The following is a 451071-nucleotide window of genomic DNA, read 5'->3' on the forward strand; positions in this document are numbered from 1 at the left end:
TCTGCGACGAGTCCTCGATGGCGCCCATCGCTTTCACCGCATCCGTCACCACATTGCGAGAGCGTGCTGCTTCGATGGCCGAACTTTCGACGATGGCCTTGGCCTCCTCGGAACGTTGCGCCGACAATCTGGAAATGGTGGTGATTTCCTCAACGGCTGCGGCGGTTTCCTCAAGCGCGGCCGCCTGCTGCTCCGTCCGGCGGGCCATGTCATCGGTGGCGGAGGTGAGCTCGCGCGTATTGCCGGAAATCTTGTTCGCTTCCTCCACGATCTGGGCGAATGCACCGGCGAGATTGCCGACGGCGGTGTTGAAATTGGCGATCAGCCCTTCGAATTGCGGCGCGGTCTTTTCGTTGATGCTGGAGCTGAGGTCGCCGTTGGCCAGCCGGTCGAGGGCACTGTTGAGGAGCGTGAGAATATGGTCCTGCTCCTTCTTCATCTGCGCCTGTTCGGCCTCTACCTTATGCCGCTCGGCGGCGAGCACGTCGAGATAGACGGAAATCGAATAGTCCATGTCCAGAAGGGCGGCCTTGATGGTGGCGGACAAGGCATCCTTCACCTTCCTGGCCTTCTTCTCCATGAATAGGCCCTTCAACTCCGACTCGATCAGGGCCTTGACGATGCCGTCAAGCATCAGCGCATAACCGCCAATGTACCATCGCGGCTCCAGCCCCAGTCTGGCATGGGTGCGGCCGATCGCGGTCACGGCATCTGTATAGTCCGCGTTGAATGTACCGGAGGCGATTCTCGTCCAGTGTTTGAGTTGCATGCCCTTGGCGTGCTGCACATGTGCGTCATTGGCAAAGAACTTCGCCGTCTCCGGCACCGAGCGCACTTTCGCATAGAAGCGGTCCAGCGACGCATCGAGAGAGCCGGTGATGACGCCCTTCATGTCTGAGAGATTCTGTCGCTGCTCGTGGCCGAGCCCCAGAAAATTCAGTCTTTCTTCGAGCTGTCGGTCGGTTTTTTCTTGGCCATGCATGTCTAGTCATCCTGCTTTGGCACCCAAATCATGTCGTTGGTGCCGTTACTTGATTTAGACACGTCTAAAATTAACCAAGATATAATTTTCCCCGGCCGGATTTGACGGTTGTTAATTTCAGGGGGAATTTTTTCCCTGCCGATAGGGGGGTAAACAAAAACGCGCCAGTCTTTGAGACGGACGCGTTTTCGAAATATCGGTGATTGCGAAATCGGGATCAGACCGTCTCGGGGCCTTCCGCGTGCCGGGCAGGGCGCTCATTCGGGTCGCGTCCGATTTCGGCTTTCAGCGTCATCAGGTCGATGAAGTGATCGGCCTGGCGGCGCAGGTCGTCGGCGATCATCGCTGGCTGGGTGGCCATGGTGGAAACCACGGAAACCTTGCGGCCCTTGCGCTGCAGCGCGTCCACCAGCGTGGTGAAATCGCCGTCGCCGGAAAACAGCACCAGGTGATCGACCGTTTCGGATTGCTCCATGGCGTCGACCGCCAGTTCGATATCCATGTTACCCTTGATCTTGCGGCGGCCGAGCGCGTCGGTAAATTCCTTCGCCGGCTTCGTCACGACCTTGTAACCGTTATAGTCTAGCCAGTCGATCAGCGGGCGGATCGAGGAATATTCCTGATCTTCGATCAGGGCCGTGTAATAATAGGCGCGCAGCAGATAGCCGCGCTTTTGAAACGCCTTCAGAAGCTTGCGGTAGTCGATATCGAATCCCAGGCTTTTCGATGCTGCATAAAGATTGGCTCCATCTATGAAGAGCGCAATTTTCTCCCGTGGATCGAACATTCCATCCCATTCCTTTTTTTGGAAAGGCCATTATCTGGCTTTTATATCCGGTCGATAGCGCTAAATATCATGTCGTATCAACGCGCTTTGCGTACCGCCGTTGCGTTTTAAGTAAGCTACCTTCCCCCTTATTCCAAGACAATTCTTCTAGACATTTTGTTCATCAGGCGCCAAACATCGAGGATAAGGTGCCAAAAGACGCCAAAGACAGGAAAAACTTGAATTCCGCGGCCAATGGCTGTATCGGAAGCTGGAAAGCTTCGTCGCGAGAATTTCCAGGTGTTTTCCGCACGGCACGAAGCGCAGATTCAATAGGTTAGAGCAACCCTTGTGCATCCTGAAGACCGCACGGCGCTCTGATCCACGACATTACGACCCGCAAAGGACAGGCAATGGCCCGCGTCACAGTTGAAGATTGCATTGATAAAGTAGACAACCGTTTCGAGTTGGTGCTTCTCGCCAGCCACCGTGCGCGCCAGATTTCTCAGGGCTCTTCCATCACGGTTGACCGCGATAATGACAAGAACCCCGTCGTTGCGCTGCGTGAAATCGCCGACGAGACGCTGTCTCCCGACGATCTGAAGGAAGACCTCATCCATTCGCTGCAGAAGCACGTGGAAGTGGACGAGCCCGAGCCCGATCCGGTCACGCTTGCCGCCGCCGCTGCCGACAGCGAAGAAGACGACCAGCCGGAAACTGTCACCTTCGACCAGATGTCGGAAGAAGAACTGCTGGCCGGTATCGAAGGCCTTGTGCCGCCGGAAAAAAATGACGATTATTGATCCGGTTTTATGACGCCTTTGGCAGATGGCGGTTACCGTCTGTCAATAGTTGCCGTCATAATCTGATCCTTATTGATGCAGCATTGTGCGCCGACCCCAAGGTTGGCGCGCTTTCTTTTTGTGGAATATCGCATGATGCGGCAATACGAACTCGTTGAGCGGGTTCAAAAATATAAACCGGATGCGAATGAGGCCCTGCTGAACAAGGCCTATGTTTACGCGATGCAGAAACACGGCCAGCAGAAGCGGGCCAATGGCGACCCCTACATCTCGCATCCGCTGGAAGTTGCCGCAATCCTCACTGAAATGCATCTCGACGAATCGACCATCGCGGTTGCGCTGCTGCACGATACGATCGAGGACACCACCGCAACTCGCGCTGAAATCGACGAATTATTCGGCGAAGACATCGGCCGGCTGGTGGAAGGGCTGACCAAGCTCAAGAAGCTTGATCTCGTCACCCGCAAGGCGAAACAGGCGGAGAACCTGCGCAAGCTGCTGCTCGCCATTTCCGATGACGTGCGCGTCCTCCTGGTGAAGCTCGCCGATCGCCTGCACAACATGCGTACCATGGAATACATGCCGGCAGACAAGCGCAGCCGCATTTCCGAGGAAACCATGGAAATCTATGCGCCGCTCGCCGGCCGCATGGGCATGCAGGACATGCGCGACGAGCTGGAGGACCTGTCCTTCCGTTATCTCAATCCGGAAGCCTATGAGACGGTGACAAACCGTCTGCAGGAACTGGAAACGCGCAATGAAGGCCTCATCAAGAAGATCGAGGACGAGCTGCGTGAATTGCTCGTGGCGAACGGCCTCATCGGCGCGGGCGTCAAGGGTCGGCAGAAAAAGCCTTATTCGGTGTTTCGCAAGATGCAGTCGAAGTCGCTCTCTTTCGAGCAGCTGTCTGACGTCTACGGTTTCCGCATTCTGGTCGACGACATTCCCTCCTGCTATCGGGCGCTCGGCATCGTGCACACACGCTGGCGTGTGGTGCCGGGCCGCTTCAAGGATTACATCTCCACGCCGAAGCAGAACGACTATCGGTCCATCCACACCACCATCGTTGGCCCGTCGCGTCAGCGTATCGAGCTGCAGATCCGCACCAAGCGCATGCATGAGATCGCCGAATTCGGCATTGCCGCCCACGCGCTCTACAAGGACGGCGAAAACGGGGAGGGCGATCTGCTTTCGCCGGAAAGCAACGCCTATTCCTGGCTGCGCCACACCATCGAATCGCTGGCGGAAGGCGACAGCCCGGAAGAATTCCTTGAGCATACCAAGCTGGAACTCTTTCAGGATCAGGTGTTCTGCTTCACGCCCAAGGGCAAGCTGATTGCCCTGCCGCGCGGCGCGACGCCCATCGATTTTGCCTATGCGGTGCACACCAATATCGGCGACACCACCGTTGGCGCCAAGATCAACGGCCGGATCATGCCGCTCGTCACCCGGCTGAACAATGGCGACGAGGTGGAGATCATCCGCTCCGGCGTGCAGGTGCCGCCCGCCGCATGGGAAGAGGTAGTGGTGACGGGCAAGGCCCGCTCGGCCATTCGCCGCGCCACCCGTATGGCCATCCGCAAACAATATTCCGGCCTTGGTTATCGCATTCTCGAGCGCACCTTCGAACGCGCCGGCAAGGCCTTCTCCAAGGAGGCGCTGAAGCCGGTCCTGCATCGGCTGGCGCAGAAGGATGTCGAGGACGCCATCGCGGCCGTCGGCCGTGGCGAGGTTTCCTCGCTCGATGTGCTGCGCGCGGTATTCCCGGATTATCAGGACGAGCGCGTGACGGTGAAGATGACCGGTGACGACGGCTGGTTCAACATGCGCAGCGCCTCGGGCATGGTCTTCAAGATACCGGGCAAGTCCCGTTCGGCGCTGGAGGATGACGGTGCGGCCGAAATGCTCGACGGGCCTGACCCGCTGCCCATTCGTGGCCTTTCCGGCAATGTCGATGTGCATTTCGGGCCGGCCGGCGCCGTTCCGGGGGACCGCATCGTCGGCATCATGGAAAAGGGCAAGGGCATTACCATCTATCCAATCCAGGCGCCGGCGCTTCAGCGCTTCGACGACGAGCCGGAACGCTGGATCGATGTGCGGTGGGATCTGGACGAAGCGAACAAGTCGCGCTTCATGGCGCGGGTGATGATCAATGCGTTGAACGAGCCGGGCACGCTTGCCTCGGTGGCGCAGTCGATCGCAACGCTCGACGTCAATATTCGCGGGCTGAACATGGTCCGCATCGGTACTGACTTCTCCGAGTTGGCGCTGGACGTGGAAGTCTGGGATCTCAGGCAGCTGAACCAGCTTCTGTCGCAGCTCAAGGATCTGGATTGCGTCTCCACGGTCACGCGTGCCTTTGATTGAGGCATTTTTGATGCCCTTGAGATAATGTAAGGCCGTTGTTATGCGTTCTGTGCATGGCAGCGGCCTTTTCCTGTCTCTGGTCGTTAATGCGGTTTGCGACTATTTTCCTCTCAGAAATTGAAGAGAAGGAAACGCGGCGTGCCGGTGGATGAACACCGATGAGAAACGCCAGTTCCAAACCGAAAGGACCGAAAATCATGTTTACTCCGCTTCGCAAGATCGCTCGCGCCGTTCGTGGCAAGACCACCCAGGAACGCGAATTCGAATATCTCAGCGGCTCGGTATCGAATGTCGACCTCGAGTTCCGTCAGCGCGAAATCGACCGCGGCCTGTTCCGCCGGTAATGCGCTCAGCGCATGGCAGCCAATCGCCATGCGTATGGACACGGAAAGCGCGGCGGTAATGGCCTGTGTTTTCCTGTGCACCGCAAGCCCAGGAGATACGCGCCTCAGCGCGTCTACTCCGCGCCGCTGTCCAGTGTGACTGATCGGGTATGCTGCATCTGCAATGATCAGCGTGGGATAACCGGGCAAAAGTTCTTTGTTGCCTACCACGCTCTTGGCTCGGCCGGGGTGATGAAATAGACTGCCCCCATGCCGTTTCGCCGCCGTGAACCCGTTGGTTTTTCAGAGAAGATTCGCGACCTCTTCTGGCCGCGAACGGGTTTTTCCCGTTCCCTGCGCTACATGAAGTTGCGCCTGCTCAGGCTTTCTGCATCTCCCCATTCCATTGCCGCCGGTGTCGCCATCGGTGTGGGTGTGGCGTGGATGCCGTTTCTCGGTGTTCACATCATCATTGCCATGGCGCTCGGTTTCCTCATGCGCGTCAACCTCGTGGCGGCGGCACTCGGTACGACGTTCGCCAATCCGCTGACATTTCCTTTCATCTGGGCCTCCACCTGGGAGCTGGGACATGTCATTCTCGGGCGAAAGACGTCGGAAAGTGCTGCGCATGTGGATTTCGTGGCGCTGTTTAGCCATCTTGAATTCCGGCAGATATGGACGCCGGTACTGGAACCCATGACCATTGGTGCGGTTCCGCCCGCCATCATCAGCGCGGTCATCGCCTATATCGCCGTTTATGGGCTCATCAACGGCTTTCAGCGCCGCAAGATGGAAAATCTCGCGCATCGCGCCGCCAACAAGAATGCTTCTCTGGAGATGTTGAATTGATCATTGGATTGGGAAGCGACCTGATAGACATCCGGCGCGTTGAAAAATCGATCGAGCGCTTCGGCGAGCGTTTCACCCATCGGTGTTTCACCGATATCGAGCGCGCCAAATCCGATGGCCGCAAGAACCGCGCCGCGTCCTATGCCAAGCGTTTCGCCGCCAAGGAGGCCTGTTCCAAGGCGCTTGGCACCGGCCTTGCGAACGGCGTTTTCTGGAAGGACATGGGCGTCGTCAACCTTCCGGGCGGCAAGCCCACCATGGTGCTGACAAACGGGGCAGGGGAGCGACTGGCGGCCATGCTGCCCGCAGGCCATCGCGCCAATATTCACCTGACGATCACGGATGACCACCCTTACGCTCAGGCATTTGTGATCATCGAGGCGCTTCCCGTGATCGATTGACGCCTGGGGGCACCGTTGGGCGCGCTCTATTTGCACGGCTGTCACAGAAGCGCTTCCCTTCGGGCTGGAAAGGTTCTAGAGAAGTCGCAGAAATATGAAAGCGTTGCGGGCCGCGTGAAACAGCATCACCCGCCCCAGGCGCGATAAGCAACGGCCCGTCAGCTTCTTGGATCGAAGAAGCCGGGAAACAATCAGGCAGGTCTTTAAGTGTCGGAAAAAGCGGAAAAGAAGCAGAACGCCCTTTGGGAGAACGTCAAGGTCATCATTCAGGCGCTGCTGCTGGCGATGGTCATCCGCACCGTGCTGTTTCAGCCCTTCACCATCCCGTCGGGCTCGATGATGCCGACGCTGCTGGTCGGCGACTATCTTTTCGTCAACAAGTTCTCCTACGGCTATTCTAAATATTCGCTGCCTTTCTCGCCGAACCTGTTTTCGGGCCGCATTCTGGAATTCAGCAAGCCGAAGCGCGGCGATGTCGTGGTCTTCCGCCTGCCGCCCAATCCTGAAGTGGATTACATCAAGCGTCTGGTCGGCCTGCCGGGCGACCGAATTCAGGTCACGAATGGCGTGCTGTTCATCAACGGCCAGCCGGTGCCCAAGCAGCCCGACGGCACCTTCACGTCGGATTATCGCGCCGATCCGGGCGCCAACGTACCCGTTTTCCGCGAAACGCTTGACAATGGCGTTACCTACGACACGCTCGATCAGTCGCCCGACTCGCGCGGCGACAACACCCGCGAATTCGTGGTCCCCGAAGGCCATTATTTCATGATGGGCGACAACAGAGACAATTCGCTAGATAGCCGCTTCGATGTCGGTTTCGTGCCGGAAGAAAACCTGATTGGCCGCGCCAGCGTCATCTTCTTCTCTTTGGGCAACGACACGCCGTTCAGCCGCATTTGGGAATGGCCGGCCAACATGCGTTGGGACCGCCTGTTCAAGGTTGTGGGATGAGCAAGACCAAGCCGCTTTCCGCGGACGAGATTTCCCGTCTGGAAGCGTTGATCGGATATGAGTTCAAGGAAAAGGCCCGGCTCGACCGGGCCTTGACCCATGCCAGCGCCCGCTCCGCCGCGGCGGGCAATTACGAACGTCTGGAGTTTCTGGGCGACCGCGTTCTGGGTCTCTGCGTTGCAGAGCTTCTGTTCTCCATCTTCCGCAATGCGTCCGAAGGTGAGCTTTCGGTGCGTTTGAACCAACTGGTCAGCGCCGAATCCTGCGCGTCGATCGCTGACGAGATGGGCCTGCACAATTTCATCCGCACCGGATCCGACGTCAAGAAACTCACCGGCAAGGCGATGCTGAACGTGCGCGCCGATGTCGTCGAAAGCCTGATTGCCACCATCTATCTGGATGGCGGCCTCGATGCGTCGCGCAAATTCATTCTGAAATATTGGCAGGGCCGTGCCACGAGCGTGGATGCCGGACGGCGTGACGCGAAAACGGAACTGCAGGAATGGGCGCACGCAAAGTTTGCGGTCACCCCATCTTACCGGGTTGACGATCGCTCCGGACCGGATCACGATCCCCGCTTTACGGTGACTGTTGAAATTCCCGGCGTAAAGCCGGAAACCGGCGTCGAGCGTTCCAAGCGCGCGGCCGAGCAGGTGGCGGCAACCAGATTGCTGGAACGCGAAGGCGTCTGGCAGAAAAGCTCTACCTGAAACTGAGCTGACCGGCGACGGCAGCTGACTATCAAGCGCATGGCGAGCCCTCTGGCCGCATGTTGAATACCTCTGACCTTGAATGGATATCATGACCGATCACGAAAACCCCGCCTCGACAGGCGAAGACAATGCCCTTCCGACCCGCTCCGGCTTCGTTGCCCTCATTGGCCCTACAAATGCCGGTAAGTCGACGCTGGTAAACCGCCTGGTGGGCGCCAAGGTTTCCATCGTCAGCCACAAGGTGCAGACGACGCGTGCGGTCATGCGCGGCATCGCCATTCACGACAACGCGCAGATCGTGTTCATGGACACGCCCGGTATCTTCAAGCCGCGCCGTCGGCTGGACCGCGCCATGGTCACCTCCGCCTGGGGCGGCGCGAAGGACGCCGATCTCATTCTTCTTTTGATCGACAGCGAGCGCGGCCTGAAGGGTGACGCTGAGGCGATTCTCGAAGGCCTGAAGGACGTCCCCCAGAAGAAAATCCTCTGCCTCAACAAGATCGACCAGGTAAAGCGCGAAGACCTCCTGAAGCTCGCCGCCGCCGCCAATGAGACGGTCGCCTTCGACCGCACCTTCATGATCTCGGCGACCAATGGCTCCGGTTGTGAAGACCTGATGAACTATCTGGCCGCCGAATTGCCGGAAGGCCCATGGTATTATCCGGAAGACCAGATCTCCGACCTGCCCATGCGCCAGCTTGCCGCCGAAATCACCCGCGAAAAGCTGTTCCTGCGCCTGCACCAGGAGCTGCCCTATGCCTCGCATGTCGAGACGGAAAAGTGGGAAGAGCGCAAGGATGGCTCGGTGCGCATCGAGCAGGTGATCTATGTCGAGCGCGACAGCCAGAAAAAGATTGCGCTCGGCAAGAACGGCGATGCCATCAAGGCGATCTCCACCGCCTCGCGCAAGGAACTCTCGGAAATCCTCGAGCAGCCGGTGCATCTATTCCTGTTCGTCAAGGTGCGCGAGAACTGGGGCGACGACCCGGAGCGTTTCCGCGAAATGGGGCTGGAATTCCCGCGAGGCTGAAAGCGCGTCATTCCCGCGTTTCTGTGAGGATACAGAAACGCGGTGGGAGGAGCGCGATGTCTTTGTTCCCGGCAGGGAACCGAATATCCTTGGAACGGGTTGTTCCAAAAACAATTGGGCGCAACCTTTTTTCATGATGGATAATCATGTCACCCAAAAAACCGAACGGGATTTCCACCACCCCCTGCCAGCAATGCCCGCTGCGCGATCTACCGCATTTCAGGGACTTTTCTTCTTCGGAACTGGATTTCGTGTCCCGTTTCAAGACGGGGGAATTGGCGGTGGAGAGCGGCTCCGTCATCCTGATGGAAGGCTCACACAGCGCTCACCTCTACACGGTGCTTGCGGGCTGGGCATTTCGCTACAAGACTTTGGAGGACGGCCGGCGGCAGATCCTGAATTACGTGATGCCGGGCGACCTCGTCGGCCTGCAGGGCACGGTGATGGGGGAGATGCAGCACTCGGTTGAGGCCTTGTCGCCGGTCACGCTGTGCGTCTTCGAGCGATCGCGCCTCAACAATCTCTTTACCGACCACCCGACGCTTGCCTATGATCTGACATGGATTGCGGCGAGCGAAGAGCGCATGCTCGACAGTCATCTGCTCAGCATCGGCCGTCGCACGGCGCTTGAGCGCGCGGCCTACCTTATCGCTTTCCTTTACAGCAGGGCGAAAGCGGTCGCGCTGCTGCAGGGCGAGGCGACGATTCCTGTCACCCAGCAGCACGTGGCCGATACGCTCGGCCTCTCCATCGTCCACACCAACAAGACGCTGAGAAAGCTCGTCGATCGCGGGCTTATCCGCTGGACGGACAAGGGCTGTCTGGTGCTGGATGACGCCGGACTGGCGCAAGTTGCGGGCTGGGAAAGCGACGGCAAGCGGCAGAGACCGTTTATCTGATCTTCCGACATGTCTTTTTTAAATGACGGGCGAGCCGCAATTTGCGACTGCTCCCATGATATCTCACTGGAGAATCGTTTCGAAGACGACGGCTTCGAGCCTGACGGCTCTCTTTGTTAGGAAGAAAAATATGGTGCCACAACGGGTTATCATCGTTGAGGATGAATATCTGGTGGCGCTCGATGTTGAGGCGGTTCTCCAGTCGATGGGTGTGGAGACCGTTATCATCGCCACGACGCTTGCGCAGGCGAGGAAGGCTCTCGAAGAGGATGGCGCCGATTGCGTGCTTCTCGATGTCAGCCTTTCTGACGGTAAAAGTTATGATTTTGCACGCCACTTGCGGTCTGCGTCCATTCCTTTCGGTTTTGTCAGCGGTTACGGCGACACGACCGGATTCCCCGAAGATCTCCTGCATGCGCCCTTGCTCGGCAAGCCTTTCGGAGAAAATGAAATCACCGATTTCGTCCTCCGCCTCGTCGATGCGGCGCGTGTTACCGTAAAAGAATAACGTTTCGCCGCCGGATCGGTTATGATCGGGCTTGAATCGAAATTCGGACAGGTTTCATGCAGTGGCAGGATGAGGCGATCATTCTCGGCGTAAAGCGCCATGGCGAGACGAGTGTCATCGCCGAGGTGATGACCCGCACACGCGGCCGCCATCTCGGCATGGTGCGCTCCGGGCGCTCCCGTAGCATGCAGCCGGTGCTGCAGGCCGGAAACCGGGTAGACGTCGTCTGGCGCGCTCGCCTTGACGATCATCTCGGAGAATACCGCATCGAGCCCCTGCAACTGCGCGCGGCGCAATTGATGGAAACGGCCACCGCCGTATACGGCGTCCAGGCCATGGGCGCGCTGCTGAGGCTTTTGCCGGAGCGCGATCCGCATCCGCATCTTTATCAGGCACTCGATATCATTCTCGATAATCTCCACGACCCGGCCGATGCAGGCGAACTTTTCGTGCGCTTCGAGTTGGCGGTGCTGAATGATCTCGGTTTCGGGCTTGATCTTACCGAATGTGCGGCGACGGGGCTGCGCAACGATCTCATCTATGTTTCGCCGAAAACGGGAAGGGCGGTCTGCCGCACGGCGGGAGCGCCCTATGCGGACCGGATGCTGTCGCTTCCGGCTTTTCTCGGCGAAGGCCAGTCGAAAGCCGCTGATCCCGAGAGCCTTGCGGCAGCTTTTCGCCTGACCGCCCATTTTCTCAACCGCCATGTCTATGATCCGCGCGGGCTCAATGAAAACGCCGCCCGCGACGGTTTCGTGCAGGCGGCGCTGAAGGCTTTGGAGCGCAGGGGATCGCCGCCCGCACTGGACAGGGCCGGTTAATTCAGGGCCATCGCTATTGGGCGAAGGCCGGCCGTGGGGCGGGGCGTTCTTCAATGGGCCAGTGCACGACGGCCGCAAAAATCCCCATGCCGACGCCAAGCCACCAGACGAGGTCGTAAGAACCGAACCTGTCATAAAGAAAGCCGCCCAGCCAGACGCCAAGGAACGAGCCGATCTGGTGGGTGAGGAACACGACGCCGCCGAGCATGCCGAGATGGCGCGTGCCGAACATGATGGCCACCAGCGCATTTGTGGGCGGCACGGTGGAGAGCCAGAGTATGCCCATGACGGAAGCAAAGAGAATGACTGAAAGCGGCGATTGCGGCAAAAGCAGAAAGGCAGTCACGACCACGGAACGGGCAATATAGATATAGGCCAGGAAATAGGGCTTGGAATAACGCTGTGCGATGACGCCGGCGGCCAGCGATCCGATGATGTTGAAGAAGCCGATGAGCGCCATGGCAATCACCGCGTAGCGTGGTTCGATACCGATATCGCCGAGATAGGCCGGGAAATGCGCGGTGATGAAGGCCACCTGGAAACCACAGACGAAGAAGCCCGTCGTCAGCAGCAGATAGCTCTTGTGGCCAAGCGCTTCCTTCAGCGCTTCGCCCGCGGTCTGCTGGAACTGCGCCTGCGACTGGGTGCCGGAGGATGAGTTTCCGCGCATGAAAAAGGCGAGCAGCGGCACCAGCATCATCATGGCGGCGAGCCAGACGAGACTGTCCGACCAGCCATAGGTGGAAATCAGCCCCTGGCTGATAGGTGCAAACAGGAACATGCCTGCCGAACCCGCCGCCGTGCCGATACCAAAGGCGAATGAACGCTGCTGCGGCGTGACATGGCGGGCGAAGGCGGAAAGGATGACGCTGAAGGACCCTGCGGCAATGCCAAGCCCAACGAGAACGCCGCCGCCGAAATGTAGCCAGAAGGGCGATGTGCCGAAGGACATGCAGATGAGGCCCGTCGCATAAAGAAAGCCCGAGAGCACGAGCACGCGGCCCGTACCGAACTTATCGGCGATGGCGCCGAAGAAGGGTTGGCCGAGACCCCAGAAGAGGTTCTGCAGCGCCATGGCAAGGCCGAAGGTTGAACGATCCCAGCCGGTATCGGCCAGCATCGGCAACTGGAAAAAGCCCATGGCGGAGCGGGGGCCGAACGTCATGACCGCAATCAGCGACCCGGCTGCGATAATCAGCCAGGGCATGCTCTGGCGAGTGGCTTGCGACATGAATATTCCCCCCTCGCAGCGCCCGCCTCTGAAAGAAGCGCAAAGCATGCCGCGGATTCCACAATGATGGGATGAATATTATCTTTTGTCAGCCGGCCCCACTAGCGACTTTTCTTGACGGCCATTATTCATGCGATTGATGGAATGCGGCCTAAGAGGCGACGATGAAACAGAATATCTACGACGATCCCGGGTTTTTCGAGCGCTACAGCGCCATGCCGCGTTCCGTGGAAGGTCTGCGTCAGGCCGGTGAGTGGCACGAATTGCGCGCCATGCTGCCCCCGCTGAAAGACAAGTCCTTTCTCGACCTCGGTTGCGGTTTCGGCTGGCATTGCCGCTTTGCCGCGGAGCAGGGCGCACGCCATGTCGTCGGCGTCGATCTCTCGGAGAACATGTTGCGCCGCGCCGCCGAGATCAATGGTGGGCCCGGCATCGAATATCGCCGCGCCGCTATCGAAGACATCGATTTTCCGCCGCAGAGTTTCGATGTGGTGCTGAGTTCCCTTGCCCTGCATTACGTCCGCGATCTCGACGTGGCATTCGCAAGGATTTTCGCCGTGCTGAAAGCGGGCGGCGATTTCATTTTTTCCATCGAGCATCCCGCTTTTACGGCGCTGGAAAAACAGGACTGGTTTTACGGCGAGGATGGCGAAATCCTGCACTGGCCACTCGACAACTACCAGAACGAGGGCGTGCGCCACTCCAACTGGATGGCGGACGATGTGGTAAAATATCACCGCACCGTGTCAGCTATCGTCAATGGCCTCCTGTCCGCTGGTTTCACCCTGACGCGTCTGGCGGAACCACGACCGGATCCGGCTTTGGTGGCCGAGCGCCCGGAGCTGAAGCATGAAGACCGCCGCCCGATCTTTTTGATCGTCGGTGTGAAGAAGTCGTGACATGACCCGTGCGTTGTATCGCCGGGGTGCACAAAGATTGAGATCGGCGCGTCAGGCTCGAAGCTTGCCTTGTTCACAGTGCTCCGTCCCTCCTCATCTCTGTGCTTGTCACAGAGATCCAGCCAGCCCAACTCTTTGGGCTGAGGGATTGTTTCGCCGCGCAGACGCGCATCGGCTGGATTCCTGTGACAAGCACAGGATGAGGGGAGCGAGGGTTTGACGACAGGTTAAAGCGCTGCCTGATGCCCAGAGGATTCCGTTTGAACCGGACTGACTTAGCGCCTCTTGATCGCCCAGCCTTCGGGCCTTTCCTCGATCACCTTTGCGACGTCGCCGACAGACAGCCTGCCTTCACCGCGCGGCGTCACGTTCCAGCCGAACAGCGGGCCGGGCACGCGCCGGTCTGCGGACATGCGGATGCGGCCCATGGCCTTCATGGGAGAGGGCACATCGCGGGAGCCGGTCGTCTGATCCTGCGTGGTCATGATGCAGCGGGCGCAGGGTTTGACGAGATCGAAGCGAATGCCGCCGATCTCGATGGCCGCCCACCCGTCTTCCGCCCATGGTTCGTCCGTCTCAAGCACGATATTGGGCCGGAACCGCTCCATGCCAACGTCGTCTTCGCCATTTTCGCGCATGTTGTCGTTCAGCGCGGCGAGCGAGGCGGTGGTGGTGACAAGGATCTGGTAGCCATCCGCAAAGGTGACGGGCGTTTCATTGCCTGTCCACTCGAGGCTCGCGATGCGTTTGGAAGCGTTATCGAAAAAGGCGAGCTTCACTTCGCGTCCGAGCCATGCCGAGAGCGTGTCATTGGTCAAAGCGTCGGCCATATTGGCGCTGACGATCGATTTCCATACCGCCACATCCATGCGCTCGCCGGATGGCCTTGCGACGATCTCGCCATGCTGGTCGCGCGAAAGCAACATGCCCCCGTCCTCGTGCCGCGCCAGAACCGTGGCAATGGCAGGCAATTCACGCTGGGTGATGAAGTGGCCCGACGGGTCCACAAGCATGGCGCGACGGTCACCCGGCAGACCCTCGGCCGACACGGCGCTGTCCGAGAGGGAAATGCCGCGCGCGCTTTTCAGCGGGTAGATATTAAGCTCTGTCACACGCATCATGCTTCCTCATATTTCATCGAGAAACAGGTCCAGCACCTGTTTCAGCCGCTCATGGCGGGCTCTGGCCATCTGCCTGCCGGTCTCTGTGCGAAAACCATCTGCCAGCTTGAACAGCTTGGTCTCGAAATGGTCGATGGCAAAAGCGCGGTCATCAAGCGGCCGTTCCTTCGCCAAGGGGTCGACCGGATCGTAAAGTGCGGAGCCCATGCGTCCGGCAATATAAAAGCAGCGCGCCGCGCCCACCATGCCGATGGCGTCCAGCCTGTCGGCATCCTGAAGGATTTTCGCTTCCAGTGTCTGCGGTTCGATATTGGCGGAAAAGCTGTGGGTGATGATCGCATGCGTGACGGCGTCGATATCCTGCTTCTTCCAGCCGAGGCCGGCCAGAATGCCTGAAGCCTTTTCTGCCGCCAGCCGTGATGCCTGTGCCCGCAAGTGCGAGTTTTTCTCCACCGCCACACAATCATGCAGCAGCACGCTGGCCGCCAGCACGGTGCCATCGCCGCCTTCACCCGCATGGATGCGCATGGCATTGCGGAAGACGCGGTGAATATGGGCCAGATCATGCGAGCCGTCGCCCGCATCGGCGGCGTGGGGGATCAGATCCTGCGCAAGCGCCTCATGGGGCGCGAAAGCCTCCGCCGCGATCATGCCTGCGGCTTCCGGGTGAGGATTTTCTGGTAGAACAGGCCGATGCCGATGAGCACCGCGCCGAGCCCGATGAAGGACAGCGCCCGGAGCACGCCTTCGAGGTTGCTCATGTCGATCAGGAAGGCTTTGGCAACCGAGATCAGCACGAAGGCGGCCGATGCCAGACGCAGGCTGCGGGCATTAAAGCGCGAGCCAAGCACGAGCAGCAGGACGCCGATCAGCAGCCAGACCACCGAGTAGCTGTAGGTCTCGCCCTGCATAAAGCCCTTCCAGTCAGCAATGTTCTCGCCCTGCCAAAAACGGCGCACCGAAAGCGTGGCCCAGGCAAAACCGAGCGCTGCTCCCGCCACCGCCAGCATGCTGACATAGGGCGGCGGACGTTTTCCGCGCGCGTAATAGGCGAGGCCGCCATAAGCGAATGCCGGCAAAAGGTAACCGATCAGCAGCAGGTTGAGGACCGGGATGCGGCCGGTATTCTCGCCGGTGAAATAGGGGTTGAGCGTGAAGAAATGCATCGTCAGCACGTTGATGACGGCGATGACGCCGGCGATCATCGAGCCGTAACGGAAGACGGGGCTGGGGCTTTTCAAATCCAGCGTCATCAGGACACCGGAGAAGCCGATGGTCAGCAGCGTGTAGATCGACTGCTCGCCGAGCGTCGGCACATTGCTGTCGAGCGTACCGCCATTCATTGCGTGGCGAACGAGGATGGCCACGGCCAGAAGTCCCATGACGCTGGCGATGGCCTGCAGGAAGTTCTTGATCCGCATGCCCGCCCAGTCGCGCAACAGCCACGCGGAGACGATGGCCAGCAAGGCAGGGATGCCATAGCCCGGCAGCAGCGCGTTGAAGACCGGCGTCGTGCCGAGATTTTGCGGCCCGACGATTGTCGGCTCCCAGGCGATCCGGCCAAGAACGGCAACACTTGCGACAGCCATGACCCAGGGCAGTATATCCCAGTTGCGGTAGCGGCTCGCCAGCACGTAAAGGAAGCCGATGACGGACAGCAGCACTGTCGTCGCGAGCCCGTCCGTCAGCGTATGCAGGCAGAGCGCGAAGGCGGCGAAGGAGCCGAGCACAAGGATGTTCAGCGGCTTGCGATAGGCCTCACTGTTGCGCCGGTGCAGCCATTCAGCACCGGCAAGCAGCACGAAGCCAAGGCCGAGACCATAGGCCGCGTGCAGCCAGTCGCGGCCGAGATTGCCATATTCGACGAAGCTCGCCGTCGCGAGCCAGACAGGGAACAGGGCGGCAATGCCAGCCCAGAGCTGGGCGAAATCCGCATCTTCCGCGCCCTTGCGTTTCAGGAAGGAAAAGGCGCACAGCACGAAGACAGCGCCAAGGCCGAGCGCCATGGCAATTTCCGCAGCGTAGCCTGTGCCCACGGGCGGAAGCGTCACGCCGGTATCATTCACGAGACCAATAAAATCGATGCCACGCCGCGACATGAGCGACACCGCAGACTGCGCGCCGAGCGCGGCGATGATCGCCGGCCAGACGGCATAGTGATGGGCAGCGCCGAGTGCTGCAAGAACTGCAATAAGCGCTGAAACGATGAGCGCCGGGTGAGTATCGACGCTGCCTTCGGCAAAGAGGAAGCCGATGGCCGGCAGGATCACCGCCATCGATACGGTGAGGTTGAGGGCGAGCGACGGGCGCAGCAAAAGCCGCATGATGCGAATCGCGCGCCGCTCGGGAGCTGCCGTTTCGGCAGCGTCCGGAGGCGTGGTGTCGTACTGTTTTCCGGGCCAAAGGAAGATCGTGCCAGCGAGCATAATGAGCAGGGCAAGAGTCGGCGGTTCGGCACTGATTGCATCCGAAAAGCCGATATATCCGAGAGCCCATAGGCCAAGTCCGGCATTGGCAAGCGACGGGACCACCGTCCAGCCCTGCCGGCGCGCCGCTGCCGCGGTTGCGAGCCAAGAGACGGTGAGGAAGACGAAGAGCGCCCAGATATTCGGCGTTTCGGTGGAAATCAGCGCCGGCGTCAGCATCGAACCGAGAAGTCCGAGACCGGCGAGCGCCTGTCCGTGCAACAACGACAGGCCGATGGTGGCGAAGGCGACGAGGCCAAGCAGGATAAAGGCGGTGCCGGGGCCGATATAGTCGTAGATGCCATAAGCCGCATAAACCACACCGAACAGCGTCAATGCACCGGCCGCGGTGAGCACACCCGGTATCATGGCATTGGAGTAGGTGGTGGCGATGCCTGGCACCGCCTTGCGGCGGATCGCTTCACCGGCAAGCCCGAGAAAGAGGCCGAAAATGGCGGCGAGCGACAGCCTGACCGCCGGGCTGAGCAGGCCTGATTCGATCGAATATTTGACGAGGAAAATGCCGCCGAGCGCCAGCGCCAGCCCGCCCGCCCAAACCGCCCAGCGCGCGCCGAGCAGGCTTTCGAAGCTTTCTTTCGCTGCCGGGGCAGACGCGTTATCAGAAGCCGCCACGGATACGGCATCGGCGAGTGGCGCAGCGGGAGCGTCTTTGCGCGCCACGTCTTGATCCGCCGCAGCGGTGCTGGCTTCTGAACGCTCGAAGGCGTCTTCATCCCGGATGCCCGCTGGTTCCAGCGCCGTCTGGCCTTCCGTCTCTGCTGCGAAATCAGTCTTTTCGGCGGTTTCCGCGTTTTCTGCCAGTGCCGCAGCAGGAGCGGCCACGCCCGCCGCCATCAGCCGCTTGAGGCTGTGAACCTCCCGTTCGAGCGACTTGATGCGGCTTGAATTGCGGATGCTTGCGACGAGCGTGTAGATGAAGGCCGCGACAAGGGCGAGGATAAACAGCGGGATTTCCAAACGGACTCTCCAATTATGAAGCTGTTTTTAAAGCCCTTTTGGTGAATTTATGCAAGGCCCGGTTGATGAGGTTGTGGGTAACGGGGGAGCGAGCGCTCGCATCCGCTTCTTCTCCCCGAGGGGAGAAGTCTGCGGCAGTGGGATGAGGGGGCGAGGGTAGAAATAAACTGAGAGCTTGCCCCCTCAACCGACCCTTCAGACCACTTTCTCCCCTCGGCGAGAAGAAATGGGCGGCATCCGCTCGCCTCATGCGCATCCCCCGAAAATCAGGGAACATACGCCAGCCAGCGCCGCGCCACTTCGATATCCGTGAGCCCGAGTTCGTGCCCATCTTCCAGCGTTTCCACCTCAACCCTTGCGCCGTTTGCCGCAAGCCTGTCCCGCAACACGCTCGCCCCGTCGCGGTATTTGTCGCGTTCTCCCGCAACAAGCAGGAAGCTGCGGCCGGAAAGATCACTTTCCGGCCATGTTTCGAGAACAGGCATTGGGCGGTACAGCAGGGCGTCCCCGGCAAGCTCCGGATAAAGCGCGGCAAAGGCCGCATAGAAGTTTGCCCCATTGGAATGGCCGATAAACCGCAGTTTCGAACGATCGAGCCCATAGGAGCGGATTGCCCCTTCCACGAATGCGGCGAAGGCTTCCGCTTCCGAGACGATATCCTTCTGGTCGAAGCTGAAATCGGGATAACGCCGGAACCACCGGGCAATCCCTTCTTCCGTACTGCGGCCGCGGACGCCGAGAAGCGTCGCGCCCGGTGCTGCCCGGTGCGCCAGCGGCATCAGGCTTGTTTCACTTCCGCCGGAACCGTGCAGCAGAATCATGGTGCTGCCATCAGGCTCTTCGGGCGTGTAGAAACGGTGTACGAAGGGCAGGTCGCGATAGACGATGCGCTCTTCGCCAGGCATCGCAAATTGCGGCAGGGCGACACGCACATCCGCCTCATCCTTCATGAAGAGCGGCGGGATGAACAGTTTTTCGCCGAGCGATTCCAGCGGTTCGTCCACCGTCATACCCGGCCCGTCGGTCGCCATTTCGATCAATACCCCGCCCGGTTCGCGGACGTAGAGCGAATGGAAATATTTACGGTCATGGGCGTTGGTGGTGCTGGAATTCAGTGATTTCAGCCCGGTTAGAACCGAGTTCAGCTCATCCATGTCTTTTGCGCGGAAGGCTATGTGATCAACCGTGCCGGTGCCCGGCGCGCTGGACCAGAAGCCTGTGGCGTCGCGCACATCGATAATGTCGCCGCTATCGGAAACGAGCCGGCGAATTGCGCCCGTCTGGCTTACCTGCCTATATCCGAAGTGCTTTTCGAGAAAAGCCACGGTTTCTTCCGGCACTTCGCTCAGCACGGTTGCACCGTAGATGCGGCGAATGGCGTCCTCTTCGGAAATGTCTTTCGTCACGTGCGGCGTGGCGTCGTCAAAGGCCTGAGTGCCGACCAGCTTGACGATCAGCCCGTCAGGGTCTTTCAGCCGAATGACGGGCTCGCCGAATTCGTCGTAGGGACCTTCCGCCCGGATGCCGAATTTCAGCGCCCGCGTCAGCCAGAAGCCGATGGCGGCAGGATCGATCGCCACGGAAATTTCCAGTGTCTGGCCATAACCCACACGGCCTTGGCCACCATCCTCCCACACCAGAAAAGTCAGCAGGGAACCGGGCGAGGCGATGTCATCGCCATAGAGCAGATGAAGCTGCATGGCGTCTTCGAAGCCCGCCGTGCGTTTGGCCAGCCGCAAGCCCAGAAAGCCGGCGTAAAAATCCACATTCGCCTGCACCTTTCGGGTGATCATCGTGATGTGGTGTATGCCCAGTGCAGAATTCATCTTGCCCCCGCTGTAGCCGCCTGCTGTTCGTGGCCTATTTGTCTCACGCTGCCCCTGATCCGCAACCCCGGCAAATGAGAACGCTGTGTTCTCTGCGTGAACGATACTGCTCTCGCTTCGTTGCATGCGCGATGGGCAGAATGCCGGCTTTTTGCCTGGCTCGCGAGTAATTGTGCATATAAAATAAGCATACAAAATAACGGCTATTTTGTATGCAATTTTGTCTTGCCTTGGAGGTCGGAATTGGGTCTTATGCAACCAATCCAACAAAACCATCAGGGGGAACAGATGATTTTAACGCGCAGGTTGTTGACCAGAGCTCTGGCCATTACCGCCATCGGTGTGTCCGCCGGCTTTTCGCTGCCAGCGGGGGAGGCGCGGGCAGAAACGCCGGTGAAATTCACGCTCGACTGGAAGTTCGAAGGTCCGGCCGCCGGTTTCCTGCTGGCACTCGACAAGGGGTACTTCAAGGCCGAGGGCCTCGACGTCACCATCGACAGCGGCAACGGCTCGGTCGAAGCCATTCCGCGTGTCGCGACCGGCGCCTACCAGATGGGTTTCGGCGACATTAACTCGGTGATGAAATTCCTCGATGAGGATCCAAGCCAGAAGGTCAAGGCCGTCTATATGGTTTATGAGCGGCCCACTTTCGCCGTTGTTGGCCGCAAGTCGCTTGGCGTCACCGGCGATCCGAAATCGCTGGAAGGCAAGAAGCTCGGCGCGCCGCCGCCGGATGGCGCTTTTGCGCAATGGCCGGCTTTCAAGCAGGTCGCCGGTCTCGATGACAGCAAGATCAAGATCGAATCGATCGGTTTCCCGGTGCGTGAGCCGATGCTCGCCAAGGGTGATGTCGATGCCGTTTTCGGTTTTGCCTTTTCGGTGATCCTCAATCTCAAGAAGCAGGGCATCGGTGACGATGATATCTCGACCATTCTGATGGCCGAGCACGGCTTGAATCTCTATGGCAATGCAGTGCTGGTAAACACTGATTTCGCTGAGAAAAACCCTGAAGCGGTGAAAGGTTTCCTGAAAGCGCTGGCCAAGGGCTTTGCTGATTCCGTCAAGAACCCCGAAGAGGGCGTGGCTGCTGTTCTCAAGCGCAACGAGACACTCGACAGCGCCATTGAGCTTGAACGCCTAAACATGGCCAACAGCATGAACATCAAGACGCCCTATGTGGTGGAAAACGGCATGGGCGGCGTCGAGCCAAGCCGGCTTGCCGCCTCGCTGGAGACGCTCAAGGTGTCCATGGGCCTGAAGGGCAACGTCAAGGCGGAGCAGGTCTTTGACGCGACCTACCTGCCGGCCAAGGCAGAACGCATGCTTCCCTGATGGGTAAAATGAGTGGGTGCCGCAGGTTTCTTCTCCCCGCCGGGGAGAAGTCCGCGGTAGCGGGATGAGGAGGCAAGCTCTCGGTCTACCGCCGACGTTTCCCCCTCATCCGACCCTTCTGGCCACCTTCTCTCCCTCGGGGAGAAGAAACAAGCGGCAACGCCGGGTATAGCCGGCAGCCTAGGGAATTGCGGCGGGAGTAACGAAGGCCATAAGCGCCCGTTCCAGCCTGAAAATGGGGATCGCGATGTCACATCTCGTGGAAATAGATAATGTCGACATGCGCTACGGCGGGTCGGCCGGCACGCTGGCCGTCTCCGACTTGAACCTGACGGTCGACAAGGGTGAATTCGCGGCCGTGGTCGGCCCGTCTGGCTGCGGTAAGTCGACCCTGATGAAACTGGTGACGGGGCTGCATATTCCGCAGAAGGGCAATGTCATCGTCGCCGGACGGCAGGTCACGGAGCCGGTTTCCATTGTCGGCATGGCGTTTCAGAACCCGACGATGCTGCCCTGGCGCACGACGCTCGAAAATATCCTGCTGCCACTGGAGATCGTCGAAAAACATCGCCGTCGTCTGCGCGCCCACAAGGCGGAATATGTCGCGAAAGCCGAGCGACTTCTGGAAATCGTCGGCCTCAAAGGTTTTGGCTCGAAGTATCCGTGGCAGCTTTCCGGCGGCATGCAGCAGCGCGCCAATCTTTGCCGTGCGCTGATTCACGAACCGGAACTGCTGATGCTGGACGAACCTTTCGGTGCGCTCGATGCCTTCACCCGCGAGGAATTGTGGTGCGTCATACGCGACCTGCACGCCGCGCAGCGCGTCACGATCATCCTGGTGACCCACGATCTGCGCGAGGCGACATTTCTGGCCGACAAGATTTTCGTGATGAGTGCGAGGCCGGGCCGGGTGCTCGCCGAACACCGCGTGCCATTTGCACGCCCGCGCCAGCTCGACATCATGTATGACAAGGGTTTTAACGACATGGTGCAGGAACTGCATGGCGAAATCGCGCAGGCGAGGGTGGCGGCATGAGCGCGATCGTGGAAAGCACCGTGGCGGCCGAACCGCCGAAGCCGCTGATTGCCCGCGTCAACTGGGTGAAAGCCGCTCCCTGGCTTTATACGCTGGCGCTCTTCGTGGTGTGGGAACTGCTCGTCCATGCGCTGAAAATGCCGCCCACGATCCTGCCATCCCCGGTAAGGGTGGGCCAGGCCATCATGCAATATTGGTCGCCGATCTGGAAAAACTCGCTGCAGACGCTTTATACGACGACACTGGGCTTTGCCCTTGCCGTGGTCGCCGGTCTTGCTATTGGCCTGTTCATTGGCTGGTCGAAAACCATCTATGCCGGGCTTTATCCGCTGATGATCGGTTTCAACGCCATCCCCAAGGTGGCGCTGGTGCCCATCCTCGTCATCTGGTTCGGCATCGGCACGGTTCCCGCCGTTCTGACCGCCTTTTTGATCTCCTTCTTCCCGATCGTCGTTAATGTGGCGACCGGGCTTGCCACCATTGAGCCGGAAACCGAAGACGTGCTGCGGGCGCTCGGTGCCAAGAAGATGGACATCATGTTGAAGGTCGGTATTCCGCGGTCCATGCCCTATTTCTTCGGCTCGCTCAAAATCGCCATCACGCTCGCCTTTGTCGGCTCGGTCGTATCGGAAACCGTCGCCTCCAATTATGGCCTCGGCAACATGATGAGTTCGGCGCAGAGCCAGTTCAATGTGCCGCTGGTCTTTGCCGGCCTGCTGATGCTCGCGGTGGAAGGCATCGCCATGTATGCCATCATGGCCTGGCTCGAAAAGCGCATGACGGGCTGGGCGCATCGCTCCACCATGGGGCAGTGAGTCTTTCTTCTTCCCCCCAGGGAAACGGTGGCCCGAAGGGCCAGATCAGGGGGGCGACGGCACAGATATGCGGAGAGCTTGCCCCCTCAACCCGCTGCCGCGACCTTCTCCCCGGCGGGGAGAAGGCGAAAGATGTGCTTGCCGGCATTCCTCACGCTCCGGAAAGCCGCGAGCCTGCTATAGCTCAATGCGCCGCCATTTCTTTGACGATATCGGCGCCGTCCATCAGGAACGGATAATACGTTGGCCAATTGGTCACTTCGTCCAGCAATGCCTTGCGGTCGTTGCCCCAATAGAGATGGTAATGGCCCGCCTTGACCGGGGCGATGGAGTGATCGCTGAACTGGATGAATTGCGGTGCGGCCTCATCGCCGCCGGTTTTCTTGAAGATGTAGCGGACCCCACGATTGCCCTTCTTGTAGGTCAGGATTTCGTGGCCGTCGCTGACATAGGTGCCTTCAGCGGGTTTGCCATCTTTATAAAACGCCACGCTGTCGCTCTTGATGACGATACGGTTCACGTCGGTCTTGTAGCCGACCTCGTAATAGGCGCGGTATTCGGCGGCCGTCTTGTCGCCATGAGCCGCCTTTTCCGCCATGACGGGATCGAGCGAGCCGTTCAGCAGGTAGGGATAAACGGATTGCCAGTCGCCTTCCCAATCGGAAAGTGTGCGTGGTTTCACCTGGGCATCCTCGAAATAACCCTTGTAGATCTGCTTTTCAGCTTCGGTCATCTGATGGCCGTGATCGTGCCCGTGCTCATGGCTGTGGGCTGCGGATTTGTCGCCACCGGCAGCCATTGCCGTGGTCGCCGCCAACAGCATGGAACCAAGTGCGACAGCGCCGGTGAGGCGGGTGATTGTCTTCTGCATTGTTTCGGCTCTCTCCTAAGACAAGTTATGTAATAACATTACGTATGAAGCTATAGAGATCGCATCAGCCGGATGCAAGTGCGCTACAGCGCGAGGCAACGAAAAAGCGCGACGGCTCTTGCTGCCATCGCGCTTGCAGAAAAATGGGGGTGACGTCTCAGGCCGGCTGTGCGCTCACTTCCGCCTTACGCTCGTCGAACGCGAGTTTCATCGCTTTCGTCACATCGCGGGTCGTCGCGAAATAGCTGTCGCTACGCACCCAGTAACGCAACTTGACGGTGGCGCTGTCGGCGCTCACAGAATCGACAAAGGTGACAGGGGCTGGGTCAAGCAGCACCCGGCTTTCCGAGCGTACGACATTCATCAGCATGTCCTGCGCGGCGGCGAGATTCTCATCGTTTTTCACCGTCAGGCTCAATTCGTGACGGCGAGAAGGAAAGCGGCTGAAATTGGTGATCGGCACGTTCCAGAGCGTCGAGTTGGGCGCCAGACGGTAAAGGCCGTCGCTGGTCTTCAGCTCGGTCGCAAACAGTCCGATCTCGATGATCGTCCCGCTGACGCTGCTGGTTTCGATATATTCCCCGACCCGGAAGGGACGCAGCACCAGCAGCATGATGCCGGCGGCAATGTTCTGCAGCGTTCCCTGAAGCGCGAGGCCAATGGCAAGACCGGCGGCGCCGAGGGCCGCCAGAATTGAGGCCGTCTGCACCCCGAACTGGCCCAGCACCATCACGATGACGAGAATGAGGACGACATAACGAATGGCGCCCGCGAAGAATCCGGCGAGCGTCGCATCGAAGCCGCGAATGCGCGACAGGCCCTGAAAGGCCCAGCGTTGAAGAAAGGCAGCGGCCAGCCAGCCGACGATTAACAGCAGAAGTGCACCGATCACCGAAAAGGAATATTGCACCGCCAGTGCGCTCGCCTGTCTTACGGCCGCTTGCGATGCGACAATGATATCCGTTGCCTGTTGTTCCATGAATCGTCCCGTGATTTTATTTGCGTTCAGGGTTGGTAACGACTGCGTTCCGAAGGGGTTCCGCCAAAACCGGTTGTCAACTGCGAAGTGGCAGCACGAAAGGCACATTGCCGTCGGTGTCCGCGCCCCTGCCCATCGCCTTGATAGCCGCCTCCAGACGACCCTTCCGGCCGAGCAGCCGGTCGCCGATGGCGATGATGCGGGCATTCGGAGTGGCATAGGGCGAGGCGGCGCGCAGACGCAGCGCAAGTTCAGTCTCATCCTGATCAGGGTAAAGACTGAGCGCGGCGATGACGGCAGCCGCAGGCGAGCGCGAAACGCCCATCCAGCAATGGATAAGCAACGGGGCCGTCTGATCCCATTCATGCGCGAACTCGATGAGCTTCAGCACATGCGCATCGTCAGGGGCGATAAGATTGCCGGTACCCTTGAAGCAGATGTCGTTCATCGCAAGCGTCAGATGCCGTTCGGCGGCAATAACCGCGGGGCGGTGAAATGTCTGCTCCCTGGCGATCAATGTCACCATTTCCCGGGCCTTGTGCTTCACGGCCATTTCCGCGATCCGTCCGAGCGGTGAAACCACGATGGCCGTCATTTGGCACCCCCAGGGTTCGTCCCGCGCATGGTCTCGATGGCCTCAAAACGCTGGATGAACAGCTTTTGCGCTCCCGTGGAGGGAAGCGGCGTGATGTCGAACATGTCGCGGGTAATACCGCGTGGCAGGCCGAAAAATTTTTGCGCCTCGGCCGTGGAAAAACCGGCAAGCTCCGTCGCCTCGAAAAAGGCGGCGACCGTGTCGGCCTTCTTGATGCGGTCCTTCAACTCGCGCGATGCATGCGGCGGCAGGCCGAAGCGCAGATGCACGGCGGCCTCAAGCCGCTTTTCCACAGTCTTGTAACCGCCGCCGACCACGGATTTGAACGGAGAGATCATGTCGCCGATCACATATTCCGGCGCATCGTGCAGAAGCGCCATCTGCATTTCATCGGGGGTCGCGGCCGTGCACATGCGGCAGAAGATCGTCTCGACGATGAGGCAGTGCTGAGCGACTGAAAAGGCGTGGTCGCCACGCGTCTGGCCGTTCCAGCGGGCAACGCGGGCAAGCCCATGGGCAATATCGGCGATTTCCACGTCGAGCGGCGAAGGGTCGAGCAGATCGAGCCGCCGTCCGGACAGCATGCGCTGCCAGGCGCGCGGGCCTTTGACGGAGGCCACCTCTATTCCTCCGCCTGTGCCGCCGGATCGGCCGCCGGGAAGGAAAGACCGCTCCAGGCGGGCAGGGCAACGGCGACGGGAACAGTTTCCGCGAGAAGCGGCGTGCCGGACGCGAGCGCCGCGGCAATGCGGTCGATGCGCACGATGGCGAGTGCCTTGTTGCCGCAGACGGTGCCGAGCGTACCGACGGATTTGCCCTGTGCGGTAATGTCCACGCCGCTGCCGGGGAGGGCGTCCTGCGCTGAAACAAGGACAACACGCCGCCTTGCCGTGCCGCGATGTTTCATGCGCGATACAACTTCCTGGCCGACAAAGCAGCCCTTCTTGAATGACACCCCGTCGTTCACATCCATCAGCACGTCATGCGGAAAAGCATCCTGCAGCGCATAGTCGCGGCCAGCTTCGGCAATGCCGTATTCGACACGCAGCACATCATAGACGGCTGCGTCGCCAGCGGCAGTTGCGCCCGGAATGCGGAATAGATCGAGACCCGCCTTGGCGAAACGGCCGTCCCTTAACCCCGGCTGAGGTGCCTGTTCCTCCCAGAAAACGCTCACACCTTCGGCGGCTTCCGCTTTCAGATCGACGGGAGCGCGCAGCTTGTACATCGTCAGGCGGCGCAACAGCGCTTCCTGTTCGGAAGCGGTGATCTCGATGAGATAGTCCGTGCCGTCGCGCGCGATGAGGAAATCGAACAGGATCTTGCCCTGAGGGGTCAGAAGGGCGCAGGCGCGGGCTTCCCCTTCAGGCAGATGCTCCACATCGGTGGTAATGAGATTGTTCAGAAACTCCTCGGCGCCGGTGCCGGAAACCCGGATCAGGCGGCGGTCAGCAAGAAAAGCGGAAGGCATGGCGTCACCGTTCGGTTCGTCGAGACTATGCGTCTGGGCAACAGCACATGTACCGGTGCCGGACGCTCATTCCGCACAGTTAGGATTTTTGCAAAAGAACGGCAAGCGCCGGGATAGGATCAATCGCCGGCGGTGAAGAACTTCCACTTGCCATCAGGCGAGATGCCGATGCGATAGAAGCTGTAATTGCCGTATTCCTGCATATCCGCAAGGTCGCCGGCGGTGATGATGCGCAGCAGTTCCACTTTTTCCGGCGGCGTCAGCGTGTTGAGCGGCTTTCCGGCGAAATAGGGGAAAACATAGGCTTCGTCCGGCGTGCCTGCATCAATATGGGCGTAACCGGTCGACAGGAGGTCGATGATGATCGCCAGCACTTCCAGCCCGTCGGTATCTCCTGAATAGCTTTTCAGTGCTGCGATCGGGTCTTCGCCGTCATTGCCGTCGATGCGGAATTCTTTCTGGCCGGCAGCGATGAATGGCCGCAACTTTTCAATATCGCCCGTCGCTGCCGCGTCGATGATCTGTTGGCGCAGCTTGCGTACGGCTTCCGGTGCCTTGGAAATATCGTGCTCGATGACCACTGACATTTCGGGGGTATTGTCCGGCTTGGAGGATTGCTGGTTCGTCTGGGCGGCAGATCGGTCGACCAGAGGGTCGGGCAGGGGGATGCCTTCCGAATCGCCCTCGATTTCGTCCGGCTCGGCGGGTGCGGTCTGCTCAGGCTGTTCGCGCTTCTGAGCCTGTGGCTCGCCTTCGTTGTTCTGGGCCGGCTTCAGCTCGGAAAGCGCAAAGGCTTGGCCCGGCAGGCCAATCGACCCGGCGGTCAGAGCGAGCACGATGGATAGCAGGGCGGAAGAGCGCAAAGGCCCCTTGCTCAGGCAAGACATGATAGACCCCGGCTTTACTGTATCACCCGCTGCGGAGAAAATTCGCCTTGAAGCATGCGCTGACGCAGCGATTCCAGCATTGCTTCCGCGCCAGCCTCGCCGTGGATCCGGATGGTTTCGCGCATGGCCAGAGCGATTGCAGCATCGGCGATGATCTCCGGCTCGATGCCGTCGGCCATGCCGTCAGCCCATGCCTCGTTCTGGTGTTCCAGAGCGACCTGCATCTTTTCATGCACGATCATATCGTCGATTTCGTTACGGCTTGTCTGCATTTTTCATCCTCGACAGGGCGGGCAAGTCCTTACCACCCTGTTAACAACACTAGCAGCCTTTTATCAAAACGGCACGGGCTGCGGCGAAAAGAGGTTAATAATCCTCTAATTTCCGAACCTGGACGCGATTTCCTGAGCGAGTGTTGCCCCTTCGTTACGGTAGTTCTCTTCTGCCATGATGGCGGCGCGTGTGCAACTGGTGTGGATGGCCGCAAAGGAGCGGTATCCACGGTTGAATGCAGCCGTCATGCGCTGACGTCGTTCGGGTTCGTTGGCCGTGTCCGCAGCCAGAAGGTCGCCCATCGATTTGCGCCAGTCCTCCGGTCCGGAAGAAGGGCACAGCGTTCTCAAATATTGCACCGCACCCAATATTTCCGACAGCCGTGCCAGCTTGTCGTCATAGGGCGCGGGTTTGGGAGGTGCCGTTTCCGCAGGACGTGCCTCGGATGCTGCCTTGGAAGGCTGCGCGTAAACGGCGCCGTTTTGCCCGGTCGGCAGCATGGTCAGGAAAAGAGACAGGAAAATGGTTGGTCGTATCAAAATTTTATTCTGCCCCACACATACTCGTGAACATCCGGCGGGCGGACGGGTCTAGATAATCGCGATTCTGCCCTGCTGGCAATCATGCTAGCAGCCGCTCGGCGCATTCCACCACGCTTTCTGGGGCCGGCAGTCGGCGGATTTCCGCAAGCGTGTACCAGCCTGCGTCCGCTGCGTCATCACCGACGGTCACAAGCGGATCGGCATCCGTTTCCACGGTGAAGACGGAGAGCAAAAAATGGCTCGTCAGGGTCCCATTTGCATCGTGCGAGGGAAGATCGTAGGTCGCGAAAAGTTGCGGATGGCGTGCGACAATGCCGGTTTCCTCGTGCAGTTCACGTAGCGCCGTCTCGGCCGGCGTTTCGCCTTCCTCGGCCCGTCCGCCGGGAAAGGCGAACATGTCCTTCGAGGGCGGATTGATGCGGCGCACGAGCAAAAGCCGGTCGCCATTTCTGACGATGGCGGAGGAGGCGAGGCGGGGCTTGATACGAACGGTCATGTAAGGTTTCGCGTGTCTCGGTCGGACGGTCTGGAAAAATCGATTCCGGTTTCTGCGCCGATGTTATAGTCCAGAATCGGTTCGATTGTGCAGGCAGAAGACGGTGGAATGAAGATCTATCTTATCTATGCGTTGGCGGCTCTTGCCGAAATTGCCGGCTGTTTTTCCTTCTGGGCCTGGCTGAAACTTGGCAGAACGGCGTGGATATTGTTGCCGGGCATGTTGTCGCTGGCCGCCTTTGCCTGGCTCCTGACGCTGGTGCCAGCGGAGGCCGCAGGCAGGGCGTATGCCGCTTATGGCGGCATCTATATTGCCGCTTCGCTTTTGTGGCTCTGGGGCGTCGAGGGCCACGCGCCGGACAAATGGGATATCGCCGGCGGCGCCGTCTGTCTCGCAGGGGCCACCATCATCCTGTTCGGGCCGCGGGGTTGAGGAGAAACATATGTGCGGACGTTTCGTCCTGAAAGCGACGCCGGAAGAGATTGCCGATTATCTTGACCTGATCGGGCTAGAGGATTTCCCCGCCCGCTTCAATATCGCGCCCACGCAGCCGATACTGATTGTCATGGAGGGTGAACGGCAGGAGCGCGGCAGCAACCTGCCCAATCGCCGGGCAGTGCTGGTTCGGTGGGGTTTCCTGCCCGGATGGGTCAAGGACCCGAAGGATTTTCCGCTGCTCATCAACGCGCGTTCGGAAACGGCAATCGGCAAGGCCTCCTTCCGCGCCGCCATGCGCCATCGCCGTGTGCTCGTGCCTGCGACCGGCTTTTATGAATGGCGACGTCCGCCGAAGGAAGAGGGCGGCAAACCCCAGCCCTATTTCATTCGCCCGAAGAAAGGCGGCATCGTCGCCTTCGCCGGTCTCATGGAGACATGGTCTTCGGCCGATGGTTCGGAGGTCGATACCGGCGTTATCCTCACCACGGCCGCCAATGCCGCCATCGGGCGCATTCACGACCGCATGCCCGTTGTCATCGCGCCTGAGGATTTCAGCCGTTGGCTCGACTGCAAGACCCAGGAACCACGCGAGGTCGCGGATCTGATGCGGCCGGTTCAGGATGATTTCTTTGAGATGATTCCCGTCTCGGACAAGGTCAACAAGGTCGCCAATGTCGGCGCCGATCTCATCGAGCCAGTGCCGGAAAGCGTGCCGCTGGCAAAGATCAAACCGGCGAAGGACGAGGGGCAGATGTCGCTGTTTTGACGTCTTTGCGCAGCGTGTGAGGCTGGTTATCTAAGCTCTGACATTGCCGCCAATTCTTCTCCCCGAGGGGGAGAAGGTGGCCGAAGGGTCGGATGAGGGGCTACGGCAGAGATATACGGTGGACTTGCCCCTCATCCCGCTGCCGCGGGCTTCTCCCCGGCGGGGAGAAGAACAAGCCTCATCCGCTCGCTCCCCATGCCTCAGTTCCGGAAGAAACTCAGCCGTTCCGCCCGATCTTCTGCAAACCTTCCTGGATCATGATATCGGAATAGACGCGGTTGCGGCCGTTCGCCTTGGCGAGATAGAGCAGCTGATCGGCGGCATTCAACTGGTTGTCGAAGGGCTCGCCCTTCTCGATCTCTACGACGCCGAGCGAAATCGTCAGTGCGAGGCTGCTGCCGCTCAATTGTCGGCCGCTTTTTTCCACATGGGCGCGTAATTCTTCGCAGAATGCATAGGCGGCGTGGGCATCCAGGCCGCGCAGGAAGACCGCGAATTCCTCGCCGCCCAGACGGGCGGGAATGTGGCGGTGCGCGTCGCACTTGTCATGCAGAAGCTCCGCCAGCTTTTTTAGAGCCCGGTCGCCCGCATCGTGCCCCAGCGTGTCGTTGATCTTCTTGAAGTGATCGATGTCGAGGATGGCGACGGCGCCATTTTCGTCATTGTCATTGATAACGTCCATGAGTGCACGGGTGCGCTCGAAGAAGGAGCGGCGGTTCGGCAAGCCTGTCAGATGATCGCGCTCGGCCAGTTCGCGCAGGCGCTTGAGCTGTTTCAGCGTTTCTATGTTGTTGTCGATACGGCACTGCAACTCTTCCGGCACGAAGGGGCGATAGACGAAATCCGACGCGCCCGCCTTCAGGAAGCTTGCTGAAAGCAGCCGGTCCGTGGAGGATGATATGCCGATCACGCGCAGATCCTCCGAGGAGCGGCTGTCGCGAATGCGGCGCGTAAGTTCGTAGCCGTCCATATCGGGCATGTGATAATCGGTGATGACGAGCTGGATGGACGGGTCCTGCGCCAGGATTTCCAGCGCGCGATTGCCCGAATGCGCCTCGCTGACCTTGAAGTTCTGCCGTTCCAGAATTTCCACGAGGCCGGAGCGCGCGGTCCGCGCATCATCGACCACCAGAACGGAAAACTGCCTGTTGGTCAGAATCCTGTCGACGGTTTTGACCACCGCGTCGACGGTGCGGTGACCGTCCTTGACGATATAGTCGATGATCTTCTTCTCGGCATAACGCTTGCGCGCCTCCTCATCCACTGTGGCGGTGAAGACGATGGCGGGCACTTTGCGTTCGGAGAGCAGCGCCAGAATTTCACCCTTCGGAGCGTCGGGAAGATTGAGACCCGTCAGCGCCAGCGTGAAATCATGGGCGCGCAGCAGGGTATCGGCCGCGGCCATGCTGTCGCAATGGATCACCTCGGCCTGCGTCTCTTCCGAAAGGCGCGTCTTCAGCAGCATGGACAGAGCAACGGAATCTTCAATCAGAAGGATTTTATCCTGCATGCCGCCCAAGCCCCCCATGGCCGTCTTCATGATGTCTCCACGAAACTTCATTCTTTCGCCACCGCACGTCACGGTATTGGAAATCTTGGTAACCGCAGAGGAATGAATCTCTAAAGTAGAAAATTTGTAATTTCTCAGTAATTGATGCGAGACTGTCCGTACAGTCGTCTCGTGGAAGTCGAATACTTTAGCATGGCTTTGTTGCAGTCACGTTACACTATAACGGATTGGTCCCATGGTCCTGGCCGGAATGGCGCGTGACGGCAGCAAAAGAAAACGGCGCCATTCATAGCGCCGTGTTGTGCTCGGTTATCCCGGATTGACCGTTCTCGGTCAGCTGACCTATCAGGCGCGGACCTGTCCGATTTAAGAAAAATCGTTTATTTTCAAGCGGTTTTGGCTGCTGGCTCGCGCTTCAACATCAGCGCTGCGGCCGCGACGGCCTTCAGTCCGAGCGGGCGGTAGTGGCTTTTGAGGTCCGGCTTTGCCTGCGGCTGTGCCTTCGTCTCGTTCGTCATTTTCTCTCTCCACAATTCACCGAACGCCGTTGCGATGCGTGTGAGCCCCTTCTTTCGCGGCTAATCTTGACGGATTCGAGGCGGAAAACGCGAAGCCGGCCGTTCAGGGTGCGACATTTTGCGCCACGGCGCAGATAGGTGAAGCAAGAAAAATGATACCTGCGGTTTTAAATGCTGCGATCGAGGCCATTGCCGCCATTTCCGTCGTCATGCGCGTCCTCTTCGATCGTCAGCGTACCGTAGCGGCGGTGCCAGAGCCGCGCGCTGATGGGAATGAAGACGAGATAGGCGGCAACGGTGAGAACCAGCACCTCCCAGGTGAAGCTCATCAGCATGGCCACATAGAGAACGACGACGAGGATCATCGGCAGCACGAGATCGCGGCGGATACGGCTTGTGCCTGATTTTCCCGACCAGACCGGGAGGCGGCTGATAAGGAGATAACCGATCAGCACGGTATAGGCGGCAGCGACATAAGCGAATGGCTTGTCCGGCTCGACGCCGAGGAAGCCGAGATAGACCGGCAGCAGCACCAGCATGGCACCCATCGGGGCAGGGACGCCGACAAAAAACTCGTTCTGCCATGGCGCCTTGACCGGCCGTTCGATCATCACGTTGAAGCGCGCCAGGCGCAGACCCGCGGCGATGACATAGATGAGGGCGGCGATCCAGCCGATCGACCGCGCCTGATCGAGAAGATAGGCATAGACCACCAGCGCGGGCGCGACACCGAAATTGACGATATCGGCCAGACTATCCATCTGTTCGCCGAATTTGGACGTCGCTTTCATCATGCGGGCGATGCGCCCGTCTATGCCGTCGAGGAAGGCCGCGAGTAGCACCATGCCAACGGCGAGTTCGAAACGCCCTTCGATGGCCAGCCGCACGCCGCTGAGGCCGGCGCAGATGGCCAGAACGGTGATGAGATTGGGAACAAGCAGGCGAAAGGGAATTTCTCTCAGGCGCGGCCCGCGGCCGCTGTCCTTTCTGCCCTCATGTTTTCCGTTCTGCGGCGGTTCGGCGATCGGCGTTTCCATGGCGCATGTCTTTCCTGATCGTCATCAGCCGCGGCGGCTGAGGAGCGGACCCTTGGCGGAACCGAACTCTGCCAGCACGGTCTCGCCGGCGATTGCCGTCTGACCCACGGATACACGCGGCTGAAAGCCTTCCGGGAGGAAGATGTCAAGGCGCGAGCCGAAGCGGATAAGGCCGAAACGCTCGCCGGCATCGACGGGCTCGTTTGGCTTGACCCAGCAGACGATGCGCCGAGCGACCATGCCGGCGATCTGCACCACGCCGACCTTGCCATGCGACGTTTCGATGACGAGGCCGTTGCGCTCATTGTCCTCGGAAGCCTTGTCCACCTCGGCATTGAGAAACAGGCCGGGACGGTAGGCAACATTGACGATGCGGCCGCGGACCGGCGAACGGTTCACGTGGCAGTTGAAGACGTTCATGAACACCGAGATGCGCACCATCGGCTCCTTGCCCAGCTCCAGTTCCAGCGGCGGGATGACGGTCTGTACGGCGGAAACCCTGCCATCGGCGGGGCTGATGATCAGGTCGTCATCCTGCGGCGTCACGCGCTCGGGATCGCGGAAGAAATAGGCGCACCAGGCCGTCAGCACCAGGCCGACCCAGAACAGCGGTTCGGCGATCCAGCCGAGCACCAGCGATGCCACGAAGAAAGCGGCTACGAAGACATAACCTTCCTTGTGGATCGGTACGATGGTGTTGCGAATGGTGTCGAACAGATTCATATGGTTCCTTGCTCCGGTTTTGTCTGTCGCGTCTATATGTGGTCGTGATACGACATGATCCATACGGACGTGCGACAAATTTTGCCTAGCTGGTTACAGCCAAACGGACCGCCCGGCAATGGTCCCCTTGCCATGCGGGGGCCGTTATCAGGCGTTTATGCGCCTCAATGCGCTGGTTCGCCGCGGTCCACGACACCGAGATCGTCGGTTTCGCGAACATGTCGCAGCATCTCTTCGGCCCGGATAGCTTCGCGCTGGCGGCTCCACATCGAGGCGTAAAGACCGTTCTGGGCCATCAGGGATGTATGCGTGCCGCGCTCCGCGATCAGCCCTTCCTTCAGCACGATGATTTCATCTGCGCCGATCACCGTCGAGAGCCGGTGGGCGATGACCAGTGTGGTGCGGTTTTTCGAAACGATATCAAGCGCGCTCTGGATTTCCTGCTCCGTATGCGTATCGAGCGCCGAGGTCGCCTCGTCGAGGATCAGGATCGGCGGTGCCTTGAGGATCGTCCGGGCAATCGCCACACGCTGCTTTTCGCCACCGGAGAGCTTCAGCCCGCGCTCCCCGACCATGGTGGCGTAGCCATCCGGAAGCTTTCCGATGAAGGCGCTGATCTGGGCTGCATCCGCTGCCGCCGTGATGTCTTCGTCATTCGCCGAAGGGCGACCGTAACGGATATTGTAGGCCAGTGTATCGTTGAACAGCACCGTATCCTGCGGAACCATGCCGATGACGGAACGGAGGCTCTTTTGCGTCACGTCGCGGACATCCTGCCCGTCAATCGTGATCGCCCCTTCCTGGATATCGTAGAAACGGTAGAGCAGCCGCGAGATCGTTGATTTTCCTGCACCCGAAGGCCCGACAATGGCAACTGTCTTGCCCGCCGGCACGTCGAAGGAAATGCCCTTCAGGATCGGTCTCTCGGCATCATAGGCAAAATGCACGTCGCGGAACGAGATCGCGCCGGGACCGGCGGCGAGCGGCGTCGCACCCGGCCTGTCGGTAACCTCGGCTTCCACTTCCAGAAGCTCGAACATCTGCTCGATATCGGCGAGGCCCTGGCGGATTTCGCGATAGACGAAACCGATGAAATTGAGCGGCACGGAAAGCTGCAGCAAAAGTGCATTGATGAAGACGAAATCACCGATCGTCTGTTCGCCGCGCTGCACGGCAAGCGCCGACATCACCATCATGACGGTGGAGCCAAGGCCGAAAATCACACCCTGACCGAAGTTCAGCCAGCCGAGCGAGGTCCAGATCGAGATCGCCGATTTTTCGTAACGCGCCATTGCGACATCGAAGCGCTGCGCCTCCATCTCTTCATTGCCGAAATATTTGACGGTCTCGAAATTCAGCAGCGAGTCGATTGCCTTGGTATTGGCATCGGTGTCGCTGTCGTTCATCGCGCGGCGGATGGAGATTCGCCAGTTGCTGGCCCGGACAGTGAACCAGATATAGGCCCAGACGGTGATGACCGTGACGAGAACGTAGGAAAAGCCGTAGGACGCCCAGAAGATGATTGCCGTCAGCAGGAATTCGATGAAGGTCGGCGCGGTGTTGAGGATGGTGAAGCGGACAATGGTTTCGATGCCCTTGGTGCCACGCTCGATAACCCGCGAGAGCCCGCCGGTCTTGCGCTCCAGATGGAAGCGCAGCGAAAGCCGGTGCATGTGTACGAATGTTCTGTAGGCCAGCTGGCGGACCGCGTGCTGACCGACGCTGGCGAAAAGCGAATCGCGCAGCTGGTTAAGCCCGACCTGTATCAGCCGCGTCAGATTATAGGCGATGACAAGGGCGACCGCGCCCAGCAGGAAGGCCGGGACCAGCCCCGCCATATCGAGCCTGCCATTCAGCGCGTCCGTCGCCCATTTGAAGAAATAGGGGACGGAGATGAGAACCAGCTTGGCGACAACAAGGTATACGGTGGCCCAGACCACCCGCATCTTCAGATCCCACCGCCCCTCCGGCCACATATATGGCCAGAGATTGATCAGCGTCTGGGTGGGATTGCTGGAATCCGCAGAAATGGTTTTTTTCTTCGTGGCCATCATACTCTCCGGTCACTGCCGGAAGCCGACAGCATGACGGCGGCTTTGGTCAAGCCGCCGCGCGCGTCACAGATAGGATCGTTGCGGATTTACCGCAACGGTTCAGTTGCTCAAGAGCCACCTTTCAGCCGCTTGCGGTGAAGTTCTTCCGCATTCGGCAGGGCCTCTTTCGGCACCCCGAAAATCTGGCCGGGCTCGATCAGGTCAGGGTTTTTGATCTGGTCCTCATTGGCGAGATAGATCGTGGTATAACGGACGCCCTGGCCATAGACGCGGCGCGAAATCTGCCACAGCGTGTCGCCACGGCGGATGATGACGCTGTTCTGGCTTTCGGCCAGCGGCGCCTGCTCGAAGGTCTGCGGACCGGCTGGCGCCTGTGGCGCGGGAGCGGGCGGCGCGGTGATGTGGAGTTCGGCAAGCCTGCTGGCCAGCGAAGCCAGCCCCTTGCCGATTGCCGCCACGTCATTCGGCCAGGCTTCGACCGATGTCAGCAGCTGGCGCGCCTTGGCGGCGATGTCGCCGGCGAAGGCTGTGAAGTCCGGCTCGGTGGCTGCCGCGGTGCGGAACTCCGAAAGCGATTTCAGCGCAATCACCACGGCAGAGCGGCCGGCTATTGCCTGATCGAGCGCCGGTGTCGGCTGGTCCCTGTAGAGATTGGAGAGGATGCCAAAGGCCTTGGCGACATCGGTGCGCAGCTTTTCGAAAGCGGCACGGTCGCTTGCCGTGCTCTGGTTTTCGGCCGGCACTGCAGTCGTTGCCGCTGACGAAGAAGCAGACGGCGTCTGCATCGCGACGGTTGCCTGGTCGGTCTGCGGCCTTTCGAACGGAACGCGCACGCGCACTTTCGCGGTGCCGTCGGCATTCAGCTCCTCGACGGTGATGATGTGGCTGCCAACGGCGAGATCGACGTCGCCTTCGATGACAAAATGCCCGGAGGCTTCCGTCGTGGCCTTGCCGATTTCCCTGTCATCGACCAGCGCGCGAACCGTCGAACCGGCGGGCGCGGAACCCGCGACGAAAATCTTCGATCCCTCGAACTCGACGGCAGTGACCTGGACGCTCGACGTCAACGGAGCGGCGGCAGCGGCCGCGCCGGCAAGCGGTACGGAGGCAGCATTGGCGTTGGTCGCAGCCGTTGCCGCAGGCTGTTGTGATGGCGTTTGCGGCTGAAGCGACGGAGGGGCCGCCTCCGGCATGGCGAGGACCCGGCTTGCCTTGCCGGGCTTTGAAACCATGGCCAGAAGCTCGCCGGCCTTGCCTTCCGGAACGGAAACCGTCGCCACTTCCTCAGACTGCGTCGCCTTGCCGGCGGTATCGGTCGAACGCAGCACCAGTTCATGGTCGCCGGGCGGCAGGGGATTGTCGAAAACGGCTGCGAAATCGCCGGATCCGTCGATCGTTGTCTGGGCGACGACCTTGCCGTTGCTCAGGATTTCAAGTTTCGCACCCGGCTGCGCCTTGCCGGCAACAACCGCCGAACCATCAGGCTCGACGCGCAGGATGTCGAAAGTCGGCGCGCCGGAAGAGGTCTGCGCGGCATCGGCTGGCGCCGCCGCCGGCTTCGCCGCTTCGGGCGCGCCATCGTCGGTGCCGGCGAAGACGCCCGCGAGACGACGCACCTGCGCCGCCGCTGCCGCCGCATTGTCAGGCAGGCCGCGCAGGAAGGCCGTGGTGCGCTCGGCGGCGGTGCGGGCCGTGGTGATGAGCCGCGACGTTGTTTCATCCAGCGACTCGGGAATTTCGATATTCGTCAGTTCCTTGAGCGAGGTCTCGACCTTCTTGCGCGCCGCTGCGAAATCGGAGTCGGAGGGAACCTTGCTGTCGGCGAAAAGCGTGGTCAGATCCTTGATCGACTGTGTGGCGGAAGCCGCCAGACGGCCGACCTTGTCGGCGATATTGGCGGTTTCTTCTGCCGCATCGGACAGGATGTCGCCCGCCTTGTCGGCGCCCATTTCCACGCTGTTCTTCACGGCGTTGCCCGCCTCGTTGATGGCGTCGCCGATCGGCTTGCCGTCGTTTGAAATCCGCGGCAGGACGAAAAAGATCATGAGCAGGGATGCAATCCCCAACACGATCAGCGCCAGCAAACCGGCTTTATTGTTTTTCATCCTGGGTGCTCCGGATAATTCAAGCTTTTCACACGAGTTGAGATTGCTAGCGTCTTACCTAGCGCCAGACAAGCGGTGAGTGGCAAAAAGGCCATATTTGCAAGGGATTTCCCAAATTTTCTTGACGTGCCGCATCGCACATAGTTCCTTCCCTTCATGACGGACAAAAATACAGCGATTCGATCCATCTGCGTTTATTGCGGCTCCCAGCCCGGACGTGATCCCGCCCACATGGAAGCAGGCCGTGCGCTTGGGAAATCCATTGCCGAAAACGGCATTCGCCTGGTTTATGGTGGCGGCACCAAGGGCATCATGGGCGCAGTTGCCAGCGGCGTTCTTTCCAATGGCGGCGAAGTGACGGGCATCATACCGGAATTTCTGGTCGACATGGAGGCGACACGCCATTCTCTCGGACAATTGAACGAGCTTGTCATCACCAAGGACATGCACGAGCGCAAACACATGATGTTCGAGCGCTCGGATGCTTTCGTCACCCTGCCGGGCGGTGTCGGCACGCTGGAAGAGATCGTCGAGATCATGACCTGGGCGCAGCTCGGCCGTCACGCGAAGCCAATGGTCTTCGCCAATATCAACGGTTTCTGGAACCCGATGCTGGAACTCGTGCAACATATGCGCGACCAGGGCTTCATCCACCGTGCGCATCTTCTCAACCCGCTCATCATTGACGAGGTGAAGGATATCGTCCCCGCCATCATCGACCGCGCGCTGGCGCAGCAGAACCCTGAAGGCGACCCTTCGGTGATTTCGCGCCTGTAGGCCCGGCGATTGTTAACGGCCGCTCGGGCGGCTCGTTACAATTTTAAATGTATATTAATATAGATTTAACGGCGGCATCCTTCCGCCCGTCCTTTTCGTGGCCCGGCGACTGATCCTGTGTCACCGTTTCCCAGGCGTTGGTTATCGCGGAATTTTGCTCCGCCGCCTCGGGTGGGTGTCATCGGCAATGATTGCTTTCGTGATGCGGCTGAAGAGCCGGACGCATTTCATTATCAAGAGAAACCCGCTGCGGGGCAGGGAGGTCGTCTTCGGTTCGGTCGCCCGCCGCCGGGCGGAGGCAAAGACGCGGCTTGCAATCGTCATCGCCGTCTTCATTGCGATCTATGGCGTTGCCGCTGCGCGCCTCGTTCAATATGGGCTCGCCGAACCCGTTTCCACCGCATGGATCAATTCCGGCGTCAACGCCATCGCCTCACGGCCTGACATCGTCGACCGCAACGGCACGCTTCTGGCGACCGATCTCAACATGGTATCGCTTTATGCGGATCCGCGCAGGATCGTCGATCCGGACGAGGTGGTGGAAAAACTCGCGACCGTTATTCCCAATCTGGACTGGCGCGAGACGCATCGTAGATTGCGTTCGGATACAGGCTTCCAGTGGTTGCGACGCCAGCTGACACCGCGGCAGCAGGCGGATATTCTCAATCTCGGCATACCGGGTATCGGTTTCCGTCCGGAAAAACGGCGGTTTTATCCGGGCGGCCCAACCGCTTCGCATATTATCGGCCACGTCAATGTCGACAATCAGGGTCTCGCCGGCATGGAGCGTTACCTGGACCAGCAGGGGCTGGCCGATCTGCGCGCTGTGGGTCTTGCCAGCGGCACGCCACTGGAACCGGTGCGGCTGTCCATCGATCTCAGGGTACAGAACATCGTTCGCGACGTGGTCGTGAAGGCGAAAAGTGCCTATCAGGCCGAAGCCGCCGGCTCGGTGATCCTGGATGTGGAGACGGGCGAAGTGCTGGCCATGGCTTCCGTCCCGGATTACGATCCGAACGAACCTTCCCGCACCCTCGCTGATGGCAGCGTCGACAAGGAGTATGAAAAAGGCTGGTTCAACAGGATGAGCAACGCCACCTTCGAGATGGGCTCCACATTCAAGAGCTTCACGCTCGCCATGGGTCTGGATGCCGGGGCGATTACGCTCAATTCGGTGGTGGATGCGTCGCGGCCGATCCGCATGGGCGGCTTCACCATCAGGGATTTCAAGGGAAGAAACCGGCCGCTCTCCATTCCGGAAGTGTTTCAATTTTCATCGAATATCGGCACGGCGGCGGTGGCTGACAGGGTCGGTGTTGAGGGCCATCAACAATTCCTGACGAAGCTTGGTCTGCTGACCAGAATGGACACGGAAATGCCCGGCGTTGCCACGCCGACCCAGCCGAGAAACTGGAAGAAGATCAATTCCGTCACCATCTCCTTCGGCCATGGCGTTGCTACCACTCCGTTGCAGACGGCGGTGGCCGCTGCAGCCCTTATCAATGGCGGAAGCCTGATCTCTCCGACCTTCCTGCCGCGTTCGAAAGAGGCTGCGGCATCGCTCGCGCGCAGCGTCATCAACGACAGGACGAGCGCCGACATGCGTTACCTGTTCAACTGGAACGGCATCAAGGGTTCCGGCCGTGGCGCACAGGTGGAGGGGTTTCATGTCGGCGGCAAGACGGGGACGGCAGACAAGGTGATCAATGGCCGTTACGCCAAGGACATCAATTTCAACGCCTTCGTGGCCGGTTTTCCCATGCACAAGCCGAAATATGTCGTGCTGACCATGATCGATGCGCCGAGGACCGGCGTGAACGGCGGCCGCACGGCAGCCTCGACAGCGGCCCCCATGACGCGCGAGATCATCGCCCAGACGGCGGGCCTCCTCGGTGTCAAGCCGCGCTTCGGCTATGAGGGAAACCCGCAATTGCTGGTGGATTACTGACGCCTGGTTACCTCACTCCCGTTTCAGGGAGCAGGAGTGAGAAAGGGTTTGGTCATCGCTTGAGCCGCAGCAGGCTTGAGCCGGTGTAGATCGCAAGCGCCACCCAGATCATTGCGAAAGCCGCCAGACGCACCATGTCGAACGGTTCCTTGAAGACGAAAATGGCTATCAGGAAGATCATCGTCGGCGCGATATATTGCATGATGCCGATGGTGGAGAGCTTCAGCAGTTTCGCACCATTGCCATAGAGAATGAGGGGAACGGCGGTGATGAGACCGCTTGCCGCCAGAAGCCAGGTATCGGCGGAATTGCCGCCCATGAAATGCGCCTGTCCGCTGAACGCAAGCCAGATCATGACCAGCACGGCGGGAATAGACAGCAGCATGACTTCCAGCAGGAAGCCCTGCGTCGCGCCTATGGGCAGGGTTTTGCGGAAAAAGGCGTAAAAGCCCCAGGAAACGGTGAGCGCGATGGAAACCCATGGCAGGCTGCCCGCATGCCAGGTGAGGATGGCCACCGCAACCGCCACGAGGCTGATGGCGGCGATCTGCGCCGGATAGAGTTTTTCCTTCAGCAGTACGGCACCGAGGAAGATGCTGAACAGCGGATTGATGAAATAGCCGAGCGCGGCATCAAGTGCGCGGCCCGCGCCGATCGACCAGATGTAGACGCCCCAGTTGATGCTGATGAGCGCAGCCGTAAGACTCGCCATCGCAAGCATCTTCGGACTTCTCAGCGCCGTACGGATTTCAGCCGTACGCCCGAGCACGATCAGCACCACCGCTGCGATCGGCACCGACCAGACGACGCGATGCACGATGACCTCGATCGGTGAAATATGTGCAACCGCTTTCATGTAGAAGGGCAGGAAACCCCACAAAAGATATGCGGAAAGCGCGAAAGCAAAACCGCGCGCGCTGTCGCCGCCCTCTTGGGCTGGAAGCGTTTTGTCGAGTGCCATGGGAGTACCGCCAATTGTTCGGATGGCGTTTTATAACGGATCGGCACAATGGCGGCCAATTCATTTCCGTGAAGGGATCATGAGAAAAACTGCATGAATAAAAGGCGCTTTGCCTTCAAACGTGCTGATCAGCGCCGGGTAAATGATTCCCGCAGGAAACCCCTGCGTGAATCATCATCTTATCCTGCCGCCACAACGTGCTGAAATAAATACTATTTCCCGACAAAACGGTCGTTGGCGCGGATCAGCTGGTCGAGAATGCCGGGCTCGCTCATCGCATGTCCCGCGGCCTCGATAATGTGGAAATCCGCGTCCGGCCAGGCCTTGGCCAGCTGCCAGGCATATTTCAGCGGGCAGGGCATGTCGTAACGTCCATGCACGATGACACCGGGAATATTCCTGAGCTTGCCGGCATCGCGCAGCAATTGTCCTTCCTCAAGCCAGCCGCCATTAACGAAGAAGTGGTTTTCGATGCGGGCGAAGGCAATCGCGTATTTGTCTTCACCGAAATCCTCGACGCGGTCGGGATCGGTGACGAGTGCAATGGTCGCGCCCTCCCATTGGCTCCATGCTTTCGCGCATTCCAGCTTCTTCGTTTCGTCAGTGCCTGTGAGATAGCGATTATAGGCCTGCATCATCTCGCCGCGTTCGGATTCGGGAATGGGTGCGATGAATTTTTCCCATTGATCCGGATAGATTTCAGAGACGCCGAACTGGTAGTACCAGTCGAGTTCCGGCCGGGTGACGGTGTAGATACCGCGCAGGACCAGTTCGCTGACGCGGTCCGGATGGGTTTCGGCATAGGCGAGCGCCAGCGTCGAACCCCAGGAGCCGCCGAACACCAGCCATTTCTCAAAGCCGCAGAGTTCACGCAGCCGTTCAATATCGGCAACCAGATGCCATGTGGTGTTGGCTTCGAGTTCCGCGTGTGGCGTGGAGCGACCGCAGCCGCGCTGATCGAACAGGATGACATCGTAAAGATCGGGATCGAATACCCGGCGATGGGTGGGATTCACTCCGCCGCCTGGGCCCCCGTGCAGGAAGACCGCCGGCTTAGCGCCGCGTGTGCCCACCCGCTCCCAATAGATCGTGTGGCCGTCACCCACGTCGAGCATGCCGGTCTCGAAGGGTTCGATCTCTGGATAAAAGCCGCGCAGTTCTTCAGTCATGTTTTATCGTTCCTCAGGCGGCCATTCGGCCGTGTCATGATCCGGGTGTTGGTAGGAGGTGATCTCGGCCTCATCGACGCCCTGTTCGACTGCCGGTTTGGCGAAGAGTTGCTCGATCCACGGCATACGCTTGTGGATGTTCACCTGCACCTGCGGCTCTATCTTCTCGGGATGGTCGAAAGCGCCGATCGCGATCTCCACGCCGCCGGGATAATGATAGGTCAGCGGTGTGCCGCACTTGTTGCAGAAACCGCGATGGATTTTCTGCGACGAGCGGAAGAGGGCAGGCTGGCCGCGTGTCCAGGTCAGATGTGCCTGATCGGCAGTCACAAGTGCGCCAAAGAAATTGCCGAAATGTTTCTGGCACATGCGGCAGTGGCAGATGGAGGCCCTGCCGAGCTTGCCCGCATGGAACCGTACGGCGCCGCACTGGCAGCCGCCGGAAAAACCCGTTTCGCTCATTGTCTGTTCTCCGGTGGCCAGTTTTCGGTGTCGTGGTCGGGGTGCTGATAGGAAACGAGATTGGCAAGGTAGTCCACCTGCGTCAGGTCGTCCTCGGTCGCAACGGCGGGCAGGGTGTGGAGGTTGTCGACAAAACCGATCTTCCGTTCCACGCCCCACTGGATGGTTGGCGGCAGCGCGGCGGGATCGTCGAAGGCGCCGGCCGCCACCGCAATGCCATCCGGAGCCTCATAGGTTAGCGGCGTGCCGCATTCGGGGCAAAAGCCGCGCTTCACGACGCTGGAGGACTGGAAGCGTTTCGGCTCGCCGCGCGTCCATGTGAACTCCACATTGCGAACTGAAACCAGTGGCGCGTAATAAGCCCCGAAAGCCTTCTGGCACATGCGGCAATGGCAGATGGAACTGTCTTTCAGGTCGCCAGTGGCGCGAAAACGGACCGCGCCGCATTGGCATCCGCCGGTATATGTCGTCATCTTCGGTCCTCCCGGATCGTTCTGATAATGTGGAGACAGACATTATCTAAGTCTGTGAGGACCTCGTGGTTCCAGAAGCGGAGGATGGTCCAGCCGTCTTTTTCAAGCCGCACGGTTCTTTCATGATCGTAGTGTAAAGCTGCCTCGGATGTATGTTGAGAGCCATCGATCTCGATAATAAGTCGATGATCGGAACAGGCGAAATCGACGATAAAACCGGCAATCGGCATTTGTCTACGGAAACTCAAGCCTTCAAGGCGATGGGCGCGAATTGCGTTCCAGAGTTTCAGCTCGGCATCCGTCATTACTTTCCGCATTTGCTTCGCGTATTTGCGATGCATTGGGTCTACATCTGCATGCGGCATGATCTGGCTCGCCGTTTAGTGCCTCGCCTTAGATTGGTTGAGGGAACTTAAAATCGCAAGCGTATTGTGGTGGGCGAGGATACCCCCCTCTGCCCTGCCGGGCATCTCCCCCACAAGGAGGGAGATCGGCATGACGCGCCTGCGTCGCTCCATTTCGACCGAAGAGAAATGCGGGGCCTAACAACGAGTCGATCTCCCCACCTGTGGGGGAGATGCCCGGCAGGGCAGAGGGGGGTAAACCGCAAGCCGCAGCCTCAAGCGCTGGACGCAAGCCCTACCGCTTCAACTCCCAGGTCGTCGTCCGCTCCCCGGTCTCCTTGTCCTTGCCATCCTTCAACTGAATGCCCTTCTCCGAAAGCTCATCGCGCAACCGATCGGCCTCTGCAAAGTTCTTCGCCTTCAGCATCTCCAGACGCAATTCCACCAGAGCGTTGACGGCCGAAACGATGGCCTCGTCCATTTCAGTTTTCTTCGGCAGCACGCCCAAGAGGGCAGCACTCGCCGCGAAGGCGGGCAGCTCGTAAGGGTCTACATTGGCCGCGTGCGCCAATGCGTGCAGCGCCTGCACGGCCGCAACGGTGTTGAGATCGTCGGCAAGCGCCTCGAGCACGGTTTCATCCGGCGCGGCATCGGAGGCTTCCGCCGCCGGCCATTTGGCGAGCAGGCGTTCGGCCTCTTCCAGACGCTTTACCGAAAAATCGATCGGCTCTCTATAATGCGTCATCAGCATCGCAAGACGCAGAACCTCGCCCGGCCATTTCCGGCCGCCGAATTTCTCCGTGTGCAGCAATTCATAGATCGTCACGAAGTTGCCCTCGGACTTCGACATCTTGCGGCCTTCCACCTGCACAAAGCCGTTATGCATCCACACGTTCGCCATGACATGCGTGCCGTGCGCGCAACGGGACTGGGCGATTTCGTTCTCGTGATGTGGGAAGATGAGGTCGAGCCCGCCGCCGTGAATGTCGAAAACGTCACCGAGGTAGCGGCCGGACATAGCGGAGCATTCGATATGCCAGCCGGGACGGCCGCGGCCCCAAGGGCTTTCCCAGCCGGGCTCGTTGTGGGAGGAAAGCTTCCACAGCACGAAATCGCCGGGGTTCTTCTTGTGGGCATCCACCGCCACGCGCGCGCCCGCCTGCTGCTCGTCCAGCGGACGCTTCGAAAGCTGCCCGTAATCCGCCATGGAGCGAGTGTCGAACAAGACCTCGCCACCGGCCGTATAGGCGTGGCCGCGTGCGATCAGTTTCTCGATGATGTCGATCATCTGTGCGATATTGTCGGTCGCGCGCGGTTCGACACTTGGCTGAAGGCAGCCCAGCGCCGCGACGTCCGCATGGAACTGGTCAGCCGTCTTTTCCGTCACGGCGTGGATGGCATCGTTGAGCGGCAGATGCGGATAGTCCCGCAGCGCCCGCGCATTGATCTTGTCATCAACGTCAGTGATGTTGCGGGCGTAGGTGACGTGATTTTCGCCATAGACATGGCGCAGCAGCCGGAAGAGAACATCGAACACGATGACGGGTCGCGCGTTGCCGATATGGGCGAAATCATAGACCGTCGGGCCGCAGACATACATGCGCACGTTTTCAGGATCGATGGGCGCAAATTCCGCCTTTTCGCGGGTCAGCGTGTTGTGAAGTTTCAGGCGCAAGGACATGCGGCAATTCCCTAAAGGCAGTCAGTTGTCCTGACCGGGCCGTTTGTCTGTAAGACCTTGCGGGAGACGAAAACGAGCCGGCCGGTGGCGAACCAGCAAAATTATTTCAGCAGCAGGTGCAGATCGTCGTTTTCATGACTTGCGTTATGGCGCGGCGGTCATGCGCGGTCAAGCGTTTCTCTCGTGACGTTGGCTGACCCGCCGACCGGCATCACTCCGGCGGACGGTAATCCACGAACCGGTTTTCCCGGACCAGGAAGAGCTTGCCGGTCTCTTTGAGATCGGGCGAAGCAAGCGGCAGGATGGCTGCGGCCACCTCTGACGGATGCGGCACGGTGGCGGGATCTTCGCCGGGCATGGCCTGCGCGCGCATCGCCGTGCGCGTGGCGCCGGGATTGATGCTGTTGACGCGAAGCGCGCTCTTCTGCGTCTCCGCCGCCCAGGTGCGGGCAAGTGCTTCCACAGCTGCCTTGGAGGTGGAGTAGACGCCCCAGAAGGGACGACAGCTATGAGCGGCACCCGAGGACAGGATCAATGCCCGACCGGCGTCAGATTTGAGAAGCAGCGGCTCGACCGAGCGGATCAGCCGCCAGGTGGCGGTGACGTTGATGGTCATGACCCTTTCGAAAACCTTTGCCTCGATATGGCCAACCGGTGAGATCACGCCGAGAACACCGGCATTGGCGACCAGAATATCCAGCTTGCCCCAGCGCTCGTAGATATTGGCGCCCAGCGCATCGATGGCTTTCATGTCGGAGAGATCGAAGGGAACCAGCGTCGCGGTGCCGCCGACGGCCTTAATGGCGTCGTCCAGTTCCTCAAGGCCGCCCACCGTGCGGGCGCAGGCGATGACATGCGCGCCGGCCCTGGCGAGTTCCAGCGCGGTGAAATAGCCGATGCCGCGCGACGCGCCGGTGACGAGAGCGATGCGGCCCTTGAGATCGATAGTCATGGTCTCCCCCGAAATGATTGCGCTTCCTTGTACGAAGCCGCAGCCGCCTGCTGCAAGCAATTAAATTGCCGCAGCTCGCGGGCTGATAAAAGGCAAGAAAAAAGAGGCCACCGGAGACCGGTGGCCGCTTGTTCTGTCGGGATTATCAGCCGTTGCTGGCCAGCATGGAAATCTTGCTGCCCATCGCCTCGCCGTTCTTGTCGAGGAGGCGGGTCGGATAATCGCCGGTGAAATAATGGTCGGTGAACTGCGGCCGCGCCGGATTACGGTTTTCACCGCCCACCGCGCGATAAAGCCCGTCGATCGACAGGAACGCCAGCGAATCGGCGCCGATATATTTCGCCATCGCCTCGACATCCGCATACTGGTTCGCCAGCAGCTTGTCGGCATCAGGCGTGTCGATGCCATAGAAATCCGGATGGAAGATCATCGGGCTGGCGACGCGGATATGCACTTCCTTGGCGCCAGCCTCGCGGATCATCTGCACGATCTTGACCGAGGTCGTGCCGCGCACGATGGAATCATCCACCAGCACCACGCGCTTGCCTTCGATCATCGCCCGGTTGGCGGAATGCTTGAGCTTGACGCCGAAGGCGCGGATCTGCTGGGTCGGCTCGATGAAGGTGCGGCCGACATAATGGTTACGGATGATACCGTATTCGAAGGGAATGCCGCTTTCCTGCGCAAAACCGAGCGCTGCGGGCGTGCCGCCATCGGGAACGGGCACCACCACATCCGCTTCGAGCGGTGCTTCCTTGGCAAGGTTCATGCCCATGTTCTTGCGCGTCGTGTAGACGTTGCGGCCGCCAACGACGGAATCGGGACGGGCGAAATAGACATATTCGAACAGGCAGAGACGCTCCGGCTGCGGTTTCGAGGGCTTGCGCGCGTCGATGGTGATCGAACCGTCCGGCTGGATCTCGCAGATGATGACTTCGCCGTTTTCAACGTCGCGCACGAATTTCGCGCCGATGATATCGAGAGCACAGGTCTCCGAGCAGAAGATCGGCTTGCCGTCCAGCTCGCCCATGACCAGCGGGCGGATACCGATCGGGTCACGCGCGGCAATCAGCTTGGTGCGGGTCATCGCCAGCATCGAATAACCGCCTTCCATCTGCCTGATGGCATCGATGAAACGGTCGGCGGTGGAGGAATGACGGGAGCGGGCGATGAGGTGCAGCACGACTTCGGTATCCGAGGTCGACTGACAGATGGCGCCTGTCGCAATGATCTGGCGGCGCAGCGTCAGGCCGTTGGTGAAGTTGCCGTTATGGGCAATCGAAATACCGCCTTCTTCCAGTTCGGCAAACAGCGGCTGTACGTTGCGCATCGCCACTTCGCCCGTGGTGGAATAACGGGTGTGGCCGATGGCGATGGAGCCGGGCAGGCGGGCAAGCGTTGCCGGATCGGTGTAATGATCACCGACGAGGCCCATATGGCGTTCCTGATGGAAGCGCTTGCCATCGAAGGAGACGATGCCGGCTGCTTCCTGGCCGCGATGCTGCAGGGCATGCAGGCCAAGCGCGGTCAGCGCCGAGGCGTCGGCATGGCCGAGAATGCCGAAAACGCCGCATTCTTCATGCAGCGTATCGCCGTCGATCTCTTCCTTGAAAGTGGCCTCAGGAAACTTGGAATGCGAAAGCGGCTCAATCATGCGGCTTGCCCTTGCTCTCTACCGAGAAAAAAGAAAGACCTCGCCGGCGAGTATCTCTCCCGGTCGGTCCGTCTGTGTCGTGCTTGATATTTAGCACAAATAGCGCGCCTTGCATGCATTGCAAGACGCGACACTGTGTCAATTATTCGTTGCCGGCGGATTTGTTGCCGGCACATCTTCGGCAGGCGCCTGCGTGGTCGTCTGTTCCTGCGGTTTTCCAAGGATGCGAGCGCGGATCTGCGGCTCGATATCGTCAGGCAGAACCGCCTCCAGCTTGCCAACCAGCCCGTCGAGGAAGGGCTTGGACTTGGCCTGGGTCACCCATTCCGGCTGCGTCTTCACATCTACCAGCCAGTTCCAGAAGGCGACCGCAACCACTAGAAGCAGGATGCCGCGCGCCGCGCCGAACAGGAATCCGAGCGTACGGTCCAGTGCGCCGATGCGGCTGTCGATGATGAAATCGGCAATACGCGAGGTGATGAAGGAAATCACGATCAGCGAGACGAGGAAAACGACGCCCGCCGAACCGGCAATGGCGATCTTGTCGTCATCGGTATAGTTGCGCGCATACGGCAGCAGGACCGGATAAAGATAATAGGCGGCGGCGACCGAACCGGCCCAGCTCGCAATCGACAGGATTTCGCGGGAAAAACCGCGGACCATCGCGAGAATGGCGGAGAAAAGAACAACGGCGATGACGATGCCGTCGAAAATTGTAATGGGCATATACCAACTCCGGAGGTGCGACGCCCTGTCAGGCGCTGCCTTGCCAATTTTGCGATCCTCTTACACCACTGTTTCCTTTGGCGAAAGGATCAATATTCGTCGTCCTCAACCTGTTTGAACCGGTTGCCGGAGCCGGCGATGCGGGCCACGAGGTCCGGAAGGCTTTCGATTTCCGTCCAGCGCCCCTTGCCGCCTTTCGGCAATTCAGCCGAAGCAGAAGGCAGAAGTGCGGCGGAAAAACCGAGTTTTTCAGCTTCTTTCAATCGCTGGCCCGTATGCGAGACCGGGCGCACCGCGCCCGACAGGCTGATTTCGCCGAAATAGACGCAATCGGCGGGCAGGGCAAGACCGGCAAGCGAGGAAACCAGCGCAGAAGCAATCGCCATATCGGCGGCCGGCTCGGAAATCCGGTAGCCGCCGGCGACGTTGAGATAGACATCGTGCTGACCGAGCTTCACGCCGCAATGGGCCTCCAGTACCGCGAGGATCATGGCGAGTCGCGACGAATCCCAGCCGACCACCGCGCGGCGCGGTGTGCCGAGCGAGGTTGGCGCAACCAGCGCCTGCACTTCAACGAGCACGGGGCGTGTCCCCTCGATGCCGGCAAAAACCGCAGCGCCCGGCGATTTTTCGTTGCGTTCTCCCAGAAACAGTTCGGATGGATTGGACACTTCCCTGAGGCCGCGATCCGACATTTCGAACACTCCGATTTCATCGGTCGGCCCGAAGCGGTTCTTGACGGTTCGAAGAATGCGGTAATGGTGGCCGCGGTCACCTTCGAAATAAAGGACGGCATCGACCATGTGCTCCACCACGCGCGGGCCAGCGATCTGGCCTTCCTTGGTGACATGGCCGACAAGCACCATGGTCGCGCCTGTCTGCTTGGCGAAACGGATCATCGCCTGCACGCCGGTGCGCACCTGTGTCACCGTGCCGGGGGCGGAATCGGCTGTATCGCTCCACAATGTCTGGATGGAATCGATGATGACGAGATCGGGCCGCTTGCCTTCGGAAATCGTCGCCAGAATATCCTCGACATTGGTTTCCGCCGCCAGAAGCACATCGGTTTCCGCAGCCCCCAGACGTTGCGCACGCAGACGCACCTGCGCCACCGCCTCTTCGCCGGAGACATAGATGATGCGATGGCCGCGCCGCGAAAGGGCGGCAGCCGCCTGCATGAGAAGCGTCGATTTGCCGATACCGGGATCCCCACCGATCAGAACGGCGGAACCGCGCACGAAACCGCCGCCGGTCGCCCGATCAAGTTCGCTGATGCCGGTTGGGATGCGGGGGGCTTCTTCGATTTCACCTGATAGTGAGGTGAGCGTCACGGGTCGGCCCTTCTTGGGAGCCTTGCCCGGGCCGGATCCGATGCCGCCCATCGGGTCTTCCTCGACGATGGTATTCCACTCGCCGCAGCCTTCGCATTTTCCCGCCCATCGGGTATGAACCGTGCCGCAGTTCTGGCACACGAATTGAGTCTTGGCTTTGGCCATCTATGTCAGTTTTCTTCTTGTTTGAAATGATCTGCGGAGATGTCTTGGTGGCCGTGGAGGACGCGCAGGACCGTAAGCTCATTCTCGTTGATGCGGAAGAAAATCACGCGGTCCCGACAGGCAATGCTGCGAAGCCCTGCTCCATAGCTGCTTCGTGAGACGCCGGACAGGCCGAGCGCCGCTAGCGATTCGACCTTGTCAAAAATTTCAAGCGCGAGACGGTCGGCCGCGGCCGGATTTTCCACAGCGATATAGACGTGATCTTCAGCGACGTCCTGCCTTGCCCGCGTGGTCCAGATAACGGTCCGGATATTAATGATCGGTCCCCGTTTTTTGTTGCGCGGACAGGTTCTTGATGTCGCTCAGGAAAGCATCTCGCGACCGATAGCTGTGAACACGGCCAGCGTCAGCATCATCAATTCCTTCCTGCAGCAGCAGCTTGAGTGCCGCTTTCTTTCCCTCATCGCTGCCCAGCAAACGAAGTCCAGCAGAAATCACTGCATCCGCATCGCTATAGACGCCAGCTGCCACCTGCTCCTCGATGAACTTCTCGTCCTGCTCGCTCAAATGGATTTCGGGCATTTCGATCTCCTTTTGTTCTCTTTTAACACAGGTCGCGTGAGCTTTCCAAGCGCTAAAGGCGCGTCTCAGTCATCCGCCATCAGATATTGCCGCTCATATCGCAGACCAAGTCCTGTCAACATCTCATAGCCGATCGTTCCTGCCGCGCGTGCAGTCTCGTCTACGGGCACATTGGGACCGAAAAGCTCGACATAGTCTCCGGTTCGAATGGCATTGGCCGGAACATCCGTCACGTCGAAGATGGTGAGGTCCATGGTGACGCGGCCAGCAACCGGCACCTTGTGGCCGTTGACGACACCGTATGCGCCGCCATGACCCAATTCGCGTAGCGGAATGCCGGAACCGGACAGCGAACGCTGGTATCCATCCGCGTAACCGACAGTCGCGATGGCGAGGCGGCTTGCGCGTTTCAGCAGAAAGGTGCCGCCATAACTGACGGTCTGGCCTTCGCCCGCATCGCGGATCTGGATGATGCGCGCTTCGGCTTTGGCGACCGGCCGCATGGGATTTGCAACGTCGTTGACCGCCTCTCCGCCATAGAGCGCTATGCCGGGACGGGTAAGGTCGAAATGATAATCCGGGCCGAGAAAGATACCGGCGGAAGCCGAGAGGCTTGATTCGATACCTTCGAAAGCAGTGCTAACCATCCGGAATGATTCGAGCTGCGCCCTGTTCATCGGCGAGGAGGGCGTGTCGGCACAGGCGAGATGGGACAGCACCAGAACCGGGTCAAAACTTGCCGGCCGGGTCACGTCGTCGGCCAGAAACAGGGCATCGTCGAGCGGCAGTCCGAGACGGTTGAAGCCGGTGTCCACATGCAGTGCGCAGGGGTGATCGCCACGCTCGGCCACCGTCGCCATCCAGAAGGAGAGTTGCTCCTCGGAGGCAAGAACCGGCACCAGATCATTGTCGAAGACCTGCCGTTCCTGGCCCTGCCAGATGCCTGACAGGACGAAGATGCGTGCTTCAGGTGCATAGGAACGCAGGGTCTCACCCTCGGCAACCGTTGCCACGAAGAAGTCGCGCGCGCCGGCATGGTAGAGCGCTGCGCCGCAATCCTCGATGCCGAGGCCATAGGCATCGGCCTTCACGACGGCCGCTGTCCGCGCCTTGCCGGAGCGTCTCCTCATGTCCCGCCAATTATCGGCCAGCGCGCCGAGATCGACGGTCAGCCGCAGTGGCGCGTGTTCGAAAGCGTCGGTTTCGGTTTCAGCGAATGTATCCTCGAAGTCGTCTGTCATGCCATGCGTCCGGTTGATTTTGGAACCGACCAGACCCTAGCACTTTTGTTCAAGACGGTAAGGATCGAATGCTCTAAACTTCGCTCATGCACAATGTTTCGCAGGAACAGGCCCTCGATTTCATGCCCGTCGCCACGACGGAAACCACACGTTTCTGGCGGGACGGACGTTTTGGCGGCATGGAATGCCTGAGTGCTACGTTTCTCACCCATGAATATTCGCCCCACGCCCATGACACGTTTTCGATAGGCGCCATCGAAAGCGGCTCGCAGATTTCCACCATTCAGGGCACCACCGAACAGACAGGGCCAGGGCATCTCTATCTCATCAATCCGGACGAGATTCACGATGGTGCACCAGGCGGCGGCGGTTACCGTTACCGGATGATCTATCCCGACACCGCACTGCTGCGCGATATCATCGAGGATGTGACGGGCAGGGCCTTCCACGGTACGCCGTCATTCCCGAAGTTTCTGCCGCGCGATCCGCAGATGGCGGCCGCCTTTCAGATGGCGCACCGGCGTCTGGAGGAGAAATCCGGTGCCCTCGAGGCGGATGAGGGCATGTTCTCGGTTCTCGCCGCCCTTTTCGGCAGGCATGGCAGCGCCATTATCCTGCCGGTCGAAACGCGCGAGAAAACGGCGGTTTACACCGCCCGCGACTATCTTTCCGACAATTACGAGACCGATATCGGCCTTGAGGAACTGGCTTCCATTGCCGGTCTCAGCCGCGCGCACCTTATCCGTGCTTTCAGGAAAGAGTTCCACATCACCCCGCACGCCTATCTGACCGACGTGCGCATCCGCAGGGCGCGTCGGCTTCTGCGCGCCGGCGAGATGCCGGCCGAGGTGGCGGCGATGTGCGGTTTTGCGGACCAGGCGCATTTCACCCGGCATTTCAAGGCGCGCACCGGCATTACCCCGGGCCAGTTTCGCATGGGGTGATGCCGGCACACGCATTCCTGTGTGACGTCACTTTCGTACAAGACCGGTGGATGTCTTACGCGTAATCGCTCTCCTGAAAGGGAGAAAGCGATGTCGATATGGGACAAAAGGACGGAATTCGTCGCGGGATTACGGGCCGCCGCGCCATTGCTTGTGGCCATGGTGCCGATCGGCGTCGTGTTTGGCGCGGTCGCCATCGGCAAGGGCCTGTCGCCGCTCGAAGCCTCGCTGATGTCGCTGCTGGTCTTCGCCGGCGGCTCGCAATTCGTGGCGATGGACTTATGGACCCATCCGGCTAGCTGGAGCGCGCTCGGCTTTGCGGCGCTGCTCGTCAATCTGCGCCACGTGCTGATGAGCGCTTCCATCGCCGGCAAGCTGGACGATTTCCGGGGCTGGCGGAAATATGCGGCCATGCTGGTGCTGACGGATGAATCCTGGGCGTTGTCGGAGTTTCGTGTCATCGCCGGCAGGCTGACGGCGGGTTTCTTCACCGGCGCTGCATTGTCGATCTATATCGTCTGGAACCTGGCCACCCTCACCGGTGCTTTGCTGGGTTCGGTCATGGGCGACATGTCGGTCATCGGGCTGGATTTCGCCTTTCCCGCGGTGTTTATCGTGCTGCTCATGGGGTTCTGGAAGGGCCGGGAAACGGGCTCGGTGCTTCTGGCAAGCGCCTCCGCCGCCTGTCTCACCCATGCGCTGGTGCCCGGAGCCTGGTATATCGCCGCCGGTGCGCTCGCGGGCCTCGCTGTCGCCGCCTTCGGCCATGATGAACAGGCGGAGCAGCCGGCATGACCCTCGACCTCAATACGCTGCTGACGATTCTCGCCATGATGGCGGCAACCGTCGCAACACGCCTCGGCGGCCTGTTGCTTGTCAGTCGGTTTACCCTGACCGCGCGCCTTAAAAAGGCCCTCGGCGTAGTGCCGCCCGCCGTCCTGATGGCCGTCGTCACGCCGACTGCGCTTGCCAGCGGACCGGCGGAAACCATCGCCTGCGCGGTCACCGCTGTCGCGGCGCTGCGCCTCAGCCTTCTGCCGGCGGCAACAGTCGGCGTGGCGGCCGTGGCGCTGCTGCGCGGAATCGGTTTGTGAAGCGATCCCCTCAACCGGCTGAAAAGACTCTCTCCAAAGGGCCGCAGGAAGCGCCGGCCCGTTAGAATATCGTCTCAGCATCCTATCAAACCCAGATCGAAGCCCCTGAGACGGGGTTGAGGAGGTGGCATCTGGCGGCTATCCAATGGCCTGTGGCATTTGTCACGCAGCGGCCGGCGGGAGAGAGAGATGACGGGCATTCGTGAAATTGCATTCGAGCCGCTTTCCAGGATTTATGCCGAAGACCTGAAGTCCTCATGGCCGTCGATCACGTTTTTGCTGCTGACGATCCTGTGCGGGTCTCTTCTCGCTTCCGCCGGTCCTTATGTGTTTTCCCGCCTGATCGACGATCTGCCGGACGCTCCGCGGCAGTGGATGCTTGGATTTTCGTTTTATGCCGGCCTGACGGCATTGGCGACGGCCATTCAGCGCTCCACGCAATATATGTCGGTCATCCATTCGGAACGGCTGGAATATGTGGCTACGACGCACTTCTTCGAGCGCATTGTCCATAAAAACGCGTCATTCTTCAATGATCACAACCCGGCGGAAATTCAGGCCGCACAGACAAGGGGCGCTTCGGCCGCATCTGCAATCATGCAGATCGGTCTTATCTATTTCGTTCCGGGCCTCGCCACGTTTGTGTTCAGCACCCTGTTGCTGGGGGCGGTCCTCAGTGCGGATCTGGTGGCCATCGTCATTCTCTATGGTGCGGCCTTCATCGCGCTCACCCTTGCCTCGAACCGGCTGACCTCGCCATTTCTGGAAAAGGCCATCGAAGCCGGACAGCAGAATGCCGGTTTTGTTGGAAACGCCATAGGCATGATCGAGCCTTTGCGGCACACGGGCAGCACGGCGTGGATGAAGCGTCGCTTTGCGGAGAATGCGGGCTCGATCTACCGGAACTGGCGGCTTTATTCCCTGCGCCGTATCGGTTTTGTCTTTACCATCTCGCTCGCTCTGGGCGTGCAGATGATCATAGGCTTTTATCTCCTTCTGCCGCGCTACGAGGCCGGAGAGCTCTCGATCGGCGATATCGTTCTCTTCAACACGCTTCTGCTTCAGCTCAACATGCCTTTCGAACTGATCGGGCAATCCATCAGTGAGGCGCTACGGTCCTTCGCCCAATTCGCGCCCTATGCCCGCATGTGGAATGAGCCAGAAGAGCAGGAGGAGTCTCCGGATACACGCCCGTTGCGGCTGTCGGGCAGAGTGATAGAGTTCCGTCAGGTGGGCTTTCGCTACGAAAACGGTCGCGGCGTTGAAGGCGTCTCTTTCACCGCAACGCCAGGACGTCTGACCTTCATTACCGGCGAGACCGGCTCCGGCAAATCGACACTCTTCCGGCTTTTGCAGAAAACCATGGTGCCGCAATCCGGGCGCATCACTGTCGATGGCGCCGATCTCACAGCCATCGGCCGGGACGACTGGTTCGCCGCGGCGGGTATCGTTCCGCAGGAGGTGCAATTGCTGAACGATACGTTGCGCAGCAATATCGTGCTCGGGCGGGCGCTGGATGAGGAAAAACTGCGCCGCTCCGCCGAGCGGGCCGCCATCCTCGACAGGATTGAGGCGATGCCGGAGGGTTTCGATACGATTGTCGGTGAAAGGGGCCTGAAGCTTTCCGGCGGCGAGCGCCAGCGGGTTGCCCTTGCTCGCGCGCTCTACGGCGAACCGGCCATTCTGCTGCTCGATGAGGCAAGCTCGGCGCTGGACGAGGAGACGGAGCGGGAAATCATGGAACAGCTGAGACGGGTCGACAGCGATATCACCATCATTGCCATCACCCACCGCCAGAGCAGCATTCGCGCCGGCGATCAGGTCATTGCATTGCCTAAGGGGATAATCGATGAATCGGGTTCTGAGGGATCAGTTCCAAGCCGTTGAAAAGACTCCGCCCCATCCCTGAAACAGGACGGGGCGTTATTGATAGAAGGCTGCCTCGCCTCAATGTTCTTCGTATTGGCTGAAGCTCGGATCGGCCAGATCCGTAAAGCGGGTGAATTCGGATTGGAAGGCAAGCTTCACGGTGCCGGTCGGTCCGTGACGCTGCTTGGCGATGATGACGTCAGCCGTGCCTTTTACCTTGTCGAACAGCGCTTCCCACTCTGCATATTTCGGATCGGCAGGATCGCGCGGCTCCATGTTCTTGACGTAATATTCCTCGCGGAACACGAACAGCACCACGTCGGCGTCCTGCTCGATGGAACCTGATTCACGCAGGTCGGAAAGCTGCGGGCGCTTGTCTTCGCGGCTTTCCACCGCACGGGAGAGCTGTGACAGCGCGATGATCGGAACATTGAGTTCCTTGCCCAACGCCTTCAGGCCCGTGGTGATCTGGGTGATTTCCTGCACGCGGTTTTCGCCGCTCTTGCCGGAGCCGGTCATCAGCTGAACGTAGTCGACCACCAGAACATCGAGACCGCGCTGGCGCTTCAGGCGGCGGGCGCGCGCGGAAAGCTGGGCAATCGAGATACCACCGGTCTGGTCGATGTAAAGCGGCACCTTCTGCATCATCTGTGAGCAGGCGACGAGTTTTTCGAAATCGGCCTCGGTGATGTCACCGCGACGGATTTTCGACGAGGAAACTTCGGTCTGCTCTGAAATGATACGCGTTGCCAGCTGTTCGGAGGACATTTCGAGCGAGTAGAAACCGACAACGCCGCCATTTTTCGCCTTGAACGAGCCGTCCGGCTGCACTTCCTGCTCATAGGACGCGGCGATATTGTAGGCGATGTTGGTCGCAAGCGAGGTCTTGCCCATACCCGGACGACCGGCAAGCACGATAAGGTCGGAACGCTGCAAGCCACCCATGCGGGCGTCAAGCGAGTGGATGCCGGTGGAGATGCCGGAGAGGTTACCGTCGCGCTCGAAAGCCGCGCCCGCCATGTCGATCGCCAGCGCCACCGCGTCGTTGAACGACTGGAAGCCGCCGTCGTAACGGCCGGTTTCCGCCAGTTCGAACAGGCGCCGTTCGGTGTCTTCGATCTGTGCCTGCGGCGGCATGTCGAGCGGCGCGTCATAGGCGATGTTGACGACATCCTCGCCGATCTGGATCAGCGCGCGGCGCAGCGCCAGATCATAGATCGCCCGGCCGTAATCTTCCGCGTTGATGATCGACACGGCTTCTGCCGCCAGACGCGCGAGATACTGCGCCACCGTCAGGTCGCCGATCTTGTCGTCGGCCGGCAGGAAGGTCTTGATCGTCACCGGATTGGCGGTCTTGCCCATGCGGATGATATCGCCTGCCACCTCGAAAATCTTGCGGTGCAGCGGCTCGTAGAGGTGCACGGGCTTCAAAAAGTCCGATACGCGGTAATAGGCGTCGTTATTGACGAGGATGGCGCCGAGCAGCGCCTGTTCGGCCTCGATATTGTTCGGCGCTTCGCGGTAATGCGGTTCCGCCGGTTGCGCGGGGGTGATCTTTCTCACAGCGTCGTTCATGGTTTGCGCGATCTCCCTTTGCCTGTTCTTACACCTCGGGTTTGGCTTTCTGTGCCATTGCAGTCAATGATATTGTTGCAACACTCCATGGCAGGCCGACGTCCGCTGAGCGAAGTCGGATCACATCTTCAGTTGTCCCCAGCAATCCACAGGCGGGATGGGGACAAAGCGGGAAATTTCCCGGCAACGTGATTCGCCGCCATGAGTTTACCGCATGGCAGACCCGGCACGAAAGAAACTTGAAAATCGTCAGCCTTACGAATAAATAGGCAGAAAATAAGTAGTGTACTAATTATAAGGCTTGCTGACATGTCCCGCGAGACCGACAAGGAACAGCTTCTCGATGAAGTTTCCGCTTTCACCCGCAAACTGCGCGCGTTTTTCGATGCGCGGGTAGGGGAAAGCGGGCTGACGCTGGCGCGTGCGCGTGCACTTTTCGCGCTCTCGCGGCGCGGACCGTTGACGCAGACGGAGCTCGCGGAGGAAATGGAAATCGAGACGCCGACACTGGTGCGGGTGCTTGATGGCATGGAGAAGCAGAACCTCATCGAACGCCGATCCGATGAGAACGACCGGCGTGCCAAACGTATTCACATGACGGCGGAGGGCGAAGAAACCTCGCAGACGGTGCAGGAAATGGCAAAGTCGCTACGTTCGGAAATCGCCGCCGATATCTCCTCGCAGGAGCTGGCAATGGCGCTGGATGTCATGCGGCGGCTTTCGGCCAATCTGCAAAATCTTGCAGCGGGGAGGGCGCAATCGTGAGCACCTCTTTACCGCTAACGGCAGCGTCGGACGCCGCCGAAAAGGACAGGCCCGCCAATGGCCCCATAGAAACGACGGGCCCGGCTCAATCACCGGACGCCGGCGCCGGGAGCGGCACGCAGGCTCCGTCTGCCGCAGCTGCACCTCAGCCGGTGGAGCGGCCATTGTGGCTGCGGCTGTGTTTCATTTTTGCAGGCCTGTCGTTTTTCATTACGCAGGGCCTGGGCATGAACCTCGTCATGGCCAATATCTACCAGCTGCAGGGCGAGTTTTCGGCGACGGTGGCCGAGGTCGCCTGGTTATCCGCTGCCTATATGGCACCCTATGCCACCTTTTCCATCGCCTTGTTCAAGGTGCGCGCGCAATATGGCCTGCGGCCCTTCGCCGAACTTTCGATCATCGCCTTCGTGGTTGCTTCCTGCCTCAACCTCTTCGTGACGGACCTGCATTCGGCCATCGTCATCCGCTTCGTCAGCGGCATGGCGGCCGCGCCGATTTCATCGCTCGGCTTTCTCTATATTCTTGAGGCCTTTCCGCCCGCACGAAAATTCTCGCTGGGATTCAGCATTGCACTGACAGGTACGCTGTTGTCGGCGCCGCTTGCGCGCATGGTGTCACCCTCGCTGCTGGCGATCGATGGCTGGAATGCCCTTTATTCGATGGAAGTCGGTTTTGCGCTGATTTCCTTCGCCATGATTTACGTCCTCAAGGTCACACCGCCGCCGCGTGCGAAGGTGATCGAGCGTATGGATATCCTCAGCTATCTCCTGTTTGCGGGCGGTCTCGGTTGCCTTGCAGTCATGCTGACGCTCGGCCGGTTCTACTGGTGGTTCGAAACCTGGTGGCTTGGCGCGCTGCTGGCGACATCCATCGCGCTTCTGACACTAATGGCTTTCATCGAATTGCCGCGTAAGAACCCGTTGCTCGACCTGCGCTGGATTTTCTCCAAAACCAACCTGCACGCCATTGCCGTCCTGCTTGTCTACCGGGCGGTCTCGTCGGAACAATCCTCCACCGCGGTCAGCTTCTATCAGCAGCTTGGCTTGCTCAACGACCAGACCACCATGCTTTATGCCCTCGTGCTGCTTGCCACCATTCTTGGCGGGGCGGCCTGCGCATGGCTGATGTTGACGAAATATGTCGAAACCGCCCATGTCATTGCGCTGACACTGATCGCGGCTGGTTCATTTATGGACAGCCAGTCGACGAACCTCACCCGCCCCGAACAGATGTATCTCAGCCAGATGATGATCGCCTTCGGTGCGGCCATGTTCCTGCCGCCTGTCATGGCGAAGGGTTTCGGCGCAGCACTGGCCCGGGGTGCGCCTTATCTGGTGAACTTCATCACCATCTTCCTGTTTACGCAGATCACCGGTTCCATGCTGATGACGGGCCTGCTCGGCAGTTTCGTAACGCTGCGGGAGAAATTCCACTCCAATGTGCTGGTGGAGAACATTCTGCTCACCAACCCTCTCGTTGCCCAGCGTGTCTCCCAGCTTTCCGGCGCTTACAGCCATGTCATCACCGATCCGGCATTGCTGAAGGCGGAGGGGTTGTCGCTGCTTGGCCAGCAGGTCAGCCGGGAAGCCTATGTGCTTGCCTATAATGACACGTTCCTGCTCATCTCCGTCGTTTCCGCGCTGGCGCTGGCCGCGCTTTTGATCCACCTCGCATGGTTGCGCATCCGCCCCTTCCTTTTCCCGGAGGACATCGATGCCGCACCGGCCCCCCAGTCTTGAACCTTCCAAGAGTGCCAAAATGTTGAAGAAGTTTTTTACTCCCGTTTCCATTCTCGTGCTGCTCGGCGGTTTCGCCGGTGTTGCGCTCGTGCTTTACGCCTGGCGGCTGCCGCCCTTCCTCTCCACCGTGGAAATGACTGACAACGCCTTCGTGCGCGGTTACGTCACGACCATGAGCCCGCAGGTTAGCGGATATGTCGTGGATGTGCCGGTGAAGGATTATCAGGAGGTGAAGCAGGGTGCTTTGCTGGCGAAGATCGATGACCGCATCTATCGCCAGAAACAGGCGCAGGCGGAAGCAACGCTCGATACGCAAAAGGCGGCTCTCGATAATTCCCGCCAGCAGGAAAATGCAGCCAATGCCCATATTCTTTCCAGCCAGGCCGCGGTCGACAGCGCCGAAGCCTCGCTGAAACAGGCTCAACTGGCATCCGACCGGCAGGATAATCTCATAAAAAGCGGCGTGGGAACTTCCAGCCTTCAGGAAGAAGCCCATGCCGCACTGGAAAAGGCGCGGGCATCGCTCTCGCAGGCGAAAGCCGCCCTTGAGGTTTCACGGCAGGATCTGCAGACCATCATCGTTAACCGCAGTTCGCTGCAGGCTGCGGTCGCAAATGCCGAAGCGGCCGTCGAGCTTGCCCGGATCGACCTCGCCAATACCGAAATCCGTGCGCCCGTGGATGGCAGGCTCGGCGAAATCGGCGTGCGCACTGGCCAATATGTCACCGCCGGCACGCAGCTGATGGCCGTTGTGCCGCATGATGTCTGGGTTATCGCCAATTTCAAGGAAACCCAGCTTGCGGGCATGCAGGTTGGCCAACCGGTGACGATTTCCGTCGATGCGCTGCATCGCCGGAAGCTGACCGGCCATGTGGAGCGTTTTTCGCCCGCCACGGGTTCGGAATTCGCCGTCATCAAGCCCGACAATGCGACCGGCAATTTCGTGAAAATCGCCCAGCGTCTCGGTGTGCGCATCACCATCGACGCGGATCAGCCGCTGGCGGCAGAACTTTCGCCGGGCATGTCTGTGGTGGTGCATGTGGACAAGAGCAAGGCGCCCGATGGGGCGGAGACGGCGGCGAGGTAGTCTGGCGTTGAGTTTGCAGAGGGGGGTATTCCTCCGCGAATTCAACCCAACAAAAAACCCCGGATGTCGCCATCCGGGGTTTTCCTTTGACCGTTAGGCCAGATCTTACTCGTCGTCGCCGTCGCGGTCAGCTTCCGGATCGAAGAAGTCTTCCGGACGCAGCGCGTCTTCGTCAACGCCGTAGATGGCGTCAGCGGAGGTGAGGCTTTCGCCCTTGGCCTGACGCTCTGCTTCTTCAGCCGAACGGGCAACGTTCAGCTCGACCTGCAGCTCGACTTCGGCATGCAGGTGCAGGGTAACGTTGTGCAGGCCGATGGTCTTGATCGGCGTGTTCAGCTCAACCTGGTTGCGGCCGATGTTGAAGCCTTCGGCAGCCAGGATTTCAACGACGTCGCGGGCAGCAACAGAACCGTACAGCTGACCGGTTTCGCCAGCCGAACGGACAACGATGAAGGACTTGCCTTCGAGTGCTTCGGCAACCTTCTGGGCTTCCGACTTGCGCTCGAGGTTACGAGCTTCGAGCGTTGCGCGCTCGGTTTCGAAACGGGTCTTGTTGGCGGCGTTGGCGCGCAGCGCTTTGCCCTGCGGCAGCAGGAAGTTACGGGCATAGCCATCGCGAACCTTGACGGTTTCGCCCATCTGGCCGAGCTTGTTGATGCGTTCGAGAAGAATAACGTCCATCTTCTTGATCCTTTCTATGGTTTGGTTTCGTTCGTAGTGTCGGTTTTCCGCGCCGGCGTCAGGGAGATCGTGCTGCGCACGTCGCTGAGGCCGAACACGAGAATGATGAACAGCGGAAAGACAAAGACCGCCGAGAGATATGCGAGAATGAGTACGGGCAGGCGCCAGTCCTTGCCGCGGGCGCGCTTGTGCAGCGAGGCATAACCCGCCATCAGGAAGCCCGCGCCAAAGGTGCCGCAGATGACCGCGCCGATCATGGCCGCCACGCCGCCAAGGAACATGGCGAGAATGCCGGCCAGAAAAATGAAGATCGCGTTGCGATGCATGCGCAGTGCCGAGGGAATGTCCTCACGCGGGCGCAGGCCCTTGCCGAAAGAGCCGACCAGCCGGGTCGCGAAATAATAGGCCCCAAACAGAAGGATGACCCAGAGACCACCCTGAACAATGGGAAGCATCAGCACCAGCAGCGATTTCGTCTGGGCGAGCGCTTCGGCATTGGGTTCGAACAGCGGTTCGCGGTTCTGCACCGAGGTCATCATGATATCGACCATGCGCGCGACCAGATCAGGGCCGTAACCGATCATCCAGCCGAGAATGACGACGGCGACCGAAACCAGAATGCACAGGTGCAGTACGATGCCGGAGAGCGGATACCAGGCAAGCAGATCATCCGGGCCGCCGATCTCGGAAGCCGGGCGCGCCAGATTGGCGAGATGCGAAAGCCAGCCCGCCGGGATCAGCGTGAAGATCGCGATGGTCAGCGCAAACAGCGGTGACATGACCAGCGCACCGATGATGGCGGTGGTGATGATGGCGACGATGGCGGCGCGATTACCCCAGCCCATGCCTGCGATCAGGATCGGCATGGCGGAACCGGCATAGAGCAGGAAGGAAAAGGACGACTGTGCCGTTGCGCCAAGCGTTAAAAACGCGGCGCATATGCCGGCGAGAACGCCGGAGATCAGCACTGTCTGGTTCAACTTTTGCACTTCGCTGTCCTGCTGAAACTAAGCAGTTAGAGGATCGCTCGTGAGAGCCTCATCCCCAACATGGGATTTAGAGTATCGATCCGCGCCCAACGCGGAAGGATCTGGAAAAGCGAGGCCGCGTTAAACGCAGCCTCGCTTCAATTCATTACGCTACAACGTAGGGCAGCAGGCCGAGGAAACGGGCGCGCTTGATCGCCTGGGCGAGTTCGCGCTGCTTCTTCTGGGAAACGGCCGTGATGCGGGAAGGAACGATCTTGCCGCGCTCGGAAATGTAGCGCTGCAGGAGACGTACGTCCTTGTAGTCGATCTTCGGAGCGTTGGCGCCGGAGAAGGGGCACGTCTTGCGACGGCGGTGGAACGGGCGGCGTGCCTGGGAAGAGGATGCGTCAGCCATTGGTCAATTCTCCTTATGCACGGTCTTCGCGCGGACGGCGCGGACGGTCTTCGCGGGGACCACGATCTTCACGCGGGCCACGGTCCGGACGGTCGCCATCGCGGCGCGGACGGTCGTCACGGTCGCGCTTCTGCATCATCGCGGACGGGCCTTCTTCGTGGGCTTCGACGGCGATGGTCATGTAGCGAAGAACGTCTTCGTTGATGCGCATCTGGCGCTCGACTTCATGGATGGCGGCCGCCGGAGCGTCGATGTCCATGAGAGCGTAGTGAGCCTTGCGGTTCTTCTTGATGCGGTAGGTGAGGGACTTCAGACCCCAGTTCTCGATGCGTCCGACTTTGCCGCCGAACGATTCGATAACGCCCTTGTACTGCTCGACAAGTGCGTCGACCTGCTGGGCAGAAATATCCTGCCGGGCAAGGAAGATGTGTTCGTAAAGAGCCATTTAAGCTTTGCCTTTCTTGCGTTTCGTCCTTCACCCGGCAACGGCGCTAAGCCTCAACGACTGCTCCTGAAAAGGCGTGAGCCTTAAAGCAAGAAAAGCGTTGTTCGAGACGGTCGAGAGCGGAGACACGGGAGGCCGGAAAAACCTTATGGTTCCTGCTGTTCCGTCACCGGAACCAGCCCTCCGTTCAGCCACCAGCCAATTGGACCGGGTGTTGTGAACAGCGCGCTTATACGGATTTTTGCCCGGAATGCAAGGGCAGAGGCGAAAAAGCGCGCCGTTCGATCATCAGATCGGCATTGGATATTGCCGGTGAATGGCTGCGATGCCCTTCAGCACGTCCTCGGAAAGAGTGACATCCGCTGCCGCAATATCAACCTTCAGCTGCTCTATCGTGGTGGCGCCGATGATGACGGAGGCCATGAAGGGGCGCGTCAGGCAGAAGGCAATGGCGAGTTTTGCGGGGTCGATACCATGCGCGGCGGCAAGCTCCAGATAGGCCTTGACCGGAGCTTCCTGAAGCGGCTGCAGGCGGCCACCGAGATCCTTGTTGATGGTTCCGCGTGAACCGGCGGGACGGGCGCCGTTCTGGTATTTGCCGGTCAGCAGCCCTGCCGCCAGCGGCGAATAGGCGAGCAGGCCGACATCTTCATGGTGGGCAACTTCCGCCATGTCCAGATCGAAGCTGCGATAGAGCAGGTTATATTCGTTCTGGATCGTGGCGACGCGCGGCAGGCCCTTGGCTTCGGCGATGTCGATATATTTCTGCGTGCCCCAGGCGCTTTCGTTGGAAAGGCCAATGGCGCGGATTTTTCCGGCCTTTACCAGTTCGCCGAGCGTTTCCAGCTTTTCGGTGATTTCGGCAAGCGTGCGCGCCGTGTCCTGACCGGAAGCGTCAAAGCTCCATGCGCCGCGGAAATGATAGGTGCCGCGATTCGGCCAGTGGATTTGGTAGAGGTCTATATAGTCGGTCTTGAGGCGCTGGAGGCTGGTATCGACAGCCTCACGGATTGCGGCTGCGTCGATATCGCGACCGCCACGAATGTAATCGCGTCCTGAGCCGGCAACCTTGGTCGCGAGCACGACCTGATCGCGCTTTCCGGTCTTTTCAAACCACGAGCCGATATAATCTTCCGTCCGGCCCTGGGTCTCCGCGGAAACGGGCGTGGTGGGGTAAAGCTCTGCCGTATCGAAGAAATTCACGCCGTTCTCGACGGCGTAATCCATCTGCGCATGCGCTTCGGCTTCGGTATTCTGTGTGCCCCATGTCATGGTGCCGAGGCAGATTTCAGACACGGAAATATCCGTGCGGCCCAATAGTCTCTGTTTCATGGAAATGTCCCGGTGCTTGGCCAGATAGTTTGGAAGGTGGTGTGAAAGTAATGGGGAATTGCCGCAGTGCAAGAAAAAATATGATGAAAAGAAAGGGGAAAACAGCACGACAAAACCCCTCACACCGGGCCGGCAGGCGGCCTCAAGCCTTGACTTCGCTGGTGGGAATGTGAATGGAAGTCGACAAGAATAAAGGCAAGGCCAGACAAGAAGGACGACATCCCATGGGTATTGCATTCACATTTCCCGGTCAGGGAAGCCAGGCTGTTGGCATGGGCAAGGAGCTGGCGGATACCTATCCGGAAGCACGCGCCGTGTTTCAGGAAGTCGACGAAGCGCTCGACCAGAAGCTTTCCGACATCATGTGGAACGGCCCTGAAGAGACGCTGACGCTGACGGCCAATGCCCAGCCGGCCCTCATGGCCGTCTCCATGGCGGTCATGCGCGTTCTTGAGGCGCGCGGATTAAAACTGTCCGATACCGTTTCTTATGTCGCGGGCCACTCCCTCGGCGAATATTCGGCGCTCTGTGCCGCCGGTACTTTCTCGGTTGCCGATACCGCCCGTCTTCTGCGCATCCGCGGCAATGCCATGCAGGCCGCCGTGCCGGTGGGTGAGGGCGCGATGGCCGCAATCATCGGACTTGAGCACGATGCCGTTTCCGGCATTTGCGATGAGGCCGGCATTCTTGGCGTGTGCCAGATCGCCAACGACAATGGCGGTGGCCAGCTGGTTATATCAGGCAGCAAGGCGGCTGTCGAAAAGGCAGCGGCAATCGCTTCCGAAAAGGGTGCCAAGCGCGCCATCATGCTGCCGGTCTCCGCTCCCTTCCACTCCGCGCTGATGGCGCCGGCGGCGGAAGCCATGCGCGAGGCGCTGGCCAAAGTCGAAAAGCACAATCCGGTCGTTCCTGTCATCGCCAATGTGCGTGCCGCCCCCGTTTCCGACGCCAATGAGATCGCCGGCCTGCTGGTCGAGCAGGTGACGGGCCAGGTGCGCTGGCGCGAGACGGTGGAATGGTTTGCCGCCAACAACGTGACCCAGCTTTACGAAATCGGTTCCGGCAAGGTGCTGACGGGCCTTGCCCGCCGTATCGACAAGACGGTGAATGGCGTTGCCGTCAACGGTGCTGCCGATATCGATCAGCTTCTCGCCACGCTTATCGGCTGAGGCGGGATTTCTCCCGCAGCCGCATTCCTCAGGGCGCAACAACGCTCAACATTTTCAGTCCGAAGCTCTAAAGAAGGAATAGGACATGTTTGATCTGACAGGCCGCAAGGCCCTCGTAACCGGCGCGACCGGCGGCATTGGCGAAGAAATCGCCCGCCTTCTGCACAAACAGGGCGCAACTGTCGGCCTGCACGGCACCCGCGTTGAAAAGCTTGAGGCGCTGGCGACGGAACTTGGCGACCGCGTCAAGATTTTCCCGGCCAACCTCGCCGACCGCGCCGAGGTCAAGGCACTCGGTGAAAAGGCTGAAGCCGAGCTGGAAGGCGTCGATATCCTCGTCAACAACGCCGGCATCACCAAGGATGGCCTGTTCGTTCGCATGAGCGACGAAGACTGGGATAACGTCATCGAAGTGAACCTGACGGCGATGTTCCGCCTGACGCGCGAGCTGACGCATCCGATGATGCGCCGCCGTTTTGGCCGCATCATCAACATCACCTCCATCGTCGGCGTTACCGGCAATCCCGGCCAGGCGAACTATTGCGCCTCCAAGGCCGGCATGATCGGCTTTTCCAAGTCGCTGGCGCAGGAAATCGCCACCCGCAACGTTACCGTCAACTGCGTAGCCCCGGGCTTCATCGAAAGCGCGATGACCGGCAAGCTCAACGACAAGCAGAAAGACGCCATCATGGGCGCCATTCCCATGAAGCGCATGGGCACGGGTGCCGAAGTCGCCTCTGCCGTGCTTTATCTCGCTTCCAACGAAGCGGCCTACATGACCGGCCAGACCCTGCACGTCAACGGCGGCATGGCGATGATCTGACGGCACGTAAGTCCGTCATGAAAAGGATTGCGGCGCTGTTTAAGCACCTTCTTGGGTAGCTGGCGCCGCAAGGCCCCGCTGACCGGTTTTCGGCGAAATTGCCTGTCATACGCTGTGCTTAGCGCGTTTTCAGGCTTTTCGACCGATTGAAACCATGTTAAGCGGGCCAAGACTGTGAACAGTCGTCCCGGAGAGACAGGAAGCCGTTGCGATTTTGCGTGACGATGTCTAGCTTGGACCGGGTTGAACGGGTTTGCCCGCAGTGCCGGATTTGAACGGCGCATGAGGGCTTCTAACAGGGCAGGGTGCCGCGAGGCATTCCCTTCAAAATAAAGGTCGAGGAAACCGACATGAGCGATATCGCAGAACGCGTAAAGAAAATTGTAATTGATCATCTTGGCGTTGACGCCGACAAGGTTGTTGAAGGCGCCAGCTTCATTGACGATCTGGGCGCTGATTCGCTCGATACCGTTGAACTGGTCATGGCTTTCGAAGAAGAATTTGGCGTTGAAATTCCCGACGACGCTGCGGATTCGATCCTGACCGTCGGCGACGCTGTCAAGTTCATCGAGAAGGCCCAGGCCTGATCGACCCGCATGGGGAGGTGCAATATCCTCCCGTCTTGGCCCGGCTTGTCCGGGCCAATGTTTTATCGGCCGGTGGCACGTGCTCCGACAGGTGCTCGTTTCCGGCGATGCATGAGGTTACGGCCCGGAACGGTAGCCGCGATTCTCATGCCGTGATTTTGAAATGCTGCGCCATTGCGTGAACACCCCGTGGTGCCCGATGTCGCAGAAGACCGATGATTTGGATAAGGGCGGAGCATTGGCGATGAGGCGTGTCGTTATCACCGGTACCGGCATGGTATCTCCTCTTGGATGTGGAACGGAAGTGACCTGGGAACGGCTGTTGGCCGGCCAGAACGGCGCCCGTCTCGTGACTGAATTCGAAGTCGAAGACCTTCCTGCAAAGATCGCCTGCCGCATTCCCGTGGGCGATGGTTCCAACGGCACCTTCAATGCCGATGACTGGATGGAGCCGAAGGAACAGCGCAAGATCGATCCCTTCATCCTGTATGGCATGGCTGCTGCCGACATGGCGCTTGCTGATGCAGACTGGCATCCTGAAACCGACGAAGACCAGATCGCAACCGGCGTTCTGATCGGCTCCGGCATCGGTGGTCTGGAAGGCATCGTCGAGGCCGGTTATACGCTGCGCGACAAGGGCCCGCGTCGCATTTCCCCGTTTTTCATTCCCGGCCGCCTGATCAATCTCGTATCCGGCCAGGTTTCCATCCGCCACAAGCTGCGCGGACCGAACCATGCCGTGGTGACGGCCTGCTCGACCGGCGCGCATGCTATCGGCGACGCCGCCCGGTTGATCGCGCTCGGCGATGCCGATGTCATGGTCGCCGGTGGTGCCGAATCGCCGGTCTGCCGCATCGCGCTTGCCGGTTTTGCGGCCTGCAAGGCCCTTTCCACCCAGCACAATGACAATCCGGAAAAAGCCTCGCGCCCTTATGACCGCGACCGCGATGGTTTCGTCATGGGTGAGGGTGCTGGCATCGTCGTTCTGGAAGAGCTGGAGCACGCCAAGGCGCGCGGCGCGAAGATCTATGCGGAAGTGGTCGGTTACGGCCTTTCTGGTGATGCCTATCACATCACGGCACCGTCCGAAGATGGCGAAGGCGCCTACCGCTGCATGTCGATGGCGCTGAAGCGGGCGGGCCTGACGCCTGACGATATCGACTATATCAATGCCCACGGCACATCCACCATGGCCGATACCATTGAGCTTGGAGCTGTCGAGCGTCTTGTCGGCGAATCGGCCTCGAAGATTTCCATGTCTTCCACCAAGTCGGCCACCGGCCATCTGCTCGGTGCGGCGGGCGCCATAGAGGCGATCTTCGCTACGCTTGCAATCCGCGACAACATCGTTCCGCCGACGCTGAATCTCGACAATCCCGATGTCGAGACCAAGATCGATCTTGTGCCGCACAAGGCGCGCAAGCGGCAGGTCAATGTGGCGCTTTCGAATTCCTTCGGCTTCGGTGGCACAAACGCCTCCCTCGTGCTGCGCCGTTACGAAGCGTAAGTCGCGGCGGCTGTGGCCGTCGCGATGGCGTCCGCGCCGCATACCGTCCCCGGCGGTGCGGCGCTCTCCTGCCGGACGCTTTAAAAGAATGTTCTTTCCTTAGAAGAACGTGGTTCGGCTTGCGAAAGCCATTCCGGTTTTCGCGCCGATATTGTAGTCATTGATTGGGAGAGTTTGCCGGTCTGCTCGATTTCGGACCACAGGTATCTTTCCCCCATCGGCTTTGTCCGAGGTGATATTCGTGAGGCAGAACAAGAAGGCTTCACGGTGTCTTTATGTGGTGCAGGAAGCCATTCCGAACCTGTTTTTGCCGCATTACCTGCGCAAAAAGCGCTGACAACGCCGAACTGAAAAGGACCGACGGTGAGCGACACGAACCAGAACAGCCAGGGACCATACGGACAAAACGGCGCGGGCGAAGGCAATCGCGGTCCGATCATTCCGAAATCCCCGACGGAAGCCTTGCGGCCGGAAAAGGTGCCGGCGCCGCCGAAGCGCTCCCGCAAGGCCCATGGCCAGCTTGTCATCTTCCTGAACTTCCTGATGACGCTTGCCGTTGCCGTTTGCGTCCTGGCGATCGCCGCCTTTTATTACATGATCAATGCGTTTCAGGAGCCGGGGCCGCTTGAAACGAATACACATTTCACCGTGCGTAATGGTGCCGGTCTCATTGAGATCGCCAATAATCTCGAGCGCAACGACATCATTTCCAACGCACGCGTTTTCCGTCTGATGGCCGGCAGCTATCTGCAAAAGGACCAGACGTTGAAGACCGGCGAATATGAGATCAAGGCCGGCGCATCGATGAAGGACATCCTGATGCTGCTGGAATCGGGCAAGTCGATCCTTTATTCCGTGTCGCTGCCTGAAGGGTTGACGGTCAAGCAGATGTTCGCCCGCCTTGCTGCCGACGAGGTTCTGGATGGTGAACTTCCCGCCACCTTGCCACCGGAGGGTAGTCTGCGTCCGGATACTTACCGCTTCACCCGTGGCACCAAGCGCGAAGAAATCATCAATCAGATGAGCGCGGCGCAGGACAAGCTGATCGACATGATCTGGGAACGGCGTGATCCCGACCTGCCGATCAAGACCGTCGAGGAGTTCGTGACGCTGGCCTCGATCGTCGAAAAGGAAACCGGCAAGGATGACGAGCGCGCCCATGTTGCCTCGGTCTTCTACAACCGCCTGAAAAAGGGCATGCGTCTGCAATCCGACCCGACGATCATCTATGGTCTGTTCGGCGGCGACGGCAAACCTTCGGATAGGCCGATTTATCAATCGGATCTCCAGAAACAGACGCCGTTCAACACTTACGTGATCAAAGGCTTGCCACCATCGCCCATCGCCAATCCCGGCCGGGCCGCACTGGAGGCGGTTGCCAACCCATGGCGCACGGATGATCTTTATTTCGTGGCCGATGGTACGGGCGGTCATGTGTTCGCAAAGACGCTGGACGAGCACAATGCCAATGTGCGCCGCTGGCGCAAAATCGAGGCAGAAAAGGCGGCTGCCGGAGCGAATCCCGAAGTTGTCGTGGATGGTCAGCCCGGTGGTGCAGAGGCGGAAAAACCGGCCAATAACTAACTGATAAATCACGGCCGGGCCTTGTGACCACAAGGCCCGGTTTCGTGCGGCGTGACGGGGGGATTCCATATATGACGTTGCAATCGATGACCGGCTTCGCGCGCAGCGAAGGCACCTCCGGCCGCTACCGCTGGGCGTGGGAATTACGCTCGGTAAACGGCAAGGGGCTGGATCTGCGCCTGCGTCTGCCTGCCGGTCTGGAAGCTTTGGAAACCGGGCTGAGGGAAATCGCGGGGGCGCATCTTTCCCGCGGCAATATCCAGGCGGGACTGGCGCTCTCAGTTGCCGAGAACCGGCTCGAGGCTGTCATCAATCGCGATGCTCTCGCCGCGGTTCTGGCGCTCAAGAAGGAACTGGGCGATGTCGTCGACGACAAGCCATTGAGCTTCGATACGCTGCTTACGTTGCGCGGTCTGGTCGATTTTCGCGAGGCGGAAGACGATGCGGAGGCGCTGGCTGCGCGCAACGGCGATGTGCTGGCTGGCTTCGCTGTTGCAGTTGAAAAGCTGAAGGACATGCGCGAGCGGGAAGGGGCATCTCTGTTCGCCATCCTTTCCGGTCATATCGACCGGATCGAGCAGCTTGTGAACATCATTGAAAGCGATCCCTCCCGTCACCCGGAGCAGATCGCGGCGAGGCTTGCTCAGCAGATTGCGCTGATTGGCGATGGCATGCACGGGCTTGATCGTGACCGCCTTCATGCCGAGGCGGCGCTGATCGCCACCAAGGCGGATCTGCGCGAAGAGATCGATCGGCTGCATGCCCATGTGCAGGCCTCGCGAGAGCTTTTGGCCAATGGCGGTCCGGCTGGCCGTAAGCTCGATTTTCTTGCACAGGAATTTAACCGTGAGTCGAATACAATCTGTTCCAAATCGAACGCCAGTGCGGTAACCGCAGCAGGTATAGAGCTGAAAGTGGTTATCGACCAGTTCCGCGAGCAGGTCCAAAATCTGGAGTAGACCCATGGCCCCGGTGAATATTTCTCCCGTCACGATCGCCCGCAGGGGGCTGATGCTGGTGATTTCTTCGCCTTCCGGCGCGGGCAAATCCACGATCGCGCGCAACCTGCTTGAGAAAGACAAGAATATCAGCCTTTCCGTCAGCGTCACCACACGCGCTCGACGGCAGAGCGAGATCGAGGGCATTCACTACCACTTCATCTCCAAGCGCGATTTCGAGCGCATGCGTGATAATGAGGAATTGCTGGAATGGGCCGAGGTTCACGGCAATTTCTACGGCACGCCGCGCGAGCCGGTGGAAGATGCCATGGCCGCCGGCCGCGACATGTTGTTCGACATCGACTGGCAGGGTGCCGAGCAGTTGCAGGACAAGATGAAGGCAGACGTGGTCTCGATCTTCATCCTGCCGCCGACCATGACCGAACTGCAATCGCGCCTGCACCGCCGCGCCGAAGACACCGAAGAGGTGATCAAGACCCGGCTTCTCAATTCCCGCGCCGAAATCGAGCACTGGCGCGACTATGACTACGTCATTCTCAATGACGACCTGCAGGCCGCTTTCGAGGCCGTCGAAGCAATCGTCAAAGCCGAACGCGTCCGCCGAGACCGCCGCCATGGCATGTTCGATTTCGTGCGGGCTTTGCTGGAGGAAGAGCCGAAGCTCTGATTTATGCGATGAGTCCGCGCGCCAGCCATTGCCGTGACAATCGCTCGTCCGCCGCGTCTTCCGCCCAGCCATGACCTGTATTGATCGTTTCGAGCACGGCATCAGCCCCGGCTGAGACCAGTTGCTCGGCCAAATGCGGAGCGTCGGAGGGGTGACGCCGGTCGTCGTTGACGCCTGCAAGCAGAAGTACGGGGTACCCCGCGAGGTTCGGAAGAGGCTGGTCTTTTCTCGGAGACAACGGACGAAGCAGGATGGCGCCTTTCGACAGATGATGCGCCTGGCACATGGTTTCAGCCGCGACGATCGCGCCGTTCGAGTATCCGACGAGAAGGGGTTCTTGCGCCGTCTGCTGACATACAAAGGCAACGAAGCCGCACAGTCTGGTTGCCTGATGTTTCAGATCGTCGATATCGAGTTCTCTGTCGGGTTTTCTGCGAAAAAATGCGAAACCATTCTCCCAGGGAACCGCGCCCCTCGGCGCATATAACGCACCCTTAGGAAAGACGGCGCGGCCAAAAGAAATGAGGTCGTCTTCCGTTCGTCCCGATCCATGCAGCAAGATGACAGCGCAATCCGGCGTTTCAGCGGGAATATCAAGCTTATAGTGAAAACCGGCATTCTCCACGCACTTGCTCCTCCATTCGCAGGTGTCCAGGAACCGTTGCTTCCGTTCGGAACGGCGAACATCTGCCAGATGTTACAGGCAATTCGCCAGTGTCACGAATTCCTCCACTGAGAGCGTCTCCGCCCGCCGCGTGGGATCGATACCAGCCTTTTCAAGCAGCGCCTCGCCGCCGAGGCTTTTCACGCTCTGGCGCAACATCTTGCGGCGCTGACCGAAGGCGGCTTCGGTCACTTTTTCGAGCTTGGCGACGTCGCAGGGCAGCGGCTTGTCCTTCGGCAGCAGATGCACGACGGTGGAGGTTACCTTCGGTGGCGGGCTGAAGGCCTGTGGCGGGACATCGAAGGCCATTTCGGCAACCGTACGCCAGCCGGCGAGAACGCCAAGGCGGCCATAATGGTTGTCGCCTTCTTCCGCCACGATGCGCTGCCCGACTTCCTTCTGGAACATCAGCGTCATGGAGAGCCAGAAGGGCGGCCATTGCTTCGGCAGAAGCCAATTGACCAGCAATTGCGTGCCGACATTGTAAGGCAGGTTGGCGATGATGCGCACCGGCTCGCCGACGGGGACCAGAGCCTCGAAATCGGTCTGCAGGGCGTCTCCCTCTATGACCTCAAGCCGTCCGGGGTAATGCGCCTCGATTTCCGCCAGTGCCGGCAGGCAGCGACTGTCCCGTTCGACGGCGATGACCTTTTTCGCCCCGAGCGAAAGAATAGCGCGGGTGAGGCCGCCGGGACCGGGCCCGACCTCAATGACAGTCACGCCTTCGAGCGGTCCCGCCGTTCTGGCGATCTTCTGGGTAAGATTGAGGTCGAACAGGAAGTTCTGTCCGAGCGATTTCTTCGCATCGAGCCCATGGCGCTGGATGACGTCCCGTAGCGGTGGTAGTCCGTCGATGGCCGCCATTATGCGCCGGCCCGGCTGCGGAGGGAAATGTCCGCCGCCATCTTGAGTGCCGCCACGAGGCTCGCCTCATTGGCGATGCCCTGGCCGGCAATACCAAAGGCAGTGCCATGGTCTGGCGAGGTGCGGATGAAGGGCAGCCCGAGTGTGACGTTGACCGAATCGTCGAAGCCCAGCGCCTTGGCGGGAATGAGCGCCTGATCGTGATACATGCACACTGCCACGTCATAACGCTTGCGGGCGGCATCGTGGAACATGGTGTCGGCGGGCAGGGGACCGAACGCATCGATCCCATCCTTGCGCAGCCGCATGGTCGCGGGGTGAACGATATCGCGATCCTCCGTGCCGAGTGCGCCGTCTTCACCCGCGTGCGGGTTCAGCCCGGCAACCGCCAGACGCGGAGCTTCGATGCCGAATTTCCGTCGCAGATCGGCATCGATGATCCGGCAGGTCGTGACGATCAATTCTTCCGTCAGGGCGGCCGGCACGTCTTTCACGGGAATATGGATCGTCACCGGCACGACACGGACCTTGGGGCCGGCGATCATCATGACAGGCGTGACTTGTTCACCGGTCTGGCGCAAGGCGAGATCAGCCAGAAACTCCGTATGACCGGGGAAACCGAAGCCAGCCTCGTAAAGCACCGATTTCGCGATGGGATTGGTGACAACGGCCGCAGCCTTGCCCTCGACCGTCAGCGAAACGGCGGTTTCGATGGCCTTGATCGTGGCATGGGCAGCGCCGACATGCGGTTGCCCCGCCTGCACGTCGAAGCCGACGGAAAGAGGTAGGATCGGAAACGCGTTTTCGAAAAGGCCAACGGCACTGTCCGCATCGCAGGTCTCGATATTGAGCGGCACGCCGATCAGCGCCGCGCGGCTTGCCACCACATCGGGGTCGCCGATGAAGATGAAGGGGGACACACCGTTTTCCCGGCGCTTCGCCCAGGCGGTAATGGCGATATCGGGGCCGATACCGGCTGGATCTCCCTGTGTCAGGGCAAGCGGCAGGGATGCATATGTCACGGAAAGACCCGGCTCTTGTATCAATATCAGGTGTTGACGATCTGCGCCTTCTTGCGCAGCTCATCCATGTACTTCTTTTCGTTCGGGTTTTCGCCTTCCTTGGCCTTCATCAGGTCTTCGGACTTGAACACCATTTCCGCCGCATAGTCGTCGGAAACCTGGCGCTGCTTGCAGATGGCCAGATATTCGACGCCCTTTTCGGTCACGCGTGTGCCGGTGGTGCCGCCTTCCTTGGTCTTTTCTACCAGAGCCTTCCAGTCTTCCGGCAGCTCAGGCGCCAGAATGCGGCCGAGGTCCTTGATTGCCACATCACGCATGGTCGCGGCAAAGCTCATCGCCTGGTCGCAGCCGGGATAACGTTTGCGCGAGGCTTCAGCCTCCGCCTTGCGCTTGCCAGTGATGGCGTTGCGCTTTGCTTCCGGGATAACGAAGATAACCTGCTGCAGGAAATATTCCGTGGTGACCGGTTTGTCGCCTCGCTCCTTCAGGCGGGTGACCAGATCCTGCGTTGACATCTTGCCGCGCGCGCCATAACGGGCGTTCACAAGGCGCGGCCAACTCATCTGAACGGCGATGAAGGCCTTGAAGTGGTCCGCGCCAACACCCGCCTGCGCCAGCACCTTCGTCAACTGCTCCGGCTTCATCTTGTTGTTGCCAGCAAATCGCGCGAAGGCAGCATCGACATCCTCCGTACTGACCGACATTTTGACGCGGGCGATTTCTTCGCGCTTCAGCGCTTCATCGACGAGTTGCTCACGCGCCTTTTCATTGAGGTTGCCGGACTGGCGCTGCAGCTTCAGGAAGGCGACGCGCTTGGCAATGTCGTCATTGGTGATCGGGGTCTTGTTGACGACGATCTTCACGGTGTTATCGGCAAAGGCCTGACCGGCATAAGGCACGATGGCCATGGGAACGGCGAATATCGCAAAGGCAAAAGCAGCGCCACGCAAAGCCGACTTTCCGAAATTCATCATATCCTTCTCCCTTTCGTCAGGCAGGGTCCTGTTGCCCTGTCCCGCCAATCTGTTCGTCTGGTAACAGGGATTTTGCCTTCCCCCGCCTTTCAGACCTGCACATGTGCATCCGCACCGCGAATTTGCCACGTATATATCATCGTGATCCGCAAAACGGCAATGTGTCGGTTTGTTGAAAGAAACCCGATACTGTCATGCCGGGTCGACACTGGCGCGGTGTTGCGGCAAAACCGTGACTACTACTGGTCTGATAGCAAAAAGGCAGGCCACAATGCTGTGCGGCCCGCCTTTAAACTCAGTAATTGTTCGGCTTCCAGCCAATATCCATGTCGTTCCAGTCTTCGTTCGCGGAGCCGACGCTGATATCGCCAAGGGTACGGAAGGCAAGACGGGCGTTGATGGACCAGTCATTGGCGGCCTGGCGGCTGGAGTTGACATTGCCTTCGTCGGAATAGCTGACCGTCAAGATCGTGCATTCGTCCTGATAGGCGATGCCAATCCGGCGTTCGGCGGCAAACTTGCCGTTCAGATCGTAGTTGATCGAGCCGAACAGCGACCAGTTATCGTCCATGCGCAGTGAACCGGATGCCTGGATGATATCGCGGTCTTCGTTATAGCCGTATTTCGGCTGCGCCTTGACCTGCGTATAGCTGAGCCTGCCGTTGATGCGGCGATCCGAATAGCTGATGCCCGTTTCAGACCGGTTGATTTCGAAATTGTCCTTGTCGAGACGCAGGCTCGAGGACAGCGAAAGACCGATAGGTGCATCGAATGCAGCCATGGCGACATAATCCGAACGATCGGATTCGAGGCCGGAATCGGCGCCGACATTCAGAAGATCATAGGAGGCGAAGGAATTATCGCCAGCGAGATGGAAGGACTGGCCAGCAATGGCGCGAACACCGTAACCATTGTCGAAAGTACCGTTGTAACGGAAGCCGAGATTGGCTCGTGTGCCGCCTTCGATCCGGTCGAAGCCCGAAAATTTGTCGCGCTCAAACAGGTTTGTGGCGTCGAACACAAAGGCTTGTGAGTCCTCGTTCGGGAAACGACCGGAATATTGCTCGTTCGGCCGCACGAAAATCTGCGCGATGGGCTCGATCACGTGGCTGCTGTTGAGAGCCGTGAACAGCCAGGGATAACGCACCTCAAGGCCACCGGTGACCATGCCGCGCAAGGCAGCATCGTCATGGATCATGCCTTCATAGGCATAGGATGTGCCGCCGGAGGTGAAGCTTGCCGCAGTCATGTCGGTCCACAACGCGTCGCCGCGCGCCGCAAGGATCGGCGTGATCTGAAGACCGCTATCCATCGTGATGGTGCGCTTCCATTCCGCTTCCGTGGTCCAGCGCGTGTAAGAGCCTTCCAGACCGTTGAAGCGCGGGAAGCCGCCCATCGCGTAGGAATCCTGCGTCGAACGGCTGATGCTCGTGAAGTTCGTGGTCAGCGAGAGCTCGCCGCCATAGATCGGATCCGGCAGGAAGTAACGATAGTCAACGACCGGATGAACGATCGCCTGCTTACGTTCCTTGAGCTCGGAATTATCCGTGTCCTGAACGTTGAAGTAATAACCGCGGGCGTCGAAGCTGTTACGTTCGCCAGTGCCTGTCAAATAAATCTGATTGGTCTGGACGTCGTTCTTGTAGCCTTTCAGGCTGTAGGTACGCGAAAAATTGTTATCCGACTGCACCATGGCGTCCCAGCCGAAGGCCCAGCGCGGGTTGATGCTGAAATCGCCCTTGCTGGCAACCATGCCGCGCTGATCGTTCAGCGCGTCACTCGTTCCGGCAATGAACGTATCCGAGGACTGCTGGCTGATGCCGGCGATCGTCAGCGTGTGCATGCCGGTTTCGAAACGCTGGCGCAACTCGGCCTGAAGAAGCAGGCCCTGTTTTGTGTAGTAGGTCGGTGTGACCGTGAGGTCGGACGTATCGGAAAGAACCTGGAAATAAGGGACACCGATACCGAAGCCGAGCTTGTTGGTCATGCTCATCTGCGGGAACAGGAAGCCCGATTTCCGCTTCACCGTATTGTCCGGCACCGTCAGGAACGGGATATAGGCGATCGAATGGCCGAAAAGCTGCAGACGTGCTTTTTCCAGCCGCACCGTATGGGTCTTGCCGTCCTGAATGACGCGCTCGGCCTTTACCTGCCACAGCGGCGCCTTTTCCGGGCGCTCGGCGCAGGGCAGACACGCGGTGTAGACACCGTTGTTGAGGACCATCAGGTCGCCTTCAAGGCGCTCGGCGCTTTCCCCGGCAATACGGGTATTGTCCGTGGTCTCGACGCGCAATGCGTTGACGAAGCCCTGACCGAAGTCGTCGGTCACGTCCATCTCGTCGGCATAGATCTTGTTGCCGCCCGGCTCGATCAGCTCGATGTTGCCATGGGCGACCACGCGACCGGTCTGCTGGTTATATTCCACTTGCTGGGCCACCATACGGTAGCCCGAATATTTCATGCGAACCACGCCCTTCGCGATGACGCGCTGGGAATCGCGGTTATAGGTCAGTTCATTTGCTGTAAGCAGGAGTTTCGAATCGTCTTGGCTTGCCGACGCAAGCAAACCATCCTGGCCGAAAGCGACCGGGCTGGATGCCAAATACGCGCACACAGCGGCACCTGTCAGAAGGGCCGTCCAAAGCCGCCTGATATTCCCGCGGTCAATTACCGCCACTTAGCCGTCCTCCTGATGAAGCAGAATGGTTGCCCCCAAAGCCAACGCCACGATGACTGGAACCCAGACCGCGACGGTGGGAGGGACAACACCACCACTCCCGAATGCCCTTACGAGCACGGTTACTACATAAAGCACGAAGCCGGAAACGATTCCACCCAGAATCACGGAGCGCGACTGGGCGAAGCGGCTGAACTTTAATGAAACGGTCGCGGCGATCAAGGTCATCGCAACCAGAAGCAGGGGCGTCGATAGCAGGAAATGATACTGCGTCTCAAGCGCCTTTGAAGATAGTCCAAAGGACTTTGCAACTTCGATCTTGTGAGAAAGGTCAAAGAAAGCAACGGTTTCCGTCTGTGTCATGCGCTCTTGGACGAATTCCCGTCTCAGATTGGTACTGATCTGCATGCTCTCTTGCCGAACTGGCACATGTCCGGCCCGCGTTTCAGAAACGCCGTTAAGAAGCCAGTAACCATCTTCCAATTTAGCCGACTTCGCATCCTTCCGTGAGACGATGTTTCCGTCCTTGTCGAGGTCGATGAGAACCACGTCGAGAAGCATCGTTCCGTTGTCTTCGAAGCTCTTGGCGCCGATGATCGTATCCTGGCCGCCGCTCGACTGGCGCATCCACGGAATGATCTGCTGCTGGCGTCCGCCGCCCGCTTCGTTGCGCAGACCGGCCTCCATGGCGAGCGACTTGTTCTGGCCCCACGCTGCGATGGGGTTCAGGACAGTGACCGACAGGATGCCGATGAGGACCGCGCCGAGCACGAAGGGGAGAATGAACTGCCAGGCGGAAATGCCGGCGGCGCGCGTCACGACCAGTTCGTAGCGCCGGTTGAGCGAGATCAGCGTCGTCATGCCGACGAACAGCGCAATGAATGGTATGGTCTGCTGCAGGATCAACGGCAGGCGAAGCGCTGTCAGGCCAAGCGCGGCCGGAACGGAATAGCCGGGCAGGCCGGACATGCGCCGCGCCGTTTCGCTGAAGTCGGCAAGGTAAATGATCGAGGATACGCCGATCACGAACCAGATGGCCGTGATGAGATATCGTTTCAGGAAGTACCGGGCGAGCGTGTTGAAGATCATGCGTTGCCGCTCCCCGAATTGCGCGCCAGCCGGCTGGAGAAGAGACGGCGCAACCGGCCCGCCGCATCGGTTACCATCCTCGGCATTTTCGGTTTACGGCCGGTGATGAGCACGACGGCGGCCGCAGCACCGCTGAGGCCCGGAACGGCATAGACCAGAGGAATGAAGGCTGCGCTCTGCTTCACCTGGTTCGTGACGTAAAAACCGAGCCAGCGAAGCACGAAAGCCGTCACCAGCGCCGCGACCATCGGATGCATGCGCGCCTCGCGGTGCGAACGGGCGTCGGCGGCGATGACCAGCGATATCAGCGCAAAAGAAAAGGCGAACATCCAGTCCGACAGTCGCTTGTGCAATTCGCTGCGGAACGTCTCCGGCGAGCGCTTGTAGCTCGCATTGTTTTCATCGGGCGAGAGAAGGAAACCGAGGCTGGCGTCGCCCGGAGAGAGCGAAGGCTCCGAATCCTGCTTTTCCGACATGGTCGAAAGGTCGAAGGCATAGGACAGGAACTTGACGATCGAGACCTTGCCGTCAGGCGTCTTCTGCTGCACCTCGCCGTCGCGCATGGTGAGCGACGTACCGCTTTCGTCGATCATGCCTTCCTTGGCATAATAAATGAGATCGAAATTCGGATCGCGGCGGTCGGCAACGAACAGTCCCTTGAGAATACGGCCCTGCCGTTGGGCAATCTGCACGTAAAGGCCGTCCTGGATGGTACGGAACGTCTTCTCCTCGATCACGGAGGAGAGAAGGTCGGCATAGGCCGCAGCCACCATCTGTCGCGCCGAACTGCGGGCAGGCGGCTCGACGAAATTGGTGATGGTGAAGGAAAGCGCGCTCAGGACGGCGGCCAGAATGAGAACCGGGCGATACATGATCGAACGCGGAGATCCGGCCGCATCGATGATCGCGAGCTCGGAATCATTGTTCATCGTCGTGAAAATCTGGGTGATGCCGATGACGAGCGCGAAAGGCAGCACGACGGGAATGAGCGTCGGCAGGATCATCGTCGCGAGCGCCATGAAGGAACCCATCGACTGGCCCGTATCGGTCACGAGATTGATTCTCTGGAGAACCTGGATGGTCCAGATGATGGCCAGCACCGGCAACAGCGCGACCAGAAACATCTGCGTTGTCCGCCGCAGGATATAGTTCTCGAGAAGCTTCATACGGCCCTGTTCGACATTGTTTTTCCCTGCGATCGCTCGCCGAGTTTCCGCCTATCTAATCGCATCGTTTGCAATTGGCTATTCCGGCAGGCTCACAAATATGTTTTGCGCGACAATTTTTCCGCCGCCTGTGTCTTTTTGTGGAACAAGCTGTCGGTTTCATGACGTGAGTTCGCATTCACTAAAAATGCATTTCCTTTAACGGCTGTGGGGCTTTAAAGAATGCGGGGTTGCGCCCGGGGCCGAAAAGGCCATGATCATGCGCATCGTGCAAGTCGTAGAAGAAGAGCAGGAAAACATGTCCGCCAAATTCGATATATCTTTCGCCAATTCCGCCTCGCTGGAAAATGCCCTGACCGTGATGCTGCAGGCCTCGGGTGATGCGAAGGCCGTCGCCGGTGCTTCCGAAGCCGATCCGGGTGGTGTGATCGAAAGGGCGGCAAAGATCGCGGGCTTTTCCGCAAAATCCATGACGACGCTCGATGTTATCGCGCCGCAGGGTTCCGCTGCCGACCGGCTGCTGGTCATCGGAATCGGAAAGCCGTCGAAGCTGGTCGCCCATGACTGGCTGCGTGCCGGCGGTACGGCGGCTGCCCATTTCAAGAAGGCGGACAAGGTCGTTGTCTATCTCGATGCGCCGGGCGTAGAGGTTGGCGCTCAGGCGGCGGCGGATTTCGCGCTTGGTCTTCTGCTGCGCGCCTACAGCTTCGATGCATACAAGACCAAGAAAAAGTCCGAGGACGAAAAGACGCCGAAGAAGGTGGAGATCATCATCGTCACGGCCGCCCATCAGGATGCGGAAAAGGCTTTTGCCGTCTCCGAGGCGGTTGCGGGCGGCGTTATACTGGCGCGCGATCTCGTCAACCTCCCTCCGAACGTTCTCGGCCCGGTCGAATTCGCCGAAAAGGCGGAAGAGTTGCGCAAGCTCGGCGTCGAGGTGGAGGTCCTTGGCGAAAAGGAACTGAAGAAGCTTGGCATGAATGCCCTTCTCGGCGTGGCGCAGGGTTCGGCCCGTCCGCCGCGGCTTGCGGTCATGCAATGGAACGGCGGCTCCAAAAAGGATGAACCCGTTGCCTTTGTCGGCAAGGGGGTCGTTTTCGATACCGGCGGCATTTCGCTGAAGCCCGGCCTCAACATGGAAGACATGAAGGGTGACATGGGTGGTGCTGCAGCCGTAACCGGCTTGATGCATGCGCTTGCGGCCCGCAAGGCCAAGGCAAACGTTATCGGTGTCATCGGCCTTGTCGAGAACATGCCTGATGGCAACGCCCAGCGCCCCGGCGACATCGTGACTTCCATGTCCGGCCAGACCATCGAGATCATCAATACCGACGCCGAAGGCCGGCTGGTTCTGGCCGATGCGCTCTGGTACACCAAGGAGCGTTTCAATCCGAAATTCATGATCAATCTCGCAACACTGACGGGCGCGATCACCGTGGCGCTCGGCAATCTGCAGGCCGGATTGTTCTCCAACGACGATGAACTGGCAACGCGGCTTTCGCAGGCCGGCGAGGTGACGGCTGAAAAACTGTGGCGCATGCCGCTCCACAAGGATTACGACAAGATCATCGATTCCAAATTTGCCGACATGAAAAACAGCTCGGGCCGCCTGGCGGGCTCCGTCACCGCTGCGCAGTTCCTCAAGCGCTTCGTGGGTGAAACACCGTGGGCGCATCTCGATATCGCCGGGACAGCCATGGGCTCGCCGCTGACCGAGATCAACCAGTCCTGGGGATCGGGTTACGGCGTGCGTCTTCTGAACGAACTCGTTCGCGCCCATTACGAAGATTGAGACGAGCGGAGCGGCACGCCAGCGCATGACTGAAATTCTGTTCTATCACCTGACGGAATCGAAGCTGGAGGACGCGCTGCCGCCCTTGCTCGAGAAATCGCTGGAACGCGGCTGGAAGGTCGCGGTCCAGACAGTGGGCGAGGAGCGCCGGGACTTCCTCGACACGCATCTCTGGACGTTCCGCGACGACAGCTTCCTTCCGCACGCCACCGACACTTCGCCAGTACCGCAAAACCAGCCGATTCTCCTGACGGCATCGGACGGGAACGCCAACGCAGCGAGTGTTCGTTTTCTCGTCGATGGCGCCGAGCCCCCGGCAGTGGAGGCTTATGAACGCATCGTCTTCATGTTCGACGGATACGATGCCTACCAAACCGAAATGGCGCGAAACCACTGGAAAAGGCTGAAAACGGAGGGGCATTCGCTGACCTACTGGCAGCAATCGCCGGAAGGGCGCTGGCAGAAAAAGGCATGACCCGTCCCCCGTCTGACTACCTTTGCAACGGGAAAATGGCCGGTAAGAAATCGCATGTGGTGTCGCCCGTGGCGGTTGTTTTATGAACGCATGCAACATGTACGCTTTCAGACGCGTTATCAGCAGACAGAGGGGATATGCGATGGGACAGATGATGCCACGACCGGATCTGGAGCTGGAACGACTGGTAGCAGTGCGGTCCGTTGTGGCTTTCAAGAATGCGGAAACCGCTGAATTGAAGGCGATCTCGCAACTGGCGCAGGGCGTATTCGGGGTGGCACGCGCGGCCGTGCATATTCTGGATGAGGACTGGCTCCACATTGCCGAGCAGGCAGGGCTGCAGTTCCAGGAATGCCCCCGTGACATTGCGATCTGCGACCGTGTGGTCGTCACGCAGAATATTCTGACTGTTACGGATCTGAGCGCTCATCCTGAATTCGGCTCTTTGCCTTATGTAAAGGGCGCGCCCGACCTGCGGTCCTACGCCGGCGCCCCGATCGAACTCGAACCCGGTCTGGTGGTCGGGACTTTTTGTCTGCTCGACCCGCACGTTCGGGAGTACACCGCTGCGGAGGTCGATAATCTCCAGTATTTTGCGACACTCGCGGGCGCGCTTTTGAGATTGCAGAAAGCGAACTTCACCATGAGCCTTGCCGCCCGGGAACTGCGCGATGCGGCCATGACCGATCCGCTGACGGGCTTTTATAATCGCAAGGCTCTGGACGCGATCGTTGATCTGGAACTTGGCGCCGCGCTTTGCGAGAAGGACACTTTCGGTGTTCTCTATCTCGATCTCGACGGCTTCAAGACCATCAATGACACGCTTGGCCATGCGGCAGGAGACAGGGTGCTGGTCGAGGCATCCACCCGAATCCGCGATGCTGTAAGAGAAGATGACGTGGTGGTGCGCATGGGGGGCGACGAATTCGCAATATTCGTGCCGCGTCCGGATTCATCCATGCTCATCAGTGGCCTTGCGGAAAAACTGCTCCACGCGTTTCGGCAACCGTTTCATGTAGAGGGTGAGAGCGTGCTTGCGCGCCTCAGCATCGGCGGCGCCATCGCGCCGCAGGCGGGCGCGGATCGCGCGACGCTGCTGCGGAGCGTCGATGAAGCCCTGTATCAGGCCAAAAAATCGGGGCGCGACCGGTTTGTCAGCCGCGCCCTCTGAAAGATTGCCTTGAAAAGCGTTTCGCTGCTCAGTCGTAGAAAGAATCCACGAATTTGTGGCGGCCGAGCAGGAAAGCATCGGCCACATGGGTCAGCGGCGCAAGATCGACGTCCGAGCGGCCTGACTTGATGATCTCGGCGAAGCGCTCGTAAAGGGCCGGATATTCCCGTTCCGGCTGGGATAGTTTTTCCTCACCATTGATCGAAAGCTTCGCCCCGCCTTCCGAAAGCACCATCCGCCCCGCGGCGGTCTCGGCCACGATGTCCCAGCTCTGCTTGCCGGTCTGACGCCAGTCGAACTCGGCATGGACGGGCATTTTTGTCACGTCCGAGAAATGCAGGTCGGCCGCGATCGGCGCGTCGCGGTTTTCCGGGAATTCAAGCGTCGCCCTGGTCAGGAACAGCGCGCGCGGCAGGATATGGGTGATGATGGAAAGCGCATTGATGCCGGGATCGAACACGCCGAGACCACCCGCCTGCCAGATCCATTCCTGGTTCGGATGCCAGTGGCGCACATCTTCTTTCCAGATCACATGAACGCTGTTGATCGTCGTGGAGGCTAGAAACGCCTTGGCAGCCTCGACGCCAGGTGCATAACGCGAATGCCAGCTTGCAAACAGTGACAGGCCTTTAGAATCCGCGAGGCGGACGAGATCCTGTACCTCCGAGAGCGTCGCGCCCGGCGGCTTTTCGAGGAAGACGTGCTTGCCGGCATTCAGTGCCGCATAGGCTGCCTCATAACGATATTGCGGCGGCATGCACAGAGAGACGGCGTTGATATCGGGTACGGCCTCGAGCATCGCCTCGATGGTGCCGTAGGATGCGACGCCATCCACCGTGCCATGGCGGCTTGCGGTGCAGATCAATTCAAAATCCGGATTGCCTGCAATGGCGGGAAGATGCTGGTCGCGAACGATTTTGCCGACGCCGACGATGGCAAGCTTGGTGGCTGACATGAAGTGGAACCCGTGTGTGAGTGCTGCCTAAGATAAAGTGTGATTTTTACAGGTTTTTAGCAGAAACGCCCGCAGGAGCAAGGTGATCGTTTCGGCGCGACGCGTCTTTTCCAGACGATGACTTCACGGAAACTTTCGATACACATTATCGATCGTGCAATGCTTGATCATGAAAATATTTCTTTGTAATTTTCAGTGATGTTTTCGATGGTCGGGCTGTCTTAATCCAATTTTTTAGGTATATTCTCGTTTTGTTAGAGTTTTATGTATTTTTAACTTGAGTATATTTTAAAGAGCGGGTCGTGGTGGTTTTATTCAAGGCTGACCGTCTGTCTGGCTTCGTTCAGAAAGTCAACGAAAGCAGCCGGCAATTCAATACATACGGATTGATCTTCGGCGTCATCCTCTACAATCTCTACGTATTCGTGGACATCAGTCTGGTGCCGGAAATCATCTGGTTGGATCTGACAGTCCGCCTGATGATCATCACACCGCTTCTCTTTCTTTATTTCCCCGCCCGATATTATGCGATCAGGATACGGCCGGACGGCGTGGCGCATGAGGTCCTGCACGGGCTGGGTTGCATGTTGGTCGTCGCCTCGATCATGTTCATCTATGCCAATGCGCAAACCTCGTCGACGAGCGAATATTACGTGGGTATCGTCACCGTCGTCCTTTATATGAATACGATACATCGCAAACCGTTTCCGCTTGCGGTCATGGGCACGGTCGGCTGCATGGCGGTTTTCATCGTCGGCATGGAATATGTCACGGTCACGAGCGAGGTGGCCAAGCTACCGGCCATCATGTGTTCCGCTGGCATCAGCGCCGTCTCGCTGTTTGCGGCCTACCGCATCGAGCAGGTGGAAAGAAAAGACTATCTGGCCTCTCTGCGGGAGAAGACCCTGCTGCAGCGGATTCAAAGCGCAAATCACGAGCTTCAGCAGCTTTCCAATACCGACCAGCTCACCGGAATTCGCAATCGCCGCAGCTTCGACGAGGCGGCGAACGAGGCATCGGTCGGTAGCGGCCGGCCGCGGGCGCTCATCCTTCTCGATGTCGATTATTTCAAGAACTACAATGACGCAGAAGGCCACGTCGGCGGCGATGACTGCCTGCGCAGGATTGCCGGCAGGCTGCGTGGCGCCCTGCGCAGGGACGATGGCGACAGGAGTTTCATAGCGCGTTACGGTGGGGAAGAATTTGTCGTTCTGCTTGCCGATTGTACCGCTTCCGCTGCGCTTGCCATTGGCGAAAGACTGAGACTGGCCGTAATCGACGAGGCCATCCCCCATCTCAACCGTCCCGACAGACAGAAAATCGTCACCGTCAGCCTCGGCATTGCCGTTTCCGGCGACGGCAGGGAAATCATATACGAGATGGTGAACCGGGCCGATATGGCGCTTTACGAGGCAAAGCGCCAGGGCCGCGACCGGCTGGTGCTGGCCTCCGGGCATATGGGAATGCCGGCGGAGCTGTACGGGGTCGAGGCCATGATGTCCGGATAGGGCTGATGGCTTGGCGGCGCCATAAATTTTGCCCCGCGCAAGCGGGATTGTTGAAGACCGGCCACCGGAATTCCGGGGCAAGAACATATAATAATCGGGGAATGCAGATGATGGAATTGATCGCCGCACAAGCGGCAGCGTCCGCTGCCGAACTTCCATTCCTGCTGCTTCAGGCGGCCGCGGTGGTTGGCATGGTGTCCGTGCTGATCCTTCTGCGGCGGAACATCGCCCTCGAGGATCCCCGCTATAAAATCTACTATGGCCTCGTCTTCGGAATGACAGGTTTTCTGCTGACGCTGCTTGTTTCCGAATTCATCAAGCTGCCCTCCAAGCCTTACATCCGCTCCGATCTGCTGTTTCTCGCGGGGGTGCTGGGCTCATGGCAGGGCGGGCTTATCAGCCTGTCCCTCGTCGCAGCCGGGCGTTTCGTGTTCGGCGGCCCCGTGCTGTTTTTTGCGGCTCTGCAGGACATGGTCGTCATTTCGGCCTGCGGCATCATCATGTATGGCTGGATGCGCGACCGACGCCTTGCCGATCTGGGAACTCGGGATATGCTCACCGTCTTCGCCGTCAGATTCATGGCCGCGCTGCTTGCCATCACAATCTCCTTCGTGTTTGGTCTGATCGACCAGACGCTGTTCTTGAGCGCAATAGGCCGCCGAACGCTGGGAGCTGTCGCCGTTGGCTTGCCGATGATCGTCTGCCTGTTCATCCTGCTGCGCAGCGAGGCGCGCGCGCGCGACGAGGCAAAGAAACGCGAGGTGGCGGCGCGGACGGATTCATTGACCGGACTGCCCAACAGGCGCGCCCTCAAGGACCATATGGAAACGGTCATGCGGCAGGAGCCGGCCGTTTCGCACGCCCTCGTTCTGATCGAGATCGTCAATATTGCCGATGTCGCCGCCTGCGAGGGGGAGGACTGGAGCGATATTTTCTGGCCCAGGCTGGCGCGGGAAATCTGCGATGGGGAATACGGCCTGCTGTGCAGCGCCCATGCACCTTGCAGCTTCATGTTCGGTGATACGACACTTGCAGTTGTCATGCGGGAGATTTCGCTGGAGAAGTCCGAAGGTACAAAACTCATGATGCATCTGCATGAGGGGTTGAGCACCTTTTGCCGCTCGGCGGAAGCGGGGCCGGTACCGCATCTCAAAATCGGCGCGGCAAGTCTGGACAGGCTTTCCCGGCAGAACGTGGCCTCGTTCTTCAGACATCTCAGCCTGGCGCTCAAGGGAAGCGATCATCCCGTGCAGATTTTCCCCTTTTCGTTTGCCGAGAAGGCGACACGGGACGAGACGGTGCGGCAGATGCTCGTCAACTGGATCAAATCCGGCAGGCCGCCCATTTGCTATCAGCCGAAATTCGAAATGCGCAATCGCCGCATGATCGGTGCTGAGGCGCTGCTGCGCGCGGTCGATGCGCGGGGGCAGGCGCTTTCGCCCTATTATGTGCTGGAGATCGCCGAACGTCATCGGTTGCTGGCGGAATTCGAATGGTCAACGATCGAAGCCGTGGTGCACGACCTTCGTGATCTGCATGATCTCGATGCGGATTTTCATCTCGCGGTGAATATTTCCGCTTCGTCCTTCGCAACCGTGCACTTTGCTGATCGGGTCGTGGCGCTGCTGCAGGAAATGGCGGTGCCGGCGCACCGCCTGGCGATCGAAGTGACGGAGATGAGCAGGATTCCGACCAACGACGTCGTGCAGCAGAATTTCGATGCGCTGTTCGCCGCCGGCGTGCGACTGGCGCTCGATGATTTCGGGACCGGTTATGCCGCGCTCACTTTGCTGGCGCGGTTCCCGTTCGAAGAGGTCAAGATCGATCACTGGATGACGTCGAGGCTGGATCAATCGCGGTTCCGGGAGGCCATTGCGCTCGCCTTCGAGAGCGCGGAGCGTTATGGCGCTAAGCTGGTGACGGAAGGTATAGAAACCGAGGAGCAGAGCAGGCTTCTCATGCAGATGGGCATTCGCTTCGGGCAGGGTTATCTTTATTCCCCCGCCGTGCCGCTCGCACGGCTGCAGTCCCGCAGGGCGTGTGCCTAGCGCCAAGGGCACCGCTCACATCTTCCCGCGCCAATGATGGATCAGCAGTAAATTCGGCTTGGGCCGGATTGAATGTTCTCACTGTCTGTGCTGAGAAAAGTCACCTGTTGAACGAATGTCATGATCCGCTCTGTCGGTCATGCGGGCGAGCCGATGCTTGAAAAAAACGATGCATGGAACGACATGCCCGGAACGCCGGTCGAGCGCCGACTGAACGAAGCGGCCAGGGGCGCTGCTGCGGCCGGCCGCTCACTTGATGCCACCGCCCATTCCCTTTCCGGCAGCCGGCGCATGGCGCACGCGCCATGGCCGCTGTCGGGGCGGCCGTTTCTCAAGTTGTTTCTGGTCTGGGCACTGCTTATGGCAGCCGTCGTGTCCGGACTGGCGGCTTATCAATATGTCAGCCTGCTCGGCGAATTGGCACGGCAGAGCGATGCGTTGCAGGCTGAGGCATCCCGCCGGGCCGATCAGCATGATGCCCATGTGACGGCGCTTTCGGCGGTGGCGCAGGCGCAGCAGGGGGCGGATTATCGCCTCTTGCTCGATGTCGCGGCACCCATTCTGCAATTTTACCCGCGTATTGACGAGGTCCAGCTGGTTTCCCTCAACGAGGCGGGGCCTGTTGTCGGCACACGGCCGCTGGAGAGCGAGCTGGCAGCGACGATCCGCGAGGCGGCATCGGTCTTTACCGGCCGGCCGGCTCTGGTGGCGAGCGATCTCAGACCCGGCCATTACATGATCGTCAAGCGCAGCCCCAATAGCGGGTCGGCCTCGAAGGTGCTGGTGCTTGCCGTCGATGCCGGGCGGCTTCTCGCGTCCGACGCTGCGTTCTGGTCGGAAAAACAGGCGGTGATCCGTCTTAAAATGCCTGGCGGAACAGTCCTTCTCGGCCCACCCACGATGCCGGAAGCGCCGCAATATGTCCGGCAGCTCAGCAGCGCCAGCCAGCCTCTGACGCTGGAAGTCGCGCTCGCAATCACCTGGCGGGACCTATTGCCCGGCCGCGCCCTGCTGGCGGGCGTGGCTGGCGCAAGCGTCGTTTTCGTGCTCTGTATTGTCATGACAAGACAGAGGACGCGCATGCGCGCCGCCGAGAGACGCGCCGAACTGAGCGGCATGGAAGCGAGACTGACCCACGCCTCGCGGGTTAACGCTCTCGGAGAAATGGCGAGCGGCCTTGCCCACGAGCTTACCCAGCCCCTGACGGCGATATTGGCGCAGGCGCAGGCGGGGAGACGGCTGCTTGCCCGTCAGGATGTCACGGCTCTTTCCGGTGCTCTCGACGATATGATCGATCAGGCGCGGTGCGCCGCGAATATGCTCGACCGGTTCCGCAACTGGTCGCTGCCGCACCGCCAGCCGGTCGCGGCGCATGACCTGCGCGCCGCCCTGCGCAATGTCGATGCGCTGCTTGCCGGCGAAGCCGCCCGGCATGAGGCCAGCATTGATATCGCGATGCCGGAAGTGCCGCTTCCGGTGCGGGTCGATCCCGTCGAAATAGAACAGGTCATGTTCAATTTGCTGCGCAACGCGCTTGACGCACTCACTGCCATTGAAGGCAGACGTGCGATCACGGCAAGATTGAGCCGGAACGGTGATTTCGCCGTTCTCGATGTTGCCGATAACGGCCCCGGCGTAGCGCCCGAGCTGCGCGACCGGTTGTTCACACCTTTCACCACCACGAAGAACAACGGAATGGGGCTGGGGCTTGCCCTCAGCCAGAGGCTGGTGGAGCGCGCCAGCGGTGAAATCCGATACGTCGCGAGTGAGAATGGTGCCCATTTCCGGGTTGTCCTCCCGCTTGCACCGGAGGCACGGGACCCATGACGCTGCCCGTCTATCTCGTTGATGACGATGACGCCGTGCGCAAGGCGCTCATCCTGCTTCTCTCCACCGTCGGCATAAAGGCGAAGGGCTTTGCTGATCCCGTGGCGTTTCTCAGCCAGCTTGCCGCCCTCGAGCCGGGCTGCCTGATCCTCGATATTCGCATGCCCGCCATAACCGGATTGAAATTGCAGGAGAAACTGACGGAAGAGGGGATAGACTGGCCGGTCATCATCATTTCCGGTCACGGCAACATCGAAGCCTGCCGCCGGGCCTTCCATAATGGGGCGGTGGATTTTCTCTCCAAGCCGGTCGACGAACAGGATCTCATCGACGCGATCCAGAAAGCGCACCGGATATTGGCCCGCACGCTTGACGCAAAAGCGCTGCAGGCGGAGAATTTGGCGCTCCTGTCGCTGCTGACCGCGCGGGAGCGGGAGATACTTGAACGCATCGCGCTCGGTTTTACTTCGCGCCAGATCGCAGACGGACTTGGTCTGTCGCCACGCACGGTGGACAGCCATCGCGCCGCCATTGGCCTGAAGCTCGGCACAACCTCGCAGGCGGAAATGACAAGGCTTTGGCTGGAAGCGGGTGCGGATCGGTAGAACTACCGAGCAGCCGGAAAGTCTTACGGATTCGCGGCTCAACGCCATCCGCTTAAACTGCAGTCCTCATCAAGCAAGAGGACCTTTTCATGATCCGCAACCTTCTCGTTGTTTCCACTCTGCTCGCTCCTTCGGTCGCCCTGGCGCAGACGCTGCCGACCGCACCTTATCTGCCACTCGAATTGGCGGAAAAGGCGGCCAGTGCAGCACTTCAGGCCTGCTCGGCCAAGGGCAACGCTGTCACCGTTGCCATCGTCGCCCGCGACGGCGCCGTAAAGACGGTCCTGAAAGCAGATGGTTCGGGTCCGCACACGGTCTCCAGCGCCACCGGCAAGGCATTCGCTGCCGCATCGCTCGGCCGTGATATTGGCGAGATTGCCGAATTCATCGCATCCAAGCCCGCCAATGATGGCCTCCGCAACATGGATGAGCGCATGGTCATTCAGGCAGGCGGGCTGCCGATCAAGATCGGCGACGCGCTCGTCGGCGGTATTGGCGTTGGAGGCGCGCCGTCGGGTGCAATCGATGCCGAATGTGCGCGTGAAGGTCTCAATACGATCGGTGCGAAGTAAGTTTCGTCAATGCGATACGGCGGCTTCGCAAGAGGCCGCCGCTCCTGTGCCGTTGCGCATCAGCCGGCCATTGCTTCCTCGTATTCACTGGAAAGCATCAGCCATTGCTCTTCCGCATCCGATAGCCTGGCAGCGGCTTCGCCACGCTCCTTGACTTTCTGAGCGGCTTTGGCAGGGGCTTTTTCATATAGCGCCGGGTCGGCCAGTTCGGTGTCGAGCGTCTGAATCAGTTTCTCAAGCTTTGCCGTCAGGGATTCGATTTCGTTGATCTTTTTCTTCAACGGCGCGAGTTGGGCACGCTTTTCCGCGCTTGCCTTGCGCTGATCGGCCTTGGAAGCCTGATCGGCAACGATGTCGCTCTTGTCGTCCTTCTTTTTACCGGAGGAAACGACGAGATCGCGATATTCCTCCATGTCGCCTTCGAACGTCTTGACCGTCCCGTCGGCCACCAACCACAGCCGGTCAACGGTCGCCTCAATAAGATGGCGGTCGTGGGAAATGAGGATCACCGCGCCATTATAATCATTCAGCGCCTCGATCAGCGCCCGGCGGCTGTCGATATCGAGATGGTTGGTCGGTTCGTCGAGGATCAAGAGGTTGGGTGCGTGGAAGGCAGCAAGGCCCATCAGCAGGCGAGCCTTTTCGCCACCGGAAAGGTCTTTGGCAGCCGTCGCCATCTTTTCAGTCGCAAGCCCCATCTGCGCCACGCGTGACCGCACCTGCGCCTCCGGTGCCAGCGGCATCAGCTTGCGCACATGTTCGACCGGAGTTTCATCCGGCACCAGATCGTCGAGCTGATGCTGCGCGAAGAAGCCGATCTTGAGGCCGGGCGCGACGCGAAGATCACCCGCCTGCGGGGCGAGACGGCCGGAAATGAACTTCGCAAAAGTGGATTTGCCGTTACCGTTGGAGCCGAGCAGCGCAATGCGGTCGTCATTGTCGATGCGCAGGTTGAGGTGTTTCAGAATGGACTTGCCCGGTTCATAGCCGACCGCGCCGCCATTGATGGCAACGATCGGTGAGGCCGGCTGTTTCTCCGGCTCAGGAAACGTGATCGGCTGCACATGATCTTCGATCACGGCGGCGACGGTGCCCATGCGCTCCAGGGCCTTGATGCGGCTCTGCGCCTGACGGGCCTTGGTGGCCTTGGCGCGGAAACGGTCGATGAAGCTCTGCAGGTGTTTGCGCGCGGCGTCGTTTTTCGCCTTGGCTTTCATCTGCAATTCGTCGGCCTCGGCCTTCTGCCGCTCGAACTGATCGTAGCCGCCGCGATAAAAGGCCAGCTTCTTCTGGTCGAGATGCACGATGGAATTGACGGCGTTGTTCAGCAGATCGCGATCATGGCTGATGATAATGACAGTGTGCGGATAGCGGCGGATATATTCTTCCAGCCACAGCGTGCCCTCAAGGTCGAGATAGTTGGTCGGCTCATCGAGCAGCAGCAGATCGGGCTCGGCAAACAGCACCGAGGCGAGCGCCACACGCATGCGCCAGCCGCCTGAAAAGGAGGAGGCGGGGCGGAGCTGCGCTTCATGATCGAAACCGAGACCGGCAAGAATGCTCGATGCACGCGCTTCCGCCGAATGGGCATCGATATCGACAAGCCGCATCTGGATCTCTGCGATACGATGCGGATCGGTTGCGGTCTCCGCCTCCGCCAAAAGCGCGCTGCGCTCCTTGTCAGCGGAAAGCACGATGGAGATGAGAGATTCCTCCGTGCCCGGCGCTTCCTGTGCCACCTGGCCGATGCGGGCCTGTTTCGGAATGGTCACCGAACCGCCTTCTGCCGCGAGATCGCCGGTGATGATGCGGAAAAGGGTGGATTTGCCGGCACCGTTGCGGCCAACGAGGCCCGCCTTCACACCGGCGGGAAGCGTCACGCTGGCGTGGTCAAGGAGCAGACGCCCGGCGATGCGGGCCGAAAGATCGGTAATCGTAATCATGGCGTCGTTTTGGCCGAACTGTGTGACCAAGGCAAGAGCAGGCACGCCACACCGCGGCAGTTATGAGGTCGGAAATGAAGAGGCGGCAAACGGGGACAAGGCGCGGGATGGCAGCTCGTTTTCCGGATATAAGCCCATCCTGAACGCTCGCCGAAATGTCCTAGCAACCCAACTGCGCGAGATAGCTGTCGCGATTGTGCTGCGCGAGGTCCCTGCAATAACCGACGACGCAGTTGCGGGTGCCGCACCGGGCGCAAAGCAGGGCCAATTCAGCCTGGCTGAAGAATTCCGCGGGCGTTGCCGTGCCGTCCACTGAGGCGACGCCGATTGAAACAGTCAGATGCTCGCCGCCGCCCTCACTCGTCACGAAGCGCAAGGCTTCGACGCTTTGCCGCAGACGTTCAGCGATCGCCTCAGCCGTGTTTTGCGCAACGCCTGCAAACAGGAAAGCAAATTCGTTGCCGCCGATGCGGGCGACAAAATCATCCTTCTTGATCGTCTTGCGAAAGAGCCCAGCAAGCCGCCGCAGGGCCTTGTCTCCGGCGGCGGGGCCGTATTTGGCGTTGATCTCGCGGAAATGGTCGATATTGAGGAGCATCAGCGATGTCGCGGAGGCGGCCCTGTCTCCAGCAAAAAGCTCTCCGAGTTTTTCGAGGAAAGCCGCCCGGTTGGGCAGCGCCGTCAGCACGTCGCGCAGGGAACCGGCCTGCAGTTCGGCGCGCCGCCTTTCGACGTCATGTATTTTCATCAGCCCCATGGAGATGAAATGCCTTAGGCTGGTCTGTTCCTCGTGGATGTCGTCCAGCAATCGGGCGACGCGGTCGGTGGCCGGGGACCCAACAGTTTCGTCTTCGCCAAGGCGTCCGATGAAGGCTTCCGTGCGCCTCTGGCCAGCTTCCAGCCTTGCGGAAATCTGTTTCAGCGTTTCAAAGGCTTCGCTGGCCATCTGTTCCGCTTCGATGCGGGAGAAGCCGGGCAAATTGTGCCTCTGGCCAACCAGATCGATCTCGTGCTGTTGCGGCGCATTACCGAGCGCCAGGATGTCTCGGCCCATGGCCGGGTTATGGCCCGACAATATTTCATAGATCAATTCGTAATTGCGCGGCAAGGGTGCAATATTCATCCTGGCGATGAACTGCGCGACCTTGGTAAGGACAAGACTACTTTTCGCCTGTTCGCGTTTTTTATCGCCAGCAGATGTCATCGCTGTCAGCTCCAGTATCGATGGTCTTATCAATCGAACGAAATAACCGTTTTCTGAATGGCCAAATCATAGGCGAGACGGCTTAAAATTGGCTAAACCTGCGAGCGAAATTCATCACCTCCAGGTTTTATTTCGGCCCTTGGCGAACGGAACCTTTCAAACGTCCTTTGATTGATAACATGACAAATGCTGATTTGATTTCCGGCTCCCGCCGATTTTATATCGCTTGGTCGCTATTGCAGAGAAGGTGCAGCCCATGACGAATTCCCGAACCCTCTATTCGCTCTGCGGAAGCGATGTCTCCAGGCCATTTTCCCCCCATTGCTGGAAAACCGTGTTTTCGTTGGCGCATAAGGGACTGGATTTCGAAGAGCGTCCGTTGCCCTTCACCGTCATCCCGACCGTGGAGGATGGTTTTTCGAAGACGGTGCCGATCCTGCGGGACGGCGACCGGCTGGTGAGCGACAGTTTCGAGATTGCCCTTTATCTGGACGAGGCCTACCCGGAGCGGCCGTCATTGTTCGATGGGGAGGGCGGCAAGGCCATGGCGCGCTTTGTCGAAAGCTGGTCCCAAACCCAGCTGCATCCGGCCATCGTCCGTATCGCCGTGCTGGATATCCACGATATGCTGGATGAGCCGGATCGTCGTTATTTCCGCGAAAGCCGGACAAGGGCGCTTGGCCGCCCGCTCGAGGATGTCGTCGCCAACCGCGAAGACGAGATCGCCGCCTTTCCTGCCTTGCTCGCTCCCATCCGCCGGATGCTGAGTTTTCAGCCCTTCATCGGCGGCACGTCGCCGCTTTTTTCGGATTACATCGTTTTCGGCGCGCTGCAATGGGCGAGGATCACCACCGGTGCTGATCTGTTTTCAGATAATGACCCTGTACGCGACTGGTTCGAAGGGTGCCTCGATCTTTACGATGCAAGGGGCCGCAGTGTGACAGCGGCGTGAAATGTCTGCCGTCAGTGCCGCAATCTCATTGATCCCCCTTGTTTTCGGGCCTTTGGGCGGGTAAAGACCGCCCACTTTCTCTGAAGGAAAAGGAAACGGACACATGGCGATTGAACGCACATTTTCGATGATCAAGCCGGACGCAACCAAGCGTAACCTCACGGGCGCGATCACCAAGGTATTTGAAGACAACGGCCTGCGCGTCGTCGCCTCCAAGCGCGTCTGGATGAGCAAGCGCGAAGCCGAAGGCTTCTACGCCGTCCACAAGGAGCGCCCCTTCTTCGGCGAACTCGTTGAAGGCATGACTTCCGGCCCGACCATCGTTCAGGTTCTGGAAGGCGAAAACGCCATCCTCAAGAACCGCGAAATCATGGGCGCCACCAACCCGGCCCAGGCCGCTGAAGGCACCATCCGCAAGACCTTCGCGCTTTCCATCGGCGAAAACTCCGTTCACGGTTCCGACGCTCCGGAAACCGCCGCTCAGGAAATCGCCTATTGGTTCGCCGAAACCGAAATCGTCGGCTGATTCAAAGTCTCAACGGCTTGAATCGCTCTATCAGGCGATTGCTCGAAGCCGCTGAAAAGACTCGAAGAAGCGGAGCCGAAAGGCTCCGTTTTTTTGTTTCTGGATGCGATAAGGGGATGCCGCACCCGCCTCCATCATCATTCCTGTGACAAGCACAGGGACGAGGAGAGGTTGCACTCGCTCCGTCAGTCCCTACGACGCCGGGCACCCCTGAGCCGGCCGCATATCAATCGTTCCGTCAGGTTTAAACACCTCCGGATTGGGCGTATAGAGCGGGCCGACGACCAGCGGCTTGGCGGGGAGAGCTGACTGGTCGGTATCGGAGCGGATGGTGGTCTCGATCGTCTGCAGAATATCGCCATCCGGCCCTTTGATGCGGACGGTGACCCTGTAGGGCCGATCCTGCTTCACACATTCGACCGGCGGGCTCTGAACGGTGATCCTTTCGTCCTTCGGAAAAATCTTCTCGCGGGTGGTGAGGTCGGGCCCTCCGCGAGGGTTTTCGAATGTTGCTTCAACGCTGCTGCCATCGCGAATGGGGGCAATACGCTGCAGCGTCACCAGATAGGTGGCAATGGCCACGCGATAGTTGAAGACGAACATGCGGCCGGAAACCTTTGCCACCTCGCGCGGTTCTTCGCGCTGACAGCCGGAAAGGGTGAGTATCGCCACCATTGCCAGCAATGGCAGGCCGGTTCTTTTCATGACCGCGTCTCCTTCGTGCGGTGATAGTGCCGGCTGGCTTTTTGCCGGTTGCCGCACACCGCCATATCGCACCAGATCCGGCTTCTGTTCTTGCTGCGGTCGATGAACAGCCAGCCGCAATTGCCGCAGATCCTCAACCGCTGCCGTGGTTCGTCCGCAAGCAGCGACAGTGCGGAGTGGGCGGTGGCATTGGCGAGATGTTCTGCCTTCGGGAACATGCGCAGGGCGGCGCCGCAAGCGAAGAGAAACTGCGCCAGTTTCCCGTCGTCCTCGCCGCCATCGGCGATGGACGAGCGAAAATAATCGTCGATTGCCTCGCGCAGATCGAAAAGAACCGGCCGTCTCTCTTCGTCGGGCGCGACGAGGGCGGGAAATCTTTCTCGCTCCGCACCAAGCCGTGTCGCCGCTTCGGCAAAGGTGGCGATCTGCCCGGCCACGGCGAAGCGGTCTACCGATCTAGCGGCGTCTGAACGCAGGATCACGCTATTGGCAACATCCAGCGCCAATGCGCCGCCCGCAAAACGATGTTCTGTCCAGCGAAAGGTCATGCCGCACATTATAACTATCAAAACAGGTTTTAATAGTTATAATCACAGCGGGAGGACGCACTTGGCTTATTTCCTGCAACAATTGCTGAATGCCGTGCCGGTCGCCGCGCTTTATGCGGTTCTGGCCTTTGGTTATGCCATCGCCTTTTCAGTCACCAGACGCGCCGATGTCACCTATGGCGCCATATTCGCCTTTGCTGGCCAGACCTGCCTGCTTTTTGCCGATTTCGGCTGGAACCGCCTGTGGCTTGTTCTGCCGGCGACATTGGCGCTGGGGGCAGGGGCGGGCCTGTTCGGCGGGCTGTGGGCGGCGGGTTTCATCGGCAGGGTGGTGATGCGGCCGTTAGCGAAAGCCTCTCCCAACGCGGTGACGGTCGCTTCCATCGGGGTGTTGATAGCGCTGACGGAAAGTGCAAGGCTGGCCGCCGATACACGGCAATTATGGCTCCCGCCGCTTTTGTCGGAGCCGATACGTTTCTGGGCCGATAGCGGCTTCGCCGTGACGCTGACGCCGATGCAAATGCTGAATACGATGGCCTTCAGCCTGCTCATTCTCGCCGGATCGTTTTATCTTGGCCGCTCCGCTTTCGGCAGGCGCTGGAAGGCAGTGTCGGACGATGCTTTTGCTGCAGCCTTGTGCGGGGTAAATGCAGGCCGGATATTTCTCATGTCCTATTGCGCGGCGGGTCTCGTCGCCGCCATCGCGGGCGTGCTGGCCACATTTTATTACGGCACCATGGATTTCGGGGCCGGTCTGGTCTTTGGCCTGAAGGTGGTGCTGATTTCTGCGGCAGGCGGTTATACCAGTCCGCTTATCTGTGGGCTGGGGGCCGCCGCCGTCGGTTTTGCGGAAACTTTCTGGGTCGGTTACGGACCGGCCGCCTGGCGGGATGCGATGGTTCTCGCGATGCTGGTCGGCTGGCTGGTTATCATGCGCAGCAGGGTTGAAGCGCCTTAGGGCATTGACGAAAGCGGTGCCCGCTTCCACCGGACCATGCGGGAAGAACAAGGCATTATCGCCACTTTTCCCTGGCCGTATCGTCGGTTGTCTTTGCCGCAACCCACTCGCCCGCCGTTCCATCCTTGCCATGTTCCTTTTTCCAGAACGGCGCAGATGTCTTCAAGTAGTCCATCACGAAATTCGCGCCATCGAAGGCCGCCTGTCGATGCGATGAAGCGGCGATGACGAGGACGATATTTTCGCCCGTGGCGATCTTGCCGTGGCGATGGATGGCAGTGAGGCCAAGCAGGCCGAAGCGTTCCATCGCGAGCTTGGCGATGCGCGTCATTTCCGCTTCCGCCATGCCGGGATAATGTTCCAGTTCCAGCGCCGCGAGCGTGCCGCCATCATCCCGGCAGAGCCCGGTGAAGGCGACAACCGCGCCGATGCTCCTGTCACCTTCCGTCAGCCGGCGGGTTTCTTCCGCAGCGTCGAAATCCTCTGCCTGGACACGGACGGTCGGCTGCATTCGCTCATCCCCCCGTCATCGGTGGGAATATGCCGATCTCGCGCGCGCCGACGATGCTTTCATCATGCTCGACGTGTTCCTGATTGACCGCAACGCGGATGACATTGGGAAATTCGAAGGCAGCCTCGTAATTTTCACCGCGTGTCGCAAGCCAGGCAATCAGCTCGCCGGCCGTAGTGATGGAGGAAGGGAGGTCCAGCTCCTCTTCATCCGTGCCGATCTTCTCGCGAACCCAGGCGAAATAAACGATCCGTGTCATCATTCTTCGTCCACGATGTGCTTGAGGCCAGCCTTGAAGTAATCATAACCGGTATACATGGTGAGCGCTGCGGCCAGCCAGAGAAGCGTGATGCCCATCTCGGTCGTGTATGGCAGAACCTTGTCGCCAGCAGGACCCGCGAGCAGGAAAGCGATGGCGACCATCTGGATGGTGGTCTTCCATTTGGCGATGCGGGTGACGGGAACGCTGACCTTCAGCGCCGCCAGATATTCGCGCAGGCCGGAAACAAGAATTTCACGGCAGAGAATGGTGATGGCCGCCCAGAGCGACCAGCCGGCAATGGTGCCGTCGGCCGCCATCAGAAGCAGGACGGATGCGACCAGCAGCTTGTCAGCGATCGGGTCCAGCATGCGGCCGATATTCGAAGTCTGGTTCCAGATGCGTGCCAGATAACCGTCAAGAAAATCGGTCAGCGAGGCGATGATGAACAGCCACAGTGCCGTCCAGCGCGCAAAATCCGAACTCTCCAGTTTTCCTTCAACGTAAAAGCAAAGGACAATGACCGGAACAGCGAGAATCCGGCCATAGGTGAGGAGGTTGGGAATGCTGTATGCGCGCGAAGCCATGGGGAAACCTGTCAGTCTGAGATCAGCTGCCTTGATGCCGCCGCTAGGGCATAGCGTCAACACGTGATTATGTTTTTTTAGCAGGTCAGCCCCGCCGTTCTGCGTCAATCGCTGCCGCTCTCGTGGAAGTGATTGTAAATTTGCCGCGCCACCGTCTCGGAAATGCCGGTGACGGCCATCAGGTCATTGAGGCCCGCGCGGGAAACCGCCTTGGCGGTTCCAAAATGCTGCAGCAACGAACGTTTGCGCCCCGGTCCGATTCCCGAGATTTCGTCCAGCGGATTGCGCACCATTTCCTTCTTGCGCCGGGCCCGGTGCGATCCGATCGCGAAACGGTGCGCCTCGTCACGCATGCGCTGAATGAAGTAGAGCACGGGATCACGTGGCGGCAGGGAAAAATCGCTGCGCCCGTCCGCGAAGAAACGTTCACGGCCCGCCTCGCGGTCCATGCCTTTGGCGACGCCGATGGCGGTCACGCAGTCGCGAATGCCGAGTTCGTCGAGGATGGCCCGCACCGCCGTCATCTGCCCCTGACCACCATCGATCAGGATCACGTCCGGCCAGGCGGGGAAGGGCATGTCGGCAGCTTCTTCTGCTGTCGGTATGCGCTCGCGATCCGGCTTTCCTTCTTCTTTCAGCAGGCGTGAGAAGCGGCGGGTCATCACCTCCCGCATCATGCCGAAATCGTCGCCCGGCGTGATGTCGGTCGATTTGATATTGAACTTGCGATACTGGTTCTTCACGAAACCTTCCGGCCCCGCCACCACCATGCCGCCGACCGCATTGGTGCCCATGATGTGCGAGTTATCGTAGATTTCGATCCGCCGAGGCACGTAGGCAAGGCCGAAAGTCTCGGCAAAGCCCTTCAGCAGCCGCGCCTGAGACGATGTTTCCGCGAGCTTGCGGCCGTGCGCCTCGCGGGCGTTGGCAAGCACGTGATCGGTAATGTCCTTCTTTTCGCCGCGCTGCGGTACGCTGATCGTGACCTTGTGCCCGGCTTTCTCCCCGAGGGCGGCCGCCAGCAGTTCCTGTTCCTCCACCGTTTCGGAAAGCAGGATCTGTTTCGGCACCGGCTTGTCGTCGTAGAACTGCGCCAGAAACGCGTTGAGAATTTCCGAGCCGGGCAGGGACGGATCGGCCTTGGGGAAATAGGCGCGGTTGCCCCAGTTCTGGCCGGTGCGGAAAAAGAACACCTGAATGCAGGAAATGCCGCCTTCGTGGTGGATGGCGAAGACATCCGCCTCTTCAATGCCGGCGGGGTTGATGCCCTGGTGGCTCTGGACGTGCGAAAGTGCCGCCAGCCGGTCGCGATAGATGGCGGCGCGCTCGAAATCGAGGTCTTCGGAAGCCTCGTTCATTTGTCGCGCAATTGCGGTCTTGACGCTCTGGCTCTTGCCGGACAGGAAATCCTTGGCTTCCTTGACCAGCTCCGCGTAGCCCTCGTCGCTGATCTCATGCGTACAGGGCCCGGAACAGCGCTTGATCTGGTACAGAAGACAGGGACGGGTGCGGGTTTCGAACACACTGTCTGTGCAGGTGCGTATCAGGAAGGCGCGCTGCAGCGAATTGATCGTGCGGCCAACCGCGCCGGCGGACGCGAAGGGTCCGAAATAGTCGCCCTTGCGCGCCCTTGCTCCCCGGTGCTTGAAGATCGCTGGGGCACGGTTGTCGGCGGTGATGAGAATATAGGGGAAGGACTTGTCGTCGCGCAGAAGTACGTTAAATCGCGGCCGCAAGCGCTTGATTAGATTCGCTTCCAGAAGAAGCGCCTCGGTCTCCGTGCGGGTGGTGACGAATTCCATGTGCGTTGTGTGACGCACCATCTGGGCGATGCGGTTGGAATGCACGCGGCCCTGCGCATAATTGCCGACGCGCTTCTTCAACGAGCGTGCCTTGCCGACGTAAAGCACGTCGCCCGCCTCGTTGAACATGCGATAGACACCCGGCGCATTGGGCAGGTGTTTGACGAATTCGCCGATGAGGTCCATGCCCTTCAGGCCGGATTCGTTCTTCCATCCCGCATTCCAGTCCATGCCGGCGACGTCGCGCGGAGCCTCGGCCGTTTCCGTTGCGGCAAGGCTTGCATCGTCATCTTCGTCGTCGGTGTCATCGAAGAGAATACCGCCATCAGGCAGCTTCTTTCCGTTCATTCAGGTATCTCCGCCACGTCAGGGGTTTCCCAGCCAAGGTGCTGGCCGCCGTCGAGCGCGATCATTTGTCCGGTGACCGACGGCGTGTCGTAAAGAAAGCGAATCGTCCGCCCGAACTCGTCCGGCGCAGGACCACGCTTTAATATAAGGCCGTCGATCTGCGCCTGAAAGTCCTCGGGCGCCTGTCTTTCGCTTTTGAAGGTGGGCCCAGGCCCGATGGCATTCACCCTGACGCGCGGCGCGAAGCTCTGCGCCATCGTCCGTGTGGCGGTCCAAAGCGCTGATTTCGAAAGGGTGTAGGAATAAAAGCGTGGCGTGAGCGCAAGCACACGCTGGTCGATGATATTGACGATCATCCCGGATTTATCGGCGGGCAACTGTTCGACAAAGGCGGCGGCGATGAGGGAAGGCGCCCGCACATGCACGGCAAAATGCGCATCGAAGATATCAGGGTCAGGCGCTTCCGCCGTGTCGCCGAGAAAAACAGACGCATTGTTGACGACGACGCCGATGGGGCCGAGGGCGGAAGACGCCTTTTCGATCAGCGCCGCTGTCGGGGCTGATTGTGCCAGGTCCGCCTGAACGGCAGCAGCTCTGCCACCTTTCTGCCTTATTTCGTTAGCGAATTCCTCCGCCTGCGCGATCGATTCATTGGCATGGACCGCGATCGCAAAGCCGTGGCTGGCCAGATCGGTGGCGATAGCGCGCCCAAGCCGCCGTGCGGCCCCGGTAATCAAGACTGTCTTCGGTATATCTTCTTTCACAGCGGACCTGCATTTGCTCATACACGCCCTATTTGCTGGATATAAATGCAAATCGCAAGCTGTCACTCGGCCCGAAAAGAATTGGGCGATTTTTTATTCACAATGCAATTTTGGTTTAATTTTAATATAACGAAGTTTAAAGGCGATCTATTTTTGTTTAGCCTTTTGTTAGGGTTAATAAAACCCTTGTGGCAATTAGGCAACGTCTAATTCTAGTCACGCGTCTGCCCCAAACAATTCACATTTTGGCTCTTTGATCTCCGCATTCTCCCATCAAATTCGGTTTCCAGAGGGGCGATCAACCCGACGAATTATGCCGCGTCTGAAAACAATGTTTTGAGTGCAGAGCGGTCCTGAAAGGAGAATAACATGCGTATTTTCGTAGCAACCCTTATGGCTTCGACCATGGCCGCCGCTGGCTTTTCGGCTGCTCACGCCGCTGACGCCGTAAACGAAGTGCCGCAGGCACCGGTTTCCTACGACCAGCCAGCACCGGTCAAGGACTGGTCCGGCGCTTACCTCGGTGGTACCGTCAACTACGATTGGGGCCGTTTCAGCTCCAGCAACGACGGCCGTGACGCCAAGGGCGCTGGCGGCGGTCTGTACGGCGGTTACAACTGGCAGAATGGCCAGATCGTTTACGGTGCCGAAGCTGACGTTAACATGGGTGACGAGCGCGGTTCCGCCGGTACGGTCGCAGGTCGCTCGGTCGAAGGCAAGCAGGGCGTCAACGGCTCGCTGCGTGGCCGCGTTGGTTACGACATGAACCCGTTCCTGCTCTATGGTACGGCCGGTCTTGCTGTCTCCGACAACAAGGTTCGTGACGGCGTCAACAAGGACAGCGCCACGGCTCTCGGTTACACGGTTGGTGCCGGTGTAGAAGCCATGGTGACCGACAACATCACCGCCCGTCTGGAATATCGCTACAGCGATTACCAGAAGAAGGACTACACGCTCGGCAACGACGCCTTCTCGCGCGGTTATGACGACCACTCGGTCAAGGCCGGTATCGGCGTCAAGTTCTGATCCTTTCCGGATCGGTCAAAGAAAAGCCGGGGTCATGCCCCGGCTTTTTTGTGTCTGTAATTTGCCGTTGAACGCCCGGCAAAAAGCCGGGTGTTCTGCGCGGTCACGTCAGGCGGCGGCCTTCATTTCCGTATAGGCGTCGAAACGCTTGCCGAAGGTTTCCGGCCACGCCGCCAGCGCATCGCGCCCTTCGGCCCACTCGCCCGCAAAACGCAGGTCTAGATAACCGATCATCGCAGCCAGCGCGAAATGGCCGCCGTGCAGCTTCTTGCCGGTCTTCGGCAGGTTGGCGTTGAGATGGTCGAGCCCGCGCACCACCTTGCTCCACTGCTTGTCGATCCAGGGCTGGTGAATTTTCTCTTCCGGTCGGAAACGGCGCTCGTAGACGATGGCCAGCAGGCAATCCATGATGCCGTCGCACAGCGCCTCCAGAATTTCCACATCCGTGCGCTTGCCGTTCTTTTTGGGGTAGAGTTTACCGCCTGAAAGACGGTCGAGATAATGCATGATGGCCACGCTGTCGTAGACCGATCCGCCATCATCAAGCAGCAGCACCGGAATCTTTCCCAGCGGATTATTGTCCATCAGCGTTGCCGGCTCGGCGTTGGTGTCAACGCGAACGGAAGTTATGTCGATGTCGAGATGACGGGCCGCCATGCGCACCTTGGCGGAGTAGGGGGAGGCGGGCGAATAGAGCAGTTCCATGGTTGGGTCCCTGTGGGTTGATCAGCGAATGGGGATGATTTCGGTTGAACTCGCGCGGCAGCCCTTGCGGTCAAGCTCCGGGCAATCGCGGAATGTCATGTCCCGGTTAAGGCAGATGCGCACTTCTTCAAGGCGCTTGCCGTCGCAGCTGATGGAAATGCCGCGTTTCGACAGGCCGGGATTGGCATCGGTAAAGGCGGTTTCTATCGCATCGGCTGAAAGCGTGGCTGTTTCGGCGCCGGAGGCGATTCTCTCCGGCAGCCGGATGGCCTCGAAGGCGGCCCGCGTCGCCGAGAAATAGTCTCGCTGCGACAGGCCGGAACAGGAGCCGTGTTTGCGCCACTGATGGCCGATCAGGCCCATGGAGGGCATGATGTCGAACATGGTGCGGCCGATCGCGTCCGGAACACGCTCAGGCTCGTCGCTTCGGCAGAATTCGGGATAGCCGTTTTCGTTCTGCGGCCATAGCCCGTGCACCACGAATCCGTAACGCCTGTCGCTGCCGCACTGCTGTCGGTTGCCAGAGCCTTCGGAACTGGCGCAGAATGCCGGTGACCATGAAAGCGAGAGCACATAAAAATCGAAGCCGCTTCCGCGCGGCGGAGGCCTCTTATCCGGCTTCGCTTGAGAAACCGAGCGGCCTGGAGCGTCCGGCCCGGAATTGCCGGCAGTCTGCGATTGGGGTTGTGTCTGCCGGTCGGCCGGTGTGGTTGGGGCCGGATTTTGCTGCGCGAACCATAAGGCGCCGAGCGACAGAAGGCCCAGAGCGATGAAACCGGCATAACGCTTCATTCCGTGTACGTTCCCCGGAAAATGGACGACCTCATATCGCCGGCAGGCGACGATCCGGTCTTACATCAACTTGTGAACGGGGCAAACCGCCAATCTTTGATGAAAAGGTTGAAAGCTTCGCCGCATAACGAATAGAGTCGAACGAATCTCCGCAAAAGACGGAACAGGCTGGGGTGAAGCTGGAGGAAATAGGCGGGCATGACCGCATGAAATTCAAGAAATATATCTGGCCCGTCGTTGGCTTTGCGACGATCGGTTTTTCCGCCTGGTTGCTCTTTCACGAATTGCGCGGCCTGTCGCTCGATGATCTCTGGGACAGCCTGAAGGCCATTCGGGTGCGGGACTGGTTGTGTTCGGGTCTCTCCACCCTGCTGGCCTATGCCGCGCTTGCCGGTTATGACCGCATCGCGTTGCAGCATCTTGGCCGCAAGGTGAACTGGCTCTTCATCACGCTCACCTCCTTCACCACCTATGCGCTGTCCCACAATGTCGGCGCGTCGGTGTTTTCGGGCGCCGTGGTGCGATATCGGGCATATACGTCGAAGGGACTAAGTGTGGCGGAAGTGGGCGTTCTCGTCGGCCTCTGCTCTTTCACCTTCCTCATCGGCACGATCATGCTGATCGGACTGGTGCTGCTTTACGAGCCTGACATCACTGAACGGTTCACGGGCATACTGCCGGTCGAAGCCTCGACCACGACAGGCGTCGTGCTGCTCTTTTTCGTCAGCCTTTATGTTCTCGGCAGCCTGCTCAGGCTGAAGCCTCTGAAGATCGGCTCCTTCGTGTTGCCATACCCGGCGCCGAAGCTTGTGGCGCAGCAACTGGTCATTGGCCCCATCGAGCTGATCGGCGCGGCGGGCATCATCTATTTCGCGCTGCCGGAAGCCGGCAATCCCGGCTATATGGTCATTCTCGGCATATTTCTGGTGTCGTTTTCCGCAGCGCTCATTTCGCATGCGCCGGGCGGATTGGGCGTGCTGGAACTCGTCTTCGTCACCGGCCTGCCGGACATGAACCCGGCCGATGTCATCGCAGCGCTCCTGGTCTTCCGCCTGTTTTACCTCATCATCCCCTTCATCATGGCGCTGTTCGTGATCCTGTTCTTCGAACGATCACAGCTTGCCGCGGCGCAGAAAAGGGAAGGGCTGAGGTAACTCAGCTGTCTTCCGGCTTTTCTTCGCCGCGCAGCCAGAAGGCGCGTTGCGAGGCAAACCTGTCCTGCGCCAGCCTTGCCTTGAGGTAAGGCAGCAGCGTGTGCAGCTCTTCTTTCAGCGTGTAGGGCGGATTGACGATGATGAGGCCGGAGCCGCTCAGCCCATCCAGCCGGTCGCTTCTGACGGAAAGTTCCGCGCATAGCATCTTCGGAATCTCGAAGGATTGCAGCCGCTCGTGGAAATCCTTGATCGGCGCGCCTTTCTTGAGCGGATACCACAGGCAATATGTACCGGTGGAAAAACGTCGGTACGCCTTGTTCAAACCATCGGCCAGGCGCTGATATTCATTCTCCAGCTCGAATGGCGGATCAACGAGGATGAGGCCGCGTTTTTCTTTCGGCGGCAGATGCGCGCCAAGCGACAGCCAGCCATCGAGCTCGGTCACCCGCACCTGATAGTCACCTTCGAATAGCCGCGCGAGCGCGCGGCTGTCATCCGGGTGCAGTTCCATGGCCGAAAGCCGGTCCTGCGGGCGAAACAGCATACGCGCGAGTTTCGGTGAGCCGGGGTAGAATTTGACACCGCCTTCAGGATTGAGTTCCTTCACGGCGGCAAGATAGGGCTCCAGCAGCTCGGCGATAGGGTTGGGCAGATCACCCTCCATCAGCTTTCCGATGCCGGTCTGCCATTCGCCGGTTTTCTGCGCCTCTTCAGACGTCAGGTCGTAAAGACCGATGCCGGCATGGGTGTCCAGTACCCGAAAGGCCTTGTCCTTGTTCTGCAGGTAACGCACGAGGCGGGCGAGAACGGCATGTTTGAGGACATCCGCGAAATTGCCGGCGTGATAGATGTGGCGGTAGTTCATGGATGTGTCTCGCTTGCCGTTTATCCGGATGAATGGTCAGGATGAATATTCTTGATGGACGTCACTTCGGCCTTTTTGCCGCATCGTTGATGCAATATACAAAAGACATGAACGTTGCGACCCCGATTTCCGCTGAAAAAGCCGCCCTGAAGGCCGAAGTCCGTATCGGACACACGGTCTGCCCGCATGACTGTCCGAGCGCGTGCGCGCTGGAGGTCGATATCAATGCCGATGGCCGCATCGGTCGTGTGCGCGGCGCCAATGCCAACACCTATACCGCCGGCGTGATCTGCGCCAAGGTGGCGCGGTATTCCGAGCGCATCTATCATCCCGGTCGTCTGCTGACCCCGAAGCGCCGCAAGGGCGCAAAAGGGGCGGGCGACTGGCAGGAAATTTCCTGGGAAGCGGCGCTGGACGAGGTCGCCGAAGCTTTTGTGAAGGCAGAAGCCCGGCACGGCGCGGAAGCCATCTGGCCCTATTTCTATGCGGGCACCATGGGGCAGGTGCAGCGCGACTCCATCGAGCGGCTGCGCCACGCCAAGAAATATTCGGGCTTCTTCGGCTCGATTTGCACCAACATGGCCTGGACCGGCTATGTGATGGGCACGGGCGCCTTGCGTGGCCCCGATCCGCGCGAGATCGGCAAGGCCGATGTCGTCGTCATCTGGGGCACCAATGCGGTCGCCACGCAGGTCAATGTCATGACCCATGCGGTCAAGGCCCGCAAGGAACGCGGCGCGAAGATCGTCGTGGTCGACATCTATGACAATCCGACCATGAAACAGGCGGATATGCGCCTCGTCGTCCGACCCGGCACGGATGCGGCGCTGGCATGCGCCGTAATGCACATCGCCTTCCGCGACGGTTACGCCGACCGTGGTTACATGGCGCGCTTCGCCGACGACCCGGCCGGGCTCGAGGCGCATTTGAAGACGAAGACGCCGCAGTGGGCATCAGAGATCACGGGCCTTTCGGTCGACGAGATCGAGGATTTCGCGAGGCTGGTTGGTGTCACGAAAAAGACCTTCTTCCGGCTCGGATATGGCTTTGCCCGACAGCGCAACGGCGCGGTCGCCATGCATGCAGCGCTTTCGATCGCCACGGTGCTCGGTTCCTGGCAATATGAGGGCGGCGGCGCGTTCCACAATAATGGCGACATCTTCCGGCTCAACAAGGCGGAGCTCATGGGCACGGCCTATGCCGACGCCGACGTGCGCCAGCTCGACCAGTCGCAGATCGGCCGCGTGCTGACGGGGGACGCCGAAGCGCTGCGCCACGGCGGCCCGGTGACGGCGCTGCTCATCCAGAACACCAATCCGGTCAATGTCGCTCCCGAACAGAGGCTGGTGAAGCAGGGCTTCCTGCGCGATGATCTCTTCGTCGCCGTGCATGAGCAATTCATGACGGAAACGGCCGAGCTTGCCGATATCGTGCTGCCCGCCACCATGTTCCTCGAACATGACGACATTTACCGCGCCGGCGGCCAGAATCACATCTTGCTTGGTCCTAAACTGGTGGAGCCGCCCGAAACGGTGCGTACCAACCTCTTCGTCATCGAGGAGCTGGCAAAGCGTCTCGGGATCGACCACATGCCGGGCTTTGGCCTTTCAGCGCGCGATCATGTCGATCATATGCTGAAAGTCAGTGGCTGGGGCGACTTCGATACGCTCGCCGAAGAGAAATGGATCGATGCGCAGCCACCGTTCGAGGTCGCGCATTATCTTGAAGGCTTCGGTTACGGTGACGGGAAGTTCCGTTTCAGCCCCGATTGGGCAACAGGGCCGTCTCCCAACAAACCGCCGAAGAACATCGGCGTGATGGGGCCGGTGTCGGAATTTCCGAAATTCCCGGATCAGGTCGATGTCATCGAGGTTGCGGATGCTGACCATCCCTTCCGACTGGCGACATCGCCGGCGCGCAACTTCCTGAATTCCACTTTCGCGGAAACCAAAACCTCCGTGCAGAAGGAAGGGCGCCCGGAACTGATGATCTTTCCTGAGGATGCCGCCATCAACGGCATTTCTGATGGCGACATCGTCCGCATCGGCAACGGGCGAGGCGAGGTCCGGCTCCACGCGAAAATCGTGGAAGGTGCTAGGCCGGGAGTGCTCATTGCCGAAGGGCTATGGCCGAACAAGGCGCATCTGGACGGCGAGGGCATCAACGTGCTGACCGGTGCCGACGCCGTCGCTCCCTATGGCGGCGCGGCATTTCACGACAACAAGGTTTGGCTGCGCAAGAGCTGACGGAAGATTTTGAATGACGAAGTTCGACAACGTGAAAATTGAAATTCTGAAAGACGAAACGCTTTCAAAGAACTGGTATCACCTCCGCAACATAACCTACAATTACACCAATTCCCGTGGCGAAACGAAAGTCATCAGGCGCGAAGCCTATGACCGTGGCAACGGCGCGACGATCCTGCTGTTTGATCCACGACGCCAGACGGTTGTTCTGGTACGGCAGTTTCGCATGCCGGCCCATGTGAACGGTCATCCCGGCTGGCTCCTTGAAGCCCCGGCTGGCCTGCTGGACGGCGATAACCCGGCCGAAGCCATTCGCCGCGAGGTGACGGAAGAAACGGGCTACGTCGTGAGGGACGTGCGGTTCCTCTTCAAATCGTTCATGTCGCCCGGTTCTGTCACCGAGATCATTCATTTCTTCGCCGCGATTGTCGAATCTTCGGATCGTGTCGAAGAAGGCGGCGGTGCGGCCCATGAGGACGAGGATATCGAGGTCGTGGAAATCCCGCTGGACGACGCCATGAAGATGATCGAGACGGGCGAGATATGCGATGGCAAGACGATCATGCTGCTGCAATGGGCGGCGTTGAACCGCGCCTCCCTGACAGCCTGAGATTTCATCATCTTTCGGAGACTCTTATGAACGTGTCGCTCTTAAAGTCGCCCGCTGCCGCGACTGACCGGATCCGGCTGGTGGAAAAGGAAACCGTCTGGAAGGGCTTCGTGCATTTGCAGAAGCTCGTTTTTGACCAGCGCATGCCTGACGGCAAGACGATCCGTATTGTGAGGGAGGTCCATGATCACGGCCTCGCCGCCGCCATTCTCCTTTATGACCCGAAACGCGACAGCGTGGTAATGGTACGCCAGTTTCGCCCCGCCGCCTTCGTCAACGGCGACCCGAACTTCATGATCGAAGTTCCGGCAGGGCTTCTCGATGGCGACGATGCCGCTGATGCAATCCGCCGTGAGGCGATGGAGGAATCCGGTTATGCCGTCGAAAAGGTTGAATACCTCTTCGACATGTATGCCAGCCCTGGCACGCTGACGGAAAAGGTCAGTCTCTTCGTCGCCCGCATCGATCTCGACGTGCAAGCGGGCAGCGGTGGCGGACTGGAGGATGAAGGCGAGGATATCGAGGTTCTGACCTATGGTCTCGACGAAGCCTTCGGAATGATCGCCTCGGGTGAAATTACGGATTCGAAGACGATCATTCTGCTGCAATGGGCGATGCTTAATCGCGACCGGCTTTAAAGGCGGGGCGGCTTGAGCATATCCAGTGAACTAACCCACGGATACGGCCATCAACGCTAAAATCGCCCTCTGACGCCGGCACCCACGAAAATCGACTGTAAGTCGCCGCCACCAGCGTTCTTCTCCGACGACAGGCTTCCGGCGCCCGCGCCGCTATAATGCGTGTTCCCGCGCCCGAGGCTGGTATAGTCGTAAGCGCCGTCGAGGTAGATCGAGGCGTTTTCCGTCACGTCATAGGCAACGCCTGCCTTCACCCCGAACATGCCGGCAACGTCGAATTTGTCAGTGAAGCGCATGTCGCGCAGCCAGTGATCGTCAGTCGCCTTGGCGTAGACCATGGCGCCACCTTCGAGACCGAGATTGAGCGACCAGTTGCCGAATCTCTGGCCGCCCGTCAGGTTGCCGTAGAAAACCGGTATCTGTTGGCGATAGGTGATTCCCTTGAGGCCATCCTTGAATTTGCCTGAGAAATCGCGGCGGGAGAAAACACTGTAAACGGCGTTGCCGCCATAGGCCGACCATTGCACATCGGTGTAGCGAAAACCGACGCCCGCGCTGAGATATTGCTGCGGATCCTCCAGCAATGTGCGATTGAGTTCGAGGCCTCCCGAAAAATAATGGTCGAGCCGTGTGTCATCATGCTGGGAGCGATCGCTCCAATTCTCCTTGGAGCTGTCTTTCGAAAAGGGCCATACCCAGTCGTAGTCGGTCATGTAGCCATCGCCTTCAAAACCGATGCGGCCTTCCGCCTTGACGCGCCAGCCGGGCGCTAGTTCAAGGCCGAGCGAGCCGCGCAACGCCACGGCGTTTTTCGTTTCCCATTCCAGTTCGCTCACCTTGCGGCCACCGAGATGAACAGTTTCCGTCGCCCGGAGATTGAGAACGCCGGCATCCAGTGAAGCCGTAATGCCGTTTTGTTCGGCGGCGAGTGGCAGGCAGGTACCCATCAGTAAAGCCGCAGAAAGCGGCAGGGGAAATCTCGAAAATCGCATAATCGCTCCTGAACGTCCGGAGGGCCTGAAGTAGAGGCCGTTGCGGTCATTAAAGACGATTATGGTAAATGATCGGTTTATTTCACCGAAGATACCAATTCTGATTTATCTATGTACTTTAGGAATAACTACATCACGAGGCAGAAACAAGGATGGAATACTCGGTTTTACTTTCGCTCTTGTCGAAAACGGCTTTTCCGCCTTCCATCCGTACCTTGCCTTCGGCGAGTAATTTCAGCGCCAGTGGATAGAGCTGGTGCTCGACGGTGAGGATCCGCGCAGCCAGGGTATCGGCCGTGTCGTCGGAAAGAACCGGCACAGCCCCCTGCGCAATCGTCGGGCCCTCATCCATGCCTTCGGTGACGAAATGGACCGTGCAGCCGGAAATCTTCATGCCGCTGTCGATGGCACGCTCATGCGTATGCAAACCGGGGAAAAGCGGCAGCAGGGAAGGGTGGATATTGATGATGCGGCCTTCATAGGGGGCAATGAAATCCCCCGAGATCAGCCGCATATAGCCGGCGAGACAGATGATGTCAGGCGCAATCTCCCCAAGAGCGGCCAGAATGGCGCCCTCATGTTCCGTCTTGCTCGCATAGGTCCTGCGTTCGAAGACGAGGGTCGGAATGCCGAAACCCCGTGCCTTTTCCAGCCCGCCGGCAGTTGCCTTGTCCGAGATCACGCAGGCGATTTCCGCCGGAAAATCCGCCGTCTGGCAGGCCTTTACCAGCGACACCATGTTGGAGCCGCTGCCGGAGATGAAAACGACGACACGTTTGCGGCCGGACGACAGGGCGGCGGGCATCATAGGGCGAGGGCGCCCTTGTAGATCGTGCCATGCGCGCCTTCTTCACGGGCGACCATGCGGCCGAGCGGGAAGACGGTCTCGCCTTGGGCCGTCAGAACTTCGGTGACCTTTTCGGCATTTTCAGCCGAAACCACGACGATCATGCCGACGCCGCAATTGAAGGTGCGCAGCATTTCCTTTGCTTCGACACCACCGGTTTTCGCGAGCCAGGAGAATACGGCGGGAACCTCTATCGCTTCGAGATCGATCTCGGCGGCGAGATGTTTGGGCAGAACGCGCGGAATATTCTCCGGGAAACCGCCGCCGGTAATATGCGCCAGTGCCTTCAGCGCACCGGTCTCGCGGATCGCCTTCAGGAGCGGCTTCACATAGATGCGGGTTGGAGTCAGCAGCGCTTCGCCCAGCTTCTTGCCATCGGCGAAGGGAGCAGGTGCATCCCAGTCGAGCCCGGAGATCGATACGATCTTGCGCACCAGCGAGAAGCCGTTGGAGTGGACGCCGGATGAGGACAGGCCAAGAATGACGTCGCCCTCGGAAATGTCGCCGGCGGGCAGAAGCTGGCCGCGTTCGGCCGCGCCCACGGCAAAGCCCGCGAGGTCGTAATCACCATCTGAGTACATTCCCGGCATTTCAGCGGTTTCGCCGCCGATCAGCGCGCAACCGGATTCGCGGCAGCCGGCGGCGATGCCGGAAACGATCGCAGCGCCCTGGTCGGGATCGAGCTTGCCGGTGGCAAAATAATCGAGGAAGAACAGCGGTTCTGCACCTTGAACCACGAGATCGTTGACGCACATGGCGACGAGATCGATACCGACGGTGTCGTGATAGTTTGCGTCGATGGCGATCTTCAGCTTGGTGCCGACGCCGTCATTGGCGGCCACCAGAACCGGGTCGGTGAAGCCAGCGGCTTTCAGATCGAACAGGCCGCCGAAGCCGCCGATTTCGCCGTCCGCGCCGGGACGTCGCGTGGAACGCACCGCCGGTTTGATCTTCTCGACCATCAGATTGCCGGCGTCGATATCCACCCCTGCGTCACTATAGGTAAGACCGTTCTTGCCCGACTGGCTCATGGCTCTCGTCTCCGCTGGTTCCTTTGGCGTCGCCATTCGCACGGGACGGGGCCTGATGCAAGGGTTTGCGTGGCAAAACCTCCGGTTTTTAACGGCTTTGACGTTTCGCGATGGCCGCTCTCGGCAGCATTTGCCGCAATGCGGCGAAGGTGGGACCGGATATTCTGCGTTGTCGGCTTTTTCAGCCCCCCTTATCCCTTTGCCGACGCAGCCTTGACCATGTGCCCACGCCCATCCTATCTCCATGATGCGGGATGACGATGCGGTGACAGAAGGATGAACGGATGCAACCCCATGTAAGCGGTACCAGCCTGCGCCGGCAGGTGTTTTTCTGGATCGGCGTGCTTGCCGTCTTTATCCTCTTCCTGATGGTCTTCAGCTCCATTCTCCTGCCTTTCGTGGCTGGCATGGCGCTAGCCTATTTTCTCGATCCGGTGGCCGATTGGCTGGAGAGGCGCGGCCTCAGCCGGCTGATGGCCACAGTCGTCATTCTCATCTCCTTCGTGCTGGTCTTCGCGCTGTCGCTCATCATCATCATTCCGCTCATCGCCGCCCAGGCCTCGGAATTCATCACGCGCATACCGCAATATATCTCGTCGCTGCAGCAGCTGATCGCCGGCGCCGATACCAATCTCCTGCCGGACTGGGTGAGCAGCCAGATCGACGCGGTAAAGGAGAACTTCTCGAAACTCCTCACCGAAGGTGCGGGTTTCATCGGCACATTGCTGACGCAGATATGGAATTCCGGCAAATCGCTGGTCGATGTCGTGTCGCTCCTGGTGGTCACCCCCGTCGTCGCCTTTTACCTGTTGCTTGACTGGGACCGGATGATCGACAAGGTCGACAGCTGGATACCGCGCGATTACGTGCACACGGTGCGCCAGATCGCCCGCGACATGGACAAGACCATTGCCGGTTTCGTGCGTGGGCAGGGCTCGCTCTGCCTCATTCTCGGGGTTTATTACGCCGTCGGCCTGTCGCTGGTCGGGCTTAATTTCGGCCTTTTGATCGGCCTTTTTTCGGGCCTCATCAGCTTCATTCCCTATATCGGCTCCATGGTCGGCCTGATCCTGGCGGTTGGCGTCGCCATCGTGCAGTTCTGGCCGGATTATCTCTATGTCGTGCTGACCCTCGTCGTGTTCTTTTCCGGCCAGTTCATCGAAGGCAACATCCTGCAGCCGAAACTTGTCGGCAGCAGCGTCGGCCTGCATCCTGTCTGGCTGATGTTTGCCCTCTTCGCTTTCGGCGCGCTTTTCGGCTTCGTCGGGCTTCTCGTCGCGGTGCCGGCTGCGGCGGCGGTCGGCGTGCTTGTCCGCTTCGCCTTGTCGCGGTATCTTGAAAGCGATCTTTACCACGGGCACGCCGCCAACCTTCCCTGGGAAGCCAACCTCACCCTGGAAGAAAGGGAAACGTCCTCCGGCAAGGTTGACTCTCAGAGCTGACAATGACTGACCCAATCAAAACCGACAACGCCCGGTCGAAGGCCGAGCAGCTGCCGCTCGCATTTTCGCATCCGTCCGCCTCCGGCCGGGACGATCTCCTCGTGTCGGCTTCGCTGGAGGCCGCCGTCAGCCTCGTTGACGCATGGCCGCACTGGCCCTCGCCGGTGGTCGTGCTGGCAGGGCCGCCCGGTTCCGGAAAATCGCACCTTGCCAATATCTGGAAAAATATCAGCGAGGCCCGCGAGATTCATCCGCAAGCGGGCGCGGATGCCGCGCGCGCGGCCGAAAGGGGGGCGGTGCTATTCGAGGATGCCGATCGGCGTGATTTTGACGATACCGAACTCTTCCATGTCATCAACAGCGTACGCCAGAATGGCACGACGCTTCTGATGACCAGCCGGCAATGGCCGTCGGCTTGGCCGGTCACGCTGCCGGATCTGCGCTCGCGCCTCAAGGCCGTGACGGTGGTGGAAACGGGTGAACCGGACGAGGCGTTGCTGGCGCAGGTGCTGGTGAAGCTCTTCGCTGACCGGCAGCTTTACATGGATGACAAACTCATAGGCTACATCGTCAACAGAATGGAACGTTCGCTCGATACGGCGCAGACGATCGTAGAGCGGATCGACAGGCTGGCGCTTTCGCGCGGAACGAGGATCACCCGCCCACTGGTCGCGGAAGTCCTCAACGCGATGGACAATGCCGAGAGACATAACGGACCGGACGACGATTGACTGTCACAGTTCCGTCGTCAAACTGTTATACGGGCAAGAAGGACGATCGCGGGATGCAGCAGGATCACGGATTGGAAATTGGTCAGGGGATGGAACAGGGCATGGACGCTGTCGCGCAGGAAGATTTCAACAAGGTTCAGCCGCAGACCGAGGGCGAGAACCTCTGGGATAGCCCCGCGCGTTTCATCAACCGTGAATTCTCCTGGCTCCAGTTCAACCGCCGTGTCCTTGAGGAAACGCTGAACACCGATCACCCGCTGCTGGAGCGGCTGCGTTTCCTGTCTATCTCGGCGGCCAATCTCGATGAGTTCTTCATGGTTCGCGTCGCCGGCCTCGAAGGCCAGGTGCGCCAGAAGATCACCGTCAGGACCCCGGACGGCAAGACCCCGGCAGAACAGCTCGAAGATATTCTGAAGGAAATCGACAACCTGCAGATGGAGCAGCAGGCCTCGCTTGCCGTTCTGCAGCAATATCTTGCCAAGGAAGAAATCTACATCGTACGCCCGGCTGCGCTTTCGGATGAGGATCGCAACTGGCTGGAGACCGAGTTTGAGGAACGCATGTTCCCGGTGCTGACGCCGCTCTCCATCGATCCGGCGCACCCGTTCCCCTTCATTCCCAATCTCGGCTTTTCCATGGGCCTGCAATTGGACAGCGTCAACGGCCGCGAGCCGATGACGGCGCTTTTGCGCCTGCCGCCGGCGCTCGACCGCTTCGTGCGGCTGCCGGATGAGAAGAACGCCATCCGCTACATCACGCTCGAGGATGTGGTCGGTCTGTTCATTCACCGGCTCTATCCCGGCTATACCGTTCGCGGTTCCGGCACGTTCCGCATCATCCGCGATAGCGATATCGAGGTGGAGGAAGAGGCCGAAGATCTGGTGCGCTTCTTTGAAAGCGCGCTGAAACGCCGCCGCCGCGGTTCCGTCATCCGCATCGAGACCGACAGTGAAATGCCGCAGTCGCTGAGGCAGTTCGTGGTGCACGAACTCGGTGTGCCGGATAATCGCGTCGCGGTTCTGCCCGGTCTTCTCGCGCTCAACACGATCTCGGAAATCGTGCGTGCCCCGCGCGACGACCTGAAATTCGAGCCCTACAATGCCCGTTTCCCGGAGCGCGTTCGTGAACATGCCGGCGATTGCCTCGCTGCTATCCGCGAAAAGGACATGGTGGTTCACCATCCCTATGAAAGCTTCGACGTGGTGGTGCAGTTCCTCCTGCAGGCTGCGCGCGATCCCGAAGTACTTGCCATCAAGCAGACGCTTTACCGCACCTCCAACGACAGCCCGATCGTTCGCGCGCTGATCGATGCCGCGGAAGCAGGTAAATCCGTCACCGCGCTGGTCGAGCTCAAAGCGCGTTTCGACGAGGAAGCAAACATCCGCTGGGCGCGCGATCTGGAGCGCGCCGGCGTGCAGGTCGTGTTCGGCTTCATAGAACTCAAGACCCACGCCAAGATGTCGATGGTGGTGCGCCGCGAGGATGGCAAGCTCCGGACCTATTGCCACCTTGGCACGGGCAACTATCACCCGATCACGGCCAAGATCTATACCGACCTGTCCTTCTTCACCTGCAACCCGAAGATCGCCCACGACATGGCGAATATCTTCAACTTCATCACGGGTTACGGCGAACCGGAGGAGGGCATGAAGCTGGCCGTCTCGCCCTATACGCTACGCGCGCGCATCCTCAAGCATATTCACGAGGAAATCGAGCACGCCAAGCGCGGCGCGCCGGCGGCGATCTGGATGAAGATGAATTCGCTTGTCGATCCAGAGATCATCGATGCGCTCTACCGTGCCAGCGCCGCGGGTGTTGAGGTGGACCTCGTCGTGCGCGGCATCTGCTGCCTGCGCCCGCAGGTGCCCGGCCTGTCGGACAATATCCGCGTCAAATCCATCGTCGGCCGCTTCCTGGAGCACAGCCGCATCTTCTGCTTCGGCAATGGTTTCGGCCTGCCGTCGGACAAGGCGCTGGTCTATATCGGCTCCGCCGACATGATGCCGCGCAATCTTGACCGCCGCGTGGAAACGCTGGTGCCGCTGACCAATCCCACCGTGCATGAGCAGGTTCTTTCACAGATTATGCTGGGCAATCTCATTGACAACCAGCAGAGCTACGAGATACTTGCGGACGGAACGTCGAGGCGCATCGAGGTGCGTAAAGGCGAAGAACCGTTCAACGCGCAGCACTATTTCATGACCAATCCCAGCCTTTCCGGACGTGGTGAAGCCCTGAAATCCAGTGCGCCCAAATTGATTGCCGGGTTGATTTCGTCCCGCAAGAAACAGGCTGAATGACTCGATCAGAAGCACAGGGGCGGCTGACCGGCCTTGCCCCCGTTTCCGTCATAGATATTGGCTCGAACTCCGTTCGTCTTGTCGTATATGAAGGTCTTTCCCGCGCGCCTGCGGTGCTGTTCAACGAAAAGGTGCTTTGCGGGCTCGGCAAAGGTTTGGCGCTGACGGGGCGCATGCATGAGGAAGGTGTGAGCCGCGCGCTCCTGGCGCTCAGGCGTTTTCACGCCCTCTCCGAGCAGGCGCAGGCGCAGCAGCTTTATGTGCTGGCCACGGCCGCGGCCCGAGAAGCGGAAAATGGTCCCGATTTCATTCGTGAGGCCGAAACCATCCTCGGCTGCGAGATCGAGGTTCTGTCGGGTGAGAAGGAAGCGCTTTATTCAGCCTATGGCGTGATCAGCGGTTTCCATGATCCTGATGGCATCGCCGGCGACCTCGGGGGCGGCTCGCTGGAGCTGATCGACATCAAGGGCAAGAGCTGCGGCGAAGGCATCACCCTGCCGCTTGGCGGTCTGCGGCTTTCGGAGCAATCGGACGGCTCGCTGGAAAAAGCGGCGACCATTGCCAGAAAACACGTCAAATCCTTCGCCAAACTTCTGGCGGCGGGTGAGGGGCGCACCTTTTACGCCGTCGGCGGCACCTGGCGAAATATCGCCAAGCTGCATATGGAGATATCCGGTTATCCCCTGCACATGATGCAGGGTTATGAATTGCCGCTGGAGGAAATGCTGAATTTCCTCGAGGAGGTCATCGTCTCCCGGGATAGCAAGGATCCCGCCTGGCAGGCGGTCTCCAAGAACCGCCGCTCGCTCCTGCCATTCGGTGCCATCGCCATGCGCGAAGTTCTGAAGATGATGAAGCCGGCCAGGATCGCTTTTTCCGCACAGGGCGTACGCGAGGGTTACCTTTATTCGCTGCTGACGGAGGCGGAGCGCGAATCCGATCCGCTGCTGGTTGCCGCCGACGAACTTGCCATTTTGCGCGCCCGTTCTCCGGAGCATGCGCGAGAACTGGCGGACTGGAGCGGTCGCACCTTCCCGGTTTTCGGCATCGACGAGACGGAAGAGGAAAGCCGCTATCGGCAGGCCGCCTGCCTGCTGGCCGACATCAGCTGGCGCGCGCATCCCGATTACCGCGGTCTGCAGGCGCTCAATATCATCGCCCACTCGTCCTTCGTGGCGATCACCCATCCCGGGCGCGCCTATATTGCACTTGCCAATTATTACCGCTTTGAAGGCCTGAACGACAACGGCACCACCGAGCCGCTTGCCGCCATGGCGGGGGAGCGTCTGCAGGAACTCGCCAAACTGCTGGGCGGCCTGCTGCGCGTCGTATATCTTTTTTCAGCCTCCATGCCGGGTGTCGTGGATCACCTGAAATTCCGCAAGACAGATAATCCGGATCTCGATCTGGAATTTGTGGTGCCGCATGATTATTGCGATTTTGCCGGAGAGCGGCTGGACGGACGTTTGCAGCAACTGGCGAAGCTGACGGGCAAGCGGCTGGCCTTCGTGTTCGAATAAGGAGCGGCGGAGTTTCTGTTTACGACAGAAACGACATTGGCCCCGTGCTAGGACCAGCGCTCGCAGAACGCTTCGATATCGTTTGACTGAAAGTCGCCAAGCCGCGCCATGATCGTCTCGAAGGGCCAGTCCCACCAGGCAATAGCGGTAAGCTTCTGCGCAATCGATCGTGAAAAGCGCTCGCGAATGATTTTTGCGGGTACGCCGCCGACGATGGTATAGGGCGGCACGTCCCTGGTCACCACGGCGCCGGCGGCCAGCACCGCGCCGTGTCCCACCTTGACGCCCGGCAGTACGATGACCCCGTGCCCGATCCAGACATCGTGACCGATGACGGCGCGATCCTGCTTCCGCTGCGCGAAAAAGGCATCGTCGCGCACCGCATCGGCAGAGTAATATTCCGGGCAGTAGCTGAAACGGTGCATGGATGGCCGGTCCATCGGATGGTTGGGAGCGCCTATCCTGACCTCCGCGGCGATGGCGCAGAATTTCCCGATGATCGCATCCCCCACCATGCAGCGGGGACCAAGATAAGAGTAGTCTCCGAGCTCAACATTATGCAGCGAGGTATCGGCCAAAATCTCGCAGCATCTGCCGATGCTCGAGTCTCTTACGCTGGCTGTTGCATGAATGACGGTCTCTGCGAGCTTAGGGCGCTTGATCTGTGCGGCCGAATCCATTGCAGTCTCCCGATTTTGCGCCTGCTTAACCGGGCATGATGAAGGCCCTATGACGCGAGACGGCGGAGCCGTCCATCCGTGACCAGCATACCCTGTCAAGTTCAGATTACGTCTCTTGCTTCGTGTGACATTCTCTCCTTACAGATCGGCGTCACCTGCCGGCGACATTCGGGCGCATTATCGTTTCCAGTAGTGCTCCGTTATGTTTTGAGCATTCCGAATGATATGACCGGCGATTTCTGGGTCGCCGCCCTCGAGGGTCTGCGGATCGGCCCCGCACAACAACAAAAAGAGCTGTTGATGCGCAACTGCGGCAAAATAATCCCGGGGTGGTGGCTGCACGTCTGACCCGGTCGCCTCGAATGCTTCGGCGACTTCTTTGCTGGCGCGCTCAACCGCTGCATGAACACTCGCCATCATCGCCGCTTCCTTGCGTTCCAATATATCCTGAACCTGCCGTTCTGCCGGTGTCAGAACCGGACAACTCTCGCTCATTAAATGTCTCTCCTGTCGGTACAGCCATTTCGCCAAGCAATATTATCGCGTGGATTGTGTCCGCTTTGCGGGAAACATAAATCTTGGTCTTGAAGTGTAGCGCGCTGGTTGACCTCCATGCCGTGCGGATCGAACAGCAATGGGCTGTTCTTTTTGCAAGCCGTTCAGCCGTGGCCGAGTGCCTTTCGAATGCAGGCGCTGAGATAGGCATATTGCAGCGGCGTTATCGTCGCCATGACTTCGGTCCGATTGGCGGGATGATCCTGATAACCCACCGGCAGATCGAATTGGGTGAAGGTGAAATCCCAGCGGACGCCTTCAATGATATTGTAGAAGTGTTGCGCGCCGCTGACAGCGGTTTTCGCAATTTCGCCGCCGAAAATGTCCTGAACCACCAGGGCAGTGACGCTTCCTTGCCCCCTGGCTGGATTTTCGCGCGACCAGAGGCCGCTGGTCTCGCCCGACCAGCTTCTCTTCAGGGCGTAGTACAGTCTTTCGGCATGGTCCTGCATGAAACGTCTTCTTTTCCGCAAGCATGTTTCTGTCGCGGCAGGAAAATCGGAAAGGAGCGCCGCGCAGACGTTCGTATCTGCCAGCGCTCCGTCCGGATCATTGGTGACCGTCAATTTAAATGACGGCAGCCGTGGCCTCACTTCGCCTCGAGCAGGTCCTTGACCTCAAGCAGAACGAATTCGTTGTCATCAGCCTTGTCCAGCGCCCGCCCGGCAGAGAAAGGCAGGTTGTTGTCATTGCCGACGATGATATGCGTGGCATCGACGCGGTCGACATTCTCGATGGTGACGAAAGGCATGTCGTAGAAACCATTGCCGCCGCCCTGGCGCTTCTTGTTATCAGGGTCGGAGATCTTCATCAGGTCGATGTAGCCGATCTTGCGGGCGGCCTTGCCGACATTGGCGTCGTTGAATTCGATCTTGTAGATGCGCTTGACCTTGGCTGGGCGGGCGAAGCAGTCCGCAGTGGGAGCCTTCGGGTCGGCGCAGGCCTTGTCGGCCGTGCCGGCGCCGTTGTCGCGTTCGATGACGAGGGCAGTGGTCTCGTCCAGCATGTTGAAGTCACCGATCGCCTCGCCGCCTTCCGCCAGCGGATAAAGCCAGCTGCGACCGGTCCACTCTTTCCTGGCGGTGTCCAGTTCGATGATGCGCAGCGCGGTCGCGCCGTCTTCGGTCTTTTCTACCTGCCCGTCCGCCATATAGAGCGGTCCTTCGAGAAGGCCGTAGAGCTTTGAGCCGTCCTTGGAGAGCGCCATGCCTTCATAACCGCCGGAGCGTTTCAGGTTGAAAGCGGGCATTTTCTGAGTCGGGTTGCCAGGCAGTGTGAGAGCCGGATGGTCGGGAGACTTCACCTCGATATCGCCGGCCTTGGTGGAGATCACATCGGTCAGCTTGCCGTCGCGGGTGAATTTCAGGATGTAAGGACCGAATTCCTCACCCACCCAGAAACCGTCGGCAACAGGCTGAATGGATTCGACATCGAAATCGGCGCCCGTCAGGTAGCGCTTTTCCGTGCCTTCCAGAACGATGGGGAAGGGCGATTTCATGTCAGGGTCGGAGAGAAACACGGTTTCAAGCGCATTGACCTTGCCGGCTTCCCAGTCGAACTTCAGATGGTGAAGCATCAGCATGGCGTCGCTCGAATTGAGCTTGGAGCCGAAACCGTTGTCGGAAAGGCTCCAGAAGCTGCCGTCCGGCATGGCCTTGATGCCGGAAAAGCCCTGCATGGGCTGGCCGTTGAACGGCATGGAAAGGCCGGTCAGGCGCGCGCCGTCCTTGCCGGGCACGGTGCCGAGGCCTTCGGCGCGCTTGCGGTCGGCTGTGGTGAACTTGGCGGAGGTCTTGAGATGTGCCGGCGCATCGGCAGGCGCGGCGATGATGGTGTTGGCCGGCAGAATGGCATGTGAAACCAGCTTTGCCGGAAACTCCTTTTCCGCTGCCTGCGATGCGGAAGCGAGCGCGAGAACCGCGCAAGAGGCGAAAAGAACGTGCTTCATGTTGAGACCCCTCTCAGTACCTGTTGAAGACAGGATTGACGCGATAGGGGCAGCACATGACAGAGAGGTGATTGCCGTTTGAAGCTTTGATGAATTTTGATGACGGCGGCCGCTGGCAAAGGTGACGGCGACGTTGCTTCGCCCTAAGCGGCGGGGGCCTGATACTGGCTGAGCGTGCAGACACCGAGCGTCTGACCACGGCCCTTGACCGCGTGCTCGCCGAGATATTCGCTGCGCACGCCCTTGGGCAGCACCAGCTGATGGGCGAGGTCGGCGGAAATCAGCACGGGGTGGCCAAGCATCTTGCTCAGCGATTCGAGTCTGGAGGTCGTGTTCACCGTATCGCCGAAATAGGTGATCTTGTGATGGTCAACGCCGATTTCCGCAGTGATGACAGGTCCGCCATGAATGGCGAAGCGCAGGCGCGGCACTTCACCAAAGCGGGAAAGCCACATGTCGCGCTTTTCCTCGATGGTCGCCTGAATATCGAAAACGCAGCGCACGCAGGCGGCGCGCCGTATCGCCCTATGGTATGGCCAGGTGATGATCGCGGCGTCGCCGATGTAATCGTCGATGACGCCGCCGTGTTTCCTGACCGGTGCGGCATAGCTCGCGAAGATTTCGCCGAGAAACTCCTGTGCCTTCAGGTCGCCATGGGTTTCTGCGAAGGAGGTGGAGCCGACAAGGTCGATGAAGATGAAGACACGGTCTTCGCTCACCGGTCTGCGATAACGCCCGAGAATGAGGTCGATGAAGATATCGCGGCCAAGAAGTTCACGCACGCGCATGATGAAGACGATGATGCCGCAGACGATGAGCGTGAAGACCAGCGTCTGTACTTCGGCATGAACGGCGCGTTTCCAGGTGCCGGGAAAGATGCCACTCAGCCACAGGATCGTGCCGCCCAGCCCGAACCCGCAGAAGACGAGAACAGCATAGATGACAAGACCGACGGCAATGTAAACCGGTGTCGGCAGGGCGCTGACCTGCCGCGACAGGCCGGGCATGATGTAACCGCGCTCGAAGGCGAGGATTGGCGCGCAGGCAAACAGCGCATAGGTCGCGCCGATGAGCGCGCCACCGCCATATTCCAGGAAGGCGTAGGCCACGCCGCTGCCGGCCACGGCAACGAAGAGCACCACGTAATCCAGAATGGGCAGCAATTTTCTCATGTCGATTCTTGATCTCGGGAAGGGCAGGCCCGTCGCTCCTTGCGGGCAAAGCTTCTGTTCAGGTCATATGCGACATTAATGTGGAAAAAGCGCTGGAAAAAGTGAGCAATCGGTAAGGTTGCATAAAGGATCGGAAAGCCTGTTGCCCGGTTGCCGCAACGGACGGGGCCCGCACCCCGCCTAAGTTTATATTGTGTATTCGATGGCTTCACCGATTTTGTCGCCCGACGCGCTGTCGGGCGATTCGGGTGTTCAGCCAGCGCCATTCAGATGCAGCGCTAGCGAATGAGGCGACACGCGGTATGAGAAGGTCGCGGAAGAGCGAGCGTTACGACTCGTTCGCCGCAACCTCTACAGCCTCGACCTTCTTGCCGGCAAAACGCAGGGCGACCTCACCATTGATGAGCTTCAGCGCCACATTGCCGAAAAGCTCCCGCCGCCAACCGGTCAGTGCTGCCACCGTTGCCTTTTCGCCCTCGGCGGCGATCTTGTCCAGATCGTCGCTATTGGCGATGACCTTGGCGGCGACGCCGTGCTTGTCAGCTGTCAGCTTCAGCAGAACCTTCAACAGTTCCACGGCAGCGCCCGAACCTTCCGGCGCGTGGCTGTGACGCGGTGCCTTCGGCATTTCTTCTTTCGGCAGCGCCAGCGCCGCATTCACCGTCTCGACGATGGCGGTGCCTGAGGCGGAGCGTTCCCAGCCCTTGGGAATGGTGCGAAGCCGCGACAGCGCCTCGGCATCCTTCGGCTGCTGCTGGGCGATTTCGAAGATCGCATCGTCCTTCAGCACGCGCGAACGGGGCACGTTGCGCGACCGCGCCTCACGCTCCCGCCAGGCGGCGACGAATTTCAGGATGGCAAGTTCGGTCGGCTTGCGCAGGCGCGATTTCAGCCGCAGCCAGGCATCGTCGGGATGCATGTCATACGTGTCGCGAGACTCGAGAATATCCATCTCTTCGGTCAGCCACAGCGAGCGGCCTTCACGCTCGAGCTGGGCTTTCAGCGAGAGATAGACATCCCGCAGATGGGTCACGTCGGCCAGCGCGTAATCCAGCTGCTTTTCGGTCAGCGGGCGGCGGCTCCAGTCGGTGAAACGGGAGGATTTGTCGATCTGCACGTTTTTGATCTTCTGCACCAGCTGGTCGTAGGAGATCGAATCGCCGAAACCGCAGACCATGGCGGCGACCTGCGTGTCGAAGATCGGATGCGGAATAAGCCCGCCGAGATGGTAGATGATTTCGATGTCCTGTCGCGCCGCGTGGAAAACCTTCACGACGTCGGGATTGGCCATCAACTCGAAAAGCGGCGTAAGATCGAGGCCCTTCGCCAGCGGATCGACCAGTACCTCGAGAGTCGGGCTTGCCATCTGCACGAGGCAGAGTTCCGGCCAGAAGGTGGTCTCCCGCAAAAATTCGGTGTCGATGGTGATGAATTCCGATTTCGCCAGTTCCGTGCAGGCCTCGGCGAGGGCGGCAGTCGTTTCAATCATTGCAAATGGCCACTCGTGAAAATTATCCGTCTTACTTTCCCTTTGCCGGGCGCATGTCAATACAAAGCCCGTTTTTGAAGGCCTAAGGATCGTTTTTCTCCGGCGGATTGGGCTCCGACCCATTCTTTTTAGGTGGTGCGGGTGCGGCGAGCTTCTGGAAATAGGCCGAGGTGCGCAACAGCGAACTGAAACGCCAGTTCCTCTCCTCAAGCGGAACGCCCTCGCGCACCTGCAGCCGATATATGGTGTAGGCGATGAAAACGATCTGGATCGCGGCGGTATAGCTGAACAGCGCCTTCGGACCGAACTGATCGATCAGGACGGAGGCGAGAAGCGGCCCCACGGTTGCGCCCACCGACCAGAAGAACAGCAGTCCGGCTGACATCATCGCATGTTCGCCTTCCCTGGCGTGGTCGTTGCCATGCGCCGAACTCAGCGAATAAAGCGGCAGGGCGAAGGCGCCGAAGATGAAGACGCCGATGATATTGCTCCACTCGTCCGTGCCGGCGAAGAAAGCGAGAAACAGCCCGACGATGACAGAGGCGGCCGTGGTGGCGAGAATGATGATGCGCCGGTCATAACGGTCGGAATAAACGCCAAGCGGATATTGCAGCACCACACCGCCAATAATGCCCGCACTCATGAAGGTGGCGATGGCGGTGACGGAAAAGCCGATCTGTTCGGCATAGATCGGGCCAATGTTGCGGAAGGCCGCCATGCTGAGGCCGACTGCCACGCAACCGACGACGGCAAGCGGGGAAATGCGCCAGACGGCGAAAAGGTCGAAGGGAATCTGCTTCGGCGGGGCAGGGTTGGATTTGTCGGCAAGCGAGATCGGCACCAGAGACAGCACCAGCGCTATCGCGATCAGCGAAAACACCACCGGGCCTTCGACACCCATCACGGCAATGACATATTGCGCCAGCGTCACGGAGCCGAGATCGACGAAACGATAGATGGAAAGCGTGCGCGCGCGATTGGAATTCGTCACCTGGGCATTGATCCAGCTTTCGATGGCCGCAAAAAGACAGGCGACGGCAATGCCGATGACGAAACGCATCAGCATCCAGAATAGCGGGTGGATGATGAGCGGCATGGCGATGGAAGCGGCCGAGGCGACCGCTGCCATGGTGGCAAATGTTCTGATATGGCCGATCTTTCGCAGAAGCCGCGTCACCGAAATGCAGCCGAGTGCGAATCCGATGCTGTAGGCGGCGCTGATGACGCCGATGGTGCTGGCGGAAAAACCTTCGGAGATGCCGCGCAGGGCAATATAGGTTCCCTGCAGGCCGTTGCCGCCGATCAGGATGCCGGCGGTGACGAGAAGCGGGATGAGGGGTCTGATCTGGCTCATTGCGGGCCGACTCGGTTTGGCGGGCTGAATATGCACTATCTAAAGCCAAGGCGGGGGAAAGGACAGGCTGAAGGCGACATTGTTGCGCTTTGCCTTGACAAATCAGGCTGGCCATGCGCTTTTCCGGCAAATTTCGACAGTGCCGCCCATCTGGCCTCCAACGGGCCCACGACACGTTCCAGGATAAAAAAATGCATCGTTACCGCAGCCACACCTGTGCCGCTCTCCGCAAGTCCGACGTCGGCGAAACCGTTCGCCTTTCCGGTTGGGTTCATCGCGTGCGAGATCATGGCGGCGTTCTCTTCATCGACCTTCGCGACCATTACGGCATCACCCAGGTGGTTGCCGATCCTGACAGCCCGGCTTTCAAGGTTGCGGAAACCGTGCGCGGCGAATGGGTCATCCGCATCGACGGCCTCGTCAAGGCGCGTTCGGAAGACACCGTCAACAAGGGCATGGCGACCGGCGAGATCGAACTTTACGCTCAGGAGATCGAGGTTCTCGGCGTCGCCAAGGAACTGCCGCTGCCGGTCTTCGGTGAGCCTGACTATCCGGAAGACGTTCGCCTGAAGTACCGCTTCCTCGACCTGCGCCGCGAAACGCTGCACAAGAACATTGTCAAGCGCACGCAGATCATCTCCGCCATGCGCACCGGCATGGCCGATGCCGGCTTTGCCGAATATACGACGCCGATCCTCACGGCCTCCTCGCCGGAAGGTGCACGCGACTTCCTCGTGCCGTCGCGTATTCATGAGGGCAAGTTCTTCGCGCTGCCGCAGGCGCCGCAGCAGTACAAGCAGCTTCTGATGGTGGCGGGTTTCGACCGTTACTTCCAGATCGCGCCGTGCTTCCGCGATGAAGACCCCCGCGCCGACCGCCTGCCGGGCGAATTCTACCAGCTCGACGTCGAAATGAGCTTCGTGACCCAGGAAGATGTCTGGACCACGATGGAGCCAATGATGACTGCCGTCTTCGAAAAGTTCGCCGAAGGCAAGCCTGTCACCAAAGAGTGGCCGCGCATTCCCTATGATGAAGCGATCCGCAAATACGGCTCCGACAAGCCGGACCTGCGCAACCCGATCGTCATGCAGGCCGTGACCGAGCATTTCGATGGTTCGGGTTTCAAGGTCTTCGCGAACATGATCGCCTCCAACCCGAAGGTTCAGGTCTGGGCAATTCCGGCCAAGACCGGCGGTTCGCGCGCATTCTGCGACCGCATGAACGCCTGGGCGCAGTCTCAGGGTCAGCCCGGCCTCGGTTACATCTTCTGGAAGGAAGAGGATGGCAAGGTCGGCGGTTCCGGTCCGCTCGCCAAGAACATTGGCGAGGAACGCACCGAGGCGCTGCGCCAGCAGCTCGGCCTCGAGGCAGGTGATGCCTGCTTCTTCGTCGCCGGTGATCCCGCCAAGTTCTACAAGTTTGCCGGTGAGGCGCGCACCCGCGCCGCCGATGAACTGAACCTGATCGATCGCGACCGCTTCGAAATGTGCTGGATCGTCGACTTCCCCTTCTTCGAATACAACGAAGAAGAAAAGAAGATCGATTTCGCCCACAACCCCTTCTCCATGCCGCAGGGTGGTCTGGAAGCGCTGGAAGGGCAGGACCCGCTCACCATCAAGGCCTTCCAGTACGACGCCGTCTGCAACGGCTTCGAAATCGCCTCCGGTTCGATCCGTAACCAGTCGCCCGAGTTGATGGTCAAGGCTTTCGAAAAGGTTGGCCTGTCGCAGACCGACGTTGAAGAGCGCTTCGGCGGTCTCTACCGCGCCTTCCAGTATGGCGCGCCTCCGCATGGCGGTTGCGCTTTCGGTATCGACCGTGTGGTCATGCTGCTGGTCGGTGCGAAGAACCTGCGCGAAATCACGCTGTTCCCGATGAACCAGCAGGCGCAGGACCTCCTGATGAACGCGCCGTCGCCGGCAACGCCGACGCAGCTTCGCGAACTGGCGCTGCGCGTCGTTCCATCCAAGAAAGACTGATCGTGTTGAAGACGCTGCTCGACCGTGTTCGCGCAGCCTTCACCCGTGCATTGGCGGCCGCACTTGCGGCCGCTTTTGCGTTCTGGGTCGCGCATCGCTGGCTAGGCCACCCGCAACCCGTCTTCGCGGCGATCAGCGCGCTCATCTGTCTGGCGCCGGGAATTCCAAGCCATGTTCGTCAGGGCCTCGGCTTGATGGTGGGCGTCACCGTCGGCATTCTCGTCGGGGAAATAGCCCTCCTGGTTCCGCATGATTTCGCCGAAATCAGGCTGGCCTCGGCGACCTTCATCGCCATGATCCTCGCCTCCATGTTCGGCCTGCCGCCGGTCGTGCCGATACAGGCTGGTGCTTCCGCCATGCTCGTGCTCCTCATGGGGCCGCAGGTTGCCGGCCTTGTCCGCTTCATCGACGTGATCGTGGGTGTCGCGACCGGTGTCACCGTAGCGCTGGTCTTCTTTCGCGAGCGGCTGAAACTCTAGCCGTCACCACTGGTGGATGAGGAATTTTCCGTCTTTGTCTCGCGAACGCGGCAAAGACACAATTTTACCGCGAGTCGAACCCACTTCCGCACATAATCAGCCGAAATCCGATCCCAGTATAGCCCTGCGTCCACCAGGAGGATGCAAGTCTAACGCAGATTTTAAACTTGGGACGGCGCCGACCGAACGTTGAATCCGGTTCGCGCGATAATATTGGTAAGGATTTCAGAATGGTTCATCAAACGGAAAAAGACCCTGCCATCGCGGCCGGGCATATGCATCCGGCCACGCACCGCACTCATTTCGCGGCCGGGCTGCGCTCGCCGGGCGCGAAATTTGTCATGATCGGCTTCATTTCGATGGTCTTGCTGGTGCCGCTCCTGCTGGTCTGGGCATTGACGGAAGAACGCGCCTCGCGTGCACAAGAGGTATCCGGACGGATCGCCCATGGATGGGGTGGCGATCAGGTGGTGAATGGACCTTATCTTGCCGTGCCCTTCGATGTGGAACGCCGCCGCGAGGTCAATGGCCAAAGCGTCGTTGATCGTGTGACGGAATGGGTGCTTGTCATGCCGGAAACACTAAAGGTCACGGCTGATCTCAAGACCGAGGAAAAGCAGCTGTCGATCTATAGCTTGCCCGTTTATAAAGGCGATCTCGCGCTTGCCGGTCGCTTTGGTTCAGGCATCCTGACGGATCTCGCCCGTTTTGCTGGCACGCCCCGTCTCGATAACGCCGTCCTCGTTCTCAATATCGCTGACATGACAGGCATCCGGTCCAGCGCAGGCGTCCGGATAGACGGCGGGCCCGTTCTGCCATTTGATCCCGGCATGCGGGACATGTCCGCAACGGCAACGCATGACGACCCGCAGGCGCGAATGATGTCCGATGCCGGAGTGCATAGGCAGATTGACAGAAGCCTCATTGAAACCGGCTTTGCCTTCGATATCGCCTTTTCGCTGAACGGGTCGGGCAGTTTCGCCGTCGCGCCGGCAGGTCAGACGACGAGTTTTGCCGCAAAAGCCAATTGGCCACATCCGGGTTTCGAAGGCCTGTTTTTGCCGGAGGAAAAAACGATCACCGCCACGGAGTTCAATGCCAGTTGGACCATTCCGTATCTCGCACGGGGCTTGGATCGGGTTGTTGAAGGCCCGCGATTGCCGCTCTCCAACAGTCTGATGACAATCAATCTCGTAGAGCCAGTGAAATTTTACCAGATCATCGCGCGGACACTGAAATATTCGATCGGGTTCATCTCTCTCGTTTTCCTTGCCGTCTTTATCGTCGAACTCAAGGGCGGCACCATCGTGCACTGGCTACAATATGTGCTGACAGGGCTGGCGCTGATCGTTTTTTATGTACTTCTCCTGGCGCTTTCGGAGCACACGGGATTCACCATTGCTTATGTCGCCGCCGCACTTTCAACAGCGGTCCTGATCTCCTTTTATCTCGGCAGCGCAACCCGTAGCCGAAGGAACGGCATTGCCCTGTTCGGCGTGCTCTCACTCGCCTACAGCGTCATGTATCTGGTGCTGAATGAAGATGAATATGCGCTGTTGGCCGGCGCGGTAATCTCGTTCATCGCCATAGCCGCCACAATGTTTGCGACGCGCCGCGTTGACTGGTGGGAACGGGCACTGCAGGTGAGGGCAGGATAATCGCACAGGGCGAAACGGCCTGAGTGCCACTGCCGCCCCCAAAAGCGGGACGCAAGCTGCGACCCGCTTTTGGCGTTGATCGTGAGATAAGTTATCGGGAGCTGACGACATTCCCGGATGTTAATTGAGCACAAAAGGAAAGCCCCGGTGCAATGGACCGGGGCTCTTTCGTCTTATTCGTTTGCCGTCACCGTGACGCCGAGCATTTTCGGCAGGGTGTTCGGCGCGCCCATGGCAGCGCCCATGATCATGGGGAAGGGGACCGGCTTTTCCGGCGCTGCCGTGATCGAGAAGTTCTTCGGATCGTCGATATAGGTGTTGATCGCCGCCGACACCATGTTCTGCAATTCGGGAACGTTGAGCGAGGCCATCATGATCGGCGCCATGCCCTTGATGGTCTGTGCAAGCTGGTCGCCCGTCATACCCTGCTGGCTCGCCGCATAATCGATCGCGCGCTTGGTGATGCTGGCGTCTTCGAAGCTGATCTCGGCGTTGACGAAGGAGAGTTGCTGCATCAGGCCGAGCATGGCAAGGCTCGCGGCCTGGTCTGCCTGTTCCTTGTTCGGGTTGGCAGCCTGCGCCTTCACCGTTTCCTGCATCGACTTGATGAAGGCGAGCGTATAGCCGGAGAAACCGAACGACATGTTCAGGCGGCCGACATCATCGAGGTCGATCGCGTATTCCTCGACATCGACAGTCCCGGAAGCCACTTCCCAGCTGCCGCTCATGGTCATGTCGCCGGAAAGCGCCTGCAGCTTCAGTTTTTCGATTGCATCCTTGGTGGCGGGGTCGGTGACGTCGCTGAAGTCGGCCTTGAAGCCGGAGGCGTCGAGGTCAAAGCCGATCGAATTCTTGTCGTCGCTCACCGACATCGTCGCACTGGTTTCCTCGAGCGAGAAAGCCTGCTTGCCGTCGACGGACACGGAAATCGGGCCGCTATGGGCTTCGTCGTAGAACATCAGCGCATCGACCGTGCCGGTGGTGGCATCAGCGGGGATGACGAGGCCGGACATGTAGATGTCGCTGGCCTTGATCTCGACCTTGTCCTGCTTGTAGTCGATATTGTCGAAGCGGGCGTTCTTTATCTTGTAGCCACCGTTGTTTTCCTCGACGCCATCAAGCGTGATATTGCCAACCGGGATTTTCTTGGCCGGGTCGGCAGCGGCACTGAGGGTCACGTCGTTCAGCGTCACCGTCGAGCCGTTGACGGCGACGGAGCCTGCATCAATTTGACCGCCCTGCGCGGCATAGGCCGCATTGATCTTCTTCAGCACATCCCCACCATCCAGCGCGAAAGCCGGCGCGGAAAGGGCAAGAAGCGCGGCGCTCGCAAAAAGAACCTGCCGGGTGGATTTCAGTCTCATGATGTTTCTTCCCTCAACGTACGGCTGCAAACCGAGCCTTAATGCTAATGGTGATACTTATATTCGCTGATAATCAAAGGTCTAGGGTATTTAGATCGATTCCCATGACGGCGGCATTGCGGCATTTGCAGCGCGGTTAACAAAAAACCGCATGGAAGGGCTGGTTTCATCCACAGCCGCGACCCCTGTGTTTCTTGCCGGGAATCGCCATTTCCGCTAGTCAAGCACCATGGGAAAAAATCTTGTACCTCCGTCCGGCGGAGACGATAATATTCATCCGGTCGATTTGAAGGCAGCGCTCGAAGAGCGCTACCTCGCTTACGCCTTGTCCACGATCATGCATCGTGCGCTGCCGGATGTTCGCGACGGCCTGAAGCCGGTCCATCGCCGCATTGTCTATGCGATGAGCGAAATGGGCCTGAGACCCAATTCCGCCTTCCGCAAATGTGCCAAGATTGTCGGTGAGGTGATGGGTAACTACCACCCCCACGGCGACCAGGCGATCTATGATGCGCTGGCGCGTCTGGCGCAGGATTTCTCGCTGCGTTATCCCCTGGTCGACGGGCAGGGCAACTTCGGTAACATTGACGGTGATAGCCCCGCCGCCATGCGTTACACCGAAAGCAAGATGACGGCGGTGGCCGAGCTTCTGCTGGAAGGTATCGGGGAAGACGCGGTCGATTTCCGCGACACCTATGACGAATCCAATTCCGAGCCGGTGGTATTGCCCGGCGCTTTCCCCAATCTGCTGGCGAACGGTGCTTCCGGCATCGCTGTTGGCATGGCGACGTCGATCCCGCCGCACAATGCGCATGAACTGTGTGACGCGGCGCTGTACCTCATCATACATCCCGATGCGACCGTTGAAAAGCTGGTGGAATTCATTCCCGGTCCCGACCTGCCGACCGGCGGCGTGATCGTTGAAAGCCGCGAGAATATTCTCGATGCCTACAAGACGGGACGTGGCGGTTTCCGAGTGCGCGCCAAGTGGGAAACGGAAGATCTGGGCCGTGGCGGTTATCAGATCGTCATCACCGAAATTCCGTTCCAGGTGCAGAAATCGCGGCTGATCGAAAAGATCGCCGAGCTGCTTATCGCGCGCAAGTTGCCGCTTCTGGAGGATGTCAGAGACGAATCCGCCGAGGATGTGCGTATCGTTCTGGTGCCAAAGAGCCGCACCGTCGATGCGACGCTGTTGATGGAATCGCTCTTCCGTCTCTCCGATCTTGAGAGCCGCCTGCCGCTCAACATGAACGTGCTGTCGCTCGGCAAGGTGCCGAAGGTGATGGCGCTGAACGAGGTGCTGACGGAGTGGCTGGCGCACCGCAAGGACGTGCTGGTCCGCCGCTCGCGCCATCGTCTGGCGGCAATTGATCGCAGACTGGAAATTCTGGGCGGCCTGCTCGTCGCTTATCTTAATCTTGATGAGGTGATCCGCATCATCCGCGAGGAGGATGAGCCGAAACAGGTGATGATGGCGAAATGGTCGCTGACGGACCTGCAGGCCGAATCCATCCTCAACATGCGGCTGCGCAACCTGCGCAAGCTCGAGGAATTCGAAATCCGCAAGGAATTCGACGAACTGACGAATGAGAAGGCCGAGATCGAAGCGCTGATCGCCTCTGATGACAAACAGTGGCAGACAATCGCCTGGGAAATCGGCGAGGTCAAAAAGAAATATGCCAAGGCGACCGAACTCGGCCGCCGTCGCACGCAGTTTGCCGACGCTCCTGACGCCGATATCGAGGCCATTCAGCAGGCGATGATCGAAAAGGAACCGGTCACCATCGTTATCTCGCAGAAGGGCTGGATCCGGGCGCTGAAGGGTCACATGTCCGACACCTCGACCCTGACCTTCAAGGAAGGCGACGGTCCAAAGCTTGCCTTCCCGGCGCAGACGACCGACAAGCTGCTGCTGCTGACGACGGGCGGTAAGGCCTATACGCTCGGCGCCGACAAGCTGCCGGGTGGACGCGGCCATGGCGAGCCAATCCGCATCATGGTCGATATGGAAAACGATCAGGATGTCCTCACCGCCTTCGTGCATGATCCGTCGCGCAAGCTGCTGCTCGTTTCGACGGCCGGGAACGGCTTCGTCGTGGCGGAAAGCGAAATGGTCGCGAATACCCGCAAGGGCAAGCAGATCATGAACGTATCCATGCCCGATGAGGCCAAGCTCGCGGTTCCCGTTACAGGCGACCACGTCGCTGTCGTCGGCGAAAACCGCAAGCTCCTGGCGTTCCCGCTGGCGCAGGTTCCGGAAATGTCACGTGGCAAGGGCGTGCGCCTGCAGCGTTACAAGGACGGCGGCGTCGTGGATGTGAAATGTTTCGCGCTTGCCGAAGGCTTGTCTTGGTCCGACACGGCCGGGCGTCTCTTCAACAAGGTGGGTGAAGAACTGCGCGAATGGCTTGCCGACCGCGCCACCGCCGGCCGCACCGTGCCGAAGGGCTTTCCGCGCAGCGGGAAATTTGGTGGGTAAAGCCGCCTGGTATTGACAGGTTATCGATGAAGCGCCGCGCATCGGAAAGATGTGCGGCGTTTCTGTCTATTCGAGTGGGATGACGTGGTCCTTGAGGAACAGATATGCGCCGTCCTCATCGATCTCACCTGCCGCGACATCAAGAACAAAAGCCACGATCTCCGCTTGTTCGGCAACGACTTCAAGTCGGTTGATAAAAAGGAAGGTGTAGGCGGCAAGAAAAGCGGTCCGTTTGTTACCGTCGGAAAAGGGATGGTTGCGCGCTATACCGTAAAGATAAGCGGCGGCGAGTTTCAGCGGTTCCTCTTCTCCATAGGCAGCTTTGTGCAATGGACGCGCCAAAGCTGCCTCGAGTGCGTTTTCATCCTTAAGGCCCGGCAAGCCACCATGTTCGGCTAATTGCTCTTGATGTATAACTTCGATGGCGACACGGGAGAGCCACTTTATATTGCTCACTTAGCGAGTTCTCTCAGAGCTTTATGGTATTTTTTCATACCACGCCGGGCGGCTTCAAGCTGTTCTCTCATTTCCGCATGCTCGGGAATGAGTTCGATATTGCCGGCAGTTTCTCTGAGTTCCAGCGCGTCGCCGGCCTTGAGACCCATGCGATCCAGAACTTCCTTCGGAATGAGGATGCCTTCGGAATTGCCGATTTTGCGGATCGTAATGTTCATGGTAGTAACTCCTGTTATAACAGTGGTTATAACATGGCTGAAATTCGTACACAATGTACGATTTCCGGAGGTTCTCGGTATGACACTTCCAAACGCGGGTTACTTATCTTCCGGCGTATAAACCTCCCACCCGCGCGGCGTCAGATGCTCCTGCGGATGATAGCGGGTCTTGTAACCCATCTTTTCAGAGCCATCGACCCAATAGCCGAGATAGACGTGTGGCAGGCCGAGCGCACGGGTGCGGGTGATATGATCGATGATCATGTAGGTGCCAAGCGAGCGCTTCTCGAGTTCCGGGTTGAAGAAGGAATAGACCATCGACAAGCCGTCGCTCATCACGTCGCTGAGCGCCACGGCGAGAAGCTCGCCGCGTTTGCTGGAATCGATGCCGGAGCCGGGCTCGCGGACGCGGTATTCGATGATGCGGGTGTTCACATGTGTGTCTTCCACCATGATCGCATAATCCAGCGCCGACATGTCGGACATGCCGCCAGACTGGTGGCGGTGGTCGAGGTAGCGGCGAAACAGGGCAAACTGTTCGGTGGAAGGCTCGGCCGCATGCACCGTGGCGACGACATCCTTGTTGGCGGCAAGAACGCGTCGCATCGATTTTGTCGGTTGAAACTGCTCGGTCAGGATCCGCACGGAAACACAGGCGCGGCAGTTTTCGCAGGCCGGACGATAAGCGATGTTCTGCGAGCGCCTGAAACCGCCCTGGGTCAGAAGGTCGTTCATTTCCGAGGCGCGCGGGCCAACCAGATGGGTGAAGACCTTCCGCTCCATCTGGTTCGGCAGATAGGGGCAGGTGGCCGGCGCCGTAAGATAGAATTGTGGAGAGGGCGTCGCCTGCGTGTTCATCGAACCGTGATCGCCTCCTGCGTCTGTTATAAAGCGCGCCGCGATTTCACGGGGCTGACGGCGGCGCTTCAAGCGACATGCATAATGTCACAGAATGGCAAAATGACGGAAAACGTCAACTGCGGGATGAGGTATTTGGCGGGGTGAAAGCCACGTTTCCGTGGCTTTCCGTAATATTAGCGCGTTCTGACGATGACGGTGCCGAGCAGGAAGTCGTGAACGAGGCGCGAGCGCTCCGTAAACAGGCCGGCAAGCAGGATCAGCGGCGTCAAAACCGAGTTGATGATCCAGAAAAGCACGATGTGAACGGTGGACAGCAGGAAATCGATTCGCCGCCCGTCCATGCGCGCCATCGCAATACCCATCGCCCGCATACCGGGGGTGGCCTGCGACGGGCCTCCGAGCGTCATGCCGAAATAGAGTACCGCCACAATGACGAACAGCGCCGGGTAGAGGAAGAAGCCGAGACCCAGCGTGATCACGCCAAGAAAGAAGACAATCACGGCGGCCGGGATGCACAGGAGGAGAACGATTGCGTAATCGATCAGGAACGCGAAGACCCGCCGGCTCAGGACGCCGCTATAGGCGCGCCAGTCATCCGGTGCGGCATAGGTGGGGTTCTGGTCGAGGCTCATCGGTCGTTTTCTCCTGAAAGAACTGACAGCTCGGCATGAGTGCCGTGTCAGCAACAATATGGGTAAGGAACCACCGAATACAATAAGCGCTGGCCTTAGCCCCTGTTGAGTTTGCGTGCGGCTTCGATGGCGAAATAAGTCAGAATGCCGTCGCAACCTGCACGCTTGAAACAGAGAAGCGTTTCCATCATCACCCGCTCGCCGTCGATCCAGCCGTTCATCGCCGCAGCCTTGATCTGGGTATATTCGCCGGAGACCTGATAGGCAAAGGTTGGCAGGCCGAAATTCTCCTTCAGCCGCCAGCAGATGTCGAGATAGGGCAGGCCGGGCTTGACCATCAGCATGTCCGCGCCTTCTTCCACATCGAGCGCCGCGTCGCGGATGGCCTCCATGCCGTTGGCAGGGCTGATGTAATAGCTTGCCTTGTCGCCCTTCAGCAGGCCGGCTGTGGAAATCGCCTCGCGATAGGGGCCGTAATAGCCGGATGAGAACTTTGTCGCATAGGCCATGATCCCGACATTCTGGTGCCCGGCCGCATCAAGGCCGCGGCGGATGGCGCCGATACGGCCGTCCATCATCTCAGAAGGAGAAATAATGTCCGACCCGGCTTCCGCCTGCAGGATCGCCGCCTTGACGACCTGTTCCACGGTCTCATCGTTGACGATCTCGTTGCCGCGCAGAATGCCGTCATGCCCGTGGCTGGTGAATGGGTCGAGCGCCACGTCGGTGATCATGCCAATATTGGGAACGGCTTTCTTGACGGCGGCAGTCGCCTGATTGATGAGGTTATTGGCCTCAAGCGCGTTCGAGCCGGTCTCGTCCCGCAATTCCATCTCGACATTCGGGAAGGTGGCGATTGCCGGAATGCCGAGATCGGCGGCTTCCTTCGCCGCTTCGACCAGTCTGTCGATGCTCATACGGTTGACGCCAGGCATCGCCGGAATGGGCTCCAGAATATTGCTGCCCGGCACGATGAAGACCGGCCAGATCAGGTCGTCCACAGTGAGGCGGCTTTCCTGCACCAGACGGCGCGTCCAATCCGCCTTGCGATTGCGCCGCATGCGGCGATGGCCGGTGATCTCGTCGACCAGATGCGTTTTGTCCTGCATGTAAGAATATCCTTCGTATCCCGCCCATTATGGAAAGCTCCATAACACGGAGGGCGCACGATGCGAATGCGACAATTTTCCTGCAATGGTATTGGGGAATAATGCGGCGTTATCAGGAGTTGACACGGTGGATTGTGCAATCCTGCGCGAAAACAGGCCAGTTGGGGGTGATAGATGCAAACGCCGAAGCTTGAGCGGGTCGCGGCCGGATATGTCTTTCCGCCCGGTGCCGCTGGACTTGCCATGACTGTCGAGCAACCGTCCACCGGTTTTTCCTGGCGGAACGGCGAAACGCAACGGCCCTATTTCATCGCCAGCATCACCAAGTTGTTCACGACAGCTTTGATCGTCCAGCTGAGCGAGGAGCATAAGCTCGCGCTGGATACCCGCGCCTCGGACCTGCTCGGATGCGACACGATGGCTGGCCTCAATATTTACGATGGACGTGATTTCGGATCGCAGGTCACAATCGGTGAACTCCTGGCCCACACCTCCGGCATTCCGGACTATTTCGAGCAGAAGCGGCCGGACGGGGAGACGGTCCTTGCCGATCTGCTCAAGGAAGACAGGGGCTGGAGCTTCGAGGAACTCCTGTCCATTTCCCGCTCCATGAAGGGCCGCTTTGCACCTTCCACGCCGGGAAAGGCGTTCTACAGCGACACCAACTATATGTTGCTCGGTCGCATCGTCGAAACTCTGGCCGGTTGCTCTTATGAAAATGCGCTCCGTAGCCGCATCCTTCAGCCGTTGGCGCTGGAAGACACATGGCTCTTTACGCCGTCGAGGCTTGATCGCTATAGCGATGTCACGGCGGTTATGTATCGAAACACGCCTCTGCATAGCCCCAAAGCTCTCGCTTCGTTTGCCGCCGAAGGCGCCATCGTCTCGACCATGCGGGACCAGATCCGGTTTCTGCGCGCTTTCGTCGGGGGTGAGCTGTTTTCCAAAGCCAGCTTGGAACGCATGACGGCACAATGGCGCTCGATCTTCTCGCCATTGGTGCCTCTTTCTTATGGTGTCGGTGTCATGCGGTTTAGCATTCCGCGCTGGCAGTCGCCTTTCTTTCCCGTTCCCGCCATGATCGGCCATTCCGGCGTCTTCGGGGCCATGCTGTTTTATGTGCCGGACCGCGATCTCTATATCGCCAGGACTGTCAACCAAATGGTGCCGCGCAGTCTTTCCTATCGTCTGCTGGTGCGCATTGCGCTGGCCTTCTAAGGAAAGAAGGCACCGCTCCTCGAAAGTCCTGCGGTTCCACAACTGTCGCGAACGGGCGATGCTGCTTTGACAAGACGAGGTGCCGGATTCAATATGGGCTGGTCGCCCGCCCGTCGAGACCGTATCTTCCGGCCATGGAACCTGATTCTCAACCTCTGCCAAAGCGTCCGCTGACGGAAATCCTCTTCCTAGTCTTCATGAGACTGGTCGCGGTCTCCTGTTTCTGGTTCGGACTGCAATATTGGGCGATGCTGACGGGATATTCGCTGGGAGGGCACGGAAGGTTCGATATGCTGAACCTACCCTGGCGGGTGGCGGGCAGCGCGCTTGCCGTCATTTTCCCGGTCGCGGCCCTCGGCCTTTGGCTCGGCGCCTCCTGGGGCGCTGTCATGTGGGTGATGGGCGCGGGCACGCAGATCGCGATGTACAAGGTGTGGCCCCACATCTTCGGCGCCAACACGCTGGTGCCCGTCATGCACGGTCTCGTGGCAACCATTTATATACTATTCTTGGTCGCTTTCTGGCTGGATCAGCGGCAGAATGAAGAACGGGCAAGAATTGATTTACCATAAGAATAAAGCAATTCGGCCTGATTTGCGGCCGAATTTCATATTTAACCCATTGATTTATAACGATCGCCTGTCAGGCATTCCCGCTTCGCCACAAGTTGGGGCCTCCAGGCAAAATGCAGGTAACCATTTGTTAATCGTAGCTTTTAAGTAGAATTTTATGCGCATTGATTAGGTTCTCACTCAAGGCGGGAGACAAACAAACACACCGCCAAACAAAACAGTGAGGCAGTCATGATCAATAGCAAAGTTAAGCCACAGGCCGTTGTTGCCGATGCACATGAAGATACCATCCGCTCGCTCTACATGGAGTCGCTGCATCTGGTGGAACGTCTCCACCGCCGTCTCCTCGATGTCATCAAGGATGAGTTCGACCGTCAGGGTCGCGATGACGTCAACGCCGTTCAGGCCCTGCTGCTGTTCAACATCGGCAATTCCGAACTGACCGCCGGCGAGCTTCGTTCGCGTGGTTATTATCTCGGCTCGAACGTTTCCTACAACGTCAAGAAGCTGGTCGACCTTGGCCTCATCAACCACCAGCGCTCTCGCGTCGACCGCCGCTCGGTTCGCATCAGCCTGACCGAAAAGGGTCAGGAAATCGCCGAAACGGTTGCCCGCCTTTATGAACGCCACGTCGGCTCGATCGAAAAGGTCGGCGGCATCGGCACCGGCGAGTTCTCCGAAATGAACAAGCTGCTGCAGCGCCTCGATCGCTTCTGGAACGACTCGATCGCTTACCGCCTGTAATACCGCGACGGTTTCACTGTTTAGGCCGGGGACATTCTTGCTCCCGGCCTGCGGATTCGGCGGCTACATCTCTGCCGTTTTTTCATGTCAAGCCCAACCTGCAAAGCTCGTAGGAACCCTGTTTTGTGGGGCATACACAGCTTCGTGAGAAATGGCCCGTGACACGAATTGGCCATATTGATATGGGACCCGCAAAGCTTGAGGAGCCGGCTGTTTCTCCTGCTGTCGCGGCAAGTCCCGACCGTTCTGCCAGACAATAGCGCCCAGGCGATGGGTGTCGAGTATTCCAGGCCGGCAGGCACGTTGTACGTGTTTGTTAATCATATTGATTTAGGCATTATAGAGAATGCCGAATAGAGTGGCTGGTAGGTAGAATGACAAAGACATCCGTTTCCAATTCCGTATCGCGCCGCACGCTTCTGCGCTCGGCCGTTTCCGCTGGTGTCGCCGCGCTCGCTGCGCCGGCCTTGGCGCAGGACGCGTTTAACGATCTCATGGGTTCCTCGCGCCGCGGCAACTGGGATGACCAGTTCGACGCCAATACGTCGCGTTCGGCTGTGGGCGTCGTTTCCAACAATCCGGTCCTCGGCCGCGAAGCCCCCGTCTATATGCAGCAGGCGATCATGCAATATCAGCAGATCGTGCAGAATGGCGGCTGGCCGGAAGTTCCGGCGTCGCAGCAGCGTCTGCAGATCGGCGTCTCCGATCCCTCCGTTCAGGCACTGCGCCAGCGACTGATGGTATCGGGCGACCTGCCGCGTGAAGCCGGCATTTCCAGCGCCTTCGACTCCTATGTCGATGGCGCGTTGAAGCGTTTCCAGGCCCGTCATGGCCTTCCGGCTGATGGCGTCAGCGGCGAATACACCACCAAGGCTCTCAATGTGTCCGCGCAGATCCGTCTCGCGCAGCTGCAGACCAACCTCGTGCGCATCCAGTCCATGTCCGGCGATCTGGGTCAGCGTCACCTGATGGTGAATATTCCGGCCGCCGCCATTGAAGCCGTTGAAAACGAACGCGTCGTGCTGCGCAACACTGCCGTTGTCGGCCGCGCCAGCCGTCCGACGCACGTTATCAATTCGAAGATTTACGAGGTCATCCTCAACCCCTATTGGACCGCACCGCGCTCGATCGTCGAAAAGGACATCGTGCCGCTGATGCAGAAGGACCCGACCTATCTGGAGCGGAACAATATCCGCCTTATCGACGGCAAGGGACAGGAAGTCTCGCCGACCACGGTCGACTGGTTCGCGCCGAAAGCGCCGAACCTGATGTTCCGCCAGGACCCCGGCAAGATCAACGCCATGTCCTCGACGAAGATTAACTTCCACAATCCGAACAACGAATACATGCACGACACGCCGCAGCAGGGCCTGTTCAACAAGCTGATGCGCTTCGAGTCCTCCGGTTGCGTCCGCGTGCAGAACGTGCGCGACCTGACGTCGTGGCTGCTGCGCGATACGCCCGGCTGGTCGCGCCAGGAAATGGAACGTGTCATTGCCTCGCGCGTCAACACGCCGATCAAGCTCGCACAGGAAGTGCCCGTCTACTTCGTCTACATCACCGCATGGTCGGCGAAGGACGGCGTGGTTCAGTTCCGCGACGATATCTACGGCAAGGACGGCAATGCCGAACTGGCGCTGAACACGACGGCGGGCATGGAACAGCCGGCCGGTGCCGTGGACGACGATCTGCTGCCGCGCAACTGATCGGGCTTTTGCCATAAGCTTTGAATTGTGAGCGAGGGGAGAGGTGATCGCCGGAAACCGGCCAGTCCCTCCGCCGTCATCCTCGGGCTTGTCCCGAGGACCTAATCACCTATCGTAAAATAGAGCATTGCAGATCCTCGGGGCCAGCCCGAGGATGACGCAAGTGCGCGGCTTGGCCGCGCATCATCGCAGCGCCGCCTTTAATTTTCCGTCGCGCTCTGCTTTTCCTGAAAACAACTGCCACTTTTCGTCGCGACGTCGCAGTTTGACGGGCAAATCTCGCTCTCCGTATTGCTCTTGTTCGGGCAGGGCGCTAAGACGCCATCGCATTACTGTTTCAGGAGCCTTCACCATGTCGAACACAGATGCTTTCTTCTCCAGTCCGCTTGCCGATGTCGATCCGGAAATTTTCGGCGCGATCGAGAAGGAACTGGGCCGCCAGCGCCACGAGATCGAACTGATTGCCTCGGAAAACATCGTTTCCCGTGCCGTGCTCGAAGCACAGGGTTCGATCATGACGAACAAATATGCGGAAGGTTATCCGGGCAAGCGTTATTACGGCGGCTGCCAGTTCGTCGACATTGCTGAAGAACTCGCCATCGAACGCGCCAAGAAGCTGTTCGGCGTCAACTTCGCCAACGTTCAGCCGAATTCCGGCTCGCAGATGAACCAGGCCGTGTTCCTCGCGCTGCTGCAGCCGGGCGACACCTTCATGGGTCTCGATCTGAATTCGGGAGGTCACCTGACGCATGGTTCCCCGGTCAACATGTCCGGCAAGTGGTTCAATGTCGTGTCCTACGGCGTGCGCGAAGGCGATAACCTGCTCGATATGGACGAAGTGGAGCGCAAGGCCAAGGAACATAAGCCGAAGCTCATTCTTGCCGGCGGCACCGCCTATTCGCGCGTCTGGGACTGGAAGCGCTTCCGCGAAATCGCTGACGAAGTCGGCGCTTACCTCATGGTCGACATGGCCCACATCGCCGGTCTCGTGGCTGGTGACCAGCACCCGTCGCCGTTCCCGCACTGCCACGTCGCGACCACGACGACGCACAAGTCCCTGCGCGGCCCGCGTGGCGGCATGATCCTCACCAACGACGAGGATCTGGCGAAGAAGTTCAACTCCGCCGTCTTCCCCGGCCTGCAGGGCGGCCCGCTGATGCACGTCATCGCCGCCAAGGCTGTTGCCTTCGGTGAAGCGCTGAAGCCCGAGTTCAAGGACTATGCCGCACAGGTCGTGAAGAACGCCAAGGCGCTGGCCGAAACCCTGGTTGAAGGCGGTCTTGATGTCGTTTCCGGCGGCACCGACAACCACCTGATGCTGGTCGACCTTCGCAAGAAGAACGCCACCGGCAAGCGTGCGGAGGCAGCCCTTGGTCGCGCCTACATCACCTGCAACAAGAACGGCATTCCCTTCGACCCGGAGAAGCCCTTCGTTACCTCTGGTGTCCGTCTCGGCACGCCGGCCGGCACGACGCGCGGTTTCAAGGAAGCGGAATTCCGCGAAATCGGCAAGCTGATCGTTGAGGTTCTCGATGGTCTTAAGGTCGCCAATTCGGATGAAGGCAATGCCTCCGTCGAGGCTGCTGTGCGTGAAAAGGTCGTCGGCCTGACGGACCGTTTCCCGATGTATCCGTACATGTAAGGAAAGAAGACGATGCGCTGCCCATTCTGCGGTTCCGAAGACACACAGGTCAAGGACTCGCGTCCGGCGGAGGACAACACCTCCATCCGCCGGCGGCGCATCTGCCCGGATTGCGGCGGCCGCTTTACGACCTATGAGCGCGTGCAACTGCGCGAGCTGATGGTCATCAAGAAAAGCGGCCGCAAGCTTCCTTTCGACCGCGAAAAGCTGGTGCGCTCGTTCGAGATCGCGCTGCGCAAGCGACCGGTCGATCGTGACCGGATCGAACGCGCCGTGTCGGGTATCGCCCGTCGCCTCGAAAGCTCCGGCGAGACGGAAATCCCCTCGGAAGAAATCGGCCTTCAGGTTTTGGAAGCACTGAAAAGCCTCGATGACGTCGCCTTCGTTCGTTATGCTTCGGTCTATCGCGATTTCAGCCATGCCGAGGATTTCGAGAACGTGATTGCCGAAATCAACGCCAAGATCGCGCGCGATACCGACGCTGGAGCATAGACGTGATGAGCCGTGCCGATGACGAAAGGTTCATGGCGCGGGCCATCGAGGTTTCGCTTCGCCACCAGGGCCAGACGCTGACCAACCCCTCGGTCGGCTGTGTTCTCGTCAAGGACGGACAAATCATCGCCGAGGCCGTGACCGCCATCGGCGGACGCCCCCATGCCGAACGCCAGGCGCTGGAACTGGCCGGCGAGGCGGCACGCGGCGCGACCGCCTACGTGACGCTCGAACCCTGTTCACACTGGGGTAAAACCCCGCCCTGCGCGAACGCGCTGGTGGAATATGGCGTTGCACGTGTCGTGGTCGCGGTGGACGATCCGGATGAGCGCGTCTCCGGCCGTGGTTATCAGATATTGCGCGATGCTGGTATCGTGGTGGAAACCGGTCTGCTGCGTGCCGAAGCCCAACGGGCGCTCGCGGGTTACCTCACAAGACAGGTGAAAAAACGCCCGCATGTGATTCTGAAGCTTGCGGTTTCTGCTGACGGAATGATCGGCAGGCACGGTGAGGGGCAGATTGCCATTACCGGCCCTGAGTCACGCCATGCAGTGCACCAACTTCGGGCGCGCTGCGACTGCATTCTCGTTGGTATCAGGACCGCTATCGCGGATGATCCTGAGCTGACTGTGCGCATTGCGGGTCTGGAAAGCCGCTCGCCTGTGCGGATCGTGCTGGATCGGCAGTTTGAGTTGCCGTTGAACTCGAAACTGGTGCGGAGTGCGCGGGAAGTTCCGGTGGTGGTTGCCGCTTTACCCCCCTCTGCCCTGCCGGGCATCTCCACCTCAAGGGGGGAGATCGATGGAGCGCTGCTCCGCCCTGCATCGACGGCTGGAGAGGGTGCGTCTCGGGCACAATTTGAACGAGCGGACAGCCCCTTGCCAGTCTCCCCCCTTGTGGGGGAGATGCCCGGCAGGGCAGAGGGGGGTAGCCTCGACCTCCGCCGCCAACTCCTGACCGACGCCGGCGTCGAAATCCTCGAAGCCCCCACGCTCGAAAACCTCCTCCACATCCTTGCCGATAGCGGCATGTCGGAACTTCTGGTTGAAGGCGGCGCCTTTGCCGCAAAATCATTCCTTGAAGCTGGATTGGTGGATCGTATCATGCTGTTTGAAAGCCCCGTCGTGATTGGCAAGGGCGGCATTGAAACGCCGCTCAGCCGTGCCGACATCGAGGGCGACTATGCTCTGATCAGTGAAACCACCTACGGGCCGGATCGCTGCTTCAATTATGAAAGGCCGATTTGATGTTTACCGGAATTGTCACCGACGTCGGAACCGTGTCCGAACTGGAGGCCTTGGCCGAGGGTGTGCGCCTGCGCGTGGCGACCAATTACGATCCCAAGACCATCGATATGGGCGCGTCGATTTCCCATGGCGGCGTGTGTCTGACAGTGACGAAGCTGCCTGATGATGGCAGCAATGAGCGCTGGTACGAGGTCGAAGCATGGGAAGAGGCCTTGCGCCTGACGACGATCGCCAGCTGGCAGAAGGGCGCCCACGTCAATCTGGAGCGGGCGCTCAAGATCGGCGATGAGCTTGGCGGTCATATCGTCTCCGGCCATGTGGACGGCAAGGCGGAAATCCTGTCGGTTGAGCCGGAAGGCGAGGCGGTGCGTATCCGCCTGCGCGCGCCGGAACATCTGGCGAAATTCGTTGCCCCCAAGGGCTCCGTGGCGCTCGACGGCACATCGCTCACCGTGAACGCCGTTGATGGCACCGATTTCGACGTGCTGTTGATCCGCCACACGCTTTCCGTCACCACCTGGGGTGAGCGCCAGCCGGGCGATTTCGTCAATTTCGAGGTCGACACCATGGCGCGTTACGCCGCGCGGCTTGCGGAATTCCCCTCGGCGTAATGTGACGATGCTTTGGAGAGGAGGACGCACCGACGCCTCCTCCGTCATTCCGGCCTCGAGCCGGAATCCAGTCAGCTCAAGTCTTTGGGCTGAAAGAACTTTTCCCGCCGCGCAGACGCGCGTCGACTGGATTCCGGCTCAAGGCCGGAATGACGGAAATGGGAGTGGCCAACACCTGAAATCGCGGCATATTGCGATTGTTCTCAAGCACCGCTTCCGATGAAGCTGGAAACGCTATAGGACTTTTTAGGCCGTTTGATATCGACCGCGAGCCAAACGGGGCAGGGGAAATACATCATGCCTTCCTTCGAACTGCTGACCGCCTTTTTCATAACCGCCGCCCTGTTCGCCTATATCCCCGGTCCGGCCATGCTTTACGCGGCGGCGCAGACCATGGCGCGCGGCCGGTTTGCCGGGTTGATGGCAGTGCTCGGCATCCATGTCGGCTGCTATGTCCACATCTTCGCCTCTGCGGCCGGTCTCTCGGTGTTGTTTCAGGCGGTTCCGTGGCTCTATCTCGCCGTGAAGCTCTGCGGCGCGCTTTATCTGGTCTGGCTCGGTTTTTCGATGCTGCGCAGCAAGATGGAAGGCGAGGCGGTCAATCTGACCATCGAGCCGAAATCGGCACGCCGCGCCTTCATCGACAGCATCATCGTTGATGTACTCAACCCGAAGACAGCGCTGTTCTTTCTGGCTTTCCTGCCGCAATTCGTCGATCCGGCCGCCGCCTTTCCCGTCTGGCTGCAGTTCCTGATCCTTGGCATCGCCGTCAATTTCATTTTCTCCTCCGCCGATCTCGTCGGCGTGCTTCTTGCGGGCGCGATGATCGGGCGCTTGAAGCGTTCCAGCGCGGTGCAGGTGTTTGCCCGCCGCGCTGCCGGAACGGTGCTGGTGGGGCTCGGCGTCCATCTCGCTTTCCAGAAAACCTGATTCACGGGGAGCCGCGCCGGGAGCGCAAAACCCGGCCAAATGCCCTGCAAACGCGGCCGCTTGCGCCGCCGACACATGAAATTACTTGCCAAAAACGGCCAGCCGTGGTTTGACCGCCGCAAATGCCGGTGTGATCCGGCGTCAAGCTTTTCGGGAAAATCCCCAGGAACCCTCACATGTCCAAACCCCATCTTCTTATCGTGGAAGCACGTTTTTACGATGATATGGCCGACGCTCTTCTCGAAGGCGCGAAGTTCGCGCTTGATGAAGCCGGCGCCACCTATGACGTCATCACCGTTCCCGGCGCGCTCGAAATCCCCGCCGCCATCGCCATGGCGCTGGATGGCGCCGACAATGACGGCACCGAATATGACGGTTTTGTCGCACTCGGCATGGTCATTCGTGGTGAGACCTATCACTTCGATATCGTCGCCAACGAATCTTCCCGCGCCCTGATGGATCTGGCCGTCAGCGAATCGCTGCCGATCGGCAACGGCATCCTCACCGTCGAGAACGACGAGCAGGCCTGGGCGCGCGTGCGCCGCTCCGACAAGGACAAGGGTGGTTTCGCTGCCCGTGCGGCGCTCACGATGATCGAGTTGAAGAAAAAACTGGGTGGCTGAACGCATGTCTAATGTGGAAAATGGCGGTGAACCGCGCCAGCCTTCGGTAAAGCCCGCCAATCAGCGCGGCGCAGCCCGCCTTGCGGCCGTGCAGGCGCTTTACCAGATGGATGTCGGCGGAACCGGCGTTATGGAAGTCGTCGCTGAATATGAAGCGCATCGTCTCGGCCAGGAAGTCGATGGCGATACCTATCTCAAGGCCGACCCGTCGTGGTTCCGTTCGATCGTCTCGGGCGTCGTGCGTGACCAGACGAAGATCGACCCGCTGGTGCGCTCCGCCCTTCTCGAAGACTGGCCGCTGTCGCGACTCGATGCCACCGTCCGCGCTATCCTGCGTGCAGGAACTTTCGAGATTCTCGAGCGCAAGGACGTGCCGGTCGCCGTCATTGTCACGGAATATGTTGAAATCGCCCGCGCTTTCTTCGAGCATGACGAGCCGAAGCTGGTGAATGCGGTACTTGACCGCATTGCCAAGCAGGTGCGCGGCGAGGCAAAACGCTGAACTAAAAGCAGATGAGGAAGAGATGAGCGCCGTTTCCGTCCCCGGACTTGAAGGTCAACTGGACGAGGCGAAGCGCAACGTCTTCCTCCTCACCATGGCGCAGGCGATCATGGGATCGGCCGCGCCCATGAGCTTTTCCGTCGGCGCGCTCGCAGGGTACCAACTGCTTGGCGCCGACAAGTCGCTGGCGACCGCACCGCTTACCGGGTTTAATATCGGTGTGGCGCTTGGCGCGATCTGCGTGGCGGCCGCATCCCGTTTCCTCGGCCGCAAGGCTGGCTTCATGGTCGGCGCACTGATGTGCTCGATCGGCGGCGGAGTTGCTGCGGTCGCGCTCTTCCGGTCGGATTTCTGGCTTTTTGCTGTCGGCCTGCTGCTGATCGGCATTTCCGGCGGCTTTACGCAGAAGATCCGATTTGCCGCAGCCGACGCATCGCCGTCCTTCTACAAACCCAAGGCTATCTCCTGGATACTTGCGGGCGGTATCATCTCCGCCATTGTCGGACCGCAGCTCGCCATCTTCGGCAAGGACCTGCTGGCGCCGGTCACCTTTGCCGGCGCTTTCATGGCGCTCGTGCCATTGGGGCTCGTTTCGATCGCCATTCTGGCGTTTTTGAAGTTGCCCGATCCCAAGGCCGCCACCCATGTCGAATCGGCAAGGCCGCTTTCTGAAATCGTCCGCACGCAGCGTTTCGTCACCGGCATGATCTGCGGCATCGGCTCTTATGCGCTGATGACCTTCATGATGACCGGCGCACCGCTTGCCATGGTGGTTGGCTGCGGTTTCCCGACCGAACTCGCCACGCTCGGCATCCAGTGGCACGTCCTTGCCATGTTCGGCCCGAGTTTCTTCACCGGGATGCTGATTTCCCGGTTCGGCGCGGAAAAGATTGTCGCTTCCGGCCTCATCGTGCTGATGGCCTGTGCCATCGTCGCCCACATGGGCATCGAATTGTGGAATTTCTGGACGGCGCTGATTCTGCTCGGGCTTGGCTGGAATTTCGGTTTCATCGGCGCGACCGCCATCATCACGTCAAGTTACCGCCCGCATGAAGCGGACAAGGTGCAGGGATTTCACGATATCGTGCTGTTCGGCACGGTTGCCCTGTCATCCTTCTCCTCCGGCAAGGTCTTCACGGCATGGGGCTGGTCGGTCATGAACCTCGTCATCTGGCCCGTTTCAGGGCTTTGCCTCCTGCTGGTGCTGTCGCTCATCTTCACGGCACGCAGAAAAGCGGCCTCAGTCGCATAGCCGGCGCTACGCCTTTCAAGTTTCAGGCAAATTTGTGGGCTTGACGCGAGACGTCGCGCCAACGCAATCTCCCGTCGAGGACATTTTTCCTTGGGAGGGGAACAAATGCCCAATAGGGGACTTCGGACAGGCCGTCCGCGTCCCGCTGCACATGGTTTCGCCACGCCGGGGTGGGAGTGAGGCCCGGCCTTTTGGGAGGTAAGTGCGCATGACCGTAATACCCATAGTCATTTTATGCGGTGTCCTGTCCGTGGTTTACGCGGTATGGGCAACCAAGAGCGTCCTCGATGCCGATCAGGGCAACGAGCGCATGCGTGAAATAGCAGGTTATATCCGTGAAGGTGCGCAAGCTTATCTCACCCGCCAATATCTCACCATCGCCATCGTCGGCCTGATCGTCGCCGTTCTGGCCTGGTATCTCCTGTCATCCATGGCCGCGATCGGTTTCATCATCGGCGCTGTCCTTTCAGGTGTTGCCGGGTTCGTCGGCATGCATGTGTCCGTCAGGGCCAATCTGCGTACGGCGCAGGCCGCGTCGCACAGCCTGTCCGCCGGACTCGACATCGCGTTCAAATCAGGCGCCATTACCGGCATGCTGGTGGCGGGCCTCGCGCTGCTCGGCGTATCCATCTATTATTTCATCCTCACCTCGGTGATGGGCCATGCGCCCGGCTCGCGGGAAGTGATCGATGCGCTGGTGTCGCTCGGATTCGGCGCTTCGCTGATCTCCATCTTCGCGCGTCTCGGCGGCGGCATCTTCACAAAGGGCGCCGATGTCGGCGGCGATCTCGTCGGCAAGGTCGAGGCGGGCATTCCTGAGGATGACCCGCGCAACCCCGCAACCATCGCCGACAATGTCGGCGACAACGTCGGTGACTGCGCCGGCATGGCGGCCGATCTTTTCGAGACCTATGCCGTTTCGGTGGTGGCCACCATGGTTCTCGCCGCGATCTTCTTTGCGGGAACGCCGATACTCGAAAGCGCAATGGTCTATCCGCTGGCGATCTGCGGCGCCTGCATCCTGACCTCGATTGCCGGCACCTTCTTCGTGAAGCTCGGCACCAACAATTCCATCATGGGCGCGCTCTACAAGGGCCTGATCGCCACCGGCATCTTCTCCGTCGCGGGTCTTGCCGTCGCCACTTATGCGACGATCGGCTGGGGGACGGTGGGCACGGTGGCCGGCACGGAAATCACCGGCACCAATCTTTTCCTGTGCGGCCTTGTCGGTCTCGTCGTGACGGCGCTGATCGTTGTCATTACCGAATATTATACCGGCACCAACAAGCGCCCGGTCAATTCCATTGCCCAGGCCTCGGTGACGGGCCACGGCACCAACGTCATCCAGGGGCTTGCCGTTTCGCTCGAATCGACCGCGTTGCCGGCCATCGTCATCGTCGGCGGCATCATCGGCACCTACCAGCTCGGTGGCCTGTTCGGCACCGGTATTGCCGTTACCGCCATGCTTGGTCTCGCCGGCATGATCGTCGCGCTCGATGCCTTCGGGCCGGTCACGGACAATGCCGGCGGCATTGCTGAAATGGCTGGTCTTGATCCAGACGTTCGCAAGGCGACAGACGCGCTGGATGCCGTCGGCAATACCACGAAAGCCGTGACCAAGGGTTATGCCATCGGCTCAGCCGGTCTCGGCGCGCTGGTTCTGTTTGCCGCCTATGCCAACGACCTTTCCTATTTCGCGGCCAACGGCGACACCTATCCCTACTTCAAGGATATAGGCGAGATTTCCTTCAGCCTTGCCAACCCTTACGTGGTTGCCGGCCTGTTGTTCGGCGGCCTCATTCCTTATCTCTTCGGCGGCATTGCCATGACGGCGGTGGGCAAGGCGGCAGGCGCCATCGTTGAGGAAGTCCGCCGCCAGTTCCGCGAAAAACCCGGCATCATGGCCGGCACGGAAAAGCCTGACTACGGCAAGGCCGTGGACCTGCTCACCAGGGCGGCGATCAGGGAAATGGTCATCCCGTCGCTTCTGCCGGTTCTGGCGCCTCTCGTCGTCTATTTCGGTGTGCTGCTGATTTCCGGTTCCAAGGCCTCGGCCTTTGCCGCACTTGGCGCATCGCTGCTCGGTGTCATCATCAACGGCCTCTTCGTGGCGATTTCCATGACGTCTGGTGGTGGTGCGTGGGATAACGCCAAGAAGAGCTTCGAAGACGGTTTCGTCGACAAGGACGGCGTGCGCCACGTCAAGGGTTCGGAGGCGCACAAGGCGTCGGTGACGGGTGATACCGTTGGCGATCCCTATAAGGATACCGCGGGTCCGGCGGTCAACCCGGCCATCAAGATTACCAATATCGTGGCGCTGCTGCTGCTGGCGGTTCTCGCCCACTGAAGGCTACCGTTTCGACAAATTGAAAAGGCCCGGGGAGCGATCCCCGGGCCTTTGAATTTTCCGTTCCTGCTGAGGTCAGGGCGTATTGCCGCCCTGGCCGAGAATGCTCTTGGCGATATTGGCGCCCGAGGTGCCGCCGGAAAGCAGCTGCTGCAGGAAGGTGAGGTCCTTGCCGCCTGTCGGCGTGGTGCGCGAAATCGTGTCGAAGACCTTGCCGTCCTGCAGCGTGTAGTTGGCCTTGCGCTCGATGACGCCGTCCTTGTTGAAATAAATGGCGAGAATGTTCTGTTCGACCAGCGACGGCTTCATGAAGGCGGCGCGGCGCACACGCTTCTGCGAGATGTAATAGAACACTTCATTGCCAAAGGTCGCGGTCGTGGAGGGCGTGCCCATGGTCAGCAGAACCTGCTCACGGCTCGAGCCTTCCGGGATCAGCTGGAGCGACTGCTCGTCCATGACATAGCCGTTATGGAATACATCTGTCGTGCTGGTGCAGGCGGAAAGCAGGCTGGATGCGAGCACGATTGCGATGGCGGTCTTGCTCAGAATTTTGCCGTGACTTGCGGATTTCTGCTTGCTCAACTGCTTTTCCCCGACTGCGATCATGAATGGCACCTTCCGGCATTGCGTGGTGCACAGTGTCTGTGCACATGATTGTGTCAATCCGGGGACGGAAAATCCCGATCACCCCCCAAATTCAATGCTTTCCCGGCCTTTTGGAACTCCTCCGGTTCTCTTCGACTGTTTCAGCGCAAAGACGAACGTGACCGCGACAGCATTGCAATTCGTGGATGCTTCGGTAAACCAGCTTTGACGATCATGCAACAAGTGCGATGGGCGGTAAGCGCATTCACCCGTCCCGTTCGGAAAAAAAACGATGATATTCGGGCTGTTCAAGAAGAAAAACAACAATCGCGCCATAGTTGACAGGCAATATGCGACCTTGACGGCAGCAGCCCGCACACCCGAATTTTATCTCGATCTCGGGGTCCCCGACACTGTAATGGGCCGTTTCGAGATGCTGTCGGTCATGATGATTCTCTATTTCCGCCGCACCAAATCCTCCGGTGTCAGCGGGCAGGAGATTGCCCAGGAGATTGTCGACGCCTTCTTTCAGGACCTTGATCACTCCATCCGTGAGCTTGGCATTGGCGATCAGGGCGTGCCAAAACGCATGAAGAAATTCGCCGGCATGTTTTATGGCCGTCTCGAATCCTACGCGGCGGCGCTGGATACGTCCGACCTTGCGGCCCTTGCCGCAGCGCTCCGGCGCAATATATATCCGCAGGCAGACGAGAACGCGCCGGCGCTGGATGGGCTGGCGGGCTGGATGATGGAGGCTTCTTCCGTCCTTGCCGCCTGTTCCGAAGAAACAATCGCAACCGGAAGCCTGACGCTGCCCTTGCCTGGACGATGAGGTTCACATGAACGCGCGACACGCCGCAAATGACGACCTGCCTTTCTCCTATCCCGTGAAGGTAGGCCATATTTCCGCCAATCCCGTCAGGATTGGTCTCGAAGCCGATGCCGAAGAACTCAAGGCGCTGGCGAAATTCTGGGACGTGGTTTCCGTCGAATATCTGAAGGCAGAGCTGCAGGTATCCCGCTGGAAGAAGGATGGCGTGAAGGTAAAAGGCGAGGTGCATGCGGCCGTGACCCAGTCCTGCGTCGTGACGCTGGAGCCGGTGTCGAGCAAGATCGACGAGACTGTCGAGCAGATTTTCGTGCCGGAAGGTTCGAAACTGGCGCGGATGGTCACGAACGAAGACGGCGAGATCGTGCTCGATCCCGATGGTCCCGACATTCCCGATCAGTTCACTGGCGACAGCATCGATGTCGGCGCTGTCGTTGCCGAATTTGCCGCCCTTGCCATCGATCCCTATCCGCGCAAACCGGATGCGGCGTTCCCCGAAACGGCCGAAAAAGAACCTGAAGAAGAGAAGCGGCCATCGCCCTTTGCCGTGCTGAAAGATTGGAAAAAAGACTGAATGGCCCAGCCGGGCTGAAATAATTTTATTGTAACGAAGGCCGGAAAAGGTATTTTCGCGCAAAATCCGCTTGATTGGCGGCAAGTAAGGATAAGGGACGAGTGATCAGAATTGCAATTGACGTCATGGGCGGCGATTTCGGCCCAGATGTTGCCATCCCGGGTGCCGCCAAGGCGCTCGAACGGCACAACGATGTAACTTTTCTGCTCTACGGGCAGAAGAGCAAATGCGACCCCATTCTGGCACAATATCCCGCACTTCGGGAAAAGTCGGTCTTTCACGATTGTGAAGTCTCTGTCAGCATGGACGAGAAACCCAGCCAGGCGCTGCGCCGCGGCCGCTACGTCTCCAGCATGTGGCGCGCCATCGAGGCCGTGAAACTCGGCGAGGCTGACGTCGCCGTTTCCGCGGGCAATACCGGTGCGCTGATGGCCATGGCGAAATTCTGTCTGCGCACCATGGCGCGGGTGGAGCGCCCGGCAATCGCCGGTATCTGGCCGACACTGAAGGGCGAAAGCATCGTGCTCGACATAGGCGCGACGATCGGCGCCGACTCCCAGCAGCTTCTGGATTTCGCCCTGATGGGCGGCGCCATGGCGCGCGCGCTCTTCGATATCGACCGTCCGACGGTCGGCCTGCTCAATGTCGGCGTCGAGGAGGTGAAGGGTCAGGAAGAGGTTCGCGAGGCCGGACGGCTGATCCGCGAGGCAGATCTCGGCACCATCGATTATCGCGGTTTCGTTGAAGGTGACGATATCGGCAAGGGCACGGTTGATGTCGTGGTGACCGAAGGTTTCACCGGCAATATCGCGCTGAAGGCGGCCGAAGGCACCGCCCGCCAGATCAGCACGTTGCTGCGTGAGGCGATCTCCCGCAGCTTCTTCGCCAAGATCGGTTATGTTCTCGCAAAAAGCGCCTTCGACGTGCTGCGTGAAAAGATGGATCCGCGCAAGGTCAATGGCGGCGTGTTTCTCGGCCTGAACGGCATTGTCATCAAGAGCCATGGCGGTACGGATGCCATCGGTTTTGCTTCCGCCGTCGATGTCGGCTACGACATGGTTCATAACGGCCTGACGGCCAAGATAGAAAACGATCTCAAGATTTACCACGCAAGACGGCTTCCGCCCCCGGCGCCCGAAGCACTCGTGGCTGACGAGGAATAACGGAATGATCCGCTCTATAGTTCGTGGTTTCGGGGCAGCGCTGCCGAAGCGTGTGATGACCAACAGTGAAATCGAAGGCGTCGTGGAGACGTCCGACGAATGGATCGTGCAGCGAACCGGCATCAAGCAGCGCTACATCGCCGGCGAAGGTGAAACCACCGCGTCTCTCGGCGAAGCGGCGGCGCGTGCGGCTCTCGACAATGCCGGTCTGACGCCCGACGATATCGATCTCATCATCCTCGCCACCTCGACGCCGGATAACACCTTCCCCGCGACGGCAGTGAACATCCAGAACCGCCTCGGCATGACCCACGGCTTCGCCTTCGACATGCAGGCTGTCTGCTCGGGCTTTGTCTATGCCGTTTCGACCGCCGACCTCTATATTCGAGGCGGCATGGCCAAGCGCGTTCTTGTAATCGGCTCCGAGACCTTTTCGCGCATTCTTGACTGGAAGGACCGCACCACCTGCGTTCTCTTCGGCGATGGCGCCGGCGCGCTTGTTCTGGAAGCTGGGGAAGGCGAGGGTACCTCTGCCGATCGCGGTATCCTGACGGCGCAGCTGCGTTCCGACGGTTCGCACAAGGAAAAGCTCTATGTCGATGGCGGGCCCTCAACGACGGGCACGGTCGGTCATCTGCGCATGGAAGGCCGCGAAGTGTTCAAACACGCCGTCGGCATGATCACCGACGTGATTGAACAGGCATTCGAAGCCACGGGCACCACGGCAGACGATCTGGACTGGCTCGTTCCGCATCAGGCCAACAAGCGTATCATCGACGGATCGGCGAAAAAGCTCAACATCGACCCGGAAAAGGTCGTCATTACCGTCGATCAGCATGGCAATACCTCCGCGGCCTCCATTCCGCTGGCGCTTGCCGTTGCCGCAGGCGATGGCCGCATCAAGAAGGGCGATCTTGTCATGCTGGAGGCCATGGGCGGCGGTTTCACCTGGGGTGCGGTGTTGCTGCGCTGGTAAAGGCGCGATTTCAGCGTTTGCCGGGGCGGTGAAGCGAAATCCGCTGTGATTTTCGCGCTCACGCCCCGATAAGGCGCGTCTTGACGGCTCGGCCTGTGTCAAAACCGTATCAGTTGCTCTAAGCCCTTGCAGCGATTGCCGAAAGCCGCAAATGAATCTGGAACAGTCCCTTGACCGGCCGCCACAAGGGAAATAATCTCGGCGTCTCCTAGAGAAGAATTCAGACACGGTTTGTGGGGAAAAATGGCCGGGAAGACAGTGACACGCGCAGATCTTGCAGAATCTGTGTTTCGTAAAGTCGGGCTGTCCCGCACCGAATCCGCTGAGCTGGTCGAAACGATTATCGACGAAATATGCAACGCGATCACCCGCGGTGAAGTCGTCAAGCTCTCCTCTTTCGCGACGTTTCAGATCAGGGAAAAGAACGAGCGCATTGGCCGCAACCCGAAGACGGGGGAGGAAGTTCCGATTTCCCCACGTCGCGTCATGACCTTCAAGGCTTCGAATGTATTGAAGCAGCGCATTCTGAAAGCGCATACCGCTCGTAAAGCCAAGCAGAAGGGCCAGAAGTCCGGTACGTAAGCCTGCGCGCGAAGCGGCGCCATGGCGCGGTTTTGCGCCTCCGTAAGCCCTTTTTCCCATTCTTCCTGTGAACATGCTTGAATTTCAACGCGCAAGCCGTTGAAATCCGGTCGACTCACATCATAATCAATTTTAGTGATTTGTATCCTGCCGCAACCGGTGTTGGCGCGAAGGTCGGACCTGACCTTGCGTGATATGCGGGCCGGCGGGGGAAAAGCGTTCTCGTTCAGTGTCCGGCCGGATGCATGGCGCTCCGGTTCGGATGGGAGTGGAAATTTGGATAAAAGCCCCGACGCGTTTCGGACGATCAGTGAAGTGGCGGATGAGCTGAACCTGCCGCAGCATGTGCTGCGTTTCTGGGAAACGCGCTTTCCGCAGATCAAGCCGATGAAACGGGGCGGGGGCCGCCGTTATTACCGCCCTGATGATATCGACCTGCTGAAAGGCATACGTCATCTTCTTTATGACCATGGCTACACTATCAAGGGCGTGCAGAAGCTGCTGAAAGCCAATGGCAACCGCTTCGTGGCTGCCATTGCCTCCGGTGATCTCGCGACCATGGAAGCCATCATGGCGGCGAGCGGCGAAAAGGAAGTCAACGAGCCGCGGGTTATCGATACCGATGGCGATGAGGTCGTCGGCCGTCCGAAGGCGAAGCCAAGCGGCCGGTTTTTCGGTTTTGGCGGTGGCGGCAGCGACGCTGAAATATCGGTGGGCAAGTCCGGCATTGGCAAGGATGACCAGGCGCTTTTGCAGGAGGCCCTGTTTGATCTGCTCGAATGCAAGCGCCTGCTGGATCAGGTTCGCTAAACCTTTTCCACAGCTGTTTCGGGACGCCAACCTTTCAGAAACCCCTTTGGCCGATAATGCGGCTCCGTAAAAAGGAGTCCGACCGTGAGCAACCGAAAATCGACAGCGCGACGCCGCACGGCGAAGAAATCGAGTGGCGGTAGCGTTTGGCCCTGGGTGCTGATGCTGGGTGTGGTTGCCGGCGGCATTCAGGCCTACGAACATCGCGATAGTCTTTTGCCGCAGCGGGCTGTTGCTAAGGCGACGTCTTCGGCAGCCAACGCTCCTAAAGTCACGACGGCGGCCAAGCGCGAGGCGGTTACCTCCGAGAAAGTCGCGGCCATGCGCCCTGCTGCCCCCGTCCTGCCCGGCAACGCACCGGTTCCGCCACGCCCCATCGCCATGCCGCCTACGGCCTCTCAGAACAAGGTCGCAGCTATCCTGCCGGAAACCCGCCCGTCAGTCGAAAAGGTCTCGCTCGGCGAAAAAAGCGGCACTTTTGCCTTTTGCGGCCGCTCCGGCCTGAACAATTGTGTGGCCGATGGCAACACCTTCTGGATGAAGGGCGTCAAAATGCAGCTCGCCGGCATTGAGGTTCCGCAGATCGACCGGGCGCGCTGCATGGAAGAACGCCAGCGCGGTTTCATTGCGAAAGTCAGGCTTCGCGAAATGCTGAACGCCGGCGCCTTCGATGTCGCATCTACCGGTGCTGCGGGCGGGCAAGCTACGGAACGGACACGCCTTTCGCGTTCAGGCGTCTCCTTCGCCGATCAACTCGTGCGCGAAGGTCTGGCCCATCCGCTCTCGGGAAAAAATCAGTCCTGGTGTGGCTGAGGCCCCGTTGACCGAAACGGCCCGGACTGTGTAGATGAGGCGCGGTCGTGTTTAAGGTCGGCCTTTGCGCCGGCCACCTGAACGATGACAGCATTTTTGCAGCGACTTGACCCCAAACGGTTCATGGCGCCGCAATGCGGACGTGGCGAAATCGGTAGACGCAGCAGACTTAAAATCTGCCGACCATTGGTCTTGCGGGTTCAAGTCCCGCCGTCCGCACCATAACCCCGATTAAATTTTCTTTTTTGCTTCCCTGCGGTTTCCCGGCGTCTGGGAGGATTTTATGCCGAATTTTCCAGGTTTTCGGCATGGTTGGCGCTGAGATCCGCAGGATTGCCTTAAAAGTGTGCTTGATCACGCAGGCGGCATTTTTCCGTTGAAATCACCCGAAAGAACCTATTGACCTTGCCACGATGGGAAGCCCTATCTTTTTTTTAAATGAGAAAAGAGGGGTCCTACGCATGTCACAAATGGAGATCCGGGCGAGCCATCAGATTGCGATCGATGGCATGACATGCGCCTCCTGCGTCGGCCGCGTTGAAAAGGCGATCGCCAGGGTGCCCGGGGTTCTCAAGGCTTCGGTCAATCTTGCGACGGAACGCGCTGACATCTCTTTTTCCGGATCACCTGACGTGCTGGCCGTGATCGCGGCGGTGCGGAATGCCGGCTATGGCGTCGAAGAAAAAACCATAGAGCTTGATATTGAGGGTATGACATGCGCCTCCTGTGTGGGCCGTGTTGAAAAGGCCCTGAAGGCTGTTTCCGGTGTTTCGGAAGCGAGCGTCAACCTGGCGACCGAGCGCGCCACCATCCGCGTCGCCGGCAATGCCGCCTCTACCGCCACCTTGGGGGAGGCGATCAGACGGGCGGGTTACACGGCGAAGGAAATCGTCGCCGACAAGGCCGGCGAAGTGGAGCAGGACCGGCGCGCCGTGGAGTTGCGCAGCCTGAAAATCAACCTGGCCGTGGCCGCTGCTTTGACCCTGCCAGTCTTCGTTCTGGAAATGGGCTCGCATCTTGTCCCCGCGATCCACGACATCGTGATGGAAACGGTCGGCATGCGGGAAAGCTGGTATCTGCAATTCGTTCTGACGACGCTGGTACTCTTTGGACCGGGTCTGCGTTTCTTCAAAAAAGGCATACCCGCACTTCTGCGGCTCGCGCCGGATATGAATTCGCTTGTCGTGTTGGGCACCGCCGCCGCCTGGGGATTTTCGGTTGTGGCAACCTTCCTGCCCGAAATATTGCCGCGCGGCACGGCGAATGTCTATTACGAGGCCGCTGCTGTCATCGTCACGCTCATCCTCCTTGGCCGGTTCCTTGAAGCGCGCGCCAAAGGCCGCACCAGCGAGGCGATAAAACGATTGCTCGGGTTGCAGGCCAAGTCGGCGCGGGTGTTGCGCGACGGCGAAACCGTGGATGTGCCGTTGCAGGATGTGCACGCCGGTGATGTGATCATTGTCCGTCCTGGCGAGAAAGTGCCGGTCGATGGCGTGATCCTCAGTGGCTCGTCCTATGTCGATGAATCGATGATAACCGGCGAACCCGTGCCGGTTACGAAAACGGCGGGTTCCGAGGTCGTGGGCGGTACGGTGAATCGCAACGGCTCTTTCACCTTCCGCGCCACCAAGGTGGGCGCCGATACGCTGATCGCCCAGATCATCCGCATGGTCGAGGAAGCACAGGCCGACAAGCTGCCCATTCAGGCGCTGGTCGACAAGGTCACCAACTGGTTCGTGCCGGCGGTGATGCTGGCCGCAGCCGCCACTTTCCTCGTGTGGTTCTTCTTCGGGCCGGATCCGGCTCTGACCTTCGCGCTCGTCAATGCGGTTGCGGTTCTCATCATCGCCTGTCCCTGTGCCATGGGCCTTGCCACGCCTACCTCGATCATGGTCGGCACTGGCCGCGCCGCCGAGATGGGCGTGCTGTTCCGGCGCGGCGATGCGCTCCAGACGCTCCGTGATGCCGAGGTGATCGCCGTCGACAAGACCGGCACGTTGACGCTCGGCAGGCCGAAACTGGTGCATTTTACAACGACCGAGGGCTTCGGTGCCGATGAGGTGCTGCGCCTTGTCGCATCCCTCGAAACCCGATCCGAACACCCGATTGCGGAGGCGATCGTCGAAGCCGCGAAACATGGCGGCCTGGCGCTTGCCGATGCGGAAGGTTTCGAGGCAACGCCGGGTTTTGGCGTGGGGGCGGTGGTTGAAGGGCGCAGGGTTGAAGCGGGCGCGGACCGGTTCATGGCGAAGCTCGGTTACGATACCGCGATGTTTGCGCATGAAGCAGACCGGCTGGGCAGGGAAGGGCAGTCGCCGCTTTATGCTGCAGTCGACGGCAGGCTGGCCGCGATTATCGCAGTGGCCGATCCGGTGAAGCAGACGACCCCGGAGGCGATCGCGGCGCTGCATGCGCTCGGCCTCAAGGTCACGATGATCACGGGTGACAATCGCCGCACCGCAGAGGCCATCGCCCGTCGCCTCGGCATTGACGAGGTGGTGGCGGAAGTGCTGCCGGACGGCAAGGTGGAAGCCGTCAAAAGGCTTGCCGCCGGTGGGCGCCGGGTCGCCTTCGTAGGCGATGGCATCAACGATGCACCGGCGCTTGCGGCAGCCGATGTCGGCCTCGCCATCGGAACGGGCACGGATGTCGCGATTGAGAGCGCCGATGTGGTGCTGATGTCGGGCGATCTGCGCGGTGTGGCCAATGCCATCGCCCTGTCCAAGGCCACGATCCGCAATATCGGCCAGAACCTGTTCTGGGCCTTCGCTTACAACGCCGCGCTCGTTCCCGTGGCGGCCGGAATATTGTATCCTGTCAACGGCGTGTTGCTGTCACCCGTCCTTGCTGCCGGCGCAATGGCACTTTCCAGCGTCTTCGTCCTGACGAACGCGCTGCGCCTGAAAAATTTCCGTGCGCCGCTCACGGACAGACCCGCGGGCTTGCAGCTCGCAGCAGCGGAATAGGAGGGGACACAATGGCACTCCCCCGGACCATCCACTTGCCGCAGATTGATCGCAGCATCGCGGTGGCGGAGGGCGAGACTGTCCTTCAGGCCGCCCTGGCAGCAGGCATCGCTTACCCGCACGGCTGTCGCATGGGCCGCTGTGGGGCCTGCAAGTCGAGGCTGGTCTCCGGTGAGGTCGACCTTCTCAAGCACACGCCTTTTTCGCTGACTGAGGAAGAGAAAGCAGATGGCCTGACGCTTGCATGCCGAGCCATACCATTAAGCGACGTGGTGATCGGCTGGCTGAATGGCGCTGACGCGCTCTCCGACAGTGATGCAGATCTGTTGTCCACCCCGGAAAGATAGGAGCAGGATCCATGAACATCGGCACAGCCGCCACCGCATCCGGCGTTTCTGCAAAGATGATCAGACATTACGAGACGATCGGCCTGATCAAATCGGCGAGCCGCACCGATTCCGGCTACCGGGTCTATACGGCCAATGATCTCGAAACACTGCGCTTTATAAGGCGCGGCCGCGACCTCGGTTTTTCAATCGAAAAGATAAGGCAGCTCATGACCTTGTGGCGTGATCCCGGCGGCGCCTCCTGCGACGTCAAACGCATCGTCATGGAACACGTCGTCGATCTCGAAGCCAAGATGCAAACGCTTCGCGACATGGCCGATACGCTCCGCCATCTGGCGACCTATTGCCCGGATAATGGCGAGCCGGAGTGTCCGATCATTCAGGATCTGGCGCAATCGGAAGATCCCGATTTCATCCCGGCGGCGGTGGTGCCGAAACGGTCGGGCATGTTGAAGGGCACGTCCGGCGCGGTAGCGGAACTACAGCGCCTTGCGAAATGAGCGGCCGTTCCAATCGCGGACGTCGTCGATTGCGGTAAAAATGCCAATGCGGTGAAGGAGACCAGCCATGTAGATACAGATATTACAGCGCTTCCTTATCCTGTGCCTGATGTTGGCGATCGTTTCCGTCATCGCGTTTCTTTTGCCCTATATGGCCGGTGGCGATCCGGCCCGTACCATCCTGTTTTCGCGCATGCGTGATACGGCGCTTGATCCACACGCCGTTGAAGCGCTGAGAACCAGCCTCGGGCTCGACCGTCCGCTCTATGTGCAATATTTCGCCTGGCTGTCGAACGCGTTACGCGGTGACCTTGGCTTCTCCTTCACCAGCAGCCAACCCGTCGCCGGTGAGCTTTTGCGTTCCCTCGGCGTGTCGGTGACACTGGCGCTGACGGCGCTGGCAATAGCGGTGGCCGTTGCGCTGCCGCTCGGCACGCTTGCCGCAATGCGTCCCGGCGGAAGGCTGGACAATTTCGCGACGTTGATGATCCAGACGTTCGTCGCCACGCCCGAATACTGGTTCGCGCCCATGTCTGCGCTCGTCTTTGCCCTCTATCTTGGCTGGCTGCCATCCGCGGGATGGGACAGCTGGCGTTCGCTGGTCCTTCCTGCGCTGACGCTGACCCTGCGACCGCTCGCCTATTTCACGCAGGTGACGCGCGCGGCGATGGCCGAAGTTTTACGCGCCCCTTATATCACGGCGGCGCGCAGCCGCGGGCTGGGCATGCATGGCACGGTCATGCGGCACGGCATCCGCAACGGCTCGCTTCCGGTAGTCACGTTTTTTGCCCTGTGGCTTGCGGGCCTGCTGGGCGGATCGGTGGTGGTGGAGGTGATCTTCGCCATCCCCGGAATGGGTCGGCTTCTCTACGATGCGGTGGTCAACCGCGACATCCCGATGCTGCAGGGCGGCTTCATCTGCATCGTCGCTCTTTCCATCCTGATCAATACCCTGGCCGACAGCTTCTATGTCCTGATCAATCCGGCAATGCGAGGTCGCCATGACCATTAGTCCCTTTCCACAGGCTGCCGCCATGACGATGACCGCGCCCAGACGTCCTCCCTCGACACTCAACCGGTTCATGGATTTCATTCGCCGGCGGCACTGGACCTTCTATGCGGGATCGGCGATCTTTCTCGCCATCATCCTGCTGCTCATCATTGCGCCGTGGATTTCGCCTTATAATCCGGCGCAGCAGAACCTTCGCCTGCGGCTGAACGCGCCGAGCGCCGCCCATTGGCTCGGAACGGACCATCTTGGGCGTGATGTGCTCAGCCGTCTGCTCATAGGCGGCCGTTTCACGGTCACCATCGCCGCGATCACCGTCATTCTCTCGGTCGTGATAGGGGCCTTGATCGGCATCGTCAGCGGCCGCAGCCGCGGCATAGTCGATCAGATTTTGATGCGCATCGTGGACCTGCTCATAGCCATACCCGATGTCGTGATCGCAATTTTCCTCGTCGCCATCTTCGGGCCCGGATACGGCACGCTGATCGCCTCGCTGACCATCGTTGGCTGGACGCCTTTCGCACGGCTGGCACGGGGACTGACGCTTTCGATCAATTCCCGTGAATATATCCGCGCGGCAGAGGTGCTTGGATGTACGCGGAGCTTCATCATCTTCCGGCATATTATTCCCAACACGATCTGGCCCATTGCCGCTGTCGCGTTCCTGCGGTTCGGCCACAAGCTGATCACGGTGGGCGGACTGTCATTTCTGGGGCTCGGCGTACAGCCGCCGGCCGCCGACTGGGCGCTGATGCTGTCCGATGCGCAGGCCTACGCGGAACGCATGCCCGTTCTGGTTATCGCACCGGGCCTGGCGATTTTCCTGGCGGCGCTCAGCGTGACCTGGATCGGCCATGGCCTCAACCTTGAAACCAAGAAAACGAGCGGTCATTGACGCCCGCCAAGGGGCAATGGTCGATTTGACTGCCGTCAAACATAGATGACGCCACGGACAATGAAGGAGAGTAATATCGTCTGAAGCCGCATGAAAATCCGTAAATGCCTCCGATTCAATAAAAATAAGGGGAACTCTTATGAATATCGAAGGACACACGCATGCCAGCACGGCCATGTCTTCCGAATGCGCACCGCTTCTGGAAATTGAGGACCTGCACGTTTCGGTGCCGGCGCAACATGGCCGGAAATTCGTCATCTCCGGGCTGACGCTTTCCGTCAATGCCGGGGAAGTTGTCGCTCTCGTCGGCGAGTCCGGATCCGGCAAGAGCATGACGGCGCTATCGCTGATGCGGCTCCTGCCACAGGGTGCGGAAATCGACTCCGGCCGAATTTCCTTTGCCGGGCGTGATATTCTCGCCCTGTCATCCGCCGAACTCGACGCGTTGCGCGGCGCAGATATCGGTATGCTGTTTCAGCAGCCACAGGCCATGCTGGATCCCACCAGCCGGGTGAGGACGCAGGTTGCCGAACCGCTATGGGTCCATCGCAAGATGAGCCGGCACGCCGCTCTCAATCGGGTCGTCGGCCTTCTGTCCGATGTCGGCATTCCCGACCCGTCTGCACGGGCGCAATGCTTCGCGCACGAACTTTCCGGCGGCATGGCGCAACGTGTCATGATCGCCGCGGCACTCTCGGGCAATCCGCAACTGCTGATCGCCGACGAGCCGACGACAGCGCTCGATGTCACCGTTCAGGCACAGATATTGCGCCTGCTTGATGACGAGCGCCGCAAGCGCCGGCTGGCCACGCTGCTCATCACCCATGATCTATCGGTTGTCGCCGCATTCGCGGACCGGATCGCGGTCATGTATGCCGGCCGCATCGTGGAGGAAGGGCCCACCCAGGCGATCCTCAAGGCGCCGCAGCATCCCTATACCAAGGCGCTCATCAGCTGCTCGCTTCTGACCACTGACGGCGAGGGGCAGTTGCTGACAATCCCCGGCTCCAGTTCGCAGGCCCACGACATGTCCTGCGGCTGCCGGTTTCACCCGCGCTGCGCGCTCGCCAAATCCGCCGGCATGGGCAGCCGCTGCATGGCAGCCGAACCGAATCTGAATGCCCTGCCGGAAGGACGCAAGGCCCGGTGCTGGGCAGTCGGTGACGAGCAGGTCAACCATGATCATGCTGGCCACGCAATGTGCTGAAGGAGGTGACGATGTTATCGCCAACGATGAAACAGGCCACGCCATCGGCCGGCAGCGACAGCCGACCCTATGTGATTGCCAAAAATCTTTGCAAATATTACCCCATATCGGGCTTTGGTCACCGGGTGGTGAAATCCGTTGACGACGTGTCGCTGACGATCGGCGAAGGCGAGGTTCTGGGCCTCGTCGGCGAATCCGGCTGCGGCAAAAGCACCGTCGCCGGATTGATAACGCGGCTGACGAACGCGACGAAAGGCGAGGTCAGCATCGGTAATCATAATATACTGCAAATCCAGGGCGAAGAGCTTCGGCGGATGCGTCGGGTCGTGCAACTGGTGTTCCAGGATCCCTATTCGGCACTCGATCCCCGTATGCGCATCGGGCAAAGCATGGAAGCACCGCTTGCCCAGCACGGCATCGGCTCTCGCGAGGAACGCGCGACGCGGGTTTTCCGGATGCTGGAGGAGGTCGGCCTTGATGCCTCATTTTACGATCGTTATCCCAGCCAGTGTTCCGGCGGGCAATTGCAGCGCGTCGTCATAGGGCGCGCACTTCTTCTCAATCCGAGTTTCCTCGTTTGCGATGAGCCGACATCGGCGCTCGACGCCTCCATGCGCACGCAGATACTGAACCTCCTGATGGACATGAAGCGTCGCCACGGTCTGACGGTTCTGATGATTTCTCATGACCTGCGTGTGGTGCGTTATCTGTGCGATCGCATAGCGGTAATGTATCTCGGGCGCGTCGTTGAAATCGCCGACCGTGAAGAGCTTTTCCGGGCGCCGAAGCATCCCTACACCAAGGCCCTCATTGCATCGTCGATGCTGGACGAGACGGGGTTATATGCACCTGAAATGCTCCTGGACGGTGATCTGCCGAGCCCTCTCAATCCCCCCGACGGATGCAAATTCCACACGCGCTGCAAATACGCGACCGCAATATGCGGAGAGGTAGAACCCGTTCTGGAAGGCGTTTCCGGCGAGCATTTCGCGCGTTGCCACCGCTGGCAGGAACTGGGTTGAAGGACGACGCAGCTACAGTTCTCTGGTGCTGTAAAAACAGATGAATTGTGTGTTTGAAGCTTAATATCGGAATAAAATTCCGAGTATAAAACGTAAAATAGATGATATTCGAATGGATAATCGAAAGATATCCATAGGGTATTATTGTTGTAGTTTTATGGAATAAGCGAATTTTCGAGAAAATGTAAGAGATGTGAGCGTTGTCATCAAAAATAAAAGGGGAATCTTCTATGATGAAGCACGCACTTTTGGCGACGTGCGCCGTTGTTGTCTCATTCGGGGCACATGCGGCGACAGCCGGAACGATCACCTATGACGATTATACCGGCGTCAAGACCGGCTGGCAGATGGCTTCCGACGATGCCTATCTCGGCTCGCGGGCGGGATGTTTCGAAAGTCTGGTTCGTGTCGGTTATGACGCGACACTGGAGCCTGGCCTTGCCGAATCCTGGACGCAGACCGCGCCGAAGGTCTGGGAATTCAAGCTGCGCAAGGGTGTGAAATTCCAGAATGGTGAGCCGCTCAATGCCGCAGCCGCGGTCAATGCACTCACCAATCTTCTGAAAGCCCCTGTTCCGGCGCGCGCCTTCTCGCCCAAGCTGATCGCCGCTGTTGATGCCGATGGTGACGATATCGTGAAGATCACGACCATCGAGCCATCGGTGCTGCTGCCGGCGCAAATGGGAAGTCCGGCAACGTCGATCCTCGCGCCTTCAGCCTATAAGGAGGGCAAGGTCGATCCGATCGGAACCTGCACCGGACCCTTCAAGATTACCAAGGTCGATGCCAACCAATATATGGAGCTGACCGCAAACCATGACTATTGGGCCGGTATGCCGAAGCTTTCGGGCGGCCGCGTGAACTTTATTCCGGACGCCGATACGCGCGCCACCCAGATAAGAAGCGGTGAAGTGCAGATTTCGCGCATGATCCCGCCTTGGACAGTGAAGACCGTTGAAGCGGCCAAGGGCGTCAAGGTTGCGCCGATCACCGTGCCGCGGATCACCGAAATGCTGCTCAATAATTCAAAGGCGCCTTTCAAGGATATCAAGGTTCGGCAGGCGATCCGGGCTGCCATCGATACCGCCGGTATTGCGGACAGCATCTATGAAGGCGTGGTGAAGCCCGCAACGATGCCCTTCGCACCGGGTGAGCCGTGGGCGCCGCAAGACGTCACACCCGCTTATGACCTGGAGAAGGCAAAGGCTCTGCTGAAAGAGGCCGGAGTTGCTCCCGGCAGCCTGAAGTTGACGCTTCTCGCCTACACGGAAAGAACCGAACTCAAGGATGTTGCCGCCGTTATCCAGGCCCAATTGCAGGAAATCGACATCAAGGTCGATGTTCGCGTTGCCGATTACACAGCGATCGAGCCCGATCTCCTGTCCGGCAACTTCGACATGGTTCTTCTGTCGCGCGGTTACGCCACTGACGTTGCAGAGCCGATCGGTTTCCTGAACGCCGACTACACCTGCACAGGTGGTTACAACATCTCGCATTATTGCAGCGAAGAGACGGACAAGCTGATCAAATCGGCCTATGCGGTGGCCGAGCCGGCCAAGCGTTACGCCATCTATGCCGAGGCGGCGAAGAGGGTTTACGATGAAGCGGTCACCGTCTACCTCATCCACGAGACGGCTTTCGACGCCTATTCGGACAAGGTCGAGAACTTCAAGCCGCATCCGATCAACTACTTCATCATGACCAAGGATCTGGCGGTGAAATAAGCCAACGTGACATTGCTGACGAGGTGTGGCCCGGTTCGCAAGAGCCGGGTCTCTTTTATAAGAAGGCCCCTGAACCTCTCCGCCGTCATTCCGGCCCTGTGCCGGAATCCAGCCAGCCCAGGTCCTTGGACTTAAAGGAGTCTTCCCGCCGTGCAGACGCACGTCAGCTGGATTCCGGCTCAGGGCCGGAACGACGGAGGAGGGCGGATTCGATTCATTAAGCTGGGGAAACCTCCTCCGTCACCCTTGATTGAAAGGGAGAGGGCGTTTGCCGTCCGGGAGGAGAGAGGGATGGATGCCGTCCAAACCCGTCACACAATTCAGCGCGAAGCGGGGCAGGCAGTGCGATCCGGCGGCGGCTGTATGAAAGCGCCGCCGGTATCTCGTCTGATCAGGCGCGTGCTTCCGGCGTGTATCCAGCCGCGGTGATGATTTCTGCGATACGTGCCGCATCGGAGATGCCGCCAACCACCACTGTGCGGCTTGCCGGATCGGCATGTACGGCAGCGCCGGGAACGGTCTTCTCGATCGCACCCTTGATAACACCGGCGCAGTGCCCGCAGGTCATGTCTTCAACGTGGAAAGAAAGGTCGGCATTGACAGGTGCGGCAGTGGTTTCCGGGTGATGCTGGTGAGCGGTGCACATAGGCGGTTCTCCGTGATTGGGAATTCGTAACAGGGAGAGCCTGGACTATTCCAACGTGGGAAGGTCAAGCGCTTTATTCGCCCGAAGCCCGTGATTTCAGCTCTTCCAGAAAATCGGCATCAGCAGCACCAGAACCGTCAGGATTTCCAGACGCCCCAGCAGCATCAGGATCGACAGGAGATAGAGCGCCGGTTCGCTTATCGTGGAGAAATTGCCTGCCGGGCCGATGATCGGGCCGATGCCGGGGCCGACATTGGCAAGCGAGGTCGCCACAGCCGAGGTGGCGGTGAGGAAATCATAGCCCATCAGGCTCATGGCCAGACTGCCGGCAATCCAAAGTGCGATGAAACAGCTGATGAAGAGAAAGATGGTGCGGATGGTTTCCGGATCGACCACCTGCTGGCCGTAGCGCACGGAATAGACGGCGTTCGGATAGATCAGCTTCTTGAGCCCGGCCCGCGCCACGTTGAAGATGATGAGAAAACGATAGGCCTTGATGCCGCCGGCCGTCGAGCCCGAGCAGCCGCCCATGAAAGTGGCGAAAAAGGCAACGACGACGACGAAGGGCCCCCACAGCGTGTAGTCATCGCTGGCAAAGCCGCCGGTCGACAGGATGGAAGTCATGTTGAAGAAGGAATGGCTGAGCGCATCATCCAGCGGCACGCCGTTCCTGAAATGGTGGTAGACACCAACGGCAACCGAGATCGCGCAGAGGTAGCCGAGGAAGACGGCGATCTGCGGGTCGCGCAGCGTCTCCAGCCGGCGCCGCACGGCGAGCAGGATCATCACCGAGAACGGCAGGCTGCCGAAGATGAGGAAGATGGTGGCGATCCACAGCAGGGCCGTATTGTTGAAATAGGCGAAGGACGCGTCATGGGTGGAGAAGCCGCCCGTCGCAACCGTCGACATGGCATGGTTCAGCGCATCGAAATGCGACATGCCGGCAAAATCATAAGCGATGGTACAGGCGAGCGTCATGACGATGTAGATCGCCACGAAAGCCCGGGTGAAGCTTGCCAGCCGGGCGAAGGGGCGGTCGTTGCCGGTGTCGGAGGATTCCATGCGGAAGAAGGTCATGCCGCCGACGCGCAGCAGCGGCAGGATGAAGAGGCCGAGTGCGACAATACCGATGCCGCCGAGCCAGCACAGCAGCGACCGCCACAGGAGAATACCCTGCGGCGCATTGTCGAGACCCGAAATGGCTGTGGATCCGGTCGTCGTGATGGCGGAGACGGACTCGAAAAGCGCCTGGCCGGGCGTCAGGCCGAGTTCGGACAGATAAAGCGGCACTGCACCGACGATGGAAAACACCAGCCAGAGCAGGTTGACGAGCAAAAAGCCGAAACGCTTGTTGAACGAAGCGATCGGCCCGCGCGTGGCGAGCGCGCAGGCAAGCGCGAACCCGCCACACATGAAGCCGGAAAGCGCGAACACCATCCAGTCGTCATTGCCGTAATAAAGATCCGTCAGTGCGGGCAGGAACATGGCCGTGGCGAGATAGAGCCCGAAGATGGACGCTACATATATGACCGAGCGCAGAAGGTTACTGTTCAAGAAATGAAACCCGGAGTTCGTGGCCGCGCTGAAATGAGTCTTTGTCTCGGACGCCTTCCTATGGCATAGCGGGTGCCATTATGAATTTCAATGGATTGACTATCGTGGACAAGCAGCTTGTGGAAGCAGCGCGGCGGGAAGTGCGGGAAATATTCCCGGAAACGCCGCTGCAGTTGAATGAACATCTCAGCCGTCGGTATGGCGCGTCGATTTGGCTGAAGCGTGAGGATCTGTCCCCGGTTCGTTCCTACAAGATTAGAGGCGCATTCAATTTTCTTCGCAAGGCGGTGGCCAAGGCCGGCAAGGGCAAGATTTTCGTCTGTGCTTCGGCTGGAAACCACGCCCAGGGTTTTGCTTTCGCCTGCCGCCATTTCGGCGTTCATGGCGTTGTTTTCATGCCGGTGACCACACCGCAGCAGAAGATCGAAAAGACCCGCATCTTCGGCGGCGAGTTCATCTCCATCCGTCTGGTGGGCGATATATTCGACCAGTGTTACGCTGCTGCCCGCCAGCACGTGCAGGACAATGACGGCTACATGGTGCCGCCGTTCGACCATGAGGATATCATCGAGGGCCAGGCGACGGTTGCCGCCGAGATCATGGACCAGCTCCCGGATGGCACTAAGCCTGACATCGTCGTGATGCCTGTCGGCGGTGGCGGTCTTTCGGCTGGCCTGTCCGGATTTTTGGCCGGGACGGTCCGCAAGGAAAACTTCGTGTTCTGCGAGCCGGAAGGCGCACCGAGCCTGAAGAAAAGCCTCGAACGTGGCGAACCGGTGACGCTGAACAAGATCGATAATTTTGTCGATGGCGCCGCCGTCGCCCGCATCGGCGACCTCAACTTCAAGGCGCTGAAGGATTTCCCGGCCGATCAGGTCCAGCTCATCCCGGAAAATGCCATCTGCGTGACGATCATCGAGATGCTGAATCTCGAAGGCGTGGTGCTGGAGCCCGCAGGCGCGCTCTCGATCGCCGCGCTGGAAAAGCTCGGCCGTGAAAAGCTGGAAGGCAAAACGGTCGTCGCCGTGGTTTCCGGCGGCAATTTCGATTTCGAGCGCCTGCCGGATGTGAAGGAGCGCGCCATGCGTTACACGGGCGTGAAGAAATACTTCATCCTGCGCCTGCCGCAGCGTCCCGGTGCGCTTCGCGATTTCCTCAACCTGCTCGGGCCCGATGATGATATCGCCCGTTTCGAATATCTGAAGAAATCGGCTCGCAACTTCGGCTCGATCCTTATCGGCATCGAAACCAGCGCGAAGGAGAACTTCGCCGGCCTGCTGGAGCGCTTCGAAGCGGCCGGTCTCGGTTATGAGGACATCACCGAAAATGACATCCTGTCAAACCTGATCATCTGATCGGAAGAGGCAGGGAAGGGCGGGTGTCATCCGCCCTTCAAACGTGACACGAATTGAGGGAGTGCAAGCCATGGCATCGTTTTTTTCCAAAATCCTCTCGGCCTTCGGCTCCGGCCAGCCGTCTTCCGACGCCCCGCAGAAGACGGCGCAGGCAGAACCGCATGTGCATGGCGACTATCTGATCTATGCGACCCCGATAAAGGAAGGTGGCCAGTTCCGCCTGGCTGGCCGTATTGAAAAAAAGGCCGGTGACGAGGTGCTGGTGCATGAATTCGTGCGGGCCGACGTCTTCACCAGCCTCGATGATGCGGTGGAGTTCACCATCCGCAAGGCGAAGCTGATTATCGATCAGAACGGCTCATCTCTCTTCCCAGGAGAATGATGACGGCTGCATTGAGTGCCTGAACGCTACGGCCTTCAGGGACGGGCAGTATTTCTGTGCTTTGTTATCTGAATCAGGTGCGTGGCCTACGTGGCAAAGAATAACGGCCGGGACAGGGTCCACGGCCGTTACGGAACGGAGCTCGGTCAATACCCGGCGGTCATGCCGGGATTGCCTTTGAATGAATGCCTCAGGCGGCCTGTGCCAGTTCTTCCACCTTGGCTTCGGCAGCCGCTACAGCCTTCTCGACGGCTTCGGGGCCGAAAGCCAGACCCTCGACGTAGATCACTTCCACATCGGTCATGCCCATGAAGCCGAGAACGGTCTTCAGATAGGGAACGGCATGGTTCATCGAAACGGCCGGGCCTTCGGAGTAAACGCCGGCAGCCGCCAGGACGATGTACACCTTCTTGCCAGTGGCGAGACCGACCGGGCCGGTTTCGGTGTATTTGAAGGTCTGGCCAGCGCGGGCGACGTTGTCGATCCACGACTTCAGGCCGGAATAGATGTTGAAGTTGATGAGGCCGGTGCCGATGACGACGGTGTCGGCGGCCAGAAGCTCTGCAACGAGCTTGTCGGAATAATCGGCTGCAACCGCTTCTTCAGCCGTGCGCTGATCGGGTGCCTTGCGGATTGCGGCTGTCTTGACGGTGTCGAGATGCGGGATCGGGTCAGCTGCGAGATCGCGGTGGACAAGGGTGTTGGAAGCCGACTTGGCCTTCAGCTTGCTGGCGAGCTCACCGGCGAACTTGTTCGAAACCGATTCCTCGCCGCGCGGGCTGGAGGTGATGAGAAGAATGTTGGACATGGTCTTTTCCTTGCATATGCGATGAATTGACGGGCGCCTTGGGAGGGCGGGAGAGCACGATGCCCTGCCTTTGCGCTCTATATGAAAAATTACTGCCATCAAGAAAACTGTGATAATGTGGAAGCAATCTATCGATGAAATGGATGGGACATGGACGCGAACCCAACGCTCGATCAATTGCAGGTATTCTTGACGGTTGCCGAGACCGGCAGTTTCTCCGCCGCATCGCGGGCGCTCAATCGTGCCCAGTCGGTGGTCAGTTACACCATCGCCAATCTCGAAGCGCAGCTTGAGGTTACGCTTTTCGAGCGCAACGGGGTGCGCCAGCCGAAGCTGACGGACGAAGGGCGCGCCATGCTGGAGGATGCAAGGCGCATCGTCGCTGGCCTGCAGGAAATGCGTGCCCGCGCCAAGGGGCTGAAACAGGGGCTGGAAGCGGAACTTTCCGTAGCTATCAGCACCATGGTGCCGGCGGAGGCCGTGGTGGCTGTGCTGCGGGATTTTCGCACGCAATTCCCAACCGTAGCCCTCAGCCTCAATGTTGGCGAGCTGGGCATGGTCATGGACATGGTGCTCTCCCGCAAGGCAGGCATCGGCATTGGTGGGGCGATGCTGCGCCAGGATGATGAGCTCGTCGTCGAAAAGGTGGGCCATTCCTTCATGCTGCCGGTCGTCGCGTCGGATCACCCGCTGGCGCAGATCGAACGCCCGCTGGTTCTCGCCGACGTGCGCGAGGAGGTTCAGCTTGTCGTCACCGATGCCTCCGGCCTGACCAAGGGCCGCGATTTCAATGTTCTCTCCTACAAGACATGGCGGGTCAGCGACATCGCCACCAAATACCAGCTCATCAAGGGCGGTCTCGGCTGGGGCGGTCTGCCCGCATCGATCGTCCGCAACGATCTTACCAATGGCAGCCTCAAGGCGCTCGAACTCGAGGCCTATGAGCAGGGGGAATATCCGCTGTTTGCACTGCGACGGGTCGATTCGCCTGCGGGTCCGGCGGGGCAATGGCTCGCCGAGGCTTTTCAGCAGCGCCTGTCCGCCTGCCCGAATCATAAGGATTTCAATGGTATGCTTGCTGCCAGCAAACAGAGGTCCATTGCTGTCGCCGCTGAGTGATATTGGCTAATTATATGTGGACCGGCCGGGCCTGCTTCTTCGCCCCGGCTGGGAGAGGAAACGCGCGGCAACCTAGGCGCTATGCCGCAGAGGCCGATTGACGTGGGCGGATCGCCTGCCTATAGCTAATCACGGTCTGCAGTTCACCGAGGCATCGCCGTCCCGCATGGGAAGCTAAACCTGCATATATATGGTTTGACAGCACTTATCCCGTGCCTCGTCGGAAGCCGGCGATCAGCGACACCTTTTCGGAATGGCACTTGAGGGTAAGTCATGCCACGTTCGATCCTTTCCATTGATATCGCCGATCTCTCGACCTTTGCCAAATCCGTGCGCGAGCAGATCGGCAGGCTGGACCGCCAGCCGAGCCATGTGGAGATGCTCAATCTTCTGAGCCGGGCCGCCGGTTTTCGAAATTTCCAGCATCTGCGCGCTGACCGCATCTCTTCCGCCGAAAGCGCAACCGCTCAGCCTGAGCTGCTGCCAGCCGTCAATGAGGGCAGGGTGCTGAAGACCGTTCGTGTCTTTGATGCCGCCGGCCGGCTGATGCAATGGCCGGCCCGCCGGTCGCATCAGGAACTGTGCCTCTGGTATCTCTGGGCAAAAATTCCCGCCGGGCAGAGTTTTTCCGAGCGAGAATTCAGCAGCTTTCTGGATAGCCTGCACCTGTTCGGGGATGCGGCCATGCTCAGGCGCGACATGGTTGGCCTGAGACTCATCCGCCGTAACCGTGACGGCAGCGACTATCGGCGTATCGAACAGAAGCCGCCGCAGGAACTGCCGATGCTGTTACGCGCGTTGGCTGGGCGCGACTAGGAAAATACCTCCCGGCGACAGGTCGCCGGGAGGGCACGGTCGTTAAAGAATCAGGCGGAACTTCGCGAAACCTTCCGCGCCGTCGCCGGCATCCTCGATCCTGGCGCCCTTGATGTCGGCTGCGTAATGGCGTCCCTTGGGCCCGGTCTCGAAGACGGCGGTGGTGTTTTCCACCGGTGCAAAGGACCAGTTGGCATCCGCGGACGGGTTGATGGTGCCCTGATCGATGATATAGCGCACGATCACGTCGCGGTTTGTATCGGGCGCGACGAAGATCACCTTGTCGCCGGCGATATCGGGGAATTTGCCGCCGCCGCTTGCACGGTAATTATTGGTGGCAACCACGAATTTCTGTTGGGGATCGATCGGCTTGCCATTGAACTGCAGGTTGACGATGCGGTTGCTGTCCGGGTTGACCGCCTTGCCGTCCTTGTCAAATTTCGCCGGTTTGGAAATGTCGATCTGATAAGTCACGCCATCGATCACGTCGAAATTATAGGACGGGAAGTCTGGGTTGAGCAGTGGCGCATCCTTGGCACCGGCCTCAACCGTATTGAACATGCCGGCGGACATTTCCAGCCAGTTCTTCACCTGCGCCCCGTTGATCAACACTGCCTGCACCGTGTTGGGATAAAGATAGAGATCGGCGACGTTCTTGATGGCGATGTCACCGGCGGGGACATCGGTGTAATAATCCGCGCCGCCACGACCGCCCGATTTGAACGGTGCTGCTGCCGAAAGCACGGGCAGATCCTTATACTGCCCTTCCTTCAGCATGTCCTTGATGTACCAGGTCTGGGCGTTGGAGACGATCTGCACGGACGGATCGTCTGCCACCAGCGCGAAATAGGAATAGAGCGGCGCGGATGTCTTGCCGACCGGGCGGCGCACATAGGCAAGGGCCGCTTCATGATCCACCTTGGCTGCGGCGAGAACCTCCGGCTTGTCGGTATAGTCAGCAACGACCTTGCGATTTTCATCGCGATGGTAGATCGGGCGGGCTTCTGAGGTGAAGTCGACGATCTTCCAGCTCTTGCCATCCTTTTCAAGCAGCAGGTCGATAAGGCCCATATGGGAGCCCCAGAAGCCGGCCATGACCGCCGGCTTGCCCATCAGCGTACCCTTGACCGCATCCGCACCCTCGATGCCGTCCCAGGTCTTCGGACCGGGGAAAACAAGGTGCTGGTGGCCGGTGAAGATCGCATCAATGCCTTCAACAGCTGCGAGATATAGCGATGCGTTTTCCATGCGCTCGGTCTGGCCCTTGCCGTCAATGCCGGAATGGGAAAGGGCGATGATGATATCCGCGCCTTCCTCCTTCATGACAGGCACCCAGGCTTTCGCCGCCTCGACGATGTCACGCGTCTGCGCCTTGCCCTCGAGATTCTTGGAGTCCCACATCATGATCTGAGGCGGCACGAAACCGATGATGCCGACCTTGACCGGGCTGGTGACGCCGCCGCCATCGCGGATCTGTTTTTCCAGAATGACATAGGGCTTGAAGAACAGCTCGTCGTTCTTCGGATCGGAAGCCAGCTGCCCCTTGGTGAGGTTGGCGCACACATAGGGGAAACCGGCGCCCGCAAGCGTGTTCGACATATAGTCGAGGCCATAGTTGAATTCATGGTTGCCGAGCGTGCCGCAATCGTAACCCAACACGTTCATGGCATTGATGACAGGGTGCTTGTCGCCGGCCTTCATGCCGCGCTCATAGGCGATATAGTCGCCGAGCGGGTTGCCCTGCAGGAAGTCGCCGTTATCCACCAGCATCGAGTTCCCGGCTTCGGCGCGGATGGTGTCTATGATCGAGGCGGTGCGCGCCAGACCCATCGTGTCGTTCGGCTTGTCGGCGTAATAATCATAGGGAAAGACGTGAACATGGATGTCGGTCGTTTCCATGATGCGCAGATGCGCCTGGTTGGCCGCCGCACGCGCAGCAAAAGGGTGCAACATCACGAGCGCCGAAGTGGCTGCAATGCCACCCAGAAGCGAGCGCCGGGTAATGGGGTGTAGGGCGAGAAGCGACGACATGGGAACTCCTTCGGATGAAGCTTGCTCTGTCTTTAAAAACGACAGGGTAGAAGCAATCGCAGAGGAGTCCATCACCAAAATGACAGGCCCATGACAGATGGGCCGGTTTTCAACCGTTTGATAAATTTTTTGTCAGTGACGTGCGGCGCAGGTCCCGCCGCACTGGAAAATGCGCGTCATTTGTTCCGCGCATTGTAATGCTCCGGATCAGCGGGCCAGTGTCGGTTTCACGTCTTCGTGGAAGAAACGGAAGTAGGAAGAGAGCTGCGCCAGCGTGTTGGTGGAAAGCTTGAGCTGCAGACCAAGACGGTTCATGTGCTGCCACTGCACGACGCCCTCGATGAAGCCCAGATCCTCACTCTGCACCTTGACCCGGCTACCCTTGGCGGCAGCGAAAGGCCCGTCCAGCTCGAGCGCCATTCCGGTTGCCGACAGATCGACGACACGTCCTCTGGTCGACTGGCTGAAATAATGCACAGTCGCAAAGATCCTTGTCTTGCTGCGAGGCGCGGTCCGGGTCGCCATATTGAGGTTGTTTGTCATTTTGCTACTCAAATCAATTGTTTCCGATGCGTGCAGATTAACCTGTAAAAGTTTGAAACCCGTTTAGCCGTTCGGTTAAAATTCTAGACAATGCTGTGATTATGCTTTGGCGATACGGCATTGGTAACAATTGTTTCGTGCGGAACGGACGTGGACATAGGCGACGTCTTCGCGCCCCAGAAGTGCCCGCGCCCGCGAGACGATCTCGCCGGTGGCCGTTACCGCACCCGTGCCATAGACAATACGGTCATCGTCGCCATATCCGCGCACGATATAGTCGGGGCTGTCCAGCATCGGCGGAAGGAGATCTGTCAGTGGATAACGATCGCAGGCTTCGGCATGCAGGAAGACCGGCCCAGTCTCGGCGTAGGGCTGCAGCGAGGGAAACGGCCGGTAGGCGAGTACGAGCATGGCTTCACCCGCGCCGATCTGGTCGAGGCAGTGGCGACACGGCATGCCGCCGGGAGAAACGGCTGTTTCCGGTCGATTGCCATAGGCATCGGCGGCGCCCGCGCGGAAATCCTCGGCGTCCTTAGCCGGCATTGCGGTGAAAACGATACTGGTCATGGCGGCCTCTTCTGGCTGGGATCGGCGTTGCTTCTTTGCAGCTATGGTCCCGAAACGCGCTGCTATCCACCCGATTCTTGACAGCTGATGCAACCAGCCCATTGCGTGACTCGTTAGGTTCGGGAATCAGTGACGCTCCTCGTTCCCGGAAGGTCTGATTTTATGTTCCGTCGTTTTCTGGCCGCCGTTCCGCTGGCTTTCGTATCGTTGACGGCTCCGATTGATGCCGAGGCGCAGGTCGCCTCCGGTCTCGACGGCCTGTCCGACGATCAGCTCCAGCAGGCGGTCAATTTCGTCATCGGCAACGCGATTTTTTCGCTCTACCATGAGGGCGCGCGCATGCTGATCTCGGATTTCGGCACGGCGGACACGGGAAGTGTACAGGCCCCGGCCGACCAACTGGCAGGAACGCTGATCCTGCAGGCCAATGAAGAATGGCTTGACACCGCGCTCGTGAACGCCACCGACAGCTGGTATCTCGCACGTGAGGCGGAGACGCTTCCTGAGCACGAAGCCCCTGTCTTCTCCGCGCTGGTGCCCGACAGGAGCCGCGACCGCAACATGGCCTGCCTGATGGTGGGCCGCGACAAGGACGGTTATGGCGACCTCGCCGCCATGATGGGGCTTCCCAATGCCGAATTTGACAAATGCGCCGCGGCCTATCCGGCGGTCGCTTCGGCCTGGGAGAATTTTCTCGCGCCCCACCGCAGTCAGACGCCTTCCAGATTCTCCGTCAGCTACATGCCGCCGCGCGATCCGGAACTTGAACCCTATGCCATCATGATCAAGGAATCGAAGGTCCTCGATCTCATCAGCCGCAGCTTTGGTGGTTATGGCCTGAAAGGGGACGTGAAGCTGACGGCCAAGTCCTGCGGTCGCCCCGATGTCTACTGGTCGGCGGAAAAGCGCGAGATCACCTATTGTTATGAACTCGGCAAGTTCCAGGCGGAACTCATTGCCGATCATCTATTGAACACGGTCACCGAAGACAAGGGCGCAGCCGGCGGGCAGATCCCGACTGCCGCGGTTAATCTGGAACGGGAAATCTGAGGCCAGGGTTGCAGTCGCCGATAGCCTGGCCTCTTCATGATGGAGGAGAGTGCCGTGCCGAAGGTTGTCGTTCGCAATTTCGCCATCTCGCTTGACGGATATGGGGCAGGACCAGATCAAAGTCTGCAGAACCCGCTGGGTGTGAAGGGTGAAGAGTTGCACCAATGGGCCTTCAAGACCCGCACCTTTCACCGCATGTTCGGTAAAGACGGCGGCTCGACCGGCACCGACGAGGAATTTTCCGAAAAGAGCTTTGAAAATATCGGAGCATGGATTTTAGGCCGCAACATGTTCGGGCCGGTGCGCGGCGCGTGGCCGGATGAAAACTGGAAAGGTTGGTGGGGCGACGAGCCGCCTTATCATGTTCCAGTCTTCGTCCTGACGCATCACGCGCGACCGTCCTTCACGATGCAGGGCGGTACTGTCTTCCATTTCGTGACCGACGGCATCGAGGCGGCGCTCGACATGGCGCTGGCGGCGGCAAATGGCAGGGATGTCCGCATCGGCGGCGGGGTTTCCACTATCCGGCAATATGTGACGGCGCGCCTGATAGATGAGATGCATCTGGCGCTGGCGCCGGTTTTTCTCGGGCGCGGCGAGCAATTATTCGAAGGCATGGATTTGCCCGCCCTCGGTTACCGCTGCACGGGAGCGGTGGCGGGCGAGGGCGCAACACATCTCATTATCGACAAAGCGTGAGGGCCGCGTCCCTTTTTACCATCCCTCCCGTGAACGACACGGGATGATAAGGCGCGTAAACCGCTACCCCTCAATTGCGTAGCGATATCTCCAGGAGCTCCGTATCGGCCAACGGCTCCACCCAGGCCTCATAGGTGCCCACGGGCGAAAAGCCCATCATCTGGTAGAGCTGCAAGGCGCGCGGATGGTCGAGCGTGTTGGTCGTCACCGTCACCCGCTGCGGATTGTCCTGCCAGGCGGCGTAAAGCGCCTGCAACAGGAACCACTTGCCGACACCAGCGCCGATCGCTTCTTCGAGCAGCCCGAAATAAGAAAGCTCTGTCACCTCGTCGCTTGTCTTGTTCAGCTCGAAGAAACCGGCGGGCGCACCGTTCATATAAAGAACCGTAACGCTGTTTTTCGGATCGCGTAGGATGGCGGAAAGTTCAGCATCGCTCATGCGCATGCGCTTTTGCCAATGCCATCGCTTTCCAACCCGCCAGTACAGATAGCGGTAAAAGTGCAGGGGAATATTGTTGACCCGCATCAGCGCCGTCTGGATGTTGACGGGGATCGGCAGGCTGACCTTCGGCGGTGCCGTCATTTCGAGCTGCGTCACGTGCGCCTTCAATGGGCCGTGCGACAGCGTGGGGATCGCATCCGCCGGACCGGTAACCACCGGCGTGTCCTGTAATCCGCCCCATTCCGACCATGAGCCGTCATAGAGAGAATTGTCCTGATGACCGAGCGATTCCAGCGCCAGGGTAATGACGGCTGCCGTCACACCCGAACCGCAGCTCGTCACGACGGGCTTCGTAAGATCGATGCCGGCATCGGTCACCATTTTGCGGATTGCCGTAAGGTCCTTGAAGTGGCCGTTTTCGGAAAAGGCTGTCGCCGGCAGGCTGCGTGCACCGGGCATATGGCCCGAACGCATGCCCGCACGCGGCTCGGCTTCCTCGCCGGTAAAGCGGCCGGCACCGCGAGCATCTGCAATCTGCTTTTCGCCGCTGTCGACAATACCGCGCATGGTGCCAAGCGAGGTCACACGTTTTTCGTTGAAATCGGGTGTGAAGGTTGTGGGCTCAATTTCCGGCGCGCCGGTTTCCAGCGGCCGGCCTTCGCGCTTCCAGCCGTCCAGGCCGCCATCCAGCACATAGGCCTTGCGCACGCCCATTACCCGCAGCATCCACCAGACGCGGGGTGCGGAAAAGAAGCCCGGACCATCATAGACCACGATCGTATCGGTCTCGCTGAGGCCGAGCGCGCCGGCCTGTTCCGCGAAAAATTCAGGCGAGGGCAGGGAGTGCGGCAGGCCGGTCGTGTGATCGGCGATTTTATCCTGATCGAAGAACACGGCGCCAGGAAGGTGACCCGCCGCATATTCTTCTGCGCCGTTGCGCTTATGCGCCGGCAGATACCAGGAGGCATCGACGATGCGAAACCCGGGCGTGCCGAGCTGTTTCTCAACCCAGTCCGCCGAAACGACGAAACGGCTCTTATCCGTGCTCACGATGTCTCTCCCGATCTCAGGCAACAGCTTCAGGCGCGCCGAAACGAATGCGGAACCGCCTGTTCTCCTTGCCCTTCTTTTCTATCTTGGCAATGTGAATATCGCCCACTTCCTGCGTTTCGGATACATGGGTGCCGCCACAGGGCTGGCTGTCTATGCTGGAATTTTCGCCGATGCAGACGAGGCTGACCCGACCGAGGCCCATTGGCGGACGCACATTCTTGGATTTGACAATGCCGGGATTGGCCTGAAGCTCCTCGTCCGTGATCCATTGCAGGAAAACGGGATGATTGGCTCTCACCAGTTCCATCAGCCTGGCGGTTACGTCGTCTTTGTCAATAGTCTCCGACATGTCGAAATCGACACGCGACTCGTCCTCACCAACGGCTGCTCCCGTGATCGGCCATTGGCAGACGACGGAGAGCAGATGGCAGGCCGTGTGCATGCGCATCAACTTGTAACGACGCGGCCAGTCCACGTGCAGCGTCAGCTTTTCCCCGACTTCAGGAGACGGCTGATCCTCAAGCGGGACATGGATGATGACGCTCTTGTCGGCGCCATGCTTTGTAATTCCGAGCGCGATGCGCGAACCATCAGCGCGCTCGAGAAAGCCGGTATCGCCAGGCTGGCCGCCCGAGGTGGCATAAAAACAGGTCTGGTCGAACTCGATGCCGCCGTCCTCATGCACCGCCGTGACGATCGCTTCTGCGGTGGAAAGATAAAAATCGTCACGGAACAGGGCATTCACAGGCATTTCGGCATGTCCTCAAACGGTTTCGTACGGAACCGAAATATCGGTTTTCGTCGCCAGCCACTGCGGAACGGGAAGGCCCTTGGACCGCAGGAACTCTGGATTGAAGAGCTTCGACTGATAACGATTGCCGTAGTCGCAAAGTATCGTCACGATTGTATGCCCCGGACCAAGCTCACGGGCAAGCCGGATTGCGCCGGCGATATTGATGCCGGTGGAGCCGCCGAGGCACAGGCCTTCCTTCGTTACCAGATCGAAAAGGATGGGCAACGCTTCCGCATCCGGAATGCGATAGGAGAAATCCGGTGTGAAACCCTCGAGATTGGCGGTGATGCGCCCTTGCCCGATGCCTTCCGTGATGGAGGTGCCTTCCGATTTCAGGACGCCATTCTTATAGAATTCGTAGAGGGCCGCTCCCTCGGGATCGGCAAGGCCGATCTTGATGTCGGGGTTGAAATCGCGAAGGCCGTCCGCCACACCCGCCAGCGTTCCGCCGGAGCCGACCGCGCAGATGAAACCGTCGACCTTGCCATCCGTCTGGTCCCATATTTCTGGAGCAGTGGTCTCGATATGAGCCTGTCTGTTGGCGATATTGTCGAACTGGTTAGCCCAGATCGCGCCGTTCTCATCCGTCGCCGCAAGCTGTCTCGCCAGCCGGCCGGAGACTTTCACGTAATTGTTCGGGTTGGAGTAGGGAGCTGCCGGGACTTCGACCAGCTTTGCGCCGAGAAGCTTCAGCGCGTCCTTCTTTTCCTGGCTCTGCGTTTCGGGAATGACGATGACCGTCCTGTAACCGAGCGCATTGGCGACCAGCGAAAGGCCGATGCCGGTATTGCCCGCCGTGCCTTCCACGATGGTGCCGCCCCGGCGCAATTGTCCGCGCCTTTCGGCGTCGCGGATGATGTAGAGCGCGGCGCGATCCTTTACGGACTGGCCAGGATTGAGGAATTCCGCCTTGCCGAGGATTTCGCACCCCGTCGCTTCAGAAGCAGCTTTCAGACGGATGAGCGGCGTATTGCCGATGGCACTGAGCGCAGAGGGGTGAATGGTCATGATTGAGCCTTCTTGTCTGAGCGGAAATTAGGTGCCGTTATGTCCCGTTACAACCGCTTCAAGGCAAGAAATTATCTTCCCGGCTTCGGCTTCGCCACGCAAAATTTTGCCGATACCCAGTTTTATGTCTTCTTCTTCACTCTGGCATAGGCAGCAAGTGCTCTCTCCCGCGCCCTGCCATGGTCGACAATGGGGTTCGGGTAGGTTTTCCCGAGCGTGATGCCCGCTTTGGTCAGCACCTCTTTCGGGGCCTCGAATGGTTTGTGAATATATTTGCGCTCTAGCCTTGCAAGCTCCGGTACGAAACGGCGGACATAATCACCGTCCCCATCGAATTTTTCGCCTTGCAGGATAGGGTTGAAGATGCGGAAAAATGGCGAGGCATCCGCCCCCGAACCCGCCACCCACTGCCAGTTGGCGGCATTGGAGGCCGGATCGGCGTCCACGAGCGTATCGCGGAACCATTTCTCACCCTTGCGCCAATCGATCAGCAGATGCTTGATGAGGAAGGACGCCACGATCATGCGGACGCGGTTATGCATCGTGCCGTGGCGCCATAGTTGCCGCATCCCGGCATCCACGATCGGATAGCCGGTCATGCCGCGCGTCCAGGCCGTGAAGGATTTGTCATCGTCCCGCCAGTTGAAGGCGTCGAAACTGTCGTTCCAGTTCTTTTCGTCCAGCTCGGGAAAATGAAACAGGAGGTGATAGCAGAATTCCCGCCAGACGATTTCCTTGCGAAAACGGCTGATATCGTTTGAGGCGATGTGGCGGGAAAGTCCCTTCGTCGCATGCCAGACGGTGGCGGGTGAGATTTCTCCTAATGCGAGGTGCGGTGAAAGCCGGGAAGTCGCGTCCTTCGCCGGCAGGTCGCGGCCCTCTTCATAACCTTTCAGTGCGCCGTCAATGAAATCGGAGAGCTTCTCCCGGGCCCCGTCTTCGCCAGGCGTCCAGATATCGCTAAACTCCCTTGCCCAGTCAGGCCCTTTGGGCAGCAGCTGCCATTCGTCGAGCGTTTCCGATCTTGGCCAGTTCCTGGGCGCGTTGAGTCTGTCTGGCGTATCCGCAGGCGCGTGAGGCTCCTCGCCGCCCTCCAGTGCGCGCCAGAACGGTGTATAGACCCGGTAGGGACCACCGGATTTGGTCTGCAGCTTCGATGGCTCATGCAGCAGATGCCCGGAAAAGCTCCGTACCGTCAGGCCTTCATCCCGGAGCGCGCGTTTTAAGGTCTTGTCGGTCGAAATACCTTCAGGATCATAGCGGCGGTTCCAGAATACGGTGTCTGCGCCGGTTTCCGCGATCAGCCTGCGCAAAACCTCCTCGGCGTCGCCGCTGGCGAGCACGAGGCGGCTGCCTGTTTTCTTGAGCGCGGCATGAAGCGCAGTGAGCGAGTGGTGAAGCCACCATTCCTGCGCACGCCCCAGCGCGCCGCAACATTTTTCCCTGATATAGACGGGGATGACGGGACCTTTGTGGTCGGCCGCCGCAAGCAAAGCGAGGTTGTCCGAAAAGCGCAGGTCCTTGCGGAACCACACGATGACGGGAGAGGCTTTTTTCTGCATGGGAGGGCCCGGTTCACTTCCGTTTGAACGAGTGTTGAAACGCTTTGTTCCGCAAATCGGCTAGAATGGAAAGATGGGGCACATGGTTTCTCGAGGGTTATTTTTTCGCTCTTGAAACCGCAGGTGAAGGGAACCAACTGGAGGAGCCGGCGTTTGTCGCGGGTTAATAGAGCATGGAAGTGCAATCAATGTTGCTGAATGACGTTAAGTGGGAAAAGCCCGTTACCATCTCCCTTGAAAACGGTGCCCCTCGAATTTTCACAGGCGTTTACGAAGCCTTCGATTTTCTCCAGCATGAGTGGCCCGAGCGGGGAGACAAGGCGCACGAACAGGCGCTTCGCCTGTGCCGCGCCTCGCTCATGGGCGATGTGGCGGGAGAGATAGCCCGCACGGCCTTCGTCGCCGCCAGCCGGCAGGCGCGCTGCCTCGTTGAGGAGCCGGAAAAAATCGCATCCTGAGCCGATTTTGGAACTGACGTGTGAAAGGCCACCCGCCCAAAACGGGTGGCTTTTTTGTTGTGCGGCAGGAAACGGGTTGTTTCGAATGCGGGATATGGCATCGTGCAGGCGAAAAGGCGAATGAGTGACGGTGATGGGCAGCCACTACGGCTATATTGTTTTTCCAACGGCGCTTGGCCATTGCGGCCTCGCATGGGCGGGGCGAGGTATCGTGCGTCTGCAATTGCCGGGAGCGGACGCCGGCGAAACGGAAAAGCTCCTTCAGAAGCGCCTGCCGTCCGCCTCCATCGCCGTTCCCGAGACGCGGACACGTGAGGTGATTGCGATGATCACCCGTTATTTCGGCGGTGAGGCAATCGATTTTAAGGCCGTGGACCTTGATCTCGCCGGGCAGGAACGATTTTTTCTCGACGTCTATGCCGTCGCGCGACAGATCGGTTGGGGCAACACGACGACGTATGGCGGCATCGTGAAGACACTCGGTCTTGGCATGGAGAGAGCACGTGACGTCGGCCAGGCAATGGCGAAAAATCCGGTGCCGCTGATCATTCCGTGTCACCGGGTCCTTGCCGCAGGTGGCAGGCTTGGCGGCTTCTCCGCACCGGGCGGAACCACTACCAAATTGCGGATGCTGGACCTTGAAAATGCCGGCCGTAGCCGTGCGGATGATGCGCAGGGCAGCCTGTTCTGAAGCAATGACAGATCAGCCCGCATGAATAGGCGTCTGATTTCTGCCCATTTCTCGTCAAATTGTCGCTAAATTGTCACAATACACGAACGCCCGCTAACATAAGGGCGAGACGTTTGAGAGTATCCGCGTTAATTCTATCCGTTGCCTTGTCTTTTACAGTCGTGGCACCGGCCTCGGCTGGCATGCTGAACCAGGCTGAGAAATACACCGGGCTGCATGAGTCCAAGAACAACAAGAGCCTCAAGAACATTCTTGGGGCAAATCCGAGAAGTACGCCGTGGTGCGGCCTTTTCCTGCATGCCGTAGCCAGCAAGGCCGGCCGGCAATCACCCAAATCCTACGGATTTGCGAAATCCTGGAGTTCCTTCGGTTATGCCGTCCCGGTCGGCCAGGCAAAGCCCGGTGATGTCGTCGTCATCCGCAACGGCCGGGGATATCATGCTGGTATTCTAAAGAGCATGAGCGGCAAGACCGCACAAATTCTGGGCGGCAACCAATCGGGCAGGGTGCAGGTCTCGAATTTCAACCGCAAGGCCATCGTTTCGGTTCGGCGATAAATCCCCTGCATTCCCTCGATAAAGGCGGGCCTCGACCCGCCTTTTCCTTTTAAGGCTGTTCTCTCGTGCCTGGCGCCGCCTCGCGCTGGTCGTCGTCCTCCAGATCGGTGGCGACAATGAAAGCATCCTCGTGCTGCCTTGCAGCCTGCCGGCGTGCACGCAGGTTCATGCTCTCGTCCGGATAAATCTCGTCTTCCTTGTCTTTCAACTCGCTGTCTGTCTCGAAACGCGCAACGTCGTCGTCTTCAATATCAAGCGGTTCGGTTTTCGGCTTCTGCGGGGTGTTCATGAAGCGATCTCCTGCTGGTTTCTGCAGGCCAAACGCTCGGCAGCCGATGCCGGTTCCCTTTCTCGCCAAAATGCTCATTCGTCGCAGGTCGATGCGGAACTAACTCTGGCTTTTTTTGTTTTTTCAATGGCACAATTGAAGCTGGTGCAACGCAAAGAGGGAGGTCCGTTATGAGCCACGACCGCGAAGCCGCAATCCGTGAAAAAGCGCGCGCAATATGGGAGAGGGAAGGAAGACCCGACGGGCATCATGAAAGACACTGGATCGAGGCGGAACGGGAAATCTCCGCGGAGGCGGAACCGGCAAAACCCAAAAGCGGAAATGGCGTGAAGAAGTCCGCTTCCGCCACCGCGTCAGGGGAGAAGGGACCTGCAAAAAAGTCGCCCACGAAAAAAGCCAATTCGACAAAGGTGAAATCTCTTGCGGTAAAATCGCTGGAGAAAGAGCAGAAATCCACGGACAAGAACAAGGAAGACGATTTGACCGAAAGCCTTGAGGAGAGTTTTCCGGCCAGCGATCCACCGGCATTGACCAACGCCACGAAGGCAACAAAACGGGCGGTCAAGAAAAGCTGATGGCCTGACGGTCGCACAGCAGGAAGTCACGAAAACTTCCAGGTCACGTCGGGCGAATTGCAGCTGCACTTCGCTCGGCTGACACCGTTTTGAGAAAAATGGCTCCCCGCCGTGATCCGATAGAATATATGCTTCTCTAGGTGGCATCTCGATCAGCGTCCGGCTTCCATCCCCTCGTAAATCCTTTACCCATCGCGACGGTCGCGAGTGCAAGCTGCAGCCGCAAATGCTGAATGTCTTCCATCAGCGTCTCTATCGCCGCGCGACTGTCGCCATCGTGCCATGCGATAATGTGGTCAACCGGATCGGCTTCCGGTTCTATTGGTAGTGGGCGCACGTTCTCATTCTCCCGTTTCAGAGCTCCAAAATCATTCCCTGCTTAGAAAAGGCGCGCGCCCTCGCGCCGTTAAATCAGTCTGGCATCAGGTCGGCAATTTGCCCGTGCGAAACCAGCAAACGTGGGTTTCCCATGGTGCCGCTTTCTTCGTCCACGGTAACGGCATAAGCCGCAGCGCCGACATGACGAGGGGCCATCGCGCTCGCGATTTTTTCGGCGGAGGCTTGATTAGATGCTTGCCGCATCTCGCCAGGAACGACGCCGCCGCGGCCGTTTTTGAACTGTACGACAATGATTTTTTCAGCGTCCGACATTCTATTGATCTCTCGTTTGTTCTACAAATGTTCTCATTTTAGAAAAGAGTCAATAAGGTTTTTCTCGGCTTCACGGTCGGACCGATTGCGGACCGTTTCGCCTGGATTTGCTGGAACGAAATTGGAACAAGTGTCGTATGCTGGCCCGTGAGAGGTGGGCTCTCAGGAAGCGATCGCCGTTCGGGACGTGGGGCCCCGCGACTGTCGGCTGGGCGCGAGAGCTTGATCTCTCAAGCCGCACTCACATTGAGACGTTTGAAAGATTTGAGTTGAGTTTTACTCGAATAGATTCTTTCAGGTCTATCTACACCAGGGCCGAATATCATCACCTCAGATCCGTGCCCATGGTTTCTAGCGCTGTAACCGATGCTAAACTGCTCTTGATCGAAGGCCGAGTAAATCAGCCGAATTTGTGCAACGTTGTCGTATGAAACGAACCAGCTGTGCTTTTTTATGCGGCCCACGATCTCTGCTAATGCAACATGATCTTTATGAACAAAGTGGTTTTGGTAAAGGGATGCGCCCTTTACGTAATAAGGTGGGTCTATATAGATCAAGCACTTTGCATCGACATCTTCCATATGCTTTCCAAGGAAGTGTGATGCATCTAGCTGCGTTACACTGATCCGAGAGCGATACATTCCAATCCGCCGGATCTTGTTAATCAGGTCGTCTTTATTGTATCTGCATCCGATCTTCCACTCCCCGGCCTGTTCCAAACCGCCGATTACGCCGCCATTCAGAATTCCGGATCGGTTTGTGCGGTTCAGGAAGAAAGTAGAAAATCCGGAGGCAACAATGTTATCTGTCGCCCCACGGCGCTTCACTTCGCGCGCCATCATCCATGATTCCATCGTCACGGGAGTGGACTCAATGAGCGCAATCAGATCATCTGTGTGATGTACTGCCGATTTCCAAAAAGAATAGACACACCAGTCAATGTCATTGATGTGTATATGTTTGACTCGTTCGGTCATCAGGAGCTCGAGCGCCACCGCAGCGCCACCTGCGAACGGCTCTGCATAATGACCGCCCTCTAGATCATTCAAGCTCAAAACGCTTGCTACATAACCAGCAAGCTTACCTTTTCCGCCTGGATATCGAAGCGGGGAATAATTTGTCATGCCGAGCTCCCAATTTCTGATCGACTGGTAACAAAATTTTTCTTGCTCGGCCAGAATTATTTCCCAGCTTTTTCAAGGGCACTGAATATCTCCAATAGGTACGGGTGATACCTGTCCCAAACGGTTATTATGTCTCGGGCTGACGGGAGTGAAATGTGATCGTGGATCGCTTGATTAAGGCTATCGAGGGTATGTAGTTTCCCTTGGACTCCGTTAGCGACCTCCCAAACGTAAACGAGCTGAACGTTTTTCTTTTGAGGGTCAATTTTGTGGAGCGCAGCCGAAACCTTGTCTTTCAGCTTCACACCGTGATCGCGCCATCCATTAGTGTTCCTGCATGGGACACCGAGGTCCTCGAGAAAAACCAGCGTACATTTTTCGAGGAAAATCCGGACCATGGCAGCGCTTATGTGCGGATTGGTTTCCACGTTTAGCTTCTTCAGCTCAGCATAAAATTTGTTCAAAGCTTGGTTGTTGATGCGAAGCCCAGTGTCAGCCAAGTGTCTACGGAACTTTGCTGGCTTCGACTTCGGTGCAGGCGGGGTGGTTGGGGGTGAAGCAGGACCGCTTGTGCTGCCTGGAGGCGTCTGCGCTGGTGTTGCAGGTCCGGTGGGATGGGGTCCGGGCGGATTCAGAGTGGTCGTGGTGGTGCTAGGAGGATTGGCCGCGGGAGAAGGCCTTGGGGTAGCGGGCGCCTTGTTCTTAACGTTCTTATGGGCGAAATTTTGAAGATAATCCTGCTGGAGTTTCGCCGAAGTAACAAGCGTCTCAGTGAAAGTTTTGCTAGCCATCGCGCTCAGTATGTCTTTAAGTAACTCAGCACCTGCCTTCGCATCTCCATTTTCGACGACAACGGAATTGGTTCGGACATCAAAGGCGAGCCCCAGTACGCCGCTCATGTGAGACGAGCCCAATACTCGTTCAACAGTTGTTGTTTTCGACTCAATCCCTTCGAATATTCCAGGGATTTCGCCCAGGTGTGCATTTATGAAGTCGAGAGCTATCATCCACTTAGGAGGGCGACCTTCAGCTTTCTCGCTCCTTGCCGTCGCGACGGCATCCCACTTAAGCGCTCCTCTCCCTCCCATCGCATTATAGTGTTTTCGCTTGATCCAGTGTTGGGCTTCGCTGCGATCAAGAACGACACATTCGGCCTGATTTAGCCCAAGTGCTAGAAAATCAGCACTAAGCTTTTTAAACCGTTCGTACGTCGGCAAATTCGCTGCGAGACTAGGGTTAGTGAGCGTCTTGAGCGCAGTCATTCGCCTGTTGCCTTCAAGTGCGATGTACTGCCCGGGGTTTGCTGCATCTCCGGTTACGATCAGCAAGGAAGAGGGATCTAGTCCCTTTCTTTCGACAATGTCTTCCGCCAGATCTGCGACGCCGTGCGTGCTTTCGTCCGAAAGCAATTTACTTATGGCGTCATGTTGACTTGAAACGTTCCCGTGACGAAAATTTTCGACATCCAGCGAAATGGCGGCAATATCGATTTTCATGATTCCCTCCTGTAAGTCGGGAATTCTTACTAAACTTTTTGGCGAGTAAATACTCTCTCCGCCCGTATAAATGAACAAAAAGGCGAAGTCTCGATCTCTCATTACTGAAAGTCGCCCAGATCGGCACCAAAGCCAATCAGATTCTCCGATCGAGAACCGGTCCGCTGACGCAAGTCACTTCTGAGCTTGTCGGGAAACTTGCGCTATAATTAGGCTTGTCCACAGACGGGGATTTTTGTGGATTTCATTTTACAGTTTGATGTTGACAGAACTGGAAATGTTGGATGTTTCGAGCTTCATTTTACAGATAGAGCCCGACGACGCACCTGAAATCATTAGAAGTGCGATGGGATTTGTAATCAGAAAGTCTTCGCACTCTCCATACAAGCTGGCGCGAGCGCAGAGCGGTCACCGACACTACCGAAAAGATGCCTGTGGCATCCGGTGAAGGGATCTTCGAAACCTCGTTAATGGTTGCTCAAGGTACTAAAACGGGGGTGTTGGCTGTTCCAAAGCAAGTGTCTAGCCTCATGAGGATCAAGTCTCCTCCCTTATCTAGGATCTCTACGATGCGAAAGGACTGCCACTGTCCTTGGTTATCACGTACAACGAACGCATCACCCTCGCTCACTTCAACTGCATGAGCGTACATCAGATCGTCGATAAAAAACTTTGCTTCACCCGCAGAAACGCCGAACGGTGCTATCCGTTCTTCTCCATCCTCGGTTTGCAGCAATACCGATCGGCCGACCACAAACCCAATGATGGCAGGGTCAAACTCAACATCTTTAAATACTACCGGGCCACCTTCACGATATATTGCTGCGCGGATCCTTCTGGCGTCAAGCTCGATGCGGGATATTGGTGGGCGTGGCAGGGCTTTATTGCGCGGCCTTACCCTTGGAGTATCTTCAGTCGTTAAATTTTTAGTCCACCATTGGTACAGCGGATCTCGCTCGGACAGTTGGATGCTTTCCCGACTGATCTCGACTGTCTCGGCTTCCTTGACTTTCGCAACTACTGCCTCAGACACATCCATTTGTCGTAGAAAGTCAGCGAGATGCGATATCTTCAAACTCCGTCCATTTGACGAGCGCCGATACTCGTCCACAAGTTCTGGTCTCGGATAAACAGCCTCATTGCCGGCTCTAACAGCCCAGTCGCCTTTGTCATCCAAAGTTAAAAAAATTAAATCTTTTTCTAGCAAACGACCAATTTCAAGAATGCTCTTCCAGATCAAGAAGTCCCCGATACCGCTATCGTCCTTGTCGCTATCTTTGTACCCAGGGGGGAGCTTATGTTCGCTACGGCGTGACCACTCAGCCTTTAACGACCTTCGGTCTCCAGGCGCTTCGATGATATTTTTTTCATTGAAGACTTCGGCGTAAAGCATTGAGACCGGGTCGTTGCCGCGCCATTGTTTTATCTTCCCGATGAGATTTTTTAGGGCCGACCGGTATTCCCTGACCGCTTTCTCGGCCGATTCGGCCAAGTTTGGCAGCTTGTCGTAGCCTTCTACGCCTTCAAGAATAGGAGACAGCTTTGCCTTTGGCGGTTCAAGCTTAGACAACCTGTCATTGAGACCGGTAACCACTTCCGCAAGTTTCTTGTCCCGCAGTCGGATAAACTCTCTGGAGACTCGTGCGGGTAGATACAGGCGGTTGCTTTTCGCAAGCGCCCTGTATGTCGAGGAGAGAGCTGACAAATCGTTTGCGTCAATCTTGTATGGAAGTATGAGCACATTCGTATCTATTGCGACTACGAAGTCGCCATCTCGCGCGATCGGCAAATCATGAGAAGAGAAAAGGGTAGCTGCATTGGGGTACGTATCCTCAAGAAGGAAAGCGAGATCCGGTTCGCTTGGCATTTGGCTCGTCGCAACCTCGGACACTTCCTGTTTTTTATTCACATGACCCTCCCATCCCACCATTTGCGAGCGATTGCACCTATTACTCGTATGCCGATGGATTAAACAGTATTTATTTAGAAATACTGATGGTGGTAAGGAATTCCTGACGTCGCTTCATCTCCGCACCATCGCCATAGGTCGGTCGACCGAATTCATGCCCCATCAAATCAGCTTGCATTCTATCTGATGCGCCAGCATTTTCGATGCGATCTTGAAACGTGTGGCGTAGCGAATAGACGGTGTGGCCCTTAGTAGGGCGTAGCCCCGCATTCCAAAGAAACTTGTTGATGTTCGCTGAAGCGGAATCGGATTTGTCCTGATAAAGGGGGAAGCCGTGTGGATGCCGCTTCATTGCCTTCAGCGCGACGCCTACGAGCGGGACGCGGCGAACGGAATAGTCGGTCTTGTTTCGACGATCCTCACGCTCTGCGACCTCAACATGTGGAACTTCTCCATGAAGGTGAATATCCTCCGGCCGCAGATTGCATACCTCTGTGAGACGCATGCCAGTCTCAATCATGACGTGGATGATTGCTTGGCCCTCATCGTTCAATCCATCTAACGCACCTTCTGCCAGGATCTTCTCTTTAATCCATGCAACAGGGAAGGGTGGTCGTTTGCCCAGCTTCGTCGCGTTTGTCTCCTTGATCCGGAGTTTCTCCCACGGCTTGTGGAACTCGGTCTGCAGCGCGTCGTCGATGACCGTCAGCATACCGGCAATATCGGTAATGCTGCGGTTGGCGCTGTAAGCCTTTAACTTTTCAGCTTTGATTTTTTGCACCCACCAGTCCCTAAAGCGGATCGTGTCGCCGCGGCGGATCGCTGAGAGCTCAATGTCGCCGAATACGTCTTTCGCGTAGCGCAGTGCGCGTTCGCGCGACACCTTGTGCTTGCGCAGCTGGTTTGGCGACATGCCGGTCAGGCCTGCTTCATTGTGCTGAGTATAGAGCTTCCAGACGTCGCTGATGCGCGGATTTGGCTCTGGTGCCGTCCCGAGCACGCCGTCTGCGATGGTTGTTGAAATGTCGAAGTTTTGTTCAGCTATTCTGAAGCGGCGGTCCAGCTCGACGATATCGATCTGAGATACGTCGCCGGCAGGCTTGTAGGTGAAGCCAAGGGATTGCGCAGCTCGCACGGCTGCCTCGTATTCTTCAATCGCTCCGATCGCACCTTTTCCCTGAACCAGAGCGCGCCAATAGGCTTCGGAAGCGCTATGAATGGACTCTGCTCGCTCAAGCGCCTCTTTATGACTTTTAGTTTTGAGACTTTTTTTTACATGGGCGCGCTTATCCAGGTGCGAGACCTCGGTAGGGACGCGCCGATAATACCGATAGATGCCGCTCGAGGAATCTCTCAGCACATATTTTGAAACATCTTCTGACTTCATTCGTTCACCCGCCTGTAGACGGAAATGTAGCCAAAAAGTATCCGAAATAGCAAGAATAGGAGTTGCTACGCGCGGCACTGAGAGCTGCGGCAAATGATAAGTGGTTGTTTTTGCTTGGTTGTTTTGCGGTATGTTACTTTTCTCTCTGAGAGAAAAGTGGCTCCCCGGGCCGGATTCGAACCGGCGACCTGTCGATTAACAGTCGAATGCTCTACCGCTGAGCTACCAGGGAACGTGCGCTGCTTGGCGCGGTGTGAGCGGGGTAATACAAATGCTTTTCCGATTTGCCAAGCGCTTTTTTCAAAAAAAACGCATTCCTCTTGTTTTATCCCTCCGGAGTCCCGATTTTCCGGGCTTATCGACGCTGAAAAAATTATCCACAGGCCAGATGCTGAAGGGCGGATTGGAATGAAATTCGGAATCGACCACAGAACGGGTCGTCTCAATCTCGGAAAATGGAGCCTTGCCATGCCGCGTTCGCGCGTCGGCAGGATCGCAACGGGTTCGGCGCTGGTCGTGGGCGGTACGCTGGGCTTTTTGCCCATTCTGGGTTTCTGGATGGTTCCCGTCGGCCTTGTCGTGCTTTCCCACGACCTGCCGGCTGTTCGTCGCCAGCGGCGAAGGCTGGTGATCTGGTGGGCATCGCGGCGGAACCGGCGGGAGCCCCGCGACCCGGACCGACAGTAATCCTGCTACGCCCCGATGGAGCTGCTGATGCCCTGGCCTGCCCAGAACGCGGCATAGGCGAGTGCAGCGAAATAAATGGTCGTCAGCCCCAGAAAGAGGTAACCGCCCAGCACCGTGACGCCGTCCCGCTGGATCATGCCCGCTGAGAAAAGCAGGATCGCAATGCCCGGCAGGGTGTTGGAAAAGGGAATGAAGCCGAGCGGCATCATCAGAAGCACGCCCGCCGTCATCAGGGCGAGGCCATTTATCCTGTTGGCGATGACGCCCGTCGTCAGTGCCGGAATGCGTGGACGGATAAAGCGGTCCAGTCTCGATACGATCGCCACCCCCTTCTGCAGCGCCGGGACCAGCTTTGCCGTTTCCATCTGCCGGTCGAGAATTTTCGCCGGCAGCCATGGCAGGCGATTCATCGTGATCGCGAGACTGACGAGAATGATTGCGGCGCCGAAAACGGTGCTGACTCCGGGAATGGAAACCGGGATCAGAAAGGGCAGGGAGGCTATGGCGCAGATGAGCAGCAGGCCCTGTTCACCGATCGCTTCCATCAATTCGCGCAATGTGATCGTCTGGCCCTGCAGTTTTCCTATCAGCTTTTCAAGCGTGGTGCTGAGCTTTTCAGACGTATCAGTGAATGCGAATTCGTTCGACATGCCGCTTCCCGGAAGTTGTTCAACTCCGGGATTGATACCATTCCTCCGGCCCGATGCCTATCACAGATGGAAACGGGCCTCTTCACATTTGGTCATGCCGTCCGAAAGATCTAATGCGAAACCCAGTTGCTATAGGCACCTGCAAGAAGAACCACCAGCAGAATGACAAGTATGACCGGATTGATTGATGTAACGAAGTTGACATAGTCCATGATAACTTCCTCCTCTTCCCGCCACCTCTTATTCTACAGCAAAAAGGCGAGTTCATCTACCTAGAGATGAAATTTCGCATCGCAGCAACCAGTCTCCGGTATGGATTGGAATCGTGGGACTTTTTCATTTTCCGCAATGCAAAAATAAATCTTCCAACATTTGCCATTCTCTTGAGTTGTCTCTAATCCTGATTCGTGACGGGTTTCCAGACCCGCCGCCTGCCGTTGATTGACCGGGTGAAATTCCGCCTGTGTCTTGCCTCCTGACCATTCTTCCCCGGGGACATGAAAATGCTGAAAAACATCTATGCCTGGACGATGGCGCTCGCCGCGCGCAAAACCGCCGTGTGGTGGCTGGCAATCGTGGCTTTCGTGGAAAGCTCCGTTTTCGTTGTTCCCGCCGATGTGCTTTTTTTGCCCATGGTATTGGCGAAGCCGAAAAAAGCGATGTTTTACGCGCTCGTGGCCACGGTCGCCTCGGTTCTGGGCGGTATAGCGGGCTGGTTCCTCGGTCATTATGCGTTTGAGAGCATTGCCCGGCCCATTCTTGAATTTTACGGCAAGCTCGACAGCTTCGAGCATCTGAAGAACTCGGTGGATTATGAAACCATCGTTCTTCTGCTGGTGACATCGGGCCTTGCGCACCTGCCGCCAATCAAGGTGGTTACCATTCTGTCGGGCGCGGCCAATATCAGCCTTGGCCTGTTCATTCTGTCGGCGGTCGTCACGCGCGGCGCGCGCTTTTTCATCCTTGCCGGTTTGCTGCAAAGATACGGTGAATCGGTCCGCCATTTCATCGAAAAACGCCTCGGCGCCATCACGGCCGCGGCGGCGGCGGCACTTATCGCCATCTATGCGGTTTACGTTTTCGTGCGTTGATCGAAAGCAATTTTTCTACTCTCACAATACTGTCGCATAACTTTCAGCCTACTGTCAGAATCCACCTGTATCGGTTCCCGTGTCCAATCAGGGAACCGTTTTATTATGCGAAGATTTTGGAAGTGCTCCTTTGGGGGCATGGGCCTCGTCGTGCTTGCGGCAGGCGGATATCTCTATGCCATTCAACTCCTCGGCAACTTCCACGAGGTGATGGCCGGGCAGCTTTATCGCTCCAACCAGCCGAGCAGCGAGCAACTTGTTCGCTACACCAAGGATCACGGAATAAGGACTGTGATCAATCTGCGCGGGTCAAATGAATCCCAGGCGTGGTACCGGGATGAGGTCGAGACCTCGCGCAAACTCGGATTGAATCATATTGATTTTGGCATGTCCGCGAGCCAGGAGCTCAACATGAGCCAGGTAAACGAGCTGGTCGCGATCATGCGCGACGCGCCGAAACCGATTCTCATTCATTGCAAGGCGGGTGCGGACAGGACGGGCCTCGCGACCGCGCTTTATCTCAGTCGCGTCGCGCGTCTTGGAGAAAAGGAAGCAGAAAGTCAGCTCTCGGTTCGCTATGGCCACATCGGCATTCCCTATCTCTCGCAAACCTATGCCATGGACCGGACCTGGGAAAATGTGGAGGATATGCCGATCACTGACGACTTTGCCATCGCTTCCAATGAATATTGAGCAAGGCTTCGACCGGTCGGGAAGTAACTGATAACGCCCCGTTTCTGAAGCGCCATTGGCTGTAATGCTTCTGTGAATTGTCCACCCGCGCTTCGGCTCTCTGTCGGCAGGGGAAGCTTTTATCGGAGCGTGGAATCTGTGCGACTTGACCGCGTCATGGGTATCGGAGACCAGCTGTGGATAAGGCGATTTCTAATCGCGCTCCATGTCCGGCGTCCACCCGCGCGTATATCCTTTTCCCATGATGGCGACAGCAAGGGACAGCTGCTCCTGCAAATGCTCGATTTCGCCGAGTAGCGCCTCGACGGCCGCCCTTGCATCACCGTCATGACACTGGATGACGTATCCCGCTATGTCGTCAGGCCGTATGGGAGTGATCTTTTTAGCGTCGGACATGGTAGGTGACCTCTCTTTTGTTCACTAAATGTTCTAATTTTAGCAGAGAGTCAACACGGCAATGCACATCGTCGTTTGACGGAGGGCGACGGCATATCGCGCCCGCTTTTTTTTGTAGAATTTGCCGGTGAGCACCTAAGCAAAATGGGCCGGTGAGCCTGGGGTCCTACAGGAGCTTTAACCCAACCCAAGCGCGGCGTCGCCCGATGGGTTAATGGACCGAAGGATCCTCGCTATCCAGAAAGCTGCGAATCCCGTCTTTTTCGCAGGTAGCCAGGAATTCTTCCCATGCGTCTTTGTCGGTTGCGAAAGGTTCGTCCCAGGTGGTGACATCGTCGTGCTCGCTGATAACTTCCAGGGTCCAGTCTTGCTGGGTGCCCGCGGGCCGGTAGATGTCAACAAGGACAGTGATACCCTCGTCTTCAAACTCGCCTGAAAATTCCGAGTGTTCTATTTTCGTTTTTTTTGCCATCTCAGCACACTTCGTTCTCAAGGCTTGAATAAATGCACACCCGAACGGGATGTTTGAAACTTGCGCATAACGCTCGCTACTGGAGCGCTAAAACAAATATAGCCAGCTCTGGGGGAACTGGCTATCTATCTGATTTAATGGTCGGAGCGGCGGGATTCGAACCCACGACCCCTTGACCCCCAGTCAAGTGCGCTACCGGGCTGCGCTACGCTCCGAACCTGAAAGCCGTTTATATAGAAGCCTGTTAGGGCGCAAGCGGAAAATGGCCTTTTCTAAAAAAAACGAACAAAGGATGTGGACTGCGGGAATGGGATCAATGGAGCACCGCGTTTTGCCGGCTGCGTGGCTGTCAAACACCTGACACATCATCTTTTCATCATGGCCGGAACCTGCCGCGATCTTTAACGTTCATTCGCAGCGGAATTGAAACTCAGGGAGACAAACAATGTCCGAACTTGTCGTTGTCGGTTTTGACGGAACGGAAGAGGCCGACCGGGTCCTTCTGAAGCTTGCGAGCCTGAAGAAGGAGTATCTGGTCGATCTGGAAGATGCCGTTGTCGTGGTTCGCGATGAAAATGGCAAGGTTCATCTGAAGCAGAGCGTCAACCTGACAGCGATCGGTGCAAGTTCCGGATTTCTGTCCGGTGGCCTGTGGGGCGGACTCGTCGGCCTGCTGTTCCTCAACCCGCTGGCGGGATTTGCGATCGGCGGTGCCATCGGCGCGGGAACGGGCGCGCTTGCGGGCTCGCTCACGGATTACGGCATCGATGACGATTTCATCAAATCCCTGGGCGAGACCATTCCAAACGGGTCGTCGGCTCTTTTCGTATTGATCCGAAAGGTGCAGCCGGAAAAGGTTCTGGCGGAACTGGAAGGGCTGCGCGGCAGGGTTATCAAAACATCGCTCTCGCCGGAGCAGGAAGCCGAACTACAGAAAGCACTTTCGGGCGGGAGCCATCAGCCTGCTACACCGGTTGCCTGAAACGGATAAAAGCAACGCTGCGGCATCATCGATGTCGCAGCGCTTCTGCGTCAGCCGTTGCTGTCAAACGGTGAGTGTGCCGTCCTTAGCCTGCGGCCAGGTGAGATAATAATAACGGCTGCCGACACTGCCAAAAAACGCGTTGTCGCCGGAAATGCCATCGATATAAGCCCCGTTGGCGCCCTTTGCATAGGCCGCTCCATCGCGTTTCAGATGATCCTTCAGGAAGTCGCTCCAGCCCGCCGTTGCGATCGCTGTGGCGGGTTTCGAGGCGGTCTTGGGGTCGTCTGTCACATCCCACGCTTTGATCTTTACGCCGTCCGCCGGGTTGGACACCGTCAGCGTGCCGGCAGCCAATGCTTCCAGCATCGCCTTGGCCTGCGCTGCCTTGGCGGGATCCCCGGACAGTTCTTCGAGCGTCGCTTTCAGATCCTTCATGAAGTCCGCCCGGGTGATGTCCCCGGAAGCGGCCGTCTTGTCCGTATCACCGCTCTCCGCCTCATTGCCCGAGGTTCGTGCATATTGCGCCAGAAGCTGCGTCAGCCGCGTATTGCTGGAAGAGGTGGAGGTGGTGGTGTCGATGCCATAGGAATTGAGCAGCGTCGTCCGTGATGATGTGGAAGTCGCAGCGGAGTTGTCTTCCTGTTCCCTGATGGCCTTGAGGGCCAGTTTGGTGGCGGTGAGACGTGTGGAAAGGTCGATGGAGGAGACCATTGCGCGGGATGTCCATGATCGGACCAGATACGCATCATCCGTACCGGGCCGGCGCGGCGTGAATCTGCGATTCCCGCCATTTGTCCTCTTTCATAAGAAGACCGGGTGCGTTCCGGCCGTTTTTTGGCTGGAACGCACCCGGTTTAATGGTCGGACTTTGCGCGACGCTTGCGGCTCAGTTTTCCTGAACGGAAACACCATTCGGGCCGATATTCATCTCGATTCCCTTGGGCTTGCTTTCTTCATGCCAGACGTAAATGCCAAGGCCTGCGATGACGACAATCAGCGCGCCGATGATGAGATAGAGATTATTGGTCTGCGTCATAAGATGTCTCCCCGTTTGACAATCAGAATCGCGGGCTAAACGCATGAAATCGTGGAAGGTTCCGTAAGGTCAGCTGTTTATGCGCCAACCGCGCGCCGGCGCAGGCCTTCGCGTTTTTCCAGTGCCATGCAACCCCACAATATGCCGAGCAGCAGGAAGAAGTGTCGCCAGTGGTCGGTATCGATGACAGCACCAATCATTACATGCCCGACAAAAGCCACCCACGAAATGATCAGGAAGGCCTGCCATGGGCGCGGGCGCAAGAGATGTCTGAAACCAGCGGCGATGGTCCAGCAGATCAGGACGAGATAGATGACGAAGCCGAACCAGCCATGTGTCGTCAGGCTTTTCAGCCAGATATTGTGCTCGGCTGCTGGAAAGATATTGTCGAACACCATCGGGCCGATACCGAGCGGATGTTCCATCGCCAGCAGGAAACCGAGATAATGGCGGGCGAACCGTCCCAGATGGCCGCCATCATAAGATTGCACGGCCGAGGCGCGGCTGGAGAACAAATCGGCCACCTGTTTGAACTGCAGCGCGATGAGGACAGCCGCTACCATCAGTCCGGCGGCGATGAGAAACAGCACGAGGATTTTCAGGCGAAACGCCGCCGTACGTTTCTTCAGCATCATGACGAAGACGAGCAGTACGGTGGCAAACAGAAACAGCCCCCAGGCCGCACGCGAAAACGACAGGAACACGCCAAGCGACAGGATCAGCAGGCCGAGGATTCGCCAGGGTGCGTGCATCGTCTTGCCGGTCAGCAGGCCGTAGATGAGATAAAGCGATGGTGTCACCAGAAAGGGACCGAAGACGTTCGGATCCTGAAAGGCGCCCTTGGCGCGATCGTAAAGGGTGAAGACTTCGAAGCCCGGAATGGCATGAAAATAGCCGATGATGCCGAGCAGGGAGGTGATCACCGCCGCCGCCAGCCACGCCCGGAAAATCAAAAGCAGCCGCTGGTATCGGTCCTCGATGATCGCCGCGTAAAACACCGAAGTCAGCGCCAGAAATGTCGAAACGGCGAGATAAAGCGGACCCTCATCCAGGTCGGCCATGGTGGTGAGCGAGAGATATCCGCCGATATTGAAGGCGAGCAACAGGCACAGCAGCAGGACGACGGTGCGTGAAAGTCGCAGGCCAAGCAGAAACCACAGGGCCACTTGCCCAACCATCATCAGCTCATAGGGCGCTGGCTCGGAGATAACGAAGCCGGAAAGAAACACGCCGAAGGCAATGAAGAACGAACCGATGAGCCGCATAGCGGCTAAAGGCGCATCGAAATCCGGGGCGTGCTGATAACCGGTGTGGGTCAATAGGCGTTTTCCGATTTGAGCAGCCGGATCGGCGTCAGGAACAGAATCTTGAGATCGAGAAACAGCGACCAGTTCTCGATGTAATAGAGATCATATTCGGTGCGGAACTTGATCTTGTCGCCATGGTCGATTTCTCCGCGCCAGCCATTGATCTGGGCCCAACCGGTTACGCCGGGCTTGACCTTGTGTCTTGCGAAATAATGCTCCACCACTTCGGTATATTTCAGGTCGCCGGTCTGGGCATGAACCGCGTGCGGGCGGGGCCCGACCAGCGACAGGTCGCCATGAAGAACGTTGAAAAGCTGCGGCAGCTCGTCCATCGAGGACTTGCGCAGAAAGCGGCCAACGGGCGTTACGCGCGGATCGTTCTTGGTGACGGCCTTTTTTGCGGTCGGGTCGCTGAGTTCCGTATACATGGACCGGAACTTCCAGACGTTGATGGTTTCATTGTTGAAGCCATGGCGCTTCTGCTTGAAGAGGATAGGCCCCTTGGACGTCGTTTTGACGGCGATTGCCGCGCCCACCATGACCGGCCACAGAAGGGCGATGCCGATGAGGCTGAAGGTGATGTCGAACAGCCGCTTCGCGACGGAATCCCAGTCCCGGATCGGTTTGTCGAAAACGTCAAGCATCGGCACCTTGCCGACGTGGGAATAGGCACGCGGGCGAAAGCGCAGCTTGTTGGCATGCGCCGCAATGCGGATATCGACCGGGAGCACCCAAAGCTTGCGCAAAAGCTGGAGAATGCGTGCCTCGGCGCTTAACGGCAGGGCAATGATCAGCATATCCAGTTTGGTCAGGCGGGCGAATTCCACCAGTTCGGCGAAAGTGCCGAGCTTGGGATAACCCGCGACGACGTCGGGAGAGCGCGCGCTTTGCCGGTCATCGAAGATGCCGCAGATGCGGATGTCGTTGTCGGATTGCTGCTCGAGCGAGCGAATGAGATCCTTGGCAGCATCACCACCGCCGACGATGACCGCCCGGCGTTCCATGACGCCATTGCGGCCCCAGTGGCGGATGGCGAAGCCAAGGATCAGTCTTCCGGTGAAAATGGCGATCGCGGCAATTGCATACCAGATGCCGAAGGCTTGCCAGGAATGCAGCGCATCGGGAAAAAAGAGCAGAAGGAAACAGGCTGTGCCAACGAAAGACAGGCAGACCGCGCCCTGAATGCGAGCGAACATCGACAGTGGCGTGCGTAGCGTCGGCAACTGATAACAGTCGCCGGCCTGAAGAAGAAAGACGCAGAGCGCGGCCCCCAGTACGCCGCCGCCAAAAACCGCCAAGAAGGTCTCAATACCCCGATTGGCGGCGACGCCGTTGATGATGGCGGCGATCACCACGAGCATGGTGAATTCCAGAAGCCGCAACTGGCCTATCACCATGTTCGGGGAGTGATTGCCGCCGCGAAGCTGGTTGGCAATCTGCCGTGCGAGAGGGTTGAGAACGACGGCTTCCGATGTCGAAGGCCCGTTGGCCTCTTGCTCGGAAATCTGTTTGCGCAACGACGCCAGATCGAATTGCAGTCTATCCTTGTCAGCCTTGGTCATTGCCTGGTCCGCACCCTCCAGCGCATCGGCGCGAAAATCGGCATCGATTTCCGACCGGACGATACGCAACTTCAAAGTGGTGGAGCGGGCCTGATGCATCCGGACGGACGCACGGCGCTCCACGATCTGGAAACTAGCCGAAACATGCTAAGAAACGTTTATGATGGGTTTCTTGAGGATGGCGGAATATACAATCAAAAATCGTGTTTTTGAAATGATTTTAGAGCAACAGCAGATCGCGATAGAGCTTCATCATGTCATCCGCCATGACCGGCGTCGAAAACTTCGCCCTGAAGCTGTCGGGGTGGGGCATGATCCGTTTCGCCCAACCGGCATCTTCGGCATCCTTGGCCATGGCCCTCGCCAGCGCCTCGACGTCGCCGGCCGGGACGAGCGCGTCGCTTTCTTCTCCCAAGACTTCGGGAATCCCGCCGACATGGGAGGCGATGACCGTTTTCCCCGCCGCAAGTGCTTCCAGCACGATATAGGGCATGGCCTCCGCGCGCGAGGGGACTACCACCGTCGTGGCCAGGGCGAAGGCCTGTCTGGCGGGCATGGCGGCATGCATGGAAATGCGCCGGGAAAGACCGGCCTTGTCGATCATCGCCGCGTATTTGTCCCTGTCCGGCCCATCGCCGACGATGACACCGGACATCGGCCGGCCGATGCCGCGCTCCATTTCCGCGAAGGCCTTGATGAAGAGGTCAGGCCCCTTAAGGTCGCGGAGCATGCCGATATAGAGAAAATGCGCCGCGCCTTCTTTCGCGGGGACGGGTTCGAACTCGTTTTCCTGTACGCCGTTATAGATCATCGCGGTACGGGTGCGCGGTTTGCCAACCTTGGCTTCATAGGCCGCCTGCTCGAACTTGCAGACGAAACAGAGCGCATCGGTGAACCGTTCCTGAAACCGCTCCAGCCGCAGGAAGAGCTGTCCCTTCAGGGTGTTGCGGGCATAATGCAGGCTTCCGCCGTGCGGTGAATAGAGGCGGGCTACGCGATACCTGTTCGCCCGCAGCAATGAGCCGATCAGCCGGGCCAAAGCGCCACCCTTGGCGCTGTGCCCGTGCAGAATGTCCGGCCGCAAACTTTTGATGTGTTTGTAGGATTTCCAAAGCGCCAGCAGATCGCCCGGGGTAATGGAGCGCCGGATGGGCAGGCGCGTCAGGCCGAGCTCCAGCATCGGCGCAATCTGCGCGAAAAGCCTCTCCTCATGCGCACCGCCGGTGGAACTGTCGCAGACGATGCCAACCTTGTGGCCCTGCCTGACATGTTCTTCGATAAGATCACGCACATGGCGGAAAACGCCGCCCACCGGCGAGCGAAAACAGTGAATGATGCGCAGGGGAGGGCCGTCGTCCGACACGTTCGCCGCGCCCCTTTCAGAAGAATCGTTCACGCACATAGACGGTATCACCCGCAAGAATGGGTGCGGTTATACCGATCCGGCCCGTCATCACTTCCGCGTTTATCTTGCGGGTGACGTCAACATCTGCCTGATTCGCGCGCGGGCTGAAGCCGCCGGCAATGGCGATGGCGTTCTGCACCGTCATGCCCGGCACATAGGAATATTGGCCAGGACGGCCCACTTCCCCCATGATGAAGACGGGGCGATAACGATCTATCTCGATCGTGACATCGGGATCGCGCAGATATCCCTGCCGAAGCTTGGCCGCAATCGCGGCTTCCAGCTGCGGCAGCGTCTTGCCCCGCGCGGGCACCTGACCGACGAGAGGGAAGGCGACATAGCCCGCCTGATCGACCGTATAGGTATTTGTCAGCCCGGCCTGTTCGAACACGTTGATACGCAGTCTGTCGCCGCTGTCGACGTGATAGGGTTGCAGTGCGGCCTCATTGAATGACCGCGGCGCAGGCTGATAGGCCGAACAGCCGGAAAGGGCCGTCAGAACGGCAAACGTCAGTGCGGTGACATGTCGTGATCCGGCGAGCGGCATCTCATCTGGCTCCGAGTCGAACTTTGATCATTCTTATCGTTCTGTTAGGGTTAATGCACGGTAAACGCGCAGCGTCAGGCCCGGTAATATCGGCTTTATTTCGTCGGAGTCTCGGTGATTAACGGTTGTGTTACCCGCAAGACTTAAACTTCGCGAAAATTGACCATCTTTATTTGAGCGCCCGAGGTTTATCTCGGTTACGGAGCCCGTATGAACGGCGATCGCATTGACGACAGGGATGTGGATATTGATCTTGCGCAACTCGTCGCGGCCATATGGCGGCGTCGGGGAAGAATCGCGGCCATAACGCTGCTGGCCGGCGGCGCCGCCTTTGTTGTTTCCAGCATGATGTCGCCCGCCTATAAGGGCGAGGCGCGCGTGCTCATTGAATCCCGTGCTGCTTCCTTTGGCGCTTCCCAGCAGTCCAACGCGCCGGCCGAGCCAGTGCTGGACGAACTGACAGTATCCAGCCAGGTGCAGATCCTGCAGTCCGTCGACCTCATCAAGCAGGTCGCCAGGGACATGAAGCTCTATGAACTCGAGGAATTCGATCCGGAGGCGCATCCTTCGCTGGTTTCGAGCCTGCTGGTTGCCGTCGGCGTCAAGAAGGATCCACTCCAGGTTCTGCCTGAAGAGCGGGTGCTGAAGGCGTTCCGCGAGAAATTGCAGGTCTATCAGGTGGAAAGTTCTCGTGTCATCACGGTCGAGTTTTCTTCAGAGGACCCGAAGCTCGCTGCGGCCATCCCGAACGAGATGATGAAGGCCTATCTCGCGCTGCAAAGCGGCGCGAAGCTCGATACCAGCACGGAAGCAGCGCGCTGGCTTGAGCCGGAAATAGCCACGCTGCGCGAAAAGGTGCGGGAGGCGGACAAAAAGGTCGCGGATTATCGTGCCTCCTCCGATCTTTTGTCGGCCGGGCAGGGCGAAACGCTCGCCACACGTCAGCTGAGCGACATCTCCACGGAACTCGGCCGTATCCGCGGCGAGCGCGCCAATGCGGAGGCGCGCGCAGAAGGCGTGCGCAACGCGCTTGCCAGCGGTCGTCCTCTCGATACCTTTCCCGATGTCGTCGCTTCTCCCACCATCCAGAGGCTGAAGGAAAACGAAACCAACATCCGCAGCCAGATTTCCGATCTTTCGTCTTCGCTGCTGGAAGGCCACCCCCGCATAAGGGCGCTGCGCAACCAGCTCGATGGCATCGAAAGGCAAATTCAGGAAGAAACCCGCAAGGTGCTGGCAAGTCTCGAAAACGAGGCCAATGTCTCACGCCTTCGGGAGCGGCAACTGGTGCAGCAACTGAACGTGCTGAAATCGGAAAGCGTGCGTGCCGGTGAGCAGCAGGTGGGCCTTAACGACCTGGAGCGGGAAGCATCCGCGCAGAGGCAGCTTCTGGAAACCTATCTCGCCCGCTATCGCGAGGCGACGTCGAGGGCTGGCTCTGCGGATTCCACGCCGGCCGATGCGCGTGTGATTTCGACGGCAGTTGAGCCACGCGAACCCTATTTCCCGAAAACCGGTGCCATCACCATCGTTGTCACGCTCGCAGCATTTCTGCTGTCCTGCATTGTCGTCATGCTGGTGGAACTCTTTACGGGTAGGGCGCTGAAACCGGTCGGAAGAAGTCAGGTTCCACCGCTTTCCGATCCGCCACCACCTGCACGCGGGCCGGTTGAAGCGGATGAGACGACGGATGCGCCTGAGCAGCCGGCGTCGGCACCTGCTGAAAATGTGGCGCCGGGCGTCCGCGCCATGCCGGTTGCGGCACAACAGCCCGTCGCCGTAGAAGAGAAACGGCGTGACCCGCCCGCAGCCACTGCCATGCCGCCGGCATTGGCGGCAGAAGATGTCGCGGCTGCGAAAGAGGCGGTGGTGGATGAGGATGCCGATGCCGCCAGTGACTTTTCGATCGACGCCGTGGCGGGCTTTCTGTCCACACGGCTCGCCAAACCCGTCGCCGCCATTGTATCTCCGGCCGGTGACAGCGGTTCGACCACGAGCGTCATGCTGGCGCGCGCATTGTCTGAAATGGGGCGTTCGGTCGTTCTCGTCGACATGACGGCATCCGCCTGCCCGACGCGGCTGATGTCGCCCGAAGCCGGACTTCCCGGTGTCATGGACCTTCTGGCAGGAGCGGCCGCCTTCGGTGAAACCATTCACGGCGACCGTCTGTCAGATGCGCATATCGTTCCACGCGGCAATGCGCAGCCCCGCGAGGCGATGCGTGCTCTGGACCGCCTGACGATGATCCTCGGTGCGCTTTCCGACGCTTACGACACGGTGCTTGTGGAGTGTGGAGCGGTGCAGATTTCGAGCCTCGAAAAAATGCTGCGCAATCTGCCGGCAGAAATCATCGTCTCGGTTCCAGGCAAGGACGGGGAGATGCTGGAGAAAACGCTCGGAGAACTGGTTGCTCATGGCTACGAGCAGGCTCTGCCGATGACCGGCATGCGAAAGCCGGACCACCTGAGCGCGGCCTGACCGGCTGTTCAGTCGAGACCCCTTGTCGAAGCTGCTGTCGGCCGGCCGGCGCGGAAACGCTGAATGAGCGCATAGAGAGCCGGATTGGATTTGATCAGGCTTTTCGTTCGGGCGATCGCGACATAGGCTGCTGCGGCGACGCGACCTTTCACCGTTACCGGCAGGAATATATCGTGCTGAACGGTGAAAAGCGGGCACCAGCTGCGCTTGTAGAGCTGGTCGCCGACCCCGAAATCGAAGATCGCAGCCCTTTGGTGGCACGCCCTTTCAATCATCAGCCAGAACAGCAATTCTCCGGGGCTGAGTTCCGAAACGGATTCATCGATCGAACCGAACTGGCAGATGATGTGGTCCTGCTTGCGCGAAAGACCGGCTATTGCGGCGATGACGCCCTCGTTCGCGCCGTGCAGGCGAATGGCATGCAACTCCAGCAGACTGTCTGTGCCCGTCTCGGGAAAATTGGCCAGGTCGTAAAAGAAATCCTTTACCGATTGGTCGCGAAAGACATCCGGAATGCCCTGCGATGCAAAACGGGCGGCTTTCTGCCGGAAGAAGGCCTGCAATAATTCACATCTTTCCTGTGGAGAATGCGCGATCACATGGCTGTAGCCGCCCATTTCCTCGGCTCTCCGGCTCTGGATCCGGAATTTCTTCCGACGTCTCTTGGCATTGACCTGCCGGAGCGTGGCCTCGAAACTTTCGAGCAACGGAAGCTGGAAGGCCGGATTCTGGTTTTCGACCGAAGCTAGATGCGACAGGGGGTTGGTCCTGCCGCGCCACGTCAGCGGTATGTTCTGCAAAGCCAGAATGTCGGCCCGGCCATGCAGCAGCTTCCGCGCCTCGCGGGCAATCGCCGCCGCGATTTCCTCTCCGGCGTGTTCGGCAAAGGAGGGGTCGAAAAGCCCGGTATTGATATTGTTGAAACGGCCGCCGGGGAAACGCGCCTTGCGAATGCCGCCCTCCAGCACGATTTCAAGCGGAAGCAGGAAAATCGTCTTGCCGCCCTGCCGGCCGCGAAGCGTCAGGAGCGCGCTGTCCTGCGTTTGTGCCCAGATGGAGCACCACCCAAAACCCTGATGCAGGGAGTTGAGCGGATCGTTTTCCAGCCGCTTCCAATCGACATGGATGGTGGAAGCGTCATCGACGAGATCGACCGACAGACGGTCAGCGCCCCGCCGCTCGTTTTGCACGGCGGTCAGCGCTTGCTCGTCGCTGGTAAAGACCGGCCCCTCAGCCGCCATCCACTCTCTCCGGTTGTTTCGGTCGGACTATATCTTTGAGCGGCAAACAATCGGTTTATAAAATTGCGACCTTAAGGTGTCACGCGGTGGTCCCGCATTAGCCCTGTCTTTTTGGCCCGGCCATCCATTTGATGATCAGCATCGCCGGCAAAATCCACAAAATTCCTGTCAGCACGAAATAAGCGAGATGCACCCACCAGGGCGATTGCGCCAGCGCCGCCGATGCAATGGCCGTCGCCACCACGGCGTAAACGACGACGAGGCAGATGATGACGATGGTGCCGATAAGCGATCTGAGGCGAGGGTGCATGAAATCTTCCGTGATTAAACAGGTGCATGACTATAGCGCCGCGACCGGATGCCGCAAACCCTGAGGCCTTGTTTTGTGGTGCCGGTTGGGGCTAATCAACATGGCTTTATGAAGGAGACTGAAAGATGAGTTCGAGCGGCATGACGATGGCCAATGGTTCCGCGGAAATGGTGGTGCAGGCTGCCCTGCAGAAGCAGGAGAAGGACCGCCGCCTGCTGCGCGTCTGGCTGCGCCTCGTGCTTTTCACACTCTTCTGTCTGGTGCTCGTTGGTGGCGCAACCCGCCTGACCGAATCCGGCCTGTCGATTACCGAATGGAAACCGATCCATGGCGCGATACCGCCGCTCTCCGTTGCGGAATGGGAAGAGGAGTTCCAGCTCTACAAGCGCATTCCGCAATATCAGGAAATCAACAAGGGCATGTCGCTCGACGAGTTCAAGACGATCTTCTGGTGGGAATGGGCGCATCGCCTGCTTGCCCGCGCCATCGGCCTCATCTTCGCTTTGCCGCTCGCCTTCTTCTGGCTGACAGGCCGCGTCGAAAAGCGCCTCCGGCTACCACTGGTCGGTCTACTGGCGCTTGGCGGCTTCCAGGGCTTCATCGGCTGGTGGATGGTCTCTTCGGGCCTCGTCAACCGCACGGATGTCTCGCAATATCGTCTTGCCACACATCTGACCATCGCCTGCCTCATCTTTGCGGGCTGCATGTGGATTTTGCGCGGCCTGTCCCATCATTCCCCCGAGGCCACCGACGAAAAGACGGGCAGGGGCTTTGCCGCGCTGTTGACGGTGCTCTGTCTCTTCCAGATCTATCTCGGCGCGTTGGTGGCGGGGTTGAATGCCGGCCTGTCCTATAATACGTGGCCGCTGATGGATGGTTCGCTGGTGCCGGGCGATCTCTTCCTGCAGCAGCCCTGGTGGATCAACCTCTTCGAAAACCCCAAGACGGTGCAGTTCATTCACCGCCTGGGCGCCTATACGCTGTTTGCCGCCACGCTGTGGCATATGGCATCGATGGCGCGCGCCTTGCCCGGTACGCCGCACGCCCGCCGCTCGGTGCTGTTCTTCGTGCTCGTCTGCATTCAGGCGGCGCTGGGAGTAACCACGCTGCTCATGCATGTGGATATTCATGTCGCGCTCGCCCATCAGGGCATGGCGCTGGTCGTGCTCGGTTTTGCGGTTGCCCACTGGCGCGGATTCATTGGAGAATATCCGCCGCCAGTTGCGGTTGAAGTCAGGGACTGAACTCGCTCAGAACTGTTTCAGGACGGCCTTAATGGTTGCCGCGACAGCGAGTTCGTTGTCGCGTTCTTCCGCATTTTCGTCCTCTTCATGCCACGCGGCAGAAAGGCAGCCATAGGCAAAGGCATATTGCAGCAATAGCCGTTCGTCCCGTTGGAGAGCCTTCGCAAAAATCGCCGCCATGGAGGCGATGCGCGCTTCGCTGCGGGTGAGGTCAAAACGGTCGAGCGGATTGGAGAACATGTTGGCGACATCGAGCGCCGCATCGCCGATCAGGCCAGCCGGATCGATGATGATCCAGCCGCGATCGCTGCGCATGATATTCTCATGGTGCAGATCGCCATGCAGCGGCTTGATATCGCGCTGCTGGCCGATCAGTTCCTGCGCAAGCGCGGCGGCCTCGATATAGGCGCTGTCGATGCCGTCGGAACGATCCTGTTCGGCCTTGCGGAACAGACTTTCGAAATAGAGAGGCAGCGTCAGCAGACTTGAGGGCGGCGGCTGCTCGGACGGCTGGTGATATCGAAGCAGGACCTCCGCTGCGATTTCCGTGGTGGAATCGTCGTCACCGTCGCGGAACAGCACGTCGCGCAGGGTCTCCGTGCCGGCATGTTCCATCAGAAGAATATCATCGGAGCGGTCAAGCAACTCCACGCAGCCGATCCCGGCGCGCCATTCGATGAAATCCGCGCCGCGAAGGCTGTCCGTCAATACTTTCTTCTTCAGAACCTTGGCGACCGCAAGGGAACCGTCATCGCGCACAAGCTCGTAGACCACCCCCGCAGGCGTATCCGCAATCTGCTTTACGGCCTCGATATTCCACGAGGCCGGAAAAGAGGGCGTGGTCATGGTCATGAGCAACGTCTCATGCGGAAAGCATCAGTTCCATGTTCTGCACGGCAGCACCGGAGGCACCCTTGCCGAGATTGTCGAGCAACGCGACGAGGTTGATATGCTCGCCGCCCTCGGTGCCGAAGACGAAGATCTTCATCGTATCCTTGCCAGCCAATTCCTCGGCATCGATACGCGCCAACCCCTTGCTCTCGGCCAGAGGCACGACGCTGACGATATCCTGTCCAGCGTAATGGGCGGTGAGTGCCGCATGGATCGTTTCGATATCAGTGCCTTCCTTAAGGTCGGCGGCGAACAGCGGCACCTGGACGATCATGCCCTGCGGGAAGCGACCTACGGAGGGCGAAAACAGCGGCGCGCGGTCAAGCTGGCCGTGAATGGTCATTTCAGGCACATGCTTGTGCTTGAGCGTCAGGCCATAAAGGAAATTATTGGCGCTGATGGCATCGTCGCGGCTCTCGTCTTCCATTTGCGCAATCATCTGCTTGCCGCCGCCAGTATAGCCGGAGACCGCATTGACGCTGACAGGATAACCGTCCGGCAGGAGGCCAGCGGCCCGCAGCGGGCGAATAAGGGCGATCGCACCGGTCGGATAGCAGCCGGGATTGGCGACGAGGCGGGCAGAGCGAACCTTCTCGCCCTGGTCCTTATCCATTTCGGCAAAACCGTAAGCCCAGTCCTGATGAACGCGATAAGCGGTGGAGGTATCTATGATGCGGACATTATTGTTGCCAGCCACCATGGAAACCGCTTCCCGGGACGCGTCGTCCGGCAGGCAGAGGATCGAAATGTCGGCGCTATTGAGCATATCCTCGCGCATCGCGGCATTGCGGCGCTCGGCTTCCGGAATGGACAGCAGCTCGATATCGCGGCGACCGGCAAGGCGCGTGCGGATCTGCAGACCCGTGGTGCCGTGTTCGCCATCGATGAAGATCTTCGCTGTCATGTCCTTGTCCTGACTTTTCAGAGGGTTGCGAGGGTAGTCGGAATCAGTTTGGCAAGCGCCGTCGTCTTTGTCAGCCAGCCTTGGCCAGCCGTTCGGCACGCAGGCCAAGCATATACATTGCAACGGTCGCTCCGGCAATGGCGGTAATATCCGCATGGTCGTAGGCGGGTGCCACCTCCACGACGTCGGAGCCGCGAATATCGAGCTGGCCAAGCCCACGCAAAACGGAGAGAATTTTAGCGCTGGTCGGCCCGCCGGCGACGGGTGTGCCGGTTCCCGGCGCGAAGGCGGGATCGAGGCAATCGATATCGAAGGTGAGATAGGTGGGCATACCGCCCGTGTGCTTGACGATCAGCGACGCGATATCGCTGGCCCGCATGTCCTCCACCTCGTAACCGTGAAGAATGCGGATGCCGAAATCGTCAGGCGCGTGGGTGCGGATGCCGATCTGGATCGAGCGGTCGGCATCGATCAGCCCGTCGCGCACGGCGCGGGCCACGAAGGAGCCGTGGTCGATGCGCTTGCCATCGTCGAACCATGTATCCTGATGCGCGTCGAACTGCACCAGCGCGAGTGGGCCGTGCTTGGCCACATGCGCTTTCAGCAATGGCCAGGTGATGAAATGATCGCCGCCGAGCGTCAGCAGGTAATCCGTCTTGGAGATGATCCTGCGCGCTTCCTTTTCGATCGTGTCAGGCGTTTTCCAGTGGTTGCCGTAGTCAAGCAGGCAGTCGCCATAATCAATGGTCGGCATATGGACGAAGAGATCGCGCGTGAAAGGATATTGCGGATCATTATCGAAAATCGCCGAAGCGCGGCGGATCGCCTGGGGCCCGAAACGTGCGCCGGGACGGTTGGAGGTCGCCGCGTCGAAGGGAATACCCCACACGGCAGTCGAAACGCCTTTGAGGTTCTTGGTATATTTGCGCCGCATGAAGGAGAGGACACCGGCATGGGTCGGGTCCGTGGCAGCCGATGTCAGGGACATTGCGGTGAAGGCATGGTCGATGGTTTTGGCCGGCATTGATCACCCCATTGCGATTTGCGCCGAGGTTGCTGTCTTCCTGATGAAAAAACAAGGGAGGAGGCCATGAAAAAAGGCGGAGCCGAAGCCCCGCCTTTCGAAGTTCTGAACGAACCGTTCCTGGAAGCGATTAGCGCTTCGAGAACTGGAACGAACGGCGGGCCTTGGCCTTACCGTACTTCTTACGCTCGACAACGCGGCTGTCGCGGGTCAGGAAGCCACCCTTCTTCAGAACGGAGCGCAGGCCCGGTTCGAAGTAGGTGAGGGCCTTGGACAGACCGTGACGAACGGCGCCGGCCTGACCGGACAGACCACCACCGGCAACGGTGGCGATGATGTCGAACTGACCCGTGCGGGCAGCGGCAACGATCGGCTGCTGGAGGATCATCTGCAGAACCGGACGTGCGAAATACGTGGTGAAATCGCGGCCGTTGATGATGATCTTGCCAGAACCGGCCTTGACCCATACGCGGGCTACGGCGTTCTTGCGCTTGCCGGTCGCGTAGGAGCGGCCGAGGGTATCAACCTTGCGGACATGCACGGGAGCCGAAGCTTCCGAAGCCGGGGCGAGGTCTTTCAGAGAGGAAAGATCGGCCATTATCAGGCGCTCCTTACGTTCTTCTTGTTGAGCGCGGCAACGTCGAGAACGACCGGCTGCTGTGCTTCGTGCGGGTGGTTGGAACCGGCGTAAACGCGCAGGTTCTTCATCTGACGACGGCCGAGCGGACCGCGCGGGATCATGCGCTCGACGGCCTTTTCAACGACGCGCTCCGGGAAGCGGCCTTCGATGATCTGGCGAGCCGTACGCTCCTTGATGCCACCCGGGTGACCGGTGTGCCAGTAGTACTTCTTGTCGGAATACTTCTTGCCGGTGAGGGCAACCTTTTCCGCATTGATAACGATGACGTTGTCGCCATCATCAACGTGGGGGGTGTAGGTAGCCTTGTGCTTGCCGCGCAGGCGGGTTGCAACGATGGTGGCGAGGCGACCAACAACGAGGCCTTCGGCGTCGATGATGACCCACTTCTTCTCCACCTCAGCGGGCTTCTGAACGAAAGTAGACATGAATTTCACTTTCTAACGTGGACCCGTCATCCTCTTCATGAAGAGCATACGGGCGTTTCTTGTTGCTTGGTTTGGTTGCCGATAAGGGCTACCGCAAATGACCCTATTCCGGCTGGAATCCGATCTGGCGCGCTTATACGGTGCGCGAACGAAAGCGTCAATATGATTGATTTTGGAGGTCTCAAAAATAATCAAGTAAAAACAAACGGTTGGTTGTGGGGTATTATTTTACCCCATCATCTGACCTCGTTTTACCCCAGCCGCATCACCAGAACGCCCGCTGCAATGATGCCTCCGGCAAGGTAGCGCCAGATGCTGGCGCGTTCTTTCAGGATCACCACTGATATCACCAGCGCGAAAAGAATGGAGGTTTCCCGGAGTGCTGCGACGACGGCGACAGGCGCTTTGGTCATGGCGTAAAGCGCCAGCCCATAGGAGAGTATGGAGCCGCCGCCACCGATAAGGCCACGCCACCAGTTGCGCCGGACATGCTGGACGACGGGGCCGGCGCCCCGCTGGTAAAACGCGAAACCGAACAGCAGCACGGGTGGCAGCAGAGACATCCAGAGCGTGTATGAGATGGCGTTGCCGGAAAGCCTTGCGCCGACACCGTCGACGAAGGTGTAGGATGCAATCACGAAAGCGTTGAGCAGGGCGACCATGATCGCCTTTCCGCCCCCGCGCCTTGCCTCGAAAGCAAGCGTCAGGATCCCCGCGGAGATGACGCCGATGCCCGCAATCGCCAGCGGGCTCAAAATCTCGCTCAGGAACAGGCTGCTCGTCGCCGCCACGATCAAGGGTGCCACGCCGCGCATGACGGGATAGACAAGGCCGATGTCGCCGATCGTATAGGCGGCGGCGACAAGGCGGAAATAAGCGAATTGCAGGACGGCTGAGGCGATCAGGAAGGGAATGGCGACTGGCGAGGGAAACGGCAGGAAAGGCAGAAACGGCAGCGAACAGGCTGCAGCTCCCGCCGCAATCAACGAGGCGTCCAGCGATTTATCGGAACCGGATTTGACCAGCGCATTCCATCCGGCATGCAGCATTGCGCCCAGAAGCACCAGAATAAGAATGTCGAATGTCACAGTCAGAGACTCGCTCACGGGCTTTTCGGGCAATCTACAGCATTGGCCTCAGAAACTGGAAGTCATTTTCCGGACGGGCAGGTGTACGCTTTCAATCGCCTCGCCGAGGCCGTCCCCAATCCGGTGCCTACGGGCTTTGTTTTTATGGATTATGACACGCGTCAAATTTTTGATTTCTATGCGTCATGAAAAAACGAGATCCAATATCGCGCATGAGACACGCTTTCCTGCTTCTGATTTAATCCGGAAAATAACGCCTGATGCACGGCTTGCGGATCAGCCTCGCGCTGCGGATTTCCTTGAAAAATGACCGAGCACATCATTTATTCCAGTTGTTGGTATTGCGCCTGGCGTTTCAAATGAGCGTGCGGGCGACTAAAATCGTATGATGACCAATGAAAATAAATTTCAGAATTCCCATCGAAACTCCACTATAACGTTGCAGACTTATAGAATGGTTGGTTTACGAAATAACTTTTTGAAAATTAGTCGCGGCTAAATAACCGGTGAACGGAATGAAAACAAACAGGAGACGAAGAGCGCATGGAATGCACGCTAATGTTGTTTCCGCCTGTTTCGATGGCCGTTCGGCGCAATTTTTGAAAAGTGGATGAAAATACTCAATACATCCGGTGTGTGCGCGATTTTGTGAAATCATTTTGCGTCGATGAAAACGGGGTTGCAGAGTGCCGATCCGGCGGAGATATTAATTTTTGCGCTTTCGGGGTTCCGGAGACGACCGGAGCGTCCTAGATGAGAATGGCATCGCATGAAACGGCGTGAAGGTTGCCGGCGCTGGAACCATGCGGGAGAGGAGAGGCTGGTGGGCATTAAAGCAACGCTCCAGACGCCTGCGCCTCTCTGGATCAGGTGGTATGCCAAAGGAATAAGTTGACATGCAGCATGATACTTACGAAGCGGATTACCCCAGGAAAATCCTGACGAATGTCAAAACCATCGCCCTGCTGGGAGCTTCGCCCAATCCGGATCGGCCGAGCCATGGCGTCATGCGCTTCCTGCTGTCCAAGGGCTATCGCGTGTTTCCGGTCAATCCGGGTCAGGCGGGCAAGGAGATACTGGGACAGGCGGTCTATGCCCGGCTGGCCGATATTCCCGAGGCTGTTGATATGATCGATGTGTTTCGTGCGCCGGAATATCTTTCCGCGATTGTCGACGAGGCGATCTTGCTGCCGCAACGCCCAAAGGTGATCTGGGGTCAGCTATCCGTGCGGGACGATAATGCCGCCGCCAAGGCCGAGGCTTATGGCATTGACGTGGTGATGAACCGTTGCCCGGCAATTGAGTATCCGCGTCTCAATATCGCATGATAGTTGGTACGGATTGGGCTTATCATTTGGCGCCAAGGCATTATGATCCCTCCAGAATTCCATTGGAGGAAACATCATGCCGAGCAGCAATCCCGGTTTTTCAACGCTGGCCATCCATGCGGGCGCACAGCCTGATCCTACGACCGGCGCACGGGCGACACCCATCTATCAGACGACGGCCTACGCTTTCCGTGATGCGGATCATGCCGCCGCCCTGTTTGGGCTGAAAGAGTTCGGCAATATCTACACCCGCATCATGAACCCCACTCAGGCGGTTCTGGAAGAGCGTGTGGCCGCGCTTGAGGGTGGTACCGCAGCGCTTGCCGTCGCCTCCGGCCACGCCGCACAATTGCTGGTTTTTCATACGCTGCTGCAGTCCGGCGACAATTTCATCGCCGCCCGTCAGCTTTACGGCGGATCGATCAACCAGTTCGGCCACGCCTTCAAAGGTTTCGACTGGCAGGTTCGCTGGGCCGACGCCACCGATCCCGCCAGTTTCGAACAGCAGATCGATGAGCGCACACGCGCCGTCTTCATAGAAAGCCTTGCAAATCCAGGCGGCACCTTTGTGGATATCGCCGCAATTGCCGAAGTTGCCCATCGGCACGGCCTGCCGCTGATCGTCGACAACACGATGGCAAGCCCATATCTGCTGCGACCGCTGGAACACGGTGCAGACATCGTACTGCATTCGCTGACGAAATTCCTCGGTGGCCACGGTAATTCCATGGGCGGCATCATCGTTGACGGCGGAACCTTCGACTGGTCGGCAACAGACCGGTTTCCGGCCCTGTCACAGCCCCGGCCCGAATATTCCGGCGTCGTGCTCCACCAGACTTTCGGTAATTTCGCCTTTGCCATCGCCTGCCGCGTGCTTGGCCTGCGCGATCTCGGCCCGGCGATTTCGCCCTTCAACGCCTTCCTCATTCTCACGGGAATTGAGACCCTGCCGCTGCGCGTTCAACGCCATTCAGACAATGCGCTTGCCGTCGCCAAATGGCTTAAGGCACATCCCAAGGTCGGCTGGGTGAATTATGCCGGCCTGGAGGAAAGCGACAATCACGCCCTCCAGCAGCGTTACTCGCCGAAGGGCGCGGGTTCGGTCTTTACATTTGGCGTCAAGGGCGGTTATGCGGCCGGCAAGGCACTGGTCGAAGGGCTGCAGCTATTCTCCCATCTCGCTAATATCGGTGACACGCGCTCGCTTGTCATCCACCCGGCTTCCACCACCCATGCCCAGCTGACGCCGGAGCAGCAGACGGCGGCCGGCGCCGGTCCGGATGTGGTGCGTCTGTCCGTCGGAATCGAGGATGTCAACGACATCATTGCCGATCTTGAACAATCGCTTGCAAAAGTCTGAGAGGTCGGCGTCGCGATGAGCAACCTACTGACATTCGAAGATGCTTCCCTCGAAGCAGAGCATGGTGCGCCAGCGCCGGAGCGATTGATCTCCGGCGACCCCAAATTCACCACATGGAATCTGGAGGAAGCGCCGGGCGGTATTTATGCCGGCATCTGGCAATCCACACCCGGAAAATGGCGTGTCGTCTATGACGAATGGGAATATTTCAGCATCCTCGAGGGCCATTCCATCCTGACCGAGGATGGCGGGGCCCCGCGTGACCTCAGACCGGGCGACAGGCTTGTGCTGCGGCCCGGCTTTACCGGCACCTGGGAAGTCGTGGAGACAACACGAAAAGACTATGTCATCAGGCTGTGACGGCGGAAATCCGCTCGGTCACGCTATAGCTGGTCGAACGAGATGATGGATTGAAGGAGCCCGGGAAAGCGGGCTTCCAAATCGTCGACACGGACGACGCTGATATTCTCGACACCCTGTTTGTGGGTTCGAATCAACCCTGCCTCCCGCAGGATCCGCATATGGCTGGACAGGGTTGAACGCGGCATGTCCTGACAGGGTGCTGCGGCACCACAATTCTGTCCGGTCTCGGAGCCCCATAATTTTCGGATGATGCCCATGCGTGCCGGTTCGCCAAGAGCGGCGAGCACGGCCGTGAGCGAAATGTCTTCGCGTGCGGGATGAAAAAACTGAGCCATGGACCGCCTCTAGCACATGGATTGACAAGCTTCAATATTTCAATAAAACCGAAATACCGAATTATGGTTATTCGGAAATTACGACATTCATGGAGTTTGCAATGTCTGGATTGTTCAGTGGGCAGGTCGTGGTTGTCACCGGTGGATCGACTGGCATCGGCTTTTCCGTCGCGAGATTGGCTCTGGAAGGCGGAGCCTCCGCCGTTTACGTGACAGGCCGCAATACCGCCAATCTCGAGGCAGCGGTCGCCAGGCTCGGGCAGGGGGCGATCGGCTTCGCGTCCGATGTTGCCAAGCTCTCCGATCTGGAACGGCTCAAGGCGCGCATTGAAGCAGATGGCCGGAAGGTGGACGTGCTGGTCGCCAATGCCGGCATCGCCGAGAACAATGACCTCGGCGATACCCACGAGGCGCTGTACGACCGGATTTTCGACATCAACGTCAAGGGCGTTTTCTACACCGTGCAGACATTGCTGCCGGTCCTGCGCGATGGCGGCTCGATCGTGCTCACCGGGTCGATCGTCGGCAACAAGGGCCTGGAGAGGTTGAGCGCCTATAATGCTTCCAAGGCGGCCGTTCGCTCATTCGCCCGCAGTTTTGCCAACGACCTCAAGGCGCGGGGCATCCGCGTCAATACGGTTAGCCCGGGCGTGACCCGCACGCCGATCATGGAAAACGGCCTGAAGCTCGATGAAGAAAAGATCGCCGGTTTCGAGGCCTATCTGAAGGATGCCGCGCCGATCGGCCGGATGGCCGACCCCGACGAGATCGCTGAGGCCGTTCTGTTTCTGGCCTCTTCAAAGGCCAGTTACATCACCGGCGTCGAGCTTTCGGTCGATGGCGGTCTGGCCCAGATTTAAGGCCTGCGCACGCTACCAGCTGAGATCGAGCCGCTCCAGCCCATGGAAATGATAGACATCCTTGACCTTGGGCGGCTCGGCAATTTTCAGGCGCGGCAGGCGTTTGAAAAGCAGTGGCAGGGCAAGGTTCAGTTCCAGTCTTGCCAATGGCGCGCCGATACAGAAATGGATGCCGGCGCCGAAGGAGACATTGGCGCCTTCGTTGCGCTCCGGCCGGAAGGTCAGTGGATCAGGGAATTTTGACGGATCGAGGTTGGCCGCAGCCAGGATCAGGCTCACCTTGTCGCCACGCTTGAACTGCACGCCGTCAATCTCGACCGGCTCCAGAACCCATCGCTGGAAGATGTGCACCGGCGCGCAGATCCGCAGGGTTTCCTCCACCGTGCGTTCCGTGGCGGCCTCGTCGCTAAACAAGGTCTGCGGCGATATCCCGCTCTCCAGAATGATACGCACGGAATTGCCGATCTGATGAACGGTCGCTTCATGGCCCGCGTTGAGCAGGACGATGGTGGTGGACACCAGCTCGTCGTCGGTCAGATATTGACCCTTGTGCTCGGTATGGATCATGTGGCTCAGCAGGTCGTCCTCAGGCTTGGCCCGCCGCTCGGCGATCACGCTGCGAACATAATCCGAAAATTCCTTCGCAGCCCTGTCGGCCAGAAGCTCGTCTTCCGGTGTGCGCTTGAACATGTACATGCCGACATAGGCATGCGACCACTTCAGCAGCTGCGGCCCCATTTCCTCGGGAATGCCGATCATCCGGGCGATCATCGTTACCGGGATGATATCGGCGTAGGAGGAAAGCAGTTCCGTCTCGCCCTTCTCTTCGAAAGCGTCAATCAGCCGGTTGGCGAGTTCCTCGATCTCCGGCTTCATCTTGTCGACATGCCGTGACACGAAGGCGCGGTTGATCAGCGTGCGCAGCCGCGTATGCTCCGGCGGCTCCAGTTCCAGAAGCGAATGCTGCTCGGCCAGGTCGAAATGCTTCACATGCTCAAGCGGCTCTGGCAGGCCGATCTCTTCACGAGTTGCCACATGCAGGATCTGTCGTCCAAACCGGCGGTCGCGCAGTAGCGAGCTGACATGGTCATAAGAGGTGAAAAACCATTGCCGCTGCTCTTCCCAGTAGAAAGTGGGACATTGCGCGTGCAGGGCGGCGTAGACGGGGTTCGGATCGTTGTAAAAAGCTGGGTCGCGCGCATCGAGTGAAACGTGGCGGGTGGCGGAATCGATTTTGAGAAAGGGAAACGTCGCTGTCATGCTGATGGTTTATTCCGCGCTTGGCGCTTTGGGAAGGGCGGCAGGCGTTCCTTCATATGTCACCAAATGGTTACACCTTCACCGGCTGGCAATTGCGGATATCCGGTTCAGCGCCGCGACCTGCCGGTCGGCATTGTTATCCATAGGGTTTTCGTCACGGTCCGAGGCGGGCACGACGACATTGGCCGAATTTACGTGGATTACGGTCCGATTGCGCCCGGCTTTCTTTGCGGCATAAAGCGCTCGGTCGGCCTCGGTCATCATCACATTCAGCTCGGCGTCCTTGATCATCGCTTCGGATATGCCGACGCTGGTCGTCACCTTGATGGGTTCGCCGCGTGAGGTGATTTTCGAAAGAAGCAGATTGTTACGGATGGATTCGGCAAGCGTGACGGTGCTGGAGGGGCTTTCGACCTCCGCCACCAGCGCGAACTCCTCGCCGCCCATCCTCACGAAAAGGCCGCGGTCGCCGATCGCGCGTTGCGCGATTTGACAGAAATGCACGAGTACGGCGTCGCCGGACTGGTGGCCGTATCTGTCATTGATCTTCTTGAAATGGTCGATGTCGAAGAGAACAAGCGCCACATATCGGCTGGAGCCGTGTGAGCGCTTCTTGATGCGGTCGAACTCCTCCAGCAGACCACGCCGGTTAAGGACACCGGTCAGGTGATCGGTCATGGCGAGCCGGTGGAGACGAAGCTCCGTATCCTCCATGATGATCTTGGCGCTGATCATGATGATGGCCGTGAAGCCGAGCATGCCGGAAAAAGCGAGCGCCGATGTCAGCGGAATGGCGTTGGGCGCGGCCGCATTGGCCGGGATGACAATGGAGGCAACGACGGCGCCGGCAAAAGCCTGCAGGATCAGAATCGTCGCCAGAACTTTTCTGCTGCGCGACCTGCGCTCGCCATTTGCCAGAAGCACACCGGCGAGCATGAAATAGCCCGTGGCCGCACTGGCGTGATAAAGCAGGATCCGGGCCACCATGTTTTCTCGCACGGGTGGGACGAACATTCCGGCGATCCACAGGAGGGCCGGAATGGCAATCCAGCCAGCGAGCTTGCGCTTCTCCAGGGACAAGAGGCCCGCGAGCCAAAAGCCGAAGGCGGAAAGCGCCAGCGCGTTGCCGACCTGAATGGACAGGAAACTGGAAATATCTCCGCGAAACGCCACCATGACGGTGCCGAAGCCGGTGGCGAGAAAGCCGGCGGCGAAATAGAGATTGTGCCGGCGGGAAGGGCGGTGCAGCCACAGCGTTCCCAGAAGCACGGCAAGGGTGAACGTCTCCGCCGCCCATAGTAGCGTGCTCGTCTTTGCATCCAGCATTGCAAAATCCTATCTGCGCCATCATGCGGCAAAAGCGGAGAAGCTCGCACGACGTGCGTTATTCCCGCTGAATTGTTGAGCTGCCATTTCGCCCGGATAGGGCTGTTCGCCGATGGGAACCGAAATTCGTTTTTCAGTATCAGCAGCAAATACTAACGAGTTCTTGCCGGTTAGAAGTTATATCTGTGCATGAAGTACATTTTTTTGGTCCTCGCCAGTCTTGGTAAAAAATTGATGGCGGGGAGACAAATGGCTGCGGCCGGGACGAACGGGTGCAAAAGCCCGCCGCGGCCGGCCTCCGAAGCCCTGCAAACGCTGTTGAGCCGTTAAGGATATGCGGCTTCGTGTCTTGAAGTACGGGGCAGGGACACTCTATGTAGGGAGTATGAAGGTTAGAAGTGATTCCGGGGCGGTTTCCGCAACGGGCAGAGTTGACAAAGGACGGACATGAAAAATCCAGTTGATACCGCCATGGCTCTGGTGCCGATGGTCGTTGAGCAGACCAATCGCGGCGAACGCTCCTACGACATATTTTCCCGTCTTCTCAAGGAACGCATCATTTTCCTCACCGGCCCGGTGGAAGACCAGATGGCGTCGCTCGTCTGCGCGCAGCTGCTGTTCCTCGAGGCCGAGAACCCGAAGAAGGAAATTGCGCTCTACATCAATTCGCCAGGTGGCGTCGTGACCGCCGGCATGGCGATCTACGATACGATGCAGTTTATACGCCCTGCGGTCTCCACGCTCTGCGTCGGCCAGGCTGCCTCCATGGGTTCGCTGCTTCTCGCTGCCGGTGAAAAGGGAATGCGTTTCGCCACCCCCAACGCACGCATCATGGTGCACCAGCCATCGGGCGGCTTCCAGGGCCAGGCTTCGGATATCGAACGCCACGCCCGCGACATCATTAAGATGAAGCGCCGCCTCAATGAAGTCTACGTGAAGCATACCGGCCGCACGCTCGAAGAGGTTGAAAAAACCCTCGATCGCGACCATTTCATGGATGCAGACGAGGCGAAGGACTGGGGCGTGATCGACAAGATCCTGACCTCGCGCCAGGAAATCGAAGGCGCCGTCGCGAATTGAGGCGCGACGCTTTTTGACGTTTGTTTGACCCCGCAAAAGTAATTTCGGGGCTTTCAACCGGAACAGAAAGCGATATTAGTATATATAAAGGCTATGTTGATTTTTTATGACGCGGCCTTTGGTTTAATGGGGAATTCGTTGCCGCCGGTTATCAGCTCCTGTATCTGATACGGTTAGTACCCCGGGAAACGAGGCGGATACGGCGATGCACCCCAAGGGCGGCCGTATCTGCGGGCGGTAAGTTGACCGCGATCCGTTTGACGGACCTGCGGCGTGCTGGAAGGAAAGAGATATGAGCAAAGTCAGCGGCAGCAACGGCGGCGACTCTAAGAATACACTCTATTGTTCATTCTGCGGCAAGAGCCAGCACGAAGTCCGGAAACTCATTGCCGGACCGACGGTATTCATCTGCGATGAATGCGTCGAATTGTGCATGGACATCATCCGCGAGGAGAACAAGACGTCTATGGTGAAGTCGCGCGAGGGTGTGCCCACCCCGCAGGACATCATCAAGATCCTCGACGAATACGTCATCGGCCAGAAGCAGGCGAAGAAAATCCTGTCCGTGGCCGTTCACAACCACTACAAGCGCCTCGCGCACGCCTCCAAGAATGGCGATGTCGAGCTGGCGAAGTCGAACATCATGCTCGTCGGCCCGACGGGCTGCGGCAAGACCTATCTTGCTCAGACGCTCGCCCGCATCATCGACGTTCCCTTCACCATGGCGGACGCAACGACGCTGACCGAAGCCGGTTATGTCGGCGAGGACGTGGAAAACATCATCCTGAAGCTGTTGCAGGCGGCGGATTACAATGTCGAGCGCGCCCAGCGCGGCATCGTCTATATCGACGAAGTCGACAAGATTTCCCGCAAGTCGGACAACCCGTCCATCACGCGCGACGTATCGGGCGAGGGCGTTCAGCAGGCGCTTCTGAAGATCATGGAAGGCACGGTCGCTTCCGTTCCGCCGCAGGGTGGCCGCAAGCATCCGCAGCAGGAGTTCCTGCAGGTGGATACGACCAACATCCTGTTCATCTGCGGCGGCGCTTTTGCCGGCCTCGACAAGATCATCTCGGCCCGGGGCGAAAAGACCTCGATCGGCTTCGGTGCGACCGTTAAGGCGGAAGACGACCGTCGTGTGGGCGAAGTGCTCCGCGAGCTGGAGCCGGAAGATCTGGTGAAGTTCGGCCTCATTCCGGAATTCATCGGCCGTCTGCCCGTTCTGGCGACGCTGGAAGACCTGGATGAAGATGCGCTGATCCAGATCCTGTCCGAGCCGAAGAACGCTCTGGTCAAGCAGTACCAGCGCCTGTTCGAGATGGAAGACGTCGAGCTGACCTTCCACGAGGACGCGCTGCGCGAAATCGCCCGCAAGGCGATCACCCGCAAGACCGGTGCCCGTGGCCTGCGCTCGATCATGGAAAAGATCCTGCTGGATACCATGTTCGAACTGCCGACGCTGGAGGGCGTGCGCGAAGTGGTCATTTCCAACGACGTCGTCAGCGGCGTTGCGCGTCCGCTCTACATCTATGCGGACCGTCAGGAAGAAAAGACCAACGTCTCGGCGTAATCGGCTGCTGTGATGTTTGATGAAATCAGAGGCCCGCATCCGTGCGGGCCTTTTCTATTAGATGGGCCTTACGAAACTTGCGGCTAACTTGACGAAGCCCGATTTTGCGTTTGGAGCGGATTGCGCTTTGCTGATAAAGTCTTACAACTGATTTGCAGCGCGATATGACGGAAATGTGAATTTCGTCGGCGACCCGGTTCCTGAGCCCTCGAGGATAACCGGAAATGTCGGTAGTATTAGCCAGCGCTGAGTTTTGTTGAATTTCACGGTCCTGCCGTCGCGTAAGGCCGTCTGCTCCGACGACTTGAAATCGGTGTTTCGAAACTCCACTTTCAGTCTCGAGAAATGAATATGCCGGACGCCCCCAAGACGTTCGGCAAAGTGTCCCGAAAGGGACCATGGAAAGGAAATGATATGACGAACATCACGTCTGCGGCATCTGGCGGTACCTATCCGGTACTTCCCCTGCGCGACATTGTCGTTTTCCCGCATATGATCGTTCCCCTGTTCGTCGGGCGGGAAAAATCCATCCGTGCGCTCGAGGAAGTCATGGGCTCCGACAAGCAGATTATGCTTGTTACCCAGATCAACGCCAGCGACGACGATCCGGCGCCTGAAGCCATCCACAAGGTCGGCACGGTCGCCAATGTCCTGCAGCTTCTGAAGCTTCCCGATGGCACCGTGAAGGTGCTGGTGGAAGGCAAGGGCCGCGCCCAGATCGACAGCTACACCGGTCGCGAGGATTTCTACGAAGCCTCGGCCACGCCTTTGCAGGAGCCTGCCGAAGATCCGGTCGAGATCGAGGCGCTCTCGCGTTCGGTCGTTTCGGAATTCGAGAGCTATGTGAAGCTCAACAAGAAGATTTCGCCCGAGGTTGTCGGCGCTGCCGGTCAGATCGATGATTACTCGAAGCTCGCCGACACGGTCGCTTCGCACCTGTCGATCAAGATCACCGAAAAGCAGGAAATGCTGGAAACCGTCAGCGTGAAGCAGCGGCTTGAAAAAGCGCTTGGCTTCATGGAAGGCGAGATTTCCGTTCTTCAGGTCGAAAAGCGCATCCGCTCGCGCGTCAAGCGCCAGATGGAGAAGACCCAGCGCGAATATTACCTGAACGAGCAGATGAAGGCGATCCAGAAGGAGCTCGGCGACGGCGAGGACGGCCGTGACGAGATGGCCGAGCTGGAAGAGCGCATCGCCAAGACAAAGCTTTCCAAGGAGGCCAAGGAAAAGGCCGAAGCGGAAATGAAGAAGCTGCGCCAGATGAGCCCGATGTCCGCGGAAGCGACTGTCGTGCGCAACTATCTGGACTGGCTGCTTGGTCTGCCCTGGGGCAAGAAGTCCAAGATCAAGGCGGACCTCAACAATGCCGAGAAGATCCTGGATCAGGACCATTTCGGTCTGGACAAGGTCAAGGAGCGTATCGTCGAGTATCTGGCCGTGCAGGCCCGTGCGACGAAGATCCGTGGCCCGATCCTGTGCCTCGTCGGCCCGCCCGGCGTCGGCAAGACCTCGCTCGCCAAGTCGATCGCCAAGGCAACCGGCCGCGAGTATGTGCGCATGGCGCTGGGTGGCGTTCGTGACGAAGCGGAAATCCGCGGTCACCGCCGCACCTATATCGGCTCCATGCCGGGCAAGATCGTCCAGTCGATGAAGAAGGCCAAGAAGGCAAACCCGCTCTTCCTGCTCGACGAAATCGACAAGATGGGCATGGATTTCCGTGGCGATCCGTCGTCGGCGCTGCTCGAGGTTCTCGATCCGGAACAGAACTCCACCTTCATGGATCACTACCTGGAAGTGGAATACGACCTGTCCGACGTGATGTTCGTGACCACGGCCAACACGCTGAACATTCCCGGCCCGCTGATGGACCGTATGGAAGTGATCCGCATCGCCGGTTACACGGAAGACGAAAAGCGCGAAATCGCAAAGCGTCACCTGCTGCCCAAGGCGATCAAGGAACATGCCCTGCGTCCGGAAGAATTCTCGGTCACCGATGATGCCCTGATGGTTGTCATCCAGCAGTACACCCGCGAGGCGGGCGTGCGCAGCTTCGAACGCGAGCTGATGAAGCTGGCGCGGAAGGCTGTCACCGAGATCATCAAGGGCAAGGTCAAGTCCGTTGAGGTTACCGCAGCAAACGTTCCGGATTATCTGGGCGTTCCGCGGTTCCGCCACGGCGAGGCTGAGCGCGAGGATCAGGTCGGTGTCGTCACGGGTCTGGCCTGGACGGAAGTCGGCGGTGAGCTGCTCACCATCGAAGGCGTGATGATGCCGGGCAAGGGCCGCATGACGGTTACCGGCAACCTCAAGGAAGTGATGAAGGAATCCATTTCGGCGGCGGCATCCTATGTCCGTTCGCGCGCCGTGGACTTCGGCATCGAGCCGCCGCGCTTCGACAAGAGCGACATCCACGTGCACGTTCCGGAAGGGGCAACCCCGAAGGACGGTCCCTCCGCCGGTGTCGCCATGGCAACCGCGATCGTCTCCATCATGACCGGTATTCCGGTCTCGAAGGATGTGGCGATGACGGGCGAGATCACGCTTCGTGGTCGCGTTCTGCCGATCGGTGGCCTGAAGGAAAAGCTGCTTGCAGCGCTTCGCGGCGGCATCAAGAAGGTGCTGATCCCGGAAGAAAACGCCAAGGATCTGGCGGAGATTCCGGATAATGTGAAGAACGAGATGGAAATCATTCCGGTGTCGCGCATGGGCGAGGTTATCAAGCACGCCCTCATTCGCCAGCCGGAGCCCATCGAGTGGGATGGCAGCATCGAGACGCCGGTGATCGCAACGGTCGAAGGCGTTGATGACGGCAGCCAGACCATCGCGCATTGAGACGCGTCGTCGCGAGGGCCGGAATCGGTGCTCGCGACAGGTCCTGCGTAGATTCAATGCGTTAGGCTTCACGACGAAGGTACGGCTTCAGGTCGGCGCAAGTGATGCGAAATTGGCACGATTATGGGGAAGGCCGGCAGAAATGTCGGCCTTTTTTGTGAAAAAAACCGCAGACCCCTTGTTTTTCAGGCGATTCCAGCGCTTTTGAGTTGCTGCGCGCGGATACGAACGTATTCTGCGCCGGCTTAATTTGAGTCGTTTCAAACCATTGAAAGGGGTGGAAACATGAACAAGAACGAGCTCGTCTCTGCTGTTGCCGAAAAGGCTGGTCTCACGAAGGCAGATGCTGCTTCCGCTGTTGATGCCGTATTCGAAACCGTACAGAGCGAACTGAAGAACGGTGGCGATATCCGCCTCGCCGGCTTTGGCAGCTTCTCCGTCAGCCGTCGTGAAGCCTCCAAGGGCCGTAACCCTTCCACGGGTGCTGAAGTCGATATCCCGGCTCGCAACGTTCCGAAGTTCTCCGCAGGCAAGGGCCTGAAGGACGCCGTCAACTCGTAAGGTTTCCGGAAAGCCGTAACGCCCGCGGCGGGCGGCGGCTTTTCAGGTTCACGAGGAAGCATGTTTTGACGCGCTCACGCCATCAACCGGTCTAAGGAGCGTGCCTTTCGAAAGTTCTTTCGAGCGGCGCCGTTTATGCCGAATGGTATGGAATGAAAGTCGGGCGTGCCTGTGTAGCCTCCATCCGGACACACGGCGTTTCGATATACGGAATATGCGCATAAACACGAAAGCCCGGCCTTTGCGGCCGGGCTTTTTGATTCCGGGCCATGAAGTGTCATGCCACTGTCATGTCCGTGACGCAGAAGCCTTGGGATATTTCTGAACCCAAGGGGGATAAAATGGCGTTCCGATTTTCTCAGATGGCCTTGACCGCGGCTCTGCTTACATCTGCAGCCTTTCCGGCGGCCGCAGAGCCGGTTTTTAACCGCATTGCTTCTTTCCCGGTAGCGAAGAACCTGCCCGCGGACAAGGACGCCAAGTCCGTGACCTCGGCTGAAATCATCACCGCCAGCGAAGACGGCAAGACGCTGATCTATTCGGACAGCCCGCTCGGCGGCATCGGCTTCATCGACATCACCGATGCCAAGGCTCCCAAGGCCGGCGGCGCATTGCTGCTGGAAGGTGAGCCGACCTCCGTTGCCGTTGCCGGTCTCAAGGTTCTCGCCGGCGTCAATACCTCGGAAAACCGCGCCAAGCCCTCCGGCAAGCTCGTGACTGTCGATATCGCTGCCAAGAAGATCGAAGCGAGCTGTGATCTCGGCGGTCAACCGGATTCAGTCGCGGTGTCTCCGGATAAAACCTTTGCCGCCATCGCTATCGAAAACGAACGTGATGAAGAGGTGAACGAAGGCGCTCTGCCGCAGATGCCAGCCGGTTATTTAGTCACTGTCGGCCTGAAGGACGGCGTTGCCGACTGCGCGACGCTGAAGAAGATCGACGTTACCGGTCTCGCCGAGATTTCCCCTGAAGATCCGGAACCGGAATTCGTCTCGATCAATGCCAATGGCGAGATCGCGCTGACGCTGCAGGAAAACAACCATATCGTCATCATCGACGGCAAGACCGGCACGGTGAAGACGCATTTCTCTGCCGGCACCGTCAATCTGGAAGGCATCGACACCAAGACCGATGGCCAGCTGAAATTCACCGACAAGCAGGAAGGCCGCAAGCGCGAACCTGACGCCGTCAAGTGGCTGGACAATGACCGTATCGTCATCGCCAACGAGGGCGACTGGCAGGGCGGTGCACGCGGCTTCACCATTTTCGACAAGACCGGCAAGCTCCTTTATGAAGCCGGCGCTTCGCTCGAGCACGCGGTAGCGGCCATTGGCCACTATCCGGAAAAACGCTCTAAGGCCAAGGGCATCGAGCCGGAGGGTCTGGAAACGGCGACCTTCGATGGTCAAAAGTACTTCTTCGTGCTTGCCGAGCGCGCTTCCATTGCCGCTGTTTACAAGGATACCGGCGCAGAGCCGCAGCTCACGCAGCTCCTGCCTTCAGGCATTTCGCCGGAAGGCGCTGTCGCCATCCCCGCGCGCAACCTCCTCGTCACGGCCAATGAGGCTGATCTGGTGGAAGACGGCGGCGCCCGCTCGCATGTCATGATCTATGAACGCGCCGAGGGCGAGCTGGCCTATCCGCAGCTGGTATCCGCCACTGTCGATGGTGCGCCTATCGGCTGGGGCGCTCTTTCGGGTCTGGTAGGCGATGCCGAGAAGCCTGGCATCCTCTATGCCGTGTCCGACTCGGTCTATGGTAACCAGCCGTCGATCTACACCATCGACGCGACCAAGAAGCCCGCCACCATCACCAACGTGCTGCGTGTCAAGCGCGACGGCATTGCGGCGCAGAAGCTTGACATCGAAGGCATCACGCTGGATGGCAAGGGAGGGTTCTGGCTGGCCTCCGAAGGCGACAGCGCCAAGCTTGTTCCGCATGCGCTCTACAACGTCAATGCCAAGGGTGAAATCAAGGCCGAAATCGCCTTGCCAAAGGAACTGCTCGCCGGCGATACCCGCTTCGGTTTCGAAGGCGTTACCATGATCGGCAAGGGCGATGACGCGACGCTGTGGATGGCCGTGCAGCGCGAATGGGGCACCGACGAGAAGGGCTTCGTCAAGCTCGTCTCCTATAATCCGAAGTCCAAGGAATGGGGCGCCGTGCGCTACCCGCTCGATAAGACCGAAGCCGGTTGGGTCGGCCTGTCAGAAATCACCGCACAGGGCGACAATGTCTATATCGTCGAGCGCGACAACCAGATCGGTGACAAGGCCAAGATCAAGAAGCTCTACCGCGTGGCGATTGCCGACCTGAAGCCGGGCAAGATCGGTGGCGAATTGCCGCTGGTCACCAAGCAGGAGGCCCATGACTTCCTGCCCGACCTCAAGGCCCAGACCAACGGCTATGTCGTCGACAAGCTGGAAGGCTTCACCTTCGACAAGGCGGGAACGGCCTATGCCGTGACAGATAATGACGGCGTCGATGATTCTTCCGGCGAGACGCTGTTCTTCAAGGTCGAGATGAAGGCGGTCAACTGATTGCACACGACAGCGCCGCAACGGAAAAAGCCGGGCATAGCCCGGCTTTTTTAATGCGGTATGGGTCTGAATGCCGGGCGTTTATACGATACGTCATATGCAAGCCCTCAAAAGGCATTGCCGCTTCGCATCGGTGATCGAAAGTTCTCTCCGGAGGTCGTCCGGGATAATGGTGCGATCCCAGCGCCCGGATCACCGCCCCATGGAATTCTTGTTTTTGGAAATATCTGGTTTCTCCGAATCCTGCTGGACCCAGCGGAAAAAAATGTAAACAGGCAGCGCAATAAGCGCGAGTGTAACAAACGCGTCGAGTGACATGGTTTCATCCATCAGTTCCACCGCTCATCATGAAACGGCCTGAAAACAATGCCCGAAATCTCTTTAAAAATTCTAAATCTGCTTATTTTTCGGTATGTTGCGGGGTGAAACAGGGATGGCTGCGGCTGTGCGAATCTGAAACGAAAGTCCCGGTTTGGCACGGCGCGGCAACTGGGAAATGTGATTCTACACCGCAGTAACGCGCGACCATGGCCCTTCCATGCCACCGAGGGCAGGGGCTGCGCATCGAAGCCAAGCATACATGGTGAAGCGCAACCGCGTACGGTTCAAACCGCGATCGGCGAGGCTGCTTTAAATCACTGTGAGAAGGAATGGTGGGCGATGAGAGACTCGAACTCCCGACATCCTCGGTGTAAACGAGGCGCTCTACCAACTGAGCTAATCGCCCTTCGCGTCTTGCGGATCATGTCCGCCGCGTCGGTGGCCGTGATGTATTCGGATCGGAAAAAAACCGCAAGGGCTTTTGTGAAGTTTTTTTGTTTTTTTTCGGGGAGGTTTTTCCCTCCACCGAAGGGGAGGGCCAAAAAGCCGGGAACTGCGGGCTTTTTGGTAAATTCAGAAACCAATGACGTCATGACGGCCCCGTAGAAATGACGTTGATAAAGCGGCTGGCTGTGGACAAGTTTTTTGTTTTCGTTGGGAAAAGCCCGCAAAACAGGGCATTTGCTGGAGCGTCGATAAAAGGCCCCAGGGTTTTTCCTGATCAAAATGAAAAAGCTTATTCTTTTGTCGTGAAACCTGCTTGACACCCCCGCACGAACGCCGTAGTTAGCCGCTCAACGAACAGCCGAGGCTGGTTCGTACGGCGGAACCAAGGTTCTGTCCGTCAGGATAAGCGGGTGTAGCTCAGTTGGTTAGAGTGCCGGCCTGTCACGCCGGAGGTCGCGGGTTCGAGCCCCGTCACTCGCGCCATCCTGTTCCTCGGAAAAAACGCAGATGAATGTCTGTGGAGCGCGGGTGTAGCTCAGTCGGTTAGAGTGCCGGCCTGTCACGCCGGAGGTCGCGGGTTCGAGCCCCGTCACTCGCGCCATTTCTCTTTCTTGAAATGTCTCCATCTGAACAATCGATGCGCGGTCTGCGCGGCTTTGTCTTCAGCGATTCAGGTCTCTGATTCCGGCCGTTTCCCGCGGGATTTTTCCTGCTTTTATCAGTCAAGTTTCGATTTCCCGATATCGTCACTTCGCCAACGTTTGGGCGTAAAAATCGTGTGACTTTTTTGCGGTTGCGTCCTTCAATCGATTATTATTGTATTTGAGGGGCTTAGGTCGGAAATGTGGCCCAAATTTGCGTCAATTCCGGCAATATTGTTGCCAATCAATGCGGCAGGTGTCTTGAAATGGTGCCTAAACTCTTGCAGAGAGGGCGCGGCTGCGCTAACCACTTTGGCGTTGCAACATATTTGTCCGCTCTTTGAGACTAAGGTCACAAAGGCAGGCCCGGCACCCGGCCGGGCAGGGAAGAGACCATGACTGAACTCCTCAGTTCCTACATTCCGATCGCAATATTCATCGGTATCGCTCTTGTCATCGGCCTGGCGCTTCTGATCGCGCCTTTCGCTGTCGCTTACAAGGCGCCGGACCCGGAAAAGCTCTCCGCTTTCGAGTGCGGTTTCAACGCCTTCGACGATGCCCGCATGAAGTTCGATATCCGCTTTTATCTGGTGTCGATTCTGTTCATCATCTTTGACCTTGAAGTCGCGTTCCTGTTCCCATGGGCGGTGTCTTTCGGTGAGATGGGCTGGTTCGGTTTCTGGTCGATGATGGTGTTCCTCCTCGTTCTCACCATCGGCTTTATCTATGAGTGGAAGAAGGGAGCGCTGGAATGGGCATGAGCCAGAACAACAGCACGCTCGTCGCGCCGCAGCCGAAGGGGATCATCGATCCCTCAACCGGCAAGCCGGTTGGCAGCAACGATGCCTACTTCACTGAGATCAATGACGAGCTGGCCGACAAGGGCTTTCTCGTCACCTCGACAGACGAACTCATCACCTGGGCCCGTACCGGCTCGCTGATGTGGATGCAGTTCGGTCTTGCCTGCTGCGCCGTCGAAGGCCTGATGCAGGCTTCCGGTCCGCGTTACGACATGGAGCGCTTCGGTGTCGCCCCGCGCGCCTCGCCGCGCCAGTCGGACGTGATGATCGTCGCCGGCACGCTGACCAACAAGATGGCTCCGGCTCTGCGCAAGGTCTATGACCAGATGCCGGAACCGCGTTACGTCATCTCCATGGGTTCCTGCGCCAATGGCGGCGGTTATTACCATTATTCCTACGCCGTCGTGCGCGGCTGCGATCGCGTCGTGCCGGTGGATATCTACGTTCCGGGCTGTCCCCCCACGGCTGAAGCGCTGCTTTACGGCGTGCTTCTGCTGCAGAAAAAGATCCGGCGTACCGGTACGATCGAGCGTTAAGGGCAAAGGACGGATTTAGAATGAGCGAAGCTCTCAACGATCTTGCTGCTTACGTTAAGGAAGCGCGCGGTTCACTCGTGGTGTCGGCCGATATCGCCTATGGCGAGCTGACGCTGAACACGACGCCTGAAAGCGTAATCGCGCTTCTGACCTTCCTGCGCGACGATGTGCAGTGCGGATTCGTCAATATCATCGATATCTGCGGCGTTGACTGGCCGCAGCGCGAAAAGCGTTTCGATGTCGTCTATCATCTGCTGTCGCCGCGCCAGAATTTGCGCGTCCGCGTCAAGCTGCAGGTGGAGGAGGACGAGGGCGTTCCTTCTGCGACCTCCGTCTACATGGGCGCGGAGTGGTTCGAGCGTGAAGCCTGGGACATGTATGGCATTCCGTTTGAGGGCCATGCGGACCTTCGCCGCATCCTCACCGATTACGGTTTCGAAGGCCACCCGCTGCGCAAGGATTTCCCGGTTACCGGGTTTGTTGAAGTGCGTTACGATGACGTTCTGAAGCGCGTGCTTTATGAGCCGGTCGAGCTGAAGCAGGAATTCCGTAACTTCGACTTCCTTTCCCCTTGGGAAGGGACCGATTACGTTCTTCCTGGCGACGAAAAGGCCAAGCAATGAGCCAGGTCTCCGCGACAGAGCATGGGCAATGTCTTTGCGGCGCCGTCGGCCTTGAGGCCGTCATCGGCGCCCGCGAATTCGGCGTTTGCCATTGCTCCATGTGCCGCCGCTGGTCCGGCGGCGCGTTTCTGGCCGTCGAATGCGCTGATATCTCCGTCGAAAACGAAGAGAGCCTTGGCGTCTATTCCTCGTCGGAGTGGGGCGAGCGCTGCTTCTGCAAGAATTGCGGCAGCACGCTGATGTGGCGTTCCAAGGATGGCAAGCATTTTGCCGTGTCGCTGCAGGCTTTTGACAACCCTTCCAGTTTCAGGTTCGCGTCGCAGATTTTTACGGATGAAAAGCCTTCGAGCTATTCCTTCGCTGAGATCACGCAGAACATGACCGGCCCCGAATTCATCGCCATGATCACCTCGGCGGAGCACTAGAATGACTGAGCATAACGTCCGCAACTTCACGATCAACTTCGGTCCGGAACATCCCTCCGCGCACGGCGTGCTGCGTCTGGTTCTGGAACTGGACGGCGAAATCGTCGAGCGCGTTGATCCGCATATCGGTCTTCTGCATCGCGGAACCGAAAAGCTGATCGAGACGAAGACCTATCTGCAGGCCGTTCCTTACTTCGATCGTCTCGACTACGTCGCGCCGATGAACCAGGAGCACGCTTTCGCGCTCGCCGTCGAAAAGCTGCTCGGCCTCGAAATCCCGATGCGCGGCCAGCTGATCCGCGTTCTCTATTCGGAAATCGGCCGCATCCTCTCGCACATCATGAACGTGACCACGCAGGCCATGGACGTGGGCGCGATGACGCCGCCGGTCTGGGGCTTCGAAGAGCGCGAAAAGCTGATGGTGTTTTATGAGCGCGCCTGTGGCGCGCGCATGCACTCGGCCTATTTCCGCCCGGGCGGCGTCCACCAGGACCTGCCGCCGGAACTGGTTGACGATATCGGCAAGTGGTGCGATCCCTTTATCACCGTCCTCGACAATATCGAGGGCCTACTGACGGATAACCGCATCTATAAGCAGCGTAACGTCGATATCGGCGTCGTCTCGCTGGAAGATGCCTTTGCCTGGGGCTTTACGGGCGTGATGGTTCGCGGTTCCGGCGCTGCCTGGGATTTGCGTCGTTCGCAGCCTTATGAGTGCTATTCCGATCTGGAATTCGACATCCCTGTTGGCAAGAACGGCGACTGCTATGATCGTTACCTGATCCGCATGCAGGAAATGCGCGAATCCGTGAAGATCATGAAGCAGTGCGTCGAGCTTTTGTCCGGCAAGCACCGCATCGGCCCGGTCTCCTCGCTGGATGGCAAGGTGGTTCCGCCCAAGCGCGGTGAGATGAAGCGTTCGATGGAAGCGCTGATCCACCACTTCAAGCTCTACACCGAAGGTTACCACGTTCCCGCTGGCGAAGTTTACGCCGCCGTCGAAGCGCCAAAGGGCGAGTTCGGCGTGTATGTGGTTGCCGATGGTTCCAACAAGCCTTACCGCTGCAAGATCCGCGCTCCGGGCTATGCCCATCTGCAGGCGATGGATTTTCTGTGCAAGGGCCATCAGCTTGCCGACGTTACAGCCGTGCTCGGCTCTCTCGACATCGTGTTCGGGGAGGTCGACCGCTGATGCGTCTGCCGCTGGCCATTCCGGCTTTTCTCGCAGCGATGACGGCACCCGTTCTTGCCCAGACGGCAACGGGCGAGGGTGCTGTTGCGCTGTCGAGCGGCGGCTCTTCGACCATCAAGCAGCTTCTGTCGTCGGGATACGAGATCAAGGCCTCGGTTCCCAACGGCAGCAAGTTCATTGTGTTCATGCAAAAAGACAAGGCGGCTTATGCCTGCGAATTCGTCACGGTGGCGAGATCGCGGTGTGAGACGTTAAACTGAAAAGGCGTGAGGAAGTATGTCCATTCGTCGACTAGCCGAAGATCAGTTCCAGCCCGTGGCATTTGCCTTCAACGCGGAAAACACCGCATGGGCTGAAAAGACGATCAAAAAATACCCCGAGGGACGTCAGCAATCAGCGGTCATCCCGCTGCTCATGCGTGCCCAGGAGCAGGATGGCTGGGTTACCCGCGCCGCCATTGAAAAAGTCGCAGACATGCTGGACATGGCCTATATCCGTGTTCTTGAGGTCGCGACCTTCTATACGCAGTTCCAGCTGAAGCCGGTCGGCACGCGTGCCCACGTTCAGGTCTGCGGCACCACGCCCTGCATGCTGCGCGGCTCCGAAGCGCTGATGGATGTCTGCCGCAAGAAGATCCATCACGATCCGCTGCACACCAATGAGAGCGGCACGCTTTCCTGGGAAGAGGTGGAATGTCAGGGCGCCTGCGTCAACGCGCCGATGGTCATCATCTTCAAGGATGCCTATGAAGACCTGACGCCCGAGCGTCTGGAAGAGATCATCGATGCTTTCGAGGCAGGCAAGGGCGACACCGTCAAGACAGGCCCCCAGATCGACCGTCACCAGTCCGTGCCCGTTGGCGGCCTGACGACCCTGACGGAAGAGATCAAGCCTGACCGTTCCAATCTCGACAAGCCGGCTGAAGTGCCAGCGGATGCCGCACAGGTTCCGCCGTCCAACGCCGCCAAGCCGAAGACGGATGCGCCGGAAACCGATCCGAAGCTGAAGACGCCGGCCAACGAGCCCAAGGCTGCTGCTGAAAACGCAAAGGCTGGCGAAAAGGAATCGGTCGGCAAGGAAGCGGCAGCATCAAAGCCGTCGCTGGATTCCGCGGATCGTCCGGCAGGCATCGAAAAGCCAGCTGCCCCTGATGACCTGAAGCTCATTTCCGGCGTCGGCCCCAAGATTGAGGGTACGCTGAACGAGCTCGGCATCTTCACCTATGCGCAGATCGCCGGCTGGAAGCAGGCCGAATGCGACTGGGTCGATGGATATCTGAATTTCAAGGGCCGTATCGGCCGTGATGACTGGGTCAAGCAGGCCGAGGCGCTCGCCAAGGGTGGCGAAGCCGAGTATATCAGGGTCTTCGGCAAGAAGCCGCGGTAAGAGGTGAAGCATGTTAAAAGATCAGGATCGCATCTTTACCAATCTCTACGGCCTCAAGGACAAATCCCTGAAAGGCGTGCTGGCGCGCGGCCACTGGGACGGCACCAAGCAGATCATCGAAAAGGGCCGTGACTGGATCATCAACGAGATGAAGGCTTCGGGCCTTCGCGGTCGCGGCGGCGCTGGCTTCCCGACGGGTCTCAAGTGGTCCTTCATGCCGAAGGAAAATGACGGCCGTCCTCATTATCTCGTCGTTAACGCCGATGAATCCGAGCCCGGCACCTGCAAGGACCGCGAAATCCTGCGCAACGATCCGCACACGCTGATCGAAGGCTGCGTGATCGCCGGTTTCGCCATGGGTGCGCACACCGCTTACATCTATGTTCGCGGCGAATATATGCGCGAACGTGAGGCTCTTCAGGCGGCCATCGACGAATGTTACGATGCCGGTCTGCTCGGCGGTAACAACAAGAATGGCTGGGATTTCGACATCTACGTGCATCACGGCGCGGGCGCCTATATCTGCGGCGAAGAGACGGCACTGCTCGAAAGCCTTGAAGGCAAAAAGGGCCAGCCGCGTCTGAAGCCGCCGTTCCCGGCCAATATGGGTCTTTACGGCTGCCCGACGACCGTCAACAACGTTGAATCGATCGCGGTTGCCCCGACCATTCTGCGCCGCGGCGCTGCCTGGTTCTCGTCCATCGGCCGTCCCAACAACGTCGGCACCAAGCTGTTCATGGTCTCCGGCCATGTCGAGCGTCCCTGCACATTCGAAGACGCGCTCGGCCTGTCCTTCCGCGAGCTGATCGAGCACCATTGCGGTGGCATTCGTGGCGGCTGGGACAATCTGCTCGGCGTCATCCCCGGCGGCGCTTCCTGCCCCATCGTTCGCGGTGAGGACATGAAGGACGCCATCATGGATTTCGACGGCATGCGCGAAGTGAAATCCTCCTTCGGCACCGGCGGCATGATCGTCATGGACAAGTCCACCGACGTCATCAAGGCGATCGCTCGCATCGCGGCCTTCTTCAAGCATGAAAGCTGCGGCCAGTGCACGCCATGCCGTGAAGGCACGGGCTGGATGTGGCGCGTGCTGGAGCGCATGGTCAAGGGCAATGCGCAGAAGCGCGAAATCGACATGCTGTTCGAAGTGACGAAGCAGATCGAAGGCCACACCATCTGTGCGCTCGGCGACGCCGCCGCATGGCCGGTACAGGCGCTGATCCGCAATTTCCGTCCGGAAATCGAAAAGCGCATCGACCAATATACCTACAGGGCCATGGATGATGGCGCTGTTCTGGAAGCCGCTGAATAAGCACCAAGGCTTCGGGCGGAGCCGGAGATTTCCGGCCTCGCGACACCATGAAGCGCCTGGCAGACATCATCAGTGCCGGGCGTGATTAAGGATTTGTTGCGGACCGTGTGAGACATGGGACGAACAGGCAACAGGACGTAAGTAGAACCATGGCAAAGCTCAAGGTTGACGGTAAAGAGATCGAGGTTCCGGATCATTTCACGCTGTTGCAGGCGTGCGAGGAGGCTGGCGCCGAAGTTCCGCGCTTTTGTTTTCATGAGCGCTTGTCGGTCGCGGGTAACTGCCGCATGTGTCTCATCGAGGTAAAGGGCGGACCGCCGAAGCCGGCCGCTTCCTGCGCCATGGGCGTGCGCGACGTTCGCGGCGGCCCGAACGGCGAATTGCCTGAGGTTTTCACCAACACGCCGATGGTCAAGAAGGCCCGCGAAGGCGTGATGGAATTCCTGCTCATCAACCATCCGCTGGATTGCCCGATCTGCGACCAGGGCGGCGAATGCGACCTGCAGGACCAGGCCATGGCCTTCGGTATCGCCGGTTCGCGTTATGCGGAAAACAAGCGCGCGGTTGAAGACAAATATATCGGACCGCTCGTCAAGACGGTCATGAACCGCTGCATTCACTGCACGCGCTGCGTCCGTTTCACCACGGAAGTGGCTGGCATTGCCGAACTCGGCCTCATCGGCCGTGGCGAAGATGCCGAAATCACCACCTATCTCGAGCAGGCGATGACCTCGGAGCTGCAGGGCAACGTCGTTGACCTTTGCCCCGTCGGCGCGCTCACCTCCAAGCCTTTCGCCTTCACGGCCCGTCCGTGGGAACTGAACAAGACCGAAACCATCGACGTGATGGATGCGCTCGGTTCGGCCATCCGCGTCGATACCCGCGGCCGCGAAGTCATGCGTGTCATGCCGCGTGTCAACGAGGCCATCAACGAAGAGTGGATTTCCGACAAGAGCCGCTTCATCTGGGACGGCCTGAAGACTCAGCGCCTCGACCGGCCTTACGTCCGCAAGGATGGCCGCCTGCAGCCCGCAACCTGGGGCGAAGCCTTCGGTGCGATCAAGCAGGCTGTGGCTGCGACCTCAGGCAACAAGATCGGCGCGATTGCCGGCGATCTGTCGTCCGTCGAAGAAATGTTCGCGCTGAAGTCGCTTCTCGCGTCGCTCGGCTCGGCCAATGTTGATTGCCGCCAGGATGGCGCAGTGCTTGACCCGTCGCTCGGCCGCGCCAGCTACCTGTTCAATTCCACCATCGAAGGTATCGAACAGGCGGACGCCCTGCTGATCGTTGGCTCCAACCCGCGTTACGAAGCAGCTGTCCTCAACGCCCGCATCCGCAAGCGCTGGCGTCGCGGCGGTTTCCCGATCGGTGTGATCGGTGAAGCCGGTGAGCTGCGTTACAATTACGAATATCTCGGCTCGGGCGCTGAAACACTGTCCGATCTCGCCAATGGTTCGCACAGCTTCGTTGACAAGCTGAAGTCCGCCAAGAATCCGCTGATCATCATTGGTCAGGGCGCATTGTCCCGTGCTGATGGCGCTGCCGTTCTTGCCGCCGCTGCCAAGCTCGCCACCTCCGTCGGCGCTGTCACCGAAGAGTGGAATGGCTTCTCGGTCCTGCACACTGCCGCTGCCCGCGTTGGTGGTCTCGATATCGGCTTCGTGCCGGGTGAGGGCGGTGTTGCTGCAGCAGACATGGTCGCCTCGATGGATGTTCTCTTCCTGCTCGGCGCCGATGAACTCGACCTGTCGAATAAGGGTGCGAAGTTCACCGTCTATATCGGCAGCCATGGCGATCAGGGTGCAATGAACGCCGACGTCATCCTTCCGGGTGCGGCCTATACGGAGAAGTCCGGTATCTGGGTCAACACCGAAGGTCGCGTTCAGGTCGGCAACCGTGCCGGTTTCGCACCGGGCGAGGCCCGCGAAGACTGGGCGATCCTGCGTGCGCTGTCCGACGTCCTCGGCAAGAAGCTGCCGTTCGATTCGCTGTCTGCCCTGCGCGGCCAGCTCTACGTCGCGCATCCGCATCTGGCGGAAACCGACGAGATCGTTGCCGGCAAGGCTTCGGATATCGAGGCTCTGGCTGCTAAAACCGGCTCTCTCGTGAAGTCGGCGTTTGCTTCGCCGGTAAAAGACTTTTATTTGACGAACCCGATTGCGCGCGCCTCTGCCGTCATGGCCGAGTGCTCCGCATTGGCCCGCAACAATTTCCAGGCTGCGGCAGAGTAAGGGTAGGGGATTATGGAATCGTTTTTCTGGAGCTACGTCTGGCCCGCGCTGATCATGGTCGGCCAGTCCCTGCTGCTTCTCGTTTGCCTTCTGGTGGCCATCGCCTTCCTGCTGCTTGCAGACCGCAAGGTCTGGGCGGCCGTACAGCTGCGCCGTGGTCCGAACGTCGTTGGTCCCTTCGGTCTTTTCCAGTCCTTCGCTGACCTCTTGAAGTTCATCCTGAAGGAGCCCGTTATCCCGGCCGGCGCCAACAAGGCGGTCTTCCTGCTGGCGCCGCTGGTTGCCGTGACGCTGGCGCTCGCCACCTATGCCGTCATTCCCTTCAATGAAGGCTGGGTCGTCGCGAATATCAATGTCGGCATTCTCTACATCTTCGCGATCTCGTCGCTTGAAGTGTACGGCATCATCATGGGCGGCTGGGCTTCGAACTCGAAATATCCGTTCCTCGGCGCGCTGCGTTCGGCGGCACAGATGGTTTCCTACGAAGTCTCGATCGGTCTCGTCATCGTCACCGTTCTGCTTTGCGTTGGTTCGCTGAACCTCACGGATATCGTTCTGGCGCAGCGTACCGGCCTCGGCACCATGCTCGGCCTGCCGGCATCGTTCCTTGACTGGCACTGGCTGTCGCTGTTCCCGATGTTCATCGTGTTCTTCATTTCGGGTCTCGCCGAAACCAACCGTCCGCCCTTCGACCTTCCGGAAGCGGAATCGGAACTGGTTGCCGGTCACATGGTGGAATATGGCTCCACGCCGTACATGATGTTCATGCTCGGTGAATATGCTGCGATCGTTCTGATCTGCTGCCTGACGACCATCCTGTTCCTTGGCGGCTGGCTGCCGATCGTCGATGTATGGTTCCTGAACTGGGTGCCGGGCATCGTCTGGTTCGCCATCAAGGGCTGCATGGTCTTCTTCATGTTCGCTCTGGTGAAGGCCTTCGTTCCGCGTTACCGCTATGACCAGCTCATGCGCCTTGGCTGGAAGGTGTTCCTGCCGCTGTCGCTCGCCATGGTCGTTATTGTTGCATTCGTATTGAAGCTGACGGGGTGGGCCGGTTGATGTCTGAACTCCTCGCTCAAAGATCTGGAGACTGAGATGGCAAGCCTCTCCCAAGCCGTCAACTCGCTGTTCCTCAAGGAATTCGTCGGCGCGATCTTCCTGACCATGCGTCACTTCTTCAAGCAGAAGGCGACGATCAACTATCCGTTCGAGAAGGGTCCGGTCTCGCCGCGCTTCCGTGGTGAACACGCGCTGCGCCGTTATCCGAACGGTGAAGAACGCTGCATCGCCTGCAAGCTGTGTGAGGCGATCTGTCCTGCTCAGGCGATCACCATCGAAGCCGGCCCGCGTCGCAACGACGGCACCCGCCGCACGGTGCGTTACGATATCGACATGGTGAAGTGCATCTATTGCGGCTTCTGCCAGGAAGCCTGCCCGGTGGACGCCATCGTCGAGGGCCCGAACTTCGAATTCGCGACGGAAACCCGCGAAGAGCTTTATTTCGACAAGCAGAAGCTTCTCGACAATGGCGACCGCTGGGAGCGTGAAATCGCGCGCAACCTCGCACTGGATGCACCTTACCGTTAAGGTGCAACCGTCTTTCCGGGGAGCAACCCCGGAGAGCGATGAAAAGTAAAATGCCTGCGCGGTTTTCGCCGGCGGGGACGAAACGGGCGAGGGGGCTTCCGGCCATTTCTCCCGATGAGGACAAGAAGGCACCAAAATGGGTCTGCACGCTGTATTCTTTTATATATTCGCTTTCGTCGCCGTGGCGTCTGCGTTCATGGTCATCGCATCGAAGAACCCTGTTCATTCGGTGCTGTTTCTGATCCTGACCTTCTTCAACGCAGCTGCGCTGTTCCTGCTGACGGGAGCCGAATTCCTCGGCATGATCCTGCTGGTGGTTTATGTCGGCGCCGTGGCGGTGCTCTTCCTCTTCGTCGTCATGATGCTGGATGTGGATTTCGCCGAGCTTCGCTCCGGCGTGCTGCAATATGCGCCTGTTGGCGCACTGATCGGCGTCATTCTTGCGGCTGAGCTGATCGCCGTCGTGGGCGGCAGCGTGCTCAACCCGCAGGCGGCCAAGTCCATCACCATGCCGATCCCGCCGGTTGCCGAACGCACCAATACGGCCGCGCTCGGTGACGTGCTCTATACCAATTACGTCTACTTCTTCCAGCTCGCCGGCCTCGTGCTGCTGGTGGCCATGATCGGCGCCATCGTGCTGACGCTGCGTCATCGCACCGACATCAAGCGGCAGGACATTGCCACGCAGGTCGGCCGTGACCCCAAGACCGCGGTTACCACGGTCAAGGTCAAGCCGGGCCAGGGCATCTGAGGCGCGAACGGATCCAAGGAAACAGAATATGGAAATTGGTCTTTCCCACTACCTGACGGTCAGCGCGATCCTCTTCACGATCGGCGTCTTCGGCATCTTCCTCAACCGGAAGAACGTCATCGTCATCCTGATGTCGATCGAACTCATTTTGCTCGCGGTCAACATCAACATGGTGGCCTTCTCGGCATTCCTGAACGATATCGTCGGCCAGGTCTTCGCCCTGTTCATTCTGACCGTTGCAGCCGCTGAAGCGGCGATCGGTCTTGCAATACTCGTTGTCTTCTACCGCAACCGCGGATCGATCGCCGTGGAAGACGTCAATATGATGAAGGGCTGATAAAGCTATGATCTACAAGGCTATCGTCTTTCTTCCACTGATCGGCTTCCTGATTGCGGGCCTCTTCGGCCGCTCCATCGGCGCCAAGGCATCGGAATATGTCACCACCGGTCTGATGATCGTGGTTGCCATCCTGTCCTGGATCGTGTTCTTCAATGTCGCACTCGCCCATGGCGAGCCGGGCGAGGTGATCAAGGTCACCGTGCTGCGCTGGATCCAGTCGGGCGGTATCGACGTCGAGTGGGCGTTCCGCATCGACACGCTGACGGCCGTCATGTTCGTCGTGGTCAACACCGTCTCGACGCTGGTGCACCTCTATTCGATCGGATACATGCACCACGATCCGCATCGTCCGCGCTTCTTCGCCTATCTCTCGCTTTTCACCTTCGCAATGCTGATGCTGGTGACTTCCGACAACCTGCTGCAGATGTTCTTCGGCTGGGAAGGCGTGGGTCTGGCGTCCTATCTGCTGATCGGCTTCTGGTTCAAGAAGCCGTCCGCATCGGCTGCCGCGATGAAGGCCTTCATCGTCAACCGCGTCGGTGACTTCGGCTTCATCCTCGGCATCTCCGGCGTCTTCGTGCTGTTCGGCTCGATCAACTTCGAAACCATCTTTGCTGCCGCCGGCACTTATCTGCCGGCTGAGGGCGCTGCCTCGACCGAAACCGTCATCAACCTGTTCGGCATGCAGCTGGACAAAGCCAATGCGATGACGGGCGTCTGCCTGCTGCTCTTCATGGGCGCCATGGGTAAGTCGGCGCAGTTCCTGCTGCACACCTGGCTGCCGGACGCGATGGAAGGCCCAACCCCGGTTTCGGCGCTTATTCATGCCGCAACCATGGTCACCGCCGGTGTCTTCCTCGTCGCCCGCATGTCGCCGCTGTTTGAACTCTCGCATGATGCCTTGACCGTCGTGACGCTGATCGGCGCGATCACCGCCTTCTTCGCGGCGACCGTCGGTCTGGTGCAGAACGACATCAAGCGCGTTATCGCCTATTCGACCTGCTCGCAGCTCGGTTACATGTTCGTGGCGCTTGGCGTCGGTGCTTACGGCGCTGCCGTGTTCCACCTCTTCACGCACGCCTTCTTCAAGGCCCTGCTGTTCTTGTGCGCCGGCTCTGTGATCCACGCCGTCGATGGCGAGCAGGACATGCGTTACATGGGCGGTCTGCGCAAGCACATCCCCATCACCTTCTGGACCATGACTGTCGGCACGCTGGCGCTGACCGGCGTTGGTATCCCGGGAACGATGATCGGTTTTGCCGGCTTCTTCTCGAAGGACGTCATCATCGAATCCGCTTATGCCTCGCATTCGGTTCTGTCTGGTTTCGCCTTCACGCTGCTGGTCATCGCCGCGCTGTTCACCAGCTTCTACTCTTGGCGTCTCGCCTTCATGACCTTCTTCGGCAAGCCGCGTGCATCTGCCGACGTCATGCACCATGTGCATGAATCGCCGATGGTCATGCTGATCCCGCTCTTCATCCTCACCGTTGGCGCGATCTTCGCCGGCGTTGCCTTCGAAGGTTACTTCTTCGGCCACGAATATGCCGAATTCTGGAAGGGCGCTCTCTTCACGCTCCCGGAAAACGAGATCCTCGAAGAGTTCCACCATGTTCCGCTGTGGGTGAAGTGGAGCCCGTTCTTCGCAATGGCGCTTGGTTTCGTGACCGCCTGGTACATGTACATCAAGTCGCCGGAGACGCCGAAGCGTCTGGCCGAGACCCATCGTGGCCTCTACCAGTTCCTTCTCAACAAGTGGTATTTCGACGAACTCTATGACTTCCTCTTCGTTCGTTCCGCAAAGGCGCTCGGCCGCTTCCTGTGGAAGAAGGGCGACGTCGCCGTCATCGACCACTATGGACCCAACGGCATTGCAGCGCGTGTGGTTGACGTGACCAACCGCATGGTCCGCCTGCAATCCGGTTACCTCTATCATTATGCCTTTGCGATGCTGATCGGCATCGCGGCGCTTGTCACCTGGATGATGCTCGGGAGTGCCCTCTGATGACCGATTGGCCCATTCTTTCAACGGTCACCTTTCTGCCGCTCGTCGGCGTGGTGCTCCTGCTTCTGACGAATGAGAACGGCCCCTATGGTCGCCGCAACATTCTCAATGTCTCGCTGCTGACGACCGTTTTCACTTTCATCGTGTCGCTGTTCATCTGGATCGGTTTCGACAATTCGAACCCTGGCTTCCAGATGGTCGAGAAGCATAAATGGTTCGGCAACATCGCCGCCTATCATCTCGGCGTCGATGGTATCTCCATGCTCTTCGTTATCCTCACCACTTTCCTCATGCCTTTCTGCGTGCTGGCAAGCTGGGATTCGGTCGAGAAGCGCATCAAGGAATACATGATCGCCTTCCTGCTGCTGGAAGTTGTCATGATCGGCGTCTTCGTGGCGCTGGATACCGTTCTCTTCTACGTCTTCTTCGAAGCGACGCTGATCCCGATGTTCATCATCATCGGCGTGTGGGGCGGCAAGGATCGCGTTTACGCCTCCTACAAGTTCTTCCTCTACACGCTGCTTGGCTCGGTTCTGACCATGCTCGCGATCATGGCCATGTACTGGCAGGCCGGCACGACCGATATGACGGAACTGCTGAAGTACGGCTTCCCGGCCGGCATGCAGACCTGGCTGTGGCTCGCCTGTTTTGCCGCCTTCTCGGTCAAGATGCCGATGTGGCCGGTGCACACCTGGCTGCCGGATGCCCACGTTCAGGCCCCGACCGCAGGTTCGGTCATTCTGGCTGGCGTCATGCTGAAGCTCGGCGGTTACGGTTTCATCCGCTTCTCGCTGTCGATGTTCCCGCTGGCGTCGGACTATTTCGCACCTTTCGTCTTTACGCTGTCGGTTCTCGCCATCATCTACACCTCGCTGGTGGCGATGATGCAGGACGACATCAAGAAGCTGATTGCCTACTCGTCTGTTGCCCACATGGGTTACGTCACGATGGGTATCTTCGCCGCCAACGTTCAGGGCGTGCAGGGCGCGATCTTCCAGATGCTGTCGCACGGTATCGTCTCGGGCGCGCTCTTCCTCTGCGTCGGCGTTGTTTACGACCGTCTGCATACCCGCGAAATCGCGGCCTATGGCGGTCTCGTCAACAACATGCCGAAATATGCGGTCGCCTTCATGATCTTCACCATGGCCAATGTAGGTCTGCCCGGCACATCCGGCTTCATCGGTGAATTCCTGACGCTGGTCGGTGTCTTCCGCGCCAACACGCTGGTTGCGCTGTTTGCCGCAACCGGTGTCATTCTCTCGGCCGCTTATGCGCTGTGGCTTTATCGCCGCGTGATCTTCGGTGCGCTGGAGAAGGAAAGCCTGAAGAGCCTGCTCGATCTCTCGACCCGCGAAAAGGTCATCCTTTATCCGCTGGTTGTGCTGACCATCTTCTTCGGCGTCTATCCGGCTCCGGTGTTCGATGCGACAGCCGCATCGGTCGATCTTCTGGTAAACAACTATACGGCTGCATTGCAGGCGGCGCAAAATGTTGCGCTCACTATGAATTGACGACAGGACCCGTTGGACATGACCGCTGAAATCCTTTTTGCCAGTCTGCACATTGCGACGCCCGAGCTGATCCTCGCGATCGGCGCGCTGGCGCTGCTCATGATTGGCGTCTTCTCGGGCGACAAGTCGACAACGACGGTCACCGGCCTTGCCGTTGCCCTCCTGCTCGTCGTCGGTCTCTGGATCATCTTTGCCCCTGCATCGGGTGTGGCTTTCGGCGGTGTCTACATCGCCGATGCCTTCGGTAACTTCATGAAGGTGCTGGCGCTGATCGGCTCCATCACCGCCATGATCCTGGCCGTTGGCCAGGGACGCTTCGAACCGATCGGCCGTTTCGAATATCCGGTGCTGCTGGTTCTCGCGACGCTCGGCATCCTGCTGATGATCTCGGCCAATAACCTGATCTCGCTCTACATGGCACTGGAACTGCAGTCGCTGGCGCTTTATGTCGTCTGCGCCATCAACCGCGAGAGCCTGCGTTCCACGGAAGCGGGCCTGAAATACTTCGTTCTCGGTGCGCTCTCTTCCGGCATGCTGCTTTACGGCATGTCGCTGGTCTACGGCTTCACCGGCAATACCGGCTTTACCGAAATCGCCCAGGTTCTGGCCTCGGAAACCCGTTCGCTCGGTCTCGTTTTCGGTCTGGTCTTCGTGCTGGCCGGTCTGGCATTCAAGATTTCCGCCGTTCCGTTCCACATGTGGACGCCGGACGTTTATGAAGGCGCGCCGACCCCGGTTACGGCCTTCCTCTCGGCCGCACCGAAGATCGGCGCGATGGCGATCCTCGTCCGCATCGTCATCGAGGCCTTCCAGCCGGTCTTTGCCGACTGGCAGCAGATCGTCGTCTTCATCTCCATCGCGTCCATGCTGCTCGGTTCCTTCGCCGCAATCGGCCAGAAGAACATCAAGCGCCTGATGGCCTATTCCTCCATCGGTCACATGGGTTATGCGCTGGTCGGCCTTGCTGCTGGCACGCAGGCTGGTGTTGCTGGCGTTATCCTTTACATGGCCGTCTACATGGTCATGACGCTTGGCACCTTCGCCTGCATCCTCGCCATGCGCCGCAAGGAAATCGGCAATGTCGAGAATGTCGAAGATCTCGCCGGTCTTTCGTCTTCCAATCCCTTCATGGCGGTTGTGCTGACGATCCTGATGTTCTCGCTTGCCGGCATTCCGCCGCTCGCCGGCTTCTTCGGCAAGTACTACGTGTTCCTGGCCGCCATCGAAGCGAAGCTTTATCCGCTCGCCATTATCGGTGTGATCGGCTCGGTTGTCGGCGCCTATTATTACATTCGCGTCGTCAAGGTCATGTGGTTTGATGAAGCCAAGGACAAGTTCGAGCGTCCGTCGGGCGAACTCAAAGTGGTTTATGCGCTGTCGGCCTTCTTCACCGTCGCCTTCATCGTCTTCGGCGGTGCACTTGGCAACGCGGTCACTGCTGCGGCGAAGACCTTCTTTTGAGCAGTATACGAAGGAATACGGGCCGGATGTCCATCGACGATATCAGGCACGAGGCGATGGCGGAAACGCCATCGACCAATCTGGAATGTTTCGCGCGGGCGCGGGCGGGCGATGGCGGCAACCTGTGGGTTACCGCCGTCCGCCAGACCGGCGGCCGGGGCCGCCGTGGGCGGCCCTGGGTGTCGGAGCCCGGCAATCTCTACGCTTCCCTTCTTCTGATCGATCCTGCGCCGATGGAGCGCATCGGCTCCCTGCCGCTCGCTTTTGCGCTCGCGGTCTATCGCGCCATTCGCGCGGTTTTGCCGCCGGGCGGTGAGGCGCTTGAAATCAAATGGCCAAATGACGTGCTGATCGGCCGCCGCAAGACCTGCGGCATTCTGATGGAAACCGAGCTTTTGCCTGACGGCCGGCGCGCCATCGTCATCGGCATTGGTATCAATATCGCCCATAAACCTGATAATCCGCTTTATCCCGTTACGATGCTGTCGGAACATGGTGCGTCTTGCTCGCCCGAGGAACTGTTTGCCCATCTCTTCCGTGAAACGGCCGAGGTTCTGCGCGAATGGGATGAGGGCAGGGGCGTATCCGCCATCATCGCCAGCTGGCGGGCAGCGGCCTGCGGCGTTGGCGAACATATCACCGTCAATTTCCCGGATCGTTCGATCGGCGGGCGTTTTGTCGGAATTGATGATAATGGTTATCTGCTGCTGGATGAGGACGAGGGCGCAAGACGCTCCATTGCCGCTGGCGATGTGTTTTTCGGATGAGGTGCACGGTGCGGGTAAAAAACTCGCGCCGAACCGGATCCCATAGGTTGGAGCTTTCCTGCAGCTCATGAAATGCAGGGTGACAAACCGGCTCCGCATCGGCCCGGTCGATCAGATGGTTCAACAGGTCCGATGCTGATAGCAGCGGCATGGCGCGGCGTGATGCCGTCCTGCGCGCTTTTTTGAATGGATAAGAAAAACAATGGCTCAACAGGACGAACTGGTTTTTGTGCCGCTTGGCGGCGTGGGTGAAATCGGCATGAATCTGGCGCTTTACGGCTACGGGCCGGCGAGCAAGCGCCAGTGGATCATGGTGGATTGCGGCGTGACCTTTGCCGGTCTCGATCTGCCTGGTGTCGATCTCGTGCTGCCCGATATCAGCTATATCGAGGCGCAGAAAAAGAACCTCAAGGGCATCATCATCACCCACGCGCATGAAGACCACTATGGTGCGCTGAACGATCTCTGGCCCGGCCTCAACGTGCCGGTCTATGCGTCTGCCTTCACCGCCGGCATGCTGGAGGCGAAGCGCGCTTATGAGGGCAGCCGCGCGGAAATTCCGATCACGCCGTTCAAGGCGGGTGACCGCATCAATGTTGGCCCCTTCGAAATCGAAGCGGTTGGCGTCAATCACTCCATCCCCGAACCGATGTCGCTGGTCATCCGCACACCGCTCGGTAATGTCATCCATACCGGTGACTGGAAAATCGATGAGGCGCCTTCACTTGGGCCGTTGACGGATGAAGCCCGCTTCCGCGCCATCGGTAAAGAGGGCGTGCTGGCGCTGATGTGCGACAGCACGAACTCCGTGCGTGATGGTGTATCGCCTTCCGAGCATGAGGTTTCGGAAGGTCTGCGCCAGATCATCGAAAATGCCGAAGGCCGCGTGGCCGTTACCACCTTCTCCTCCAATGTCGGGCGCATCCGCTCGATCGCGCAGGCGGCTGAGGCTGCCGGTCGTGAAGTGCTGCTGCTCGGCTCGTCGCTGAAGCGTGTCGTCAACGTGTCGCAGGACCTCGGCATTATGGAAGGCATCAAGCCGTTCCTCGCTGAAGATGAATTCGGTTATATTCCGCGTGATCGTGTGGTGCTGATCCTGACGGGTTCGCAGGGGGAACCGCGCGCAGCACTCGCCAAGCTTTCCCGTGATGAGATGCGTAATGTGGCGCTCGCCTCCGGCGATACGGTCGTCTTTTCGTCACGCGCAATCCCAGGCAACGAAAAGGCGATCATCGATATCAAGAACGGCTTGATCGAACAGGGCGTCCACATCGTCACCGACAATGAGGCGCTCGTTCACGTCTCCGGCCATCCGCGCCGTAACGAGCTTCTGAAGATGTATGAATGGACGAAGCCGCAGATCGTCGTGCCTGTGCACGGCGAAGCGGCGCATCTGGTGGCGCAGAAGGAACTGGCCGAACAGGCCGGCATTTCGCAGGTGCCGAAGGTGCGCAACGGCAACGTTCTGCGCCTCGCACCCGGCCCGGCGGAAGTAATCGATGACGTGCCGCATGGCCGCGTCTTCAAGGACGGCAATCTCGTCGGTGACATGGACGAGATGGGCATCAGCAATCGCCGCAAGCTCTCCTTCGCCGGCCACGTCGCCGTCAATGTTGTGCTGGACAGCCGTTACGACTTCCTCGGCGATCCCGATGTCGTGCCTTTCGGCCTGCCGGAATTCGATGATGAAGATGAGGCGATGGAGGACACGCTTTATGACGCAGTGCTCGGCGCCGTCGAGAGCATTCCGCGCGCCCGCCGCAAGGATCTGGAACTGCTGCGTGAAGCCGTGCGTCGCGCCGTACGCGCCGCCGCCAACCAGAGCTGGGGCAAGAAGCCGATCGTGACGGTTTTCGTAACCAAGGTCTGAGCCGGCCGTCCGGCCGATTGGCCTTCCGCCTGTCTCTTCCTCGCTGATTTCTGAGCCGCGCCGCAAAGCGCGGCTCTTCTCTTTTTCTTTTAGGATTTCTTGCGGAGAAGTGATTCCGATCTGCAGATGAATGCGTTACAAGAAGCCCATTGCGCAGGAGGATCACATGCCGCTTCTTTCGGCCTTCGCCGTTTATTTCATCGTCTGGTGGACGGTGCTTTTCATCGTGTTGCCGATTGGCCTGCGCACCCAGGATGAAGACGGAGATGTCGCACTGGGCACGGTCGCCAGCGCACCCTCCCGCTTCAAGGGCGGGCGGATCGTTCTGTGGACGACCCTGATCTCGGCTTTGATCTGTGGCCTATGGTATGGCGGAACCTGGTGGTTCGGTGTCAGCCTTGATGATCTGCCGAGAATTATTCCCGTTTTCGACTAAAGACAGCGGGGCGGTATCCGCCCCAGTCGCGTCTTGACGGGTCGGCCCGAGAACGAACCCCGGAACTGCCTAAGCATCGGGCAGTCTGCCATCAATCCGGCCAAACACTGTCATATGGATGTCATATCTATCGTGCACACAGCAGGAGCTTGCTGATCTCGATTCATCGCGGAGCTCTGCGGAATGACGAAGCGAGCGGGGCAATTTGCCAGGGCAAAAAAAAACAAGGCCTTTCAGCCTTGTTTTCCAGTTTTCGCGTGATCTGTAACCGTTACCGGGGCTGCGAACGAGCGCGCCTAAGATCTGATCCTCCCAAGACTGACCGCGAAAATGACAAGAATTTAAACTTCCTGCCTCTTTTGTAAGCTAAAGCTAGCTCAAACCCCCAGCCTTGTCATCTCATTTTTTGCATATTTGTTACAGTCGGCAAAAAATTCCCTGTGATGCATTTTGTCGCACCCGATCAAGAATAATATTTCGGCCAAAGCGTTTTGGCGCGAATTAGCTATCGCGAAAATACAACGAAATGCCCATTAAACGCTCTTTTCATGGCGGGTTTTCATCCGCCCCGGAAACGGCTATATCCGGCGCCAATATCCCTCTATTCGGGGCGATTCCCGCAGCTTCGCGCGCTATCGTCCGCATCAATGGAAGCCGTCATGCGTCTCAGCCGTTATTTCATGCCCATCCTGAAGGAAAACCCCAAGGAAGCGGAAATCGTTTCTCACCGTCTCATGCTGCGCGCCGGCATGATCCGGCAGCAGTCGGCTGGCATTTATTCCTGGCTGCCGCTGGGCAAGCGTGTGCTGGACAAGGTCAACAAGATTATCCGCGAGGAGCAGAACCGCGCAGGCGCCATCGAGCTTCTGATGCCGACCCTGCAATCCGCGGAACTCTGGCAGGAAAGCGGCCGTTACGACGACTACGGCAAGGAGATGCTGCGCATCAAGGACCGCCAGGATCGTCAGATGCTCTACGGCCCCACCAATGAGGAGATGATCACCGACATCTTCCGTTCCTATGTGAAGTCCTACAAGAACCTGCCGCTGAACCTCTATCATATTCAGTTGAAGTTCCGCGACGAGGTGCGTCCCCGCTTCGGCACGATGCGCTCGCGCGAATTCCTGATGAAGGACGCCTATTCCTTTGACCTGACCAAGGAAGACGCGATCCATTCCTATAACAAGATGTTTGTGGCTTACCTGCGCACGTTCGAACGTCTCGGCCTGCGCGCTATTCCCATGCGTGCCGATACAGGTCCGATCGGCGGCAACCACAGCCATGAATTCATCATTCTCGCTGATACCGGCGAATCCGAAGTCTTCTGCCACAAGAGCTTCCTGGACCGCGCCATTCCCGCCGAAAACACCGATTTCGATGATGTTGCAGCGTTGCAGGGCGTGTTTGACGAATGGACAGCCGATTACGCCGCCACCTCCGAGATGCATGACGAGGCCGCCTATGACGCCATTCCCGAGGGCGAGCGCCTTTCGGCACGCGGCATCGAAGTCGGCCACATCTTCTATTTCGGCACCAAATATTCCGAACCGATGGGCGCGAAAGTGCAGGGCAAGGATGGCAAGGAACATCCTGTCCACATGGGTTCCTATGGCATCGGCCCGACACGCCTTGTTCCCGCCATCATTGAAGCATCGCATGACGAGAACGGAATCATCTGGCCGGCTTCGGTCGCTCCTTTCGACGTCGTGATCATCAACATGAAGGCTGGAGACGCGGCCTGCGATGCTGCTTGCGAAAAGCTGTATTATTCGCTCTCCAACGCCGGCAAGGATGTTCTCTACGACGATACGGACGACCGTGCAGGCCAGAAATTCGCCACTGCCGATCTAATTGGCGTGCCGCTGCAGATCATCGTCGGCCCACGTTCGGTCGCGAATGGCGAAGTCGAAGTCAAGGATCGCAAGACCGGCGAACGGGAAACCGTGACGATCGAGGCGGCGATGAACAGGGTGCTCGGCTAAGCGAGCGGAAATCGGAGCGGCTTCACCAGAAGTCCGCTCCGGTTTCGTCGCACAGCCGCAGAAAGAGGGGCCGGTTTTAGGAAAAGACCGGCCTTGCAGTTTGAGATCAGGGAGACGACATGGCACAAGCCGAAGCTGAAAAGGGTGCGGCTGTTTCCGCCGGGGCAAAGACCGCCCGGCCGTTTTCCGCTTTTGAACGTATGGTGGCCTGGCGTTACCTGCGCTCGCGGCGCAAGGAAGCCTTCATTTCCGTCATTGCCGGTTTTTCCTTTGTCGGCATTATGCTGGGCGTAGCGACGCTCATCATCGTCATGGCCGTCATGAACGGTTTCCGCACGGAACTGATCTCCCGCATTCTTGGCATCAACGGCCACATGATCGTTAATGCGATCGACCAGCCCTTGAATAATTACGATGAACTGGCGAAGAAGTTCGCCGCCGTCCCCGGCGTTACCATGGCCTTGCCGCTGGTGGAAGGCCAGACGCTTGCCTCCGGCCGCGGTGGCGCGGGCTCCGGCGCGCTGGTGCGCGGCGTGCGCCAGGAAGACATCGACAAGGTCAAGGAAGTAGCGACCAACATCAAGACCGGCGATCTCGTTGGCTTTATGGCCGGAGACGGCGTCCTCGTCGGTTCCAGGCTCGCATCGCAACTGGGTGTAACGGCTGGTGACGATATCACTCTCATATCACCGGAAGGTGATGTGACGCCGATGGGTGTCAATCCCCGCGTGAAATCCTACAAGATTTCCGGTGTCTTTGAGATCGGCATGTCCGAATATGACGCCTCTATGATCTACATGCCGCTCTCCGAGGCGCAGCTCTATTTCAATACGGAAGGGCGTGTCGGATCCATTGAGCTTTATGTCAGCCGCCCGGACGACGTCGATGGCATCCGCCCGCTGGTGGAGCAGGCGGCGGAACGGCAGATCTACATCGTCGACTGGCGGCAGCGGAACCAGACCTTCTTTTCCGCCCTGCAGGTGGAGCGGAACGTGATGTTCATGATCCTGACCCTCATCGTTCTTGTGGCGGCGCTCAACATCATTTCCGGCCTGATCATGCTGGTAAAGGACAAGGGCAGCGATATCGCCATTCTGCGCACCATGGGCGCAAGCTCAGGTGCCGTCATGCGCATCTTTTTCATGACCGGCGCGGCGATCGGCACGGTCGGCACCTTCGCTGGCGTGGCGCTTGGCGTCATCGTCTGCCTCAATGTCGAATCCATCCGCCAGTTCTTCTCCTGGATATCAGGAACGGTGCTGTTTGATCCGCAGCTCTATTTCCTCAGCCAGCTTCCGGCCGAAATGGATGTTGGTGAAACCATCACCGTCGTCATCATGGCCCTGACGCTCTCTTTCCTGGCAACGATCTTCCCGGCCTGGCGTGCTTCCAAGCTCGATCCGGTGCAGGCCCTGCGTTACGAATAAGGACCGCTTCGCAATATGGCAAAAAAAACAGTGCTGCGGCTTACCGGCGTCGAGAGAACCTATGGTCAGGGCGAGACGTCGCTTTCCATTCTGCGCAAGGCGGATTTTCAGTTGAAGAGCGGTGAGATGGTGGCGCTGGTCGCCCCCTCCGGTACCGGCAAATCCACCCTGTTGCATCTCGCCGGGCTTCTCGAACATCCAGACGCCGGCGAAGTCTATATCAACGACGCGCCCTGCAACGGCCTGCCGGATGAGACGCGCACGGCGATCCGCCGCAGCGACATCGGCTTCGTTTATCAGTTCCACCATCTGCTACCCGAGTTTTCGGCAGTTGAGAACGTGATGATGCCGCAGCTCATCGCCGGCCTGTCACAGGCGGAGGCGCGTAAACGCGCGAGCGCGCTTCTGGATTACATGCGGGTGGGGCATCGTGGCGAACACCGTCCGGCCGAGCTCTCCGGGGGTGAACAGCAGCGCGTTGCCATTGCCCGCGCCGTCGCCAATGCACCGCTCCTGCTGCTGGCGGACGAGCCGACTGGCAATCTCGATCCAGAGACCGCCTCTTATGTCTTCGACGCACTGGAGGCGCTGGTTCGCCAGTCCGGCCTCGCAGCGCTGATCGCGACGCATAACCACGAGCTCGCCGGCCGGATGGATCGCCGCGTAACGCTCGCCGAGGGCAAGATCGTCGATTTATGACCTGACCGAGCCTGTCCCGCCATCCACCGACCCCGAACGGCGAGCAAGGCGGGGGATCGGATGCGCTCTTGACGGAGGCTAGCCGCTTGGCTGCCGCGAGCAGGGATTTTTCCAAGTTTCATTTTTTGAACCCGGAGGATTTTTCTTCCGGGTTTTTCGCTTTGGAGTCAGCGGCTTGCGGTTTTGGAAGCGGGAACCGAAAGCGATTCTGCCACGTTGGCAAGGAGAACATCAGCAGAACCCTGTTGACAATCGAACGAAATGAGAACAAAATTGGAACATAACGAGTAAGGAGAGACCAATGACTGATTTCATCCGTGACGTTGCCGCTTTCACCTCCATTGCTGTCTTCGTTGCCAGCTTTTCGGTAATCCTCACCGCGCTGTGAAGAAGATACCGGCGCAGAAGCCTGTATGGACATCGCAAAGCGGTGGACATCAAGCGCCGGAAATCGGAAAATCGCCCCCGTGATTCAGAATGACAGGATGATGATATGGGCGATACGGTTGTGCGGGCAGAAACCTCTGACGAAAACCTGAACACCCCGGGTTTCGTTCATCTTCGGGTTCATTCCGCTTACTCCCTGCTTGAAGGGGCTCTGCCCCTCAAGAAAATCATGTCCAAGGCCGTTTCAGACGGCCAGCCGGCCATTGCCATTACAGATACCAACAACCTCTTCGTCGCGCTGGAGTTTTCCGAAAAGGCGCGGGATGAGGGTTTGCAGCCCATCATCGGCTGCCAGCTGTCGATCGACATGCAGGATGCGGCGGAGGATCGCCGCAACCACAACAGCCACCTTCAGAAACTTCCCGCTATCGTTCTTCTCGCCGCCAATGCCGAAGGGTATGAGCGGCTGGTGGATCTTGTGAGCCGTGCCTATCTTGAGGGCGAGGGGAGTGGCCATTCCGTGCACATTACCCGCGCATGGCTGGAAGAGGACTCAAATGCGGGCCTAATCGCGCTGACCGGCGCTTCCGGCGGCCCGGTGGATATGGCCTTGAAGGAGGGTCATGCCGCCCAGGCGAAGGAACGGCTGCTGACACTGAAGTCACTCTTCGGTGACCGGCTTTATATCGAATTGCAGCGTCAGTCCGGGTATGACCGTTCGCATGAGCGGCGTATGATCGGCCTCGCTTATGACCATGATATTCCGCTGGTTGCCACAAACGAGGCGTTCTTCCCGTCAAAGGCCGACTACGAAGCGCATGACGCGTTGATGGCGGTGGCGCATAATGCCATTGTTTCGGACGACAGCCGCTTTCGCCTGACGCCCGACCATTACCTCAAAAGTCGGGAGGAAATGACGGCGTTGTTTGCAGACCTGCCGGAGGCGCTGGACAATACCGTCGAGATTGCGTTGCGCTGTTCTTATGTGCTGAAGAAGCGCGGGCCTATCCTGCCACGTTTCACCGGCGCCAGCGATGATCCTGAGGCGGCGGAACGCGCCGAAGCGGAAGAGCTTCGGCGTCAGGCGGTGGAGGGGCTGGATCAGCGCCTTGCCGCGCTCGGTATGGCGCCCGGTTATACGGAACAGGATTATCGCGAGCGGCTCGATTTCGAACTCGGCGTCATCTCGCGCATGAAGTTCCCCGGTTATTTCCTGATCGTTGCCGACTTCATCAAATGGGCCAAGCAGCACGATATCCCGGTCGGACCGGGCCGTGGTTCGGGCGCGGGTTCGCTCGTCGCTTATGCGCTGACGATTACCGATGTCGATCCGCTGCGTTTCTCACTGCTGTTCGAACGCTTCCTTAATCCTGAACGCGTGTCGATGCCCGACTTCGACATCGATTTCTGCCAGGATCGTCGCGAAGAAGTGATCCGCTACGTTCAGGCCAAATACGGCCGCGAGCAGGTGGCGCAGATCATCACCTTCGGTTCGCTCCAGGCGCGCGCGGCCCTGCGCGACGTCGGCCGCGTGCTGGAAATGCCCTACGGGCAGGTGGACAAGATCTGCAAGCTGGTGCCCAACAACCCGGCCAACCCGACGCCGCTTTCGAAGGCGATCGAGGAGGAGCCGCGCCTGCAGGAAGAAGCGGACAGGGAGCCTGTTGTCGCCCGCCTGCTGGATATCGCCCAGAAGATCGAGGGGCTTTATCGCCACGCCTCAACCCATGCTGCCGGTATCGTCATCGGCGACCGCCCGCTGTCGAAGCTGGTGCCGATGTATCGCGATCCGCGGTCCGATATGCCGGTCACCCAGTTCAACATGAAATGGGTTGAAAGCGCCGGCCTCGTCAAATTCGACTTTCTTGGCCTGAAAACGCTGACGGTGCTGAAGGTAGCCGTCGATTTTGTCGCCAAGCGCGGCATCAAGGTGGATCTCGCCGCCATCCCGCTCGATGACGCCAAGACGTATGAAATGCTGTCGCGCGGTGAGACCATCGGCGTGTTCCAGGTGGAAAGTGCCGGCATGCGCAAGGCGCTGATCGGCATGCGGCCGGACTGCATCGAGGATATCATTGCTCTGGTGGCACTATATCGTCCCGGCCCGATGGAAAACATCCCCGTTTATAACGCCCGCAAACATGGCGAAGAAGAGCTGGAATCGATCCACCCGACCATCGACCATCTGCTGAAGGAAACACAGGGCGTTATCGTTTATCAGGAACAGGTGATGCAGATCGCCCAGGTTCTGTCGGGTTATTCGCTTGGCGAAGCCGATCTTCTGCGCCGCGCCATGGGTAAGAAGATCAAGGAGGAAATGGACAAGCAGCGCGAGCGCTTCGTTGATGGCGCCATCAAGAACGGTGTCTCGAAACCGCAGGCCGACACCATCTTCGATCTTCTCGCAAAATTTGCCAATTACGGCTTCAACAAGAGCCATGCCGCGGCCTACGCGATCGTCTCCTACCAGACGGCCTATATGAAGGCGCATTATCCGGTGGAGTTCCTGGCGGCCTCCATGACGCTCGATATGGCCAATACGGAAAAGCTCAACGATTTCCGTCAGGACGCCGGTCGTCTCGGCATTGAAATCGTCGCGCCGTCCGTCCAGACCTCGTTCCGCCAGTTCGAAACGGGCGAGAACCGCATTTATTATTCGTTGGCTGCCATCAAGGGTGTTGGCGAAGGAGCGGTCGAACATATCGTCGCGATCCGCGGCGACAAGCCGTTCACGAGCCTCGAGGATTTCTGCCTGCGCATCGACCCCAAACAGATCAACCGGCGTGTGCTCGAAAGTCTCATCAATGCCGGTGCTTTCGATTGTTTCGGCCGCGACCGCGCAGAGCTGATCGGCGGGCTGGACCGTATCATCGGTTATGCCCAGATGGCGCAGAACAACCGAACCATCGGCCAGTCGGACATGTTCGGCTCGGGCGGCGGCAATGGCCCGGAAAAGCTGGTGCTTCCTGCCTTCCAGCCCTGGCTTGCCTCGGAAAAGCTGCTGCGCGAATATCAGGTTCTCGGTTTCTACCTCACGGCCCACCCGCTGGATACCTATCGCCCCGTACTGGAAAAATTGCGCGTGCAGAATTTCGCCGATTTTTCCGCTGCTGTGAAACAGGGAGCGACTGCCGGGCGTCTTGCCGGCACCGTTACCGGCAAACAGGAGCGAAAGACGCGCACCGGCAACAAGATGGGTATCGTCACCTTCTCGGATGCTTCAGGGCAATATGAGGCGGTATTGTTTTCCGAAGGTCTCGGCCAGTACCGCGACCTGCTTGAGGTCGGCAAGTCGTTGGTGATCACGGTGCAGGCGGAAGAGCGCCCTGAAGGTATCGGTCTGCGCATCCAGACGGCGCAGTCGCTGGAAGAAAAATCCGTGCAGATGCAGAAGGCACTGCGTGTTTATGTGCGTGATTCCGGCCCGCTGAAAACGGTTGCCCGCCACCTCAACACCAGGGGTGACGGCTCGGTCTATTTCATCGTTATCAAGGATGAGGGCAGCCGCGAGATCGAGGTCGAACTGACGGAGAAATACCGTATTTCGCCTGAAATAGCCGCTGCTCTTCGGTCAGCCCCCGGTGTCGTTGATGTGGAGCTGGTGTGAGGCGCAGCGCCTTCGCGCCTCGCTCAGACCGGCCCTTCCTTCGTCACGGTGATGAAGTCCGTTCCCGTTCCTGTCTCCATCTGGTGACTGAGGTCGGAAACGGTGATGGAGCTTCCGCTTGAAAGTTCCTGCTCAATCCGGGAGCGTATGTCCTGCGGAATGTCGAGACGGCTGAGCACGGCACTCAACTGGTCGAAACCGCCGGGCGCTTCGGTAACGGTGATGCCGAGCCGCTTGCGGGCAGCGGCTGGCAGATGATTGTCGAGCGTTACGCCGTTCCATTCCGCGGTTCCGGCAGCGCGATCCACGGACACCGCCTCGAAAAAATGGGTTCCGAGCGCGACTTCCGGGTCCTTGATGTCGATGGCGGCCTCAAAAAGCGGCTTGAAGTCCTGCCGCACCATGATCTGCCCGGTTGGCGGGTGGTCTTCACCGGCGGAGGCATAAAGCGCCGCCACGAAAGCGTCGGTCAGAAGGGGCCCTGACGTTTTCAGCCCCTTCCACCGCTTGAAACCGTTGATGGCGCTGATTGTCATCTCCCCGGCATAACCGTCGGCCGAACCGGCATCGAAGCCGAGACGGGTAAGCACGGTCTGAATATCCATTACCCTTTCCCGCTCGCCACGCCTTGTGATGAGAATGCGCAGCGGTGAAGGCTCTCTCGCCTTCGCCGTCGATTTGATCGCCTGGGTTTTTTCATTGACGGCGACTTCGACCGCGCCCAGAGCCGCATCGAAGCTCGCGGGCCGCAACTCTACATCCGACAGAAGCAGCTTGCCGTCATCTGCGTCGTCACGCGGCGAAAACAGCGCCGGATGTTGCACAAAGCGCAGCGAGACCGGGCGGTCGGTGATGATGACATGCACCCCTGTACGCGTATCACCGAAGAGTGACTTCGCGAATTTGGAAGGCAGGCGCACACAGCCGTGGGAAGCCGGATAGTTCGGCACCTTGCCCTCGTGCAGCGCGATGCCGGACCAGGTCAGTCGCTGCATGAACGGCATGGGGGCGGCCGAATAGATATTCGACTCGTGGTATTTCCGCTTCTCTAGAATGGAGAATATGCCGCTCGGTGTCTCATGCCCGGCCTTGCCGGTCGAGACTTTGGAGGTGGCGATGATTTCACCATTTTCATAAAGCGCGAGCGACTGGTCACTTTTCGATACAAGTATCTGGAGGGACCTGCTGTCAGCGGCGAGCGCCGGAAAGGCGAGAATGCTGGCCGACAGCATGCCGGCCATAAGACGGAGGCGAAGGGACATGACGCAATACACCACATGCACAAAACTTCCCTCACTCAACCACGCTAAGTTTAATGAAGTTTAAGGGCGGCGCTGCCGCGCTATCACTAATTTGTGTAAAATCTAAAATAAATAGTTCGGGAGATCGATGCGCCGATATGTCGGCCGAAGGGCTTAACGGGTTCGGTTATTTCCGCGAGCCAAACGTATAGCCGGTCTCGACGCTGCCCTTGCCGAACCTGTCGCGCAGCTTGTCCATTGCCGCTTCCGCCGCGGCCCGGCGCCCCGCCTGTCTGTCGACGAGATCGGGAGGATCGGCAAGGCCGGCATCGCGCAGATCGCTGACGCCGATGCCAAGGAGGCGAAATTTCGTGCCGTCGGTTTCCTTTTCGAGCAATGAGAGGCCGGTGCGGAAAATTCGGTCGGCAAGCTGCGTGGGGTCGTCCAGCTTGCGATTACGGGTGCGAATCCTGAAGTCGGCCGTCTTCATTTTCAAGACAACCGTATGGCCGGCAATGCCATTTTTCTTGAGCCTCCAGGCGACTTTTTCCGAGAGCGACCGCAGGATCGGCACAAGGTCCTCATGGCGGGAAATATCGTTGAAGAAGGTGGTTTCGGAGGAGACGCTTTTGGCAGGGTCGTTATTGTGCACATGCCGCTCGTCAATGCCGCGCGACAGCCGGAAGAGCCGCTGGCCCATCACGCCATAACGGCGCATCAGCTCGCTTTCCTGCATCTCCTGCAGCTGTGCGATCATGCGGATGCCGTCGGCCTCCAGCGTCGCCGCGAAGGCCTTGCCCACGCCCCATATGGTCGTGACCGGCCGCGCCGCAAGAAACGACAGCGCTTCCGCTTCGCCAATCACGGAAAAGCCGCGGGGCTTTTGCAGGTCGGACGCGACCTTGGCGAGAAATTTACAGTAGGAAAGCCCGGCTGAAACCGTCACCCCCACTTCCTTTTCCACGCGCCGGACAAATTTCGCCAGCACGCGCGCCGGTGGATCGTGATGCAACTTCTCGGTGCCTGAAAGATCGAGAAACGCCTCGTCTATGGAAAGCGGCTGCACCAGCGGCGTCAACTCCTGCATCATCGCCCTGATTTCGCGCCCGACACGACTGTATTTCTCCATGTCAGGTTTGATGACCACGGCGTCGGGACAGGCTTCAAGCGCCTTGAACATGGGCATGGCGGAGCGCACGCCCTGAATACGGGCAATATAACAGGCCGTGGAAACCACCCCGCGCTTGCCGCCGCCAATGATGACAGGTTTATCGGCCAGTTCCGGATTATCCCGCTTTTCAACGGAGGCATAAAAGGCATCGCAATCGATATGGGCGATGCTCAGACCGTAGAGTTCGGCGTGATAGACAAGCCGCGGGCTCCCGCAGGCACGGCAACGTCTCAGCCCCTCTGGCTGGCCGACCAGACAGTCGCGGCAAAAACCGGGATCATAAGGATGCGACGTGGACATGGGCCGAAAACAAAACCAGAACGTCGCCGACCATACTCCGGTTGTAACAACGGCTCAAGGGCTCTTCCCTTAATACACACCCGAATCCAGCCCGGGTCCGGAAAAGTGGTGCCAGGCCGCAGCCACCGTTTCGGGCGAAGTGTCAGTCGCGGCGCAGAACGCCATGAGATCGGGTTCGTGGCTCATCAGGAAATCGGTGAGTCCCGCCAGAAAACCTGGATCGCTGACGGCCTGGCGCAGCATATTGGCCTGTAATCCGCTCAACGCCAGAAAGCGTCCCAACATTTCCGGCTCGTCTGCCAGCCAGCCAAGTATGGCGGCCGCCGTTTCTTGCGGATCCTGGCTGGCATTGCCTTTGTTTTTTGTATCGCGCAGCATTTCTCACCTGAAGTTACCTATTTTGAAACCAAATCCCTCTAGCCTTGCGCAACAAATGGACGATGGAATCGGTTCTCAGCCAACTTATATGTCTGGGTGAAGGTTTCAAAGCGAAACGGGGACTGCTCACCATGCCCAAGCAGGTCATGATAGTCGAAGACAATGAGCTGAACATGAAGCTCTTTCGCGACCTGATCGAGGCGTCTGGTTATACGACGATCCAGACACGCAACGGCATGGAAGCGCTCGATCTCGCCCGCAAGCACCGGCCGGATCTGATCCTCATGGATATCCAGCTGCCGGAGGTTTCGGGGCTGGAGGTGACGAAGTGGCTGAAGGAAGATGACGAGCTGCATGTCATTCCGGTCATCGCGGTCACCGCTTTCGCCATGAAGGGAGACGAGGAGCGCATTCGCCAGGGTGGATGCGAGGCCTATGTGTCGAAGCCGATTTCCGTCCCGAAGTTCATTGAAGTCATCAAGACTTATCTGGGCGATGCGTGAGGCGACTGGGGAACGGTTATGACGGCGAGAGTTCTGGTTGTTGACGATATTCCGGCCAATGTGAAGCTTCTCGAAGCCCGGCTGGTGGCGGAGTATTTCGATGTCGTTACCGCCGAGGATGGCTTCAAGGCGCTTGCCATCTGCGATAAAGAGCAGGTCGATATCATCCTCCTCGATATCATGATGCCGGGCATGGATGGTTTCGAAGTCTGCGAAAGACTGAAAGCCGATCCGGATACGGCGCATATCCCCGTTGTGATGGTCACGGCGCTGGATCAGCCCTCGGACCGCGTGCGGGGTCTGAAGGCTGGAGCCGATGATTTCCTGACCAAGCCGGTCAATGACCTGCAGTTGATCGCCCGCGTCAAAAGCCTGGTGCGCCTGAAGGCCGTTAGCGACGAATTGCGCGTGCGCGCTGAAGCGGCCCGTCAGATTGGCATCGAAGAGATGCTGCGCAGCGATGGGCTGATGCAGACGCCGGGCCGGATTCTGGTTGCGGATGGCCGCGCCAGCTCGCAGGAGCGCATCGTTCGGGCGCTGAAGCCGGTGGCAGAGGTGGATGCCGTCACGGAGCCGCAGGCGGCCCTGCTCAAGGCGACAGGCAATCCCTTCGAGCTTGTCATCGTCAATTCGAATTTCGAAGATTACGATCCGCTGAGACTGTGCTCGCAGCTTCGCTCGCTGGAGCGGACCCGTTTCCTTCCGTTGCTCCTCGTGGCGGAGCAGGGGGCCGACGACATGGTGGCGCGCGCGCTGGATCTCGGCGTCAACGATTACATCCTTCGTCCGATCGATCCCAACGAACTCGTTGCCCGATCGCTGACGCAGATCAGGCGCAAACGCTACAATGAACATCTGCGGCTCAATCTCCAGCACACCATGGAGCTCGCCATCGTTGACGGCCTGACCGGCCTCAACAATCGTCGTTATCTCGACAATCATCTCAAGATACTCTTCGACCGCGCCGCTGTCCGCGGCCGCCCGATCTCCATCTGCATGACCGATATAGACCGCTTCAAGCTGGTCAATGATACCTATGGTCATGATGTGGGTGACGAAGTCCTGCGGGAATTTGCGGCACGCATCCGCAGCACGGTCCGCGGCGCCGATCTCGCCTGCCGCTACGGCGGCGAGGAATTTGTCGTCGTCATGCCGGACACGCCGATAGAGCTTGCTGCGAGCGTTGCCGAACGCCTGCGGACGATCGTGGAAGACAAGCCTTTCTACGTCCGTTCCATCGATCGTGAACTGAGCATCACGGCATCGCTCGGCATAGCATCCGGCAGCGGCGCCTTTGGAACGCCGGACGAACTGCTGAGGCAGGCTGACAGGGCGCTTTACGAGGCTAAACACGCCGGCCGAAACCGCGTCGTATCGGCGGCCGCCTGAACGGCTTTACGAAGTAGCGGTGCGGGAGAATTGCACCGCCGTCCAAAATAATTTCGGACGTCTCAAGAAAACGGCAAAGGAAAGTCCGGTCTTTCGGAGCCAAGTCCCTGACTTCGCCTGTATTTTAACTTCATGCAATGAAAAGGCGAAATCGCGCGAGGCAACTAGATTTCAAGTTGAAAAATATATTGAATTCAATCCCGTGAAAAACTATAGTGTGCCAGCGTTGTATATTTAACCATGTTTTTCAGGTGACTTGTCGCTGGCTTAAGAATTTGTTGATTTTTATTTTACTTCTGCGCACACTCCTTATTGAGAGTAACAGTTCTTCCGGCGGTTCTTCCGTCTTTTGATGATGGAATGAGAGCGGCGTGTGCCGCTGCGGTTTCGCTTGTCAGGGGCTGGTTTTGCGTAGTTTGAATGCCCCATGATGCTCAGGTCCGCCGCATCTCCTGAATCGTGGGGTCGGTCGGCTGACGATGTTCGATTCGGTTCCTCGTGCCGTAACGCATCGTTGGCCGGCCGCCTTATTCCCTGCTTGATGCGTTGGAGCATCGCTCGCTTTGAAAAGATCGGCGGCATTCCCAACGCCGTGAAGTCGACACGCCGTCGCTTTCTCTTACAATCACGTTCCGCATCGTAGGGGTAGCCGTCGGCGATTTCCGTTGCCCCGCCGTGCAATCGGACGGCCTGTGGCCGCTGACGGGCGCAGTGGTATCAAACCTGCAACATATGTTGTCGCCGGCGCGCCGGAGAGAATCAGGTGGGGCAGCCGGCCAGGCGTGAAGCCGTGTCGACAGGGCATTCTGCTGAGCGAATGGCCTGTATCCGCATAAACAAAAAACGCGCCCGTGGGGGCGCGCTTTTGCCGGAACACCGATCAAGAAATTACTTGATCTTGGTTTCCTTGAATTCGACGTGCTTGCGTACAACCGGGTCGTACTTCGTCTTCGTCATCTTGTCCGTGAACGTACGGCTGTTCTTGGTGGTGACGTAGAAGGTACCGGTGTCGGCTGTCGACAGCAGCTTGATCTTGATTGTTGTAGCTTTCGCCATGGTCGTCCTGCCTTTAAACAAAAGAGAAGCCGCAGGCGCTTCTCACCTCGGCTAAATCTGGCGCGAAACTACGTATCGCGCCTGAAAAGTCAAGCCTGTTTTGCCCGGAAAACAAAACGGACGGCATAAAGGACCACGTAGAGCCCGAAAAATACCGCCAGCGACCAGGCGAAGCCGTCGGTTCCGGCGACATCCATGGAAATGCCCACGGCCTGCGGCCCCGCGATCGTACCAATGGCGTAACAGAAGATGAAGGCGGCATTTGCGGCCACCAGGTCGGCACCCTTCAGACGCGACCCGAGATGGGTGAGGCCGACCGTATACATGCCGGAAACGAGGCCGCCCCAGAACAGCAGCAGTGCCGCCACCAGGATCCAGCTTTCCACCAGGAAAGGCAGGGCCAGCGTGCCGCAGACGCCGGCAAGGGCCATCAGGCCCAGCATCGTCCGCCGGTCTTTCATCCTGTCAGAAAGCAGGCCGATCGGTATCTGGAAGACCATGTTGCCAATGCCCATCACGGTAAGGAGAAGGGCCGCCTGCGATTCGTTGAAGCCTTCTCTGGTGGCATAGATCGGAAACAGCGAAAGGCCGCCTGCCTGTACCGAGCCGAAGACGAAAGCGGCGGCTGATGCCATCGGCACCAGCCAGACATAACGGACGAAATGGTGGTTGGGCCGCTCGTCCAGTTCCGGGCTCTCACCACGCGCCATGAAGATGGGAATTGCCGCAAGCAATATGATTGCCGCCCCGACGAGGAAAGGCAGGATGCCTTCGCTGCCAACCGCCGAAAACAGAAGCGGACCAACGGCAAAACCGACCGCAAGTCCGGTGGCGTAGATGCCGAGAACCATACCGCGCTTCTTCGGCGGCGCCGTCATGTTGATCCAGTATTCGGAGAGGATGAACAGCGTGGTGGTTGCGCCATGGAAGACGATTCGCAGCGGAAACCACATCCAGAAAGCATCGGCGAAATAAAAGCCGAGCGCGCTCAGCGCGGAGATGAAAACCGCAAACAACATGGTACGGGCCACGCCAAAATCATGGGCGATCTTGGTGGTCACCGGGGCCGCCATCATGGCCGCGACGCCGGCCATGGCCGAGTTCACCCCGATCATGGTGGAGGATATGCCACGTTTCTCAAGGATGATCGACAGGAGCGGCAGGCCAAGGCCGATGGCGACGCCGACCGCACTGATGGCGGAAATGGCGGCGATCAGTGAGGGCCAGTGAATGGCATCCGCTTCTTCGCATTTCATTTGTGACATGACGGCCTTTATACAAAGTCTCGAATGAACCGGCCGTGGCGCGTGACATAAAGCCGCGCGGGGCTTTCATAGGGCAGTGAGGGATCACCTATCATGAAATTTGTGACATCTTCGAGAACCGTACGCGTGATTTTCGGCATGTTCAGACCGGAAAGGTCTGTCATGTCAAGCCATTGCACGTTGTGAAGCTCTTCGGAATCCCGGGTTAGCCGGATATCCAGCCGCAATTCGTCGGCATAACAGCAAAAGAATCGCGTGTCGTAACGCCTGACATTGCCGGGCGGTGTGATGGCGCGCGCCACATAGCGAAAACAGGAGAGGTCCGGACCTTCAGTGGCCGGCCCAAGCTCGACCCCGGTTTCCTCCACAAGTTCGCGCGCGGCGGCAAGCGCCAGCGCCCTTGCCCCGGCGACGCTCAGGCGCCGCGAAGCCGACGCCGTCAGGCTGTCAAGGACAGCGGGATGCAGATCGCCGGAAAAGGGCAGCGCATGGTCGCGCGGGTCGCGTTTGCCGCCTGGAAAGACATAAGTGCCGGGCATGAAGACGTGGGCGCTGCTGCGCTGGCCCATCAGCACCCGTGTCGTCGGGCCGGATCGGTCGAACAGAATGAGGGAGGCGGCATCGCGCGGCCGCAATGGCGCGCTTGCCGCTTCCGCCTTGGTGGAATGCCGGGGCATGTACAAGACCCGCGCGCGTCAGTGCGAGGAGCCGTCTATCTGTATCTGCGGTTTTTTCCCGTCGAAGCCATGCATGCGCAGCGCCCATTGCAGACCGATGACGCCGCCCTTGATGGGCTGCAGCGTCAGAAGCGCGGCCAGAATTGTGATCGGTACCCAGATGGCGAAATGAGCCCACATGGGAATGTTTAGAACCATGTCCGTCATCATGAAGCCGCCGACCGCGATGTGGCCGATGATGACGATGGAGATATAGGGTGGCAGGTCGTCCGACCGATGATGGTGCATTTCCTCGCCGCAGGCCGCGCAGGCGTCCACCGGCTTCAGCCAGGCGCGGAAGAGGCGGCCGCTGCCACAGGCCGGGCAGCGATTGGCCATGCCGCGCATGATGGACCGGCCAAGCGGCCGCTCGGCGCTATCGTCTCCGAAGGTAACTGTCTCCGAGCCCTGATGTGCACTCATCCTTAAGTCCTTCCCGTCCGTTCAACCGCTGAGGCGGCTTTGTTATCGTCGCCTTCTCGGCGGCCGTGTTCCGGGCTTGGCGGCAGCCCGTGCTGTCCGCCGTCCGGCCTTGTGGAACGAGCGCACGCCCACCGGCATCTTCCGCCCGGGACTCAGCATATCGAATCTGAGCGCACCCGCCAGCGGCACCGCTTCCGCGAGCCTTACCTGCACCGTGTCGCCAAGCTGATAACCAAGACCGGTCTTTTCCCCCGTGAGAGCCTGATGGGCTTCGTCATACAGGAAATAATCCGTTCCGAGTGTAGATATAGGAACGAAACCATCAGCGCCAAACTGCGGAAGCGCGACAAATAGTCCCGCCTTGGTGACACCGCCGACCCGGCCCTCGAATTCCTCGCCGACCCGCTCGGAAAGATGATGCGCGATCAGGCGGTTGACGGTGTCGCGCTCTGCTGCCATGGCGCGGCGCTCGAAGGTCGAGATTTCAGCGGCGATATCGTCGAGTGTCGCTTCTTCCTGTGGCGTGATGCCGCCTTCACCGAGCCCCAGAGAGCCCACCAGCGCGCGATGCACGATGAGGTCGGCATACCGGCGGATCGGCGAGGTGAAATGGGCATATTTCATGAGGTTCAGGCCGAAATGGCCGATATTTTCGGGGCTGTAAATAGCCTGGCTCTGGCTGCGCAGCACCATCTCGTTGACCATGATCTGGTGCGGCGTGTCGAGAGCGCGTGCCAGAATGCCGTTGAAGGAATTGGCGCGCATGGCCGCACCCTTGGCCATGGAGATGCCGATCGTGCCGAGAAATTCGCGCAGCACCTCCTGCTTGGAAAGCGTGGGCGCATCGTGGACACGGTAAACCAGCGGCTGTTTCTTTTTTTCCAGCGTCTCGGCGGCGGCGACATTTGCCTGGATCATCATTTCTTCGATCAGCTTATGCGCATCGAGACGTTCGGGAATGACCACGGAGTCGACCGTGCCGTCAGGGCGAAGCTTGATCTTCCGCTCGGGCATGTCGAGTTCCAGCGGCTGGCGCCGGTCACGGCCTCGCTTCATCACCTCATAAGCGTGCCACAGGGGCTTCAGGATCGGCTCCAGCAGCGGTCCGGTCTTGTCGTCGGGCTTGCCGTCGATCGCTGCCTGTGCCTGCTGGTAGGAGAGCTTGGCGGCGCTCTTCATCATGATCCGATGGAAGGTATGGCCGGCCTTGCGGCCTTCCTTCGAGAAGGTCATCCGCACCGCAAGGGCAGGGCGGTCGACCCCTTCCTTCAGCGAGCAGAGATCGTTGGAAATACGCTCCGGCAGCATCGGTACGACGCGATCCGGGAAATAAACGGAGTTGCCGCGTTTCAGCGCCTCGCGGTCCAGTGGCGAACCCGACCGAACATACCAGGAGACATCTGCAATGGCGACGGTGACGATGACACCATCGGGATTGTCGGGCGATGTGTCCGGTTCGGCATAGACCGCATCGTCGTGATCCTTGGCATCGGCCGGATCGATCGTGATGAGCGGCAGGTCGCGCCAGTCCTCGCGGTGGGACATCGTCGCTGCCTTGGCCGCATCCGCTTCGGCAAGAACATTCTGCGGGAATATATGCGGGATGCCGTGGGCGTGGATTGCGATCATCGAGATCGCCTTTTCCGAGGCGACGGAGCCGATGACCGAGAGAACCTTGGCACGCGTCAGGCCGTAACGACCGCTGTTGCGCGAGGTTTCGACCTCGATCAGATCGCCATCCTTGGCATCGCCGACGCCATCAGGATCGATGACCATTTCCTCGCCGCGGCGATCGATTGGCATCAGCCGTCCGCCGCCGCCGGGCGTCTCCTTGAACACGCCGAGCAGTGCATTCTGGCGGCGGTCGATCAGCTTGACGACGCGGGCGGTGTAGGCGGGACCGGTGCTTTCCTTCGAGGGGAAGATTTTCGCGAGAATACGGTCGCCGAGACCGGCGGCCGGGGCCTTCTTGCCACGGTCCTGCGAGGACTGGCGGATCAGCACAGCCGGCGCTGCGCCCAAATCCTCAGGCCATTCCGCCGGGCGGCCGATCAGCTCGCCGTCCTTGTCGCGGGTCGTGATGTCGAGAACCGTTACGGGCGGCAGGCCGCCCGGTCGCGTAAGCGACTTGCGGCTCTTGTGCACCATGCCGTCGACTTCAAGTTCCTTCAGCAGCGCCTTGAGGACAACGCGGTTCTCACCCTTCAGCCCGAAAGCCTTGGCAATTTCGCGTTTGGAAGCCTGTTGCGGATGATCTGCGATGAATTTCAGCAGCACTTCGCGCGAAGGCACCTCGCCGTGGATGATGCCTTCACCTTCGCTCACCCGCTTGCCGCGCCCGGTGCGTCCGAAACCGTCGCTGGCGGAACCCTGTCTCTGACGCGGCGCTTTGCTCACTCTGCTGCCTTCTTGGGTTTGGCCGCTGCCTTCGGCTTGGCGGCCGTCTTGCTCTTTGTTGCCGCCTTGGCCTTGGTCGCCTTCGGCTTTGCAGCGGCGTCACCATCGGCCTTCTTGGCGGTTGTTTTCTTGGCCTTGGCGGACTTGCCGCCGGTGCCGGTCTTGGCAATGCGCTCGGCGATCAACACGAGCGCCTCGTCCAGCGTCACGGATGCCGGATCCTGCCCCTTGGGAATGGTGGCGTTGACCTTGCCCCAGTTCACATAGGCGCCGTAGCGCCCGTCACGAACGGTGATCGGGCCGCCATCAGGGTGGTCGCCCAACTCCTTGAGAGCAGCGGGCGTGCCGCTACGGCCGCGTCCCGGACCCTTGCTCTGCTTTTCAGCAATCACGGTCACGGCGCGGTTGAGGCCGATCGAGAAGACGTCCTCGATACTCTCCAAGTTCGCATAGGAACCATCATGCAGCAGGAAAGGTCCGTAACGGCCGAGACCAGCCGAGATCATCTTGCCGGTTTCCGGATGCTTGCCTATATCGCGCGGCAGGTTGATGAGCGCCAACGCCTTTTCGTGATCGATATCCTCAGGCTTCCAGCCCTTCGGCAGCGAGGAGCGCTTGGCTTCCTTGCCGTCACCGCGCTGGATATAGGGCCCGAAACGGCCGGAGCGCAGCGTCAGCTCCTCGCCGGTCATGGGATCAGCGCCCAGCGCCTTCGGCTCGTTGAGAGCAGCGGCTTCGGCTTCCGCGCCATCGGAGGTCAGCTGGCGGGTATAGTTGCACTCAGGGTAGTTCGAGCAACCCACAAAGGCACCGTATTTGCCGAGCTTCAGCGACAGATTGCCGGTGCCGCAAACCTGACAGATGCGCGGATCGGAACCATCCTCGCGCTTCGGGAACACCAGCGGCGCCAGAACCTCGTTCAGCGCATCCAGCACGTTGGTGACGCGCAGTTCCTTGGTATCTTCGATCTGCGCAAAGAAATCCTTCCAGAAATCGCGAAGAACCTGCTTCCAGTCCAGTTCGCCGGCGGAAATGCGGTCGAGCTTTTCTTCAAGGGCGGCGGTGAAATCATACTCGACGTATTTGGTGAAGAAGCTTTCGAGGAAAGCCGTCACCAGCCGGCCACGCGAATGCGGCACCAGCTTGCGCTTGTCGATGACGATATATTCGCGGTCGCTCAGCGTCTTCAGCGTTGCCGCATAGGTGGAAGGGCGGCCGATGCCGAGTTCTTCCATCTTCTTGATCAGAGACGCTTCCGAGTAACGCGGCGGCGGCTCGGTGAAGTGCTGGCTGGCATTGATCTTCTGCTTGGCGAGGTTGTCGCGCTCATTGATCGGCGGCAGACGGCCTTCGTCGTCACCATCGTCGCTCTGCTCGCCATCTTCCTTCTGGTCGGTATAAGCGGCGATAAAGCCGTCGAAGCGGATGACGGAGCCAACGGCGCGCAGGCCAGCCTTCTCGCCGCCGTTGCTGGCGAGAATTTCAACCGTCGTGCGCTCGATTTCGGCTGACGCCATCTGGCTCGCAATACCGCGTTTCCAGATCAGCTCGTAAAGGCGCAGCTGGTCGGCATCGAGGTAACGCTTCACCTGATCCGGTGTGCGGTTGAAATCGGTCGGGCGGATCGCCTCGTGCGCTTCCTGCGCATTTTTGGCCTTGGTAGAGTAGAAACGCGCTTTTTCCGGCACGTAACGGTCACCGAACTGCTCGCCAATGGCCTTGCGGGCGGCATCTATGGCTTCAGGGGCCATCTGCACGCCGTCGGTACGCATATAGGTGATCAGACCGACGGTCTCGCCGCCGATATCGATGCCTTCATAAAGCTTCTGCGCCACCTGCATGGTGCGCGAGGCGCCGAAGCCCATCCGCGAAGAAGCCGCCTGCTGCAGCGTCGAGGTCGTAAAGGGAGGGCTGGGATTGCGTTTGACGGGTTTCGCCTCAACGCTATCCACCACATAGGTCGCGCCTTCGAGCAGCGCTTTCAGCCGGTTCGCATCGTCGCCGGTCTTGATGGCGCGGTTCTGCAATCGCTTGCCATCGGCCGAAACCAGCCTGGCCTCGAACTCGTCACCGCGCGGTGTCTTCAAAAGTGCACTGATGTTCCAGTATTCTTCGGAAACGAAACGCTCGATTTCGGATTCGCGATCGCAGACGAGACGCAGCGCCACGGACTGCACCCGGCCGGCCGAACGTGCACCCGGCAGCTTGCGCCACAGAACCGGAGAGAGGTTGAAGCCGACGAGATAGTCGAGCGCTCGGCGGGCGAGATAGGCGTCCACCAGCGGCACATCGATGTCGCGTGGGTTCGCCATCGCGTCCAGCACCGCTTTCTTGGTGATGGCGTTGAAGACGACGCGCTTCACCGGCTTGTCGCCGAGAACCCGCTTCTTCTTCAAAAGATCGAGAACATGCCAGGAAATGGCTTCCCCTTCGCGATCCGGGTCGGTTGCCAGAAAGAGGCCGTCGGAGGATTTTACCGCATCGGCAATATCCTTCATGCGCTTGGCGGACGCGCTATCGACCTCCCAGGACATTTCGAAATCCTGGTCGGGCAGCACCGATCCGTCCTTGGCAGGAAGGTCTCTGACGTGGCCAAAGGATGCAAGAACCTTATAGCCCGAGCCAAGATACTTATTGATCGTCTTGGCTTTGGCAGGAGATTCTACGACGACGACATTCATATTGTTCTTCTCTGGAACTGGTCCGTTAACGTGGCCCCGGTTGCAGCCTATTGCCGCAATTGGCCTTCTTTATAATTCGACATGGACAGGTAATGCCCGCTGGTCAAGAGGCAAGCCCGATTTTCTCGCTTCCAGGTGACTACAACCTATGGATAATCTATCGTTGTATTGCAATCTTTGGTAAATTGGTTATGATGGGCAACATCATTTGAACAGACTTAATGCTTCCCGTTTCAGGGTGAATTTTCAGGATAAATATATGGTCCCGAACGCAACAAACAATAATGCCGATAATGAAGGGACCAGAGAGAGCTTGGCATACATCCGCCAGATGCTGGCGGAACTGCGGCAGGTGGCCCACCGGGAAGGTGCCGATATGCTGTGCTATCTCATCGAGATGGCCTATGTCGAAGTCGGTGATATCCAGAGCGGAAGGCGCAAACTCTCAATCCGCGATGAAGAGCGACACGCGCCCCCCGGCATGCCGGTTTAGACGCCCGGCAATATCGAGCTCCAGCAGCACCAGATGAACGGTGGCGGCGGAGAAACCCGTGTGTCTGATGATGTCGTCGATCTCCACAGGCGAGGGACCGAGAGCAGCGGCGATGATGCTGCGCTCGTCGTCTCCCGGTGGTGACATTTCAGCGTCCTGCTGCGGTTCCTCGATCTTCCGGTCATTGGGCAATTGCGGCTCCATCAATGGTCGCAGTGCATCAAGAATATCGGCCGCTCCCGTAGTCAGCATGGCACCTTCCTTGATCAGCCGGTTCGTGCCTTCGCAGCGCAAGTCGAGCGGCGAGCCGGGCACGGCGAACACCAGTCGTCCCGCTTCACCGGCAAGCCGCGCCGTGATCAGCGAGCCCGAACGCTCCGCCGCCTCGACGATGACGACGCCGAGTGACACGCCCGCGATCAACCGGTTGCGCCGCGGGAAATCCCGGGCGCGCGGCTCCCAGCCGAAAGGCATTTCGCTGATCGTCGCGCCGCCCTGATCGTATATCTCCTGCAAAAGTCCGAAATTTTCCTGCGGGTAGGGCCGGTCGAGACCGCCTGCCAGCATTGCCACCGTGCCCGTTGAAAGGCTCGCCCTGTGGGCCGCCGCATCGATGCCGCGCGCCAGCCCCGAGGCGATCGTATAACCGGCGCGGCCACAGTCGCGCGCAAGCATGGCGGCGAATTTTGCGCCGTTGATCGAAGCGTTGCGCGAACCGACGATGCCGACGCAGGCTCTCGTCGCCGTATCCGCCGATCCTTTCATGGCGACCAGCGGCGGCGCGCCGTCCACATGCCGCAGAGCCGGCGGATAATCCGGTTCGCCGATGCCGACGAAACGCGCGCCGAAATTCTCGGCCGCCTCAAGCTCCCGTTCCGCCTCTGCCTGTGTGGTGATGCGCGGACTGCGCGACGAACCGCCACGGCGCGACAGTTCGGGCAGCGTATCCAGCGCTTTTTCAGCGCTGCCGAAATGATTGATAAGTTCGCGAAAGGTGACGGGACCGATATTATCGCTGCGGATCAACCGTAGCCACGCCACCCGCTGCCGCGCGGAAAGCTCTATGCCCTGCCGTGTCGTTTCCTCATGCGGCATGGCATATCCCCGAGACGGCCTCAGCCCTTTTGACCGATCCTGCTTTCGGTGCCCGCCAGCAGCCGGGCAATGTTCTCGCGATGTTTCCACCAGGAAATCACGCTGAGCAGCGTCACGAGCAGCGCTGTTTTTTCTGGTCCGAGGACCCAGAGGGCAACGGGGATGACCAGCATTGCCACGAGCGCAGAGAGCGACGAATAGCGGGTGATGAAGGCGGTCGCGAGCCAGATCAGCGCGAAGGCCAGCATCATTAGCGGAGCGGCGCCCAGCAGCACCCCGATATAAGTCGCCACGCCCTTGCCGCCCTTGAAGCCCAGCCAGACTGGAAAGAGATGGCCGAGAAAGGCGAAGAAACCGGCTACGAGGGAGGCCTCATAACCCCAGAGCGCATTGGCGACCAGAACTGCCGCCGTGCCCTTGAGTGCGTCCAGCAACAGGGTCGCGGCGGCGAGCTTCTTGTTGCCGGTGCGCAGCACGTTGGTCGCGCCGATATTGCCGGAGCCGATCTTGCGCACGTCGCCCAGCCCGGCCATGCGGGTCAGGAGGAGGCCGAAGGGAATGGAGCCCAACAGATAGCCGATCAGCGCCGAAAGCGCGAGAAGGGCAGGCGCGGTCTGCCAGTCAGTCAAAGCACTCATTCAATATCCCCTCTGTCCCGCCTGCCGCGTGATCTGTTGATGATCTTATGCCAAGGAATGAACGGCTTTGCCAGCCACATAAGTGGCGATGGCGCGACCGCTGAACCGGGCATCCTCGAACGGCGTGTTCTTGGATTTCGAGACCAGCTGTTCCTTGGCCACGAGCCACGGTTCGTCGAGGTCGATCAGGGTGATATCGGCCTGGGCACCCGCTTTCAGCGTTCCTGCATCGAGACCGAAAATCTTGGCCGGGCGAGTGGAGAGCGCATCGATAAGCCGCATCAGCGGAACTTCACCACTGTGGTGGAGGCGCAGCGCCGCCGCCAGCATGGTTTCGAGCCCGACCGCACCGCTCGCAGCATCCGAAAACGGCAGGCGCTTGGTATCGACATCCTGCGGGTCGTGCGAAGAGACGATGATATCGATCGTGCCGTCCTTCAGCGCTTCCACCATTGCCTTGCGGTCGTCTTCGGCGCGCAGCGGCGGGGAGAGCTTGAAGAAAGTGCGATATTCGCCGATATCGTTTTCATTGAGCGTCAGGTGATTGATCGAGATGCCGCAGGTGGCCTTCACGCCCCGCTGCCGCGCAGCCCGGATCGCCTCTGCCGATTCCGGCACGGAAATCTTGGCGGCGTGGTAGATCGCCTGCGTCAGGCCAGCAATGCGCAGGTCACGCTCCAGCGGAATGATCTCGGCTTCCTTGGGAACGCCTGACAGGCCGAGCCAGCTCGCGAAAAGCCCCTCGTTCATGTCGCCGCCGCCGATGTATTTGTCGCGGGTTTCGAGCGCGATGACAGCGCCGAGTTCACGGGCATAGGTCATGGCGCGGCGCAGCACCAACGTATCGGACAGCGCCTTGCGGCCGTTGGTGAAGGCCACCGCACCGGCTTCCTTCAGCATGCCGAATTCGGTCATTTCCTCGCCCCGCAGACCCTTGGTCAGGGCGGCTGCCGGATGCACATTGACGATTGCCTTGTCACGCGCCGTCTTTTTCACATATTCGACAAGGGCGATGTCATCGATCACGGGATCCGTATCAGGCATCATGATGATGCTGGTGACGCCGCCGGCCGCTGCCGCACGCGATGCGGATTCGATGGTTTCGCGGTGTTCGGCACCGGGTTCACCAACGAAGACGCGGGCATCCACCAGACCGGGAACGGCCACGACACCCTTGCAGTCGCGCACCGTCGCAGCATCGGGCGCCCCCTGATTGTGAGCGTCTTTTCCTGAAGCAAGAATGGTACCATCGGCGCCAATGACGATGCTGCCGTTCTCGTCGAGATTACGGGAGGGATCGACGATGCGGAGGTTCTTGAGAACGGTAACGGCACTCATACGCGCTCACCCTGATTTTGCGAGACAAGCAGGGTTTCCATGACGGCCATGCGCACGGCGACCCCCATTTCAACCTGGCTTTCGATGACGCTCTGCGGGCCATCGGCCACTTCGGAGGCGATTTCCACGCCGCGGTTCATCGGGCCAGGATGCATGACAAGCGCATCTTCCTTGGCCGCCTTCAGCTTTTCGGCATCCAGACCGTAATAATGGAAATATTCACGCACTGAAGGCACGAAGGAGCCGGACATGCGCTCACGCTGGAGGCGCAGCATCATCACCACATCGGCATTCTTCAACCCTTCCTTCATGTCGTGAAAGACTTCCACGCTCATGTCGCGAATGCCCGAAGGAAGAAGCGTGGCCGGGGCGACGACACGAACCCGCGCGCCCATCTGGTTGAGAAGGATGATATTGGAGCGGGCAACGCGCGAGTGCAGTACGTCGCCGCAGATCGCTACGGTGATACCTGAAAGCTCGCCCTTGGCGCGGCGGATGGTCAGCGCGTCGAGCAGCGCCTGCGTCGGGTGCTCGTGCTGGCCGTCGCCGGCATTGACCACGGAGCAGGCGACCTTTTGGGCGAGAAGCGCTGCGGCACCGGCCGAGGAGTGGCGCACGACAAGCACATCCGGGCGCATGGCATTCAGCGTCATCGCCGTGTCAATCAGCGTTTCGCCTTTCTTCACCGAGGAATTGCCGACCGACATGTTCATCACATCTGCGCCAAGCCTCTTTCCGGCCAGTTCGAAGGAGGATTGCGTCCGCGTCGAAGCCTCGAAGAAGAGATTGATCTGTGTCAGGCCCCGAAGCGTCGAGGTCTTTTTCTCGCGCTGGCGGCTGATTTTCACCGCCTCATCGGCCTTGTCGAGAAGCAGGGTAATATCCTGATGGGAAAGCCCCTTGATGCCGAGGAGATGGCGATGGGGAAAAAAGACCATGGAAATTGTCCTCCGGGTCGCAATAGTCAACGGGTCTATAAAGACAGGTGGCGTTGCGGGCAAGCATGCGATAAGCCGGGTTTTGGCATATACACGCAATAAAGCACGAATCCCGATAGAAGGATGCGAATGACAGGCATGAACCGGACAGAAGAACAGCTCGCCGAACTGAACCAGCCCAGCCTCTGGTCCGGTATCAACGCCTATCGTTCCGATCCGCTGATCGTCGATCTGACCTCCGGCCTGTCACGCAATCTGAGGGACGAGTTCGATCAGATCGGCCGCTATGTCACCTCGCATGAGGCGCAGGAACTGGCGCGTATGGCGAACCAGGGCGTGCCGCAGCTGCACACCCACGGCCCGCGGGGCGAGCGTCTGGACCAGGTGGAATTCCACCCGGCATGGCACGCGCTGATGCGCCGTTCCATGTCCTCGGGCCTGCATTCCAGCGTGTGGGAAAACTCGCCCGACACGCGCGGTAACGAGCACAAGGCCCGCGCGACGAAGTTCTACCTGACCTCGCAGCTGGAAGCCGGTCATCTCTGCCCGCTGACCATGACCAGCGCTTCCGTTGCCGCCATCATGGCGTCTCCGCGTGTGCAGAAGGAATGGGCGCCGAAGATCCTCTCGCGCAAATATGATTCCGCACAGAAGCCGGCCTTGCAGAAAACTGCCGTCACCATCGGCATGGGCATGACAGAAAAGCAGGGCGGCACGGATGTGCGCGCCAACCGCACCACGGCAGAGCGGGTGGGCGAGGGCATCTACCGTCTCTCAGGCCACAAGTGGTTCCTGTCTGCGCCGATGAGCGACGGTTTTGTCATGCTGGCCCAGATGGGTGACGGCATGGGCTGTTTCCTCGTGCCGCGTTATCTCGAGGACGGTTCGAAAAATGGTCTGCACTTCCAGCGTTTGAAGGACAAGCTGGGCAATCGATCCAATGCATCCGCCGAAGTCGAATTCACCGATGCCTTCGGTTATCTGCTTGGCGATCCCGGTAGCGGCATCCGCACCATTCTCGACATGGTGACGCTGACGCGGCTCGATTGCGCGCTGGCGTCGGCCGGCATGATGCGCGCCTCGCTTGCCGAAGCCGTGCACTACGCCCGCGGTCGCTCCGTTTTCGGCAAGATGCTGGTCACCCAGCCGATCATGACGCGCGTGCTTGCCGACATGGCGCTCGATGTAGCGGCCGCAACCGCGCTTTCCTTCCGGCTGGCGAGTGCTTTTGATGCCGCCCGCAACAATCCGGCCGAGGCCGCCTATGCGCGGGTGATGACGCCGATCGTGAAATACTGGTGCTGCAAGATTGCGCCGGCGCTCATCTACGAAGCCATGGAATGCCTTGGCGGCAATGGTTACGTGGAAGAGCGGCCGATTGCCCGCCACTATCGCGAAGCGCCCGTCAATGCCATCTGGGAAGGGTCCGGCAACGTCATGGCGCTGGATGTCCTGCGGGTTCTCCAGCGCGGCAAGGACCTGTTCGATCTCGTCTTCCAGACGCTGGAGCGTGATCTCGGACCTGCTGGCAAGAAGACAACGGACGTGCTGCGCGCGGCAATCGCACTTGCCGAGCGCGACGAGGGTGCGGCTCGCCTTTTGGTGGAGCAGTTCGCGCTTGCGGCCGCTGCCGCCGAGCTTTGCCGCCTCGGCGCCGGCAAGATTGCCGATGCCTTCCTCGAAACCCGGCTTGCCGGTGGCTGGCGGCATACTTACGGCATGCTCGATTCCCGCTTCGATCCGACTTATATAATCGATCTTCTTTATCCGCCTGCAGCTTGAGCGATGGATGCGGATGAAGTTTTTACAGTTCCGGCGGGAGGGGTCTCGGATTTGAAAAACAGCAATGGCCTAGGACGTATTCTTGTCTGTCACGATAGCTTCGCACATCGAGGCGCGGCAATGGAGGATGGCGGCCGATGCTGACTTTTCGCTCCGCTCGTTCCGAGGATGAAGACGCGCTCTATGCCATAAGCCTCGCCACCGGCGACGCCGGGCAGGATGCCACGCCACTTTACAACGATGGCCGCATGGTGGGGCATATCTATTCCGTGCCCTATCTGCATCTGTGGCCGGATGCTGTATTCGTTGCCGAGGATGAGGAAGGCGTCTGCGGTTACATCGTCGGCGCGCTCGATACGGCCCTGCATGAAGAGCGACTGGAGCGGGAATGGTGGCCGCATCTGCGCGCCATCTATGCCGATCCTGGGGGCGACCAGCAGACATGGGACGCCGACCAGCGCCGAGCCCATTTCATTCACCACCCACGCCGCACCCCGGCCTGGCTCACAGATCCGTTCCCCGCCCACATACACATGAACCTTTTGCCACGCACGCAGGGTAAGGGCGGCGGCACCCGGCTCCTGTCGCGCTGGCTGGATATGGCCCGACAGAACAACGTCTACGGCATCCATCTCGGCGCCAGCGAACGCAACCTGGCCGGAATGCGTTTCTGGGAAACCCGAGGTTTCAAGCGTCTGGACAGCCACGAAACGCCCGGCAGCGTGTGGTTTGGCATGGGGTTGGAGTGAGCGGCTCACGCTGAGGATGCGGGGCGATATTGTTGGCCCCGCCACGTCATCCACAGGAACCTTCCGTCCAATCTTCCCATCACATTGTCCTTGCCTTCATGCTTTGTTAACCCCTGTAGTCAGGCCTTTCAGAAAACGGGTAGGGAATCATGCTGGCGACCGCAGAGGCGATTTCAGCCGACAGACCGGAAAAGCGCATCAAGGATCGCGCTCAGACCGAGAAGGCGATTTTTAATGCGGCGCGGTCGCTGCTTGCCGAAGAGGGATTTCAGGGCTTCGGGATCAATGCCGTTGCTCGCCGTGCCGGCTGCGACAAGCAGCTGATCTACCGTTATTTCGGCGGCCTCGATGGTCTGATTGAGGCGATCGGTGAGGATCTCGGATCCTGGGTTAAGGATCGCATTCCGGAAGATACCGGCGGCATGTTCCTTTTGACCTATGGTGATCTGATGGAAAAGCTGGCGCTCTACTTCATGGATGCGCTGCGCAGCGATCCTCTTGTCTGCAAGATCATCGCCTGGGAAGTTTCCGACGGCTCGCCGCAGGTGCGCCAGCTGGCGGAAGCCCGTGCCAAGTCGCTTGGCAAATGGCTGGAGCGCATGCGCGGTTCGCTGGCAGCGCCGAAGGGTGTTGATACCGCCGCCGTCAATGCCGTGCTGTTCGCCGCCATCCAGCACCTCGTGATTTCCGCCGCCACCAGCGGCCAGTTTGCCGGTGTTGCGCTCAAATCGGATCGGGACTGGGACAAGATCGCCACTGCCGTAAAAAGGCTGGTGCGGGGCGTTTACGGCTGAACCGGTCTCAGACACGGGCCCAGGCAGCCGCGCTGGACGCTGGGCATTAAAGAAAAATCAGCCATGTTCTTACCGGGCCGGCAACCGCTCGGCGCGTCCGTCCGTTCAGCCGGTCACGTTGTTTTCCACATGCCGGCCGCCCGTCGTTAACCATAATCACAGCTTTCATTTGCCTCTCCATCCCAGCCGGTCCAGTGTGGATTAACGAAATGTTAACCATGCGCAATGACTGCGCATAAGGGAGCCGCAAGTGAGCCGCTGGACAGCTTTGGGCGTCATGATGACGTTTTTTGCTATGCTGCCGTTGGATATCGACGTGCCGGCGCTGAACCTCTGCCTGATGGCCGTGGCGCGCTGGGCGGTGCTTGCTGGCATCCCCGATACATTGTTTGTGCGAGGGCAGGCGACATGAAGTGGTTTCTGATCCTGTGGGCCGGTCCTGTCGCGCTGCTGGGCAGCTGGTACTGGCTTTCCTATTACGACATGAGCTTCGGCTTCTACATGCTCACACGTCAGACCCACGATCTCGTCTTCGAGATATACGGGAATATTCTCGGCCTTCCGCCGGAAAGCCTGCCGCCGCTGGTGGCGCGTGCCATTGCGGTCGACAGCCTGATCGTCTTTGCGATTCTCGGTTTCCGCAAGCGCAGGCAGATTTACGCCTGGTGGCAGGGCCGTCAGTCGGCCGCGCGGGTCAGTGCAGAAAGCCTGTCCAGCGCACCCTGAAGAATGAAGCTAGCCGCTGCCGAATCGATGCGTTCGGCCCGCTTGGCGCGAGACACATCCATTTCGAGAAGCGCGCGCTCTGCCGCAACGGTCGAAAGCCGCTCATCCCAGTAAACAAAGGGCAGGGGGGTTTTTTCGCCCATGGTGCGCACGAAGGCGCGGGTCGCCTGCACGCGGGGCCCGGCGGAGCCGTCCATGTTCATCGGAAGGCCAATAATGAAGGCGGCGACCTTTTCCTTTTCAGCGAAGGCCAGCAGCACTTCCGCATCCAGCGTGAATTTCACGCGCTTGATAACGGGGCGCGGTGTCGCAAAACGCCGCGACAGATCCGACATGGCGAGCCCGATGGTTTTCGTACCAAGGTCGAGGCCGGCAATTGCCTGCGCGGGCTGAAGCGTTGCCGCCAGTTCCTCGATGGTGAGTGTTGCCATGTCGCGTGCTGTCCTTATCGCTTGCGGACGAATTCGGTGCGCAGCACCAGACCCTTCACCGCATCATGCCTGCAATCGATTTCTTCCGGATTATCGGTCAGTCGGATCGATTTGATGACCGTGCCCTGCTTGATGACGGTGCTGGTGCCCTTGACCTTCAGATCCTTGATCAAGGTCACTGAATCGCCATCCGCGAGCACATTGCCTGCTGCATCGCGCACTTCCTGCGCGCGTGCCGCTTCTGCGGCCAGTTCGGAAGCAGGGCGCCATTCGCCGGTCGCTTCGTCGTACACATAATCGTCATTGTCAGCGGCCATTGTCGCCCCTCTTAAATACAGGTAGTGCGGTTGTTCAGGCCGTCCTATGTCATATTATACCGGCAATACAAAGGAGAACTTCCCATGAAAATCACCTGGCTAGGCCATTCCGCCTTTCGCCTTGAAAACGGCAGCGCGAAGATCCTCATCGATCCCTTCTTCACCGGCAATCCCGGTTTCGCCGGGCAGGATGGCAAGACGGCGGCCGAAGGCGTCACCCATATTCTGCTGACCCACGGCCATGGCGACCATGTCGGAGATACCGTGCAGCTTGCCCGCGAGGCGGGTGCGACCGTGCTGGCGAATGCCGATCTAGCCGCGTGGCTTTCTGCCAAGGGTGTTGCGAAGGTCGATATGGGCAATACCGGCGGCACCGTTCATTTTGACGGTTTCTCGGTTACCTTCACCAATGCGCTGCATTCCTCCGCCCAGATCACCGAGGATGGCGTTTCCCATTCGCTCGGCAATGCCAACGGCCTGATGCTGCATTTCGAGGACGGTCCAGCCGTCTACCATATGGGCGATACGGATATCTTCTCCGACATGAAGCTCATCAATGAACTGCATCAGCCTGATATCGGTCTCGTGCCGATCGGTGACCGCTTTACCATGGGCGGAGCTGTGGCGGCGCTTGCTTGCCAGCGCTTCTTCAAGTTCCAGCACGTGCTTCCCTGCCATTACGGCTCCTTCCCGATAATCGACCAGACGCCGGAGAAATTCGTGGCCGGCATGGAAGGCGCCGAAGCGCGCGTCCACACACCCAGGGCGGGCGACGTGCTGTCCTTCTAAGCGTCAACGCCGCATGTCGTGAGCGCAAAACCGCCGCCGAGTTAGCCGCGACATGCTTTCTACCGTTGCGAAGGACGGACATGGTCATTATAGCGAATGGGAAATATCCCATCGGAGTAAAACCATGTCCGTCGATCTCGCCACCGTAAAGCGTGTTGCGCGCCTTGCCCGTATCGCTGTCACTGAAGACGAAGCACAGAACATGCTCGGCCAGCTGAATGGCATACTCGGTTTCGTGGAGCAGCTTTCGGAAGTGAATGTGGATGGCGTCGAGCCGATGACGTCGGTGACGCCGGTGGCGATGAAGAAGCGCGCCGACGAGGTGACCGATGGCGACAAGGCGGACGACATCGTCGCCAACGCGCCCGCGACCGATCGCAATTTCTTCATGGTGCCGAAAGTGGTCGAGTAATCGATCCATCTTGCCGCCCGATTTTTCCGAGATTTTCGAAAGCCGTTGCCGACCATGACCGACCTGACGAGCCTGACCATTGCCGAAGCCCGCGAGAAGCTGAAGGCGAAAGAATTTTCCGCCCTTGAGCTCACCGACGCCTATCTCTCCGCCATCGACACCGCCAACGGTGCGCTGAACGCCTATGTGGCGACGACGCCCGAAAAGGCGCGTGAGATGGCGAAAGCCTCCGACGGCCGTATTGCTGCCGGTTCCGCGGGTGAGCTGGAAGGTATTCCGCTCGGCGTGAAGGACCTTTTCGCAACGCGTGACATTCATACCCAGGCCTGCTCGCACATCCTCGATGGCTTCAAGCCGAAATACGAATCCACCGTCACCCAGAACCTCTGGGATCAGGGCGCCGTCATGCTCGGCAAGCTCAACATGGACGAATTCGCCATGGGCTCGTCCAATGAGAGCTCCTGGTACGGCCCGGCCATCAACCCGTGGCGCGCCAATGGTTCCGAGCAGAAGCTGGTGCCTGGCGGCTCCTCGGGCGGTTCGGCCGCAGCCGTTGCCGCGCATCTTTGCGCCGGCGCCACCGCAACCGATACCGGCGGTTCCATCCGCCAGCCGGCGGCTTTCACCGGCACCGTCGGCATCAAGCCCACTTACGGCCGCTGCTCGCGCTTCGGCATCGTCGCTTACGCCTCGTCGCTCGATCAGGCTGGCCCGATTGCCCGCGACGTGCGCGACGCGGCCATCCTGCTGAAGACCATGGCAAGCGTCGACGCCAAGGACACGACCTCGGTTGACCTTCCTGTGCCGGATTACGAAAAGGCCATCGGTCAATCGCTCAAGGGCCTGAAGATCGGTATCCCCCGGGAATACCGCGTTGACGGTATGCCTGACGAAATCGAAAAGCTCTGGGCCAAGGGCGTCGAATGGCTGCGTGACGCCGGTGCAGAGGTGGTCGACATCTCGCTGCCGCACACCAAATACGCGCTTCCCGCTTATTACATCGTCGCACCGGCAGAGGCCTCGTCCAACCTTGCCCGTTATGACGGCGTCCGCTACGGCCTGCGCGTCGACGGCAAGGACATTGCCGACATGTACGAAAAGAGCCGCGCCGCCGGTTTCGGCAAGGAAGTGCAGCGTCGCATCATGGTCGGCACCTATGTGCTTTCGGCCGGTTATTACGACGCCTATTATCTCAAGGCGCAGAAGGTCCGCACGCTCATCAAGCGCGACTTCGAAAACGTCTTCCACGAGGGTGTGGACGCCATTCTGGCGCCGATCACGCCGTCTTCCGCCTTCGCTGTCGGTGATGAGGAACTCGCTTCCGATCCGGTCAAGATGTACCTGCAGGACGTCTTCACCATCACCGTCAACATGGCCGGTCTTCCCGGCCTTTCGGTGCCTGCCGGTCTTGATGGCAAGGGCCTGCCGCTTGGCCTGCAGCTCATCGGCAAGCCGTTCGAAGAAGAAACGCTGTTCAAGACGGCCCACGCCATCGAGCAGGCAGCCGGCAAGTTCACGCCTGCCAAGTGGTGGTAAGCAGTTTCAAGCTTAGACAGATGAACGAAGCCGATCGCGATGCGGTCGGCTTTGTCGGTTTTGCCGCATGGCGTGCCGGTGAAGCCTTCGACGCCGCCTATCTCGATTCCCATGTCATCGAGCGGGTGAGGGACGAATTCGAAAGCTTCGCCAAGTCTCCGACCGGTGATGTCGTCGTGGCCGAAATCGACGGTGTTGTCGTCGGTTGGGGCGCTTGCGATGCCAAGCCTCATCATATTTCCGATCTGTGGGTGGACCCTACCTGGCAGGGTAAGGGGATTGGCAAAGCGCTGATCCTCCACTTTCTCGACAGGATGCGGGCTGCGGGCCTGCCGCTTGCCACCATCGACACCCATGCGAGAAATCGCGCCGCCATAGGCCTTTACCAGCGTTGCGGCTTTCAGATCGTCTGGCGCGGCATGGAATGGTCCGACATCATGAAAGTCGAACTTGAGAAGGTGAAGCTGGAGCAAATGCTCTCTTATAATTTGTGACCGTCGATGCCGCGTCGCGAACTGCCGGGCGACGGCATTGCCGCCGCCCGGTCAGTTTATCGGTTGTCCAGCTCACCCCTCACAAGTTCCAGCCCGCGCGTGGTAATGCGGTAGGGCTTGCCACCGGAGGAGGCGATGGCTCGCTTCCGTTTCAGCTTGCGGAAGGTGAGGAGATCGAGGCCGCTGAAAATCCATCCTTCGCGCGTGAAGAGCGAAAGTTTTTCAATTTTGCGGGCGTCGTCTCGAACGAGTTCAATTCTGCCGCCCTGGGCGAGCAGGTGAAGAATGCGCTGTTCGGCGCGGGAAATGTCCATTGTTTGAAGTCCGGTCGGCGTCTTCTAGACGCGTGAAAGCAAACCCGGGTGCCGTTAGGGCATCCGGCTCGGTTTCATTTGGCCCGGCGCGCAAGAAAATTGCGGGCAGGGCCTTTACCAGGACTCCGATTGAGCGAACATAAAAACTCCGTTCTTGCTCCTTTTGGGTAATGGGTCAAACCGGCGCGGTCAAGTCCGCAGGGAGCGGGAAAACCACGCTGGTCGAATCGCACCCGCAATGGTTTACTTCAAACGGCCAAGGAGGGCGCGGCTTGATCGTCATTCGCAACGCGTATGAGCAGGAAGCGGAGGTTCTGGCGGCCATCGGCCTCAGGGCGTGGCGGCAGGCAACCGCGGCTCTCGGCATCACACCGACGCTTTACGACAATGCGGCGAGCGCCTTTTCCAATTTCACCCGCTCATCGTGGCTTGCCATCCGCGTCGCGGAACTGGGCGGCTCGGTTGCGGGTTGGGCCGCGCGGGAGCATTTTAACGAGGCGATTTCCGACTTCTGGATCGATCCGGAGTTTCAGCGGAGGGGCGTCGGTAGCCGCCTGCTGGGCGACATCGAACGACTGATAGAGGAAAAGGGCTTCGAGACCATACGGCTTGAAACCCATGCCCAGAATGAACCGGCCGTCGCCTTCTTCCGCTACCATGGCTATAGCATTCGCTGGCTCTCGGTTTCCTATGCGCCGAAGCTGGACCGCGAGGTGCAATCGGTGGGCCTGCAGAAGCAACTGGCTGAGGTCGAGAATGGTCTTTACGGGCCGGCGTTCTGAAACAGGGTTTGTAGAGTGGCCATCAGCCGCATTGGCCAGTCCGGCGTGATGAGGAGCGATGCGACGAGGCCCGCCTGCAAGATGACGATCGATATCAGCTTGCTGCGAAACGGTTCCTTGCGGGTTTTGTGCCGCAGCAACCTTTGCGCCGAGATAGCGCCCGCACTGCCACCCACGAGCGCGAGCAAAAGCAGCGTGCTTTCCCGGATACGCCATCCGCCATTCCTCGCCGCTTCCTTGTCCCACCAATAGACAAAAAAGACGAAGAGATTGAAGGCGATATAAGCCAGAAAGCAGAGAGCGATCGTTTGCATGGCGTGAATTGAAACCTGTAAGGGTAAAAAACGCGTATCCGATGTCTTCGAAAATTCCGGCCGTCGCGCGACGGGGTGCAAGATGTCTTGCGCCAGCGCTTCATTTGTTCTACCCACCAAGGCCAAAGAACCCGTATATCGTGAGCTTGAGATGACCCTTGTAGACGTGCGCACCCCCGACCCGAAACGCTTCATTCCCGGCGCCACCGGCGATTGGGAAATCGTGATCGGCATGGAGGTGCATGCGCAGGTTCTCTCCAATTCCAAGCTGTTCTCCGGCGCCTCCACCACTTTCGGCAATGCGCCGAATTCCAACGTGTCGCTGGTGGATGCCGCCATGCCCGGCATGCTGCCTGTTATCAACGAGGAGTGCGTGAAGCAGGCGGTGCGCACCGGTCTCGGCCTCAAGGCCAAGATCAACAATCGCTCGATTTTCGACCGCAAGAACTACTTCTATCCCGATTTGCCGCAGGGCTATCAGATTTCGCAGTTCAAGGATCCGATCGTCGGTGAAGGCACCATCACCATTTCGCTTGGTCCCGACCGCCAGGGCAATTTCGAGGATATCGAGATTGGCATCGAGCGCCTGCATCTGGAGCAGGACGCCGGCAAGTCGATGCATGACCAGCACCCGACCATGTCCTTCGTGGACCTCAACCGTTCTGGCGTGGCGCTGATGGAAATCGTCTCCAAGCCGGACATGCGTTCGTCGGATGAGGCGAAGGCCTATCTCACCAAGCTGCGCTCCATCGTGCGTTACCTTGGCACCTGCGACGGCAACATGGACGAAGGCTCCATGCGCGCCGACGTCAACGTCTCCGTGCGCCGTCCGGGCGAAGGCTTCGGCACGCGCTGCGAGATCAAGAACGTCAACTCCATCCGCTTCGTCGGTCAGGCCATCGAATATGAGGCGCGTCGCCAGATCGCCATTCTGGAAGATGGCGGCGTCATCGATCAGGAAACCCGCCTGTTCGATCCCGGCAAGGGCGAGACGCGCTCCATGCGCTCCAAGGAAGATGCGCATGATTATCGCTATTTCCCCGATCCGGACCTGCTGCCGCTCGAATTCGATGATGCCTTCGTCGAGGCGCTGAAGGTCGATCTGCCGGAACTGCCTGATGACAAAAAGGCCCGTTTCGTCGCCGATCTCGGCCTGTCGGTCTATGACGCCTCGATTCTGGTCTCAGAAAAGGCGATTGCCGATTATTACGAAGCCGTCGCCGCCGGACGCGATCCAAAGGCTGCCGCCAACTGGGTCATCAACGACCTGCTCGGCGCGCTGAACAAGTCCGGCAAGGACATCGAGACGACGCCGGTGTCGCCAGAACAGCTCGGCGGCATCATCGATCTCATCAAGGCCGAGACCATCTCCGGCAAGATCGCCAAGGATCTGTTTGAAATCGTCTGGAACGAGGGCGGTAATCCGGCCGAGATCGTTGAAGCCCGCGGCATGAAGCAGGTGACCGACACCGGCGCCATCGAAAAGGCCGTTGACGAGATCATCGCCGCCAACCCGGATCAGGTCGAGAAGGTCAAGGCGAAGCCGACGCTCGCCGGCTGGTTCGTCGGCCAGGTCATGAAGGCGACGGGCGGCAAGGCCAACCCGCAGGCGGTGCAGGCGCTGGTGAAAGCGAAGCTCGGAATCGAGGAAGAGTAAGCGACGGCTGCCTCCCGCTCGAGTAACGGCAGAGGGTCTCCGTCATCCCGGCCTTGAGCCGGGATCCAGCCAGCCCAAGTCCTTGGGCTGAAAAGACTCTTTTCACCGCGCAGACGCGAGTCGGCTGGATGCCGGATCATCCTCGGGCTTGGTCCGGGGACCGGCATGACGGAAGTAATGGTTTTAGTCCGGATTATTCCCGATTAAGCCACACGGTGGGGCAAACCAGAGGATGACGTCCAGCAAGGGCGACTGACATCACTTCTGCCGGGATCAACGCCCGGCATTTCTGTTTCAAGACGGAGCCAGATCATGTTTTTCATCCGCACAGCCAGCCTGCGTGACATCGAGCCAGTCCGGGCGCTGCTCGCGACGACATGGCACGCGACCTATGACGCAATCTACGGCGCGGATAAGGTCAACCAGCTGATCGCAGCCTGGCATTCGCCGCAGGCTATGAAAGACCGCGTCGAAAAGAAAGGCGGCGAGTTCCTTGTCGCCGATGACGGCAAGCGGATCGGCGGCATGGCTTACGGCTCCATGTCGACCAAGATGGCGAAGACGGCGCTGCTGCACCAGCTTTACGTGGCGCCCGATTTACAGCGGCAGGGTGTCGGCCGCGATCTCTTCGCGGAGCTAGAAACCTGTTTTCCCGACGCGGAAATCATGCGGCTTGAGGTTGAGCCCAAAAATACTGTCGCAATCAACTTCTATGAAGGCGTCGGATTTGTCGAGGTGGATCGAATCGAGCGCATGGCGGGTATCGAGGGGCTGCCCGGCATCGTGATGGAAAAGAGCCTGACCCGATGAACGCGACCCTGGAAAATCTGATAATTCGAACGGCCCGTGAAGACGATCTGCCGGCGCTCGCCGCCATTTTTGCCGCTGACGAGATCGGCGGCCACGGCGATACGGCGGACGAATCGGCACAGCCCGATTATCTTGCCGCCTTCCGGGCGATCGAGGCGTCGCCGAGCGAAACGCTTTACGTCGCCGAACTGGATGGCGAGGTGGTCGGCACCTTTCAGACGGCGATCCTCACCAAGCTCGTCGGGCGAGGGGCCAAGTCTATGGTCATCGAAGCGGTGCAGACAAGGGCCGACATGCGCGGTCGCGGCATCGGCGCGGTGATGATCAACTATTGTCTTGATGAAGCCCGCCGTCAGGGCCTGAAAGCCGCGCAGCTCACCTCCAACATGGCCCGGCTGGACGCGCACCGCTTCTACGAGCGGCTGGGTTTCGAGAAGCGGCATCTAGGCTTCAGGATGAAGCTGAAATAGCACGGATATATCTTGAAATGCTGGACAATTGGCGTGAGGGGCGGCATAAGCATGTCTTGTGCCGTGCACGGAAAATCGCTGCGGCGCATTCAAGCCCGAGGAACGTAGAATGAAGACTCTCCTGACGCAAATCTTCACCTGGTGGAATGGCCAGACGATCGGAACGCGGTTTCACACCTGGCGTTTCGGCAAGAAGGTAGGACAGGACGAGCTGGGCAACACCTATTACGAAGGCGGCACCACCTCCTGGGGCATGCCGCGCCGCTGGGTGATCTATAACGGCTACGCTGAGGCCTCTGCCATTCCGCCCGGCTGGCATGGCTGGATGCACTATCGCACCGACGTTCCGCCGAGCCAGGAAAGCTACGTTGCGCGCGAGTGGCAGAAGCCGCATCAGCCAAACCTCACAGGCTCGTACAAGGCCTATCGCCCTCAGGGCTCGCTGGCTGTGGCCGGGGAGCGCCCGCGTGTGACCGGCGACTACGACGCCTGGACACCCGGCAACTGAGCTATCGCGATGCGCGGTGTTGTGCAAAACGCCGCGCATGCATCCGGCCTCACCGGTTTTTGCCACATTCCGCCCTTAGGCGTTGATCCGGTCGGCGTCCCGACACAGGCAAATTTTGGAGACACATCGTATGAGGAAAATCACGCGGGACCGTTCTTTGCGTGCGCTGACGGTGACGCTGTTCGCGGCGGTTTCTGCTGCCTTCCTCATCTCGCCCGTCTCCGCCGCCCGGCTTGAAAACCGCGTAGCGGTCTTTTCCGGCATCGACAAGATCACGGGCCGCATCACGTCCTTCGATGTCTATATCGATGAGACGGTGCAGTTCGGCGCGCTTCAGGTCACGCCGAAGGTCTGTTACTCGCGCGACCAGACGGAAGCGCAGAAGATCGATGCATTTGTCGAAGTGGATGAAATCACCCTCGACCGTAAAATCCGTCGCATCTTCACCGGCTGGATGTTCGCCGACAGCCCCGGCCTCAACGCCGTGGAACACCCGATCTATGACGTATGGCTGACGGGTTGCAAACAGGACTCGGAAGTGCCTGCTCCCTCTACGGCAAGCAAATAACCCAAGGTAACGACTAGAATTGCAGACTCGGCCGATTGACGGCGACGTCGAGCATTTTCGCATATTCAAGCTTCGGCACATCGATGGCGCCGAACGTTTTCAAATGCTCCGTGGTGAATTGAGTATCGAGCAGCACGAAGCCGCTTGCTTTTAATCTCTCCACCAGATGCACGAGGCAAATCTTCGATGCATTGGTGCGACGGGAGAACATGCTTTCACCGAAGAATGCCGCTCCCAGCGAAACGCCGTAGAGTCCGCCGACAAGCTCCTTGCCTTCCCAGGCCTCGACGCTATGGGCATGGCCGATCTGATGCAGTTCGCTATAAAGCCTGCGAATGGTGGCGTTGATCCAGGTACTTGGCCTGTCCGGTGCCTCTGCGGCGCAGCCCGACATGACAGCCTCGAAAGCGGTGTTGAAGCGTATGTCGAATGGCTTCTTGCGCATCGCTTTAGCGAGGCTTTTGGAAATGTGGAAGGAATTGAGCGGGATGATACCGCGCACCTCCGGCTCGACCCAGAAAAGCTCGGGATCGTCAGCCGAATCGGCCATCGGAAACAGGCCGGCGGAATAGGCGCGCAGCAGGATATCGACCGTTATGTCGTTATTTCTGCTGCGCCGCCCAGCCATATCGTCTTAGTGAGACGCGTCACCGGCCAGATATTTTTCCAGCCAGTGAATATCATAATCGCCCCTCAGGATATCCTCGTTCTGAAGAAGATCCTGGAAAAGCGGCAGCGTGGTCTTGATGCCGTCGACGACGAATTCGTCGAGCGCCCGACGCAGGCGGCGAATGCATTCGTCACGGTCGCGTCCGTGAACGATGAGCTTGCCGATCATGCTGTCGTAATAGGGCGGGATCTTGTAGCCCTGATAGGCGCCCGAATCGACGCGCACACCAAGGCCGCCCGGCGTGTGGAAATAGGTCAGCGTGCCAGGCGAGGGAACGAAGGTGCGCGGGTCTTCGGCATTGATACGGCATTCGATGGCGTGGCCATGGAATTCGATATCGGCCTGCGTGACCGAGAGGCCCTGACCCGACGCGACGCGGATCTGTTCCTGCACGAGATCCATGCCGGTAATCGCTTCCGTGACCGGATGCTCCACCTGCAGACGCGTGTTCATTTCGATGAAATAGAACTCGCCGTTTTCATAAAGGAACTCGATGGTGCCGGCACCGCGATATTTCAGCTTGCGCATGGCGCTCGCGCAAATCTCGCCGATCTTCATGCGCTGTTCAACCGTCAGAGCCGGAGAGTTGGCTTCTTCCAGCACCTTCTGGTGGCGACGCTGCAACGAGCAATCGCGCTCTCCGAGATGAATGGCATTGCCTTCACCGTCGCCGAACACCTGCACTTCGATATGGCGTGGCTTGCCGAGGTACTTTTCCATGTAGACGGCGTCGTTGCCGAATGCTGCTGCCGCTTCGGAGCGGGCAGTCGCAACCGCCTCTTCCAGATCGGCCTCGGTCTTCGCCACCTTCATGCCGCGACCACCGCCGCCGGCGGTTGCCTTGATGAGGACCGGAAAGCCGATCGTGCGTGCGATTTCCAGCGCGTTCTCAGGCTTCACTTCGCCATCGGAGCCGGGAACCACGGGAATGCCAAGTTCCTGCGCCGTCTGCTTGGCGGTGATCTTGTCGCCCATGATGCGGATATGCTCGGCGGTCGGCCCGATGAAGGTGATACCGTGCGCGTCAAGGATATCGGCAAACTTGGCGTTTTCCGACAGGAAGCCGTAGCCGGGGTGAACGGCGTCCGCACCTGTTATTTCGCAGGCCGCAACGATCTGGTGGATGTTGAGGTAGCTGTCACGCGAAGGTGGTGGGCCGATGCATACGCTTTCGTCGGCGAGGCGCACATGCATGGCGTCCGCGTCCGCCGTGGAATGCACGGCGACGGTGGGAATGCCAAGCTCCTTGGCGGCGCGCAGGACGCGCAGCGCAATTTCGCCGCGGTTGGCTATGAGGATCTTCGAAACCATGCTGAACCGCCTTTATTCGATGACCACGAGGGCTTCGCCATACTCCACGGGCTGTGCGTCGTTGACGATGATTTCCACGACCTTGCCGGACTTCGGAGCCGGGATCTGGTTCATGGTCTTCATGGCCTCGACGATGAGAAGTGTCTGGCCTTCCTTGACGGTTGCGCCGACTTCGATGAAGGGGCGGGCGCCAGGGGCTGGCGAGAGATAGACTGTGCCAACCATGGGCGAAGACACGGTGTTTGCCGGGTTGCGTGCCGGTGCAGCGGCTGCTGCCGGTGCAGCAGGGGCCGCGATTGCCGGCGCGGCGGGCGCTGCTGCGGGAGCCGGTGCATAAGCGGGCGGTGCTGCGGCATAAACCGTGGCTGCGGGAGCGGCGCGCGAAACGCGGATGCGCAGGTCATCCTGCTCCACTTCGATTTCCGAAAGGTCGGTATCGTTGAGGATATTCGCGAGTTCGCGGATCAGTTCCTTGTCGATACCCTGTTTCTTTTCAGACATGACAAACCCTATTCTTTGTTTCTTTTTATGCCGTGATGTTTTTCAGCGCGTGAAGCGCCATGACGTATCCATATGGTCCGAAACCACAGACCATGCCCTTCGCTGCCGGTGAGACCATCGATTTGTGGCGGAACTCTTCCCGGGCGTGGATGTTGGAAATGTGCACTTCCACGACGGGCGTGGAAATCGCGCGAATGGCGTCGTGCAACGCGATAGAGGTGTGGCTGTAAGCGCCGGGATTGATGACGACACCCGCCGCCCTTTCTCCCGCCTCATGCAACCAGTCCACGAGCACGCCTTCGTGGTTGGACTGGCGGAATTCCACTGCGAAACCGAGATCGGCACCGGCTTGAAGACAATCATTCTCGATGTCCTTCAGCGTCTTGCCACCATAGATACCCGGTTCCCTTTTTCCCAGCATGTTGAGATTGGGGCCGTTGATGACGATGATGATGTTGCTCATTCACGTTTCCATACGAAAATCAGCGACACCTATAGACTGCGCAGCCGCCAAGGAAAAGCCCCTGCAAGCCGTAAACCGGCCGTCAGGCCGGCATCTCACAGGGAATGCACTTGCTTTTTTAGCAATCAGGAGCAGGTAGCTTTACCGCAGCTGCGCATATTGGCGATTTTCTCCTTCAACGGGTCGGCACCGACGGCGCCGAAAACCGCCTCGTCGCCGACGATATAAGACGGCGTTCCCGTGATGCCGAGGCTGTTTGCCAGCTTGTAGGTTTCCTGCACCTGCGCATCATTGGGGTTTTCCGCCATCGACTTGCGGATATCGGCTTCCTTGAGGCCGAGCGAGGTCGCGACTTCCAGGGCGCTGTCCTCATTCGCCCGTCCGCGGCCGCCGAGGAGCGTGCGCTGGAACTCCGGATATTTGGCCGGCGCCAGCAGCTTCACGGCATTGGAGACCCGATGTGCGGCGACCGATTCCGGTCCGAGGATCGGGAATTCCTTGAGCACGACGCGTATTTTCTTGTCGCTCTTCAGGATGTTGTCCATGTCTCCCATGGCGCGTTTGCAATAACCGCAGTTGTAATCGAAGAACTCAACGAGTGTGACGTCGCCATCGGGATTGCCGAGTGCCAGATCGAATTTCGATTCGAAGATCGCCTTTTTGTTGTCGGCGACCGCCTCTGCCGCCTTGGCGTTGCGCGCCGCATATTGCTTGCGCTCAAGCGCATCCTGAACCTCAAGCATGATCTCCGGGTTCTCGATCAGATACTGCTTGATGAACTCGCCCATTTCCTTCTTCTGCTGCTCATCGAGCGCATGCGCGGGCAGGGAGGCGAATACCGCTGAAAGGGCCGTCACGCTGGCAAGAAGGGTGGAACGGAGAAAATGCGCCATATCGGTCCTCATTCTGTGCGGCCGGAGCCTCTTGAAATCTTATGAAGGCAATTACCTTACTTTAAGCCAAATGCCATACGGCAAAAATACTTGTCCGCATTATGGTCGCATGATTGTGAAGATTGTGATTCTGCGGCAAGTCTCTGAAATACGGTTCAGGAAAGAGCATGCCCTTGATTACGATGTCGAAGCGGAGCGCAGTCGAACCCTTTCACGCCATGGATATTCTGGCGGAGGCAAACAGGCGCAGGCAGGCGGGCCGCCCCGTCATTTCCATGGCGGTCGGCCAGCCCTCCCATCCCGCACCGAAGGCGTCGCTGGCAGCGGCTCAAGAGGCGCTGAAACATGGGCGGATCGGTTATACCGATGCGCTCGGCCTGCGCGAACTGCGGGAGGCGATTGCCGGCCATTACCGGTTGCGTCACCAGGTCGCGATCGATCCGGCTCGCATCGCCGTCACAACGGGCTCGTCAGCGGCCTTCAATCTTGCCTTTCTCAGCCTTTTCGACGCAGGCGATCATGTCGCGATCGCGAGGCCCGGTTATCCGGCCTATCGCAATATCCTGAAGGCTCTCGGCCTCAACGTCGTGGAAGTGCCGGTCACGGCTGAAACCGGCTACACGCTGACGCCGGCAAGCCTGGAGCGTGCGGAAACGAAAGCGGGCTGCAAGCTGAAGGGCGTTCTGCTGGCAAGCCCGGCCAATCCGACCGGCACCGTCACAGGCCGCGAGGCGCTGAAGCGGCTTGCGACTTATTGCGAAAGCCGCGACATGGCCTTCATTTCCGATGAGATTTACCACGGCCTTACCTTCGTCGGCGAAGAGACGAGCGCACTCGAAATCACCGACAATGCGGTGGTCATCAATTCCTTCTCCAAATATTATTGCATGACGGGCTGGCGCATCGGTTGGATGGTCTTGCCGGAAAACCTCGTCCGTCCGGTCGAGTGTCTGGCCCAGAGCCTTTATATTTCCCCGCCTGAATTGTCGCAGCTTGCGGCGACCGCAGCCTTTTCGGCGGCGGAGGAACTGGATGTCTATCGGGAGAGCTATCGCACCAATCGCGATTTCCTGATGGCGCGACTGCCGGAAATAGGCCTGCCGCTGGCATCCCCCATGGACGGCGCGTTTTATGCCTATGTCGATACCAGCCGTTTTTCCAATGACAGCATGGATTTCGCAAAGCGTATGCTGGCAGAAATCGACGTGGCAGCGACACCCGGCATGGATTTCGACCCGGAGGAAGGCCATAGGGCGCTGCGCATTTCTTATGCGGGTTCCGTGTCTGACATTGCCGAGGCCGTTGGGCGTATAGCCGGCTGGCTGAAATAATCGGGTATCATACGGTGGAGAGATCAGGCGGGCGTGCAGCCAAAGGTGCTGTTGAACGCCTTTTCACCCTTGGCAGTAAATGTCAGCACACGGCCGTTTCCGCGCCGCAACCAGTCGCGCTGCTGCATCGCTTCAAGAAGCGATGCGCCAAGCCCGCCGCCGAGGTGATGCCGGCGTTCGCTCCAGTCCAGGCAATGCAGGCAGACCGGGCGGCGGGCCTTTTCGAGCGGCGAAAGGTCTATGCCGAAGTTCGAGAAGAAGTCGCGTCCGCTCTCCGTTAGGGCAGGATCATCACCTAACGTCACGAGACCCTTTGCGGTAATGGCGGCAAGCAGTGCCACGCCGCTTTCCCCGGCCAGATGATCGTAGCAGATGCGCGCCTCACGCAGCGCCTTGTCCTTCGGCCCGGTGCGCACACGTACCGCGCCAGTGCGTTGGGCAAGCCCCATCAACGCTTCCAGAACCTGCGCCACATCCTCATCGGAGAGGCGGAAATATCGATGTCGCCCCTGTTTTTCCGCTTTCAGCAATTGTGCGTCCGAGAGCTTTGACAGGTGCCCGCTGGCAGTTTGCAGGGTCACACCCGCGGCTTCCGCGAGCTCGCTCGCGGTCAGCGCGCGCCCGTCCATCAGCGCCGTCAAGATGTTGGCGCGGGCAGGATCGCCGATAAGGGCGGCAACGTTGGCAATCACGGGTCCGTCTTTCATGCTTCGATGGTAACCGAAGCATCAAGGCATAGCAATGGCGTAGAAGGGAGAGGCAGAACATGAGGAGACAAACGATGCTAACCTGTTTCATCCGCTACGAGATCGATCCTTTCAAGGTCGATGCCTTCGAGCGCTATGCCCGCAACTGGGGAGAGGCGATCCCGCGTTGCGGGGCTGATCTGATCGGTTATTACGCGCCGAAAGAGGGATCGAGCACCATTGCCTACGGTGTCTACAACATCGAAAACCTCGCCGCTTACGAAGCCTATAGGGCGCGGCTCGCCGCCGATCCGGCCGGGCAGGAAAATTATGAATTCGCGCGCCGCGAACAATTCATCCGTCGCGAGGACCGGCTGTTTCTGCGCCTCGCGTCCGCCCCCCACGCGGGAGCCGGACGATGATTGCCGTTATTTTTGAGGTCTGGCCAGCCGCAGGCGAGAAGCAACATTATCTGGATATAGCCGCCGGCCTGCGGGCAGAACTTGAAACCATCGACGGTTTCCTCTCCATCGAGCGGTTTCAGAGCATCGGCAATCCGGACAAGATGCTCTCCTTGTCGTTCTTCCGTGATGAGGAGGCGGTGAAAGCGTGGCGCAACACCCTACCTCATCGCGCCGCCCAGTCGCGCGGCCGGACTGGCGTTTTCTCCGATTACAGGTTGCGTATCGCGCATGTGATGCGTGACTATGGTTTGCAGGAGAGGGAGGAAGCACCGGCGGATAGCCGGTCTGCTCACCCAACGGGTGTCGGCCCGGGCTGACGCATCAGCATCAATTTTTCTGCATGCCTCGACAAGCCTTTCTGGTTCGAACTCGTCTTGGAAACCCGTTAAAGATGAGACAGTTTAAGCTGAAGAAGGACCGCCATACGGGCTGTCCGTCAGACCTGGAATGGGAGAAAAGCGATGTCGGCAGAAAAAGTGGCGGTGGTGACGGCAGGCGGCAGCGGCATGGGAGCTGCCGTTGCGAAACGCCTGGCCGCGGATGGTTACAAGCTCGCTATCCTGTCGTCTTCTGGCAAGGGAGAGGCGCTGGCGAAAGAGTTGGGCGGCATCGGCGTTACCGGTTCCAACCAGTCCAATGAAGACCTGCAACGGCTGACGGATCTGGCGCTTGAGAGATTCGGCCGTATCGACGTGCTGGTGAACAGCGCCGGCCATGGCCCGCGCGCCGCCATCCTCGATATTACCGACGAACAATGGCATACCGGGCTCGATGTCTACCTCATGAACGTCATTCGCCCGACGCGCATCATCGCCCCGGTCATGGTAAGGCAGAGGGCGGGCGCGATCGTCAACATCTCGACTGCCTGGGCTTTCGAACCGAGCAGTATGTTCCCGACATCCGCCGTGTTCCGCGCCGGCCTTGCCTCCTACACCAAGATTTTCGCCGATACCTATGCCGCCGATAATGTCCGCATGAACAATGTCCTTCCTGGCTGGATCGACAGCCTGCCGGCGACGGAAGAACGCCGTGAAAGCGTTCCGATGCAGCGTTACGGCAAGAGCGAAGAGATCGCCGCCACAGTGGCATTTCTCGCATCTGAGGGGGCAGGGTATATTACCGGCCAGAATATCCGCGTGGATGGTGGTCTCACGCGGTCTGTCTGATGGTTGGCCTCTCCCACTCCTCATCCCGTGCCTGTTAAAGGGATCCAGCCAGCCCAGGTCCTTGGGCTGAAAGGGCGCTCCCGCCGCGAGCATGCGTTGACTGCGTTCCTGTGACAAGCATGGGATGAGAAAATGTCAGTGGCCCTAAAAAGGGCCCGTTCTTTGCATCCATAAAAGAAAACGCCCGCAACATCGTTGCGGGCGTCTTTTATCCAAAATGTAGCTTCTCTCAGAAGAAGCCGCGGCGCTGCCACCAGCCGCCCTTGCGCGGCTTCGGCTCATCGCCATCGGGATTGGGAGACGACGACGTAACCACCGGCTCCGAAGTCGAAACATTGCTGCCCCTGTTCGCGCGGACCTTTTCTTCGCTCGCCGGTGCTTCCGCCTGCGGAGCGACATCGGCCGACGCTTCGCCTGCTTCTTCAACAGCGACATCCACGACAGTTTCCTCAACGATCACCGGCTCCACCGTTTCAACGGCTTCGGCCTTCGGCGCTTCTTCGGTTTCCGTCTTGGCCTTCGCCTTGCGGGTACGGCGCGGCTTCTTCGGTGCTTCCTCTTCCACGACGTCGGCAACGACACCTTCCACCACTTCGGCTGCGGTCGCCTCTTCGGTTACCGGTGCCTCAGTTACAGGCGCTTCGTCGCTTTCGCTTTCGCCTTCGTCCTCAGCGCCGGAAGCGTCGAGAGCTTCGTCCTCTGCACGATTGCGGCGACCGCCTCGCTTCCCGCGGCGGCGGCGCTTGCGCTTGCTTTCCTCTTCGGAGGTTACAGCTTCCGCAGTGCCGTTTTCGGTCTCAACCCCATTGTCATCGGTGTCGATCCCGTCGTCATCACCCTCGGCATCGTCGCCGTCAGCGTCGTTGCCGGAACCGGCCTCAAGCGAGCCGTTCTGGTCGTTCTGACCGCCCTTGCCACGACGGCGGCGACGGCGCTTGCGCTTGCGCTTGCCTTCTTCGCCATTGTCGCCCTGCTGCTGCTGGCGGGGTTGGGCGCTTTCGGTCTTGACGATTTCTTCCTCGTCTTCGTCCTCTTCCACCTCGGCGACAAAATCGTCTTCTTCTTCCACGAAGTTCGGCAGCATCTGGATGAGGCTTTCGATTTTCACGGGATTTTCGACGGCTTCACCGCGATCGATGGCGAAATGCTGGGCGCCGACGCCGGAGTCGGCGGCAATGATGATCGACACGCCGAAGCGGCCTTCATAATCGACAATCGTGCCGCGCTTGTGGTTGAGCAGATAGAGCGCCGTTTCCGGCGTGCAACGCACGGTGATGTTGTGGGTGGTGTTGCGCAGCAGATATTCCTCGACGCCACGCAGCACATGCAGCGCGATGGAGGATTCCGACCGCACATGACCCGTGCCGCCGCAATGCTGGCAGACCTGCGTGGTCGATTCCAGCACCGAAGCGCGAATGCGCTGGCGCGACATTTCCAGAAGACCGAAATGCGAGATGCGGCCGACCTGGATGCGCGCACGGTCGTTCTTAAGGCAGTCCTTGAGCTTCTTCTCGACGGCGCGGTTGTTGCGCTTTTCTTCCATGTCGATGAAGTCGATGACGACAAGACCGGCAAGGTCGCGCAGACGCAGCTGGCGTGCCACTTCTTCCGCAGCTTCCAGGTTGGTCGTCAGCGCGGTTTCCTCGATGGAATGCTCGCGTGTCGAACGGCCGGAGTTGACGTCGATGGAAACCAGCGCTTCGGTCTGGTTGATGATGAGGTAGCCACCGGACTTCAGCGTCACCTGGGGCTGCAGCATGCGGTCGAGCTGCGCTTCGATGCCGGAGCGCGAGAAGATCGGGTGAATGTCGCGGTAAGGCTGAACAACCTTGGCGTGGCTCGGCATCAGCATCTTCATGAAGTCTTTCGCTTCACGATAGCCTTCTTCGCCGGAAACGATGATCTCGCTGATATCCTTGTTATAGAGATCGCGGATCGAACGCTTGATCAGCGAGCCTTCCTCGTAAACGAGGCAGGGAGCCGTGGAATTCAGCGTCAGCGTGCGGACGTTTTCCCACAGGCGCATCAGATATTCGAAGTCGCGCTTGATTTCGACGCGGGTGCGGTTGGCGCCTGCGGTGCGCAGAATGACGCCCATACCCTGCGGCACTTCCAGATCGCGCGCGATTTCTTTCAGACGCTTGCGGTCGGTCGGCTGGGTGATCTTGCGGGAAATACCGCCGCCACGCGCCGTATTCGGCATCAGCACGGAGTAACGGCCGGCCAGCGACAGATAGGTGGTGAGTGCAGCACCCTTGTTGCCGCGCTCTTCCTTTGCCACCTGCACGAGAAGGATCTGGCGGCGCTTGATGACTTCCTGGATGCGGTATTGTTTGCGCGGCTTGCGGGCAACGCGATCCGGAACTTCTTCCATGGCGTCTTCGGCGCCGACGGATTCGATCACTTCCTTTTCGTGATGATCGTCATCGTCGTCGTCATCATCGTCATTGCCGCGGCGAAGACCTTCGACTTCCTCGGAAATCGTGTCGGTATCGACCATCGCGGCCATTTCACCGCCGGTGCTGCCATCGTCTTCGGAAGACGCGTCTGCCGCCTCGGCTGCGATTTCTTCGGCTGTCTTCTTCTTGGCGCGGGGGCGGCGAACGCGCTTCTTCGGCTTCTCTTCCTCAGCCGGCGCTTCTTCCGCGACGACCTCGACGGCCGCTTCTTCGGAAGCCGCTTCCACGACGGGTGCAGCTTCTTCCGTCCCAACGGTCTCGGTGGTTTCGCTTGCGGAAACAATGCCGACATCCGGCTGATCCACCTGCGAAAGGTCGATCATCGGGGCGGCGGGCTCAGGCGCATCGGCCGATTCGAAATCGTCGCTGCGGCGATGATCCTCGGCTTCCGCTTTCAGCAGGGCCTGACGATCAGCGAGCGGGATCTGGTAATAATCCGGATGGATTTCCGCGAAAGCGAGAAAGCCGTGACGGTTTCCACCGTAATCCACGAAGGCCGCCTGGAGGGAGGGCTCAACGCGGGTGACCTTGGCAAGGTAGATATTGCCGCGGATCTGTTTCTTGTGTTCCGATTCAAAATCGAATTCTTCGATCCGGTTCCCACGGACAACGACTACGCGTGTCTCCTCTTCGTGGGAGGCGTCGATAAGCATTTTGTCTGCCATGTAAGCTGTGCTCCTCGGCGCAGCCTTGTTTTATACGAGAACAGGCCCGCCACACGGACGAGCCTTTCATATGAGTGCAAGGATGTGCCGGAAATGAAGTCTCCTGCCGGGCGTCTGTAAACTGGCAGCATCCGGACCGACGGCGAGGCGCTTGGCCTGCTCCTGGTATCCGGTTCATGTGAAAACTGCTGCGACATCATTGGCCAGGCGGAACGACAATAATATATAGACCCCTTGGGGTCCGATGAATTTGCTCTCCTCAGAGCGGCGGTGGCAGCGCCACCGGGTAGGTCTCCGGCCACGGCCGGAATTGATCGAGTTTCAGGATAAATGTAACGACGGCAGATGATTGCCCGATTTGCAGCGCCAGCGTCTTTTTCGATTGGCAGCCGGCGGGCATCTATCCCGTCAACACTTTTAACCCTCATCCATGTTGTATGTTTTCTCTGTCATAATAGCAATAGGCTGGCTAAATATGCCATATTGTTGGTGGAATTTCCGGGTTAACAATTGGTTCACCAAGGCCTGCGATGGTGAGGCGCAAACGCGCAAATTGTCGTCCGGCGTGGTTGAAACGGCACCGTTCCGGGTGTTTTACCGCGCCGGTTATCGAAAATGACTGAAATACGGAATTTCTTGAAGACCATGAATTTCACGCGCAGCGCAACGGAATCAGGTGGGGCAGGGTGGATTGGCGCGCGAATCGCGCGGCTTGCGGCTGTCGTGACAGTGTCTGCCGTCGCCTCGGTTTCCGTCGTGCCGGCCGTCCAGGCCACGGAGCCGCTTGTCGCGCATCAGGCCCGCATCATCGGTGATGAGGCGCGCACGCGCATCGTTCTCGATTTTGCCGAGGAGCCGGAGTTCGACGTTCACTATCTCGATTCGCCCGCCCGCATCGTCGTGGACTTCCCGGCGGTGAATTTCAGCTTTCCCGCATCCGATCTCAGGCCGACCGGCCTTTTTTCCGATATTCGCTTCGGCGGAATGGGGGAAAACAGCGCCCGTATCGTGCTGACGGCGAAGAAGCCGGTGCGGGTGGCGGTCGCTGAAACGAAAAAGGCCGATGACGGGCAATCCTTCCGTTTCGTCCTCGATACGGAGATCACCACCAAAGGCAAGTTCGCCGAACTTGTGAAGGAGCAGCAGTGGCAGGCGCCTGCGCCCGTTACCACCGCCGCGATTTCTCCCGCGGACAAGACTTCCCGCCCGGCGGAATTCGTCATCGCGGTCGACGCCGGTCATGGAGGCATCGATGCCGGCGCCTCAGGTGGCACGACAGGCACCGAGGAAAAGGTCATCACCTTGATGTTCGCGAAGGAGCTCGCGGAGCGCCTGAACCGCGAGCCCGGCATAAAGGCCTTCCTGACGCGTGATTCCGATACATTTCTTGCCTTGTCCGAACGCGTGACGATCGCGCGGCAGAACAACGCCAATCTTTTCATCTCCCTGCATGCCGATACACTGAAACAGAAGGGCATACGCGGCGCGACCGTCTATACATTGTCCGATCGCGCGTCGGACCGTATGGCGCAGGAACTGGCGGAGCGTGAAAACAAGTCCGACCAGATCGCCGGTGTCGCCGTTTCCAGCGAGCCGCCGGAAGTCGCCGATATTCTCCTCGATTTCACGCGCCGGGAAACCCAGGCATTCTCGGTGACACTCGCCGAAAACATCGTTTCTTCCTTCGAGGGGCAGGTTGGCCTCATCAACAATCCACATCGTTACGCCGGTTTCATGGTGTTGCGCGCCCATGACGTGCCATCGGTGCTCCTCGAGCTTGGTTTCCTTTCCAATCCTGAAGACGAGAAGCTGCTTCTCGATGCGGAATGGCGCAAGAAGGTGGCCGATACGCTGGCAACAGCCGTCGGGCGGTACCGTTCCAAGGCTCTGGCGAACGGTGGCTGAAGGGAAATGCGCCGCGTCGGCCGAGCTGTTGCCGCGTTGCCATTGATCGCTAAAAATGCTGTTCAATTCGGGACCTTGCGGATGAATAACGGGGCCGAGCCCTATTTTACTCACATTCGCCGCGTTACTCGGAACTCGGATTCGGTGGCGGTCCGCAAAGCGTTGGCGCGGAGTTGCGGGCTGGTGGCCCGGTAACATATCAGCGAATGCTGCCGTATCCGGCTTGTCATCGAAGGTATGGTGTGCAAAACGGCACGCGATATGCAAAGATGCGCCCGTTTCCTCGGGCGTGGATGGTTACGATTCGAATTATCGGTAGCTTGGTATGATCAGACTGATTGGATATTTTTTCGGCTTGGCCAGCGTGCTCTTCCTGTGCGCCGCCGCCGCCGGTGCGATTTATTTGCACGGCGTGACGAAGGACCTGCCGGATTACGCAGTTCTGAGCACCTATGAACCGCCGGTCACGACCCGCGTGCATGCGGGCAACGGGGCGCTTATGGCGGAATATGCCCATGAGAAGCGCCTGTTCCTGCCGATCCAGGCCATTCCCGACCGGGTGAAGGCGGCCTTCCTGTCCGCGGAAGACAAGAATTTTTACAATCACCCCGGCGTCGATGTATGGGGCCTCGGCCGTGCCATTCTCGTCAATATCCAGAATTTTGGCTCCGGCCGCCGTCCGGTGGGCGCATCCACCATCACCCAGCAGGTCGCGAAGAACTTCCTGCTGACAAACGACCAGACCATCGACCGCAAGCTCAAGGAAGCCATTCTTTCCTTCCGCATCGAGCAGACCTATTCCAAGGACAAGATTCTTGAGCTTTATCTCAATGAGATCTTCTTCGGCCTGAATTCCTACGGCATCGCCGGCGCGGCGCTCACCTATTTCAACAAGTCGGTGACGGAACTGACCATTGCGGAAACCGCCTATCTGGCATCGCTGCCGAAAGGTCCGGCCAATTACCACCCGATCCGCCGCGAAAAGGCGGCTCTCGAGCGTCGCGACTGGGTGATCGACCGCATGGCCGAAAACGGCTATATCACGGCCTCCGATGCTGCAGACGCCAAGAAACAGCCGCTTGGAGTGAACCTGCGCCGCGGTGGCGCGCATATCTTCGCGTCCGACTACTTTGCCGAAGAAGTCCGCCGCCAGATCGTCGAGAAATACGGCGAGGAAGCACTTCTCGAAGGCGGCCTTTCCGTTCGCACTTCCTTCGATCCCCAGATTCAGATGGAGGCCCGCAAGGCGCTTCAGGATGGTCTGGTGCAGTATGATGAGCGTCGCGGTTTCCGTGGGCCCATCGAAAAGATCGAGACGGCCGGCGACTGGACGGCTGCGCTTGCCAAGGTCAAGGGCTTGAGAGACGTTCCGGAATGGAAGGTCGCGGTCGTGCTTGCGGTTGCCGCAGATGGTGTCGATATCGGCATCCAGGCCGACCCCGACGCGGAAGATGGCGACAAGCGCACGCGCGGTCACATCTCTGCGGAGAACATGCGCTGGGCCTATCGTGACGCGGCAGGCAAGAAAGCCACCGCCAAGTCTCCGGTTGGCGTCCTGACAGTCGGTGACGTCATCTATGCACAACCGCTTTCCAGCTCCGGAAATGAATATCGCCTGCGGCAGCCGCCCAAGGTGCAGGGTGGCATGGTGGTGATGGACCCGCATACCGGCCGCGTTCTGGCCATGGTCGGCGGTTTCTCCTATGCGCAATCGGAGTTCAACCGCTCGACGCAGGCAATGCGTCAGCCCGGTTCCTCGTTCAAGCCGTTCATCTATGCAGCGGCGCTCGACAATGGCTATACGCCGGCATCGGTTATTCTCGATGCGCCCATTGAGGTGGTGTCGGGCGGCCAGGTCTGGAAACCGCAGAATTACGGCGGCGGTTCTGCAGGTCCCTCGACCCTGCGCCTCGGCATCGAAAAGTCCCGTAACCTCATGACCGTGCGTCTGGCGCAGGACATGGGCATGAATCTGGTGGCGGAATATGCCGAACGCTTCGGTATCTACGACAAGATGCCGCCGCTTCTCTCCATGTCGCTCGGTTCTGGTGAAACCACCGTGATGCGTATGGTTTCGGCCTATTCGGTCATCGCCAATGGTGGCAAGCAGATCAAGCCGACGCTGATTGACCGCATTCAGGACCGTTACGGCAAGACGATATTCCGTCATGAGGAGCGCGCCTGCGAAGGTTGCAACGCTACCAGCTGGCAGAACCAGGATGAGCCTGTGATCGTCGACAACCGCGAACAGGTTCTGGACCCGATGACCGCTTATCAGACCACCTCCATGCTAGAAGGTGTCGTGCAGCGCGGTACGGCCGCAGGCAAGATCAAGGTCGATCTGCCGGTTGCCGGCAAGACGGGCACCACCAATGATGAAAAGGATGCCTGGTTCGTCGGTTACACTCCGGACATGGTCGCCGGCCTGTACATTGGTTTCGACTCGCCCGCACCGCTCGGTCGCGGTGGTACCGGCGGCTCGCTGTCTGCGCCGATTTTCGGTGAATTCATCGCCGATGCGGCCAAGCATCTCCAGCCGAGCAAGTTCATCGTGCCTGCAGGCATGAACTTCGTTGCCGTCAACCGCAAGACCGGTATGGCGGCAGCGGAAGGCGAACCGGACACGATCATGGAAGCCTTTAAGCCCGGCACAGGCCCGGCCGATAGCTTCTCGGTCATCGGTGCTGAAGGCTACATGTCGCAGGAAGATATTCTGAAGACCTCGCCACAGGCGCAGCAGGCCATCACCGGCGGTGGCGGCGGCCTTTATTGACATCAGCCATGACGTTTGGCGGGGGCGCGGGTCTTTACATCCGCGCCCCCCGCATTTATTTGAGCAACGAGTTTCAATGAAGGTGAAGAACCAGCGAAATGCGCAATGAAATCGTGAACGTAGTCGACGAAATCAAGCAGGCCATAAGCCTGCTGAGGAGGCATCTTTGACTGGGACCAGGCGATAAGACGACTGGACTGGTTGAACAACAAGGCAGAGGATCCGACCCTCTGGAACGATGCAGCAGAGGCGCAGAAGTTGATGCGCGAGCGCCAGCAGCTCGATGACAGCATCAATGGCGTAAAGGCGCTGGAGCAGCAGCTCCGGGACAATATCGAGCTGATCGAACTCGGCGAGATGGAGGGCGATGATGAAATCGTCAAGGACGCCGAAGACGCGCTGAAGGCGTTGAAGAGCGAGGCAAACCGCCGTCAGGTGGAAGCCATGCTCTCAGGCGAGGCCGACGGCAATGATACCTATCTCGAAGTGCACTCCGGCGCTGGCGGCACCGAAAGCCAGGACTGGGCGAACATGCTGCTGCGCATGTATACCCGCTGGGCCGACCGTGAAGGTTTCAAGGTCGAGGTTCTGGAAGTTCACGATGGCGAAGAAGCCGGCATCAAGTCCGCGACGATCCTCGTCAAGGGCCATAATGCCTTTGGCTGGCTGAAGACGGAATCGGGCGTGCATCGCCTCGTCCGCATTTCGCCGTATGACAGCAACGCGCGTCGCCACACGTCGTTCTCTTCCGTCTGGGTTTACCCCGTCGTCGACGATTCGATCCAGATCGATATCAATGAAAGCGATTGCCGCATCGATACCTATCGTTCGTCCGGTGCGGGCGGTCAGCACGTCAACACCACGGACTCGGCCGTGCGCATCACGCACATTCCGACCGGTATTGCCGTCGCCTGCCAGCAGGAGCGCTCCCAGCACAAGAACCGCGCCAAGGCGTGGGACATGCTGCGTGCCCGCCTTTATGAGGTGGAGCTGCAGAAGCGGGAAGAAGCGGCCAATGCGCAGGCGGCATCCAAGACCGATATCGGCTGGGGCCACCAGATTCGCTCCTACGTCCTGCAGCCTTACCAGCTGGTGAAGGATCTGCGTACGGGCGTGGAAAGCACGGCGCCCGGCAACGTGCTGGATGGCGACCTGAACGAATTCATGGAAGCCGCTCTTGCCCACCGCATCAGCGGCGGTGCGGATGTGGACGTGGCGGATATCGACTGAGGCCCCAGGCGCGTCGATTGAAAAAGATCACCCCTCGCGAACCCATTGCGAGGGGTTTTTCATTGGAGGAGATGCATGAAACAGGCGCTCTATATCGTCGACGTCCAGCCGAGCTTCAATCCTCCGGCAACGCTGGTTGCCGAGATATCCAGTCTCGCGCAGACCATGCCCAGCCTCGCCACTGTCGAACGCCATGACGAAAGCGTGACGCCATTTGAACGGCAACTGGGCTGGAAGCCGGGCAGGGACGATGAGTCGCTGGTGGTTGCCGATCGCGTCTTCATCAAACATGGCTATGCGCCGCCACGGGAGGCCATCGACTATCTTTTGTCGCTGAAGCTCGACCGCGTGCTGGTCTGCGGCATCCAGGCCGATACCTGTGTTCTGGCTGCCGGTTTTGCGCTCTTCGATGCGGGACTTCATCCCACGCTTCTGCCGTGGCTGACGGTCGGCTCGAGTCTCGACCGCAGCGGCGAACTGGGCGCGCGCTTGTGGAAGCATCATTTCGGTGCAGTTCTGCATGGCCCTCATGAGTTGAACACCCAGACTATTGCATGACGAATGCCCACCGGCCAATCACGGGCTAGTTCGAAGCCTTCTCGACCTTCATCTCACCCAGCTCGTCGATCAGGATCGTCCAGCTTTCCGCTTCCTTGCTCATCGGATCGGTCTTGAGATAAACCGTCACGAAAAGGCCAGGCGAGGCGGGCGCTCCGTTCGAGCTTTCGGGACGAATATCCGTGACATAGGACTTCATCTGACTGAATTCCTCGAGCTCGATATTTTCGAGAAGATTCGGCCCCTCGGCGGTAAAGGCGATGCGCTGCAGATAAATTTTCGCCGTACCATCGCCCTGGCGTATGGCGATGACCTTGTAATAGCCGCGCGTTGGTGAGGCAGGTGGGGGCCGCAGCTGCCCGTCAGGCCCCTTCACCGGCTCAAGATTGCGATCTTCCCACATGCCGCTGCTGGTGACAAAGATCGCCGAAACCGGCAGCGCGTAAATCGCTTCCGTCTGCGCCCGCGCCGGAAGCGCGGCGGCGGCGAAAAGGCAGGCTGCGATGAGGGTTCTTGTCAGTTGCATGGCATTGTCGATCGTTGGCTTCAGTTGTTGAACTGTTCGGCGAGGACCCGGTCCGACCACGAACGGTCCGGATCCGAGAGAATTCTGGCCGTCCTGTCCTGCGATTGTGCGATCCGTACATGACGAACGGATTTCACCTCGGTGTGGTCGGCCACCGCGTTCACCGGGCGCTTGTCGCGTTCGAGAACATGAATGTCGACCGTGACCTTATTCGGCAAAAGCGCGCCGCGCCAGCGCCGCGGACGGAAAGCGCTGACCGGCGTCAGCGCAAGCAGCGGCGATTCCAGCGGCAGAATCGGTCCATGGGCGGAAAAATTATACGCCGTAGACCCTGCTGGCGTCGCCACCATCATGCCGTCGCAGATCAGCTCTTCCAGTCGAACCTTGCCGTCCACCTCGACCCGAAGCTTGGCAGCCTGATGCGATTGGCGGAACAGGCTGACTTCGTTCATGGCGAGCGCCGTAAACTCGTCGCCGTCGGAATCCGTCGTCGTCATGCGCAGGGGGTGGAAATCGTTGCCGCTTGCCACCGCAATGCGTTCGATGAGGCCTTCCACCCGGTAATCGTTCATCAGGAAGCCGACCGAGCCCCGGTTCATGCCGTAGACACGCTTGCCGGAATTCATCGTCTCGTTGAGAATCTGCAGCATGAATCCGTCACCGCCGAGAGCCACGATGACGTCCGCTTCGTCAAACGGAGTATTGCCATAAGCGCTTTTCAGCTCTTCCAGCGCCGCCTGCGCCTCCGCAGTCGCGGAGGCTACGAAGGATAGTGAATAGGTAGAATGCGACATCCGCTTCCCTCGACAACGGCGAAGACCGGGATCCGGCCTGCGACTGCAATGTAACCTGTTGAAGCGGTTCGCAATCTTCGAAAGTCGTTCAAGACCTCCGGTCGCAAGCCGCAAGACGCACCCTTGGTACATGAAGACGACCGCTGGCGACAAGGCCTTTCGGGCGGGGAGACGTTCTCCCGGCCATGCCATTGAATCGCGCCGTTCCACAGCTTCTTGATTTCCTGTCGCAACAAGGGTTGCGGTGTAAGGCGGCCTGATGCAGTTTGCGCAAGGCAGACGAGGTTTCGAATGGCAGGAGACGGGTGTGGCGCTGCACTACAATATCTATGATGTGTTTACCGAGACGAAAATGGCGGGAAACCCGCTGGCGGTAATGTATGACGCCGATGACCTCGATCAGGGGACGATGCAGGCCATCGCCCGGGAGATGAATCTCTCCGAGACCGTTTTCATCAATCGCTCCAGCAACCCTGCGCACGCGGCTTCCCTGCGCATATTCACACCCTCGGGTGAATTGCCTTTCGCCGGACATCCGACCGTCGGCGCCGCAGTAGCGATTGCCGAGCGCAATCGAGGGGATGGCGATGACGACATCGATATGGTCTGCGTACTCGAGGAGAAGGTGGGGCCCGTGCGCTGCGCGGTGAAAATGCGCGCCGGCGCCGTCAGCTTTGCGGAGTTCGATCTGCCGCGCAGATCTTCAAGGGTGGACCTGCCCCTCGATCATGCCGCCCTGGCCGATGCGCTGGGTGTCAGCGAAGGCCATCTCGGTTTTGAAAATCATGTGCCATCGATCTGGACGGCCGGCGTGCCTTTCCTGCTGGTGCCGATGCATAATATCGCCGCAGTGCGTGATATGGATTTCGACTCCGGTCTGTGGCTGCGCACCGCACCGCTGGTTGAGGGGCTGCTGACGGCGGCCTATATTTACTGTCGCGGCGGTGTCAATCACGCCGCAAAGTTCCATGCCCGTATGTTCTCCCCGGATATGGGCATTGCCGAAGACCCCGCAACCGGCTCGGCCGCCGCCGCGCTTTCCGGCGCCATCCACCATTTCGACGGGCTGACTGACGGACATTATCCGCTTCTGATCGAGCAGGGGGTGGAGATGGAAAGACCGTCTCACATCCACCTGCGCATGGACATCAAGGACGGCGAAATCGGCCGCGCCCGCATCGGCGGCCACGCGGTGCGGGTTGCATCAGGCACGTTCGAAATTTGATGCAGGCCATACTGGTCAAATGCCCAGCGTGAAAGGATGGCGAAGCAACTGGCTCGCACAAAAGAAAAACCCCGGTCTTCACCGGGGTTTTTCTTTCAGTGTCGTTCAGATCAATTAAACCGACCCGCCGCATGGGCAAGCATCGTATAGACCTTGCCGGTATCTGAGGTGAGGTAGGATTGCGTCACGGTCCGGTCGCGGTCGGTCCGGGCCACATCGGCAAGCAGCTTCTCGAAATCGTTGATATAGCGGTCAACGGCGGTGCGGAACTCCGCTTCACGCTCATATTTGCGCTTGATCTCGTCGAAGGTCGTCTGGCCTTTCAGCGTGTAGAGACGACGGGTAAAGACGTCGCGTTCGCCACGCTGGTAACGGCGCCACAGTTCCACCGACGCATCGTGATCGATGGCGCGGGCGATGTCGACGGAGAGCGAGTTCAGCGATTCCACCATGTGACGGGGATTACGGGTGTCGGCTGCGCGGGTCGGCTGTTGCTCGGTGCTGGCGCGCGGTGCGGAGGCTGCGGGCGTCTCCTGGGAGGCGCCGCGCAGCAGATCGCTGATCCAGCCGCCGCCTTCTTCGCGACGTCCCGCCTGGCTTGGTGCGACCGGCTGCGCCGGAGCGGGTGCCTGACGATTCTCGACTTGCCGGTTTTCGACCTGGCGATTTTCCAGCGGCAACGTGCCGCGCACGGCAGGTGCTGGCTGCTGCTGCGCCGGGCGCTGCTGTTGAACCGGCGCCGGGGCTGCGGGCTGCGGGCGCGGCTCTACGCGGCGCTCGACGGCCGGCTGGGTTGCGGCGATGGCGCGGGCAACCGGCTCGGACACTTCCATCTGCTGCGTCGAGCGGCCGACGAGCTGGGAAATATCCTGCAGCGCCTTGATCTGCTCGGATACGGCGCGGCGCATTGCGGCCGCACTTTCCTTGGCTTCTTCCGGCAGGTCGAAGGCACCACGCTTCAGTTCGGCGCGGGTCGCGTCAAGTTCGCGGCGGATATCGTGGCTTGAGCGACGGATTTCATCGGTCGCGCCGGCGAAGCGGCTCACCGCTTCCTCGACAGCCTGGCGCAGCGTTTCCTTGAGGTTGGCTGCGGCCGCATTGGATTTTTCGGAAGCACTGCCGAGAAGGTTGTCGACTTCCGAAAGAGAGGATTCGACACCGCCGCGCAGGCGGTTCACCAGCTCGTCGGAATATTTCTGCGCGTCGGAAAGCGTGCTCTCGATCGAGCGGCTCGCATCCTGACCGGCGGCAAGCAGGGCGCCCCGCATGGTCTGTGCCGCCGAACGGGCGCGCTGTTCGGTTTCATCAAGCGAGCGGCCGATATCGGAGAAGGAAGCCTGCAGATTTTCACGCAGGTTGCCGGCGACGTTTTGCGAACGCTCTTCAGCCTCGTTAAGTGTGGTTTCCACCACGCCAATGACATTGCGCATGGCGCTTTCGATTTCCTCGGAACGCTTGACAAGGCCGACAGACAGGCTGCGCAACGCATCCTGGCGTTCTTCCAGCGTGCCGACGAGGCTCGACTGGGCGGCATTCAGCAGCTCGGATGCCTGGCTCAGCACCTTCGAATGTTCTTCGAAGCGGCTGACGATGCCAGCGACCTGCGCCAGCGTCTGGCCGGAAATATTCGACAGACGGTCGATCTTTCCTTCCAGCAGACGGCTGGAACTGGACACCATGTCGGCGGCCTGCGACGCGGACTCCGAGAAACGGGCTGCAGACGCATTCAGCGCTTCATCCGCTGCACCGAAGCCCTGAGCGGCGCGCTCAACGGCCGAATTGAAGTTGGTTGCCGACTGTTCGACGATTTCGGCCATGCTGTTATGGGTCTGCGACAGCATATCCGTGCTCTGACGAGTGGCGGCAACCAGCTTGTTGGCTGCTTCGCTGCCGGCGCGGGCATATTTGTCGATACCCTGTTCGACGGCGTCCGCCATTGCAGTATGGGTTTCCGACAACATGTCGGTGCTCTGGCGGGTGGCTGCGACCAGCTTGCTTGCCGCATCCGTTCCGGCGGCGGCATAATCGCTGATTGCCTGCTCTACCATGCCGACCATGCCGCTATTGCTCTGCGACAGAAGCTCGGCGCTCTGCTGGGCGGCGGACACGATCTTTTCGGCGGCTTCGCGGCCGATGGTGGCATATTCGTCGACGACAGGCTTTGCCTTTTCCTCGATAAGACGCGACAGCTCCGCGGAGCGGCTGGCCAGCATCGAGTTGAGTTCGCGGGTGCGGTTGTCCAGTGCCGAACGGATCGATTCGCCGCGCGCGTCGAGGGCGGATTCAACACCCGTCAAAGTCTCGGAAATGACACCAACCTGTGAGCGGACAACGGCTTCAGCCTCGGCAACCTTGTTGACGATGATGTTGCCCGCCTCCGAGAAGGTCTGCGCCACGGCGGCAGCCTGGCCGGAGAGGCGCGTTTGTGCATCCGAAATACGATTGACGATTTCACCCGAGCGTTCCTCGATGGCCTTGGTAAAGGCCTCGTTCTGTGCCTGCACCTGTTCGGCGAACTCCGCGCCGGACTTCGCGAGCAGGGCGGAGGAACGGGCAGCTTCGTCGCCGATGCTTTGCGTGGCAGAGGTAACCGCCCCACGCAGGCTGACAGCAAGATCGGTGGCCTTGCCTTCGATGGTGCGATTGACGTTTTCGAGACCGATCGTCAGTGCGCGGTCCATCGTGCCGAGGCGCTCATCGATGCGGGCCGTGCCGGTATCGAAGGTTTCGGCCAGGCGGCTGGTGCGGCTTTCGAAGGTGTCGGCAACGCGGGTCGTCTGCTCGTCCAGGATGCCGGTGATCCGCTCGGCGGCCTCATCGCTGGTGCGCGCAAAGACGGCTGTCTTGTCTTCCAGCGCCTCGGCGAAGCGGCGGCCGGCATCCTCGATCGACGTGTTCACATTGGCGAGATCGCCGCCGACGCGTGCCTGAAGCGTATCGAGAGAGGTCTCGATGCGGGTGCCGGTTTCGTCGAGACGGGTGGTGACGTTGCCGATAGAGGTCTCGATTTTCGAGGATAGGGCGTCCGTCGCGCCGCCGATTTCGCGTGCGGCTTCGCCGATCTTGACGGCGATATCGCCGGCGCTGTTGCGAAGACGCTCTTCCAGCGTTGCCGCACTACCGTCAATCGCCTTCTGCAGCGTTTCCTGCTGGGTTTCGAGCGACAGTTCAAGCATGCTGGCGCTGGAGGCGACAGTGGTGCCGATCATCATCGCCTGCTCGGAGAGCATGTCGCCCATCTGGGTCGTGGCGGAGCTGAGCGTGGCTGCAATTTCTGCCTGACGCTGCTCAAGCGTGCTGCGGATGTCCTCGTGCGATTGCGAAAGATTGCTTTCGAGGCGCGAGACGCCTTCTTCCACGGTCTGCGCAAACCGGGTGCTGCCGTCTTCAACGACGCTTTCAATGCGGTTGGCTGCGCCCGAAACGCTCTGCTCGATCAGACCGCTGTTGCGTTCCAGCGATCCGGCAATACGCTCGGCCTGCGAGCCAAGCATGGTTTCGAGCCGCTCATGGCCGCTGGCAAGCGCATTTTCAAGCGTGAAAGCAGTGGCTTCCAGGCGTTGGCCGACGCCGGCCGCCGCAAGCGAAAGCGATGACGCCCTGGCGTCCATGGCTTCGGCGATCCGTTCTTCGACACCCGAAATGGTCATGTCGAGCGCCATGGTGCGGCTGTCGAGCGCATCGGCGATGCGTTCTTCCGCACCCGATACGATACCGGAAAGAGCCGCCGTGCGGGTGTCCAGCGCGCTGGCAATGCGGTCTTCCACGCCGGAAACGGCGCTGTGCAGGGCGGCGGTGCGGCCGTCGAGAATATCCGCGATCTTTTCCTCCACGCCCGAGAAGCTCATGTCGAGCGCCATCGTGCGGCTGTCGAGGACGTCGGTGATGCGCTCTTCCGCGCCGGAGACGACTGACTTCAGCGAATCCGTGCGGCTGTCGAGCGCGCCGGCGATGCGGGTTTCGGCGCTGGCCACCAACTCGCCGAGAACTGCGGTGCGTGAATCGAGCGTTTCGGTGATTTTTTCCTCGACTCCGGAGAAGGCCATATCCAGCGCCATCGCGCGGCTGTCGAGTGCATCCGTGATGCGTTCTTCCGCACCCGAAACCACGGCGTTGAGGGCTGCGGTGCGGCCGTCCAGCGTTTCTGCAATCCGGGTTTCGGCGCCCGCCACCACATCGCCGAGCGCGGCTGTACGGCTGTCCAGCGCGCCGGCAATTTTCTCTTCGGCGCTCGCCACGATGCCGGTGAGGGCGGAGGTGCGGTTGTCGAGCGTCTCGGAAAGCCGTTCCTCCACATTAGCGAAGGTCATGTCGAGAGACAGCGTGCGGCTGTCCATGGTGTCGGCGATACGTTCCTCGACGCCGGAAATGGTGCTGGAAAGCGCAGCCGTGCGGCCATCAAGCGTTTCGGCGATACGGCTCTCGGCTCCGGAGACGACGTCGTGCAGGGCAGCCGTGCGGCTTTCCAGCGTGTCGGAGATGCGGTCCTCGATGCCGGAGACTGCGCCGGTAATGGCTGCGGCCCGCGTTTCGAGCGTTTCGGCAAGGCGACGTTCCACGTCGGCGACGACGTTGTTGATCGCAGCTGCACGTTCGTCGAGCATGGCAGCGAGGCGTTCTGCCGTGCCGGAGACGGAGCCGGTAATAGCCATGGAACGGCTGGCGAGCGCTTCGTCGAAACGGTTCTGGCTGGCCGAAAGCGCGCCGAACAGGGCGTTGCTGCGTTCCGACAGTACGGCGTCGATCTTCTCGTGCGAATTGGCGAAGACGTCTGTGATTTCGGCGGTGCGCTGGCCGATCGCGTCGCTGAAGGCCTGAGTCCGGGCCTCAAGCGCGCTTTCCAGCATTTCCTGACCCGTGCCGAGCGCGGTGGCGAGCGCCAGCGACTGATCGGTCATGGTGGTGCCGATGCGTTCCAGACCGGCGCTCAACATGGTGTCTAGCGCTTCAGAACCGCCCGCCACGGTTTCGTTGATCCGGGCAAGGCTTTCCATCAGCTTGCTATCGAGGCTGCCGGCGCGCTGGTCGAAGGCGCTGGCGAATTGCGCCACGTGTTCATCGAAGGCCGAGTTGACCTGACCCACCGTCGCCTGCATCCGTTCCTCATAGAGGCCGGAGCGGAGATCGAGATCCATGATGGCGTCGTCGGCCGTGCTCTGCAGGCTCTGGCGGAAGGAGAGGCCTTTTTCCTCGAGCGTCGTGGAGAGCTTGTCGAGCACGGTATCCAGCGAACCGCCGATGATCTGCTGGCCGCGTTCGATATTGCGGTTGAGCTCGAGCGTGCGGCTGGAAAGCGTCTCGTTGAGCTGGCGGGTGCGTTCTTCAAGCGCGCTGTTGAGGCTTTCCACGCCGCTGTCGAGCGTCGAGGCATGGATCGCGAAGCGTTCGAGCAGCACTTCACCGCGTTCGTCCAGCGTCGAGGTGAGATTATGCAGCCGCATGTCGAATTCGTTGGAAATCGTCGTGCCGGAGGAGTTCAGCGCCTGAAGCAGGTTCTCGGTCTTGGCAGCGATCAGGCTGCCCATCGCTTCCGTCGAAGCGCGCGATTTTTCCAGGAGAGCCGCCGAACGTGTGTCGATCATCGACGCGAAGGCCTCGCCGGTCGTGGCGATCCGCATCGAAAGCTCTTCGCCGACGATGGAGAGTTCTTCCTTGATCTGTTCCTGCGCGCCGACGATGGAGGAGCGGATGCGCTCGGCATGGTTGACGATGGCGTCGCGTTCGGCGGTCAGTTCCTGCACGAGGCTGCGCACGCGCAGCTCATTGTCCGCATAGCTGCGCTCAAGCGCATTGACTTCGGAATGGACGAGTGTTTCGAGTTCCGTCGCACGCGCAATGGTGCGCTCGATACCGTCATTCATGGCCGAGACTTCACGGCGAACCGCCTGGCCAACGGACATGATGCGGTCAGAGGCAACGGTTTCGGGTTCGGCAAGCCGAAGCGCGACTTCCGCCATGGAGCGGGCGGCGTTGCGCAGATCGCGGGCACGCGCCATCATGATGGCGAAGGCGAAAAACAACATGACCGGCACCAGAATGCCGACGACGATCGCCATCAGGCCGGGGATCGCGGCAAGGTCGGAAAGCGAACCGATATTCCAGAGCGCATTGCCGTAAAGAAGATGCGCGATGCCAAGGCCGCCGAGCGCCCATATGACCGACATGATCGTGGCGTTGCGAAGCGCGCCGCCGATGGACCCGCCTTCCAGCGATTTGAGGATCATGGCCGGGCTGCGCTTGGACCCGTCATTGGCCGCTTCGAGATTGGGCGATTTCGGCGCCGGTTCGACAGGCGTGCGCGCGACTTCGGGAGCAGGGTTCGGTCTGCTGGCTTCCTTCACTCTGGCCTCCGGCTGCTTCGGCGCTGCAGTCTTCCGCGTCTCCGGCTTTTCTTCGAAAGCGCCAAGCTGCAGGGCATCTTCCAATGCCTGGAAAGCAGTCTCGTCGACAGAGTCGCTGATCTTGTTATTCGCCATGCGGTTACGCCTCGTTACACATACGCCCGGCTTCATGCCGTTGGACCGCCTGCCTATGCAGGCGGACTGCCGCCATCATGCCAGCGGAACATATCCCTCCATGAGAGAACAATCCCGCCACTTACCAAATCCCGAATGCTGGTGATCCAGCTTTCGGGCGAAATTACAACACTGTGCCGCAATAACAAAGCTTGTGCTTAGGCCTCGCAGCAACAGCAGTACCGTAGTGACACATTTAGGTGTTCGAAACAATTAATGCGGATTTGCGGTGGTGGCGAAGTGTCGGCTTTTTAACAGTTTTTAAACCTGAGTTTCACGCTGAACGCCTTGTTTCGCATAAGTTTAACATAAATTAACCATAGCAGAAGATTTTCAGCCGCGTCACGCCGTAATTTAAGCCGATAGCACCGGTTAGGATGCCTGAATACGACACAGATGTGACACGAAACAGGAAACGGCAAGACAGGAATTTGAGACATGGCAGCAGTCAGTATCGCTTTCGAAGCGCCCGATAATTGCGGCGGCGCGCCGGTCACTGGAAAAAAGCCTATCGATTTCGATCATCTGGCCCGTCAGACGATGGGCGACAAGGATCTTGAGATCGAGGTGCTGCAACTGTTCAGCCGCAATGCGCGCGCCGCGCTGCACGAAATGGCGGGCGCCGGCGACACGGGCGTGAAGGCGACAGCGCACCGTTTGAAGGGCGCAGCACAGGCTGTCGGCGCCTTTGATGTTTCTGTGGCTGCCGCCGCCGTGGAGGCTGGTGGCAATGAAAGCGTCGCGATTGCAAAGCTTGCGGCCGCCATTGTCGAGGCGGAAAATTTCATCCTGAAACTTTGCCGCTGAGGCGTAACTCATCAAAATTGCGGTTTCGCAAGGCCGGTTGAGGCCTTGGGCGCCCTCCAAGCGGGTTGCCAAGGCGAACCGGCCTTTCTATGTGTTTAGAACAGTTCTTAGATCACATTCTGGATTTCGGCATGACAAAACTGACAATCGTTGCCTTTGACGGCACGCCCCATGAACTCGACGTGAGCAACGGTTCCACCGTGATGGAGAATGCCGTGCGCAACTCCATCCCCGGCATCGACGCGGAATGTGGCGGTGCCTGCGCCTGCGCCACCTGTCATGTCTATGTCGACGACGCCTGGTCGGAGCGCGTTGGCGGGCCGGAGCCGATGGAAGAAGACATGCTGGATTTCGCTTTCGATGTGCGGCCGACTTCGCGTCTTTCCTGTCAGATCAAGATGAGCGACGACCTTGACGGTCTCGTCGTTCACGTTCCTGAGCGCCAGGGCTGAGACGAAACGGCTTTGCGGCAGAAAAAGCCCCGCTCACCAAGGTAGCGGGGAGCGGGGCGAGGCGGGTACGCAGCATGCAGGCGAGGGAGGAAACACCTGCGAGCCCTCAAGTGCGCACCGGGAGAACCGGAGGCGGCTGCGACCATCAAAGCTTTTGAGACAGTATGGTCCGAAACCGTACGTAGAACGTACAATGAGTCTCACCGGACGCACCATCACCAGAAGTCACGGGTGAGATCGGACATCACGTTACGTCATGTCGGCCAATCATTCAGCTTTGTCGGAAGAAAGGCGCGGATCTCTCAGCGGCGGCTCTGTCCCTGTTCGAGCCGGTTTTTCAGGAGCCGTGTCATGCGGGCATCGAAATTTCGCGATTCCACCACGTCGAACCGCATCTGGTCCCTGTCGTGCTCGTCCATCACCGTCTGGGTGATCTTGCCAACCATTTCCTGCAGTGTTTCACAGTTTTTCTGGGGGCGAAGCGCGGTCAGCTGCCTTTCGAGCGAACGGGCGTGAGTGCGGGCGATTTCGGCGTGCCGTTCCTCGTGGCGCTTGATATCGGCAAGCAGCGTATCCCAGATGAAGGCCAGTTCCGCCGTGGTGCGGCGGCGGTTTTTCCATTGCGGCAGGAGAATCCGGGTATTCAGCACCACTTTGGCGGTTCCGACGCTGCAAAGGCCGTTTTTCTCAACATAGGTGAGTTCGCCACCGAATTTGATTTCGGTCGCGCCCGGATGGCGCGCGCCGGTATTGCGGGTCAGCGGGCCGTGCCTGGAAAGCTGCTGGTCGAGGTCGGCGGCGGTTTTGCCGCTGATCGAAAAATAGGAATAGGTCTTGCGGACGATGGTTTCGGAAAAAGCCGGTCCGGGGATGGAAAGTGCGACTGCGACCGCCAAAGCGGCGCAAAGAGCACGTGATGATTTGGTCATGACCCGGCCTTCCGGTTGAACTTGAAAAACGTTTGCTGCATAGGCGGAGCGGAACTTATAAGAATTGGCATAACACTCCGTTATTCCGAAAGGCACGTGTTACGTGATAACAGCCGGCAGCAACGCGTGGCAAGCGGCCCATGGCCGCTCCCTGAAACTTGATGGGCGTGGCCGTATTATGGCCATCGTCAACGCAACGCCCGATTCCTTTTCGGATGGCGGTCGTTATCTCGCCGTCGATGCGGCTTTTTCCCAGGCGCTGACCTGCGTGGAAGAAGGAGCCGACATCATCGATATCGGCGGCGAGTCCACTAGGCCCGGGGCTGCCGCGGTAACGGAAACCGAGGAGCAGGATCGGGTGCTGCCCGTCATCGAGAAATTGCGCCGCGAGACGGATGTATTGATTTCCGTCGATACCTACCGCGCTTCGACGGCTCGGCTCGCTATCGCGGCAGGGGCGCATATCGTCAATGACGTTTTCGGTTTGCAGAAAGACGCCGAAATGGCGGGCGTGGTCGCCGCTACCCGCGCGGGCGTCTGCATCATGCATACCGGCCGCGACCGGCAGAAGCTCGCCGATGTCATCGCCGACCAGTTCGAATTCCTCAATCATTCGCTCGAGATCGCCGAGGACGCGGGTGTTGCCCGCGATGCCGTCGTGCTGGATCCCGGTTTTGGTTTTGCCAAGGATGAACGGGAAAATGTTGAGCTGATGGCCCGTTTCAGCGAGCTTGCCGCCTTTGGCCTGCCGGTTCTTGCCGGCACGTCGCGCAAGCGTTTTATCGGGTCGCTGACGGGCCGGGATGCGGCCGATGAACGCGATATCGGAACGGCTGCGACGACGGCGATCCTGAGGCTTGCCGGCGCTTCGATTTTTCGTGTGCACAATGTCGCCGCGACGCGTGATGCGTTGGCAATCGCCGATGCGGTTCTTGCCAAAGCGTCGGCAAAGGCCGATGCCTAGATCAATGAGTGCCGGAATGTCATGTCCCGAGGAGGGTGCGGCTTTCCGGCGAAACAGTCCTGCCATGGAGGCGATGCGATGAGCCGCTATACCATCATCCTGAAAAACTGTTCCTTCTTTGCCCGTCATGGTCTTCTTGAACAGGAAGAGGTGTTGGGGCAGCGCTTTTTCGTCGATGCCGAGATGGAGGTCGAGGCGGGCGACGCGCTGGAAACCGACGATATTGAGAACACCGTCGATTATGGCGTGGCTTTCGCGGTCATCGAAAAGATCGTCGTCGGCCAGCGCCGGTATCTCATAGAGGCGCTTGCGAACGACATCGCCAAGGCGCTGCGTGCCCGTTATCCGCAAATCGTCTGGCTGCGCATCACGGTGCGCAAGCCCTCGGCGCCGGTTCCCGGTATTTTGGATTATGCACAGGTGAGCGTTGAACACCGAGCCTGAAACGATGACCGTCGCTGCCTTGGGTCTCGGCGGCAATATCGGCGATGCGGCCGCCGCCATGGCGAGGGCACTGCGCGAACTCGATGCGCATGGCGATTGCCGCCTGCTGGCCGTTTCCAACCTTTACCGCACACCTCCCTGGGGCAAGACGGATCAGGCCGATTTTTTCAATTGCTGCGCTTTGGTCGAGACCGCGCTTTCGGCGCCCGCGCTGCTGGAACTGTGCCTCAATATCGAAAAAGGCATGAAACGGGTGCGGATGGAACGCTGGGGCCCGCGCACCATCGATATCGATGTGCTGACCTTCGGGAACCAGTCTATCGTCACGGAAAGCATTGAAGTGCCGCATCCGCGCATGACGGAGCGCGCTTTCGTGCTGATGCCGCTTGCTGATATAGCGCCTGATCTCCAGGTCAGGGAAAAGTCCGTCCGGGAATGGCTTCAGCAGGCGAACAAGAGCGGCATTGTCAGCGCAAACGAAAAGCGGGAGTGGTGGACACTCCCGCCTGGCAATGGCTGAAAAACTGTAGTCTTTACGGCTTGATCGAGCCGACAGCCAGCTGGTCGATATCGCGCGCCAGCGTGACGCCGATGACCGGTATCATCTGATCGGCGACCTTCACCGAGATGGTGATGTTCATCGAATTGTCGTTGGAGACGCGGGCAACCATTGCACCGTTGAGTTTGGCGCGGTTGATGCCGACGACGACCTTGTCGCCGCTGACCTGTCCGGAGGTGATGTCCAGACCCTTGCCGGCCGCGCCATCAAGGAACCTGCCTTCGTAGCTGTTGCCCTTCTGGCTGATGACGGCGGACATGGGCTGGCTGAAGACGCCGACGCGGCAGGTGCCGCCGAGCTTTATGCCGGTCTGCTTGTCGTCAAGCGGTTCGCCCGTCAGGTCGCAGGTGAATTTCGTGCCCTTGTATTTGCCGGCGACGATTTCGCCCGGACCCTTCCAGACGCCGGCAACGGAGCGGAAAAACACGTCGTCGCGATCGCGTGATGCGGCATGCACGTCAGACATGCCGAAACCGCCGCTGACGGACAATATGGCGGCAAGTCCGCCCACAAGCGAAAAGAAGCGCGAATACATGATACTTTCCCCGGCGAAGAAGCCTGTTCGATAGGCTGCAATCTACCGGCGGAATGGTTAATGCTTGGTTTATTTCACTCTCATTTGCGGCGTCATCCGTAACCTTTTGAACCGCTCAAAGCCGAGCAATCAGGCTTTCTCGCCGCTTTTTCCACTGCTTAATCGGGCGTGAGGTCGGACATGAAATCGCCGATTCCCGGCCGTTTCACAGCCCTGAACGGCAGCGGGCGGCAAAGATCCATTGCGGCAATGCCGATTCGCGCCGTCATCAGGCCGTTGATGACGCCTTCGCCGAGACGTGCGGAGAGTTTCGAAGCAAGGCCGTGTCCGAGAACCTGTTGAGCGAGCCCGTCACCGACGGCGATCGAGCCCGTGACGGCGAGATGGGCGACGACATCGCGCAGGAGTTTCAGCATGCCGAGCGTGCCGGGACGGCCGCCGTAAAGCTCTGCCATGGCGCGCACCAGCCGCGTCACTTCGAACAGCACATAAGCGAGATCGACGACGGCGCGTGGACTGACGGCGGTGACAACCGAGACCCGTTTTGATGAATTGAGAATCAGCGCCCGCGCCTGTCGGTCGAGCGGCACCAGCAGTTCACGTTCGGCAAGCTCGATCAGATGCGGCCCGTCGATGACATCGCTTTCCGTTTCCTTCAGCGCCGCGCGCCCCTTGGCCGTTTCCGCCCGATGGGAAAGGACGGCATTCAGGCGGGTGACGATGGCGCGGGCGGGTTTCGGGCTCTTGTGAAGGCTTGCCGTCTCGGCATCCGCCTTGAGAGATTGTACGGCATTCAGCCGCATGATGCCGAAGACTTCGCGGCCGACGAGGGCGAGAACCGCAAAAAGCGCCACGATGAGGGCGATCGTTGCCGTGTAGCCCAGCCAGTCGGAGCGGGAAAACAGATTGCGGATGAGCTGATCCGCCCAGAGCCCGAAGGCAAGCGAGAACAGCACACCCAAGGCACCAAGCGCCAGCTTGCCGAAGGAGAAGCGGCTTTTCTTCGGTATCGCCACGGGCAGAGCGGCAGTGTCTATGTCCTCAGGTGCCAGAAACGGATCGTCTTCATCTGGCGTCAAAGATATCTCCGCATCGAAACTGCGCGGCGCTCGCTTCTGCGTGGCGGACGGTCGTTCCGTCTCTTCCGTTTCGAGCGTGAAAGCGGCGGGGCGGCGCGTCTGCGGATCGTTTTGTGTGGGAGCTTTCATGCGAGCTTGTCTCCGAACAGGAACTGCATGGCGCGGTCGAGCCTGATATGTGGAACGGAAAGCCGAATGCCGCCGCTGCCCGGCTCGTCAATGTTGGGCGGTCGAAAACGCACGACATTGACATCAGGTAGTGTCGCCTTGTCGCCATCCCGGTCTATGCTGCGGAACAATGGCTCCGGATCGTCAGGCAGGTCGCCCGGAAAGATCGCTGTCTTGCGATTGCCGTCAAATGTCTCGCCATTGATGGTTTCGCCGGCCATTGGCGTGCCCACGATGACGGGCAGTTCGTGGCCATCCTGTCGAACGCTTGCCTCTCTCGTGGCGCGAACCGAAGCCAGCGCCATGACTTCGATACCGGCGCCATTCATGCCGATGGTGGTGATGGCGCGGTCGACCAGACGCCGGGTCAGGCGCTCCAGCCGGTCATGGCTTTCGTGATGCAGATGATCGGCCTTCGTAGCCGCAATCAGCACCTTGTCGATGCGACGGCCGATCAGCGACGACAGCAGGCTGTTGGTGCCGGGGCGGAAACAGGCGAGAACATCGCCCAGCGCCCGCTCCAGATCCTGAACGGCTTCCGGACCGCGATTGACGGCCTGCAGCGTGTCGATCAGGACGATCTGCCGGTCGAGGCGGGCGAAATGCTCGCGGAAGAAGGGTTTGACGACAATCGACTTGTAGGCGTCGTAGCGCCGCTCCATCATGGCGCGCAGGGAGCCTTTCGGCGCTTTTTCGTCCGTCAGGCCGGGAAGCGGCGCAAAGGTCAGCGCGGGCGACCCTTCCAGATCGCCGGGCATCAGGAAGCGGCCGGGCGGCAGGGTGGACAGCGATCTCTCGTCGGACTTGCAGGCCTTGAGATAGGCCGCGAAGCTTTCAGCCAAGCGTCGGGCCGTCATTTCGTCGGCGGGCGCGTTGATATCGAGCGAAGAGGCGATGGCCAGCCATTCCTGTGCCAGCTCGGCGCGGACCCCGCTTCCGGCCAGCGAGACTGTGGTATCGCTGAATTGCCTGTAGTCCTGCGACAGAAGCGGCAGGTCGAGCAGCCATTCGCCGGGGTAATCGACGATATCGATAGAGAGCTTGCCGGCCGAGAACCAGCGACCCCAGCCGCTGGCGCTCTGGTAATCCAGCGTGATCCTGAGTTCCGAGATCGCCCGCGTCGAATCCGGCCAAAGCCGGTCGCGCACCAGTGCCTGGATGTGATCTTCATATTGGAAACGGGGAATGGCGTCGTCCGGCTGCGGCTCCAGCCGCACGTTAGAAACGCGTCCGGAGCGCATGGCCTCAAACAGCGGCAGCCGCCCGCCGTTGAGAAGATTGTGGACCAGCGAAGAGATGAAAACCGTCTTGCCCGCCCGCGAAAGGCCGGTGACACCAAGCCGCAATGTGGGGTGAGTGAGGTTACTCGCGCGGTCGGCCAGATTATCGAACGCAATGAGCGCACTGTCTGTCAGGGACGTAAGAGAAGGCGGCAATGGCAATTTCCCGGCTGCGTTAAACGGTCACGGCTGCAATATAGGAAGATACGGTTGCCCAAAAAAGAAGCGCGCCAGCGGATTTTCAGCGCGCCTTCTTTCCAGAATTCATCGCGCGCCGAAGCGATTATTTGCCCGGTGCGAGGAAATCGACCAGCCGCCAGCGGTCTCTGCCGTTGGCAGCAGCGCCGTCGTGATCCAGAACCGCGAGGCCCGATGTCGGAAAACCTGAGGGCAGGGCGGCATGTAGCAGGTCCTCGCCTATCATCGCTTCCAGCGTTGCCTCCATGGTGGGGTTATGTCCCACCAGCATCACTGACTGCGCCTCCGTCTGAGCGGCGACAAGGGAGAGATAGGTTTCGCTGCGCGCATTATACATCTCATCGACATAGAAGATGTCTATGCCTTCATTGAAGGCCCGTTGCCAGGCCTCCGTTGTCTGCCGGCAGCGAACGGCCGTGGAAGACAGGAGGACTTCGGGTCGGTAGCGGCGGTCGGCGGCGAGGTCGGCAATGACCTCCGCCTCGGCAAAGCCGGCCTCGTTCAATCCCCGGTCGAAATCCCGTTCTCCCGGCGCCGCCCAGGCGGCCTTGGCGTGGCGCAGAAGATAAACTCGGCTCGGGGAAGATGCTGTCAAGGGCGGGGACCGGCGTTCGAATGTCAGGGCACGGGCGGAATGCTACAGGATTGGGTTGCAGGACCGCAAGTCCTCTTTCCTGTTGGTAAGTCGCATTGAAGTGATTGAAGAAGAGATCGCTTCAATACGAATAAAGAATAAAAATTAGTCATTTAGATGATTTTTGTGTCAGTTTTAAAAATGCCCGAAAACTGATCTGTAGACTTGAACCGGCCACTATCATTGGAGTATACACCGCCGCATTGAGATGTTCTTCGAGGAGAATCGCGTTGAGTGAGAAGATCGATCTTAGCAAATATGTGCTCTCGGAAGACGATGAGTTCATGAATGCCAGCCAGCGCGCCTACTTTCGCGCGAAGCTCATAGCCTGGAAAAACGATATCCTGAGAGAAGCGCGCGAGACGCTCGGACATCTCGCCGAAGAAAGCGCCAACCACCCCGATCTTGCGGATCGGGCCTCTTCCGAAACAGACCGGGCGATCGAGCTTCGCGCCCGCGACCGTCAGCGCAAGCTGATATCGAAGATCGATGCAGCCCTTCAGAGGATCGAAGACGGCACTTACGGTTATTGCGAGGAAACAGGCGAGCCCATCGGCCTCAAGCGTCTGGACGCGCGCCCGATTGCGACCCTCTCCATCGAAGCGCAGGAGCGCCACGAGCGTCGCGAAAAAGTCTACCGCGACGAATAAGGCTAAGCCGCGTCAGACCGGTGACACTATAAAAGAACAAGGGCACGGAAACGCTTCCGTGCCCTTTTTTATGCAATGACCTCGGCCGGGTAAATTCGTCCCTTCAGCGGTCGCGGGTCACCGAAAGCTCACCGAAGATGCGTGCCATCTCCTTCTGGACGTCACCATCCGGCGATGCGCCGGTGACTGGTGGCGTGGCCGGCTGCGGTTTTGCCTGCTTTTCCGCTACGGGGAGAGCGTCCGGGTCACTATCGCCTTCCTTGCTTTTGGCGATCTCAGCTTCGAGGAAGCTCTCGAAATCGCTGGCCAGCTCGTCTGAGAATTTCGGCTCGGTATCATTGGCGGCGACAGCCGGATTCTCAGGCTTGGGTGGGAACGGGACAGACGGTGCGCTCGCCGCCGGGCTCATACCGGGAAGAACCCGCTCCCGCGCAGCGTCGAGAAAATCGGCTGCGATGGATTGATTGATCACCGGCTCGCGCGCAGCGAAAACGGGCGGCGCAACGTCCGCAGGCCCGTCCTCTGCCGTCTTTGCCTCTATAGGTCCCTGGGCCGGGATCGGCGGCGCAACCGGTGCGGGGGCGGGTGCCGAGGGTTCGGCCCGCTTAAACTCCGGCCGCTCCGGGGCGATGGGGAGTGACGCGGCGGCGACGGGCAGAACGGTCGCGCCCGCGGCGGCTACGGTCACCGGTATTGGCGGCGGGGCAGGACGGGCCGCCTCGCGCTCGGAAGGTGCAGGTCTTGCCGGCGCGGCGGATTCACGCGCCGTCAGAGGCGGGGACGCAGGCGGCGGTGGCGTTGCCGGGCGCGGCGACGGTGGTGCTGCCGCTGCTGTCGGCGCGGGACGTTGGGCTTGAGCGGGCTGTTCCGGCCGTTGCGGCTGCTTCACCGGCTCCTCCGCTATCGAAGCGGGCGCAGGGGCTTGAGACGGTTGCTGCTGCGGCAGCACGGCGCGGCGTTCCTGCGAGATGGAAGGCTCGGTCCTTTTCGGCTCGCTTTCCTGACGCGGGAGCGCCTTAAGTTCCGGCTCCTGCACGTCCCTGACGATCGGGATCGCGCCTATGCCGCTCTCGATGACGATATCGGTTGGGCCGCCGATCATGACCAGATGCTCGACATTGTCGCGCCGCACCAGCACGAGCCGACGACGCGCATCGACGGCTGTGGCGTCAAGCACCTGCAAACGTGGCTGCCGGTTGCGGCCGCCGCGGATAAAGGGCGCCGAACCGCTTCGTCTGCGCAGGATCCACAGAGCAATCGCCAGAACGAGGAGGGCCACACCCACACCGACGACGGCGACGATGAGACGGTTTCCATAGGTGCCGATAAAATCTTCCATCATGGAGATCATCCCTTCAGATTTTTGGCTTTTTAATTTCTTGGGCAATTAATATTGCCGTGGTTCTTATAATGTGAACATCAAGCACGAAAAGACGATTTTTTTAGGCGCAACACAAGGTTTATTCATTTCAGCAAGGGCATCGCCTTATCGATGGCAACGGCGCCACCAAAGCGCCACATCTCGTCCTTCAATGCTGGGCGAGAGCGAAAGTTGCAATTCTTCCAATAGAAGGGAGCGCTTGCCATGTTTCGATCCCGTCTCGTCGGACCCGTACTGAGGCGCTGCACTGCCGCCCTGTTGATTTCCTGTTCGGCAGCGGCGGATGATAAGGCGCCAGGCAAGGTTTTCACGATGGATGAGTTCGTTCGGGACAACCCATCGTGTGTGGACTTTACCGATGGATGTTCGGTCTGCACCGTCAGTGACGGCAGGATTGAGTGCTCCGCGCCGCGGATCCAGTGCCAGGTGAGGGAACTCACCTGCACGCGCCATTAGTCTTTTGAGGCTGATATGCGGCTTTGAAGCCGTTTTCGCTGTGCGTTTTAAGCCTTTGTGTCGCTGCGGAGCTTTTTGAGGGTCGAGCGAGTTGCTACAAGAAATTCTGCTGCCCGATTCCGTCTGGAGTGCGGGACTGTTCGAATGACGACCTGCACGACTGCGAGGCCAAGATGACACGGGTGCGCGAGACAAGCGACAACGACCTTCCGCTGGTGGACAGGCGTGCCCGTTCCGGCACGGTGTTGCGCATTCTGCTGCTGGCGCTGGTGCTGATCGCCGCTGCCGCCGCCTTTGTCTATTTCAAGGATTCTCTCGAAAACGAAATCGTGCTCGGCATTCTTGGTGTGCTGGCCATGATGGGCATTTTCTTTCTGGTGTCGTCGATCATCGGTTTCATTGAGGTCATGCCGCAATCGCAATCGGATGGGCTTGCACGCCGGTTTCTCTCTGCCCACCCCGATGGTACGCTGATAACAGATGCCAAGGGGCATATGGTTTATGCCAACGCCACCTATTGCAGGATGAGCGGCACCACCAAGGCGAGCGATATCCAGAGTCTTGAAACATTGCTGTCGCGCAGCCGGGAAGCGACGGAGGCTCTTTACCGTCTCATCAACATGCTGCGCGAAGGCCGCGACGGCTACGAAGAATTTCGCCTGCTGAAACCGCTGGGCGAGGATTCCAATGCGGGGCCACACTGGTACAGGCTGAAGGGCAGGGTGCTGAAGGATTCGGGCGGCGAGGGGCTGCATGTCTTCCAGATTGCCGATATCACGCCAGAGCGCGAAGATCAGGAGCGCTTTTTCCGCGAATTGCAGAATGCCATCGATTACCTCGACCACGCGCCGGCCGGTTTCTTTTCCGCCGGTCGCAAGGGTGAGATCGTTTATCTGAACGCCACTCTGTCGGAATGGCTCGGCATCGATCTCGCACAGTTTTCGCCAGGCTCGATGACGGTCTCGGACATCGTCGCCGGCGAGGGCATGGCGCTGATCGAATCCGTCCAGCCCCAGGGTTCAGCAAAGCGCACCGAAATCCTCGATCTCGACATGCGCCGGGTGAACGGCCAGAGCATGCCGGCCCGCCTCGTCCACCAGGTCACCGCAAAGGACGGCGCGCCGGGTGAGAGCCGTACCATCGTCCTGATGCGGCCCAAGGGGCAGGAGGATACCGAATCGTCCTCCGCCATGCGCTTCACGCGCTTTTTCAACAATACGCCGATGGCGATTGCCTCGCTTGACGGCGATGGACGCATCCTGCGCATCAATGCGCCTTTCCTCAAGCTGTTCTCCGGCGTTGTCGGGCGCGACGATATTGATCGCGGCGTGGCACTCGAGACAGTCCTTCACGACAATGAAAAGCCGCGCCTCGAACAGGCGCTCGCCGAGGCCAAGGACCGTCAGGGCGATATAGCGCCCTTCGATTCCCGCCATCCGAGCGACGAGACCAGGCATTTCCGTTTCTACGTTAATGCCGTCATCGACCAGGACGACGAGGCGCCGGAAGAGGTGGCAATCGTCTATGCCATAGAGGTGACCGAGCAGAAGGCGCTCGAAACCCAGATGGCGCAGACGCAGAAGATGAACGCGGTGGGCACGCTCGCCGGCGGCATCGCCCACGATTTCAACAACGTGTTGACCGCCATCCTGCTGTCGTCCGACCATCTGCTCTTGCAGGCGCGTCCGGCCGATCCGAGCTTCGCCGATCTGATGGAGATCAAGCGAAACGCCAACCGCGCCGCCGTACTGGTGCGCCAGCTTCTGGCATTCTCGCGCAAGCAGACCATGCGCCCGGCAATCCTCAACCTGACCGACGTCATCGGCGATTTGCGGATGCTGGTGGACAGGCTGATTTCGGGCACCAATGTCAAGCTGGAGGTCGATTACGGCCGGGATCTGTGGCCGGTGAAAACAGACCTGTCGCAGTTCGAGCAGGTGCTCATCAATCTCTGCGTCAATGCACGCGACGCCATGCCCGATGGCGGCAAGATCACCATCAGGACACGCAACGTCGACGCAGAAGAGATCGCCGCGCTCGGCCGTCCCGAATTCCCGGCCGAAGACATGGTGATGGTGGAAGTTGCCGATAACGGCACGGGCATCCCGCCGGAGATCATGGACAAGATTTTCGAACCGTTCTTCACCACCAAGGAAGTGGGCAAGGGCACGGGCCTCGGGCTGTCGATGGTCTACGGCATCGTCAAGCAGTCCGGCGGCTATATTTATCCCGAATCGGAAGTGGGCAGGGGAACGGCCTTCCGCATCTACCTGCCGCGCCACGTGGTGGAGGCGGTTCCCGGCACTGGACAGCAGCCAGGCGAGGCGGCGCTTGCGCCGGTCGCCGCGGCCGAGCCGGTGAAGGAGGAGCCGCTGGACCTCACAGGCAAATCCGCCGTCGTGCTGCTGGTGGAAGACGAAGAGGCGGTGCGGCGTGGCGGCAAGCGCATGCTGGAAACGCGCGGCTACACCGTGCACGAGGCAGGCTCCGGCACAGAGGCGCTGGAGGTGATGGAGGAACTGGAAGGCAAAGTGGATATCGTCGTTTCCGACGTCGTGATGCCTGAGATGGATGGCCCGTCGCTGCTGAGAGAGCTGCGGAAGTCCTATCCAGACCTGAAATTCATCTTCGTTTCAGGTTATGCCGAGGACGCCTTCGCGAAAAACTTGCCGGCTGATGCCAAGTTCGGTTTCCTGCCCAAACCCTTCTCATTGAAGCAGCTTGCCATCGCCGTGCGCGAAATGCTCGACGACAAGGAGTGAGACCGGCGCCGTCGAACCGAATTCGGCAGAGCGGCCGCCTGTCGCAGCCGTCCGCATTTGGCGCGAAGGCGCGCCCATGCGGACGGGGTATGTCTTCTCGGACTTCGGTTACCTCTCATATCCCGCACTTTTCGCGAGGTTTGCCTCTTCGCAAACGCAATAGTGATTGCACCGTCGCGCAAGGGGCTTAAAATCGCTTCTTAACGACCTAAATATGGAGAGGCGAAGTTCTCCCTCCTGGCAATCAGCTGTCGGTTTGAGAACAGTTTGGAGAATGATGAAAGATGATCGCTAAGCCGATCTACATGCAGGGCGAGGGCGAAGGGGAAGACGGGGGCGGTACCAACCGTGGAACGTCTGTTATCACCCGCGTTAAGCCGAAGACGAAAAGACCGAATTTGTACCGTGTTCTTTTACTGAATGACGACTACACTCCCATGGAATTCGTCATTCACATTCTGGAACGGTTTTTCCAGAAAGATCGTGAAGCGGCAACCCGCATCATGCTGCACGTGCACCAGCACGGCGTGGGCGAATGCGGGGTGTTTACATATGAGGTCGCAGAGACGAAAGTAAGCCAGGTCATGGATTTCGCCCGACAGCACCAGCATCCGCTGCAGTGCGTCATGGAAAAGAAATGAGGATCGCAACGTGCCAACTTTTTCCCCGAGTCTCGAGAAGGCGCTGCACCAGGCACTGACCTTTGCAAATGAGCGTCACCACGAATACGCGACGCTCGAACATCTCCTTCTGGCGCTGATCGACGACGCGGATGCCGCAGCCGTCATGGGCGCCTGCAACGTCGATCTCGATGCCCTTCGCAAGACTGTCAGCGATTACGTCGACAATGAACTGACCAACCTCGTCACCGGTTACGACGAGGATTCCAAACCCACATCTGGCTTCCAGCGCGTCATTCAGCGCGCCGTGATCCATGTTCAGTCATCCGGCCGCGAGGAAGTGACCGGCGCAAACGTGCTTGTGGCGATTTTCGCCGAGCGCGAGAGCCATGCTGCCTATTTCCTGCAGGAACAGGAAATGACCCGTTACGATGCGGTCAACTACATCTCTCACGGTATCGGCAAGCGCCCCGGCACGTCCCAGACGCGCACGCCGCGTGGCGCTGACGAACCGGAAAGCGAAAACAAGCCGAACCGCAGCAATCCCGAGGAGGACGGATCGTCCGCCAAGAAGCAGCAGGATGCGTTGAAGGCCTACTGCGTCAACCTCAATGAAAAGGCGAAAAACGGTAAGATCGACCCGTTGATCGGCCGTCACGACGAGGTCAACCGCACCATCCAGATCCTCTGCCGCCGCTCCAAGAACAACCCGCTTTATGTGGGTGATCCGGGCGTCGGCAAGACGGCGATCGCTGAAGGGCTTGCCAAGCGGATCGTGGAAGGCAAGGTGCCGGAGGCGCTCGCCAATGACACGATCTTTTCGCTCGACATGGGCACGCTGCTGGCGGGCACCCGTTATCGCGGTGATTTCGAAGAGCGTCTGAAGCAGGTCGTCAAGGAACTCGAAGAGTACCCGGGCGCGGTCCTGTTCATCGATGAAATCCACACCGTCATCGGTGCGGGCGCGACCTCCGGCGGCGCGATGGATGCGTCTAACCTGCTGAAGCCTGCGCTTTCGTCGGGTGCAATCCGCTGCATCGGTTCGACCACCTACAAGGAATATCGCCAGTTCTTCGAGAAGGATCGTGCGCTCGTGCGTCGTTTCCAGAAAATCGATGTCAACGAGCCGTCGATTGATGACGCCATCGCGATCATGAAGGGCCTGAAGCCCTATTTCGAGGATTACCATCACCTCAGATATTCCAATGAGGCGATCAAGGCTGCCGTTGAACTGTCGGCCCGCTATATCTCGGACCGCAAGTTGCCGGACAAGGCGATCGACGTGATTGACGAAACCGGTGCAGCGCAGATGCTGCTGCCCGTTTCCAAGCGTCGCAAGCTGATCACGGAGCGGGAAATCGAGGCGACCATCGCGACGATGGCTCGCATTCCCGCGAAGACGGTTTCCAAGGATGACGAGATGGTTCTCGCCAACCTCGAAAAGGAACTGCGCTCCGTCGTTTATGGTCAGGACATCGCCATCGAGGCGCTTGCCACGGCCATCAAGCTGGCCCGTGCCGGTCTGCGCGAACCGAACAAGCCGATTGGCTCCTATGTCTTCTCCGGCCCGACAGGCGTGGGCAAGACGGAAGTGGCCAAGCAGCTTGCCGCCTCGCTCGGCGTCGAGATGCTGCGCTTCGATATGTCGGAGTACATGGAACGTCATACCGTGTCGCGCCTGCTTGGTGCGCCTCCCGGCTATGTCGGCTTCGACCAGGGCGGTCTCCTCACCGATGGCGTCGATCAGCATCCGCATTCCGTGGTGCTGCTGGACGAAATCGAAAAGGCGCATCCTGACATCTACAACATCCTGTTGCAGGTGATGGACCACGGCTCGCTGACCGACCATAACGGCAAGAAAATCGACTTCCGCAACGTCATCCTTATCATGACGACGAATGCGGGCGCTTCCGAAATGGCGAAATCCGCCATCGGTTTCGGTTCTTCGCGCCGCACGGGTGAAGATGAAGAGGCGATCAACCGCCTGTTCACCCCGGAATTCCGCAACCGTCTGGATGCGATCATTCCGTTCTCGCCGCTGCCGACTGCCGTCATCCACAAGGTCGTGCAGAAGTTCGTCATGCAGCTGGAAACCCAGCTCTCCGAGCGCAACGTCACCTTCGATCTGCATGAAGATGCGATCTCCTGGCTGGCGGAGAAGGGTTACGACGAGAAGATGGGCGCCCGTCCTCTATCTCGTGTGATCCAGGAGAACATCAAGAAGCCGCTCGCCAATGAAATTCTCTTTGGCAAGCTGAAGAAGGGCGGCGTCGTCAGCGTCACCGTCGGCAAGAAGGATGACGGTGCCGATGGCCTCATACTCGAGGTTCTGCCGGAGACCGCACCCGTCAAGCCGCAGCCGGAAGCCGAACTCAAGGCGGCGAAGTCCCCGGGCAAGGCAAAGGCGAAAACATCTTCCAAGGCTGCTAAAGCGAAGGAAGAGGCGGATGTCCTCGTCGCCGAAGCTGACAAGTCCGACGATGCCGAAAAGCCGCGGCGCAAGGCCAACGCCGTACCGAAGGTACCGAAGAAGAAGTGACCGCGGTCTTTGATCGATAAACAGATGCCGGGCGAAAGCCCGGCATTTTTATGCATGAAGGGTGCCGCTCTTTAATGGAATCGGCGGCAAGTCTTCATTTCTCCGTCTGTATGACGTTGCCGCGATGCCACGGCATTTCAGACGACATGCACGAGTGGGTTCGCAATGCAAAATGCCGATAGCGACACCATCCCATTGCGCGGCTGGTTTTTCAGGGGGATGCAGGGCATTTTCTCGTTGCCCTCCCTTATTCTCATGACGTCCTTCGTCGGTTTCAGCGCTTTTGCGCTGGAATCGGGCGTAGCCCGCGGCGAAGCCGTGTTCATGACGCTGTTCATCTGGGCGTTGCCCGCCAAGATGATCCTGATCGGCTCCATGGTCGGCGGCGCCAATCTTGCCGCCTGTTTTCTGGCGGTGACATTGTCATCGGTCCGTATGATGCCGATGGTGGCCTCCATCGTTCCCGAAATGCGCGGCGCGAAGACCCCGACCTGGATTTTACTGTTCCTTTCGCATTTCGTTGCGATTACGGCGTGGGTCTTTGCAACGCAGAACCTTTCAAAGGTGCCGCGGGAGGCCCGCGCCGCCTGGTTTGCCGGGTTTGGCATCACGCTCACCGTCGTCAATGCCATCATCGTTGGCCTGTGTTACGGTGTCGTCGCCGCGTTTCCGCCGCTGGTTGCTGGTGTCCTGTTCTTCCTGACGCCGGTTTATTTCATCGCGTCCATCTGGGCTTCGGCGCGCCACTCCGTCGTCAAGGTCGCCTTTGTCATCGGCGTCATCGCCGGTCCGGCCTTTGCGGTCCTCGCACCCGAATTCGACATCCTTTATGCCGGTATCGGTGGAGGCACGGTGGCTTATGCAATCGATCGCCTCATATTCCGCCGCAGGGTGAAACCGGCCTCACCGGAGAGTGAACCATGATGAACGACCATTGGTGGGCACCCTATCTCTTCATCGCAATCGCAGGCTGGCTGGCGACCGATCTCTGGCGCTGGCTCGGTGTTCTCGCCGGTAACCGGTTGAAAGAGGATTCCGAGGCCCTTTATTGGGTGAGGGCGGTTGCCACGTCGCTCGTCATGGCGGTCACCGCCAAGCTGATCGTGTTTCCGACCGGATCGCTTGAGTCCTCGCCGGTGTGGCTGCGTATCGGTGCGGCAGTACTCGGCTTTATTGCCTTTCTGGCCGCCGGCCAACGCGTCATCGTCGGCGTCGCGGTGCCGATCGTGCTCATGGCAGGCGGACTTTTCGCGCTGGGTTTCTAACCTGGTATTAAAACTCCCTGTTTAGACTGCGCGATCAAAACAGGGATACAGCACCATGCGATTATTTGCAGCGGAACGTTTCGTCGTTGGCTTTATCGCTTTATTATTTGTCGTTGATGCAGCCTTGATTGCAGCAAGGGGCATCAGCGTGGATTATGCCGGGTACTTCCTGTGTGTATTCGCGGGTGCCGGCGTCTTTCTTCTCGGTCAATTCTATCGCAGAAGCGGGCGCGATGACCGTATAGCTGCCGCCCTCATGTCGGGAGGGCTTTTTATCCTCTTCACGCTCGCGGCCTCCATCTTCAACTATATGTTCCTGCCAATTGCGTTCCCGACGATCGATCATGTGCTCTTCGCTGTGGACGCGGCATTTGGCTATAGTTGGAAGGACATTGTCATCTGGGCGGCAACGCATCCGTGGATCGGGACAATCCTGTTCTTCGTTTATGCGACATCACTTCCCCAGCTTCTATTGATTGTCCTCACTCTGGGCTTTACGGGCAAGAACCGGGTGCTGCATCATTTCCTCGTTACCGGGGTGCTGGGCGCTTTTGCGAGCATTGTTTTCTGGATATTTTTCCCGACATTCGGACCATCTGCCTATATGGAGCTGCCCCAATGGGTCTCCCAGGCAATTCCTCTGGCGGTGGGCAATGAGTATGGGCAGGAACTGAACCGTCTTGCGACGCAGGGAGTTGGCTACCTTTCCCCTAAAAGCGTCTTGGGACTTATCGGTTTTCCGTCGTTCCACATCTTCATGGCGGCAATGTCTGTCTGGTTCGCACCAAGGCACTGGTGGGCGATGCTCGTCATACTGCCGCTTAACCTGTTGATGCTGCCGGCCGTCCTCGTGCAGGGCGGGCATCACCTCTCGGATGTTTTTGGCGGTCTCGTCGCTTTTGCCATCATCTGCGCCTTCTCGGGCCGGTTGCTCCAATGGTTGTCGGCAAAAGAGCGCATGGAAAGGACGGCCGAGGCGGCCGGTCAGGTCATGGTGGCGAAATAGTCGCCCCGGCTTCGCGTGCTTCTGCCAACAGCCAGTTCGCCAGAAGCCTCGCCGATGTACTCATTTCCGCCGTTTCCACCAGCCAGTAATATTTGTCCTTGTCGGCGGCGCGCTCGAAGAGAACGGTCAGTTCGCCTTTCGCAATCTCGTCGCGCAGAAGTTCTGTCGGACAGAGACCGACGCCCTGGCCGGCCTTCAGCGCTGTTACGAGAAGATTGAAATCCGCGAAAATCGGGCCGGTGCTATGCGGCGGGACCGTGCCGGCGGCGGCAAACCAGGCCCGCCAGGCCATTTCGCTATCGTCATGCAGCAATTCCGCCTGCAACAGGCTGGCAACCGCGCTGAATGGACCGAATTGGGCGGCGTAACCGGGAGCGCAGGTGGGGCGTGTCTCGGCGCTGAAAAGCGCCACGGCATTTGGCCCGGCAGACACGCCATGCTCTATGATGAGATCGGCCGGCACGGCCTGCCTGGCGCCGAGATAGCTGATGGACACTTGAATATCGGGATGCATCGCCCGGAAACGCGGAAGCCGCGGCGTCAGAAAATGCGCAATGACTGAAGGCAGGCTGGCGAGACGGACCGTGATGCGATCGCGACGGCCGCGTATGCGTTCTGCGCCGGAAGCGATCTGCCTGAGGCTTGAGGAAACCGTGCCGCCGAAATCCTTCCCGGCTGGCGTCAGCGTTACGCCCCTGGCATGCCGTTCGAAGAGTGCAACACCAAGCCATGCCTCGAGATTGCGTATATGCTGGCTGACGGCGGTCGCCGTCATGCCGAGTTCAAGGGCGGCCAGGGCAAAACTGCCTTTCCTGGCGGCCGCCTCGAAGGCGCGGAGAGTGGCGAGCGGAGGCAACATCATGAGAAACAAGGGTAAGTAAAACTTGGTCTGAGCGCAAGAAGAAGCCATCTTGTCAGCCGGGCGTTCATACCGCAATTTCGCCCTTACATTTCATCGCTCAGAGGATTTCATGCCCCTAACGCCTGTTGCCGAACCCGAAGACGCCGCCGCGCGCCGCGCCATTTCGCCTGTCGTCGTTTACCCGAACGGCACACTTGAGACTCCCGACCTTGCGCTTTTGGAAAAAGCACGCGGGAGCATGGAAAAGATCGATGAGGTTATCGTGCCGCCGCGTGACGGCCGAACCTTCAACGTTCCGAAGGGCCATTTTTTCCGCATCGTCAGTATCGAAGGCCCGCAGGTGGGGGATTTGAACCTCTGGAATGCGCATGATCTGAATGAACGGTTTTTTAGCGGCAAGACCCGCGCGCTGCATGCCACCCATGTTTCTGTCGGCAACCGGTTGTGGAGCAACCTGCCATCCCTTCGGCCGATGGCGACCATCACCCATGACACGCTGTCATGGTATGGCTGGGACGAGGACGGCGGCGGTGTGCATGACGTGATCGGCACGCGCTGCGATCCCTACACGAACAAGCTGCTCAGCGGCGGCGATTATCATCATTGTTGCCACTCCAACCTCACGAACGCGCTTGCTTCCGCCAAGGGCCTTTCGTTCCGGCAGGCGGAGCCGCATGTTCATGATGTGTTGAACGTCTTCATGTGCACGGGGTTCACCCGCGACACCCACCAGTATTTCATGAAGGCAAGTCCGGTGCGCCCGGGCGACTATCTCGAGTTCTTTGCGGAAATTGATCTCATCGGCGCGCTGTCCGCCTGCCCGGGAGGCGATTGCAGCGCCACGCATTCCAGCGATACGGCGGCCTGTTATCCGCTGCAGGTAGAGATTTACCGGCCGGATCCGACGATGCTTGAAGGCTGGCCATGGCCGGAGAGGAATGCCTATCGCCCTCCGGCGTGACTGCAAACAATATTGCCGCCGTGTGCGTTCCCGAACAGGCCAGAGGATGATGCCGCGTGCAGCCAGGGCGCTTCTGCGCCTTAAAGCTAGCGCGATCGAGAACTTGATCGCGCCAGCCGAGGGATCGGGTCTGTCACAACGGCGTGCGGAGGCCGCGACAAACGCGCAGATGTCTTGGCGCCCGTCACGAGGCGAGCGCCGCCTTTATCTTCTCTGCGTGAGCCTTCAGCACGTCACCATCGGCCATCACGCCCGAGTGCGACTTCAGCGGCTCGCCTTCCTTGCGTGGAATGACGTGGAAGTGCAGGTGGAAAACGGTCTGGCCAGCGGCCGGTTCGTTGAACTGGGCGATGAAAACGCCGTCCGCATCGAAGGCTTCCTTTGCCGCGACTGCGAGTTTTTGCACCACCGGAATGGTTTTCGCCAGCACTTCGGGATCGGCGTCGAGCAGGTTGCGGGAGCCGGTCTTGGGAACGACGAGCAGATGGCCCGGGGCCTGCGGCATCACATCCATGAACGCCAGGGTATGCTCGTCCTCGTAAAGCTTATGGCTCGGAATTTCGCCGCGCAGGATTTTTGCGAAGATATTGTTGTCGTCATAGGCGCTGGCCGTCATTCTGCTCTCTCCGTATGTCGGACTATGCGTCCGGTTCCTGTCTTTCGCCCTTGCGGAAAGGCGTGTGTTCATCAAGGTAATCGCCGATATGCTCGACCTCTTCGCGCTCCCGCTGAAGATAATCGGCAATGGCGCGGCGCAGGCCCGGGTGGACGATGAAATGCGCCGAATGGGTGGTGACCGGCACGTAGCCGCGCGCCAGCTTGTGTTCGCCCTGCGCACCGGCTTCCACTCGTTTCAAACCCTTGGACAGCGCGAAATCGATCGCCTGATGGTAGCAGACCTCGAAATGCAGAAAAGGATGATCCTCGATGCAGCCCCAGTGCCGGCCGTAAAGCGCGTCCGAGCCGATAAAGTTGATCGCACCGGCAATATAGCGCCCCTCGCGTTTCGCCATGACCAGCAGCACGTCATCGGCCATTCGCTCGCCGATCAGCGAATAAAATTCCCGGGTCAGATAGGGCCGGCCCCATTTACGGCTGCCGGTATCCATGTAGAAGGCGAAAAACTGGTCCCAGATGTCCTCCGTCAGGTCGGACCCCGTCAGCCAGTCGATCTCGATGCCGTGTTCCAGCGCTGATCGGCGCTCCTTCTTGAGCCCCTTGCGCTTGCGTGATGACAGCGCATCGAGGAAATCGTTGTGATCGCGATAACCGTCATTGATGAAATGGAATTGCTGGTCCGTACGATGCAGGAAATCGCCTGGCAGAAGAGCGGATAGGTCATCCTCTTCCAGAAACGTGACGTGAGCCGAGGAAACGCCGATCTTCTCGGTCACTTGTGCGAGACCGGAAGCAAGCAGCGGCTTGAATCGTCCGACATCTTCGCCGTTGGCAACCAGCAGCCGCGGGCCCGTCGCCGGGGTAAAGGGCACCGAGCATTGCAATTTCGGATAATAATGCCCGCCAGCCCGCTCGAAGGCATCTGCCCAGCCGTGATCGAAAACGTATTCGCCCTTGCTATGGTTTTTCAGGTAGGCAGGAACGGCGCCAATGAGGCTGCCCGCAGCGTTTTCCAGCAGCAGGTGGTGCCCCAGCCAGCCAGTCTTGGCGGTCGCCGAGCCGGAGTCTTCCATAGAAGACAGGAATTCATGCGATATGAACGGGTTGTAAGATTTTCCTGATGCATCGCGCGATGTTCCGGAAAGCCGTTTCCAGCTTTCCGGATCGATGTCCGCGAAGGACTGCGCAATGCTGATGGAATAATCTTCTGTCATGCCGTGGTGGACGGGTTCTCTCTCGGGTCGAAACCTTCGAATGTCATCTGGTCCGCATATTTATAGGTCGTCTCGCGCGCATTTTCATCCCTGACCGTCCAGGTAATCACCGGAAGCCCGAGTTTTCTTTGCGCTTCGATGAAGCTGTTGGGCAGGTGACCCCAATGATAGGAGATGAAATCGAGCCCCAGCTGCATGGCGTCATCATGTCTGAAGAAGTCCTCCGGCTTGTCGCCTTCGGCCGTCAGCCCAAGAGGCCAGGGCGAGCCCGCAGCCTTCAGGTCCTTCAGCAGATGGTGGTCGAAGCTCATCAGCGCCACGTGGCCGTTATAGCCCTCGAGGTCTTCCAGCACCGCTTCGGCAAAGCCGTCATCGACGCCTTCGCCCTCGCGGCCCTTCAGCTCAATAACCAGCGGCACCTTGCCGGCCACGAGAGCCAGAAGCTGCTTGAGGCTCGGAACGCGATCCTTGGTTTGGCCGACGGAAAGCATTGCCAGCTCCGCCGATGTGCGTTCACGCACATCGCCCTTGATGCCGGTCAGCCTTTCCAGGTCGTGATCATGGAAAACCACCGGCACACTGTCGGCCGCCAGCTGAACGTCGCATTCGATCGAAAAACCGGCCTCGACGGCGCGGGAAAAGGCGGAGAGCGTGTTTTCCCAGACCGCCTTGTTGAGATCATGATAACCGCGATGGGCGACGGGCTGGGCCGTCAGCCAGGAGAGTTTCAGTGTCATACGTCGATTTCCACGATGGCGTCGATTTCGACCGATGCATTGAAGGGCAGGGCGGCCATGCCGACGGCGGCGCGGGCATGTTTGCCGGCTTCGCCCAGAACATTGGCGATGAGGTTCGATGCACCGTTGATGACGAGATGTTGCTCAACGAACTCGGGAACGGAAGCCACAAAGCCGTTCAGCTTGATGACGCGGCGGACTTTCGACAGATCGCCATTCAAGGCGGCCTTGACCTGTGCAAGAATGTTCACGGCGCAAAGTTCGGCTGCGCGCTGGGCGCCTGCCACGTCGACATCGCGGCCAACGAGGCCCGTCACCGCAATCTTGCCCGATTCCATCGGCAGTTGACCCGATACATAAAGCAGATTGCCGCTGATGGTGAACGGAACGTAGTTTGCGGCTGGTGCTGCCGCAACAGGAAGCGTAAAGCCTAGTTCCTTGAGGCGGCCTTCGATGACGTCCGACATTTTCGTCTCCGGTTTTGTTGTAAATCCTTCAAGAATCCGGCATTCAGAAGATGTTGATCCAAAAGCCGGGCGGTTGCTTGTACAATATGAGCGGCGAGTCCAACAGGAGATATTGCATGTTTGTCAGGACGCTTGGTTTCATTGCCGCAACAGGGCTTATGACCGGCCTGTCGAACGCCGCCAGCGCCTTGCCCGTCGCGGTTCCCGATCTCATTGCACATCGCGCCGTCTACGACCTCGAACTCAAGGATGCGTCCGATCGCTCCGGCATCGAAGGCATGACTGGTCGCATGGTCTATGAGTTCACCGGCTCCGCCTGCCAGGGTTACAAGACGGATTTCCGTTTCGTAACGCAGATCAACACGGGCGATGCCGTGCGGATGACGGATCAGCAGACGACGACGTTCGAAGACATTGCCGCCAAGAAATTCACCTTCGAGACCAAGTCCTACACCGATGACAAGCTGGACAAGGAAGTGCAGGGGGCGGCAACCGATAGCAGCGATGGCGTGAAGGTCGACCTGACGCGTCCGGATGCCCGCCAGGTCAGTCTGGTCGCAAGTGAATTCCCGACACAACACATGTTTCAGGTCATCGAGCACGCGAAGCAGGGAAAGCGCATTTTCGAATCCCGTATTTTCGATGGGTCGGATGATGGTGATGAAAGCCTGATCACCTCGACGCTGGTCGGCAAGGCGCAGACACCGAAGGACGGGGACGCGGATGCCGGCAAGGCGGGCGATTTCGCCAAGGCCGCCTTCTGGCCGGTGACCATCGCCTATTACAACGACAAGACCGGCACCGACGCTTTGCCGATCTACCGCATGTCGTTCAAGCTTTATGAAAACGGAATCACCCGCGATCTCACCATGGATTACGGTGATTTCGTTCTGACGGGAAAGCTTGCGAAGCTTGATATTCTCAAGCCGGAAACCTGCGAAAACAAGCCCGTGCGCTGAAACGGGGCCATTTGCGCGGTTTTTTCGCATAATCGCTTGCATTTTTAAGCGGGCGACTGTATGCGGCTCACCATTCCACACGCGAAGCTTGGGATGTTCCGGGAGAAATCCGGTCCGTTCCGCCCGGTGGTGTCGATGATAATCGGCGCTGTTCGCTTCGCGGGGGTTAAACCGGAAAAGGAGTAACAAGGCATGGCATTGCCCGATTTTTCTATGCGCCAGCTTCTGGAAGCTGGTGTTCACTTCGGCCACCAGACGCACCGCTGGAACCCGAAGATGAAGCCGTACATCTTCGGCGACCGTAACAACATCCACATCATCGACCTGGCTCAGACCGTTCCGATGCTGTCGCGCGCCCTTCAGGTCGTGTCCGACACCGTTGCCCGTGGCGGCCGCGTTCTGTTCGTTGGCACCAAGCGCCAGGCGTCCGAAATCATCGCAGACAGCGCAAAGCGTTCGGCCCAGTACTACGTCAACTCCCGCTGGCTCGGCGGCATGATGACCAACTGGAAGACCATCTCGAACTCGATCCAGCGCCTGCGCAAGGTTGACGAGATCCTGAACTCGGAAGGCTCCGGCTACTCCAAGAAGGAACGTCTGAACCTTGAGCGCGAACGCGAAAAGCTTGAAAAGGCTCTCGGCGGTATCCGCGATATGGGCGGCGTTCCGGACCTGATGTTCATCATCGACACCAACAAGGAAAAGATCGCGATCGAAGAAGCCAAGCGTCTTGGCATTCCGGTCGTTGCGATCATCGACAGCAACTGCGATCCGGATCACATCGACTACCCGATCCCGGGTAACGACGACGCGTCGCGCGCCATCTCGCTTTACTGCGACCTGATCGCACGCGCTGCCATCGACGGTATTGCCCGTCAGCAGGGCGCTTCCGGCCGCGACATCGGCGCTTCTGAAGAAGCTCCGATCGAGCCCGCTCTCGAAGACGAGGCTGGCGCCTGATATAGGCCCTGTCTGGCGGCGATCCCGTATCGCCGTCTCCTCGACCAGGATATGACAAGGCCGTCAAAGACCTTCAATGGGTTGACGGCCTTGTTCGTTTCTAACCGCTCCGCCACGGTTTCTGGAAACCACAGGCGTCCGAGGTGGTTGGAACGGCAGGCAGTCTTCATAACGCTGTCACACTAGAGCGGCACCCATCATTTCGATGTTTGGCGACGCCGCAGCACTTGGGAATGCGCATGCCCCTTGTCGGAACCTCAGGGTTTCAAAGGGTGTGCGGCCGGGTACAGTCATCACCCAGAACTTCGGCACGGCAAATTCCGCCGGCTGACCGATCGAACCGATAAGAGGCACACAATGACCGAAATCACAGCCGCAATGGTGAAGGAACTGCGCGAAAAGTCTGGCGCAGGCATGATGGACTGCAAGAAGGCTCTTGCTGAAACCAATGGCGACATGGAAGCGGCGATCGACTGGCTGCGCGCCAAGGGCATCGCGAAGGCCGACAAGAAGTCCGGCCGCACGGCTGCCGAAGGTCTGGTCGGCGTTGCCACAATGGGTCACAAGGCTGTCGTTGTCGAGCTCAACTCGGAAACCGACTTCGTTGCCCGTAACGACGCTTTCCAGGATCTCATCCGCGGCATCGCCCAGGTTGCGCTCTCCACCGATGGCACCGTTGACGCTGTTTCCGCTGCCACCTATCCGGCAACCGGCAAGTCCGTTTCGGACAGCATCAAGGACGCTATCGCAACGATCGGCGAGAACATGACGCTGCGTCGTTCCGCTGCGCTGGAAGTGCCGCACGGCGTTGTCGCGACCTACATCCACAACGCTGCCGGCGACGGCATCGGCAAGCTCGGCGTTCTCGTTGCGCTGAAGTCGGAAGGCGACAAGGCAGTTCTCAACTCCATCGGCCGCCAGGTTGCCATGCACATCGCTGCAACCAACCCGCTCGCCATCCGTGCTGAAGAAGTCGACGCTGCCGTTGCTGAGCGCGAGCGCAACGTCTTTATCGAACAGGCCCGCGAATCCGGCAAGCCGGAAGCCATCATCGAAAAGATGGTTGATGGCCGCATGCGCAAGTTCTTCGAAGAAGTCGCCCTTCTGTCGCAGGCTTTCGTCATCAACCCCGACCTGACCGTCGGCGCTGCCGTCAAGGAAGCCGAGAAGGAAGCTGGCGCTTCCATCGAAGTTACCGGCATGGTTCGCCTGCTGCTCGGCGAAGGCGTCGAAAAGGAAGAAAGCGATTTCGCAGCTGAAGTCGCAGCCGTCGCCAAGGGCTGATTATATTTACCCAATCTTGGGAAAACGGGAGGGCATCGCGTGACAACGCGGTGCCCTTCGTGTATCCGCGTTTCGGTTACATTTCCGAGGAGTCATGATGTCTTCCAAGCCGATCTACAAACGCGTTCTTCTCAAGGCTTCCGGCGAAGCCCTCATGGGTGATCAGGGTTTCGGTATCGATGTGGCGGTGGCCGACCGCATTGCCTCCGATATCGCCGAGGCAAGGGCGATGGGCGTTGAAGTCGGCGTTGTCGTCGGCGGCGGCAATATCTTTCGCGGCGTGGCCGTGGCATCCAAGGGCGGCGACCGCGTCACCGGCGACCATATGGGCATGCTGGCAACCGTCATCAACGCGCTGGCCCTTGCCACCTCGCTCCGCAAGCTCAGCATCGACACTGTCGTTCTTTCGGCAATCGCCATGCCCGAGATCTGTGAGAGCTTCTCCCAGCGTGCCGCCCTTCATCATCTGGCCCAGGGCCGCGTGGTGATTTTCGCCGGCGGTACGGGCAACCCGTTCTTTACCACCGATTCCGCTGCTGCACTGCGCGCCGCCGAAATGGGCGCAGAGGCGATCTTCAAGGGAACCCAGGTGGACGGCATCTATTCCGCTGACCCAAAGAAGGACCCGACGGCAACCCGCTTTGACGAGCTGACCCATAGCGAAGTGCTCGGCAAGGGGCTCGCGGTCATGGATATCGCCGCTGTCGCCCTTGCCCGCGAAAACCACATCCCGATCATTGTTTTCTCGATCCATGAGAAGGGTGGTTTTGCACAGATATTGACCGGCGGCGGCCGCAAGACCATCGTGCACGACAAATAATCCAAAACGATGCCGCCCCTGGGGCGAATACGGCCGCTGGCCGACAAGATGGAGTATCAAGATGAGTGGTGTTGACCTCAACGATATCAAGCGCCGTATGGATGGCGCCATCAATGCGTTCAAGAGCGATATCGCGTCGCTGCGCACCGGCCGCGCGTCGGCCAACATTCTGGACCCAGTGACCGTCGACGCCTACGGTTCGCGTGTGCCGCTCAACCAGGTGGCCAACATCACCGTTCCCGAGCCGCGCATGCTCGGCGTCAACATCTGGGACAAGTCGATGGTCAACGCTGTTGACCGCGCCATCCGCGAATCCAACCTTGGCCTCAACCCGATCGTTGACGGCCAGAACCTCAGAATTCCGCTACCTGAACTCAATGAAGAGCGCCGCAAGTCGCTCGTCAAGGTCGCCCATGACTATGCCGAAAAATCCAAGGTGGCGATTCGCCATGTCCGTCGTGATGGCATGGACGGTCTGAAAAAAGCCGAAAAGGATGGCGACATCGGTCAGGACGAAAGCCGTGGCCAGTCGGAAAAGGTGCAGAAAATGACCGACGACACGATTTCGGAAATTGACCGCTTGCTTGCCGAGAAGGAAAAGGAAATCATGCAGGTCTGATATCGCCTGCGATAGACCTGTCCTTTCCGTTTAATTCCGCGCTGCCCTGTTACTGGATCGATATGCCGACGACGACACGTTCCTCCATACCCGAGCACGTCGCCATCATCATGGATGGCAACGGCCGCTGGGCAAAGCAGCGCGGCCTCCCGCGCGTGATGGGGCATCGCCGCGGTGTGGAGGCCGTGCGCGAGACCGTGCGCGCGGCCGGTGACTGCGGCATACGCTATCTCACCCTCTTTGCCTTCTCGTCGGAAAACTGGCGCAGGCCCGAATCCGAGGTAAGCGACCTGATGGGGCTTTTGAAGGCTTTCATCCGCCGCGACCTTGCCGAACTGCACCGCGAGAACGTCCGCGTGCGGATCATCGGTGACCGGCAGGGGCTGAAGAACGATATTCGCTCGCTTCTGGAAGAGGCTGAGCAGATGACGGCCGACAACACCAAGCTGACGCTGGTGATCGCCTTCAACTACGGCAGCCGTGACGAGATCGCTCGCGCGACGGCGTCAATCGCCCTTGATGTTGCCGCAGGCAGGCTAGACGCCGCTTCCATCACCCCCGAGATGATTTCGGCCCGGCTCGACACCTCGGGGATTCCTGATCCTGACCTGATCATCCGCACCAGCGGCGAGGAACGCCTGTCTAACTTCCTGCTCTGGCAGGCGGCCTATTCCGAGTTCCTGTTCATTCCGGAATATTGGCCGGACTTCGACCGGCAGCTCTTCTTCTCCGCAATCGAGCAATATGCAACGCGTGACCGCCGCTTCGGTGCACTCACCGAGCAGGTTGCCGTGGCAGGCGCCTGATGAGCCGAGAACTCAGACTGCGGATTGTTTCCGCGATCGTCATGGCCGCGGTCATTCTGGCCGCAACCTGGTATGGCGGCATTCTGTTCCGCATCGTTGCGGGCCTTCTGGCGATTCTCATCTATTATGAGTGGTCGACGATTACCCGGATGTCGGAGAGCAATCCGACCGGCAACGCCTGGGGCTGGTTTTCCGTCGCCGTCATTGCCGGCAACACGATTTTCGGCGAATCCTCGCTCGACCTGCCGCTTTTGTCAGGCTTCACGCTGACAGCGGCGCTGTTTCCGGTATTGCGCGGCAAAAACTGGTGGCTGGTGGGCGGTATTTTTTATGCGGGTCTGAGCGGTATATCACTGGCGGCCATCCGCGGTGACGAACTGACGGGCTTTGTATCCATCCTGTTCATTTTCGCCGTTGTCTGGTCAACGGATATTCTTGCCTATTTCGTCGGTCGCGCCATCGGCGGGCCGAAGCTGGCGCCTTCTATTTCGCCCGGCAAGACGTGGTCCGGCGCGATTGGCGGGGCGGCGGCGGCAGTGATCGGCGGCGCGGCAGTCTCCATGGCCTATCACGGACGCATCAGCTTTCTGGTGCTGGGGCTTGCACTCCTTCTTTCCGTGTTCAGCCAGATCGGCGATCTCTTCGAATCCTTCGTGAAACGGCGTTTCCAGGTCAAGGATTCAAGCCATCTCATTCCTGGCCATGGTGGCTTCATGGACCGTGTTGACGGTCTTGTTTTCGCCTGCTTTACGGTATTCCTCATAGCTTTCGTGCACGCGGCGGCAACCGGCGATGTGCCCGGGTCGGGCGGCGGTCTGCTGCCGGGTTTCTAAGCGGCACGAAAGGTCACGACATGAAGGGCAGATTGTCATGAACACAGTAATGGCGGCGACCGGCTTTTTGACCGGCTATATCGTGCCCTTCATCCTGGTGCTTTCCCTTCTCGTTTTTGTCCACGAGATGGGGCATTATCTCGTCGGTCGCTGGTGCGGCATCCGTTCCACGGCATTCTCCGTCGGCTTCGGCCCCGAGCTGCTCGGTTTCACCGACAAGCGCGGGACGAGATGGAAGATCTCAGCCATACCACTGGGCGGCTACGTGAAATTCTTCGGCGATGAAGACGCAGCGAGCAAGCCAGACAGCTCGGGCCTGTCCCATATGACGCTGGAGGAGAGGGCGCAGACGCTTTCCGGTGCAAAACTGTGGAAAAGGGCGGCGACCGTCGCTGCGGGCCCGATCGCAAACTTCATCCTCGCGATTCTCATCTTCGCAGTACTCTTCGGCATTTACGGCCGGATGATCGCCGATCCCGTTGTTGCAGAGGTGCGTGAAAACAGTGCCGCCGCCGCTGCGGGCGTGCGCCCCGGCGACCGTCTGGTGGCGATTGATGGCGAAAAAGTGGTGACCTTCGAAGATGTCCGCCGTTATGTCGGCATCCGGCCAGGCACGCCTATCACGGTCACCGTCGAGCGGGCAGGCGAGGAGCTCAAGCTGCCGATGGTGCCGACCCGGACCGAAACCACCGACCAGTTCGGCAACAAGCTGGAAATGGGTATCATCGGCATTGTCACCGACCAGACCAGCGGTAATTTCCGTCACATCGAATATTCACCGTCGCAGGCTCTTCTGGAAGGTGTGCGCGAGACAGGCCACGTCATCACCGGCACATTCAATTATATCGGCAATCTCGTTACCGGCCGCATGAATGCCGATCAGTTCGGCGGCCCGGTGCGGGTCGCGCAGGCTTCTGGCCAGATGGCGACGCTTGGCATTTCCGCCGTGATTCAACTTGCAGCCGTTTTGTCGGTATCGATCGGGCTCCTCAATCTGATGCCCGTCCCGGTTCTGGACGGCGGACATCTCGTGTTCTACGCCATCGAGGCCATCCGCGGCAGGCCGCTGGGAGCGGGCGCGCAGGAGGTTGCCTTCCGCATCGGCATGGCGATGATTTTGGGTCTTATGGTTTTTGCAACATGGAATGATATCAGCAGCTTGATTGGCTGAGGATTGTGTTTTAACGGTTTTGTTAGTCGGTTGTTTACCTTGTTTTTATGCCAAAGTGGCGAATGAGCCACTCTGGAGCACGAAGTAAACAGAATTTAACGTTCGCGCTTGCTTGTAGGGGAAAAGCAGGTAAAACGACGCACATGGCCGGAGTCGGGTTCCGCCCGCTGAGGGACAACGTAAAAAGGTAAGAATTGAAATGAAGGCTGGTTCAAGATTTTTGAACGCTGTGTCGGCGGTTGCTCTGTCTGCCGGTGTTTCTTCGGTTGCGGGCCTTGGTGTGCTTGCCTCTGCTGGCGTTGCACACGCAGCCGTCATCAGCAGAATCGACGTTCGCGGCGCCGAAAGATCGGGTGCGGATTCGGTTCGTTCCAACATCACCATTGCGCCCGGCAAGAACTTTTCCAATTCGGACATCGATGAATCGGTGAAGCGTCTTTACGCCACCGGTTATTTCTCGAATGTTTCCATGCGCGTTTCGGGCAGCACGCTTGTCGTGACCGTCAACGAGAACCAGCTCGTTAACCAGGTAGTCTTCAACGGCAACCGCAAGATCAAGGACGACAAGCTCGCCGGCATCGTGCAGACGCAGTCGCTCGGCCCGTTCAATCAGGCCATCGTGACGGCGGATATTGCCCGCATCAAGGAAGCCTATGCCGCTATCGGCCGCAGCGATGTCGAAGTCACCACCCAGACGGTTTCCGTCGGTCAGGGTCGCGTGAACATCGCTTTCGTCATCAATGAAGGTGAGCGTACCAAGATCGGCCGCATCGACTTCGTGGGCAACAATGCCTACAGCGATGGTCGTCTGGCTGCTGTCATCAATACCAAGAAGTCCAACATGCTGTCATTCCTGACGCGTAAGGACGTCTACAACGAGGACAAGCTGCGCGCCGACGAAGAGGCGCTGCGCCAGTTCTATTACAACCGCGGTTACGCCGACTTCCGGGTCGTTGGTTCCGAGGCTGTGCTTGATGAGTCCAAAAACGAATACAACATCACCATCACGGTCGATGAAGGTCAGCGTTACAACTTCGGCAACGTCGCGGTCGAATCGACCGTTCCGGGTGTTGAGGGTTCGGAGCTTCAGGGCCTCGTTGAGACCCGCCAGGGCGCAAGCTACAGCGCCAAGGAAGTTCAGCAGAGCATGGAGGCGATTTCCAAGCGCGTCGCCGGTGAAGGTTATCCTTTCGCCCGTGTAACGCCGCGCGGCGACCGCGACATGTCCGGCAACACCATTGGCGTGACGTACATCGTTGATCAGGGCGAGCGCGCTTACGTCGAGCGTATCGAAATCCGTGGCAACACCCGCACGCGTGACTATGTCATTCGTCGCGAATTCGATATTTCCGAAGGCGATGCGTTCAACCAGACGGTTATCACCGCTGCCAAGCGTCGTCTGGAAGCGCTGGGTTACTTCTCGAAGGTCAATATCTCGACCGCCGGCGGCAGCGCGCCTGACCGCGTCGTGATCGTGGTTGACGTTGAAGATCAGTCGACCGGTTCATTCGGTATCGGCGCCGGTTATTCGCAGAACGACGGTGTTCTGCTCGAAGCCTCCATCGAAGAAAAGAACTTCCTCGGCCGCGGTCAGTATATCCGTCTCGCTGCCGGTGCGGGTGAAGACGATGCGCGTAGCTACACGCTGTCCTTTACCGAGCCTTATTTCCTCGGCTACCGCCTTGCTGCAGGTTTCGACCTGTTCAAGAGCCAGAGCCGCAGCGAAGATTATTACGACTACGACGAGCAGGGCTTCTCGCTGCGCGTGACCGCGCCTATCACCGAGGATCTCTCGACGACGTTCAAGTATACCTACAAGCAGATCAACTACGACGGTGAGGGTGACTGGACTAACCTCAACAATCTCGCCGAACCTTATCAGGATTTGATCCGCGGTGGCGATTGGACGCAGTCCATCATCTCCAACACGCTGAACTACAATACGCTCGACGACCGCAACATGCCGCGTGAAGGCTGGCAGGCTGCTTTGACAAACGAATTTGCCGGTCTGGGTGGCGATTCCGAATATTACAAGATCTATGCCAAGGCGCGTTTCTACTACACCCTGTCGGATGAGTACGACGTCATCGGCTCGCTCACCGGTCAGGCCGGTCACGTGATGCCGACGGGCGACAATCTGCTGGTATTCGATCAGTTCAAGTTCGGCGGACGTCAGGTTCGCGGCTTTAAGAACGATGGTATCGGTCCGCGCATCGGTTCCGACTCCATCGGCGGCACGACCTATTTTGCCGCGTCTGCTGAAGTCACGGCTCCGATGCCTGGCGTTCCCGAGGATTTCGGTCTGCGTCTTGCTGGTTTCGTCGATGCTGGCACGATGTATGGTAACAAGGTTTCCACGTCTCAGACCGTCAAGGATGACAATTCCATCCGCGCATCCGCCGGTATTGGCGTGATGTGGGCGTCGCCCTTCGGTCCGATCCGTGTAGACTACGCGGTTCCGATCGCCAAGGAAGACTACGACGAGGAACAGCGTTTCCGGTTTGGCATGTCCAACACTTTCTGATATCGGCAGTCCAGAACTGCAACTTTGAACGTTCTGGAGTTTCCGGCTAATGGAATACAACGCGTTTTTTCCGCCCCACGAGGGACTGCGATTGAAAGACATCGCAGACCGCTTTGGGGCGGAACTGTCTGATGAGGCGGCGGGAGAGCGGATTGTCAGGTCCGTTTCTCCGGTCTATCGGGCAAAACCCGATCAGCTCTGCTATATCCTTTCGCGCAAGAACCGCGATGAGCTGCAGACCTGCGAAGCCGCCGCGGTCATTTGTGACGCTGCTCTTGTGGACATGCTTCCGTCCGACATCCCCGCGCTGATATCGAAAAATCCACACACGCTGTTTGCCCAGGTTGGTGCCTTGCTGCACCCCTCGGCGATGCGTCCCGGTCCGATCGCGCGGATGGAAAGCGAAATTTCTCATGCTGCGCATGTCGATCCTTCCGCGAAGCTGGAAGCGGGCGTCATTGTCGAGGCGCTCGCAGTGATCGGCGCCGGCGCCCATATCGGTGCTGGTACGCGGATCGGGCCCGGTGTCATCATCGGGCAGGATGTACAGATCGGACGCGATTGCACCATTGCAGGCGGCGCAAGCGTTCTTGCCGCGCTCATCGGTAATAATGTGATTATCCACAATGGTGCGCGCATCGGGCAAGACGGTTTCGGTTATGCCCCCGGTCCACGCGGCATGCTGAAGATCGTCCAGATTGGCCGTGTCATCATCCAGGACAATGTCGAGATCGGCGCGAACACCACGATCGATCGCGGCACCATGGATGACACGGTGATCGGCGAAGGCACCAAGATCGACAATCAGGTCCAGATTGGCCACAACGTTCGCATCGGCCGCCATTGCGGCATCGTCAGCAAGGTCGGCATTGCGGGCAGCACCCGTATCGGCGACGCTGTGATGATTGGTGGTGCGGCAGGCATCAATGGCCATATCAACATTGGCGACGGCGTGCAGATCGCTGCCATGAGCGGTGTTGTGGCGGACGTGCCGGCAGGCGCCCGTTATGGCGGAACGCCTGCGCGACCGATGAAATATTTCCTGCGCGACATGGCCGAAATTCTGGCACGCGCTGAAGGGCGTGATAAAAAAACAGGAGAGAAAAACAATGACTGAAGAAACGAAGACGACGCTCGGCGCGGCTGACATTCTGGAAGTCATGAAGCTTCTGCCGCATCGTTACCCATTCTTGCTGATCGACAAGATCATCGATATTGACGGTAACAATTCGGCGACCGGCATCAAGAACGTGACGGTCAACGAACCGCATTTCACCGGCCACTTCCCGGACCGGCCGATCATGCCGGGTGTTCTGATCGTCGAAGCCATGGCCCAGACGGCAGGTGCAATATGCGCCCGCAGCCAAGGTGAGGGCGGCCATCTGGTCTACTTCATGACAATCGACAACGCCCGTTTCCGCAAACCCGTGATCCCCGGCGATCGTTTGGAAATTCACGTCGTCAAGCAGCGCCAACGCGGTAATGTCTTCAAATTCCATTGCGAGGCGAAGGTGGATGGTGCGCTGGTGGCGGAGGCTGATGTCGGCGCCATGATGATCCCCGAGGACCAGCAATGAGCACGATTGCCGCCTCGGCCAGAATTCACCCCACCGCCGTGATCGAAGACGGTGCGGTGATCGGTGAAAACGTCGTCATCGGTGCGCTGAGCTACGTCGGCGGGAAAGTCACGCTGCATGATGATGTCCGGCTGCACAATCATGCCGTTGTATCCGGCCTGACGGTCATCGGCCGTGGATCGGTCGTCCACCCCATGGCGGTCATCGGCGGCACACCGCAGGCGGTTCGCCACGACGGTTCTGAAACCACGCTTGAAATTGGCGAGCGCTGCACCATGCGCGAAGGCGTCACCATGAACGCCGGCAGCTCTGATGGCAGCGGCAAGACGATCGTCGGTAACGACAATCTGTTCCTTGCCAACTCACATGTGGCGCATGATTGCCGCCTTGGCGACCACATCATCCTGTCCAACAATGTGATGCTGGCCGGCCATGTGACGATCGAGGACCGCGCCATTCTCGGCGGCGGCTGTGCTGTTCACCAGTTCACCCGCATTGGCCGTCAGGCCTTCATCGGCGGACTGTCCGCGGTCAATTACGATGTCATTCCCTATGGAATGCTGAATGGCAATCCCGGCATTCTCGGCGGCCTTAATGTCGTTGGCATGACGCGTGCCGGCATTGAGCGCGCAGATATCCACAAGGTCCGGCGCGTCTTCAAGCAGATCTTCGAGGCGGAAGGCACTATCCGCGGCAATGCGGCAGCGATCGACCGCAGCGAATATCTGGATTGCCCGCAGGCGCTAGAAATCATCGATTTCATTGGAGTGGACAGCGACCGCGCGATCTCTTCGCCCAACCGGGGCAAGTGAGCCGTGACAGGCGGCGGGCGTCTCGCCATTGTGGCCGGCAGCGGCCAGTTGCCACTTTACGTGGCGAACGCCGCCCGTGAGATGGGAGAAGATCCTTTCATCGTGCGGCTGCGCGATGATTCCCGCTTCGACTGGAGCGGTTTCGACAACGCCGTCATCTCGGTTGGTGACGTCGCCGGGCTTGGCCGGCTGCTGCGTGACAACCGGGTGGATCGTGTCGTGCTTTCCGGGGCCGTGGCGCGGCGGCCGGAATGGCGTGAAATCCGCCCCACCGTCGCTATCCTGCTAAAACTTCCATCCATCGTCAAAACGCTATTGTCGGGCGGCGATGACGCCGTTCTGCAGATGGTCATAAAGATCATCGGCACGCTCGGTGCGAAAGTCATCGGCGCGCATGAGATCGCTCCAGGCCTCTTGGCCACGACAGGCGCTTTCGGCACGCAAAAACCGGCCGAAGACGACTTGAAGGACATAAGCAGGGCAGCTGAGGCGGCGCTTGCGCTCGGCAAACTTGATGTCGGGCAGGGTGCGGTCTCCGTCGGCGGCCGCATCGTGGCGCTCGAGGGCGTTGAAGGCACGGACGCAATGTTACTGCGCGTCGCGGCATTGCGCGCGGAGGGACGCATCTCGCCCCGCCGCCGGGGCGTGCTGGTCAAGCTCTGCAAACCGCAGCAGGATGTACGCGCCGATCTGCCGACAATCGGGATCGAAACTGTCGAAAATGCCCAAAAGGCCGGGCTTGCGGGCATTGCCGTCGAAGCCGGACGCGCACTGGTGCTTGATCGTGACGCGATGTTGAAAGCTGCCGATCAGGCGGGCATATTCGTCTGTGGCATCGATACGTCACTTCGCGGAGACATGATGGAATGACGGAGAGATTGAAGGTGGCGGTCATCGCCGGCGAAGTGTCGGGCGATCTTCTCGGCGCGGATCTGATCCGGGCCCTCAAGGCCCGATATCCCGGTTCGATCGAACTTGTCGGCGTCGGCGGCGAGGCGCTCGAGGGGCAGGGGCTCACTTCTCTTTTCGATTATTCCGAACTCTCGATCATGGGGTTCACGCAGGTCCTCAAGAAACTGCCCAAACTGATCGGCCTGATCAACCGGGCGGCTGAGGCGGTGATACGGGAAAAACCGGATGTCCTTTTGATCATCGACAGCCCGGATTTCACCCATCGAGTGGCGAAAAAAGTCCGCAAGGAACTGCCGCATCTCCCGGTCGTCAATTATGTGTGCCCGAGCGTCTGGGCCTGGAAAGAACATCGCGCAACGGCGATGTTATCCTATGTGGACCATGTCCTGGCTCTCCTGCCATTTGAGCCGGAGGCGATGCGCCGCCTCGGAGGCCCACCGACCACATTCGTCGGCCATCGCCTCAGCGTCGATCCGGACGTCCTCGCGGTGCGTCGGAAGCGGGCAGAACGGCCGCTTCCAGCGGAGGGGCGGCCGAAGACGATTCTTCTTCTGCCCGGGTCGCGTTCCACCGAGACCACCAGGCTGATGGAGCCGTTCCAGCACGCGGCGAAGGCTTTTGTGGAACGGAATGGTCCGACTCGGTTTCTGCTGCCCACCGTTCCACGTCAGGAACATCGCATCCGCGAACTGGCGGCGTCTTGGCCGCAGGAAATCAGACCCGAAATCGGCATCGATCCTGCTTTCAAGTGGAACTCCTTTGCTGAAGCCGATGCGGCTATCGCAGCGTCAGGCACCGTCATTCTTGAGTTGGCTCTTGCCGGCGTGCCGACCATATCTGTCTACAAGACCGACTGGATTTTCACCATGCTGAGCAAGCGGGTGAAGACCTGGACGGGTGCGCTACCCAATCTCATTGCCGATTATGCTGTCGTCCCGGAGTATTTCAACGAGGTGGTCAGGGCCGGATCGATGCTGCGTTGGGCGGAACGCCTGTCATCCGATACAATTGAGCGGAAGGCCATGCTCGAAGGTTATGCTCTGGTGCAGCAACGTCTGCGCACGGATGTCCCGCCCGGCGAAACCGGCGCGGCTATTCTCCTCGAGGTCGTGAACGCCCGCAGACAGTGAGGTTGAAGCCACGGCTGTGTCAGGGCCTGTGTTGCCGCCGGTCCCACCGCGTGTATCCCAATCCACAATGGCAAGCAAAAAGGCCGGCGAGTAAAACTCGCCGGCCTTTGATGTGACGTGGTTTGCCGATTAACGCTTGGAAACCGGAACGTAGTCGCGTTTGCCGGCACCCGTGTAAAGCTGGCGCGGACGGCCGATGCGCTGTTGCGGATCTTCGATCATTTCGTTCCACTGTGCGATCCAGCCAACGGTGCGGGCGAGAGCGAAGAGAACGGTAAACATGGTCGTGGGGAAGCCGAGCGCCTTCAGCGTGATGCCCGAATAGAAGTCGACATTCGGGTAAAGCTTCTTTTCGACAAAATACGGGTCGGAAAGGGCGATCTTTTCCAGTTCCAGCGCGACCTGCATGATCGGATCGTCGGAATTGCCAGTGGCTTCCAGCACTTCATACATCGTCTTCTGCATGATCTTGGCGCGCGGGTCGTAGTTCTTGTAGACGCGGTGACCAAAGCCCATCAGGCGGAACGGGTCGTTCTTGTCCTTGGCGCGGGCGATATATTCCGGAATGCGGTCAACCGAGCCGATTTCATTGAGCATGTTGAGCGCCGCTTCGTTGGCGCCGCCGTGTGCCGGACCCCAGAGGCAGGCAATGCCGGCCGCAATACAGGCGAACGGGTTGGCGCCCGACGAACCGGCAAGACGCACCGTGGAGGTGGAGGCATTCTGTTCGTGATCGGCATGCAGAATGAAGATGCGGTCCATGGCGCGGGCCAGAACCGGATCGACCTTGTATTCCTCGCACGGCACGGCAAAGCACATGTGCAGGAAGTTGGAGGCGTAATCCAGATCGTTCTTCGGGTAAACGAAGGGCTGGCCGATATGGTACTTGTAGGCCATCGCGGCGATCGTCGGCATCTTGGCGATCATGCGAAGCGATGCGACCATGCGCTGATGCGGATCGGTGATGTCGGTCGAGTCGTGGTAAAAGGCCGAGAGAGCGCCGACCGTGCCGCACATGACGGCCATCGGATGTGCGTCGCGACGGTAACCGGTGAAGAAGCGGCTCATCTGCTCGTGCACCATGGTGTGGCGCGTGACGCGGGTATCGAAATCTTTCTTCTGTGCCGCCGTCGGCAGTTCGCCGTAAAGCAGCAGATAGCAGGTTTCCAAAAAGTCGCCCTGTTCGGCGAGCTGTTCGATGGGGAAGCCACGGTGCAGGAGAACACCTTCGTCACCGTCGATATAGGTGATCTTGGATTCGCAGGAGGCCGTCGACGTGAAACCCGGGTCGTAAGTGAAGGAGCCCGTGTGTTTGTACAGCGTGCCGATATCGACGACGCTCGGCCCGATCGTGCCTTCCCTGACAGGGAGTTCGACCTGTTTGTCGCCAAGTGTCACTGTAGCGCTTTTTTCCGTCATACTGATCCTCCGAAAACATGCGGGTGGGGGCGTTGAGACACGCCCCGCGGTTAAGCGTCTACCGATTAGCTATATGATCCTGTCGCAGATGCCAAGCTATCCAAAGGTCAAATTGTGCATTGCGGCAAACGCAAATGCGTTGCTTTTGGCCTCGTCGATCGAAGCAATTCAATCTCAGTCAACGCGCGGTTAAAGGAAAGCATTGCAATCTCGGGCGTCCCTCTGCAAACCTGTTTACAGTGCGGCAGGGGCGCGGCGCAGAATGCTTGGTCAAGGGGAAAAACAGCATTTCGGATATGCCGAAACGATGCAGGGAAACGCCCCCGGCACGGTGGATATCCTGTTTCCGCTGCAGCGGACCGGCGCCGTCGCGATCCCTGTTCTGCCGCCTCTGGTCGACAGGCCCGAACCCGGCGTTTCCGTTTCTCGAAAAGTTGCCGTCTGGCTGACGGAAGAACGCGCATTCGGGCACGATTTTCTTTTCGTACCCGTTGTCATCGGTTGCGGAGCGATCCTCTGGTTTTCTCTCGACACCGCGCCTTCCTTGCCCCTTCTGATCGTCGCATTTTTAGTCGCGGCCCCACTGGCGCTTCTCAACCGATACCGCCTTGATACGGTGGGAAGGGCGTGCAGCCTTGTCGCCCTCTTGTTGCTCGGCATGCTTTTTGCCGAACTGGAAACCCGCCGTGCGGCGACCATCCTTCTGGACACGCCGGTCACCACCACCCTCACCGGCAAGGTGGTGCGCCGGGAGGTGGATGCGCGGGGCGACTGGCGGTATCTGGTGCAGCTCCACTCCACTGAAGCGCCGTCACTAACGCGTCTGCCGGGGAGGGTGTCGCTCCTTGCGCGCGGTGGCGGCGACGCCATGCCCATCGGCGCGACCATACGCGGCAAGGCACGGCTCTCTCCACCGTCCGGACCGGCTTTGCCGGGATTGAACGACTTTGCCTTTTCATCCTATTTCCGGGGCATCGGCGCGACAGGCTTTTTTTATCAGCCGCCCCAGGCGGTGGCGACGGCGGACCTTGGGGCCGAGGGTTGGCTGGAGATGGCCGACATGTGGCTTTATCGCCTGCGTGCCGCCGTCGCCGAGCGCATTCGCACGACGATCGGCGGCGATGCGGGTGCCTTCGCTGCATCCATCGTCACCGATGAGAGACAAGCCATATCGCCGGAAACCATGGAGGCGCTGCGGGTCTCGGGGCTGGCTCATATCGTTGCCATATCCGGGCTCAACATGGCCTTGGCATCAGGCATCTTCTTTGTCGGCATGAGGCTCGCATTCAGCCTTTTCCCAGCCTTTGCCCAGCGATGGCCGGTCAAGAAGATATCCGCCTTCGCAGCGCTCCTGATGACACTTTGCTACTATCTGATTTCCGGTTTCGCAGTTTCCGCCGAGCGGGCCTGGCTGATGATGTCCGTGATGCTGATTGCGGTGCTCTTCGATCAGCCCTCGCTCAGCCTGAGAAATGTTGCGCTCTCCGCCCTCGTGATACTGGCGCTGTCCCCGTCCGAAGTGATGGGTCCAAGCTTTCAGATGTCATTTGCCGCAACGATCGCGCTCGTTTCTGCCTATGCAGCCTGGAGCCGCTGGCGCATTGACCGCGAGCGTCTTTTTACCGGGCGAAAACCGGCTTGGGTGACGGTAGCGCAAACGGCAGGTGCCGTGATCGGCGGCGTTATCACAACGTCGCTGATCGGTGGGCTTTCGACAGCAATCTATTCTGCCGAACATTTCCAGCGTGTCACCACCTACGGACTTTTTGCCAATCTCGCCGCCACGCCGCTCATGTCGCTGATCGTCATGCCCTTCGGTCTGATTGCCATGCTGCTGATGCCGTTCGGGCTCGACGCGCCATTCCTGAAGGTCATGGGCCATGGCATGGCGCTGGTCATAGAGGTCGCGGACGAAGTCGCCTCCTGGGGTGGCAGCGCCGCGACCGGACGTCCGCATGGCTGGTTCATCGGCATCGCCTCGGCTGGCTTCCTGCTGCTGACCCTGCTGCGCAGCCGCCTTGCGCTTTTGGGCATTCCGCCTCTGCTGCTTGCCTTCGGCCTCTCGGCAGCGACATCTCAGCGCGATCTGCCCGATCTCCTCGTTTACGAAGACGGTTCTCTGGTCGCGCTTCTGGACGAGAACAAGGTTTATGCCACAAAAACCCGGCCGCATGGCTTCATCTATGACCAGTGGCAAAGGGCGCTGCTGCTTCCGGAGAAACCGCTCGCGCCCGTTATCCTCAGAAAAGACGTTCCAACCGCGTCCGGCATCGCACTCACCAAGAAATCAAAGCTCACGCGGGACGAAATAAAGGCTGTGGGACGAGACATGGCGGCTGCGTTGAAGGATGCAGCGCCTGGAATTTTTACATGCAAGTCAGGTCGCTGGTGCGTGGCGCGTGCGGAAAGCGGCGAATGGATCATCGTACTGGAAGACGGCCGCCTCGCCGGAAAGGCATGTGACATTGCCGACATCGTCATTGTTTCCCGCAGAACGTCGTTTGCACAGTGTCGCTCGGGCGCGTTACTCCTCAACCGCGACATATTGCGGCGCATCGGTTCCGTGGAGATAGACTTCGCGAGGAGCGATCAGCCCGGCGTTGTCGGTCGGCTACGGGCGTCAACCGCGGGCGCAAACCGCCCGTGGAGTGAACATCGATATTATGACTGGAAAACCGGGCGTTTCGACCGTGAATTGCCTGAAACGATCACCCGTCTGCTGGCGGCGTCGCAATGATCGCCACCGGCAAGGATCGTCAGGCCTTTGCGCGTAGATCCATCGTCAATTCGCCGATTCCGGCGATCTCCTCTTCATGTGCCGCGTCACGCCAGGTCTCCTTCAGTCCCGCCTCATACCATTCGCGCATGGAAGGCAGAGCGAGCAGTCGCTCACAATAGGCTTTTGCCGCAGGAGAAAGGTCTGCGCCATACGTCTGGAAACGGAGTGCCACAGGGCAGTAGAAGGCATCCACCGCCGTGAACTTCTGACCGGCGAGATAGGGACCGCCGAAATTCGACAGGCCCTCGCTCCACAACGCATCGACACGCTTTATATCCGCCGCAAGCCCGGCATCGCTGACGTTCGGTCTGACACGAACGCCAACGGACATGGGGTAGAGATTGCGAAGGGACGAAAATCCCGCATGCATTTCGCTTGCTGCCGACCGCGACCAGGCTCTCGCATGCTTGTCGCTTGCCCATACCCCTTGATGACGTTCGGCAAGATATTCGGCGATCGAGAGTGACTCCCAAATCGTCACGCCATCATCGACGAGGCAAGGCACCTTGCCAGTTGGGGAAAAGGTGGAGAATGACACGCCTTCACCAAACGGGACGAGTTTCTCCTCGAAGGCGATACCGAGCGTGCGCATCAGGACCCATGGCCTCAGCGACCAGGAGGAGTAATTCTTGTTGGCGATATAAAGATCGTACATTGCGGGTCTCCTGATTGTGAAGCGGGTTTTTATACCAGCGGCCCGGCCCGGAATATCGCAAAGAATCCATCGCTCCCATAACGCCAATTGATGGGTGGGGCGCCATCCCTGCCGACGTCCTCTGGCAAAGCCGCCTTCGCCGCCATTAAAAAGAAAAGGCGCATCACTCGAGTGGAATGACGCGCCGTTCATCTTGAAGGCCTGATTTATCGCTCATCGACCGCTCCGGCCTTATCCGGACCGGCAGCAGCATCAATGATACCGGCGGATCAGCCCTACCAGCTTGCCCTGGATTTTAACCCGATCAGGTCCGAAAATGCGGGTCTCATAGGCAGGGTTTGCTGCTTCAAGTGCGATCGAAGCGCCTTTGCGACGGAAGCGCTTCAGCGTCGCTTCCTCGTCATCCACCAGCGCCACGATGATATCGCCGGGATTGGCGGTGTTACCGTTGCGAATGATGACGGTATCGCCATCGAAGATGCCGGCCTCGATCATCGAATCGCCCTTGACCTCGAGCGCGTAATGTTCGCCCGAGCCAAGCATGTCCACCGGAACCGCCACGTCATGCGTATTGTTCTGAATGGCTGAGATCGGCACACCGGCAGCGATCCGGCCCATGACGGGCACGGTTGCCACGCCTGCTATATCGTTCGCAGGCGCCTTTGGGGCAGGGGCGGGCTCTGGCATCTTGGGCTTGCCGAGGCTGCCTTCAATAACGCTCGGCGAGAAGCCCCGTTGCGGCCTCGCACCGGGCACATAGGCCTCCGGCAGCTTGATCACTTCAAGCGCTCGCGCCCTGTTAGGTAGCCGGCGAATGAACCCTCGCTCTTCCAGAGCGGTGATCAGCCGGTGGATGCCGGATTTGGAGGCAAGATCGAGTGCGTCCTTCATTTCATCGAAGGAGGGCGGCACGCCGGACTCTTTCATTCTTTCATGAATGAAGAGAAGCAATTCCTGCTGTTTGCGCGTGAGCATGAGGAAAACACCCTTGAGAATCGTCGTTGAAGTCGCGAAACAAATACAGAACGAACACTATATGTTCCATATGTGTTCCGCAATCCCCTAAAATTTCGTGAAGGATGCGTCTCTGATCGTGATTTGATCTTAGGGACAACGCCGAAGCGGGAAACGATGACTGACGGGCGGGATGCCGTCGCTTTCTTGAACTCCAGCCTTTGCCGATACCGGAATCGACGCGCAGGCCGGTCATTTGCATTCCCGGCGCTCTTCGTGCTTTTGTCAGCTTCAATACCCGGCATCTGCGCCGGGCGCGTCAAAAAGGCAAGATTTATGGCTGACAGGCATCGCGTCGATCATCTCGTTCTGCCCGCTCGGGACCTTGCGGTAGCGGCCGCGCGGCTCAAGGTCCTTGGCTTTACGGTCGCGCCACAGGCTCTCCATCCGTTCGGCACGGAGAATGCCTGTGTGTTCTTCAGGGATGGCACCTATCTGGAGCCTCTGACAATTGCTGACCGGGTCAGCTATATCGCGTCGGTCGAGAGAGGCGATGTTTTCACCGGCAGGGATCAGGCATTCCGGCGATCGTACGGACAGGAAGGTTTTTCTGCCCTTGTGGCCTCCACTGCTGACGCTCGTGCCGATCACCGGAGATTCGTGGCGTCCGGCGTATCGGCCGGCGAGGTCTTCGAATTTTCGCGGCCCATGCAAATGCCGGACGGATCGTCAGGCGAGGCGGCGTTCCGGCTTGCTTTCGCGGCAAGCGGATCGGCTGCGGATTTCTTCCTCTTCAGTTGTCAACGCCTGCAGGCACTGCCGGGGGACCGTGCTGCACTGGAACGTCACCAGAACGGAGTTCTGGGCCTTCGCGAGATCGTGCTGTGTTCCGGTACGCGGAGTGACACCCACTTGATAGAAACGGTTTTCGGCTGCAACGGCGTTGTGTCTCCGGATGGTGATGTCGTTTTCGAAACCGGCAATGCAAGGGTGAGGCTGAGTGAAAGACCCGCCCTTTCTGGCGTCGACCCGAAGGCTGCGGGAAAAAACGGTGAGGGCCTGCGCGGCATGGGCGTCGTCTTTTCCGTTGACGATCTTGCCGTGACAGCGACGGTACTTGCTGCTAATGGCGTGTCCAGCGCAGAAGCGGGCGGCCGTCTGGTGGTGCCCGCAGCACCCGGACAGGGCGTCGATTTCGCCTTCGAGGAAAAAAGATGAGCGTCACGAACAATCTCAAAGTCACCGCCGGCCAGGGCGCCAGCAAGGTTTCCTTTTGCAATAGCGAGCGTTTTTCACTGATCGCCGGCCCCTGCCAGATGGAAAGCCGGGAGCACGCCTTCATGATTGCGGGTGTCTTGAAGGAGCTTTGTGACGGGCTCGGAATCGGCCTCGTTTACAAGTCATCCTTCGACAAGGCGAACCGCACCTCGCTTTCCGGCAAGCGTGGCATCGGTCTGGACAGTGCCATGCAGGTCTTTGCCGATCTCAAGAAGGAATTCGGCTTTCCGGTCCTGACCGACATTCACACCGAAGAACAGTGCGCCATCGTTTCCGAAGTGGTGGATGTGCTGCAGATCCCGGCCTTCCTCAGCCGTCAGACCGATCTTCTCGTTGCCGCCGCAAAAACCGGCCGAGTCATCAATGTCAAGAAAGGCCAGTTCCTGGCGCCATGGGACATGAAGAACGTGCTCGCCAAACTGAATGAAAGCGGCAACCCCAATGTGCTGCTGTGCGAACGCGGCGCGTCCTTCGGCTACAATACGCTGGTCTCCGACATGCGTTCTCTGCCGATCATGGCATCCCTCGGCGCACCTGTTGTCTTCGACGCCACCCACTCGGTGCAGCAGCCGGGCGGGCAGGGCGGTTCCACCGGCGGTCAGCGGGAATTTGTCGAAACGCTGTCTCGCGCAGCTGTCGCCGTTGGTGTCGCAGGCCTCTTCATCGAGACCCATGAGGACCCGGACAATGCGCCTTCTGACGGCCCGAACATGGTTCACCTGAAGGATATGCCGAAACTGCTCGAAAAGCTGCTGGCCTTCGACGCCATCGCGAAAGCCTGAGCGGCGGGCGCGGTGCCGTGCCAATCGATTTTAAATGGCGGTGGTTCCCTTTCTACGGCCTGCCGTCATTGTAATTTCTTCGCCATCGTCTAAGACAGGCGACGGAAAATATCTGTTCCATTCCCAAGGGAGAGACCATGACTGCCATTACCGATATCATCGCGCGCGAAATCCTCGACAGCCGCGGCAACCCGACCGTTGAAGTCGATGTGTACCTCGAAGACGGCTCCATGGGCCGTGCCGCCGTTCCTTCGGGCGCCTCCACCGGCGCGCATGAGGCGGTTGAGCTGCGTGATGGCGGCAAGCGTTATCTCGGCAAGGGCGTGGAAAAGGCCGTTGAAGCCGTCAACACCGAAATCTTCGACGCCATCGGCGGCTTCGATGCTGAAAACCAGATCCAGATCGACCAGATGATGATCGCGCTGGACGGCACGCCGAACAAGTCGCGCATTGGCGCCAACGCCATTCTCGGCGTGTCGCTCGCCATCGCCAAGGCTGCTGCCGAAGCCTCCGGCCTGCCGCTCTACCGTTATGTCGGCGGCCCGAACGCGCATCTGCTGCCGGTTCCGATGATGAACATCATCAACGGCGGGGCCCACGCCGACAACCCGATCGACTTCCAGGAATTCATGATCCTGCCGGTTGGCGCAGAAAACATCCGCGAAGCCGTGCGCATGGGTTCGGAAGTGTTCCACACGCTGAAGAAAGAACTGTCCGCGCAGGGCCACAACACCAATGTCGGCGATGAAGGCGGTTTCGCTCCCGGTCTCGAAAGCGCGCCTGCCGCGCTCGATTTCATCATGAAGTCGATCGAAAAGGCCGGTTACCGTCCGGGCGAAGACATGTATGTCGGCCTCGACTGTGCATCGACCGAATTCTTCAAAAACGGCAAATACGTTCTCGAGGGTGAAGGCCGCACGCTGGAATCGGGCGCCATGGCTGAATACCTTGCTGACCTCGTTGCCAAGTACCCGATCATTTCCATCGAAGACGGGATGGCTGAAGACGACTGGGACGGCTGGAAGACATTGACCGATCTCATCGGCAATAAGTGCCAGCTGGTCGGCGACGATCTCTTCGTCACCAACTCCGCGCGTCTTCGCGACGGCATCAAGATGGGCGTCGCCAACTCCATCCTCGTCAAGGTCAACCAGATCGGTTCGCTTTCCGAGACGCTGGACGCGGTCGAAACCGCCCACAAGGCCGGCTACACCGCCGTCATGTCGCACCGTTCGGGCGAGACCGAAGATTCGACCATCGCCGATCTCGCAGTTGCCACGAACTGCGGTCAGATCAAGACCGGCTCGCTTGCCCGTTCCGACCGGCTCGCAAAGTATAACCAGCTGATCCGTATCGAGGAAATGCTCGGCCCCCAGGCTGCTTACGCCGGCCGTTCAATCCTGCGCGGTTAATTTGCGTTCGGGTTTCTGGGCCCGCTGTCTTGCGGGCATAGGTGGTGAAAAACGCATCTACATATGAGATGTCATCCTCGGGCTTGACCCGAGGATCCACCACGGTACGTTTTTGGATCCTCGCCTCAAGGGCGAGGATGACGGTGGGGAGGGCAGGTCCCCCGCCAATCCAGCCCGCCCTCCGGCGGGCTTTTTCATGCCCAATTGCCGATTGGAATTTAAGGTCAACGGATAGTTAAACAATCCGCTCTAGTCTCAGACTCACGTTACGCGTTTTGAGGCATCTCTCCGGCATGTGGACCAGGCATCATAAAAAGAGACGATTCGGTCGGCTGATCGTTCCAGCCATTACCATCGCTTTTCTTTCCTACTTCGGTTATCATTCGATCCATGGCGATTTCGGCCTTCAGGCAACGGAGCGGCTGGAACGGCAGCGTATTACCCGGACGGCGGAGCTTGCAAAGCTGACACAGGCGCGCGTGGCGCTGGAGCGTCAGGTGGAACTGTTGAGTGACGGTTCGCTTGAACGGGACATGATCGACGAGATTTCCCGGTACCAGCTGAACATGTCCCGAACGGACGAAATCGTCATCATGAACACATATTTCTGATTAACCGAGATTAGGTTAATTCAACATTTTTGATTTATTCACAGCATCTTAGCGTGAATATGTGCCATGCGTTTAAAGCATTGCTGCATGGCGCTTTCTTGCATATGGTACGCGCCACTCTATCCATTCAAACGGCAACTCAGGGAGGGATGAATGGCGCCGCGAAAATCAGCGACCGTATCCGGCCGCAAGACAACGGCAAAGTCCGCAACCGAATTCACCGGCAAGAACAGCCCCGACTTCTCGAAGGAAGAAGAGCTTCACGCCTATCGTGAAATGCTTTTGATCCGCCGTTTTGAAGAAAAGGCCGGCCAGCTCTATGGCATGGGCTTCATCGGTGGTTTCTGTCACCTCTATATCGGCCAGGAAGCTGTCGTCGTTGGCATGCAGATGGCTCAGAAAGAGGGCGACCAGGTCATCACCGCCTATCGCGACCATGGTCACATGCTCGCCTGCGGCATGAGCGCCCGTGGCGTCATGGCCGAACTGACCGGCCGCAAGGGCGGTCTGTCGAAAGGCAAGGGCGGCTCCATGCACATGTTCTCGAAAGAGAAGCATTTTTATGGCGGTCACGGCATCGTCGGCGCCCAGGTGTCGCTCGGCACCGGCCTCGCATTCGCCAACCGCTATCGCGGTAACGACAACGTCTCCGTGACCTACTTCGGTGACGGCGCGGCGAACCAGGGCCAGGTCTATGAGAGCTTCAACATGGCCGCTCTCTGGAAGTTGCCGATCATCTATATCGTCGAAAACAACCGTTATGCCATGGGCACCTCGACCGCCCGCGCCACCGCCCAGTCGAACTATTCGCTGCGTGGCCAGTCCTTCGGCATTCCAGGCATTCAGGTGGATGGCATGGATGTGCGCGCCGTCAAGGCGGCGGCCGATCAGGCGCTTGAACATTGCCGTTCCGGCAAGGGTCCGATCATTCTGGAAATGCTGACCTACCGTTACCGCGGTCACTCCATGTCCGACCCGGCGAAATACCGTTCCAAGGACGAAGTGCAGAAGATGCGTTCGGAACACGATCCGATCGAGCAGGTGAAAGCACGCCTTCTGGAGCAGGGCTGGGCCAGCGAAGACGAACTCAAGGCCATCGACAAGGATGTCCGTGATATCGTTGCCGACAGCGCCGACTTCGCCCAGAACGACCCCGAGCCGGATGCGTCCGAGCTCTACACCGACATTCTGCTCTGATCGGGAAAGGGAAACCCATGCCTGTAGAAATTCTTATGCCCGCCCTTTCCCCGACCATGGAGGAAGGCACGCTTTCCAAATGGCTTAAAAAGGAAGGCGACAAGGTCACCTCCGGCGACGTCATCGCGGAAATCGAAACCGACAAGGCGACCATGGAAGTGGAAGCCGTGGATGAAGGCGTCATCGGCAAGCTGCTGATCGATGCAGGCACCGAAGGCGTCAAGGTCAACACCCCGATCGCCGTGCTCATCCAGGAAGGCGAAAGCGCCGACGACATCTCTTCCTCTGCCAAGAAGGAAGAGCCGAAGGCCGAAGCTGCCAATTCCGGTTCTGATGCCGCTGGCGGCAAGACCCGCGAAGCGACCGAAGAGCCGAGCGCTTCCAAGGAAGCCGCGAAGGTTCCGGCAGCGCCCAAGATCGACGTTGCCGCTGACCCGGACATTCCGGAAGGCACCGAAATGGTGATGACGACGGTGCGTGAAGCGCTGCGTGACGCCATGGCCGAAGAAATGCGCGCCGATGAAAAAGTCTTCATCATGGGTGAAGAAGTCGCCGAATATCAGGGCGCCTACAAGATTACCCAGGGCCTGCTGCAGGAATTCGGCGAGCGCCGCGTCATCGACACCCCGATCACCGAACACGGCTTTGCCGGCATCGGCGTCGGCGCAGCCATGACCGGCCTGAAGCCGATCGTCGAATTCATGACCTTCAACTTCGCCATGCAGGCGATCGACCAGATCGTCAACTCGGCAGCGAAGACCCTGTACATGTCGGGCGGCCAGATGGGCGCGCCGATGGTGTTCCGTGGTCCTTCGGGTGCTGCTGCCCGCGTTGCGGCCCAGCACTCGCAATGTTACGCCGCATGGTACAGCCATATTCCGGGCCTCAAGGTCGTCATGCCCTATACGGCTGCCGATGCGAAGGGTCTTTTGAAGGCCGCCATCCGCGATCCGAACCCGGTCATCTTCCTCGAGAACGAAATTCTCTACGGCCAGAGCTTCGAAGTGCCGAAGCTCGATGATTTCGTGCTGCCGATCGGCAAGGCGCGCATTCATCGCAAGGGCAAGGACGCAACCATCGTTTCCTTCGGCATCGGCATGACCTATGCGGTGAAGGCTGTTGCGGAACTCGAAAAGCTCGGCATCGACGTCGAACTGATCGACCTGCGGACCATCCGCCCGATGGACCTGCCGACCGTTATCGAATCGGTGAAAAAGACAGGCCGTCTCGTCACTGTCGAAGAAGGCTTCCCGCAGTCATCGGTCGGTGACTTCATCTCCAACCAGGTCCAGCGCGCTGCTTTCGATTATCTCGACGCGCCGATCCTGACGATTGCCGGCAAGGACGTTCCGATGCCTTATGCGGCCAATCTGGAGAAGCTGGCGCTTCCGAATGTCGATGAAGTCGTCCAGACCGTCAAAACCGTCTGCTACAAGTAAGGGGAGGCGTTTCGATGCCTATCAACATCACCATGCCTGCCCTTTCTCCGACGATGGAAGAGGGCAATCTGGCCAAGTGGCTGGTCAAGGAAGGCGACAAGGTCGCACCCGGTGACGTGATCGCCGAGATCGAGACCGATAAGGCGACCATGGAAGTGGAAGCCGTCGACGAGGGCACCGTCGCCAAGCTTGTCGTTCCGGCCGGCACGGAAGCCGTAAAGGTCAACGCCCTCATCGCAATCCTCGCCGCCGATGGCGAAGATGTGGCCGAGGCGGCAAAGGGCGGCGATGCCGCTCCCGCCAAGGCTGAGGCAAAGACGGAGGCCCCCAAGCAGGACGCCGTCAAGGCGGAAGCGCCGAAGGAAGAGGCTGCCCCGGCGAAGGCTGAAAAGCCGGTTGCCGACCAGCCCGCTGCCTCGTCCACGCCAGCGCCGGTTTCCAAGTCCGGCGAGCGCATCTTCGCTTCGCCGTTGGCACGTCGTCTCGCCAAGGAAGCCGGTCTCGACCTTTCGGCCGTTTCCGGTTCCGGCCCGCATGGCCGTATCGTCAAGACCGACGTCGAAAAAGCTGCGGCTTCCGGCGGTGCAAAGGCTGCTCCCGCCGCTGCTGCATCCGCAGGCACACCGGCTCCGGCGCTTGCCAAGGGCCAGTCGGACGAAGCCGTTCTCAAGCTGTTCGAAGAGGGCTCCTACGAGCTCGTGCCGCATGACGGCATGCGCAAGGTCATTGCCAAGCGTCTGGTCGAATCCAAGCAGACCGTTCCGCATTTCTACGTTTCGGTCGATTGCGAACTGGATACGCTTCTGGCGCTGCGCGCCCAGCTCAACGCCGCAGCCCCTGAAAAGGACGGCAAGCCGGCCTACAAGCTGTCGGTCAACGACATGGTCATCAAGGCGCTGGCGCTGGCCCTTCGTGACGTGCCTGACGCCAACGTTTCCTGGACGGAGAGCGCCATGGTCAAGCACAAGCATTCGGATGTCGGCGTCGCCGTTTCCATTCCGGGTGGCCTGATCACGCCGATCATCCGCAAGGCCGAACAGAAGTCGCTCTCCACCATCTCCAACGAGATGAAGGACTACGGCAAGCGCGCGAAAGAGCGCAAGCTGAAGCCCGAGGAATATCAGGGTGGCACGACCGCCGTGTCCAACATGGGTATGATGGGCGTGAAAAGCTTCTCCGCCGTCATCAACCCGCCACATGCCACCATCCTGGCGGTCGGCGCGGGTGAAGAACGCGCTGTCGTCAAGAATGGCGAGATCAAGATCGCCAACGTCATGACGGTCACGCTCTCCACCGACCACCGTTGCGTCGATGGCGCGCTCGGAGCCGAACTGATCGGCGCCTTCAAGCGCTACATCGAGAACCCGATGGGCATGCTGGTTTGATCGGAGAGTAAGATGGTGAAGTCGGTCCTCTGCTTTGGCGATTCTCTCACCTGGGGATCAAATGCGGAAACGGGTGGCCGGCACAGCCATGACGATCTTTGGCCGAGCGTCTTGCAGAAGGCGCTCGGTCCTGACGTGCATGTGATTCACGAAGGTCTGGGTGGTCGCACCACCGCCTATGACGACAACACCGCCGATTGCGACCGCAACGGCGCGCGGGTTCTTCCGACGTTGTTGCACAGCCATGCGCCGCTGGATCTGGTGATTATAATGCTCGGCACCAACGACCTGAAGCCGTCAATCCACGGATCGGCGATCGTTGCCATGAAGGGTGTCGAAAGGCTGGTGAAGCTCACGCGCAACCACATCTGGCAGGTGCCGGACTGGGAGGCGCCTGACGTGCTGATCGTCGCACCGCCGCAGCTGTGTGAGACGGCCAATCCGTTCATGGGCGCGATCTTTCGCGATGCGATCGATGAATCGGCGATGCTGGCGTCCGTTTACCGGGATCTGGCCGACGAGCTTGATTGCGGCTTTTTCGATGCGGGTTCCGTCGCCCGAACGACGCCGGTGGATGGCGTTCATCTCGATGCTGAAAATACGCGGGCCATCGGGCGGGGGCTGGAGCCCGTCGTCCGCATGATGCTCGGACTTTAAGAACAATTCCCGGTCGTGGCGCTGCTCGCGACCCGATAGGACAAGGCAGGATTTCCAATGGCTCAATCATATGACGTCATCATCATCGGTTCGGGACCGGGCGGTTACATTGCCGCGATCCGCGCAGCCCAGCTCGGCATGAAGGTTGCCGTCGTGGAGCGTGAGCATCTGGCCGGCATCTGCTCCAACTGGGGCTGCATTCCCACCAAGGCGCTGCTGCGCACAGCCGATGTCATGCACACCGCCACCCACGCCAAGGAGTACGGCCTGACGCTGGAAGGCTCGATCAAGCCTGACGTCAAGGCAATCGTGGCGCGCTCGCGCGGCATTGCAGCCCGCATGAACAATGGCGTCGGTTTCCTGTTCAAGAAGAACAAGGTCGATATCATCTGGGGTGAAGCCAAGATCACCAAGCCGGGCGAAATCGTGGTCGGCAAGTCCACCAAGCCGGTGGTGCAGCCGCAGGGTCCGGTTCCGAAGAACACGCTGGGCGAGGGTACTTATACAGCCAAGCACATCATCGTCGCCACGGGCGCCCGCCCGCGCGCGCTGCCCGGCATTGAGCCCGATGGCAAGCTGATCTGGACCTATTTCGAGGCAATGAAGCCGGAAGAAATGCCGAAGTCGCTGCTCGTCATGGGCTCCGGCGCGATTGGCATCGAATTCGCCAGCTTCTACCGCACCATGGGCGTGGACGTGACCGTTGTCGAAATCATGAGCCAGGTCATGCCTGTCGAAGATGCGGAAATCTCCACCTTCGCCAAGAAGCAACTCGAAAAGCAGGGCATGAAGATCCATCTGGAAACCAAGGTTTCCAAGGTGGAAAAGGGCGCAAACTCCGTCACCGCGACGCTGGAGAAGAAGGACGGTTCTTCCGAAGAGATCACGGCTGATCGCATGATCTCTGCCGTTGGGGTCGTTGCCAATATCGAAGGCATCGGCCTCGAAGCTGCCGGCGTGAAGACCGATCGCGGCTTCATCGTCATCGACGGTTACGGCAAGACCAACGTTCCCGGCATCTACGCCATCGGCGATGTCGCAGGTCCGCCGCTGCTTGCCCACAAGGCGGAGCACGAGGCTGTCATCTGCGTCGAAAAGATCGCCGGTCTGCCGAATGTTCACCCGATGGACAAACTGAAGATTCCCGGCTGCACCTATTGCAACCCGCAGGTCGCTTCTGTCGGTCTCACCGAAGCCAAGGCCAAGGAACAGGGCCGCGATATCCGCGTCGGCCGCTTCTCCTTTGCGGCGAACGGCAAGGCTGTCGCGCTGGGTGAAGATCAGGGCATGGTCAAGACCATCTTCGACAAGAAGACCGGCGAGCTGCTCGGCGCGCATATGGTCGGGGCGGAAGTGACCGAACTCATTCAGGGCTTTGTCGTCGCTATGAATCTGGAGACGACAGAAGAAGATTTGATGCACACGATCTTCCCGCATCCGACCATTTCGGAATCGATGAAGGAAAGCGTGCTCGATGCCTATGGACGTGTGCTGAACGCATAAGTGCCGCGTGATGCCCGGCATTGTCTAACCATGCCGGGTGTCCCATATGTCTCGATACAGCCTTAAGGCGGGCTGTTATTTCAGGGAGCGTGGGAATGGAAAGTGTAGGCTGGATTGCAGCAATCATCATCGGCGGTCTCGCCGGCTGGCTTGCCGGCAAGCTCATGGACATGCGTTTCGGCATTTTCATGAACATTGTCCTTGGCATTGTCGGTTCGGTGGTCGCTGTTGCGGTGCTGCGAACCTTCGATGTTTTCGTGCAGGATAGCAGGCTCGGTTATTTCGTTACCGCCTTCATCGGCGCAAGCCTGTTGCTGTTCGTGGCTAAGCTCGTGCGGCGCTGACAACGCGTCGTGACCGGAAGGGGCTTACGCTTTTTCTGGAATTGTTCTAAAGCATCGCACCAAAGATGTCTGGATCGCCAAGGGCGATGGAAGCAGGTTTTTATGGTCACTATTCTCGACAGGACGTCGTCTGACGAAAAGCGTATCCGCCACCCGGAAAAGGCGCACAAGCCTGATACCGAGGTGATGCGCAAGCCCGAATGGATCCGCGTCAAGGCGCCGACCTCCAAGGGTTACCACGAGACGCGAGAACTGGTGCGCAGCCACAAGCTGGTGACCGTGTGCGAGGAAGCCGGCTGTCCGAATATCGGCGAGTGCTGGGACAAGAAGCACGCGACCTTCATGATCATGGGTGAAATATGCACCCGTGCCTGCGCCTTCTGCAACGTCGCGACCGGCAAGCCCAATCCGCTCGACATGAATGAGCCGGAAAATGTCGCCAAGGCCGTCAAGCAGATGGGACTTTCCCACGTCGTCATCACCTCCGTCGACCGTGACGATCTCGCCGATGGCGGTGCTGAACATTTCGAAAAGGTGATCTGGGCGATCCGCGCAGCCTCTCCCACGACCACAATCGAAATCCTCACGCCCGACTTCCTGAAGAAGCCCGGCGCGCTGGAACGTGTCGTTGCCGCAAAGCCCGACGTCTTCAACCATAATCTGGAAACGGTTCCGGGCAACTACCTCACGGTCCGCCCGGGTGCGCGCTATTTCCACTCGGTGCGCCTTCTGCAACGGGTGAAGGAACTCGATCCGACCATGTTCACCAAGTCGGGCATCATGGTTGGCCTCGGTGAAGAGCGCAATGAAGTGCTGCAGCTGATGGACGATCTGCGCAGCGCTGACGTCGACTTCCTGACCATCGGCCAGTACCTGCAGCCCACCCGCAAGCACCACAAGGTCGAGGCTTTCGTGACGCCGGAGGAATTCAAGTCCTACGAGACGGTGGCTTACACCAAGGGCTTCCTGATGGTTTCGTCGAGCCCGCTGACCCGTTCTTCCCACCATGCCGGTGACGATTTCGAACGCCTGCGTGCGGCACGCGAAAAGAAGTTGCTGGCGGCTGCGGAGTAAGCGACGCAAAGGTTCGTCAATACGGCATTGAGATTTGAAGTCTTCATGTTATCACCATCGTCATGCTCGGGCCTGCCCCGAGCATCTGCAACCTATGGAAATGACAATGGGTGACTAGATCCTTGGGATATTCCCGAGGATGACGGTGCGTGAGACGCGGCGCCGTGGATCAATGCAATCGTCTGTTTTTGGCCTTCAGGCCGATCACGCCGCAACCTTTTCAGGCCTGTGCGCCCGCATGCAGAGCACGACGCTCAGCACGACCGAGCAGATCGCCAGGACCTCGACCAGCGTCGGGCCACGCCCTTCCCAGAGAAAGCCGTAAAGCAGCGCAAACAGCGTTTCAAACAGGATCATCTGCCCAACCATGGTAAGCGGCAGCATGCGGCTCATACGGTTCCAGAAGGCATTGCCGAGGATGGACGCGGTGAAGCCGAGCCCGGCGGCGATGGCGGCGAAATACAGCCAGTCGCCCGTGCTGTGGCTTTCTCCACCCAGTGCGAAGGCGGGGATGGCGAGCGCCAGCGCAAGCCCGCCGGTCACTAAACCCGTCATCATGTTCCAGTCATCGGCGCTCACATCGTGAAGGCGCGACAGCCAGCGGGCATTGCCTACGGCGAAAGCCGTCCATGAAGCCAGCGCCCCGAGCGCGCAGGCAAGGCCGATGACACGAGAAATATCCAGACCCGCATCGTTTTCCGTCAGCGACTGCCATGAGATGCCGAGAATGCCTATCGCGCCGAAGGCAAGCGACGGCCACAGCCGCTTCAGCGATACGGCGCCGTGGTCGCGGCTGCCGATGATGGTAACGGCAACAGGCAGGAAGCCGATGATGATTGAGGTGAAGGCGACGCCGCTCAATTTCACCGCGGTCGAGATGAAAACATAGTAGGCGATGTTGCCGATCAAGCTCAGCCAGCCGAGCGCCAACCATTCGCGCGCGCCAAACCGCGCCGACACTTGTTTGAGGCGTGGCCCGATGATGACCAGCGAAATCAGCCCATAGGTCAGGTAGCGCGCCGTGGAAAGCTGCAGGGCGGAAAAATCCGGCACGAGTTTCGGAGCGAGAAATATCCCGCCCCAGAGCGCACCCGCCATTATGCCGTAAAAAACACCGAGACCAGTCCTGTTCATGTCCATCACATCCGCATTCACATTTGTCAGCGATGTGCCACAGGCGGTTGCGGCTGTCTTGACAAAAACTCCTGACGAATGTGAGCGTTCTAATGAATGCCGTGGCGGCGGCGATACGCGGCGGGGGTCTCTCCCACCGCAAGGCGCATGGCTCGTGTCAGCGCCGTCTGGTCGGAAAAACCGGCCCTGAGGGCGATTTCGGAAATCGGCATGACGGAGTTGCTGAGCAGGGCGCACACCTTCTCCATGCGCAACCCGGAAAGCCACCGATGCGGCGGAACACCGAATTCTTCGAGAAACAGCGCATGCAGGCGGCTGTCGCTGAGCGTCATGCAAGAGGCCAGCATCTCGATCGTCCAGGGAAAGAAGGGCTCGGCCCTCACGACCCCGCTCAGCTTTCGCAGGCGCTGGCGCACATCGCCCTTCTTGTTGGCAAGGCTGTCAACCAGCAGCGGCGCCCAAATGGCGGCAATATCGTCACGGCGTCCATCCGTTCCAACCAGGCTGCGCATATAGGCGATTAATTGACGTGTCTCAGGCGCAATATAGAGGAAGGGCGCGTGAGCGAATTTTTCAAGCGTCTGTTCGGGAATCACGCATTCATCGATATCCACCACCAGCGAATGATTGATGGCCGTGGCTTCCTGGGTATGTGGAAGATCGCGGTGGATAAAGACGCCGCGCCCGATGGACAACTCATCTTGCCGTCCTGCCACATCGATACGCAGGCAGCCGGAGACCGGCAGAACGATTTGAACGAATGCGTGTCGCTCCTTCGGTCTTTCCTGTCTGTAGGTTCTGATGTCGGCTGATGCGGCTGTCATGACGCTGTCGTTTCCATTGGGCAAAGAAACGGCCGCCTGGAAAAGCGGCCGGTTTCATTGGGTGATTATGACATTGTCTTGAAGATTGGGCCAGCCGGCTTTATCGGTCGGCCAGGCGCCGGCAATTAACAGTCTTCCTTGGCGGTCGATTCGCCGCGCTTGCGCTTGCGCAGAACCGGCTTGTTTTCTCTCGCCTCGCATTTGGCGACGTCGATCAGATAGGCGAGCACAGGCATGCCGTTCATCGATGCAAGCTGTTTGGCGGATTCGAGAAGGTTGATGATGTTGGAAAAATCGTCCATCGGCTCACTCAGTGGCTCAAAGCGGTTATGTATCGGGTCTGAACCCAAGGATGAATAGGCTGGGCGAAATAGGGAGCTTCCAGCGCCGTTGCATCCAATGGGTGTAATATTAGTCGCAAATAAATAGCAATCCCCCGCAAGGGGTTGCAATAGTCAATTTTCCGTAACTGCCATGCGCCACCCGGATATCGATTGAAAGCGATCGCCAGACGGCAGAGGGACGCGTAGCGCTCGAATGGGGCTCAGAATATGCCGAACTACCTCGAAAAGACGGATGATGCGGCCGCCATCATCGCTGGCGCGCGCCGCATCATGATCGTCGGCTGTTCCGGCGGTGGCAAGTCCACGCTCTCGCGCAAGCTCGTGCGGCGCTTTGGACTGGAATATATCTCGATGGACCGGGAGATTTTCTGGCTGCCGGGCTGGCAACTGCGCCCGCGTGCGGAACAGCGTGAAAGGATCGCGGACTTCGTTGCCGGCGAGCGGTGGTTGATGGATGGCAGCAATCCCTCGTCGTTTGATCTGCGTCTGCCGAGAACCGATATCGTGATCTGGGTTCGCATGCCGCGCTGGCTCTGTCTCTGGGGTGCCATCAGCCGAATCGTGAAAGGCTACGGCAAGGCGCGACCGGAAATGGCGCAGGGCTGCCCTGAGCGACTGGACCGCGAATTCCTGCGCTATATCTGGAATTTCGAGCGGCGACACGCACCACTTTTCGAGCAGAATTTCGATCTCTATGGGCCGGACGTGCCGGTATGGCAGCTGAAAAGCCGAAAACAACTCCGCCGCCTTCTTGATCTTCTGCACATCGAGGATTAACTGCCGCTCATGCCCAAGTTCGAAACGCATCGTTTTGTAAAACACTCGCCGGACCGCATGTACGACCTCGTCGCCGATGTGGAGAAGTATCCGCAGTTCCTGCCCTTATGCGAAGCACTTACCGTGCGCTCCCGCAAGGAGCGCGATGGCAAGACGCTGCTGGTGGCGGATATGACCGTGGGTTACAAGGCCATTCGCGAGACCTTCACCACGCAGGTTCTGCTCAATCCCGCGGAACGGGCCATCGACGTCAAATATATCGACGGGCCATTCAAATATCTCGACAATCGCTGGCGTTTCGATGCTGCCGAGGGCGGCTCCAACGTGCATTTCTTCATCGAATACGAGTTCAAGAACCGCCTCTTGGGCGCAGTCATGGGGTCCATGTTCGACCGTGCCTTCCGCATGTTCGCAGAAGCTTTCGAGACCCGCGCCGATAAGATCTACACCAATCCCGCCTGACGGAGGGCGATCAGCATCTCGAGCGCCGTCCTGACCGTTGCAAGACGGATGTCCGTACGGCCGATCTCGCCATAATGCATTTCCTGATGCAGGCTCCGGCCGTGACGGGCCTTGGCGGCCAGATGAACGAGACCCACCGGCTTTTCGGCGGATCCACCCCCCGGACCAGCAATGCCGGTAACGGCAACCGCGAAATCGGCGCGTGACCGGAACAGGGCGCCGTGCGCCATCTGCAGTGCGGTTTGCCGCGAGACCGCGCCAAAGCCCGTCAGCGTTTCAGCGCCAACGCCAAGCATGTCCATCTTGGCCTCGTTCGTATAGGTGACAAAACCGCGGTCGACCACCGCCGAGGAGCCCGAAATCTCCGTCAACGCACCCGCGATCAGGCCGCCCGTGCAGCTTTCCGCGGTCGAGACCATGAGACCGTCTGCTGCAAAATCAGCAATGATCTGCCGTGCGAGCCCTTCAATATCCGCTGGAAACAGGCTCATAGCGGTCTGCCCTTGTAAACGACCGTGGCGGTGGCGATTGCTGCGATCCCCTCCCTGCGACCAACGAAGCCGATGGTTTCATTGGTCGTCGCCTTCACCGAGCAACGCTCCAGCGAGATGCCGAGCATGTCGGAGAGCGCTTCCCGCATGGCCTGCCGATGCGGCCCGATGCGCGGCGCTTCGGCGATCAGCGAGACATCGGCATTCATGATCGTGCCGCCATTGTCGCGCACCACTTTCGCCGCGTGCTCCAGAAATATGCGGGAAGGAGCTCCTTTCCATTGCGGATCGGAAGGAGGGAAATGGTCACCGATGTCGCCGGCGCCGCAGGTCGCCAGCAAGGCATCCGTCAGCGCATGCAGCGCAACATCCGCATCCGAATGACCCTTGAGCTTCTGATCATGCTCGATGAATATGCCGCACAGCGTCACGCCTTCGCCGGGCTCCAGCTGGTGTACGTCGTAGCCGTTCCCGGTGCGCACGTCCGGCATTGCATGAGAGAGCTTTTCATCGGCCATGGCGATATCCCGCTTGAGAGTGAGTTTCACATTATCGACCGAACCTTCGGTCAATGTTACTGCCAGACCCGCCCATTCGGCAATCGACGCGTCATCGGTAAAATCCGATTTTCCCGAGGCGGCAGCAGCGCGATGCGCGGCGAGGATGTCGGCATAGTCGAAACTCTGTGGGGTCTGTGCGGCATAAAGGCCCTGTCTCGAAACCGTGTCGGTGACACGATTGCCCGCGCCGCGTTTCAGCGTGTCAGTGACGGGCAGGGCGGGTAGAACACCGCCCGCGCCCTCCCGGTGCAGGGCGACAATACGTTCAAGCATATCGACGGAAACGAAAGGCCGCACCGCGTCGTGGATCATCACGTGGCTCAGGCCGTGGCGGGAAAGCGCCTCCAGTCCGGCCAGAACAGACTGCTGCCGCGTCACGCCGCCAATAACCGTGGTGACGCGCTCCCCGGCATCAAGTCGCTGGAGAACCGGAGTGAGCAGCGCCGTATCGTCCGCATGGCGCACGACGACGATATGGGAAGCGTTCTTCCACTGGAGGAACGTCGACAGAGTGTGCTCGATCACAGCCTTGCCGCCGATCGGACGATATTGTTTCGGACCCTCCTCGGGAGAGCCGGCTCTTTCCCCGCGTCCCGCGGCCACGATGACGATGCCGAGTTTCATAGTACGTTCCTGCATTGGTCGTATGCTTTGCGTGCAACCCTTCGTGGTTGACAGTCATGCTCTAGCGTTTCAAAACCCCGATGGCCAGCCCGATAAGGCGGGCATCAGCCCCGCAAAGCGCAGGAGATGACGTTGCTGCGCCTTCGAAGCTGCACAATTTGCCGCCGACAGCAAAACAGGCAGGCAGCCGCTCAGCAAATAAAAGGTGCAACCTTCTAAAAGTGCTTGGCAACTGCGCAAACACTGTCTAAAAATAATGCAAATAACCCTTCTGCATGAAAGATCATCATTTGGCCCTTCCGGAGTTGTCAGAACCGTTCAGCATCGGCTCAGTCACGATCCGTAATCGGGCTGTGCTGGCGCCCATGTCGGGCGTGACGGATCTGCCTTTCCGACAGCTCGCCTGGCGTTATGGAGCGGGCCTCGTGGTGACGGAAATGGTGGCAAGCCGGGAGCTTGTTGCCAATCGCGGGGAATCCTGGGCGCGGCTGAAAAATGCAGGCATGGTTCCGCACATGGTGCAGCTTGCGGGACGCGAGGCGCATTTCATGGCCGAGGCGGCGAAGATCGCCGCTGGCAATGGCGCCGGTATCATCGATATCAATATGGGCTGTCCTGCCAAGAAGGTGACGGGCGGTTATTCCGGCTCGGCGCTGATGCGCGATCCCGATCACGCGCTTTCGCTGATCGAGGCGACTGTCAATGCGGTCGATGTGCCGGTGACCTTGAAGATGCGGCTCGGCTGGGATGAAAACAGCATTAACGCACCTGATATAGCTCGGCGCGCCGAAGCAGCAGGCGTTCGCCTTATTACCATTCACGGTCGCACCCGCATGCAGTTTTACGAGGGTCGGGCGGATTGGGATGCCATCCGCGCCGTGCGTGAGGTGATCTCCGTGCCGCTGATCGCCAATGGTGACGTCGAGACGGCGGAAGATGCTCGCGAAATCCTGCGGCGGTCGGGTGCGGACGCCGTCATGGTCGGTCGCGGCGCGCAGGGGCAGCCGTGGTTGCCGGCGGTGCTCGCGGGGCATGCAGCGCCGCATCGAGAGGATATCCCCGCCATCGCCGTCGAACATTATGAGATGATGCTGGAATTTTACGGAAGGGAAGCCGGCCTCCGGCATGCCCGCAAACATCTCGGCTGGTATCTCGACCGTTTCGCGCCAGGTATCGCCACGACCGACAAGGCAAAAATCATGACATCGCGCGAGACGGGGGAGGTGGCAGACCTGCTGCGTTCCGCCCTTTGCGAAAATGCGGGCGAAGATGCCGCAAGGAAGGCCGCATGAGCGCTGATAAACACAGCCCTGCAGATGCGAACCCGCTCGCCATGGCGGTTCTGAACGCGGTGCAGAATCCCGTCATTCTGGTGGATGCCGAAGGTTTTATCGCCTTCGCCAACTGGGAAGCCGAAGCCTTTTTCGGCGCCAGCGCCTCCCACCTCGCGCGCTATAGGGTTTCCACTTTCATCCCCTTCGGCAGCCCGCTGCTTGCCCTGATCGATCAGGTGCGGGAGCGCCGCGCGCCGGTCAATGAGTATCGCGTTGATCTGAGCTCGCCGCGTCTCGGCCAGGACAAGCTGGTTGATCTTTATGTCGCGCCCGTCGTCAGCGAGCCTGGATCGGTCGTCGTCGTCTTTCAGGAACGGTCTATGGCCGACAAGATCGACCGGCAGCTGACCCATCGCGCTGCTGCCCGCTCCGTCACCGGCCTTGCCTCGATGCTCGCGCATGAGATCAAGAACCCTCTGTCGGGCATTCGCGGCGCGGCCCAGCTTCTGGAGACCTCGGTTGCGGATGAGGACCGGGCGCTGACCCGGCTGATCTGTGACGAGACGGATCGCATCGTTTCGCTGGTCGACCGCATGGAGGTGTTTTCCGACGAGCGGCCGGTGGATCGCGTGCCGGTCAACATCCATTCGGTTCTCGATCATGTAAAGGCGATCGCCAAGGCCGGTTTCGCCCGCAACATCAAGATATCGGAAAATTACGACCCGTCGCTGCCGCCGGTCTACGCCAACCGCGACCAGCTGGTGCAGGTCTTCCTCAACCTGGTCAAGAATGCGGCCGAAGCGGTGGCCAATCAGTCGGATGGCGAGATCGTGCTGACGACCGCCTATCGTCCCGGGATCCGACTATCTGTTGCCGGCAGCCGGGAGCGCATCTCGCTTCCGCTGGAATTCTGCGTGCATGACAATGGCCCGGGCGTACCCGCCGATCTCTTGCCGCATCTTTTCGATCCGTTCATCACCACCAAGACGAATGGTTCGGGCCTCGGTCTGGCGCTTGTCGCCAAGCTGATTGGCGCCCATGGCGGCATTGTCGAATGCGACAGCCAGAACCACCGCACGACTTTCCGCGTATTGATGCCCGTCTCGCCGGAAGTGGCGCTCGACGACAGCACTTTGCCGAACACGACAGGGAATGACCAATGACAGCTACGATCCTCGTCGCCGATGATGATGCCGCAATCCGCACGGTGCTCAACCAGGCGCTGAGCCGCGCCGGTTATGACGTGCGCATCACCTCCAATGCTGCAACGCTCTGGCGCTGGGTTTCGGCAGGTGAGGGCGATCTTGTCGTCACCGATGTCGTCATGCCCGATGAGAACGCCTTCGACCTTCTGCCGCGCATCAAGAAAGCCCGTCCGGACCTTCCCGTTCTCGTCATGAGCGCTCAGAACACCTTCATGACCGCCATCAAGGCCTCGGAAAAGGGTGCCTACGATTACCTGCCCAAGCCCTTCGACCTGACAGAACTGATCGCCTTCATCGGCCGCGCACTCTCCGAGCCGAAGCGCAAGCCGGCCAAGCTGGACGACGACATGCAGGACGGCATGCCGCTCGTCGGTCGCTCCGCCGCAATGCAGGAAATCTACCGGGTTCTCGCCCGCCTGATGCAGACCGACCTGACGCTGATGATAACGGGCGAATCCGGCACGGGTAAGGAACTGGTGGCCCGCGCGCTGCATGATTACGGCAAACGCCGCAACGGTCCGTTCGTCGCCATCAACATGGCGGCAATCCCGCGTGACCTCATTGAATCCGAACTCTTCGGCCATGAAAAGGGCGCCTTCACGGGGGCCCAGAACCGCTCGACCGGCCGTTTCGAACAAGCTGAGGGCGGCACGCTCTTCCTCGATGAAATCGGCGACATGCCGATGGACGCCCAGACGCGCCTGCTGCGCGTATTGCAGCAGGGTGAATATACGACGGTTGGCGGACGCACGCCGATCCGCACCGATGTCCGTATCGTCGCGGCAACCAACAAGGATCTGAAGCAGTCGATCAATCAGGGCCTGTTCCGCGAGGACCTCTATTACCGCCTGAACGTGGTGCCGTTGCGCCTGCCACCGCTGCGGGACCGCGCCGAGGATATTCCCGATCTGGTCCGCCATTTCATCCAGACGGGCGAGAAGGAAGGCCTGGAAGGCAAGCGTTTCGAGACCGAAGCTCTTGAAGTCATGAAGGCCTATGCCTGGCCGGGCAACGTGCGCGAGCTGGAAAACCTGATCCGCCGACTGATGGCGCTTTATCCGCAGGAAGTCATCACCCGCGAAATCATCGAGCAGGAACTGCAATCGGATGTTCCCGACAGCCCGCTCGACAAGATGGCCGTGCGCACCGGTTCACTCACCATCTCGCAGGCGGTCGAGGAAAACATGCGGGACTATTTCGCCAGCTTCGGCGATGGCCTTCCGCCGCCCGGCCTTTATGACCGCGTGCTGCGCGAACTGGAGTATCCGCTGATTCTGGCTGCGTTGACTGCCACGCGCGGCAACCAGATCAAGGCTGCCGATCTTCTCGGTCTGAACCGAAATACCCTGCGCAAGAAAATCCGCGAGCTGGGTGTTTCCGTCTATCGCAGCTCCCGCCCCAGCTGAGAATGTTGACAAGGCCGCATTTGTCGTTGCATTTTCGCCACATTGTGTTGCTTGGAAAACACTAGGAAGGACAGAGATTCGCCCCACATGTGCGAACCTCGCCTGACTTCATGACTGTGGCGCTGGCTGGCCAGCGATTGGGAGTAGTGCATGCGGAAACCCGCCGCCGAAAACGCCGTTGCCGACGAAGCAGCGGGCATGGTGGTCGCCGATCGCAGGATGTCTTTCGCTCTGCCGGGGCTGGTGCTCGCCGGCGTGGCCCTCGTGTGCGCCATCATCACGCTTTTCGTGCTGCTGGGCGTCACGCCAATCGCGCCGACATCGAATGTGGTCATCGCTTCCGTCGTCATCAACTCGATCTTCGTGATCGGCCTGATCTTCCTGATCGGTCGCGAAATCAACCGGCTGCTGAAAGCGCGCAAAAAGGGCAGGGCGGCAGCGCGTCTGCACGTGCGCATTGTCGTGCTTTTCTCCATCGTGGCGATCACGCCCGCAGTGCTTGTCGCCATCTTCGCCAGCCTGACGCTGAACGTCGGTCTCGATCGCTGGTTTTCGCTGCGCACCCAGTCGATCGTCGATTCATCAAGTAATATCGCCCAGGCATACATGATGGAGAATGCCGGTTACCTCCAGGGGCAGACCCTGTCGATGGCGACCGACCTCGACCGCAACCGCGCTCTTTTTTATCTCGACCGCACCGGATTCGTTGATCTTATGACCCGCCAGGCGAAAGGGCGCGGCCTTCTTGGTGCGTTTCTCGTGCAGGAGGATGGCGACGCCGTCGCCCAGGCCGACATCAAGACGGAAAAGCCGCTTCCCGCGATACCGCATGACGCGCTCGAAAAGGCGGCCGCCGGCCAGCCGACGCTGATCCCGCCCGGTATTACCAACCTCGTAGGCGCCATCATCAAGCTCGAAGGCATCAGCGGCACATTCCTTTATACGGTGCGTGCGGTCGATCCCAAGGTGATGGGCGCGATGCGGCTGATGGAAGAGAACCGCGCCGAATACAAGGCTATGGAGGCAGGCCGCGCCCCGCTGCAGATCGCCTTCGCAATTCTCTATCTCGGTTTTGCACTGATAGTGCTGCTCGCGGCAATCTGGACGGCCATTGCGGTGGCCGACCGTATCGTGCGGCCGATCCGCCTTCTCATCAGCGCCGCAGACAGCGTTGCCACCGGCAACATGCATGTCCTCGTTCCAGTTCGCGCTGTCGATGGCGACGTCGGTCGCTTGTCCCGCACCTTCAACAAGATGGTGTCGGAACTGCGCAGCCAGCAGGAGCAGATCATCGAGGCCAAGGACGACATCGATGATCGCCGCCGTTTCATCGAGGCCGTGCTGTCAGGCGTGACCGCCGCGGTTATCGGCGTTGACGAAAACCGCAGGATAACCATCGTCAATCCGTCGGGCGAAGAGTTCCTCGCACAAACGTCGGAACAGCTCATTGGCGCACAACTCTCCGAGATCGCGCCTGAGATCGAACAGGTCGTCAACGAGGCCAACAGCTGGTCGCGCGGCAACTTCCGCAAGCAGATCAACATTATGCGGCGTGGCAAGGAACGAACGCTGAATGTACAGGTAACGCGCGAAGACGCCCGCGACAGCCGTGACAGCTACGTCATCACGCTCGACGACATCACCGATCTCGTCATCGCGCAACGCTCGACGGCGTGGTCGGATGTCGCGCGGCGTATCGCGCACGAAATCAAGAACCCGCTGACGCCGATCCAGCTTTCCGCCGAGCGCATCAAGCGCCGTTTCGGCAAGCAGATCGACGAAAGCGACCGCGCCGTCTTCGACCAGTGTACGGACACCATCGTCCGGCAGGTCGGCGATATCGGCCGCATGGTGGATGAATTCTCCGCTTTTGCGCGTATGCCGAAGCCAACGAAGGAAAAGTCGGACCTGCGGGCGATCCTGAAGGACGCAGCGTTTCTCCGGGAAATCAGCGCCGCGGACACCAAGTTTACGACGGAGCTGGGTGACACCCCGCTGGAGGGCATGTTCGATGCCCGCATGCTGGGGCAGGCCTTTGGCAACCTCATCAAGAATGCGACGGAAGCCATCGAAGCGGTGGAAGGCGAAAAGCGGCCGGGCAAGATCCTCGTTCGCGCGTCCTTCGACGAGACCAACTCGCGTTTTGTGGCCGACATCATCGACAATGGCCGCGGTCTGCCGGTGGAAAATCGCCACCGCATTCTCGAACCCTATATGACGATGCGGGACAAGGGCACAGGCCTTGGTCTCGCCATCGTCAAGAAGATCATCGAAGAGCATGGCGGGTATCTGGAACTCCATGATGCCCCGCCGGAGTTCGATCATGGCCACGGCGCCATGATCAGAGTGCTGCTGCCCTATATCGAGGCGGTCGGCGGCGAAAATAACAAGGAAGCAGCATATGGCGTCTGATATTCTGGTCGTGGATGACGAGGCGGACATTCGCGAAATCGTGGCGGGCATTCTCTCCGATGAGGGGCATGAAACGCGTATGGCGTTCGACAGCGACAGCGCGCTGGCCGCCATTTCGGAACGCGTGCCGCGCCTGATCTTTCTCGACATCTGGATGCAGGGTTCGAAGCTCGATGGTCTGGCGCTGCTCGATGAGATCAAGAGCCGCCATCCCGAAATTCCGGTCGTGATGATCTCGGGGCACGGTAATATCGAAACCGCCGTCAACGCCATCAAGCGCGGCGCCTTCGACTTCATCGAAAAGCCGTTCAAGGCTGACCGCCTTATTCTCATTGCCGAACGCGCGCTGGAAAACTCCAAGCTGAAGCGCGAGGTTCAGGAGCTCAAGAAGCGCACGGGGGATGCGGTTGAACTTGTCGGTGCGTCACTTGCAGTATCGCAGCTGCGCCAGACCATCGACCGGGTCGCGCCCACCAACAGCCGAATCATGATTCTCGGCCCGTCAGGTTCCGGCAAGGAACTGGTGGCGCGGATGATCCACAAAAAGTCGTCTCGGGCGACAGGTCCCTTTGTTGCCCTTAACGCCGCGACGATCACGCCGGATCGCATGGAGATTGCACTCTTCGGCACCGAAGGCCTGCCTGGACAGCCCCGGAAGGTGGGCGCACTGGAAGAAGCCCATCGTGGCGTTCTTTATCTCGACGAGGTGGGCGAGATGCCCCGCGAGACCCAGAACAAGATCCTGCGCGTGCTTGTCGACCAGCAATTCGAGCGTGTGGGCGGCGGCAAGCGGGTGAAGGTGGATGTGCGCATCATTTCGTCGACGGCCCATCACCTCGAAAGCCTGATCGCCGAGGGCCAGTTCCGTGAGGACCTCTACCACCGTCTCGCCGTCGTGCCGGTGAAGGTACCGGCGCTGTCCGAGCGACGCGAGGATATTCCCTTCCTCGTCGACATGTTCATGCGGCAGATTTCCGAACAGGCTGGCATCCGCCCGCGCAAGATCGGCGACGACGCAATGGCCGTTCTTCAGACCCATGACTGGCCGGGCAACATCCGACAGCTTCGCAACAATATCGAGCGGTTGATGATACTGGCGCGTCCCGAAGGCGGCGAAGCCCCGATCTCTGCTGACATGCTGCCGTCCGATATCGGCGACATGTTGCCGAAGATATCGGCTCAGGGCGATCAGCACATCATGACGCTGCCTTTGCGCGAAGCTCGCGAAATGTTCGAGCGAGACTATCTGGTGGCGCAGATCAACCGATTCGGGGGCAATATTTCGCGAACGGCGGAATTTGTCGGCATGGAACGCTCTGCACTGCATCGCAAACTGAAATCTCTCGGCGTATAAGGGGGCCGGGGCCAGGTCGCCGTAACCGATTATCCGTCAGAGAGACAGCATGAGAGTCATCATTTGCGGCGCAGGGCAGGTGGGTTACGGCATCGCCGAACAGTTGTCGCGCGAGGACAACGAAGTATCCGTCATCGATACCGCCGCGTCTTTGATCACCGCCATCACAGAGACGCTTGATGTCCGCGGTTACGTCGGCCATGGCGCGCATCCGGACATGCTGGCTAAGGCCGGAGCGGACCAGGCGGACATGATCATCGCCGTGACGCTGCATGACGAAATCAACATCGTCGCCTGCGAGGTTGCGCATGCCTTGTTCAGCGTGCCGACCAAGATCGCCCGCATCCGCGACCAGAGCTATCTTAAGCCTGAATATGCCGATCTCTTCAGCCGCGAAAACATGTCCATCGACGTGACGATCTCGCCGGAAGTTGAAGTCGGCAAGATGGTGCTGCGGCGCATCGCCTTTCCGGGCGCGACCGACGTGGTGCGTTTCGCGGACGACACGGTCTACATGCTGGCCATCGAATGTATGGAGGATTGCCCGGTCATCAATACGCCGTTGCAGCAACTCTCCAGCCTCTTTCCAGACCTCATCGCGACGGTTGTGGGTGTCTACCGGGATGGTTTCCTCAAGGTCGCGCATTCTTCCGAACAATTGCGGGTCGGCGACCTTGCCTACGTCATCTGCCAGCGGCAACACGCCCGCCGCACGCTCAGCCTGTTCGGTCACGAAGAGCAGGAGGCGCAGCGCATCGTTATTGCGGGCGCGGGCAATATCGGCCACTTCGTTGCCAGCAAGATCGAGGAGTTGCAGCCAAAGACGCGGGTGAAAATTATCGAAGCGGATCGCGACAGGGCAGTTGCCGCATCGGAACAGCTCAGCCACACCATCGTCATGCATGGTTCAGCGCTGGACCAGAAAATTCTCATGCAGGCCGACATTCAGGACGCGGACCTGATCGTCACACTGACCAATAACGACCAGACCAATATCCTGGCTGCGGTCATGGCCAAGCAACTCGGCTGCAAGTCGAACCTCGCGCTTTTGAACAGTTCCTCCTTTCACGAGGTTGCCGACTCGCTCGGACTTGACGCCTATATCAATCCGAGGGCGGTCACCATTTCCCGCGTTCTCCAGCATGTGCGCAAGGGTCGTATTCGCTCCGTCTATGCCGTGCAGCGCGGTTCGGCAGAGGTGATCGAGGCGGAGGCGCTGGAAACGTCACCGCTCGTCGGTCAGTCCTTTCGTGACGTTGAAATGCCCGAAGGCGTCCGTATCGGCGCGATATATCGCGATGGCGTGGTCATCCGGCCGGACGGGAGCACCAAGATCAAGGCGAAAGACCGCGTCGTACTGTTCGCCTCCGCCGACGCGGTGCGGGACGTGGAACAGCTTTTCCGCGTTTCGATACAATATTTCTGACTGTTTCGACGGCAGAAAACGGGTCAATACTCGTACCCATTCGACTGTTTTCGCCGTTGCCGAACAAGACACGATTTGATACCAGAGTTTGAGGTCGGCCAAACGGGGGACGAGATTTGGCCGGCTTATTATTGATTGATTATTTTCCGGTATCCCTGCCGGCAAAAAAGAAAGAAGCGGCGCCATGGCGGAACGTTCTCAAAACCTTCAAGATCTTTTCCTCAACACCGTACGCAAGAAAAAGATTTCACTGACGATCTTCCTGATCAACGGTGTCAAGCTGACGGGCGTGATAACGTCCTTCGATAATTTCTGCGTTCTGCTGCGCCGGGACGGTCATTCGCAGCTGGTTTACAAGCATGCGATCTCGACCATCATGCCCGGACAGCCGCTGGAACTCGAAATCGAAGAAGGTCCGGACCGCTCGCAGAACCTTCAGGACCTGTTCCTCAGCACGGTTCGCAAGAAGAACATTGCGCTGACGATCTTCCTGATCAACGGTGTCAAGCTCACGGGCGTGGTCACGGCTTTCGACAATTTCTGCGAGCTTCTGCGTCGCGACGATCACGCACAGCTTGTCTACAAGCACGCTATTTCGACCATCATGCCGGGTCAGCCGATGCAGATGTTCGAAAACGAAGAAGGCGCTGCACGCGAGGCGTCCTGACCTTCTCTTCTTAATGGAACCAACCGCACCGGGAACTTATTTGCCGCTGGGCGGTTGCCTCCTATTGACGTCCGCGCTAGCGCGGACGAATTCCAACCGCCTTTCCCGATGAGGACTGCCATTTCGACCCGCGACACCTCGAACGAATCGATCATTCCCGAGCAGGAAAAACACCGCGACGACATGCGCGCCGTGGTTCTTGTGCCGGTCCTGAAGCAGCGCGACACCCGCGACGCGGCTGCATTACCTGCCGCTGCTGGCCGCTCGGTCGAGGCGAAGCTTGAGGAAGCGAAGGGGCTGGCGCTCGCCATCGATCTCGAGGTGACCCAGGGGCTCATCGTCGCGGTCAACCAGCCACGCCCGGCGACATTGTTCGGCACCGGCAAGATCGAGGAAATCGGTCATCTTCTGGATGAAACCAATTCCGGCCTGGTCATTGTCGACCATCCGCTGACGCCGGTGCAGCAGCGCAATCTCGAAAAGCATTGGAATGCCAAGGTTATCGACCGAACGGGCCTGATCCTGGAAATCTTCGGGCGCCGAGCCTCCACCAAGGAGGGTACGCTGCAGGTCGATCTTGCGCATCTGAACTATCAGAAGGGTCGCCTCGTTCGAAGCTGGACCCACCTTGAACGCCAGCGCGGTGGCGCGGGCTTCATGGGCGGCCCCGGTGAAACGCAGATCGAGGCTGACCGGCGCCTGCTTCAGGAACGCATCGTCAAGCTCGAGCGGGAACTGGAGCAGGTGGTGCGAACCCGCCAGCTTCATCGCGCCAAGCGCCGCAAGGTGCCGCATCCGATCGTGGCGCTGGTCGGGTATACCAATGCCGGCAAGTCGACGCTGTTCAACCGCATTACCGGTGCGGGCGTTCTGGCCGAGGATATGCTGTTCGCCACGCTCGACCCGACATTGCGGCGCATGAAACTGCCGCACGGCCGCACGGTCATCCTGTCCGATACGGTCGGTTTCATTTCGGATCTGCCGACACATCTGGTCGCGGCTTTCCGTGCGACGCTGGAAGAAGTGCTGGAAGCCGATCTCATCCTGCATGTCCGCGATATGTCCGATCCGGACAATGCCGCGCAGTCGGCGGATGTGCTGCGCATTCTCGGCGATCTCGGCATTGACGAAAAGGAAGCCGAGCACCGTATCATCGAGGTCTGGAACAAGGTTGACCGCCTCGATCCGGAAGCCCACGACGCCATCATGCAAAGAGCCGAAGGCAGCGCCAATATTCGTGCTGTCTCTGCGATCACCGGCGAGGGCGTCGATGCCCTGATGGACGAGATTTCGAAACGCCTCTCCGGTGTTCTGACGGAGACGACCGTGGTCCTGTCCGTTGAACAATTGCCGCTCATTTCCTGGGTCTACAGCAATTCCATCGTCGACGGGCGGGAAGATCACGAGGATGGTTCGGTTGCCCTCGATGTTCGCCTGTCCGAAGCGCAGGCCGCAGAGCTGGAACGCAAGCTCGGGAAGACGACCACACGCGAGCGGGAGGACTGGGAACGCTGAGCGCTCTCGGCCGCCCCTTATTCCAAGTCATTCTTCCGCGCAAAGCCGAGAGTTGACGTTTGCCGAAACGTCTTACGCCGCAGACCAGACCGCCAGTTCATATCCATCGGGATCGGTAAAATGGAACCGGCGTCCGCCGGGAAAGGCGAAGATTGCGACGGTTATCTCGCCACCCGCCGCCGCCACCTGCCGCTGGGCATCGTCGATATCAGCCGCATAGAGAATAACCAGCGGTCCACCCTTCGCGGAAACCGGCGCCGTGGTGGTAAAACCGCCGGTCAGGCGGCCGTCGGAAAATTCGCAATATTGCGGACCGTAATCCTTGAAAGACCAGCCGAAAGCGCCGCCGTAAAAGGCTTTGCTGCGCTCAATATCGCTCACGTTGAATTCGACATAGTCGATTCGCCGGTCGTTGCCATTTTCCGTCATCATTTACTCCATCACGTCTCTTCGAGCAGCGCCTTCAAGGCTTCGAGATCGGCTGTGACAGCCCTCGCATCCCCGTTGAAATCCTCGTCCGTCATCCCCTCAAGACGAAGCAGCGTGAAACTGACCTCGGCGCCACTGCCGTTCGGGGTCACCCTGAGCGCGTTATAGACCTTCAGGCCATCGGGCAAGGTGACGACGTGATCCACGACCCCGAATTCGTTTGCTGGCGCAAAATTCACCCTGACCTCGCCGAGTGGTCCGCCTTCGGCGATCCAGTCTTGGCCATCCGGCCTGAGGCCACCTGCCAGTCCGGCAGCCCAGCGAGCCATGTTGTTCGGATCGGAAACGAAGTCATAGACGTGACTCCACGGCTTCTCGATAGACAGATGAATGATTCTCGACTGCATGACAGACATTTCATCCTCCTCGTGCGGCACGCTCCTCTTGCTGCGCCACTTTGTCGTCACTTGATGCAAGTCAAGGATGTTTCACCGCAGAGATGGGAGAAAGCAAGGAGATAAAAACCGGACTCCTATCATGAACATCTATCGCGCCGGACAGGAACGCCCGCAGCAGCCCGTTGAAAGGCTGGACGCGGAGGCCGTCAATTCCGCAAAAACGCGCAAACCGCTTTACGAAGCACGCAGGAAAATTTTTCCCAAGCGCGCGGAAGGTCGGTTCCGGCGGTTCAAATGGCTTGTCATGCTCGTCACGCTCGGCATTTATTATCTCACGCCGTTCCTGCGTTGGGACCGTGGCCCCTATGCGCCAGATCAGGCAGTATTGATCGATATCGCCAATCGACGCTTTTATTTCTTTTTCATCGAAATCTGGCCGCAGGAATTTTTCTTCGTCGCGGGATTGCTGGTCATGGCGGGGTTGGGGCTGTTTCTCGTTACCTCCGCCGTGGGACGTGCATGGTGCGGTTACACCTGTCCCCAGACAGTGTGGGTGGACCTGTTTCTCGTCGTCGAACGGGCGATCGAGGGTGACCGAAATGCACGCATGAAGCTGGACGCCGCGCCCCTTACAGTCGGCAAATTCCGCAAGCGAGTGTTGAAGCACGCGATCTGGCTGGTGATTGGCGCCCTGACCGGCGGCGCCTGGATTTTCTACTTCGCCGATGCGCCGACGCTGGCGCGGGAATTCGTCACCGGCCAGGCGCCCATGATTGCCTATTCGACCGTCGCCATCCTCACCGCCACGACCTATGTCTTTGGCGGGTTGATGCGGGAACAGGTCTGCACCTACATGTGCCCTTGGCCACGCATTCAGGCGGCGATGCTGGATGAGAATTCGCTTGTCGTCACCTATAACGACTGGCGCGGCGAGCCACGCTCACGGCACGCCAAAAAGGCCGCCGCAGCGGGGGAGAGCGTCGGCGATTGCGTCGATTGCAACGCTTGCGTGGCGGTCTGTCCCATGGGCATCGACATCAGGGACGGGCAGCAGCTGGAATGCATCACCTGCGCGCTCTGCATCGATGCCTGCGACGGGGTGATGGACAAGATCGGCAAGCCGCGTGGCCTGATCGCCTATGCCACGCTTGCCGAGTATCAATCCAACATGGCGCTCGCGACCGGCAACGGTCAGCACGCAATCCGCCCAGCCAACGTGCGTGAGGAAGACGGCAAATTCAGCAAGCGCGTGCGCCACTTCAACTGGCGCATCATCTTCCGTCCGCGGACGCTACTTTATACTGCCATCTGGGCGGCTGTCGGCATCGGCATGCTGTTTGCGCTGGTGACGCGCGAGCGGCTGGCGCTCAATGTTCTGCACGACCGCAATCCGCAATATGTGCTGGAATCGAACGGATCCATCCGCAACGGCTACACCGTGCGCATCCTCAACATGGTGCCGCAGCCGCGCACGGTGAGCCTGACCATCAAGGGCCTTCCTGATGCTGTGATGAAGATAAACGGTATGCCCGATGCGGCCGCGCGTGCCTTTGAGGTGACGGTGGAGCCGGATGAAGCGACGACGCTGAAGGTCTTCGTCACCCGGACGGGCGGGCGCGTCGCTCGGGCCGCGGAAAATTTCGAGTTTATCGTCAGCGATACGGGCGGCCATGAGACGGCCCGCTATGACGCTGTTTTCAACGCTCCGGGAGCGACAAAATGACCGTGAACAATCGTCGCACGTCCGGTTTCACTTTTACCGGCTGGCATATGCTGGGCGTCATGCTGCTGTTTTTCGGCACCGTCATCACCGTCAACATGGTGATGGCCTGGAACGCGGTCAACAGCTGGAGCGGGCTTGTCGTGCCGAATACCTATGTGGCCAGCCAGCAGTTCAACGCGAAGGCGGAAGCAGCCAAGGCGAGGGCGGCGACCGGCATCAAGGGTAAACTTGCGGTGGACGAAAGGACGGTCCGCTACGAGGTCTTTCATCCCGATACCGGCCCGGTCGATACCGATCAGGTGATCGCGCATTTTCGCCGGCCCGTCGGGGAGCGCCAGAATTTCGACATGGAGCTGACCCCGGTTGCCAAAGGGGTCTTTACCGGCCCGCATGACATGCTGCCGGGTCAGTGGATCGTAGAAATTACAGCCGTCAAGAACGGGCGGATCATCGTGCACGAGGGTACGCGGATCGCCGTTGTCAGGGGGCGCCAATGAGCTGTTGTGCACCGGGGACGGAAGGATCGCTGCAGCTTGCCGATCCGGTCAATCCACCGTCGTCAGAGGAGCTGATGCTGGCAAGCCGTGATCTCGGGCAGGGTCTCCGCCAGACCGATCTCAGCGTGCCGGATGTTTATTGCGGCGCCTGCATTACCACCGTGGAGAGCGCGCTCGGCCGCTTGCCGCAGGTGGAGCGGGCGCGGTTGAACCTTTCGTCCAAGCGTGTTGCGATTGTCTGGAGACAAGAGGTCGAGGGTGTCAGGACCGATCCCGCCGACCTTGCCCGCGCCATTCTGGCGACGGGATACCGCACGCATCTTTTCGCCAGTGGTCAGGACGCTTCCGACGCGTTGCGTTCGCAGCTGATCAGGGCGGTTGCGCTATGCGGCTTTGCCTCGGCCAATATCATGCTTTTGTCCGTTTCCGTCTGGTCCGGCGCGGATGCGGCGACGCGCGACATGTTTCACTGGATTTCGGCGATGATCGCCGCCCCGGCGCTGATCTACGGTGGGCGTTTCTTTTATCAGTCGGCCTGGAGCGCGCTGAAACACGGCCGCACAAACATGGACGTGCCGATCGCACTGGCCATCACGCTGTCCTATGCCGTTTCGCTGTGGGAGACGATCCACCACGGTGAACATGCCTGGTTCGATGCGACGGTGTCGCTGCTGTTCTTCCTGCTGATCGGCCGCACGCTCGATCATATCATGCGCGACAAGGCTCGTTCGGCGATTGCCGGGCTCGCCCGGCTCTCGCCACGGGGCGCGACCGTCCTCGGTGAGAACGGAACACGCGAATACCGCCCGCTTGCTGATATCGAGCCGGGAATGTCGATTGCGATAGCGGCAGGAGACCGTGTGGCGGTCGACGCGGTGGTCGAGAGTGGCAGCAGCGATCTCGACATGTCGATCGTCAATGGTGAAAGCGCGCCAAGGCGTGTTGCGGTGGGTGACAGCCTGCAGGCGGGTACGCTGAACCTTACCGGTTCGCTGGTGGCCCGGGTGACCGCCTCGGCCAAGGATTCATTCCTGTCGGAGGTCATCAGTCTGATGGAGGCGGCCGAAGGTGGGCGAGCGCGTTACCGCCGTATTGCTGACCGGGCCGCAAGCTATTATTCGCCCGTCGTCCACCTTCTGGCGCTTGTGTCGTTTCTCGGATGGGGTTTCTTCGGTGGCGACTGGAAGCAGGCGATGCTGATCGCCATCGCAGTTCTCATCATCACCTGCCCCTGCGCGCTCGGCCTTGCCGTTCCCGTCGTGCAGGTGGTGGCCGCGGGAAGGCTTTTCCGGCATGGGATCATGGTCAAGGAAGGGTCGGCCATGGAGCGACTGGCGGAGATCGATACCGTACTGTTCGACAAGACCGGCACATTGACCATCGGCAGGCCGCGACTGGTCGAGACGGGCGAGGTAAAGCCCGCCACCATGGCAATTGCGGCAGGACTTGCTGCCCATTCCCGCCACCCCCTCTCAAAAGCTCTGCATGCCGCCTACAGCGGCCCTTTGCCGGCGTATGAGACGGTGCATGAAATCCCGGGTTCGGGCGTCGAGGCGAAGACTGATGTGGGAACCTATCGGCTCGGTAACAGCCGTTTCGCGTGCCCGGATGATAAGGGTGCCGACAACGGCAATGCGCGGTCGGAGGTGGTGTTGTCACTCGATGGCCGCCTTCTGGCGAGCTTCGGTTTCGATGACAATCCGCGCACAGGTGCGGCTGCGGCATTGCGTAGCCTGTCGGTGCGGGGTTTGGCTCAGGAAATCGTTTCGGGTGACCGGGCAGCAGCTGTCAGCGCCATGGCCGACCGGCTGGGGATCGCCAACTGGAGCGCGGACCTGTCGCCGAAGGACAAGGCGGCGCGTTGCGCCTCGCTTACCGGGGAAGGGCACAAAGTCCTGATGGTGGGAGACGGTATCAACGATGCGCCGGCGCTCGCCGCCGCACATGTTTCGATGGCGCCCGCCACCGCGGCCGATATCGGCCGGCAGGCCGCCGATTTTGTTTTCATGCAGGAGGACCTCGATGCCGTGCCTTTCGCGATCGAGACATCGCAGCAGGCCGGAAAGCTCATCCGGCAGAACTTCGCGCTTGCCATCGGCTATAATATCATTGCCGTGCCGATCGCGATTGCTGGTTATGCGACGCCGATGATCGCGGCCATCGCCATGTCGACATCCTCGCTGATCGTCGTCGCCAACGCATTGCGCCTCGCCGGATCGGTTGAATCCGCCGGTCGTCGGAATGAAGCAGAGACCGGGTTTGCGGGCGAGGGGGCGCAACTGGCATGAACATGCTGATCTATCTCATTCCCGTTGCGCTGCTATTAGGCGCACTCGGACTTTTTGCCTTCCTCTGGTCGGTGCGTTCGGGCCAGTATGAGGACATGGAAGGGGCCGCCTGGCGGGCGCTGGACGATGGTGATAACCGGCCGCGAACCTCGATTTCGAATGGGCCGTGACCTGCCGCAAATATGCAAAGCTGATTTGCGTCATCAAAATTTAATCGTTTCAGTCACGCCCAGCCTTGCCGTTTGGTGATTACAGTGCCACAACACGACCACCAAAAAGCAAGATGGAGGCACATCCGTGGAACAGGCAGAAATCGGTTTGATCGGTCTCGGCGTCATGGGCTCTAACCTGGCGCTCAACATCGCCGAAAAGGGCAACAAGATCGCCGTATTCAACCGAACCCCTGAAGCGACGAGAAAATTCTACGCTGAAGCCGGTGAGTTGCAGGGACAATTGATCCCTTGCGAAACCATCGAGGAATTCGTTGCCGCCATTCGTCCTCCGCGCCCGATCATCATCATGATCAAGGCTGGCGATCCGGTCGACCAGCAGATGGAAATCCTGAAGCCGCATCTTTCGAACGGCGACATCATGATCGACGCCGGCAATGCTAATTTCCGCGACACGATCCGCCGTTTCGACAATCTGAAGGACAGCGGCCTCACGTTTATCGGCATGGGCGTTTCGGGTGGCGAAGAAGGTGCGCGTCATGGACCGTCCATCATGGTTGGCGGCACCGAGGACAGCTGGAAGCGCGTCGAGAAAGTGCTCACCTCCATCTCCGCCAAATATAATGACGATCCGTGCGTGGCATGGCTCGGCAATGATGGTGCTGGCCACTTCGTCAAGACCATCCATAATGGTATCGAATATGCCGACATGCAGATGATCGCGGAAATCTACGGCATCCTGCGTGACGGTCTGAAGATGAGCGCTGCCGAAATCGCCGATGTGTTCGGTGAATGGAACAAGGGCCGTCTTAATTCCTACCTGATCGAAATCACCGAAAAGGTTCTGCGCGCCGCCGATCCGATCACCGGCAAACCGATGGTCGATCTGATCCTCGACAAGGCCGGCCAGAAGGGCACGGGCAAGTGGTCCGTCATCGAGGCGCAGAACATGGGCGTCGCCGCAACCGCCATCGAAGCGGCCGTGGCTGCCCGTATTCTCTCCTCGCAGAAGGATGAGCGCGAAGCTGCCGAGAAGATCTTCGGCCTTCCGGCCCTTGCAGCCGCACCGGCCGACAGGAAGGCCTTCATCGCCGATCTGGAAAGCGCGCTTCTGGCCGCCAAGGTCGGTGCCTATGCGCAGGGCTTCGCCATCATGTCGGCCGCTTCGAAGGAGTTCAACTGGAACCTGCCGATGCCGACGATTGCCCGCATCTGGCGCGCCGGCTGCATCATCCGCTCGGAGTTCCTCGATGAAATCACCTCGGCCTTTACCAAGGATCCGCATGTGGCCAACCTCATCGTGACGCCGGCTTTCTCCGCCATCGTCAAGGAAACCGATGCGCCGCTGCGCCGCGTCGTTTCTTACGCTGCCCTGTCGGGCCTGCCGGTTTCGGCGCTGGCTTCCGCCCTCGGCTATTTCGACGCCTATCGTCGCGGCCGCGGCAGCGCCAACCTCATCCAGGCGCAGCGCGACTTCTTCGGCGCGCATGGTTTCGAACGCACCGACGGCGTGGACAAGCCGCATGGCCCGTGGGGCAGCGGCGCCGATATTTTCTGATCGGCCATTGGATAAAGATAAAGGCCCGCGCAAGCGGGCCTTTTTCATTTCACCGGTGCTTGGAATTAGCGAGCGGCGGCAAGGCCGACGATTAGGCCGCTGACGGCGTTGATGAGCAGGAACTGGTTGTCGACGCGCACCCAGCGCTGGTCGCGGCGCGGTTCGGCCAGGCGGTAACGGCGATAATCGCGACGATCGACGAAATGACGACGCTCTGCTGGCGAGAGGCGCTGACCACGATCCCAACGGTGCTTCTTGACGATGACCTTTTTCGTGACATGACGCTCGACGGTGACGCCGCGGTGGCGATCATCGTGACGGCCCTGCGCCTGAGCCATCGGGGCCGCGAGAACGGTTGCGGCCAGAAGAATGGTGACGAACTTTTTCATGGAAGTTTCCTCTTGTGTTTCAATGAGGAGAACTTACGAATAAACGAATGAACGGAAACTGAATTTAAAATTACAATTATGTAATGGTTGTTAAGGCTTAGAGGCAGGAGTTAATCTTTTGTTTTGAAGTTTCTTGACGCGGTCGGACCGCCCGGAATAACCGGGCGGTCTCTCCTCGGTCAGACGCGTTCGGCAGATTTTGCCCAGAGGTTGATATCCGCGTCCTTGGCATAGCGGTCGATTTCAGCGAGTTCTTCGGTCGTGAAATCCGGTTTGTCCAGCGCTTTCACACAGTCTTCAACCTGCTCGACGCGGCTGGCGCCGATCAGCGCCGAGGTGATGCGACCGCCGCGCAGCACCCAGGCGATGGCCATCTGCGCCAGTGTCTGACCACGGCGTTCGGCGATGCCGTTGAGCGCGCGAATGTTTTCAACATTGCGCTCGTTGAGGAAGGCCGGGTTCAGCGACTTGCTCTGCGATGCGCGGCTGCCATCCGGCACGCCGCCGAGATACTTCGTCGTCAGCATGCCCTGCGCCAGCGGCGAGAAGACGATGGAGCCGATGCCTAGTTCCTCCAGCGTATCAACGAGACCATCTTCTTCAATCCAGCGATTGATCATCGAATAGCTCGGCTGGTGGATGATGCAGGGCGTGCCGAGGTCCTTCAGGATCGCGGCGGCCTCACGGGTGCGCTTAGAGTTATAGGAGGAAATGCCGACATAAAGCGCCTTGCCCGAGCGGACGATCTGGTCAAGCGCACCACAGGTTTCCTCAAGCGGCGTGTTGGGATCGAAACGGTGAGAATAGAAGATATCGACGTAATCCAGCCCCATGCGTTTCAGGCTCTGGTCGCAGGAGGCGATAAGATATTTGCGGCTGCCCCATTCGCCGTAAGGACCAGGCCACATGTTGTAACCTGCCTTGGAGGAGATGATCATCTCGTCACGATAACCCCGGAAATCCGCCCTCAGGATTTCGCCGAAGGCGGTCTCGGCGCTGCCGGGCGGCGGGCCATAATTGTTGGCGAGGTCGAAATGGGTAATGCCGAGATCAAATGCACGGCGGCAGATGGCCTGTTTCGTCTGATGCGGCGTATCGTTGCCGAAATTATGCCAGAGTCCCAGCGAGATCGCCGGTAGTTTCAGTCCGGTTTTGCCGCAATGATTGTATTTCATGGACGTGTAACGGTTTTCGGCCGGTTGCCAAACCATGGGTCTTCCTCCACTTGCTGATGATCGGCTGCCGAAGAACCCGGCAACCATTTGAACTGATGAGGGCAGGCCGCGACGCCTGTCTTCCCGAACAGGATGGTTATGCCTTTCTCCGCGTCGTTTCAATGCGGGGACTGACAGCCATGAAGATCGAAGACACGGAAGTGCGGCTGTCCGCCGCCCGCTTTCGGGGTGAAGATGATACGCCGCGTTTCGCCGGCGGCGAGATCGAAAAGGTTGTCGGAATAACGCCCAGGCTGATCTGCCTCCAGCATGACGAAGAGCGCAAGCCCGCTTGCGGTGACATCTATTTCGAACTGCTCGTTTTTCAGTGAGCTGGCGGTGAATCTCAGACCGGCGGGCAGAAGTTCCAGCGCTTTATAGGTGTCGCGCACATGGTGGCCTTCCCCGGTCATGCCGTTCGAGGCGATGAAGCTCCAGGCAAGGATGGTGCCGTCAGGCAGGCTGCTCATGTCGATGTCGGTCAGCGTAGCGGCCTTGTCGGTCGTGCAGGTGCCGTTGGCGGATTTCAACGGCACTCGGTTGCCGTCCATGGTCAGGGCAACGATATTCATGTCGATCTCGACGTCTTCCGCCGTGTCATTCACCATGGAGAAGTTTATTCGGCGTCCATCCTCCGCAGGGATAGCCGAAACCGTGACAGGCTGGAAGAAGCGGCGGGCGGCATAATGCAGCGCCTTCCAGCCGCCGCCATAATCGAGGCTTGACCACGAGGCGACCGGCCAGGTGTCGTTCAGCTGCCAGTATAGCGTTCCCATGCAATGCGGCTTCAGCGAGCGCCAGTAATCGACGGCCGTGCGGATAGCCAATGCCTGCTGGACTTGGCTCAGATAAACGAAATTCTCGAAGTCCTTTGGGAAGCGGAAGTAGCGGAACATCGTACCGGCGATCCGCTCGTTGCCGCCGGCATTTTTCTGGTGCAGTTCGATGACGGGGGAGGCGATGTTCATGTCCTTGTCTTCCGCATAGGTGCGGATGACCGGCATGGAGGTGTAGGACTGGAAACCGAATTCCGAGCAGAAACGCGGCTTCACCGAACGGTAATTGTCGAATGACTTGTTCTCGTGCCACACGGACCAGTAATGCATGTCGCCGGAACCATCCGCGTGCCAGGCATCGCCATAATCGAGATAACCGGAGGCGGGGCTTGATGGCCACCACAGCGCTTCGGGAGCGGCCTTTTTCAGGGCCTTTTCAATGGTGCGGTTCAGTCGGTCATAAGCCACAAGGTATCGGTCGCGATTGTTGCGGGACTCATCGAACCAGGTCAGTGCACCCACCAGCTCGTTATCGCCGCACCAGAGCGCGATGGAAGGATGCGAGGAGAGGCGTTTCACCTGATAATCAACCTCATGTTCGACATTATCGAGAAAATCCTCGCTGCAGGGATAAAGATTGCAGGCGAACATGAAGTCCTGCCACACCAGCAGGCCAAGACGGTCGCAGAGATCGTAGAACCAGTCTTCCTCATAAAATCCGCCGCCCCAGACCCGGATCATGTTCATGTTAGCCTCGACCGCGGAGCAGAGGAGGTCTTCGGTTTTTTCCCGGCTGGTGAGCGAATGGAGCGCATCTGCGGGAATCCAGTTGGCACCGCGGCAGAAGATTTCCCGGCCGTTGATGCGGAACGCGAAGCGGCTGCCAGCCTCATCCTTATCGGTCAGAAGCTCGATGGTCCTGAAGCCGATCTGCCGGGTCACAGTCTCATCGGGCAGCTCCACCATCAGCGTGTAGAGCGTCTGCTCGCCACTGCCGGCAGGCCACCAGAGCTCCGGATTTTCCACGAAGAAGACGTGACGCACCACGGTTTCGCCTGCGCCGACGCCGCAATCGAGCCTCAGCCTTTCATCGTTGAGAGACAGATAAACCGGCAGGCTTGCCGGTCCCTCGGCAAAGAGGGTGACGGCCACATGCAGCTCGACGCCGCCGTCGATATGGCGCTGTGAGGTAACGACATGCTCGATCCGGGCCGTATCGAGCCGTTTCAGCAGGATTTTGCCGTAAAGCCCGAGCGGCGCAATCGCGATGTTCCAGTCCCAGCCGAAATGGCATTGCGGCTTGCGCAGCATATTGCCATTGGCGATAGGCGAATTCCCCGGGTGATAGGGTATATAAAACGGCTGGCGCGCCTGGCGCTCCGCCCCGGCGGTTATATTGGAGTGAAAATGGATGCGAATGGTGTTTTCACCGGGGCGCACTGCACGGGAAATGTCAGGGCGGTAGCGACGGAAGCAATTGTCCGCGCTGAGCACCGGAACGTCGTTCACGAAGACAATCGCGACGGTGTCGAGATAGTCGATGTCGAGATACCAGCTTGCGTCCGCCTCATCGAGGATGAACGTTCGCTCAAGAACCCAGTCCTGTTGGGCCACCCATTGCACAGCCTTTTCATTGGCTCCGTGGTAGGGATCTGGAATGATGCCCGCATCTTTGAGTGCCGTATGGATATCCCCAGGGACGGTAAGCTCGGTCGTATGATCTCTGTCCACTGATGTCAGGCGCCAGAGCCCTGCCAGATCGATGACGGTTTCGGGCGTGGAGGAAGAAATCATGACGGGACCCTGCATTTATGAATTCAAATAAGGAAGCCGGCATTGTGATGCAGGCTTGTGTCAGAATCTGGGGAGGATGGACGCCGCAAGTGGCTAAACGCCCGCTTGCTCGGTCTCATGATACCCTCCCTTCGGCAACGTTACCGTAAAACCTCCATTCCGTCATGTCTTTCAGGTACAACAATATGTCAGGAAAAATTTCTGGAACGGCGCATCAATTGCGGCCGGATGGATCGTTCTAAGTGTTATTTTATTTTTTTATTTTATATCAATAATTTATTATAATTTTTCAATGTTTATGATTAAATCATATGTTGGCTACGCCGCCATCACGGGCGGGCCATAGAAAAGCGCAGTAAGAACCGGACATTTTTTCGAGCTACATCGTTATAGCCCAAACGAGGGCTCCGGCGCGGAAAGCGGATCCCGGTTGAGGACCTTTGCCTTTGCAACGAGGTAAAAGCTATCTATGATCACCGTTCGGTCAAGCATGGCGAAATGACATGAACGATACTGGTAAATCCGGCGGGAGCGAAGCGCCCGTGACGACGGGCGAGCGCCCGACCCTGAAGACCATCGCTTACATGACGGGCCTCGGCATCACCACCGTTTCGCGCGCGCTCAAGGATGCGCCTGATATCGGCGCGGAGACCAAGGAGCGCGTGCGGCTGATTGCCCGCCAGATCGGCTATCAGCCAAACCGCGCCGGCGTGCGTCTTCGCACCGGCAAGACCAATGTGATTGCCCTCGTTCTCAGCGTCGATGAAGAGCTGATGGGTTTTACCAGCCAGATGGTGTTCGGCATCACCGAGGTTCTGTCCTCGACCCAATATCATCTGGTCGTAACGCCCCATATCCACGCCAAGGATTCCATGGTGCCGATCCGCTACATTCTCGAAACGGGGTCGGCGGATGGCGTCATCATTTCTAAGATCGAACCCAACGATCCGCGAGTCCGTTTCATGACGGAGCGCAAGATGCCCTTCGTCACCCATGGACGTTCGGACATGGGCATCGACCATGCCTTTCATGATTTTGACAATGAAGCCTATGCCTACGAAGCGGTCGAGCGACTGGCTCAATGCGGACGCAGGAAGATCGCCGTCATCGTGCCGCCGTCACGTTTTTCGTTTCACGACCACGCTCGCAAGGGGTTTAATCGGGCAATCAGGGATTTCGGCCTTACCGAATTTCCGTTGGACACCGTTACAATCGAAACGCCGCTGGAAAAAATCCGCGATTTCGGTCAGAGGCTCATGCAGTCCGACGATCGTCCCGATGGCATCGTTTCGATCAGTGGCAGCAGCACCATAGCGCTGGTGGCCGGGTTCGAGGCCGCGGGCGTGAAAATCGGAAAGGACATCGACATCGTCTCGAAACAGTCCGCCGAATTCCTGAACTGGATCAAGCCGCAGATCCATACCGTCAATGAAGATATCAAACTGGCGGGCAGGGAGCTTGCGAAAGCCCTTTTGGCCCGCATCAACGGCGCGCCCGCGGAAACTCTGCAGAGTATCAGCCGCCCGGTCTGGTCCTCCATGGCGCCGAAGCCTTAAGGCGCACGCAAGACCGAGCCGGCATGGCGCATTGGCCATGCCGGGCTTGATAAGTGCCCATCAGGACAAACAATTCTCCAGCGACCCGGCGATACCGCGCATCAGCTTGAAGTAAAGCTCCGGGCCTGGCTCCAGCGTTGCCGCTTCCGGATCAAGCGTAGCCGATTTCGCTGCCGTGCCTTCGGTGATGACCGAGACCAGCTTAGGCTCGAATTGCGGTTCGGCAAAAACGCAGGTCGCGCCGAGCTGGCGAACCTTTTCTTGCATCTGTTTGACGCGATCCGCGCCCGGCAGGGTTTCGGGGCTGACGGTGATCGACCCCGCCGTCTTCACGCCATAGCGATGTTCGAAATATTGGTAGGCGTCGTGGAAGACAATGAACGGCTTGTCCTTCACCGGCTGAACCGTTTTGGCCAGTTCGGCGTCAAGTGTATCGAGATCATCGATCAGCTTCTTTGTGTTGGACTGATAGATCGCGGCATTGCCGGGATCAGCCGCGATCAGCGCGGTTTCGATTGCCTGGGCCATGGCCTTGGCATTGGCGGGGTCAAGCCAGAGATGTGTGTCATAGGTGCCATGCTCATGGTCATCGTGGCTCTCACCGTCGTGACCGGCGTGACCGCCTCCGTCATGCTCGTGACCATGCTCGTGCGCGTCCGGCTTTTCGGCATGACCGTCATTCGCCTCATGGCCTTCTTCGCCATGATCATGCGCTTCAAAGGGCCCCCCTTCACGGAAGGGCAGCTTTTCCAGCCCCTTGGCATCTTCCAGTTCCACAACAGTCGCCTTGGCGGCCAGCGCTTCCAGCGGCTTCTCCAGAAATGCTTCCAGTCCGGGACCCACCCAGAAAACCACATCCGCCGTTTCGAGCTTGCGTGCATTCGACGGACGGAGATTATAGGTATGCGGCGAGGCCGCGCCATCGACGATGAGCTGCGGTTCCCCGACACCTTGCATGATGGCCGCAACGAGGGAGTGGACGGGCTTGATCGACACCACGACCTCGGGTGCAGCGGTGGCGCCGGAAGCGGCGACCGCGATTGCCATGGAGGCCGCGAGCGGGATCAGGATCGATTTCATGAAATGCACTCCACTTGAAGAACGTTAGTTATGTTATTACATTTATTGCGTAACTCTATAACGTATGCGATAGCGGTAAGCAACATCGCCAAACGGACAATCCCATGCTTCATTCCGCCCATCCGGGTAACGAGATACTGGTCTCCCTTGCCAATGCCGGCGTCCAGCGCAACGGCCGCTGGCTGGTGCGCGGCGTGGAGTTTTCCGTCAGCAAGGGCGAGATCGTCACACTGATCGGGCCGAACGGATCAGGCAAGTCCACGAGCGCGAAAATGGCGATTGGTGTCGTCAAACCAACCGAGGGGGTGGTTACCCGCAAGGCTGGTCTGAAAGTGGGTTATGTGCCGCAGAAGCTTTCGGTCGACTGGACAATGCCGCTTTCGGTGCGCCGACTGATGACACTGACAGGACCGCTCGCCGCCCGCGAAATCGACGCCGCGCTGAATGCGACCGGTATCGCGCATCTTGCCAATGCCGAGGTGCAGCATCTGTCCGGTGGCGAGTTCCAACGCGCGCTTCTTGCCCGCGCCATTGCCCGCAAGCCCGACCTTCTGGTTCTTGACGAACCCGTGCAGGGGGTGGACTTCTCCGGCGAGATCGCGCTTTATGATCTGATAAAAAATATCAGGAATTCAAATAATTGCGGAATTCTGTTAATCTCGCATGATCTGCATGTAGTGATGGCGGAAACCGATACGGTGATATGCCTCAACGGCCATGTCTGCTGCCGCGGCACACCGCAGGCGGTGAGCCAGAGTCCGGAATACATGCGCTTGTTTGGCGGCGCGGCGGCGAAGGGGCTGGCCGTCTACAGTCACCATCATGATCACACCCATTTGCCGGATGGCCGGGTGCAACATGCGGATGGTACGGTGACGGACCATTGCCACCCCGAGGATGGTCACCATCACGGACATGATCTTCATCATGACCACGGGCATGACCATCATGACCAAGGGCATGACCATCATGACCACGGCCACCGCCACGATGATCATGGAGAATGCGGCTGCGGCCATGAACATGACGACGACGCCCACCTTAACCAGCGGCAGGGAGAACGCCATGTTTGACGATTTCTTCGTCCGCGCCATGGTCGCCGGCATTGGGGTTGCATTGACAGCCGGTCCGCTTGGCTGCTTTGTCGTCTGGCGGCGCATGGCCTATTTTGGCGATACCATGGCCCATTCGGCGCTTCTGGGTGTTGCCCTGTCTCTGCTGCTGCAACTGAACCTCATTGTCAGCGTGTTTCTGGTCGCGTCGGCCGTGTCGCTCCTTTTGATTTTCCTGCAACGGCGGCAGGCGCTGTCCGCCGATGCGCTGCTGGGCATCCTGTCCCACTCCGCATTGGCGATCGGCCTTGTCATCGTTGCCTTCATGAGCTGGGTCCGCATCGATCTCGTCTCGTTCCTGTTCGGCGACATTCTCGCCGTCACCCGCAGCGATATTGCACTGATCTGGGGCGGCGGACTGGTTGTCATCGTCTCCATGGTGTTCCTGTGGCGATCGCTGCTTGCCTCCACCGTCAATACGGAGCTGGCGGAAGCCGAGGGGCTGAAACCGGAACGGGCGAAATTGATCTTCACGTTGCTGATGGCGCTGGTGATCGCCATCGCGATGAAGGTGGTCGGTATCATGCTCATCACATCGCTGCTCATCATACCGGCTGCGACCGCCAGACGTTTCTCCGCTACACCGGAGGTAATGGCGGTGGTGGCTTCGCTGATCGGTGCGGTTGCCGTTGTTGGCGGCCTCTTCGGATCGCTCACCTATGATACACCGTCCGGTCCATCCATCGTGGTTGCCGCGGTGATCCTCTTCGTTATAAGCCTGTTGCCGGCGCCGGGTTTGTCCCGCTCCGCGGATGAAGGAGGCAAGTCATGAATGCGCAGACCCAGCAGAACCTCACCAAGAACCAGTCGCTGGTCATGAACGCCCTTTCAAACGCGCATCAGCCGCTCAGCGCCTATATGATCCTCGACAAGTTGCGCGATGATGGTTTCCGCGCGCCGCTGCAGGTCTATCGGGCGCTGGAAAAACTGGTGGAATATGGCCTTGTGCACCGGCTGGAGAGCCTTAACGCCTTCGTCGCCTGCACCCATACCCAGGCGGAGTGCTGCTCCAGTCACCATGGCACCGTCGCCTTCGCCATCTGCGAGTCCTGCGGGCAGGTCACGGAATTCCACGATCACGAGATCGATCACCGGCTGGAGCGCTGGGTGAAGGACAGCAAGTTCAAAGCGGAAAAGACCACCATCGAAATCCGCGGTCTTTGCGCCGCCTGCTCGGCCTGACGGACGATAGATGGAACGGGTATTGTTGCCCGCTCCCGATCACCTTTCGATGATCGCCAGATCCTTCGAGAAACGCTTCCAGTTTTCGACGTATTTTTCCGCTGAGCGGCGAATCCCCGCAACGGCGTCGTCATCAAGCGTGCGGATAGCGCGCGCGGGCGAGCCGACGATCAGGGAATTATCCGGAAATTCCTTCCCCTCCGTCACCAGAGCATTGGCGCCGACGAGGCAGTTTCGGCCGATCTTTGCGCCGTTCAGGATCGTCGCGCCCATGCCGATCAACGAATTGTCGCCGATGGTACAGCCATGCACGATAGCGTGGTGGCCAATGGTGCACATTTCGCCGATCGTTGCGGCAAAGCCGGGATCGCTGTGAACCATCACGCCTTCCTGAATATTGGTGCCGCGCCCGACGATGATCGGCTCATTGTCTCCACGCAGCGTTGCACCGAACCAGATGCCGACGTCTTCGCCGAGCGTGACTGAGCCAATGACATTGGCGTCGGGAGCGATCCAGTAGCGATCCGCTGCAGGCGTTTGCGGCACACGGTCGGCAAGGCGGTAAAGCGGCATGTCGATGTCCTCCCTTATGTTCGTGCGTCAGACGACCGTCACCGACAGTGTGCCGACACCCTCGACGCCGCATTCTATGCGGTCACCGCGAACGATTGGACCAACGCCAGCGGGCGTGCCGGTCATGATGACGTCGCCAGCGGCAAGGGTGAACAGCTTGGAAAGCTCGGCAATCACTTCCGGCACCTTCCAGATCATCTGGGCGAGATCGCCCGTCTGCTTGCGCTCGCCATTGACGTCGAGCCAGATCGCGCCGGTTGCGGGATGCCCGATCCTGTCCGCTGGGACGACGGGGGACACCGGCGCGGAATATTCGAAGGCCTTCGCGCCCTCCCAGGAACGTCCCATCTTCTTCAGCCCGTCCTGCAGGTCGCGGCGCGTCATGTCGATACCGACGGCGTAACCCCAGACATGGTTCAGCGCTTCCGACGCCGGAATATCCGCTCGGCCGCTTTTCAGCACCACGACGCACTCAACTTCGTAATGCACATTCGATGAGAGCGACGGATAGGGAAAATCCTGTCCTGCGGGCAGCAGGTTGTCCGGGTTCTTCTGAAAATAGAAGGGCGGCTCGCGCGAGGGGTCGTGGCCCATCTCAATGGCGTGATCGGCATAATTGCGGCCGACACAATAGACCCGCCGTACAGGGAACAGATCGCTCGTGCCTTCGACGGGCAGGAGAACGGGCTTCGGGGCAGGGATGACGGTAGCGGCCATGTGGATTTCCTGTCGTCTTTTAGGGTGCAATTCTTGTCCCGCGATTCCGGCGCGATTTCCAGTTCAAAATTGCCTCGCCTGCAAAACTGGCTTTTTACGGTCCTTTGCTGTAGAAGCCGGCGCAAAGAGGTTAATCCATGTACAGACAAGCGCTTGCAAGCGGCGAAAAAATCTTCGCCGTGGCCCCCATGATCGACTGGACCGATACGAGGTGCAGGTTTCTGCACCGGCAATTGTCGAAGCGTGCGCTGCTTTACACCGAAATGATCGTTGCCGACGCCATCATCCATGGCCAGCGCGACAGGCTGCTCGGTTATCACCCTCAGGAACACCCCGTCGCGTTGCAGCTCGGCGGGTCTGATCCGGCCAAGCTTGCCGAAGCGGTGCGGATCGCCGGGGACTACGGTTATGATGAAATCAATCTGAATGTTGGCTGTCCCTCGGATCGGGTGCAATCCGGCACCTTCGGCGCTTGCCTGATGCGCGAGCCTGATGTGGTGGCGCAATGTGTGGCCGCAATGAAGGCTGCCGCCAGTGTGCCGGTTACCGTGAAATGCCGGATCGGGGTGGATGAGCAGGAGCCGGAAGCGGTTCTGCCTGATTTTCTGAAGAGGGTTGTTGCGGCGGGCGCGGACGCGGTCTGGGTTCACGCGCGCAAAGCCTGGCTGCAGGGGCTTTCGCCAAAGGAAAACCGCGAAGTGCCGCCGCTCGATTATGACCTCGTCTATCGCATGAAGCGGGAAAATCCTGACGTCTTTATCGGCATCAACGGCGGCATCGCCGATCTCGATCAGGCGAGCGGACATCTCCAGCATATGGATGGCGTGATGCTCGGCCGCGCCGCCTATCACAACACTTCCATCCTTGCCGACGTCGACCATCGCATCTATGGCGAGGAGGCCCGCCACCCGGACTGGATGGCGCTGCGTGACGCGATGATGGCCTATGCCGCCGATTATATCGCCGCGGGCGGACGTCTCAACCACGTCACCCGCCATATGGTCGGACTGTTTCAGGGCATGCCCGGCGCGCGCCGTTTCCGGCAAATCCTCTCCAGCGATGCCACGAGGCCCGGGGCAGGGCCGGAGGTCATCGAGGCCGCTTTCGCCAGCATCGATGTCAGCACCACGAAAGACATGGCGGGCTGAAAGCGCTCAGACCGCCTTTTGCAGTTCCTGCGCACCATTAGGCGCGTTGACCTTGCCGCCGGTAATGAAGAAAGCGAAAACGTCGCGTGGGGTCTTCTCAACCTTCCGATCCGGCGCGATCAGCGGCAGATCGTCCGGCACACCGCCACTGGCATAGGTCTTTACCCGCTCAGCCCAGTGCGCGATCTCTTTTTTCGGATAACAGGTCTCGATGTCGTCCTCGCCCTTCTGCAGGCGGCAATAAACGAAATCGGCCGTTACGTCAGGCAGCATCGGATAATCGTGATGGTCAGCGCAGACGACGGCGACCTTGTGCCTGGCAAGAAGTTCGATGAATTCCGGAACCTGAAATGTCGGGTTGCGCACCTCCACGACATGGCGAAGAGTGAGCCCGTCCTGCTTTTCGGGCAGCAGCGCCAGAAATGCACCGAAATCCTCTGCGTCGAATTTTTTCGTGGGCGCAAACTGCCAGAGGATGGGACCGAGATGGGACCCGAGTTCCGTCAACCCCTGCGTCAGGAACTTCGTCATCGACTCACCTGCCTCGGCCAGAACCCTGCGGTTGGTGACAAAGCGGCTTGCCTTTAGCGAAAACACGAAATCCTCGGGCACTTCGGATGCCCATTTCGCAAAGGTCTCCGGTTTCTGGCTGCTGTAATAGGTGCCGTTCACCTCGATTGCCGTGAGCTGCCGGCTGGCGTGTTCCAGCTGGCGTTTTTTCGGCAGTTTTTCGGGATAAAAAGTGCCTTCCCAGGGCTCGAAGGTCCAGCCGCCGATACCGGTGCGGATCGTGCCTGATGTCGACATATCTAGTTCCTCCTCCGGCCTTCGGCCTTTCGAACCTTTGCGACGAAAGCTGCGGCTTACTCCGCAGCCTCCCGTTTTCCGGCCGGCCGGCGCTCCAGAAGCTCCTTCAGGAAGTGGCCGGTATAGGAACGCTCCACCTTGACGATGTCTTCCGGCGTGCCCGTGGCCACCACTTCGCCGCCGCCCGTGCCGCCTTCAGGCCCGATATCGATGATCCAGTCCGCCGTCTTGATGACTTCGAGATTATGCTCGATCACCACCACGGAATTGCCCTGTTCCACCAGCGCATGCAGCATTTCGAGCAGCTTGTTGACGTCGTGGAAATGCAGGCCCGTCGTCGGCTCGTCGAGAATATAGAGCGTGCGGCCCGTCGAGCGCTTCGACAGTTCCTTGGCGAGCTTGACGCGCTGCGCCTCGCCGCCTGAAAGCGTATTGGCCTGCTGTCCGACCTTGATGTAACCGAGGCCGACATCGAAGAGCGATTGCAGCTTGTCGCGCACGGCGGGAACGGCGGCGAAAAATTCGACGCCTTCCTCAACCGTCATATCCAGCACGTCGGCGATGGATTTGCCCTTAAAGGTGACGTCCAGCGTCTCGCGGTTATAACGCTTGCCGTGGCAGACGTCGCAGGTGACGTAGACGTCAGGCAGGAAGTGCATCTCGATCTTGATCACCCCGTCGCCCTGGCAGGCCTCGCAGCGGCCACCCTTGACGTTGAAGGAGAAGCGGCCGGGCGCGTAACCACGAGCCTTGGCTTCCGGCAGGCCGGCGAACCAGTCACGGATCGGCGTAAAGGCGCCGGTATAGGTGGCCGGGTTGGAACGCGGCGTGCGTCCGATCGGCGACTGGTCGATATCGATCACCTTGTCGATGAATTCGAAACCATCGATGCGGTCGTGCTCGGCCGGGATTTCACGCGCGCCCATGACCCTGCGCGCCGCCGATTTATAGAGCGTCTCGATCAGGAAGGTGGATTTGCCGCCACCCGAAACCCCGGTTACGGCCGTGAAAACACCGAGCGGCACAGCGGCCGTGACATTCTTCAGGTTGTTGCCGCGTGCGCCGAAAACCTTGATCTCGCGGCCCTTCTTCGGTTTGCGGCGCTCAGCTGGCACGGCAACGCCGAGTTCACCGGAGAGATATTTGCCGGTCAGCGATTTCGGATTGGCCATCACTTCCTGCGGGGATCCTTCGGCAATCACCTGGCCGCCGTGAATACCGGCCGCCGGGCCGATATCGACCACATAATCCGCCGTCAGAATGGCGTCCTCATCATGTTCGACCACGATGACGGTGTTGCCGATATCGCGCAGATGTTTCAGCGTATCCAGCAGGCGCGCATTGTCGCGCTGGTGCAGGCCGATCGAGGGCTCATCGAGAACGTAGAGAACGCCGGTGAGGCCAGAGCCGATCTGCGAGGCCAGACGGATACGCTGGCTCTCCCCGCCCGACAGCGTGCCCGAATTGCGCGACAGGCTGAGATAATCCAGCCCTACATCGTTGAGGAATCGCAGGCGTTCGCGGATTTCCTTGAGAATACGGACGGCAATTTCATTCTGCTTCGCGTTCAGGCTTTCCGGCAGCACCTCGAACCAGTCGCGCGCCGTCCGGATCGACATTTCGGTGACTTCACCGATATGCAGCTTGTTGATCTTGACCGCTAGCGCCTCCGGCTTCAGGCGGTAACCGGCGCAGGCCGGGCAGGGGGCTGCCGACATGTAGCGCTCGATTTCCTCGCGCGCCCAGGCGCTGTCTGTCTCTTTCCAGCGCCGCTCCAGATTGGGCACGATGCCTTCGAAGTTCTTGACTGTCTTGTAGGAGCGGGCACCGTCCTGGTAGTTGAACTCGATCTTGTCGTCAGTGCCCTGAAGAATGGCGTGCTGCGCCTCCTTCGAAAGATCGGACCACTTGCTCGAAAGCTTGAATCCGAAGGCTTTGCCGAGCGCTTCCAGCGTCTGGTTGTAATAGGGCGACGATGATTTTGCCCAGGGAGCAATGGCCCCGTCACGCAGGGTGCGGGCCGGCTCCGGCACGATCAGGTTCTCATCCACCTTCTGCTGCGAGCCAAGGCCATCGCAGCTGGGGCAGGCGCCGAAGGGGTTGTTGAAGGAGAACAGACGCGGTTCGATTTCCGGAATGGTGAAGCCGGAAACGGGGCAGGCGAATTTTTCCGAAAACAGCACCCGCTCATGGGTCTCGTTGAGAGACTTGTTGGCGGAACCACCGGCGGCTGTCTCTTCGGGCGGCAGGGGCCTGTCGGCAAATTCGGCAATTGCCAGCCCGTCGGCAAGCTTGAGGCAGGTCTCAAGACTGTCGGCAAGACGCGCGGCCATATCCGGGCGCACGACGGCGCGGTCAACCACCACGTCAATGTCGTGTTTGTACTTCTTGTCGAGGGCCGGAACGTCGGCGATCTCGTAGAACTGGCCGTCCACTTTTACACGCTGGAAGCCCTTCTTCATCAGCTCGGCAAGTTCTTTCTTGTACTCGCCTTTGCGGCCGCGCACGATCGGCGCGAGGATGTAAAGACGCGTGCCCTCCTCGAAAGCGAGGATGCGGTCGACCATCTGGCTGACCGTCTGGCTTTCAATCGGCAGGCCAGTGGCCGGCGAATAGGGGACGCCGACACGCGCGAAGAGAAGGCGCATATAGTCGTAAATCTCGGTGACCGTGCCGACCGTGGAGCGCGGGTTGCGCGAGGTGGTCTTCTGTTCGATGGAGATTGCCGGCGACAGGCCCTCGATCTGGTCGACATCCGGCTTCTGCATCATTTCCAGGAACTGGCGCGCATAGGCCGAGAGGCTTTCGACATAACGGCGCTGGCCTTCGGCGTAGATCGTATCGAAGGCGAGCGACGACTTGCCTGAGCCGGAAAGCCCGGTCATGACGATCAGCTTGTTGCGTGGCAGATCGAGATCGATACCCTTGAGATTGTGTTCACGGGCACCACGGATGGAAATCGTCTTCAGTTCACTCATGACAAGGCTCGGACAAAAATAACAGGCTGGATGGCGGCGCGTCCTTATGTAGTGACGCAGCCGGACGTGTCGAGGTCTATTCCCTATCGGTCGCAGCTTTTCACGATGCTTGACTCGAAATCTGCAATTCAATAGAACAAAAAAGGAACGAATTGCAAGCGCGAATGTCTGCCCCCCACAGCTTAAGATTATTCTTTGTGGATAGTTCCATGCTTGCGGTGCCCTTTGCGGGCGGCGGCAGCTATTGTGTGCCGAATTTTTTGAAATGCAATTGCCGGTCATGATGGCCGGCGGACAGGATGACGAGATGGCTGGTAGCGTAAACAAGGTAATTCTGATCGGAAACGTGGGCGCTGATCCCGAAATCCGCCGGACGCAGGATGGCCGACCCATCGCCAACCTGCGCATCGCCACCTCGGAGACCTGGCGGGACCGCAACAGCGGCGAGCGCAAGGAAAAGACCGAGTGGCACACGGTCGTCGTCTTTAACGAAGGCCTGTGCAAGGTCGTCGAGCAATATGTGAAGAAGGGCGCCAAGCTCTATATCGAAGGCCAGTTGCAGACCCGCAAATGGCAGGACCAGACCGGTAACGACCGTTACTCCACCGAAATCGTGCTGCAGGGCTTCAACTCCACGCTGACCATGCTCGATGGTCGCGGTGAGGGCGGCGGCCGCAGCGGCGGCGGCGACTTCGGCGGCGGTAATGATTATGGCAGCGGCGGCGGCTCCAGCTATGGCGGCGGTTACGACCAGCAGTCCTCCTCGCGCGGCGGTTCTTCCCGTGGTGGCAACCAGCCTTCGGGCGGATTCTCCAACGACATGGATGACGATATCCCGTTCTGATCGAACCGGGGACGAAGAAACGTGTGACAGGAGGTGAGCTTGACTGACGAAACCCTGCAGCCAAAACAGCCCGCCACCTGGCGCATCATCCTCGCTTTTTTTCTCGACTTCTGGACGGCGTTTTTCGCCGCCGGATTTCTGGTCGCGACGGTAGCGGGAGGGCGAACGCCCGAAGGTTTTGCCCTCAACGGTGCGCCCGCCTTTATCGCCTTTGCGCTGATCATTGCCTATTTTGTGGTGCTCGGGCGGTTCTTCGGTGGCACACTGTGGCAGCGCCTTTTGAAGGCGAGACGCTGACATCGGGCTTTGCCGTTTTTTTTAAGAGAAGAACACTTCGACGCCCGGGGCAATCTATGCCGCGACCTTGTCGGCCAGCATCGCCACCATGACATCGGATTGCGAGACGATGCCGACCATCTTACCCCTGGCGTCGATGACAGGCAGATAATGCAATCCTTCCTCCGCAAAGCGGATGATTGCTTCCTCGATTGGGGTTTCCGGCCGCACGGTTTTAACTGGCGATGTCATGATGTCCTTGACCGTATCGTTGGGGGCACTTGCGCCTGACAGGATGAGGCGAAGCCGCTGCAGGAAACCGATAGAGGGACGACCGTTTCTCCAGCTCGCCTTTTCCAGAAAGTCTGTCTGGGTGACGATGCCGACGATTTCGGCGCTGTCATTGGTGACGGGCAACGCCTTGAAATGATGGCTTTGCATCAGGGCATGCGCGTGGCGCAGGCTGTCATCAGGGGCGACGCCGACCACATCCCGCGACATGACACTTTCGCAATCGAGATGCAGCGCGCGACGCCGGTAGGAGCGCAACTCTGTCTTCCGCAGGATGGTTTCCAGCGCGTCGCGGTCGATATCGATGAACTCGTCATATTCCTTCAGCACGTCGTCGAGATCGGTGGAGGAAAAGCCGATTTTCTGAATGGGTGTCGGATCGGCTGTCCCGTGCGTGGCCTTGCCAAGCTTCAGACCGTGTGGATAGGCGCGGCCAGTGGCATTGTTGTAAGCGAAGGCCAGGGCAAGAAGGATCAGCGAATTTCCGGCGACCGGCCACAACAGGAAACCATAGCCGAGGCCATGTATGGCAGGGCCGCCCAGAACCGCCGTCAGCGCCACCGCACCGCTCGGCGGATGCAGGCAGCGCAGCGCCATCATGGCGGCGATGGCCAGGCTGATGGCGAGCGCGCTTGCGAGAAACGGATCCGGAACCAGCAGCGCCACCGTCACCCCGACAAAAGCCGAGACGAAATTCCCGCACAGGATCGACCAGGGCTGCGCCAGCGGGCTGGAGGGTACGGCGAACAACAGGACGGCCGAAGCCCCCATCGGCGCGATCATGGCGGGCAGCGTGGGATCGAAACGAAGAGCGAAACTGGCGAGAATGCCAGTCAGCAGTATGCCGACGAAGGCGCCTGTGGCGGAGCGGAGCCTTTCCCTGTTGCTGACGGGTGCGGCATCGGGAATGATGCGGCGCAGCGTGGAACGCATGGAGATAACTTTCGAATCCGAAATGACACGCGTCTTTTAGCCGAAGCGCCAGCTGAATTTAAGGGAGGATTTTCCGGCATTTCAGCGGTGGCAGGAATTTATTGCGTTGGTGTCGCGCAGGGACGGCTCAGAAAGCGAATGCGGATTTGATCCCGTCGACCACGAATTGCACCGACAGTGCAGCCAGCAGTACGCCGAGAAGCCGGGTAAGGATGGCGCGGCCGGTATTGCCGAGAAAGCGGTCCATCCGTTCCGAGACGATCAAGGCCGCGTAAACGAGAGCCATCGCGAAAGCAAGGATAAGGATGAGCACCACCATCTCGACCGTGGTCTTCATTGAGCCGGCAAGCAAAACGGTGGCGGAAATAGCACCTGGCCCGGCAATCAATGGCAGGGCCAGCGGGAAGACCGCGAGATTGTGGAGATGGTCCTTGGTAATGGCGATTTCCGAGGTCTTTTCCTTGCGCTCCTGGCGCTTTTCGAAAATCATTTCAAAGGCGATCCAGAACAGGAGGAGGCCGCCGGCGATGCGGAAGGCGCCCAGCGAAATACCGAGCAGATTGAGGATTGCGAGGCCGAAGAGGGCAAAGACGGCAAGGATACCGAAAGCGATGATGGAGCCGCGCAACGCCACCTGGCTGCGCTGGTCACGGGTCATCCCGGCAGTCAGCGCCAGAAAGACGGGCGCAAGCCCAGGCGGATCGAGTGTGACCAGAAGTGTGGTAAGCGCATTGATGAGCGTTTCGCTGCTGGCCATTCTTTCCCCGTTGGTTTTGTTTTTAGGCCGGAGCCTACGCAAGTCGCGGGCACTTTGAAAGAGAGCGCTACGCATTTGGGCGGCTAAATCATGAAAAGCGGCGTTCGTCTTGCAAATGACGCAAAAGCCTGTTCAAAACTCGCCGGGAAATTGGCTTAACGTGGCTGTTTCCGCTATAAAAATCCATCCGATTCTTAACAGAGAATGTGATCCGTTTTGACTGACCAGAGCCCCCCCGGCGGCGGAAAGCTTCCGCCAGGCATTGAACCGATTTCCATCATGGAGGAAATGCAGCGGTCGTATCTCGATTACGCCATGAGCGTTATCGTGTCCCGCGCGCTTCCCGATGTGCGAGACGGCCTGAAGCCGGTTCATCGCCGTATTCTGTACGGCATGTCCGAACTCGGCATCGACTGGAACAAGAAATACGTCAAATGCGCCCGCGTAACCGGGGACGTGATGGGTAAATTCCATCCGCACGGCAACTCGGCAATCTATGACGCGCTGGCGCGTATGGCGCAGGACTGGTCGCTCCGCCTGCCGCTGATCGACGGCCAGGGCAACTTCGGCTCCATCGACGGTGATCCGCCGGCCGCTGAACGTTATACCGAATGCCGTCTGGATAAGGCCGCGCATTCGCTGCTTGACGATCTCGACAAGGAAACGGTCGACTTCCGCGACAACTATGACGGCACCTTGCAGGAGCCGGTCGTCATTCCGGCCAAGTTCCCGAACCTGCTGGTCAACGGGGCAGGCGGCATCGCGGTCGGCATGGCCACGAACATCCCGCCGCATAACCTGTCAGAGGTTATCGATGGCTGTATCGCCCTGATCGATAATCCCGCGATCGAGCTGCCGGAACTGATGCAGATCATTCCGGGCCCTGATTTCCCGACCGGTGCGCTGATCATGGGCCGTTCCGGCATCCGCTCGGCTTACGAAACGGGCCGCGGATCGGTCATCATGCGTGGCCGAGCCACTATCGAGCCGATGCGTGGCGACCGCGAGCAGATCATCATCACCGAAGTTCCCTATCAGGTGAACAAGGCGTCTATGATCGAAAAAATGGCTGAGCTGGTCAAGGAAAAGCGCATCGAGGGCATTTCCGACCTGCGCGACGAATCCGACCGCCAGGGTTATCGCGTCGTCATCGAATTGAAGCGCGACGCCAATGCAGACGTTATCCTGAACCAGCTTTACCGCTACACACCGTTGCAGACCTCGTTTGGCTGCAACATGGTGGCGCTGAACGGCGGCAAGCCCGAGCAGATGACGCTGCTCGACATGTTGCGTGCTTTCGTGTCCTTCCGCGAAGATGTCGTCAGCCGTCGCACGAAATACCTGCTGCGCAAGGCGCGCGAGCGGGCGCATGTGTTGGTCGGTCTGGCGATTTCCGTCGCCAATATCGATGAGGTCATCCGCGTCATCCGGCATGCTCCCGATCCGGCTTCGGCCCGAGAAGAACTGATGACGCGTCGCTGGCCTGCACAGGATGTGGAAAGCCTGATCCGCCTCATCGATGATCCGCGCCACCGCATCAACGAAGACGGGACTTACAACCTTTCCGAGGAACAGGCGCGCGCCATTCTCGAATTGCGCCTCGCACGTCTTACAGCGCTCGGCCGCGATGAAATTGGCGACGAGCTGAACAAGATCGGCGCTGAGATCAGCGAGTATCTGGAAATCCTGTCATCGCGCCTGCGCATCATGCAGATCGTCAAGGACGAGCTTTCCGCCGTCCGCGACGAATTCGGCACGCCGCGTCGCTCCGAGATCGTCGAGGGCGGTCCCGATATGGACGATGAAGACCTCATCGCCCGCGAAGATATGGTCGTGACCGTTTCGCATCTCGGTTACATCAAGCGCGTGCCGCTGACGACGTATCGTGCACAGCGTCGCGGCGGCAAGGGTCGCTCCGGCATGGCAACGCGCGATGAGGATTTCGTCAACCGTCTGTTCGTCGCCAACACCCACACGCCGGTCCTGTTCTTCTCCTCGCGTGGCATCGTCTACAAGGAAAAGGTCTGGCGTCTGCCGATCGGCACGCCGCAGTCCAAGGGCAAGGCCCTTATCAACATGTTGCCGCTGGAACCCGGCGAGCGCATCACCACCATCATGCCGTTGCCCGAGGACGAAACGACCTGGGAAACGCTTGACGTGATGTTCTCGACGACGCGCGGCACGGTTCGCCGCAACAAGCTCGGCGATTTCGTACAGGTCAACCGCAACGGCAAGATCGCCATGAAGCTGGACGAGGAGGGCGATGAAATCCTCTCCGTCGAAACCTGTACGGACCGCGACGATGTGCTGCTGACGACCGCGCTCGGCCAGTGCATCCGCTTCCCCGTGGACGATGTACGCGTCTTTGCCGGCCGCAATTCCGTCGGCGTGCGCGGCATCAACCTGGCCGAAGGCGACCGCATCATCTCCATGACCATTGTGGGCCATGTGGAAGCGGAGCCGTGGGAGCGTGCGGCTTACCTCAAGCGCTCGGCTGCCGAACGGCGTGCCGCAGGCGTGGATGAGGACGATATCGCGCTCGTCGGTGAGGAAGTAACGGAAGAGGGCGAACTCAGTGAGGAGCGCTACCAGGAACTGAAGGCGCGCGAAGAATTCGTGCTGACGGTTTCCGTGAAGGGCTTCGGCAAGCGTTCATCGTCTTACGATTTCCGCACTTCAGGCCGCGGCGGCAAGGGCATCCGCGCCACCGATACCGCGAAGACGTCGGAGATCGGTGAACTTGTCGCGGCCTTTCCGGTGGAAGAAGGCGACCAGATCATGCTGGTTTCCGATGGCGGACAGCTCATCCGCGTGCCTGTCAACGGCATCCGCATCGCCAGCCGCGCGACCAAGGGTGTGACAATCTTCTCGACTGCGAAGGATGAGAAGGTGGTTTCCGTGGAGCGCATCAACGAGCCTGAAGGCGACGACGAGACTGAAAATGGCAATGGCGAGGAGGCGGATGACAATCTGCCAACCACGCCGGAGGCACCGGAAAGCGAGGCGTAAGCCGCCTCGTTTTTCACATCAGGATCAACAAAAACCCCGCGGTGCCTGTGCGCCGCGGGGTTTTTCTTTGGGTTTCCGTCTGGTGCGGTCTGTTAGCGAATACGTATATGAACCGGTGAGCGCCCCGCCCGACGGGCGACGTGCAGGTGAATGCTGGCTTCCGGCTGGTTGGCGCGCCAGGCACGGGCGCCATGCGAGAGCAGCAACGCGACGAGATCACGCGTTTTTGCCTTGGAACGGTTGAGACCGAGATCGGCGATACGCATCGCCGCCTCATGAATGGGATGCAGAACCGACAGGCTGCCATGCCCGTTGCCAGACGCAATGTCCGAATAATTCTCGTTGACTGCCATCTTGGAAAGCCTCGCTACTCATTACACAATTCGAGGAGACAGGCGATGTTCGAAACAGAGAGCACCGCCTGCGGGAACGTCTTCACTGAAGGGATGCCCAGCAGCTGACGCCTTTCTTTTTCAATGCATTGCACGCATTCACCGCGGCGTTCTGGCCATCGAAGCCGCCGAAACGGGCGCGGTATATCTGGGAGCCGTCCTTACTGTAGGCCACCGTGAAGGGCTTGGCGGAACGCAGTGCCGCACCGCCTTTTTCCTGGGCGCTCTGCAGCAGGCCGCGCGCGGAATTTTCGTCCGGCGATGCGCCAATCTGGATGACCCAGCCGCCCTGCGGCGCGTCAGACCTTGCCGCAACGGAAGGTGCGGAGGCTGCGGAAGCCGAGGTGGAAGCCGTGACGATATTATCGACCTTGGTGGAATTGGTTATCAGCTTGCGATCGGGCGCGGAGGGCGCCTGACGGATGGGGTCTTTACCCTTCTGCCAGGTAGCCGCCTCCATTGCCTTGACGGCTGCATTGGAAGAGGAGCCAGCAAAGGCGGTAACCGGCGCTTCCTCGTAACGCGTCTGCGGAACGGGTCCGGCATTGGGCAGGCCGGCATCCGTCGCGGCGACGGCGACAGAGGGAACGGCGGCGGCCACAGCGACCGGCTCTTCGACCGGGGCGGAACGCGTCTGTGCAATCAGGTTGCTGTTGCCGCCACGCGACGCCTGCGGCAGATAGGTTGCAACCAGTTTGCGCATGGTGGCGTCACGGGCGGCGCTGGAGCGACCGCCGAGAACGACGGCGACAATGGAGCGCCCGTCGAGCTGCGCGGAGGTGGCAAGATTGCTGCCGGCTGCACGCGTGTAACCCGTCTTGATACCGTCGACGCCCTTCACGGTTCCGACGAGGCGATTGTGATTGCCGATTACCTGCTTGCCGAAATTAAAAGTGCGGGTGGAGAAGTAACCGTAATATTGCGGAAAATGCTGGCGAAGCGCGATGCCGAGGCGGGCTTGGTCGCGCGCCGTGGTCATCTGGGCTGTATTGGGCAACCCGTTGGCATTGCGGTAGGTCGTGCGCGTCATGCCCAGGGCACGGGCCTTTGCGGTCATCATTCTGGCGAAACGGTCTTCTGAGCCGCCGAGATATTCACCGAGCGCCGTCGCCATGTCGTTGGCCGACCGGGTAACGAGAGCAAGGATCGCCTGCTCGACCGTAATGCTGCCGCCAGCGCGCACACCGAGTTTGGACGGCGGCTCCTTGGCTGCATTCGCCGAAACCGGCACCTTGGAATCAAGAGAGATACGTCCGGCACTGAGGGCTTCGAACGTCAGATAAAGCGTCATCATCTTTGTGAGCGAAGCCGGGTAACGCAGCCCGTCGGGATCCTCGCCGTAAAGCACCTTGCCCGTCTTCGCATCGATGACGATGCCCGCATATTTCGGATCGGCCTTTGCGGTCTGGACGGATGTTGCGGTTATGAACGCCGCCGCAAGTGTCAACGCCACAAACCTTACAAAAGACCCTGTACCCGCTTTGCGCGAATGTGCCCAAGATAGACTTTTCAACACTGCTGAACTCTTCAATCGCATATTTATGTTCCGCTCGGACACGCCCCGCCCGAATGCTCCGGGTAGAAACTTTATCGGGATGGCGTTACCAAGTGGTTTATGAAAGGTATCCGCCTTCCATAAAATGCGACTTTTCACACGCGATCTGTCTCGTGCCGTGTCACGGGTTTTCGTCTTTTACGAGGCGTTTCTCGACATAGGCTGTCACGGCTGCGTCTAGCGCCTGCCATTGCGGCAGCAGGTTGGCCGAGAATCGGTAGAACAGGCTCAGGTCCTGGCCGACGTGGATATCTCTCTGACAATCGCTACCCGTTGTTTCCTGAGGCGTCTGCGGCAGCAGGCAGCGCACCACATAGACGCTTTCGCCGTCGCGTCGGCCGGTCAATATGACTTCCTTGCCACAACCGGAATCAGCGCGCAGCCGATGGAGCAGCAGACCGTGCTTCAGGGGCGTCGGCTCACCTTCTATAAGTCTGGTATAAATCGGCTCGAAACGTCCTGACATGTCCTGCGACATGGTGCTCTGCGACAGCTGAACGAAAATCAGCCCGACTGCATTTTTCGGATCGTCGAAAAGGGCACGATTCGAATCTCGATACCCCGCAAGGTCGGGCCAGGTGAGGTAGAGGTCGGCGCGCTCATGTGCACCACTGTCACGATCAGACGGATTCCGAAGGGTGTTTTTTGCCAGTTTCAGCCGGTCGTTGCCGATGGTCATCTCCACTTCGTCGGTTGACGTGGTGTGTCCCGCCTGAATAATTCTGTCGCCATACCATTTCATGCCGAAATTGAGCGCAGTGAGAAGGGCGGCAAGGGCTCCGCATATGACGATGACGCGTCTTATGAGAGAAGAGGAAAGGAAGCCTGTGTCGCTATGCATGAGCTTTCAAACTCGTTCTGTCCGCCGGGTTTTCGGCGCGGAAATAACAGGCAAAGCTTTAACCCGCGGCGATCGCCATTGAAATGATGTTTTGCCGCTGCTACCTGATAAGCGCAAGCAAAGGACGGCATATGGCAGCGCGTGACAGATATTCCCGGAAACTCGAATGTTCCAAATGTGGCCATCAGGGTTTTGCCGAGGCGTCCGAGTCGGATGACAAAACCCGCCGGGACGTCGATTTCCGCATTGACGAAATGCCCCGGGGATTTCGCGCAGAACGCCCGTCGGGCGACCCCACTGACTTCATGATCCGCTGCGCCCAATGCGGCAACATATTCCGCTTCCTGCAGAAAACCGCCTATGCGCCGGGAGGCGAGCCGCGCGTCAAGGCCTGAACGGAGGGTGCCGGCATGACTTTACCGCAACAGCCCAACGGAGCGCCGCAAAGGCGCAAACCAATCTGGCCCTGGATCGTTCTGCTGGTGCTCACGCTATGCGCGATCTATTCCTATAACCGCGCCAACGAAATCATCGCTGAGTTGTCCGATACCTTGCCGCCGGCGCTGCTGAACCTCTTCGAGGACCTTCTCCGGGGGGAAGGCCGGCACGGCCATGGCGGGCCCAGCATCGGCGTTTGAGTGAGACGCCCGCCGTAAAGGGTCGCCCATCCTCCGGCCGCACATCATGTCATGACCATAAAAGAAAAAAGCCCCGCAAAGAGGCGGGGCAGGTTGATCGCTCGGGGAAAGTTGGGCAATGCCCGGGAGCGATGAGTGGGATATAAGAGACAATGGTGCGGACGCGATAGGCCACTTCCGTCCCAAACAGTACGCCCATGCACAAATTTCACTTAATCCGCAGATTTTTGAACGATGAATTTGACGGATCTGTAAGACAACTTGACAGGCTTTCGCTTTATTCTTTGCTTGCCTCGAATTGCACATATTCTCCTTTAACGTAACGTGACATGAGCAGACGCATGGATAAATCCGGAATCCTCTTTGTGGCGCTTTTGTTGGTGCTTGTTGCAATCGTTTTGAGCCTTACGCTGTTCGATACAGCGCAGCAGGTCCCTTCGATACCTTCAGGTGACGGCTCCCTGCTGCCGCCCGCAGCGACCCCGGGGCAATGATCCGCCAACTGTGAGAGAAGGACGACGATGCTCGTCGGAGCGGGATTGACGCCCTTTTTCAAACCGCTATAAAGCCTCACCACCGTGGATGGGTGTCCGAGTGGTTTAAGGAACCGGTCTTGAAAACCGGCGTGCGTGAGAGCGTACCGTGGGTTCGAATCCCACCCCATCTGCCATCAAGCGCAACATCATTCCTACAATGTCGCGACGAGGCGTGTTCCCGCAGCGTTTGGGCATCGCGTACATTCCGTACGAATAAGAAACCCGCCTTTCGGCGGGTTCCAGGCAGCGGTAGTGGATCAGATTTCCGGACAGCCTCGTTCATTTGCGAAGGTGATCCGGTCCGGTCCCCGGCGCGTGAAGCCTTCGACAACAACGCGGCCCGGCGTGACGCGCACGACTTCGGGATCACGAAGGCCTGCTTCACGGGCCGCGGCGCGGGCTTCGCGTTCGCTGCAGCCACGCATGCGTGGAGGACCCCGGCGGTCCATGTCCCGATCACGGTCGCGGATGACGGGACGGACGCCATCCGGGCCGATTCTGAGCTCCATATCCTGGGCACCGGCAGGCATAGGTGCGGCGAAGGATACCAGGGCGATGCCAATCGCCAGACCTGTGGTTTTCATAAAATTTATCATGTTTCCTCCCTCAGCCGAAACCGGCGGAAGCTCGTTTGTTTGCGCGGAGAAAACGCGGTTACCGCTGCTTTGTTCCTTGCGAGGCTGCGAGGGGAGGACTGACGGCGGGCGGATTCCGCCGTGGAGGGGCATGCCGAAAAGATAGAAATCATTAACCACGTTCGTTACAATTTTATCGAATTTGCAAAAGTCGTTCGCATTTTCGCCACGTTATGCACAAGATTAAGCGACTGTTAGGTGCTTCGATGGCAGGGGCAATATCGAGGCAAGTGAGGGTGCGGTTCTCCGAGCCAATAGCAGCGTGGGGCAGACGATTTGAATTCTACGGTCAAGAAAACAGGCATCAGCGCCAGGTCGGGCGTGAAGTGGCTTGCAATTTCCGTGCTTTGCGCTGCAACGGCGTCGTGTTCCACCACCTCCGAGACAAAGCCTAAGCCCAAGCGCAGCAAGGAATATTTCTCAGAATCCGAATATGGCGTGAAGGCCAGCCCGCGCGTTGCCGATGGAAAGAACATCCCGAAGGGTGGCGGACGCGAGCTGCTGGGTAACGCCTATACCGTCAAGGGCCGCCGTTACTTCCCGAAAGAAGAGCCGGGCTACAACAAGGTTGGCCTTGCTTCCTGGTATGGCTCTGCCTTCCATGGACGCCTCACGGCGAATGGCGAGGTTTACGACAAGGAACATCTTTCTGCCGCACATCCGACATTTCCGCTGCCGAGCTACGCGCGCATCACCAATATGGATAATGGCGCGTCGGTGCTCGTCCGTGTCAACGACCGTGGTCCGTTCCACGAGGGCCGTCTGATCGACGTTTCCAGCAAGACGGCGGATCTTCTGGACATGAAGGCGACGGGGACAGCAAATGTACGGGTTCAATATGCGGGCCGTGCGCCGCTCGACGGCCATGACATGCCTTACCTGATGGCTTCCTATATTCCGAAGGGTTCGCGTTCGCCGGGCGTCGCGCCTGAAGGGCAGATCGCGACCGGCGTGATGGTTGCTTCGGCCTCGCCGAATTTCGTGCCGGCGCCGACATCGAACCCGAATTATGCCGGCTCGGCTCAGACCGCGCTCGTTGGTTCCAAGAAGAATGCGGCGCTTCAGGCCATGCCACTCGTCAACGGTGTACAGCCCGCATTCGAACAATTCGCGATCCTGCCGGAAATCGGCCCGATCCTGGCGGAGCGCCCCGAAGGTAACTTCCTGCGGGAACCAGCGGCTCCAGGCGGCAATTATCTGCGTGTGCCCACGCCGTCTTCCAAATATGCAGCGGCCTATTCCGAAGAATCCGCCGCCGTATCCAAAACCGCAAAGGTGTTCGACACCGTGCTCGTCAATCGTGACGGCTTGAGCGAAGAGTCGATCCTCGCCCATGTGAAGCGTCAGCAGGCGAAGTCACGCTGACGGATTAAGGACACCGGCACACCGTTCTCATGGCGGGCGGCCGGTTGTGGCAGACAGCACTGGGCGGTTTCATGCGCAAGACCTTTCATCGCTCCTATCTGTCGGCCGTCGCGGCGGTCGCTTTTGCATTTTTGAGCGCCGGCGCGGCGCAATCGCAGACTGCGCCCTTCATCGCCAAGGCCGAGCAGGCCTATATGATCGATGCCGAGACCGGTACGGTGCTACTTGCCCAAAATGAGGATCAGTCCTTTCCGCCCGCATCGCTTGCCAAGCTGATGACGGTGGAGGTGGTGCTGGATGCGCTGTCGAAAGGACAGCTGGCGTCGGAAACGGCCTATCCCGTTTCGGAATATGCCTGGCGCACGGGCGGGGCCCCATCGCGAACGTCAACCATGTTCGCCGCCCTGAAATCCTCCGTTGGCATCAATGACCTTCTGACCGGAATCATCGTGCAGAACGCCAATGACGGCTGCATCATCATCGCCGAAGGTATGGCGGGATCGGACGCTGCCTTTGCCAAGCGCATGACGGCACGGGCAGGCGAACTTGGCATGAACCGCAGCACGTTTGCCAATTCCACCGGACTTCCCGATACCGGAAACCAGACGACTGCCAGGGACATGGTGCGCCTTGCCCAGCATCTGCATGACACCTATCCCGACCGCTACTCGTTGTTTACGAAGCCGGACTTCGAATGGAACCGGATTTTCCAGCGCAACAAGAACACGTTGCTGATGCCGGGAAGCGGTATAGACGGTCTTGGCCTCGGTTTTGCAGAAGGCAGCGGTTTCGCCGCCGTGGTTTCGGCGGAGCGGGAAGGGCGCCGCATCTATCTGGCGCTTGCCGGCATCGCAGACGACAAGACGCGGCAGGAGGAAGCGCGCAGAGTGGTGGACTGGGGCCTGACCGCCTTCGAAAAACGCCGCCTGTTCAGCAAGGATGAAGTGGTTGGCTCCGTCAGCGTGTATGGCGGCGATGCCTCCTATGTCGACCTTTCTCCGAAGGACGATGTCAGCGTCCTGGTGCCCGTCAACAATCCGGAACGCCTCTCCGGACGTATCGTCTATCGCTGGCCGCTGAACGCGCCGCTCGATGTCGGGGCGAATGCCGGAACGCTGAAGATATTCTCGGGCGAGCGTCTAATGCGCGAAGTGCCGCTCTATACGAAGAGCCGGGTGAACAAGGGTTCGCTCACCCAGAATGCCGCAGGAGCATTGAAAGAACTTCTGCTGTTCTGGCTGTGAAGTGCGGTTCAGCACGCGCCATTTCTCCTATGCTTTTGTTCAGGCACCGGTTTTTCTGAAAAGCGCTTCACACATTTCGGTCCGATGCTGTAAACAGGCATTTCAACATTGACGTGAATTCCTTGCAGGACGTGACATTGGCCGAAAAGACCGGATTGTTCATCAGCTTCGAAGGCGGCGAAGGCGCCGGCAAATCGACGCAGATTCGCACGCTTGCCGAGGCGCTTCGCGATCGTGGCTTCAAGGTGGTCGTAACGCGTGAGCCCGGCGGTTCGCCGGGTGCGGAGGCCGTAAGACATGTTCTCCTATCCGGTGCGGCGGAGCCCTTTGGCGTCCGGATGGAAGCTATCCTGTTCGCCGCCGCGCGCAACGATCACGTCGAAGAGGTCATTCGCCCTGCGCTGGAGCGCGGCGAGATCGTGCTCTGCGACCGGTTTCTCGATTCATCCCGCGTCTATCAGGGCACGACCGGCAATCTGGAGCCGGATTTCATCGAGACGCTGCAGCGCATCGCGATTGATGGCGTCGTTCCGGAGCTGACACTGATTTTCGATATCGCTGCCGAAAAAGGCCTTGCCCGCGCCAGAAAGCGTGCGGAAGAAGGCGCGAAGCCCGATCGCTTCGAGAAAGAGGAAATCGAAACCCACGAGAAGCGGCGGGAAGCCTATCTCGATATCGCGCTTGCCGAGCCGCGTCGCTGCCGCATCGTCAATGCCGATCAGCCGGAAGAAAAAGTTGCGGAGGATGTCATGTCCTTCGTCGAGCCCTTGCTCGAACAGCTGGGGACCGAGGCGGGCAGGGCGCATGAGTGAGGTCCAGGGCGTTCTCGACGGTGCAATCGCGCCGCAGCAGAACACGACGCTTTTTGGCCATGAGGAGGCGGAGGCGTTTCTCGCGCAGTCCTATCGCTCTGGCAAAGGCCATCATGCCATTCTCATCGAAGGGCCGGAGGGCATCGGCAAGGCGACGCTCGCTTTCCGTTTCGCCAATCATGTATTGAACCATCCCGATCCTTTGTCGGCGCCGGAGTTTCTGCCAGACCCCGATCCGCAGTCGCTGGTCAGCCGGCAGATCACCGCCGGCGCCTCGCATAACCTGCTGCATCTCACCCGGCCCGTGGATGAAAAGACCGGCCGCGTGAAATCCGCCATCACGGTGGACGAGGTGCGACGGGCAGGGCATTTTTTCTCGCAGACCTCGGGCACCGGCAACTGGCGCATCGTCATCATCGATCCCGCCGATGATCTCAACCGCAATGCCGCGAACGCGATCCTGAAAATACTGGAAGAGCCGCCCAAAAGGGCGATGTTTCTCGTGCTCTCCCACGCACCGGGAAAATTGCTGCCGACAATCCGCTCACGCTGCATGCCGCTCAGGCTGCTGCCGCTTTCGGATTCGGCCATGGTGCAGGCGCTCGATCATCTCGGCATAAATCTCTCGGAGGAAAAGCGCGATGCCCTGCTTGCCGCCTCCAAGGGTAGCGTTGCGCAGGCGCTGAAGCTGCTGAACTACGGCGGCTCCGATATTGTCGAGGCCCTTGCCGCAGTCATGAATGCCGACGGGCCGGGCGCCCGCAAACAGATGCACAAGCTCGCCGAGATCCTGGCCCAGAAGGATGGCGACATCGTCCTCGGTTTTTTCATGGAACATGTAACGGAAGATCTGATGGCGCGCGCGCGCGCGGCGGCCATGACGGGCGATATCACGGCTGCGGAAAGGCTGGCACGGCTTTCTTCGGCGCTCTCGGAACGCATCACCGTGGCGCAGGCCTATAATCTTGACAAGAAACAGATGGTGATTTCCATTCTTGAGGATATCCGGGGCGTCTAAGGCCGGAAAATCGTGAGGACCGAAGTTGCCTTTTCGGATTGGCCCACTCTAAGCCGCATTACCCCCGGGATTGACACGGGAATCCACAACCCGCTGAAATTAATGGATACTCGGCTCGAGCCCGAGGATGACGAATAGTCGGCAATATTGATATCAGTGTACCAATTCGGTAGCTTTTTCTTTCGCTGCTGCGAACAATGGTTTAAGAGCGGTCTATCCAAAAAACAGCGCGTAAAGTCGATAGACCGTCATGACAGACAAGACACCATTCTACATCACCACCGCGATCTCCTATCCCAACGGCAAGCCGCATATCGGCCATGCCTATGAACTGATCGCAACGGACGCCATGGCACGCTTTCAGCGCCTGGACGGAATGGATGTGTTCTTCCTGACGGGCACCGACGAACACGGCCAGAAGATGCAGCAGACGGCACGTGCGGAAGGCGTTTCGCCGGAAGAACTCGCGGAACGAAATTCCAATCAGTTTCTCGAGATGGGCAAGCTGCTCAACGCCTCGAACGACGATTTCATCCGCACGACGGAAGAACGACATCACGAGACCTCGCGCAATATCTGGAACCTGATGGCCGAGAGCGGCGACATCTACAAGGATAGCTATGCCGGCTGGTATTCCGTTCGTGACGAGGCCTATTACGCCGAGGACGAGACGGAAGTGCGCGCCGATGGCGTCCGTTACGGCCCGCAGGGCACGCCGGTGGAATGGGTGGAGGAGGAAAGCTATTTCTTCAAGCTCTCCGAGTACCAGGACAAGCTGCTGAAGCTCTATGAGGAAAACCCCGACTTCATCGGTCCGGCGGAACGCCGTAACGAAATCATCTCCTTCGTGAAATCCGGTCTGAAGGACCTGTCGATTTCCCGCACCACCTTCGACTGGGGCATCAAGGTTCCCAATGATCCGAAGCACGTGATGTATGTCTGGGTCGATGCACTGACCAACTACATCACCGCAACGGGTTACCTCGAAGACAGGAACGGACCGCGGGCGAAGTATTGGCCGGCCGACGTGCATATCATCGGCAAGGACATCATTCGTTTTCACGCCGTCTACTGGCCAGCCTTCCTGATGAGCGCGAAGCTGCCGCTGCCCAAGCGCGTTTATGCACATGGCTTCCTGCTCAACAAGGGCGAGAAGATGTCGAAGTCGCTCGGAAATGTCGTTGATCCCGCCAATCTGGTGAACCATTTCGGCCTTGATCAGGTCCGCTATTTCTTCATGCGCGAAGTCTCCTTCGGCCAGGACGGCAGCTATAGCGAAGAGGGCATTGCCACCCGCATCAATGCCGATCTTGCCAATGGCATCGGCAATCTCGCCAGCCGTTCGCTGTCGATGATCGTCAAGAATTGCGACGGCAATATCCCCACACCCGGTCCGTTCACCGACGAAGACAAGGCGATGCTGGCGTCTGCAGACGGTCTGCTTGCCATTTGCCGTGAGGAGATGGGCAAGCAGCTCATCCACCGCGCGGTAGCCGCCATCATTGCCGTCGTTTCCGAGACCGACCGCTATTTCGCCTCTCAGGAGCCTTGGGCGCTGAAAAAGACCGACCCTGAGCGGATGGGCACCGTGCTTTACGTCACGGCGGAAGTTGTGCGCCAGATCGGCATTCTCCTGCAGCCCATCATGCCGGGTTCCTGCGAAAAGCTGCTCGATCTCGTTGCGGCGCCAGCCGACAAGCGCGACTTCGCGGCGTTGGGCGAAGCCGGTCGTCTGGTGCCGGGGACACCACTGGAAGCTCCGAAGCCAGTCTTTCCGCGTTACGTCGCGCCGGAAGCGTGAAGGCGACCACGATGCTGATCGATACCCATTGCCATCTGGATTTTCCTGATTTTGAGGCAGAGCGCGACGACATTATCGCTCGTGCTCATGCCTCCGGCGTGAGCCAGATGGTGACGATCTCGACCCGGGTGCGTCGTCTGCCGGAGCTGTTGAAGATCACGGAAAAATATCCCTCAGTCTTTTGCTCGGTCGGCACCCATCCGAACAATGCCGATGAGGAACTGGATATCTCCGCCGATGAGCTGGTGCAGCTTGCCGAGAGTCATGAGAAGATCGTGGCGATCGGAGAAGCGGGTCTGGATTACTTCTACGACACGCAGAAGCCCGAAGACCAGAAGACCGGCCTTCTTCGCCATATCGAGGCGGCGAGACGAACGAAGCTGCCGCTTGTCATTCACAGCCGCAGTGCCGATGACGACATGGCCGCCATCCTGCGCTCCGAAAGCGGGAAGGGCGCATTTCCGTTCATTCTGCACTGCTTTTCCGCTGGTCCCGAGCTCGCAAAAACGGGTGTCGAGCTTGGCGGATATGTGTCTTTCTCGGGCATTCTGACCTTCCCAAAGTCGCAGGATATTCGCGATATCGCTGCAACCGTGCCTCTTGACCGGCTGCTTGTAGAAACGGACGCACCCTATCTTGCGCCGAAGCGCTGGCGTGGCAAACGCAACGAGCCTTCCTACGTCGTCAATACCGCGGAGGTTCTGGCCGAGGTGCATGGCATCTCCTTCGAGCGGATGGCCGAGATCACCACCGAAAACGCCTTCCGCTGCTTTTCCAAGATGACAAGGGTGTAGGCGTGGCAATCTACCGTCGCCGCTTCACGGTTCTCGGATGCGCCTCGTCACCCGGCGTGCCGCGCATTAACGGCGACTGGGGCGCCTGCGACCCCGATAATCCGAAGAACCGGCGCACGCGTGCGGCCTTCATGGTGGAACAGATCGGTCCTGATGGCGGCAAAACGACCGTTGTGATCGATACTGGTCCTGATTTTCGCGAGCAGATGATCGCCGCGAAGGTGGAGGCTATCGATGCCGTTCTCTACACCCATGCTCATGCCGACCATCTGCATGGCATTGACGATCTGCGCATCTATTTTGCACTCCAGAAAAGCCGCGTCCCGATCTATGCCGATCCCATTACCATGGCGCGCATCCGCGATGGTTTTGCCTATTGTCTCGAGACGCCGGCGGGCAGCAATTATCCACCGATTGTCCGACCCTATCTGATTGCCGATATCAACGAGCCGGTTGTTATTGATGGAGCAGGAGGACCAATCGCCTTTGGGGTGCATATGCAACAGCATGGCGACGTCCATTCTCTGGGTTTTCGCATTGGTGATGTGGCCTATTGCACCGACGTCAGCGATTTTCCGGCCGAAAGCCTGCCGAAACTCGCCGGACTTGAGGTGCTCATCATCGACGCCCTGCAATATCGCTACCACCCCAGCCATCTATCACTCGAACAGGCGCTCGGCTGGATCGAAACACTGGCACCCAAAAGGGCGATCTTGACCCACATGCATATTCCGCTCGATTATGAGACGGTGATGCAGGAAACGCCTGATCATGTTGAACCGGCTTATGATCAGATGCGTTTCGAAATTGAGATCGATCTCGAAGCCGCCTGACGCCGCCTGAAAAGGAACAGCATGTCGACTAAGCCTTTCCGTGCACCGAGTATGGCGAGCTTCTTCGACAATCTGCGCGCCAGCCGCCTGCGCGCCATGTTCCGACGCGGCGAACTCGGCCTCGTCGCGCTTGCCGTGCTCATCGGCATCGCAGCCGGCCTGCTGGTGGCGTTGATCGGCGCTTTGAGCACGGCATTGCATGTGCTCGTCTTTGGCGTCGAACGTCTGAGCAGCAGCGATCTTTCCGGACAGATCGTGCTGGTGGGGCCGATCATGGGCGGTGTCCTGCTTGGGCTGATCATCTTCATCCTCTCCAAAACCCGCAAAAAGCCGATGGTCGACCCCATCGAGGCAAATGCGCTGCATGGTGGCCGCCTGTCGCTCACGGACAGCATCATTGTCTGCGTGCAGAACATCGTTTCCAACGGTTTTGGCGCATCTGTCGGGCTTGAGGCGGGCTACACGCAGATTGCCAGCGGCGTCGCATCGAAGATCGGCATCAAGCTGAAACTGAGGCGAGGGGACATGCGCATCCTCGTTGGCTGCGGCGCCGCGGGCGCCATCGCGGCCGCCTTCAACGCGCCTCTGACTGGCGCATTTTACGCCATCGAACTCATCATCGGCACCTATACAGTCGTCACGCTCGCCCCGCTGATCGTTTCGGCGCTGGTGGCGACAACCGTTATCGGCCTGATTGGCGGCCATGGCCTTTCCATCGATATCGTCGATGCCAGCCGCGTGACGCCCGCCGATTACGTGCCGGCTATTTTCCTTGGGGTTGTGTGCGCGGCAATCGGTATCGTGCTCATGCAGGCGGTGTCCTTCATTGAGGAGACAGCGCGCAAAAGCGCTATTCCTGGCTGGCTGCGTCCTACGCTTGGCGGCATCGTTGTCGGTGGGCTGGCGTTGATTTCACCGCAGGTTCTCTCGAGCGGCCATGGAGCCTTGCATCTCAACATCGATGCCGACCTGACGATCTACGGGCTTGCAGGATTGTTCCTGTTGAAGGCGGCGGCCAGCGCGATCTCGATAGGTTCGAATTTCCGCGGCGGCCTGTTTTTCGCCTCGCTGTTCATGGGATCGCTGCTCGGCAAGATTTTCGCACTCTGCGCGCCCTATATCGGCTATGGCTCGACGGCCCCGATCGTCTACGCCGTGATCGGCATGAGCGCCTTTGCCGCCGCCATCATCGGTGGTCCGCTGACAATGACATTTCTGGCGCTGGAACTGACCGGCGACTTCCAGATTACGGCGCTGGTGCTTGCCGCCGTCATCACCACATCGCTGGTGGTGCGCACCACCTTCGGCTACTCCTTCGCCACCTGGCGTTTTCACCTGCGCGGTGAGAGCATTCGCAGCGCCCATGACATCGGCTGGATCCGCGACCTGACGGTGGGCAAGATGATGCGCGCTGACATCCGCAAGGCCAATGTCAGCATGGGGCTTCCGGCCTTCAAGGAGAAGTTCCCGCTCGGTTCGACGCAGCGGGTCATCATGACCCACGATGACGGGCGTTATGCCGGGATCGTTCTCGTGCCGGAAATCTATGCCGATCCGATGGATCGCGACCCAAGCAAGATCAGCCTCGAGACCTATCTGCACTACAAGAACGACGTATTGCTGCCGACCATGAATGCACGGCAGGCGGCGGCAGCCTTTGACGCGGCAGAAAGCGAAGCACTCGTCGTCGTCAACGACAAGATCGAAAATCGTCCCGTTGGCCTGCTTACCGAAAGTCACACGCTGAGACGCTACAGTGAAGAGCTCGATCTGCGACGCCGAGAGGCATCAGGAGAGTTATGATCGACCTGGATATGGCTATCAATGCGACAAGCGGCGCTTTTCAATGATGAGGGCAACGGCGCTGCGATCTGACAGCTTACGGCATTCCCGGTAATCAAGCACAAAAAGTTCCATAATCTATCTTATGCGATTATTGTATGCGTGCTGGCGGGTTCGGGAATGACGTCAACCTGCAAATGTTCCTATGGGTTGTCTCCTGCAAGGCACAGTCAGTGAAACACGCCTGTCCCAATACCGGCATGGATGAGAGAAGCCAGATCGCTCGCTGGCATAAATGGCCCCTCGTCTAATCACACAGAACCTTTAAAACTCGCTGATGGAACGCTTCTTGTGAAACCTCAGCGGCAGGCCCTTCGATCCATTCCAAATCGAGATGCAGTTTTCCTGCAGGAACAATTTGCTGTGCGATCTCAGCCGGTGTGGTTTCGTCGCTGGTTCCGTTCTCCCAGTCGTGAAAGGCTGATGAGTATCGAACGACCGCTCCACTGGTCGGCAAATCGAGCAACCCTCCCTCGGCAAAAAACGTCAAGCCGTCGCCCATTTCTTCCCCGACGAGCTTGAGCCTGAGTCCCAGACGATGTTTGAGAATGGCCACAAATACTATCGCTGCAGAAAACGTGCACTTATCGACAAGCACAACAACCTGCCTGCCTGCGTTTTCAGAGATGGCGTCGATCAAGGGCATAGTTTGAAGAAAATCGCCACCGGTGTTTCCGCGAACATCAATCAAGAGTTTGTTGTTCCCGCAGGTTCTCACGCGCTCCGCTGCAGCGGAGATGGCTTTCGGCAGCGCACTTTCGCTTGGGTCGAAGAAACTCGGCAATAATATTGAAAGCCCAAACTCCTGCCGGTCCTCAATCTCCACAAATGTCCGAGGTTTCCAGGCCGGGTCAGCCTTGCCATGCTCGTTTCTCGGGTAGAGCATCGATGCCGGAACGGTAAACCGGTTCTCCACTTTCACGTCGGTGATCTGCCCATTCTCGCCTTTCAGGCGATATTCAGTGCTACTCTCTTTTGAAGAAAACCCGAGATGGGCCAATGCATATGGCCATGCGAGGAGAATCGGTCCGATCACCCGTTTCCGCTGGCGCGTTCCCGCCAGAAATTTCCCTGCGGCGGCTTCAATCTGACCAAGGGGTATGCCGTTGACTGCTATCAGCTCCCCTCTTGGCACAGTTGTTTCCAGTGCCGTGTCAGTTAACTGCACCCCCGTTCCAACGCTTACAAACCTCAGCGGGAGCACCGAAATGGAATCGTTCGGGATCAACCGTGTGTGTCCGTTGTCGGGAAGCGCAAGCAGGCGCATCGCGGAAAACAGAAAGGCCTCTTTGGAGCCCTCCAAAGCGTATCGTCGGGTATCATAAATGCAGCGGTCTATCATCGCCGGTTCGATGCGCCGAAAGCTGGGATCGATTGGCAGGACAGTGTCCAGAATTTTCTCGAGGTCTTGCATCAGCGACATGATTCACGATGCGCACAGCTCTCTGTCGATGTCCAGATTGGGCTTGAGCCAGACCTTCCCTCTTCCCGTAAAATGCAATTCTTATATGAGTTTAATATTAGCATACAAACCATTGTATTTATTATAAATATTCCAAAGATAAGAACTTGGTCGTCTTTTCTATGAGGGACTCCATCTGCCGCCGTTTATCTGTTATTGCTCCTAGCGAAGAGCATTGGCGCATCGAGGTAGACTTTGCCTAAGTAAATACCGGTCTCAATCCAGTTTCACCCTGTGCGGATAGCCACCGGCTGTCGCCGCATGATCATGTTCATCGGGTGGTGGCAAGAGACCGGTCTGGCATCGTTACAATGTGCCCTGCGCAGCTATGCTGTTTCAGCTCTTCACCACTCCAGAACACCGCCACGCCGTTCCCGCATGGGTTTTCTCCTGCACCATCTTGGTGGACTTCCGAATGGAAGACCAACCGACTATGTGCAATATATTTCGGGTCCAGTGGACCGTTACACCCAGAACCGCGCCGCAGCCCTGGATTGCCTGCAGCGGATGCGGAGAAGCGAGGCCATTTCAGCCGAGCGGCAAGACCCGCCTCAATGCCAATGGCCGCAAGCTGGATGCCTGGCTCATATACAGATGCCGGATATGCGACAGGAGCTGGAACCGGCCGATCTTTGAGCGGCGGACTATTCGCGACATCAGCCCTTCTGTTCTCGAGGCGCTGCAGAACAATGACCCGCAATGGATAAGGTTGGAAACGTTCAATCTCGAGGCGTTGAGACGCAGATCGCCGCGCGTCGACGAGTTTCCCGAATTCGATATCGTGAAACAGATACGGGATGAATCTCCGGATTGGGCCGTGGCGGAAATTGATCTCATCGTTCCGTTCCAGACCGGTATACGCCTCGACCGCCTGCTGGCGTCTGAGCTCGGGCTCTCGCGGTCGCTTCTACAAAGGCTTCAGCGCGGCGGCCGGATTCGCACGCACGGCGCCGCCTCCAATCCATGGCGACGCCAGGTGAAAAACGGCACGCGGATCGTGATCGAGCGGTGCGATGGCTTCGATCCGGTATGTTTGTGGAAATCTGTCACGGCGGGGTGCTAGCGCACTGCGAGGGCCTGAAGTTCGGGCCCTCGCGATGCGTATCAATCAGTTCGATGCGGCTTTGAAAACCGCCAGCTGATCGGCAAATGCGCGTCGGTAGGCGGGACGCGCCTCGCCTCTCGCCACATAAGCTGCAAGGTTCGCATATTCATCGAGAATGCCCGAGCTTTTTATCCGTTGCAGCACCGATATCATCAACAGGTCGCCCGCGCTGAACGCGCCGTCGAGCCACTCGCCCTCACCCAGTCGCTGGGACAGTTCGCTAAGTCGCTTGCGAATACGTTCATCGACGATCTCCAGGCGTTCGCAATGCCAGCTCTTGTCCCTTTCGACAAAACCGGCGACAAAATGCTCGACTATCGGCGGTTCCACGGTGCTGAGCGCCGCAAACATCCACATGATCGCGCGCGCCCGCGCGTTCGCTCCCCGCGGCAACAGGCCGGCGTGGCGCTCGGCTATGTGGAATATTATCGCACCGGATTCGAACAGGACGAGATCGCCCTCCTCATAGGTCGGGATCTGCCCGAAGGGCTGAAGTGCAAGATGCCCTTGCTCCCGCATCGCCTTGAAGGAAAGAAGGCGAACCTCATACGGTTGCCCCACTTCCTCCAGTGCCCAGCGGACACGCATGTCGCGGGCAAGACCCTTGCCGCCATCGGGCGAGCGTTCAAAGGCGGTAATGGTGATTGTCATTGCGGTTCTCCATCACTCCCCCATGCAAAATTGCCCCCGCAATTCTGTCGCCCGGCGTGGTGTCACAATAGGCGCCGGAATGAGCGAAAACAACGCATCGTGTTGTCGGCACACGCTAAAGGGCTGGCCATTTCACGCAAAAACTCTAAGCTCCTGCGCTGGAGACGGATTGCCGCACCATCAGTTTTCAGTTCAAATGATTAGGGAGAAAGCACCAGATGAGCCTGCGTATCAACGATATAGCGCCCGACTTCACCGCCGAGACCACCCATGGTCCGATAAGCTTTCACGACTGGATTGGCGATGGCTGGGCGGTCCTGTTTTCGCATCCGAAGAATTTTACGCCGGTGTGCACCACCGAACTCGGCGCCATGGGCGGCCTGCAGCCGGAATTCGAAAAGCGCGGTGTGAAGATCATCGGTATCTCGGTCGATCCCGTCGAAAGCCATGAAAAATGGAAGAACGACATCCGCACCGCCACTGGCTTCAATGTCGATTATCCACTGATCGGCGACAAGGACCTGAAGGTCGCGAAGCTTTACGACATGCTGCCGGCCGGCGCCGGCGACAGCTCGGAAGGCCGCACGCCGGCCGATAACGCCACCGTACGCTCGGTCTTCGTCATCGGTCCTGACAAGAAGATCAAGCTGGTCCTCACCTACCCCATGACCACCGGCCGCAACTTCGAGGAAATTCTCCGCGCCATCGATTCCATCCAGCTGACCTCGAAACACCAGGTGGCGACGCCAGCCAACTGGAAGCAAGGCGAAGACGTCATCATTACCGCCGCCGTCTCCAATGAGGATGCAATTGCGCGTTTTGGTTCCTATGACACGGTTCTTCCCTATCTGCGCAAGACGAAGCAGCCGGGCTGATTTGAAGCCTGATGGGGCGGCGAAACATCATCGCCCCATCATCGCAATTTTCATGGCTTTATGATCCCGCCATGATAGTCGAGCCGGTACGTCTCGAAATGTCCGAGATAAATGCGCTCGACGCCGGTGAACGACTGGAATTCGCCTGCATTCGTGTCGACATAGACCAAATTCTCCACCGGGTGCGTGAAGCCGCCCAGAAACCGCCCTTCCCGATAGAGCGTGGAAAGGGAACGTTGAATGACCATGCCGGCCGTTGTGGCGTCGATCATATCGGGCCGGAGGATGCGGCCGTGATAGTTCATCGCCCACATGGCTGTCCCCCGGTGCCAGACGACCTCTTGACCGATGAAATCGGTTCCGCCGAAATAGCTGTCGATATAGTGCCAGTCTCCGTCGCGATAGCCGAGATCATGCGATCCCGTGCGAGTGGGCGTGGCGGATTTGTTGCCCCCGCCAACATATGTGGCGGACTTGGCCCTCACTATGAACTCTTCCAGCATGGAACCCTCTTGGGAAAGAACATAAAGGGAACATAATTCATTTCCGGATCCTTCGCAAGCGCCATGCCCTGCCCTTGCCTCGCCCGCAATTTACCAATCGCGGGCTTGGTAATCGCAGCATTTGCGCTTAGAAGCGTGGCAGAACGATCCAAAAGAGTGTCCATGCAGCAAAATCCGCAAATCTACGTCGATGCCGATGCCTGTCCAGTGAAGCCGGAAATCCTCAGGGTCGCGGAGCGGCATGGGCTGGAGGTAACCTTTGTTGCCAATTCGGGTCTGCGCCCGTCCCGCGACCCCATGGTCAGAAATGTCATTGTTTCCGCCGGTTTCGACGCGGCGGACGACTGGATTGCCGATCATGCCGGCGAGAACGATATCGTCGTTACCGCCGATGTGCCGCTGGCCGGACGCTGTGTTGCCAAAGGCGCACTGGTGACGGGTCCGACTGGCCGCGTTTTCGACCAGTCGAATATCGGCATGGCAACGGCGATGCGAGACCTTGGTGCACATCTGCGCGAAACCGGTGAAAGCAAGGGCTATAATGCCGCTTTTTCGCCACGCGATCGATCCGCTTTTCTGGAGACGCTTGACCGTTTCTGCCGCCGTGTCAAAAAGTGATGCCGCAAGCAGAAAGGCCCAACCCATGACCCCGGCCAGCTCCAACAGCAATACCTATCGCCGCCATCAACCTTTTTTCATCGCCGTTCTTGTCGGGGCTTCCGGCCTCGGTATTGCATTGGCTCTCGCGCCTTCCGTGGCAATAGAAATCGCGGCAGTTTCTTTCTTCCTGACCTATCTGATGCTGGTTGCCTTTCGTCTTTCCAAATTGACGGCGCAGCATCTGAAAGCCCATGCCGACAGCGACGATCTCCCCGCAATTGCCATCATCGCCGTGACGCTGCTGGCAGTGACCGTCGCCGTGGTGTCCCTTTTTCAGGCGCTAAACCATACCGGTGAAACCGTCTGGACGCTGGTTATCGCTTTCGCCTCGGTGATTTTCGGCTGGTTGACCATCCACACCATGACGGCCCTGCACTACGCGCATCTTTACTGGCGTCCGCACACGGTCGACGGCAAGCGCCAGCATCGCGGCGGCATGGACTTCCCCGCGACCAAAGAGCCGTGCGGTTACGACTTTCTCTATTTCGCCGTGGTGATCGGCATGACGGCGCAGACCTCGGACGTGGGTGTGACCACGACCGCCATGCGCAAGGTCACGTTGCTGCACTCCATCGTCTCTTTCTTCTTCAACACGGTTCTGGTAGCGGCAGCCGTCAATGCCGCAGTCTCGCTTGCCGGTTGAACCGGGATTTTTTCAAAGGAATGGCTTCATGAACATTATTTCGCAAAATACGGCCTTTGGTGGCATGCAGGGCGTATTTTCCCATGTATCCGAGACCCTGAAATGCGAGATGACCTTTGCGGTTTACGTACCGCCGAAGGCAATCCACGAGCCATGCCCCGTCCTGTGGTATCTCTCCGGCCTCACCTGCACCCACGCCAATGTCATGGAGAAGGGGGAGTATCGCCGCATGGCTTCCGAACTTGGTCTCATCATCGTGTGCCCCGACACCAGTCCGCGCGGCAATGACGTACCAGATGAACTGACCAACTGGCAGATGGGCAAAGGCGCGGGATTTTATCTCGACGCGACCGAGGAACCCTGGTCGGAGCACTACCGGATGTACAGCTACGTGACGGAGGAATTGCCTGCACTGGTAGGCCAGCATTTCCGCGCCGATATGAGCCGTCAGGGCATTTTCGGCCACTCCATGGGCGGCCACGGCGCGATGACCATCGCCCTGAAAAACCCCGAACGGTTCAAAAGCTGCTCCGCTTTCGCGCCGATCGTGGCTCCCTCCTCCGCTGACTGGTCGGAACCGGCGCTGGAAAAATATCTGGGACCGGACCGGGCGGCATGGCGTCAATACGACGCCTGCTCACTGGTGGAGGACGGTGCGCGTTTTCCCGAATTCCTGATCGATCAGGGCAAGGCCGATAGTTTCCTGGAAAAGGGCCTGCGGCCATGGCTGTTCGAAGAGGCGATCAAAGACACGGATATCGGCCTGACGCTGCGCCTGCACGACCGCTACGATCACTCCTATTATTTCATCTCCACCTTCATGGACGATCATCTGAAGTGGCATGCCGAACGGCTCGGATAAGCCGCAAACACAAAGCGGGCGGCGCCTGCGAACGCCGCCCCTTTAGGCCGACCGCATCTCACGGGATGCGGGCGATCACCTTGATCTCGAAATCGAAGCCCGCAAGCCAGTTGACGCCGACGGCGGTCCAGTTCGGATAAGGCTGTTTGCTGAAAATCTCCTGCTTAACGGCCATGATCGTCCCGAACTGGTTCTGCGGGTCGGTATGGAACGTCGTCACGTCGACAATATCGTCGAACGTGCATCCCGCGGCCTTGAGCGTGGCCGCGAGATTTTCGAAAGCAAGCCGAACCTGACGCTCAAAGTCGGGTTCGGGCGTTCCGTCGGCACGGCTGCCGACCTGACCGGAAACGAAAAGAAGGTCACCCGACCGAATTGCCGCGGAGTAACCGTGCTGTTCGTAAAGCGCGTGCCGGTCTGCGGGAAAAATTGCCTCGCGTTTGCTCATCTTGCATCTCTCTTTTTGGCTGAGTGGCGTCGGAAGAAAAACTCCGGACGCCCAATTCACATACGTTGCGTATGTGAGATAGTAACCTACACGACGTATGTCAATTGAGATACGTGACGTATGTGAATATCGAGACGCACTTTGTCAAAGCAGAAGATGGTTTCCGGCGCTGGCGCGCGGATGACTGCCGCAGTCCCGCTCACGCCTTTGGTCCAATCTATGGAAACAGCGCCGTCGCCAGCGTGGTCGGACCCGGCCGGTTCAATCTGAATTCGCGGATCACCCGCTCGGCAACGCCATAAGCAAGCTCCTGTTCTAAAGCCTCGTCATCGAAGCTGACGACGGTGGCGGTGAATTTGGCTTCGGCGATCACCTCGCCCGTGGCCACGGCGGCGGCCCGCACGATGACCTTGGCGGAGGCCTTTTCACCGAAAAGGAAGGGACCGCGTGTGACGGATGCAAGGCGGATGGTCAGCACCACGCGCGGTCGGGTCTCTCCCCGTGCTGTGGTCTTGATCGCATTCTGAACCTGCGCATGAATGGACTGCATCAGCGCCGGCGCCACATCCGGTCGTGCTGCAACAAACGCGCCGCGCACGTCGTAAAGCAGCCGATCGGCACTGGTCGCTTCCGGTTCAAGCCTGAAAGACATGAGCATGAAACACGCCAGCACAATGATGCCAAGGCGTTTCAGCATGGTTGTCATGATCTGTGGCTCCCCTTACGTGAGGTAGCCTGATGATCGTCGATCAGGGTTAGAAAAGCGTTAAGATGCGCTCGTCAGAGACTCCAGAACATTGACCGCGGCACGCATGTCGATGAGACGGACGGCCCGGCGCTCCAGCGCCTCCTCATCCTCACCCCATTGTTCCGCAGTCCAGTCTTCATCCAGATGGGCAAGCGCCCAGGCTTCCTCAAGCGTCAGCTCTCCTTCCGCCAGCGCCAGCGCCAGAATGGCAGACCCTGTCAGCGACGTCATGGTATGGAGTGCCGCGAGCGCGATCGGTGTATCGTATTTTTTTAGCGTCACTGCAAAGGCGGCGATAGCCTCCCGCGGCTGGTCGCGATGCATGACTCCCTCCACCAGAATGAAGCGCGCGCCAAGTACATTGGCCGCCCAGTCGAGCACGGGATCCCAATGGTCCGTCTGGCGCGCGACTAACGCTTCCGGTTCACCAGCGCGGTAGCAGAGGAGATCGGAGGAGGAAAACCGCAATATATCCTCGAAAACCGCCTGGGTATCATTGGCGACGCCGTCGATGGCCGTGTTCACGTGGCGCGACACCGGCATGACAACCGGATTGACGACCTCGGTCTGGGCGTCCCATTCATCGCGAAGCAATTCCGCGAGCGACCTCGACGGCACGACCAACGGCTTCTTGGCGGGGGTGCGCAACGGCTTACCGTCGAGAAGGATGGTGAAGCCTTCCTCCGCCGCCTCGCCGACCGTCACATCTTTGTAGAACCGCTTGGGCAGCGGTTTCTGCATCTGGATCTGCGCGCGCAAGATCGGATCGGGGTGGCTCAGGCCTTCCGAAAGGTCGTTCAGGAGATCACGCATGGCACATCCTCATCGGTCGGTAGAAAGGATAATTAGGGATTATCGGTCGGAACATAGACCGGGATTTCACGCGGGTGGCTGACGACCGCATCGGCGCCCGCCGTCCAGAGTTCGTCGATGGACGCATAACCCCAGGCGACGCCGATCGCTTTTGCGCCCGCAGCTTTTGCCATCTGCATATCATAGACCGCGTCGCCGATAACGACAGTATCGGTCGGAACCATGCCAGTTTCATGGCAGCATTCCATCACCATGGCCGGATGCGGCTTGGAAGGGCAATCATCCGCCGTGCGCGAGACAATGAAGTGCCTGGCAAATCCATGGGTTTCGAGAATGTGGGTCAGCCCGCGCCTCCCCTTGCCCGTCACCGCACCGATCAGCACGTCATCCCGCCTTGAAAGGGTGTCGATCAGCGGGGCGATGCCCTCGAAAAGCGGCTCGATCATGCCCGGACGTGCACGGATTGGATGGTAGATTTCCTTATAACGCTGGGTCATCGCCTGAACCTCGTCATCCACATGCGCCTTGCCGAGCATGCGGGCGATGGCGATATCCAGCGTCAGACCGATGATCGCCTTGGTTTCGGAGATATCGGGGCGCGGCTTGCCAAAATCGGCGAACGTATCGGCCATGACGGCATGGATGAGGCCCGCGCTGTCCACCAGCGTTCCGTCGCAATCGAAAAGAACCAGTTTCATCTGCCGTCAGTCTTCCCTATCGCCATCGGCCACGTCGAGACCGAGCAGGTTCCAGGTCTGTACCATATGCGGCGGCAAGGGTGCGCTGACCCGAAGCCGGCCGCCATTCGGATGCGGAATGTCGATATGGCGCGCATGCAGATGCAGGCGCTTCTGGATGCCGCCCGGAAAATCCCAGTTTGGATCGTCGATGTAATATTTGGGATCGCCGATGATCGGGTGCCCCATATGCAGCGCGTGCACGCGAAGCTGATGGGTGCGGCCGGTATAGGGCTCCATTTCCAGCCAGGCGAGGTTCTGCGCGGCGGTATCGATGACGCGGTAATAGGACACGGCGTGATCGGCGCCCTCCTCGCCATGCTTGGCGATGCGCATGCGGTCTCCGTCGATCGTCTGTTCCTTGACCAGCCAGGTGGAAATCTTGTCCTGGTGCTTGCGCGGCACGCCTTTGACGAGCGCCCAATAGGTTTTCTTGGTGTCGCGTTCGCGGAAGGCGGCGGTCAGTTTTTGCGCGGCACCTCTGGTACGGGCAACCACCAGCACACCCGACGTATCACGATCCAGCCGGTGCACGAGACGCGGCTTTTCGCCCTTCTGGTTGGTCCAGGCTTCCAGCAAGCCGTCAATGTGCCGGGTCACCCCCGAGCCGCCCTGAACGGCGATGCCAGCAGGCTTGTTGAAAACGAACACCTTGTCGTCTTCATGCAGCAGCATTCGTGCCAACAGCTCGCCATCGGCGGAATGTTTGAGGTCCTTCGAGCCGATCGGACCGCTCTTGGTCTTCATATCGGAATCGACCGGCGGCACGCGCACCATCTGTCCCGGCTGCACCCGCGCGTCCGTCTTCACCCGGCCGCCATCCACACGCACCTGGCCGGATCGCAGCAGCTTCTGCAACTGCCCGAACCCAAGCCCCGGATAGTGAATCTTGAACCAGCGATCGAGGCGCATACCGGCCTCGTCGGCCTCGACCTTGATATGCTCGATACCTGCCATAAATTTTCCAGTCTCTCTGTCCTGATCGCGCAGCCGTTTCTTCGGCGCGCCGTTTGGATCAAGCCTTTAGAACAAGTTGCGGCCCAAGGCCAGCCCGGCGAAAACCGCAGCGATGGAAACCGAAAGGCTCGCAAGAACGTAAACGGCAGAAAGGCCGAGCGCGCCGCGTTCAAAAAGCGAGACAGCATCGAGCGAAAAAGATGAAAACGTCGTGAACCCGCCGAGCACGCCGGTCACGAGAAAAAGCCGCATTTCCATCGAGGCATTCAGCCGTCGTGCCACGAGCTCCACCAGGAGACCGATCAGGAAAGAACCCACCACGTTGACCGTAAGCGTTCCCCAGGGGAAATTCACCCCCGCCAGCCGGACGCTCCAGACGCCGACCAGATAACGGAAGACGGAACCGATTGCGCCGCCCGCTGCGACGAGGACTATATTGATCATGCATTTATCTCCGGAGGGAACGGCCGGACCTCACGGTCCGCTTGGATTTCTAGACCACGTAAACCGCCTGCGAAACCCTTGGCCGGGCACTGCCAGCTGTTAAAATACGATTAAATTGCGCCTCCGCGATTTAGCCTTCCAACAACACGCAGATGCTAACCTGCGGTTTTTGAAGGTCGGCAACGATGGCCGGAGGTTGGATGACACAGGTTCTTTCCGTTTCTGCGAACACGGCAGCCTATGCGCTGGAGGCTGTAAAACCGTCACAGCGCGTGCCGCGCCGGAGCGAGGTCGAAGAGGCCATTCACGAACTCGCGCGCAAGGCCGAGAACAGCGACGACTTCCAGCTTCGCGGCATGATGACTGTGATCAAGCCACCGGCCCTCACCCTCTATTTCCTGACCGTCGCCAGCCAGCATCAGGAACCGCAGGCGACGCTTGAGCAGGCCGTGGAGGCATACGAGGAAAACAACCTCCCCCAAAAAGCAGATGATATTCTTTTGAATCAGGATGATAGGCAGACATCCTGATGTCGGTTGTTAGAGGTCAATCCTGTCGTTGCGGGAGTGGCATTCAGCTTGGTGTCAGGTTGAGTTTCTAGATATCTACACCTGGCTTCCGGAAATCACCAAAAGCGAGCGTCATCCGTTTTCCGCCGCGGCGCCGAAACAATAGACCGGACAAATGAGAAATCTTGCGGCTACCGGACCTGTCACGCGTTCCGGTAGCCGCTTTTCATTGGTCAATTATGTTGATGGTCGCCGCCGCCCTTGGCAGCTCCCGCAGACAGTATGACGTCGACCTTCCCGGCTTTTTCGAAGATCAGCGTTACCGGCACTTTGTCTCCTTCGGCAAAGGGCTTCTTCACGTCGAAGAACATCATGTGCAGGCCGCCGGGTTTCAATTCCACGGTCTGACCGGCGGGGATGACGATGCCCTCGTCCAGCTTGCGCATCTTCATCACTTCATTGACCATGGCCATTTCATGGATTTCAGCGCGTCCGGCGGCAGACGATTCGACACCGATCAGCTTGTCGTCGCTATCGCCGCCATTCTTGATCGTCACATAACCGCCACCGACGGGCTGGCCCGGCAACATGGCCTTCGTCGCGCCGCCAGACACTTCGAGATTGCCAGCCTTCACGACATCCATATCCATGCTCATGCCTGCGTGATCATGGCCGCCCGCATGGGCTTTGGCGGTGACCTTGATGGTCGGCGCGGGATTTTTCAGCGAGTGGGGATCGACACCGGCTGCAGCCACTTCATCCCAGGAAACCTTGCCCTCGTCGCCGCAAAGCTGTGTCACCTTGAAGGGTAGTTCCTGCCCCACCTCGACGCTCGAAACCTTCCCCTGCACGGCAAAGGTATCGTAGAATTCGTCCGGCAGATTGCCGCCCTTCCAGCGAATTTCGACGGGCCCGCTTTTGATCTCCTTGCCGTGATTTTTATAGGCCTTCCGGTAATCGCCCTTGATGACCTCCAGCTCCCAGCCGGCCTTCGGCTGCGGCTTGGCGGAAATGAAGCCCTCCGGCAGCTTGATCTGCACTTCCGTCGTGGCAAGCCCGCCTTCGCAACCGTGCGGCACCTGAAGAGCGGCGACGACAGTGCTTTCCTGTTCGGCCGAGCCGTCAACGAAGGTGGCGTGGGCAGAAGCCTGCGCGGTGGAAACCGCGGCGATAAAAAGGGTCGATGTGATGATCTTGGTGGTTTTCATTTGTCTGTCCCTGCGACTGCCAGCCCTTCGGGTTCAAGCAGCCGTTTCTTGCCACCGGTTCGGCGGCGATGATCCTGTAAGATGAAAAATCAGGCGGACAAGGCTGGCGGGCCGCGTGCGACCGGTTTGCGGATCGTCGGGACCGGGTGGAAACGCCAATCGGTGGACGGGCGGTTCTCAAGCCAGGCAAATTCGGTCTTCAGCCAGCTTTCCTTGTCGGGGACCGGAAGAAGAATGGACGAGGCCAGCAGGCAGGCCTCGCAAAACAGGATCGCGTCGCCCGAATGGGCGGGCCCCTCCTTGGCATGCGAGGCATTCACCCCGCCGCCATGGCCGAGGCAGATCTCCGCAAAGGTGCCATCAGGCAGCCGGTAGCTCTCATCGAGCGCGACTGCGGGGGCTGCGGCAAGCGCCGGCCTATGGGCAAAACCGAGCGACAGCATCAGGATTGCACAGAAAATGCGAAGCATTTTCTCGATCCCTGTCAGCCGTCTTTTTCGATGTGCGCCCATGATCTCATGCGATATCGCGCTTCCCTTCGATTTCAAAGGGGAATTTTGCCGCAGGCTTGACGTGTATGAGGAACAATCGCCGCAAGGCGGCATTTTCCTGCAACACGGATCGTTTAAGGGAGACATGACATGCCTGCCAAATCGAAAGCCCAGCAGAAAGCTGCGGGTGCAGCACTCGCCGCCAAAAGGGGCGAAACGAAGAAATCCAGTTTAAAAGGTGCTTCAAAAAGCATGGAGAAGTCCATGACGGAAAAGGAACTTGAGGATTTTGCCTCAACGAAACGCAAGGGTCTGCCGGCAAAAAAATCGGAATGACGGCGTCTTTCCACCGCCATTCCCATTCGTTGGAATGATGACGGAACGACAATATCAAAACGTCGTTGCGAACGAGATGAGGGATGATGGCGCAGATGGAGCAAGAATCTGTTCAGATGCGTCATTTGGTCCTTGCCAATAGCGGGTCTTCGAAGATAATGAGCGTCGCATCATCGTTGGGAGAAACCGCTTCAATGCGGTGCCGAAGGAGCAACCGCCCCGGAAACTCTCAGGCAAAAGGACCAGCGATGACGACGGAACTCTGGAGAGAAGCCACCTTTCATAAGGACGGCTCGCCGAAGGGATAACAATCTCAGGCGACAAGGACAGAGGGGGCTCTTGAACCGGCGCATCTGCGCCACGACCTGAGCCCGCGCGATTGCTCGCGCAACCCTGGAGGCGTCCTTGGACGATACCGCCGCGCTGAAAACCACGCCGCTTCATTCCCTGCACCTGTCGCTGGGCGCCCGCATGGTGCCATTCGCCGGTTACGACATGCCCGTGCAATATCCGGCCGGCGTTTTGAAGGAGCATCTCCAAACCCGCACCTCAGCCGGTCTCTTTGACGTCTCCCATATGGGCCAGGTGATTGTGAAGGCAAAGTCCGGCAACAACGCCGATGCCGCACAGGCACTGGAAAAGCTGGTGCCGGTGGATATTCTCGGCCTCAAGGAAGGCCGCCAGCGCTACGGTTTCTTCACCGACGACAAGGGCTGCATTCTTGATGATCTGATGATCACCAATCGCGGCGATCACCTTTTCGTCGTCGTCAACGCGGCCTGCAAGGATGCCGACGTCGCCCATATGAAGGCGCATCTTTCAGACAGCTGCGAAATCACCCTTCTCGAGGACCGCGCCTTGATCGCGCTGCAGGGCCCCCGCGCCGAGGAGGTACTGGCCGAACTCTGGACGGGCGTTTCCGAGATGAAATTCATGGACGTGCAGGAGGTGCCGCTGCACGATGTTGCCTGCATCGTCTCCCGCTCCGGTTACTCCGGTGAAGACGGCTTTGAAATTTCCGTGCCGGCAGACAAGGCAGAAGAGATCGCCAGGGCCTTGCTCGAACATCCCGATTGCGAAGCCATCGGACTTGGCGCGCGTGACAGCCTGCGGCTGGAAGCAGGCCTTTGCCTTTACGGTAATGACATCGACACCACGACCTCCCCCATCGAAGCCTCGCTGGAATGGGCGATCCAGAAGGCGCGCCGCGCCGGCGGTGATCGCGAAGGCGGTTTCCCGGGCGCGGAACGCATTCTTGGTGAACTGAAGGACGGCACATCGCGCCGCCGCGTCGGCCTGAAGCCCGAGGGCAAGGCACCGGTGCGTGGCCATTCGAAGCTTTTTGCGGATGCTGAAGGCAAGACGGAAATCGGCGAAGTGACCTCGGGCGGTTTCGGTCCTTCGGTCGAAGGCCCCGTCGCCATGGGTTACGTGCCTGTTTCTTACGCCGCTCCCGGCACTGCGATCTTCGCGGAAGTGCGCGGCAAATATCTGCCCGTCACCGTCGCCGCCCTGCCCTTCATCAAGCCCACCTACAAACGATAATTTCATCCCATCTCCGGAGAGAACACGATGCTGAAATTTACTGCAGAACACGAATGGCTGAAGTTCGAAGGCGATGTCGCCACCGTTGGCATTACCAGCCACGCCGCTGAACAGCTCGGCGATCTCGTTTTCGTCGAATTGCCGGAAGTGGGTGCCACCTTCTCCAAGGATGGAGAAGCCGCAACCGTTGAATCCGTCAAGGCGGCTTCCGATGTCTATTGTCCGCTGGATGGCGAAGTGGTCGAGATCAACCAGGCCATCGTCGACGACCCCTCGCTGGTCAATTCCGATCCTCAAGGCGCCGGCTGGTTCTTCAAGCTCAAGCTTTCCAACGTTGCAGATGCCGATACGCTGCTCGACGAGGCAGCCTACAAGGAGCTGATCGCGTAATGACGACGCCCACCGAATTCCATTTCACCGACTATCAGCCCTATGACTTCGCCAACCGGCGTCACATCGGGCCGTCGCCGTCGGAAATGGCCGAGATGCTGAAGGTCGTCGGCTATAAGAGCCTCGACGCGCTAATCGACGCCACCGTTCCCTCCTCCATCCGTCAAAAAGTGCCTCTCACCTGGGGTGCGGCCTTGACCGAACGTGAGGCGCTGGATCGTCTTCGCGAGACGGCAAACAAGAACCAGGTCCTGACCTCGCTGATAGGTCAGGGCTATTACGGCACCATCACGCCGCCGGTCATCCAGCGCAACATTCTGGAAAACCCGGCCTGGTACACGGCCTATACGCCATACCAGCCGGAAATCAGCCAGGGCCGACTTGAGGCGCTGCTGAACTACCAGACCATGGTCTGCGATCTGACCGGCCTTGACGTCGCCAACGCCTCGCTGCTCGATGAAGCGACTGCGGCCGCCGAAGCCATGGCCATGTGCCAGCGCGTCGCGAAATCCAAGGCGACCGCCTTCTTCGTGGATGCCAATTGCCATCCGCAGACCATCGCGCTGATCGAGACCCGTGCGGCCCCGCTCGGCTGGAAGGTGATTGTCGGCAACCCCTTCACCGATCTCGATCCGGTCGACGTGTTTGGCGCGATCTTCCAGTATCCCGGCACGCACGGACATGTCAGCGATTTCTCCGGCCTGATTTCCCGCCTGCATCAGACGGGCGCGATTGCCGCCGTCGCCGCCGATCTTCTGGCCCTGACGCTGCTGAAATCTCCCGGCGAAATGGGCGCTGACATCGCCATCGGCACCTCGCAGCGCTTTGGCGTTCCGGTCGGCTACGGCGGTCCGCATGCCGCTTACATGGCCGTCAAGGATGCGCATAAGCGCTCCATGCCGGGCCGTCTCGTCGGCGTCTCGGTCGATGCGCGCGGCAACCGCGCCTATCGCCTGTCGCTGCAGACCCGCGAGCAGCATATTCGCCGTGAGAAGGCCACCTCCAACATCTGCACGGCGCAGGTACTGCTGGCAGTCATGGCTTCGATGTACGGCGTCTTCCATGGCCCGCAGGGCATCAAGGCGATTGCCCAGCAGACCCACCAGAAGGCCGTGCTGATGGCCAAGGGACTGGAAAAGCTCGGTTACACCATCGAGCCGGAGACCTTCTTCGACACGATCACGGTCGAAGTCGGCCATATGCAGGGCGTTATCCTGCGTTCGGCCGTCGCGGAAGGGGTGAACCTGCGCAAGGTCGGCGCCACCAAAATCGGCATGAGCCTTGACGAGCGTACGCGCCCGGCAACGCTGGAAGCCGTCTGGCGCGCTTTCGGCGGCAATTTCTCGGTCTCGGATTTCACGCCGGACTATCGCCTGCCGAAGGAGCTGCTGCGTACCAGCCAGTACATGACGCATCCGATCTTCCACATGAACCGTGCCGAAAGCGAGATGACGCGCTACATCCGCCGTCTTTCGGACCGCGATCTGGCGCTCGACCGCTCGATGATCCCGCTCGGCTCCTGCACCATGAAGCTGAACGCCACAGCTGAAATGCTGCCGATCACCTGGCCGGAATTTTCCGACATCCATCCCTTCGTACCGGCCAATCAGGCACTCGGTTACAAGGAGATGATCGACGATCTCTCCGAAAAGCTGTGCTCGGTCACAGGTTACGACGCCTTCTCCATGCAGCCGAATTCCGGTGCGCAAGGCGAGTATGCCGGGCTTTTGACCATCCGCAATTATCACCTCGCCAATGGCGGGACACACCGTGATGTCTGCCTCATTCCGACCTCGGCGCATGGCACCAATCCTGCCTCGGCGCAGATGGTGGGCATGAAGGTGGTGCCGGTGAAAGTGCGTGATAACGGTGACATCGACATTGATGATTTCCGTGCAAAAGCAGAACAGTACGCCGAAAACCTCTCATGCTGCATGATCACCTATCCGTCCACTCACGGCGTGTTCGAGGAGACGGTTCGCGAGATCTGTGAGATCACCCACAAGCATGGCGGTCAGGTGTATCTTGATGGCGCGAACATGAACGCCATGGTGGGCCTTGCCCGTCCCGGCGATATCGGCTCCGACGTTTCGCACCTTAACCTGCACAAGACCTTCTGCATTCCGCACGGTGGCGGTGGTCCGGGCATGGGGCCGATCGGCGTCAAGGCGCATCTTGCTCCTTACCTGCCCGGCCATCCGGCGACCGACGGCCGCGAGGGTGCGGTGTCTGCCGCCCCGTTCGGTTCGCCGTCCATCCTGCCGATTTCCTGGAGCTACTGCCTGATGATGGGCGGCGAAGGGCTGACGCAGGCAACCAAGGTTGCGATCCTCAACGCCAACTACATCGCCGAGCGGCTGAAGGGTGCTTATGACGTGCTCTACAAATCCGAAACGGGACGCGTGGCACATGAATGCATTATCGACACCCGCCCGCTGGCAGACAGCTGCGGCGTGACTGTCGATGACGTGGCCAAGCGCCTGATCGACTGCGGTTTCCACGCGCCGACCATGAGCTGGCCGGTTGCCGGCACGCTGATGATCGAGCCGACGGAATCCGAGACCAAGGCGGAACTCGACCGGTTCTGCGATGCCATGCTGGCCATCCGCGAGGAAGCCCGCGACATCGAGGAAGGCCGCGCGGACAAGACGAACAATCCGCTCAAGAACGCGCCCCATACGGTCGAGGACCTCGTCGGCGAATGGGACCGTCCTTATAGCCGCGAAAAGGGATGCTTCCCGCCCGGCGCATTCCGCATCGACAAATACTGGTCGCCGGTCAACCGCATCGACAATGTCTATGGCGACCGCAACCTCATCTGCACCTGCCCGCCGATGGAGGCCTATGCCGAGGCGGCCGAATAAGCTGTCCTTCGTTCGAGACAGAAAGCCCGGAGCGATCCGGGCTTTTTCGTTTTCCGTCCCGTCGCAGGACGAACCCTCGGCGTTTGCGCGCCGGGACCTTGTTTTAAATCAGTCATTTATCTTTTTTTCCGGCTCGCCTGAAACTTTGCGAGACCGGCTTCCGTCTCTTGTGTCGCTACGGATAACCGATAGCGGCCGCTGGAAGAGCCACCTTTCGGGGCCTTGGATTTCACAAGGAGGAATAATGATGTACAAGCTTTCCGTTCGCGCCCTGACGCTGGCTGCAGCTCTTTCCATCGGCACGGTTTCGGCCTATGCCGCGAACCCCAAGGTGGGCGGCGCGGCGATGTTCGAGGACAAGAACATCGTTGAAAATGCGGTGAACTCAAAAGACCACACGACCCTCGTCGCCGCGGTAAAGGCCGCCGGACTTGTGGAAACACTTCAGGGCAAAGGACCGTTTACGGTTTTTGCACCCACCAACGAGGCTTTCGCGGCCCTTCCGAAAGGCGCGGTCGACGATCTTCTGAAGCCAGAGAACAAGCAGAAGCTGGTCAAGGTTCTCACCTGCCACGTCGTTGCAGCCAATGCACTGTCATCCGCCATCGAAAAAATGATCAAGGATGACAAGGGCGAGCACGACGTGAAGACGGTCGGCGGCTGCGTACTCAAGGCAAAAGAAAGCATGGGAAAAATCACACTCACCGATGAGAATGGCACGGTCGCCCATGTCACCATCGCTGATGTTAAACAATCCAACGGCGTCATACATGTCATAGACAAGGTGCTGCTGCCGAAAATGTAAGGCAGCGCCGCAGCGCCAATGTGGGCTCGAACGACTAAGGCCC

Annotated in this window: 431 protein-coding genes, 7 tRNA genes, 3 pseudogenes and 1 riboswitch (1 of these 442 only partly in view); of the genes and pseudogenes, 248 read left to right on the forward strand and 193 right to left on the reverse strand. The window is 59.3% G+C overall.

The features are described from left to right. Together ACZ47E_RS03285 and ACZ47E_RS03290 are read right to left on the reverse strand one after the other, a co-directional pair. Positions 1-982, reverse strand: the 5' portion of a protein-coding gene (locus tag ACZ47E_RS03285; RefSeq protein WP_037088914.1) for a globin-coupled sensor protein. It extends 518 nt beyond the left edge of the window; only the first 982 of its 1500 coding nucleotides appear in the window; it begins with the start codon at positions 980-982; the stop codon falls past the left edge of the window. Between the two features lie 217 nt (positions 983-1199). Continuing rightward, positions 1200-1769 (reverse strand): LabA-like NYN domain-containing protein, encoded by a 570-nt coding sequence (locus ACZ47E_RS03290; protein WP_004440903.1) that lies wholly within the window; start codon positions 1767-1769, stop codon positions 1200-1202. 392 nt (positions 1770-2161) lie between these two features. Between ACZ47E_RS03290 and rpoZ the strand changes: the two genes are divergently transcribed. The 11 genes from rpoZ to recO all read left to right on the forward strand — a co-directional run bounded on the left by rpoZ (position 2162) and on the right by recO (position 11416). Continuing rightward, positions 2162-2551 (forward strand): DNA-directed RNA polymerase subunit omega, encoded by a 390-nt coding sequence (rpoZ, locus tag ACZ47E_RS03295; RefSeq protein ID WP_003521126.1) that lies wholly within the window; start codon positions 2162-2164, stop codon positions 2549-2551. 132 nt (positions 2552-2683) lie between these two features. Further along, positions 2684-4918 (forward strand): RelA/SpoT family protein, encoded by a 2235-nt coding sequence (locus ACZ47E_RS03300; RefSeq protein WP_004440906.1) that lies wholly within the window; start codon positions 2684-2686, stop codon positions 4916-4918. Between the two features lie 197 nt (positions 4919-5115). Beyond that, entirely contained in the window at positions 5116-5262 is a 147-nt protein-coding gene (locus ACZ47E_RS03305; RefSeq protein ID WP_003496944.1) for a hypothetical protein, read from the forward strand. 249 nt (positions 5263-5511) lie between these two features. After that, entirely contained in the window at positions 5512-6090 is a 579-nt protein-coding gene (locus tag ACZ47E_RS03310) for a DUF2062 domain-containing protein (RefSeq protein ID WP_464016891.1), read from the forward strand. After that, entirely contained in the window at positions 6087-6491 is a 405-nt protein-coding gene (gene acpS, locus ACZ47E_RS03315) for a holo-ACP synthase (protein WP_004440912.1), read from the forward strand. Before ACZ47E_RS03310 ends, acpS begins: the two co-directional genes overlap by 4 nt. A gap of 207 nt (positions 6492-6698) precedes the next feature. Then, positions 6699-7445, forward strand: coding sequence for a signal peptidase I (gene lepB / locus ACZ47E_RS03320; RefSeq protein WP_003509951.1), 747 nt, complete (start codon positions 6699-6701; stop codon positions 7443-7445). Continuing rightward, positions 7442-8155, forward strand: a complete 714-nt coding sequence (rnc, locus tag ACZ47E_RS03325) for a ribonuclease III (RefSeq protein WP_004440914.1) — start codon at positions 7442-7444, stop codon at positions 8153-8155. Before lepB ends, rnc begins: the two co-directional genes overlap by 4 nt. Before the next feature lie 82 nt (positions 8156-8237). Then, a complete protein-coding gene (era, locus tag ACZ47E_RS03330; RefSeq protein ID WP_022555902.1) occupies positions 8238-9188 on the forward strand; it encodes a GTPase Era in 951 nt (316 codons plus the stop codon). A 146-nt stretch (positions 9189-9334) separates the two neighbouring features. Continuing rightward, the gene (locus ACZ47E_RS03335; protein WP_004440919.1) at positions 9335-10087 is read left to right on the forward strand and encodes a Crp/Fnr family transcriptional regulator; all 753 of its coding nucleotides are present in this window, start codon (positions 9335-9337) and stop codon (positions 10085-10087) included. 130 nt (positions 10088-10217) lie between these two features. Beyond that, positions 10218-10595 carry a response regulator gene (locus ACZ47E_RS03340; RefSeq protein WP_004440922.1) on the forward strand — a complete coding sequence of 126 codons (378 nt, stop codon included), beginning with the start codon at positions 10218-10220 and terminating at the stop codon, positions 10593-10595. Between the two features lie 56 nt (positions 10596-10651). Further along, positions 10652-11416 carry a DNA repair protein RecO gene (recO, locus tag ACZ47E_RS03345; RefSeq protein WP_006699397.1) on the forward strand — a complete coding sequence of 255 codons (765 nt, stop codon included), beginning with the start codon at positions 10652-10654 and terminating at the stop codon, positions 11414-11416. A 13-nt stretch (positions 11417-11429) separates the two neighbouring features. Here recO and ACZ47E_RS03350 read toward each other — a convergent pair whose 3' ends face one another. Further along, positions 11430-12647, reverse strand: a complete 1218-nt coding sequence (locus ACZ47E_RS03350; RefSeq protein WP_004440927.1) for an MFS transporter — start codon at positions 12645-12647, stop codon at positions 11430-11432. A gap of 164 nt (positions 12648-12811) precedes the next feature. Here ACZ47E_RS03350 and ACZ47E_RS03355 point away from each other — a divergent pair, with 164 nt between their 5' ends. After that, a complete protein-coding gene (locus tag ACZ47E_RS03355; RefSeq protein WP_278067327.1) occupies positions 12812-13546 on the forward strand; it encodes a class I SAM-dependent methyltransferase in 735 nt (244 codons plus the stop codon). A 275-nt stretch (positions 13547-13821) separates the two neighbouring features. Here ACZ47E_RS03355 and ACZ47E_RS03360 read toward each other — a convergent pair whose 3' ends face one another. From ACZ47E_RS03360 to ACZ47E_RS03375, 4 genes are all read right to left on the reverse strand, one after another. Further along, positions 13822-14664 carry an MOSC domain-containing protein gene (locus tag ACZ47E_RS03360; RefSeq protein WP_278067506.1) on the reverse strand — a complete coding sequence of 281 codons (843 nt, stop codon included), beginning with the start codon at positions 14662-14664 and terminating at the stop codon, positions 13822-13824. Positions 14665-14673: 9 nt separating this feature from the next. Then, entirely contained in the window at positions 14674-15318 is a 645-nt protein-coding gene (locus ACZ47E_RS03365) for an HD domain-containing protein (RefSeq protein WP_278067328.1), read from the reverse strand. Beyond that, on the reverse strand, positions 15315-18110 hold the full coding sequence (locus tag ACZ47E_RS03370; protein WP_278067329.1) for a DUF2339 domain-containing protein: 2796 nt from the start codon (positions 18108-18110) through the stop codon (positions 15315-15317). Before ACZ47E_RS03370 ends, ACZ47E_RS03365 begins: the two co-directional genes overlap by 4 nt. A gap of 266 nt (positions 18111-18376) precedes the next feature. After that, positions 18377-19936 (reverse strand): VOC family protein, encoded by a 1560-nt coding sequence (locus ACZ47E_RS03375; protein ID WP_207588978.1) that lies wholly within the window; start codon positions 19934-19936, stop codon positions 18377-18379. Positions 19937-20224: 288 nt separating this feature from the next. On the opposite strand from ACZ47E_RS03375, the gene ACZ47E_RS03380 reads away from it, so the two are divergent. The 3 genes from ACZ47E_RS03380 (at position 20225) to ACZ47E_RS03390 (ending at position 23119) form a co-directional block, all read left to right on the forward strand. Then, a complete protein-coding gene (locus ACZ47E_RS03380; protein WP_107339821.1) occupies positions 20225-21268 on the forward strand; it encodes an ABC transporter substrate-binding protein in 1044 nt (347 codons plus the stop codon). Between the two features lie 247 nt (positions 21269-21515). After that, positions 21516-22304: an ABC transporter ATP-binding protein gene (locus tag ACZ47E_RS03385; protein ID WP_278067330.1), complete on the forward strand. Its 789-nt coding sequence runs from the start codon at positions 21516-21518 to the stop codon at positions 22302-22304. Continuing rightward, a complete protein-coding gene (locus tag ACZ47E_RS03390) occupies positions 22301-23119 on the forward strand; it encodes an ABC transporter permease (protein ID WP_004440949.1) in 819 nt (272 codons plus the stop codon). Before ACZ47E_RS03385 ends, ACZ47E_RS03390 begins: the two co-directional genes overlap by 4 nt. Positions 23120-23303: 184 nt before the next feature. Here ACZ47E_RS03390 and ACZ47E_RS03395 read toward each other — a convergent pair whose 3' ends face one another. The 9 genes from ACZ47E_RS03395 to ACZ47E_RS03435 form a co-directional block, all read right to left on the reverse strand. Then, complete coding sequence (locus ACZ47E_RS03395) at positions 23304-23990, reverse strand: ZinT family metal-binding protein (RefSeq protein ID WP_004440952.1); 687 nt, start codon at positions 23988-23990, stop codon at positions 23304-23306. Positions 23991-24147: 157 nt separating this feature from the next. After that, entirely contained in the window at positions 24148-24969 is an 822-nt protein-coding gene (locus ACZ47E_RS03400) for a mechanosensitive ion channel family protein (protein ID WP_004440955.1), read from the reverse strand. 76 nt (positions 24970-25045) lie between these two features. Beyond that, a complete protein-coding gene (locus tag ACZ47E_RS03405; RefSeq protein WP_278067331.1) occupies positions 25046-25564 on the reverse strand; it encodes a tyrosine phosphatase family protein in 519 nt (172 codons plus the stop codon). Continuing rightward, a complete protein-coding gene (locus ACZ47E_RS03410; protein ID WP_278067332.1) occupies positions 25561-26184 on the reverse strand; it encodes an HD family hydrolase in 624 nt (207 codons plus the stop codon). The genes ACZ47E_RS03405 and ACZ47E_RS03410 overlap by 4 nt, the downstream gene beginning before the upstream one ends. A 2-nt stretch (positions 26185-26186) precedes the next feature. Continuing rightward, positions 26187-27035, reverse strand: coding sequence for a CAF17-like 4Fe-4S cluster assembly/insertion protein YgfZ (gene ygfZ / locus ACZ47E_RS03415; protein ID WP_278067333.1), 849 nt, complete (start codon positions 27033-27035; stop codon positions 26187-26189). Between the two features lie 119 nt (positions 27036-27154). Further along, a complete protein-coding gene (locus ACZ47E_RS03420) occupies positions 27155-27922 on the reverse strand; it encodes a hypothetical protein (protein ID WP_278067334.1) in 768 nt (255 codons plus the stop codon). 14 nt (positions 27923-27936) lie between these two features. Further along, entirely contained in the window at positions 27937-28194 is a 258-nt protein-coding gene (locus ACZ47E_RS03425; RefSeq protein WP_003501987.1) for a hypothetical protein, read from the reverse strand. Between the two features lie 105 nt (positions 28195-28299). Continuing rightward, complete coding sequence (locus tag ACZ47E_RS03430; protein ID WP_037088929.1) at positions 28300-28734, reverse strand: TIGR02301 family protein; 435 nt, start codon at positions 28732-28734, stop codon at positions 28300-28302. 82 nt (positions 28735-28816) lie between these two features. Beyond that, the gene (locus ACZ47E_RS03435; protein ID WP_077987761.1) at positions 28817-29233 is read right to left on the reverse strand and encodes an NUDIX hydrolase; all 417 of its coding nucleotides are present in this window, start codon (positions 29231-29233) and stop codon (positions 28817-28819) included. A gap of 108 nt (positions 29234-29341) precedes the next feature. Here ACZ47E_RS03435 and ACZ47E_RS03440 point away from each other — a divergent pair, with 108 nt between their 5' ends. Beyond that, on the forward strand, positions 29342-29665 hold the full coding sequence (locus ACZ47E_RS03440; RefSeq protein ID WP_006699408.1) for a YnfA family protein: 324 nt from the start codon (positions 29342-29344) through the stop codon (positions 29663-29665). Between the two features lie 10 nt (positions 29666-29675). Further along, positions 29676-30437, forward strand: a complete 762-nt coding sequence (locus ACZ47E_RS03445) for an SOS response-associated peptidase (RefSeq protein ID WP_045534179.1) — start codon at positions 29676-29678, stop codon at positions 30435-30437. A 217-nt stretch (positions 30438-30654) separates the two neighbouring features. Here ACZ47E_RS03445 and ACZ47E_RS03450 read toward each other — a convergent pair whose 3' ends face one another. From ACZ47E_RS03450 to ACZ47E_RS03475, 6 genes are all read right to left on the reverse strand, one after another. Then, the gene (locus ACZ47E_RS03450) at positions 30655-31947 is read right to left on the reverse strand and encodes a GGDEF domain-containing response regulator (RefSeq protein WP_034496256.1); all 1293 of its coding nucleotides are present in this window, start codon (positions 31945-31947) and stop codon (positions 30655-30657) included. A 386-nt stretch (positions 31948-32333) separates the two neighbouring features. Continuing rightward, a complete protein-coding gene (locus tag ACZ47E_RS03455) occupies positions 32334-32465 on the reverse strand; it encodes a hypothetical protein (RefSeq protein WP_278067335.1) in 132 nt (43 codons plus the stop codon). Between the two features lie 167 nt (positions 32466-32632). Further along, the gene (gene pssA / locus ACZ47E_RS03460) at positions 32633-33502 is read right to left on the reverse strand and encodes a CDP-diacylglycerol--serine O-phosphatidyltransferase (protein WP_004440987.1); all 870 of its coding nucleotides are present in this window, start codon (positions 33500-33502) and stop codon (positions 32633-32635) included. Positions 33503-33526: 24 nt separating this feature from the next. Beyond that, complete coding sequence (locus ACZ47E_RS03465) at positions 33527-34225, reverse strand: phosphatidylserine decarboxylase (RefSeq protein ID WP_004440992.1); 699 nt, start codon at positions 34223-34225, stop codon at positions 33527-33529. A gap of 164 nt (positions 34226-34389) precedes the next feature. Continuing rightward, positions 34390-36276, reverse strand: a complete 1887-nt coding sequence (locus tag ACZ47E_RS03470; protein WP_004440995.1) for an ABCB family ABC transporter ATP-binding protein/permease — start codon at positions 36274-36276, stop codon at positions 34390-34392. Between the two features lie 110 nt (positions 36277-36386). Then, the gene (locus ACZ47E_RS03475; RefSeq protein ID WP_278067336.1) at positions 36387-38384 is read right to left on the reverse strand and encodes a LysM peptidoglycan-binding domain-containing protein; all 1998 of its coding nucleotides are present in this window, start codon (positions 38382-38384) and stop codon (positions 36387-36389) included. Positions 38385-38540: 156 nt separating this feature from the next. On the opposite strand from ACZ47E_RS03475, the gene ACZ47E_RS03480 reads away from it, so the two are divergent. Both ACZ47E_RS03480 and ACZ47E_RS03485 read left to right on the forward strand, forming a co-directional pair. Next, positions 38541-39161 (forward strand): LOG family protein, encoded by a 621-nt coding sequence (locus ACZ47E_RS03480; RefSeq protein WP_006700139.1) that lies wholly within the window; start codon positions 38541-38543, stop codon positions 39159-39161. Positions 39162-39348: 187 nt separating this feature from the next. Further along, on the forward strand, positions 39349-41109 hold the full coding sequence (locus ACZ47E_RS03485; RefSeq protein ID WP_004441000.1) for a peptidoglycan D,D-transpeptidase FtsI family protein: 1761 nt from the start codon (positions 39349-39351) through the stop codon (positions 41107-41109). 52 nt (positions 41110-41161) lie between these two features. On the opposite strand, the gene rarD is transcribed toward ACZ47E_RS03485, so the two are convergent. The 13 genes from rarD to alr all read right to left on the reverse strand — a co-directional run bounded on the left by rarD (position 41162) and on the right by alr (position 52850). After that, on the reverse strand, positions 41162-42070 hold the full coding sequence (rarD, locus tag ACZ47E_RS03490; protein ID WP_034495824.1) for an EamA family transporter RarD: 909 nt from the start codon (positions 42068-42070) through the stop codon (positions 41162-41164). Positions 42071-42282: 212 nt separating this feature from the next. Beyond that, on the reverse strand, positions 42283-43239 hold the full coding sequence (gene pip / locus ACZ47E_RS03495) for a prolyl aminopeptidase (protein WP_112766976.1): 957 nt from the start codon (positions 43237-43239) through the stop codon (positions 42283-42285). A 3-nt stretch (positions 43240-43242) separates the two neighbouring features. Further along, positions 43243-43701, reverse strand: coding sequence for a GFA family protein (locus tag ACZ47E_RS03500; RefSeq protein ID WP_004441005.1), 459 nt, complete (start codon positions 43699-43701; stop codon positions 43243-43245). Next, positions 43698-44174, reverse strand: a complete 477-nt coding sequence (locus tag ACZ47E_RS03505) for a GFA family protein (RefSeq protein WP_004441007.1) — start codon at positions 44172-44174, stop codon at positions 43698-43700. Before ACZ47E_RS03505 ends, ACZ47E_RS03500 begins: the two co-directional genes overlap by 4 nt. After that, a complete protein-coding gene (locus ACZ47E_RS03510; RefSeq protein ID WP_060942534.1) occupies positions 44171-44539 on the reverse strand; it encodes an endonuclease domain-containing protein in 369 nt (122 codons plus the stop codon). Before ACZ47E_RS03510 ends, ACZ47E_RS03505 begins: the two co-directional genes overlap by 4 nt. A 274-nt stretch (positions 44540-44813) precedes the next feature. After that, the gene (cysS, locus tag ACZ47E_RS03515) at positions 44814-46199 is read right to left on the reverse strand and encodes a cysteine--tRNA ligase (RefSeq protein WP_278067337.1); all 1386 of its coding nucleotides are present in this window, start codon (positions 46197-46199) and stop codon (positions 44814-44816) included. Between the two features lie 211 nt (positions 46200-46410). Beyond that, positions 46411-47151, reverse strand: a complete 741-nt coding sequence (locus tag ACZ47E_RS03520; RefSeq protein ID WP_006700145.1) for an SDR family NAD(P)-dependent oxidoreductase — start codon at positions 47149-47151, stop codon at positions 46411-46413. 145 nt (positions 47152-47296) lie between these two features. Beyond that, the gene (gene purF / locus ACZ47E_RS03525; protein WP_006700146.1) at positions 47297-48805 is read right to left on the reverse strand and encodes an amidophosphoribosyltransferase; all 1509 of its coding nucleotides are present in this window, start codon (positions 48803-48805) and stop codon (positions 47297-47299) included. A gap of 138 nt (positions 48806-48943) precedes the next feature. Next, positions 48944-49531: a CvpA family protein gene (locus ACZ47E_RS03530; protein ID WP_004441017.1), complete on the reverse strand. Its 588-nt coding sequence runs from the start codon at positions 49529-49531 to the stop codon at positions 48944-48946. Between the two features lie 89 nt (positions 49532-49620). Further along, complete coding sequence (radA, locus tag ACZ47E_RS03535) at positions 49621-51027, reverse strand: DNA repair protein RadA (protein ID WP_004441018.1); 1407 nt, start codon at positions 51025-51027, stop codon at positions 49621-49623. A gap of 5 nt (positions 51028-51032) precedes the next feature. Further along, on the reverse strand, positions 51033-51272 hold the full coding sequence (locus ACZ47E_RS03540) for a type II toxin-antitoxin system RelE/ParE family toxin (protein WP_244405077.1): 240 nt from the start codon (positions 51270-51272) through the stop codon (positions 51033-51035). Positions 51273-51339: 67 nt separating this feature from the next. Next, entirely contained in the window at positions 51340-51609 is a 270-nt protein-coding gene (locus tag ACZ47E_RS03545) for a type II toxin-antitoxin system ParD family antitoxin (RefSeq protein ID WP_006700150.1), read from the reverse strand. Between the two features lie 65 nt (positions 51610-51674). Then, complete coding sequence (gene alr / locus ACZ47E_RS03550) at positions 51675-52850, reverse strand: alanine racemase (protein ID WP_278067338.1); 1176 nt, start codon at positions 52848-52850, stop codon at positions 51675-51677. An 86-nt stretch (positions 52851-52936) separates the two neighbouring features. Here alr and ACZ47E_RS03555 point away from each other — a divergent pair, with 86 nt between their 5' ends. The 4 genes from ACZ47E_RS03555 to ACZ47E_RS03570 all read left to right on the forward strand — a co-directional run bounded on the left by ACZ47E_RS03555 (position 52937) and on the right by ACZ47E_RS03570 (position 56775). Further along, positions 52937-53794, forward strand: a complete 858-nt coding sequence (locus ACZ47E_RS03555; protein WP_042936814.1) for an AraC family transcriptional regulator — start codon at positions 52937-52939, stop codon at positions 53792-53794. Positions 53795-53884: 90 nt separating this feature from the next. After that, positions 53885-54589, forward strand: a complete 705-nt coding sequence (locus tag ACZ47E_RS03560; protein ID WP_278067339.1) for an AzlC family ABC transporter permease — start codon at positions 53885-53887, stop codon at positions 54587-54589. Beyond that, positions 54586-54888 (forward strand): AzlD family protein, encoded by a 303-nt coding sequence (locus ACZ47E_RS03565; protein WP_004441027.1) that lies wholly within the window; start codon positions 54586-54588, stop codon positions 54886-54888. The genes ACZ47E_RS03560 and ACZ47E_RS03565 overlap by 4 nt, the downstream gene beginning before the upstream one ends. Positions 54889-55077: 189 nt before the next feature. Further along, positions 55078-56775: an ABC transporter ATP-binding protein gene (locus ACZ47E_RS03570; RefSeq protein WP_278067340.1), complete on the forward strand. Its 1698-nt coding sequence runs from the start codon at positions 55078-55080 to the stop codon at positions 56773-56775. Positions 56776-56835: 60 nt separating this feature from the next. Here ACZ47E_RS03570 and ACZ47E_RS03575 read toward each other — a convergent pair whose 3' ends face one another. After that, positions 56836-58332 carry a replicative DNA helicase gene (locus tag ACZ47E_RS03575; RefSeq protein WP_004441029.1) on the reverse strand — a complete coding sequence of 499 codons (1497 nt, stop codon included), beginning with the start codon at positions 58330-58332 and terminating at the stop codon, positions 56836-56838. Between the two features lie 309 nt (positions 58333-58641). Between ACZ47E_RS03575 and ACZ47E_RS03580 the strand changes: the two genes are divergently transcribed. The 3 genes from ACZ47E_RS03580 to ACZ47E_RS03590 are packed head-to-tail and all read left to right on the forward strand — an operon-like array spanning position 58642 to position 61923. Next, positions 58642-59097: a MarR family winged helix-turn-helix transcriptional regulator gene (locus ACZ47E_RS03580; RefSeq protein ID WP_004441032.1), complete on the forward strand. Its 456-nt coding sequence runs from the start codon at positions 58642-58644 to the stop codon at positions 59095-59097. Next, entirely contained in the window at positions 59094-60836 is a 1743-nt protein-coding gene (locus ACZ47E_RS03585; RefSeq protein WP_184285385.1) for an MFS transporter, read from the forward strand. The genes ACZ47E_RS03580 and ACZ47E_RS03585 overlap by 4 nt, the downstream gene beginning before the upstream one ends. 19 nt (positions 60837-60855) lie before the next feature. Further along, the gene (locus ACZ47E_RS03590) at positions 60856-61923 is read left to right on the forward strand and encodes an HlyD family secretion protein (RefSeq protein ID WP_034496251.1); all 1068 of its coding nucleotides are present in this window, start codon (positions 60856-60858) and stop codon (positions 61921-61923) included. 105 nt (positions 61924-62028) lie between these two features. On the opposite strand, the gene rplI is transcribed toward ACZ47E_RS03590, so the two are convergent. The 5 genes from rplI to ACZ47E_RS03615 form a co-directional block, all read right to left on the reverse strand. Then, complete coding sequence (gene rplI / locus ACZ47E_RS03595) at positions 62029-62604, reverse strand: 50S ribosomal protein L9 (RefSeq protein ID WP_004441037.1); 576 nt, start codon at positions 62602-62604, stop codon at positions 62029-62031. 14 nt (positions 62605-62618) lie between these two features. Then, positions 62619-63593: a membrane protein gene (locus tag ACZ47E_RS03600; RefSeq protein WP_037088951.1), complete on the reverse strand. Its 975-nt coding sequence runs from the start codon at positions 63591-63593 to the stop codon at positions 62619-62621. 145 nt (positions 63594-63738) lie between these two features. Then, positions 63739-63987, reverse strand: coding sequence for a 30S ribosomal protein S18 (rpsR, locus tag ACZ47E_RS03605; RefSeq protein ID WP_003502063.1), 249 nt, complete (start codon positions 63985-63987; stop codon positions 63739-63741). A gap of 13 nt (positions 63988-64000) precedes the next feature. Then, positions 64001-64432, reverse strand: coding sequence for a 30S ribosomal protein S6 (rpsF, locus tag ACZ47E_RS03610; protein ID WP_004441041.1), 432 nt, complete (start codon positions 64430-64432; stop codon positions 64001-64003). Between the two features lie 288 nt (positions 64433-64720). Then, positions 64721-65764, reverse strand: a complete 1044-nt coding sequence (locus tag ACZ47E_RS03615) for an aldo/keto reductase (RefSeq protein WP_035207660.1) — start codon at positions 65762-65764, stop codon at positions 64721-64723. 224 nt (positions 65765-65988) lie between these two features. Between ACZ47E_RS03615 and fabD the strand changes: the two genes are divergently transcribed. The 7 genes from fabD (at position 65989) to gmk (ending at position 73060) form a co-directional block, all read left to right on the forward strand. Beyond that, a complete protein-coding gene (fabD, locus tag ACZ47E_RS03620; protein WP_278067341.1) occupies positions 65989-66933 on the forward strand; it encodes an ACP S-malonyltransferase in 945 nt (314 codons plus the stop codon). Positions 66934-67018: 85 nt separating this feature from the next. Then, the gene (fabG, locus tag ACZ47E_RS03625) at positions 67019-67756 is read left to right on the forward strand and encodes a 3-oxoacyl-[acyl-carrier-protein] reductase (RefSeq protein ID WP_037088954.1); all 738 of its coding nucleotides are present in this window, start codon (positions 67019-67021) and stop codon (positions 67754-67756) included. A 350-nt stretch (positions 67757-68106) separates the two neighbouring features. Then, entirely contained in the window at positions 68107-68343 is a 237-nt protein-coding gene (locus tag ACZ47E_RS03630; protein ID WP_003502080.1) for an acyl carrier protein, read from the forward strand. A 244-nt stretch (positions 68344-68587) separates the two neighbouring features. After that, positions 68588-69850, forward strand: a complete 1263-nt coding sequence (gene fabF / locus ACZ47E_RS03635) for a beta-ketoacyl-ACP synthase II (RefSeq protein ID WP_004441057.1) — start codon at positions 68588-68590, stop codon at positions 69848-69850. Between the two features lie 363 nt (positions 69851-70213). After that, entirely contained in the window at positions 70214-71434 is a 1221-nt protein-coding gene (gene mltG, locus ACZ47E_RS03640; RefSeq protein WP_004441060.1) for an endolytic transglycosylase MltG, read from the forward strand. 71 nt (positions 71435-71505) lie between these two features. Next, positions 71506-72393, forward strand: a complete 888-nt coding sequence (locus tag ACZ47E_RS03645) for a YicC/YloC family endoribonuclease (RefSeq protein WP_006700159.1) — start codon at positions 71506-71508, stop codon at positions 72391-72393. A gap of 4 nt (positions 72394-72397) precedes the next feature. Continuing rightward, positions 72398-73060 carry a guanylate kinase gene (gene gmk / locus ACZ47E_RS03650; protein WP_004441063.1) on the forward strand — a complete coding sequence of 221 codons (663 nt, stop codon included), beginning with the start codon at positions 72398-72400 and terminating at the stop codon, positions 73058-73060. Position 73061: 1 nt separating this feature from the next. On the opposite strand, the gene ACZ47E_RS03655 is transcribed toward gmk, so the two are convergent. The 7 genes from ACZ47E_RS03655 to ACZ47E_RS03685 form a co-directional block, all read right to left on the reverse strand. Beyond that, positions 73062-73685 (reverse strand): alpha/beta hydrolase, encoded by a 624-nt coding sequence (locus ACZ47E_RS03655; protein WP_004441065.1) that lies wholly within the window; start codon positions 73683-73685, stop codon positions 73062-73064. A gap of 72 nt (positions 73686-73757) precedes the next feature. Then, complete coding sequence (gene rsmA, locus ACZ47E_RS03660; protein ID WP_004441067.1) at positions 73758-74588, reverse strand: 16S rRNA (adenine(1518)-N(6)/adenine(1519)-N(6))-dimethyltransferase RsmA; 831 nt, start codon at positions 74586-74588, stop codon at positions 73758-73760. Beyond that, complete coding sequence (gene pdxA / locus ACZ47E_RS03665; RefSeq protein ID WP_278067342.1) at positions 74588-75610, reverse strand: 4-hydroxythreonine-4-phosphate dehydrogenase PdxA; 1023 nt, start codon at positions 75608-75610, stop codon at positions 74588-74590. The genes rsmA and pdxA overlap by 1 nt, the downstream gene beginning before the upstream one ends. Positions 75611-75636: 26 nt before the next feature. Continuing rightward, a complete protein-coding gene (locus ACZ47E_RS03670; protein WP_220330474.1) occupies positions 75637-76584 on the reverse strand; it encodes a SurA N-terminal domain-containing protein in 948 nt (315 codons plus the stop codon). 295 nt (positions 76585-76879) lie between these two features. Then, positions 76880-79261 carry an LPS-assembly protein LptD gene (locus ACZ47E_RS03675; protein ID WP_045534209.1) on the reverse strand — a complete coding sequence of 794 codons (2382 nt, stop codon included), beginning with the start codon at positions 79259-79261 and terminating at the stop codon, positions 76880-76882. Then, entirely contained in the window at positions 79262-80350 is a 1089-nt protein-coding gene (gene lptG, locus ACZ47E_RS03680; RefSeq protein ID WP_004441073.1) for an LPS export ABC transporter permease LptG, read from the reverse strand. Beyond that, a complete protein-coding gene (locus ACZ47E_RS03685) occupies positions 80347-81516 on the reverse strand; it encodes an LptF/LptG family permease (protein WP_464016892.1) in 1170 nt (389 codons plus the stop codon). The genes lptG and ACZ47E_RS03685 overlap by 4 nt, the downstream gene beginning before the upstream one ends. A 298-nt stretch (positions 81517-81814) precedes the next feature. Here ACZ47E_RS03685 and ACZ47E_RS03690 point away from each other — a divergent pair, with 298 nt between their 5' ends. From ACZ47E_RS03690 to ACZ47E_RS03700, 3 genes are all read left to right on the forward strand, one after another. Beyond that, positions 81815-83308 carry a leucyl aminopeptidase gene (locus tag ACZ47E_RS03690; RefSeq protein ID WP_125270589.1) on the forward strand — a complete coding sequence of 498 codons (1494 nt, stop codon included), beginning with the start codon at positions 81815-81817 and terminating at the stop codon, positions 83306-83308. Positions 83309-83333: 25 nt separating this feature from the next. Further along, positions 83334-83783 carry a DNA polymerase III subunit chi gene (locus tag ACZ47E_RS03695; RefSeq protein ID WP_004441079.1) on the forward strand — a complete coding sequence of 150 codons (450 nt, stop codon included), beginning with the start codon at positions 83334-83336 and terminating at the stop codon, positions 83781-83783. 142 nt (positions 83784-83925) lie between these two features. Continuing rightward, positions 83926-84954, forward strand: a complete 1029-nt coding sequence (locus ACZ47E_RS03700; RefSeq protein ID WP_004441080.1) for a GGDEF domain-containing protein — start codon at positions 83926-83928, stop codon at positions 84952-84954. 28 nt (positions 84955-84982) lie between these two features. Here the strand turns inward: ACZ47E_RS03700 and ACZ47E_RS03705 are convergent, their stop codons facing one another. Beyond that, positions 84983-85909 (reverse strand): Gfo/Idh/MocA family protein, encoded by a 927-nt coding sequence (locus ACZ47E_RS03705; protein ID WP_004441083.1) that lies wholly within the window; start codon positions 85907-85909, stop codon positions 84983-84985. Positions 85910-86211: 302 nt separating this feature from the next. On the opposite strand from ACZ47E_RS03705, the gene ACZ47E_RS03710 reads away from it, so the two are divergent. The 5 genes from ACZ47E_RS03710 (at position 86212) to ACZ47E_RS03730 (ending at position 92469) form a co-directional block, all read left to right on the forward strand. Continuing rightward, a complete protein-coding gene (locus tag ACZ47E_RS03710) occupies positions 86212-87417 on the forward strand; it encodes a GGDEF domain-containing protein (protein ID WP_464016893.1) in 1206 nt (401 codons plus the stop codon). A gap of 107 nt (positions 87418-87524) precedes the next feature. Continuing rightward, positions 87525-89465: an EAL domain-containing protein gene (locus ACZ47E_RS03715; RefSeq protein WP_464016894.1), complete on the forward strand. Its 1941-nt coding sequence runs from the start codon at positions 87525-87527 to the stop codon at positions 89463-89465. 120 nt (positions 89466-89585) lie between these two features. Beyond that, positions 89586-91292: an ATP-binding protein gene (locus ACZ47E_RS03720; RefSeq protein ID WP_107339802.1), complete on the forward strand. Its 1707-nt coding sequence runs from the start codon at positions 89586-89588 to the stop codon at positions 91290-91292. Beyond that, positions 91289-91897: a response regulator transcription factor gene (locus ACZ47E_RS03725; RefSeq protein ID WP_004441091.1), complete on the forward strand. Its 609-nt coding sequence runs from the start codon at positions 91289-91291 to the stop codon at positions 91895-91897. The genes ACZ47E_RS03720 and ACZ47E_RS03725 overlap by 4 nt, the downstream gene beginning before the upstream one ends. Positions 91898-91986: 89 nt before the next feature. Further along, the gene (locus tag ACZ47E_RS03730; protein WP_004441094.1) at positions 91987-92469 is read left to right on the forward strand and encodes a GlcG/HbpS family heme-binding protein; all 483 of its coding nucleotides are present in this window, start codon (positions 91987-91989) and stop codon (positions 92467-92469) included. 59 nt (positions 92470-92528) lie between these two features. On the opposite strand, the gene ACZ47E_RS03735 is transcribed toward ACZ47E_RS03730, so the two are convergent. Both ACZ47E_RS03735 and ACZ47E_RS03740 read right to left on the reverse strand, forming a co-directional pair. Continuing rightward, a complete protein-coding gene (locus ACZ47E_RS03735; RefSeq protein WP_278067345.1) occupies positions 92529-94412 on the reverse strand; it encodes an ABC-F family ATP-binding cassette domain-containing protein in 1884 nt (627 codons plus the stop codon). Positions 94413-94572: 160 nt separating this feature from the next. Continuing rightward, positions 94573-95616 (reverse strand): GGDEF domain-containing protein, encoded by a 1044-nt coding sequence (locus ACZ47E_RS03740; protein WP_184285393.1) that lies wholly within the window; start codon positions 95614-95616, stop codon positions 94573-94575. 256 nt (positions 95617-95872) lie between these two features. Here ACZ47E_RS03740 and ACZ47E_RS03745 point away from each other — a divergent pair, with 256 nt between their 5' ends. Together ACZ47E_RS03745 and ndk are read left to right on the forward strand one after the other, a co-directional pair. Further along, positions 95873-96568 (forward strand): glutathione S-transferase family protein, encoded by a 696-nt coding sequence (locus tag ACZ47E_RS03745; RefSeq protein WP_153775390.1) that lies wholly within the window; start codon positions 95873-95875, stop codon positions 96566-96568. A gap of 103 nt (positions 96569-96671) precedes the next feature. Then, entirely contained in the window at positions 96672-97094 is a 423-nt protein-coding gene (gene ndk, locus ACZ47E_RS03750) for a nucleoside-diphosphate kinase (RefSeq protein ID WP_003496769.1), read from the forward strand. Positions 97095-97286: 192 nt separating this feature from the next. Here ndk and ACZ47E_RS03755 read toward each other — a convergent pair whose 3' ends face one another. Both ACZ47E_RS03755 and ACZ47E_RS03760 read right to left on the reverse strand, forming a co-directional pair. Continuing rightward, positions 97287-97799, reverse strand: a complete 513-nt coding sequence (locus ACZ47E_RS03755; RefSeq protein ID WP_004441104.1) for a hypothetical protein — start codon at positions 97797-97799, stop codon at positions 97287-97289. Beyond that, complete coding sequence (locus tag ACZ47E_RS03760; RefSeq protein ID WP_169692017.1) at positions 97796-98356, reverse strand: CGNR zinc finger domain-containing protein; 561 nt, start codon at positions 98354-98356, stop codon at positions 97796-97798. Before ACZ47E_RS03760 ends, ACZ47E_RS03755 begins: the two co-directional genes overlap by 4 nt. A gap of 52 nt (positions 98357-98408) precedes the next feature. On the opposite strand from ACZ47E_RS03760, the gene ACZ47E_RS03765 reads away from it, so the two are divergent. After that, a complete protein-coding gene (locus ACZ47E_RS03765) occupies positions 98409-99305 on the forward strand; it encodes a branched-chain amino acid ABC transporter permease (protein ID WP_125270440.1) in 897 nt (298 codons plus the stop codon). A 55-nt stretch (positions 99306-99360) separates the two neighbouring features. On the opposite strand, the gene ACZ47E_RS03770 is transcribed toward ACZ47E_RS03765, so the two are convergent. The 5 genes from ACZ47E_RS03770 to ACZ47E_RS03790 all read right to left on the reverse strand — a co-directional run bounded on the left by ACZ47E_RS03770 (position 99361) and on the right by ACZ47E_RS03790 (position 103597). After that, positions 99361-99816, reverse strand: coding sequence for a molybdenum cofactor biosynthesis protein MoaE (locus tag ACZ47E_RS03770; protein ID WP_022555953.1), 456 nt, complete (start codon positions 99814-99816; stop codon positions 99361-99363). A gap of 4 nt (positions 99817-99820) precedes the next feature. Further along, positions 99821-100075: a molybdopterin converting factor subunit 1 gene (gene moaD / locus ACZ47E_RS03775; protein ID WP_006700176.1), complete on the reverse strand. Its 255-nt coding sequence runs from the start codon at positions 100073-100075 to the stop codon at positions 99821-99823. After that, positions 100075-100662 (reverse strand): CDP-diacylglycerol--glycerol-3-phosphate 3-phosphatidyltransferase, encoded by a 588-nt coding sequence (gene pgsA, locus ACZ47E_RS03780; RefSeq protein WP_004441114.1) that lies wholly within the window; start codon positions 100660-100662, stop codon positions 100075-100077. The genes moaD and pgsA overlap by 1 nt, the downstream gene beginning before the upstream one ends. Positions 100663-100766: 104 nt before the next feature. After that, positions 100767-102812, reverse strand: a complete 2046-nt coding sequence (uvrC, locus tag ACZ47E_RS03785) for an excinuclease ABC subunit UvrC (RefSeq protein ID WP_022555955.1) — start codon at positions 102810-102812, stop codon at positions 100767-100769. After that, entirely contained in the window at positions 102809-103597 is a 789-nt protein-coding gene (locus ACZ47E_RS03790) for an SDR family oxidoreductase (protein WP_022555956.1), read from the reverse strand. Before ACZ47E_RS03790 ends, uvrC begins: the two co-directional genes overlap by 4 nt. A 348-nt stretch (positions 103598-103945) precedes the next feature. On the opposite strand from ACZ47E_RS03790, the gene ACZ47E_RS03795 reads away from it, so the two are divergent. Next, positions 103946-104602, forward strand: a complete 657-nt coding sequence (locus ACZ47E_RS03795; protein ID WP_004441118.1) for an outer membrane protein — start codon at positions 103946-103948, stop codon at positions 104600-104602. Between the two features lie 108 nt (positions 104603-104710). Here the strand turns inward: ACZ47E_RS03795 and ACZ47E_RS03800 are convergent, their stop codons facing one another. Together ACZ47E_RS03800 and ACZ47E_RS03805 are read right to left on the reverse strand one after the other, a co-directional pair. Next, positions 104711-105307, reverse strand: a complete 597-nt coding sequence (locus ACZ47E_RS03800; RefSeq protein ID WP_004441119.1) for a glutathione S-transferase — start codon at positions 105305-105307, stop codon at positions 104711-104713. A 21-nt stretch (positions 105308-105328) separates the two neighbouring features. Continuing rightward, positions 105329-106099 carry a ribonuclease T2 family protein gene (locus ACZ47E_RS03805; RefSeq protein ID WP_004441120.1) on the reverse strand — a complete coding sequence of 257 codons (771 nt, stop codon included), beginning with the start codon at positions 106097-106099 and terminating at the stop codon, positions 105329-105331. A 206-nt stretch (positions 106100-106305) separates the two neighbouring features. Between ACZ47E_RS03805 and ACZ47E_RS03810 the strand changes: the two genes are divergently transcribed. Continuing rightward, complete coding sequence (locus tag ACZ47E_RS03810; protein ID WP_004441121.1) at positions 106306-107253, forward strand: lysylphosphatidylglycerol synthase domain-containing protein; 948 nt, start codon at positions 106306-106308, stop codon at positions 107251-107253. Between the two features lies 1 nt (position 107254). On the opposite strand, the gene ACZ47E_RS03815 is transcribed toward ACZ47E_RS03810, so the two are convergent. Then, positions 107255-108118 (reverse strand): 23S rRNA (adenine(2030)-N(6))-methyltransferase RlmJ, encoded by an 864-nt coding sequence (locus tag ACZ47E_RS03815; RefSeq protein ID WP_278067346.1) that lies wholly within the window; start codon positions 108116-108118, stop codon positions 107255-107257. A 41-nt stretch (positions 108119-108159) separates the two neighbouring features. On the opposite strand from ACZ47E_RS03815, the gene ACZ47E_RS03820 reads away from it, so the two are divergent. Genes ACZ47E_RS03820 through ACZ47E_RS03830 form a run of 3 tightly spaced genes read left to right on the forward strand, consistent with a single transcriptional unit; the run spans position 108160 to position 111612 of the window. Then, positions 108160-110364, forward strand: coding sequence for a molybdopterin-containing oxidoreductase family protein (locus tag ACZ47E_RS03820; protein ID WP_464016895.1), 2205 nt, complete (start codon positions 108160-108162; stop codon positions 110362-110364). A 13-nt stretch (positions 110365-110377) separates the two neighbouring features. Continuing rightward, a complete protein-coding gene (locus ACZ47E_RS03825) occupies positions 110378-110974 on the forward strand; it encodes an NUDIX domain-containing protein (protein ID WP_004441124.1) in 597 nt (198 codons plus the stop codon). A 26-nt stretch (positions 110975-111000) separates the two neighbouring features. Then, positions 111001-111612 carry an NUDIX domain-containing protein gene (locus tag ACZ47E_RS03830; protein WP_035207694.1) on the forward strand — a complete coding sequence of 204 codons (612 nt, stop codon included), beginning with the start codon at positions 111001-111003 and terminating at the stop codon, positions 111610-111612. A gap of 56 nt (positions 111613-111668) precedes the next feature. Here ACZ47E_RS03830 and ACZ47E_RS03835 read toward each other — a convergent pair whose 3' ends face one another. From ACZ47E_RS03835 to purM, 3 genes are all read right to left on the reverse strand, one after another. Further along, on the reverse strand, positions 111669-112604 hold the full coding sequence (locus tag ACZ47E_RS03835; RefSeq protein WP_037088978.1) for an omptin family outer membrane protease: 936 nt from the start codon (positions 112602-112604) through the stop codon (positions 111669-111671). Positions 112605-112737: 133 nt separating this feature from the next. Continuing rightward, on the reverse strand, positions 112738-113412 hold the full coding sequence (gene purN / locus ACZ47E_RS03840) for a phosphoribosylglycinamide formyltransferase (RefSeq protein WP_112555071.1): 675 nt from the start codon (positions 113410-113412) through the stop codon (positions 112738-112740). Continuing rightward, complete coding sequence (gene purM, locus ACZ47E_RS03845; RefSeq protein ID WP_004441129.1) at positions 113409-114482, reverse strand: phosphoribosylformylglycinamidine cyclo-ligase; 1074 nt, start codon at positions 114480-114482, stop codon at positions 113409-113411. Before purM ends, purN begins: the two co-directional genes overlap by 4 nt. A 284-nt stretch (positions 114483-114766) precedes the next feature. Here purM and ACZ47E_RS03850 point away from each other — a divergent pair, with 284 nt between their 5' ends. The 4 genes from ACZ47E_RS03850 (at position 114767) to ppx (ending at position 120475) form a co-directional block, all read left to right on the forward strand. Next, positions 114767-115924: an AI-2E family transporter gene (locus ACZ47E_RS03850; protein WP_004441130.1), complete on the forward strand. Its 1158-nt coding sequence runs from the start codon at positions 114767-114769 to the stop codon at positions 115922-115924. 2 nt (positions 115925-115926) lie between these two features. Next, positions 115927-116655, forward strand: a complete 729-nt coding sequence (hdaA, locus tag ACZ47E_RS03855; protein ID WP_113382586.1) for a DnaA regulatory inactivator HdaA — start codon at positions 115927-115929, stop codon at positions 116653-116655. Positions 116656-116756: 101 nt separating this feature from the next. Further along, positions 116757-118955, forward strand: coding sequence for an RNA degradosome polyphosphate kinase (locus tag ACZ47E_RS03860; protein ID WP_045534282.1), 2199 nt, complete (start codon positions 116757-116759; stop codon positions 118953-118955). Continuing rightward, positions 118952-120475, forward strand: a complete 1524-nt coding sequence (gene ppx, locus ACZ47E_RS03865) for an exopolyphosphatase (protein ID WP_278067348.1) — start codon at positions 118952-118954, stop codon at positions 120473-120475. Before ACZ47E_RS03860 ends, ppx begins: the two co-directional genes overlap by 4 nt. 47 nt (positions 120476-120522) lie before the next feature. On the opposite strand, the gene ACZ47E_RS03870 is transcribed toward ppx, so the two are convergent. The 7 genes from ACZ47E_RS03870 to ACZ47E_RS03900 form a co-directional block, all read right to left on the reverse strand. Beyond that, positions 120523-121155 (reverse strand): DapH/DapD/GlmU-related protein, encoded by a 633-nt coding sequence (locus ACZ47E_RS03870; protein WP_006700189.1) that lies wholly within the window; start codon positions 121153-121155, stop codon positions 120523-120525. 177 nt (positions 121156-121332) lie between these two features. Further along, on the reverse strand, positions 121333-121650 hold the full coding sequence (locus ACZ47E_RS03875) for a hypothetical protein (protein ID WP_278067349.1): 318 nt from the start codon (positions 121648-121650) through the stop codon (positions 121333-121335). Between the two features lie 164 nt (positions 121651-121814). Beyond that, positions 121815-122162, reverse strand: a complete 348-nt coding sequence (locus ACZ47E_RS03880) for a YunG family protein (RefSeq protein ID WP_278067350.1) — start codon at positions 122160-122162, stop codon at positions 121815-121817. Between the two features lie 137 nt (positions 122163-122299). Next, positions 122300-123658 carry an esterase-like activity of phytase family protein gene (locus tag ACZ47E_RS03885; protein ID WP_035207701.1) on the reverse strand — a complete coding sequence of 453 codons (1359 nt, stop codon included), beginning with the start codon at positions 123656-123658 and terminating at the stop codon, positions 122300-122302. Positions 123659-123801: 143 nt separating this feature from the next. Next, a complete protein-coding gene (locus ACZ47E_RS03890; RefSeq protein WP_004441145.1) occupies positions 123802-124830 on the reverse strand; it encodes an adenylate/guanylate cyclase domain-containing protein in 1029 nt (342 codons plus the stop codon). 328 nt (positions 124831-125158) lie between these two features. Then, positions 125159-126319 carry a ribonuclease D gene (gene rnd, locus ACZ47E_RS03895; RefSeq protein ID WP_278067351.1) on the reverse strand — a complete coding sequence of 387 codons (1161 nt, stop codon included), beginning with the start codon at positions 126317-126319 and terminating at the stop codon, positions 125159-125161. Positions 126320-126401: 82 nt separating this feature from the next. Next, positions 126402-127673, reverse strand: coding sequence for an MFS transporter (locus tag ACZ47E_RS03900; RefSeq protein ID WP_035207705.1), 1272 nt, complete (start codon positions 127671-127673; stop codon positions 126402-126404). Between the two features lie 191 nt (positions 127674-127864). Here ACZ47E_RS03900 and aspS point away from each other — a divergent pair, with 191 nt between their 5' ends. From aspS to creD, 3 genes are all read left to right on the forward strand, one after another. Beyond that, positions 127865-129652: an aspartate--tRNA ligase gene (aspS, locus tag ACZ47E_RS03905; protein ID WP_278067352.1), complete on the forward strand. Its 1788-nt coding sequence runs from the start codon at positions 127865-127867 to the stop codon at positions 129650-129652. A gap of 2 nt (positions 129653-129654) precedes the next feature. Then, complete coding sequence (locus ACZ47E_RS03910) at positions 129655-130131, forward strand: FUSC family protein (RefSeq protein ID WP_022555974.1); 477 nt, start codon at positions 129655-129657, stop codon at positions 130129-130131. A 230-nt stretch (positions 130132-130361) separates the two neighbouring features. Then, on the forward strand, positions 130362-131789 hold the full coding sequence (creD, locus tag ACZ47E_RS03915) for a cell envelope integrity protein CreD (RefSeq protein WP_278067353.1): 1428 nt from the start codon (positions 130362-130364) through the stop codon (positions 131787-131789). Between the two features lie 173 nt (positions 131790-131962). Here creD and ACZ47E_RS03920 read toward each other — a convergent pair whose 3' ends face one another. Then, complete coding sequence (locus tag ACZ47E_RS03920) at positions 131963-133153, reverse strand: hypothetical protein (RefSeq protein WP_278067354.1); 1191 nt, start codon at positions 133151-133153, stop codon at positions 131963-131965. Positions 133154-133382: 229 nt separating this feature from the next. Here ACZ47E_RS03920 and parC point away from each other — a divergent pair, with 229 nt between their 5' ends. Next, positions 133383-135635: a DNA topoisomerase IV subunit A gene (gene parC / locus ACZ47E_RS03925; RefSeq protein ID WP_278067355.1), complete on the forward strand. Its 2253-nt coding sequence runs from the start codon at positions 133383-133385 to the stop codon at positions 135633-135635. A gap of 66 nt (positions 135636-135701) precedes the next feature. On the opposite strand, the gene ACZ47E_RS03930 is transcribed toward parC, so the two are convergent. From ACZ47E_RS03930 to hemB, 5 genes are all read right to left on the reverse strand, one after another. Next, positions 135702-136091: a type II toxin-antitoxin system death-on-curing family toxin gene (locus ACZ47E_RS03930; protein WP_004441159.1), complete on the reverse strand. Its 390-nt coding sequence runs from the start codon at positions 136089-136091 to the stop codon at positions 135702-135704. Continuing rightward, complete coding sequence (locus tag ACZ47E_RS03935) at positions 136088-136309, reverse strand: AbrB/MazE/SpoVT family DNA-binding domain-containing protein (protein WP_004441162.1); 222 nt, start codon at positions 136307-136309, stop codon at positions 136088-136090. Before ACZ47E_RS03935 ends, ACZ47E_RS03930 begins: the two co-directional genes overlap by 4 nt. 99 nt (positions 136310-136408) lie before the next feature. Continuing rightward, on the reverse strand, positions 136409-137167 hold the full coding sequence (locus ACZ47E_RS03940; protein WP_004441164.1) for an arginyltransferase: 759 nt from the start codon (positions 137165-137167) through the stop codon (positions 136409-136411). A 176-nt stretch (positions 137168-137343) separates the two neighbouring features. Next, a complete protein-coding gene (locus ACZ47E_RS03945; protein WP_022555979.1) occupies positions 137344-137802 on the reverse strand; it encodes an RDD family protein in 459 nt (152 codons plus the stop codon). Positions 137803-137897: 95 nt separating this feature from the next. Further along, positions 137898-138911, reverse strand: a complete 1014-nt coding sequence (gene hemB, locus ACZ47E_RS03950) for a porphobilinogen synthase (protein WP_022555980.1) — start codon at positions 138909-138911, stop codon at positions 137898-137900. Between the two features lie 174 nt (positions 138912-139085). Between hemB and ACZ47E_RS03955 the strand changes: the two genes are divergently transcribed. The 4 genes from ACZ47E_RS03955 (at position 139086) to ACZ47E_RS03970 (ending at position 143151) form a co-directional block, all read left to right on the forward strand. After that, on the forward strand, positions 139086-140129 hold the full coding sequence (locus ACZ47E_RS03955; RefSeq protein ID WP_464016896.1) for a serine hydrolase domain-containing protein: 1044 nt from the start codon (positions 139086-139088) through the stop codon (positions 140127-140129). 134 nt (positions 140130-140263) lie between these two features. Next, positions 140264-140701 (forward strand): DUF6163 family protein, encoded by a 438-nt coding sequence (locus ACZ47E_RS03960; RefSeq protein WP_006700200.1) that lies wholly within the window; start codon positions 140264-140266, stop codon positions 140699-140701. 234 nt (positions 140702-140935) lie between these two features. Next, positions 140936-141445, forward strand: coding sequence for a transcriptional regulator LdtR (gene ldtR / locus ACZ47E_RS03965; protein ID WP_026363448.1), 510 nt, complete (start codon positions 140936-140938; stop codon positions 141443-141445). A gap of 374 nt (positions 141446-141819) precedes the next feature. After that, positions 141820-143151: a L,D-transpeptidase family protein gene (locus tag ACZ47E_RS03970; RefSeq protein WP_006700203.1), complete on the forward strand. Its 1332-nt coding sequence runs from the start codon at positions 141820-141822 to the stop codon at positions 143149-143151. 183 nt (positions 143152-143334) lie between these two features. On the opposite strand, the gene ACZ47E_RS03975 is transcribed toward ACZ47E_RS03970, so the two are convergent. Beyond that, on the reverse strand, positions 143335-143514 hold the full coding sequence (locus tag ACZ47E_RS03975; RefSeq protein WP_464016994.1) for a hypothetical protein: 180 nt from the start codon (positions 143512-143514) through the stop codon (positions 143335-143337). Between ACZ47E_RS03975 and glyA the strand changes: the two genes are divergently transcribed. The 9 genes from glyA (at position 143504) to ACZ47E_RS04020 (ending at position 152797) form a co-directional block, all read left to right on the forward strand. Then, positions 143504-144793, forward strand: a complete 1290-nt coding sequence (gene glyA / locus ACZ47E_RS03980) for a serine hydroxymethyltransferase (protein ID WP_004441171.1) — start codon at positions 143504-143506, stop codon at positions 144791-144793. The two genes, ACZ47E_RS03975 and glyA, sit on opposite strands and share 11 nt — an antisense overlap. Before the next feature lie 12 nt (positions 144794-144805). After that, positions 144806-145285: a transcriptional regulator NrdR gene (nrdR, locus tag ACZ47E_RS03985; RefSeq protein ID WP_003512508.1), complete on the forward strand. Its 480-nt coding sequence runs from the start codon at positions 144806-144808 to the stop codon at positions 145283-145285. Between the two features lie 2 nt (positions 145286-145287). Then, positions 145288-146532, forward strand: coding sequence for a bifunctional diaminohydroxyphosphoribosylaminopyrimidine deaminase/5-amino-6-(5-phosphoribosylamino)uracil reductase RibD (ribD, locus tag ACZ47E_RS03990; protein WP_278067357.1), 1245 nt, complete (start codon positions 145288-145290; stop codon positions 146530-146532). Next, positions 146532-147143, forward strand: coding sequence for a riboflavin synthase (locus ACZ47E_RS03995; protein WP_278067358.1), 612 nt, complete (start codon positions 146532-146534; stop codon positions 147141-147143). The genes ribD and ACZ47E_RS03995 overlap by 1 nt, the downstream gene beginning before the upstream one ends. A 297-nt stretch (positions 147144-147440) precedes the next feature. Further along, on the forward strand, positions 147441-148073 hold the full coding sequence (locus tag ACZ47E_RS04000) for a LysE family translocator (RefSeq protein WP_278067359.1): 633 nt from the start codon (positions 147441-147443) through the stop codon (positions 148071-148073). A gap of 176 nt (positions 148074-148249) precedes the next feature. Beyond that, a complete protein-coding gene (gene ribH, locus ACZ47E_RS04005; protein ID WP_004441178.1) occupies positions 148250-148696 on the forward strand; it encodes a 6,7-dimethyl-8-ribityllumazine synthase in 447 nt (148 codons plus the stop codon). Positions 148697-148700: 4 nt separating this feature from the next. After that, on the forward strand, positions 148701-149198 hold the full coding sequence (gene nusB / locus ACZ47E_RS04010) for a transcription antitermination factor NusB (RefSeq protein WP_004441180.1): 498 nt from the start codon (positions 148701-148703) through the stop codon (positions 149196-149198). A gap of 22 nt (positions 149199-149220) precedes the next feature. Continuing rightward, positions 149221-150450, forward strand: coding sequence for an MFS transporter (locus ACZ47E_RS04015; protein ID WP_022555986.1), 1230 nt, complete (start codon positions 149221-149223; stop codon positions 150448-150450). Between the two features lie 208 nt (positions 150451-150658). Beyond that, positions 150659-152797 (forward strand): sodium-translocating pyrophosphatase, encoded by a 2139-nt coding sequence (locus ACZ47E_RS04020; protein WP_112555048.1) that lies wholly within the window; start codon positions 150659-150661, stop codon positions 152795-152797. A gap of 75 nt (positions 152798-152872) precedes the next feature. On the opposite strand, the gene ACZ47E_RS04025 is transcribed toward ACZ47E_RS04020, so the two are convergent. Next, positions 152873-153403: an outer membrane protein assembly factor BamE gene (locus ACZ47E_RS04025; protein ID WP_004441184.1), complete on the reverse strand. Its 531-nt coding sequence runs from the start codon at positions 153401-153403 to the stop codon at positions 152873-152875. Positions 153404-153674: 271 nt separating this feature from the next. On the opposite strand from ACZ47E_RS04025, the gene ACZ47E_RS04030 reads away from it, so the two are divergent. From ACZ47E_RS04030 to ACZ47E_RS04105, 16 genes and pseudogenes are all read left to right on the forward strand, one after another. Then, a complete protein-coding gene (locus ACZ47E_RS04030) occupies positions 153675-154214 on the forward strand; it encodes a ubiquinol-cytochrome C chaperone family protein (protein ID WP_107327110.1) in 540 nt (179 codons plus the stop codon). A gap of 7 nt (positions 154215-154221) precedes the next feature. Beyond that, entirely contained in the window at positions 154222-154785 is a 564-nt protein-coding gene (locus ACZ47E_RS04035; protein ID WP_035207724.1) for a YceD family protein, read from the forward strand. 101 nt (positions 154786-154886) lie between these two features. Next, a complete protein-coding gene (gene plsX / locus ACZ47E_RS04040; RefSeq protein ID WP_004441191.1) occupies positions 154887-155948 on the forward strand; it encodes a phosphate acyltransferase PlsX in 1062 nt (353 codons plus the stop codon). 4 nt (positions 155949-155952) lie between these two features. Next, a complete protein-coding gene (locus ACZ47E_RS04045; protein ID WP_006697941.1) occupies positions 155953-156924 on the forward strand; it encodes a beta-ketoacyl-ACP synthase III in 972 nt (323 codons plus the stop codon). Positions 156925-157167: 243 nt separating this feature from the next. Continuing rightward, positions 157168-157506, forward strand: a complete 339-nt coding sequence (locus ACZ47E_RS04050) for an integration host factor subunit alpha (RefSeq protein WP_006697942.1) — start codon at positions 157168-157170, stop codon at positions 157504-157506. Between the two features lie 276 nt (positions 157507-157782). Beyond that, positions 157783-158316 carry a MerR family transcriptional regulator gene (locus ACZ47E_RS04055; RefSeq protein WP_004441196.1) on the forward strand — a complete coding sequence of 178 codons (534 nt, stop codon included), beginning with the start codon at positions 157783-157785 and terminating at the stop codon, positions 158314-158316. Between the two features lie 84 nt (positions 158317-158400). Continuing rightward, positions 158401-159129, forward strand: coding sequence for a thermonuclease family protein (locus tag ACZ47E_RS04060; protein WP_004441197.1), 729 nt, complete (start codon positions 158401-158403; stop codon positions 159127-159129). A gap of 136 nt (positions 159130-159265) precedes the next feature. Then, positions 159266-159351 (forward strand) — tRNA-Leu (locus tag ACZ47E_RS04065). A gap of 239 nt (positions 159352-159590) precedes the next feature. Then, entirely contained in the window at positions 159591-162095 is a 2505-nt protein-coding gene (locus tag ACZ47E_RS04070) for a heavy metal translocating P-type ATPase (RefSeq protein ID WP_278067360.1), read from the forward strand. Between the two features lie 11 nt (positions 162096-162106). After that, positions 162107-162406, forward strand: a pseudogene (locus ACZ47E_RS04075) (2Fe-2S iron-sulfur cluster-binding protein); the annotation flags it as partial. A 47-nt stretch (positions 162407-162453) separates the two neighbouring features. Continuing rightward, positions 162454-162942, forward strand: a complete 489-nt coding sequence (gene cueR / locus ACZ47E_RS04080) for a Cu(I)-responsive transcriptional regulator (protein ID WP_035207803.1) — start codon at positions 162454-162456, stop codon at positions 162940-162942. Between the two features lie 109 nt (positions 162943-163051). Beyond that, positions 163052-163954 carry an ABC transporter permease gene (locus tag ACZ47E_RS04085; protein WP_464016897.1) on the forward strand — a complete coding sequence of 301 codons (903 nt, stop codon included), beginning with the start codon at positions 163052-163054 and terminating at the stop codon, positions 163952-163954. Then, positions 163944-164846 (forward strand): ABC transporter permease, encoded by a 903-nt coding sequence (locus tag ACZ47E_RS04090; protein ID WP_278067361.1) that lies wholly within the window; start codon positions 163944-163946, stop codon positions 164844-164846. Before ACZ47E_RS04085 ends, ACZ47E_RS04090 begins: the two co-directional genes overlap by 11 nt. A 139-nt stretch (positions 164847-164985) precedes the next feature. Next, positions 164986-166053 (forward strand): ABC transporter ATP-binding protein, encoded by a 1068-nt coding sequence (locus tag ACZ47E_RS04095; protein ID WP_004441208.1) that lies wholly within the window; start codon positions 164986-164988, stop codon positions 166051-166053. 11 nt (positions 166054-166064) lie between these two features. Next, the gene (locus ACZ47E_RS04100; protein WP_022555997.1) at positions 166065-167075 is read left to right on the forward strand and encodes an ABC transporter ATP-binding protein; all 1011 of its coding nucleotides are present in this window, start codon (positions 166065-166067) and stop codon (positions 167073-167075) included. Between the two features lie 230 nt (positions 167076-167305). After that, complete coding sequence (locus ACZ47E_RS04105; protein WP_278067362.1) at positions 167306-168799, forward strand: ABC transporter substrate-binding protein; 1494 nt, start codon at positions 167306-167308, stop codon at positions 168797-168799. Between the two features lie 391 nt (positions 168800-169190). Here ACZ47E_RS04105 and ACZ47E_RS04110 read toward each other — a convergent pair whose 3' ends face one another. Both ACZ47E_RS04110 and ACZ47E_RS04115 read right to left on the reverse strand, forming a co-directional pair. After that, on the reverse strand, positions 169191-169445 hold the full coding sequence (locus ACZ47E_RS04110; protein WP_004441212.1) for a heavy-metal-associated domain-containing protein: 255 nt from the start codon (positions 169443-169445) through the stop codon (positions 169191-169193). A gap of 96 nt (positions 169446-169541) precedes the next feature. Further along, complete coding sequence (locus tag ACZ47E_RS04115; RefSeq protein ID WP_004441214.1) at positions 169542-170999, reverse strand: TrkH family potassium uptake protein; 1458 nt, start codon at positions 170997-170999, stop codon at positions 169542-169544. Between the two features lie 80 nt (positions 171000-171079). Between ACZ47E_RS04115 and ilvA the strand changes: the two genes are divergently transcribed. After that, positions 171080-172354 (forward strand): threonine ammonia-lyase, encoded by a 1275-nt coding sequence (gene ilvA, locus ACZ47E_RS04120; RefSeq protein ID WP_004441216.1) that lies wholly within the window; start codon positions 171080-171082, stop codon positions 172352-172354. A 70-nt stretch (positions 172355-172424) separates the two neighbouring features. Continuing rightward, a complete protein-coding gene (locus tag ACZ47E_RS04125) occupies positions 172425-172736 on the forward strand; it encodes an HlyU family transcriptional regulator (RefSeq protein WP_278067363.1) in 312 nt (103 codons plus the stop codon). 190 nt (positions 172737-172926) lie between these two features. On the opposite strand, the gene ACZ47E_RS04130 is transcribed toward ACZ47E_RS04125, so the two are convergent. Then, on the reverse strand, positions 172927-173544 hold the full coding sequence (locus ACZ47E_RS04130) for an FMN-dependent NADH-azoreductase (RefSeq protein ID WP_004441220.1): 618 nt from the start codon (positions 173542-173544) through the stop codon (positions 172927-172929). Positions 173545-173694: 150 nt separating this feature from the next. Here ACZ47E_RS04130 and ACZ47E_RS04135 point away from each other — a divergent pair, with 150 nt between their 5' ends. Beyond that, on the forward strand, positions 173695-174663 hold the full coding sequence (locus ACZ47E_RS04135; RefSeq protein WP_006697950.1) for a LysR family transcriptional regulator: 969 nt from the start codon (positions 173695-173697) through the stop codon (positions 174661-174663). 273 nt (positions 174664-174936) lie between these two features. Then, on the forward strand, positions 174937-175479 hold the full coding sequence (locus ACZ47E_RS04140) for a DUF2087 domain-containing protein (protein ID WP_112765722.1): 543 nt from the start codon (positions 174937-174939) through the stop codon (positions 175477-175479). A gap of 42 nt (positions 175480-175521) precedes the next feature. Here the strand turns inward: ACZ47E_RS04140 and ACZ47E_RS04145 are convergent, their stop codons facing one another. The 3 genes from ACZ47E_RS04145 to ACZ47E_RS04155 form a co-directional block, all read right to left on the reverse strand. Beyond that, a complete protein-coding gene (locus ACZ47E_RS04145; protein WP_278067364.1) occupies positions 175522-177510 on the reverse strand; it encodes a bifunctional 2',3'-cyclic-nucleotide 2'-phosphodiesterase/3'-nucleotidase in 1989 nt (662 codons plus the stop codon). Positions 177511-177717: 207 nt separating this feature from the next. Then, positions 177718-178053, reverse strand: a complete 336-nt coding sequence (locus ACZ47E_RS04150) for a PilZ domain-containing protein (RefSeq protein WP_004441225.1) — start codon at positions 178051-178053, stop codon at positions 177718-177720. Between the two features lie 99 nt (positions 178054-178152). Further along, on the reverse strand, positions 178153-178620 hold the full coding sequence (locus ACZ47E_RS04155) for a DUF1203 domain-containing protein (protein ID WP_464016898.1): 468 nt from the start codon (positions 178618-178620) through the stop codon (positions 178153-178155). 162 nt (positions 178621-178782) lie between these two features. Here ACZ47E_RS04155 and ACZ47E_RS04160 point away from each other — a divergent pair, with 162 nt between their 5' ends. Both ACZ47E_RS04160 and ACZ47E_RS04165 read left to right on the forward strand, forming a co-directional pair. Then, positions 178783-179670 (forward strand): DUF4344 domain-containing metallopeptidase, encoded by an 888-nt coding sequence (locus ACZ47E_RS04160; RefSeq protein ID WP_278067365.1) that lies wholly within the window; start codon positions 178783-178785, stop codon positions 179668-179670. A 54-nt stretch (positions 179671-179724) separates the two neighbouring features. Next, complete coding sequence (locus ACZ47E_RS04165; protein WP_278067366.1) at positions 179725-180369, forward strand: dihydrofolate reductase family protein; 645 nt, start codon at positions 179725-179727, stop codon at positions 180367-180369. Positions 180370-180439: 70 nt separating this feature from the next. Here ACZ47E_RS04165 and sseA read toward each other — a convergent pair whose 3' ends face one another. From sseA to ACZ47E_RS04185, 4 genes are all read right to left on the reverse strand, one after another. Then, positions 180440-181861, reverse strand: a complete 1422-nt coding sequence (gene sseA / locus ACZ47E_RS04170) for a 3-mercaptopyruvate sulfurtransferase (protein ID WP_022556006.1) — start codon at positions 181859-181861, stop codon at positions 180440-180442. Positions 181862-181877: 16 nt separating this feature from the next. Then, complete coding sequence (locus ACZ47E_RS04175) at positions 181878-182615, reverse strand: alanyl-tRNA editing protein (protein ID WP_077987795.1); 738 nt, start codon at positions 182613-182615, stop codon at positions 181878-181880. A 12-nt stretch (positions 182616-182627) separates the two neighbouring features. Beyond that, positions 182628-183665 (reverse strand): cysteine synthase A, encoded by a 1038-nt coding sequence (locus ACZ47E_RS04180; protein WP_006697960.1) that lies wholly within the window; start codon positions 183663-183665, stop codon positions 182628-182630. 122 nt (positions 183666-183787) lie between these two features. After that, the gene (locus tag ACZ47E_RS04185) at positions 183788-185227 is read right to left on the reverse strand and encodes a cryptochrome/photolyase family protein (RefSeq protein WP_464016899.1); all 1440 of its coding nucleotides are present in this window, start codon (positions 185225-185227) and stop codon (positions 183788-183790) included. A gap of 188 nt (positions 185228-185415) precedes the next feature. On the opposite strand from ACZ47E_RS04185, the gene ACZ47E_RS04190 reads away from it, so the two are divergent. The 3 genes from ACZ47E_RS04190 to ACZ47E_RS04200 all read left to right on the forward strand — a co-directional run bounded on the left by ACZ47E_RS04190 (position 185416) and on the right by ACZ47E_RS04200 (position 186933). Beyond that, positions 185416-185685, forward strand: a complete 270-nt coding sequence (locus ACZ47E_RS04190; RefSeq protein ID WP_006697962.1) for a DUF982 domain-containing protein — start codon at positions 185416-185418, stop codon at positions 185683-185685. 133 nt (positions 185686-185818) lie between these two features. Further along, positions 185819-186376, forward strand: a complete 558-nt coding sequence (locus ACZ47E_RS04195) for a methylated-DNA--[protein]-cysteine S-methyltransferase (RefSeq protein ID WP_077987798.1) — start codon at positions 185819-185821, stop codon at positions 186374-186376. A 113-nt stretch (positions 186377-186489) separates the two neighbouring features. Continuing rightward, positions 186490-186933: a TIGR02594 family protein gene (locus ACZ47E_RS04200; RefSeq protein ID WP_004441240.1), complete on the forward strand. Its 444-nt coding sequence runs from the start codon at positions 186490-186492 to the stop codon at positions 186931-186933. A 49-nt stretch (positions 186934-186982) separates the two neighbouring features. On the opposite strand, the gene ACZ47E_RS04205 is transcribed toward ACZ47E_RS04200, so the two are convergent. Then, a complete protein-coding gene (locus tag ACZ47E_RS04205) occupies positions 186983-187222 on the reverse strand; it encodes a hypothetical protein (RefSeq protein WP_107339760.1) in 240 nt (79 codons plus the stop codon). A 170-nt stretch (positions 187223-187392) separates the two neighbouring features. Between ACZ47E_RS04205 and ACZ47E_RS04210 the strand changes: the two genes are divergently transcribed. Then, on the forward strand, positions 187393-187797 hold the full coding sequence (locus ACZ47E_RS04210) for a DUF2934 domain-containing protein (RefSeq protein WP_278067368.1): 405 nt from the start codon (positions 187393-187395) through the stop codon (positions 187795-187797). Positions 187798-187933: 136 nt separating this feature from the next. Here ACZ47E_RS04210 and ACZ47E_RS04215 read toward each other — a convergent pair whose 3' ends face one another. From ACZ47E_RS04215 to ACZ47E_RS04245, 7 genes are all read right to left on the reverse strand, one after another. Next, on the reverse strand, positions 187934-188134 hold the full coding sequence (locus tag ACZ47E_RS04215; protein WP_107339759.1) for a dehydrogenase: 201 nt from the start codon (positions 188132-188134) through the stop codon (positions 187934-187936). Positions 188135-188208: 74 nt separating this feature from the next. Continuing rightward, entirely contained in the window at positions 188209-188448 is a 240-nt protein-coding gene (locus ACZ47E_RS04220) for a hypothetical protein (protein ID WP_107339758.1), read from the reverse strand. Positions 188449-188678: 230 nt separating this feature from the next. Further along, positions 188679-189572 carry a DNA adenine methylase gene (locus ACZ47E_RS04225; protein WP_107339757.1) on the reverse strand — a complete coding sequence of 298 codons (894 nt, stop codon included), beginning with the start codon at positions 189570-189572 and terminating at the stop codon, positions 188679-188681. Between the two features lie 56 nt (positions 189573-189628). Then, positions 189629-191068, reverse strand: a complete 1440-nt coding sequence (locus tag ACZ47E_RS04230; RefSeq protein WP_157951557.1) for a hypothetical protein — start codon at positions 191066-191068, stop codon at positions 189629-189631. 478 nt (positions 191069-191546) lie between these two features. Continuing rightward, the gene (locus ACZ47E_RS04235; protein ID WP_157951556.1) at positions 191547-192977 is read right to left on the reverse strand and encodes a PIN-like domain-containing protein; all 1431 of its coding nucleotides are present in this window, start codon (positions 192975-192977) and stop codon (positions 191547-191549) included. 70 nt (positions 192978-193047) lie between these two features. Then, the gene (locus tag ACZ47E_RS04240) at positions 193048-194364 is read right to left on the reverse strand and encodes a site-specific integrase (RefSeq protein ID WP_107339754.1); all 1317 of its coding nucleotides are present in this window, start codon (positions 194362-194364) and stop codon (positions 193048-193050) included. 157 nt (positions 194365-194521) lie between these two features. Then, a tRNA-Asn gene (locus ACZ47E_RS04245) sits at positions 194522-194596 on the reverse strand. 176 nt (positions 194597-194772) lie between these two features. Between ACZ47E_RS04245 and ACZ47E_RS04250 the strand changes: the two genes are divergently transcribed. Then, positions 194773-195051, forward strand: coding sequence for a hypothetical protein (locus ACZ47E_RS04250; protein ID WP_044458770.1), 279 nt, complete (start codon positions 194773-194775; stop codon positions 195049-195051). A gap of 5 nt (positions 195052-195056) precedes the next feature. On the opposite strand, the gene ACZ47E_RS04255 is transcribed toward ACZ47E_RS04250, so the two are convergent. Next, a complete protein-coding gene (locus ACZ47E_RS04255) occupies positions 195057-195701 on the reverse strand; it encodes an exopolysaccharide biosynthesis protein (protein WP_035207821.1) in 645 nt (214 codons plus the stop codon). A gap of 503 nt (positions 195702-196204) precedes the next feature. On the opposite strand from ACZ47E_RS04255, the gene ACZ47E_RS04260 reads away from it, so the two are divergent. Then, positions 196205-196792, forward strand: coding sequence for a YqaA family protein (locus ACZ47E_RS04260; RefSeq protein ID WP_004441250.1), 588 nt, complete (start codon positions 196205-196207; stop codon positions 196790-196792). 138 nt (positions 196793-196930) lie between these two features. Next, on the forward strand, positions 196931-197485 hold the full coding sequence (locus ACZ47E_RS04265; RefSeq protein WP_006697968.1) for a dual specificity protein phosphatase family protein: 555 nt from the start codon (positions 196931-196933) through the stop codon (positions 197483-197485). Between the two features lie 192 nt (positions 197486-197677). Here ACZ47E_RS04265 and ACZ47E_RS04270 read toward each other — a convergent pair whose 3' ends face one another. From ACZ47E_RS04270 to ACZ47E_RS04280, 3 genes are all read right to left on the reverse strand, one after another. Beyond that, the gene (locus tag ACZ47E_RS04270) at positions 197678-197881 is read right to left on the reverse strand and encodes a hypothetical protein (protein ID WP_004441254.1); all 204 of its coding nucleotides are present in this window, start codon (positions 197879-197881) and stop codon (positions 197678-197680) included. A gap of 211 nt (positions 197882-198092) precedes the next feature. After that, a complete protein-coding gene (locus tag ACZ47E_RS04275) occupies positions 198093-198353 on the reverse strand; it encodes a hypothetical protein (protein WP_037089037.1) in 261 nt (86 codons plus the stop codon). A 138-nt stretch (positions 198354-198491) separates the two neighbouring features. After that, positions 198492-198568, reverse strand: a tRNA-Pro gene (locus ACZ47E_RS04280). A 230-nt stretch (positions 198569-198798) separates the two neighbouring features. On the opposite strand from ACZ47E_RS04280, the gene ACZ47E_RS04285 reads away from it, so the two are divergent. After that, on the forward strand, positions 198799-199335 hold the full coding sequence (locus ACZ47E_RS04285) for a DUF1269 domain-containing protein (protein ID WP_004441259.1): 537 nt from the start codon (positions 198799-198801) through the stop codon (positions 199333-199335). Between the two features lie 63 nt (positions 199336-199398). On the opposite strand, the gene ACZ47E_RS04290 is transcribed toward ACZ47E_RS04285, so the two are convergent. The 6 genes from ACZ47E_RS04290 to uppC form a co-directional block, all read right to left on the reverse strand. Further along, positions 199399-200049, reverse strand: coding sequence for a hypothetical protein (locus ACZ47E_RS04290; protein WP_278067370.1), 651 nt, complete (start codon positions 200047-200049; stop codon positions 199399-199401). A gap of 175 nt (positions 200050-200224) precedes the next feature. After that, positions 200225-200374 carry a hypothetical protein gene (locus ACZ47E_RS04295; protein ID WP_003521552.1) on the reverse strand — a complete coding sequence of 50 codons (150 nt, stop codon included), beginning with the start codon at positions 200372-200374 and terminating at the stop codon, positions 200225-200227. A gap of 77 nt (positions 200375-200451) precedes the next feature. Further along, on the reverse strand, positions 200452-201693 hold the full coding sequence (gene uppF, locus ACZ47E_RS04300) for a polysaccharide biosynthesis O-antigen ligase family protein UppF (protein WP_278067371.1): 1242 nt from the start codon (positions 201691-201693) through the stop codon (positions 200452-200454). After that, positions 201690-203243 (reverse strand): polysaccharide biosynthesis glycosyltransferase UppE, encoded by a 1554-nt coding sequence (gene uppE, locus ACZ47E_RS04305; protein ID WP_142182133.1) that lies wholly within the window; start codon positions 203241-203243, stop codon positions 201690-201692. Before uppE ends, uppF begins: the two co-directional genes overlap by 4 nt. A 220-nt stretch (positions 203244-203463) precedes the next feature. Then, on the reverse strand, positions 203464-204606 hold the full coding sequence (gene uppD, locus ACZ47E_RS04310) for a polysaccharide biosynthesis type 4 glycosyltransferase UppD (protein WP_278067372.1): 1143 nt from the start codon (positions 204604-204606) through the stop codon (positions 203464-203466). A 16-nt stretch (positions 204607-204622) separates the two neighbouring features. After that, positions 204623-205195 (reverse strand): polysaccharide export protein UppC, encoded by a 573-nt coding sequence (gene uppC, locus ACZ47E_RS04315; RefSeq protein WP_004441270.1) that lies wholly within the window; start codon positions 205193-205195, stop codon positions 204623-204625. A gap of 210 nt (positions 205196-205405) precedes the next feature. Between uppC and uppB the strand changes: the two genes are divergently transcribed. Further along, positions 205406-207673, forward strand: coding sequence for a polysaccharide biosynthesis protein UppB (uppB, locus tag ACZ47E_RS04320; protein ID WP_006697977.1), 2268 nt, complete (start codon positions 205406-205408; stop codon positions 207671-207673). Positions 207674-207681: 8 nt separating this feature from the next. On the opposite strand, the gene uppA is transcribed toward uppB, so the two are convergent. Continuing rightward, positions 207682-208914, reverse strand: coding sequence for a polysaccharide biosynthesis GNAT family N-acetyltransferase UppA (gene uppA / locus ACZ47E_RS04325; protein ID WP_278067373.1), 1233 nt, complete (start codon positions 208912-208914; stop codon positions 207682-207684). 97 nt (positions 208915-209011) lie between these two features. Next, positions 209012-209224 carry a DUF2842 domain-containing protein gene (locus tag ACZ47E_RS04330; RefSeq protein ID WP_004441278.1) on the reverse strand — a complete coding sequence of 71 codons (213 nt, stop codon included), beginning with the start codon at positions 209222-209224 and terminating at the stop codon, positions 209012-209014. A gap of 140 nt (positions 209225-209364) precedes the next feature. Here ACZ47E_RS04330 and ACZ47E_RS04335 point away from each other — a divergent pair, with 140 nt between their 5' ends. After that, positions 209365-210468 carry a COX15/CtaA family protein gene (locus ACZ47E_RS04335; RefSeq protein WP_168183784.1) on the forward strand — a complete coding sequence of 368 codons (1104 nt, stop codon included), beginning with the start codon at positions 209365-209367 and terminating at the stop codon, positions 210466-210468. Between the two features lie 6 nt (positions 210469-210474). Here the strand turns inward: ACZ47E_RS04335 and ACZ47E_RS04340 are convergent, their stop codons facing one another. From ACZ47E_RS04340 to ACZ47E_RS04365, 6 genes are all read right to left on the reverse strand, one after another. Continuing rightward, a complete protein-coding gene (locus ACZ47E_RS04340) occupies positions 210475-211320 on the reverse strand; it encodes an aminoglycoside phosphotransferase family protein (RefSeq protein WP_022556024.1) in 846 nt (281 codons plus the stop codon). A 10-nt stretch (positions 211321-211330) separates the two neighbouring features. Beyond that, positions 211331-212263, reverse strand: coding sequence for an N-acetyl-gamma-glutamyl-phosphate reductase (gene argC / locus ACZ47E_RS04345; RefSeq protein WP_464016900.1), 933 nt, complete (start codon positions 212261-212263; stop codon positions 211331-211333). 70 nt (positions 212264-212333) lie between these two features. After that, positions 212334-213287, reverse strand: a complete 954-nt coding sequence (speB, locus tag ACZ47E_RS04350; protein ID WP_278067375.1) for an agmatinase — start codon at positions 213285-213287, stop codon at positions 212334-212336. A 130-nt stretch (positions 213288-213417) separates the two neighbouring features. Then, complete coding sequence (rpsI, locus tag ACZ47E_RS04355) at positions 213418-213885, reverse strand: 30S ribosomal protein S9 (protein ID WP_003521540.1); 468 nt, start codon at positions 213883-213885, stop codon at positions 213418-213420. A 2-nt stretch (positions 213886-213887) separates the two neighbouring features. Further along, entirely contained in the window at positions 213888-214352 is a 465-nt protein-coding gene (rplM, locus tag ACZ47E_RS04360; protein ID WP_004441288.1) for a 50S ribosomal protein L13, read from the reverse strand. A 251-nt stretch (positions 214353-214603) separates the two neighbouring features. Beyond that, a complete protein-coding gene (locus ACZ47E_RS04365) occupies positions 214604-215440 on the reverse strand; it encodes an EamA family transporter (RefSeq protein WP_004441289.1) in 837 nt (278 codons plus the stop codon). An 896-nt stretch (positions 215441-216336) separates the two neighbouring features. Between ACZ47E_RS04365 and ACZ47E_RS04370 the strand changes: the two genes are divergently transcribed. The 3 genes from ACZ47E_RS04370 to ACZ47E_RS04380 all read left to right on the forward strand — a co-directional run bounded on the left by ACZ47E_RS04370 (position 216337) and on the right by ACZ47E_RS04380 (position 218488). After that, positions 216337-216768: a CoA-binding protein gene (locus tag ACZ47E_RS04370; RefSeq protein WP_278067376.1), complete on the forward strand. Its 432-nt coding sequence runs from the start codon at positions 216337-216339 to the stop codon at positions 216766-216768. Positions 216769-216844: 76 nt separating this feature from the next. Continuing rightward, on the forward strand, positions 216845-218128 hold the full coding sequence (locus ACZ47E_RS04375; RefSeq protein ID WP_004441291.1) for an O-acetylhomoserine aminocarboxypropyltransferase: 1284 nt from the start codon (positions 216845-216847) through the stop codon (positions 218126-218128). Between the two features lie 15 nt (positions 218129-218143). Next, complete coding sequence (locus ACZ47E_RS04380; protein WP_037089057.1) at positions 218144-218488, forward strand: cupin domain-containing protein; 345 nt, start codon at positions 218144-218146, stop codon at positions 218486-218488. A gap of 23 nt (positions 218489-218511) precedes the next feature. On the opposite strand, the gene ACZ47E_RS04385 is transcribed toward ACZ47E_RS04380, so the two are convergent. Beyond that, the gene (locus ACZ47E_RS04385; protein ID WP_004441293.1) at positions 218512-218826 is read right to left on the reverse strand and encodes an ArsR/SmtB family transcription factor; all 315 of its coding nucleotides are present in this window, start codon (positions 218824-218826) and stop codon (positions 218512-218514) included. A gap of 89 nt (positions 218827-218915) precedes the next feature. Between ACZ47E_RS04385 and ACZ47E_RS04390 the strand changes: the two genes are divergently transcribed. After that, the gene (locus ACZ47E_RS04390; RefSeq protein ID WP_162471989.1) at positions 218916-219686 is read left to right on the forward strand and encodes an SDR family NAD(P)-dependent oxidoreductase; all 771 of its coding nucleotides are present in this window, start codon (positions 218916-218918) and stop codon (positions 219684-219686) included. Between the two features lie 12 nt (positions 219687-219698). On the opposite strand, the gene ACZ47E_RS04395 is transcribed toward ACZ47E_RS04390, so the two are convergent. Next, complete coding sequence (locus ACZ47E_RS04395; RefSeq protein ID WP_278067377.1) at positions 219699-220946, reverse strand: cytochrome P450; 1248 nt, start codon at positions 220944-220946, stop codon at positions 219699-219701. A gap of 78 nt (positions 220947-221024) precedes the next feature. Beyond that, on the reverse strand, positions 221025-222272 hold the full coding sequence (locus ACZ47E_RS04400) for a GGDEF domain-containing protein (RefSeq protein WP_004441298.1): 1248 nt from the start codon (positions 222270-222272) through the stop codon (positions 221025-221027). Positions 222273-222719: 447 nt separating this feature from the next. Between ACZ47E_RS04400 and clpP the strand changes: the two genes are divergently transcribed. The 5 genes from clpP to ACZ47E_RS04425 all read left to right on the forward strand — a co-directional run bounded on the left by clpP (position 222720) and on the right by ACZ47E_RS04425 (position 230855). Further along, positions 222720-223352: an ATP-dependent Clp endopeptidase proteolytic subunit ClpP gene (clpP, locus tag ACZ47E_RS04405; RefSeq protein WP_004441299.1), complete on the forward strand. Its 633-nt coding sequence runs from the start codon at positions 222720-222722 to the stop codon at positions 223350-223352. Between the two features lie 292 nt (positions 223353-223644). Beyond that, positions 223645-224922 (forward strand): ATP-dependent Clp protease ATP-binding subunit ClpX, encoded by a 1278-nt coding sequence (clpX, locus tag ACZ47E_RS04410; RefSeq protein ID WP_003521528.1) that lies wholly within the window; start codon positions 223645-223647, stop codon positions 224920-224922. Between the two features lie 414 nt (positions 224923-225336). Next, entirely contained in the window at positions 225337-227754 is a 2418-nt protein-coding gene (gene lon / locus ACZ47E_RS04415) for an endopeptidase La (RefSeq protein WP_004441301.1), read from the forward strand. A gap of 285 nt (positions 227755-228039) precedes the next feature. After that, complete coding sequence (gene hupB / locus ACZ47E_RS04420) at positions 228040-228315, forward strand: DNA-binding protein HupB (RefSeq protein WP_003502360.1); 276 nt, start codon at positions 228040-228042, stop codon at positions 228313-228315. 341 nt (positions 228316-228656) lie between these two features. Continuing rightward, entirely contained in the window at positions 228657-230855 is a 2199-nt protein-coding gene (locus ACZ47E_RS04425) for an esterase-like activity of phytase family protein (RefSeq protein WP_464016901.1), read from the forward strand. Positions 230856-231506: 651 nt separating this feature from the next. Here ACZ47E_RS04425 and ACZ47E_RS04430 read toward each other — a convergent pair. Beyond that, a tRNA-Val gene (locus ACZ47E_RS04430) sits at positions 231507-231582 on the reverse strand. Positions 231583-232029: 447 nt separating this feature from the next. Between ACZ47E_RS04430 and ACZ47E_RS04435 the strand changes: the two genes are divergently transcribed. The 24 genes from ACZ47E_RS04435 to ACZ47E_RS04550 all read left to right on the forward strand — a co-directional run bounded on the left by ACZ47E_RS04435 (position 232030) and on the right by ACZ47E_RS04550 (position 255605). Continuing rightward, positions 232030-232106: transfer RNA gene (locus ACZ47E_RS04435), tRNA-Asp, on the forward strand. A gap of 41 nt (positions 232107-232147) precedes the next feature. Beyond that, a tRNA-Asp gene (locus ACZ47E_RS04440) sits at positions 232148-232224 on the forward strand. A 435-nt stretch (positions 232225-232659) separates the two neighbouring features. Beyond that, the gene (locus ACZ47E_RS04445; protein ID WP_003496469.1) at positions 232660-233025 is read left to right on the forward strand and encodes an NADH-quinone oxidoreductase subunit A; all 366 of its coding nucleotides are present in this window, start codon (positions 232660-232662) and stop codon (positions 233023-233025) included. Then, positions 233016-233600 (forward strand): NuoB/complex I 20 kDa subunit family protein, encoded by a 585-nt coding sequence (locus ACZ47E_RS04450; protein WP_003496467.1) that lies wholly within the window; start codon positions 233016-233018, stop codon positions 233598-233600. Before ACZ47E_RS04445 ends, ACZ47E_RS04450 begins: the two co-directional genes overlap by 10 nt. Before the next feature lie 20 nt (positions 233601-233620). Next, entirely contained in the window at positions 233621-234223 is a 603-nt protein-coding gene (locus ACZ47E_RS04455) for an NADH-quinone oxidoreductase subunit C (protein WP_004441311.1), read from the forward strand. Further along, positions 234220-234648 (forward strand): GFA family protein, encoded by a 429-nt coding sequence (locus ACZ47E_RS04460; RefSeq protein ID WP_004441314.1) that lies wholly within the window; start codon positions 234220-234222, stop codon positions 234646-234648. The genes ACZ47E_RS04455 and ACZ47E_RS04460 overlap by 4 nt, the downstream gene beginning before the upstream one ends. Position 234649: 1 nt before the next feature. Then, positions 234650-235840, forward strand: coding sequence for an NADH-quinone oxidoreductase subunit D (locus ACZ47E_RS04465; RefSeq protein WP_004441317.1), 1191 nt, complete (start codon positions 234650-234652; stop codon positions 235838-235840). After that, on the forward strand, positions 235840-236100 hold the full coding sequence (locus ACZ47E_RS04470) for a hypothetical protein (protein WP_184285427.1): 261 nt from the start codon (positions 235840-235842) through the stop codon (positions 236098-236100). The genes ACZ47E_RS04465 and ACZ47E_RS04470 overlap by 1 nt, the downstream gene beginning before the upstream one ends. A gap of 16 nt (positions 236101-236116) precedes the next feature. Then, positions 236117-237226: an NADH-quinone oxidoreductase subunit E gene (locus ACZ47E_RS04475; RefSeq protein WP_278067379.1), complete on the forward strand. Its 1110-nt coding sequence runs from the start codon at positions 236117-236119 to the stop codon at positions 237224-237226. Positions 237227-237236: 10 nt separating this feature from the next. Beyond that, entirely contained in the window at positions 237237-238541 is a 1305-nt protein-coding gene (gene nuoF, locus ACZ47E_RS04480) for an NADH-quinone oxidoreductase subunit NuoF (RefSeq protein ID WP_004441321.1), read from the forward strand. A 149-nt stretch (positions 238542-238690) separates the two neighbouring features. Continuing rightward, positions 238691-240772 (forward strand): NADH-quinone oxidoreductase subunit NuoG, encoded by a 2082-nt coding sequence (nuoG, locus tag ACZ47E_RS04485; protein WP_278067380.1) that lies wholly within the window; start codon positions 238691-238693, stop codon positions 240770-240772. A 12-nt stretch (positions 240773-240784) separates the two neighbouring features. Beyond that, on the forward strand, positions 240785-241831 hold the full coding sequence (gene nuoH, locus ACZ47E_RS04490; protein ID WP_004441324.1) for an NADH-quinone oxidoreductase subunit NuoH: 1047 nt from the start codon (positions 240785-240787) through the stop codon (positions 241829-241831). Between the two features lie 36 nt (positions 241832-241867). Next, positions 241868-242359, forward strand: coding sequence for an NADH-quinone oxidoreductase subunit NuoI (gene nuoI, locus ACZ47E_RS04495; RefSeq protein WP_004441327.1), 492 nt, complete (start codon positions 241868-241870; stop codon positions 242357-242359). Positions 242360-242495: 136 nt separating this feature from the next. After that, entirely contained in the window at positions 242496-243110 is a 615-nt protein-coding gene (locus tag ACZ47E_RS04500; RefSeq protein WP_278067381.1) for an NADH-quinone oxidoreductase subunit J, read from the forward strand. A gap of 28 nt (positions 243111-243138) precedes the next feature. Beyond that, complete coding sequence (gene nuoK / locus ACZ47E_RS04505) at positions 243139-243447, forward strand: NADH-quinone oxidoreductase subunit NuoK (RefSeq protein ID WP_003521516.1); 309 nt, start codon at positions 243139-243141, stop codon at positions 243445-243447. 7 nt (positions 243448-243454) lie between these two features. Further along, complete coding sequence (gene nuoL, locus ACZ47E_RS04510; protein ID WP_004441331.1) at positions 243455-245452, forward strand: NADH-quinone oxidoreductase subunit L; 1998 nt, start codon at positions 243455-243457, stop codon at positions 245450-245452. After that, positions 245452-246963, forward strand: coding sequence for an NADH-quinone oxidoreductase subunit M (locus tag ACZ47E_RS04515; RefSeq protein ID WP_278067382.1), 1512 nt, complete (start codon positions 245452-245454; stop codon positions 246961-246963). The genes nuoL and ACZ47E_RS04515 overlap by 1 nt, the downstream gene beginning before the upstream one ends. A gap of 18 nt (positions 246964-246981) precedes the next feature. Then, complete coding sequence (nuoN, locus tag ACZ47E_RS04520; RefSeq protein WP_022556035.1) at positions 246982-248424, forward strand: NADH-quinone oxidoreductase subunit NuoN; 1443 nt, start codon at positions 246982-246984, stop codon at positions 248422-248424. Positions 248425-248450: 26 nt separating this feature from the next. After that, positions 248451-249191 (forward strand): biotin--[acetyl-CoA-carboxylase] ligase, encoded by a 741-nt coding sequence (locus tag ACZ47E_RS04525; RefSeq protein ID WP_269842100.1) that lies wholly within the window; start codon positions 248451-248453, stop codon positions 249189-249191. A gap of 202 nt (positions 249192-249393) precedes the next feature. Beyond that, the gene (locus ACZ47E_RS04530) at positions 249394-251061 is read left to right on the forward strand and encodes a ribonuclease J (protein ID WP_022556037.1); all 1668 of its coding nucleotides are present in this window, start codon (positions 249394-249396) and stop codon (positions 251059-251061) included. Between the two features lie 130 nt (positions 251062-251191). Continuing rightward, positions 251192-251497 (forward strand): DUF1467 family protein, encoded by a 306-nt coding sequence (locus ACZ47E_RS04535; RefSeq protein WP_006697998.1) that lies wholly within the window; start codon positions 251192-251194, stop codon positions 251495-251497. Between the two features lie 659 nt (positions 251498-252156). Continuing rightward, entirely contained in the window at positions 252157-253479 is a 1323-nt protein-coding gene (gene proS / locus ACZ47E_RS04540; protein ID WP_184285431.1) for a proline--tRNA ligase, read from the forward strand. A gap of 119 nt (positions 253480-253598) precedes the next feature. Beyond that, on the forward strand, positions 253599-254906 hold the full coding sequence (locus tag ACZ47E_RS04545) for a lipoprotein-releasing ABC transporter permease subunit (RefSeq protein ID WP_037089082.1): 1308 nt from the start codon (positions 253599-253601) through the stop codon (positions 254904-254906). Between the two features lie 15 nt (positions 254907-254921). Then, positions 254922-255605 carry an ABC transporter ATP-binding protein gene (locus ACZ47E_RS04550; protein WP_464016902.1) on the forward strand — a complete coding sequence of 228 codons (684 nt, stop codon included), beginning with the start codon at positions 254922-254924 and terminating at the stop codon, positions 255603-255605. Between the two features lie 118 nt (positions 255606-255723). On the opposite strand, the gene ACZ47E_RS04555 is transcribed toward ACZ47E_RS04550, so the two are convergent. Next, a complete protein-coding gene (locus tag ACZ47E_RS04555; RefSeq protein WP_278067383.1) occupies positions 255724-256026 on the reverse strand; it encodes a hypothetical protein in 303 nt (100 codons plus the stop codon). Positions 256027-256098: 72 nt separating this feature from the next. Here ACZ47E_RS04555 and dnaE point away from each other — a divergent pair, with 72 nt between their 5' ends. After that, positions 256099-259599 (forward strand): DNA polymerase III subunit alpha, encoded by a 3501-nt coding sequence (gene dnaE, locus ACZ47E_RS04560; RefSeq protein ID WP_220329831.1) that lies wholly within the window; start codon positions 256099-256101, stop codon positions 259597-259599. A 23-nt stretch (positions 259600-259622) separates the two neighbouring features. On the opposite strand, the gene ACZ47E_RS04565 is transcribed toward dnaE, so the two are convergent. From ACZ47E_RS04565 to ACZ47E_RS04575, 3 genes are all read right to left on the reverse strand, one after another. Then, entirely contained in the window at positions 259623-260861 is a 1239-nt protein-coding gene (locus tag ACZ47E_RS04565; RefSeq protein ID WP_278067384.1) for a L,D-transpeptidase family protein, read from the reverse strand. 166 nt (positions 260862-261027) lie between these two features. Continuing rightward, the gene (locus ACZ47E_RS04570; protein WP_137068629.1) at positions 261028-262311 is read right to left on the reverse strand and encodes a DNA polymerase IV; all 1284 of its coding nucleotides are present in this window, start codon (positions 262309-262311) and stop codon (positions 261028-261030) included. Positions 262312-262380: 69 nt separating this feature from the next. Further along, positions 262381-262689: a DUF3572 domain-containing protein gene (locus ACZ47E_RS04575; protein ID WP_278067385.1), complete on the reverse strand. Its 309-nt coding sequence runs from the start codon at positions 262687-262689 to the stop codon at positions 262381-262383. A gap of 131 nt (positions 262690-262820) precedes the next feature. On the opposite strand from ACZ47E_RS04575, the gene ACZ47E_RS04580 reads away from it, so the two are divergent. Together ACZ47E_RS04580 and ACZ47E_RS04585 are read left to right on the forward strand one after the other, a co-directional pair. Further along, positions 262821-263192 carry a response regulator gene (locus ACZ47E_RS04580; protein ID WP_003521498.1) on the forward strand — a complete coding sequence of 124 codons (372 nt, stop codon included), beginning with the start codon at positions 262821-262823 and terminating at the stop codon, positions 263190-263192. A gap of 18 nt (positions 263193-263210) precedes the next feature. Then, positions 263211-264581, forward strand: a complete 1371-nt coding sequence (locus ACZ47E_RS04585) for a PleD family two-component system response regulator (RefSeq protein WP_278067386.1) — start codon at positions 263211-263213, stop codon at positions 264579-264581. A gap of 888 nt (positions 264582-265469) precedes the next feature. Here ACZ47E_RS04585 and rpmG read toward each other — a convergent pair. The 6 genes from rpmG to topA all read right to left on the reverse strand — a co-directional run bounded on the left by rpmG (position 265470) and on the right by topA (position 273119). After that, a complete protein-coding gene (rpmG, locus tag ACZ47E_RS04590; protein ID WP_003496403.1) occupies positions 265470-265637 on the reverse strand; it encodes a 50S ribosomal protein L33 in 168 nt (55 codons plus the stop codon). Between the two features lie 89 nt (positions 265638-265726). Continuing rightward, positions 265727-266893 carry an MFS transporter gene (locus tag ACZ47E_RS04595; RefSeq protein ID WP_006698003.1) on the reverse strand — a complete coding sequence of 389 codons (1167 nt, stop codon included), beginning with the start codon at positions 266891-266893 and terminating at the stop codon, positions 265727-265729. Between the two features lie 17 nt (positions 266894-266910). Further along, positions 266911-267579: an NUDIX hydrolase gene (locus ACZ47E_RS04600; RefSeq protein ID WP_022556046.1), complete on the reverse strand. Its 669-nt coding sequence runs from the start codon at positions 267577-267579 to the stop codon at positions 266911-266913. 18 nt (positions 267580-267597) lie between these two features. Then, positions 267598-268041, reverse strand: coding sequence for a DUF983 domain-containing protein (locus ACZ47E_RS04605; protein ID WP_004441365.1), 444 nt, complete (start codon positions 268039-268041; stop codon positions 267598-267600). 42 nt (positions 268042-268083) lie between these two features. Continuing rightward, a complete protein-coding gene (gene rnr / locus ACZ47E_RS04610) occupies positions 268084-270438 on the reverse strand; it encodes a ribonuclease R (RefSeq protein ID WP_037089085.1) in 2355 nt (784 codons plus the stop codon). Further along, the gene (gene topA / locus ACZ47E_RS04615) at positions 270435-273119 is read right to left on the reverse strand and encodes a type I DNA topoisomerase (RefSeq protein WP_278067388.1); all 2685 of its coding nucleotides are present in this window, start codon (positions 273117-273119) and stop codon (positions 270435-270437) included. Before topA ends, rnr begins: the two co-directional genes overlap by 4 nt. A gap of 259 nt (positions 273120-273378) precedes the next feature. Between topA and ACZ47E_RS04620 the strand changes: the two genes are divergently transcribed. Continuing rightward, the gene (locus tag ACZ47E_RS04620; protein ID WP_037089089.1) at positions 273379-273612 is read left to right on the forward strand and encodes a hypothetical protein; all 234 of its coding nucleotides are present in this window, start codon (positions 273379-273381) and stop codon (positions 273610-273612) included. Here ACZ47E_RS04620 and dprA read toward each other — a convergent pair. Genes dprA through ACZ47E_RS04640 form a run of 4 tightly spaced genes read right to left on the reverse strand, consistent with a single transcriptional unit; the run spans position 273565 to position 277621 of the window. Beyond that, positions 273565-274707 carry a DNA-processing protein DprA gene (dprA, locus tag ACZ47E_RS04625; RefSeq protein ID WP_278067389.1) on the reverse strand — a complete coding sequence of 381 codons (1143 nt, stop codon included), beginning with the start codon at positions 274705-274707 and terminating at the stop codon, positions 273565-273567. The genes ACZ47E_RS04620 and dprA overlap by 48 nt on opposite strands. Positions 274708-274727: 20 nt before the next feature. Further along, complete coding sequence (gene plsY, locus ACZ47E_RS04630) at positions 274728-275345, reverse strand: glycerol-3-phosphate 1-O-acyltransferase PlsY (protein ID WP_004441376.1); 618 nt, start codon at positions 275343-275345, stop codon at positions 274728-274730. 45 nt (positions 275346-275390) lie between these two features. Continuing rightward, positions 275391-276683: a dihydroorotase gene (locus ACZ47E_RS04635; RefSeq protein ID WP_278067390.1), complete on the reverse strand. Its 1293-nt coding sequence runs from the start codon at positions 276681-276683 to the stop codon at positions 275391-275393. Further along, positions 276680-277621, reverse strand: coding sequence for an aspartate carbamoyltransferase catalytic subunit (locus ACZ47E_RS04640; protein ID WP_003502441.1), 942 nt, complete (start codon positions 277619-277621; stop codon positions 276680-276682). Before ACZ47E_RS04640 ends, ACZ47E_RS04635 begins: the two co-directional genes overlap by 4 nt. 129 nt (positions 277622-277750) lie before the next feature. Between ACZ47E_RS04640 and ACZ47E_RS04645 the strand changes: the two genes are divergently transcribed. The 5 genes from ACZ47E_RS04645 (at position 277751) to ACZ47E_RS04665 (ending at position 281672) form a co-directional block, all read left to right on the forward strand. Next, positions 277751-279403, forward strand: a complete 1653-nt coding sequence (locus ACZ47E_RS04645; protein ID WP_004441382.1) for an acyl-CoA dehydrogenase family protein — start codon at positions 277751-277753, stop codon at positions 279401-279403. Between the two features lie 137 nt (positions 279404-279540). Further along, positions 279541-280152 carry a GNAT family N-acetyltransferase gene (locus ACZ47E_RS04650; RefSeq protein WP_004441384.1) on the forward strand — a complete coding sequence of 204 codons (612 nt, stop codon included), beginning with the start codon at positions 279541-279543 and terminating at the stop codon, positions 280150-280152. Between the two features lie 149 nt (positions 280153-280301). After that, complete coding sequence (locus tag ACZ47E_RS04655) at positions 280302-280946, forward strand: TetR/AcrR family transcriptional regulator (RefSeq protein ID WP_004441386.1); 645 nt, start codon at positions 280302-280304, stop codon at positions 280944-280946. A gap of 250 nt (positions 280947-281196) precedes the next feature. Further along, positions 281197-281358, forward strand: a complete 162-nt coding sequence (locus tag ACZ47E_RS04660; protein WP_158273746.1) for a hypothetical protein — start codon at positions 281197-281199, stop codon at positions 281356-281358. Further along, entirely contained in the window at positions 281355-281672 is a 318-nt protein-coding gene (locus tag ACZ47E_RS04665) for a DUF6105 family protein (protein ID WP_004441389.1), read from the forward strand. The genes ACZ47E_RS04660 and ACZ47E_RS04665 overlap by 4 nt, the downstream gene beginning before the upstream one ends. Here the strand turns inward: ACZ47E_RS04665 and ruvX are convergent. Continuing rightward, entirely contained in the window at positions 281624-282103 is a 480-nt protein-coding gene (gene ruvX, locus ACZ47E_RS04670) for a Holliday junction resolvase RuvX (protein ID WP_045534082.1), read from the reverse strand. The two genes, ACZ47E_RS04665 and ruvX, sit on opposite strands and share 49 nt — an antisense overlap. A 14-nt stretch (positions 282104-282117) precedes the next feature. Beyond that, positions 282118-282420, reverse strand: coding sequence for a zinc ribbon domain-containing protein YjdM (locus tag ACZ47E_RS04675; RefSeq protein WP_045534083.1), 303 nt, complete (start codon positions 282418-282420; stop codon positions 282118-282120). A gap of 84 nt (positions 282421-282504) precedes the next feature. Between ACZ47E_RS04675 and ACZ47E_RS04680 the strand changes: the two genes are divergently transcribed. The 4 genes from ACZ47E_RS04680 to ACZ47E_RS04695 all read left to right on the forward strand — a co-directional run bounded on the left by ACZ47E_RS04680 (position 282505) and on the right by ACZ47E_RS04695 (position 285651). Continuing rightward, positions 282505-283209, forward strand: coding sequence for a metal-dependent hydrolase (locus ACZ47E_RS04680; protein ID WP_278067391.1), 705 nt, complete (start codon positions 282505-282507; stop codon positions 283207-283209). Between the two features lie 124 nt (positions 283210-283333). After that, positions 283334-283621: an Asp-tRNA(Asn)/Glu-tRNA(Gln) amidotransferase subunit GatC gene (gatC, locus tag ACZ47E_RS04685; protein ID WP_004441400.1), complete on the forward strand. Its 288-nt coding sequence runs from the start codon at positions 283334-283336 to the stop codon at positions 283619-283621. Positions 283622-283675: 54 nt separating this feature from the next. After that, a complete protein-coding gene (gene gatA / locus ACZ47E_RS04690; protein ID WP_004441402.1) occupies positions 283676-285157 on the forward strand; it encodes an Asp-tRNA(Asn)/Glu-tRNA(Gln) amidotransferase subunit GatA in 1482 nt (493 codons plus the stop codon). Between the two features lie 20 nt (positions 285158-285177). Further along, on the forward strand, positions 285178-285651 hold the full coding sequence (locus ACZ47E_RS04695; protein ID WP_153775483.1) for a GNAT family N-acetyltransferase: 474 nt from the start codon (positions 285178-285180) through the stop codon (positions 285649-285651). Positions 285652-285707: 56 nt separating this feature from the next. Here the strand turns inward: ACZ47E_RS04695 and ACZ47E_RS04700 are convergent, their stop codons facing one another. After that, positions 285708-285965, reverse strand: a complete 258-nt coding sequence (locus ACZ47E_RS04700) for a YjhX family toxin (RefSeq protein WP_006698014.1) — start codon at positions 285963-285965, stop codon at positions 285708-285710. A gap of 272 nt (positions 285966-286237) precedes the next feature. Between ACZ47E_RS04700 and ACZ47E_RS04705 the strand changes: the two genes are divergently transcribed. Continuing rightward, positions 286238-286747 carry a GNAT family N-acetyltransferase gene (locus tag ACZ47E_RS04705; protein WP_278067392.1) on the forward strand — a complete coding sequence of 170 codons (510 nt, stop codon included), beginning with the start codon at positions 286238-286240 and terminating at the stop codon, positions 286745-286747. Here the strand turns inward: ACZ47E_RS04705 and ACZ47E_RS04710 are convergent. Next, positions 286729-287061: a DUF1294 domain-containing protein gene (locus ACZ47E_RS04710; protein WP_220329814.1), complete on the reverse strand. Its 333-nt coding sequence runs from the start codon at positions 287059-287061 to the stop codon at positions 286729-286731. The genes ACZ47E_RS04705 and ACZ47E_RS04710 overlap by 19 nt on opposite strands. Positions 287062-287212: 151 nt before the next feature. Between ACZ47E_RS04710 and gatB the strand changes: the two genes are divergently transcribed. From gatB to ACZ47E_RS04735, 5 genes are all read left to right on the forward strand, one after another. Beyond that, positions 287213-288718: an Asp-tRNA(Asn)/Glu-tRNA(Gln) amidotransferase subunit GatB gene (gene gatB, locus ACZ47E_RS04715; protein ID WP_006698017.1), complete on the forward strand. Its 1506-nt coding sequence runs from the start codon at positions 287213-287215 to the stop codon at positions 288716-288718. Positions 288719-289030: 312 nt separating this feature from the next. Further along, a complete protein-coding gene (locus ACZ47E_RS04720; protein WP_022556054.1) occupies positions 289031-289528 on the forward strand; it encodes a GNAT family N-acetyltransferase in 498 nt (165 codons plus the stop codon). Then, complete coding sequence (locus ACZ47E_RS04725; RefSeq protein WP_044458778.1) at positions 289525-289998, forward strand: GNAT family N-acetyltransferase; 474 nt, start codon at positions 289525-289527, stop codon at positions 289996-289998. Before ACZ47E_RS04720 ends, ACZ47E_RS04725 begins: the two co-directional genes overlap by 4 nt. 109 nt (positions 289999-290107) lie before the next feature. Further along, positions 290108-290506, forward strand: a complete 399-nt coding sequence (locus ACZ47E_RS04730) for an NADH:ubiquinone oxidoreductase subunit NDUFA12 (RefSeq protein ID WP_112554923.1) — start codon at positions 290108-290110, stop codon at positions 290504-290506. Positions 290507-290636: 130 nt separating this feature from the next. Then, positions 290637-291074 carry a DUF2155 domain-containing protein gene (locus ACZ47E_RS04735; RefSeq protein WP_004441417.1) on the forward strand — a complete coding sequence of 146 codons (438 nt, stop codon included), beginning with the start codon at positions 290637-290639 and terminating at the stop codon, positions 291072-291074. A 13-nt stretch (positions 291075-291087) separates the two neighbouring features. Here ACZ47E_RS04735 and aat read toward each other — a convergent pair whose 3' ends face one another. The 5 genes from aat to ACZ47E_RS04760 all read right to left on the reverse strand — a co-directional run bounded on the left by aat (position 291088) and on the right by ACZ47E_RS04760 (position 294912). Next, positions 291088-291702 (reverse strand): leucyl/phenylalanyl-tRNA--protein transferase, encoded by a 615-nt coding sequence (gene aat, locus ACZ47E_RS04740; protein WP_107339730.1) that lies wholly within the window; start codon positions 291700-291702, stop codon positions 291088-291090. 6 nt (positions 291703-291708) lie between these two features. Beyond that, positions 291709-293055 carry an acetyl-CoA carboxylase biotin carboxylase subunit gene (gene accC / locus ACZ47E_RS04745; RefSeq protein WP_107339729.1) on the reverse strand — a complete coding sequence of 449 codons (1347 nt, stop codon included), beginning with the start codon at positions 293053-293055 and terminating at the stop codon, positions 291709-291711. 12 nt (positions 293056-293067) lie between these two features. Next, positions 293068-293556, reverse strand: a complete 489-nt coding sequence (gene accB / locus ACZ47E_RS04750; protein ID WP_004441427.1) for an acetyl-CoA carboxylase biotin carboxyl carrier protein — start codon at positions 293554-293556, stop codon at positions 293068-293070. Positions 293557-293581: 25 nt separating this feature from the next. Then, positions 293582-294019, reverse strand: a complete 438-nt coding sequence (gene aroQ, locus ACZ47E_RS04755) for a type II 3-dehydroquinate dehydratase (RefSeq protein ID WP_004441429.1) — start codon at positions 294017-294019, stop codon at positions 293582-293584. A gap of 125 nt (positions 294020-294144) precedes the next feature. Continuing rightward, entirely contained in the window at positions 294145-294912 is a 768-nt protein-coding gene (locus tag ACZ47E_RS04760) for a DsbA family protein (protein WP_278067393.1), read from the reverse strand. 173 nt (positions 294913-295085) lie between these two features. Here ACZ47E_RS04760 and ACZ47E_RS04765 point away from each other — a divergent pair, with 173 nt between their 5' ends. Next, positions 295086-296243, forward strand: coding sequence for a pyridoxal phosphate-dependent aminotransferase (locus tag ACZ47E_RS04765; protein WP_006698022.1), 1158 nt, complete (start codon positions 295086-295088; stop codon positions 296241-296243). 23 nt (positions 296244-296266) lie between these two features. Here the strand turns inward: ACZ47E_RS04765 and ACZ47E_RS04770 are convergent, their stop codons facing one another. Continuing rightward, positions 296267-296950 (reverse strand): ArsR/SmtB family transcription factor, encoded by a 684-nt coding sequence (locus ACZ47E_RS04770; protein ID WP_022556057.1) that lies wholly within the window; start codon positions 296948-296950, stop codon positions 296267-296269. 74 nt (positions 296951-297024) lie between these two features. Between ACZ47E_RS04770 and ACZ47E_RS04775 the strand changes: the two genes are divergently transcribed. From ACZ47E_RS04775 to ACZ47E_RS04785, 3 genes are all read left to right on the forward strand, one after another. Then, entirely contained in the window at positions 297025-297351 is a 327-nt protein-coding gene (locus ACZ47E_RS04775; protein ID WP_004441442.1) for an NIPSNAP family protein, read from the forward strand. Further along, positions 297348-297710, forward strand: a complete 363-nt coding sequence (locus ACZ47E_RS04780; RefSeq protein WP_278067394.1) for an antibiotic biosynthesis monooxygenase family protein — start codon at positions 297348-297350, stop codon at positions 297708-297710. Before ACZ47E_RS04775 ends, ACZ47E_RS04780 begins: the two co-directional genes overlap by 4 nt. 144 nt (positions 297711-297854) lie before the next feature. Continuing rightward, positions 297855-298559, forward strand: a complete 705-nt coding sequence (locus ACZ47E_RS04785) for an SDR family oxidoreductase (protein ID WP_004441449.1) — start codon at positions 297855-297857, stop codon at positions 298557-298559. A gap of 229 nt (positions 298560-298788) precedes the next feature. Here ACZ47E_RS04785 and ACZ47E_RS04790 read toward each other — a convergent pair whose 3' ends face one another. Then, a complete protein-coding gene (locus ACZ47E_RS04790; RefSeq protein ID WP_278067395.1) occupies positions 298789-301683 on the reverse strand; it encodes an Rne/Rng family ribonuclease in 2895 nt (964 codons plus the stop codon). Positions 301684-302328: 645 nt separating this feature from the next. On the opposite strand from ACZ47E_RS04790, the gene ACZ47E_RS04795 reads away from it, so the two are divergent. The 4 genes from ACZ47E_RS04795 to ACZ47E_RS04810 all read left to right on the forward strand — a co-directional run bounded on the left by ACZ47E_RS04795 (position 302329) and on the right by ACZ47E_RS04810 (position 308149). Beyond that, positions 302329-303588, forward strand: coding sequence for an N-acetylmuramoyl-L-alanine amidase (locus ACZ47E_RS04795; protein ID WP_278067508.1), 1260 nt, complete (start codon positions 302329-302331; stop codon positions 303586-303588). 325 nt (positions 303589-303913) lie between these two features. Continuing rightward, complete coding sequence (locus ACZ47E_RS04800; protein ID WP_004441461.1) at positions 303914-306361, forward strand: penicillin-binding protein 1A; 2448 nt, start codon at positions 303914-303916, stop codon at positions 306359-306361. Between the two features lie 98 nt (positions 306362-306459). Further along, positions 306460-307591, forward strand: a protein-coding gene (prfB, locus tag ACZ47E_RS04805) for a peptide chain release factor 2 (protein ID WP_004441463.1) whose coding sequence is annotated in 2 segments (ribosomal slippage) — positions 306460-306528 and positions 306530-307591 — 1131 coding nt in all. Because the reading frame shifts where the segments join, the coding sequence is not laid out codon by codon here. A 75-nt stretch (positions 307592-307666) separates the two neighbouring features. Further along, positions 307667-308149 carry a cysteine hydrolase family protein gene (locus ACZ47E_RS04810; protein WP_278067396.1) on the forward strand — a complete coding sequence of 161 codons (483 nt, stop codon included), beginning with the start codon at positions 307667-307669 and terminating at the stop codon, positions 308147-308149. A 25-nt stretch (positions 308150-308174) separates the two neighbouring features. Here ACZ47E_RS04810 and ACZ47E_RS04815 read toward each other — a convergent pair whose 3' ends face one another. Both ACZ47E_RS04815 and ACZ47E_RS04820 read right to left on the reverse strand, forming a co-directional pair. Then, positions 308175-308675: a hypothetical protein gene (locus ACZ47E_RS04815; protein ID WP_464016903.1), complete on the reverse strand. Its 501-nt coding sequence runs from the start codon at positions 308673-308675 to the stop codon at positions 308175-308177. 20 nt (positions 308676-308695) lie between these two features. Then, entirely contained in the window at positions 308696-309469 is a 774-nt protein-coding gene (locus tag ACZ47E_RS04820; RefSeq protein WP_004441471.1) for an NAD kinase, read from the reverse strand. 307 nt (positions 309470-309776) lie between these two features. On the opposite strand from ACZ47E_RS04820, the gene ACZ47E_RS04825 reads away from it, so the two are divergent. Next, a complete protein-coding gene (locus tag ACZ47E_RS04825; RefSeq protein WP_112555128.1) occupies positions 309777-310694 on the forward strand; it encodes a PhzF family phenazine biosynthesis protein in 918 nt (305 codons plus the stop codon). A gap of 110 nt (positions 310695-310804) precedes the next feature. On the opposite strand, the gene ACZ47E_RS04830 is transcribed toward ACZ47E_RS04825, so the two are convergent. After that, positions 310805-317170: an apolipoprotein A-IV repeat region-like domain-containing protein gene (locus ACZ47E_RS04830; RefSeq protein ID WP_278067397.1), complete on the reverse strand. Its 6366-nt coding sequence runs from the start codon at positions 317168-317170 to the stop codon at positions 310805-310807. A 477-nt stretch (positions 317171-317647) separates the two neighbouring features. On the opposite strand from ACZ47E_RS04830, the gene ACZ47E_RS04835 reads away from it, so the two are divergent. Both ACZ47E_RS04835 and ACZ47E_RS04840 read left to right on the forward strand, forming a co-directional pair. Next, entirely contained in the window at positions 317648-318016 is a 369-nt protein-coding gene (locus tag ACZ47E_RS04835) for an Hpt domain-containing protein (protein WP_278067398.1), read from the forward strand. A gap of 131 nt (positions 318017-318147) precedes the next feature. Further along, a complete protein-coding gene (locus ACZ47E_RS04840) occupies positions 318148-318468 on the forward strand; it encodes a 2Fe-2S iron-sulfur cluster-binding protein (RefSeq protein WP_006697584.1) in 321 nt (106 codons plus the stop codon). A gap of 302 nt (positions 318469-318770) precedes the next feature. Here the strand turns inward: ACZ47E_RS04840 and ACZ47E_RS04845 are convergent, their stop codons facing one another. Next, a complete protein-coding gene (locus ACZ47E_RS04845) occupies positions 318771-319397 on the reverse strand; it encodes a DUF922 domain-containing Zn-dependent protease (protein WP_004441483.1) in 627 nt (208 codons plus the stop codon). 178 nt (positions 319398-319575) lie between these two features. On the opposite strand from ACZ47E_RS04845, the gene folP reads away from it, so the two are divergent. From folP to folK, 3 genes are all read left to right on the forward strand, one after another. After that, positions 319576-320361 (forward strand): dihydropteroate synthase, encoded by a 786-nt coding sequence (gene folP, locus ACZ47E_RS04850; protein WP_174150890.1) that lies wholly within the window; start codon positions 319576-319578, stop codon positions 320359-320361. A 78-nt stretch (positions 320362-320439) separates the two neighbouring features. Continuing rightward, positions 320440-320805 carry a dihydroneopterin aldolase gene (gene folB / locus ACZ47E_RS04855; RefSeq protein WP_003502532.1) on the forward strand — a complete coding sequence of 122 codons (366 nt, stop codon included), beginning with the start codon at positions 320440-320442 and terminating at the stop codon, positions 320803-320805. A 4-nt stretch (positions 320806-320809) separates the two neighbouring features. Beyond that, a complete protein-coding gene (gene folK / locus ACZ47E_RS04860) occupies positions 320810-321325 on the forward strand; it encodes a 2-amino-4-hydroxy-6-hydroxymethyldihydropteridine diphosphokinase (RefSeq protein ID WP_278067399.1) in 516 nt (171 codons plus the stop codon). Between the two features lie 13 nt (positions 321326-321338). Here the strand turns inward: folK and ACZ47E_RS04865 are convergent, their stop codons facing one another. The 4 genes and pseudogenes from ACZ47E_RS04865 to ACZ47E_RS04880 all read right to left on the reverse strand — a co-directional run bounded on the left by ACZ47E_RS04865 (position 321339) and on the right by ACZ47E_RS04880 (position 325186). Beyond that, positions 321339-321899, reverse strand: coding sequence for a hypothetical protein (locus ACZ47E_RS04865; protein ID WP_004441493.1), 561 nt, complete (start codon positions 321897-321899; stop codon positions 321339-321341). Between the two features lie 129 nt (positions 321900-322028). Next, positions 322029-323107, reverse strand: a pseudogene (locus ACZ47E_RS04870) (TIGR01620 family protein). Further along, entirely contained in the window at positions 323104-324582 is a 1479-nt protein-coding gene (locus ACZ47E_RS04875; protein WP_072494328.1) for a YcjX family GTP-binding protein, read from the reverse strand. The pseudogene ACZ47E_RS04870 and the gene ACZ47E_RS04875 overlap by 4 nt, the downstream one beginning before the upstream one ends. 127 nt (positions 324583-324709) lie before the next feature. Continuing rightward, entirely contained in the window at positions 324710-325186 is a 477-nt protein-coding gene (locus tag ACZ47E_RS04880; protein ID WP_278067509.1) for a SixA phosphatase family protein, read from the reverse strand. A 302-nt stretch (positions 325187-325488) separates the two neighbouring features. Between ACZ47E_RS04880 and dksA the strand changes: the two genes are divergently transcribed. Continuing rightward, positions 325489-325908 carry an RNA polymerase-binding protein DksA gene (gene dksA / locus ACZ47E_RS04885; protein WP_004441503.1) on the forward strand — a complete coding sequence of 140 codons (420 nt, stop codon included), beginning with the start codon at positions 325489-325491 and terminating at the stop codon, positions 325906-325908. A gap of 103 nt (positions 325909-326011) precedes the next feature. Here dksA and ACZ47E_RS04890 read toward each other — a convergent pair whose 3' ends face one another. Continuing rightward, positions 326012-327259: a flagellar biosynthetic protein FliO gene (locus ACZ47E_RS04890; protein ID WP_333898990.1), complete on the reverse strand. Its 1248-nt coding sequence runs from the start codon at positions 327257-327259 to the stop codon at positions 326012-326014. Positions 327260-327918: 659 nt separating this feature from the next. Between ACZ47E_RS04890 and cckA the strand changes: the two genes are divergently transcribed. From cckA to ACZ47E_RS04920, 6 genes are all read left to right on the forward strand, one after another. After that, a complete protein-coding gene (gene cckA / locus ACZ47E_RS04895; protein ID WP_004441511.1) occupies positions 327919-330507 on the forward strand; it encodes a cell cycle histidine kinase CckA in 2589 nt (862 codons plus the stop codon). A 284-nt stretch (positions 330508-330791) separates the two neighbouring features. After that, positions 330792-331148: an ATP-dependent Clp protease adapter ClpS gene (gene clpS, locus ACZ47E_RS04900; RefSeq protein ID WP_003502541.1), complete on the forward strand. Its 357-nt coding sequence runs from the start codon at positions 330792-330794 to the stop codon at positions 331146-331148. Positions 331149-331158: 10 nt separating this feature from the next. Then, positions 331159-333666, forward strand: a complete 2508-nt coding sequence (clpA, locus tag ACZ47E_RS04905; RefSeq protein WP_004441518.1) for an ATP-dependent Clp protease ATP-binding subunit ClpA — start codon at positions 331159-331161, stop codon at positions 333664-333666. A 165-nt stretch (positions 333667-333831) separates the two neighbouring features. Further along, entirely contained in the window at positions 333832-334590 is a 759-nt protein-coding gene (locus tag ACZ47E_RS04910; protein ID WP_278067402.1) for an AzlC family ABC transporter permease, read from the forward strand. Continuing rightward, entirely contained in the window at positions 334587-334931 is a 345-nt protein-coding gene (locus ACZ47E_RS04915; RefSeq protein WP_278067403.1) for an AzlD domain-containing protein, read from the forward strand. Before ACZ47E_RS04910 ends, ACZ47E_RS04915 begins: the two co-directional genes overlap by 4 nt. A 55-nt stretch (positions 334932-334986) precedes the next feature. Next, positions 334987-335937 (forward strand): phosphatase PAP2 family protein, encoded by a 951-nt coding sequence (locus ACZ47E_RS04920; protein ID WP_035208890.1) that lies wholly within the window; start codon positions 334987-334989, stop codon positions 335935-335937. Here the strand turns inward: ACZ47E_RS04920 and ACZ47E_RS04925 are convergent. Beyond that, positions 335921-336799, reverse strand: a complete 879-nt coding sequence (locus ACZ47E_RS04925) for a LysR family transcriptional regulator (RefSeq protein ID WP_278067404.1) — start codon at positions 336797-336799, stop codon at positions 335921-335923. The two genes, ACZ47E_RS04920 and ACZ47E_RS04925, sit on opposite strands and share 17 nt — an antisense overlap. Positions 336800-336908: 109 nt before the next feature. Here ACZ47E_RS04925 and ACZ47E_RS04930 point away from each other — a divergent pair, with 109 nt between their 5' ends. Continuing rightward, positions 336909-337760, forward strand: a complete 852-nt coding sequence (locus ACZ47E_RS04930) for an urea carboxylase-associated family protein (protein WP_278067405.1) — start codon at positions 336909-336911, stop codon at positions 337758-337760. 184 nt (positions 337761-337944) lie between these two features. Here ACZ47E_RS04930 and ACZ47E_RS04935 read toward each other — a convergent pair whose 3' ends face one another. The 4 genes from ACZ47E_RS04935 to ACZ47E_RS04950 are packed head-to-tail and all read right to left on the reverse strand — an operon-like array spanning position 337945 to position 340796. Next, positions 337945-338376: an HIT family protein gene (locus tag ACZ47E_RS04935; protein ID WP_077987093.1), complete on the reverse strand. Its 432-nt coding sequence runs from the start codon at positions 338374-338376 to the stop codon at positions 337945-337947. A 22-nt stretch (positions 338377-338398) separates the two neighbouring features. Further along, complete coding sequence (locus tag ACZ47E_RS04940; protein WP_172873480.1) at positions 338399-339592, reverse strand: GNAT family N-acetyltransferase; 1194 nt, start codon at positions 339590-339592, stop codon at positions 338399-338401. Next, positions 339589-340329 carry a glycerophosphodiester phosphodiesterase gene (locus ACZ47E_RS04945; protein WP_172873481.1) on the reverse strand — a complete coding sequence of 247 codons (741 nt, stop codon included), beginning with the start codon at positions 340327-340329 and terminating at the stop codon, positions 339589-339591. The genes ACZ47E_RS04940 and ACZ47E_RS04945 overlap by 4 nt, the downstream gene beginning before the upstream one ends. Further along, a complete protein-coding gene (locus ACZ47E_RS04950) occupies positions 340326-340796 on the reverse strand; it encodes a RidA family protein (protein ID WP_004441543.1) in 471 nt (156 codons plus the stop codon). Before ACZ47E_RS04950 ends, ACZ47E_RS04945 begins: the two co-directional genes overlap by 4 nt. A gap of 116 nt (positions 340797-340912) precedes the next feature. On the opposite strand from ACZ47E_RS04950, the gene ACZ47E_RS04955 reads away from it, so the two are divergent. From ACZ47E_RS04955 to lpxB, 14 genes are all read left to right on the forward strand, one after another. Beyond that, positions 340913-341755, forward strand: coding sequence for a cell envelope integrity EipB family protein (locus tag ACZ47E_RS04955; RefSeq protein ID WP_107339713.1), 843 nt, complete (start codon positions 340913-340915; stop codon positions 341753-341755). Positions 341756-341947: 192 nt separating this feature from the next. Continuing rightward, the gene (gene rpsB / locus ACZ47E_RS04960) at positions 341948-342715 is read left to right on the forward strand and encodes a 30S ribosomal protein S2 (RefSeq protein WP_003502558.1); all 768 of its coding nucleotides are present in this window, start codon (positions 341948-341950) and stop codon (positions 342713-342715) included. Positions 342716-343072: 357 nt separating this feature from the next. Continuing rightward, complete coding sequence (gene tsf / locus ACZ47E_RS04965; RefSeq protein ID WP_004441554.1) at positions 343073-343999, forward strand: translation elongation factor Ts; 927 nt, start codon at positions 343073-343075, stop codon at positions 343997-343999. 97 nt (positions 344000-344096) lie between these two features. Beyond that, positions 344097-344819 (forward strand): UMP kinase, encoded by a 723-nt coding sequence (pyrH, locus tag ACZ47E_RS04970; RefSeq protein WP_003502561.1) that lies wholly within the window; start codon positions 344097-344099, stop codon positions 344817-344819. A gap of 61 nt (positions 344820-344880) precedes the next feature. Then, entirely contained in the window at positions 344881-345438 is a 558-nt protein-coding gene (frr, locus tag ACZ47E_RS04975; protein ID WP_004441558.1) for a ribosome recycling factor, read from the forward strand. A gap of 62 nt (positions 345439-345500) precedes the next feature. Further along, a complete protein-coding gene (locus ACZ47E_RS04980) occupies positions 345501-346244 on the forward strand; it encodes an isoprenyl transferase (protein ID WP_004441561.1) in 744 nt (247 codons plus the stop codon). Beyond that, a complete protein-coding gene (locus ACZ47E_RS04985; RefSeq protein WP_004441563.1) occupies positions 346244-347077 on the forward strand; it encodes a phosphatidate cytidylyltransferase in 834 nt (277 codons plus the stop codon). The genes ACZ47E_RS04980 and ACZ47E_RS04985 overlap by 1 nt, the downstream gene beginning before the upstream one ends. A 49-nt stretch (positions 347078-347126) precedes the next feature. Beyond that, the gene (gene rseP / locus ACZ47E_RS04990) at positions 347127-348248 is read left to right on the forward strand and encodes an RIP metalloprotease RseP (RefSeq protein WP_278067510.1); all 1122 of its coding nucleotides are present in this window, start codon (positions 347127-347129) and stop codon (positions 348246-348248) included. A gap of 199 nt (positions 348249-348447) precedes the next feature. Beyond that, a complete protein-coding gene (gene bamA / locus ACZ47E_RS04995) occupies positions 348448-350772 on the forward strand; it encodes an outer membrane protein assembly factor BamA (RefSeq protein ID WP_278067406.1) in 2325 nt (774 codons plus the stop codon). Positions 350773-350821: 49 nt separating this feature from the next. Continuing rightward, positions 350822-351889 carry a UDP-3-O-(3-hydroxymyristoyl)glucosamine N-acyltransferase gene (lpxD, locus tag ACZ47E_RS05000; RefSeq protein WP_278067407.1) on the forward strand — a complete coding sequence of 356 codons (1068 nt, stop codon included), beginning with the start codon at positions 350822-350824 and terminating at the stop codon, positions 351887-351889. Further along, positions 351882-352349: a 3-hydroxyacyl-ACP dehydratase FabZ gene (gene fabZ, locus ACZ47E_RS05005; RefSeq protein ID WP_004441570.1), complete on the forward strand. Its 468-nt coding sequence runs from the start codon at positions 351882-351884 to the stop codon at positions 352347-352349. Before lpxD ends, fabZ begins: the two co-directional genes overlap by 8 nt. Next, positions 352346-353161 carry an acyl-ACP--UDP-N-acetylglucosamine O-acyltransferase gene (lpxA, locus tag ACZ47E_RS05010; protein WP_004441573.1) on the forward strand — a complete coding sequence of 272 codons (816 nt, stop codon included), beginning with the start codon at positions 352346-352348 and terminating at the stop codon, positions 353159-353161. Before fabZ ends, lpxA begins: the two co-directional genes overlap by 4 nt. A gap of 3 nt (positions 353162-353164) precedes the next feature. Next, positions 353165-354031, forward strand: a complete 867-nt coding sequence (locus ACZ47E_RS05015) for an LpxI family protein (protein ID WP_004441575.1) — start codon at positions 353165-353167, stop codon at positions 354029-354031. Then, positions 354028-355203: a lipid-A-disaccharide synthase gene (gene lpxB / locus ACZ47E_RS05020; protein ID WP_107339708.1), complete on the forward strand. Its 1176-nt coding sequence runs from the start codon at positions 354028-354030 to the stop codon at positions 355201-355203. The genes ACZ47E_RS05015 and lpxB overlap by 4 nt, the downstream gene beginning before the upstream one ends. A 129-nt stretch (positions 355204-355332) precedes the next feature. On the opposite strand, the gene gltA is transcribed toward lpxB, so the two are convergent. Next, a complete protein-coding gene (gene gltA, locus ACZ47E_RS05025) occupies positions 355333-356622 on the reverse strand; it encodes a citrate synthase (RefSeq protein WP_006697561.1) in 1290 nt (429 codons plus the stop codon). Positions 356623-356884: 262 nt separating this feature from the next. On the opposite strand from gltA, the gene ACZ47E_RS05030 reads away from it, so the two are divergent. After that, on the forward strand, positions 356885-359359 hold the full coding sequence (locus ACZ47E_RS05030) for a ComEC/Rec2 family competence protein (RefSeq protein WP_278067408.1): 2475 nt from the start codon (positions 356885-356887) through the stop codon (positions 359357-359359). A gap of 19 nt (positions 359360-359378) precedes the next feature. Here ACZ47E_RS05030 and ACZ47E_RS05035 read toward each other — a convergent pair whose 3' ends face one another. Both ACZ47E_RS05035 and lexA read right to left on the reverse strand, forming a co-directional pair. Next, on the reverse strand, positions 359379-360056 hold the full coding sequence (locus ACZ47E_RS05035) for a glutathione S-transferase family protein (protein ID WP_464016904.1): 678 nt from the start codon (positions 360054-360056) through the stop codon (positions 359379-359381). A gap of 252 nt (positions 360057-360308) precedes the next feature. After that, positions 360309-361031, reverse strand: a complete 723-nt coding sequence (lexA, locus tag ACZ47E_RS05040) for a transcriptional repressor LexA (RefSeq protein WP_278067410.1) — start codon at positions 361029-361031, stop codon at positions 360309-360311. A 315-nt stretch (positions 361032-361346) separates the two neighbouring features. On the opposite strand from lexA, the gene ACZ47E_RS05045 reads away from it, so the two are divergent. From ACZ47E_RS05045 to lipA, 11 genes are all read left to right on the forward strand, one after another. Then, positions 361347-362228: a VOC family protein gene (locus ACZ47E_RS05045; RefSeq protein WP_278067411.1), complete on the forward strand. Its 882-nt coding sequence runs from the start codon at positions 361347-361349 to the stop codon at positions 362226-362228. Continuing rightward, positions 362225-363070, forward strand: coding sequence for a 3-deoxy-8-phosphooctulonate synthase (kdsA, locus tag ACZ47E_RS05050; protein WP_153775503.1), 846 nt, complete (start codon positions 362225-362227; stop codon positions 363068-363070). The genes ACZ47E_RS05045 and kdsA overlap by 4 nt, the downstream gene beginning before the upstream one ends. A gap of 137 nt (positions 363071-363207) precedes the next feature. Continuing rightward, entirely contained in the window at positions 363208-364482 is a 1275-nt protein-coding gene (eno, locus tag ACZ47E_RS05055) for a phosphopyruvate hydratase (protein ID WP_022556098.1), read from the forward strand. Between the two features lie 293 nt (positions 364483-364775). Further along, positions 364776-365093 carry an FtsB family cell division protein gene (locus ACZ47E_RS05060; protein WP_004441601.1) on the forward strand — a complete coding sequence of 106 codons (318 nt, stop codon included), beginning with the start codon at positions 364776-364778 and terminating at the stop codon, positions 365091-365093. Between the two features lie 153 nt (positions 365094-365246). Further along, complete coding sequence (gene pdhA, locus ACZ47E_RS05065) at positions 365247-366290, forward strand: pyruvate dehydrogenase (acetyl-transferring) E1 component subunit alpha (RefSeq protein WP_004441604.1); 1044 nt, start codon at positions 365247-365249, stop codon at positions 366288-366290. A 17-nt stretch (positions 366291-366307) separates the two neighbouring features. Continuing rightward, positions 366308-367729 (forward strand): pyruvate dehydrogenase complex E1 component subunit beta, encoded by a 1422-nt coding sequence (locus ACZ47E_RS05070; protein WP_464016905.1) that lies wholly within the window; start codon positions 366308-366310, stop codon positions 367727-367729. A gap of 14 nt (positions 367730-367743) precedes the next feature. Continuing rightward, entirely contained in the window at positions 367744-369114 is a 1371-nt protein-coding gene (locus ACZ47E_RS05075) for a pyruvate dehydrogenase complex dihydrolipoamide acetyltransferase (protein WP_107339704.1), read from the forward strand. Positions 369115-369126: 12 nt separating this feature from the next. Beyond that, the gene (locus ACZ47E_RS05080) at positions 369127-369771 is read left to right on the forward strand and encodes an SGNH/GDSL hydrolase family protein (RefSeq protein ID WP_006697549.1); all 645 of its coding nucleotides are present in this window, start codon (positions 369127-369129) and stop codon (positions 369769-369771) included. 57 nt (positions 369772-369828) lie between these two features. Further along, positions 369829-371274, forward strand: coding sequence for a dihydrolipoyl dehydrogenase (lpdA, locus tag ACZ47E_RS05085; RefSeq protein ID WP_278067412.1), 1446 nt, complete (start codon positions 369829-369831; stop codon positions 371272-371274). Between the two features lie 95 nt (positions 371275-371369). Beyond that, on the forward strand, positions 371370-371618 hold the full coding sequence (locus tag ACZ47E_RS05090; protein WP_004441618.1) for a GlsB/YeaQ/YmgE family stress response membrane protein: 249 nt from the start codon (positions 371370-371372) through the stop codon (positions 371616-371618). A 102-nt stretch (positions 371619-371720) separates the two neighbouring features. After that, positions 371721-372692, forward strand: coding sequence for a lipoyl synthase (lipA, locus tag ACZ47E_RS05095; RefSeq protein WP_004441621.1), 972 nt, complete (start codon positions 371721-371723; stop codon positions 372690-372692). Positions 372693-372896: 204 nt separating this feature from the next. Here the strand turns inward: lipA and ACZ47E_RS05100 are convergent, their stop codons facing one another. From ACZ47E_RS05100 to ACZ47E_RS05110, 3 genes are all read right to left on the reverse strand, one after another. After that, positions 372897-373826 (reverse strand): DMT family transporter, encoded by a 930-nt coding sequence (locus ACZ47E_RS05100; RefSeq protein WP_278067413.1) that lies wholly within the window; start codon positions 373824-373826, stop codon positions 372897-372899. A gap of 89 nt (positions 373827-373915) precedes the next feature. Continuing rightward, entirely contained in the window at positions 373916-374650 is a 735-nt protein-coding gene (locus tag ACZ47E_RS05105) for a helix-turn-helix transcriptional regulator (RefSeq protein WP_107339702.1), read from the reverse strand. A 125-nt stretch (positions 374651-374775) separates the two neighbouring features. Then, positions 374776-374952, reverse strand: a complete 177-nt coding sequence (locus ACZ47E_RS05110) for a hypothetical protein (protein WP_003496171.1) — start codon at positions 374950-374952, stop codon at positions 374776-374778. Positions 374953-375201: 249 nt separating this feature from the next. On the opposite strand from ACZ47E_RS05110, the gene ACZ47E_RS05115 reads away from it, so the two are divergent. Together ACZ47E_RS05115 and ACZ47E_RS05120 are read left to right on the forward strand one after the other, a co-directional pair. Beyond that, on the forward strand, positions 375202-375771 hold the full coding sequence (locus ACZ47E_RS05115) for a P-loop NTPase family protein (protein WP_278067414.1): 570 nt from the start codon (positions 375202-375204) through the stop codon (positions 375769-375771). Between the two features lie 9 nt (positions 375772-375780). Beyond that, complete coding sequence (locus ACZ47E_RS05120) at positions 375781-376233, forward strand: type II toxin-antitoxin system RatA family toxin (RefSeq protein ID WP_004441633.1); 453 nt, start codon at positions 375781-375783, stop codon at positions 376231-376233. On the opposite strand, the gene ACZ47E_RS05125 is transcribed toward ACZ47E_RS05120, so the two are convergent. Together ACZ47E_RS05125 and ACZ47E_RS05130 are read right to left on the reverse strand one after the other, a co-directional pair. After that, positions 376215-376724 carry a CinA family protein gene (locus ACZ47E_RS05125; protein WP_004441636.1) on the reverse strand — a complete coding sequence of 170 codons (510 nt, stop codon included), beginning with the start codon at positions 376722-376724 and terminating at the stop codon, positions 376215-376217. The two genes, ACZ47E_RS05120 and ACZ47E_RS05125, sit on opposite strands and share 19 nt — an antisense overlap. Then, the gene (locus ACZ47E_RS05130) at positions 376721-377908 is read right to left on the reverse strand and encodes a bifunctional 2-C-methyl-D-erythritol 4-phosphate cytidylyltransferase/2-C-methyl-D-erythritol 2,4-cyclodiphosphate synthase (protein ID WP_278067511.1); all 1188 of its coding nucleotides are present in this window, start codon (positions 377906-377908) and stop codon (positions 376721-376723) included. The genes ACZ47E_RS05125 and ACZ47E_RS05130 overlap by 4 nt, the downstream gene beginning before the upstream one ends. Before the next feature lie 275 nt (positions 377909-378183). Here ACZ47E_RS05130 and dusB point away from each other — a divergent pair, with 275 nt between their 5' ends. From dusB to hflX, 9 genes and pseudogenes are all read left to right on the forward strand, one after another. Next, positions 378184-379200, forward strand: a complete 1017-nt coding sequence (dusB, locus tag ACZ47E_RS05135) for a tRNA dihydrouridine synthase DusB (protein WP_045534824.1) — start codon at positions 378184-378186, stop codon at positions 379198-379200. Then, a complete protein-coding gene (locus tag ACZ47E_RS05140) occupies positions 379197-380345 on the forward strand; it encodes a two-component system sensor histidine kinase NtrB (protein ID WP_004441645.1) in 1149 nt (382 codons plus the stop codon). Before dusB ends, ACZ47E_RS05140 begins: the two co-directional genes overlap by 4 nt. Continuing rightward, the gene (ntrC, locus tag ACZ47E_RS05145; RefSeq protein WP_464016906.1) at positions 380342-381793 is read left to right on the forward strand and encodes a nitrogen regulation protein NR(I); all 1452 of its coding nucleotides are present in this window, start codon (positions 380342-380344) and stop codon (positions 381791-381793) included. Before ACZ47E_RS05140 ends, ntrC begins: the two co-directional genes overlap by 4 nt. 150 nt (positions 381794-381943) lie before the next feature. Further along, positions 381944-384205 (forward strand): sensor histidine kinase NtrY-like, encoded by a 2262-nt coding sequence (locus tag ACZ47E_RS05150; RefSeq protein WP_035208859.1) that lies wholly within the window; start codon positions 381944-381946, stop codon positions 384203-384205. Continuing rightward, positions 384195-385559 carry a nitrogen assimilation response regulator NtrX gene (gene ntrX / locus ACZ47E_RS05155; protein WP_004441661.1) on the forward strand — a complete coding sequence of 455 codons (1365 nt, stop codon included), beginning with the start codon at positions 384195-384197 and terminating at the stop codon, positions 385557-385559. The genes ACZ47E_RS05150 and ntrX overlap by 11 nt, the downstream gene beginning before the upstream one ends. 49 nt (positions 385560-385608) lie before the next feature. Then, positions 385609-386985 (forward strand): Trk system potassium transporter TrkA, encoded by a 1377-nt coding sequence (gene trkA, locus ACZ47E_RS05160; RefSeq protein ID WP_004441664.1) that lies wholly within the window; start codon positions 385609-385611, stop codon positions 386983-386985. Between the two features lie 184 nt (positions 386986-387169). Next, positions 387170-387385, forward strand: a pseudogene (hfq, locus tag ACZ47E_RS05165) (RNA chaperone Hfq); the annotation flags it as partial. Next, positions 387362-387652: an RNA chaperone Hfq gene (gene hfq, locus ACZ47E_RS05170; RefSeq protein ID WP_197483846.1), complete on the forward strand. Its 291-nt coding sequence runs from the start codon at positions 387362-387364 to the stop codon at positions 387650-387652. The pseudogene hfq (ACZ47E_RS05165) and the gene hfq (ACZ47E_RS05170), both read left to right, overlap by 24 nt. A 108-nt stretch (positions 387653-387760) precedes the next feature. Next, positions 387761-389167, forward strand: coding sequence for a GTPase HflX (gene hflX, locus ACZ47E_RS05175; RefSeq protein ID WP_004441669.1), 1407 nt, complete (start codon positions 387761-387763; stop codon positions 389165-389167). A gap of 72 nt (positions 389168-389239) precedes the next feature. Here the strand turns inward: hflX and ACZ47E_RS05180 are convergent, their stop codons facing one another. Both ACZ47E_RS05180 and ACZ47E_RS05185 read right to left on the reverse strand, forming a co-directional pair. After that, positions 389240-389596, reverse strand: coding sequence for a VOC family protein (locus tag ACZ47E_RS05180; RefSeq protein WP_004441672.1), 357 nt, complete (start codon positions 389594-389596; stop codon positions 389240-389242). 11 nt (positions 389597-389607) lie between these two features. Then, on the reverse strand, positions 389608-390012 hold the full coding sequence (locus ACZ47E_RS05185; RefSeq protein ID WP_035208858.1) for an SRPBCC family protein: 405 nt from the start codon (positions 390010-390012) through the stop codon (positions 389608-389610). Between the two features lie 121 nt (positions 390013-390133). Between ACZ47E_RS05185 and ccoG the strand changes: the two genes are divergently transcribed. From ccoG to gndA, 5 genes are all read left to right on the forward strand, one after another. Beyond that, complete coding sequence (ccoG, locus tag ACZ47E_RS05190; RefSeq protein WP_278067416.1) at positions 390134-391717, forward strand: cytochrome c oxidase accessory protein CcoG; 1584 nt, start codon at positions 390134-390136, stop codon at positions 391715-391717. Continuing rightward, a complete protein-coding gene (locus tag ACZ47E_RS05195; protein WP_278067417.1) occupies positions 391714-392214 on the forward strand; it encodes a FixH family protein in 501 nt (166 codons plus the stop codon). Before ccoG ends, ACZ47E_RS05195 begins: the two co-directional genes overlap by 4 nt. Beyond that, positions 392211-394502 (forward strand): cation-translocating P-type ATPase, encoded by a 2292-nt coding sequence (locus ACZ47E_RS05200; protein ID WP_278067418.1) that lies wholly within the window; start codon positions 392211-392213, stop codon positions 394500-394502. The genes ACZ47E_RS05195 and ACZ47E_RS05200 overlap by 4 nt, the downstream gene beginning before the upstream one ends. Next, entirely contained in the window at positions 394499-394672 is a 174-nt protein-coding gene (gene ccoS, locus ACZ47E_RS05205) for a cbb3-type cytochrome oxidase assembly protein CcoS (protein ID WP_278067419.1), read from the forward strand. The genes ACZ47E_RS05200 and ccoS overlap by 4 nt, the downstream gene beginning before the upstream one ends. A 127-nt stretch (positions 394673-394799) precedes the next feature. Then, positions 394800-396230, forward strand: coding sequence for an NADP-dependent phosphogluconate dehydrogenase (gndA, locus tag ACZ47E_RS05210; RefSeq protein ID WP_006697538.1), 1431 nt, complete (start codon positions 394800-394802; stop codon positions 396228-396230). A 65-nt stretch (positions 396231-396295) separates the two neighbouring features. On the opposite strand, the gene ACZ47E_RS05215 is transcribed toward gndA, so the two are convergent. From ACZ47E_RS05215 to ACZ47E_RS05225, 3 genes are all read right to left on the reverse strand, one after another. Then, positions 396296-396619, reverse strand: a complete 324-nt coding sequence (locus ACZ47E_RS05215) for an RcnB family protein (protein WP_004441687.1) — start codon at positions 396617-396619, stop codon at positions 396296-396298. 179 nt (positions 396620-396798) lie between these two features. Next, the gene (mgrA, locus tag ACZ47E_RS05220) at positions 396799-397830 is read right to left on the reverse strand and encodes an L-glyceraldehyde 3-phosphate reductase (protein WP_278067420.1); all 1032 of its coding nucleotides are present in this window, start codon (positions 397828-397830) and stop codon (positions 396799-396801) included. Between the two features lie 122 nt (positions 397831-397952). Next, positions 397953-400418 carry a beta-mannosidase gene (locus tag ACZ47E_RS05225; RefSeq protein ID WP_278067421.1) on the reverse strand — a complete coding sequence of 822 codons (2466 nt, stop codon included), beginning with the start codon at positions 400416-400418 and terminating at the stop codon, positions 397953-397955. A gap of 488 nt (positions 400419-400906) precedes the next feature. Here ACZ47E_RS05225 and ACZ47E_RS05230 point away from each other — a divergent pair, with 488 nt between their 5' ends. After that, positions 400907-401959 carry a LacI family transcriptional regulator gene (locus ACZ47E_RS05230; RefSeq protein WP_034495714.1) on the forward strand — a complete coding sequence of 351 codons (1053 nt, stop codon included), beginning with the start codon at positions 400907-400909 and terminating at the stop codon, positions 401957-401959. Between the two features lie 60 nt (positions 401960-402019). On the opposite strand, the gene znuA is transcribed toward ACZ47E_RS05230, so the two are convergent. Further along, positions 402020-403039 carry a zinc ABC transporter substrate-binding protein ZnuA gene (gene znuA / locus ACZ47E_RS05235; RefSeq protein ID WP_112554862.1) on the reverse strand — a complete coding sequence of 340 codons (1020 nt, stop codon included), beginning with the start codon at positions 403037-403039 and terminating at the stop codon, positions 402020-402022. Positions 403040-403143: 104 nt separating this feature from the next. Between znuA and znuC the strand changes: the two genes are divergently transcribed. The 3 genes from znuC to zur are packed head-to-tail and all read left to right on the forward strand — an operon-like array spanning position 403144 to position 405333. Continuing rightward, positions 403144-404112, forward strand: coding sequence for a zinc ABC transporter ATP-binding protein ZnuC (znuC, locus tag ACZ47E_RS05240; protein WP_278067422.1), 969 nt, complete (start codon positions 403144-403146; stop codon positions 404110-404112). After that, the gene (znuB, locus tag ACZ47E_RS05245) at positions 404105-404923 is read left to right on the forward strand and encodes a zinc ABC transporter permease subunit ZnuB (RefSeq protein ID WP_004441703.1); all 819 of its coding nucleotides are present in this window, start codon (positions 404105-404107) and stop codon (positions 404921-404923) included. The genes znuC and znuB overlap by 8 nt, the downstream gene beginning before the upstream one ends. Beyond that, a complete protein-coding gene (gene zur / locus ACZ47E_RS05250; protein WP_004441705.1) occupies positions 404920-405333 on the forward strand; it encodes a zinc uptake transcriptional repressor Zur in 414 nt (137 codons plus the stop codon). Before znuB ends, zur begins: the two co-directional genes overlap by 4 nt. Before the next feature lie 39 nt (positions 405334-405372). On the opposite strand, the gene ACZ47E_RS05255 is transcribed toward zur, so the two are convergent. Both ACZ47E_RS05255 and ACZ47E_RS05260 read right to left on the reverse strand, forming a co-directional pair. Then, complete coding sequence (locus ACZ47E_RS05255; RefSeq protein ID WP_112554858.1) at positions 405373-405906, reverse strand: gamma carbonic anhydrase family protein; 534 nt, start codon at positions 405904-405906, stop codon at positions 405373-405375. A 27-nt stretch (positions 405907-405933) separates the two neighbouring features. Further along, positions 405934-406623 (reverse strand): fumarylacetoacetate hydrolase family protein, encoded by a 690-nt coding sequence (locus ACZ47E_RS05260; RefSeq protein WP_004441710.1) that lies wholly within the window; start codon positions 406621-406623, stop codon positions 405934-405936. Between the two features lie 137 nt (positions 406624-406760). Between ACZ47E_RS05260 and dusA the strand changes: the two genes are divergently transcribed. Further along, a complete protein-coding gene (gene dusA, locus ACZ47E_RS05265) occupies positions 406761-407771 on the forward strand; it encodes a tRNA dihydrouridine(20/20a) synthase DusA (RefSeq protein ID WP_077987106.1) in 1011 nt (336 codons plus the stop codon). A 6-nt stretch (positions 407772-407777) separates the two neighbouring features. On the opposite strand, the gene ACZ47E_RS05270 is transcribed toward dusA, so the two are convergent. Both ACZ47E_RS05270 and uvrA read right to left on the reverse strand, forming a co-directional pair. After that, on the reverse strand, positions 407778-408578 hold the full coding sequence (locus tag ACZ47E_RS05270; protein WP_004441715.1) for a DUF72 domain-containing protein: 801 nt from the start codon (positions 408576-408578) through the stop codon (positions 407778-407780). 56 nt (positions 408579-408634) lie between these two features. Beyond that, positions 408635-411556 carry an excinuclease ABC subunit UvrA gene (gene uvrA, locus ACZ47E_RS05275; protein WP_004441722.1) on the reverse strand — a complete coding sequence of 974 codons (2922 nt, stop codon included), beginning with the start codon at positions 411554-411556 and terminating at the stop codon, positions 408635-408637. Between the two features lie 265 nt (positions 411557-411821). On the opposite strand from uvrA, the gene ACZ47E_RS05280 reads away from it, so the two are divergent. Continuing rightward, a complete protein-coding gene (locus tag ACZ47E_RS05280) occupies positions 411822-412400 on the forward strand; it encodes a single-stranded DNA-binding protein (RefSeq protein ID WP_048902810.1) in 579 nt (192 codons plus the stop codon). A 33-nt stretch (positions 412401-412433) separates the two neighbouring features. Continuing rightward, entirely contained in the window at positions 412434-412697 is a 264-nt protein-coding gene (locus tag ACZ47E_RS05285) for a hypothetical protein (RefSeq protein ID WP_234704074.1), read from the forward strand. A 54-nt stretch (positions 412698-412751) separates the two neighbouring features. Here ACZ47E_RS05285 and ACZ47E_RS05290 read toward each other — a convergent pair whose 3' ends face one another. Continuing rightward, entirely contained in the window at positions 412752-413900 is a 1149-nt protein-coding gene (locus ACZ47E_RS05290; protein ID WP_278067424.1) for a CBS domain-containing protein, read from the reverse strand. 127 nt (positions 413901-414027) lie between these two features. Continuing rightward, the gene (locus tag ACZ47E_RS05295; RefSeq protein WP_035208833.1) at positions 414028-414657 is read right to left on the reverse strand and encodes a MarC family protein; all 630 of its coding nucleotides are present in this window, start codon (positions 414655-414657) and stop codon (positions 414028-414030) included. A gap of 216 nt (positions 414658-414873) precedes the next feature. Between ACZ47E_RS05295 and gyrA the strand changes: the two genes are divergently transcribed. Further along, entirely contained in the window at positions 414874-417666 is a 2793-nt protein-coding gene (gene gyrA / locus ACZ47E_RS05300; protein WP_137068675.1) for a DNA gyrase subunit A, read from the forward strand. Between the two features lie 92 nt (positions 417667-417758). Here gyrA and ACZ47E_RS05305 read toward each other — a convergent pair whose 3' ends face one another. The 3 genes from ACZ47E_RS05305 to ACZ47E_RS05315 form a co-directional block, all read right to left on the reverse strand. Continuing rightward, the gene (locus ACZ47E_RS05305) at positions 417759-418019 is read right to left on the reverse strand and encodes a hypothetical protein (RefSeq protein WP_278067426.1); all 261 of its coding nucleotides are present in this window, start codon (positions 418017-418019) and stop codon (positions 417759-417761) included. 82 nt (positions 418020-418101) lie between these two features. Beyond that, positions 418102-419595 carry a D-alanyl-D-alanine carboxypeptidase gene (locus tag ACZ47E_RS05310; RefSeq protein ID WP_081093392.1) on the reverse strand — a complete coding sequence of 498 codons (1494 nt, stop codon included), beginning with the start codon at positions 419593-419595 and terminating at the stop codon, positions 418102-418104. Positions 419596-419734: 139 nt separating this feature from the next. Next, complete coding sequence (locus ACZ47E_RS05315) at positions 419735-420454, reverse strand: hypothetical protein (protein ID WP_278067427.1); 720 nt, start codon at positions 420452-420454, stop codon at positions 419735-419737. A 131-nt stretch (positions 420455-420585) separates the two neighbouring features. Between ACZ47E_RS05315 and ACZ47E_RS05320 the strand changes: the two genes are divergently transcribed. From ACZ47E_RS05320 to ACZ47E_RS05330, 3 genes are all read left to right on the forward strand, one after another. Further along, positions 420586-420849, forward strand: coding sequence for a hypothetical protein (locus ACZ47E_RS05320; protein ID WP_004441746.1), 264 nt, complete (start codon positions 420586-420588; stop codon positions 420847-420849). A 15-nt stretch (positions 420850-420864) separates the two neighbouring features. Then, on the forward strand, positions 420865-421092 hold the full coding sequence (locus tag ACZ47E_RS05325; RefSeq protein WP_004441747.1) for a hypothetical protein: 228 nt from the start codon (positions 420865-420867) through the stop codon (positions 421090-421092). Between the two features lie 580 nt (positions 421093-421672). Beyond that, a tRNA-Ser gene (locus ACZ47E_RS05330) sits at positions 421673-421762 on the forward strand. A 123-nt stretch (positions 421763-421885) separates the two neighbouring features. On the opposite strand, the gene ACZ47E_RS05335 is transcribed toward ACZ47E_RS05330, so the two are convergent. After that, on the reverse strand, positions 421886-422224 hold the full coding sequence (locus tag ACZ47E_RS05335) for a hypothetical protein (protein ID WP_004441749.1): 339 nt from the start codon (positions 422222-422224) through the stop codon (positions 421886-421888). A gap of 315 nt (positions 422225-422539) precedes the next feature. Here ACZ47E_RS05335 and ACZ47E_RS05340 point away from each other — a divergent pair, with 315 nt between their 5' ends. The 8 genes from ACZ47E_RS05340 (at position 422540) to ACZ47E_RS05375 (ending at position 431933) form a co-directional block, all read left to right on the forward strand. After that, entirely contained in the window at positions 422540-423628 is a 1089-nt protein-coding gene (locus tag ACZ47E_RS05340) for a septal ring lytic transglycosylase RlpA family protein (protein ID WP_006697463.1), read from the forward strand. 71 nt (positions 423629-423699) lie between these two features. Next, complete coding sequence (locus ACZ47E_RS05345; protein WP_464016907.1) at positions 423700-424872, forward strand: D-alanyl-D-alanine carboxypeptidase family protein; 1173 nt, start codon at positions 423700-423702, stop codon at positions 424870-424872. A 137-nt stretch (positions 424873-425009) separates the two neighbouring features. Next, positions 425010-425684: a dTMP kinase gene (gene tmk, locus ACZ47E_RS05350; RefSeq protein ID WP_037092834.1), complete on the forward strand. Its 675-nt coding sequence runs from the start codon at positions 425010-425012 to the stop codon at positions 425682-425684. Further along, complete coding sequence (locus tag ACZ47E_RS05355) at positions 425677-426702, forward strand: DNA polymerase III subunit delta' (protein ID WP_037092765.1); 1026 nt, start codon at positions 425677-425679, stop codon at positions 426700-426702. Before tmk ends, ACZ47E_RS05355 begins: the two co-directional genes overlap by 8 nt. Positions 426703-426952: 250 nt before the next feature. Beyond that, the gene (gene metG, locus ACZ47E_RS05360; RefSeq protein WP_004441762.1) at positions 426953-428503 is read left to right on the forward strand and encodes a methionine--tRNA ligase; all 1551 of its coding nucleotides are present in this window, start codon (positions 426953-426955) and stop codon (positions 428501-428503) included. 11 nt (positions 428504-428514) lie between these two features. Then, positions 428515-429297, forward strand: a complete 783-nt coding sequence (locus ACZ47E_RS05365; RefSeq protein WP_006697457.1) for a TatD family hydrolase — start codon at positions 428515-428517, stop codon at positions 429295-429297. Between the two features lie 2 nt (positions 429298-429299). Further along, positions 429300-430130 (forward strand): MBL fold metallo-hydrolase, encoded by an 831-nt coding sequence (locus ACZ47E_RS05370; RefSeq protein WP_142185454.1) that lies wholly within the window; start codon positions 429300-429302, stop codon positions 430128-430130. Positions 430131-430151: 21 nt separating this feature from the next. Then, complete coding sequence (locus tag ACZ47E_RS05375) at positions 430152-431933, forward strand: chloride channel protein (RefSeq protein ID WP_004441767.1); 1782 nt, start codon at positions 430152-430154, stop codon at positions 431931-431933. A 286-nt stretch (positions 431934-432219) separates the two neighbouring features. Here ACZ47E_RS05375 and ACZ47E_RS05380 read toward each other — a convergent pair whose 3' ends face one another. Further along, a complete protein-coding gene (locus tag ACZ47E_RS05380; protein WP_278067521.1) occupies positions 432220-433395 on the reverse strand; it encodes a S41 family peptidase in 1176 nt (391 codons plus the stop codon). A gap of 472 nt (positions 433396-433867) precedes the next feature. On the opposite strand from ACZ47E_RS05380, the gene ACZ47E_RS05385 reads away from it, so the two are divergent. After that, positions 433868-434497 (forward strand): DUF1062 domain-containing protein, encoded by a 630-nt coding sequence (locus tag ACZ47E_RS05385; RefSeq protein WP_464016908.1) that lies wholly within the window; start codon positions 433868-433870, stop codon positions 434495-434497. Positions 434498-434542: 45 nt separating this feature from the next. On the opposite strand, the gene ACZ47E_RS05390 is transcribed toward ACZ47E_RS05385, so the two are convergent. After that, positions 434543-435190 (reverse strand): glutathione S-transferase family protein, encoded by a 648-nt coding sequence (locus ACZ47E_RS05390; protein ID WP_278067519.1) that lies wholly within the window; start codon positions 435188-435190, stop codon positions 434543-434545. Between the two features lie 218 nt (positions 435191-435408). On the opposite strand from ACZ47E_RS05390, the gene ACZ47E_RS05395 reads away from it, so the two are divergent. Continuing rightward, positions 435409-436065, forward strand: coding sequence for a peroxiredoxin (locus ACZ47E_RS05395; protein ID WP_037092776.1), 657 nt, complete (start codon positions 435409-435411; stop codon positions 436063-436065). Between the two features lie 50 nt (positions 436066-436115). Here ACZ47E_RS05395 and ACZ47E_RS05400 read toward each other — a convergent pair whose 3' ends face one another. Further along, a complete protein-coding gene (locus ACZ47E_RS05400; RefSeq protein ID WP_035208813.1) occupies positions 436116-436568 on the reverse strand; it encodes a DUF5680 domain-containing protein in 453 nt (150 codons plus the stop codon). A 162-nt stretch (positions 436569-436730) separates the two neighbouring features. Here ACZ47E_RS05400 and ACZ47E_RS05405 point away from each other — a divergent pair, with 162 nt between their 5' ends. From ACZ47E_RS05405 to fghA, 3 genes are read left to right on the forward strand one after another with little or no spacing between them, the layout of a single operon-like run. Next, on the forward strand, positions 436731-437186 hold the full coding sequence (locus ACZ47E_RS05405; RefSeq protein ID WP_004441780.1) for a YaiI/YqxD family protein: 456 nt from the start codon (positions 436731-436733) through the stop codon (positions 437184-437186). A gap of 25 nt (positions 437187-437211) precedes the next feature. Next, entirely contained in the window at positions 437212-437871 is a 660-nt protein-coding gene (locus ACZ47E_RS05410) for a DUF1345 domain-containing protein (RefSeq protein WP_045534953.1), read from the forward strand. 28 nt (positions 437872-437899) lie between these two features. Further along, positions 437900-438733 (forward strand): S-formylglutathione hydrolase, encoded by an 834-nt coding sequence (gene fghA, locus ACZ47E_RS05415; RefSeq protein WP_278067518.1) that lies wholly within the window; start codon positions 437900-437902, stop codon positions 438731-438733. Positions 438734-438791: 58 nt separating this feature from the next. Here fghA and ACZ47E_RS05420 read toward each other — a convergent pair whose 3' ends face one another. The 6 genes from ACZ47E_RS05420 to crcB all read right to left on the reverse strand — a co-directional run bounded on the left by ACZ47E_RS05420 (position 438792) and on the right by crcB (position 442880). Next, positions 438792-439181: a RidA family protein gene (locus ACZ47E_RS05420; RefSeq protein WP_004441786.1), complete on the reverse strand. Its 390-nt coding sequence runs from the start codon at positions 439179-439181 to the stop codon at positions 438792-438794. Between the two features lie 217 nt (positions 439182-439398). After that, a complete protein-coding gene (locus ACZ47E_RS05425; RefSeq protein WP_035208812.1) occupies positions 439399-439887 on the reverse strand; it encodes a hypothetical protein in 489 nt (162 codons plus the stop codon). Between the two features lie 60 nt (positions 439888-439947). Beyond that, positions 439948-440742: an ATP12 family chaperone protein gene (locus ACZ47E_RS05430; protein WP_022556166.1), complete on the reverse strand. Its 795-nt coding sequence runs from the start codon at positions 440740-440742 to the stop codon at positions 439948-439950. Positions 440743-440774: 32 nt separating this feature from the next. Continuing rightward, positions 440775-441440, reverse strand: coding sequence for an HAD family hydrolase (locus ACZ47E_RS05435; RefSeq protein WP_113380609.1), 666 nt, complete (start codon positions 441438-441440; stop codon positions 440775-440777). Positions 441441-441446: 6 nt separating this feature from the next. After that, positions 441447-442436, reverse strand: coding sequence for an RluA family pseudouridine synthase (locus tag ACZ47E_RS05440; RefSeq protein WP_022556167.1), 990 nt, complete (start codon positions 442434-442436; stop codon positions 441447-441449). A gap of 66 nt (positions 442437-442502) precedes the next feature. Then, positions 442503-442880: a fluoride efflux transporter CrcB gene (crcB, locus tag ACZ47E_RS05445; protein ID WP_006697447.1), complete on the reverse strand. Its 378-nt coding sequence runs from the start codon at positions 442878-442880 to the stop codon at positions 442503-442505. Positions 442881-443080: 200 nt separating this feature from the next. Here crcB and ACZ47E_RS05450 point away from each other — a divergent pair, with 200 nt between their 5' ends. Beyond that, a complete protein-coding gene (locus ACZ47E_RS05450) occupies positions 443081-443410 on the forward strand; it encodes a hypothetical protein (protein ID WP_022556168.1) in 330 nt (109 codons plus the stop codon). Between the two features lie 212 nt (positions 443411-443622). Here the strand turns inward: ACZ47E_RS05450 and ACZ47E_RS05455 are convergent, their stop codons facing one another. Further along, the gene (locus ACZ47E_RS05455; RefSeq protein ID WP_278067517.1) at positions 443623-444597 is read right to left on the reverse strand and encodes a copper chaperone PCu(A)C domain-containing protein; all 975 of its coding nucleotides are present in this window, start codon (positions 444595-444597) and stop codon (positions 443623-443625) included. An 89-nt stretch (positions 444598-444686) separates the two neighbouring features. After that, positions 444687-445067, reverse strand: a complete 381-nt coding sequence (locus ACZ47E_RS05460) for a hypothetical protein (RefSeq protein ID WP_077986327.1) — start codon at positions 445065-445067, stop codon at positions 444687-444689. Positions 445068-445238: 171 nt separating this feature from the next. On the opposite strand from ACZ47E_RS05460, the gene ACZ47E_RS05465 reads away from it, so the two are divergent. From ACZ47E_RS05465 to ACZ47E_RS05485, 5 genes are all read left to right on the forward strand, one after another. Then, on the forward strand, positions 445239-445424 hold the full coding sequence (locus ACZ47E_RS05465; RefSeq protein ID WP_006697443.1) for a DUF3008 family protein: 186 nt from the start codon (positions 445239-445241) through the stop codon (positions 445422-445424). Positions 445425-445591: 167 nt separating this feature from the next. After that, a riboswitch (glycine riboswitch) is annotated at positions 445592-445679 on the forward strand. 150 nt (positions 445680-445829) lie between these two features. After that, positions 445830-446969 (forward strand): glycine cleavage system aminomethyltransferase GcvT, encoded by a 1140-nt coding sequence (gene gcvT / locus ACZ47E_RS05470; RefSeq protein ID WP_006697442.1) that lies wholly within the window; start codon positions 445830-445832, stop codon positions 446967-446969. A 27-nt stretch (positions 446970-446996) separates the two neighbouring features. After that, the gene (gene gcvH / locus ACZ47E_RS05475; RefSeq protein ID WP_004441817.1) at positions 446997-447359 is read left to right on the forward strand and encodes a glycine cleavage system protein GcvH; all 363 of its coding nucleotides are present in this window, start codon (positions 446997-446999) and stop codon (positions 447357-447359) included. Continuing rightward, positions 447359-450223, forward strand: a complete 2865-nt coding sequence (gcvP, locus tag ACZ47E_RS05480; RefSeq protein ID WP_045534962.1) for an aminomethyl-transferring glycine dehydrogenase — start codon at positions 447359-447361, stop codon at positions 450221-450223. Before gcvH ends, gcvP begins: the two co-directional genes overlap by 1 nt. A 247-nt stretch (positions 450224-450470) precedes the next feature. After that, positions 450471-451028, forward strand: a complete 558-nt coding sequence (locus ACZ47E_RS05485) for a fasciclin domain-containing protein (protein WP_006697440.1) — start codon at positions 450471-450473, stop codon at positions 451026-451028. Positions 451029-451071: the final 43 nt, after the last annotated feature.

The sequence above is a fragment of the Agrobacterium sp. 5Ca39 genome (genome assembly GCF_055382365.1).

What these genes read in the sequence shown, in the direction of transcription:
- ACZ47E_RS03290 (WP_004440903.1), bottom strand. Translation starts at nt 1,769, where the DNA reads ATGTTCGATCCACGGGAGAAAATTGCGCTCTTCATAGATGGAGCCAAT.
- rpoZ (WP_003521126.1), top strand. Translation starts at nt 2,162, where the DNA reads ATGGCCCGCGTCACAGTTGAAGATTGCATTGATAAAGTAGACAACCGT.
- ACZ47E_RS03300 (WP_004440906.1), top strand. Translation starts at nt 2,684, where the DNA reads ATGATGCGGCAATACGAACTCGTTGAGCGGGTTCAAAAATATAAACCG.
- ACZ47E_RS03305 (WP_003496944.1), top strand. Translation starts at nt 5,116, where the DNA reads ATGTTTACTCCGCTTCGCAAGATCGCTCGCGCCGTTCGTGGCAAGACC.
- ACZ47E_RS03310 (WP_464016891.1), top strand. Translation starts at nt 5,512, where the DNA reads ATGCCGTTTCGCCGCCGTGAACCCGTTGGTTTTTCAGAGAAGATTCGC.
- rnc (WP_004440914.1), top strand. Translation starts at nt 7,442, where the DNA reads ATGAGCAAGACCAAGCCGCTTTCCGCGGACGAGATTTCCCGTCTGGAA.
- era (WP_022555902.1), top strand. Translation starts at nt 8,238, where the DNA reads ATGGATATCATGACCGATCACGAAAACCCCGCCTCGACAGGCGAAGAC.
- ACZ47E_RS03335 (WP_004440919.1), top strand. Translation starts at nt 9,335, where the DNA reads ATGTCACCCAAAAAACCGAACGGGATTTCCACCACCCCCTGCCAGCAA.
- ACZ47E_RS03340 (WP_004440922.1), top strand. Translation starts at nt 10,218, where the DNA reads ATGGTGCCACAACGGGTTATCATCGTTGAGGATGAATATCTGGTGGCG.
- recO (WP_006699397.1), top strand. Translation starts at nt 10,652, where the DNA reads ATGCAGTGGCAGGATGAGGCGATCATTCTCGGCGTAAAGCGCCATGGC.
- ACZ47E_RS03350 (WP_004440927.1), bottom strand. Translation starts at nt 12,647, where the DNA reads ATGTCGCAAGCCACTCGCCAGAGCATGCCCTGGCTGATTATCGCAGCC.
- ACZ47E_RS03355 (WP_278067327.1), top strand. Translation starts at nt 12,812, where the DNA reads ATGAAACAGAATATCTACGACGATCCCGGGTTTTTCGAGCGCTACAGC.
- ACZ47E_RS03360 (WP_278067506.1), bottom strand. Translation starts at nt 14,664, where the DNA reads ATGCGTGTGACAGAGCTTAATATCTACCCGCTGAAAAGCGCGCGCGGC.
- ACZ47E_RS03365 (WP_278067328.1), bottom strand. Translation starts at nt 15,318, where the DNA reads ATGATCGCGGCGGAGGCTTTCGCGCCCCATGAGGCGCTTGCGCAGGAT.
- ACZ47E_RS03375 (WP_207588978.1), bottom strand. Translation starts at nt 19,936, where the DNA reads ATGAATTCTGCACTGGGCATACACCACATCACGATGATCACCCGAAAG.
- ACZ47E_RS03380 (WP_107339821.1), top strand. Translation starts at nt 20,225, where the DNA reads ATGATTTTAACGCGCAGGTTGTTGACCAGAGCTCTGGCCATTACCGCC.
- ACZ47E_RS03385 (WP_278067330.1), top strand. Translation starts at nt 21,516, where the DNA reads ATGTCACATCTCGTGGAAATAGATAATGTCGACATGCGCTACGGCGGG.
- ACZ47E_RS03390 (WP_004440949.1), top strand. Translation starts at nt 22,301, where the DNA reads ATGAGCGCGATCGTGGAAAGCACCGTGGCGGCCGAACCGCCGAAGCCG.
- ACZ47E_RS03395 (WP_004440952.1), bottom strand. Translation starts at nt 23,990, where the DNA reads ATGCAGAAGACAATCACCCGCCTCACCGGCGCTGTCGCACTTGGTTCC.
- ACZ47E_RS03400 (WP_004440955.1), bottom strand. Translation starts at nt 24,969, where the DNA reads ATGGAACAACAGGCAACGGATATCATTGTCGCATCGCAAGCGGCCGTA.
- ACZ47E_RS03405 (WP_278067331.1), bottom strand. Translation starts at nt 25,564, where the DNA reads ATGACGGCCATCGTGGTTTCACCGCTCGGACGGATCGCGGAAATGGCC.
- ygfZ (WP_278067333.1), bottom strand. Translation starts at nt 27,035, where the DNA reads ATGCCTTCCGCTTTTCTTGCTGACCGCCGCCTGATCCGGGTTTCCGGC.
- ACZ47E_RS03420 (WP_278067334.1), bottom strand. Translation starts at nt 27,922, where the DNA reads ATGTCTTGCCTGAGCAAGGGGCCTTTGCGCTCTTCCGCCCTGCTATCC.
- ACZ47E_RS03425 (WP_003501987.1), bottom strand. Translation starts at nt 28,194, where the DNA reads ATGCAGACAAGCCGTAACGAAATCGACGATATGATCGTGCATGAAAAG.
- ACZ47E_RS03435 (WP_077987761.1), bottom strand. Translation starts at nt 29,233, where the DNA reads ATGACCGTTCGTATCAAGCCCCGCCTCGCCTCCTCCGCCATCGTCAGA.
- ACZ47E_RS03440 (WP_006699408.1), top strand. Translation starts at nt 29,342, where the DNA reads ATGAAGATCTATCTTATCTATGCGTTGGCGGCTCTTGCCGAAATTGCC.
- ACZ47E_RS03445 (WP_045534179.1), top strand. Translation starts at nt 29,676, where the DNA reads ATGTGCGGACGTTTCGTCCTGAAAGCGACGCCGGAAGAGATTGCCGAT.
- ACZ47E_RS03450 (WP_034496256.1), bottom strand. Translation starts at nt 31,947, where the DNA reads ATGCAGGATAAAATCCTTCTGATTGAAGATTCCGTTGCTCTGTCCATG.
- ACZ47E_RS03455 (WP_278067335.1), bottom strand. Translation starts at nt 32,465, where the DNA reads ATGACGAACGAGACGAAGGCACAGCCGCAGGCAAAGCCGGACCTCAAA.
- pssA (WP_004440987.1), bottom strand. Translation starts at nt 33,502, where the DNA reads ATGGAAACGCCGATCGCCGAACCGCCGCAGAACGGAAAACATGAGGGC.
- ACZ47E_RS03465 (WP_004440992.1), bottom strand. Translation starts at nt 34,225, where the DNA reads ATGAATCTGTTCGACACCATTCGCAACACCATCGTACCGATCCACAAG.
- ACZ47E_RS03470 (WP_004440995.1), bottom strand. Translation starts at nt 36,276, where the DNA reads ATGGCCACGAAGAAAAAAACCATTTCTGCGGATTCCAGCAATCCCACC.
- ACZ47E_RS03475 (WP_278067336.1), bottom strand. Translation starts at nt 38,384, where the DNA reads ATGAAAAACAATAAAGCCGGTTTGCTGGCGCTGATCGTGTTGGGGATT.
- ACZ47E_RS03480 (WP_006700139.1), top strand. Translation starts at nt 38,541, where the DNA reads ATGACGGACAAAAATACAGCGATTCGATCCATCTGCGTTTATTGCGGC.
- ACZ47E_RS03485 (WP_004441000.1), top strand. Translation starts at nt 39,349, where the DNA reads ATGATTGCTTTCGTGATGCGGCTGAAGAGCCGGACGCATTTCATTATC.
- rarD (WP_034495824.1), bottom strand. Translation starts at nt 42,070, where the DNA reads ATGGCACTCGACAAAACGCTTCCAGCCCAAGAGGGCGGCGACAGCGCG.
- pip (WP_112766976.1), bottom strand. Translation starts at nt 43,239, where the DNA reads ATGACTGAAGAACTGCGCGGCTTTTATCCAGAGATCGAACCCTTCGAG.
- ACZ47E_RS03500 (WP_004441005.1), bottom strand. Translation starts at nt 43,701, where the DNA reads ATGAGCGAAACGGGTTTTTCCGGCGGCTGCCAGTGCGGCGCCGTACGG.
- ACZ47E_RS03505 (WP_004441007.1), bottom strand. Translation starts at nt 44,174, where the DNA reads ATGACGACATATACCGGCGGATGCCAATGCGGCGCGGTCCGTTTTCGC.
- ACZ47E_RS03510 (WP_060942534.1), bottom strand. Translation starts at nt 44,539, where the DNA reads ATGCCGCATGCAGATGTAGACCCAATGCATCGCAAATACGCGAAGCAA.
- cysS (WP_278067337.1), bottom strand. Translation starts at nt 46,199, where the DNA reads ATGTCCTTGCGCCTGAAACTTCACAACACGCTGACCCGCGAAAAGGCG.
- ACZ47E_RS03520 (WP_006700145.1), bottom strand. Translation starts at nt 47,151, where the DNA reads ATGACTATCGATCTCAAGGGCCGCATCGCTCTCGTCACCGGCGCGTCG.
- purF (WP_006700146.1), bottom strand. Translation starts at nt 48,805, where the DNA reads ATGATTGAGCCGCTTTCGCATTCCAAGTTTCCTGAGGCCACTTTCAAG.
- ACZ47E_RS03530 (WP_004441017.1), bottom strand. Translation starts at nt 49,531, where the DNA reads ATGCCCATTACAATTTTCGACGGCATCGTCATCGCCGTTGTTCTTTTC.
- radA (WP_004441018.1), bottom strand. Translation starts at nt 51,027, where the DNA reads ATGGCCAAAGCCAAGACTCAATTCGTGTGCCAGAACTGCGGCACGGTT.
- ACZ47E_RS03545 (WP_006700150.1), bottom strand. Translation starts at nt 51,609, where the DNA reads ATGCCCGAAATCCATTTGAGCGAGCAGGACGAGAAGTTCATCGAGGAG.
- alr (WP_278067338.1), bottom strand. Translation starts at nt 52,850, where the DNA reads ATGACAGACGACTTCGAGGATACATTCGCTGAAACCGAAACCGACGCT.
- ACZ47E_RS03555 (WP_042936814.1), top strand. Translation starts at nt 52,937, where the DNA reads ATGCACAATGTTTCGCAGGAACAGGCCCTCGATTTCATGCCCGTCGCC.
- ACZ47E_RS03560 (WP_278067339.1), top strand. Translation starts at nt 53,885, where the DNA reads ATGTCGATATGGGACAAAAGGACGGAATTCGTCGCGGGATTACGGGCC.
- ACZ47E_RS03565 (WP_004441027.1), top strand. Translation starts at nt 54,586, where the DNA reads ATGACCCTCGACCTCAATACGCTGCTGACGATTCTCGCCATGATGGCG.
- ACZ47E_RS03570 (WP_278067340.1), top strand. Translation starts at nt 55,078, where the DNA reads ATGACGGGCATTCGTGAAATTGCATTCGAGCCGCTTTCCAGGATTTAT.
- ACZ47E_RS03575 (WP_004441029.1), bottom strand. Translation starts at nt 58,332, where the DNA reads ATGAACGACGCTGTGAGAAAGATCACCCCCGCGCAACCGGCGGAACCG.
- ACZ47E_RS03580 (WP_004441032.1), top strand. Translation starts at nt 58,642, where the DNA reads ATGTCCCGCGAGACCGACAAGGAACAGCTTCTCGATGAAGTTTCCGCT.
- ACZ47E_RS03590 (WP_034496251.1), top strand. Translation starts at nt 60,856, where the DNA reads ATGTTGAAGAAGTTTTTTACTCCCGTTTCCATTCTCGTGCTGCTCGGC.
- rplI (WP_004441037.1), bottom strand. Translation starts at nt 62,604, where the DNA reads ATGGACGTTATTCTTCTCGAACGCATCAACAAGCTCGGCCAGATGGGC.
- rpsR (WP_003502063.1), bottom strand. Translation starts at nt 63,987, where the DNA reads ATGGCTGACGCATCCTCTTCCCAGGCACGCCGCCCGTTCCACCGCCGT.
- rpsF (WP_004441041.1), bottom strand. Translation starts at nt 64,432, where the DNA reads ATGGCTCTTTACGAACACATCTTCCTTGCCCGGCAGGATATTTCTGCC.
- ACZ47E_RS03615 (WP_035207660.1), bottom strand. Translation starts at nt 65,764, where the DNA reads ATGAAACAGAGACTATTGGGCCGCACGGATATTTCCGTGTCTGAAATC.
- fabD (WP_278067341.1), top strand. Translation starts at nt 65,989, where the DNA reads ATGGGTATTGCATTCACATTTCCCGGTCAGGGAAGCCAGGCTGTTGGC.
- fabG (WP_037088954.1), top strand. Translation starts at nt 67,019, where the DNA reads ATGTTTGATCTGACAGGCCGCAAGGCCCTCGTAACCGGCGCGACCGGC.
- ACZ47E_RS03630 (WP_003502080.1), top strand. Translation starts at nt 68,107, where the DNA reads ATGAGCGATATCGCAGAACGCGTAAAGAAAATTGTAATTGATCATCTT.
- fabF (WP_004441057.1), top strand. Translation starts at nt 68,588, where the DNA reads ATGAGGCGTGTCGTTATCACCGGTACCGGCATGGTATCTCCTCTTGGA.
- ACZ47E_RS03645 (WP_006700159.1), top strand. Translation starts at nt 71,506, where the DNA reads ATGACGTTGCAATCGATGACCGGCTTCGCGCGCAGCGAAGGCACCTCC.
- gmk (WP_004441063.1), top strand. Translation starts at nt 72,398, where the DNA reads ATGGCCCCGGTGAATATTTCTCCCGTCACGATCGCCCGCAGGGGGCTG.
- rsmA (WP_004441067.1), bottom strand. Translation starts at nt 74,588, where the DNA reads ATGGCGGCCATCGACGGACTACCACCGCTACGGGACGTCATCCAGCGC.
- ACZ47E_RS03670 (WP_220330474.1), bottom strand. Translation starts at nt 76,584, where the DNA reads ATGATGAATTTCGGAAAGTCGGCTTTGCGTGGCGCTGCTTTTGCCTTT.
- lptG (WP_004441073.1), bottom strand. Translation starts at nt 80,350, where the DNA reads ATGATCTTCAACACGCTCGCCCGGTACTTCCTGAAACGATATCTCATC.
- ACZ47E_RS03685 (WP_464016892.1), bottom strand. Translation starts at nt 81,516, where the DNA reads ATGAAGCTTCTCGAGAACTATATCCTGCGGCGGACAACGCAGATGTTT.
- ACZ47E_RS03690 (WP_125270589.1), top strand. Translation starts at nt 81,815, where the DNA reads ATGTCCGCCAAATTCGATATATCTTTCGCCAATTCCGCCTCGCTGGAA.
- ACZ47E_RS03695 (WP_004441079.1), top strand. Translation starts at nt 83,334, where the DNA reads ATGACTGAAATTCTGTTCTATCACCTGACGGAATCGAAGCTGGAGGAC.
- ACZ47E_RS03700 (WP_004441080.1), top strand. Translation starts at nt 83,926, where the DNA reads ATGGGACAGATGATGCCACGACCGGATCTGGAGCTGGAACGACTGGTA.
- ACZ47E_RS03705 (WP_004441083.1), bottom strand. Translation starts at nt 85,909, where the DNA reads ATGTCAGCCACCAAGCTTGCCATCGTCGGCGTCGGCAAAATCGTTCGC.
- ACZ47E_RS03715 (WP_464016894.1), top strand. Translation starts at nt 87,525, where the DNA reads ATGATGGAATTGATCGCCGCACAAGCGGCAGCGTCCGCTGCCGAACTT.
- ACZ47E_RS03720 (WP_107339802.1), top strand. Translation starts at nt 89,586, where the DNA reads ATGATCCGCTCTGTCGGTCATGCGGGCGAGCCGATGCTTGAAAAAAAC.
- ACZ47E_RS03725 (WP_004441091.1), top strand. Translation starts at nt 91,289, where the DNA reads ATGACGCTGCCCGTCTATCTCGTTGATGACGATGACGCCGTGCGCAAG.
- ACZ47E_RS03730 (WP_004441094.1), top strand. Translation starts at nt 91,987, where the DNA reads ATGATCCGCAACCTTCTCGTTGTTTCCACTCTGCTCGCTCCTTCGGTC.
- ACZ47E_RS03735 (WP_278067345.1), bottom strand. Translation starts at nt 94,412, where the DNA reads ATGATTACGATTACCGATCTTTCGGCCCGCATCGCCGGGCGTCTGCTC.
- ACZ47E_RS03740 (WP_184285393.1), bottom strand. Translation starts at nt 95,616, where the DNA reads ATGACATCTGCTGGCGATAAAAAACGCGAACAGGCGAAAAGTAGTCTT.
- ACZ47E_RS03745 (WP_153775390.1), top strand. Translation starts at nt 95,873, where the DNA reads ATGACGAATTCCCGAACCCTCTATTCGCTCTGCGGAAGCGATGTCTCC.
- ndk (WP_003496769.1), top strand. Translation starts at nt 96,672, where the DNA reads ATGGCGATTGAACGCACATTTTCGATGATCAAGCCGGACGCAACCAAG.
- ACZ47E_RS03755 (WP_004441104.1), bottom strand. Translation starts at nt 97,799, where the DNA reads ATGAAAAGAACCGGCCTGCCATTGCTGGCAATGGTGGCGATACTCACC.
- ACZ47E_RS03760 (WP_169692017.1), bottom strand. Translation starts at nt 98,356, where the DNA reads ATGTGCGGCATGACCTTTCGCTGGACAGAACATCGTTTTGCGGGCGGC.
- ACZ47E_RS03770 (WP_022555953.1), bottom strand. Translation starts at nt 99,816, where the DNA reads ATGCAGCCGACCGTCCGTGTCCAGGCAGAGGATTTCGACGCTGCGGAA.
- moaD (WP_006700176.1), bottom strand. Translation starts at nt 100,075, where the DNA reads ATGACACGGATCGTTTATTTCGCCTGGGTTCGCGAGAAGATCGGCACG.
- pgsA (WP_004441114.1), bottom strand. Translation starts at nt 100,662, where the DNA reads ATGGCTTCGCGCGCATACAGCATTCCCAACCTCCTCACCTATGGCCGG.
- uvrC (WP_022555955.1), bottom strand. Translation starts at nt 102,812, where the DNA reads ATGAACGGAAAGAAGCTGCCTGATGGCGGTATTCTCTTCGATGACACC.
- ACZ47E_RS03790 (WP_022555956.1), bottom strand. Translation starts at nt 103,597, where the DNA reads ATGAGCAAATGCAGGTCCGCTGTGAAAGAAGATATACCGAAGACAGTC.
- ACZ47E_RS03795 (WP_004441118.1), top strand. Translation starts at nt 103,946, where the DNA reads ATGCGTATTTTCGTAGCAACCCTTATGGCTTCGACCATGGCCGCCGCT.
- ACZ47E_RS03800 (WP_004441119.1), bottom strand. Translation starts at nt 105,307, where the DNA reads ATGGAACTGCTCTATTCGCCCGCCTCCCCCTACTCCGCCAAGGTGCGC.
- ACZ47E_RS03805 (WP_004441120.1), bottom strand. Translation starts at nt 106,099, where the DNA reads ATGAAGCGTTATGCCGGTTTCATCGCTCTGGGCCTTCTGTCGCTCGGC.
- ACZ47E_RS03810 (WP_004441121.1), top strand. Translation starts at nt 106,306, where the DNA reads ATGAAATTCAAGAAATATATCTGGCCCGTCGTTGGCTTTGCGACGATC.
- ACZ47E_RS03815 (WP_278067346.1), bottom strand. Translation starts at nt 108,118, where the DNA reads ATGAACTACCGCCACATCTATCACGCCGGCAATTTCGCGGATGTCCTC.
- ACZ47E_RS03820 (WP_464016895.1), top strand. Translation starts at nt 108,160, where the DNA reads ATGAATATTCTTGATGGACGTCACTTCGGCCTTTTTGCCGCATCGTTG.
- ACZ47E_RS03825 (WP_004441124.1), top strand. Translation starts at nt 110,378, where the DNA reads ATGACGAAGTTCGACAACGTGAAAATTGAAATTCTGAAAGACGAAACG.
- ACZ47E_RS03830 (WP_035207694.1), top strand. Translation starts at nt 111,001, where the DNA reads ATGAACGTGTCGCTCTTAAAGTCGCCCGCTGCCGCGACTGACCGGATC.
- ACZ47E_RS03835 (WP_037088978.1), bottom strand. Translation starts at nt 112,604, where the DNA reads ATGCGATTTTCGAGATTTCCCCTGCCGCTTTCTGCGGCTTTACTGATG.
- purN (WP_112555071.1), bottom strand. Translation starts at nt 113,412, where the DNA reads ATGATGCCCGCCGCCCTGTCGTCCGGCCGCAAACGTGTCGTCGTTTTC.
- purM (WP_004441129.1), bottom strand. Translation starts at nt 114,482, where the DNA reads ATGAGCCAGTCGGGCAAGAACGGTCTTACCTATAGTGACGCAGGGGTG.
- ACZ47E_RS03850 (WP_004441130.1), top strand. Translation starts at nt 114,767, where the DNA reads ATGCAACCCCATGTAAGCGGTACCAGCCTGCGCCGGCAGGTGTTTTTC.
- hdaA (WP_113382586.1), top strand. Translation starts at nt 115,927, where the DNA reads ATGACTGACCCAATCAAAACCGACAACGCCCGGTCGAAGGCCGAGCAG.
- ACZ47E_RS03860 (WP_045534282.1), top strand. Translation starts at nt 116,757, where the DNA reads ATGGACGCTGTCGCGCAGGAAGATTTCAACAAGGTTCAGCCGCAGACC.
- ppx (WP_278067348.1), top strand. Translation starts at nt 118,952, where the DNA reads ATGACTCGATCAGAAGCACAGGGGCGGCTGACCGGCCTTGCCCCCGTT.
- ACZ47E_RS03870 (WP_006700189.1), bottom strand. Translation starts at nt 121,155, where the DNA reads ATGGATTCGGCCGCACAGATCAAGCGCCCTAAGCTCGCAGAGACCGTC.
- ACZ47E_RS03875 (WP_278067349.1), bottom strand. Translation starts at nt 121,650, where the DNA reads ATGAGCGAGAGTTGTCCGGTTCTGACACCGGCAGAACGGCAGGTTCAG.
- ACZ47E_RS03880 (WP_278067350.1), bottom strand. Translation starts at nt 122,162, where the DNA reads ATGCAGGACCATGCCGAAAGACTGTACTACGCCCTGAAGAGAAGCTGG.
- ACZ47E_RS03885 (WP_035207701.1), bottom strand. Translation starts at nt 123,658, where the DNA reads ATGAAGCACGTTCTTTTCGCCTCTTGCGCGGTTCTCGCGCTCGCTTCC.
- ACZ47E_RS03890 (WP_004441145.1), bottom strand. Translation starts at nt 124,830, where the DNA reads ATGAGAAAATTGCTGCCCATTCTGGATTACGTGGTGCTCTTCGTTGCC.
- rnd (WP_278067351.1), bottom strand. Translation starts at nt 126,319, where the DNA reads ATGATTGAAACGACTGCCGCCCTCGCCGAGGCCTGCACGGAACTGGCG.
- ACZ47E_RS03900 (WP_035207705.1), bottom strand. Translation starts at nt 127,673, where the DNA reads ATGAGCCAGATCAGACCCCTCATCCCGCTTCTCGTCACCGCCGGCATC.
- aspS (WP_278067352.1), top strand. Translation starts at nt 127,865, where the DNA reads ATGCATCGTTACCGCAGCCACACCTGTGCCGCTCTCCGCAAGTCCGAC.
- creD (WP_278067353.1), top strand. Translation starts at nt 130,362, where the DNA reads ATGGTTCATCAAACGGAAAAAGACCCTGCCATCGCGGCCGGGCATATG.
- ACZ47E_RS03920 (WP_278067354.1), bottom strand. Translation starts at nt 133,153, where the DNA reads ATGAGACTGAAATCCACCCGGCAGGTTCTTTTTGCGAGCGCCGCGCTT.
- parC (WP_278067355.1), top strand. Translation starts at nt 133,383, where the DNA reads ATGGGAAAAAATCTTGTACCTCCGTCCGGCGGAGACGATAATATTCAT.
- ACZ47E_RS03935 (WP_004441162.1), bottom strand. Translation starts at nt 136,309, where the DNA reads ATGAACATTACGATCCGCAAAATCGGCAATTCCGAAGGCATCCTCATT.
- ACZ47E_RS03940 (WP_004441164.1), bottom strand. Translation starts at nt 137,167, where the DNA reads ATGAACACGCAGGCGACGCCCTCTCCACAATTCTATCTTACGGCGCCG.
- ACZ47E_RS03945 (WP_022555979.1), bottom strand. Translation starts at nt 137,802, where the DNA reads ATGAGCCTCGACCAGAACCCCACCTATGCCGCACCGGATGACTGGCGC.
- hemB (WP_022555980.1), bottom strand. Translation starts at nt 138,911, where the DNA reads ATGCAGGACAAAACGCATCTGGTCGACGAGATCACCGGCCATCGCCGC.
- ACZ47E_RS03955 (WP_464016896.1), top strand. Translation starts at nt 139,086, where the DNA reads ATGCAAACGCCGAAGCTTGAGCGGGTCGCGGCCGGATATGTCTTTCCG.
- ACZ47E_RS03960 (WP_006700200.1), top strand. Translation starts at nt 140,264, where the DNA reads ATGGAACCTGATTCTCAACCTCTGCCAAAGCGTCCGCTGACGGAAATC.
- ACZ47E_RS03970 (WP_006700203.1), top strand. Translation starts at nt 141,820, where the DNA reads ATGACAAAGACATCCGTTTCCAATTCCGTATCGCGCCGCACGCTTCTG.
- glyA (WP_004441171.1), top strand. Translation starts at nt 143,504, where the DNA reads ATGTCGAACACAGATGCTTTCTTCTCCAGTCCGCTTGCCGATGTCGAT.
- nrdR (WP_003512508.1), top strand. Translation starts at nt 144,806, where the DNA reads ATGCGCTGCCCATTCTGCGGTTCCGAAGACACACAGGTCAAGGACTCG.
- ACZ47E_RS03995 (WP_278067358.1), top strand. Translation starts at nt 146,532, where the DNA reads ATGTTTACCGGAATTGTCACCGACGTCGGAACCGTGTCCGAACTGGAG.
- ACZ47E_RS04000 (WP_278067359.1), top strand. Translation starts at nt 147,441, where the DNA reads ATGCCTTCCTTCGAACTGCTGACCGCCTTTTTCATAACCGCCGCCCTG.
- ribH (WP_004441178.1), top strand. Translation starts at nt 148,250, where the DNA reads ATGTCCAAACCCCATCTTCTTATCGTGGAAGCACGTTTTTACGATGAT.
- nusB (WP_004441180.1), top strand. Translation starts at nt 148,701, where the DNA reads ATGTCTAATGTGGAAAATGGCGGTGAACCGCGCCAGCCTTCGGTAAAG.
- ACZ47E_RS04015 (WP_022555986.1), top strand. Translation starts at nt 149,221, where the DNA reads ATGAGCGCCGTTTCCGTCCCCGGACTTGAAGGTCAACTGGACGAGGCG.
- ACZ47E_RS04020 (WP_112555048.1), top strand. Translation starts at nt 150,659, where the DNA reads ATGACCGTAATACCCATAGTCATTTTATGCGGTGTCCTGTCCGTGGTT.
- ACZ47E_RS04025 (WP_004441184.1), bottom strand. Translation starts at nt 153,403, where the DNA reads ATGATCGCAGTCGGGGAAAAGCAGTTGAGCAAGCAGAAATCCGCAAGT.
- ACZ47E_RS04030 (WP_107327110.1), top strand. Translation starts at nt 153,675, where the DNA reads ATGATATTCGGGCTGTTCAAGAAGAAAAACAACAATCGCGCCATAGTT.
- ACZ47E_RS04035 (WP_035207724.1), top strand. Translation starts at nt 154,222, where the DNA reads ATGAACGCGCGACACGCCGCAAATGACGACCTGCCTTTCTCCTATCCC.
- ACZ47E_RS04045 (WP_006697941.1), top strand. Translation starts at nt 155,953, where the DNA reads ATGATCCGCTCTATAGTTCGTGGTTTCGGGGCAGCGCTGCCGAAGCGT.
- ACZ47E_RS04050 (WP_006697942.1), top strand. Translation starts at nt 157,168, where the DNA reads ATGGCCGGGAAGACAGTGACACGCGCAGATCTTGCAGAATCTGTGTTT.
- ACZ47E_RS04070 (WP_278067360.1), top strand. Translation starts at nt 159,591, where the DNA reads ATGTCACAAATGGAGATCCGGGCGAGCCATCAGATTGCGATCGATGGC.
- cueR (WP_035207803.1), top strand. Translation starts at nt 162,454, where the DNA reads ATGAACATCGGCACAGCCGCCACCGCATCCGGCGTTTCTGCAAAGATG.
- ACZ47E_RS04085 (WP_464016897.1), top strand. Translation starts at nt 163,052, where the DNA reads ATGTTGGCGATCGTTTCCGTCATCGCGTTTCTTTTGCCCTATATGGCC.
- ACZ47E_RS04090 (WP_278067361.1), top strand. Translation starts at nt 163,944, where the DNA reads ATGACCATTAGTCCCTTTCCACAGGCTGCCGCCATGACGATGACCGCG.
- ACZ47E_RS04095 (WP_004441208.1), top strand. Translation starts at nt 164,986, where the DNA reads ATGAATATCGAAGGACACACGCATGCCAGCACGGCCATGTCTTCCGAA.
- ACZ47E_RS04100 (WP_022555997.1), top strand. Translation starts at nt 166,065, where the DNA reads ATGTTATCGCCAACGATGAAACAGGCCACGCCATCGGCCGGCAGCGAC.
- ACZ47E_RS04105 (WP_278067362.1), top strand. Translation starts at nt 167,306, where the DNA reads ATGATGAAGCACGCACTTTTGGCGACGTGCGCCGTTGTTGTCTCATTC.
- ACZ47E_RS04110 (WP_004441212.1), bottom strand. Translation starts at nt 169,445, where the DNA reads ATGTGCACCGCTCACCAGCATCACCCGGAAACCACTGCCGCACCTGTC.
- ilvA (WP_004441216.1), top strand. Translation starts at nt 171,080, where the DNA reads ATGAATTTCAATGGATTGACTATCGTGGACAAGCAGCTTGTGGAAGCA.
- ACZ47E_RS04125 (WP_278067363.1), top strand. Translation starts at nt 172,425, where the DNA reads ATGGCATCGTTTTTTTCCAAAATCCTCTCGGCCTTCGGCTCCGGCCAG.
- ACZ47E_RS04130 (WP_004441220.1), bottom strand. Translation starts at nt 173,544, where the DNA reads ATGTCCAACATTCTTCTCATCACCTCCAGCCCGCGCGGCGAGGAATCG.
- ACZ47E_RS04135 (WP_006697950.1), top strand. Translation starts at nt 173,695, where the DNA reads ATGGACGCGAACCCAACGCTCGATCAATTGCAGGTATTCTTGACGGTT.
- ACZ47E_RS04140 (WP_112765722.1), top strand. Translation starts at nt 174,937, where the DNA reads ATGCCACGTTCGATCCTTTCCATTGATATCGCCGATCTCTCGACCTTT.
- ACZ47E_RS04145 (WP_278067364.1), bottom strand. Translation starts at nt 177,510, where the DNA reads ATGTCGTCGCTTCTCGCCCTACACCCCATTACCCGGCGCTCGCTTCTG.
- ACZ47E_RS04150 (WP_004441225.1), bottom strand. Translation starts at nt 178,053, where the DNA reads ATGACAAACAACCTCAATATGGCGACCCGGACCGCGCCTCGCAGCAAG.
- ACZ47E_RS04155 (WP_464016898.1), bottom strand. Translation starts at nt 178,620, where the DNA reads ATGACCAGTATCGTTTTCACCGCAATGCCGGCTAAGGACGCCGAGGAT.
- ACZ47E_RS04160 (WP_278067365.1), top strand. Translation starts at nt 178,783, where the DNA reads ATGTTCCGTCGTTTTCTGGCCGCCGTTCCGCTGGCTTTCGTATCGTTG.
- ACZ47E_RS04175 (WP_077987795.1), bottom strand. Translation starts at nt 182,615, where the DNA reads ATGCCTGTGAATGCCCTGTTCCGTGACGATTTTTATCTTTCCACCGCA.
- ACZ47E_RS04180 (WP_006697960.1), bottom strand. Translation starts at nt 183,665, where the DNA reads ATGACCATTCACCCCTCTGCGCTCAGTGCCATCGGCAATACGCCGCTC.
- ACZ47E_RS04185 (WP_464016899.1), bottom strand. Translation starts at nt 185,227, where the DNA reads ATGCAGAAAAAAGCCTCTCCCGTCATCGTGTGGTTCCGCAAGGACCTG.
- ACZ47E_RS04190 (WP_006697962.1), top strand. Translation starts at nt 185,416, where the DNA reads ATGTTGCTGAATGACGTTAAGTGGGAAAAGCCCGTTACCATCTCCCTT.
- ACZ47E_RS04195 (WP_077987798.1), top strand. Translation starts at nt 185,819, where the DNA reads ATGGGCAGCCACTACGGCTATATTGTTTTTCCAACGGCGCTTGGCCAT.
- ACZ47E_RS04205 (WP_107339760.1), bottom strand. Translation starts at nt 187,222, where the DNA reads ATGAACACCCCGCAGAAGCCGAAAACCGAACCGCTTGATATTGAAGAC.
- ACZ47E_RS04210 (WP_278067368.1), top strand. Translation starts at nt 187,393, where the DNA reads ATGAGCCACGACCGCGAAGCCGCAATCCGTGAAAAAGCGCGCGCAATA.
- ACZ47E_RS04220 (WP_107339758.1), bottom strand. Translation starts at nt 188,448, where the DNA reads ATGTCGGACGCTGAAAAAATCATTGTCGTACAGTTCAAAAACGGCCGC.
- ACZ47E_RS04225 (WP_107339757.1), bottom strand. Translation starts at nt 189,572, where the DNA reads ATGACAAATTATTCCCCGCTTCGATATCCAGGCGGAAAAGGTAAGCTT.
- ACZ47E_RS04230 (WP_157951557.1), bottom strand. Translation starts at nt 191,068, where the DNA reads ATGAAAATCGATATTGCCGCCATTTCGCTGGATGTCGAAAATTTTCGT.
- ACZ47E_RS04240 (WP_107339754.1), bottom strand. Translation starts at nt 194,364, where the DNA reads ATGAAGTCAGAAGATGTTTCAAAATATGTGCTGAGAGATTCCTCGAGC.
- ACZ47E_RS04250 (WP_044458770.1), top strand. Translation starts at nt 194,773, where the DNA reads ATGAAATTCGGAATCGACCACAGAACGGGTCGTCTCAATCTCGGAAAA.
- ACZ47E_RS04255 (WP_035207821.1), bottom strand. Translation starts at nt 195,701, where the DNA reads ATGTCGAACGAATTCGCATTCACTGATACGTCTGAAAAGCTCAGCACC.
- ACZ47E_RS04260 (WP_004441250.1), top strand. Translation starts at nt 196,205, where the DNA reads ATGCTGAAAAACATCTATGCCTGGACGATGGCGCTCGCCGCGCGCAAA.
- ACZ47E_RS04265 (WP_006697968.1), top strand. Translation starts at nt 196,931, where the DNA reads ATGGGCCTCGTCGTGCTTGCGGCAGGCGGATATCTCTATGCCATTCAA.
- ACZ47E_RS04270 (WP_004441254.1), bottom strand. Translation starts at nt 197,881, where the DNA reads ATGTCCGACGCTAAAAAGATCACTCCCATACGGCCTGACGACATAGCG.
- ACZ47E_RS04275 (WP_037089037.1), bottom strand. Translation starts at nt 198,353, where the DNA reads ATGGCAAAAAAAACGAAAATAGAACACTCGGAATTTTCAGGCGAGTTT.
- ACZ47E_RS04285 (WP_004441259.1), top strand. Translation starts at nt 198,799, where the DNA reads ATGTCCGAACTTGTCGTTGTCGGTTTTGACGGAACGGAAGAGGCCGAC.
- ACZ47E_RS04290 (WP_278067370.1), bottom strand. Translation starts at nt 200,049, where the DNA reads ATGGTCTCCTCCATCGACCTTTCCACACGTCTCACCGCCACCAAACTG.
- ACZ47E_RS04295 (WP_003521552.1), bottom strand. Translation starts at nt 200,374, where the DNA reads ATGACGCAGACCAATAATCTCTATCTCATCATCGGCGCGCTGATTGTC.
- uppE (WP_142182133.1), bottom strand. Translation starts at nt 203,243, where the DNA reads ATGACCAAGGCTGACAAGGATAGACTGCAATTCGATCTGGCGTCGTTG.
- uppC (WP_004441270.1), bottom strand. Translation starts at nt 205,195, where the DNA reads ATGCCGCTCGCCGGATCACGACATGTCACCGCACTGACGTTTGCCGTT.
- uppB (WP_006697977.1), top strand. Translation starts at nt 205,406, where the DNA reads ATGAACGGCGATCGCATTGACGACAGGGATGTGGATATTGATCTTGCG.
- uppA (WP_278067373.1), bottom strand. Translation starts at nt 208,914, where the DNA reads ATGGCGGCTGAGGGGCCGGTCTTTACCAGCGACGAGCAAGCGCTGACC.
- ACZ47E_RS04330 (WP_004441278.1), bottom strand. Translation starts at nt 209,224, where the DNA reads ATGCACCCTCGCCTCAGATCGCTTATCGGCACCATCGTCATCATCTGC.
- ACZ47E_RS04335 (WP_168183784.1), top strand. Translation starts at nt 209,365, where the DNA reads ATGACGATGGCCAATGGTTCCGCGGAAATGGTGGTGCAGGCTGCCCTG.
- ACZ47E_RS04340 (WP_022556024.1), bottom strand. Translation starts at nt 211,320, where the DNA reads ATGACCATGACCACGCCCTCTTTTCCGGCCTCGTGGAATATCGAGGCC.
- argC (WP_464016900.1), bottom strand. Translation starts at nt 212,263, where the DNA reads ATGACAGCGAAGATCTTCATCGATGGCGAACACGGCACCACGGGTCTG.
- speB (WP_278067375.1), bottom strand. Translation starts at nt 213,287, where the DNA reads ATGCCGGCCAAAACCATCGACCATGCCTTCACCGCAATGTCCCTGACA.
- rpsI (WP_003521540.1), bottom strand. Translation starts at nt 213,885, where the DNA reads ATGGCCGATCTTTCCTCTCTGAAAGACCTCGCCCCGGCTTCGGAAGCT.
- rplM (WP_004441288.1), bottom strand. Translation starts at nt 214,352, where the DNA reads ATGTCTACTTTCGTTCAGAAGCCCGCTGAGGTGGAGAAGAAGTGGGTC.
- ACZ47E_RS04370 (WP_278067376.1), top strand. Translation starts at nt 216,337, where the DNA reads ATGCAGCATGATACTTACGAAGCGGATTACCCCAGGAAAATCCTGACG.
- ACZ47E_RS04375 (WP_004441291.1), top strand. Translation starts at nt 216,845, where the DNA reads ATGCCGAGCAGCAATCCCGGTTTTTCAACGCTGGCCATCCATGCGGGC.
- ACZ47E_RS04380 (WP_037089057.1), top strand. Translation starts at nt 218,144, where the DNA reads ATGAGCAACCTACTGACATTCGAAGATGCTTCCCTCGAAGCAGAGCAT.
- ACZ47E_RS04385 (WP_004441293.1), bottom strand. Translation starts at nt 218,826, where the DNA reads ATGGCTCAGTTTTTTCATCCCGCACGCGAAGACATTTCGCTCACGGCC.
- ACZ47E_RS04390 (WP_162471989.1), top strand. Translation starts at nt 218,916, where the DNA reads ATGGAGTTTGCAATGTCTGGATTGTTCAGTGGGCAGGTCGTGGTTGTC.
- ACZ47E_RS04395 (WP_278067377.1), bottom strand. Translation starts at nt 220,946, where the DNA reads ATGACAGCGACGTTTCCCTTTCTCAAAATCGATTCCGCCACCCGCCAC.
- ACZ47E_RS04400 (WP_004441298.1), bottom strand. Translation starts at nt 222,272, where the DNA reads ATGCTGGATGCAAAGACGAGCACGCTACTATGGGCGGCGGAGACGTTC.
- clpP (WP_004441299.1), top strand. Translation starts at nt 222,720, where the DNA reads ATGAAAAATCCAGTTGATACCGCCATGGCTCTGGTGCCGATGGTCGTT.
- clpX (WP_003521528.1), top strand. Translation starts at nt 223,645, where the DNA reads ATGAGCAAAGTCAGCGGCAGCAACGGCGGCGACTCTAAGAATACACTC.
- lon (WP_004441301.1), top strand. Translation starts at nt 225,337, where the DNA reads ATGACGAACATCACGTCTGCGGCATCTGGCGGTACCTATCCGGTACTT.
- hupB (WP_003502360.1), top strand. Translation starts at nt 228,040, where the DNA reads ATGAACAAGAACGAGCTCGTCTCTGCTGTTGCCGAAAAGGCTGGTCTC.
- ACZ47E_RS04425 (WP_464016901.1), top strand. Translation starts at nt 228,657, where the DNA reads ATGGCGTTCCGATTTTCTCAGATGGCCTTGACCGCGGCTCTGCTTACA.
- ACZ47E_RS04445 (WP_003496469.1), top strand. Translation starts at nt 232,660, where the DNA reads ATGACTGAACTCCTCAGTTCCTACATTCCGATCGCAATATTCATCGGT.
- ACZ47E_RS04450 (WP_003496467.1), top strand. Translation starts at nt 233,016, where the DNA reads ATGGGCATGAGCCAGAACAACAGCACGCTCGTCGCGCCGCAGCCGAAG.
- ACZ47E_RS04455 (WP_004441311.1), top strand. Translation starts at nt 233,621, where the DNA reads ATGAGCGAAGCTCTCAACGATCTTGCTGCTTACGTTAAGGAAGCGCGC.
- ACZ47E_RS04460 (WP_004441314.1), top strand. Translation starts at nt 234,220, where the DNA reads ATGAGCCAGGTCTCCGCGACAGAGCATGGGCAATGTCTTTGCGGCGCC.
- ACZ47E_RS04465 (WP_004441317.1), top strand. Translation starts at nt 234,650, where the DNA reads ATGACTGAGCATAACGTCCGCAACTTCACGATCAACTTCGGTCCGGAA.
- ACZ47E_RS04470 (WP_184285427.1), top strand. Translation starts at nt 235,840, where the DNA reads ATGCGTCTGCCGCTGGCCATTCCGGCTTTTCTCGCAGCGATGACGGCA.
- ACZ47E_RS04475 (WP_278067379.1), top strand. Translation starts at nt 236,117, where the DNA reads ATGTCCATTCGTCGACTAGCCGAAGATCAGTTCCAGCCCGTGGCATTT.
- nuoF (WP_004441321.1), top strand. Translation starts at nt 237,237, where the DNA reads ATGTTAAAAGATCAGGATCGCATCTTTACCAATCTCTACGGCCTCAAG.
- nuoG (WP_278067380.1), top strand. Translation starts at nt 238,691, where the DNA reads ATGGCAAAGCTCAAGGTTGACGGTAAAGAGATCGAGGTTCCGGATCAT.
- nuoH (WP_004441324.1), top strand. Translation starts at nt 240,785, where the DNA reads ATGGAATCGTTTTTCTGGAGCTACGTCTGGCCCGCGCTGATCATGGTC.
- nuoI (WP_004441327.1), top strand. Translation starts at nt 241,868, where the DNA reads ATGGCAAGCCTCTCCCAAGCCGTCAACTCGCTGTTCCTCAAGGAATTC.
- ACZ47E_RS04500 (WP_278067381.1), top strand. Translation starts at nt 242,496, where the DNA reads ATGGGTCTGCACGCTGTATTCTTTTATATATTCGCTTTCGTCGCCGTG.
- nuoK (WP_003521516.1), top strand. Translation starts at nt 243,139, where the DNA reads ATGGAAATTGGTCTTTCCCACTACCTGACGGTCAGCGCGATCCTCTTC.
- nuoL (WP_004441331.1), top strand. Translation starts at nt 243,455, where the DNA reads ATGATCTACAAGGCTATCGTCTTTCTTCCACTGATCGGCTTCCTGATT.
- ACZ47E_RS04515 (WP_278067382.1), top strand. Translation starts at nt 245,452, where the DNA reads ATGACCGATTGGCCCATTCTTTCAACGGTCACCTTTCTGCCGCTCGTC.
- nuoN (WP_022556035.1), top strand. Translation starts at nt 246,982, where the DNA reads ATGACCGCTGAAATCCTTTTTGCCAGTCTGCACATTGCGACGCCCGAG.
- ACZ47E_RS04525 (WP_269842100.1), top strand. Translation starts at nt 248,451, where the DNA reads ATGTCCATCGACGATATCAGGCACGAGGCGATGGCGGAAACGCCATCG.
- ACZ47E_RS04530 (WP_022556037.1), top strand. Translation starts at nt 249,394, where the DNA reads ATGGCTCAACAGGACGAACTGGTTTTTGTGCCGCTTGGCGGCGTGGGT.
- ACZ47E_RS04535 (WP_006697998.1), top strand. Translation starts at nt 251,192, where the DNA reads ATGCGTTACAAGAAGCCCATTGCGCAGGAGGATCACATGCCGCTTCTT.
- proS (WP_184285431.1), top strand. Translation starts at nt 252,157, where the DNA reads ATGCGTCTCAGCCGTTATTTCATGCCCATCCTGAAGGAAAACCCCAAG.
- ACZ47E_RS04545 (WP_037089082.1), top strand. Translation starts at nt 253,599, where the DNA reads ATGGCACAAGCCGAAGCTGAAAAGGGTGCGGCTGTTTCCGCCGGGGCA.
- ACZ47E_RS04550 (WP_464016902.1), top strand. Translation starts at nt 254,922, where the DNA reads ATGGCAAAAAAAACAGTGCTGCGGCTTACCGGCGTCGAGAGAACCTAT.
- ACZ47E_RS04555 (WP_278067383.1), bottom strand. Translation starts at nt 256,026, where the DNA reads ATGTCCATACAGGCTTCTGCGCCGGTATCTTCTTCACAGCGCGGTGAG.
- dnaE (WP_220329831.1), top strand. Translation starts at nt 256,099, where the DNA reads ATGGGCGATACGGTTGTGCGGGCAGAAACCTCTGACGAAAACCTGAAC.
- ACZ47E_RS04565 (WP_278067384.1), bottom strand. Translation starts at nt 260,861, where the DNA reads ATGTCCCTTCGCCTCCGTCTTATGGCCGGCATGCTGTCGGCCAGCATT.
- ACZ47E_RS04570 (WP_137068629.1), bottom strand. Translation starts at nt 262,311, where the DNA reads ATGTCCACGTCGCATCCTTATGATCCCGGTTTTTGCCGCGACTGTCTG.
- ACZ47E_RS04575 (WP_278067385.1), bottom strand. Translation starts at nt 262,689, where the DNA reads ATGCTGCGCGATACAAAAAACAAAGGCAATGCCAGCCAGGATCCGCAA.
- ACZ47E_RS04580 (WP_003521498.1), top strand. Translation starts at nt 262,821, where the DNA reads ATGCCCAAGCAGGTCATGATAGTCGAAGACAATGAGCTGAACATGAAG.
- ACZ47E_RS04585 (WP_278067386.1), top strand. Translation starts at nt 263,211, where the DNA reads ATGACGGCGAGAGTTCTGGTTGTTGACGATATTCCGGCCAATGTGAAG.
- rpmG (WP_003496403.1), bottom strand. Translation starts at nt 265,637, where the DNA reads ATGGCGAAAGCTACAACAATCAAGATCAAGCTGCTGTCGACAGCCGAC.
- ACZ47E_RS04595 (WP_006698003.1), bottom strand. Translation starts at nt 266,893, where the DNA reads ATGAAATGCGAAGAAGCGGATGCCATTCACTGGCCCTCACTGATCGCC.
- ACZ47E_RS04600 (WP_022556046.1), bottom strand. Translation starts at nt 267,579, where the DNA reads ATGCCCCGGCATTCCACCAAGGCGGAAGCGGCAAGCGCGCCATTGCGG.
- ACZ47E_RS04605 (WP_004441365.1), bottom strand. Translation starts at nt 268,041, where the DNA reads ATGAGTGCACATCAGGGCTCGGAGACAGTTACCTTCGGAGACGATAGC.
- topA (WP_278067388.1), bottom strand. Translation starts at nt 273,119, where the DNA reads ATGAATGTCGTCGTCGTAGAATCTCCTGCCAAAGCCAAGACGATCAAT.
- ACZ47E_RS04620 (WP_037089089.1), top strand. Translation starts at nt 273,379, where the DNA reads ATGGTCCCGAACGCAACAAACAATAATGCCGATAATGAAGGGACCAGA.
- dprA (WP_278067389.1), bottom strand. Translation starts at nt 274,707, where the DNA reads ATGCCGCATGAGGAAACGACACGGCAGGGCATAGAGCTTTCCGCGCGG.
- plsY (WP_004441376.1), bottom strand. Translation starts at nt 275,345, where the DNA reads ATGAGTGCTTTGACTGACTGGCAGACCGCGCCTGCCCTTCTCGCGCTT.
- ACZ47E_RS04635 (WP_278067390.1), bottom strand. Translation starts at nt 276,683, where the DNA reads ATGAGTGCCGTTACCGTTCTCAAGAACCTCCGCATCGTCGATCCCTCC.
- ACZ47E_RS04640 (WP_003502441.1), bottom strand. Translation starts at nt 277,621, where the DNA reads ATGGTCTTTTTTCCCCATCGCCATCTCCTCGGCATCAAGGGGCTTTCC.
- ACZ47E_RS04645 (WP_004441382.1), top strand. Translation starts at nt 277,751, where the DNA reads ATGACAGGCATGAACCGGACAGAAGAACAGCTCGCCGAACTGAACCAG.
- ACZ47E_RS04650 (WP_004441384.1), top strand. Translation starts at nt 279,541, where the DNA reads ATGCTGACTTTTCGCTCCGCTCGTTCCGAGGATGAAGACGCGCTCTAT.
- ACZ47E_RS04655 (WP_004441386.1), top strand. Translation starts at nt 280,302, where the DNA reads ATGCTGGCGACCGCAGAGGCGATTTCAGCCGACAGACCGGAAAAGCGC.
- ACZ47E_RS04665 (WP_004441389.1), top strand. Translation starts at nt 281,355, where the DNA reads ATGAAGTGGTTTCTGATCCTGTGGGCCGGTCCTGTCGCGCTGCTGGGC.
- ruvX (WP_045534082.1), bottom strand. Translation starts at nt 282,103, where the DNA reads ATGGCAACACTCACCATCGAGGAACTGGCGGCAACGCTTCAGCCCGCG.
- ACZ47E_RS04675 (WP_045534083.1), bottom strand. Translation starts at nt 282,420, where the DNA reads ATGGCCGCTGACAATGACGATTATGTGTACGACGAAGCGACCGGCGAA.
- ACZ47E_RS04680 (WP_278067391.1), top strand. Translation starts at nt 282,505, where the DNA reads ATGAAAATCACCTGGCTAGGCCATTCCGCCTTTCGCCTTGAAAACGGC.
- gatC (WP_004441400.1), top strand. Translation starts at nt 283,334, where the DNA reads ATGTCCGTCGATCTCGCCACCGTAAAGCGTGTTGCGCGCCTTGCCCGT.
- gatA (WP_004441402.1), top strand. Translation starts at nt 283,676, where the DNA reads ATGACCGACCTGACGAGCCTGACCATTGCCGAAGCCCGCGAGAAGCTG.
- ACZ47E_RS04695 (WP_153775483.1), top strand. Translation starts at nt 285,178, where the DNA reads ATGAACGAAGCCGATCGCGATGCGGTCGGCTTTGTCGGTTTTGCCGCA.
- ACZ47E_RS04700 (WP_006698014.1), bottom strand. Translation starts at nt 285,965, where the DNA reads ATGGACATTTCCCGCGCCGAACAGCGCATTCTTCACCTGCTCGCCCAG.
- ACZ47E_RS04710 (WP_220329814.1), bottom strand. Translation starts at nt 287,061, where the DNA reads ATGCAAACGATCGCTCTCTGCTTTCTGGCTTATATCGCCTTCAATCTC.
- gatB (WP_006698017.1), top strand. Translation starts at nt 287,213, where the DNA reads ATGACCCTTGTAGACGTGCGCACCCCCGACCCGAAACGCTTCATTCCC.
- ACZ47E_RS04720 (WP_022556054.1), top strand. Translation starts at nt 289,031, where the DNA reads ATGTTTTTCATCCGCACAGCCAGCCTGCGTGACATCGAGCCAGTCCGG.
- ACZ47E_RS04725 (WP_044458778.1), top strand. Translation starts at nt 289,525, where the DNA reads ATGAACGCGACCCTGGAAAATCTGATAATTCGAACGGCCCGTGAAGAC.
- ACZ47E_RS04730 (WP_112554923.1), top strand. Translation starts at nt 290,108, where the DNA reads ATGAAGACTCTCCTGACGCAAATCTTCACCTGGTGGAATGGCCAGACG.
- ACZ47E_RS04735 (WP_004441417.1), top strand. Translation starts at nt 290,637, where the DNA reads ATGAGGAAAATCACGCGGGACCGTTCTTTGCGTGCGCTGACGGTGACG.
- aat (WP_107339730.1), bottom strand. Translation starts at nt 291,702, where the DNA reads ATGGCTGGGCGGCGCAGCAGAAATAACGACATAACGGTCGATATCCTG.
- accC (WP_107339729.1), bottom strand. Translation starts at nt 293,055, where the DNA reads ATGGTTTCGAAGATCCTCATAGCCAACCGCGGCGAAATTGCGCTGCGC.
- accB (WP_004441427.1), bottom strand. Translation starts at nt 293,556, where the DNA reads ATGTCTGAAAAGAAACAGGGTATCGACAAGGAACTGATCCGCGAACTC.
- aroQ (WP_004441429.1), bottom strand. Translation starts at nt 294,019, where the DNA reads ATGAGCAACATCATCATCGTCATCAACGGCCCCAATCTCAACATGCTG.
- ACZ47E_RS04760 (WP_278067393.1), bottom strand. Translation starts at nt 294,912, where the DNA reads ATGGCGCATTTTCTCCGTTCCACCCTTCTTGCCAGCGTGACGGCCCTT.
- ACZ47E_RS04770 (WP_022556057.1), bottom strand. Translation starts at nt 296,950, where the DNA reads ATGAAAGACGGACCCGTGATTGCCAACGTTGCCGCCCTTATCGGCGAT.
- ACZ47E_RS04775 (WP_004441442.1), top strand. Translation starts at nt 297,025, where the DNA reads ATGCTAACCTGTTTCATCCGCTACGAGATCGATCCTTTCAAGGTCGAT.
- ACZ47E_RS04780 (WP_278067394.1), top strand. Translation starts at nt 297,348, where the DNA reads ATGATTGCCGTTATTTTTGAGGTCTGGCCAGCCGCAGGCGAGAAGCAA.
- ACZ47E_RS04785 (WP_004441449.1), top strand. Translation starts at nt 297,855, where the DNA reads ATGTCGGCAGAAAAAGTGGCGGTGGTGACGGCAGGCGGCAGCGGCATG.
- ACZ47E_RS04790 (WP_278067395.1), bottom strand. Translation starts at nt 301,683, where the DNA reads ATGGCAGACAAAATGCTTATCGACGCCTCCCACGAAGAGGAGACACGC.
- ACZ47E_RS04795 (WP_278067508.1), top strand. Translation starts at nt 302,329, where the DNA reads ATGAATTTCACGCGCAGCGCAACGGAATCAGGTGGGGCAGGGTGGATT.
- ACZ47E_RS04800 (WP_004441461.1), top strand. Translation starts at nt 303,914, where the DNA reads ATGATCAGACTGATTGGATATTTTTTCGGCTTGGCCAGCGTGCTCTTC.
- ACZ47E_RS04810 (WP_278067396.1), top strand. Translation starts at nt 307,667, where the DNA reads ATGAAACAGGCGCTCTATATCGTCGACGTCCAGCCGAGCTTCAATCCT.
- ACZ47E_RS04815 (WP_464016903.1), bottom strand. Translation starts at nt 308,675, where the DNA reads ATGCAACTGACAAGAACCCTCATCGCAGCCTGCCTTTTCGCCGCCGCC.
- ACZ47E_RS04820 (WP_004441471.1), bottom strand. Translation starts at nt 309,469, where the DNA reads ATGTCGCATTCTACCTATTCACTATCCTTCGTAGCCTCCGCGACTGCG.
- ACZ47E_RS04830 (WP_278067397.1), bottom strand. Translation starts at nt 317,170, where the DNA reads ATGGCGAATAACAAGATCAGCGACTCTGTCGACGAGACTGCTTTCCAG.
- ACZ47E_RS04835 (WP_278067398.1), top strand. Translation starts at nt 317,648, where the DNA reads ATGGCAGCAGTCAGTATCGCTTTCGAAGCGCCCGATAATTGCGGCGGC.
- ACZ47E_RS04840 (WP_006697584.1), top strand. Translation starts at nt 318,148, where the DNA reads ATGACAAAACTGACAATCGTTGCCTTTGACGGCACGCCCCATGAACTC.
- ACZ47E_RS04845 (WP_004441483.1), bottom strand. Translation starts at nt 319,397, where the DNA reads ATGACCAAATCATCACGTGCTCTTTGCGCCGCTTTGGCGGTCGCAGTC.
- folP (WP_174150890.1), top strand. Translation starts at nt 319,576, where the DNA reads ATGGCCATCGTCAACGCAACGCCCGATTCCTTTTCGGATGGCGGTCGT.
- folB (WP_003502532.1), top strand. Translation starts at nt 320,440, where the DNA reads ATGAGCCGCTATACCATCATCCTGAAAAACTGTTCCTTCTTTGCCCGT.
- folK (WP_278067399.1), top strand. Translation starts at nt 320,810, where the DNA reads ATGACCGTCGCTGCCTTGGGTCTCGGCGGCAATATCGGCGATGCGGCC.
- ACZ47E_RS04865 (WP_004441493.1), bottom strand. Translation starts at nt 321,899, where the DNA reads ATGTATTCGCGCTTCTTTTCGCTTGTGGGCGGACTTGCCGCCATATTG.
- ACZ47E_RS04890 (WP_333898990.1), bottom strand. Translation starts at nt 327,259, where the DNA reads ATGATCTCCATGATGGAAGATTTTATCGGCACCTATGGAAACCGTCTC.
- cckA (WP_004441511.1), top strand. Translation starts at nt 327,919, where the DNA reads ATGACACGGGTGCGCGAGACAAGCGACAACGACCTTCCGCTGGTGGAC.
- clpS (WP_003502541.1), top strand. Translation starts at nt 330,792, where the DNA reads ATGATCGCTAAGCCGATCTACATGCAGGGCGAGGGCGAAGGGGAAGAC.
- ACZ47E_RS04910 (WP_278067402.1), top strand. Translation starts at nt 333,832, where the DNA reads ATGCAAAATGCCGATAGCGACACCATCCCATTGCGCGGCTGGTTTTTC.
- ACZ47E_RS04915 (WP_278067403.1), top strand. Translation starts at nt 334,587, where the DNA reads ATGATGAACGACCATTGGTGGGCACCCTATCTCTTCATCGCAATCGCA.
- ACZ47E_RS04920 (WP_035208890.1), top strand. Translation starts at nt 334,987, where the DNA reads ATGCGATTATTTGCAGCGGAACGTTTCGTCGTTGGCTTTATCGCTTTA.
- ACZ47E_RS04925 (WP_278067404.1), bottom strand. Translation starts at nt 336,799, where the DNA reads ATGATGTTGCCTCCGCTCGCCACTCTCCGCGCCTTCGAGGCGGCCGCC.
- ACZ47E_RS04930 (WP_278067405.1), top strand. Translation starts at nt 336,909, where the DNA reads ATGCCCCTAACGCCTGTTGCCGAACCCGAAGACGCCGCCGCGCGCCGC.
- ACZ47E_RS04935 (WP_077987093.1), bottom strand. Translation starts at nt 338,376, where the DNA reads ATGACGGCCAGCGCCTATGACGACAACAATATCTTCGCAAAAATCCTG.
- ACZ47E_RS04940 (WP_172873480.1), bottom strand. Translation starts at nt 339,592, where the DNA reads ATGACAGAAGATTATTCCATCAGCATTGCGCAGTCCTTCGCGGACATC.
- ACZ47E_RS04945 (WP_172873481.1), bottom strand. Translation starts at nt 340,329, where the DNA reads ATGACACTGAAACTCTCCTGGCTGACGGCCCAGCCCGTCGCCCATCGC.
- ACZ47E_RS04950 (WP_004441543.1), bottom strand. Translation starts at nt 340,796, where the DNA reads ATGTCGGACGTCATCGAAGGCCGCCTCAAGGAACTAGGCTTTACGCTT.
- ACZ47E_RS04955 (WP_107339713.1), top strand. Translation starts at nt 340,913, where the DNA reads ATGTTTGTCAGGACGCTTGGTTTCATTGCCGCAACAGGGCTTATGACC.
- rpsB (WP_003502558.1), top strand. Translation starts at nt 341,948, where the DNA reads ATGGCATTGCCCGATTTTTCTATGCGCCAGCTTCTGGAAGCTGGTGTT.
- tsf (WP_004441554.1), top strand. Translation starts at nt 343,073, where the DNA reads ATGACCGAAATCACAGCCGCAATGGTGAAGGAACTGCGCGAAAAGTCT.
- pyrH (WP_003502561.1), top strand. Translation starts at nt 344,097, where the DNA reads ATGTCTTCCAAGCCGATCTACAAACGCGTTCTTCTCAAGGCTTCCGGC.
- frr (WP_004441558.1), top strand. Translation starts at nt 344,881, where the DNA reads ATGAGTGGTGTTGACCTCAACGATATCAAGCGCCGTATGGATGGCGCC.
- ACZ47E_RS04980 (WP_004441561.1), top strand. Translation starts at nt 345,501, where the DNA reads ATGCCGACGACGACACGTTCCTCCATACCCGAGCACGTCGCCATCATC.
- ACZ47E_RS04985 (WP_004441563.1), top strand. Translation starts at nt 346,244, where the DNA reads ATGAGCCGAGAACTCAGACTGCGGATTGTTTCCGCGATCGTCATGGCC.
- rseP (WP_278067510.1), top strand. Translation starts at nt 347,127, where the DNA reads ATGGCGGCGACCGGCTTTTTGACCGGCTATATCGTGCCCTTCATCCTG.
- bamA (WP_278067406.1), top strand. Translation starts at nt 348,448, where the DNA reads ATGAAGGCTGGTTCAAGATTTTTGAACGCTGTGTCGGCGGTTGCTCTG.
- lpxD (WP_278067407.1), top strand. Translation starts at nt 350,822, where the DNA reads ATGGAATACAACGCGTTTTTTCCGCCCCACGAGGGACTGCGATTGAAA.
- fabZ (WP_004441570.1), top strand. Translation starts at nt 351,882, where the DNA reads ATGACTGAAGAAACGAAGACGACGCTCGGCGCGGCTGACATTCTGGAA.
- lpxA (WP_004441573.1), top strand. Translation starts at nt 352,346, where the DNA reads ATGAGCACGATTGCCGCCTCGGCCAGAATTCACCCCACCGCCGTGATC.
- lpxB (WP_107339708.1), top strand. Translation starts at nt 354,028, where the DNA reads ATGACGGAGAGATTGAAGGTGGCGGTCATCGCCGGCGAAGTGTCGGGC.
- gltA (WP_006697561.1), bottom strand. Translation starts at nt 356,622, where the DNA reads ATGACGGAAAAAAGCGCTACAGTGACACTTGGCGACAAACAGGTCGAA.
- ACZ47E_RS05030 (WP_278067408.1), top strand. Translation starts at nt 356,885, where the DNA reads ATGCTTGGTCAAGGGGAAAAACAGCATTTCGGATATGCCGAAACGATG.
- ACZ47E_RS05035 (WP_464016904.1), bottom strand. Translation starts at nt 360,056, where the DNA reads ATGTACGATCTTTATATCGCCAACAAGAATTACTCCTCCTGGTCGCTG.
- lexA (WP_278067410.1), bottom strand. Translation starts at nt 361,031, where the DNA reads ATGCTCACGCGCAAACAGCAGGAATTGCTTCTCTTCATTCATGAAAGA.
- ACZ47E_RS05045 (WP_278067411.1), top strand. Translation starts at nt 361,347, where the DNA reads ATGGCTGACAGGCATCGCGTCGATCATCTCGTTCTGCCCGCTCGGGAC.
- kdsA (WP_153775503.1), top strand. Translation starts at nt 362,225, where the DNA reads ATGAGCGTCACGAACAATCTCAAAGTCACCGCCGGCCAGGGCGCCAGC.
- eno (WP_022556098.1), top strand. Translation starts at nt 363,208, where the DNA reads ATGACTGCCATTACCGATATCATCGCGCGCGAAATCCTCGACAGCCGC.
- ACZ47E_RS05060 (WP_004441601.1), top strand. Translation starts at nt 364,776, where the DNA reads ATGTGGACCAGGCATCATAAAAAGAGACGATTCGGTCGGCTGATCGTT.
- pdhA (WP_004441604.1), top strand. Translation starts at nt 365,247, where the DNA reads ATGGCGCCGCGAAAATCAGCGACCGTATCCGGCCGCAAGACAACGGCA.
- ACZ47E_RS05070 (WP_464016905.1), top strand. Translation starts at nt 366,308, where the DNA reads ATGCCTGTAGAAATTCTTATGCCCGCCCTTTCCCCGACCATGGAGGAA.
- ACZ47E_RS05075 (WP_107339704.1), top strand. Translation starts at nt 367,744, where the DNA reads ATGCCTATCAACATCACCATGCCTGCCCTTTCTCCGACGATGGAAGAG.
- ACZ47E_RS05080 (WP_006697549.1), top strand. Translation starts at nt 369,127, where the DNA reads ATGGTGAAGTCGGTCCTCTGCTTTGGCGATTCTCTCACCTGGGGATCA.
- lpdA (WP_278067412.1), top strand. Translation starts at nt 369,829, where the DNA reads ATGGCTCAATCATATGACGTCATCATCATCGGTTCGGGACCGGGCGGT.
- ACZ47E_RS05090 (WP_004441618.1), top strand. Translation starts at nt 371,370, where the DNA reads ATGGAAAGTGTAGGCTGGATTGCAGCAATCATCATCGGCGGTCTCGCC.
- lipA (WP_004441621.1), top strand. Translation starts at nt 371,721, where the DNA reads ATGGTCACTATTCTCGACAGGACGTCGTCTGACGAAAAGCGTATCCGC.
- ACZ47E_RS05100 (WP_278067413.1), bottom strand. Translation starts at nt 373,826, where the DNA reads ATGAACAGGACTGGTCTCGGTGTTTTTTACGGCATAATGGCGGGTGCG.
- ACZ47E_RS05105 (WP_107339702.1), bottom strand. Translation starts at nt 374,650, where the DNA reads ATGACAGCCGCATCAGCCGACATCAGAACCTACAGACAGGAAAGACCG.
- ACZ47E_RS05110 (WP_003496171.1), bottom strand. Translation starts at nt 374,952, where the DNA reads ATGGACGATTTTTCCAACATCATCAACCTTCTCGAATCCGCCAAACAG.
- ACZ47E_RS05115 (WP_278067414.1), top strand. Translation starts at nt 375,202, where the DNA reads ATGCCGAACTACCTCGAAAAGACGGATGATGCGGCCGCCATCATCGCT.
- ACZ47E_RS05120 (WP_004441633.1), top strand. Translation starts at nt 375,781, where the DNA reads ATGCCCAAGTTCGAAACGCATCGTTTTGTAAAACACTCGCCGGACCGC.
- ACZ47E_RS05125 (WP_004441636.1), bottom strand. Translation starts at nt 376,724, where the DNA reads ATGAGCCTGTTTCCAGCGGATATTGAAGGGCTCGCACGGCAGATCATT.
- ACZ47E_RS05130 (WP_278067511.1), bottom strand. Translation starts at nt 377,908, where the DNA reads ATGAAACTCGGCATCGTCATCGTGGCCGCGGGACGCGGGGAAAGAGCC.
- dusB (WP_045534824.1), top strand. Translation starts at nt 378,184, where the DNA reads ATGAAAGATCATCATTTGGCCCTTCCGGAGTTGTCAGAACCGTTCAGC.
- ACZ47E_RS05140 (WP_004441645.1), top strand. Translation starts at nt 379,197, where the DNA reads ATGAGCGCTGATAAACACAGCCCTGCAGATGCGAACCCGCTCGCCATG.
- ntrC (WP_464016906.1), top strand. Translation starts at nt 380,342, where the DNA reads ATGACAGCTACGATCCTCGTCGCCGATGATGATGCCGCAATCCGCACG.
- ACZ47E_RS05150 (WP_035208859.1), top strand. Translation starts at nt 381,944, where the DNA reads ATGCGGAAACCCGCCGCCGAAAACGCCGTTGCCGACGAAGCAGCGGGC.
- ntrX (WP_004441661.1), top strand. Translation starts at nt 384,195, where the DNA reads ATGGCGTCTGATATTCTGGTCGTGGATGACGAGGCGGACATTCGCGAA.
- trkA (WP_004441664.1), top strand. Translation starts at nt 385,609, where the DNA reads ATGAGAGTCATCATTTGCGGCGCAGGGCAGGTGGGTTACGGCATCGCC.
- hfq (WP_197483846.1), top strand. Translation starts at nt 387,362, where the DNA reads ATGCCCGGACAGCCGCTGGAACTCGAAATCGAAGAAGGTCCGGACCGC.
- hflX (WP_004441669.1), top strand. Translation starts at nt 387,761, where the DNA reads ATGAGGACTGCCATTTCGACCCGCGACACCTCGAACGAATCGATCATT.
- ACZ47E_RS05180 (WP_004441672.1), bottom strand. Translation starts at nt 389,596, where the DNA reads ATGACGGAAAATGGCAACGACCGGCGAATCGACTATGTCGAATTCAAC.
- ACZ47E_RS05185 (WP_035208858.1), bottom strand. Translation starts at nt 390,012, where the DNA reads ATGTCTGTCATGCAGTCGAGAATCATTCATCTGTCTATCGAGAAGCCG.
- ccoG (WP_278067416.1), top strand. Translation starts at nt 390,134, where the DNA reads ATGAACATCTATCGCGCCGGACAGGAACGCCCGCAGCAGCCCGTTGAA.
- ACZ47E_RS05195 (WP_278067417.1), top strand. Translation starts at nt 391,714, where the DNA reads ATGACCGTGAACAATCGTCGCACGTCCGGTTTCACTTTTACCGGCTGG.
- ACZ47E_RS05200 (WP_278067418.1), top strand. Translation starts at nt 392,211, where the DNA reads ATGAGCTGTTGTGCACCGGGGACGGAAGGATCGCTGCAGCTTGCCGAT.
- ccoS (WP_278067419.1), top strand. Translation starts at nt 394,499, where the DNA reads ATGAACATGCTGATCTATCTCATTCCCGTTGCGCTGCTATTAGGCGCA.
- ACZ47E_RS05215 (WP_004441687.1), bottom strand. Translation starts at nt 396,619, where the DNA reads ATGAAAAAGTTCGTCACCATTCTTCTGGCCGCAACCGTTCTCGCGGCC.
- mgrA (WP_278067420.1), bottom strand. Translation starts at nt 397,830, where the DNA reads ATGGTTTGGCAACCGGCCGAAAACCGTTACACGTCCATGAAATACAAT.
- ACZ47E_RS05225 (WP_278067421.1), bottom strand. Translation starts at nt 400,418, where the DNA reads ATGCAGGGTCCCGTCATGATTTCTTCCTCCACGCCCGAAACCGTCATC.
- ACZ47E_RS05230 (WP_034495714.1), top strand. Translation starts at nt 400,907, where the DNA reads ATGAACGATACTGGTAAATCCGGCGGGAGCGAAGCGCCCGTGACGACG.
- znuA (WP_112554862.1), bottom strand. Translation starts at nt 403,039, where the DNA reads ATGAAATCGATCCTGATCCCGCTCGCGGCCTCCATGGCAATCGCGGTC.
- znuC (WP_278067422.1), top strand. Translation starts at nt 403,144, where the DNA reads ATGCTTCATTCCGCCCATCCGGGTAACGAGATACTGGTCTCCCTTGCC.
- znuB (WP_004441703.1), top strand. Translation starts at nt 404,105, where the DNA reads ATGTTTGACGATTTCTTCGTCCGCGCCATGGTCGCCGGCATTGGGGTT.
- zur (WP_004441705.1), top strand. Translation starts at nt 404,920, where the DNA reads ATGAATGCGCAGACCCAGCAGAACCTCACCAAGAACCAGTCGCTGGTC.
- ACZ47E_RS05255 (WP_112554858.1), bottom strand. Translation starts at nt 405,906, where the DNA reads ATGCCGCTTTACCGCCTTGCCGACCGTGTGCCGCAAACGCCTGCAGCG.
- ACZ47E_RS05260 (WP_004441710.1), bottom strand. Translation starts at nt 406,623, where the DNA reads ATGGCCGCTACCGTCATCCCTGCCCCGAAGCCCGTTCTCCTGCCCGTC.
- dusA (WP_077987106.1), top strand. Translation starts at nt 406,761, where the DNA reads ATGTACAGACAAGCGCTTGCAAGCGGCGAAAAAATCTTCGCCGTGGCC.
- ACZ47E_RS05270 (WP_004441715.1), bottom strand. Translation starts at nt 408,578, where the DNA reads ATGTCGACATCAGGCACGATCCGCACCGGTATCGGCGGCTGGACCTTC.
- uvrA (WP_004441722.1), bottom strand. Translation starts at nt 411,556, where the DNA reads ATGAGTGAACTGAAGACGATTTCCATCCGTGGTGCCCGTGAACACAAT.
- ACZ47E_RS05280 (WP_048902810.1), top strand. Translation starts at nt 411,822, where the DNA reads ATGCAATTGCCGGTCATGATGGCCGGCGGACAGGATGACGAGATGGCT.
- ACZ47E_RS05290 (WP_278067424.1), bottom strand. Translation starts at nt 413,900, where the DNA reads ATGCGTTCCACGCTGCGCCGCATCATTCCCGATGCCGCACCCGTCAGC.
- ACZ47E_RS05295 (WP_035208833.1), bottom strand. Translation starts at nt 414,657, where the DNA reads ATGGCCAGCAGCGAAACGCTCATCAATGCGCTTACCACACTTCTGGTC.
- ACZ47E_RS05305 (WP_278067426.1), bottom strand. Translation starts at nt 418,019, where the DNA reads ATGGCAGTCAACGAGAATTATTCGGACATTGCGTCTGGCAACGGGCAT.
- ACZ47E_RS05310 (WP_081093392.1), bottom strand. Translation starts at nt 419,595, where the DNA reads ATGCGATTGAAGAGTTCAGCAGTGTTGAAAAGTCTATCTTGGGCACAT.
- ACZ47E_RS05315 (WP_278067427.1), bottom strand. Translation starts at nt 420,454, where the DNA reads ATGCATAGCGACACAGGCTTCCTTTCCTCTTCTCTCATAAGACGCGTC.
- ACZ47E_RS05320 (WP_004441746.1), top strand. Translation starts at nt 420,586, where the DNA reads ATGGCAGCGCGTGACAGATATTCCCGGAAACTCGAATGTTCCAAATGT.
- ACZ47E_RS05325 (WP_004441747.1), top strand. Translation starts at nt 420,865, where the DNA reads ATGACTTTACCGCAACAGCCCAACGGAGCGCCGCAAAGGCGCAAACCA.
- ACZ47E_RS05335 (WP_004441749.1), bottom strand. Translation starts at nt 422,224, where the DNA reads ATGATAAATTTTATGAAAACCACAGGTCTGGCGATTGGCATCGCCCTG.
- ACZ47E_RS05345 (WP_464016907.1), top strand. Translation starts at nt 423,700, where the DNA reads ATGCGCAAGACCTTTCATCGCTCCTATCTGTCGGCCGTCGCGGCGGTC.
- ACZ47E_RS05355 (WP_037092765.1), top strand. Translation starts at nt 425,677, where the DNA reads ATGAGTGAGGTCCAGGGCGTTCTCGACGGTGCAATCGCGCCGCAGCAG.
- metG (WP_004441762.1), top strand. Translation starts at nt 426,953, where the DNA reads ATGACAGACAAGACACCATTCTACATCACCACCGCGATCTCCTATCCC.
- ACZ47E_RS05365 (WP_006697457.1), top strand. Translation starts at nt 428,515, where the DNA reads ATGCTGATCGATACCCATTGCCATCTGGATTTTCCTGATTTTGAGGCA.
- ACZ47E_RS05375 (WP_004441767.1), top strand. Translation starts at nt 430,152, where the DNA reads ATGTCGACTAAGCCTTTCCGTGCACCGAGTATGGCGAGCTTCTTCGAC.
- ACZ47E_RS05380 (WP_278067521.1), bottom strand. Translation starts at nt 433,395, where the DNA reads ATGTCGCTGATGCAAGACCTCGAGAAAATTCTGGACACTGTCCTGCCA.
- ACZ47E_RS05385 (WP_464016908.1), top strand. Translation starts at nt 433,868, where the DNA reads ATGTGCAATATATTTCGGGTCCAGTGGACCGTTACACCCAGAACCGCG.
- ACZ47E_RS05390 (WP_278067519.1), bottom strand. Translation starts at nt 435,190, where the DNA reads ATGACAATCACCATTACCGCCTTTGAACGCTCGCCCGATGGCGGCAAG.
- ACZ47E_RS05395 (WP_037092776.1), top strand. Translation starts at nt 435,409, where the DNA reads ATGAGCCTGCGTATCAACGATATAGCGCCCGACTTCACCGCCGAGACC.
- ACZ47E_RS05400 (WP_035208813.1), bottom strand. Translation starts at nt 436,568, where the DNA reads ATGCTGGAAGAGTTCATAGTGAGGGCCAAGTCCGCCACATATGTTGGC.
- ACZ47E_RS05405 (WP_004441780.1), top strand. Translation starts at nt 436,731, where the DNA reads ATGCAGCAAAATCCGCAAATCTACGTCGATGCCGATGCCTGTCCAGTG.
- ACZ47E_RS05410 (WP_045534953.1), top strand. Translation starts at nt 437,212, where the DNA reads ATGACCCCGGCCAGCTCCAACAGCAATACCTATCGCCGCCATCAACCT.
- fghA (WP_278067518.1), top strand. Translation starts at nt 437,900, where the DNA reads ATGAACATTATTTCGCAAAATACGGCCTTTGGTGGCATGCAGGGCGTA.
- ACZ47E_RS05420 (WP_004441786.1), bottom strand. Translation starts at nt 439,181, where the DNA reads ATGAGCAAACGCGAGGCAATTTTTCCCGCAGACCGGCACGCGCTTTAC.
- ACZ47E_RS05425 (WP_035208812.1), bottom strand. Translation starts at nt 439,887, where the DNA reads ATGACAACCATGCTGAAACGCCTTGGCATCATTGTGCTGGCGTGTTTC.
- ACZ47E_RS05430 (WP_022556166.1), bottom strand. Translation starts at nt 440,742, where the DNA reads ATGCGTGATCTCCTGAACGACCTTTCGGAAGGCCTGAGCCACCCCGAT.
- ACZ47E_RS05435 (WP_113380609.1), bottom strand. Translation starts at nt 441,440, where the DNA reads ATGAAACTGGTTCTTTTCGATTGCGACGGAACGCTGGTGGACAGCGCG.
- ACZ47E_RS05440 (WP_022556167.1), bottom strand. Translation starts at nt 442,436, where the DNA reads ATGGCAGGTATCGAGCATATCAAGGTCGAGGCCGACGAGGCCGGTATG.
- crcB (WP_006697447.1), bottom strand. Translation starts at nt 442,880, where the DNA reads ATGATCAATATAGTCCTCGTCGCAGCGGGCGGCGCAATCGGTTCCGTC.
- ACZ47E_RS05450 (WP_022556168.1), top strand. Translation starts at nt 443,081, where the DNA reads ATGACACAGGTTCTTTCCGTTTCTGCGAACACGGCAGCCTATGCGCTG.
- ACZ47E_RS05455 (WP_278067517.1), bottom strand. Translation starts at nt 444,597, where the DNA reads ATGAAAACCACCAAGATCATCACATCGACCCTTTTTATCGCCGCGGTT.
- ACZ47E_RS05460 (WP_077986327.1), bottom strand. Translation starts at nt 445,067, where the DNA reads ATGCTTCGCATTTTCTGTGCAATCCTGATGCTGTCGCTCGGTTTTGCC.
- ACZ47E_RS05465 (WP_006697443.1), top strand. Translation starts at nt 445,239, where the DNA reads ATGCCTGCCAAATCGAAAGCCCAGCAGAAAGCTGCGGGTGCAGCACTC.
- gcvH (WP_004441817.1), top strand. Translation starts at nt 446,997, where the DNA reads ATGCTGAAATTTACTGCAGAACACGAATGGCTGAAGTTCGAAGGCGAT.
- gcvP (WP_045534962.1), top strand. Translation starts at nt 447,359, where the DNA reads ATGACGACGCCCACCGAATTCCATTTCACCGACTATCAGCCCTATGAC.
- ACZ47E_RS05485 (WP_006697440.1), top strand. Translation starts at nt 450,471, where the DNA reads ATGTACAAGCTTTCCGTTCGCGCCCTGACGCTGGCTGCAGCTCTTTCC.